This is a genomic window from Pseudomonas sp. I3-I5 (assembly GCF_022699445.1).
In the GTDB taxonomy this organism is placed as follows: Bacteria; Pseudomonadota; Gammaproteobacteria; order Pseudomonadales; family Pseudomonadaceae; genus Aquipseudomonas; species Aquipseudomonas fulva.
The window spans coordinates 1094575-1555947 of record NZ_CP093940.1 but is presented as its reverse complement, the minus strand read 5'-3'; the positions used below and the strand labels follow the sequence as shown (position 1 = coordinate 1555947).

The 461373-nt window shown below is 60.8% G+C and carries 399 protein-coding genes, 20 tRNA genes and 5 pseudogenes (2 of these 424 cut by a window edge); 183 read left to right on the top strand and 241 right to left on the bottom strand.

Annotated features, from left to right (window positions below):
- The 5 genes in view from MOP87_RS06995 to MOP87_RS06975 are tightly spaced (at most 2 nt apart) and all read left to right on the top strand, a layout consistent with a single transcriptional unit that may run on beyond the window.
- Window positions 1-355, top strand: partial view of an iron-containing redox enzyme family protein gene (locus tag MOP87_RS06995; protein WP_027915009.1) — the 3' portion only. 326 nt of this gene lie to the left of the window's left edge; only the last 355 of its 681 coding nucleotides appear in the window; its start codon lies off the left edge, out of view; the stop codon is at window positions 353-355.
- Window positions 342-1148 (top strand): SDR family oxidoreductase, encoded by an 807-nt coding sequence (locus MOP87_RS06990; RefSeq protein WP_028687313.1) that lies wholly within the window; start codon window positions 342-344, stop codon window positions 1146-1148. The genes MOP87_RS06995 and MOP87_RS06990 overlap by 14 nt, the downstream gene beginning before the upstream one ends.
- Entirely contained in the window at window positions 1145-1786 is a 642-nt protein-coding gene (locus MOP87_RS06985) for a hypothetical protein (protein WP_027915011.1), read from the top strand. The genes MOP87_RS06990 and MOP87_RS06985 overlap by 4 nt, the downstream gene beginning before the upstream one ends.
- Window positions 1787-1788: 2 nt before the next feature.
- Complete coding sequence (locus MOP87_RS06980; RefSeq protein ID WP_242810293.1) at window positions 1789-2451, top strand: response regulator; 663 nt, start codon at window positions 1789-1791, stop codon at window positions 2449-2451.
- Window positions 2448-3812, top strand: a complete 1365-nt coding sequence (locus tag MOP87_RS06975) for an ATP-binding protein (RefSeq protein WP_181074154.1) — start codon at window positions 2448-2450, stop codon at window positions 3810-3812. The genes MOP87_RS06980 and MOP87_RS06975 overlap by 4 nt, the downstream gene beginning before the upstream one ends.
- An 18-nt stretch (window positions 3813-3830) precedes the next feature.
- On the opposite strand, the gene MOP87_RS06970 is transcribed toward MOP87_RS06975, so the two are convergent.
- On the bottom strand, window positions 3831-4748 hold the full coding sequence (locus tag MOP87_RS06970; protein WP_305955244.1) for a LysR substrate-binding domain-containing protein: 918 nt from the start codon (window positions 4746-4748) through the stop codon (window positions 3831-3833).
- Window positions 4749-4975: 227 nt separating this feature from the next.
- Here MOP87_RS06970 and MOP87_RS06965 point away from each other — a divergent pair, with 227 nt between their 5' ends.
- The 6 genes from MOP87_RS06965 to MOP87_RS06940 all read left to right on the top strand — a co-directional run bounded on the left by MOP87_RS06965 (window position 4976) and on the right by MOP87_RS06940 (window position 10282).
- Complete coding sequence (locus tag MOP87_RS06965) at window positions 4976-5821, top strand: transporter substrate-binding domain-containing protein (RefSeq protein ID WP_242810292.1); 846 nt, start codon at window positions 4976-4978, stop codon at window positions 5819-5821.
- Window positions 5822-5833: 12 nt separating this feature from the next.
- Window positions 5834-6496: an amino acid ABC transporter permease gene (locus tag MOP87_RS06960; protein ID WP_104926036.1), complete on the top strand. Its 663-nt coding sequence runs from the start codon at window positions 5834-5836 to the stop codon at window positions 6494-6496.
- A 7-nt stretch (window positions 6497-6503) separates the two neighbouring features.
- Window positions 6504-7223 (top strand): amino acid ABC transporter permease, encoded by a 720-nt coding sequence (locus MOP87_RS06955; protein WP_242810291.1) that lies wholly within the window; start codon window positions 6504-6506, stop codon window positions 7221-7223.
- Window positions 7193-8695 (top strand): argininosuccinate lyase, encoded by a 1503-nt coding sequence (gene argH, locus MOP87_RS06950; RefSeq protein ID WP_242810290.1) that lies wholly within the window; start codon window positions 7193-7195, stop codon window positions 8693-8695. Before MOP87_RS06955 ends, argH begins: the two co-directional genes overlap by 31 nt.
- On the top strand, window positions 8692-9432 hold the full coding sequence (locus tag MOP87_RS06945; protein ID WP_027915019.1) for an amino acid ABC transporter ATP-binding protein: 741 nt from the start codon (window positions 8692-8694) through the stop codon (window positions 9430-9432). The genes argH and MOP87_RS06945 overlap by 4 nt, the downstream gene beginning before the upstream one ends.
- 79 nt (window positions 9433-9511) lie before the next feature.
- Entirely contained in the window at window positions 9512-10282 is a 771-nt protein-coding gene (locus MOP87_RS06940) for an amino acid ABC transporter ATP-binding protein (RefSeq protein WP_049696297.1), read from the top strand.
- A 135-nt stretch (window positions 10283-10417) separates the two neighbouring features.
- Here the strand turns inward: MOP87_RS06940 and MOP87_RS06935 are convergent, their stop codons facing one another.
- Window positions 10418-11296 carry an EthD domain-containing protein gene (locus MOP87_RS06935; protein WP_242810289.1) on the bottom strand — a complete coding sequence of 293 codons (879 nt, stop codon included), beginning with the start codon at window positions 11294-11296 and terminating at the stop codon, window positions 10418-10420.
- Between the two features lie 1147 nt (window positions 11297-12443).
- Between MOP87_RS06935 and MOP87_RS06930 the strand changes: the two genes are divergently transcribed.
- Both MOP87_RS06930 and MOP87_RS06925 read left to right on the top strand, forming a co-directional pair.
- On the top strand, window positions 12444-13697 hold the full coding sequence (locus tag MOP87_RS06930) for an ATP-binding protein (RefSeq protein WP_242810288.1): 1254 nt from the start codon (window positions 12444-12446) through the stop codon (window positions 13695-13697).
- Complete coding sequence (locus MOP87_RS06925; RefSeq protein ID WP_242810287.1) at window positions 13690-14121, top strand: hypothetical protein; 432 nt, start codon at window positions 13690-13692, stop codon at window positions 14119-14121. Before MOP87_RS06930 ends, MOP87_RS06925 begins: the two co-directional genes overlap by 8 nt.
- Window positions 14122-14204: 83 nt before the next feature.
- Here MOP87_RS06925 and MOP87_RS06920 read toward each other — a convergent pair whose 3' ends face one another.
- From MOP87_RS06920 to MOP87_RS06885, 8 genes and pseudogenes are all read right to left on the bottom strand, one after another.
- Window positions 14205-14516: a hypothetical protein gene (locus tag MOP87_RS06920; protein WP_242810566.1), complete on the bottom strand. Its 312-nt coding sequence runs from the start codon at window positions 14514-14516 to the stop codon at window positions 14205-14207.
- A pseudogene (locus MOP87_RS06915) lies at window positions 14486-14821 on the bottom strand (transposase domain-containing protein); the annotation flags it as partial. The pseudogene MOP87_RS06915 and the gene MOP87_RS06920, both read right to left, overlap by 31 nt.
- Before the next feature lie 71 nt (window positions 14822-14892).
- Window positions 14893-16427 (bottom strand): annotated as a pseudogene (locus tag MOP87_RS06910) (IS66 family transposase).
- 61 nt (window positions 16428-16488) lie between these two features.
- The gene (tnpB, locus tag MOP87_RS06905; RefSeq protein WP_242810286.1) at window positions 16489-16824 is read right to left on the bottom strand and encodes an IS66 family insertion sequence element accessory protein TnpB; all 336 of its coding nucleotides are present in this window, start codon (window positions 16822-16824) and stop codon (window positions 16489-16491) included.
- Window positions 16821-17180, bottom strand: coding sequence for a transposase (locus tag MOP87_RS06900; protein WP_242810285.1), 360 nt, complete (start codon window positions 17178-17180; stop codon window positions 16821-16823). The genes tnpB and MOP87_RS06900 overlap by 4 nt, the downstream gene beginning before the upstream one ends.
- 59 nt (window positions 17181-17239) lie before the next feature.
- Window positions 17240-17443, bottom strand: a pseudogene (locus tag MOP87_RS06895) (transposase); the annotation flags it as partial.
- Window positions 17444-17560: 117 nt separating this feature from the next.
- Window positions 17561-18286 carry a hypothetical protein gene (locus MOP87_RS06890; protein ID WP_242810284.1) on the bottom strand — a complete coding sequence of 242 codons (726 nt, stop codon included), beginning with the start codon at window positions 18284-18286 and terminating at the stop codon, window positions 17561-17563.
- A gap of 58 nt (window positions 18287-18344) precedes the next feature.
- Window positions 18345-19202: pseudogene (locus tag MOP87_RS06885) on the bottom strand (site-specific integrase).
- A 385-nt stretch (window positions 19203-19587) separates the two neighbouring features.
- Between MOP87_RS06885 and dusA the strand changes: the two are divergent.
- Together dusA and tal are read left to right on the top strand one after the other, a co-directional pair.
- Window positions 19588-20526 (top strand): tRNA dihydrouridine(20/20a) synthase DusA, encoded by a 939-nt coding sequence (gene dusA, locus MOP87_RS06880; protein ID WP_242810283.1) that lies wholly within the window; start codon window positions 19588-19590, stop codon window positions 20524-20526.
- Window positions 20527-20701: 175 nt separating this feature from the next.
- Entirely contained in the window at window positions 20702-21628 is a 927-nt protein-coding gene (gene tal / locus MOP87_RS06875; protein WP_242810282.1) for a transaldolase, read from the top strand.
- Window positions 21629-21765: 137 nt separating this feature from the next.
- Here the strand turns inward: tal and MOP87_RS06870 are convergent, their stop codons facing one another.
- Together MOP87_RS06870 and MOP87_RS06865 are read right to left on the bottom strand one after the other, a co-directional pair.
- Window positions 21766-22722, bottom strand: a complete 957-nt coding sequence (locus MOP87_RS06870) for an aliphatic sulfonate ABC transporter substrate-binding protein (RefSeq protein ID WP_242810281.1) — start codon at window positions 22720-22722, stop codon at window positions 21766-21768.
- A 15-nt stretch (window positions 22723-22737) separates the two neighbouring features.
- Window positions 22738-23703, bottom strand: coding sequence for an ABC transporter substrate-binding protein (locus tag MOP87_RS06865; protein ID WP_242810280.1), 966 nt, complete (start codon window positions 23701-23703; stop codon window positions 22738-22740).
- A gap of 197 nt (window positions 23704-23900) precedes the next feature.
- On the opposite strand from MOP87_RS06865, the gene MOP87_RS06860 reads away from it, so the two are divergent.
- The 9 genes from MOP87_RS06860 (at window position 23901) to MOP87_RS06820 (ending at window position 34307) form a co-directional block, all read left to right on the top strand.
- Window positions 23901-24791 (top strand): LysR family transcriptional regulator, encoded by an 891-nt coding sequence (locus MOP87_RS06860; RefSeq protein ID WP_242810279.1) that lies wholly within the window; start codon window positions 23901-23903, stop codon window positions 24789-24791.
- 192 nt (window positions 24792-24983) lie between these two features.
- A complete protein-coding gene (locus MOP87_RS06855) occupies window positions 24984-26117 on the top strand; it encodes an acyl-CoA dehydrogenase family protein (RefSeq protein WP_242810278.1) in 1134 nt (377 codons plus the stop codon).
- Window positions 26114-27058, top strand: coding sequence for a D-isomer specific 2-hydroxyacid dehydrogenase family protein (locus MOP87_RS06850; protein ID WP_242810277.1), 945 nt, complete (start codon window positions 26114-26116; stop codon window positions 27056-27058). Before MOP87_RS06855 ends, MOP87_RS06850 begins: the two co-directional genes overlap by 4 nt.
- An 18-nt stretch (window positions 27059-27076) precedes the next feature.
- The gene (locus MOP87_RS06845) at window positions 27077-27871 is read left to right on the top strand and encodes a class II aldolase/adducin family protein (protein ID WP_242810276.1); all 795 of its coding nucleotides are present in this window, start codon (window positions 27077-27079) and stop codon (window positions 27869-27871) included.
- A gap of 146 nt (window positions 27872-28017) precedes the next feature.
- Window positions 28018-29637: an ABC transporter substrate-binding protein gene (locus MOP87_RS06840; RefSeq protein WP_242810275.1), complete on the top strand. Its 1620-nt coding sequence runs from the start codon at window positions 28018-28020 to the stop codon at window positions 29635-29637.
- Window positions 29634-30584 (top strand): ABC transporter permease, encoded by a 951-nt coding sequence (locus MOP87_RS06835; RefSeq protein ID WP_242810274.1) that lies wholly within the window; start codon window positions 29634-29636, stop codon window positions 30582-30584. The genes MOP87_RS06840 and MOP87_RS06835 overlap by 4 nt, the downstream gene beginning before the upstream one ends.
- A 1-nt stretch (window position 30585) precedes the next feature.
- Window positions 30586-31500 (top strand): ABC transporter permease, encoded by a 915-nt coding sequence (locus tag MOP87_RS06830; RefSeq protein ID WP_242810273.1) that lies wholly within the window; start codon window positions 30586-30588, stop codon window positions 31498-31500.
- The gene (locus MOP87_RS06825; protein WP_236166959.1) at window positions 31497-33116 is read left to right on the top strand and encodes an ABC transporter ATP-binding protein; all 1620 of its coding nucleotides are present in this window, start codon (window positions 31497-31499) and stop codon (window positions 33114-33116) included. Before MOP87_RS06830 ends, MOP87_RS06825 begins: the two co-directional genes overlap by 4 nt.
- Window positions 33117-33206: 90 nt before the next feature.
- Window positions 33207-34307 carry an LLM class flavin-dependent oxidoreductase gene (locus MOP87_RS06820; RefSeq protein WP_206405865.1) on the top strand — a complete coding sequence of 367 codons (1101 nt, stop codon included), beginning with the start codon at window positions 33207-33209 and terminating at the stop codon, window positions 34305-34307.
- Between the two features lie 84 nt (window positions 34308-34391).
- On the opposite strand, the gene MOP87_RS06815 is transcribed toward MOP87_RS06820, so the two are convergent.
- Both MOP87_RS06815 and MOP87_RS06810 read right to left on the bottom strand, forming a co-directional pair.
- Window positions 34392-35711 carry an LLM class flavin-dependent oxidoreductase gene (locus MOP87_RS06815; RefSeq protein WP_145280710.1) on the bottom strand — a complete coding sequence of 440 codons (1320 nt, stop codon included), beginning with the start codon at window positions 35709-35711 and terminating at the stop codon, window positions 34392-34394.
- Window positions 35712-35719: 8 nt separating this feature from the next.
- Window positions 35720-36676 carry an ABC transporter substrate-binding protein gene (locus MOP87_RS06810; RefSeq protein ID WP_242810272.1) on the bottom strand — a complete coding sequence of 319 codons (957 nt, stop codon included), beginning with the start codon at window positions 36674-36676 and terminating at the stop codon, window positions 35720-35722.
- Window positions 36677-36970: 294 nt separating this feature from the next.
- Between MOP87_RS06810 and MOP87_RS06805 the strand changes: the two genes are divergently transcribed.
- Both MOP87_RS06805 and MOP87_RS06800 read left to right on the top strand, forming a co-directional pair.
- Entirely contained in the window at window positions 36971-37579 is a 609-nt protein-coding gene (locus tag MOP87_RS06805; RefSeq protein ID WP_145280706.1) for a cysteine dioxygenase, read from the top strand.
- Window positions 37576-39159, top strand: coding sequence for a rhodanese-related sulfurtransferase (locus tag MOP87_RS06800; RefSeq protein WP_242810271.1), 1584 nt, complete (start codon window positions 37576-37578; stop codon window positions 39157-39159). Before MOP87_RS06805 ends, MOP87_RS06800 begins: the two co-directional genes overlap by 4 nt.
- Before the next feature lie 208 nt (window positions 39160-39367).
- Here MOP87_RS06800 and rssC read toward each other — a convergent pair whose 3' ends face one another.
- The gene (gene rssC / locus MOP87_RS06795; protein ID WP_027915070.1) at window positions 39368-39850 is read right to left on the bottom strand and encodes an anti-sigma factor antagonist RssC; all 483 of its coding nucleotides are present in this window, start codon (window positions 39848-39850) and stop codon (window positions 39368-39370) included.
- Entirely contained in the window at window positions 39847-41031 is a 1185-nt protein-coding gene (rssB, locus tag MOP87_RS06790; protein WP_027915071.1) for a two-component system response regulator RssB, read from the bottom strand. The genes rssC and rssB overlap by 4 nt, the downstream gene beginning before the upstream one ends.
- 269 nt (window positions 41032-41300) lie before the next feature.
- Here rssB and MOP87_RS06785 point away from each other — a divergent pair, with 269 nt between their 5' ends.
- Window positions 41301-41600: a PilZ domain-containing protein gene (locus MOP87_RS06785; RefSeq protein WP_059183162.1), complete on the top strand. Its 300-nt coding sequence runs from the start codon at window positions 41301-41303 to the stop codon at window positions 41598-41600.
- 2 nt (window positions 41601-41602) lie between these two features.
- Here MOP87_RS06785 and MOP87_RS06780 read toward each other — a convergent pair whose 3' ends face one another.
- Window positions 41603-42310, bottom strand: a complete 708-nt coding sequence (locus tag MOP87_RS06780) for a VacJ family lipoprotein (RefSeq protein WP_027915073.1) — start codon at window positions 42308-42310, stop codon at window positions 41603-41605.
- A 355-nt stretch (window positions 42311-42665) separates the two neighbouring features.
- On the opposite strand from MOP87_RS06780, the gene MOP87_RS06775 reads away from it, so the two are divergent.
- On the top strand, window positions 42666-42929 hold the full coding sequence (locus tag MOP87_RS06775) for a DUF4404 family protein (protein WP_023534264.1): 264 nt from the start codon (window positions 42666-42668) through the stop codon (window positions 42927-42929).
- A gap of 136 nt (window positions 42930-43065) precedes the next feature.
- Here MOP87_RS06775 and queF read toward each other — a convergent pair whose 3' ends face one another.
- Window positions 43066-43896, bottom strand: a complete 831-nt coding sequence (gene queF / locus MOP87_RS06770) for an NADPH-dependent 7-cyano-7-deazaguanine reductase QueF (protein ID WP_028687358.1) — start codon at window positions 43894-43896, stop codon at window positions 43066-43068.
- A gap of 138 nt (window positions 43897-44034) precedes the next feature.
- The gene (locus tag MOP87_RS06765) at window positions 44035-44550 is read right to left on the bottom strand and encodes a cupredoxin family protein (protein ID WP_145280703.1); all 516 of its coding nucleotides are present in this window, start codon (window positions 44548-44550) and stop codon (window positions 44035-44037) included.
- 185 nt (window positions 44551-44735) lie between these two features.
- Here MOP87_RS06765 and MOP87_RS06760 point away from each other — a divergent pair, with 185 nt between their 5' ends.
- Together MOP87_RS06760 and MOP87_RS06755 are read left to right on the top strand one after the other, a co-directional pair.
- Window positions 44736-45416, top strand: a complete 681-nt coding sequence (locus tag MOP87_RS06760) for a heavy metal response regulator transcription factor (RefSeq protein ID WP_027915076.1) — start codon at window positions 44736-44738, stop codon at window positions 45414-45416.
- The gene (locus tag MOP87_RS06755) at window positions 45413-46762 is read left to right on the top strand and encodes a heavy metal sensor histidine kinase (RefSeq protein WP_242810270.1); all 1350 of its coding nucleotides are present in this window, start codon (window positions 45413-45415) and stop codon (window positions 46760-46762) included. Before MOP87_RS06760 ends, MOP87_RS06755 begins: the two co-directional genes overlap by 4 nt.
- 8 nt (window positions 46763-46770) lie before the next feature.
- On the opposite strand, the gene MOP87_RS06750 is transcribed toward MOP87_RS06755, so the two are convergent.
- Genes MOP87_RS06750 through MOP87_RS06740 form a run of 3 tightly spaced genes read right to left on the bottom strand, consistent with a single transcriptional unit; the run spans window position 46771 to window position 50013 of the window.
- Window positions 46771-48012 carry a lipoprotein-releasing ABC transporter permease subunit gene (locus MOP87_RS06750; protein ID WP_023534194.1) on the bottom strand — a complete coding sequence of 414 codons (1242 nt, stop codon included), beginning with the start codon at window positions 48010-48012 and terminating at the stop codon, window positions 46771-46773.
- A 59-nt stretch (window positions 48013-48071) separates the two neighbouring features.
- Window positions 48072-48755 carry a lipoprotein-releasing ABC transporter ATP-binding protein LolD gene (lolD, locus tag MOP87_RS06745; protein WP_242810269.1) on the bottom strand — a complete coding sequence of 228 codons (684 nt, stop codon included), beginning with the start codon at window positions 48753-48755 and terminating at the stop codon, window positions 48072-48074.
- A 7-nt stretch (window positions 48756-48762) separates the two neighbouring features.
- On the bottom strand, window positions 48763-50013 hold the full coding sequence (locus MOP87_RS06740) for a lipoprotein-releasing ABC transporter permease subunit (RefSeq protein WP_027915079.1): 1251 nt from the start codon (window positions 50011-50013) through the stop codon (window positions 48763-48765).
- Between the two features lie 93 nt (window positions 50014-50106).
- On the opposite strand from MOP87_RS06740, the gene MOP87_RS06735 reads away from it, so the two are divergent.
- Entirely contained in the window at window positions 50107-50691 is a 585-nt protein-coding gene (locus MOP87_RS06735) for a PilZ domain-containing protein (protein WP_088523568.1), read from the top strand.
- Window positions 50692-50719: 28 nt separating this feature from the next.
- Window positions 50720-51442 (top strand): glycerophosphodiester phosphodiesterase, encoded by a 723-nt coding sequence (locus MOP87_RS06730; protein WP_027915081.1) that lies wholly within the window; start codon window positions 50720-50722, stop codon window positions 51440-51442.
- A 42-nt stretch (window positions 51443-51484) separates the two neighbouring features.
- On the opposite strand, the gene sthA is transcribed toward MOP87_RS06730, so the two are convergent.
- Both sthA and MOP87_RS06720 read right to left on the bottom strand, forming a co-directional pair.
- On the bottom strand, window positions 51485-52879 hold the full coding sequence (sthA, locus tag MOP87_RS06725; RefSeq protein ID WP_023534167.1) for a Si-specific NAD(P)(+) transhydrogenase: 1395 nt from the start codon (window positions 52877-52879) through the stop codon (window positions 51485-51487).
- A 397-nt stretch (window positions 52880-53276) separates the two neighbouring features.
- Window positions 53277-54740, bottom strand: coding sequence for a glyceraldehyde-3-phosphate dehydrogenase (locus MOP87_RS06720; protein WP_027915082.1), 1464 nt, complete (start codon window positions 54738-54740; stop codon window positions 53277-53279).
- 168 nt (window positions 54741-54908) lie between these two features.
- On the opposite strand from MOP87_RS06720, the gene mfd reads away from it, so the two are divergent.
- Genes mfd through MOP87_RS06705 form a run of 3 tightly spaced genes read left to right on the top strand, consistent with a single transcriptional unit; the run spans window position 54909 to window position 62264 of the window.
- Window positions 54909-58358 (top strand): transcription-repair coupling factor, encoded by a 3450-nt coding sequence (mfd, locus tag MOP87_RS06715; RefSeq protein ID WP_027915083.1) that lies wholly within the window; start codon window positions 54909-54911, stop codon window positions 58356-58358.
- A 9-nt stretch (window positions 58359-58367) separates the two neighbouring features.
- Entirely contained in the window at window positions 58368-58934 is a 567-nt protein-coding gene (locus tag MOP87_RS06710; RefSeq protein WP_027915084.1) for a peptidoglycan binding protein CsiV, read from the top strand.
- A gap of 3 nt (window positions 58935-58937) precedes the next feature.
- Window positions 58938-62264 (top strand): DEAD/DEAH box helicase, encoded by a 3327-nt coding sequence (locus tag MOP87_RS06705; protein WP_242810268.1) that lies wholly within the window; start codon window positions 58938-58940, stop codon window positions 62262-62264.
- A gap of 63 nt (window positions 62265-62327) precedes the next feature.
- Here MOP87_RS06705 and nagZ read toward each other — a convergent pair whose 3' ends face one another.
- Together nagZ and MOP87_RS06695 are read right to left on the bottom strand one after the other, a co-directional pair.
- A complete protein-coding gene (gene nagZ, locus MOP87_RS06700; protein ID WP_174435402.1) occupies window positions 62328-63326 on the bottom strand; it encodes a beta-N-acetylhexosaminidase in 999 nt (332 codons plus the stop codon).
- A gap of 69 nt (window positions 63327-63395) precedes the next feature.
- Complete coding sequence (locus MOP87_RS06695; RefSeq protein ID WP_242810267.1) at window positions 63396-64109, bottom strand: TetR/AcrR family transcriptional regulator; 714 nt, start codon at window positions 64107-64109, stop codon at window positions 63396-63398.
- A 229-nt stretch (window positions 64110-64338) separates the two neighbouring features.
- Between MOP87_RS06695 and lexA the strand changes: the two genes are divergently transcribed.
- Both lexA and sulA read left to right on the top strand, forming a co-directional pair.
- Window positions 64339-64947, top strand: a complete 609-nt coding sequence (lexA, locus tag MOP87_RS06690; RefSeq protein WP_023534260.1) for a transcriptional repressor LexA — start codon at window positions 64339-64341, stop codon at window positions 64945-64947.
- Between the two features lie 13 nt (window positions 64948-64960).
- Window positions 64961-65437, top strand: a complete 477-nt coding sequence (gene sulA, locus MOP87_RS06685) for an SOS-induced cell division inhibitor SulA (protein ID WP_023534256.1) — start codon at window positions 64961-64963, stop codon at window positions 65435-65437.
- A gap of 171 nt (window positions 65438-65608) precedes the next feature.
- Here sulA and MOP87_RS06680 read toward each other — a convergent pair whose 3' ends face one another.
- The 7 genes from MOP87_RS06680 to MOP87_RS06650 form a co-directional block, all read right to left on the bottom strand.
- Window positions 65609-65842 carry a hypothetical protein gene (locus MOP87_RS06680; RefSeq protein ID WP_023534164.1) on the bottom strand — a complete coding sequence of 78 codons (234 nt, stop codon included), beginning with the start codon at window positions 65840-65842 and terminating at the stop codon, window positions 65609-65611.
- A gap of 50 nt (window positions 65843-65892) precedes the next feature.
- Window positions 65893-66408: a DUF6586 family protein gene (locus MOP87_RS06675; RefSeq protein ID WP_242810266.1), complete on the bottom strand. Its 516-nt coding sequence runs from the start codon at window positions 66406-66408 to the stop codon at window positions 65893-65895.
- A gap of 126 nt (window positions 66409-66534) precedes the next feature.
- The gene (gene topA, locus MOP87_RS06670) at window positions 66535-69144 is read right to left on the bottom strand and encodes a type I DNA topoisomerase (RefSeq protein ID WP_197874750.1); all 2610 of its coding nucleotides are present in this window, start codon (window positions 69142-69144) and stop codon (window positions 66535-66537) included.
- A 100-nt stretch (window positions 69145-69244) separates the two neighbouring features.
- On the bottom strand, window positions 69245-69496 hold the full coding sequence (locus MOP87_RS06665; RefSeq protein ID WP_027915089.1) for a DUF1653 domain-containing protein: 252 nt from the start codon (window positions 69494-69496) through the stop codon (window positions 69245-69247).
- A gap of 81 nt (window positions 69497-69577) precedes the next feature.
- A complete protein-coding gene (gene fadA / locus MOP87_RS06660) occupies window positions 69578-70753 on the bottom strand; it encodes an acetyl-CoA C-acyltransferase FadA (protein WP_027915090.1) in 1176 nt (391 codons plus the stop codon).
- Between the two features lie 31 nt (window positions 70754-70784).
- A complete protein-coding gene (gene fadB / locus MOP87_RS06655) occupies window positions 70785-72932 on the bottom strand; it encodes a fatty acid oxidation complex subunit alpha FadB (RefSeq protein WP_110607254.1) in 2148 nt (715 codons plus the stop codon).
- Between the two features lie 524 nt (window positions 72933-73456).
- The gene (locus MOP87_RS06650; RefSeq protein WP_027915092.1) at window positions 73457-73894 is read right to left on the bottom strand and encodes a hypothetical protein; all 438 of its coding nucleotides are present in this window, start codon (window positions 73892-73894) and stop codon (window positions 73457-73459) included.
- A gap of 110 nt (window positions 73895-74004) precedes the next feature.
- Here MOP87_RS06650 and MOP87_RS06645 point away from each other — a divergent pair, with 110 nt between their 5' ends.
- Window positions 74005-74445: a universal stress protein gene (locus MOP87_RS06645; protein WP_027915093.1), complete on the top strand. Its 441-nt coding sequence runs from the start codon at window positions 74005-74007 to the stop codon at window positions 74443-74445.
- A 116-nt stretch (window positions 74446-74561) separates the two neighbouring features.
- Here MOP87_RS06645 and MOP87_RS06640 read toward each other — a convergent pair whose 3' ends face one another.
- On the bottom strand, window positions 74562-76487 hold the full coding sequence (locus MOP87_RS06640) for an ATP-binding cassette domain-containing protein (RefSeq protein ID WP_028687365.1): 1926 nt from the start codon (window positions 76485-76487) through the stop codon (window positions 74562-74564).
- A 223-nt stretch (window positions 76488-76710) separates the two neighbouring features.
- Here MOP87_RS06640 and MOP87_RS06635 point away from each other — a divergent pair, with 223 nt between their 5' ends.
- Window positions 76711-78636: a transglycosylase SLT domain-containing protein gene (locus tag MOP87_RS06635; protein ID WP_145280688.1), complete on the top strand. Its 1926-nt coding sequence runs from the start codon at window positions 76711-76713 to the stop codon at window positions 78634-78636.
- A gap of 64 nt (window positions 78637-78700) precedes the next feature.
- Here the strand turns inward: MOP87_RS06635 and MOP87_RS06630 are convergent, their stop codons facing one another.
- Window positions 78701-79498: an MOSC domain-containing protein gene (locus MOP87_RS06630; protein ID WP_028687366.1), complete on the bottom strand. Its 798-nt coding sequence runs from the start codon at window positions 79496-79498 to the stop codon at window positions 78701-78703.
- Window positions 79499-79553: 55 nt separating this feature from the next.
- Entirely contained in the window at window positions 79554-80489 is a 936-nt protein-coding gene (locus MOP87_RS06625; protein WP_027915097.1) for a chemotaxis protein CheV, read from the bottom strand.
- A 342-nt stretch (window positions 80490-80831) separates the two neighbouring features.
- Between MOP87_RS06625 and MOP87_RS06620 the strand changes: the two genes are divergently transcribed.
- The 3 genes from MOP87_RS06620 to MOP87_RS06610 all read left to right on the top strand — a co-directional run bounded on the left by MOP87_RS06620 (window position 80832) and on the right by MOP87_RS06610 (window position 83192).
- Window positions 80832-81311, top strand: coding sequence for a histidine kinase (locus tag MOP87_RS06620; protein ID WP_097223522.1), 480 nt, complete (start codon window positions 80832-80834; stop codon window positions 81309-81311).
- A gap of 335 nt (window positions 81312-81646) precedes the next feature.
- Window positions 81647-82543, top strand: a complete 897-nt coding sequence (locus MOP87_RS06615; RefSeq protein WP_028687368.1) for a sensor histidine kinase — start codon at window positions 81647-81649, stop codon at window positions 82541-82543.
- Complete coding sequence (locus tag MOP87_RS06610; RefSeq protein WP_027915099.1) at window positions 82533-83192, top strand: response regulator transcription factor; 660 nt, start codon at window positions 82533-82535, stop codon at window positions 83190-83192. Before MOP87_RS06615 ends, MOP87_RS06610 begins: the two co-directional genes overlap by 11 nt.
- On the opposite strand, the gene yegS is transcribed toward MOP87_RS06610, so the two are convergent.
- From yegS to moaB (MOP87_RS06595), 3 genes are all read right to left on the bottom strand, one after another.
- The gene (gene yegS / locus MOP87_RS06605) at window positions 83176-84063 is read right to left on the bottom strand and encodes a lipid kinase YegS (protein WP_027915100.1); all 888 of its coding nucleotides are present in this window, start codon (window positions 84061-84063) and stop codon (window positions 83176-83178) included. The genes MOP87_RS06610 and yegS overlap by 17 nt on opposite strands.
- A 124-nt stretch (window positions 84064-84187) precedes the next feature.
- Window positions 84188-85414, bottom strand: coding sequence for a gephyrin-like molybdotransferase Glp (gene glp, locus MOP87_RS06600; RefSeq protein ID WP_049696310.1), 1227 nt, complete (start codon window positions 85412-85414; stop codon window positions 84188-84190).
- Window positions 85398-85937 carry a molybdenum cofactor biosynthesis protein B gene (gene moaB / locus MOP87_RS06595; protein ID WP_028687370.1) on the bottom strand — a complete coding sequence of 180 codons (540 nt, stop codon included), beginning with the start codon at window positions 85935-85937 and terminating at the stop codon, window positions 85398-85400. Before moaB (MOP87_RS06595) ends, glp begins: the two co-directional genes overlap by 17 nt.
- A 184-nt stretch (window positions 85938-86121) precedes the next feature.
- Here moaB (MOP87_RS06595) and MOP87_RS06590 point away from each other — a divergent pair, with 184 nt between their 5' ends.
- Window positions 86122-86343: a YgdI/YgdR family lipoprotein gene (locus MOP87_RS06590; RefSeq protein ID WP_023534255.1), complete on the top strand. Its 222-nt coding sequence runs from the start codon at window positions 86122-86124 to the stop codon at window positions 86341-86343.
- Between the two features lie 81 nt (window positions 86344-86424).
- A tRNA-Pro gene (locus tag MOP87_RS06585) sits at window positions 86425-86501 on the top strand.
- An 87-nt stretch (window positions 86502-86588) separates the two neighbouring features.
- On the opposite strand, the gene MOP87_RS06580 is transcribed toward MOP87_RS06585, so the two are convergent.
- Window positions 86589-88349, bottom strand: a complete 1761-nt coding sequence (locus MOP87_RS06580) for an ABC transporter transmembrane domain-containing protein (RefSeq protein WP_033695066.1) — start codon at window positions 88347-88349, stop codon at window positions 86589-86591.
- Between the two features lie 214 nt (window positions 88350-88563).
- Between MOP87_RS06580 and MOP87_RS06575 the strand changes: the two genes are divergently transcribed.
- Complete coding sequence (locus tag MOP87_RS06575; RefSeq protein WP_165919263.1) at window positions 88564-88737, top strand: PA1571 family protein; 174 nt, start codon at window positions 88564-88566, stop codon at window positions 88735-88737.
- 75 nt (window positions 88738-88812) lie between these two features.
- Here the strand turns inward: MOP87_RS06575 and pdxB are convergent, their stop codons facing one another.
- From pdxB to rlmM, 4 genes are all read right to left on the bottom strand, one after another.
- Window positions 88813-89955, bottom strand: coding sequence for a 4-phosphoerythronate dehydrogenase PdxB (pdxB, locus tag MOP87_RS06570; RefSeq protein ID WP_242810265.1), 1143 nt, complete (start codon window positions 89953-89955; stop codon window positions 88813-88815).
- Window positions 89956-90015: 60 nt separating this feature from the next.
- Window positions 90016-90258, bottom strand: coding sequence for a sulfurtransferase TusA (gene tusA, locus MOP87_RS06565; protein WP_023534172.1), 243 nt, complete (start codon window positions 90256-90258; stop codon window positions 90016-90018).
- A gap of 334 nt (window positions 90259-90592) precedes the next feature.
- The gene (locus MOP87_RS06560; protein ID WP_242810264.1) at window positions 90593-90790 is read right to left on the bottom strand and encodes a hypothetical protein; all 198 of its coding nucleotides are present in this window, start codon (window positions 90788-90790) and stop codon (window positions 90593-90595) included.
- An 824-nt stretch (window positions 90791-91614) separates the two neighbouring features.
- Window positions 91615-92679 (bottom strand): 23S rRNA (cytidine(2498)-2'-O)-methyltransferase RlmM, encoded by a 1065-nt coding sequence (gene rlmM / locus MOP87_RS06555; protein WP_242810263.1) that lies wholly within the window; start codon window positions 92677-92679, stop codon window positions 91615-91617.
- 225 nt (window positions 92680-92904) lie between these two features.
- Here rlmM and acnA point away from each other — a divergent pair, with 225 nt between their 5' ends.
- Window positions 92905-95646: an aconitate hydratase AcnA gene (gene acnA, locus MOP87_RS06550; protein WP_242810262.1), complete on the top strand. Its 2742-nt coding sequence runs from the start codon at window positions 92905-92907 to the stop codon at window positions 95644-95646.
- Window positions 95647-95881: 235 nt separating this feature from the next.
- Window positions 95882-97447, top strand: coding sequence for a PAS domain-containing methyl-accepting chemotaxis protein (locus MOP87_RS06545; protein ID WP_027916558.1), 1566 nt, complete (start codon window positions 95882-95884; stop codon window positions 97445-97447).
- Between the two features lie 52 nt (window positions 97448-97499).
- On the opposite strand, the gene MOP87_RS06540 is transcribed toward MOP87_RS06545, so the two are convergent.
- The 5 genes from MOP87_RS06540 to MOP87_RS06520 all read right to left on the bottom strand — a co-directional run bounded on the left by MOP87_RS06540 (window position 97500) and on the right by MOP87_RS06520 (window position 100879).
- Window positions 97500-98381: a pseudouridine synthase gene (locus MOP87_RS06540; protein ID WP_028688163.1), complete on the bottom strand. Its 882-nt coding sequence runs from the start codon at window positions 98379-98381 to the stop codon at window positions 97500-97502.
- A 52-nt stretch (window positions 98382-98433) separates the two neighbouring features.
- Window positions 98434-98742 (bottom strand): hypothetical protein, encoded by a 309-nt coding sequence (locus MOP87_RS06535; RefSeq protein WP_027916556.1) that lies wholly within the window; start codon window positions 98740-98742, stop codon window positions 98434-98436.
- Between the two features lie 65 nt (window positions 98743-98807).
- Window positions 98808-99239, bottom strand: a complete 432-nt coding sequence (locus tag MOP87_RS06530; protein WP_027916555.1) for a D-Ala-D-Ala carboxypeptidase family metallohydrolase — start codon at window positions 99237-99239, stop codon at window positions 98808-98810.
- A gap of 122 nt (window positions 99240-99361) precedes the next feature.
- Complete coding sequence (locus tag MOP87_RS06525; RefSeq protein WP_027916554.1) at window positions 99362-99598, bottom strand: glutaredoxin family protein; 237 nt, start codon at window positions 99596-99598, stop codon at window positions 99362-99364.
- 72 nt (window positions 99599-99670) lie between these two features.
- Window positions 99671-100879 carry an ammonium transporter gene (locus MOP87_RS06520; protein WP_110606763.1) on the bottom strand — a complete coding sequence of 403 codons (1209 nt, stop codon included), beginning with the start codon at window positions 100877-100879 and terminating at the stop codon, window positions 99671-99673.
- A 303-nt stretch (window positions 100880-101182) separates the two neighbouring features.
- Here MOP87_RS06520 and MOP87_RS06515 point away from each other — a divergent pair, with 303 nt between their 5' ends.
- From MOP87_RS06515 to dacB, 8 genes are all read left to right on the top strand, one after another.
- A complete protein-coding gene (locus MOP87_RS06515; protein ID WP_145280817.1) occupies window positions 101183-101497 on the top strand; it encodes a DUF883 family protein in 315 nt (104 codons plus the stop codon).
- A 9-nt stretch (window positions 101498-101506) separates the two neighbouring features.
- Window positions 101507-101881: a phage holin family protein gene (locus tag MOP87_RS06510; protein WP_023533670.1), complete on the top strand. Its 375-nt coding sequence runs from the start codon at window positions 101507-101509 to the stop codon at window positions 101879-101881.
- The gene (locus MOP87_RS06505; RefSeq protein ID WP_027916551.1) at window positions 101878-102210 is read left to right on the top strand and encodes a hypothetical protein; all 333 of its coding nucleotides are present in this window, start codon (window positions 101878-101880) and stop codon (window positions 102208-102210) included. Before MOP87_RS06510 ends, MOP87_RS06505 begins: the two co-directional genes overlap by 4 nt.
- A 90-nt stretch (window positions 102211-102300) precedes the next feature.
- Window positions 102301-103632 carry a deoxyguanosinetriphosphate triphosphohydrolase gene (locus tag MOP87_RS06500; RefSeq protein ID WP_027916550.1) on the top strand — a complete coding sequence of 444 codons (1332 nt, stop codon included), beginning with the start codon at window positions 102301-102303 and terminating at the stop codon, window positions 103630-103632.
- Window positions 103633-103910: 278 nt separating this feature from the next.
- Complete coding sequence (locus MOP87_RS06495; protein ID WP_027916549.1) at window positions 103911-104528, top strand: response regulator transcription factor; 618 nt, start codon at window positions 103911-103913, stop codon at window positions 104526-104528.
- A gap of 7 nt (window positions 104529-104535) precedes the next feature.
- On the top strand, window positions 104536-108168 hold the full coding sequence (locus tag MOP87_RS06490) for a transporter substrate-binding domain-containing protein (protein ID WP_145280819.1): 3633 nt from the start codon (window positions 104536-104538) through the stop codon (window positions 108166-108168).
- Between the two features lie 41 nt (window positions 108169-108209).
- Window positions 108210-108554, top strand: a complete 345-nt coding sequence (locus MOP87_RS06485) for a YggL family protein (protein WP_023533709.1) — start codon at window positions 108210-108212, stop codon at window positions 108552-108554.
- A gap of 241 nt (window positions 108555-108795) precedes the next feature.
- Window positions 108796-110253: a D-alanyl-D-alanine carboxypeptidase/D-alanyl-D-alanine-endopeptidase gene (gene dacB / locus MOP87_RS06480; RefSeq protein WP_027916547.1), complete on the top strand. Its 1458-nt coding sequence runs from the start codon at window positions 108796-108798 to the stop codon at window positions 110251-110253.
- Window positions 110254-110296: 43 nt separating this feature from the next.
- Here the strand turns inward: dacB and rlmKL are convergent, their stop codons facing one another.
- On the bottom strand, window positions 110297-112489 hold the full coding sequence (rlmKL, locus tag MOP87_RS06475) for a bifunctional 23S rRNA (guanine(2069)-N(7))-methyltransferase RlmK/23S rRNA (guanine(2445)-N(2))-methyltransferase RlmL (RefSeq protein ID WP_027916546.1): 2193 nt from the start codon (window positions 112487-112489) through the stop codon (window positions 110297-110299).
- Window positions 112490-113046: 557 nt separating this feature from the next.
- Between rlmKL and rmf the strand changes: the two genes are divergently transcribed.
- Window positions 113047-113262 carry a ribosome modulation factor gene (rmf, locus tag MOP87_RS06470; protein WP_023533691.1) on the top strand — a complete coding sequence of 72 codons (216 nt, stop codon included), beginning with the start codon at window positions 113047-113049 and terminating at the stop codon, window positions 113260-113262.
- Between the two features lie 96 nt (window positions 113263-113358).
- On the opposite strand, the gene MOP87_RS06465 is transcribed toward rmf, so the two are convergent.
- From MOP87_RS06465 to ppsA, 9 genes are all read right to left on the bottom strand, one after another.
- The gene (locus tag MOP87_RS06465) at window positions 113359-114384 is read right to left on the bottom strand and encodes a quinone-dependent dihydroorotate dehydrogenase (RefSeq protein ID WP_027916545.1); all 1026 of its coding nucleotides are present in this window, start codon (window positions 114382-114384) and stop codon (window positions 113359-113361) included.
- A gap of 252 nt (window positions 114385-114636) precedes the next feature.
- A complete protein-coding gene (locus MOP87_RS06460; protein WP_023533705.1) occupies window positions 114637-115674 on the bottom strand; it encodes an OmpA family protein in 1038 nt (345 codons plus the stop codon).
- Between the two features lie 110 nt (window positions 115675-115784).
- Entirely contained in the window at window positions 115785-116351 is a 567-nt protein-coding gene (gene sigX / locus MOP87_RS06455; protein ID WP_242810261.1) for an RNA polymerase sigma factor SigX, read from the bottom strand.
- A 114-nt stretch (window positions 116352-116465) separates the two neighbouring features.
- Window positions 116466-117290 carry a mechanosensitive ion channel domain-containing protein gene (locus MOP87_RS06450; RefSeq protein ID WP_027916543.1) on the bottom strand — a complete coding sequence of 275 codons (825 nt, stop codon included), beginning with the start codon at window positions 117288-117290 and terminating at the stop codon, window positions 116466-116468.
- Window positions 117291-117292: 2 nt separating this feature from the next.
- A complete protein-coding gene (locus tag MOP87_RS06445) occupies window positions 117293-117565 on the bottom strand; it encodes a hypothetical protein (RefSeq protein WP_023533663.1) in 273 nt (90 codons plus the stop codon).
- A gap of 87 nt (window positions 117566-117652) precedes the next feature.
- Window positions 117653-118648, bottom strand: coding sequence for a zinc transporter ZntB (locus MOP87_RS06440; RefSeq protein WP_088523054.1), 996 nt, complete (start codon window positions 118646-118648; stop codon window positions 117653-117655).
- A gap of 27 nt (window positions 118649-118675) precedes the next feature.
- The gene (gene rraA, locus MOP87_RS06435; RefSeq protein ID WP_023533704.1) at window positions 118676-119167 is read right to left on the bottom strand and encodes a ribonuclease E activity regulator RraA; all 492 of its coding nucleotides are present in this window, start codon (window positions 119165-119167) and stop codon (window positions 118676-118678) included.
- Window positions 119168-119262: 95 nt separating this feature from the next.
- Window positions 119263-120255: an alpha/beta fold hydrolase gene (locus MOP87_RS06430; RefSeq protein WP_232097737.1), complete on the bottom strand. Its 993-nt coding sequence runs from the start codon at window positions 120253-120255 to the stop codon at window positions 119263-119265.
- A 103-nt stretch (window positions 120256-120358) separates the two neighbouring features.
- Window positions 120359-122734 carry a phosphoenolpyruvate synthase gene (gene ppsA, locus MOP87_RS06425; protein WP_027916540.1) on the bottom strand — a complete coding sequence of 792 codons (2376 nt, stop codon included), beginning with the start codon at window positions 122732-122734 and terminating at the stop codon, window positions 120359-120361.
- Window positions 122735-122911: 177 nt separating this feature from the next.
- Between ppsA and MOP87_RS06420 the strand changes: the two genes are divergently transcribed.
- The gene (locus MOP87_RS06420; protein WP_027916539.1) at window positions 122912-123730 is read left to right on the top strand and encodes a pyruvate, water dikinase regulatory protein; all 819 of its coding nucleotides are present in this window, start codon (window positions 122912-122914) and stop codon (window positions 123728-123730) included.
- 419 nt (window positions 123731-124149) lie between these two features.
- On the opposite strand, the gene MOP87_RS06415 is transcribed toward MOP87_RS06420, so the two are convergent.
- Window positions 124150-129015 (bottom strand): NAD-glutamate dehydrogenase, encoded by a 4866-nt coding sequence (locus MOP87_RS06415; RefSeq protein ID WP_242810260.1) that lies wholly within the window; start codon window positions 129013-129015, stop codon window positions 124150-124152.
- A 61-nt stretch (window positions 129016-129076) separates the two neighbouring features.
- Entirely contained in the window at window positions 129077-129211 is a 135-nt protein-coding gene (locus MOP87_RS21745; RefSeq protein ID WP_255212324.1) for a hypothetical protein, read from the bottom strand.
- 77 nt (window positions 129212-129288) lie between these two features.
- On the opposite strand from MOP87_RS21745, the gene MOP87_RS06410 reads away from it, so the two are divergent.
- On the top strand, window positions 129289-129642 hold the full coding sequence (locus MOP87_RS06410; RefSeq protein WP_027916537.1) for a hypothetical protein: 354 nt from the start codon (window positions 129289-129291) through the stop codon (window positions 129640-129642).
- Window positions 129643-129682: 40 nt separating this feature from the next.
- Here the strand turns inward: MOP87_RS06410 and MOP87_RS06405 are convergent, their stop codons facing one another.
- Window positions 129683-130588 carry a LysR family transcriptional regulator gene (locus tag MOP87_RS06405; RefSeq protein WP_242810259.1) on the bottom strand — a complete coding sequence of 302 codons (906 nt, stop codon included), beginning with the start codon at window positions 130586-130588 and terminating at the stop codon, window positions 129683-129685.
- Window positions 130589-130711: 123 nt separating this feature from the next.
- Between MOP87_RS06405 and lysA the strand changes: the two genes are divergently transcribed.
- The 8 genes from lysA to MOP87_RS06365 all read left to right on the top strand — a co-directional run bounded on the left by lysA (window position 130712) and on the right by MOP87_RS06365 (window position 138864).
- Entirely contained in the window at window positions 130712-131944 is a 1233-nt protein-coding gene (gene lysA / locus MOP87_RS06400) for a diaminopimelate decarboxylase (protein ID WP_242810258.1), read from the top strand.
- 251 nt (window positions 131945-132195) lie between these two features.
- On the top strand, window positions 132196-132906 hold the full coding sequence (locus MOP87_RS06395; RefSeq protein WP_049696327.1) for a helix-turn-helix transcriptional regulator: 711 nt from the start codon (window positions 132196-132198) through the stop codon (window positions 132904-132906).
- 217 nt (window positions 132907-133123) lie between these two features.
- The gene (locus tag MOP87_RS06390) at window positions 133124-134428 is read left to right on the top strand and encodes a TolC family protein (RefSeq protein ID WP_242810534.1); all 1305 of its coding nucleotides are present in this window, start codon (window positions 133124-133126) and stop codon (window positions 134426-134428) included.
- Window positions 134429-134499: 71 nt separating this feature from the next.
- Entirely contained in the window at window positions 134500-135645 is a 1146-nt protein-coding gene (locus tag MOP87_RS06385) for an HlyD family secretion protein (protein WP_028688155.1), read from the top strand.
- Window positions 135635-137146: an MDR family MFS transporter gene (locus MOP87_RS06380; protein WP_059183182.1), complete on the top strand. Its 1512-nt coding sequence runs from the start codon at window positions 135635-135637 to the stop codon at window positions 137144-137146. Before MOP87_RS06385 ends, MOP87_RS06380 begins: the two co-directional genes overlap by 11 nt.
- Window positions 137147-137231: 85 nt before the next feature.
- The gene (locus MOP87_RS06375; RefSeq protein ID WP_242810257.1) at window positions 137232-137996 is read left to right on the top strand and encodes a GntR family transcriptional regulator; all 765 of its coding nucleotides are present in this window, start codon (window positions 137232-137234) and stop codon (window positions 137994-137996) included.
- A 34-nt stretch (window positions 137997-138030) separates the two neighbouring features.
- The gene (gene soxR / locus MOP87_RS06370) at window positions 138031-138495 is read left to right on the top strand and encodes a redox-sensitive transcriptional activator SoxR (protein WP_033695215.1); all 465 of its coding nucleotides are present in this window, start codon (window positions 138031-138033) and stop codon (window positions 138493-138495) included.
- Window positions 138496-138615: 120 nt separating this feature from the next.
- Window positions 138616-138864 (top strand): CsbD family protein, encoded by a 249-nt coding sequence (locus MOP87_RS06365; protein ID WP_023533700.1) that lies wholly within the window; start codon window positions 138616-138618, stop codon window positions 138862-138864.
- A 60-nt stretch (window positions 138865-138924) separates the two neighbouring features.
- Here the strand turns inward: MOP87_RS06365 and MOP87_RS06360 are convergent, their stop codons facing one another.
- Window positions 138925-139197, bottom strand: a complete 273-nt coding sequence (locus MOP87_RS06360; protein ID WP_027916528.1) for a PepSY domain-containing protein — start codon at window positions 139195-139197, stop codon at window positions 138925-138927.
- A gap of 104 nt (window positions 139198-139301) precedes the next feature.
- Window positions 139302-140528 (bottom strand): MFS transporter, encoded by a 1227-nt coding sequence (locus MOP87_RS06355; RefSeq protein ID WP_027916527.1) that lies wholly within the window; start codon window positions 140526-140528, stop codon window positions 139302-139304.
- 398 nt (window positions 140529-140926) lie between these two features.
- On the opposite strand from MOP87_RS06355, the gene MOP87_RS06350 reads away from it, so the two are divergent.
- The 9 genes from MOP87_RS06350 (at window position 140927) to MOP87_RS06310 (ending at window position 153334) form a co-directional block, all read left to right on the top strand.
- Entirely contained in the window at window positions 140927-141886 is a 960-nt protein-coding gene (locus tag MOP87_RS06350) for a MoxR family ATPase (RefSeq protein ID WP_023533720.1), read from the top strand.
- Between the two features lie 4 nt (window positions 141887-141890).
- Entirely contained in the window at window positions 141891-142835 is a 945-nt protein-coding gene (locus MOP87_RS06345; RefSeq protein ID WP_027916525.1) for a DUF58 domain-containing protein, read from the top strand.
- Window positions 142832-143326: a DUF4381 domain-containing protein gene (locus MOP87_RS06340; protein ID WP_027916524.1), complete on the top strand. Its 495-nt coding sequence runs from the start codon at window positions 142832-142834 to the stop codon at window positions 143324-143326. The genes MOP87_RS06345 and MOP87_RS06340 overlap by 4 nt, the downstream gene beginning before the upstream one ends.
- Window positions 143319-144395 (top strand): VWA domain-containing protein, encoded by a 1077-nt coding sequence (locus MOP87_RS06335; protein ID WP_027916523.1) that lies wholly within the window; start codon window positions 143319-143321, stop codon window positions 144393-144395. The genes MOP87_RS06340 and MOP87_RS06335 overlap by 8 nt, the downstream gene beginning before the upstream one ends.
- Window positions 144392-146110: a tetratricopeptide repeat protein gene (locus tag MOP87_RS06330; RefSeq protein WP_242810256.1), complete on the top strand. Its 1719-nt coding sequence runs from the start codon at window positions 144392-144394 to the stop codon at window positions 146108-146110. The genes MOP87_RS06335 and MOP87_RS06330 overlap by 4 nt, the downstream gene beginning before the upstream one ends.
- Window positions 146107-147735: a BatD family protein gene (locus tag MOP87_RS06325; RefSeq protein ID WP_027916521.1), complete on the top strand. Its 1629-nt coding sequence runs from the start codon at window positions 146107-146109 to the stop codon at window positions 147733-147735. The genes MOP87_RS06330 and MOP87_RS06325 overlap by 4 nt, the downstream gene beginning before the upstream one ends.
- 132 nt (window positions 147736-147867) lie before the next feature.
- Window positions 147868-149103, top strand: a complete 1236-nt coding sequence (locus MOP87_RS06320; RefSeq protein WP_028688152.1) for an exonuclease SbcCD subunit D C-terminal domain-containing protein — start codon at window positions 147868-147870, stop codon at window positions 149101-149103.
- Window positions 149100-152744: an AAA family ATPase gene (locus tag MOP87_RS06315; protein ID WP_242810255.1), complete on the top strand. Its 3645-nt coding sequence runs from the start codon at window positions 149100-149102 to the stop codon at window positions 152742-152744. The genes MOP87_RS06320 and MOP87_RS06315 overlap by 4 nt, the downstream gene beginning before the upstream one ends.
- Complete coding sequence (locus MOP87_RS06310; protein WP_132578970.1) at window positions 152741-153334, top strand: glutathione S-transferase; 594 nt, start codon at window positions 152741-152743, stop codon at window positions 153332-153334. The genes MOP87_RS06315 and MOP87_RS06310 overlap by 4 nt, the downstream gene beginning before the upstream one ends.
- Before the next feature lie 24 nt (window positions 153335-153358).
- Here MOP87_RS06310 and MOP87_RS06305 read toward each other — a convergent pair whose 3' ends face one another.
- From MOP87_RS06305 to MOP87_RS06260, 10 genes are all read right to left on the bottom strand, one after another.
- Window positions 153359-154489, bottom strand: a complete 1131-nt coding sequence (locus tag MOP87_RS06305) for a lactonase family protein (protein WP_125922554.1) — start codon at window positions 154487-154489, stop codon at window positions 153359-153361.
- Entirely contained in the window at window positions 154455-154745 is a 291-nt protein-coding gene (locus tag MOP87_RS06300) for a DUF5629 family protein (RefSeq protein ID WP_111475712.1), read from the bottom strand. The genes MOP87_RS06305 and MOP87_RS06300 overlap by 35 nt, the downstream gene beginning before the upstream one ends.
- Window positions 154746-154821: 76 nt before the next feature.
- Complete coding sequence (locus MOP87_RS06295; protein ID WP_242810254.1) at window positions 154822-157197, bottom strand: RND family transporter; 2376 nt, start codon at window positions 157195-157197, stop codon at window positions 154822-154824.
- A gap of 20 nt (window positions 157198-157217) precedes the next feature.
- Window positions 157218-158243 (bottom strand): YCF48-related protein, encoded by a 1026-nt coding sequence (locus MOP87_RS06290; protein WP_027916514.1) that lies wholly within the window; start codon window positions 158241-158243, stop codon window positions 157218-157220.
- A 281-nt stretch (window positions 158244-158524) separates the two neighbouring features.
- Window positions 158525-161182 carry an aminopeptidase N gene (gene pepN, locus MOP87_RS06285; RefSeq protein WP_242810253.1) on the bottom strand — a complete coding sequence of 886 codons (2658 nt, stop codon included), beginning with the start codon at window positions 161180-161182 and terminating at the stop codon, window positions 158525-158527.
- A gap of 13 nt (window positions 161183-161195) precedes the next feature.
- Window positions 161196-162026, bottom strand: a complete 831-nt coding sequence (locus tag MOP87_RS06280; protein WP_027916512.1) for a DUF2797 domain-containing protein — start codon at window positions 162024-162026, stop codon at window positions 161196-161198.
- On the bottom strand, window positions 162023-162283 hold the full coding sequence (locus MOP87_RS06275) for a DUF1315 family protein (protein ID WP_023533690.1): 261 nt from the start codon (window positions 162281-162283) through the stop codon (window positions 162023-162025). Before MOP87_RS06275 ends, MOP87_RS06280 begins: the two co-directional genes overlap by 4 nt.
- Before the next feature lie 13 nt (window positions 162284-162296).
- Window positions 162297-163184: a rhomboid family intramembrane serine protease gene (locus MOP87_RS06270; protein ID WP_088523042.1), complete on the bottom strand. Its 888-nt coding sequence runs from the start codon at window positions 163182-163184 to the stop codon at window positions 162297-162299.
- A complete protein-coding gene (locus MOP87_RS06265) occupies window positions 163181-164152 on the bottom strand; it encodes a metallophosphoesterase (RefSeq protein ID WP_088523041.1) in 972 nt (323 codons plus the stop codon). Before MOP87_RS06265 ends, MOP87_RS06270 begins: the two co-directional genes overlap by 4 nt.
- Window positions 164152-165042 carry an NAD(+) kinase gene (locus tag MOP87_RS06260; protein ID WP_027916509.1) on the bottom strand — a complete coding sequence of 297 codons (891 nt, stop codon included), beginning with the start codon at window positions 165040-165042 and terminating at the stop codon, window positions 164152-164154. The genes MOP87_RS06265 and MOP87_RS06260 overlap by 1 nt, the downstream gene beginning before the upstream one ends.
- Before the next feature lie 87 nt (window positions 165043-165129).
- Here MOP87_RS06260 and MOP87_RS06255 point away from each other — a divergent pair, with 87 nt between their 5' ends.
- On the top strand, window positions 165130-166062 hold the full coding sequence (locus MOP87_RS06255) for a DUF1853 family protein (protein ID WP_236165962.1): 933 nt from the start codon (window positions 165130-165132) through the stop codon (window positions 166060-166062).
- 128 nt (window positions 166063-166190) lie between these two features.
- Window positions 166191-166736: a cytochrome b gene (locus MOP87_RS06250; protein ID WP_028688144.1), complete on the top strand. Its 546-nt coding sequence runs from the start codon at window positions 166191-166193 to the stop codon at window positions 166734-166736.
- Here MOP87_RS06250 and MOP87_RS06245 read toward each other — a convergent pair.
- Together MOP87_RS06245 and MOP87_RS06240 are read right to left on the bottom strand one after the other, a co-directional pair.
- Window positions 166727-167617: a pyridoxal-phosphate dependent enzyme gene (locus MOP87_RS06245; protein ID WP_242810252.1), complete on the bottom strand. Its 891-nt coding sequence runs from the start codon at window positions 167615-167617 to the stop codon at window positions 166727-166729. The genes MOP87_RS06250 and MOP87_RS06245 overlap by 10 nt on opposite strands.
- Window positions 167618-167659: 42 nt before the next feature.
- Window positions 167660-169696 (bottom strand): NADPH-dependent 2,4-dienoyl-CoA reductase, encoded by a 2037-nt coding sequence (locus MOP87_RS06240; RefSeq protein WP_242810251.1) that lies wholly within the window; start codon window positions 169694-169696, stop codon window positions 167660-167662.
- Between the two features lie 186 nt (window positions 169697-169882).
- Between MOP87_RS06240 and MOP87_RS06235 the strand changes: the two genes are divergently transcribed.
- From MOP87_RS06235 to MOP87_RS06220, 4 genes are all read left to right on the top strand, one after another.
- Window positions 169883-171001, top strand: coding sequence for a nitrilase-related carbon-nitrogen hydrolase (locus tag MOP87_RS06235; protein ID WP_242810533.1), 1119 nt, complete (start codon window positions 169883-169885; stop codon window positions 170999-171001).
- A gap of 4 nt (window positions 171002-171005) precedes the next feature.
- Complete coding sequence (locus tag MOP87_RS06230; protein ID WP_242810250.1) at window positions 171006-172046, top strand: AraC family transcriptional regulator; 1041 nt, start codon at window positions 171006-171008, stop codon at window positions 172044-172046.
- A 440-nt stretch (window positions 172047-172486) separates the two neighbouring features.
- Window positions 172487-173179, top strand: a complete 693-nt coding sequence (locus MOP87_RS06225) for a 3-oxoacid CoA-transferase subunit A (RefSeq protein ID WP_028688139.1) — start codon at window positions 172487-172489, stop codon at window positions 173177-173179.
- Between the two features lie 9 nt (window positions 173180-173188).
- Window positions 173189-173848: a 3-oxoacid CoA-transferase subunit B gene (locus MOP87_RS06220; protein ID WP_242810249.1), complete on the top strand. Its 660-nt coding sequence runs from the start codon at window positions 173189-173191 to the stop codon at window positions 173846-173848.
- 49 nt (window positions 173849-173897) lie between these two features.
- Here MOP87_RS06220 and MOP87_RS06215 read toward each other — a convergent pair whose 3' ends face one another.
- The 21 genes from MOP87_RS06215 to leuC all read right to left on the bottom strand — a co-directional run bounded on the left by MOP87_RS06215 (window position 173898) and on the right by leuC (window position 193947).
- Window positions 173898-174791, bottom strand: a complete 894-nt coding sequence (locus MOP87_RS06215; protein ID WP_242810248.1) for a DUF2242 domain-containing protein — start codon at window positions 174789-174791, stop codon at window positions 173898-173900.
- A gap of 196 nt (window positions 174792-174987) precedes the next feature.
- Window positions 174988-175064: transfer RNA gene (locus MOP87_RS06210), tRNA-Asp, on the bottom strand.
- Window positions 175065-175196: 132 nt separating this feature from the next.
- Window positions 175197-175273: transfer RNA gene (locus MOP87_RS06205), tRNA-Asp, on the bottom strand.
- A 98-nt stretch (window positions 175274-175371) separates the two neighbouring features.
- Window positions 175372-175448, bottom strand: a tRNA-Asp gene (locus MOP87_RS06200).
- A 66-nt stretch (window positions 175449-175514) separates the two neighbouring features.
- Window positions 175515-175590 (bottom strand) — tRNA-Val (locus MOP87_RS06195).
- A gap of 208 nt (window positions 175591-175798) precedes the next feature.
- On the bottom strand, window positions 175799-176572 hold the full coding sequence (locus MOP87_RS06190) for an SDR family oxidoreductase (RefSeq protein WP_145280848.1): 774 nt from the start codon (window positions 176570-176572) through the stop codon (window positions 175799-175801).
- Window positions 176569-177780: an O-succinylhomoserine sulfhydrylase gene (locus MOP87_RS06185; RefSeq protein WP_027916499.1), complete on the bottom strand. Its 1212-nt coding sequence runs from the start codon at window positions 177778-177780 to the stop codon at window positions 176569-176571. Before MOP87_RS06185 ends, MOP87_RS06190 begins: the two co-directional genes overlap by 4 nt.
- Before the next feature lie 17 nt (window positions 177781-177797).
- A complete protein-coding gene (gene purF, locus MOP87_RS06180) occupies window positions 177798-179303 on the bottom strand; it encodes an amidophosphoribosyltransferase (protein WP_023535974.1) in 1506 nt (501 codons plus the stop codon).
- Between the two features lie 42 nt (window positions 179304-179345).
- On the bottom strand, window positions 179346-179903 hold the full coding sequence (locus tag MOP87_RS06175) for a CvpA family protein (protein ID WP_027916498.1): 558 nt from the start codon (window positions 179901-179903) through the stop codon (window positions 179346-179348).
- Between the two features lie 158 nt (window positions 179904-180061).
- Complete coding sequence (locus tag MOP87_RS06170; protein WP_028688136.1) at window positions 180062-180718, bottom strand: SPOR domain-containing protein; 657 nt, start codon at window positions 180716-180718, stop codon at window positions 180062-180064.
- The gene (folC, locus tag MOP87_RS06165) at window positions 180702-182009 is read right to left on the bottom strand and encodes a bifunctional tetrahydrofolate synthase/dihydrofolate synthase (protein WP_242810247.1); all 1308 of its coding nucleotides are present in this window, start codon (window positions 182007-182009) and stop codon (window positions 180702-180704) included. Before folC ends, MOP87_RS06170 begins: the two co-directional genes overlap by 17 nt.
- The gene (gene accD, locus MOP87_RS06160; protein WP_023535975.1) at window positions 182009-182902 is read right to left on the bottom strand and encodes an acetyl-CoA carboxylase, carboxyltransferase subunit beta; all 894 of its coding nucleotides are present in this window, start codon (window positions 182900-182902) and stop codon (window positions 182009-182011) included. Before accD ends, folC begins: the two co-directional genes overlap by 1 nt.
- Window positions 182903-183123: 221 nt before the next feature.
- On the bottom strand, window positions 183124-183744 hold the full coding sequence (locus MOP87_RS06155; RefSeq protein ID WP_027916495.1) for a phosphoribosylanthranilate isomerase: 621 nt from the start codon (window positions 183742-183744) through the stop codon (window positions 183124-183126).
- A 58-nt stretch (window positions 183745-183802) separates the two neighbouring features.
- Complete coding sequence (truA, locus tag MOP87_RS06150; RefSeq protein WP_242810246.1) at window positions 183803-184657, bottom strand: tRNA pseudouridine(38-40) synthase TruA; 855 nt, start codon at window positions 184655-184657, stop codon at window positions 183803-183805.
- Between the two features lie 111 nt (window positions 184658-184768).
- A complete protein-coding gene (locus MOP87_RS06145) occupies window positions 184769-187387 on the bottom strand; it encodes a FimV/HubP family polar landmark protein (RefSeq protein ID WP_242810245.1) in 2619 nt (872 codons plus the stop codon).
- 71 nt (window positions 187388-187458) lie between these two features.
- Entirely contained in the window at window positions 187459-188463 is a 1005-nt protein-coding gene (locus MOP87_RS06140) for an aspartate-semialdehyde dehydrogenase (protein ID WP_110606743.1), read from the bottom strand.
- Between the two features lie 193 nt (window positions 188464-188656).
- A complete protein-coding gene (gene asd, locus MOP87_RS06135) occupies window positions 188657-189769 on the bottom strand; it encodes an aspartate-semialdehyde dehydrogenase (protein WP_027916490.1) in 1113 nt (370 codons plus the stop codon).
- Window positions 189770-189831: 62 nt separating this feature from the next.
- On the bottom strand, window positions 189832-190914 hold the full coding sequence (gene leuB, locus MOP87_RS06130) for a 3-isopropylmalate dehydrogenase (RefSeq protein ID WP_028688132.1): 1083 nt from the start codon (window positions 190912-190914) through the stop codon (window positions 189832-189834).
- 54 nt (window positions 190915-190968) lie between these two features.
- Complete coding sequence (locus MOP87_RS06125; RefSeq protein ID WP_028688131.1) at window positions 190969-191733, bottom strand: class I SAM-dependent methyltransferase; 765 nt, start codon at window positions 191731-191733, stop codon at window positions 190969-190971.
- Between the two features lie 139 nt (window positions 191734-191872).
- A complete protein-coding gene (leuD, locus tag MOP87_RS06120) occupies window positions 191873-192517 on the bottom strand; it encodes a 3-isopropylmalate dehydratase small subunit (protein ID WP_027916487.1) in 645 nt (214 codons plus the stop codon).
- Window positions 192514-193947: a 3-isopropylmalate dehydratase large subunit gene (leuC, locus tag MOP87_RS06115; protein ID WP_111475704.1), complete on the bottom strand. Its 1434-nt coding sequence runs from the start codon at window positions 193945-193947 to the stop codon at window positions 192514-192516. Before leuC ends, leuD begins: the two co-directional genes overlap by 4 nt.
- A 130-nt stretch (window positions 193948-194077) precedes the next feature.
- On the opposite strand from leuC, the gene MOP87_RS06110 reads away from it, so the two are divergent.
- Both MOP87_RS06110 and MOP87_RS06105 read left to right on the top strand, forming a co-directional pair.
- A complete protein-coding gene (locus tag MOP87_RS06110; protein WP_027916485.1) occupies window positions 194078-194956 on the top strand; it encodes a LysR family transcriptional regulator in 879 nt (292 codons plus the stop codon).
- A gap of 56 nt (window positions 194957-195012) precedes the next feature.
- On the top strand, window positions 195013-198297 hold the full coding sequence (locus MOP87_RS06105) for a bifunctional diguanylate cyclase/phosphodiesterase (protein WP_242810244.1): 3285 nt from the start codon (window positions 195013-195015) through the stop codon (window positions 198295-198297).
- A gap of 66 nt (window positions 198298-198363) precedes the next feature.
- On the opposite strand, the gene MOP87_RS06100 is transcribed toward MOP87_RS06105, so the two are convergent.
- The 11 genes from MOP87_RS06100 to uvrB form a co-directional block, all read right to left on the bottom strand.
- Entirely contained in the window at window positions 198364-198807 is a 444-nt protein-coding gene (locus tag MOP87_RS06100; RefSeq protein WP_027916483.1) for an Hsp20 family protein, read from the bottom strand.
- A gap of 132 nt (window positions 198808-198939) precedes the next feature.
- On the bottom strand, window positions 198940-199911 hold the full coding sequence (locus tag MOP87_RS06095; protein WP_027916482.1) for a tRNA-dihydrouridine synthase: 972 nt from the start codon (window positions 199909-199911) through the stop codon (window positions 198940-198942).
- A 50-nt stretch (window positions 199912-199961) separates the two neighbouring features.
- The gene (locus MOP87_RS06090; RefSeq protein ID WP_027916481.1) at window positions 199962-200396 is read right to left on the bottom strand and encodes a thioesterase family protein; all 435 of its coding nucleotides are present in this window, start codon (window positions 200394-200396) and stop codon (window positions 199962-199964) included.
- Window positions 200397-200556: 160 nt separating this feature from the next.
- Window positions 200557-200632: transfer RNA gene (locus MOP87_RS06085), tRNA-Glu, on the bottom strand.
- Window positions 200633-200674: 42 nt separating this feature from the next.
- Window positions 200675-200750 (bottom strand) — tRNA-Ala (locus MOP87_RS06080).
- Between the two features lie 51 nt (window positions 200751-200801).
- Window positions 200802-200877 (bottom strand) — tRNA-Glu (locus MOP87_RS06075).
- A gap of 42 nt (window positions 200878-200919) precedes the next feature.
- Window positions 200920-200995 (bottom strand) — tRNA-Ala (locus MOP87_RS06070).
- Window positions 200996-201046: 51 nt separating this feature from the next.
- Window positions 201047-201122, bottom strand: a tRNA-Glu gene (locus tag MOP87_RS06065).
- A 73-nt stretch (window positions 201123-201195) separates the two neighbouring features.
- Window positions 201196-201271 (bottom strand) — tRNA-Ala (locus MOP87_RS06060).
- A 273-nt stretch (window positions 201272-201544) separates the two neighbouring features.
- On the bottom strand, window positions 201545-203026 hold the full coding sequence (gene gltX / locus MOP87_RS06055; RefSeq protein WP_111475701.1) for a glutamate--tRNA ligase: 1482 nt from the start codon (window positions 203024-203026) through the stop codon (window positions 201545-201547).
- 186 nt (window positions 203027-203212) lie between these two features.
- Window positions 203213-205228 (bottom strand): excinuclease ABC subunit UvrB, encoded by a 2016-nt coding sequence (gene uvrB / locus MOP87_RS06050; RefSeq protein ID WP_023535858.1) that lies wholly within the window; start codon window positions 205226-205228, stop codon window positions 203213-203215.
- Window positions 205229-205511: 283 nt separating this feature from the next.
- Between uvrB and MOP87_RS06045 the strand changes: the two genes are divergently transcribed.
- On the top strand, window positions 205512-206708 hold the full coding sequence (locus MOP87_RS06045) for an amino acid aminotransferase (protein ID WP_242810243.1): 1197 nt from the start codon (window positions 205512-205514) through the stop codon (window positions 206706-206708).
- Window positions 206709-206769: 61 nt separating this feature from the next.
- Window positions 206770-206845 (top strand) — tRNA-Asn (locus MOP87_RS06040).
- A gap of 219 nt (window positions 206846-207064) precedes the next feature.
- Here MOP87_RS06040 and MOP87_RS06035 read toward each other — a convergent pair.
- The 4 genes from MOP87_RS06035 to MOP87_RS06020 all read right to left on the bottom strand — a co-directional run bounded on the left by MOP87_RS06035 (window position 207065) and on the right by MOP87_RS06020 (window position 212039).
- Window positions 207065-210001: a membrane-targeted effector domain-containing toxin gene (locus MOP87_RS06035; protein WP_242810242.1), complete on the bottom strand. Its 2937-nt coding sequence runs from the start codon at window positions 209999-210001 to the stop codon at window positions 207065-207067.
- 120 nt (window positions 210002-210121) lie between these two features.
- Window positions 210122-210688: a DUF1285 domain-containing protein gene (locus MOP87_RS06030; RefSeq protein ID WP_028688126.1), complete on the bottom strand. Its 567-nt coding sequence runs from the start codon at window positions 210686-210688 to the stop codon at window positions 210122-210124.
- A 9-nt stretch (window positions 210689-210697) separates the two neighbouring features.
- Window positions 210698-211303, bottom strand: coding sequence for a DUF4823 domain-containing protein (locus MOP87_RS06025; protein WP_028688125.1), 606 nt, complete (start codon window positions 211301-211303; stop codon window positions 210698-210700).
- Window positions 211304-211403: 100 nt separating this feature from the next.
- Entirely contained in the window at window positions 211404-212039 is a 636-nt protein-coding gene (locus MOP87_RS06020) for a TetR/AcrR family transcriptional regulator (protein ID WP_023535859.1), read from the bottom strand.
- A 68-nt stretch (window positions 212040-212107) separates the two neighbouring features.
- Here MOP87_RS06020 and MOP87_RS06015 point away from each other — a divergent pair, with 68 nt between their 5' ends.
- Window positions 212108-212266 (top strand): hypothetical protein, encoded by a 159-nt coding sequence (locus MOP87_RS06015; RefSeq protein ID WP_154665224.1) that lies wholly within the window; start codon window positions 212108-212110, stop codon window positions 212264-212266.
- 145 nt (window positions 212267-212411) lie between these two features.
- Here MOP87_RS06015 and MOP87_RS06010 read toward each other — a convergent pair whose 3' ends face one another.
- From MOP87_RS06010 to MOP87_RS05950, 13 genes are all read right to left on the bottom strand, one after another.
- A complete protein-coding gene (locus tag MOP87_RS06010) occupies window positions 212412-212555 on the bottom strand; it encodes a hypothetical protein (RefSeq protein WP_242810241.1) in 144 nt (47 codons plus the stop codon).
- Between the two features lie 684 nt (window positions 212556-213239).
- Complete coding sequence (locus MOP87_RS06005; protein ID WP_104925991.1) at window positions 213240-214022, bottom strand: TatD family hydrolase; 783 nt, start codon at window positions 214020-214022, stop codon at window positions 213240-213242.
- Between the two features lie 27 nt (window positions 214023-214049).
- Complete coding sequence (locus MOP87_RS06000; RefSeq protein WP_028687679.1) at window positions 214050-215036, bottom strand: DNA polymerase III subunit delta'; 987 nt, start codon at window positions 215034-215036, stop codon at window positions 214050-214052.
- On the bottom strand, window positions 215029-215661 hold the full coding sequence (gene tmk / locus MOP87_RS05995; RefSeq protein ID WP_027914363.1) for a dTMP kinase: 633 nt from the start codon (window positions 215659-215661) through the stop codon (window positions 215029-215031). Before tmk ends, MOP87_RS06000 begins: the two co-directional genes overlap by 8 nt.
- 9 nt (window positions 215662-215670) lie before the next feature.
- Window positions 215671-216864: an endolytic transglycosylase MltG gene (gene mltG / locus MOP87_RS05990; protein WP_042139780.1), complete on the bottom strand. Its 1194-nt coding sequence runs from the start codon at window positions 216862-216864 to the stop codon at window positions 215671-215673.
- A gap of 4 nt (window positions 216865-216868) precedes the next feature.
- Complete coding sequence (gene pabC, locus MOP87_RS05985) at window positions 216869-217684, bottom strand: aminodeoxychorismate lyase (protein WP_027914362.1); 816 nt, start codon at window positions 217682-217684, stop codon at window positions 216869-216871.
- A complete protein-coding gene (gene fabF / locus MOP87_RS05980; RefSeq protein WP_023533084.1) occupies window positions 217684-218928 on the bottom strand; it encodes a beta-ketoacyl-ACP synthase II in 1245 nt (414 codons plus the stop codon). Before fabF ends, pabC begins: the two co-directional genes overlap by 1 nt.
- A gap of 187 nt (window positions 218929-219115) precedes the next feature.
- Complete coding sequence (gene acpP / locus MOP87_RS05975) at window positions 219116-219352, bottom strand: acyl carrier protein (RefSeq protein WP_110606732.1); 237 nt, start codon at window positions 219350-219352, stop codon at window positions 219116-219118.
- Window positions 219353-219555: 203 nt separating this feature from the next.
- Window positions 219556-220296, bottom strand: coding sequence for a 3-oxoacyl-ACP reductase FabG (fabG, locus tag MOP87_RS05970; RefSeq protein ID WP_027914360.1), 741 nt, complete (start codon window positions 220294-220296; stop codon window positions 219556-219558).
- A 15-nt stretch (window positions 220297-220311) separates the two neighbouring features.
- Window positions 220312-221250: an ACP S-malonyltransferase gene (gene fabD / locus MOP87_RS05965; RefSeq protein WP_028687680.1), complete on the bottom strand. Its 939-nt coding sequence runs from the start codon at window positions 221248-221250 to the stop codon at window positions 220312-220314.
- Window positions 221251-221397: 147 nt separating this feature from the next.
- Entirely contained in the window at window positions 221398-222378 is a 981-nt protein-coding gene (gene plsX / locus MOP87_RS05960) for a phosphate acyltransferase PlsX (protein ID WP_027914358.1), read from the bottom strand.
- A gap of 33 nt (window positions 222379-222411) precedes the next feature.
- On the bottom strand, window positions 222412-222594 hold the full coding sequence (gene rpmF, locus MOP87_RS05955; RefSeq protein ID WP_008096416.1) for a 50S ribosomal protein L32: 183 nt from the start codon (window positions 222592-222594) through the stop codon (window positions 222412-222414).
- A 13-nt stretch (window positions 222595-222607) separates the two neighbouring features.
- Window positions 222608-223135: a YceD family protein gene (locus MOP87_RS05950; RefSeq protein WP_033728387.1), complete on the bottom strand. Its 528-nt coding sequence runs from the start codon at window positions 223133-223135 to the stop codon at window positions 222608-222610.
- Between the two features lie 95 nt (window positions 223136-223230).
- Here MOP87_RS05950 and MOP87_RS05945 point away from each other — a divergent pair, with 95 nt between their 5' ends.
- The gene (locus MOP87_RS05945) at window positions 223231-223809 is read left to right on the top strand and encodes a Maf family nucleotide pyrophosphatase (protein ID WP_027914356.1); all 579 of its coding nucleotides are present in this window, start codon (window positions 223231-223233) and stop codon (window positions 223807-223809) included.
- A 44-nt stretch (window positions 223810-223853) separates the two neighbouring features.
- Here the strand turns inward: MOP87_RS05945 and MOP87_RS05940 are convergent, their stop codons facing one another.
- From MOP87_RS05940 to rluC, 3 genes are read right to left on the bottom strand one after another with little or no spacing between them, the layout of a single operon-like run.
- A complete protein-coding gene (locus MOP87_RS05940) occupies window positions 223854-224843 on the bottom strand; it encodes a S49 family peptidase (RefSeq protein WP_242810240.1) in 990 nt (329 codons plus the stop codon).
- Between the two features lie 6 nt (window positions 224844-224849).
- A complete protein-coding gene (locus MOP87_RS05935; RefSeq protein ID WP_110606731.1) occupies window positions 224850-225524 on the bottom strand; it encodes an HAD family hydrolase in 675 nt (224 codons plus the stop codon).
- Entirely contained in the window at window positions 225514-226470 is a 957-nt protein-coding gene (rluC, locus tag MOP87_RS05930) for a 23S rRNA pseudouridine(955/2504/2580) synthase RluC (RefSeq protein ID WP_023533098.1), read from the bottom strand. Before rluC ends, MOP87_RS05935 begins: the two co-directional genes overlap by 11 nt.
- 794 nt (window positions 226471-227264) lie before the next feature.
- On the opposite strand from rluC, the gene rne reads away from it, so the two are divergent.
- A complete protein-coding gene (gene rne / locus MOP87_RS05925) occupies window positions 227265-230621 on the top strand; it encodes a ribonuclease E (RefSeq protein ID WP_242810239.1) in 3357 nt (1118 codons plus the stop codon).
- Between the two features lie 112 nt (window positions 230622-230733).
- On the opposite strand, the gene murB is transcribed toward rne, so the two are convergent.
- The 8 genes from murB to MOP87_RS05885 form a co-directional block, all read right to left on the bottom strand.
- Window positions 230734-231753, bottom strand: coding sequence for a UDP-N-acetylmuramate dehydrogenase (gene murB, locus MOP87_RS05920; protein ID WP_028687684.1), 1020 nt, complete (start codon window positions 231751-231753; stop codon window positions 230734-230736).
- The gene (locus MOP87_RS05915) at window positions 231750-232214 is read right to left on the bottom strand and encodes a low molecular weight protein-tyrosine-phosphatase (RefSeq protein ID WP_028687685.1); all 465 of its coding nucleotides are present in this window, start codon (window positions 232212-232214) and stop codon (window positions 231750-231752) included. The genes murB and MOP87_RS05915 overlap by 4 nt, the downstream gene beginning before the upstream one ends.
- Window positions 232214-232975 carry a 3-deoxy-manno-octulosonate cytidylyltransferase gene (gene kdsB / locus MOP87_RS05910; protein ID WP_023533083.1) on the bottom strand — a complete coding sequence of 254 codons (762 nt, stop codon included), beginning with the start codon at window positions 232973-232975 and terminating at the stop codon, window positions 232214-232216. Before kdsB ends, MOP87_RS05915 begins: the two co-directional genes overlap by 1 nt.
- Window positions 232972-233157, bottom strand: coding sequence for a Trm112 family protein (locus tag MOP87_RS05905; RefSeq protein WP_003247142.1), 186 nt, complete (start codon window positions 233155-233157; stop codon window positions 232972-232974). The genes kdsB and MOP87_RS05905 overlap by 4 nt, the downstream gene beginning before the upstream one ends.
- 42 nt (window positions 233158-233199) lie before the next feature.
- Window positions 233200-234201 (bottom strand): tetraacyldisaccharide 4'-kinase, encoded by a 1002-nt coding sequence (gene lpxK, locus MOP87_RS05900; RefSeq protein ID WP_111475460.1) that lies wholly within the window; start codon window positions 234199-234201, stop codon window positions 233200-233202.
- Window positions 234201-234635: a biopolymer transporter ExbD gene (locus MOP87_RS05895; protein WP_028687688.1), complete on the bottom strand. Its 435-nt coding sequence runs from the start codon at window positions 234633-234635 to the stop codon at window positions 234201-234203. The genes lpxK and MOP87_RS05895 overlap by 1 nt, the downstream gene beginning before the upstream one ends.
- A complete protein-coding gene (locus MOP87_RS05890; protein ID WP_023533075.1) occupies window positions 234632-235267 on the bottom strand; it encodes a MotA/TolQ/ExbB proton channel family protein in 636 nt (211 codons plus the stop codon). The genes MOP87_RS05895 and MOP87_RS05890 overlap by 4 nt, the downstream gene beginning before the upstream one ends.
- A 61-nt stretch (window positions 235268-235328) precedes the next feature.
- Window positions 235329-237545, bottom strand: a complete 2217-nt coding sequence (locus tag MOP87_RS05885) for a DNA internalization-related competence protein ComEC/Rec2 (protein ID WP_111475459.1) — start codon at window positions 237543-237545, stop codon at window positions 235329-235331.
- A gap of 142 nt (window positions 237546-237687) precedes the next feature.
- Between MOP87_RS05885 and MOP87_RS05880 the strand changes: the two genes are divergently transcribed.
- Window positions 237688-238320, top strand: a complete 633-nt coding sequence (locus MOP87_RS05880) for a DUF2062 domain-containing protein (RefSeq protein WP_115933573.1) — start codon at window positions 237688-237690, stop codon at window positions 238318-238320.
- Here the strand turns inward: MOP87_RS05880 and MOP87_RS05875 are convergent.
- From MOP87_RS05875 to MOP87_RS05865, 3 genes are all read right to left on the bottom strand, one after another.
- On the bottom strand, window positions 238204-238983 hold the full coding sequence (locus tag MOP87_RS05875) for an ABC transporter permease (protein ID WP_023533108.1): 780 nt from the start codon (window positions 238981-238983) through the stop codon (window positions 238204-238206). The genes MOP87_RS05880 and MOP87_RS05875 overlap by 117 nt on opposite strands.
- Window positions 238980-239912 (bottom strand): ABC transporter ATP-binding protein, encoded by a 933-nt coding sequence (locus tag MOP87_RS05870; RefSeq protein WP_027914346.1) that lies wholly within the window; start codon window positions 239910-239912, stop codon window positions 238980-238982. The genes MOP87_RS05875 and MOP87_RS05870 overlap by 4 nt, the downstream gene beginning before the upstream one ends.
- Before the next feature lie 145 nt (window positions 239913-240057).
- On the bottom strand, window positions 240058-240681 hold the full coding sequence (locus tag MOP87_RS05865; protein ID WP_242810238.1) for a glutathione S-transferase: 624 nt from the start codon (window positions 240679-240681) through the stop codon (window positions 240058-240060).
- A 199-nt stretch (window positions 240682-240880) separates the two neighbouring features.
- Between MOP87_RS05865 and MOP87_RS05860 the strand changes: the two genes are divergently transcribed.
- The 6 genes from MOP87_RS05860 to MOP87_RS05835 all read left to right on the top strand — a co-directional run bounded on the left by MOP87_RS05860 (window position 240881) and on the right by MOP87_RS05835 (window position 249207).
- On the top strand, window positions 240881-243328 hold the full coding sequence (locus MOP87_RS05860) for an acyl-CoA dehydrogenase (RefSeq protein WP_242810237.1): 2448 nt from the start codon (window positions 240881-240883) through the stop codon (window positions 243326-243328).
- Window positions 243329-243394: 66 nt separating this feature from the next.
- A complete protein-coding gene (locus MOP87_RS05855) occupies window positions 243395-243805 on the top strand; it encodes a PA2817 family protein (protein ID WP_027914343.1) in 411 nt (136 codons plus the stop codon).
- Window positions 243806-244171: 366 nt separating this feature from the next.
- Window positions 244172-244714, top strand: coding sequence for a fimbrial protein (locus MOP87_RS05850; RefSeq protein WP_242810236.1), 543 nt, complete (start codon window positions 244172-244174; stop codon window positions 244712-244714).
- Window positions 244715-244805: 91 nt separating this feature from the next.
- Window positions 244806-245561, top strand: a complete 756-nt coding sequence (locus MOP87_RS05845) for a molecular chaperone (RefSeq protein WP_236167477.1) — start codon at window positions 244806-244808, stop codon at window positions 245559-245561.
- 27 nt (window positions 245562-245588) lie between these two features.
- The gene (locus tag MOP87_RS05840) at window positions 245589-248072 is read left to right on the top strand and encodes a fimbria/pilus outer membrane usher protein (protein WP_236167478.1); all 2484 of its coding nucleotides are present in this window, start codon (window positions 245589-245591) and stop codon (window positions 248070-248072) included.
- Between the two features lie 55 nt (window positions 248073-248127).
- Window positions 248128-249207 carry a fimbrial protein gene (locus MOP87_RS05835; RefSeq protein WP_242810235.1) on the top strand — a complete coding sequence of 360 codons (1080 nt, stop codon included), beginning with the start codon at window positions 248128-248130 and terminating at the stop codon, window positions 249205-249207.
- Window positions 249208-249243: 36 nt separating this feature from the next.
- Here the strand turns inward: MOP87_RS05835 and MOP87_RS05830 are convergent, their stop codons facing one another.
- From MOP87_RS05830 to MOP87_RS05805, 6 genes are read right to left on the bottom strand one after another with little or no spacing between them, the layout of a single operon-like run.
- On the bottom strand, window positions 249244-253104 hold the full coding sequence (locus MOP87_RS05830; protein ID WP_242810234.1) for a hypothetical protein: 3861 nt from the start codon (window positions 253102-253104) through the stop codon (window positions 249244-249246).
- 38 nt (window positions 253105-253142) lie between these two features.
- Complete coding sequence (locus MOP87_RS05825) at window positions 253143-253661, bottom strand: hypothetical protein (RefSeq protein ID WP_132578882.1); 519 nt, start codon at window positions 253659-253661, stop codon at window positions 253143-253145.
- A 16-nt stretch (window positions 253662-253677) separates the two neighbouring features.
- Complete coding sequence (locus MOP87_RS05820; RefSeq protein ID WP_242810233.1) at window positions 253678-256566, bottom strand: hypothetical protein; 2889 nt, start codon at window positions 256564-256566, stop codon at window positions 253678-253680.
- 3 nt (window positions 256567-256569) lie between these two features.
- On the bottom strand, window positions 256570-258855 hold the full coding sequence (locus tag MOP87_RS05815) for a hypothetical protein (protein WP_059183208.1): 2286 nt from the start codon (window positions 258853-258855) through the stop codon (window positions 256570-256572).
- A gap of 52 nt (window positions 258856-258907) precedes the next feature.
- Window positions 258908-261310, bottom strand: coding sequence for a hypothetical protein (locus tag MOP87_RS05810; protein ID WP_242810232.1), 2403 nt, complete (start codon window positions 261308-261310; stop codon window positions 258908-258910).
- A gap of 28 nt (window positions 261311-261338) precedes the next feature.
- Window positions 261339-263120 (bottom strand): hypothetical protein, encoded by a 1782-nt coding sequence (locus MOP87_RS05805; protein ID WP_242810231.1) that lies wholly within the window; start codon window positions 263118-263120, stop codon window positions 261339-261341.
- Between the two features lie 194 nt (window positions 263121-263314).
- Between MOP87_RS05805 and MOP87_RS05800 the strand changes: the two genes are divergently transcribed.
- From MOP87_RS05800 to MOP87_RS05780, 5 genes are all read left to right on the top strand, one after another.
- Window positions 263315-268207, top strand: coding sequence for an RHS repeat-associated core domain-containing protein (locus MOP87_RS05800; RefSeq protein ID WP_242810230.1), 4893 nt, complete (start codon window positions 263315-263317; stop codon window positions 268205-268207).
- A 3-nt stretch (window positions 268208-268210) separates the two neighbouring features.
- On the top strand, window positions 268211-270214 hold the full coding sequence (locus tag MOP87_RS05795; RefSeq protein WP_242810229.1) for a hypothetical protein: 2004 nt from the start codon (window positions 268211-268213) through the stop codon (window positions 270212-270214).
- Window positions 270215-270552: 338 nt separating this feature from the next.
- Window positions 270553-271191: a hypothetical protein gene (locus tag MOP87_RS05790; protein WP_242810228.1), complete on the top strand. Its 639-nt coding sequence runs from the start codon at window positions 270553-270555 to the stop codon at window positions 271189-271191.
- A 52-nt stretch (window positions 271192-271243) separates the two neighbouring features.
- Window positions 271244-272614 (top strand): autotransporter outer membrane beta-barrel domain-containing protein, encoded by a 1371-nt coding sequence (locus tag MOP87_RS05785; protein WP_347402996.1) that lies wholly within the window; start codon window positions 271244-271246, stop codon window positions 272612-272614.
- A 74-nt stretch (window positions 272615-272688) separates the two neighbouring features.
- A complete protein-coding gene (locus MOP87_RS05780; RefSeq protein ID WP_242810227.1) occupies window positions 272689-274170 on the top strand; it encodes a hypothetical protein in 1482 nt (493 codons plus the stop codon).
- A gap of 51 nt (window positions 274171-274221) precedes the next feature.
- Here MOP87_RS05780 and MOP87_RS05775 read toward each other — a convergent pair whose 3' ends face one another.
- Both MOP87_RS05775 and MOP87_RS05770 read right to left on the bottom strand, forming a co-directional pair.
- A complete protein-coding gene (locus tag MOP87_RS05775; protein WP_125922643.1) occupies window positions 274222-274515 on the bottom strand; it encodes a hypothetical protein in 294 nt (97 codons plus the stop codon).
- Window positions 274516-274717: 202 nt separating this feature from the next.
- Entirely contained in the window at window positions 274718-275011 is a 294-nt protein-coding gene (locus tag MOP87_RS05770; protein WP_242810226.1) for a hypothetical protein, read from the bottom strand.
- 372 nt (window positions 275012-275383) lie between these two features.
- On the opposite strand from MOP87_RS05770, the gene tssG reads away from it, so the two are divergent.
- The 4 genes from tssG to tssK all read left to right on the top strand — a co-directional run bounded on the left by tssG (window position 275384) and on the right by tssK (window position 279107).
- On the top strand, window positions 275384-276397 hold the full coding sequence (gene tssG / locus MOP87_RS05765) for a type VI secretion system baseplate subunit TssG (protein ID WP_110606717.1): 1014 nt from the start codon (window positions 275384-275386) through the stop codon (window positions 276395-276397).
- Entirely contained in the window at window positions 276394-276978 is a 585-nt protein-coding gene (locus tag MOP87_RS05760; protein ID WP_242810225.1) for an FHA domain-containing protein, read from the top strand. Before tssG ends, MOP87_RS05760 begins: the two co-directional genes overlap by 4 nt.
- 221 nt (window positions 276979-277199) lie before the next feature.
- Window positions 277200-277742, top strand: coding sequence for a type VI secretion system lipoprotein TssJ (tssJ, locus tag MOP87_RS05755; RefSeq protein WP_242810224.1), 543 nt, complete (start codon window positions 277200-277202; stop codon window positions 277740-277742).
- Between the two features lie 24 nt (window positions 277743-277766).
- A complete protein-coding gene (gene tssK / locus MOP87_RS05750) occupies window positions 277767-279107 on the top strand; it encodes a type VI secretion system baseplate subunit TssK (protein WP_242810223.1) in 1341 nt (446 codons plus the stop codon).
- 72 nt (window positions 279108-279179) lie between these two features.
- Here tssK and tssM read toward each other — a convergent pair whose 3' ends face one another.
- Entirely contained in the window at window positions 279180-282791 is a 3612-nt protein-coding gene (gene tssM / locus MOP87_RS05745) for a type VI secretion system membrane subunit TssM (protein WP_242810222.1), read from the bottom strand.
- A 347-nt stretch (window positions 282792-283138) separates the two neighbouring features.
- Here tssM and tssF point away from each other — a divergent pair, with 347 nt between their 5' ends.
- The 8 genes from tssF to MOP87_RS05705 all read left to right on the top strand — a co-directional run bounded on the left by tssF (window position 283139) and on the right by MOP87_RS05705 (window position 296138).
- Window positions 283139-284902, top strand: a complete 1764-nt coding sequence (tssF, locus tag MOP87_RS05740) for a type VI secretion system baseplate subunit TssF (protein WP_028687707.1) — start codon at window positions 283139-283141, stop codon at window positions 284900-284902.
- A gap of 16 nt (window positions 284903-284918) precedes the next feature.
- Window positions 284919-285722, top strand: coding sequence for a type IVB secretion system protein IcmH/DotU (gene icmH, locus MOP87_RS05735; protein ID WP_050438008.1), 804 nt, complete (start codon window positions 284919-284921; stop codon window positions 285720-285722).
- A 243-nt stretch (window positions 285723-285965) separates the two neighbouring features.
- Window positions 285966-288728 (top strand): type VI secretion system Vgr family protein, encoded by a 2763-nt coding sequence (gene tssI / locus MOP87_RS05730; RefSeq protein WP_242810221.1) that lies wholly within the window; start codon window positions 285966-285968, stop codon window positions 288726-288728.
- Window positions 288725-293284 carry an RHS repeat-associated core domain-containing protein gene (locus MOP87_RS05725; protein ID WP_242810220.1) on the top strand — a complete coding sequence of 1520 codons (4560 nt, stop codon included), beginning with the start codon at window positions 288725-288727 and terminating at the stop codon, window positions 293282-293284. Before tssI ends, MOP87_RS05725 begins: the two co-directional genes overlap by 4 nt.
- A 1-nt stretch (window position 293285) precedes the next feature.
- Window positions 293286-294005 carry a hypothetical protein gene (locus MOP87_RS05720; protein WP_146224443.1) on the top strand — a complete coding sequence of 240 codons (720 nt, stop codon included), beginning with the start codon at window positions 293286-293288 and terminating at the stop codon, window positions 294003-294005.
- Between the two features lie 282 nt (window positions 294006-294287).
- Window positions 294288-295241 carry an RHS repeat-associated core domain-containing protein gene (locus MOP87_RS05715; protein ID WP_181420233.1) on the top strand — a complete coding sequence of 318 codons (954 nt, stop codon included), beginning with the start codon at window positions 294288-294290 and terminating at the stop codon, window positions 295239-295241.
- Complete coding sequence (locus MOP87_RS05710) at window positions 295238-295645, top strand: hypothetical protein (protein ID WP_242810219.1); 408 nt, start codon at window positions 295238-295240, stop codon at window positions 295643-295645. The genes MOP87_RS05715 and MOP87_RS05710 overlap by 4 nt, the downstream gene beginning before the upstream one ends.
- A gap of 229 nt (window positions 295646-295874) precedes the next feature.
- Complete coding sequence (locus MOP87_RS05705; RefSeq protein WP_110606709.1) at window positions 295875-296138, top strand: PAAR domain-containing protein; 264 nt, start codon at window positions 295875-295877, stop codon at window positions 296136-296138.
- 443 nt (window positions 296139-296581) lie between these two features.
- Here MOP87_RS05705 and MOP87_RS05700 read toward each other — a convergent pair.
- The 5 genes from MOP87_RS05700 to MOP87_RS05680 all read right to left on the bottom strand — a co-directional run bounded on the left by MOP87_RS05700 (window position 296582) and on the right by MOP87_RS05680 (window position 297144).
- Window positions 296582-296657 (bottom strand) — tRNA-Gly (locus MOP87_RS05700).
- A gap of 85 nt (window positions 296658-296742) precedes the next feature.
- Window positions 296743-296818: transfer RNA gene (locus tag MOP87_RS05695), tRNA-Gly, on the bottom strand.
- A gap of 2 nt (window positions 296819-296820) precedes the next feature.
- Window positions 296821-296896: transfer RNA gene (locus MOP87_RS05690), tRNA-Glu, on the bottom strand.
- A 92-nt stretch (window positions 296897-296988) separates the two neighbouring features.
- Window positions 296989-297064, bottom strand: a tRNA-Gly gene (locus tag MOP87_RS05685).
- 4 nt (window positions 297065-297068) lie between these two features.
- Window positions 297069-297144, bottom strand: a tRNA-Glu gene (locus MOP87_RS05680).
- Window positions 297145-297469: 325 nt separating this feature from the next.
- Here MOP87_RS05680 and MOP87_RS05675 point away from each other — a divergent pair.
- Window positions 297470-298237: a hypothetical protein gene (locus MOP87_RS05675; RefSeq protein ID WP_027914333.1), complete on the top strand. Its 768-nt coding sequence runs from the start codon at window positions 297470-297472 to the stop codon at window positions 298235-298237.
- Between the two features lie 55 nt (window positions 298238-298292).
- Here MOP87_RS05675 and MOP87_RS05670 read toward each other — a convergent pair whose 3' ends face one another.
- Both MOP87_RS05670 and MOP87_RS05665 read right to left on the bottom strand, forming a co-directional pair.
- Window positions 298293-298775, bottom strand: a complete 483-nt coding sequence (locus MOP87_RS05670; RefSeq protein WP_027914332.1) for a GAF domain-containing protein — start codon at window positions 298773-298775, stop codon at window positions 298293-298295.
- Window positions 298772-299662: an ATP-binding protein gene (locus MOP87_RS05665; RefSeq protein ID WP_028687854.1), complete on the bottom strand. Its 891-nt coding sequence runs from the start codon at window positions 299660-299662 to the stop codon at window positions 298772-298774. Before MOP87_RS05665 ends, MOP87_RS05670 begins: the two co-directional genes overlap by 4 nt.
- 194 nt (window positions 299663-299856) lie before the next feature.
- On the opposite strand from MOP87_RS05665, the gene MOP87_RS05660 reads away from it, so the two are divergent.
- A complete protein-coding gene (locus MOP87_RS05660) occupies window positions 299857-302211 on the top strand; it encodes a response regulator (protein WP_049696378.1) in 2355 nt (784 codons plus the stop codon).
- On the opposite strand, the gene MOP87_RS05655 is transcribed toward MOP87_RS05660, so the two are convergent.
- Entirely contained in the window at window positions 302201-302689 is a 489-nt protein-coding gene (locus MOP87_RS05655; protein WP_028687853.1) for a glutathione peroxidase, read from the bottom strand. The two genes, MOP87_RS05660 and MOP87_RS05655, sit on opposite strands and share 11 nt — an antisense overlap.
- Window positions 302690-302702: 13 nt before the next feature.
- The gene (msrB, locus tag MOP87_RS05650) at window positions 302703-303098 is read right to left on the bottom strand and encodes a peptide-methionine (R)-S-oxide reductase MsrB (RefSeq protein ID WP_025338187.1); all 396 of its coding nucleotides are present in this window, start codon (window positions 303096-303098) and stop codon (window positions 302703-302705) included.
- 167 nt (window positions 303099-303265) lie between these two features.
- Between msrB and MOP87_RS05645 the strand changes: the two genes are divergently transcribed.
- Window positions 303266-304477, top strand: coding sequence for a pyridoxal phosphate-dependent aminotransferase (locus MOP87_RS05645; protein WP_049696379.1), 1212 nt, complete (start codon window positions 303266-303268; stop codon window positions 304475-304477).
- A gap of 268 nt (window positions 304478-304745) precedes the next feature.
- Complete coding sequence (htpX, locus tag MOP87_RS05640) at window positions 304746-305633, top strand: protease HtpX (RefSeq protein WP_023535364.1); 888 nt, start codon at window positions 304746-304748, stop codon at window positions 305631-305633.
- 79 nt (window positions 305634-305712) lie between these two features.
- Here the strand turns inward: htpX and MOP87_RS05635 are convergent, their stop codons facing one another.
- Window positions 305713-306363, bottom strand: coding sequence for a thiopurine S-methyltransferase (locus MOP87_RS05635; RefSeq protein WP_181074072.1), 651 nt, complete (start codon window positions 306361-306363; stop codon window positions 305713-305715).
- Between the two features lie 100 nt (window positions 306364-306463).
- On the opposite strand from MOP87_RS05635, the gene MOP87_RS05630 reads away from it, so the two are divergent.
- Entirely contained in the window at window positions 306464-307231 is a 768-nt protein-coding gene (locus MOP87_RS05630; protein WP_242810218.1) for a class III extradiol ring-cleavage dioxygenase, read from the top strand.
- 65 nt (window positions 307232-307296) lie between these two features.
- Here MOP87_RS05630 and MOP87_RS05625 read toward each other — a convergent pair whose 3' ends face one another.
- Both MOP87_RS05625 and MOP87_RS05620 read right to left on the bottom strand, forming a co-directional pair.
- On the bottom strand, window positions 307297-308967 hold the full coding sequence (locus MOP87_RS05625) for a DEAD/DEAH box helicase (RefSeq protein WP_027914325.1): 1671 nt from the start codon (window positions 308965-308967) through the stop codon (window positions 307297-307299).
- A 440-nt stretch (window positions 308968-309407) separates the two neighbouring features.
- On the bottom strand, window positions 309408-310163 hold the full coding sequence (locus MOP87_RS05620) for a spermidine synthase (protein ID WP_027914324.1): 756 nt from the start codon (window positions 310161-310163) through the stop codon (window positions 309408-309410).
- 113 nt (window positions 310164-310276) lie between these two features.
- Here MOP87_RS05620 and MOP87_RS05615 point away from each other — a divergent pair, with 113 nt between their 5' ends.
- Window positions 310277-311623, top strand: coding sequence for a 3-deoxy-7-phosphoheptulonate synthase class II (locus MOP87_RS05615; RefSeq protein ID WP_140174568.1), 1347 nt, complete (start codon window positions 310277-310279; stop codon window positions 311621-311623).
- Between the two features lie 40 nt (window positions 311624-311663).
- On the opposite strand, the gene MOP87_RS21775 is transcribed toward MOP87_RS05615, so the two are convergent.
- Window positions 311664-311882, bottom strand: a complete 219-nt coding sequence (locus MOP87_RS21775) for a DUF1127 domain-containing protein (protein WP_049696383.1) — start codon at window positions 311880-311882, stop codon at window positions 311664-311666.
- Between the two features lie 97 nt (window positions 311883-311979).
- On the opposite strand from MOP87_RS21775, the gene MOP87_RS05605 reads away from it, so the two are divergent.
- Entirely contained in the window at window positions 311980-312831 is an 852-nt protein-coding gene (locus MOP87_RS05605; protein ID WP_027914321.1) for a LysR substrate-binding domain-containing protein, read from the top strand.
- 11 nt (window positions 312832-312842) lie between these two features.
- On the opposite strand, the gene MOP87_RS05600 is transcribed toward MOP87_RS05605, so the two are convergent.
- Window positions 312843-313592, bottom strand: coding sequence for a sulfite exporter TauE/SafE family protein (locus MOP87_RS05600; protein ID WP_027914320.1), 750 nt, complete (start codon window positions 313590-313592; stop codon window positions 312843-312845).
- 114 nt (window positions 313593-313706) lie between these two features.
- Here MOP87_RS05600 and MOP87_RS05595 point away from each other — a divergent pair, with 114 nt between their 5' ends.
- Together MOP87_RS05595 and MOP87_RS05590 are read left to right on the top strand one after the other, a co-directional pair.
- Complete coding sequence (locus MOP87_RS05595) at window positions 313707-314660, top strand: LysR family transcriptional regulator (RefSeq protein WP_028687849.1); 954 nt, start codon at window positions 313707-313709, stop codon at window positions 314658-314660.
- A gap of 57 nt (window positions 314661-314717) precedes the next feature.
- Window positions 314718-315173 (top strand): MarR family transcriptional regulator, encoded by a 456-nt coding sequence (locus MOP87_RS05590; protein WP_027914318.1) that lies wholly within the window; start codon window positions 314718-314720, stop codon window positions 315171-315173.
- A gap of 144 nt (window positions 315174-315317) precedes the next feature.
- On the opposite strand, the gene efp is transcribed toward MOP87_RS05590, so the two are convergent.
- Window positions 315318-315887, bottom strand: coding sequence for an elongation factor P (gene efp, locus MOP87_RS05585; protein ID WP_023535349.1), 570 nt, complete (start codon window positions 315885-315887; stop codon window positions 315318-315320).
- A gap of 48 nt (window positions 315888-315935) precedes the next feature.
- Window positions 315936-317069, bottom strand: a complete 1134-nt coding sequence (gene earP / locus MOP87_RS05580) for an elongation factor P maturation arginine rhamnosyltransferase EarP (RefSeq protein ID WP_242810217.1) — start codon at window positions 317067-317069, stop codon at window positions 315936-315938.
- A gap of 129 nt (window positions 317070-317198) precedes the next feature.
- Here earP and MOP87_RS05575 point away from each other — a divergent pair, with 129 nt between their 5' ends.
- Together MOP87_RS05575 and MOP87_RS05570 are read left to right on the top strand one after the other, a co-directional pair.
- Window positions 317199-317588, top strand: a complete 390-nt coding sequence (locus MOP87_RS05575; RefSeq protein WP_027914316.1) for a hypothetical protein — start codon at window positions 317199-317201, stop codon at window positions 317586-317588.
- Between the two features lie 2 nt (window positions 317589-317590).
- Window positions 317591-318061, top strand: coding sequence for a GreA/GreB family elongation factor (locus tag MOP87_RS05570; protein WP_027914315.1), 471 nt, complete (start codon window positions 317591-317593; stop codon window positions 318059-318061).
- Here the strand turns inward: MOP87_RS05570 and MOP87_RS05565 are convergent.
- The gene (locus tag MOP87_RS05565) at window positions 318058-318948 is read right to left on the bottom strand and encodes a LysR family transcriptional regulator (protein WP_027914314.1); all 891 of its coding nucleotides are present in this window, start codon (window positions 318946-318948) and stop codon (window positions 318058-318060) included. The genes MOP87_RS05570 and MOP87_RS05565 overlap by 4 nt on opposite strands.
- Window positions 318949-319054: 106 nt before the next feature.
- Here MOP87_RS05565 and MOP87_RS05560 point away from each other — a divergent pair, with 106 nt between their 5' ends.
- Complete coding sequence (locus tag MOP87_RS05560) at window positions 319055-320245, top strand: MFS transporter (protein WP_049696385.1); 1191 nt, start codon at window positions 319055-319057, stop codon at window positions 320243-320245.
- 136 nt (window positions 320246-320381) lie between these two features.
- Entirely contained in the window at window positions 320382-322514 is a 2133-nt protein-coding gene (locus MOP87_RS05555; protein ID WP_242810216.1) for a TonB-dependent siderophore receptor, read from the top strand.
- A gap of 180 nt (window positions 322515-322694) precedes the next feature.
- Here the strand turns inward: MOP87_RS05555 and MOP87_RS05550 are convergent.
- Window positions 322695-322784 (bottom strand) — tRNA-Ser (locus MOP87_RS05550).
- Between the two features lie 198 nt (window positions 322785-322982).
- On the opposite strand from MOP87_RS05550, the gene MOP87_RS05545 reads away from it, so the two are divergent.
- From MOP87_RS05545 to MOP87_RS05535, 3 genes are all read left to right on the top strand, one after another.
- The gene (locus MOP87_RS05545) at window positions 322983-323672 is read left to right on the top strand and encodes a crotonase/enoyl-CoA hydratase family protein (protein WP_027914311.1); all 690 of its coding nucleotides are present in this window, start codon (window positions 322983-322985) and stop codon (window positions 323670-323672) included.
- A 102-nt stretch (window positions 323673-323774) separates the two neighbouring features.
- Complete coding sequence (locus MOP87_RS05540) at window positions 323775-324488, top strand: 1-acylglycerol-3-phosphate O-acyltransferase (RefSeq protein WP_028687842.1); 714 nt, start codon at window positions 323775-323777, stop codon at window positions 324486-324488.
- A gap of 68 nt (window positions 324489-324556) precedes the next feature.
- On the top strand, window positions 324557-325528 hold the full coding sequence (locus MOP87_RS05535; protein WP_023535321.1) for a magnesium and cobalt transport protein CorA: 972 nt from the start codon (window positions 324557-324559) through the stop codon (window positions 325526-325528).
- A gap of 33 nt (window positions 325529-325561) precedes the next feature.
- Here the strand turns inward: MOP87_RS05535 and MOP87_RS05530 are convergent, their stop codons facing one another.
- Window positions 325562-326293, bottom strand: coding sequence for an amidotransferase (locus tag MOP87_RS05530; protein WP_088523766.1), 732 nt, complete (start codon window positions 326291-326293; stop codon window positions 325562-325564).
- Window positions 326294-326820: 527 nt separating this feature from the next.
- Here MOP87_RS05530 and MOP87_RS05525 point away from each other — a divergent pair.
- The gene (locus MOP87_RS05525; RefSeq protein ID WP_059183217.1) at window positions 326821-327621 is read left to right on the top strand and encodes a cytochrome c; all 801 of its coding nucleotides are present in this window, start codon (window positions 326821-326823) and stop codon (window positions 327619-327621) included.
- A 30-nt stretch (window positions 327622-327651) separates the two neighbouring features.
- On the opposite strand, the gene MOP87_RS05520 is transcribed toward MOP87_RS05525, so the two are convergent.
- The 4 genes from MOP87_RS05520 to MOP87_RS05505 form a co-directional block, all read right to left on the bottom strand.
- A complete protein-coding gene (locus MOP87_RS05520) occupies window positions 327652-327984 on the bottom strand; it encodes a ribonuclease E inhibitor RraB (RefSeq protein ID WP_023535326.1) in 333 nt (110 codons plus the stop codon).
- Window positions 327985-328157: 173 nt separating this feature from the next.
- Window positions 328158-328394, bottom strand: a complete 237-nt coding sequence (locus MOP87_RS05515; protein WP_023535304.1) for a hypothetical protein — start codon at window positions 328392-328394, stop codon at window positions 328158-328160.
- Between the two features lie 139 nt (window positions 328395-328533).
- A complete protein-coding gene (locus MOP87_RS05510; RefSeq protein ID WP_023535377.1) occupies window positions 328534-330591 on the bottom strand; it encodes an LTA synthase family protein in 2058 nt (685 codons plus the stop codon).
- Window positions 330592-330744: 153 nt separating this feature from the next.
- Complete coding sequence (locus MOP87_RS05505; protein WP_027914307.1) at window positions 330745-330936, bottom strand: PLD nuclease N-terminal domain-containing protein; 192 nt, start codon at window positions 330934-330936, stop codon at window positions 330745-330747.
- Window positions 330937-331066: 130 nt separating this feature from the next.
- On the opposite strand from MOP87_RS05505, the gene MOP87_RS05500 reads away from it, so the two are divergent.
- Window positions 331067-332005, top strand: coding sequence for a ZIP family metal transporter (locus MOP87_RS05500; RefSeq protein WP_027914306.1), 939 nt, complete (start codon window positions 331067-331069; stop codon window positions 332003-332005).
- A 31-nt stretch (window positions 332006-332036) separates the two neighbouring features.
- Here the strand turns inward: MOP87_RS05500 and MOP87_RS05495 are convergent, their stop codons facing one another.
- Together MOP87_RS05495 and MOP87_RS05490 are read right to left on the bottom strand one after the other, a co-directional pair.
- Window positions 332037-332567 carry a hypothetical protein gene (locus tag MOP87_RS05495; RefSeq protein ID WP_242810215.1) on the bottom strand — a complete coding sequence of 177 codons (531 nt, stop codon included), beginning with the start codon at window positions 332565-332567 and terminating at the stop codon, window positions 332037-332039.
- Window positions 332568-332626: 59 nt separating this feature from the next.
- Complete coding sequence (locus MOP87_RS05490; protein ID WP_028687838.1) at window positions 332627-333160, bottom strand: ankyrin repeat domain-containing protein; 534 nt, start codon at window positions 333158-333160, stop codon at window positions 332627-332629.
- Window positions 333161-333431: 271 nt separating this feature from the next.
- Here MOP87_RS05490 and MOP87_RS05485 point away from each other — a divergent pair, with 271 nt between their 5' ends.
- A complete protein-coding gene (locus tag MOP87_RS05485; RefSeq protein WP_023535336.1) occupies window positions 333432-333704 on the top strand; it encodes a DUF3509 domain-containing protein in 273 nt (90 codons plus the stop codon).
- A 172-nt stretch (window positions 333705-333876) separates the two neighbouring features.
- Here MOP87_RS05485 and MOP87_RS05480 read toward each other — a convergent pair whose 3' ends face one another.
- The 3 genes from MOP87_RS05480 to aroC form a co-directional block, all read right to left on the bottom strand.
- Window positions 333877-334413, bottom strand: coding sequence for an oxidase (locus tag MOP87_RS05480; protein ID WP_242810214.1), 537 nt, complete (start codon window positions 334411-334413; stop codon window positions 333877-333879).
- Window positions 334410-335564, bottom strand: a complete 1155-nt coding sequence (locus MOP87_RS05475; RefSeq protein WP_242810213.1) for an MFS transporter — start codon at window positions 335562-335564, stop codon at window positions 334410-334412. Before MOP87_RS05475 ends, MOP87_RS05480 begins: the two co-directional genes overlap by 4 nt.
- Before the next feature lie 81 nt (window positions 335565-335645).
- Entirely contained in the window at window positions 335646-336737 is a 1092-nt protein-coding gene (aroC, locus tag MOP87_RS05470; RefSeq protein WP_242810212.1) for a chorismate synthase, read from the bottom strand.
- 182 nt (window positions 336738-336919) lie between these two features.
- On the opposite strand from aroC, the gene MOP87_RS05465 reads away from it, so the two are divergent.
- Complete coding sequence (locus tag MOP87_RS05465) at window positions 336920-337879, top strand: alpha/beta fold hydrolase (protein ID WP_027914300.1); 960 nt, start codon at window positions 336920-336922, stop codon at window positions 337877-337879.
- Between the two features lie 63 nt (window positions 337880-337942).
- Window positions 337943-338725 (top strand): hypothetical protein, encoded by a 783-nt coding sequence (locus MOP87_RS05460; RefSeq protein ID WP_242810211.1) that lies wholly within the window; start codon window positions 337943-337945, stop codon window positions 338723-338725.
- A 90-nt stretch (window positions 338726-338815) separates the two neighbouring features.
- Here the strand turns inward: MOP87_RS05460 and prmB are convergent, their stop codons facing one another.
- Window positions 338816-339724, bottom strand: coding sequence for a 50S ribosomal protein L3 N(5)-glutamine methyltransferase (gene prmB / locus MOP87_RS05455; RefSeq protein WP_027914298.1), 909 nt, complete (start codon window positions 339722-339724; stop codon window positions 338816-338818).
- A 181-nt stretch (window positions 339725-339905) separates the two neighbouring features.
- On the opposite strand from prmB, the gene MOP87_RS05450 reads away from it, so the two are divergent.
- The 5 genes from MOP87_RS05450 to MOP87_RS05430 all read left to right on the top strand — a co-directional run bounded on the left by MOP87_RS05450 (window position 339906) and on the right by MOP87_RS05430 (window position 342754).
- The gene (locus MOP87_RS05450) at window positions 339906-340496 is read left to right on the top strand and encodes a cysteine hydrolase family protein (RefSeq protein WP_028687832.1); all 591 of its coding nucleotides are present in this window, start codon (window positions 339906-339908) and stop codon (window positions 340494-340496) included.
- An 81-nt stretch (window positions 340497-340577) separates the two neighbouring features.
- The gene (locus tag MOP87_RS05445) at window positions 340578-340898 is read left to right on the top strand and encodes a hypothetical protein (RefSeq protein WP_027914296.1); all 321 of its coding nucleotides are present in this window, start codon (window positions 340578-340580) and stop codon (window positions 340896-340898) included.
- Window positions 340899-341145: 247 nt separating this feature from the next.
- Window positions 341146-341706: a Smr/MutS family protein gene (locus tag MOP87_RS05440; protein WP_023535332.1), complete on the top strand. Its 561-nt coding sequence runs from the start codon at window positions 341146-341148 to the stop codon at window positions 341704-341706.
- A 69-nt stretch (window positions 341707-341775) separates the two neighbouring features.
- Complete coding sequence (folE, locus tag MOP87_RS05435) at window positions 341776-342321, top strand: GTP cyclohydrolase I FolE (protein ID WP_023535356.1); 546 nt, start codon at window positions 341776-341778, stop codon at window positions 342319-342321.
- A 61-nt stretch (window positions 342322-342382) separates the two neighbouring features.
- Window positions 342383-342754, top strand: coding sequence for a glutaredoxin (locus MOP87_RS05430; protein WP_140174576.1), 372 nt, complete (start codon window positions 342383-342385; stop codon window positions 342752-342754).
- 69 nt (window positions 342755-342823) lie between these two features.
- On the opposite strand, the gene MOP87_RS05425 is transcribed toward MOP87_RS05430, so the two are convergent.
- Window positions 342824-343426, bottom strand: coding sequence for a glutathione S-transferase family protein (locus MOP87_RS05425; protein ID WP_028687830.1), 603 nt, complete (start codon window positions 343424-343426; stop codon window positions 342824-342826).
- A 145-nt stretch (window positions 343427-343571) separates the two neighbouring features.
- On the opposite strand from MOP87_RS05425, the gene MOP87_RS05420 reads away from it, so the two are divergent.
- Window positions 343572-344762 (top strand): benzoate/H(+) symporter BenE family transporter, encoded by a 1191-nt coding sequence (locus MOP87_RS05420; RefSeq protein ID WP_027914294.1) that lies wholly within the window; start codon window positions 343572-343574, stop codon window positions 344760-344762.
- 54 nt (window positions 344763-344816) lie between these two features.
- Here MOP87_RS05420 and MOP87_RS05415 read toward each other — a convergent pair whose 3' ends face one another.
- The 3 genes from MOP87_RS05415 to MOP87_RS05405 all read right to left on the bottom strand — a co-directional run bounded on the left by MOP87_RS05415 (window position 344817) and on the right by MOP87_RS05405 (window position 349311).
- Window positions 344817-346757: a methyl-accepting chemotaxis protein gene (locus MOP87_RS05415; RefSeq protein WP_242810210.1), complete on the bottom strand. Its 1941-nt coding sequence runs from the start codon at window positions 346755-346757 to the stop codon at window positions 344817-344819.
- 495 nt (window positions 346758-347252) lie between these two features.
- Entirely contained in the window at window positions 347253-348200 is a 948-nt protein-coding gene (locus tag MOP87_RS05410; RefSeq protein WP_059183221.1) for an IS110 family transposase, read from the bottom strand.
- Between the two features lie 349 nt (window positions 348201-348549).
- Entirely contained in the window at window positions 348550-349311 is a 762-nt protein-coding gene (locus MOP87_RS05405) for an SDR family oxidoreductase (RefSeq protein WP_027914292.1), read from the bottom strand.
- Between the two features lie 175 nt (window positions 349312-349486).
- Between MOP87_RS05405 and MOP87_RS05400 the strand changes: the two genes are divergently transcribed.
- A complete protein-coding gene (locus MOP87_RS05400) occupies window positions 349487-350488 on the top strand; it encodes an NADP-dependent oxidoreductase (RefSeq protein ID WP_110606695.1) in 1002 nt (333 codons plus the stop codon).
- 69 nt (window positions 350489-350557) lie between these two features.
- Here the strand turns inward: MOP87_RS05400 and pyrF are convergent, their stop codons facing one another.
- Window positions 350558-351259, bottom strand: coding sequence for an orotidine-5'-phosphate decarboxylase (gene pyrF / locus MOP87_RS05395; RefSeq protein ID WP_027914290.1), 702 nt, complete (start codon window positions 351257-351259; stop codon window positions 350558-350560).
- Window positions 351260-351475: 216 nt separating this feature from the next.
- Here pyrF and MOP87_RS05390 point away from each other — a divergent pair, with 216 nt between their 5' ends.
- Window positions 351476-351643 (top strand): DUF2897 family protein, encoded by a 168-nt coding sequence (locus tag MOP87_RS05390; RefSeq protein WP_023535343.1) that lies wholly within the window; start codon window positions 351476-351478, stop codon window positions 351641-351643.
- 55 nt (window positions 351644-351698) lie between these two features.
- Here MOP87_RS05390 and MOP87_RS05385 read toward each other — a convergent pair whose 3' ends face one another.
- The 12 genes from MOP87_RS05385 to MOP87_RS05330 form a co-directional block, all read right to left on the bottom strand.
- On the bottom strand, window positions 351699-352034 hold the full coding sequence (locus tag MOP87_RS05385) for a helix-hairpin-helix domain-containing protein (RefSeq protein WP_049696396.1): 336 nt from the start codon (window positions 352032-352034) through the stop codon (window positions 351699-351701).
- Between the two features lie 643 nt (window positions 352035-352677).
- Complete coding sequence (locus tag MOP87_RS05380) at window positions 352678-353625, bottom strand: IS110 family transposase (RefSeq protein WP_059183221.1); 948 nt, start codon at window positions 353623-353625, stop codon at window positions 352678-352680.
- 281 nt (window positions 353626-353906) lie between these two features.
- On the bottom strand, window positions 353907-355925 hold the full coding sequence (locus MOP87_RS05375) for a nucleoside-diphosphate sugar epimerase/dehydratase (RefSeq protein ID WP_049696397.1): 2019 nt from the start codon (window positions 355923-355925) through the stop codon (window positions 353907-353909).
- A 102-nt stretch (window positions 355926-356027) separates the two neighbouring features.
- Window positions 356028-357032 carry a glycosyltransferase family 4 protein gene (locus MOP87_RS05370; protein ID WP_049696398.1) on the bottom strand — a complete coding sequence of 335 codons (1005 nt, stop codon included), beginning with the start codon at window positions 357030-357032 and terminating at the stop codon, window positions 356028-356030.
- On the bottom strand, window positions 357029-358000 hold the full coding sequence (locus MOP87_RS05365; protein ID WP_242810209.1) for an SDR family oxidoreductase: 972 nt from the start codon (window positions 357998-358000) through the stop codon (window positions 357029-357031). The genes MOP87_RS05370 and MOP87_RS05365 overlap by 4 nt, the downstream gene beginning before the upstream one ends.
- A 75-nt stretch (window positions 358001-358075) precedes the next feature.
- Window positions 358076-359185, bottom strand: coding sequence for a glycosyltransferase family 4 protein (locus MOP87_RS05360; protein ID WP_278187536.1), 1110 nt, complete (start codon window positions 359183-359185; stop codon window positions 358076-358078).
- Window positions 359182-360324, bottom strand: coding sequence for a glycosyltransferase family 1 protein (locus MOP87_RS05355; RefSeq protein ID WP_242810208.1), 1143 nt, complete (start codon window positions 360322-360324; stop codon window positions 359182-359184). The genes MOP87_RS05360 and MOP87_RS05355 overlap by 4 nt, the downstream gene beginning before the upstream one ends.
- Window positions 360321-361217: a GDP-mannose 4,6-dehydratase gene (locus tag MOP87_RS05350; protein ID WP_242810207.1), complete on the bottom strand. Its 897-nt coding sequence runs from the start codon at window positions 361215-361217 to the stop codon at window positions 360321-360323. The genes MOP87_RS05355 and MOP87_RS05350 overlap by 4 nt, the downstream gene beginning before the upstream one ends.
- Entirely contained in the window at window positions 361217-362248 is a 1032-nt protein-coding gene (gene gmd, locus MOP87_RS05345) for a GDP-mannose 4,6-dehydratase (RefSeq protein WP_242810206.1), read from the bottom strand. The genes MOP87_RS05350 and gmd overlap by 1 nt, the downstream gene beginning before the upstream one ends.
- Window positions 362249-362816: 568 nt before the next feature.
- Window positions 362817-364232 carry a TolC family outer membrane protein gene (locus MOP87_RS05340; RefSeq protein WP_027914282.1) on the bottom strand — a complete coding sequence of 472 codons (1416 nt, stop codon included), beginning with the start codon at window positions 364230-364232 and terminating at the stop codon, window positions 362817-362819.
- A complete protein-coding gene (locus tag MOP87_RS05335) occupies window positions 364229-365554 on the bottom strand; it encodes an HlyD family type I secretion periplasmic adaptor subunit (RefSeq protein WP_027914281.1) in 1326 nt (441 codons plus the stop codon). Before MOP87_RS05335 ends, MOP87_RS05340 begins: the two co-directional genes overlap by 4 nt.
- Before the next feature lie 12 nt (window positions 365555-365566).
- On the bottom strand, window positions 365567-367414 hold the full coding sequence (locus MOP87_RS05330) for a type I secretion system permease/ATPase (protein WP_027914280.1): 1848 nt from the start codon (window positions 367412-367414) through the stop codon (window positions 365567-365569).
- A 522-nt stretch (window positions 367415-367936) separates the two neighbouring features.
- On the opposite strand from MOP87_RS05330, the gene MOP87_RS05325 reads away from it, so the two are divergent.
- The 10 genes from MOP87_RS05325 to MOP87_RS05280 all read left to right on the top strand — a co-directional run bounded on the left by MOP87_RS05325 (window position 367937) and on the right by MOP87_RS05280 (window position 384652).
- Window positions 367937-368818, top strand: a complete 882-nt coding sequence (locus MOP87_RS05325; protein ID WP_033695001.1) for a hypothetical protein — start codon at window positions 367937-367939, stop codon at window positions 368816-368818.
- Window positions 368819-368835: 17 nt separating this feature from the next.
- Window positions 368836-370275 (top strand): DUF4214 domain-containing protein, encoded by a 1440-nt coding sequence (locus MOP87_RS05320; RefSeq protein ID WP_145280471.1) that lies wholly within the window; start codon window positions 368836-368838, stop codon window positions 370273-370275.
- Window positions 370276-370420: 145 nt separating this feature from the next.
- Complete coding sequence (locus MOP87_RS05315; RefSeq protein WP_242810530.1) at window positions 370421-372892, top strand: glycosyltransferase family 2 protein; 2472 nt, start codon at window positions 370421-370423, stop codon at window positions 372890-372892.
- Window positions 372889-375300 (top strand): glycosyltransferase family 2 protein, encoded by a 2412-nt coding sequence (locus MOP87_RS05310; protein ID WP_242810205.1) that lies wholly within the window; start codon window positions 372889-372891, stop codon window positions 375298-375300. Before MOP87_RS05315 ends, MOP87_RS05310 begins: the two co-directional genes overlap by 4 nt.
- A 62-nt stretch (window positions 375301-375362) precedes the next feature.
- Window positions 375363-376427 (top strand): hypothetical protein, encoded by a 1065-nt coding sequence (locus MOP87_RS05305; protein ID WP_236165670.1) that lies wholly within the window; start codon window positions 375363-375365, stop codon window positions 376425-376427.
- Window positions 376420-378327: a glycosyltransferase gene (locus MOP87_RS05300; RefSeq protein WP_242810204.1), complete on the top strand. Its 1908-nt coding sequence runs from the start codon at window positions 376420-376422 to the stop codon at window positions 378325-378327. The genes MOP87_RS05305 and MOP87_RS05300 overlap by 8 nt, the downstream gene beginning before the upstream one ends.
- A complete protein-coding gene (locus MOP87_RS05295; protein WP_027914275.1) occupies window positions 378324-379337 on the top strand; it encodes a glycosyltransferase in 1014 nt (337 codons plus the stop codon). Before MOP87_RS05300 ends, MOP87_RS05295 begins: the two co-directional genes overlap by 4 nt.
- Window positions 379334-380500, top strand: a complete 1167-nt coding sequence (locus MOP87_RS05290; RefSeq protein WP_236165672.1) for a nucleotide sugar dehydrogenase — start codon at window positions 379334-379336, stop codon at window positions 380498-380500. Before MOP87_RS05295 ends, MOP87_RS05290 begins: the two co-directional genes overlap by 4 nt.
- Before the next feature lie 46 nt (window positions 380501-380546).
- Entirely contained in the window at window positions 380547-381059 is a 513-nt protein-coding gene (locus MOP87_RS05285) for a hypothetical protein (RefSeq protein ID WP_242810203.1), read from the top strand.
- A gap of 230 nt (window positions 381060-381289) precedes the next feature.
- The gene (locus MOP87_RS05280; RefSeq protein WP_242810202.1) at window positions 381290-384652 is read left to right on the top strand and encodes a glycosyltransferase; all 3363 of its coding nucleotides are present in this window, start codon (window positions 381290-381292) and stop codon (window positions 384650-384652) included.
- A gap of 239 nt (window positions 384653-384891) precedes the next feature.
- Here MOP87_RS05280 and MOP87_RS05275 read toward each other — a convergent pair whose 3' ends face one another.
- On the bottom strand, window positions 384892-385083 hold the full coding sequence (locus tag MOP87_RS05275; protein ID WP_242810201.1) for a hypothetical protein: 192 nt from the start codon (window positions 385081-385083) through the stop codon (window positions 384892-384894).
- Between the two features lie 225 nt (window positions 385084-385308).
- Between MOP87_RS05275 and MOP87_RS05270 the strand changes: the two genes are divergently transcribed.
- From MOP87_RS05270 to MOP87_RS05215, 12 genes are all read left to right on the top strand, one after another.
- A complete protein-coding gene (locus MOP87_RS05270) occupies window positions 385309-386145 on the top strand; it encodes a hypothetical protein (protein ID WP_242810200.1) in 837 nt (278 codons plus the stop codon).
- Window positions 386146-386833: 688 nt separating this feature from the next.
- Window positions 386834-387934 (top strand): dTDP-glucose 4,6-dehydratase, encoded by a 1101-nt coding sequence (gene rfbB, locus MOP87_RS05265; RefSeq protein WP_242810199.1) that lies wholly within the window; start codon window positions 386834-386836, stop codon window positions 387932-387934.
- Window positions 387931-388836, top strand: a complete 906-nt coding sequence (rfbD, locus tag MOP87_RS05260) for a dTDP-4-dehydrorhamnose reductase (RefSeq protein WP_242810198.1) — start codon at window positions 387931-387933, stop codon at window positions 388834-388836. Before rfbB ends, rfbD begins: the two co-directional genes overlap by 4 nt.
- An 8-nt stretch (window positions 388837-388844) precedes the next feature.
- A complete protein-coding gene (gene rfbA, locus MOP87_RS05255) occupies window positions 388845-389726 on the top strand; it encodes a glucose-1-phosphate thymidylyltransferase RfbA (RefSeq protein ID WP_027914271.1) in 882 nt (293 codons plus the stop codon).
- Window positions 389726-390274: a dTDP-4-dehydrorhamnose 3,5-epimerase gene (rfbC, locus tag MOP87_RS05250; RefSeq protein ID WP_242810197.1), complete on the top strand. Its 549-nt coding sequence runs from the start codon at window positions 389726-389728 to the stop codon at window positions 390272-390274. The genes rfbA and rfbC overlap by 1 nt, the downstream gene beginning before the upstream one ends.
- 500 nt (window positions 390275-390774) lie before the next feature.
- The gene (locus MOP87_RS05245; RefSeq protein ID WP_110607172.1) at window positions 390775-391017 is read left to right on the top strand and encodes a hypothetical protein; all 243 of its coding nucleotides are present in this window, start codon (window positions 390775-390777) and stop codon (window positions 391015-391017) included.
- 89 nt (window positions 391018-391106) lie between these two features.
- On the top strand, window positions 391107-391370 hold the full coding sequence (locus tag MOP87_RS05240; RefSeq protein ID WP_242810196.1) for a DUF3077 domain-containing protein: 264 nt from the start codon (window positions 391107-391109) through the stop codon (window positions 391368-391370).
- Between the two features lie 834 nt (window positions 391371-392204).
- Complete coding sequence (locus MOP87_RS05235; RefSeq protein WP_049696416.1) at window positions 392205-392447, top strand: hypothetical protein; 243 nt, start codon at window positions 392205-392207, stop codon at window positions 392445-392447.
- A gap of 89 nt (window positions 392448-392536) precedes the next feature.
- Window positions 392537-392800 (top strand): DUF3077 domain-containing protein, encoded by a 264-nt coding sequence (locus tag MOP87_RS05230; RefSeq protein ID WP_242810195.1) that lies wholly within the window; start codon window positions 392537-392539, stop codon window positions 392798-392800.
- Window positions 392801-393006: 206 nt separating this feature from the next.
- Window positions 393007-394218, top strand: a complete 1212-nt coding sequence (locus tag MOP87_RS05225; RefSeq protein WP_347402992.1) for an acyltransferase — start codon at window positions 393007-393009, stop codon at window positions 394216-394218.
- Window positions 394219-394634: 416 nt separating this feature from the next.
- The gene (locus MOP87_RS05220) at window positions 394635-394877 is read left to right on the top strand and encodes a hypothetical protein (protein WP_027914264.1); all 243 of its coding nucleotides are present in this window, start codon (window positions 394635-394637) and stop codon (window positions 394875-394877) included.
- A gap of 79 nt (window positions 394878-394956) precedes the next feature.
- On the top strand, window positions 394957-395220 hold the full coding sequence (locus tag MOP87_RS05215) for a DUF3077 domain-containing protein (protein ID WP_027914263.1): 264 nt from the start codon (window positions 394957-394959) through the stop codon (window positions 395218-395220).
- A gap of 88 nt (window positions 395221-395308) precedes the next feature.
- Here the strand turns inward: MOP87_RS05215 and MOP87_RS05210 are convergent, their stop codons facing one another.
- From MOP87_RS05210 to ihfB, 15 genes are all read right to left on the bottom strand, one after another.
- Entirely contained in the window at window positions 395309-397375 is a 2067-nt protein-coding gene (locus tag MOP87_RS05210) for a glycosyltransferase family 39 protein (protein ID WP_242810194.1), read from the bottom strand.
- 57 nt (window positions 397376-397432) lie between these two features.
- Window positions 397433-397771: an EamA family transporter gene (locus tag MOP87_RS05205; RefSeq protein WP_023536240.1), complete on the bottom strand. Its 339-nt coding sequence runs from the start codon at window positions 397769-397771 to the stop codon at window positions 397433-397435.
- On the bottom strand, window positions 397768-398811 hold the full coding sequence (locus tag MOP87_RS05200) for a glycosyltransferase family 2 protein (protein ID WP_080992900.1): 1044 nt from the start codon (window positions 398809-398811) through the stop codon (window positions 397768-397770). The genes MOP87_RS05205 and MOP87_RS05200 overlap by 4 nt, the downstream gene beginning before the upstream one ends.
- A gap of 67 nt (window positions 398812-398878) precedes the next feature.
- Entirely contained in the window at window positions 398879-399268 is a 390-nt protein-coding gene (locus MOP87_RS05195; RefSeq protein ID WP_023536239.1) for a GtrA family protein, read from the bottom strand.
- A complete protein-coding gene (locus tag MOP87_RS05190) occupies window positions 399265-400215 on the bottom strand; it encodes a glycosyltransferase family 2 protein (RefSeq protein ID WP_033736971.1) in 951 nt (316 codons plus the stop codon). The genes MOP87_RS05195 and MOP87_RS05190 overlap by 4 nt, the downstream gene beginning before the upstream one ends.
- Complete coding sequence (locus tag MOP87_RS05185) at window positions 400215-401804, bottom strand: DUF6311 domain-containing protein (RefSeq protein ID WP_242810193.1); 1590 nt, start codon at window positions 401802-401804, stop codon at window positions 400215-400217. The genes MOP87_RS05190 and MOP87_RS05185 overlap by 1 nt, the downstream gene beginning before the upstream one ends.
- Before the next feature lie 81 nt (window positions 401805-401885).
- Window positions 401886-404411: a glycosyltransferase family 1 protein gene (locus MOP87_RS05180; protein WP_242810192.1), complete on the bottom strand. Its 2526-nt coding sequence runs from the start codon at window positions 404409-404411 to the stop codon at window positions 401886-401888.
- Window positions 404411-405799 carry a methyltransferase domain-containing protein gene (locus MOP87_RS05175; RefSeq protein WP_104925910.1) on the bottom strand — a complete coding sequence of 463 codons (1389 nt, stop codon included), beginning with the start codon at window positions 405797-405799 and terminating at the stop codon, window positions 404411-404413. Before MOP87_RS05175 ends, MOP87_RS05180 begins: the two co-directional genes overlap by 1 nt.
- A complete protein-coding gene (locus MOP87_RS05170; protein ID WP_023536279.1) occupies window positions 405792-407012 on the bottom strand; it encodes an ABC transporter ATP-binding protein in 1221 nt (406 codons plus the stop codon). Before MOP87_RS05170 ends, MOP87_RS05175 begins: the two co-directional genes overlap by 8 nt.
- Window positions 407009-407803, bottom strand: coding sequence for an ABC transporter permease (locus tag MOP87_RS05165; RefSeq protein WP_027914255.1), 795 nt, complete (start codon window positions 407801-407803; stop codon window positions 407009-407011). Before MOP87_RS05165 ends, MOP87_RS05170 begins: the two co-directional genes overlap by 4 nt.
- Window positions 407804-407805: 2 nt before the next feature.
- Window positions 407806-409167: a phosphomannomutase/phosphoglucomutase gene (locus MOP87_RS05160; RefSeq protein WP_027914254.1), complete on the bottom strand. Its 1362-nt coding sequence runs from the start codon at window positions 409165-409167 to the stop codon at window positions 407806-407808.
- Window positions 409168-409294: 127 nt separating this feature from the next.
- On the bottom strand, window positions 409295-410737 hold the full coding sequence (locus MOP87_RS05155; RefSeq protein ID WP_027914253.1) for a mannose-1-phosphate guanylyltransferase/mannose-6-phosphate isomerase: 1443 nt from the start codon (window positions 410735-410737) through the stop codon (window positions 409295-409297).
- Between the two features lie 314 nt (window positions 410738-411051).
- The gene (locus tag MOP87_RS05150; protein ID WP_242810191.1) at window positions 411052-412485 is read right to left on the bottom strand and encodes an MBL fold metallo-hydrolase; all 1434 of its coding nucleotides are present in this window, start codon (window positions 412483-412485) and stop codon (window positions 411052-411054) included.
- Between the two features lie 102 nt (window positions 412486-412587).
- On the bottom strand, window positions 412588-412851 hold the full coding sequence (locus MOP87_RS05145; protein WP_023536255.1) for a lipopolysaccharide assembly protein LapA domain-containing protein: 264 nt from the start codon (window positions 412849-412851) through the stop codon (window positions 412588-412590).
- 18 nt (window positions 412852-412869) lie between these two features.
- Window positions 412870-413169, bottom strand: coding sequence for an integration host factor subunit beta (gene ihfB / locus MOP87_RS05140; protein ID WP_023536263.1), 300 nt, complete (start codon window positions 413167-413169; stop codon window positions 412870-412872).
- Between the two features lie 249 nt (window positions 413170-413418).
- Here ihfB and MOP87_RS05135 point away from each other — a divergent pair, with 249 nt between their 5' ends.
- The gene (locus MOP87_RS05135) at window positions 413419-418104 is read left to right on the top strand and encodes a DUF6543 domain-containing protein (protein ID WP_242810190.1); all 4686 of its coding nucleotides are present in this window, start codon (window positions 413419-413421) and stop codon (window positions 418102-418104) included.
- A 132-nt stretch (window positions 418105-418236) separates the two neighbouring features.
- Here the strand turns inward: MOP87_RS05135 and moaB (MOP87_RS05130) are convergent, their stop codons facing one another.
- A complete protein-coding gene (gene moaB / locus MOP87_RS05130) occupies window positions 418237-418752 on the bottom strand; it encodes a molybdenum cofactor biosynthesis protein B (protein WP_196110497.1) in 516 nt (171 codons plus the stop codon).
- Window positions 418753-418893: 141 nt separating this feature from the next.
- Between moaB (MOP87_RS05130) and MOP87_RS05125 the strand changes: the two genes are divergently transcribed.
- From MOP87_RS05125 to MOP87_RS05115, 3 genes and pseudogenes are all read left to right on the top strand, one after another.
- On the top strand, window positions 418894-419790 hold the full coding sequence (locus MOP87_RS05125; protein ID WP_242810189.1) for a LysR family transcriptional regulator: 897 nt from the start codon (window positions 418894-418896) through the stop codon (window positions 419788-419790).
- A gap of 304 nt (window positions 419791-420094) precedes the next feature.
- Window positions 420095-420241, top strand: a pseudogene (locus MOP87_RS05120) (RHS repeat-associated core domain-containing protein); the annotation flags it as partial.
- 285 nt (window positions 420242-420526) lie between these two features.
- Complete coding sequence (locus MOP87_RS05115) at window positions 420527-420706, top strand: hypothetical protein (RefSeq protein WP_242810565.1); 180 nt, start codon at window positions 420527-420529, stop codon at window positions 420704-420706.
- Window positions 420707-420783: 77 nt separating this feature from the next.
- On the opposite strand, the gene xenA is transcribed toward MOP87_RS05115, so the two are convergent.
- Window positions 420784-421875 (bottom strand): xenobiotic reductase XenA, encoded by a 1092-nt coding sequence (gene xenA / locus MOP87_RS05110; protein WP_027914248.1) that lies wholly within the window; start codon window positions 421873-421875, stop codon window positions 420784-420786.
- A gap of 48 nt (window positions 421876-421923) precedes the next feature.
- Here xenA and MOP87_RS05105 point away from each other — a divergent pair, with 48 nt between their 5' ends.
- On the top strand, window positions 421924-422259 hold the full coding sequence (locus MOP87_RS05105) for a helix-turn-helix domain-containing protein (RefSeq protein ID WP_049696427.1): 336 nt from the start codon (window positions 421924-421926) through the stop codon (window positions 422257-422259).
- Window positions 422260-422426: 167 nt separating this feature from the next.
- Here the strand turns inward: MOP87_RS05105 and mqo are convergent, their stop codons facing one another.
- Together mqo and MOP87_RS05095 are read right to left on the bottom strand one after the other, a co-directional pair.
- Entirely contained in the window at window positions 422427-424067 is a 1641-nt protein-coding gene (gene mqo / locus MOP87_RS05100; protein WP_027914246.1) for a malate dehydrogenase (quinone), read from the bottom strand.
- A gap of 239 nt (window positions 424068-424306) precedes the next feature.
- Window positions 424307-425167 carry a LysR family transcriptional regulator gene (locus MOP87_RS05095; protein ID WP_042139635.1) on the bottom strand — a complete coding sequence of 287 codons (861 nt, stop codon included), beginning with the start codon at window positions 425165-425167 and terminating at the stop codon, window positions 424307-424309.
- A 195-nt stretch (window positions 425168-425362) separates the two neighbouring features.
- Here MOP87_RS05095 and MOP87_RS05090 point away from each other — a divergent pair, with 195 nt between their 5' ends.
- From MOP87_RS05090 to MOP87_RS05070, 5 genes are read left to right on the top strand one after another with little or no spacing between them, the layout of a single operon-like run.
- A complete protein-coding gene (locus MOP87_RS05090; RefSeq protein ID WP_027914245.1) occupies window positions 425363-426109 on the top strand; it encodes a 2OG-Fe dioxygenase family protein in 747 nt (248 codons plus the stop codon).
- Window positions 426093-426575, top strand: coding sequence for an N-acetyltransferase (locus MOP87_RS05085; protein ID WP_242810188.1), 483 nt, complete (start codon window positions 426093-426095; stop codon window positions 426573-426575). Before MOP87_RS05090 ends, MOP87_RS05085 begins: the two co-directional genes overlap by 17 nt.
- Window positions 426572-427273, top strand: a complete 702-nt coding sequence (locus MOP87_RS05080) for an AzlC family ABC transporter permease (protein WP_027914243.1) — start codon at window positions 426572-426574, stop codon at window positions 427271-427273. Before MOP87_RS05085 ends, MOP87_RS05080 begins: the two co-directional genes overlap by 4 nt.
- Complete coding sequence (locus MOP87_RS05075) at window positions 427252-427572, top strand: AzlD domain-containing protein (RefSeq protein ID WP_028687398.1); 321 nt, start codon at window positions 427252-427254, stop codon at window positions 427570-427572. Before MOP87_RS05080 ends, MOP87_RS05075 begins: the two co-directional genes overlap by 22 nt.
- Before the next feature lie 55 nt (window positions 427573-427627).
- Entirely contained in the window at window positions 427628-428062 is a 435-nt protein-coding gene (locus MOP87_RS05070) for a hypothetical protein (protein ID WP_128610754.1), read from the top strand.
- A gap of 159 nt (window positions 428063-428221) precedes the next feature.
- Here the strand turns inward: MOP87_RS05070 and MOP87_RS05065 are convergent, their stop codons facing one another.
- From MOP87_RS05065 to MOP87_RS05055, 3 genes are read right to left on the bottom strand one after another with little or no spacing between them, the layout of a single operon-like run.
- A complete protein-coding gene (locus MOP87_RS05065; RefSeq protein WP_242810187.1) occupies window positions 428222-429436 on the bottom strand; it encodes a hypothetical protein in 1215 nt (404 codons plus the stop codon).
- A gap of 10 nt (window positions 429437-429446) precedes the next feature.
- On the bottom strand, window positions 429447-431303 hold the full coding sequence (locus MOP87_RS05060; RefSeq protein ID WP_242810186.1) for a hypothetical protein: 1857 nt from the start codon (window positions 431301-431303) through the stop codon (window positions 429447-429449).
- An 8-nt stretch (window positions 431304-431311) separates the two neighbouring features.
- Window positions 431312-432172 (bottom strand): SH3 domain-containing protein, encoded by an 861-nt coding sequence (locus MOP87_RS05055; RefSeq protein ID WP_059184108.1) that lies wholly within the window; start codon window positions 432170-432172, stop codon window positions 431312-431314.
- 278 nt (window positions 432173-432450) lie between these two features.
- On the opposite strand from MOP87_RS05055, the gene MOP87_RS05050 reads away from it, so the two are divergent.
- The 4 genes from MOP87_RS05050 (at window position 432451) to MOP87_RS05040 (ending at window position 435284) form a co-directional block, all read left to right on the top strand.
- Window positions 432451-432624: a hypothetical protein gene (locus tag MOP87_RS05050; protein ID WP_166741481.1), complete on the top strand. Its 174-nt coding sequence runs from the start codon at window positions 432451-432453 to the stop codon at window positions 432622-432624.
- A gap of 184 nt (window positions 432625-432808) precedes the next feature.
- Window positions 432809-433594, top strand: a complete 786-nt coding sequence (locus MOP87_RS05045) for an RHS repeat-associated core domain-containing protein (protein ID WP_088523122.1) — start codon at window positions 432809-432811, stop codon at window positions 433592-433594.
- Between the two features lie 196 nt (window positions 433595-433790).
- Window positions 433791-433967 (top strand): DUF6538 domain-containing protein, encoded by a 177-nt coding sequence (locus MOP87_RS21770; protein WP_347402991.1) that lies wholly within the window; start codon window positions 433791-433793, stop codon window positions 433965-433967.
- Window positions 433968-434096: 129 nt separating this feature from the next.
- Window positions 434097-435284 carry a tyrosine-type recombinase/integrase gene (locus MOP87_RS05040; RefSeq protein ID WP_242810185.1) on the top strand — a complete coding sequence of 396 codons (1188 nt, stop codon included), beginning with the start codon at window positions 434097-434099 and terminating at the stop codon, window positions 435282-435284.
- A gap of 127 nt (window positions 435285-435411) precedes the next feature.
- Here MOP87_RS05040 and MOP87_RS05035 read toward each other — a convergent pair whose 3' ends face one another.
- The 12 genes from MOP87_RS05035 to dapA form a co-directional block, all read right to left on the bottom strand.
- Complete coding sequence (locus MOP87_RS05035; protein ID WP_242810184.1) at window positions 435412-436029, bottom strand: recombinase family protein; 618 nt, start codon at window positions 436027-436029, stop codon at window positions 435412-435414.
- A gap of 197 nt (window positions 436030-436226) precedes the next feature.
- Window positions 436227-437360, bottom strand: coding sequence for an XRE family transcriptional regulator (locus MOP87_RS05030; RefSeq protein WP_242810183.1), 1134 nt, complete (start codon window positions 437358-437360; stop codon window positions 436227-436229).
- A complete protein-coding gene (locus MOP87_RS05025; RefSeq protein WP_242810182.1) occupies window positions 437323-437958 on the bottom strand; it encodes a hypothetical protein in 636 nt (211 codons plus the stop codon). Before MOP87_RS05025 ends, MOP87_RS05030 begins: the two co-directional genes overlap by 38 nt.
- Window positions 437959-438138: 180 nt before the next feature.
- Window positions 438139-439032 (bottom strand): inovirus-type Gp2 protein, encoded by an 894-nt coding sequence (locus tag MOP87_RS05020; protein ID WP_181074715.1) that lies wholly within the window; start codon window positions 439030-439032, stop codon window positions 438139-438141.
- A gap of 812 nt (window positions 439033-439844) precedes the next feature.
- Window positions 439845-440429 carry a DUF4326 domain-containing protein gene (locus MOP87_RS05015; RefSeq protein ID WP_125922054.1) on the bottom strand — a complete coding sequence of 195 codons (585 nt, stop codon included), beginning with the start codon at window positions 440427-440429 and terminating at the stop codon, window positions 439845-439847.
- Window positions 440426-440869: a DUF488 domain-containing protein gene (locus tag MOP87_RS05010; RefSeq protein WP_125922055.1), complete on the bottom strand. Its 444-nt coding sequence runs from the start codon at window positions 440867-440869 to the stop codon at window positions 440426-440428. The genes MOP87_RS05015 and MOP87_RS05010 overlap by 4 nt, the downstream gene beginning before the upstream one ends.
- Window positions 440870-440881: 12 nt before the next feature.
- Window positions 440882-441550 (bottom strand): hypothetical protein, encoded by a 669-nt coding sequence (locus MOP87_RS05005; protein ID WP_125922056.1) that lies wholly within the window; start codon window positions 441548-441550, stop codon window positions 440882-440884.
- Window positions 441551-441788: 238 nt separating this feature from the next.
- A tRNA-Ser gene (locus MOP87_RS05000) sits at window positions 441789-441878 on the bottom strand.
- A gap of 92 nt (window positions 441879-441970) precedes the next feature.
- The gene (gene purC, locus MOP87_RS04995) at window positions 441971-442681 is read right to left on the bottom strand and encodes a phosphoribosylaminoimidazolesuccinocarboxamide synthase (RefSeq protein WP_242810181.1); all 711 of its coding nucleotides are present in this window, start codon (window positions 442679-442681) and stop codon (window positions 441971-441973) included.
- 29 nt (window positions 442682-442710) lie between these two features.
- The gene (locus tag MOP87_RS04990) at window positions 442711-443469 is read right to left on the bottom strand and encodes an MBL fold metallo-hydrolase (RefSeq protein WP_027914235.1); all 759 of its coding nucleotides are present in this window, start codon (window positions 443467-443469) and stop codon (window positions 442711-442713) included.
- Complete coding sequence (gene bamC / locus MOP87_RS04985; RefSeq protein ID WP_058638490.1) at window positions 443470-444591, bottom strand: outer membrane protein assembly factor BamC; 1122 nt, start codon at window positions 444589-444591, stop codon at window positions 443470-443472.
- Window positions 444592-444606: 15 nt separating this feature from the next.
- Window positions 444607-445494 (bottom strand): 4-hydroxy-tetrahydrodipicolinate synthase, encoded by an 888-nt coding sequence (dapA, locus tag MOP87_RS04980; RefSeq protein ID WP_027914233.1) that lies wholly within the window; start codon window positions 445492-445494, stop codon window positions 444607-444609.
- A gap of 258 nt (window positions 445495-445752) precedes the next feature.
- Between dapA and MOP87_RS04975 the strand changes: the two genes are divergently transcribed.
- Both MOP87_RS04975 and MOP87_RS04970 read left to right on the top strand, forming a co-directional pair.
- On the top strand, window positions 445753-446313 hold the full coding sequence (locus MOP87_RS04975; RefSeq protein ID WP_023536329.1) for a glycine cleavage system protein R: 561 nt from the start codon (window positions 445753-445755) through the stop codon (window positions 446311-446313).
- A 10-nt stretch (window positions 446314-446323) separates the two neighbouring features.
- Window positions 446324-446797: a peroxiredoxin gene (locus MOP87_RS04970; protein ID WP_023536252.1), complete on the top strand. Its 474-nt coding sequence runs from the start codon at window positions 446324-446326 to the stop codon at window positions 446795-446797.
- A gap of 42 nt (window positions 446798-446839) precedes the next feature.
- Here the strand turns inward: MOP87_RS04970 and MOP87_RS04965 are convergent, their stop codons facing one another.
- Window positions 446840-447910, bottom strand: a complete 1071-nt coding sequence (locus MOP87_RS04965) for an AI-2E family transporter (protein ID WP_027914232.1) — start codon at window positions 447908-447910, stop codon at window positions 446840-446842.
- An 18-nt stretch (window positions 447911-447928) separates the two neighbouring features.
- Window positions 447929-448168, bottom strand: a complete 240-nt coding sequence (locus MOP87_RS04960) for a sulfurtransferase TusA family protein (protein ID WP_023536286.1) — start codon at window positions 448166-448168, stop codon at window positions 447929-447931.
- Window positions 448169-448289: 121 nt separating this feature from the next.
- On the opposite strand from MOP87_RS04960, the gene MOP87_RS04955 reads away from it, so the two are divergent.
- Window positions 448290-449726, top strand: coding sequence for a M48 family metalloprotease (locus MOP87_RS04955; protein ID WP_027914231.1), 1437 nt, complete (start codon window positions 448290-448292; stop codon window positions 449724-449726).
- Window positions 449727-449872: 146 nt separating this feature from the next.
- On the opposite strand, the gene nadA is transcribed toward MOP87_RS04955, so the two are convergent.
- Window positions 449873-450931, bottom strand: coding sequence for a quinolinate synthase NadA (gene nadA / locus MOP87_RS04950; RefSeq protein ID WP_027914230.1), 1059 nt, complete (start codon window positions 450929-450931; stop codon window positions 449873-449875).
- A gap of 225 nt (window positions 450932-451156) precedes the next feature.
- On the bottom strand, window positions 451157-452668 hold the full coding sequence (locus MOP87_RS04945; RefSeq protein ID WP_028687392.1) for a YdgA family protein: 1512 nt from the start codon (window positions 452666-452668) through the stop codon (window positions 451157-451159).
- 431 nt (window positions 452669-453099) lie between these two features.
- Here MOP87_RS04945 and MOP87_RS04940 point away from each other — a divergent pair, with 431 nt between their 5' ends.
- Window positions 453100-454455, top strand: coding sequence for an APC family permease (locus MOP87_RS04940; protein ID WP_049696432.1), 1356 nt, complete (start codon window positions 453100-453102; stop codon window positions 454453-454455).
- 12 nt (window positions 454456-454467) lie between these two features.
- Window positions 454468-455427, top strand: coding sequence for a cation transporter (locus MOP87_RS04935; protein WP_242810180.1), 960 nt, complete (start codon window positions 454468-454470; stop codon window positions 455425-455427).
- A 10-nt stretch (window positions 455428-455437) separates the two neighbouring features.
- Here MOP87_RS04935 and MOP87_RS04930 read toward each other — a convergent pair whose 3' ends face one another.
- On the bottom strand, window positions 455438-456223 hold the full coding sequence (locus MOP87_RS04930) for an EAL domain-containing protein (protein ID WP_027914225.1): 786 nt from the start codon (window positions 456221-456223) through the stop codon (window positions 455438-455440).
- 226 nt (window positions 456224-456449) lie between these two features.
- Between MOP87_RS04930 and MOP87_RS04925 the strand changes: the two genes are divergently transcribed.
- Window positions 456450-457244: an alpha/beta hydrolase gene (locus tag MOP87_RS04925; RefSeq protein WP_242810179.1), complete on the top strand. Its 795-nt coding sequence runs from the start codon at window positions 456450-456452 to the stop codon at window positions 457242-457244.
- Window positions 457245-457288: 44 nt separating this feature from the next.
- Here the strand turns inward: MOP87_RS04925 and MOP87_RS04920 are convergent, their stop codons facing one another.
- The 7 genes from MOP87_RS04920 to pal form a co-directional block, all read right to left on the bottom strand.
- Window positions 457289-457666 (bottom strand): hypothetical protein, encoded by a 378-nt coding sequence (locus MOP87_RS04920; RefSeq protein WP_027914223.1) that lies wholly within the window; start codon window positions 457664-457666, stop codon window positions 457289-457291.
- 22 nt (window positions 457667-457688) lie between these two features.
- Window positions 457689-458252 carry a hypothetical protein gene (locus MOP87_RS04915; RefSeq protein WP_242810178.1) on the bottom strand — a complete coding sequence of 188 codons (564 nt, stop codon included), beginning with the start codon at window positions 458250-458252 and terminating at the stop codon, window positions 457689-457691.
- Between the two features lie 333 nt (window positions 458253-458585).
- Window positions 458586-458661 (bottom strand) — tRNA-Lys (locus tag MOP87_RS04910).
- Between the two features lie 61 nt (window positions 458662-458722).
- Window positions 458723-459397, bottom strand: coding sequence for a 7-cyano-7-deazaguanine synthase QueC (gene queC, locus MOP87_RS04905; RefSeq protein ID WP_023536291.1), 675 nt, complete (start codon window positions 459395-459397; stop codon window positions 458723-458725).
- 15 nt (window positions 459398-459412) lie between these two features.
- Window positions 459413-460060, bottom strand: a complete 648-nt coding sequence (queE, locus tag MOP87_RS04900; protein ID WP_028687385.1) for a 7-carboxy-7-deazaguanine synthase QueE — start codon at window positions 460058-460060, stop codon at window positions 459413-459415.
- A 174-nt stretch (window positions 460061-460234) separates the two neighbouring features.
- Window positions 460235-461041, bottom strand: a complete 807-nt coding sequence (gene ybgF / locus MOP87_RS04895; RefSeq protein ID WP_028687384.1) for a tol-pal system protein YbgF — start codon at window positions 461039-461041, stop codon at window positions 460235-460237.
- A 6-nt stretch (window positions 461042-461047) separates the two neighbouring features.
- Window positions 461048-461373, bottom strand: the 3' portion of a protein-coding gene (gene pal, locus MOP87_RS04890) for a peptidoglycan-associated lipoprotein Pal (RefSeq protein WP_023536326.1). It continues 178 nt past the right edge of the window; the window shows 326 of its 504 coding nt (coding positions 179-504); its start codon lies beyond the right edge, outside the window — the gene reads right to left on this strand; its stop codon occupies window positions 461048-461050.

Sequence of the window (461373 nt, the reverse complement as noted above, 5' to 3'; positions counted from 1 at the left end):
GATCGAGCTCATGGTCGCTTATCTCTATGACTTGATCGCACGGGGCAACCCGGTAGGGCTGTTCGGCATGGTCAACGTCCTGGAAGGCACCAGCATTGCCCTGGCCACACAGGCCGCCGGCGCCATTGCACACAGCCTTTCGCTGCCAGACCGGGCAATGAGCTACCTCAAGTCCCACGGCGCGCTCGACCAGGACCATATGGTGACCTACAGGCAGTTGATGGACCGCCTGGACAATGCCGAAGACCAGCAGGCGGTCATTCACGCGGCCAAGATGGTCTACCGCCTGTACGCCGAGATGTTCCAAACGTTGCCCCGTGCGGGCCAGTCAGGGGTGCGCCATGCGGTTGCATGAGTCGATCGTGGTGCTCACCGGCGCCAGCGGCGGGATTGGCCTGGAGCTGGCCGAGCAGCTCTGCCATGCCGGCGCGCAGGTTTTGGCCGTGAGTCGGCACATGGGCAAACTGGCCAGCTTGATGAACCGCTACCCAGGCAGCCTGCGCTGGCAGTCGGCGGACTTACGGACACAGGAGGGCCGGGCACAGGTCGTGACGCGCGCGCGCGAACTGGGCGGCTTCAATGTGCTGATCAACGCTGCCGGGGTCAATCGCTTCGCCTTGCTCGACCAGCTGGACGAACAGGCCCTCGATGAGCTGCTGGACATCAACCTGAAGGCACCTTTGCAACTGACCCGGGCTTGCTTGCCTCTTCTGCGCGAGCAACCCAAGGCGTTGGTCGTCAACGTCGGCTCGACTTATGGCTCGATCGGCTACCCCGGCTATGCCAGCTACTGCGCCAGCAAGTTCGCGCTGCGCGGGTTTTCCGAAGCACTGCGCCGTGAATTGGCCGACACCCCGGTCAATGTGCTGTACGTCGCGCCACGCGCAACCCGCACCAGCATGAACAGCAGCGCCGCTACCGCCCTCAACCAGGCGCTGAAGGTAGGCATGGACGACCCGGTCTACGTTGCCAAAGCCGTGCTCCAGGCGGTCCAGTCCGAGCGCAGCGAGCTCTACCTGGGCTGGCCGGAGAAAATGTTCGTGCGCCTGAACGGCATCCTGCCAGGGTTGGTGGATCGAGCCTTGCGTAAACAACTGCCCTTGATTCGGCGCCATATCGGCAGCCACATAAAGGAACCGAGCAAATGAAGCCCATCGTACTGGCCAGCCTGCTGGCATTTACCCCGTTTGGCTGGGCGCTTGATCAGACAGGCGCCCAACACCTGCACGACTTGCAGCAACAATGGGCGCATATCCAATATCAGTTGCCCAAGGATCAACGCGCAGGCGCGTTCGAGAAGCTGGCAAACGAGGCGGCCGTTTTCGTCCGCCAGAACCCCAATACACCCGAGCCTCTGATCTGGGACGGCATCATCAACAGCAGCTGGGCTGGCGCAACCGGTGGGCTGAGTGCGCTAGGCAAGGTCAAGGCCGCCAAGGCCAGCCTGGAAAAGGCCATCGCCCTCGACCCTCAAGCCCTGCAAGGCTCGGCCTACACCAGCCTGGGCACCTTGTATGACCAGGTTCCAGGCTGGCCCATCGGCTTCGGGGATGACGACAAAGCCGACACGCTGCTCAGGCAGGCCTTGAAAATCAATCCCGCGGGCATCGACAGCAACTATTTCTGGGGCGATCATCTGGTGCGTCAGAAGCGTTACAGTGAGGCCAGGGCTGCGCTGCACAAGGCGTTGCAGGCACCGCCCAGACCGGGCCGGGAATTGGCCGATGAGGGCCGGCGTGCCGATATCAATGCTTTACTCGACACCATCAAGGACAAACAGGACTAGACATGCGCCTGCTGCTGGTTGAGGACGATAGCGCGTTGGGTGAAGGCATCTGCGATGGTTTGCGCCAGGAGGGCTATACCCTGGACTGGTTGCAGGACGGCGTCAGTGGCTTGCACGCCTTGCAGCATGAAGCATTCGACGTGTTGATACTGGACCTGGGCCTCCCACGCCTGGACGGCATTGAATTGTTGCGGCGGCTTCGCGCGGGAGGCAACAGCTTGCCGGTGCTGATTCTTACCGCACGCGATGCCTTGGACGATCGCATCGCAGGGCTTGACGCCGGGGCGGATGACTACCTGGTCAAACCCTTCGACCTCAATGAACTCAAGGCACGCCTGCGTGCACTGCTGCGCCGCAGCGCTGGCCGCGCCACGGTGCTGATCGAGCACGGCGGTGTCAGCTTGGACCCGGCAACCCAGCAGGTGCATTTCAAGGGGACCGAAGTGGTGCTCACGCCCAAGGAGTACCGGCTGCTGCACGAGCTACTCGCCCAGCCCGGCAAAGTCTTTACCCGCGAACGCCTGACGCAGTTGCTCTATGGCTGGGACGAGGAGCCGGAGAGCAATACCCTGGAAGTGAACATCTATCAGCTGCGCAAGAAACTGTTCAATGGCCTGATACGCACCGTGCGTGGTATCGGCTACCTGGTCGAGGCCAAGGTATGAGGTCGCTACGCCAGCGCACGCTGTGGCGCGTCATGCTCTTGCTGCTGATCGGCACCGGCTTGCTTGCGTTGTACAACTACCACGACAGCCGCCATGAAATTAACGAAGTGTACGACGCGCACCTTGCCCAGAACGCACGCCTGCTCCAGGGAGTAATGAGCATGCCAGTGCAAGGCGGCGCGCGTGACGACCTGTACCGTGCCTTCAACGTCGCGCTAGCCCAGGCGGGCCGACACCGGGTGGGGCATCCCTACGAGAGCAAGCTGGCCTTCCAGGTCTGGGACGAAAACGCCACCCTGATGGTGCAGACGCCCAGCGCACCTCGCCTGGATCCGCGGCCCATGCGGCCTGGGTTTTACGATTTCACCAGCGACGACAAGCAATGGCGCGGCTTCGTGCTACCTGTGCCCGAGAAAGGCTGGGTGATCTGGGTGGGTGAACGCGATGACGTGCGCTATGACTTGATCGACCGAATCGTTCGTCACACCTTGATGCCATTTCTGCTGGGGGCCCTGGCGCTTGCCGTGCTGGTATGGGCCGCCATTGGCTGGGGGCTCAAGCCGTTGAAGAACATGGCCGACGTCATTCGCGCGCGGCATGCCGAATCACTCGAACCGCTGCAGCTGGTGCCGCTGCCATCGGAGCTCGAGCCCATGCAGGCTGCCCTCAATCGCCTGCTGGCGCAGATCAAGGACCTGCTGCGCCGTGAACATCGCTTCATTGCCGACGCGGCCCACGAAATGCGAACACCCTTGGCGGTGTTGCGCCTGCATGCGCAGAACGCACTGGCTGCCAGCAACGACGTCGAACGCAACAAGGCCTTGACGTTCCTGATGGGCGGTGTGGATCGGTTGACGCGAGTGGTCAACCAACTGCTGACACTGGCCCGCGTGGAGCCTCGGATTGGCCATCGCCCCCGTGAGCCTGTCGACCTTGCCGAGGTGGTCACCGACATCCTGGCCGAGCTTACCCCTTGGATACTGGACAAAGGGCTGGAGCCCTCGCTGGAAATAGAGGGCGGCGAGCACCGTGTAGCCGTCGACGCCAGCGCGTTGGGCATTGCATTGCAGAACCTGATGTCCAACGCGGTCGAGCACTCGCCTCTCGGGGGGCGCATCACGGTCTCGCTGCGGGGCCACGATGAGCGTGTCGAGTTGGTGGTGGAAGACGAAGGGCCAGGCATCGACGAGGCGAGCCTCTCACGGGTGTTCGAACGTTTCTACAGCCGCAATAGCCCCAACGGCGCTGGCCTTGGGCTGTCGATCGTGGCAACCATCATGGAGCACCTGGGTGGCCGGGTGGTCCTGAAAAACCGAGCGGCGGGCGGGCTAGAGGCAGCGCTGGTGCTGCCGAGGCAATGAGGCGCGGTACCGAGCCTATTACCCAAGGCCAGCCGTACACACCTGCGCCGCCTGCCCCAGCATTTCCCCCGCCAACACCCGAAATCGTCGAGTCAGCACGTTCTCCGGCCGGTCGGATGAGCGCAGCAGATATGTGTAGAACCGCAACTGCGGGGCAAACGGCCGTATGTCGATGCCGGTGTGCAAATACTCTGCCGCGACCAGTGGACTGACCACGCTCACCCCCAGCCCAAGCCCGACCAGTGAGCACACGGTGGCGGCATGGGTAGCGTCCAGGTTGAGCACCCGCGGGTCGTCATCGGCAAACAGCCGGTCGAGCCGAGTGCGCGAGCCATCGGTGTGCGACAGCGAAATGAATTCTTCGCCCTTGAGGTCTGCGGGCGTCACGGCCTGCAAGGCACCGAGCCGGTGCCCCTTGGGGAAGATGCACACACCCGGTACATCGCAGATGATCTGGGACTGCACGCCCGCCATGTCCTCGGCCACATAAGACACCAGGCACACGTCGCAAAACCGGGTCGCGGCCCAGTGCGCCACGTTCGGCGAGTCGTTGGTGTGGATGGAGATATGAACGTGCGGGTTCTGCTGGCGAAAGCGCTGGATGATCTTGGGCAGCAAGCCATGGGTCAGGGAAGGCACCGCACCGATGCGCAATTGCCCAGTGCCTCCGCGCTTGAGGTGCTCGGCGGAGGTTTCCAGGCTGTGCAGCCCGATGAACGCGCGCTCCACGTCAGCGAAGAACTGCGCGCCCTCATCGGTCGGCAGCAAGCGCCCCCCTACCCGCTCGAACAACTTGAACCCATTGGCCCGTTCCAGTTGCGCGATAAGCCGGCTGACATTGGGCTGGGAGGTATGCAGCGCCTGGGCCGCTGCTGTCATGGAGCCGCTGAGCATGACCGCGCGGAAGGTTTCGATCTGCTTGAAATTGATAGCCATATCATTTCTGCATGACGGGTTGATGTATTGTCATTTGATTGCATGACGCGCAGATTTTATAACTACAACCACATCGACGTCTGCCCCGATGCAGCGCGATACCCCCGAGCGCATACCGGCAACAACACACATAAAACCGGTGCTCCAGCGTCACTTCAGCTCTGCCCTTGTACTCACGCATCGCTCCAGCACATTGGCGCGATGCAGCCCGGTAATCAGGAGGCATCATGTCGTTCTCGTATAAAAAACTAAGCGCTGCACTGGCCCTGACGTGCGTGTCGTTGGCGGCGGTATCCACCGTTCAGGCCGCCGACCTGCCAGCAGTTCCAGCAGCCATCAAAGAGGCGGACCACCTGCGCGCGGGTGTGCGCTGCGACCAGCCACCGTATGGCTATCAGGACAACAAGGGTGAATTCGCCGGCGTCGAGGTCGAAATGGCCAAGCAGATTTCGCTATGGGCCCTGGGCTCGAAGGACAAGGTGAGCTTCACCTGCGTCACCGCCGAAAACCGAGTGCCGCAGCTGCTGGGCCGCAAGGTGGACTTGCTGATCGCCACGCTGGGCGTCACCCCGGAACGCCAACGGGTGATCGACTTCACCACGCCCTACCGGTGGGGTGCCAGTGACGTGGTCGTGAAGAAGGACAGCCCGGCCCGGACCATCGCCGACCTCAAGGGCAAGACCCTTGCCACGCTCAAGGGGTCGGTGCAGGCCAAGTGGTTCGAAGACCACATGCCCGACGTCAAGACCCTGCGCATGAACAGCGCAGCCGATGCCCTGCAAGCCTTCCGCCAAGGTCGCGCCGACGCCTACACCCACGATGCCGCGACCCTGGTGGTGGTCGCCGACAACGACCAGGATGCTCGCCTGATAGACCAACCGTTCCAGATCTCCGACGCGGCCATCGGCGTGCGCAAGAACGAAGCGCAATGGCGCGACTTCCTGAGCGCGGCGGTATTGCGCATGCGCGAAGAACACCTGTTCCGAGGCTGGGTGCAGCAGTTCGTGCCCGAAAACATCCAGAGCTACTACATCAGCGTCTTCGAGCAGGCCAAGCCTGCCGAAGCACTTTGATCGGCCGCCATCATGGAGTTCGACGTACATTATCTGATCGAGCAATGGCCTGCCCTGCTCGACGGTGTGCTGATGACGCTGCGCATCACGGCCCTGGCCATCCTGTGTTCCCTGCTGATCGGGGTGCTGGGCGGGGCGGTGCGCGTCATGAAGGTCCCGGTGCTGTCCCAGGCAGTGGCGCTGTACGTGGAGTTGATCCGCAATACGCCGATCCTGGTGCAGTTGTTCTTCATCTTCTATGGCCTGCCGGCCATTGGGCTTGGGCTGTCGCTGTTCTGGTCGGGGGTGGTGTGCCTGTCGCTGTGGGCCGGTGCATACCAGATCGAGAACATCCGCGGCGGGCTGGCCACGGTGGAGCGCGGCATGCGCGAGGCGAGCCTGGCACTGAGCCTCAAGCCCGTGCAGTACTTCGCGCTGATCGCCATGCCCATCGCGTTTCGCACCAGCCTGCCGGCGATGCTCAACACCGCGATTTCACTGCTGAAGAACTCTTCCTATCTACAGGCCATCGGCCTTGCGGAATTGACCTTCGTCGCGGTGGACCGCATCGCCACGGACTTTCGCGCCATCGAGATGTTCACGGCCATCTGCGTCATGTACCTGGTGCTGGTGGGGGTGCTCGCGTTGATGACTGCGCGGCTGTCTGCCCACCTGCAACGCCCTTTCCGGCAGTGAGGCGACCATGAATTTCCTACTCGAAAACTGGAGCTTCGTGTGCAAAGGGTTGTTGATGACCCTGTACCTGGCTTTGGTGGTGTTGCTGTTCACCACGCTGATCTCGGCCGTGCTCGGCGTGCTGGCCACGGTCAAGAACCGCCTGTTGGGGTGGACGACCCATGCCTACGTGGAGCTGTTTCGCTCCATTCCGCTGATCGTCAACGTGTTCTTCATCTTCTTCGGTGCGCCGATGTTCGGTGTGGACCTGAGCCCGTTCGCCGCCGTCACCGTGGGCCTGACCCTGTGGGGCAGCGCCAACGGCATCGAGATCGTGCGTGGCGGGCTGGAGTCGGTGTCCAGGCACCAGTGGAAAAGCGCCTGGGCCTTGGGCCTGCGCCCCTGGCAGATCTACCTGCACGTGGTTGTGCCGCAGTCGATGAAAGCCATTCTGCCAGCCTACACCGGGCTGCTGACGATCCTGGTGCAGGCCACGTCCCTGGGCGCTTTGGTGGGTGTGGGGGAGTTTCTCAAGGTCGGCCAGATCATCATCGAGCGTGAAACCGTCATGACCGGCGTCAGCCCTGCCTTCGCGGTCTACGGCGTGGTGTTGCTGGTGTACTTCGTCATCTGTTCGGCGCTGACCTGGCTCAGCCGTTATCTCGAACGTCGTCTGGGTCGTCCGGCGGCACGTACTTCCATTGAAGAGGTTCCAGCATGCAAGCATCCAAAGTCAGTCGGCGCCTGAAGGAAAGCACTGCGCCGCAAGTGAACGAGTACATCTACCGCCCGCGCCTGGAAGGCTTTGCCAGCGGCTTCGCGAACCTGGGTAACGTCAACAAGGCGCACATCCTGATGCTGGCCGAACAGGGCCTTATCCGCGGCGAACATGCCAGCGTGCTGGCCAAGGGTGTGCTGGACATGGAGCAGGCAGGACCAGAGGCGGTCGAGCTGGACCCTTCGCGCGAGGACGCTTACTTCAACTACGAGGCGCACCTGATCGAGCATATCGGCGCTGACATCGGCGGGCGCCTGCACACCGGTCGCAGCCGCAACGACATCCTGGCCACCCTCGACCGCCTGCGCTGCCGCGACCTGCTGATGGACCTGATCGACGAATTGGCAACGGTACGGGCCACGGCCCTGTGCTGTGCCGAGCGCTACGCCGAAGTGGTGATGCCCGGCTACACGCATCTTCAACCGGCCCAGCCAATCACCTACGGCTATTACCTGAGCGCAGTGGAACAGGCTCTGGAGCGCGACAGCAAGCGCCTGACCCAGACGCTGGAGTCGATGAACCAGTGCCCGCTGGGTGCCGCTGCCTTCGCCGGCACGCCGTTCGACATCGACCGCGCGCGCACCGCCGAGCTGCTGGGCTTCGACGGCTACCTGGACAATGCCCTGGATGCCATTGGCTCGCGGGACTTTCTGCTCGAAAGCCTGTCGCACCTGAGCAACCTGGCGGTGTTCTGGAGCCGCGTCGCGCAGGACTATTTCGTGTGGAGTACCCATGAGTTCAACCTCATCGACTTCCCCGACAGCGTCGCCGCCACGTCCAGCATCATGCCGCAAAAGAAGAACCCCACCGTGCTGGAGTACCTCAAGGGCCGCAGTGGCCATATCGTCGGCCTGCTGATGGGTGCGAGCGTGACCATCAAGGGCACCAATTTTTCCCACACCGGCGACGGCAACCGCGAAGGGACGCGGGGCTTCTGGGAGGCCGCCGAAGAAAGCCTGCGCTGCCTGAAACTGCTGGACCTGGTGCTGCGCACCGCCACCCCCAACATCGACCTGGCGGCACGCCGCGCCGGTGAGGATTTTTCCACCGCCACCGGTTTGGCCGACCTGATGGTGCGCGAGGTCGACCTGTCGTTCCGCGAAGCCCACCATGTGGTCGGGGGCGTGGTGCGCATGGCCATGGACCAGGGCCTGCCGGCCCATCAGATCACCACCCAGATGGTCGATGCCTGCGCCCTCGAGCAGCTGGGTCATGCCCTGCACCTACACGAGCAGAAAGTGCGTGATTGCCTGGACCCGGTCAGCAACGTGCAGGGCCGCAGCTCCGCCGGCGGCCCGTCGCTTGGGTCGCTGATGCCAAGCCTCGCCCGCGCCAGCGAGCGCCTAAGCGCAGAGCGTACGGCCAACCAGCAACGCCGCGCGCGCATGAGCGAGGCCGACCTCAACCTGCAAGCCCTGACCCGGGCACAGGCGGGCCTATGAGCACGATCCTGACGGTGCGCGACCTGCATAAAAGCTTTGGCACCCATGAAGTGGTCAAGGGCGTCGACATGGACGTGCGCCAAGGCGAGGTGGTGGTCATCATCGGCCCCAGCGGCTCGGGCAAGTCCACCTTCATCCGCTGTCTGAACAGCCTGGAACCGCCCTCCAAGGGCACCGTGGTGGTGGGCGATGGCGATCAGACCCAGGCGGGAAACCGTAAAGCCCTGGCCCGGCTGCGCGAGGACGTGGGCATGGTGTTTCAGGACTACACGTTGTTTCCGCACATGACGGTGCTGGCCAACATGATGCTTGCCCCAGTCAAGCTCAAGCGCGCAACCAAGGCGCAAGCCCAGGCCCATGCCCTGGCCTTGCTCGAGCGCGTCGGCCTGCAGCACAAGGCCGGGCATTACCCGGCCGAGCTGTCAGGCGGCCAGCAGCAGCGGGTGGCGATCGTTCGCGCCTTGGCGATGAAACCCAAGCTGATGCTGTTCGACGAGCCCACCTCTGCGCTCGACCCGGAAACCGTCGGCGACGTGCTCAACGTCATGAAGGGCCTGGCGGCCGAGGGCATGACCATGATCGTCGTCACCCACGAAATGGGGTTCGCCCGCGAAGTGGCCGACCGCGTGGTGTTCTTCGATGCCGGCAAGGTCATCGAGACCGGGCCGCCGTCGCAGCTCTTCAGCGCCCCTGAACAGGCCCGCACCCGGCAGTTTCTGCAAAGCGTCCTGCGCTGAACGAACATCCTCTTCCCAATGCCGGTGCGCCCGCTTGCACCGGCCAAGCGTGGCTGCGCGCCAGCCAGGAGTATTCCAGATGAACCAAGCGACCCAATCGCTGGACTCACCGGGCCTGCGCCCCATGATCCAGATGGAGAACGTCAGCAAGTGGTACGGCAGCTTCCAGGTGCTCAAGAACATCAACCTCAGCGTGCAGCCAGGTGAGCGCATCGTGCTGTGCGGCCCATCCGGCTCAGGCAAGTCGACCACCATTCGCTGCCTGAACCGCCTTGAAGAACACCAGCAGGGCCGCATTGTCGTCGAGGGTGTCGAACTGACCGACGACGCCCGGCAGGTCGAAACCATCCGCCGCGAAGTCGGCATGGTGTTCCAGCACTTCAACCTGTTCCCCCACCTGACCATCCTGCAGAACTGCACCCTCGCGCCCATCTGGGCCCGCAAGCTGCCGCGCCACGAGGCGCAAGCCCTGGCGATGCATTACCTGGAGCGGGTGCGTATTCCCGAACAGGCGCACAAGTACCCTGGCCAATTGTCCGGCGGCCAGCAGCAGCGCGTGGCGATTGCCCGGGCGTTGTGCATGAAACCCAAGATCATGCTGTTTGACGAACCCACCTCGGCGCTGGACCCGGAAATGGTCAAGGAGGTGCTCGACACCATGGTCAGCCTGGCCGAGGACGGCATGACCATGGTGTGCGTGACCCATGAAATGGGCTTCGCCCGGACCGTGGCGCACCGGGTGGTGTTCATGGACCAGGGCGAGGTGGTCGAGCAGGCTGCGCCAGCGGTGTTCTTCGAGCGACCTGACAGTGAGCGGGGGCGGTTGTTCTTGAGTCAGGTGTTGCATTGAGCAGGGGGTGCCCCTTGGGCGCCAACTGAACCACTAACAGGCACCTGAGCGACAACCTGCTCTTGCTGTCGACGGTAGGGCCGAGCCGCGCATCCACCGCGAGCATGCCCCGCGCGTGTTGTAGGCCGGGGCAGCTTAACCCGCTGCATCGACGCGCTTGAACACCGCCTCTACTTCAGGTTCCAGTTGATTGATCGCGCCGAGATACTCGATCAACTCCGCCGCCCGGCTACCACGCAGCCCGGCCGTGGTCATTTCTCCATCGACCACATAGCTGTACACACCACTTACCGCAAACGCCTTCAAACTTCCGATATGCCGCGCCTGATCCGCCAGCGTCTTCTTGAACGCCTGCCCCTCGAAAAACCGGCGCCGTGCCACAGGGTTTCCGAAGGCGACTTCCATGATCACCAGTTCGGCGCGCGCCGGCGTGGCCGTGTGTGCCACGTCTGGCGCCGGTGGATGGTTCCCATCGTTCTGGAAAGGGGCGCACAGGTGCAGTTGCACTTTCAATACTGATGCATCCTGCGCCAGGGTCGGCGCGAGTTTGTCGCGCACATACGCTTGCAGATCTTCAAGGCTTTGTCGTGGACTCATGTGCACGTGAATCCGATCGGCATGATCGAGCCCATTGAGGCGCTCGTCCGCTAGCCGATTCACCACCCTCATTGATCCGTGCGGCAGGTCGTACGCCAGCGTTTCCTCGAACATGTTCTGCTCGTCCGAAAACAGCAGAGGGCTGGCTTGCTTGAAGCGCTCCTGCTGGTCGGCGGACTTGAAGCCGATCTCCACACCGCCATCGAGTTCGTAGTCTGCGATCTCTCCCACGCCCTCGGCCAATGGCCAAAGGTGCGCGTCCTGATTGCGCGAGAAGTGGTGCTGGATGTACAAGCCCAACCCTGGCAACCGGGAGCACAACGGCCCGTGCACGTCGCGCCAGTAGTGGGCGAAGATAGCGTGTGGGACGCGCTCGCGTCTTTTGACCGTGGTGTAGCTGTTGATGGTGATCGTCATGGTCTGACCTTGTTGAGCATGTGGGGTGTTTAGAGTCAGAGCTGGCTGTGGGGGACGGCGTTCAGTCTAGGTCATCGCGGCGTGGCTAGAGGGAGTTGGGCGTAACAGATCGAGAGGCTTACTGGCCGAGAGGTGCAGTCAACGGGGACTTCTTGATCAGCAGACCTGATAGAATTCCCGCTTTTGCGCTTGATCGTGGACTGAGCACAAGACACGGCTAATAGACCTCCTCTCTGAGGACGATGGCGGTGACCGGTCAGCAAAAAGCGCTCTACATCAGTAGTAACCGAGAGATTTCCGAATGCCCCCCGAAACGCCAGAAAACGCGGCCAGCCCCATGGATACGGTAGTGAGACGGTTTTCCGTTGCCCCCATGATGGATTGGGGGAACTCTAAGCCTAGCCCACTAATTACAAGGGCTGCGACCCAGGCTAACAATTCCCGTACCAACTTCGTACCAATCAGTCTTTCGTGAAGACCTAACTGACCAACAGGATGATACCGCCTTAGTGGATAGTCGACGGAGGGTAGCCGGCTTTAACAAGGTAGAAATCAATCACAGCCTAGTAAAGCGAGTCTGACAATAGGTGAAGAGCCTCACCTCACGTTAAGGTAAGCCCGCAGCCGCCGCTTCATGGAGCTTCCAAATTGCCACATCAGCAACTCGCGCTCACCAGCATCACTCATGCCAATGAAGGTGCGCTTCATTTACTCATGCCCTGATGACGGCCTGATGCAATAGGGCGAGGACATCGAGGTCATGTGCCGCTTTCGATCCATTGGGAGGGCATACCCTAATGCTCAGGAGGGCAATCTGGCGCCTGCAAGCCTCTACTGCCCCCACAAAGCTTAGCAAGGTGGGTGAGATTGGTTGGCGTATTGGTCGGTGTTGATCACAGTGAGGAGCCGCCACCCTTCAAACTGATGGGCGCGGGGCGAGGGCTGCAGCAAGCTCCAAAACGTCCACCCGCATCGGTCGTTCCGCCCCTTGCGCTGGCTGTAGAAGATGCTAACCTAACCCTTAATCCAAAAAAACGCCAGAATGAGACGTTTTTTTTAGCTAAGAACCATCAAATCCGAGACCTTAATGCTCGTAAATATCTCTACATCTAACATGTTGTCCTTCCGTGATACCCAGAATCTGAGCATGCTGGCTTCAGAATCTAAAAAGGACGATATTAATCAACTGAATATTCAAAAAATTGGCGATACAGAAGAAAGAGTTCTCAAGTCTGCGCTTATTTTTGGCGCGAATGCTAGCGGAAAATCTAACTTAATTAAAGCGATTGGATTTATGAGAGACATCGTTTTAAGTTCGATTTCCAACATCGAAACCAGCGTATCTAGAAGCATCTTACCTTATCTTTTACGTGAAGATAATTTCGAAAACCCCTCCGAGATTGAGGTTGTATTTTATTCAAATAACATAAAATACAGGTATGGCCTCAGCGTCAAAAGCGGAGAAATTATTGAAGAATGGCTTTACTACACCCCTCAATCAAGAGAAACAAAACTCTTTGAACGCAATAGAATGGCGGTGGATTACAACAAAGCAAGCTTTTCCGAGGCAGATCTTTTTGTAAAAAAAGGCACACTGGAAAAGACCAGATCTGACGTGCCATTTATTTCAGTACTTTCAGGCTTTAATGGAGAACACGCAACTGTAATTACAGACTGGTTTAAAAAAACGCATATTTTAAACGGCATCAATGACTCGAAATACAGCAACTTCACTCACACGCAGATCAAAAACAACCCTGATTTTAGAAGCTGGCTTCTGAAAATTTTAAAAGCTTTCCAAATTGCCGATTTGAAAGTCATCGATGACGCACCTGACGAGCGCCTAGACCAGATTGATACCTCTGATGATTCCTTGCGTAAATTAGTTGACAGCTTCAAAGAACTTCAAAAAACGAGGAAGATCAGCAAAACCGACTTGGTAGTTGTCAAAAGAGTAGAAAGCCACGAAGTTGAGTTTCCGTTGGCACTAGAGTCCGACGGAACTCGTAAGCTTATAAATATACTCGGCCCGATCTATGACTCAATGATGACTGGCGAACGCCTTATCATTGATGAGTTTGACTCAAAATTTCACACGCTTCTATCCAAGCACCTTTTCAAAATATTTCATGCGGAAAGCAACCAGGGCAGCCAGATCATCGCGGCGGTGCAGGATGTCAACCTTATGGATACCGAGTGCTTCAGGCGCGATCAGGTTTGGTTTGTAGACAAGGATGATGAGGGCGCCAGCGAACTGTACTCGCTAGTTGAATACAAAGAAAAATCCAGAACCTTGAAAGGCAACTATAGTGATGATTATCTAGAGGGAGCATTTGGCGCAATCCCTTTATTTAACTCCTTTGAAAGCATTGACCAACTAATGGGGTTAGACCATGAGTAAGAGGTCAAACCCGCTCAAAGTCGCAACAAGGCGTGAAAACACCCGCGAAGCGCAGCCACTGAAGCGCGACCAGTATTTGAGCTTTAGTTTTAAATATTTTAAAAACTGGGATGATGTGGGGCAATCATTAGCAACTTGGGGTAGTGAGGATTTGCTAGGATCGCTAGTTAACAAACTTCACCACATAAGCAGTGTAAACATAACAAAACTGCAAACAGAGAAATCCATAACTAACTACAAAGCCTTTCCACCCAGTAACAAAACGCATTTTACCTGCCCGAGCGATTTATCTGAGGATGAAAGCTGGGGAGTTATCAGAAACATTGGCGGACAGAAACAGCGAATCGCAGGCTTTTTAAGGGAGAGTGTCTTCTATATAGTGTTTTTGGATCGCGACCATAAATTTTGGCCTTCTGACAATTAGTGCAAACACTACGGAGCGGTGACACTTACTACTGGCCTGATATTTGAATTGAAATCAAGGGCCCACATCCGCTGATGCAGGTATCACTTCGCCTTGGTTTCCTCAGCCTTTTGGAATCTCTTCATAGCCTTATCCGCCTGCTCGACCGCACGCTCTGTCGAGCGGCGCGATGCCGCAATCTGTTCCTCCAGAATTGACGGGTGCTGCTGGAGCTGAACAGGATCAAGGATAGGCGTCTCTTCTTGAGGATCGCCTATCACCATCACGACCTGGTGCTTGCGCACCGAGACAGGTGCTTCCATAGCCGTCTCATAGCTCTGTAAGCGATCCACGAACCCCACCCAACGCAAGGTGAGACCATCGTTTACCGTGGCATTTCCGGTGAGCAGTTCCAAGGCAACAGCGCTTCGTAGTCGGCCACTGTCTGTGTATGCGGCAGTCGCTCCAGTACGTGGCGCAGCCACGTATAGGGCTCTTGGCCGTTGATCTTGGCGGTCTCGACCAAGCTGTAGAGCTGAGCACTGGCGGCAGCACCCTTGGGCGTGTCACTGAACAGCCAGGCTTTGCGGCCGATCACAAACGGCTTTATTGCGCGCTCTGCCGGGTTGTTGTCGATCGGTAAATACCCAGCCTCCACATAACGCTCCAGCCGACTCAAGTTGCTCGCCAGGTAATTTACTGCCTTGCCGAGCACACTTTGCGTATGCGATCCATGAACCCCACATTCAAAGCGCTTACCTGTAAGCGACCCGCAAACACACCTTGCGCTCGTTAAGCTGGCGTCCACTGATGCGGCAGCAAAGCCTCAATCTCGCTAGCCCGCTGCGTTGGCAGTCGCTTCAGCACGTCCTTGAGATAGGCATACGGATCATGTCCATTCATGCGCGCCGACTGAATCAGGCTCATGATCGCCGCCGCCCGCTTGCCACTGCGCAGTGATCCTGCAAACAACCAATTAGCACGCCCAAGTACCCACGGTCGTATTTGGTTCTCGACGTGGTTGTTATCGATGGGCAAGGCGCCGTCGTCCAGGTAGCGCGTCAGCGCTACCCAGCGTTTCAAGCTGTAATCCAGAGCTTTGGCAATGGCCGAGCCTTCGGGTACCAGCTCGCGCTGGGTCAGCATCCAGTCATGCAGTTTTTCAGCGATGGGAACCGCATCTCGCTGACGTATTCGCCGACGGTCGTCTTCGCTCATGTCCTTGGCCTGCCGTTCGACCTCGTAGAGCGCGCCGATTGTCACAAGGGCCTGCTCGGCCAACTGGCTCTTGTTCGCCGCATGCAAGTCAAAGAACTTGCGGCGCGCATGGGCCATGCAGCCAATCTCGACGATGCACTGCTCGAAACTGGCCTTGTAGCCGGCAAAGTCATCGCACACCAACTTGCCGCGCCAGTCGCCGAGGAAGTTACGCGCATGCTCGCCGGCACGGCTCGGGCTGAAGTCGTAAACCACGGATTTAAGCGCTGCGTAAGCAGTGCTGCTATAGGCCCACACATAACTTCGATGGGTTTTCTTTTCACCCGGTGCCAACATCTGAACCGGTGTTTCATCGGCGTGGACGACTGGTTGAGCCAGTACCGCTTCACGCAGGGCATCGACAAGCGGTTGAAGCTGCGCGCCGGTTTGCCCGACCCACCGGGCCAGTGTCGAGCGTGGAATCGCCAGGCCGGCGCGGCCAAAGATCTTTTCCTGCCGGTACAACGGCAGGTGGTCAGCGAACTTGGCCACCATGACATGGGCCAGCAGGCCTGCGGTGGGGATGCCTTTGTCGATGACTTGCGCAGGAACCGGTGCCTGGATCAGGGTTTCGCAACCTCGGCAGGCCCACTTTCCACGTACATGCTGCTCAACCGTGAACACGCCCGGCGTGTAATCCAGCTTCTCGCTGACATCTTCACCGATGCGCTGAAGCTTGCAGCCACACGCACATGGGTGTCGTCGGGGTCATGATGAATCACGGTGCGCGGAAGCTGTGCAGGCAGTGGTGCGCGCTTGGGCTTCTGGCGTGGCTCTTTTGGGGCCGGGTCGGGATGAAGTGCGTTCAGCTCAGCTTCGATGGCCTCAAGATCAGTGCTGAGCAGATCATCGAGCAAGCGGCCTTGCTCTGGACTGATCTGTTCGCTGCGCTTGGCGTACTTGTGGCGCTTGAGGAAAGCGATCTCATGAGTGAGCTGCTCGATGACGATCTTGTCGTCCTGGATCTTGCGGCTCATCGTCTCGACTTGAGACTGCAATGTCAGCGTCTGCTCAAGCAGCGCGCGCAGCTCTGCTGGGGTCAGTTGGTCGAGGTCGGGTAAGGAAGTCATGCCGCCAATCATGCCAGAGCAATGCACTGGCGGCGATTGGCGGTTAGGCCAATAGTCAGTACTAAAGCCGTGTGATGGTGCTGTTGGCGCCCATGCGTTGCCAAGGTAATCCGACGATAAGTGCCTGAACTTGCTCGCCGTCCAGTTCCACTTGAGCGCCGTGACGAACGCCCGGCCAGTGGAATTTACCTTGGTTCAGTCGGCGTGCTGCCAACCACACGCCAATGCCGTCATGCACCAACACCTTCATCCGGTTGGCACGGCGGTTGGCAAAGAGATAAGCGCAGTGCGGCTTCGCCGCACCGAAGACCGCGACAACGCGGGCCAACGCCGTTTCGGTGCCGGCGCGCATGTCCATGGGCTCGGTGGCGAGCCAGATTGTATCGATGCGAATCATTTGACGAGGCCGCGAATGAAGCGCGCGCAGCCATCGGGATCGACAGCGGGCCAGGTCACCGTGAGCGTTTGTTGTTTGAACGGAATTTCAATACGCGCCACCGTTGGCTGCGCAGGTGCAGATTCGGGCTTCATCGTCAGCGGCACGAATGCCGGTAGCGCGTCAGGTTGGCGGTCACGATAGAGCGGAATCCATTTGCGTACCAGGTTGGCGTTGATGCCATGGCGCAGCGCGATGCTGGCTATCGACACGTCAGGTTGAAGACATTCCTGGACGACTTGGGCTTTGAACGGTTTTGGATATAAGAGGTGCGCTGGCGCATGGTGATCCTTGCGATTAAGGGCGATGGTGTCCACGTATTTTTAGGTGGACACCATCGCCCTTATCGCTGGGATTCTGGAGGTGTGTTTGCTGGCCGCTTACGCTCTGGCGTCAACGCTTTGCTGGCCGGCGTAACGCCGCCGCGCTCCTGCTGAAGCTGATTAACCCATTGGCGCAGTGCCGACTCGACCAAGTCGAGCGAACGGGCCGCTTCGGCATGGCTGTAGCCGTGATCGAGCACCAGGCAGGCAGCTTCGCACTTGAACTCAGGGGTAAAGGTACGGCGTTGCTTGGTCATCGGACACCTCTCTGTGGCGAGCATTCTCGCCTAAATGGGTGTCCGGGGTTAGTAGACCACTACAACGTCCCAGCTAACCTGTGCTACGGGCGCTACGACCACCGCCCGCCGCGTTACTCATAGCATTGAGCCGGTCCTAATCAGATGCTGAGGCTCAATTTTATCCGCATAGACTTGATGCAATGTCTCCAACACCAATTTACCGAAGCCAGTTAGCTCATATGAAACCTTTATAAACGACTCTTTCCGCTGAGGGTCAAGCAACATAGTTTGACGAGTGGCATTTTCGATTTTTCTTTTGCACATCCTAACACCTACTAAAATGTCACCCAAGGCATCCTCGAAGGTATGTGGATTCATGTAGCCATGCATAAAGAAAAAAAGATCCAGATTATTCAATTTCTCAAAAACTCGACTTATATCCGAGAAATTATCTTTGGTGATCTCCTTGCTAATTAAGCGCTTAAATGCCCCGGCCAGCATAAGCGCCTTTTGCTCATTTTCCAGGCGATCCATTAATTCAATTAGGTCCGATACAAATTCTTCCGCTTCTTCTGAATTTTTGAAGGACTCATCGAACTCCTTAAGCTCCTCAGCAGTTAGACCGGACACCTGAGAATAAAAGACCTCAACTCGGCGAAGAAACTTTCTACGCTTAAACTTATTTCTAAACTCCCACACACCTACTAAACTTCCCACCACCGGCATGTCTTTCAGAGGCTCGCAATCCACCAGGGCGTCAACTGCCACCTCCATATAGTCCTTTGCTGGCATGGACTCAATAAAGCTTCGTACTACACCCTTCAATCCGTCTGAATCTTTTCCCACTCTTTCCTTGGTCATTTCCACCTCCGCCAACTCTAGCACCCAAAACAAATTTAGACTCTAAAATTCTGTAGAGTCATTTCCAGTCACCATAGCGATCACCGCGCCCATGCAAATGAGTGTAGCGCCGAAGCGAGTGCCAATGCCGATAACCTGATACACCTGAAACCCTAGATATATCCCAGTCCATTTCAAACAACCCACCCACCCCTTCGTAACGTTAGCATGGAGGTGGAGACCCTCAACCCCCTTCATCTTGCATGCCTTAGATCAAGCCATGCCAACTGAGCCCGTGTTGTATGGAAATATCTCCGAACATCGTCGCGGCATGCTCTGCACGATAGCCCAAGCCTTATCCGGCAAATAACACCAAACATCATTTCCGATCATCTGGCCAGGGTTTCTCATGTCCCGTACTTCCATCGCCTGTCGGTGCTCATCCAGATCCTCCCAAAAGATTCGGCTGCTCTCGCCCATACGCCGTGTCGAGAAGATTGCGAACGCCATCACCTTGGGCAGGTGGATGACGCTTGGTCGCCGCTGCAGAATCTCGAAGTAGTGCTCCAGCACTTTGTCTATTTCATCCAGTATCGGACGCCGATCCCGCTCACATCTTCTCATGTTGTAACCAAATTTCTTCAGCGACAAGCGGGCATCTGGCATTGCCTGCGGATCAATCTAATGCACCACGCTGCCCTGACCATCGACAATACCGAGCCCAGGTGTGCCAGATCATTGCCGGCCGTCTGCGGCTTGACTCCGCTAACTTCAGGGCTCATGCGCCACAGGGCAAAGTCCACCAGCATCTGCTGGGTGATGGCGGAGCCCACCTTAACACCCAGTTAGCTTTTTTCTTGATGGCATTCAACGTGCGCCGCTTCGTTTCGGCCAGCGGCTGGGACTTATAGGCCTCGAATAGATCGCGGTCAATCATCTACCTCACCGTGTGCCCATCCCGGCTGGCCAGCTCGATCAAACCATGTTCTGCCAACTCAGTTCCCCGTCCCTTCGCCCAGGCCACTGCTGCCCGTTTGCGAGCAAACGTCTGGCTCTCTTGATAGACTGCCGCCTTGTCGCGGGTGGTGTGGATCTAAGCTGTCTAGCTGATCGTGCCGTCGGCCTTCTTGCGAGGTCTGATCGTTGATATGAGAGTTGGTACACGTCCTGATTCGATTGGTACATTGTGCCAATCACCCGGTAAAATGCCCCAACCCCTCCAAAATTCGGTACGAAACACGTTGAACGATTTGACCGCAACATTAGGCTCGAAATCAACAATCACCCGCCCTGAGCCCTCCCGCCGCTTCAGCGTTGCCCCCATGATGGACTGGACCGACCGCCACTGCCGGTTCTTCCTGCGCCTGCTCTCCAAGCACACCCTGCTCTACACCGAAATGGTCACCACCGGTGCCCTGCTGCACAATGACGCCCAGCGTTTCCTGCGCCACGATGCCTCCGAGCACCCGTTGGCCCTGCAACTGGGCGGCAGTGTACCGGCGGACCTGGCGGCGTGTGCGCGGCTGGCCGAGGCCGATGGCTATGATGAGGTCAACCTCAATGTCGGCTGCCCCAGTGACCGGGTGCAGAACAACATGATCGGCGCCTGCCTGATGGCGCACCCGGCGTTGGTGGCCGATTGCGTGAAGGCGATGCGCGACGCTGTCTCGACACCGGTGACAGTCAAGCACCGCATTGGCATCAATGGCCGCGACAGCTATGCAGAGCTGTGTGACTTCGTCGGGCAAGTGCGCGAGGCGGGTTGCCGCAGTTTCACCGTGCACGCACGCATCGCCATTCTCGAAGGGCTGTCGCCTAAGGAAAACCGCGAAGTGCCGCCGCTGCGCTATGACGTGGCCGCGCAACTGAAAGCTGATTTCCCGGACCTTGAGATCGTGCTCAACGGCGGCATCAAAACCTTGGCCGACTGCCATGCCCACCTTCAGACCTTCGACGGCGTGATGCTGGGCCGCGAGGCCTATCACAACCCTTACCTGCTGGCCGAGGTGGATCAACAGCTGTTCGGCCGCACGGCACCGGTGGTCACCCGCACCGAAGTGCTGGCGCAGTTACGGCCTTACATCGTGGCCCATATGCAGGCAGGGGGTGCGATGCATCACGTGACCCGGCATATTCTCGGCCTTGCCCAGGGCTTCAAGGGCGCTCGTCGGTTCCGCCAACTGCTTTCGGCAGACATTCACAAGGCAGCCGAGCCGCTGGTCGTGTTCGACCAGGCCGTTGAGCTGTTGCAGGGGCGTTGAGGCGCTGGCGTGTCACGCAGGCGCCTGCCGGTTGCGCGACACGATGCAAGGCCCGGCCTGAAGGGAACCTGGGGGACGGTGGGTACTCGAACATTCACCTCTCGTACAGCCGGGCCCTTGAGCGACCGTGGGGGCTGGGGTAATGTCGAGTCATTGCACAGGACAGAGTACGCCCATGACTTCCAAGCTGGAACAACTCAAGCAGTTCACGACCGTGGTCGCCGACACCGGTGACCTGGACGCCATCACGCGCCTGAAACCGGTAGACGCCACCACCAACCCGTCGCTGCTGCTCAAGGCTGCCGCCATCCCGGCCTATGCCGAGTTGCTCACGCGCGTGAAGGGCGAGGCCAACGGTGATCTGGACCAGGCCTGCGACATGTTCGCGGTGGCGGTGGGTTCCGGCATTCTCAAAGCAATCCCCGGGCGTATCTCGACCGAAGTGGATGCGCGGCTGTCGTTCGATGAACTTGCCCTGCTGGCCAAGGCTCGCTCGCTGATCGAGCTGTACGAAAAGGCCGGTGTTGGCCGGGACCGTGTGCTGATCAAGCTGGCGTCCACCTGGGAAGGTATCCGCGCCGCCGAGAAGCTGGAGAAGGAAGGCATCCAGACCAACCTGACCTTGCTGTTCTCCTTCGCCCAAGCCCAGGCCTGCGCCGACGCTGGTGTGTTCCTGATTTCGCCGTTCGTGGGCCGGATTTACGATTGGCACAAGAAAAGCACGGGCAAGGAGTACACCGGTGCCGATGATCCAGGCGTACAGTCCGTCACGCGGATCTACAACTACTACAAGGCTAATGGCTACGACACCGTGGTCATGGGCGCCAGCTTCCGCAATACCAACCAGATCGAACAGCTCGCCGGTTGTGATCGCCTGACCATCAGCCCGGAATTGCTGCAGCAGTTGAGCGAAGACCAAGGCGACCTGCCGCAGGTATTGAAGCCAGGCAATGCCGGTGAGCCCAAGCGTCATCTGAGTGAGAGCGAGTTCCGCTGGGACATGAACGAAGACGCCATGGCTACCGAGAAGCTGGCCGAGGGCATCCGCCAGTTTGCGCGCGATCAGGAGAAGCTTGAGAAGGTCATGGGTGAAGAAGGCTGATCCAATTCAGGTTGTCTCGCGGGCGGGAAGTGTTCGACATTTCCCGCCCGTTTTGTTTACAAGTGTTTGGTAGCGGGACCTCTACCCTGCATGCCCTGCAGGCTTATTCAGTGCTGGGGCGAATGAGTTTTCCTGCACTACTTCTGAACCGGCTCATAAAGGCTCACGGCACTCGCATCCACCTTTTTCGGCAACAGCCCTTCGCGGTAGAACGCATCGGCGATACGCTGCTGCTCGCCCAGGTTCTCTGGCTTGACCGGCTGTACGTCGTAACTGCGCCGGGCGTTGGCCTGCTGCACCGTGGCACTGTCCAGGTTGCCCCACAGCGGGCCAAGGATGCGCGCGGCCTGGGCCGGGTGCGCTTTGGTCCACGTGCCGGCCTCACGCAAGGCGAGGTAGACCTGTTCCAGCACCTCAGGATGCGCTTTGGCATAATCGCTTCCCGCCAGGTAATAGCGCTGATAGCTGGCCAACTCGCTCCCATCGGCCAGAATGCGCGCATGCTGCTGGCGTTGGGCGCTGGCCACATACGGGTCCCACGTCACCCAGGCATCGACCTTGCGGTTTTCGAACGCGGCGCGGCCATCGGCCGGTATCAGGTAGGCGGGGCTGATGTCCTTGAACGTCAGTCCCGCCTGCGCCAGCGCCTGGATCAGCAGGTAATGGCTGCCCGCTGCCTTGGTCACGGCCACGCGCTTGCCCTTGAGGTCGGCCAGGGTCTTGAGGGTCGAATCCGCGGGTACCAGGATCGCCTGAGCGGTCGGCGACGGTGCCTCGCGGGCAAAATACGTAAGCTTTGCACCTGCTGCCTGGGTGAACACGGGCACGGTATCGGCCACATCCGCCGAGATATCGACATTGCCCAGGTTCAGCGCCTCCAACAGCGGCAGTCCGCTTGGGAATTCATGCCATGTGACCCGAATGCCCTCGGCCCGCAGGCGCTGCTCCAGGCCGCCGCGGGCCTTGAGCAGGGTTAGCAGGGTCGAGGATTTCTGGTAGCCGATGCGCAGTGTTTGGTCGGCGGTAGCCAAGCTTGGTAGCACCGTACTGGCCAATAGCGCCAGGCAAAGCCTGCGTAGAATGATCACGCTCATCAAGGTATCTCCGGGTCAAGGTTGCGCAGCCAGCTTGGTGCTTTCGGGGACGGTAAAGCCGCTGGCGAAGGTGGGTGCCACGTCAAGGCGCTCAGTCATCAGCCCGTGCGCATGGTAGAAATCAGCCGTCTCCTGCTGAGTAGCGATGGTCTGAGGGTCGATCACCTGCCAGCGCAATTGACGACGCTCAAATTGCAGGCGGGCTGCGTCCTGGGGGAAACCGATGATGGCGGCCAGGGTTTTCGAGTAACTGTCCAGGTGCTGGTTGGCCCAGACCTGCGCCTTGGCCAGGCGGTTGAGGTAGTCCTGCAGTGCAGCCTGCCGTGCAGGTTCGCTCAACGCCTTGTCGGTCGCGGCGAGGAAGCTGTTCCCACTGGAAAGCCCCCGCCCGTTGACCAGCACCCTTCCCTGCCCGCTGAGTTCAGCCAGCGCGGTGTAAGGCTCCCAGGTGGCCCAGGCGTCTACCGACCCATTGGCCAAAGCGATCTTGGCATCCACCGGCCCCAGAAACCTCAATTGCACGTCCTTTTCGCTCAGCCCTACCTGCGCCAGGGCCTTGAGCGCCAGGTGATGCCCGATGGAGCCTCGCCCGGTTGCAATGCGCTTGCCCTTGAGTTCAGCCGCTGTGCGCACCGGCGAATCGGGCCTCACCAGCAGTGCCGTACCGTAGGGGTCAGACTTGTCTACCGCCACGGCCTTGACCGGCGCCCCTGAGGCGAGCACGAACAACAGTGGCGCATCACCGATGATGCCGGCATCGATTGCACCGGCATTGAGCGCTTCGGCGAGGGGCGCCGCCGCGGGGAATTCCGCCCACTGGATGTCGTAGGGTAGATCGCGCAGTGCGTCAGCCGCCTCCAGTTGGGCGCGCATGTTGCCCTTTTGGTCACCGATGCGCAGGGTCAGGCGCTCCGAGGCGCTAGCCTGGCCTATCAACAGGATGGCCGCAGCCAGGGTCAGTACTTTCATTCGAATAGACATGGAACGCCTCATCGGCCTGTGGGGCCGCGTCGTGCAGCCCGAGCGGACGACTCTAGCGATTATTTTTTAATAACCTAAATTGATTTTAGGAATAACCTAATATGCATTTCTAGATTGTTGAATGCCGGCCATAGCATTTCTGAAGATCGGGATTATGCTAATGCCTTATTTTTTTACCGTTCAGGTAAGGGCCGATCATGAAAATCGATGACATGGACGCGTTCGTTGCCGTCATGCGTTGCCAGTCGACCAACCTTGCCGCCGAGGCGCTGCAAGTCACGCAACCAGCCATCACCCGGCGTGTGCAGAACTTCGAGCAAGACCTTGGCGCTACCCTGCTCGACCGCAACACCAAGCCCCTCAAACCTACCCCCATGGGGCTGCGGGTCTATGAACAATGCAAAGCGATTCTGCGCGAGATCGACTCGTTGCGCGAAATGGTGGCCGACGACGGCGCGCCGTCCGGAACGCTACGCCTGGGCGTTGCGCAGACCCTGGGGGACGTGGTGCTGCTCGACGCCCTGGCGCAGATCCGCCAGGCCTACCCGCAACTGCGCACCCAGGTCACCAGCGGCTGGGGTAGCAGCTTGATCGGGCGTATGGAAAACGGTGAACTGGACGCCGCCGCCGCGCTGTTTCCGCCTGGCAAGATCTTTCCCGATGGGATCGCCAGCCAGTCCATCGCACGTATGCCGCTGAAGGTGGTGGCGGCCAAGGGTAGCGCGAGCAAACGCAGTTACAAGCTCAAGGATTGCTACACCCGCGGCTGGGTACTGAACCCCGACGGCTGCGGCTTTCGCGCTGGGCTGCAACGCGCGCTGAGCGAGCAAGGGCTGAGCCTGTCGATCAACCTGGAGACATTCGGTACTGAGCTGCAGTTGGGGTTGGTCGCCAATGGCCAGGGGCTGGGACTGGTGCCGGAGCCCTTGCTGCAAGCCAGCCGCCACCGCGACTTGCTCGACGTCCTCACCGTCAGTGATTTCAAGCCACAAGTGGACCTGTGGCTTTTTCATCCACGCTACCTGGGTAATCTCCAGGAGCCAGTGGAGCTGTTCGGCGAGGTGGCCGGGCACCGCTTGCAGGGCTGATTATGCCCGGCTGATCGAAAGTCCGGATCACTCGGGTAGTGAATCCCAGCACATTATATGCATTAATCGCATAACAGTATTTTTATGAAATTCCCTTAACTGATAATTAGCATAGAACCAAAAAGACTTTTACAGGGTTCATCCATACGAATACGGTCTTAAGAAATACACCGTCATTCAGGGATGAAACCCATGAGTCACCCCTCAGGCAGCGCCCTCGCCGAGCTGACGCAGGCCCTTGCGGCCAATGCCGAGCGCTATGACCGCAGCGCTCGGTTCCCTCGGGACAATTTCGAGCTGCTGCACCGCCACGGGCTGCTTGCCTACACGGTGCCGCGCCACCTCGGCGGCGGCGGTGCGGACTTGGCGAGCGCTCGCCGGGTGATCAGCGCGGTCTCCAAAGGCGACCCCGCCACCGGGCTTATCCTGGTGATGCAGTACTTGCAGCACGTGCGTGCGCATCGGGCAGCAGACTGGCCTGAACACCTGCGTCACCGCATCGCACGCGACGCCGTGGAACACGGCGCGCTGATCAATGCGCTGCGCGTCGAGCCTGAACTCGGCACCCCGACCCGCGGCGGCTTGCCCGCCACCTTGGCGCGCCGCACGGCGCAGGGCTGGCGCCTGAGCGGGCGCAAGATCTATTCCACGGGCAGCCATGGTCTGACCTGGTTCCTGGTCTGGGGCCGCAGCGACGACGCCGTGCCTTTGGTAGGCGCCTTTCTGGTACACCGCGACACGCCCGGTATCACCATTGTCGAGGACTGGGACCACTTGGGCATGCGTGCGACCTGCAGCCATCAAGTGCATTTCGAGGACGTGCTGATCCCGCTTGACCACGCCGTCAGCCTCAGCCCGACCAATGCCCCGAAAGCCGAACTCGACGAAGACAGTTTGCTGTGGATGAGCGTATTGCTGCCAGCCGTCTACGACGCGGTGGCACAGGCAGCACGCGATTGGTTGGTGGCATTTCTCACGCAGCGCACACCGTCGAACCTGGGTGCACCCTTGGCGAGTCTGCCGCGTTTTCAGCAGACGGTCGGGCGCATCGATACCCTGCTCTTTGCCAACCAGAGCCTGCTCGATGGCGCCGTCGCCGGGCAGACCGCCGCGCACCATGCCGGGCAGCTCAAGCATTTGGTCAGCGCCAATGCCATCGAGGCCGTGACGCTGGCGGTCGAGGCGGCGGGCAACCCTGGGCTTTCGCGGCACAATGCCCTGGAACGGCACTACCGCGATGTACTCTGCAGCCGTATCCACACCCCCCAGGACGACGTCGTCTTCAACCAGGCCGGCCGAGCTGCACTGGCGCAGGTGCAGGCATGAGCCATTCAACGATTGCCAGCCACCTCGACGCCCAGGCCAATCACTACCTGCGCAAGCAGTTGCCGGGTCATGAAGTCATCGATGTCCCACCCGGTCAGCTGAGCCTTGAGGTGGCCGCCGACGTGTTCATCCTGCGCCCGATCAATGTGCGTGGGCAGCGTGTCGACAGCCCGCCGACGCAGTGGCCCTGGGGGTTGAAGTGGGTGCAATTGGTGTCTTCGGGTATCGATCTCTACCCTCAATGGATCTTCGACGGCCCCCCTGTCACCAGCGGCAAAGGCGCCAATGCCGAGCAGGTCGCCGAGTTCGCGCTGGCACTGATGTTCGCCGCGGCAAAGCAATTGCCAAGCCTGTGGGTCAAGGACGCCGACTGGCGCCTCACCGCACTGGCGCCCTTGCGCGGGCGCACCTTGGGCATTCTGGGCTTCGGCAATATCGGCCAGAGCCTTGCTCGCAAGGCCGCGGCGCTCGGCATGCGGGTGGTGGCCCTGAGCCGGCCGGGACAGCCTATCGCCGACGTGCGCGGCGTGGCGCGCGTCGATGATCTACGCCAGTTGTTCGCACAGAGCGACCACCTGGTGCTGGCCGCCCCACTGACCCGTGAGACCCGCGGTCTGATTGATCGACACGTGCTGAGCGCGGCCCGCCCGGGCTTGCACCTGGTCAACGTCGCCCGTGGCGGGCTGATCGATCAGCAGGCGCTGCTAGCGGCGCTGGACAGCGGAGTAATCGCCCGCGCCAGCCTGGATGTGACCGACCCCGAGCCGCTGCCCGCTGGCCACCCGCTGTATGACCACCCACGCGTGTTTCTGTCGCCACATACCTCGGCCATTTCCGATGAAGGTTGCCCGGCGTTTCTCGAAGCCTTCATCGCCAATTTCCACCGCTACCGCGAGCGAGCGCCCTTGACCAACCTGGTCGACACCGCCCGTGGCTACTGATCACCGGAGAACACCTCAATGAGCTCACTGTCTGCCGTCAAGCAACCCCCCAGCAATGTGCGCGAGCGGGTCAGCGCCGAAGAATGGGAGGTGCGTGTCAAGCTGGCCGCCGCCTACCGCCTGGCGGCCCTGTTCCGCTGGACTGACCATATCTACACGCATTTTTCGGCCCGTGTACCGGGGCCCGAAGAACATTTCCTGATCAATGCCTTTGGCTTGCTGTTCGACGAAATCAGCGCCTCGAACCTGGTCAAGGTGGACGTCGACGGCTCCATTATCGACGACCCGCTAGGCCTGGGCATCAACCAGGCCGGCTATGTGATTCACAGCGCCATTCACCGCGCCCGGCCCGACCTCAAGGCTGTGCTGCACACCCACACCCGCGACGGCGCAGCGGTGTCAGCCCAGCGCGACGGCTTGCTGCCGATTTCTCAGCATGCCCTGGCGTACTACAGCCGCGTGGTTTACCACGATTACGAGGGCGTGGCCCTGGACCTGGACGAGCAGCAGCGACTGGTGGCTAACCTGGGCGACAGCAACATCCTGATCCTGCGCAACCACGGGCTGCTGACCGGGGGCATCAGCGTGGAGCATGCATTTCGCGAACTGCATGGGCTAGAGCGTGCCTGCAATATTCAGGTGGCAGCCCAGGCTGGGGGCAACGATCAATTGCTGCATGCCTCGCAGGCGGCCATTGCCAAGGTGCATGAGCAGTCCAAGCGCTTTTCCGATGGCAAGGGGGACGGCATCCAGCGGCATTGGGACGCGTTGGTTCGGCAACTGGATCGCGAGGGCCGCGACTACCAGAACTGAAGGCGCCTTGCTGTGCCTGCGCTGAGCCCAGGCTCGCCCGCTCAGGGGCATCCCTGTTCCGACGCTCGACATGCTGTCAGTGGCGACCGGCTCGCTTTGCGCTTGGCCGGATGCCGACGCACTTTTTCTCCTTGAAGGAGCATGCAATGCCCCCACTGCACCACCTGTTCGCCTTTGGCGCCCTGACCCTGGCCCTCACTGCCTGCTCCCCCGGCGATGAAGCCAGTGCTGACAAAACACTCAACATCGCCTTCTGGGGCGACAACACCACCCTGGTCAGCCTCGATCCTTTCCAGGTCTACTGGTTGGAGCACCGTGTGCTGCTGCGCAACGTGGCTGAATCCCTCACCGATCAAGACCCCGATAGCGGGCAGATCATTCCTTGGCTGGCCAAAAGCTGGGAAGTCAGTGCCGACGCCCTGAGCTACACCTTCCACTTGCGTCAGGACGTCACGTTCAGCAATGGCGAGCGCTTCGACGCGCACGCCGTGAAAGCAGCCTTCGACAGCAACAAGGCGTTTGCTGCTCAGTCGCCGGCCACCTTCGGCGCTACCTACTTGGCAGGCTACGACCATGCCGAGGTACTCGACGCCTTCACCGTGCGCCTGGTGCTATCGCGGCCTAATGCAGGCTTTTTGCAGGCCACGTCCACCACCAACCTGGCCATCCTCGCCCCAGCGTCGTACCAGCTGACCGCCAAAGCCCGCTCACTGGGCAACATCATCGGTACCGGACCGTTCATCCTCGATCACTACACACCCGAAGTGGGCGCCCGCCTGGTCAAGCGCAGCGACTACGGATGGCCCTCGGCCAACGTGCATAACCGGGGCGCTGCGCACGTGGACGCCATCAACATAAGCTACATCCCTGAAGAAAGTGTGCGAAACGGTCTGTTTCTTCAGGGCAAGACCGACATCCTGTGGCCGCGTAACCCCTTCTCCGAGGTCGATCTCAAACTGTTCCAGGCCAAGGGCGCCACCATCCAGAGCCGGTCCTTGCCAGGCCCCGCGCTGAACCTCTACCCCAACACCCGTGACAATCGCCTGCTGGCTGACCGAAACGTTCGTCTTGCGCTGCAGAAAGCCATCGATCGCACCAGTTATGCGCACACCGTCTACAACGCGCAGTTCCCCGTTGTCAGCGGCGTGTACGACGTCACCACGCCGTACTTCAAGCCCCAGGCCAACAAGCTCGTCCATGACCCTGCAGGCGCCGAGCAGTTGCTCGACGCTGCCGGTTGGCACAAGGGCGAAGACGGTTACCGGCACAAGAACGGCAAGCGCCTGACCTTGCGCTACAACCTCACCCCGGCCGAAAGCGCCGGTGATGTGCTGGTGCAGGACCAGCTGCGCAAGGTCGGCATCGATCTGAAGCTCAATGTCCTGACCCGCGCCGAGTGGGTCGCGGGCAATGCCGCCGGCAGTTATGACCTGACTTCCACCTACATGACCCGTGCCGACCCGATCATTCTGCAGACCATTCTTGATCCACGTTCGGCCAACAGCGCCACCCTGGCCACCAATACCTACGAGCCGCAAACCCTGGCACGGGCACAGGCGCTGTTCGACAGTGGCATCACCGCGACTGACGATGCGCAACGGGCCCAAGCCTACGGGCAGCTGCAAGACCTGCTGATCGACGAAGCCTCGGCCTTCCCGCTGTACGAGCGCGTCTGGCAAGCCGCCACCTCACCCCGGGTCAAGGATTTTCGCTGGACCGCCGAAGGCTTTGCGCTGTTCAGCGACATCGAGGTCAGCCAGCCATGAAGCGCTACCTGATCACCCGCCTGGGTCAGGCGCTGCTGGTACTGTGGGGTGCGTACACCATCACGTATTTCATCCTCTACCTTTTGCCTGGCGACACCCTGACCATCATGCTCAGCGCCTCCGGCATGGAGGCCGATGGCCTGTCACCCGAAGCACTGGCCAAGGCTCGTGCTTTCTACGGGCTGGACAAAGGCCTGTTCGAGCAATACATCGACCTGCTGTGGCGTGCCCTGCACGGTGATCTGGGGCAGTCGCTGTCACTAGGGCGACCCGTTACCGCACTGCTGGCCGAACGTTTGCCGCAGACCTTGGCGCTGGCGGGCTCTGCCATCGTGCTGTCGGTGGTGGGTGGGGTCGGCCTTGCCTACCTGACCGCCTACCTGCAATGGCGACCGCTCAAGACGGCACTCGCCAGGGTACCGTCGCTGGGCTATTCAATACCCGTGTTCTGGATGGGGCTGGTGCTGATCCAGGTCTTCGCCTTCGCGCTGGGCTGGTTCCCGGCCACAGGCAGCCAAGGAGTCGCCAGCCTGGTGCTGCCGGCAATCACCCTGGCGATACCCAGCGCCGCCGTGTATGCCCAGGTGTTGCAGCGGGGCTTTCAAGGGGTGTGGCAGGAACCCTACATCACCACCGCCTTCGCCAAAGGGCTCAGCCGCGCCCAGGTCCAGGCCCGCCACGGCCTGCGCAACGCCACGCTGCCGCTGCTGACCCTGATCGGGCTGCAGGTCGGCAACACCGTGTCTGGTGCCGTGCTGGTCGAGACCATCTTCTCGCGTAATGGCGTAGGCCGGTTGGCCCAGGAAGCCGTGCTGCGTCAGGACATACCGGTAGTGCTGGCGATTGTCGCGGTATCGGCGGCCGCTTTCGTGCTGGTCAACCTGATCGTCGATCTGCTCTACCCCTACCTCGACCCCCGCATCACCCCTACGGCGAAGGTGAACTGAGATGACCATGGATATTCCCCTGATCGCACCCGACGCCGCCTCGACCAGCGGTGAGCCAGGCGCACCCCGTCTCTGGAAACGACGCACGCGGTATCAGCGCGTCCATCGCGCCTTGACGCCGCTGTTGCGCCGCCCTGGCTTCAGCCTGGCGCTACTGATCGTCTTGTTCGCTTTATTCGCAGCGCTGGCACCTCAGCTGCTCACCAGTTTCGACCCCTACGCCACAGCACCCGCCGACAAGCTCACGCCCCCTAACCTGGTGCATTGGTTCGGTACCGACGAGTTGGGCCGCGACCTGTACACGCGGGTGATGTACGGCGCGCGCCTGTCGGTGATGGCGGCATTGCTGGCAGTGGCCATCGCCCTGGTGGGCGGCCTTGGGCTTGGCGTACTGGCGGGGTTTGCCGGAGGACGCCTCGATGCAGCCTTGATGCGCCTGATCGACGTCTTGCTCGCCCTGCCCAGCTTGCTGTTGGCACTGGCCATCGTCACGGCCATTGGCTTTGGCACGGTGCCCGTGGCCGTGGCGGTGGGGGTCGGGATCATTCCAGGCTTCGCCCGCACGACCCGCGCCGAGGTGCTGCGCATCAAATCGCTGCCATACGTCGAAGCGGCGCGCCTTGGCGGCGCCAGTTGGTCATGCACCCTGATGCGCCACGTACTGCCCAATGCGTGGGGCCCGGTGGCGGTACTGGCCACCCTGGACTTTGGCGCCGCGATCCTGGCCACCGCTGGGCTCAGCTTCCTGGGCTTCGGCGCAGCGCCGCCCGCTGCTGAGTGGGGCACGCTGATCGCCAACGGGCGTCACTTTCTCGTCACAGCGCCTTGGGTATCCCTGCTGCCGGGGCTGTTCGTGGTGGCCGTGGTGTTCAGCCTCAATCACCTGGCGCGCAGCGCTGAGGAGCATGCCCGATGAGCCAGCCACCCTTGGTCGAGGTACGCGACCTGATGATCAGCTACGCCTTTGCAGGACAGCGTACCCCGGCCGTGAGCCAGCTGTCCTTCAGCCTGGCCAAAGGCGAAACACTGGCCATTGTCGGGGAGTCCGGCTCCGGCAAGTCGACCCTCGCCAACGCCCTGCTCGGCCTGCTACCGGTCAACGCCCAGATCGACCAAGGTCAATTGTGGGTCGATGGGGTCGATGTGGCCCAGGCTGACGAGCGCACCAGGCGCCGCTTGCGCGGGCGCACCATTGCCTTGGTGCCGCAGGATCCGATGGTCAGCCTCAACCCAACCCTGCGCATCGGCCAGCAAATCGGCGAGGCACTGGTGTTGGCCCGTGGCCGTCGCTATCCCGGCCTGAACACAGACATACAGGCCCTGCTGGCCCAAGTAGGCCTGGACCAGCCGGCGCTGCGTGCTCGCCAGTACCCCCACGCGTTATCCGGCGGCATGCGCCAGCGCGTACTGATTGCCATCGCGCTGGCCGGCGAGCCCAAGTTGATCGTGGCCGACGAGCCTACCAGCGCCCTGGATGTCACGGTGCAGCGGCGTATCCTCGACCACCTGCAACACCTGACCGCCGAGCGCGGCATCTCGCTGCTGATCATCACCCATGACCTGGGCATGGCGTGCGATCGCGCCGACCGCCTGCTGGTCATGAAGCAAGGCAAGCTCATCGAGCACGCCTCGCCCAGGCAGATCCTGTGGGGCGCGCAGCAGCCCTATACCCGTGAACTGCTGACGGCAGCGCCCGCCTTCGTGTCGCGGCGCAGCGCGGTCTCGCCAACCGATAAGCCTCCCCTGCTTCGGCTTCACAACATCTGCAAACGCTTTGCCTTGCCTGGGCAGTCCACCCCGTTCACCGCCCTGCACGACCTGAACCTTGCCGTGCACCCCGGCCAGACCTTGGCCATCGTAGGCGAGTCAGGCTCGGGTAAAAGCACAGCGTTGCGTATTGCCTTGGGGCTGGAAACGCCGAGTCAAGGTCATGTGGAACTCGCTGGGCAAAACGTCAGCGCATTGAGTTGGCAGCAGTTTCGTCCTCTACGCAGGCGCATCCAATTGGTGCAACAGAACCCGTTTGCCGCGCTGGATCCCCGCTTCACCGTGTTCGACAGCATCGTCGAGCCGCTGGTGTCGTTCGGCCTGGGCAAGGGTGAGGCACTGGAGCGCAGGGCGCGGGAATTGATCGCCAGGGTGCACTTGCCTGTGCATTTTCTCGATCGCCTGCCGCATGAACTGTCAGGTGGCCAGCGCCAGCGCGTGGCCATTGCCCGAGCCTTGGCACTGGCGCCAGATCTGCTGCTGCTGGACGAACCAGTCAGCGCGCTGGATGTGTCGGTGCAGGCACAGATTCTTGCCCTGCTGGCTGAACTGCAACGCGACCTGGGCATGGCCTACGTGCTGGTCTCTCACGACCTGGCAGTGGTGGCGACCATGGCCGACCACGTGCTGGTGCTGCAACACGGGCAGGTCGTCGAACAGGGCCCGGCGGCAGAGGTGCTCGGCCGGCCCGCCAGCGCCTATACCCGGGCACTGATCCAGGCAATACCGGGGCACTCGCGCAGCGTGCTGCCGGTAGCGGTTTAACCACTGCGCCGCGCCCATCCACTGCATGACCCAACGCCCTGTCAAGCCGCATGGCTTGACGCCTACCCACTGGAACAGGAGCTTCAACCCATGACCCTCGAATTCATCGGCCTGATCGGCCCTCAGGAAAGCAGTGAATCCCAAGCGCCCCGTGGCCCGCTTGTCGATCTGGCGTTCATCAAGGCTTTCGCCCAGGCGCAGGAGTACGCCGGGTTCGACAAAGCACTGCTGGCGGTCAGCACCAGCGCACCGGACTCGATGATTCTGGCCAGCTACGTCGCGGCGCTGACCGACCGCATGGGCCTTCTGGTCGCGCATCGACCTGGTTTTCAAGCGCCCACCTTCGCCGCCCGGCAGTTCGCCACCCTGGACCAGTTGAGCGGCGGCCGCGCCGCGATCAACGTGATCACTGGCGGCGACAGCGGGGACCTGCAACGCGACGGCGACTACCTGGACAAGGATGCCCGCTACGCCCGCACCGACGAATACCTGGAGGTGATGCACAACACCTGGACGCAGCGCACTGCCTTCGATCATCACGGCACGCATTACCAGGTCGAAGACAACCTCACACTGGTCAAGCCCGTCGGCAAATTGCCCGTCTACTTCTCTGGCGCCTCGGATGCGGCTGTGGAAGTGGCGGCCAAGCACGCCGATGTGTACATGATGTGGGGCGAGCCACTGGCACAAGTGCGCGAGCGCATCAGGCAGGTGCGCAAGGCTGCAGCTCGTTACGGTCGAGAGAATCAGATTCGCTTCAGCTTGTCGCTGCGCCCGATCCTCGGCGCCACGGAAGCAGACGCCTGGGCGCGAGCCGAGCGCATTCTGGCCGACGCTCAGAACACCATCGGCATCCGTCAGGGCAATCGCCGCGAAAAGAACTTCGGCAAGAGCAACGCAGGGTCAGAGCGTCTGGTTCAGCTCGCCAAGGAACGTAAAGTCCATGACACCCGGCTGTGGACCGAGATCGCAGCCCTGGGCGGCGGGGCTGGCAATTCCACGTCACTGGTGGGCACCGCCGAGCAAGTGGCCGAAGCAGTGCTGGCCTACTACGAATTGGGCGTGAGTACGTTCCTGTTTCGGGGGTTCGAACAACTGCGCGATGCAGTGGAGTACGGTCAGGAACTGATTCCACGCATTCGCCAACAGGTCGAGCGGTTCGAAGCGCAGCGCCAGGCACGCCTGGGCTAGGGCTTGTACGCGGGTTCGAGCGCTGTCAGACAGCGCCCGACCCGCCTGGGCGTCATGGCAGCCCCGCGTGTGGGTGTCTGCGGCCTACCGATTGAAGTGCGGGATGGTCAGCCCAAGGCTCTCGCGCAAGGTGCTACCTTCGTAAGCCGTGCGATAGATCCCGCGTTCTTGCAGCAACGGCACTACCTGCTCGGTGAAGCGGCGAAATTGCCCCGGATGCCCAATGTAGATGTTGAAGCCGTCCAGGGCTCTGGCTTCGAACCACTCGGCCATCTTGGCCGCTACGGTAGAGGGCGAACCCACGAACGTACCAGGGCGCAGTTGACGACCGAATTCAACCGCCTGGCGCAAGCTGAAGCCTTTCTCACGCGCTTGGTCGGCAATGCGCTTGGCGTTGGTGTAGAAGCTGCTGCGCGCGTGCTCCAGGCTGTGCTGCGGGAAGGGTGCGTCCAGGTCGTACTGGGTGAAGTCATGCCAGCCAAAGTTGCGCCCGAACTCTTTCAGGGCCAGCTCGAAGCTGTGGTCGACCTGATGGTAGTGACGTTCGATCTCTCGGGCGTGCTCGTCAGTATCACCTACGTAGATCTCCGCCCCTGGCAGCACCAGCAATTGCTCCGGATCACGCCCCAGGCGCAGGGCACGGCCTTTGATATCCCGGTAGAACGCTTGTCCCTGCTCGATGCTCGCGGCATGGGTAAACACCACATCGGCAGTGGCAGCGCCCAAGTCGCGGCCCTGCTCCGAATCGCCCGCCTGGAAAATCACCGGCTGCCCTTGAGGCGAGCGTTGAATGTTCAAAGGGCCCTCGACTGAAAAGTGCTCCCCCTTGTGGTCCAGTCGATGCAGCTTGGAGGGGTCCAGAAAACGACCACTGGCCCGCTCGCGCGGGAAGGCATCATCCTCATAGGAATGCCACAGGCCTTGTACCACTTCTACATGTTCCTGCGCGCGGGCGTAGCGGGTGTCGTAATCATAGTGCTCGTCCAGGCCGTAGTTGCCTGCCGTGCCAGCATCGCCGCTGGTGACCACGTTCCAGCCTGCTCGGCCTTTACTGATCAGATCCAGCGAAGCGAGCCGGCGAGCCACGTTGAACGGCGCGTTGTAGGACGTGGTGAGCGTGCCGACCAGCCCGATGTGGCGGGTGCTGACCGCCAGCGCCGAGAGAAGCGTCAGCGGCTCCAGGCGGTTGAGGTAGTGCGAGGGTGAACCTTCGGTGATGAACTGGCTGTCGACGATGAACATCAGGTCGAACAGCGCCGCCTCAGCCTGACGAGCGATGTCGATGTACCAGTCGATATTGACGCTGGCGTCTACGGGCAGCTCGGGGTCAAGCCACAGGTTATGCCGCCCCGGGCCGCCACATCCCATGGTCAGCGCACCGAGTTTGATCTGTCGTTTGCTCATGGGAACCTTCACTCAGTTGCGGTCGAGGCGTGGCCCTTAACGGCTGCGCCAAACGAGGTATCGAACAAGTCTGCCGCCGGATAGGCCTTGATCAGGCCCAGCCCTGCGAAGAAATCCACGGTCTTCTGCGCGTCGACAATCACCTGCGGGTCCAGTGGCGCAAGGTCGGTGCGCGCCCGGGCGAACCATGTCCGGGCGATGTCACGGTCGGCGCGGGTGCGCAGGGCCCAGGCATCGGCATAGGCTTCGGTATGCGCAGGGTCGCTCAAGGTCCAGTCCCGAGCTTTTTTCAGGCGCTCAAGGAAGTCGGCGATCTGTGCACGCTTGTGCTCCACGGCCTGGCTGTTGGCGACCACGAAACTTTGCGCCGGTATCACCCCGTCGGCAGTGGCCAGCACCCGAGCGCCTTGCCGCTCCTGCTGGGTGACATAGGGCTCCCAGGTGGCGATCACATCCACGGCTCCGCCATCCAACGCATGGGAGGCGTCCAGTGCACTGAGGTAGCGCAGTTCAAGGGTGTCGCGGGGCACGCCGGCCTCGTCCAGGGCACTGAACAGCAGTTGCTGGCTCCACGAGCCTTTCCAGATTGCGGCGCGTTTGCCGCGTAGATCCTGGAGGCTACGTATCGGCGAGTCCTTGCGCACCAGGATGGCCACCCCCGCAAGGTTCTGCCGACTGACGGCGATCACCTTGATCGGCGCCCCCAGGGCGCCCAGGAACAGCGGCGGCGCGTCGCCGAGCAAGCCGATGTCCAGGCTGCCAACATTGAGCGCCTCGGCCACCGGCGAGCCTGCGGTGAACTGCTTCCACTCCAGTGAATAGGGCAGATTGTCCAGCACGCCGGCAGCCTCCATGACAGCGCGGGCGTTGTAGCTCTGATCGCCCACGACCAGCGTCTGGGCAGCGGCGGCAAGGCTGAAGGTAGTGGCCAGTACGGTAGCAGCCAGGTGTTTGAGATAGCGCACGTTCGTCTCCGTAAACCCAGTGGGATGTGAGGCGATCCGCACGTGCGGTCTGGCCGGAAGTCATTTATAGCTTCAAAGCATTAGCACAGAATTTTTTATAATCTAATGCGCAATAACTGACTTGTGAAATGCGCTTTAGGCATAACCTCATGCGATATTCATCTTTTGGGACGGTGTGACACCAATGAACTTTATATTCTCTATTTACATATTAGGTTATTACTATTTTGCATTTTGAGAATATATAGGCGTTTTGTTAGGGTCTTCCAAATCCTGGACTGCCGAGCCTGACCCATGACCCAACCCCTTCGCCCGGAGCGCTTGCGCCATTTCATCGACCAATTCGCCACGTTGCTCGACCAACAGCCCGACGAGGCCACCCTGCTTGACCGGGGCAAGCATGTGCTAGCCGAATTGGTAGCCCATGACGACTGGCTGCCAGTCGATCTTGCCCAACCCGATCCAGAGCGCTATCAGCAGTACCTGCTGCATTGCGACTCACGCCAACGCTTCTCGGTGGTTAGTTTCGTGTGGGGCCCTGGGCAGCGCACCCCCATCCATGATCATCGGGTCTGGGGCCTGATCGGCATGTTGCGCGGCGCTGAGCTCGCTCAAGGCTTCGCGCGCGATGCGAGCAGTGCGCTGCAGACCGAGGGCGCGCCGGTACGCCTTGAACCTGGCCAAGTCGAAGCGGTATCGCCGATCATTGGGGATATCCATCAAGTCAGCAATGCCTTCGCCGACCAGGTGTCGATCAGCATTCACGTCTACGGCGCCAACATCGGCGCTGTCACGCGCGCCGTGTACACCGTGGACGGCAGCGAGAAACCCTTCATTTCCGGCTATTCCAACGCCTTCCTGCCCAATATCTGGGACCTGTCCAAAGAGAACCCCGCCCGATGAGCACCGTCAACACACGGCACTACCACGACATCCGCCGCGCCCTCCTTGCGCAAGAAGAGCTCGCCCTGATCGACGTGCGCGAAGAAGACCCCTTTGCCCAGGCTCACCCTCTGTTTGCCGCCAACATTCCCCTGTCAAAACTGGAGCTGGAGGTACTGGCCAGAGTGCCGCGGGCAGACACTGCCATCACCCTCTACGACAATGGCGAGGGTTTGGCGGCCGAAGCCGCCCAGCGGCTATTGTCGCTGGGCTACAGCGACGTGGCGCTTCTCGAAGGGGGGCTGGCCGGCTGGGAGGCTGCCGGTGGAGAGCTGTTCCGCGACGTGAACGTACCGAGCAAGGCCTTCGGTGAACTGGTGGAAAGTGTGCGGCACACGCCCTCGCTGAGCGCCGAGCAGGTACAGGCGTTGCTGGATGCAGAGGCCAACGTGGTGGTGTTGGACGCGCGCCGCTTCGATGAGTACCAGACCATGAGCATCCCTGGCAGCGTCAGCGTACCTGGCGCCGAGCTGGTGCTGCGGGTGGCTGAGCTGGCACCAGACCCGAGCACCCAGGTGATCGTCAACTGTGCTGGGCGGACTCGCAGCATCATCGGCACTCAATCACTGGTCAATGCCGGCATCCCCAATCCCGTGGCAGCGCTGCGCAACGGTACCATCGGCTGGACGCTGGCCGGCCAGCAGTTGGCCCATGGCCAGCAGCGACGCTTCACCGAAGTGGACGCAGGCATTCAGGCACAGGCTGGGGTCAAGGCACGCGCCGTGGCTGACCGTGCCGGCGTCCTGAGGATTGACCGCGTCGGGCTTGCCCAATGGCAGGCCGATGCCAGCCGCACCACTTACCTGTTCGATGTGCGCACGCCCGAGGAATATGGCGCAGGCCACCTGCCCGGTAGCCGCTCGGTGCCAGGTGGTCAGCTGATACAAGAAACCGACCACGTCGCCAGTGTACGCGGCGCTAGCATCGTGCTGGTCGATGACGACGGCGTGCGCGCCAACATGACGGCCTCGTGGCTGGCGCAGATGGGCTGGCAGGTAGCAGTGCTTGACGGATTGCACGCTGCTGACTTCACCGCCACCGGCCAGTGGCAGCCACCGTTGCCAGCGTTGCCGCCCGTCACCACGGTTGGGGTGGAGCAACTGGCGGCCTGGTTGAATGAAGGCGACACCGTCTTGCTCGATTTCACCACCAGCGCCAACTACGTCAATCGCCACATCCCCGGTGCCTACTGGGCCATTCGTGCCCAACTGCCGAAGGTACTGGAAAACGTGCCACAGGCGAGCCGCATTGTGCTGACCTGCGGCAGCGGTCTGTTGGCACGCCTCGCCGCGCGTGATCTTGAAGCCCTCACGCGCACGCCCGTGTATCTGCTCGAAGGTGGCACTGCACAGTGGATCGCTGCTGGAAAACCGCTGGAGAGCGGTGAGTCACGGCTTGCCGTGCCGCGTAGCGATCGCTACAGACGGCCCTATGAAGGTACGGACAATCCCCGGGAGGCCATGCAAGGGTATCTAGAGTGGGAATTTGGCTTGGTTGATCAGCTCAAGCGTGATGGCACCCATCGATTCAGGGTGGTCTGATCTGCAAACCAAGCCTCGAACAGTCATTTGAACCGGGGTGCAGGTACGCCAGCAGCTAAACGGGTTGCTGGTAGTGCTTGCCACTCTAAGAGGCGCCCTGCGCTCAGCCTCGCTGGTTAGCACCGCTGTCGAAGCGAGGTTCATCCATCGCGTCGTGGAGTTCCTCTGATGAAGCAGCCATTGGCGCATCCCAACGCGGCGAACCAGGTCAACTGCGCTCCAGCGCACTCACCAAGTCATGAAAGGCTTCGCGATTGGACTCATTCAAGCCCATTAGAATCCGGTGTGCTTCCAGCACCTTGGAACGCACCACCTCCTCGTTCTGGTCCTGGGATGGCAGGTCAGACAGGCATTCGGGGCACGGGATGGGGCGGTCGACGATGTTGAATACCTGATCGAACCCCATCGATTGCAACAGCCGGGAAATATCCGGGTTGGTGGTCACGACGGTAGGCAGCAGGCCCACTTTCTGTCGCGACAGGATCGACAGCTTGGCGAGCAAGCCAAGGGTGGTGCTGTCGATGCTTTCGGTTTCGGTCAGGTCGATCACGATGGTCGAGAAATTCAGCGCGGTGAATATTCGCTCGATCGTTGCATCGAGCGCCGAACACAAGGTCAGGCGCACTTCACCGACGAATTTCAGTACGAAGGTACCGTCCTGCTCGGCGAACTGGATTCTACCGGTACTCATTGAAGGTTCCTGCTCAACACCAATAGGGCGATATCATCCGGCATCTCCCCTAGCGTAGCCAATCCAAAACGTTGACGCAGCCCATCCAGGCTACCCTCTGCCGCCCTGACGATTTCAGGCAGCGCAGCTTCTTTATCTTTGAGCGTATCACCTGGCAAAAGGTCCAGGATGCCATCGGACATCAGGCTCAGGCTGAAACGTGGTGGCAGTTCAACCACCAGGTCCTGGTAGCGGGCCTCCTCGAACAGCCCCACGGGCAAACCGCGGCCTTCGAGGTAGCGGGTGTGCTCGGGTGTATGCAGCACCGGCAGCGGCAGGTGCCCGCCTACGGCATAGGTCAGCAACCCGGTGTCTTCATCGATCACCCCGCCCACCATGGTCACATGCTTGCCCAGCTTGCAGTTGATCAACCCACGGTTGATATGGCTGAGCACTTCAGAAGGCTGGAACTCGCGCATGTTGCCGCCACGCTTGAATTCGAACAGAAGGCGGGTGGTCATGAACTTCAGCAGCACGGTGACGAAGGCCGAAGAAGCACCGTGCCCGGACACATCGGCCAGGTAGAAAGCGATACGCCGCTCGTCCACACGGAAGTAGTCGGCGAAGTCACCCGACAGGTACAGCGACGGGATGATCTGGTGCTCGAAGGCAAAATCACCGGCGTGCCAAGGGCTTTGGGGCAACATGTTCATCTGCACTTGCCGACCAGCGGTCTGGTCTTCCTGCAACAGGTGCAGGCTGGCCTCCAGTTCGCGGTTGGCAGCCTCAAGCTTCTCGCGGTAGCGCTGGTTTTCCAGCACAAGGTGCGCTCGATCCAACGCACGGCGCACCGAGTGCTCCAGCACCGCCAGGTCTTCAAGTGGCTTGATCAGGTAATCCGCAGCGCCCAGTCGCAATGCATCCACCGCATCGGCCATGACCCCGGCACCCGACACCACGATCACGGGTATCTGCGGTGCACGGGCGCTGATCTGACGAATCAGTTCAAGTCCGCCCATTTGCGGCATGCGCAAATCGCAGATCACAAGATCAGGCTGGTGCTCTTCGAAGACCTGAAGCCCCTGCTGGCCGTTGCCAGCCTGGAGAACGCTGAAGCCACTGTCTTCAAGATACGCGGCGAGGCTTGCACGGACCACGTCGTCGTCATCGATGATCAGCAGCGTTGCACTGGTTTTCTGCATGTGGGCGAACGGCGCCGATTGGGGTTTGTGCAGCGAGCCGGCAAGGCAGACCAACAGCTGCGGGAATTCTGAACAGGTCGCACGTTCTGCGAGTTGTAGGGCAAGAAAGCCTACCCGGCAACTGCGAGATATGCGGTGTAAGGCGCAGACGGTACTCCCATCCGCCAGGGGTTTCAAGCATCGAACGGTACGCTTGAGCGGCTTTACAGGGCAAATGACCGAGAGTTATAAGAAACCCTCACGATGTAACCTCACAGGAAGGATGCAGCATGCCCGATAACGCCACCAGCCACAGCGAGAAACGCGATTTCATCCGCATGCGCATCGACACGCCGGTTACCCTGGTGCACGAGGGTAAGGTCATCGCCGCGGTGTGTCTCGACCTGTCCAGCAGCGGGATGCAAGTACAGGCGCCTCAGCCGTTCCACGTCGGGGATCGGCTGGAGGTGCGCCTGGAGTCGGATCACCCTTCGCTCGAAGGCTTGCACGCCACGGCGGAAGTCGTGTGGATCGCGGCCCAGGCGGATGGGCAGCACACGTTCGGGCTGCGCATCCTTGCCATGCGGTAGCCTTAGAAATCGTCCTCGACTTCGCCATCGCGCACCTTGAACTCGCGGTTCTGCAGGTAAGCGTTGCGAATGAAGATGTACTTGTCACCCTGAATCAGCTTCTCGGCCGGCAGCAGGCTCGCACGGGTGTCCACCACGTCCAGGGCGAAGGCCGAGTTTCGGGTAGGCACATGGTCCACGTAGCGATAAGGCCGGGTGAACGTGTCCGGGTACTTGGCTACGCCATCGCGCACAGTGCTTGGGCCCAGCAAGGGAATGACCACGTACGGGCCGCTGGGCACACCCCAGTAGCCCAGGGTCTGACCGAAGTCTTCATCGCTGCGCTGCAGCCCCATCTTGGTGCCGACATCGAAGAACCCGGCCACGCCGAAGGTGGTGTTGACGATCAAGCGCGCCGTATCCACCCCTGCCGCATGGGGTTTGAGCTGCAGGACGTTGTTGGCCAGGTTGGTCACATCGCCCAGGTTGCGGAACATATTGTGGATGCCGTCTTCGAGAAACTGCGGCGTCACGGCGTCGTAACCCTTGGCGAGCGGCTTGAGCGCGTAGGTATCGAGCGTATCGTTGAAGCGGAAGATCGGGCGATTGACCGCTTCCCAGGGATCTTCTTCAGTGGCGGCCTGAGTAGCCGCCACGGGCGCCAGCAGCATGCTGGCGCATACACAGGCCTGGGTGACTCGTTCGATCACACTGGCACCGATCCTACGCATAGTGTTTCTCCATCAGGATTATCGGCCGCAAGCGCAACGGTCGCGCTGCTGTAGTGCGGCAGTATAGAGTTTTGCAGGCCGATAGACAGCTTTCGGCATCCATGAAGTTTAATGTGACCAAGTGTTACGTCAGTGGTGCTACGCAATGGCAGCAAGATTTAACGAGAACCTGTTGCTCGCCGACCTCATGGATGAAACGAACCGCTTCCCAGCGAATGCGCGAAAAATACGGACACAGCTCAGCGGCTGCCAGCCATGCAAATCCCACGCGAAAGGTTTACGCTCAATACAGGCCAGAACCTTTGCCGCCTCGCTGAGGTCCATGGCTTGCCAAACCTATGATGGAGAAGTGCCAATGCCTGCCCGCGAATTGCAAGAGCGCCTCAACAGCCTGCGCGAGCAACTGGATCGCAACGTGCCGCTTTCGGACGAAGAGCTGGCTGCGCTCCATGAAGAAGCGCGTCAAATCGAAGCGCAGCTGAAGCTGGAAAACGCCACGCCTGACAACAACCTGGCCGACGGTGTGAACCTTGCCGTGGAGCGATTTGAAGCCGACCACCCTGACCTGACGGCCACCCTGCGCAGCATTGCCAACTCGCTGCACAGCATGGGTATCTGAGGCATACGGCTCGGGCTGCTGCGCACACAGCGCAGCGCAGTGGCCTGCCATGACCCGCACTGCGTCCAGGGTCGAACAGCACGCGGCCTGTTGTCAGGGTCGGGTGCGGTTCAACGCAGGCGCACCCCGGCGGCGGTCACTGCCTGGCCAGGCGCCCATTGCTCACGACGATTTCCCCCATGCTGCGGTAGGGGTTGATATCCAGGCCACCCCGGCGCACATACCGGGCATAAACGGTCAAGTGCTCAGGCTGCAAGAGATTCTTCAGGTCCAGGTAAATGCGCTCGACGCATTGTTCATGGAAATCCGCATGCTGGCGGAAGCTGATGAGATAGGTCAGCAGGCTGGCGTGATCGAGCGCCCTGCCCTTATAGGTCACTACCACGCTTCCCCAGTCCGGCTGACCGGTAACCGGGCAGTTGGATTTGAGCAGGTGACTGTGCAGCGTCTCTTCGAGCACCTGATGAGCGTCGCATTGCAACAACTCCGGTTGCGGCTGCGCATAGTTGGAAATAGCCACATCCAGCCCATCGATACAGGTGCCTGGCAAAGCGACCACGCCTTGGGCCTCGACCTCTTCCAGCGTCCTCACCTTCACCCCTACCGCTTTGCCGGCGGCCGCCGAAAGGTCTTTCTCAAGGCACGCCTGCAAGGGCTCGATGCCTGCGAAAACGGTCTGGTTCAAGGAGTTCAGGTACAGCTTGAATGACTTCGATTCGATGATGTTGGGCGAATCGGCGGGGATGGCGAACTCGCCTATGGCTACCACGGGCTTGCCCGAGGGCAGCAGCCAGGACAGCTCGAAACAGTTCCAGTAATCCACCCCTTGCCAGGGAAGCGTCTGCGCGGTGACACCCAGCTCCGCCCATTTGGCGGTGCGTGGGATCGGGAACAGCAGCTCCGGGGAATAGGTGGCGACGTATTCACTGGACTTGCCCAGCGGGGAGTGTTCGGCGGCAGGGTGCATTGGAACTGACCTGAAAGTGTGGAGTGGACGCTAGCGTTCGTACGGTGCGCGCCCCCATTGCTGGGGTAACCCTGTCGTGTACAGGATGACGCGTAGGGCGCCCAGTCTACCCTGTTGCTTGCCGCCTTGCAGCGCCCCTCACTCGATGGTCAGCGGCCCAACCATGCCCGCTTGGTAATGGCCTGGCACATTGCAGGCGAATTCGATGGGTGCAGAGGCCTTGAAGGTCCAGGTCAACTCAGCGCGCTGGCCAGGCATCACCAGCACCGTGTTACCGCCGCCATGCCCATGACCTGCACCGTGATAGTGCCCGCTCATGTCGCCATGCCCCATGCCCTGCTCATCTGCGGCTGCATTGAACAGCTTGGCTTGCATGGCAACCATCTGTTTTTGATGTTCGGCATGCATGGCTTTGTCACCCAGGTTGAACTCGTGGGGCAACTGACCCTCGTTGATCAACACGAAGCGTACCGTCTCACCTGCCTTGACAGTGAGGCTGGCGGGCTCGAAGGCGATATCCTTGAGCCGCACTTCAACCGTACGGGTGGCCTCCTCGGCTGGTGCAGGCTCACCGAAAGCTAGCGTGTGTGCGGTGCCTGCCTGGGCAAAACTACTGGCCAGCGTCAGTGCGCAGGCAATGATAAAGCGAGACATCGAGGCTCCCATGCGTTGGATTGAACGGCGCCAGATTAAGCCCACGCGACTGCCATCAAGCTGACCGCTGCATTACAAGCGTGTCAGTTTGGTTCAATGCCGCACAGGTCACGTATGATCCTGGCACCCACGCGCCGGCTGGACCTCACTGCGGCGCGCCGCATCAACCGCCGGAGCTTGCCTCAATGAAACTGTTGATCGTCGAAGACCAGGCCCGTACTGGCCAGTACCTGCATCAGGGCCTGAGCGAGGCCGGCTTCACGGTGGAGCTGGCCACCGACGGCGAAACAGGCCAGTTTCTGGCCCTGACGGGCGATCATGACCTGCTGATCCTGGATGTGATGCTGCCAGGGCGCGACGGCTGGCAGATCCTCAAGGCCGTGCGGCAAGCCGGTATCGATACGCCCGTGCTGTTCCTGACCGCCCGCGATGCCGTCGAGGACCGGGTACATGGCTTGGAACTGGGCGCTGATGATTACCTGATCAAGCCATTCGCCTTCTCGGAGCTGCTGGCGCGCGTGCGCAGCCTGCTCAGGCGCGGCTCCACGCCCAGTGCCGATACCTTGCTGACGGTAGCAGACCTGCGCCTTGACCTGATTCGTCGACGTGTCGAGCGCGGCGGCCAACGCATCGACCTGACCGCCAAGGAGTTCGGTTTGCTCGAACTGCTGCTGCGCCGTCAGGGCGAGGTGCTGTCCAAGGCGCTCATTGCGTCCCAGGTTTGGGACATGAACTTTGCCAGCGACACCAACGTGATCGAAGTGGCCATCCGCCGACTGCGGGCCAAGGTGGACGATGCCTACGAGGACAAGCTGATCCATACGGTACGCGGCATGGGTTATGTGCTGGAAGTGCGCCCATCGTGAGGCGCCGCATTTCGCTGACCAGTCGCCTGGCGCTGCTGTTCGCTGCCTGCACCGCTGCGGTTTCGCTCGGGGCGGGCCTGATGTTCAATCAGGCCAGCGAGCAGCATTTCATCGAACTCGACCAGCAGTTGCTGGCCTCGCGCTTGTCGTTGTTGCGCCGTCACCTGACGGACGTCGGCACGCAGGCCGACCTGCAAACCCGCCTGCCGGCCCTGCGCGAGGAGCTGAGCCATCAGGCCGACCTGTCCGTGCGGGTCACCTCGGGTGGGGGCGTCACTTGGTTCGAGAGCCAGGCCGGCCTCCCCCCGGCGCCCTCCTCCACGGGGTTGAACACGCTGCATGCGCAGGGCACTGACTACCGCAGCCTTGCTGTGGCGCTGATGCCAGGCAGCGCGACCTCGCCGCAACTTGTGTTGTACCTCGACATCACCCATCACCAGCATTTTCTGCAAGGCATGCAGCGCCTCATCTGGCTGACTGTCGGACTGTCGGCGCTGGTCACCGCCCTGCTGGGGGCCTGGGCGGCGCGCAGCGGCCTGCGGCCCTTGAGGCAGATGGGCCGCATCACCGCACGCGTCTCTGCCCGTTCGCTCACCACCCGGCTACCCGTGGAGCAAATGCCCGCCGAACTGGCTCAATTGGCTGACAGCCTCAATGCCATGCTGCAGCGCCTGGACGATGCGTTTCAGCGCCTGTCGGCGTTTTCGGCCGACATCGCCCATGAGCTGCGCACGCCGCTGTCCAACCTGCTGACCCACACCCAGGTCACCCTGACTCGCCCACGCAGCCTCGACACCTACCGAGAGGTTTTGCACGACAACCTCGAAGAATTGCAGGCGATGGCGCAGATGATCAATGACATGCTCTTTCTCGCCAAGGCTGACCAGGGACTACTGACACCAGGTGACACCCCACTTGCCCTGCATGATGAAGTGGATTCTCTACTGGAGTTTTACGCCCTGGCTGCTGAAGAAGCGACCGTGCAGCTGACACGCGAGGGACAGGCGTGGCTGCCCGGCGACAGGACCATGCTGCGCCGGGCGCTCTCCAACTTGCTCGACAACGCCCTGCGTTTCACGCCGACGGGGGGACAGGTGCGGATCACGCTGGCGACAGGACCGCGCATCACCGTGAGCAATACCGGCAGCGCCATCGAGGCGACGGCATTGCCTAGGCTGTTCGATCGTTTCTACCGGGTGGACCCGTCCAGGCATGAAGGCGGGGGCGAACATGCCGGGCTGGGCCTGGCGATCACGCGCTCGATCGTGCAGGCCCATGGCGGGCGGATTCAGGTGGCGTGCGAGGCGGGGTGGACCCGCTTCACGCTCGATTTCTCAGGCCGGTAAAGGCTTGGTCAAACCGCCAGGCCAATGGCCGGTTGTACCTGGGAAGCCCGATAGGCTGGGTAGAGGGTAGCCAGGAAGCTCATCACCAGCCCTGCCGCGCAGATCATCACCACATCTCCGCTTTGCAGCTCCGAGGGCAGGCTGCTGATGAAGTACACGTCGGAGGTGAAGATATGCTGACCGCTGATGCGCTCCAGCCAGCCCACGATCTGGCTCACGTTGAGCGCGGCGATGACCCCGAGCACCCCACCGATCAGCGTGCCGACGACGCCGATCAAGCTGCCCTGGACCATGAATGTCCCCATGATCTGCGCAGGCGTTGCCCCCAGGGTGCGCAGGATGGCGATATCCGGCCCTTTGTCATTCACCACCATGACCAAGGTGGCGATGATGTTGAACGCGGCCACGGCGATGATCATCAGCAACAACAGGCCGATCATGGTCTTTTCCATCTTCATGGCGCTGAACAGGCTGCCTTGGGTGTGGGACCAGTCATCTGCCCGGTAGCCCTCGCCAAGCTGCGCTGCGATGGCCTTGGAGACTTGCGGGGCGGCATACAGGTCATGCAGCTTCAGCCGCACACCTTGAACCTGGCCGGGTGCCCAACGCTGCATGGTCGCGGCATCGGCCATGTGAATGTAGGCCTGGGAGCCATCGAGCTCGGCGCCCACCTTGAAAATGCCCACCACGGTCAAGCGCTGCATGCGTGGGGTGATCCCGCCAGGCTCGCTGCTGATCTCTGGCACGATCAAGGTCAGTTTGTCCCCGGTATTCAGGCGAAAACGGCGGGCCGTCAGCTCGCCAATCACCACGCCGAACTCGCCGGGCTGCAAGTCCTGCAAGCGGCCCTGAACGATGTGCCGCCCTACGATCGAAACCTTGTTTTCCTCGGCCGGATCGATACCGCCCACCTGAATGGGCTGCATGGCGCCCTTATAGGACAACATGCCTTCCATCTCGGTGATCGGGGCCGCGGCAACCACGGCAGGGTTTTTCATGGCCGCATCGGCCACCTGCTGCCAGTTGTCCAGCGGCTGCTGGCCTAGAATGGCCGCGTGGGGGACCAAGCCCAGGATGCGCGAGCTCATTTCGCGCTGGAAGCCGTTCATCACCGACAGCACCACGATCATGGCCAGCACGCCCAGGGACAGGCCGATCATCGAGGTCATGGAGATGAACGAGATGAAATGGTTGCGACGCTTGGCCCGGGTATAGCGCGCGCCGATGAAGATGGGCAGGGGTCTGAACATGTGCGAATACACCCAATCAAAACAGGTCGCGGGATGAAAGGGTCATCCCGCTCGGTCGGTCAGATCGCCACCAGGTGGCCATTGTCGAGTTTCAGTACACGGTCCATCTGACGCGCAAGGCTCAGGTCGTGGGTCACCACCAGGAACGCCGTGCGCGAAGCACTGGACAGTTCCTGCATCAATTCCTGGATGCCTTGGGCAGTGTGGTGATCGAGGTTCCCGGTGGGTTCGTCCAGCATCACAAGGCCCGGGCGGTTGACCAGCGCACGCGCAATGGCCACCCGCTGACGCTCACCGCCAGATAGCTCGGCCGGCTTGTGATTGAGGCGATGCCCCAGCCCAACGCGTTTGAGCAGCGCCTCGGCACGTTCACGCGCCTCTGGGATAGCGGTACGGCCGATGAGCAGCGGCATGCACACGTTCTCCAGGGCCGTGAATTCGGGCAGCAGGTGATGAAACTGGTACACGAAACCCAACTCGCGGTTGCGCAGCAGCCCACGGGCGCGCTCGCCCAACGCCGACAGCTCCTCGCCGGCCAACCACACGCTGCCCTGTGTGGGGCGATCCAGGCCGCCCAGCAGGTTGAGCAAGGTGCTCTTGCCGGACCCCGAACTGCCGACGATGGCGATGCGCTCGCCGGCGTGCAGTTCCAGGTTCAGGCCACACAACACCTGCACCGACTCGGGGCCCTCGTCGTAGGACTTGCCCAGGTTGCGGCAACTCAGAACGGCTTTATCACTCATGCGCGACTCACTCATAACGTAACGCCTCTGCCGGCTGGGTGCGTGCCGCACGCCAGGCAGGGTACAGGGTGGCGAAGAAACTCAGGACCAGTGCCGCACCACAGACCATGTACACGTCCTGGGCCTGGATCTGCGAGGGCAGGTAATCGATGAAATACACGTCGGCGTTGAGGAATTTGTGGCCGATCAAATGCTCGATCCCGGCGATGGCCGTACTGACGTTGAGCGCGGCGATGATGCCCACCACGGCGCCGATCAACGTGCCCACGACACCGATCACGGTGCCCTGCACCATGAAGATGAGCATGATCTGCCCGGGGGTGGCACCCAACGTGCGCAGAATGGCGATGTCCCCTCGCTTGTCGTTGACCACCATCACCAGCGTGGAAATGATGTTGAACGCGGCAACAGCGACGATCAGCAGCAACAGCAGGCCGATCATGGCTTTTTCCATGCGAATGGCCTGGTAGAGGTTGCCATGGGTACGGGTCCAGTCGCGGCTGTAGAAGTCCTGGTCGCCCAGCTGTTGGGCGATGTCGTAAGCCACCCGCGGGGCCTGGAACAGGTCATCGAACTTCAAGCGCAGGCCCTGCACCTGGTCGGGCTTCCAGCGGTGCAGGCGCGACAGGTCGGCGATGTTGGTCAGCCCCAGGTAACCGTCGATTTCGCCGGCTCCCACATGGAAGGTGCCGACCACGGTGAAGCGCTTCATGCGCGGGAACATGCCGGCCGGTGTAACGCTGACTTCCGGGGCCACGAAGGTGAGTTTGTCACCGACGGCCACGCCCAGCTTGGCTGCCGCCTTGTCGCCGATCATGATGCCCCACTCACCGGGCGCCAATTGGTCCAGCCGGCCCTGCTGGACGAAATTATCGATGATCGATACCTCCCGTTCCCGGGCTGGATCGATGCCGTTGAGCAACACCTTCTGCACCTTGCCGTCATGGGTAAGCAAACCCTGCATCTGGGTGAAGGGCGCGACCGCCACCACCTGCGGATTCTGCTTTACTTGTTCGGCAAGGGCAGGCCAGTCGGCGATGGGCTGGCCGCTCTCGAGCGTGGCGTGAGGGATCATGCCCAACACGCGGGTGCGCATCTCGTGGTCGAACCCGTTCATCACCGACAGCACCACGATCATGACTACCACGCCCAGGGCGAGACCGATCATCGAGGTCAGGGAAATGAACGAGACGAAGTGATTGCGACGTTTGGCACGGGTATAACGCGTGCCGATGAATGCGAAAAGAGGTCTGAACATGTCGGGGCTTGTTCGGATGGAAGGGAACGTCCTTGTGGCGAGGCGCCTACGGCGGCTTTACACTCGGACCACCGCCGCTACCATGGGTTCGCCATGACGACATTAGACGAAGAAGATCGCCGCGAATACTACCGCATTGCTGATCGGATCGCACTTCAAATCAGCCCATTGAGCGCGGCCCAAGCCCTTGATCCAGATGTGTTGCAGGATGATTCCCCACTGTTCAATCTGCTCAGCGAGCTGCACCTGGCCGACTTCGAGGCCCAGCACCTGCTGCGCCAGCTCAGCGACAAGGACCGCACCCTCGCAGCGTTTCTGCGGGTACAGAACAAGCGCCTGGACGTGCTCAGCGCCGTGGTCGCCCATACCCTGCTGGGCGAGGTAGGCCAACCGCAGGCAGTGGTGATGTCCGAAGGCGGTCTGGAGTGCGTCCAGCCAGGGCCTTTTGCACCGGGTACCCAAGTGAAGGTACAAATGGTGCTGATGCCACGCGCCCATGGCCTGCTGTTGCGTGGCAAGATCACCCATTGCGAGGCCAGGCCCGAGGAGGGCTTCGAGGTCGGCATCGAGTTCATCGACATGGTCGATGCCCAGCGCCAGCTGCTTGCCCGCTACATCCTGCAGCGCCAGCAGCAGCAAAGACGCCAGCAACTGGAACAGAACGCCCCATCACCCTGACTCCATTTTTCTCACTGAAGGAACGAACGTGACCCTGATCTATGGCCATCGCGGCGCCAAGGGCGAAGCGCCCGAGAACACCCTGAACAGCTTCCGCCAGTGCCTGTCCCACGGCATCATGCGCTGCGAGCTGGATCTGCACCTGTCGGCCGACAACCAGCTGATGGTGATCCATGACCCTACCCTCAAGCGCACCACCGGCAAGCGCGGCAAGGTGGTCGAGCACCCGGCCGAAGACCTGGTCAAGCTCGACGCACGTCAGGGTGGCCCGGGCTGGGTCCAGCCCTGCCCCATCCCACGCCTGGAAGAGTTGTTCGAGAAATGCCCGTTCGAGCACTGGCAGCTGGAGGTCAAGAGCGCCTCGCGCACCCGCGCAGCCAGCACGGTGCTGGCCATTCGCGAACTGGCCCAGCAGTTTGGCTTGCTGGACAAGGTAACGATCACCTCCAGTTCACGCGAAGTGCTGGGCGCCGCTCAAGAACTGGTGCCGGATGTGCAACGCGGCCTGGTGGCCGAGTACGCCTGGCTCGACCCGCTGAAAGTTGCACAGAACTATGGTTGCCAGATGCTGGCCTTGAACTGGACGCTGTGCACCCCGGAACGCCTGCAAAAAGCGCAAAAGCAGGGCTTGCACGTGTCGGTATGGACGGTCAACGAGCCGGCACTGATGCGCCGGCTCGCTGATTTTGGCGTGGACAGCCTGATTACAGACTTTCCCGGTTTGGCCAGGACCACCCTCGGGCAGGGTTGAATTCGGTCTCTCCGACCGGCTCAGGCCACCGGTCGGAGCCGCTCAAAAAAGCCGGTTCAGACCGTCATAGGCCGCTACCCGATAGGCTTCGGCCATGGTCGGGTAGTTGAACGTGGTGTTCACGAAGTACTTGAGGTTGTTCAGCTCGCCCGGCTGGTTCATCACCGCCTGGCCGATATGCACGATTTCCGACGCCTGATAGCCGAAGCAGTGCACACCCAGCACCTGCAGCGTCTCGCGGTGGAACAGGATTTTCAGCATGCCCTGGGGCTCACCGGCAATCTGCGCCCGGGCCATGCTCTTGAAGAAGGCCTTGCCCACTTCATAGGGCACCTTGGCCTGGGTCAGTTCCTGCTCGTTCTTGCCGATCGAGCTGATCTCCGGAATGGTGTAGATACCCGTCGGTACATCGTTGACGAAACGCCAGCTGCCGTTGTCGACGATGCTCCCTGCGGCCGAGCGGCCCTGGTCGTGCGCGGCACTGGCCAGGCTTGGCCAGCCAATCACGTCGCCGGCGCCGTAGATGTTCGGCACGCTGGTGCGGTAGGCCTCGTCCACTTCGATCTGGCCGCGGCTGTTGACCTTGATGCCGATGTTCTCAAGCCCCAGCTTGTCGGTGTTGCCGGTACGCCCGTTGCACCAGAGCAAAGCATCGGCCTTGATCTTCTTGCCCGACTTCAGGTGCAGGATGACACCGTTGTCCAGCCCCTCGACCCGCTCATAATCTTCGTTGTGGCGCACGGTGATGTTGTTGTTGCTGAAGTGGTAGCTCAGGGCCTGGGAGATTTCCGAATCCAGGAAGCTGAGCAATTGCCCACGGTTGTCCACCAGTTCGACCAGCACACCCAGGCCGCTGAAGATCGAGGCGTATTCGCACCCGATCACCCCGGCGCCATAGACGATCAGCTTGCGCGGGGTATGGCTCAAGCTGAGGATGGTGTCGCTGTCGTACACACGCGGGTGGTTGAAGTCGATGTCTGCTGGCCGATAGGGGCGCGAACCGGTGGCAATGATGATGTGCTTGGCGTTGAGTTTTTCCACCACACCATTGGGGCAGACCACTTCGACGGTCTGCTCGTCGGCGAAGCTGCCGGTGCCGAAGAACAGGTCGACGCGGTTGCGGGCATAATAGCCCGTACGCGAGGCCACCTGTTTGGCGATGACCTTCTCGGCGCTCTTGAGCACGTCCGGGAAGGAGAACCAACGCGGCTCGCCGATGGCGCGGAACATGGTGTTGGTGTTGAACTGCATGATCTGCCGCACCGAGTGACGCAGTGCCTTGGAGGGGATGGTGCCCAAGTGGGTGCAGTTACCCCCGACTTGGCGGCGGGTGTCGACCATCGCCACCTTGCGCCCTGCTTTGGCGGCGTTCATTGCCGCACCTTCCCCGGCTGGGCCGGAACCCAGCACCACTACGTCGTAGTTGTAGACAGCCATGCGTACTCCTTCAGAACTGGCCCGCAAGCCACGGTCGCTTGCGGCGCACGATCATGCCGCCTGGGCGCCATGAGAAAAAATCGGGTGCAGTCTAATCAAGCGTGAACGGCGCGCACATTAACCCTTGGTCGCGTCGTAGGCCAATTTCGCCCGCACTACATAAACCACCTTCTCCTTGGCGGCAATCATCCTCGTCCCCGCTTTCGATCACCTTTCACTACCTGCTCAGGCGAAAAAACCGCTCAGGCACCTGCCAAACGGCGGTCATTGTCCCTGAAATGTCGCGTTGAGTCACTCGGTGCCCCCTGCGCTCTGCGAGTACAAGCACCCGTGCCCGGCCGCCCAAACGAAAACGGGAACCCGAAGGTTCCCGTGTGTTCAGCGTCTGAACGGCCGATCAGCGTGGAAAGGCAGGTGGGTTGACCCCGGCCATGTCTTCCATCACGCGCACGACCTGGCAGCTGTAGCCGAATTCGTTGTCATACCACACGTACAGCACGACGCGGTTGTCGTTGCAGATGGTGGCTTCGGCGTCTACCACACCGGCGTGGCGCGAGCCCACGAAGTCGGTGGAGACCACTTCCTGGGAGCTGACGTAGTCGATCTGCTTGTGCAGGTCCGAGTGCATGGCCGTCTGGCGCAGGTACTCGTTGATTTCCTCGCGGCTGGTGGCCTTTTCCAGGTTCAGGTTGAGGATGGCCATCGACACGTTCGGCGTCGGCACGCGAATGGCGTTGCCGGTCAACTTGCCCTTGAGCACTGGCAGGGCCTTGGCGGCGGCGGTGGCAGCACCGGTTTCGGTGATGACCATGTTCAGCGGCGCGGCGCGGCCACGGCGGCTGCCCTTGTGGAAGTTGTCGATCAGGTTCTGGTCGTTGGTGAACGAGTGAACGGTTTCGACGTGGCCGTTGACGATGCCGTACTGGTCGTTGACGGCCTTGAGCACCGGCACGATGGCGTTGGTGGTGCAGGAGGCGGCGGAGATGATCTTGTCATCGGCCGTGATCTCGCCATGGTTGATGCCGTGCACGATGTTCTTCAGGGCACCCTTGCCAGGTGCGGTGAGGATCACGCGGCTGGCACCCGGGCACGCCAGGTGCTGGCCCAGGCCGTCGGCATCACGCCATACGCCGGTGTTGTCCACGATCAGCGCGTTGTCGATACCGTACTGGGTGTAGTCGACTTCGCTCGGGTTCTTGGCATAGATGATCTGGATCAGGTTGCCGTTGGCCGTCAGGGTGTTGTTGGCTTCGTCGATGGTGATGGTGCCATCGAACGGCCCGTGCACCGAGTCACGACGCAGCAGGCTGGCACGCTTGACCAGATCGTTCTCGGCGCCTTTGCGCACGACGATGGCACGCAGGCGCAGGCCGTCGCCGCCACCGGTCTTCTCGATCAGGATACGCGCCAGCAGGCGACCGATACGGCCGAAACCATACAGCACGACGTCGGTGCCCTTGCGCGCAGCGGCGTTCTGCTGGCCCACCACGTCGGCCAGCTCTTCACGCACGAACTGCTCGGCGCTGCGGCCGTTGCCTTCGAGCTTGAACTTGTTGGCCAGCTTGCCCAGGTCGACCGAGGCGGCGCCCAGCTTCAGCTCGCTCATGGCCTTGAGCAGGGGGAATGTCTCGTGAACGGACAGTTCGGTTTCGTCGGTCTGGCGATGACGCGCAAAGCGGTGTGCCTTGAGGATCGAGATAACCGAACGGTTGATCAGGCTGCGGCCATAGATCGAGCTCACCACATTGTTGTTGCGGTAGAGCTGACCGATAAGCGGGATCATCGCTTCAGCCAGGGCTTCACGATCGATCCACTCACCAAGACACTGGTCGGGCTTCTGAGTCACGGGAACCTTCCACATGTAGGGACAGAAAAAAGGGGCTACATTATGACGCCCCGATGCGTAACCGGCAATGAGCGCCTGTCGAGGTCACGCACATCGATCATCCTGCCCCATTGGAGCCTGACAGCCGCCAGCGTCACCGGTACAATCGGTCTCTTTGCCGAAACGCTTGGAGTGCAATCTCCCGTGTCAGTTCTGCGCCTACCGCAACTGTCGGCTACCGCCGGCAAACAAACCTGGGGCAACCTGCCCGGTGCCGCCCTCAGCCTTGCCATCGCCGAGGCCGCCAGCAGCGCTGGCCGCTTTACCCTGCTACTGACGGCAGACAGCCAGGCCGCCGACCGCCTGGAGCAGGAACTGAAGTTCTTCGCGCCCGAGTTGCCAGTGCTGCCGTTTCCCGACTGGGAGACCCTGCCCTACGACCTGTTCTCGCCCCACCAGGACATCATCTCCCAGCGCATCGCCAGCCTGTACCGGTTGCCCGAGCTGAGCCACGGCATCCTGGTGGTGCCCATTACCACGGCCTTGCATCGCCTGGCCCCTACCCGCTTCCTGCTAGGCAGCAGCCTGGTGCTGGACGTGGGCCAGACCATCGATGTGGAGCAGATGCGCAGCCGCCTCGAAGCCAGTGGCTACCGCTGCGTCGACACCGTCTATGAGCATGGCGAGTTCGCCGTGCGTGGGGCCTTGATCGACCTGTTCCCGATGGGCAGCAAGCTGCCCTACCGCATCGACCTGTTCGACGACGAAATCGAGACGCTGCGCACGTTCGACCCCGAGACCCAGCGCTCGATCGACAAGGTCGACTCCATTCGCCTGCTGCCGGCTCGCGAATTTCCGATGCAAAAAGAGGAAGTCACTCGGTTCAAGGCACGCTTTCGCGAGCGTTTCGACGTGGATTTTCGCCGCAGCGCGATCTTCCAGGACCTGGCCAGCGGCATCATCCCGTCAGGCATCGAGTACTACCTGCCGCTGTTCTTCGAAGAAACCTCGACCCTGTTCGACTACTTGCCAGCCGATACCCAGGTGTTTTCGCTGCCGGGCGTCGAGCAGGCGGCCGAGCATTTCTGGAACGACGTGCGTGGGCGCTATGAGGACCGCCGGGGCGACCTGAGCCGGCCCTTGCTGCCGCCGGCCGAGCTGTTCATGCCAGTGGAAGACTGTTTCGCACGCCTCAAGCAGTGGCCAAGGGTGGTGGTCAGCCGCGATGACCTGGACCCCGGCGCCGGGCGCCAGCGCTTCGCCGCCCGCGCCCTGCCCGACCTTGCCATCGAAGCCAAGGCCAACCAGCCGCTGGCGGCATTGGCAGGGTTTCTCGACCAGTTCGATGGCCGCGTGTTGTTCACCGCAGAATCGGCCGGGCGCCGCGAAGTGCTGCTCGAGCTGCTCGAACGGCTCAAGCTGCGCCCGAACACGGTTGAAGGCTGGACCGACTTCGTCACCGGCAGCGAACGCCTGAACATCACCATCGCACCGCTCGACGAAGGCCTGCTGCTCGACGATCCGGCCATGGCCCTGATCGCCGAAAGCCCGCTGTTCGGTCAGCGGGTGATGCAGCGCCGCCGCCGCGACAAGCGCGGCGAAACCGCCAACGACGCCGTCATCAAGAACCTGACCGAGCTGCGCGAAGGTGCACCGGTGGTGCACATCGACCATGGCGTAGGCCGCTACCTGGGCTTGGCCACGCTGGAAATCGACGGCCAGGCCGCCGAGTTCCTTACCCTTGAATACGCCGAGGGCGCCAAGCTCTACGTACCGGTTGCCAACCTGCACCTGATCGCCCGCTACACCGGCAGCGATGACGCGCTGGCGCCCCTGCACCGCCTGGGCTCGGAAACCTGGCAGAAAGCCAAGCGCAAGGCTGCCGAACAGGTACGCGATGTCGCCGCCGAGCTGCTCGACATCTATGCCCGCCGAGCAGCGCGCAAGGGTTATGCGTTCGCCGACCCCGCCGCCGACTACGCCACGTTCAGCGCAGGCTTCCCGTTCGAGGAAACCCCCGACCAGCAAGCGGCCATCGAAGCGGTACGCGCCGACATGCTGGCGCCCAAGCCCATGGACCGCCTGGTGTGCGGCGACGTGGGCTTCGGCAAGACCGAGGTGGCCATGCGTGCAGCGTTCATCGCCGTGCACAGCGGTCGCCAGGTGGCTGTGTTGGTGCCCACTACCCTGCTGGCCCAGCAGCATTACAACAGTTTCCGCGACCGATTCGCGGACTGGCCGGTCACCGTCGAGGTGATGAGCCGCTTCAAATCGGCCAAGGAAGTGGCCACCGCCGCGGCCGAGCTGGCCGAGGGCAAGATCGACATCCTGATCGGCACCCACAAGCTGCTCCAGGACGATGTGCGCTTCAAGGACCTGGGCCTGGCCATCATCGACGAAGAGCATCGTTTCGGTGTGCGTCAGAAAGAGCAGCTCAAGGCGCTGCGCAGCGAAGTGGACATCCTCACCCTGACCGCCACGCCCATCCCGCGCACCTTGAACATGGCTGTGGCGGGTATGCGCGATCTGTCGATCATCGCCACGCCACCGGCGCGGCGCCTGTCGGTGCGCACCTTCGTCATGGAACAGAACAACAGCACCGTCAAGGAAGCACTGCTGCGCGAACTGCTGCGCGGCGGCCAGGTGTACTACCTGCACAACGATGTGAAAACCATCGAGAAATGCGCCGCCGACCTGGCCGAGCTGGTCCCCGAGGCGCGCATCGGCATTGGCCACGGCCAGATGCGCGAGCGCGAGCTGGAACAGGTGATGAGCGACTTCTACCACAAGCGCTTCAACGTGCTGGTGGCCTCGACCATCATCGAAACCGGCATCGACGTGCCCAGCGCCAACACCATCGTCATCGAGCGTGCCGACAAGTTCGGCCTGGCCCAGCTGCATCAACTGCGTGGCCGAGTCGGTCGCAGCCACCACCAGGCCTATGCCTACCTGCTGACACCAACGCGCCAGAAGGTCAGCGGCGACGCCGAAAAACGCCTCGAAGCCATCGCCAACACTCAAGACCTGGGCGCCGGGTTCGTGCTCGCGACCAACGACCTGGAAATCCGCGGGGCTGGCGAATTGCTCGGGGATGGCCAGAGCGGCCAGATTCAGGCGGTGGGCTTTACCCTGTACATGGAAATGCTCGAGCGCGCCGTCAAGGCGATCCGCAAGGGCACCCAGCCCAACCTGGAGCAACCACTGGGCGGCGGCCCGGAAATCAACCTGCGCCTGCCGGCCCTGATCCCCGAGGACTACCTGCCGGACGTGCATGCGCGGCTGATCCTGTACAAGCGCATCGCCTCGGCAGCCGATGAGGAAGGGCTCAAGGACCTGCAGGTCGAAATGATCGATCGCTTCGGCCTTCTGCCAGAGCCCACCAAGAACCTCATGCGCCTGACGCTGCTCAAGTTGCAGGCGGAGAAACTTGGCATCAAGAAAGTCGACGCCGGCCCCAACGGCGGCAAGCTGGAGTTCGAGGCCGAAACGCCGGTCGATCCTCTGACCCTGATCAAGCTGATCCAGAGCCAGCCCAAGCGCTACAAGTTCGAGGGCGCCACTCAGTTCCGCTTCCTGGTTCCAATGGAACGGCCTGATGAGCGCTTCAACACCCTTGAGGCGCTGTTCGAGCGCCTGACACCAAAGCCTGCCTAAGGAAGATCCATGCGCGCCATTCGCTGTCTGACCCTGCTGCTGGTGGCGTTTGCCCCAGCGGCATTCGCCCAGGGCCCGTACCAGGTCGAAATGATCCTGGTACGGCAGAACAACGTACCCGCGTTCACCAGCCCCTTCGCTCCCGAAGACTGGAGCGCTGGGGCGCCACGGCTGGACAAGAGCGCAGAGCAGCGCCCAGCCCTGGAAGACGAGGCCACGCGCCTGGGCGCCACGGCCGATTACACGGTGCTCATGCATCGGGCCTGGCAACAGCAAGTAGGCGATGGGCCCAGTCGCATCGCATTGGGTGAGGGTGCCGAGCAGTTCGGCCATTTCCCGATCGAGGGCAACCTGAGCATCACCCAGGGCCGCTTCATCCAGGTTGAAGCCAACCTCTGGGTCAACCAGCTCGACAGCAACGGCAGCGTGCTGCAGAGCGAGCAGTTTCGCCAGGCCAACAGCAATGTGAAAGGCGGACAACTGACCTACCTGGACGGCGGCCATCTGGCCATGCTCCTGAAGATCACCCCACCCGGCACACCCAAGATGCCATCGCTGGACATGCTGGAGCAGTAGCCCATGAGCCGCAATGGACCGGATGCCTTCGAGCTGCTGAACGAGTACCCCAACTGGATCGAATGTTTCGACGCAGGCACTCTGAGGCGAGGCGAGGTTTACGCGAGCGAGGGCATGTCCGAGCTGGAGTACCTAAACGGGCAAAGGTTTTCCGCTCTGTGCAAAGGCAGTGCAGGACAAACCTACCGGCAGGACATCGAAGTGAGCGTGCATGCCGGGCGCCTGCTCGTAAAAGGCCGGTGCAGTTGCCCTGTTGCGCGCAACTGCAAGCACTGCGCGGCTGCGCTGCTGCTGATCAGCGACCCCTTCGACACGCCACTGATAGCCAAGCCCACCTCTGCAAAGATGTCAGCCGAGCTTCAACATTGGCTCAGCAATCTCGAACAAGCGCCCGCGCCGGTCGAACCGGGCAAAGACAGGCGCGGGCGCTCGGTCTGCTACAACTTGCGCCTTCAGGACGATGCCAGTTGCTCAGTGGTCGTGCGCAAGGGCGCCGAAACCGAAGACGGCATTCGCTTCAGCCGGGTGCAGTCGGTCTACGACTTCCTGTACGACCGACCGAAGTTCGTGACCGAAGAAGACGCGCGCATCCTGCGTCTGCTCTCCTCGCTCAATCAGGGGGGCGGCCAGGAGCGAGGCTACAGGCTGACCGGGGCCGAAGGCGGTGAGTTGCTCCAGCGCATCATCGACACGGGCCGACTGTACCTGTTCGACACCCAACCGCAACTGGTGCCCGGGCCGGTGCGCCAGGGCGAGTTTCGCTGGGTGCGCCTGGACAATGGTGCGTACCGTGGCTTGTGGTTCACCGGCGGGGATAAAACCAACTGCGTCATCCCGTTGCTTCCGCTGTACTACCTGGACATGGTCACCCATGAGATCGGTATTCTCGAACATGGGCTCAACCCCCACGTTGCAATGCAACTGACCCTCGCACCCGAGGTGCCGGAGCACTTGGTCGTGCCACTCAGCCACAAGCTCAATGCCTTGAGCCATGCCGTGCCGACGCCGACCGAGGTCGAAGAGCAACACGTCGATGACATCCAGCCCAAGGCGCACCTCGCGCTCGGGAGCCTGGAGTTCACCGCCTACATGCCCAAGACCGGCCGCATGCAGCGCCAGATGCAGCATCGCGCCGCGTTGTCGTTCGACTACGACGGCCTGTCGGCCAGCGGTAATACCGACAAGCCGCTCACGCGCCTGGTGGGCAGTGTGAGCCAGCGCATCAGCCGTCAACCCAAGGCTGAGCAAGCCCTGCGCAATGTCCTGCGCGACATGGGGTTCAAGGTCGCGACCCGGCAGAGCAAGGCGCTGCCCGACAGCGCGGGCGAGATGTTCCTGCTCGCCGACGACGAAGCCTGGCTGCAGTTCGTGCGCACAGACCTGCCCCGGCTGCGTGAGGCGGGCTGGCAGGTGGATGTCAACCGCGACTTCGCGTTCGACTTGCAGGAAGTGGAGGACTGGTACGCCACCGTCGATGAAACGCCAGGCCATGAATGGTTCGACCTCGAACTGGGTATCGTCGTCGATGGACAGCGGCACAGCCTGCTGCCCATCGTGCTGCAGCTGTTGCGCAATAGCCCTGAACTGCTGCGTCCCAGCGAACTGGCCAAGCGCAATGACGAGGAGCACCTGCTGATCGATCTCAACCGCGGCCGGATCGACGCCTCCGCCCTGCGCGTGGCACTGCCTTATGGCCGGGTCAAGGCCGTGATGGCGACCTTGGGCGAGCTGTACATGAGCGAACCCGAAGCCGGAACGGCACTGCGCATGAGCCGAGCAGACGCTGCGCGCCTGAACGGGATCGAAGCGCTGCCGCTGCATTGGGAAGGCGGGGAGCATGTGCGCGATTTGGGTCGCCGCCTGCGGGATGCCAGGGATCTGCAGGTCGCCCCACCTGCCGGCTTGCACGCCAGCCTGCGCGGCTACCAGCAGCAAGGGCTCAACTGGCTGCAAGCACTGCGGGAGATGGGCACCGGTGGCATCCTTGGGGATGACATGGGCCTGGGCAAAACCTTGCAAGCCCTTGCCCATGTGCTGCTGGAAAAAGAAGCGGGCCGTTTGACGACGCCAGCACTGGCGGTCATGCCGACCAGCCTGCTACCCAATTGGCTGGACGAGGCGCAGCGTTTTGCACCTGACCTTCGGGTGCTGGCCCTGCACGGGCCAGCACGCAGCAAGCATTTCACCCGTCTGCAGGATTACGACCTCATCCTGACCACCTATGCCCTGGTGCCCCGCGACCTCGCGCATTTGCGTGCGCAGCCATGGCACCTGCTGTTGCTCGACGAGGCGCAGAACATCAAGAGCAGCACAAGCAAGGCCGCCATGGCTGTGTGCCAACTGCAGGCTACCCAGCGCCTGTGCCTGACCGGTACACCGATGGAAAACAACCTCGGCGAGCTGTGGTCGATCTTCCACTTCCTGATGCCCGGCTGGCTGGGTGACCTCAAGCGTTTCAATCAGGACTACCGCACGCCCATTGAGCGCCAGGGCAATACCGAGCGCCTGACCCACCTGATCACGCGCATTCGCCCCTTCCTGCTGCGCCGCACGAAGGAGCAAGTCGCCACCGAACTGCCAGCCAAGACGGAGCTGGTGCACTGGGTCGAACTGAGCGACGCACAGCGTGACACCTACGAGGCCGTGCGGGTGGCGATGGACAAGAAGGTTCGCGACGAGGTAGCCCGTAATGGTGCCGCACGCAGCCAGATCGTCATTCTCGACGCACTGCTCAAGCTGCGCCAGGTGTGTTGCGACCTGCGCCTGGTCAAGGGCGTGGACATCAAGGGCAACCAGAGCGACAAGGGCAAGCTGGGCGCGCTGCTGGAGATGCTCGAAGAGCTGATGAGCGAAGGTCGCCGCGTGCTGCTGTTCTCCCAGTTCACCTCGATGCTGGCGTTGATCGAGCAGGAACTGAAAAAACGCAGCATTCGCTACAGCCTGTTGACCGGTGACACCCGCGACCGTCGCACCCCTGTCCAGCAATTCCAAGCGGGGGATAGCCAGGTCTTTCTGATCAGCCTCAAGGCAGGCGGGGTGGGCTTGAACCTGACAGCAGCCGACACCGTGATTCATTACGACCCGTGGTGGAACCCGGCCAGCGAAAACCAGGCGACCGACCGGGCCTACCGCATCGGCCAGGACAAGCCCGTGTTCGTGTTCAAGCTGATCACCCGGGGCACGGTGGAGGAAAAGATCCAGCTGTTGCAGCAGGAGAAAGCAGCGCTGGCCACCAGCCTGCTTGACGGAGGCAAGGCTGGGCAGTGGCGACTGGGGGACGAGGAAATCGAAGCGTTGTTTGCGCCCTTGCCGGGCAAGCGGGGTCGGTAAAACCTGTCGGGACGCGCACTGGCTGGGTGAACGCGTCCCGACAGCCTGCTTGGCAATAAGCGGCTAGTCGATCAACTGCGCGTCCTTGAGCGCACCCAGCGCCTGCAGCCAACGCGGATGTTGGCGATAATCGGTGCAGGCCGTGCCTTGACCGCGCATGCTGGCGATCCGAGGCGACGGCGTGACCCGCAGGCGCTGAGCCGCGCCCAGCGCCAATTCGGCTGCAGCCCGGTCGTTGCAAACCAGCCCCATATCACACCCGGCAGTGAACGCAGCTTCGATGCGGCTGGCCGCATCACCCACCACATGAGCACCGGCCATGGACAGGTCGTCGCTGAAGATGACCCCGTCAAAACCCAGCTCGCCGCGCAAAATATCTTGCAGCCACCGGCGGGAAAAGCCTGCCGGGCGGTTGTCGACCTGCGGATAGATCACATGGGCAGGCATCACTGCCGCCAATTGACCGCTCAGCCGGCTGAACGGCACCAGGTCCGCCGCTCGCAGCTGCTCCAGGCTACGCTCGTCAGTGGGTATCGCTACGTGGGAATCAGCTTCTGCCCAGCCATGGCCTGGGAAGTGTTTGCCACAGGCCGCCATGCCTGCCGCGTTCATGCCGCGGATGAATGCGCCCGCCAGTTGCGTAGCTCGAAGCGGATCGCCCTCGAAGGCTCGGCTGCCCACCACCGCGCTGCGCTGGTGATCCAAGTCCAGCACCGGGGCGAAGCTCAGGTCCAGGCCAACGGCGAGCACTTCGGTCGCCATCAACCAGCCACATTGTTCGGCCAGGTACTCGGCATTGGCAGTGTCGGCCAGGGCACGCATGGCCGGCAAGCGCACGAACCCCTGGCGCAGACGCTGCACTCGGCCTCCCTCCTGATCGACGGCCAGGATCAGGTCAGGGCGCAGTGCGCGAATGGAGGCGCATAACGCGCGCACCTGCCGCGGACTTTCGATGTTGCGGGCGAAGATGATCAACCCCGCCACTTCAGGCTGGCGCAACAGCTGCCGGTCTTCGGCGGTCAGCCAGGTGCCGGCGATATCCACCATCAAGGAGCCTTGCAGGCTGACGGTCATGAGAAATCCTTCAATAGAGACAGGGAAAAGCCCGCTTGCGGCTGGCAACAGGCCAAGTTATGCCTTGACGGGGGCTGCACCGCTGGCGGTTTTGCTGCGCGGGCGCAACTGGGCGCTGGCCATGGCCGCGTCGGTGACGCCGGTATCGGCACGCATGCCGGCAGCCAGGAACGGCACCATCAGGCGCATCACCTGCTCGATGGAGGTGTTGATGCCGAAGTCAGTCTCGGCGATGGCCCGCAGCGCCTTGATGCCCGACATGCTGAACGCAGCAGCCCCGAGCATGAAGTGCACACGCCAGAACAATTCGATCGCAGGAATGCGTGGCGCGGCTTCGTTGACGAGCAACATGTAGCGGCGGAAGACCTTGCCGTACATGTCTTCGAGGTAACGGCGCAAATGGCCCTGGCTCTGGCTGAACGCCAAGCCAAGCAGCCGCATGAAGATCGACAGGTCGTTGTTGCTGCGCGGCTGCACGGCAAGGGCTTGCTCGACCAGCATCTCCAGCAAATCTTCAAGGGTGGGCTTATGCTCGGGGCGGGCCTGACGCCGTTCCAACTCGCGCTCGAGACTGGCGCAGAAGGGCCCCAGAAAACGAGAGAAGACCGCTTGGATCAGGGCTTTCTTGGAACCGAAGTGGTAGTTCACCGCCGCCAGGTTGACGCCGGCCTTGCTGGTGATCAGCCGCAACGAGGTTTCGGCGAACCCGCGCTCGGCAAACAGCTGCTCGGCAGCATCGAGGATGCGTTCAACGGTTTCCGATTGGGCCATGACTACTCCGAGCACTCCGCCATACAAACAGGTGTTTGAAACATACGTTTCAACCCCACATCTGTCAAGCGCTCGTGACCGGCCGGTCAGTCAAGCCATTGCAAGGTCGTGAAGCGGTGATCTCGAGGTGATCTGCTCCAGTCGGCTTACCTAGGGGCTGCCAAAGCTTGCGGCTAGACCAATACTGTATATAATCCCAGTCACTGTACAAAAAGACAGAGCGCTGATCATGTTGAAACTGACGCCACGCCAAGCCGAAATCCTCGCCTTCATCAAGCGCAGCCTCGAGGACAACGGCTTTCCGCCGACCCGTGCCGAGATTGCCCAGGAGCTGGGTTTCAAATCCCCTAATGCCGCCGAGGAGCATCTAAAGGCGCTGGCTCGTAAAGGCGCTATCGAGATGACGCCAGGCGCCTCCCGAGGCATTCGCATTCCCGGCCTCGAAGCCAAGGCCGAGGAGGCCGGGCTCCCGATCATCGGCCGCGTTGCTGCCGGCGCCCCGATCCTTGCCGAGCAACACATCGAGCAATCCTGCAACATCAACCCCGCCTTTTTCCACCCCCAGGCCGACTATCTGTTGCGTGTTCACGGCATGAGCATGAAGAACGTGGGCATCCTCGATGGCGACCTGTTGGCGGTGCATACCTGCCGTGAAGCCCGCAACGGCCAGATCGTCGTGGCGCGCATCGGCGACGAAGTCACCGTCAAGCGCTTCAAGCGCGAAGGCAACAAGGTCTGGCTGCTGGCCGAAAACCCGGAATTCGCCCCTATCGAAGTCAACCTGAAAGATCAGGAACTGGTGATCGAGGGCTTGAGCGTCGGCGTCATTCGCCGCTGAATCAGGAGGCGTCATGCAGCCATTCACCCATACAACCGAGCAAGTCCAGTTGCCGCTGTTCGAAGCATTCCTCGCCCAGCCCGTCCTGCCTGGCCTCAAGGCCAGCGAACTGGCGCGCAAGAGTGACTTGCCCGACCTGTTCAGCGAATTGTCACTGCACGGCGCCCCCAGTCACTGTCATACCTTGCTGGCACCTGTGCTACGTGAACTCAGCGAAGAAGACGAAACGCGCTGGCTGACCCTCATTGCGCCACCGTCGAGCCTGACACAGGCCTGGCTGCGCAGGGCTGGCCTAAACCGCGAGCGCATTCTGCTGCTTCATCCGCGCGGCAACCAGCCTCCCCTTCAGTTGGCGTGTGAAGCCCTACGCCTGGGCCGTAGCCATACCGTGGTCAGCTGGCTGGGGAGCGTCAATGCCAATGCACGTCAGTTGCTGTTGCGTGCAGCAAGCGTGGGTAACGCGCAAAGCCTGAACATTCGTTTCGGCTAACACTGCGGCATTCGTGCTACCAGCCTGACCGCTCCCAGGTCATGCTCACCCTGACGAGTAAAGATCGCCGGGAAAGCGCAACGCCTTTCCGACTGCCCCACATTCATCCGTCTGATACGCTTGCCGCCATCACCGGCCAGGCCGGTGGCAGCGATCACACGACTGCGCGTTTCAGTGCAGAACGCGCGGCCCTTCGTCACGTTCGAGCTCGCCATCCACAAGCCGTCCAGCCATCTGTACCCCCACGCTGAGCATGGCTTTGGCCACCTCGACGTGCTGACCTTGCAGAAATACTTTGGCATCCTCTGAGAAATCCAGGGTTACCAGTGAGCCTTCATCCTCGGCGCGACGCAGTTCGATGCGGCCATCAGGCAACTCGACAATTTCCAGAAAAGACGTAGACATAAAGGGCGGTTCTCCACGAAAGGCGAGCATTGTACCAGCGCTCGAGGCCGTCAGCACTCACTCAACGCATCACGAAAACGCCTGACAAGCGCCTTGAGGTTGCTGCGCCACGCTTCAAGCTCGGCACGGGACAGCGGCGCAGGCATCTGCTCATCGAGGCTGACGGCCTGGATCAGCGGCTGGGTGACGTCAGTCTTGGGTGGTTTGCGCATCACGGGCGCTCGGAACAAGTCAGCATACGCAGCCAGCATCTGCGCCAGCCAGGTCTCCCGTTGCCGGGCAAGCTCCAGAAGCTCGGCAACTTCTGGTATGGCGATGCCGTTAAAGGCGTCATGGGCCAGGGCCTGCTCGACGGTTGCCAGCGCAGGCAAGCGATAGTACCCACTGATTTCGTGACACAAGCCAAGCAATGCACCGTGCAGATGAAACAATGCCGACTCCCGCTCAGCCTGCACCAGCCCCTGGGCGTTCATGGCCTGACTCTGTTCAGCCTTGGCCATCGATTCCAGTGCCAGCCCGGCAAAGAACAGTTTTTGATTGGTACGGGTATAGAGCTCCTGGGCCATGTGTCGCCCTCCCATCAGGTGGCTAAGCGGATTGCTGCATCATAAATGAAAGGGGCCGTGCTGCGGCCTTTCGTGGCATCAGCTCACGAAAGGCCGCCGCGCGGCCCCATCCCTGAACGCTAGACCTCAGCGCTTGTCTTCGACTTTCCAGGTCTTGCCATCGTAGAACGCCTTCCAACCGGTAGGCTTGCCGTCCACTTCGGACTGGACGTATTGCTCCTTGGTCTTGCGGCTGTAGCGGATCACGGTAGGACGACCGTCCGGATCCTTCTGCGGCGCTTCGCACAGGAAATGGTACTTGGGATCGATCTCATGCTTGTGCGGAACAATCTCGCACACCAGGGGCGCACGCGTTTCGCGGTTCTTCGGGAACTGGCTGGCAGCCAGGAACAGCCCCGAAGCACCATCGCGCAGCACATAGGTGTCGTCCACCTTCTCGCACTTGAGCTCAGGCATGTCGACCTTGTCCATCTTCGGCGGCGCCGCTTCACCGCTTTTGAGCAGCTTGCGCGTGTTCTTGCACGCAGGGTTGGTGCACCCGAAGAACTTGCCGAAGCGCCCGGTCTTGAGCTGCATTTCGCTGCCGCACTTGTCGCACTCAAGGCTTGGGCCTTCGTAGCCTTTGATGCGATAGCTGCCCTCTTCGATCTCGTAACCCGGGCAATCGGGGTTATTCCCACAGATGTGCAGCTTGTGCTTTTCATCGAGCAGGTAGGCGTCCATCGCCGTCGCACAGACCGGGCAGCGGTGCTTGCCAAGCAAGACGCGCGACTCCGATTCACCCTCGTCGTCTGCAGCAATCTCGTCACCAGGCACGAGGTTGACCGTGGACTTGCAGCGCTCCTTGGGTGGCAGGCTGTAACCAGAGCAGCCCAGGAACACGCCCGTGGACGCTGTACGGATCATCATCGGCCGGCCGCACTCCTTGCAAGGAATGTTGGTCATCGTCGGCTGGTTGGCGCGCATGCCGCCTTCGCTGGATTCGGCCGTCTGCAACTTTTTGCTGAAGTCGCCGTAGAACTCGTCCAGCACGTTCTTCCAGTCGCGTTCGCCGTGGGCGACGTCGTCGAGGTTCTCCTCCATGCCGGCGGTGAAACCGTAATCCATCAAGTTGGAGAAACTCTCGGAAAGCCGCTCGGTCACGATATCGCCCATCTTCTCCGAGTAGAAGCGACGGTTGTGCAACGTCACGTAGCCACGGTCCTGGATGGTCGAGATGATCGCCGCATAGGTGGATGGACGGCCGATACCGCGTTTTTCCATTTCCTTGACCAGGCTGGCCTCGGTGAACCGTGCAGGCGGTTTGGTGAAGTGCTGGGTAGGATCAAGCTGCATCAGCTTGAGCGCTTCACCCTGGACCATTTCGGGCAGCACGTCGTCTTCACCAGGCTTGCTCTGCTGCGGCAACACGCGGGTGTAGCCATCGAACTTCAGGATACGGCCCTTGGCACGCAGCTCGAAGCTGCCTGCTGCCACGGTCACGCTGGTGGACAGGTACTGGGCCGGCGGCATCTGGCAGGCCAGGAACTGACGCCAGATCAGCTCGTACAGCCGCTCGGCATCGCGCTCCATACCGCTGAGCTTGGTCGGGTGGGTGCCCACGTCCGAAGGCCGGATGGCTTCGTGCGCCTCCTGAGCCCCCTCTTTGCTGCCGTAGACCTGCGGGGTTTCGGGCAGGTACTGCTTGCCGAATTCCCGCTCGATGTAGCTACGGGCCATTTCCAGCGCATCGCTCGACAGGTTGGTCGAATCGGTACGCATGTAGGTGATGTAACCCGCTTCGTACAGACGCTGGGCCATCATCATGGTTTTCTTCACGCCGAACCCCAGGCGATTGCTCGCCGCCTGTTGCAGGGTCGAGGTGATGAAGGGCGCTGAAGGCTTGCTGCTGGTCGGGCGGTCTTCACGCTTGACGACGCTATAGCTCGATGCCTTGAGCTTTTCCAGCGCGGCCATGGCCTGGGTTTCGTTCAGCGGCTTGAAGGCCTCGCCATTTTCACGGGCGACTTCGAAGCGAACCTTGGCGTTCTTGGCAGTGCCGAGATCGGCATGGATTTCCCAGTATTCCTGAGGAATGAAGGCACGAATCTCGCGTTCGCGTTCGACCACCAGCTTGACGGCTACCGATTGCACACGCCCGGCCGACAGGCCACGGGCAATCTTGGACCACAGCAACGGGGACACCATGTACCCCACTACGCGATCGAGAAAACGGCGCGCCTGCTGCGCGTTGACCCGATCGATGTCGAGCTCACCGGGCTGCGAAAACGCTTCCTGAATGGCTTTCTTGGTGATTTCGTTGAACACCACGCGCTTATAGCGGGTGTCGTCGCCACCGATGGCCTCACGCAGGTGCCAGGCGATCGCCTCCCCTTCGCGGTCCAAGTCGGTTGCGAGGTAGATGGTGTCGGCGTCCTTGGCCAGGCGGCGCAGCTCGTCGATCACCTTTTCCTTGCCGGGAAGGATCTCGTACTTGGCTTTCCAGCCCTGGTCCGGATCGACGCCCATGCGTGCAACCAGCTGGCGACGCGCCTTTTCTTTGGGCGAAAGGGCCGGTGCCTCACCCGCCGCCTTGCCACGCTTGGCGGCCGGCTCTTTGCTCGCGCTAGCCGAACCGCTGGTGGGAAGGTCTCGGATATGGCCGATACTCGACTTCACCACGTACTGGTTGCCCAGGTACTTGTTGATGGTCTTGGCCTTGGCCGGGGATTCCACAATGACCAGCGATTTGCCCATGGATCGGAGTATTCCTGAATCTGAAGATTGAAAACACGTCAGGTACCAGACGCGGCACCGCTATATATAGTGGCAAAACTGCGAGGTCAAGTTCAGAACATCACGCCTGCGACTTGTCCGACATCCCGCAAAGCCCTTCTTCGGCCTTGATCAACGCAAAGCGGGGCACCTGTTCGCCATCGACTTCCACCGACTCGCGGAACATCGACAGCGGGCGCACCCAGAAGCTGTAATCACCATACAGGCATTGGTAGAACACCATCCACTCCTCGCTCTCGGAGTGCCGCGCAACACTGAACACACGGTACTCCGGGCCCTTGTAATGCCGGTACACACCTGGCTGGATCTGCATGTCGTCTACCTCCTGATGCCATCGAAACCCAAAAAACAAAACCGGGGCACGAGGCCCCGGTTGCTGTCCTTCTCCTGCGCCTTAGACGCGTTCAAAGACAGTGGTGATACCTTGGCCAAGGCCGACGCACATGGTCGCAACCCCCAGCGTGCCGCCATTTTGCTTCATGACGTTGAGCAGGGTGCCGGAAATACGCGCCCCGGAGCAACCAAACGGGTGACCCAAGGCGATCGCGCCGCCGTGCAGGTTAACCTTCTCATTCATCTTGTCGAGCACTTTCAAGTCTTTCAACACAGGCAGCGCCTGTGCGGCGAACGCCTCGTTGAGTTCGATGAAGTCGATGTCGGCCATGCTCAAGCCCGCGCGCTTGAGGGCTTTCTGGGTGGCCGGTACTGGGCCGTAGCCCATGATCGCGGGGTCGACGCCCGCCACTGCCATGGCCCGAATGACCGCCAGAGGCTCGATACCCAGGTCCATCGCACGCTGGCCTGACATCACGATCATGCACGAGGCACCGTCGGTGATCTGGGAAGAAGTACCTGCGGTCACGGTTCCGCCTTTGGGGTTGAAGGCCGGCTTGAGCGACGCCAGGCCCTCGAGGGTGGTTTCCGGACGAATGGTTTCGTCGAAGTCGAACACTTTCAGGAAACCGTTCTCGTCATACCCCTGCATGGGGATGATCTCGTCCTTGAACTTGCCCTCGATGGTGGCCTTGTGCGCCAGCTGGTGCGAGCGCACGCCGAACTGATCCTGCTGTTCACGCGTGATGCCGTGCATCTTGCCCAGCATCTCGGCCGTCAGGCCCATCATGCCCGAGGCCTTGGCCGCATGCAGCGCCAGGTGTGGGTTGGGGTCTACGCCATGCATCATGCTCACGTGCCCCATGTGCTCGACGCCGCCAATCACGAACACGTCGCCATTGCCAGTCATGATCGCCTGGGCGGCGGTGTGCAGTGCGCTCATCGACGAGCCGCACAGCCGGCTGACGGTCTGCGCCGCAGAGGTGTGCGGGATCTGGGTCATCAACGAGGCCATGCGGGCGATGTTCCAGCCCTGCTCCAGGGTCTGGTTCACACAGCCCCAGATCACATCCTCGACTTCCTTGGGATCGACCTTGTCGTTGCGCTCAAGCAACTTGCTGATCAGGTGCGCCGACATGTCTTCGGCACGGGTATTGCGGTGCATGCCACCCTTGGAGCGGCCCATTGGCGTGCGACCGAAGTCGACGATCACCACGTCTCTTGGATTAAGGCTCATATCAAATCTCTCGCTCTAGCTCGTTGACCGCTCAGTTGAAGAAGCGCTGGCCCGTCTTGGCCATCTCACGCAGCTTGGCGGTCGGGTGGTACAGCGGCCCCAGGTCGGCATAGCGATCGGCCAGGGCGACGAATTCGGCTACACCCAAGGTATCGATGTAGCGCAGCGCGCCGCCACGGAAGGGTGGGAAGCCAATGCCGTAGACCAGGCCCATGTCCGCCTCGGCGGCCGTCTCGACGATGCCATCTTCAAGGCAGCGAACGGTTTCCAGGCACAGCGGGATCATCATCCAGTTGACGATGTCCTCGTCACTGACTTCACGCTGCTCGTACACGATGGGCTTGAGTACCTCAAGCACGCCGGCATCGGCGACTTTCTTCGGCTTGCCACGCTTGTCGGTTTCATAGGCGTAGAAGCCCTTGCCGTTCTTCTGGCCCAGGCGGTTGGCATCGTACAAGGCGTCGATGGCCGAGCGGCGCTCGTCCTTCATGCGATCGGGGAAGCCCTCGGCCATGACGTCACGGCCATGATGCCCGGTGTCGATGCCCACCACGTCCATCAGGTACGCCGGGCCCATGGGCCAGCCGAATTTTTCCATGACCTTGTCGATGCGCACGAAGTCCACCCCCGCGCTAACCAGCCTGGCGAAGCCGCCGAAGTACGGGAACAGGACACGGTTGACCAAGAACCCTGGGCAGTCGTTGACCACGATTGGGTTCTTGCCCATTTTCTTGGCGTAAGCGACGGTGGTAGCGACTGCCACTTCGCTGGATTTTTCGCCACGGATCACTTCCACCAACGGCATCATGTGCACTGGGTTGAAGAAGTGCATGCCCACGAAGTTTTCCGGGCGCTTCAGCGCTTTTGCCAGCAGATTGATGGAAATGGTCGAGGTATTGGATGCCAGAATCGCATCCTCCCTCACCTGCCCTTCCACCTCGGCAAGCACGGCCTGCTTGACCTTGGGGTTTTCAACCACGGCCTCGACCACGATGTCCACGTGGGCGAAATCGCCGTAGGACAGGGTCGGACGAATCGCGTTGAGCGCCTCGGCCATCTTGGCCGGTGTCAGCCGACCTTTCTCGACCCGATTGCCCAGCAGCTTGGACGCTTCGTTCAACCCAAGCTCGATGGCCTCTTCACGAATATCCTTCATCAGGATCGGCGTGCCCTTGACCGCCGACTGATAGGCGATGCCGCCGCCCATGATACCGGCGCCCAGCACGGCCGCCTGCTTGACGTCACGGGCAATCTCGTCGTGGGCCTTGGCCTTGCGCTTGAGTTCCTGATCGTTCAGGAACAAGCCGATGAGGCTCTGTGCAACCGACGTCTTGGCCAGCTTGGCAAAGCCTGCCGCTTCGATTTCAAGTGCCTTGTCGCGACCGAAGTTGGCCGCTTTCTGGATGGACTTGATCGCCTCGACAGGCGCTGGGTAATTAGGGCCGGCCTGCCCAGCGACGAAACCTTTGGCGGTTTCGAAGGCCATCATCTGCTCGATGGCATTGAGCTTGAGCTTTTCGAGCTTGGGCTGGCGCTTGGCCTTGTAGTCCAGCTCGCCACTGATGGCGCGCTTGATCAGGTCCAGGGCACCGGCCATGAGCAACTCAGGCACTACCACGGCATCGACGGCACCGACTTTCAGGGCGTCTTCGGCACTGTTTTCCTTGCCCGCGGCAATCCACTCGACGGCGTTGTCCGAGCCGATCAGGCGCGGCAGACGCACTGTGCCACCAAAGCCTGGATAGATGCCCAGCTTCACTTCGGGCAGGCCGATGCGCGCGGTGGTGGCCATGATGCGGTAGTCCGCTGCCAGGCACATCTCCAGACCACCGCCCAGGGCGATACCGTTGATGGCTGCAACCGTAGGCACCTGGAGGTCTTCGAAGGCGTTGAAGATATGGTTGGCTTCCAGGCTGCCGGCGACCAATTCGGCCTCGGGCAACTTGAAGTTGTCGACGAACTCGGTGATGTCGGCACCGACGATGAACACGTCCTTGCCGCTGCTAACGATGACACCCTTGACCGAAGCATCGGCCTGGATGGCGTCTACAGCCTGGCGCAGCTCGCTCAGGGTCAGGCGGTTGAACTTATTGACGGACTCACCCTTGAGGTCGAACTTGAGCTCGACGATGCCACTTTCAAGAGCCTTAACCGTGATGGCTTTACCTTCGTAAATCATCAACTGATCTCCAAGATATGGAAGCTGAACTGTACACGCCGATCACTGCAGCACCGCAGCCGTCATGGCCACCTGCTCCAGGCACACCCGTCAGCGCGCGAGTCGTACGCATGAATGAGTGGCGTGCAATGCAAACGCTCAATTCATACGCCCGTTTGATTTGGGTGTGCACACATTCTCCGAAAAGATCTGCATTGTCAAATGCTGCACCCACGGGGAGAAAAGCCGACTTTGCGGTCACTTTCCACAAGCCGGGTACGACCGATCATGCCGCTGATCGCTGGCCATTCATGCTGGCAATCCTCACACCTTGCCAGCCTCGGCACCCCTTGCAGTCTGGCTGATCCAGGCACAAGCGCCAGGCGTTACTTGACGGAGTGAATTCAACGGCCTGCCCAGCCTTTTGGCGTGGTAGAACGAGAAAGCGGCGATTGACCGGTTCCTGTCAGGGAACCGCCGAATCGCCGCTTTCTCGTTGCGCTGCGTGTCAGGGGCCATGGACAGCCCGCCGAGCACCCTTGGAGTCAGGCCAGTGTCTCCAGCACGTAGGCAACATCCTGCAATACAGCCGTGTCCCCCCGCTCCGTCCAGTAGAGCGCTATCATCCGCGCATCGGCCTCGACCTTGTAGGCGCTTGCTGGCAGACGGGCCAGGGCTTGCAAGAAGCGCGGGTCTTCGCACGGCTCGCGCCACTGGTTCCACCATACGCCGGGGCTGATCTGCCAGAAGCTGAAGCTGTCGACATGCCCCCGCTTGCGTGCCCGGTGATATTGCGGGCAAGGGCTCGGCGGCTGTTTTTCCAGCCAGTGCGGCCACTGCTGAGGCGCCAGCTGCATGGCCAGGCCCATGCGCCGCGCTTCCAGGCGCAGGCGCATCTGCTCGCTCTGATTACGCGAGTTACGCAGCCAGGAGAGCGGACTGAGAATCAGCGCAAGGATTGACACCACCAGCAATACCGTCATATCAGTAGCTCCCATAAACCGTTGCAAATGAGCTGGTTAGCCATTTTTCACGCATGACCCGCCCGAAAGCGACCATACTTCTTCTATAGCGATTGCCTGGAGTACAGCTCATGACCTACCAACATCTGCTGGTCGCCGTCGACCTGACGGAAGAATGCGACCCTGTGATCAAGCGCGCCATGGCGCTGGCCCAGCCTACCAACGCCAAGGTGTCACTGGTGCACATCGTCGAACCCATGGCCATGGCGTTTGGCGGCGACGTGCCGATGGACTTGTCGCAACTGCAACAGCAGCAGTTCGATCAGGCCAAGGAACGCATGGATCGCCTGTTCAGCAAGTACCCGGGCATCCAGCGCGGCGACTCGCACTTGACCTACGGCCAGCCCCGCCAGGAAATCCATCAATTGGCCAAAGAACAGCACTGCGACCTGATCGTCGTGGGCAGCCACGGTCGCCACGGCCTGGCGCTGCTGCTGGGCTCCACAGCCAACGACGTGCTGCACGGCGCACCCTGCGATGTGCTGGCAGTGCGACTGCAGAAAAAGGACTGAGCCTGTCTACCGCCAGGGGTTAAGCGGCCACGCCAGGTGCCTTGGGGTTGCATCCTCCCTCTGGCACCTGGCAGCGGGCTCGCCCGCTACGCGCAGGCGATCAACGCCCTGCCTGCTTAGCCTTCCAGCTCGGCCCAGCGTTCCACCAGGGCATCGAGCTCACCTTGCAGCTTCTCGATGTTCGCCAGCACCGCTGACGTCTCTGCGATCGGACGCTGGTAGAAACCGACCGCGCTCACCTCTTCCTGAGCCTGGGCCATGCGCTGTTCCAGCGCGTCGATCTGCCCCGGCAGCATCTCCAGCTCACGCTGAAGCTTGTAGCTGAGCTTTTTCTTCGATTCCTCGGCCACTGGCGCAGCGACGGCTTGCGGCTTGGCCTCGACCTTCTCCACCACCGCACTGTTGAGCGCCGACTTGCCGCCTTTACTCTCCGTAACGCCGAGCAGCTTTGGCGAACCGCCCTGACGAATCCAGTCTTCGTAACCGCCCACGTACTCGCGAACCAAGCCATCGCCCTCGAACACCAGGGTGCTGGTCACGACGTTGTCGAGAAATGCCCGGTCGTGGCTGACCATCAGCACGGTACCCTTGTAGTTGGAGAGCACCTCTTCGAGCAGCTCGAGGGTTTCCACGTCCAGGTCGTTGGTGGGTTCGTCGAGCACCAGCAGGTTGGCCGGCTTGCTGAACAGCTTGGCCAGCAGCAGGCGCGCACGTTCGCCGCCGGACAATGCCTTGACCGGGGTGCGGGCCCGCTGCGGACTGAACAGGAAGTCGCCCAGGTAGCTCAGCACATGCCGGTTCTGCCCTTCGATCTCGATGAAGTCTCGGCCCTCGGCGAGGTTGTCGATGACGGTCTTTTCCAGGTCCAGCTGATGGCGCATCTGGTCGAAATAGGCGACCTCAAGCTTGGTGCCGCGCTCGATCTTGCCCGAAGTGGGCTCCAGATCACCCAGCATCAGCTTGAGCAAGGTGGTCTTGCCGGTGCCGTTGGCGCCCAGCAGGCCGATCCGGTCCTGGCGCTGCAGCACCATGGAAAAATCCTTCACCAGCATCGGCCCGTCCGGGTGCGAGAAGCTGACGTGCTCGAGCACCATGACCTGCTTGCCCGACTTGTCGGCCGCCTCGATCTGAATGTTGGCCTTGCCCTGCCGCTCACGGCGCTCACCGCGCTCCACGCGCAGCGCCTTGAGCGCCCGCACGCGGCCTTCGTTACGGGTGCGACGGGCCTTGATGCCCTGGCGAATCCACACCTCTTCCTGGGCCAGGCGCTTGTCGAACAGCGCGTTGGCGGTTTCCTCGGCGGCCAGCGCGGCCTCCTTGTGCACCAGGAAGCTGGCGTAGTCACCGTTCCAGTCAATCAGGCCGCCGCGGTCCAACTCGAGGATGCGGGTGGCCAGGTTCTGCAGGAAGGATCGGTCGTGGGTGATGAACAACACGGCGCCGTTGAACCCGCGCAGTGCTTCCTCGAGCCAGGCGATGGCACCGATATCCAGGTGGTTGGTCGGCTCGTCGAGCAGCAACAAGTCGGGCTCGGACACCAGCGCCTGGGCCAGCAGTACACGACGACGCCAGCCGCCGGACAACTCCGCCAGGGTCTTGTCTGCCGGCAACTGCAGACGGCTCAGGGTGCTTTCAACCACTTGCTGCAGGCGCCAGCCATCGCGGGCCTCCAGCTCGTGCTGCACGTGCATCAGTTTTTCCAGGTCTTCATCGCCCTGGATGTTCTGGCTCAGGTGATGAAACTGTGCCAGCAGCTCGCCGACGCCATCCAGCCCTGCCGCCACGACGTCGAACACCGTGCGCTCGTCGGCCAGCGGCAGTTCCTGGGGCAACTCGCCGATTTTCAGCCCAGGGGCGCGCCAGATGTCACCGTCATCGCCTTTCTGCTCGCCCTTGACCAGGCGCAGCATGCTCGACTTGCCGGTGCCGTTGCGGCCGATGATGCACACCCGCTCGCCACGAGCGATCTGCCAGGACACCTTGTCCAGCAGCGGCATGGCGCCGAATGCGAGGGACACATCGCTGAATTTGAGCAGGGTCATGTTCGTCTCCATAAATCGGGCGCGCATTCTACCTGAGTTAGCCCTGCGCCGACATCCGCACGGCCTGCACCCGTCGCGCACGGCGACACCCGGTCGAACTTAATATCCCGATACAAGCACAGTGCTTTCACCTGTCATCCGCAAACGGCTAAGCTAGGGCCATCGTTTTCAACAGTGCTGGCCCCGCCGCCACTTTCCCATGGTTCAACTGCCCGGACGTATCATGCGCAGCCGCCTGTTACAAATTGCTTCATGCCTGTTGCTCACCGCTGCCACCGGCGCGGCCCAGGCCACCGACATTACCGTGCAACGCCAATACTATGATGAAGCCAAGCGTGCGCTGGCCAAGGGCGACAAGGGCCCGTACCTGCGCTATGCCCAGGCGCTCGACGATTATCCGCTGACACCGTATCTGGCCTATGACGAACTGACCGCGCGCCTGAAATCTGCCAGCAACGAGGAGATCGAGGGTTTCCTGGCCAAGCACGGCGACCTGCCCCAGGCCAACTGGATGAAACTGCGCTGGTTGCGCTGGCTGGCCGAACGCGGTGAGTGGCAGACCTTCGCCAGGTACTACGATCCCAAGCTCAACTTCACCGAGCTCGATTGCCTGAACGGCCAGTACCAGCTCAGCCACGGGATGCGCACCGAAGGCTTTGCCACGGCAAACAAGCTGTGGTCGGTGGGCAAGTCCCAGCCTGCTGCCTGCGACCCGTTGTTCGCCATGTGGGCCGCCGAAGGGCAGCTCACGGAGGCCAAGCGCTGGGAGCGGGCCAAGCTTGCAGCCCAGGCACGCAACTACGGCCTGGCCGAGAACCTGGTCAAGACCCTGACCACGCTGGCGCCACAAGGCCGTCTGCTGATCGATGTGGCGCAGAAACCCGAACTGCTCAACCAGCCATCACGCTTCACCCAGGCCGACGAAGCGACCTCGGACGTCGTCAGTCTCGGGCTGCGCCGCCTTGCACGGCAGGACCCGGAGCGCGCCATGGGGCTGCTTGACGACTATGCCCAGCGCATGCACTTTTCCCGCGATGAAAAAGTGGCCATTGCCCGCGAGATCGGCCTGACCCTGGCCCGGCGCTATGACCCGCGCGCGCTTGACCTCATGACCCGCTACGACCCCGAACTGCGGGACGATACCGTCAGTGAATGGCGCTTGCGCCTGTTGCTGCGCCTGGGCCGGTGGGAAGATGCCTATGCCCTCACCAAGCGCCTGAGCGGCGACCTGGCCCAGAGCAGCCGCTGGAAGTACTGGCAGGCGCGGAGCCTGGAGCTGGCGCAGCCGAAGAACCCGCAAGTCCCCCAGTTGTACAAGGCCGTTGCCCGCGAGCGCGATTTCTATGGCTTCCTGGCTGCAGACCGTGCGCAAGCCCCCTACCAACTGAACAACAAGCCCCTGGTGCTCAGCCCACAGCTGGTCAAGAAGGTGCGCAATACACCTGGCATCCAACGCGCCCTCGAATTCCATGCCCGCGGTCAGATCGTCGAAGGTCGCCGCGAGTGGTATCACGTGAGCCGTCACTTCACCCGGGACGAAATGGTCGCCCAGGCGCGCCTGGGTTACGAGTTGCGCTGGTATTTCCCGGCCATCCGCACCATCAGCCAGGCCAAATACTGGGATGACCTGGACGTACGCTTCCCCATGGCGCACCGCGACACCCTGGTACGCGAAGCCAAGGTGCGCGGCCTGCACTCGAGCTGGGTATTCGCAATCACCCGTCAGGAAAGCGCCTTCATGGAGGATGCCCGTTCCCCAGTGGGCGCCAGCGGGCTCATGCAGTTGATGCCTGCTACAGCCAAGGAAACCGCGCGCAAGTTCAGCATCCCACTGGCTTCGCCCACACAGGTCCTGAACCCGGACAAGAACATCCAGCTGGGGGCTGCCTACCTCAGCCAGGTGCACAGCCAGTTCAACGGCAACCGAGTACTGGCCTCAGCCGCTTACAACGCAGGCCCAGGCCGCGTACGGCAATGGCTCAAAGGCGCCAAACACCTGAGCTTCGACGTGTGGGTCGAGTCCATTCCATTCGATGAAACCCGTCAGTACGTTCAGAACGTGCTGTCCTATTCGGTGATTTACGGACAAAAGCTCAACATGCCACAACCCCTGGTGGACTGGCACGAGCGCTACTTCGACGACATGTAAGGAGGCCATTAGCGGCTGATCAAGCCAGGGCGCCGACCACACCGGCGTCCGGCTGCCCGACAACTCAGAGCACCTGGACCTTCATGCCAACCTCCAGGTGCCCGTCGCCATCGGCGGCCAGGTTTTGCCCAAACAATATGTCCCCTTCCTTTTCCCGGAACGTCCGAAGCGTGGTCATGGGCTCGCGGTCAGGGCTGCGCTGCCCCGTTGCAGGGTCGATGGTGGTGAAAATGCAGCGCACGCTTGGCTTCAAAACACGGAACTCCACCGTACCGATGCGAATGCGCTTCCAGCCATCCTCTGCGAAAGCCTCGGCCCCCTGCACCACCAGGTTTGGCCTGAACCGCAGCATGTCCATGGGCCGGCCGACACGGCGATCGAGCTCATCGAGCGACGCCTGGCCAATGAGCAGCAACGGGAAACCGTCGGGAAAGGCGGCACGGTCCCGGTCGGTGCCATAGCCATTGGGCAGGTACCTGGCCCGCTGCTGCGGGCAATACACCAACCTCACCGCTTTGCCTAGCCAGCCACTGAGCCAAGCGGCGGCCTCATCACCGGCATCCGGCACACGAAAGGTGTCGCGCCATAAGGTCACCCCTCGCAGCGGGGCATCGTCGGCCGGGGACACCACCTTCAGCGGCACTTGCCCAGGCGCCCGCAGCAACAGTACTCCGCCTGTCTCGACTGCCTCGAGCTGCCCGAGCTGGGGCCAGACGCGCTGGGTCAGAAAGCGCCCGTTCTGTTCCTCGACCAGCATCCAACGGCGGTCTCCTTCAAGCCCAAGCACACCAACGGGAGAGACCTGCAGGCCTTGCGCCCGCCCCGACTTGACCGGATACCGGTAGAGCTCACTGAGAAACATCCCTGCTGCCTCATAAATCGCCAAACCGCCAGCTTATACCCGGCAGGGCGCGCAATCACGCGTTGGTGGTGTCCAGCAACAGGCGCTGCTTGACCACATCGACCAGCCGGTCAGGCTGGAACTTGGACAGGAAATTGTCGCAACCCACTTTCTTGACCATGGATTCGTTGAAGCTGCCGGACAGCGATGTATGCAGCACCACGTACAGTTTGCGCAGGCGCGCATCCTCGCGGATTTCGGTCGTCAGGCGATAACCGTCCATTTCCGGCATTTCGGCATCCGTGAAGATCATCAATAGCTTTTCGCACATGTCCTCCCCGGCATCGGCCCACGCCTTGAGCATGCGCAAGGCTTTGAGGCCGTCGCTGGCAACGTGCAGTTTCATCCCCAACTGCGAGAGCGTGTCGCGCAACTGGGCCAGGGCCACACTGGAATCGTCCACCAGCAGCACCTCGCGACCACGCGCCCTCGCCAGTACCGGATCGGCCAATTTCTCACCCGAAACGCGGGCGTTGTAAGGCACGATTTCGGCAAGCACCTTTTCCACATCGATCACCTCCACCAGCTTGTCGTCCACCTTGGTGATGGCAGTCAGGTAATGCTGACGGCCGGCACTGGTCGGTGGCGGCATGATGGATTCCCAATTGAGGTTGACGATGCGGTCGACCCCGCCCACCAGAAACGCCTGCACCGAGCGGTTGTATTCGGTGACGATGATGGTGCTGTCGGGGCCTGGCTGAATGGGGCGCATGCCGATCGCCTGGGACAGGTCGATTACCGGGAGTGTCTGGCCTCGCAGGTTCACCACACCGCAGACGAACGCGTGACGTTGCGGCATCAGTGTCAGCTTGGGCAGTTGTAACACCTCCTGCACCTTGAAGACGTTGATCGCGAAAAGCTGACGCCCAGCCAGCCGGAACATCAGGATTTCCAGCCGGTTCTCCCCTACCAGTTGTGTGCGTTGGTCTACTGTGTCGAGAATGCCAGCCATTGGTAAGCCCCCAGGCTCATGTCGAAAATGTGCGCGATTGTGTGTATATCGGCAGCCGGAGTAGCATCTTGACCCCAAGAAACGCCACACCCTTGCCTAATTTGATATCACTTTAACAGCATGCTTAACTGGTTTCCTAATTCCACTCGCACACGCTGAAAAGTTCCGTTTTTTTCTTGCCTATCAGGGAAACCCCTAGTGGCAATCAGGTACAACCTGATGTTCGCTCTATCCTTTAGCCATTAATGTGACGCCATTCTCACTGCATGAATGGAGTCAGGCTTTGCTAGCTATCGTAACGGCGTGCCCGTCTCTACCGCCTGTCCTGCCCATGGAGACACCATGATGGACAGTGCCTTACCCTTCTGCGAGGCGCTTAGGGGTTTTCGCGAGAGGGCCCAGAAGCGCCTCAACAGAGCAGAGGACTGCTTGCAGCATCTTGAGCTCATCGAAAATGACCCTGATGCCTGCAGGTGCCTGGACGCCGCGTTAAGCGACTTGGCACACGACGCACAGCGTTTGGGGCTGCTTGAAGTAGCCCACTTCACGACCTCCGTTCAGCAGATACTGGCCCCCTGTTGCCAAGGCGCGTGCCTGCATCGCGCAACGCTGCGCATTACGGCTGCGTGCCTGAGGCTCCTGGCCTGGCAGCTCGAGCTGCTGGACACGCACACGGGGCGGCTGGACCTGGACGCTGGAGAACAATTTGTGTTGCTCGGCGAACTGGCCAATGCAGCTCGACCTTCTCTGGCATTAGCCTGCGTCACAGATGAAGGCGCAGCGCATGACTGTCAGCAGCCCGATCTCAGCGACAAGCCGTAGGGCAAATTGCCATCGCGCAGTTGCATGCCAGAAGTGCAACTTTGATGAAACTGAAAGTTGTAGCTTCGATTTACAAAGTTGTAGGAAATAGCCTCAACCAAGCAAGTCCGTCGATGCTACGTACTAGTTCACCACAAATAAGCTTTGCCTTGAGGAAGTCGTATTCGGCGGCGACCGCAGGAATTCGAGGTGGTAGTATGCCCCACCGAAACGCTTCAACTTGACGCAAGGTTGAATGAACACGTGGTCGAAAAACATCGAAAGTACGGCGCAAAAGCCTCTGAGCAGTAATGTGCAAGGCCTCCATCAGCAATACTTCAGTGGCTCCCCTACCTATGTTCCCACGCTTGATGACCTCTTTTCGTTGCAGCGCCCCGTACACCAGTCTGTGCTGGGCCACGGCAGGCATCAGCGTGGTCTCCTGCCTCGCCTGCCTGGCGTTACACCTGGCCGAGCGACCTGTGCCCATCGGCCTGGTGTTGCTGCAACTGACCGCTGCCTTGGTCGCTGCCGTGCAACTGCGTAGGGAGGCGCGCTCGATCAGCTTGCGCCCTGCGGAACTCGCCGAGCGCCTGCTAAAAGTGCAAGAAGAGGAGCGCCAGCACCTGAGCAGGGAGCTTCATGACGACATCGGCCAACTGCTGACCGCTGCGAAATTGCAGTTGCAATGGCTGCAGCGACGAATGCCCGGGGATGTGCAGGGGCATTGCGATGCCTTGCATGCCACGCTGGACGATACGTTGAGCGCTGTGCGCGACGTTTCTGCCCTGCTCAACCCCCGTCAGTTGGCAAGCCTTGGCCTTGAGGCCAGCCTGCGCGCGCACTTGCTGCGCACTTTGGATGGCAGCGGCGTGCAGTGGAGCCTGTCTTGCAAGCAACGCCTTGGGGGCATTGGCGAAAATGTCGCAATGGCAGTGTTTCGCATCACCCAGGAGGCGGTGACCAATATGTTGCGTCACGCCGGAGCGCGCAACCTTGTCATCCACCTACAGCGTACCGAGCTGGGCCTGGCTTTATCGATCGAGGACGATGGCTGCGGCTTCAAGCCTGCCAGGCACCCGCACCTTGCCAGTCAGCGTGGGCTGGCTGGCATGCTGGAGCGGGTCACTGCCCTGAACGGCAGCCTGCAGATCACCAGCGATATTGGCCAGGGCACCCGGATCGAGGCCGTCTTCCCTTGGCCGCCCCGCAGCCGGCAACGCGCGGACCGAGTGGATACCCATGAACTGTAGATTGTTGCTTGTGGATGACCATTCGTTGATCAGAGCGGGCGTCCGCGCCCTGGTCAGTGACATACCCGGGTACGAGGTAATCGGCGAGGCCGACGATGGCGGGCAGTTGCTGGATCAGGCGCGAACCTTGATGCCTGACATCATCCTGCTGGACCTCTCCATGCGATCAACCAGCGGGCTGGACGCCCTCACCCAGCTCAATGCCAGCGGCAGCGCCTGCAAAGTGCTGATCCTCTCCATGCACACCGACCCTGAGCTGATCATGCGCGCCCTCGAGGGCGGTGCCCATGGGTATCTGCTCAAGGACACCAGCGCATCGGAGCTTGAGCAAGCGCTGCGCGCTGTGCGCAACGGGGAGCGCTACCTGAGCCCAGCCATTGCCCACACCGTCATCAATCAGGCGTTGCGTCATACCAGGCCGGCCAGACGCCCGGCATGCGAGCGACACAACCTGACAGCCCGGCAGCTGGAGATTCTGCGCCTGATCGTGCGCGGCAAGTCTACCCGCGAAATCGCCAATGGATTGGGCTTGTCGATCAAGACGGTCGAAACCCATCGCTCGCAAGTGATGAAACGCTTGCAGATTCACGACGTCGCCGGACTGGTACTGTTTGCCGTGCGCGAGAAGATCATCAGCCTCGATGACTGAGCAATGGGCACCCTTGCGGCAGGTGCAGGCGCAAGGCCTTGGGACGCGCCTCGAAACGTAAGCTGTCCGCCTTGAGCGGTTCGCCGTCGAGGTTGATATCCAGGCCCTGTTGACTGTTGATCTCCACCCACGGCAATCGCGTCCGGATGAACAGACCATCGCCTGCCAGCAAATCGCGTAATGCACCGACCACTTCCTGCGGCTTGGGCAGGATCGCAACATCCAGCAACCCGTCATTGACCACCGCATCCGGACAAAGCTCCTGCCCTCCCCCGGCTTGGCGACCGTTGCCAATCCCCAGCGCCAGCAGCTCCCCTTGCCAATGGAAGTCAGGGCCTTTCAACTCGACCGAGGCAGCCTCCAGTTCGCTGAAGCGTGACAAGCCGGTGAACACATAGGCGGCGGCACCCATCAACTTCTTCAGGTCTTCGGATGTGCTGGCTGTGACCTGGCTACCAAAGCCGCCGGTCGCCATGTTCAGGAACAGCTGCTCGCCCACTTGCCCAAGATCGACTTCCTGGGCCGGCTCATTGAGCAGCGCCAGCGCCTGGGCAGGCTCAAGCGCAATACCGGCCGCCTTGGCGAAGTCGTTGGCGGTTCCAAGCGGCAGCAAGACGAGGCTGGCTTCGGTGCCCGCGAGCCCCATGGCTTCGGCCACGTCCCGCAAGGTGCCATCACCACCGCCGGCGACGATGTGGCTGTATCCAGCGGCAAGTGCCTCCTTGACCAAGCGCTGGGCATCACCGCCCTCCCAGGTCACACGCACGTCCAATGCCCAGCCAGTGTCGCGCAGGTCGTGCACGGCGGTACGTACGTCTTCGTTCATGGCTTGCTTGCCGTGCAGAATCAGCATTGCCTTGCGCGCTTGCATATGGGTGTCTCCATAATTGACCATTTGCATCTTGACGCTCAGCCGTTACTAATTGTTGCACGGCCGTTCAAATATTGCGGCGCAGGGCTCGCGCACTGCAGCGAGCCTGCGCCACTGGCGCGCGTCAACCGAGGATGTCGCTGAAGGGGATGAAGGGTACAAGGTCACCCTTGCTGGGCGTAGTGCCCTCCTGCACCTCGACCAACCCATCGGCCCACACCGCGCTGCGCAACACGCCGGAGCTCTGGTTAGGGTACAGGCATACCCTGCCCTGCTCGATGCGCGCCCGCAGGTACTCACGCCGTGACCCGGCTTTGGGCCAATCGAAACCGGCGGGTAGGCACACGCGCAGGGGGGTGACATCGATCACGCCCTGGCGGCGCAACAAGTAGGGGCGCGCCAGCAGGCCGAACGTGACCAGTGTAGAGGCCGGATTACCGGGCAGGCCGATCACTGGCACGCCCTGGAAGTGACCGAAGGTCAACGGTTTGCCGGGTTTGATCGCCAGTTTCCACAAAGCCAGCTCACCGGCCTCGCGCAGGGCCGCGCCCAGATAATCGGCCTCGCCCACCGAGACGCCCCCTGTCGAGAGGATCAGGTCCACGCCTTGCAACTGAGCCAGGCTCGCGCGGGTGCGAGCCAGGTCATCAGGCAGGATACCGGCGTCGGTGACGTCGCATCCCAGGCGCTGCAACCAACTGACCAGCAAGCGACGGTTGCTGTTGTAGATTTGCCCAGGCCCCAACGGCAGCCCTGGCTCGACCAGCTCATCCCCGGTCGACAGCACCGCCACCCGCACCTTGCGTACCACATCGAGCTGTCCATAACCCAGGGTGGCGGCCAAGCCCAACTCGATTGGCCCAAGACGCGTGCCGGCGTCGAGCACCTGCTCGCCCTTGCGGGTTTCCTGACCTTGAGGACGAATGTTCTGCAGCGCCTTGAGGGGCTGCAAGAACTCCACATGGCCATTGGCGTGAACCTGGGTGTTTTCCTGCATTTCCACGCAGTCGGCGCCTTCGGGAACCGGTGCACCCGTGAAGATCCGCGCACAGGTGCCAGGCTGCAGTGGCTCAGGTGCGTGCCCGGCGAAGATTCTCTGACTGACGGGCAGCGGCGCCCCCTGCCAGTCGGACCGGCGCAGCGCATAGCCGTCCATTGCGCTATTGGGCCAGGGCGGCAGGTCGAGCGAAGCCACTAGGGCAGTGGCCAGCACACGGCCGTGTGCCTCGGCTAGCGGCACGTGCTCGGTCTCGCGAATCGGCGCGGCATCGGCCAAAGCCAGCAATTGCTCAAGGGCCTGCTCCACCGGCATCAGTGGCCTGGGCTGCACGGCCTCAGCCACGGCTTTCACAGGCCGCCGCCTGCTTCAGATGGGCGACGAAGTTGCAGGGACGGTGCCGTGCATCGAGCTGTTCGGCAAGGATACCGTCCCAACCGGTGCGCACCGCATTGGTCGAGCCAGGCAGGCAACACACCAGGGTACCGTTGGCCAGCCCTGCCAGTGCCCGCGATTGCACAGTCGAGGTACCGATATCCGCCACGGAGATCTGTCTGAACAGCTCGCCAAAGCCGTCGACCTGCTTGTCGAGCAGGCAAGTGACCGCCTCGGGCGTACTGTCACGTCCGGTAAAACCGGTACCACCGGTGATGAGCACCACCTGCACGCTGTCGTCGGCGATCCAGGTGGCGACCTGGGCGCGGATTTTGTAGAGATCATCCTTGAGCAGCACGCGCTGGGCGAGCCGGTGGCCTGCCGCTGTCAGCCGGTCAACGAAGACCTGGCCCGACGAATCGTTTTCGAATGTGCGCGTGTCGCTGACCGTGAGCACTGCAATGTTGAGGGGAACGAACGGGGTGTCTGCCGAGGCTTTCATAGGTATCCGTCACTGGTAATGGCAATGACGGCAGTTATATCACAGGGCACTCCCGCCGGCGTGCGGGAGCGCTGCCTGCACTGGATTGCGTCAAGCGAATGCCGTTATGCTGCACGCGCAAGGAACTTGCACTAACGTCCCGCGTCTTAACAGTCATCTTGCACCATCGCACTGGAGAAACACGATGATCAAACGGACCCTTCCCGCCTTCATGCTCGCCCTGGGCCTGGCTGCCCTGGCCGGCTGCTCGACCCCAACCGTCATCACCTTGAACGACGGTCGCGAAATCCAGGCGGTGGACAAGCCGTCCTATGATGAAGATTCCGGCTTCTACGAGTTCGAGCAGCTCGATGGCAAGCGCATGCGTCTGAATAAAGACCAGATTCGCACCGTCAAAGAACTCTGATAGCCCATCCGACCTGGCCAAAGCTTCGTTCTTTTACAAGGACTTGCGGGCGAATTTCGGATGCAGTAGGATTTTGTTCATCGGAGTGTAGCGCAGCCAGGTAGCGCGTCTCGTTCGGGACGAGAAGGCCGCAGGTTCGAATCCTGTCTCTCCGACCAAATCCTTTCGAAAACCCGCCTTGTGCGGGTTTTTTGTTACTCACGGTTCAGGCTCGTACCTGCAACCTGCATCAGTCGGCTAGCCCTTCAGGCTGACGTGAATTGCAGCGCCGCCAGCCGTGCATACAAAGGGCTGGTTTCTATCAGCTCACTGTGGGTACCAATGGCCACCACTTTGCCCTGGTCGACCACGGCAATGCGGTCGGCGTGCTGTACCGTGGCCAGACGGTGCGCAATCACCACTGTCGTCCGCCCTGCCATCAGGCGCGGCAAAGCTTGCTGGATCAGGTGCTCACTGTGAGCGTCGAGCGCGCTGGTCGCCTCGTCAAGCAGCAGGATCGGCGCATCCACCAGCAACGCACGGGCGATCGCCAACCGTTGGCGCTGCCCACCCGATAAACCCACCCCGCCCTCCCCCAGGCGAGTCTGGTAGCCCTCTGGCAACTGGCGTATGAACGAGTCGGCATGGGCTGCGCGCGCTGCAGCTTCGATGTCGGCCAGGCAAGCGTCAGGGCGTCCATAGCTAATGTTGTCCGCCACTGTCCCCCGAAACAGTGCTGGTTGCTGTGCGACCAGTGCAAACTGCTGGCGAAGGTGGTCGGGGTCGAGCTGGTCGATGGGTTGATCATCGAGCAGAATCTGTCCGTGCTGGGGGTCATAGAAGCGCAGAAGCAAGTCGAACAGGGTGGATTTACCTGCACCGGAAGGGCCGACCAATGCAAGCGTCTGGCCTGCCTGGATGACCAGGCTCAGGTCATCGATAGCCTTGTGCTCGGGTCGCGACGGATAGGCAAACACCACGTGCTGAAACGCCAGGCAGCCCCGTGCACGGCCTCCCGCCAGCTGCCGCCCACTGGACGGGGCCAGAATCTGGCTTTGCGCTGCCAGTAATTCGGCTATACGCTCTGCTGCCCCAGCAGCGCGCTGGAGCTCGCCAATCACTTCGCTGAGTGTACCGAACGCACTGCCCACCACCAGGCTGTAGAACACGAACGCCGCCAACTCACCCCCCGACATGCGCCCGGCGATGACGTCCATGCCGCCGACCCACAGCATGGTGCCGATAGCGCCCAGTACCAGCACGATCACCACGGTGATCAGCCAGGCCCGCTGCGCGATGCGCTGGCGGGCCACTGTAAATGCCGACTCCACCGTATCGGCGAACAGTGCCCGGTCATGGGCTTGATGGGTGTAGGCCTGCACGGTCTTGATCTGGCCCAGGGTCTCGGCCACGTAGCTACCCACGTCTGCCACCCGGTCCTGGCTCTGGCGTGAGAGGCTGCGCACACGGCGACCGAACAGCAGGATCGGGGCCAGCACCACCGGCAATGCCACGACCACGATGCTGGTCAGCTTGGGGTTGGTGATGAACAGCAAGGCGACACCGCCCACCACCATGAGCGCATTACGCAGGAACATGGAGAGGGAAGAGCCAATCACCGATTGCAGCAACGTGGTGTCGGCCGTCAACCGAGACTGAATTTCCGAGCTGCGGTTGTCTTCGAAAAAACCAGGGTGAAGCTCGAGCAGATGGTCGAAAACAGCGCGACGAATGTCCGCCACGCACCGCTCACCTATCCAGGAGACGAGGTAGAACCGGCTGAAGGTCCCTGCCGCCAGGGCCAACACCAGCAGCAGGAAGAGCCCAAGTGTCTGGTTGAGCTGATGGACAGAACCGGTCATGAACCCCTGATCCACCAGCAGGCGGATGCCCTGCCCCATGGACAAGGTAATGCCGGCGGTCACCACCAGTGCCAGCAAGGCCATCACCAGGCGCCGCCAATACGGACGAACAAAATGCCAGCCAAGGCGCAAAGCGCGGCTAGGGCGCGGAGTTGTAGAGGCCATGGATCTGCTCACGAAGGCGGAACGTGCAGCCTACCACTCATGCCGCAGAACGGAACTGTCCGGTGCTGCTATAGCCTATTGTTCTAACCGCGCTCTGGCACTTTTTCGCCATCTCTGGTGGACTAAGGCCCTGCCCCAGGTTGCGCCGCACCCGCGTCGACGATCTGCCAGGCGCAAGGTTGACCCCAGTCGTCATTTGAAGAGGAGACCCTGCATGAGCTTGCACCATGACCGCGAACACCACACGCCCCGTCACGCACCGTCGCCCCAGGCAAGCGGCGCCCTGATCGACGCCCAAGGGCGGGAGGTGCCGATCACCGAGCAAATGATCCAGCAGGCCTGCAAGGCCCTGGAAGAAAGCCGGGTCGAGCGCTCGCAGAAAAACTGATCACCCTATTCCTGACCCGGCGCTCGCGCCGGGTTTTTTATGCATGCTGCTCTGCCCTGGGGCTGCATCCGAGCGTCAGACCCTCTTGGCTCCCAGGGCGTCAATCAGCCGCGCGAGCTCGGGCGAGCTCCCACGGATGCGCACGGACAGTCCTTCGATCTCACGGCGCGGCGGATAATATTTGCGCAACGCGTCGAAAGCGGCACGTTGATGCTGCACGTCTTCGCTCAGGCTACGGCGGAAATCGGCATCATCGCGGCGCGGATCGTAGACGGCGCGGCACAGCATCGCCAGTGCCCATTGCAGATCGACCTCGGCATCCAATTCGATCTGCGCCACGGGTGGACGCGGTAACAGGTCGGCAAGCTGAATGACCTCATTCACGCCCAGATGTTGACACAGCGCGCGGTAGATCTGGGCGGTGCCACGCTGACGGCCATCGAGGCTATAGCCGGCGATGTGGGGGGTGGCAACGGTACACAGGTCTGCCAACTGCAAGTCGACCTGGGGCTCGCCTTCCCACACGTCCAGCACCGCGTGCAGGTCATCGCGCTGCTGCAGGAGCGCTCGTAACGCGCCATTGTCCACCACCGCCCCTCGACTGGCGTTGATGAGCCAGGCGCCGGGGCGCAGTTTCGCCAGTTCCGCAGGGCCTAACAGATGCCAGGTCGGGTACTGGCCACCGCGCTCGAGGGGCGTGTGCAGGCTGATGACGTCGCAGGCTTGCAGGAGCGTATCGAGTTCGACGTAATCACCGCCTTCAGCGGCCTGGCGCAGTGGATCGCAGACCATCACCTTCCACCCCAAGGCGCGCAGCACGCTCACCAACCGCCCGCCTACTTGGCCTGCACCCACCACGCCGTAGACGCGCTCGGGCAGCGATGCACCCTCAAGGTCAGCGAGGGTCAGCAGGCTACCCAGCACATAGTCCACCACACCCCGGGCGTTGCAACCGGGGGCACTGCTCCAGCGGATACCCACTTGGTCGAAGTAGTCGAGGTCAAGGTGATCGGTGCCGATGGTGCAGGTGCCAACGAACTGCACGCGACTGCCTTCGAGCAGGTGCCGATCGACCTTGGTCACGGAGCGGACCAGCAGGATGTCGGCCTCCCGGACGCTAGCGGCGTCGAGGCTACGCCCAGGATAGCGACGAATCTCGCCAAACCCTTGGAAGAAGGCATCGAGCAAAGGGATGTTTTCGTCGGCAACTATCAGCATGGCGCTCTCCTGTCTGGGGAACGCAGTGTAGGCTCAACGCCGAGCGTGTTCCAGAGCGGCTCAGTCGGCTTTCTTGCGGATCCAGTAGAGGAAGGTGCCGGCGTCTTCCTGTTGTTCCAGCAGTTGGTGGCCCAGGAAGTTACAGAACTTGGGGATGTCGCGTCGGGTCGAGGGGTCGGTGGCGATGACTTTCAACAGACCGCCGGCGGCGAGGTCACGCACGTGTTGGTGCAGCATCATCACCGGCTCCGGGCAGTTGAGGCCGGTGGCGTCGAGGGTGGCATCGGGGGTGAGGTCGGTCATGAAGGGCTCCGCAAATGATGGGTATTGTGGCGCATTCTAGGGACGCGGGCCAAGTGGGGCTGTCGGGGCACCCGCGGGTTCAGGGGCGCCTGATCGGGCTTGAGGGGGGCGCGGTGGCCTCAAGCGTTCAGCTTCGCACCTGATATTGCCAGGGCCGCTGCGCGCCCCATCGCGGCACGAGGCCGCTCCCACGCGGAATTCGTTGCCTTTGGAGTACGGTGCAAGGCGGACGCTCCATGCATAGTGGAAGAGTTTTCCAAAGTTTGTAAGATGCATGTTGTATGGCATTGCCAGTTCACCCAACTCCTTCTTTTGATAGATCACGGCCCTTACATTACAGCTCATGATATCGGCCAGGAAGAAATGCTCGATGCGTGTTACTGTTGCTGTTGCTGTTGCTGTTGCTGTTGCTGTTGCTGTTGCTGTTGCTGTTGATCTTGATCTTGATCTTGATCTTGATCTTGATCTTGATCTTGATCTTCGCGACTTCAGAAGGCCGAACGCAGGGCTTGCGGAGGGAGGTGACAGGCATGGATGCCTGTCAAGCGCTGGGCCCCAGGATGGGGCCTGCAGCGCGGTCCTCCCGGGAGCAAGCCCGGAGTGAGGGAACCCCGAAGCGCAGCGTAGGGGCCGTATGAACGGAGCGCAGCCTTTTTTGGTTACTTTTTGTGGCGTTTGACAAAAAGTAACTCGCCGTAAGGGCGAAAAGGTGATTAAGCGTCGCCATCGCAAATGGACTATGCTCTCTATCAATACCCACACCAACCCAATCAAACTTCAAACTTCAAACTTCAAACTTCAAACTTCAAACTTCAAACTTCAAAGCGTGGGCGCATATATCGAGTTGGTATTCATTGGCGCGGGTGGCGCACAGTCACCCTTCCGCCCTTACGGCGGCTCACTTTTTGTCTTGTCAAAAAGTAAGCAAAAACCGCCTGCTCCTATCATCCGGCCCCTACGCTACGCTCCGGGGTTCCCTCGCTCCGGGCTTGCTCCCGGGAGGACCGCGCTGCAGGCCCCATCCTGGGGCCCAGCGCTTGACGGGCATCCATGCCCGTCACCTCCCTCCGCAAGCCCTGCGCTCGGCCTCCTGAAGTCGCGATCTGTGTTGCCTGGACTACCGCGCGCTTAGAAGCAAAAGCCAAAGCCAAAGCCAGAGCCAAAGCAACGGCAACGGCAACGGCAACGGCAACGGCAACGGCAACGGCAACGGCAACGGCAACGGCAACGGCAACGGCAACGGCAACGGCAACGGCAACGGCAACGGCACGAGTCGGCCTGCTTTCCAGCCTAATGTCAATTTAGTTGAAGGCAGTACAGCTACAACTGACTCAACCTCCCAGGCCAGCCAGACCCTCACCGCCCCTTCAAATCAACCCGCCGCAAATGACACGTCACCTCCTCCCGATCGTGATACAGCTGCTTGCACGCAATCTGCACCCTCACCTTCCGGGCCTTGAACGTCGCCTCCATGCGATCGAGCAACCGCCGCACCTCAGCATACCGCTGCTTCATCGGCAGCTTCAGGTTCACCACCGCCTCGCGGCACAACCCCTCCCCCAACCACGTCTCGATCAACGCCGTCGTCCGGGCCGGTTTCTCGACGATGTCGCACACCATCCAATCCACCGGGTGCTTGGGCTGCCACGTAAAGCCATCGGTCATCAAATGCTGGACCAGCCCCGTGTCCATCAGGCTCTCGGCCATCGGGCCATTGTCGATGGCCGTTACCAGCATACCGCGCCGTACCAGCTGGTACGTCCACCCACCCGGCGACGCACCCAGGTCGACACCGGTCATGTCATCGCCCAACCGCTGCTCCCACTGCTCGCGTGGGATGAACTGATGCCAGGCCTCCTCTAGCTTCAAGGTCGAGCGACTGGGCGCTTCACGCGGGAATTTCAAGCGGGGAATGCCCATCGGCCACAATGCACTGTTGTCAGCCAGAGCCTGACCGACGAACACCCGGCGGCCACTGATGAACGTCAGCAACAGACGCGGGCGACTCGAGTCGTCCACCAGGCGACCGGCCTTTTCCAGCGCCTTGCGCAACGGCGCTTCGAACTTGCGGCAGAACGTCGACAACTCCTTGCCCTCGTTGCTGTCGAGCACCTCCAGCCACAGGCTGCCGAACACTGGCTGGTCCGCCAAGTGCGCCAACAATACGCTGATGCGATCGCTCTCGGGCAGCTCGATGAACGCGCCACGCGCCCACTGCCTTGGGAAAATCAGCTGATTGAACCGCACCGCGTGCATCAACCGATCGGCACCGCCTTGCTCGCTGCAGACGAACTCGGCGCTGGCGCTGCCAGGCTTGCCTTTGGCATAGCCGGCAATTCCCAGGCGAGCGGCATGTTCACTGATTTCGGCGCACACCTCACCCTCGAAGCCGGGCCGGCAATGCATGAACAGGGTTTCCATCTCTTACTCCACTACGGCTGGCGCGACACAGGCGCCGGCAGGGCGGCGATGATAAAGGAAGATCGGAACCTGGGACATGCCCCGCTGGTCCAGAAAAGGGTCAGGTCAGGCAAACAGGACTAACCTGACCATTCAGTCGGACCCGTGCCGTGCGGGCCTGTACACAGCGGTGCTACCGGCAGCCCTTCGAGACGTTGCCGGGCACCGGCTCAGAAGGAGTTGGCAATGCCCTCGCTCGATAGCCTGAATACCCTCACGTCGCTCGATGTCGGTGACAAGACCTATCACTATTTCAGCTTGCCGAAAGCTGCTCGACAGCTCGGCGACCTGCAGCAATTGCCCATGTCGCTGAAGGTGCTGCTGGAGAACCTGCTGCGCTGGGAGGACGGCAAGACCGTCACCGGTGAAGACCTGCAAGCATTGGCCCAGTGGCTCGTTGAAAAGCGCTCAGACCGTGAAATCCAGTACCGCCCCGCGCGGGTACTGATGCAAGACTTCACCGGTGTGCCTGCGGTGGTGGACCTCGCCGCCATGCGCGCGGCCATGGCCAAAGCGGGCGGCGACCCCCAGCGCATCAACCCGCTATCGCCCGTGGACCTGGTGATCGACCACTCCGTGATGGTTGATCGATACGGTACACCGCAGGCCTTCGGCGAGAACGTCGACATCGAGATGCAGCGCAATGGTGAGCGCTATGCGTTCCTGCGTTGGGGCCAGAGTGCCTTCGACAATTTCAGTGTGGTACCGCCTGGAACTGGCATCTGCCACCAGGTGAACCTCGAATACCTGGGGCGGACCGTGTGGACCCGCGAAGCCGACGGCCGCACCTATGCCTTCCCGGACACCCTGGTCGGCACCGACTCCCACACCACCATGATCAATGGCCTGGGCGTGCTGGGCTGGGGCGTGGGCGGCATCGAGGCGGAGGCTGCCATGCTAGGCCAGCCGGTGTCGATGCTGATCCCACAGGTCATAGGCTTCAAGCTCACGGGCAAGCTGCGCGAAGGCATCACTGCCACCGACCTTGTCCTGACGGTCACCCAGATGCTGCGCAAGAAAGGCGTGGTAGGTAAGTTCGTGGAGTTCTATGGCGACGGTCTGGCCGAGCTGCCCTTGGCCGACCGCGCTACCCTCGCCAACATGGCGCCAGAGTACGGTGCGACCTGCGGTTTCTTCCCGGTCGATCAAGTAACGCTGGATTACCTGCGCCTGTCGGGTCGCCCTGAAGCGACCGTGCAACTGGTCGAGGCCTATTGCAAGGCCCAGGGGTTGTGGCGCCTACCTGGCCAGGAGCCTACCTTCAGTGACACGCTGGCGCTGGACATGAATGACGTCGAATCCAGCCTGGCGGGCCCCAAGCGCCCACAAGACCGGGTTGCGTTGGCCCAGGTCAAGCAGGCCTTCGAGCAGTTCGTCGAGCTGCAACCCAAACCTGCCGCCAAGGAAGTCGGCAGGCTCGAGAGCGAGGGCGGAGGGGGCGTTGCCGTGGGCAATGCCGATCAGGCGGGCGAAGCCGACTACAGCCATCAAGGCCAGACCCATACGCTGCGCGACGGGGCCGTGGTCATTGCGGCCATCACCTCCTGCACCAACACCTCCAATCCCAGTGTGATGATGGCGGCTGGGCTTGTGGCCAAAAAAGCCCTCGAGAAAGGTTTGCAGCGCAAGCCATGGGTTAAAAGCTCGCTGGCACCGGGGTCCAAGGTAGTCACCGAATACTTCGACGCGGCCGGTCTCACGCCCTACCTCGATGAGCTCGGGTTCGACCTGGTCGGTTATGGCTGCACCACCTGCATCGGCAACTCAGGTCCGCTGGACGAGCCTATCGAAAACGCCATCAGCAGCGCCGACTTGACCGTCGCCTCGGTATTGTCCGGCAACCGCAACTTCGAAGGCCGCGTGCATCCACTGGTCAAAACCAATTGGCTCGCCTCACCGCCCCTGGTCGTGGCTTATGCACTGGCTGGCAGCGTGAAAGTCGACCTGACACACGACCCACTGGGCACTGACAAGCAGGGGCAGCCGGTCTATCTGAAGGATATATGGCCTAGCCAGCAAGAGGTGGCCGAGGCTGTGGCCAAGGTGAGCACAGCCATGTTCCACAAGGAATATGCCGAAGTGTTCGCAGGCGACGAGCAATGGCAGGCTATCGAAGTGCCACAGGCTGCCACGTACGTGTGGCAACCGGACTCGACCTACATTCAACACCCGCCTTTCTTCGAAGGCATCGAAGGACCGGCGCCGCGGATCACCGATATCCACAGCGCCCGCATCCTGGCCCTGCTGGGCGACTCGGTGACGACCGACCACATCTCTCCGGCCGGCAACATCAAGGCCGATAGCCCTGCGGGTCGTTACCTGCGCGAAAAGGGCGTGGAGCCTCGCGATTTCAATTCCTACGGGTCACGGCGCGGCAACCATGAAGTCATGATGCGCGGTACGTTCGCCAATATTCGCATCCGCAACGAGATGCTTGCAGGCGAAGAAGGCGGCAATACCGTGCATGTGCCAAGCGGCGAGAAGCTGTCGATCTACGACGCCGCCATGCGCTATCAGGAGCAAGGCACGCCCCTGGTCGTGATCGCCGGCCAGGAATACGGCACAGGGTCCAGCCGCGACTGGGCTGCCAAGGGCACGAACTTGCTTGGCGTTAAAGCAGTGCTGGCCGAAAGTTTCGAGCGTATTCACCGCTCCAACCTGGTTGGCATGGGCGTGCTGCCGTTGCAGTTCAAGGCAGGCCAGGATCGTAAACAGCTTGGCCTGACAGGCAGAGAGCAGATCGATATCACTGGCTTGGAGGGGACGGCCATTGTGCCGGGCATGAACCTGGCACTGACCATCACCCGCGAAGACGGCACGAAGGAGCAGATCGAAGTGCTCTGCCGGATCGACACCCTCAATGAAGTCGAGTACTTCAAGGCGGGTGGGATCCTGCACTATGTGCTGCGTCAGTTGATCGCCGCGTAGGCCCCGCGAGGGTGCCAGTCTGCGCGCAGGCTGGCACCCTCTTCCCAAGCGGGCATTGCTAGCCCATGCCACCTCAAGGTACTCATGTAGAACCCCGTGCGAACCAACGGCGAGCAACTGCCAGTAGCTCACCCGTACCTGCCATGCACTGCCATGGATCAACCCCTGTAAATATCCCCTCAATAATCCGCGCACCGTGCCGATACCAGTCCAAAGCCCTGCGGACATCCTAGCCATGCGCAACAACCAGCCCATTACCCAGAGAGAACGGACTTTCCCTGCCAAGCAGCGGTTGATTTCCACCACCAATGCCAAAGGTGTGATCACTTACTGCAACGATGCCTTCATCGAAATCAGTGGTTTCACCCGCGACGAATTGATGGGCGCAGCGCACAACCTGGTGCGTCATCCTGATGTGCCGCCCGCCGTGTTTGCTCACATGTGGCAGACCCTCAAGCAGGGCCAGCCCTGGATGGGCATCGTCAAGAACCGCTGCAAGTCGGGTGACCACTATTGGGTCAACGCGTATGTCACACCGATTTTCGACAACAACCAAGTCGTCGGCTTCGAGTCGGTGCGCGTCAAGCCCACCGCTGAGCAGATTCGTCGTGCCGAGGCCCTGTACCTGCGTATCAACCAAGGTAAACCGGCAGTACCGCGGCGTGACCGGTGGCTCCCCATCTTGCAGGACTGGTTGCCCTTCATCCTGATCAGCCAGATCGGCTTCCTGATCGGCAACTGGCTTGGACACTCATGGGGCTTTGCCTTGGCAGCAGCGTTGTCTGTCCCCCTGGGCCTGCTTGGGCTGACCTGGCAACAGCGTGGGCTCAAGCGCTTGTTGCGCCTGGCCGAGCAGACCACGTCCGATCCGCTGATTGCGCAGATGTATACCGACAGCCGCGGCGTGCAGGCGCGCCTGGAAATGGCCATGCTCAGCCAGGATGCCCGGATGAAGACCTGCCTGACACGGTTGCAGGATAGCGCCGAGCATCTGAGCGATCAGGCCCGTCAGTCCGACGAGCTGGCGCATATGAGTTCATCAGGCCTGGAACGCCAGCGCGTGGAAACCGAGCAGGTCGCTGCCGCAGTGAACCAGATGGCTGCTACCACCCAGGAGGTGGCCAACCATGTGCAACGCACCGCCGATGCGACCCAGCAGGCCAATCGCTTGACAGGCCAGGGCCGTCAAATTGCCGGTGAGACCCGGGCAGCCATCGAACGCCTGTCCGCGGCCGTTGGAGAAACTGGGCAGACCGTGACGCAATTGGCCAAGGACAGTGACGAGATCGGCGGTGTGGTCGATGTCATCAAAGGCATTGCCGACCAGACCAACCTGCTGGCGTTGAACGCCGCCATCGAAGCGGCACGGGCAGGCGAAATGGGCCGGGGCTTTGCCGTGGTTGCCGACGAAGTGCGGCAGCTGGCCCAGCGCACGGCTGAGTCGACCGGGCAGATTCACGGCCTGATCGCCAAGCTCCAGCAAACCGCCAGCAACGCCGTGACGACCATGGAAAGTGGTCACCGCCAGGCCCAGGAGGGTGTCGATCGGGTGATGCAGGCTGACGAGGCGCTAGTGGGCATCAGTGAAGCTGTGGCGAACATCACCGACATGGCCACGCAAATTGCCGCTGCGACCGAGGAGCAGACTGCGGTAGCCGACGAGATCAGCCGCAACATCAGCACCATTGCCGACCTGGCCGACCAGACGGCCGAACAGGCACAGCATTCGGCGGTGTTGAGCGAGGCCCTCAACAGCACGGCGGGTAGTCAATATTCACTGGTTGAGCGTTTCAACCGCTAGACCTGACAGCCTGCGAGGGGTCGGCATCGCCGGCCCCTCGTATTGACCAGCGCTACCAATCAAGCCGCAGTTGGGTTTCGAAATGGCGAGTTTGCCCGGTCAACGGGTCATCGAAGCGCAGACTTTGCGCCAACAGTTTCAGCGGCCGTTGATAGTCATCCTGACCCTCGAGCAATGACGGATAGAACGGATCATTGCTGATGCCCGCCCCCAGCGCAGCCATGTGCACCCGCAGCTGGTGCGTCTTGCCCGTGATGGGCGAGAGCTCATACCGCCACTGCTCCCCGTTCTTTTCCAATACGCGGGCGTGCGTCTCGCTGTTGGTCGGCCCCTGCACCTCATGCATGCGAAAGAACGGCTCTGCGTGTTCCAGGCGGCTGCGGTGCACCAATGGAAACACGTGTTGCTCAAGGGGGGCAGCAATGGCCTGGTAGCGTTTATCGATCCGCCGCTCTGGAAACAAGCGTTGGTAAGCGCTGCGTGACTCAGGGTTGGCTGAAAACAGTACCAGCCCGGCCGTGTGCCGATCGATACGGTGCAGGGGCACTAGGTGCGGATTGTCCAGACGATGAATGAGACGGCGTAGCAAGGTCTGCTCCACGTACTCACCTCCCGGCGTTACCGGCAGAAAATGGGGTTTGTCAGCCACCACCAGGTGGTCGTCCACATGCAGTATCGCTTCCTGCACGGGAATCACCCGCTCGTTCGGCACCTCGCGAAAATAGTGCAGGCGCAGGCCGCGCTTATAGGGATGATTTGCCGAAATAGCCTGGCCGTCGGCGCTCAGCACACGCCCCCGGGCAAAACGGTCCACCCACTGGCTACGGTCGATGGCCTTGAAGTGATCGCACAGGCAATCGAGCACCGTAGCCCATTGACCTGGGGGCAGACATACCGTGCTGGCTTGCAGTCGGGCGGGGTCGAATGAGGTCATCGTTGGGCTCGGAACCTGGCTTGGCGGCGTATTATCCTTCAAGCCCCGCCGATCAGCCAGCCTGGGCCAGCGACTCGCTGCGCGCCTTGAGCCAGCGCAGCACCTGAACAGGCTCCCAGCGGCTGGGGTCGTACAGCGCATACACCAGCCCTTCATAACCCACCACATCCAGCCCTCGGTGATAGCCAGCCCGCTGAAACAGCGCCTCGACCTCGGCGAAGCAGGTATTGAAATGCACCTTGCCGAAAGGCGTGCGATCATCGGTGACCAGACCTTCAAACCGAAGCTCCAGGACAGCGTCGGCCACCCTGTCGACGGGCATCCGGTTGACGCTGTACTTCAATTGCTCGACGTTGAGCATGGACTCACCCTAATACTGTATTTATGTACAGCATACGAATATCCTTCCGTTGCCGTCAATCGATGTCATACCAGCCCAGGCAGGTAACCGTCCCCCCCGCGCAAGGTGAGTACCTGTCGGCGTGGTACGCCATGGGTCACGGACAGATGCACCCATTTGTCGAACTCCAGTATGAGCTGATCGAATGCGATCGGGCTTGTGCTTATCCGGCGCGCCGTGTCCCTGGGGGATAGCCCGCTGACCGTAAAATCAGCGGCAAGCCCTTGCAGGTGCTGACTACTGGCGGCGCCACCCACTAGCCGATTGAGGTGTTCGCTGCGATAGCCGCTGCTGATGATGATCGGCGCCGCGAGCAATCTGCGCACCTGCTCAAGGGTGGTGCAGAGCATTCGAAGGTTGTCGATGACCGGTTGCGGTGGGGTGTTGTCCAAACCTTCCCGAGCGGCGACCCGAGAAATGATCATTTCATCGAGCGTAAAATGTGGAGTGAGCAACATGGCATAGAGGTCCGATGGCGATTGGCGAGGTCGGCACCAGAGGCTTGGTAGGTGCCTGGACGCGATCATCGGACAGGCGCCCGCTGCAATGGAGCAGGGTCACGGCTCCTATAGAGGGTTGATTACCTCAGGAAGGCCGCTACTTGATCGGCATCGAACGGCCAGGCTAATTCAGCCTCGTTATCGCAGCGGCGCAGGACGGGGATGACGAGACCGTAGCGTTCAAACAGCGCTTCGCTCTCGGCGATGTCGACCAACTCGACCAGTAACCCATGGTCGACGAAAGGCATCAGCACGGCCTCCGCCACCTCGCACAGGTGGCATCCCAAGGTGCTGAACAGCTGGCATTCTGGCAACATGACACGCATCCCCAATGGCTTTCGCAGGTCATTATTCTAGGCCGCACTGCCGATGCCTGCACCTCTAGCCTGTCAGTCCTGGCTTGTGGCGCCTATGCGATGCAAGGACAGGTCAGCCCCTTCGAACTCCTGTTCGTGACTGAGCCGCAACCCCAGCACCTTGCGGATCGCGCCGTAGACCGCCAGGCCGCCGATCAGTGCAACCCCTACCCCGGTCAACGTTCCCAATAGTTGACTCCAGACGCTGACCCCACCCAAGCCACCCATCCAGACCTGACCAAAAACGCCGCAGGCGATACCGCCCCACACCCCACACAACCCATGCAGGGGCCAGACACCCAGGACATCGTCGATCTTCCAGCGATTCTGCGCAGCGGTGAATGCCCATACGAACAACGCTCCCGCCACCAGACCCGTAGTCAGCGCGCCCACGGGATGCATGAGGTCGGAGCCTGCACAAATGGCGACCAGCCCGGCCAGCGGGCCGTTGTGCAGGAAACCCGGGTCGTTGCGACCGACCAGCAAGGCGGCCAAGGTGCCGCCGACCATGGCCATCAATGAATTGATAGCGACCAGGCCGCTGATGCCCTGCAAGGTTTGCGCACTCATCACATTGAAGCCGAACCAGCCGATGATCAGTATCCAGGAGCCCAAGGCCAGAAAAGGGATACTCGATGGCGCAAACGCGACCAATCGCCCTTCACGGTAGCGCCCTCGCCTGGGGCCCAGCAGCAGGACCGCAGCCAGTGCCAGCCAGCCGCCCATGGCATGCACCACTACCGAGCCGGCAAAATCATGGAACGGCGCTCCAAAGTGCTCATGCAACCACCCTTGGACACCGAAGTTGCCATTCCACACCATCCCCTCGAAAAACGGGTACACCAATGCCACGATCAACGCCGTAGCGCACAGTTGCGGTGCAAAGCGCGCTCGCTCCGCGATCCCGCCCGAGATGATCGCCGGTATAGCCGCTGCAAACGTCAGGAGGAAAAAGCATTTGACCAGGCTGTAGCCGCTATCGATAGCCAGCGTGGCAGCAGGCTGAAAAAACTCGACCCCGTAGGCTACCCAATAACCGATGAAGAAATAGGCAATTGCCGACACGGCAAAATCGCTCAGAATCTTCGACAGTGCGTTGACTTGATTCTTGTAGCGCACGGTGCCGACTTCAAGAAACGCGAAGCCGGCGTGCATGGCGAGCACCAGAATGGCGCCTACCAGAATGAACAACGTGTTTGCACCGTTGACCTGAGACTGCATCACGCTTGATGTCATATCCATGAAGCAAAAGCACCTGTCGGCACCATTAACGCTCAGTCGAGGCTCACCCTGCACCGATTCGGTGCCAGGCAAGGCGGGTTGGGCGCTTGCCACGAATGGATGGACGCCGTATCTGGCAGTCTGGGCATTTTGGGTTAATGTTTAGGCATGGCGGTGGGTACACGCCCCGAAGCGGCGCAGTGCGTTCAACAGATGCCCTGCAACGATGCAAAACTTAAGCAAAGCCTGTACCAGTGTGGTGACTTGAACCTTCCAGCAGCCACGTCACTCGAAGTACCAACATCAACCGACAGGGAGAGACACATGGCCAGCAATTCGGCAAAGCATGCACAAGATGTACTGATGGCTGACTTCCAGGCACTGGTCCGCGACACGGAGAAGCTGCTGGCCGATACCGCCAACTTGGCAGGTGACCAGGCGCAAGCGCTGCGCGAACAGATGCACGAGCGCCTGGCGCAGGCACGCGAAACGCTGGACGTCACACAGGAATCGTTGCGCGAACGCAGCCAGGAAGCACTGGGCAGCGCCGAGCAGTATGTCCAGGAGAAACCCTGGCACGCCATTGGGATCGCAGCCGGCGTGGGCCTGGTGATCGGCCTGCTGGCGAACCGTCGTTGAGGGGTTTTCATGGACAATGACGCCATCGGCACCGGCGCCACCGGCAAACGGCTCGGTGCAGCTGTTCTGGGGCTGCTACACAGCCATATAGAACTGTTCGGCATCGAACTGCAGGAGCAGAAAGGACGCACACTACGCCTGTTACTGTTCGCAGGTCTGGCACTGGTTTTCGCGCTGCTGCTGTTGACAGCGCTTTCCGGGTTGGTGCTGGTTTTGCTCTGGGACACCTACCGCCTGGCCGGCATCATTGGTCTGTGCGTGTTTTATGGACTGGCAGCGCTGTATTGTGGCCTGCGCCTCAAGAGCGCGGTGTTCGACGAGTCCTCGCCCTTCCACTCCACGCTTGAGGAACTGGCCAAAGATCGGGAGCGCCTTCTGCCATGAACCTGCCTGACTTGCCCAATACACGTAACCCGCGGGAACTGCGCAAGGCGCTGCTGCGCTTGCGCATGGAAATGCACCGCCAGGAAATCCGCCATGAAACCGGCCAACTGCTCGAACCTGTACGGCGCATACGCGGCATGGGAAGCTCGCTGCATGCCGGGCTCGGCATCAAGCATGCGCCACTGTGGGGCATAGGGGCGGTAGTGGCCATGGGCTTTTTGACTGGCAAGGGTGTTCGAAGTGGTGGCCTTCCCCGCCTTGTGCGCCTGGGTGCCAGTTTGATTCCCCTGGTGAAGCTGTTCATGCAGAGCAACCGTCGGCGCCGGTAACCCACACCTCACGCCGCGTCAGGGATTCATCGCGCACAGGAACCCCTGACACGGCGTATGCTCGGCTCTACCCCTTCAGGAGACTGCGCCTTGGATTGGCATACCCTGCTTACCCGCGAACGCCTGGGCAAAGCGCTATACAGTGCTGAAGAATTGGGGCGCAGCCCTTTTCACAAAGACCATGACCGCATCATTTTCTCCGGCGCTTTTCGTCGCCTGGGGCGCAAGACCCAGGTTCATCCTGTCACCAGCAACGATCATATCCACACGCGCCTGACGCATTCGCTGGAGGTGAGTTGCGTAGGCCGCTCGCTTGGCATGCGCGTTGGGGAAACGCTACGTACGAGCCTACCCGACTGGTGTGAACCGAGTGACCTGGGCATGGTGGTGCAGTCAGCCTGCCTTGCCCATGACATCGGCAATCCCCCCTTCGGACACTCCGGCGAAGATGCCATCCGTCATTGGTTTCAGCAGGCCGCCAATCGTGGTTGGCTGGACGACATGCGCGACGATGAACGGGCTGACTTCCTCAATTTCGAAGGCAATGCCCAAGGCTTTCGGGTACTGACGCAGCTGGAGTACCACCAGTTCGATGGGGGCACCCGCTTGACCTATGCCACCCTCGGAACCTATCTCAAGTACCCCTGGAGCGCTCGTCATGCCGATGCCCTGGGCTACAAAAAGCACAAGTTCGGGTGTTACCAAAGCGAATTGCCTCTGTTGGAGCAGATTGCGAGTCGTCTGGGCCTGCCCCAGGTAGATGATCAGCGCTGGGCACGTCATCCCCTGGTGTATTTGATGGAGGCTGCCGATGACATCTGCTATGGCCTGATCGACCTGGAAGATGGCTTGGAAATGGAGCTTCTACAGTACGCTGAAGTCGAAGCGCTGCTACTCGATCTGGTGGGCAACGACCTGCCAGAAACCTACAGGCAGCTCGGTCCAGGTGACTCTAGGCGTCGTAAGTTGGCGATCCTGCGCGGCAAGGCGATCGAACATCTGACCAATGCGGCGGCACATGCCTTCGTGGAACAGCAAGATGCACTGCTTGCCGGCCAGTTGACCGGCGATCTTGTCGAGCACATGCACGGCCCCGCCAAACGCTGTGTACTGCACGCCAAGGCGATGGCGCGGAACAAGATTTTCCAGGACAAGCGCAAAACGCTTCACGAGATCGGTGCCTACACCACGCTGGAGATCCTGTTGAACACCTTCTGTGGCGCCGCATTGGAACAACAGGGTGGCCGCACGCCCTCGTTCAAGAGCCGCAGGGTGTTGGATCTGCTCGGCAACAATGCCCCCGACCCCCATGGTTCGCTTTATCAGGCCTTCCTGCGCATGATCGATTTCATAGCCGGGATGACGGACAGTTACGCCACCGAAATGGCACGGGAGATGACAGGTCGTTCCGGTCCTGCCTAAACACGCCTGGAAAGTCGCCGACCTTCGCCTTCAAACGGTCCAGTAGGGAAAACCTTACTTCAGATTCAACCAACGCTGGACACTGAGTTGAAACCCTAAACATCAGTTAACAAACAAGGTTTGACTTTAGCTATTAATGTAATTGTACGTAAGTAGTTTTGGTTAAGTTTGTAGGCCATTTCCTATATACGGTTATTGAGCCGCCCTCGCATTACTTGCCGCTTTCAACTGGGTTAAGGTGCCAACTGTCACCCTCATTGATAGCAGGGAAGTAGAACATGTACTCCATATTCATCGTCGACGACCATCCGGTGATCCGGCTGGCAGTGCGCATGCTTCTGGAAAATCAGAATTACACAATCGCTGGCGAATCGGACAACGGCGTGGACGCCATGCAGATGATCCGCGAAACCAACCCAGACTTGATCATCCTGGATATCAGCATCCCCAAGCTCGATGGCCTGGAAGTGTTGGCAAGGTTTCAATCCCTGGCAATGCCACAGAAAATCCTTGTGCTGACCGCGCAGTCGCCGGCGCTGTTCGCCGTGCGCTGCATGCAATCAGGGGCGGCGGGCTATGTCTGCAAGCAGGAAGACCTGAGCGAACTGCTCAGCGCGGTAAAGGCGGTATTGGCTGGGTACAATTACTTTCCCAGCCAGGCCATGCAGCCTCATCTACCTGTTGACAACGACTTGCAACTTCTAAGCACTGTCAATGATCGGGAACTGATGGTTCTTCAACTTTTTGCACAAGGGCGGACCAACAAGGAGATTGCAAAGGGCATGTTTCTAAGCAGCAAGACGGTCAGCACTTACAAGAAACGCCTCATGCACAAACTCGAAGCCAGCACGCTGGTCGACCTGATCGACATGGCCAAGCGCAACGCACTGGTCTGAGGGCTCCATGGCACGTTCTATCGCCCTCCTGCTCCTGGTCGCCATGCTGCTGGGCAACCTGGCTAACGCCGGGCAGCAAGGCGCGTCCCAGTTGTCCTTGGTCGCCCGCTCCACTGCGCGACCCGCCATACCTGCAATTACCCCAGAACAGCAGCAATGGTTGAATGCTCGCCACGAACTGGTGATTGGAACATCTGCTCCGGATTATCCACCTTTCGACATCAGCAGTGGCGGGCGCGACTATCAGGGCCTCACCGCAGAGTACGCCAGCCTATTGGGCAAGGCGCTTGATCTGCCGGTCCGCGTGCTGCGCTATTCAAGCCGCCAAACGGCGCTGCAAGCGCTCAAACAAGGCGACATCGATATGCTGGGCAGTGCCAACGGCTATGACGCCAACTATGAAGGCGTGGTGCTGTCGCACGCCTACGCCATCGACCAACCCGTGCTGGTCACCCGCGAAGACGAACACCGGGCGCTGGATACTGGCCTGTCAGGCATGCGCCTAGGCATGCTGTATCACTACCTGCCGAGGAAAGAGGTACTCAGTGTCTATCCCGATGCCAAGGTCCTGGCCTTCGGGTCATCCAGCGAAGCCCTGAATGCGGTGGCGTTCGGCCAGGCAGACGTCTTCATCGGCGACACGATCTCCACCCACTACCAACTCAACCGCGGTCACCTTCCAAGGCTGCGCATGGCCAGCTTTGGCAACCATGAAGCGTTTGGCTTCGGCTTCGCCCTGCGCGAACAAGACACGGTGCTGCTCGCGCTGGTCAATGCGACGCTCGACAGTCAGTCCTCCGCCCTGCGGTCGAGCATATTCAAACGCTGGAGCGCAGGCAGCGATCTGCTTCTGACCGATCGCAAGCTTCGACTGACGCGTACCGAAGCGCAGTGGTTGCAGCGACATCCGGTCATGCGTGTCGTTGTCGACGGTACGGCAGCGCCATTGTCCTACTTCGACAACTCGGGTTATTTTCGTGGCATCACCGCCGACCTGCTTGAGCTGATCAGCCTGCGTACGGGCTTGCGCTTCGAGGTGCAACGGGCCAGTGGCATCGCGGACATGATCGCACGGGTCAAGGACGGCCGCGCCGATGTCATCGCCGCCTTGGCAAGCGGCAGCATCGACCAGAACGATCTGCAGATCAGCCAGGCGTATCTGGACAGCACTTATGTGCTGGTCAATCGCAAGGGCAACGCGGCAGCCACTTCGCTGGACGAACTGCGCGGCAAGCGGATCGCAATCACACGCTACAGCGCCCTGGACACCATGCTCTCGCGCTATCACCCGCAAATCGGCTGGATCGAAACGGAAAGCTCGTACTATTCCATGGCCCTGCTCAACAGCGGAGCAGTGGACGCCGTCATCACAACGCTGATCGACGCCAACCACGCGTTGGCCAGCAATCCTGACCTGATCATCCGCACCACAGTGGGCAGTGAGCCTGCCAGTTATGCCATGGCCACCAGCACACCTTCCAAAACCCTCATTTCGATTCTGGACAAGGCGCTTTCGAGCATTTCACCTGAAGAGCTGGGGGTGATCAACAACCGCTGGCGAGGCTACACCCTGTTCGAAGATACCCAGGGCGAGGGCTTTCGCCGCTTGACAGTACTTGTAGCCCTGGGTGCAGCGGTATTGCTGTTGCTGGCATTGCTGTGGAACGCCCGTCTGCGTTTGCAGATCCATCAACGCCAGCAAGCGGAGCGCGCCCTGAACGATCAGGTGGCATTCATGCGTGCATTGCTCAACGGTACGCCACACCCGATGTACGTTCGTGATCGAGAGGGTTGCCTGCAGAGCTGTAACTACAGCTACCTCGAAGCGGTGCAAGCCAGTGCCGAGGAGGTCCTGGGCAAGCAACTGGAGAGCAGCCTGTTTGCCGACCGCGAGCAGACCCGACAGATCCAGGACGACTATCGCAAGGTGATGGCGGCCGGGTCGCCCTTGATCATGGACAGGCCCTTGCACATCAAGGGCCGGGAAATCACCATCTACCACTGGATCCTGCCCTACCGGGATTCGCTGGGCGAGGTCCAGGGCATCATTGGCGGATGGATCGACATCAGCGACCGCCGCCAGTTGGTCAACGAGTTGCGCCAGGCCAAGCAGCAGGCCGATGACGCCAACCGAGCCAAGAGTACCTTCCTGGCCACCATCAGCCATGAAATCCGCACGCCCATGAACGCAGTCATCGGCATGCTCGAACTCGCCGTCAAGCGTGCCGAGCAGGGCCAGGTCGATCGCGGCGCCCTTCAGCTGGCTCACCATTCGGCCAAGGACCTGCTTGGCTTGATTGGCGACATACTGGACATCGTGCGCATAGAGTCAGGGCACCTCACCCTGGTCCCCGAGGTGGTGGATCTGGCTGCATTGCTCGAGTCGGTGGGGCGTATCTTCGAGGGCCAGGCCCGGCAGAAAGGGTTGGCGCTGGAAGTCATCATCGAGCCAGCGGCACGTTGCCATGTGCTGCTAGACCCCTTGCGCTTCAAGCAGGTGCTGTCCAATCTGGTGAGCAATGCCATCAAGTTCACCGAGCACGGCCAGGTACGCATCCACGCCAGGCTTGTACAAGACACAGACAGCGCCAGCTCGCTGCTGGACATGGAGGTGCGTGACAGCGGCATCGGTATCCACCCGGACGACGTACAACGGCTGTTCAATCCTTTCGTTCAGGCGAACCCGCACAGTCAGGGGGCACGCGCCGGTACGGGCCTGGGCCTTACCATTTGCCGTACACTCTGCGAAATGATGGGCGCCGACCTCAGCATCAAGAGCCTGGAAGGCCTGGGCACCCAGGTCCGGGTGAAGATGCCGTTGCAACAAGCTGATCCTGCAGTGCGATCGACACCGGCAGTCGAGCGTTTGCAGGCACCTGACCCCCACCTCAACGTACTGGTGATCGATGATCACCCTGCCAACCTGCAACTGATGGCACAGCAGCTCGGTTACCTCGGGCTGCAGCACGCCACGGCCACGGACGGTCGCGAAGGCCTGATGGCCTGGCGTGCAGGCGACTTCGACGTGCTGGTGCTCGATTGCAACATGCCCCACATGAACGGCTACCAGTTGGCGACGGCGGTACGCACCGAAGAGCAGCGGACGGGACGAAGGCGCTGCACGATACTGGGCTATACCGCCAACGCACAACCCGAGGTACGGCGCAAATGCCTGAGCTCGGGCATGGATGATTGCCTGCTCAAGCCCATCAGCCTCAGCACCCTGAGTCAACGCCTTGCAGCAGTGAACATGCAGCGTCGGAAAAAGAACCGGTGCAAGCCGTATTGCCTTAATGGGCTCAGCGCGGTGGTCGGGCATGACCCGGCTGACCATAGGCGATTTCTCCAGACGCTGCTACAAAGCCTGGAGACAGACTTCACGCTTTTGATGGAGCTGCAGCCTGATAAAGATCAGCAGGCAATCGCCGCCCATGCGCATAAAGTCCTGAGCGCAGCACGCATGCTAGAGGCGGCAGCGCTGATGCGAGCGTGCATTGCCCTCGATTGTGACGAACTCACACCTGCCCAAGTGCGACTGCGACGGCAAGCCCTAGCCCGGCACATGCGGCGCGTGCACCGAGCGCTGACGCTGGACCTGTCGACAACCACGTGCACGCAGGCGGGCAACCGGGCGTGTTAACTGATAGACTGCGCGGCGTTATTACCTAAGAGGATTGTTTCATGGCCACAAACCGCTCCCGTCGTCTGCGCAAGAAGCTGTGTGTCGACGAGTTTCAGGAATTGGGCTTCGAGCTGAACCTGGAATTCAAAGAGGATCTGGATGACCAGGCAATCGATGCATTCCTCGACGCGTTCCTTGCCGAAGCCATGGATGCCAACGGCCTCGACTATGTCGGCGGTGACGATTACGGTCTGGTGTGCTCGGTCAAGCGTGGCTCGGTTACCGAAGAGCAGCGCGCTGCCGTCGAAAGCTGGCTCAAAGGCCGCAGCGAATTGACCAAGGTTGAAGTCAGCCCGTTGCTCGACGCCTGGTACCCGGAAAAGCCGATCAACAAGGCAGAGTAATGCTCTGTCGGGTTCGTTCGCAGAAGGCCACCCCCAGGGGTGGCCTTTTTACTTTCGGGTCTGCGCAAAAGCTGCGTTGCTTAACACACACTCGCCGCGGCGGCCTGATGTGAAACCCATGTGCATCGAACTGGCGCAACCCCGGGGGGCTTGAGGCATAATGCGTGTGCATTCGTTCTGGGGCCATCATCCATTTATAGCCCCAATGCCCTTTCTCCTCGTTGCAGGGTATCTGTTTATCATGATCAAAACGCTCCGCCCCATCGTACTCGCCGGCCTGTTGCTGCCTTTGGCCCTGACCAGCCAGGCAGCTGCGGTCAATACAAACCTTCCACCCAAGGTGCAACAGGCACTCAAGGCCAATAAGCTGCAAGACACGGCATTGTCATTGGTGATGCTGCCCTTGGATGGCCCCGGTACGGCCACGGTGTTCAACGCCGACGTGTCCGTCAACCCTGCCTCGACCATGAAACTGGTCACCACCTATGCCGCCCTGGAGCTGCTGGGGCCGACCTACCAGTGGAAAACCGAGTTCTTCACCGACGGTACGCTCAGCAACGGTGTACTTAACGGCAACCTCTACCTCAAGGGTGGGGGCGATCCGAAGCTGAACATGGAAAAGCTGTGGTTGCTGATGCGTGACCTTCGCGCCAACGGCGTGCGCACCATCACAGGTGACCTGGTGCTCGACCGCAGCCATTTCGTGCAGCCCAACCTGCCGCAATTCAATGACGACGGGGGTGATCAGAACAAGCCGTTCCTGGTGAAGCCTGACGCGTTGCTGGTCAATCTCAAGGCCTTGCGCTTCGTGGCGCGTAACGACGGCGGCAGGGTCAGCGTTGCCGTGGAGCCGCCGATTGCCAGCATTCGCATCGACAACCAGGTCAAGGCTGTCAACAGCAAGAATTGCGCCGGCGACGTACGCTACAACCCCGTGCCACAGCCCGACGGCATCACCGTGACCGTCAGTGGTCAGTTGGGCGATGGCTGCAACTCCCAAACCTACCTCTCGCTGCTCGATCATCCGACCTATGCCGCCGGCGCGGTGCGTGCCATCTGGAACGAGCTGGGGGGTACCATCCAAGGTACCGACCGCATCGAAAACGTGCCTAAAAGCGCACGGTTGCTGGCGCGCGCTTTCTCGCCGGACCTGGTGGAAATCATCCGTGACATCAACAAGTACAGCAACAACACCATGGCTCAGCAGTTGTTCCTGAGCCTGGGTGCCCAGTTCCGTACCGATGCCGATGGCGATGACGCCCGTGCCGCGCAGCGTGTCGTGCGTCAGTGGCTGGCCAAGAAAGGCATCACCGCGCCGCACCTGGTGATGGAAAACGGCTCAGGGCTGTCCCGCGCCGAACGCGTGAGCACGCGTGAGATGGCAGCCATGCTGCAAGCGGCCTGGAAAAGCCCCTACGCGGCCGAGTTCATGAGCTCGCTGCCGCTGGTGGGTATGGATGGGACCATGCGCAAACGCCTCAAGCGCACCGCCATGACCGGTGAGGGCCACATCAAGACCGGCACGCTCAACACCGTACGGGCAATCGCGGGTTTCAGCCGTGACAGCAACGGCCATACCTGGGCAGTGGCCGCTATCCTCAACGACCCCAAACCGTGGGGCGCCTCGCAGGTGCTGGACCAGGTGCTGCTGGACCTCTACCGCCAGCCCAGCGCAAACGCCAGTACAGCCGCCAAGTGACCTGCATGGCCTGTGCCCCCGCAAGGGCACAGGCGTCGGCGCATCACCGCAACTGCAGCTTCCAGGCGCGATGGATGCGGTTGTTGCGGGCGAAGTCCGGGTCAAGCGTCTGGGCGGTGATCTCTTCCACGGCGTAACGAGCAGACAGGTGCTCGTCGAGCTGGAACTTGCGGAAGTTGTTGGAGAAATACAGCACACCACCCGGGGCCAGCCGCGCCATCGCCAAGTCCAGCAACTGAACGTGGTCGCGCTGAACGTCGAACACACCTTCCATGCGCTTGGAGTTGGAGAACGTGGGCGGATCGATGAAGATCAGGTCGTAGCTTTCACGCTCGGCCTCCAACCACGTCATGACATCCCCTTGTTCCAGACGATTGCGCTCTGAAAAGCCGTTGAGCGCCAGGTTGCGCCGCGCCCAGTCCAGGTAGGTTTTCGACAGGTCGACGCTGGTGGTGCTGCGCGCCCCGCCCTTGGCTGCATGCACGGTAGCCGTCGCGGTATAGCAGAACAGGTTCAGGAAGCGCTTGCCGGCCGCCTCACGCTGAATGCGTAAGCGCATCGGCCGATGGTCCAGGAACAGGCCGGTATCGAGGTAGTCGGTCAGGTTGACCAGCAGCTTGACCCCCGCTTCCGACACTTCCTGAAAGCGACCTTCCGTGGCCTGGCGCTCGTACTGGCGGGTTCCGCTTTGACGCTCCCGGCGCTTGAGCACCACGCGCTGTGGCGAAATACCAAGGGCCTGGGGGATCGCCGCCAGCGCGTCGAGCAGGCGCGCTTGTGCCTTGTCGGGATCGATCGAACGCGGCGCGGCGTATTCCTGCACGTGCACCCAGTCCTGATACATGTCTACAGCCAGGGCGTACTCGGGCATATCCGCATCGTACAGTCGATAGCAGCTGACCTGTTCGCGGCGAGCCCACTTGCCCAGCTGCCGAAGGTTTTTCTGCAGGCGGTTGGCAAACATCTGCGCACCCTCGGACAGGCGAGCAGGCTGGCTGGCCACCTGCGCTGGCTGGTGGGCTTGCAGGGCTTCAGCCGGTTCGGTACGGCGCTCGCCGGTCACGAACTGGTCCGGCTGGACCTTGAACAGCAACAACTTGCAGGGCAGTGCACCGTTCCAGAATGCGTACTGCTTGTGGCTGCGCAGGCCCATGCGCTTGCCCAGTTGCGCAGCGCCCGTAAAGACGGCGGCTTCCCAACCCATGCATGCCTGACGCAGGCGTTCGCCAAGGTTCTGGTAAAGGTAAAGCAGGCTGGCTTCGTCACCCAGACGCTCCCCGTAGGGTGGGTTGCTGATGACCAAGCCTTTCTGGTTCTGGTCCGGGCGCGGCTCGAATGTACTCACTTCACCCTGATAGATCTTCACCCAATCGCTCAGGCCTGCGCGTTCGACGTTGTTACGCCCTGGTTGTATCAAGCGAGGATCGGCTTCATAGCCGCGGATCCACAACGCAGGTTTGGCCAGGCCAGCTTCAGCCCGCGCCTGCGCCTGATCATGCACCTTGCGCCAGAGCGCAGGCACATGGCCCAGCCACGCCGTGAAGCCCCAACGCTCACGCTTGAGGTTGGGGGCGATGTCCGCGGCGATCATTGCCGCCTCGACCAGGAATGTGCCGACACCACACATGGGGTCGGCCAGTGCGCCGCCCTGGGCAGCGATGCGTGGCCAGCCGGAACGAATCAACACGGCGGCAGCGAGGTTTTCCTTGAGCGGTGCTGCACCTTGCTGCAGGCGATAACCACGCTGATGGAGGCTGTGACCGGAGAGGTCCAGCGACAGGATCGCCTCACCCCGGTCAAGGCGCAGGTGCACGCGCACATCCGGGTCGATCTTCTCCACCGACGGGCGTAGGCCTTCACGGTTGCGCAGTTTGTCGACAATGGCATCCTTGACCTTGAGAGCGCCGAAATGAGTATTGTCGATCCCTGACCCATGACCGCTGAACTCAACGGCCAGGGTGCCATCAGCGGCCAAGTGGTCAGCCCACTCCACGGCATTGACACCGTCATACAGGTCGTCGGCGTTTTTCATGGAAAACCGCTTGAGCACCAGCAATACGCGGTTTGCCAACCTGGACCACAGGCACAGACGGTAGGCTGTCTCCATGTCGGCAGCCCCGCGAATAGCCGAGGTGTGTTCACGCACCTCATCCAGGCCAAGGCTGCGGGCCTCTTCTGCAAGCAGGCTTTCAAGGCCTTTGGGACAAGTGAGGTAGAGTTCGAAACGGTCCGACATGAGTTATCCAGCACAGTAGGGCTATTAGACTGGCGCTGCGACGCATCGCGACGCCCTGTTTACCTGCACCCTTTTCCGACAGGTGTGCAAGTGGCCACGCTCCCCTTACGCAAGAGCGATGACCGGGCCGCCCGACTTACCCATCCATGCCTGACGGCACAAATAGCTTAGATCATCGAGCAGTACATACATTCTCGCGACACCGGGGCCTAGGTGACCCTTCGTCGCATTTCGAGGTATTTCAAATGCCTCACAGAGGCGATGGCAAAATGGCGTCAAACTTCGGCTAACCCCCGATCCTGCGGGGCTGCGGCGGGAATAAGGATGAGTCGCATTTATTTACTTATCCCCTGACCCTTGGAAAGGTTACGTGCTTATGACAAATCGATCATTCCCACCGTCACCTGCATTGGTTAGAACTGAGCACAGGCCGCATCGCAACGAAGCGGCACTTCAGGCTCGCGACGCCGGCAGCGAGCCCATACCGGCAGAACGATTCTGCCCGGCCTCCATGAGGCCGACGGGACATTACAGTCAACAAGTGAGGGCAACACCCTATGAGAAGACTTAAGCGTGATCCGTTGGAAAGAGCATTTTCACGTGGCTACCAATATGGAGTCACCGGCAAATCCCGGGAGCTTTGCCCCTTTACCCTGCCATCTGTTCGTCAAGCCTGGATCAACGGCTGGCGGGAGGGCCGTGGTGACAACTGGGACGGTATGACTGGCACCGCCGGTATCCACAGGCTCAACGAAAATCACGCCGTAGGCTGATAGAGGACATTCACGCGATTTACCAGGCACGCCCCACCAGGGCGGCGGGCTGAGGCCCAAGGGCCCCTTCATGGGGCCCTTTTTTTGTGGGCAAGCTTACCGCTTGGGCATGGCGGCGATGGCGTCCACGGCTTCTCGAATGAGCGCCGGCCCTTTATAGATGAAGCCCGAGTAGATCTGCACCAGGCTCGCACCGGCGGCGATCTTCTCGGCCGCATGTTTTCCTTCCGTGATGCCCCCTGCGGCAATGATTGGCAGCTTGCCGCCCATCTCACCGGCCAACACCTGAACGATACGTGTGCTCTTCTGGCGTACGGGGGCGCCTGAGAGCCCGCCTGCTTCACCGCCATACGGCAGGGCCTCCACGCCTTCGCGCCCGAGCGTGGTATTGGTCGCGATGACCGCGTCCATGCCTGACTCGACAAGCGCAGCGGCCACCAGCGCCGTTTCTTCATCGCTCATGTCAGGGGCAATCTTGATGGCCAAGGGCACATGCCGGCCATGACGGGCGCTCAGCTGTGCCCGACGTTCCGCCAAGGCATCGAGCAATTGCTTGAGCGAATCCCCGAACTGCAGGCTGCGCAGCCCCGGGGTGTTGGGTGAGCTGACATTGACAGTGACGTAGCTGGCCGCGCTGTAGACCTTGTCCAGGCAGATCAGGTAATCGTCCACCGCGCGCTCGACTGGCGTGTCGAAGTTCTTGCCAATATTGATACCCAGCACGCCCTTGTAACGGGCAGCGCGTACACGGCCCAGCAGATGATCAACCCCAAGGTTATTGAAACCCATGCGGTTGATGATGGCAGTTGCCTCTGGCAAGCGGAACAGCCGAGGTTTGGGGTTGCCAGGTTGCGGGCGAGGCGTGACAGTGCCGATCTCGACGAAACCGAAGCCCAGCTGGGCGAAGCCGTCGATGGCCGTACCGTTCTTGTCCAAGCCAGCCGCCAGACCTACCGGGTTGGCGAAATCCAGGCCCATGACCTTGACCGGCAATGAGGCCGGGCGCTTGCACAGCTTGCCGTTCAAGCCAAGCCGGCCGCCGGCACCGATCAGGTCCAGCGACAGATCATGAGAAGTTTCCGGTGACAGTTTGAACAGCAGCTGGCGGGCCAGGGTATACATGGGCAGGCAAGACTCGGGGTGAGTGAGGGGGCGATTATAGCTATCACCAACGGCACAGGACAGCCCGATGTTGGCCTGCAGGTTTTCTGCGGAGGGCTGCCTGGGCAGATGAACGTACAGACAAATGTCTAGCAGGCAAGCACTGCCTTGGCTGGGCCTTACACCAGTGCTTGCCTGCTAGACATCACATGCTGTCATGCAGGCAAAGAAAAACCCGGCCGAGGCCGGGTTTTTCATGAAGCTTCAAACCAATTACTTGGCCTGGGCTTCTACCTGAGCTTCAACGCGACGGTTGATAGCACGGCCTTCTTCGGTGGCGTTGTCGGCAACCGGACGGGTTTCGCCGTAGCCAACCGAGTCAACACGGCTGGATTCTACGCCGTACTGCTGGGTCAGGACCTGCTTAACAGCGTTGGCACGACGCTCGGACAGCTTCTGGTTGTAAGCGTCTGGACCTACGGAGTCAGTGTGACCTTCAACCACGGTGGTGGTCTGTGGGTACTGCTTCATGAAGTCAGCCAGGTTCTTGATGTCGCCGTAGCTGTTAGGCTTGACGACCGACTTGTCGAAGTCGAACTTGACGTCCAGCTCAACGCGAACGACTTCGGCAACAGCCGGGCAGCCGTCGGCGTCAACAGTGACGTTGGCCGGGGTGTCTGGGCACTTGTCGACGTTGTCGCAAACGCCGTCGTTGTCGGAGTCGGAGCAGACTTCAGCAACTGGAGCAGGTGCAGGAGCAGCCTGGTTCTTCGGGCTACCGCCGAAGTTCAGACCAACACCAACGCTTGGAGCCCACTCGGTGTCGCCCTGGTCGATGTTGTACTGAGCTTCTACGCCGGCACGGGCGTAGAACATGTCAGTGATGTACCACTTGGCGCCAGCGCCAACGTTGGCGAAGGTGGAGTGGTTACGACCACCACGGCCGGTCTGGCCGATCGACTGGTGCGAGAAACCAGCGGAAACGTACGGACGGATGGCGTCGTACGGGTTGTTGAAGTGGTAAACGGCGTCCAGGGCGGTGTTGGAGCCCTTGATGTTCTTGCCGTCGTCGCCACGGGCGTTGTGGACTTCGTCGTAGCCCAGACGCAGTTCAACGTCGTCGGTCAGGAAGTAACCGATGGAGCCGCCGAACAGGTTACCGTCGTTTTTGAAGTCGCGCTGGCTGTCGAAGAATTCTTTCTTGTAGAAGATTTCAGTTTCGACGGCGCCTTGGCCTTGTGCCATAGCGCCAATCGAGGTGGCGGCTACGAGCGAACCAATGGCCAAGCCCAAGGTGTTTTTCAGTTTCATCCGTTAAATCCCCATCTGGTGATAGTTAAGCAGTCCCACCAAAACCGGGGGGACAACTCGTCGGCGAGTCTAGCAGAACTCGCCGGTTCGTTAGAGATATTTGCTGGTCGTTAAGTTTCATCCAGACCGGCAAATTTCTCCCGAAGCTTGTCAAGCGCACGCTTGTATCGCATTTTCGTCGCGCTGAGCCCCATGTGCATGATATCCGCGATCTCCTGGAACTCCAGCTCGGCGACGAATCGCAGCACCAGGATTTCCCGATCGATCGGGTTCACATGGACCAGCCACTTGTCCAGCCCGCCCTTTTCTCCGGCCTTTGGGGCCTTGTCCTCGGACGCCTCTTCAACAGGGTCCAGGCTCAAGGCATCCATCAACCTGCGCTTGCGGCGCTCCTTGCGGTACTGGGTGATGCATTCATTGTAGGTGATGCTGTAAAGCCAGGTCTTGAATTTGGATTTTCCCTCGAAATTCTTGAGACCATAGAGCACTTTCAACATGACTTCCTGACAGACATCATCCGCGTCCCGGTCGTTCCCCAAATAACGTGCACATACGTTGAACAGGGTTCGCTGATAGCGACGCATGAGCTCCTCATACGCGCGGGTCACGTGATACAGCTCCTCATGCGAGCGCGCCACCAACTCTTCGTCGGTGAGTTCGCGGGGGTCGTAGCGCATGGGCGGCGTGGGGACTTTATTCAAAACGAATCTGGCCGACAGTCAGGTCAATGTCGCCGCAAACGCCCAGGAGGGTCGGTTTTTGCGGCGGCATACATTAACAGCTTTGTGCGGTCAGCGGCTATTGACCCGCTGCTCGAGCAATTCTCGGTTGGACAGGGAAACCAGCTCGTCATCGTCGGTGAGGATCACCGTCTTGACCGTGCCGATTTCCTCGATATGCCCTTCTACCTCGCCAATGCGCACCTGCTGGCCCACCTGGAACAGCTCGCGGACGTAGATGCCCGCCAGGATCTGACCCGCGATCTCGCGGCTACCCAGGCCCATGGCCAGCGCAACGGCCAGACCAACGGTAATCAGGCCGATAACGATCACATGGTTGAGCAGGTCGGTCTTGACCTCCAGCTGGCTGATAGCCACTGAAATGCTGATGATGATGACCAGGCCCTGAACGATGCGTCCAAGCCCCGCGGCGTACTCAAGCCCCACGCCTTCGGCAGCGCCGCGCACCAGGCCGTTGGCCACCTGCGCCAGGAGCACGCCCGCGAGCAATATCAACGCTGCACCGAACACCTTGGGCAGGTACAAGGCCAGCATGTCGAGCGTGGCCGAGACGCGCTCCAGGCCCAGCGACTCGGCGGCCGATACGAGGAAGATCAGCAGCACGAACCAGTAGACGATCTTGCCGATCAGGGTAGAAATCGGTACCTGAATGCCAACCCGGCCCAGCATCTTGGTCAGACCCGTACCGGCCATCAGGCGATCAAGGCCAAGCTTGGCCAGCAGTTTGGAGAGCAAGGTATCGAGCAGCTTGGCTACCACAAAGCCCAGCAGCACCACCACCAACGCGCCGAACAAGTTGGGGATGAAGTTCGCCACCTTGGTCCATAGGGCGGTCATGGCGGTGACCAGGCTCTGGGTCCAGAGATCGAGTTCCATATTCAGTCGGCCTTATCAGCTTTGCTGCCAGCGGCAGCGTTGCGGGAAGAATGTCTGCGCACCGGCGCGACGTGCGCCGAGCCATTGTTGATGGCGATCATCAGCGCCTGGCTCCAACGGCCAAGCAAGCTGAACAGATCACCGGCGCCAACCTGACGGTTGGCGGTCTTGAGCACGCGACCCAGGCAGGCGGCATCATCCTGGTCATGGCGGTCATTGCCGGACGGGGATGCCTTGAGCAGGTCACGCAGGGATTGTTCGAACGGATCGTGCATGGGCACCTCGCGTAGTATCAGCAAGAGACGAGACGGCCTGGCGACGGGTCACACCTTGTGTCGACCAGGCTGCTGGCGCGCTGGTGGCTATACCCACTGCAAGCGCCGGAACAACCACCATTGCCCTGCTGCCAGCCCCAGCACCACCAGGCACGCCATGAGAAACCCGTAAGGGTTCTGCGCCCCAGGAATGCCACCCACGTTGATGCCCAACAGCCCGGTGATGAAGCTCATTGGCAGAAAGATGCAGGTGATGATGCCAAACCGGTACATGGTGCGGTTCATCCGTTCGCTGCGGCGGCGGTCTTCGCTCTCAAGCACCAATGCCGCACGTTCACGGGTCAGTTCGAGCTCTTCGAGATAGCGGATCAGGCTGTTGTTCAGCTCGTTCCAGTAATCGGCATCGACCTCGGCAAACCAGCTCCACTTGCTGCGTGAAAGATGTGCATAGATGTCGCGCTGCGGGGCCAGGAAACGTCGCAGCCCAGCCGCGCGGCGGCGGATCTGCTGCAAGCTGCCCTGATCAGGCAGGTGTCGCTCGTCAACCTCTACCTTTTCTTCTTCGAGGTCGACCAATTCGGACAGATCGCTGACCAAACCCTGGACTTTCTCGGTCAGCAGTTCGCCCATCAGCAACAGCAACTCGGAAGCTGTCTTCGGCCCCCTGCCCTGCTCCAGTTGCAGCAGGACTTCGTCGCTGGCCCGGAGCGGGCGCAAGCGCAGCGAAATCACGCGCTGGGCCTGGGCGAAGATTCGCACCGAAACCATGTCCTCAGGCTCGGCACCAGGGTTGAGGTTGACCCCACGCAGAAACAGCAACAATTGCTCGTCGGCCATCGGCAGCAAGCGCGGCCGAGTGTTCTCTTCCAGCAACAGCTCGCAGGCGAATTCACTAAGGCCACTCTCGCTCAGCAGCCATGACCGGGTTTGGGGGTGACTGCGGTCCCAGTGCAACCAGAGGCTTTGCTCAGGTTGCAGTTGCAAATCGGCCAGCTCGGTTCGGGCGATGGCGCGTGCCCCGCCCTTGCCATCGAGCACCAGGGCATGCACCAGCCCCCACTGCGCGTTGTCTTCCTCGAACATCAAAGCTCCATCAGCGCCAGCGGCGCGTCATTCCGGCATCTGCAACGGGCTTGGCGAGACCAGTACGCCGTTGTTGTCGGCGTACACGTATTCACCGGGCCTGAAGGTCACGCCCGCGAAACTCACCACGACGTTGAGGTCGCCAATGCCACGCTTGTCGGTTTTGAGCGGGTGGCTGGCCAGCGCCTGCACACCCACGTTGGTCTGGATCAGTGCGTCGACGTCGCGCACGCAACCGTAGATCACCAGGCCTTCCCAGCCGTTTTTCGCCGCTTTTTCGGCAAGCATGTCGCCCAACAGGGCGCGACGCAGCGAGCCGCCGCCGTCGACCACCAACACCTTGCCCCGGCCATCGAGTTCGACCTGCTCACGCACGAGCGAGTTGTCCTCGAAGCACTTGATGGTGACGATCTGGCCACCGAACGAATCGCGGCCACCAAAGTTGCTGAACATCGGCTCCAGCACCTGCACGAGGTCCGGATAGGCGTCACACAGGTCGGGCGTTACGTAATGCTGCATGGCAAGCTCCTGTCAGTCACAACGAAAGCGATTGAGGGCCAAGGCTACACCTTGGAGCACACCGCAGTCACCCGAGACCGCACGGTCAGCGCCTTTCATAGCGCGGGCACGAGCGCCAAGGCCTCGATGGACGCATGCACCGGCAACCTGGGCTCACGCAGCCAGCGTTCTACCAGCGGCCATACCTGCACGTGGGCAGCCTGGCTGGCCAGCATGTCCGCATGGCCAAAGGCATCGAAGCCCGCCGCAGGCCCAAGGCAGAGGAACTGCTTGTGCGCGCCACCGAGTTGCTCGAACAACGTGCGGCAGGCCCACGGCGGGCTCTGCTGGTCGGCCGCGGCTGCGACGGCCAGCGTCGGCACGTCGACTTGCGCAAGGCCTGCCCACCAATCGCCCTGCTTGTCGCCAAAACGCCCGATCAATCCATGCCAGCGCATGTGTTCCAAGGCAAGGCCGACGGGTTCATCCTCTGGCCCGCGCCCAAAGCGCGAGCCAGACAAATGCCCCCAGCGGCGCAGCAGCCAGCGCATGCCCCACACCACCGGAGGCACTTTCAACGGCCAGTAGCTGCGGCTTACCTGGGAACCGAATAGCGCCACACCCGACACATGCTGCGCAGCCAACGCGCCGCTCCCCAGGGCGACCGCCAAGGTAGTGCCGCCCAACGAATGCCCAATCCACAGCGGCGCCCTGCCCGCTTTCTCATGCACGAAGGCACCGATGGCCGGTACGTCGTCGCGCGCGTAGGCGGCCACCGTGTTCTGTGCCCAATCCCGATTGCGCGGCGACAGCCCGTGACCACGCATCTCGGGGATCCATACATCGAAGCCGGCCCGGGCCAGGTAGGCCCCAAGGCCACCGCCCTTGGGTGAATACCAGAAACGCCGATTGGAAAAGCTGCCATGCAGCAAGATGACCGGAATACCCTGGGCGGTGTTCTGGTCAGCCAAGCCCAGCCGGGTCACGGCCAGCTCCACGCTGGGATCGGGACCCAAGCCGGCCTTGATGCGATAGACGTCTTCACTGAGGTCGCCGCGACGCTCGGCACTGAGCAAGGCGACGGGAAATAATGTACTGCTGCTTTGCATAGGTCGGTTGCTTGTCGCACAAAAAAGGGCGAAATCCATCGCTGGAACTCGCCCTGGAAAAAACCAGGCGAGGGACGCCAGACGCCCCTCGCGTTTTGCGGTATCAGGTCGCGCTTTGGCCTTCGGCCAGGTAGAACCAGGTTTCGAGCACCGAGTCCGGGTTCAGCGATACGCTGTCGATGCCCTGCTCCATCAGCCATTTGGCCAGGTCTGGGTGATCCGAAGGGCCCTGACCGCAAATGCCGATGTACTTGCCGGCCTTGTTGCACGCCGCGATGGCGTTGGCCAGCAGCTTCTTGACCGCGGGATTTCGCTCATCGAACAGGTGGGCAATGATGCCCGAGTCACGGTCCAGACCCAACGTCAGCTGGGTCAGGTCGTTCGATCCGATGGAGAAACCGTCGAAGTATTCGAGGAACTCGTCGGCCAGGATGGCGTTGGACGGCAGTTCGCACATCATGATGACGCGCAGGCCGTTGTCGCCACGGGCCAAGCCGTTTTCAGCCAGCAGGTCGACCACTTGGCTGGCCTCACCGAGGGTACGCACGAACGGCACCATGATCTCGACGTTGGTCAGGCCCATTTCGTTGCGCACGCGCTTGAGTGCGCGGCACTCGAGTTCGAAGCAATCGCGGAACGCCTCGCTGATGTAGCGCGAGGCTCCACGGAAGCCCAGCATCGGGTTTTCTTCTTCGGGCTCGTACAGCTTGCCGCCGATCAGGTTGGCGTACTCGTTGGACTTGAAGTCCGACAGGCGCACGATCACTTTCTTGGGATAAAACGCCGCTGCCAGGGTGCTGATGCCTTCGACCAGCTTCTCCACATAGAAACCGACCGGGTCGTCATAACCGGCGATGCGCTTGTCGACGCTGTCCTTCAGGTCGGCCGGCAAGCCGGCGTAGTTGAGCAATGCCTTGGGGTGCACGCCGATCATGCGGTTGATGATGAATTCCAGGCGCGCCAGGCCTACACCGGCGTTGGGCAGCTGGGCGAAGTCGAAGGCGCGGTCCGGGTTGCCGACGTTCATCATGATCTTGAACGGCAGCTCGGGCATGGCATCCACCGAGTTCTGCTTGATGTCGAAGCCCAGTTCACCCTCGAAGATGAAGCCGGTATCGCCTTCGGCGCAGGAGACGGTCACGCCCTGCCCATCTTTGAGAATCTGGGTAGCGTTGCCGCAACCGACGACCGCCGGAATACCCAGTTCACGGGCAATGATGGCCGCATGGCAGGTACGCCCGCCACGGTTGGTGACGATGGCACTGGCACGCTTCATCACCGGCTCCCAGTCCGGGTCGGTCATGTCGGAGACCAGCACGTCGCCTGGCTGCACCTTGTCCATCTCGGAGACGTCGTTGATCACGCGGACCTTGCCGGCGCCGATGCGCTGGCCGATGGCGCGGCCTTCGACCAGCACGGTGCCCTTCTCTTTCAGCAGGTAACGTTCCATGACGTTGGCGCTGGCGCGGCTCTTCACGGTCTCAGGGCGGGCCTGGACGATGTACAGCTTGCCGTCGTCACCGTCCTTGGCCCACTCGATGTCCATTGGGCGCTGATAATGCTGCTCGATGATCATCGCCTGCTTGGCCAGCTCGTTGACTTCGTCGTCGCTCAGGCAGAAGCGGGCACGCTCGGCGCGATCGACTTCGACCGTCTTGACCGAGCGACCGGCCTTGGCTTCTTCGCCATAGACCATCTTGATCGCCTTGCTGCCCAGGTTGCGGCGCAGGATGGCCGGACGGCCAGCCTGCAGGGTGTGTTTGTGTACGTAGAATTCGTCAGGGTTGACCGCGCCCTGGACCACGGTTTCACCCAGGCCGTAGGCACCGGTGATGAATACGACGTCACGGAATCCCGACTCGGTGTCCAGGGTGAACATCACGCCGGCGGTACCGGTTTCGGAGCGAACCATGCGCTGCACGCCAGCCGAGAGCGCGACCAGCTTGTGGTCGAAGCCCTGGTGCACACGGTAGGAGATGGCACGGTCATTGAACAGCGAGGCGAACACTTCCTTCGCAGCACGGATCACGTTGTCCACGCCGCGGATGTTGAGGAAGGTTTCCTGCTGGCCGGCGAACGAGGCGTCTGGCAGGTCTTCGGCGGTGGCCGAGGAGCGCACGGCCACGGCCATGTTGTCGTTGCCATTGGCCATTTCGGCGAAGGCGGTACGGATCTCGGCATCCAGACGCGCCGGGAATTCGGCTTCCATCACCCACTGGCGAATCTGCGCGCCGGTCTTGGCCAGGGCGTTGACATCGTCCACGTCCAGGGCATCGAGCGCCGCATGGATGCGGTCGTTGAGCCCACTTTGCTCGAGGAAATCACGGTACGCCTGAGCCGTAGTGGCAAAGCCGCCCGGCACGGACACGCCGGCACCGGCAAGATTGCTGATCATCTCGCCCAGGGATGCGTTCTTGCCCCCCACATGCTCCACATCATGGACGCCGAGCTTTTCGAGGGAAACTACGTACTCTACCAAGGTGATCTCTCCACTAGCTGTATTGGAAAAGCTCAACGGCGCCCGCCTGTCTTCTTGACTGGGCCGGACGCATGTGGCCTGTACCTGGAAAATAAGTGAGAATGCCGACAGCCGCATTCGGCAAAGCGAACTTATCATAATCAAGAAACGTCATCATCACTAAGGCCCCGATCGCAAATGAAACGAACCGCGTTCTTCATCTCCGACGGCACCGGCATCACTGCCGAGACCCTGGGCCAGAGCCTGCTCGCGCAGTTCGAGAGCATTCCTTTCAGCAAATTCACCCGGCCCTACATCGACTCCCCCGAAAAAGCGCGCAACATGGTTCAGCAGATCAATGCGGCGGCCGAGCGCGACGGCATGCGGCCGATCATCTTCGACACCATCGTCAACCAGGACATACGCGAGATCCTCGCCACCTCCAACGGGTTCATGATCGACATCTTCTCCTCGTTCCTGTCCCCGCTGGAACAGGAGTTGACCGCCCATTCCTCGTATTCGGTGGGCAAATCCCACTCCATTGGTGGCAATTCCAACTACATGGAGCGCATCGAGGCGGTGAACTTCGCCCTGGACAACGATGACGGCGCTCGCACCCATTACTACGACAAGGCCGACCTGATCCTGGTGGGTGTGTCCCGTTGCGGCAAAACCCCGACGTGCCTGTACATGGCCATGCAGTTCGGCATCCGCGCGGCCAACTACCCGCTGACTGAAGACGACATGGAGCGCCTGCAACTGCCGGCGGTGCTGAAAAAGCATCACAGCAAGCTGTTCGGCCTGACCATCGACCCCGACCGGCTGACCGCCATTCGCCACGAGCGCAAGCCCAATAGCCGTTACTCGAGCTTCGCCCAGTGCGAATTCGAGGTGCGAGAAGTCGAGAGCCTGTTCCGCCGCGAGAACATTCCCAACATCAATTCCACGCATTTTTCGGTGGAAGAAATATCGGCCAAGATCCTGGTGGAGAAGGGTGTGGAGCGGCGGTTCAAGTAAGGCAGTGGCGGGCTTGTCTGTTGATGTCGTGGGGCGTGAGCGCAGACATCGTGAACAGCGCCCGTCTCTATCGTTGGCGTTTGGGTACTGCTCGGTGCCGGCGGCGGGCATTAGCGGCCTCGGTACTTGAGTCCTGTATCGCGGCCCCAGCGATCGTCATTTCATACCCAATCGCCCAACACCTCACCCACAAAAAAGCCCCGGCATCACGGCCGTAATGCTGTTCATTTAGGGCCCCTCCGCGACCCATCGCGGCACAAGGCCGCTCCCACAGTGACTACGTGACGCTTGAGTTAGCGGGCTCACTGGGCATCGTGGGAGCGGCCTTTGTGCCGCGATGGGCCGTGAAACGGCCCCAACACGCTTAAGTGAACAGCATTACGGCATCACGGCCGGGGCTTTTTCATTTCAGCAATGACTCAGGACGGCATTACAGTCGCCTGCCCACTCATGGCCAGATCGACCAGTTCGCGGTTGGCCACTGCATACATCGCGTAGTCATGGCCCGAGGCGCTGCGCAGGTCATCGAGCATGGCGCGCCAGCGCTCCACCATCACCCGATGCTGCTCGGCCCACAGCGCGACGCGGGCATCCATGTCCTGCGGTGCATCGGCCATCTGCAATACCGAGATGGTGATGGCGCGTTGTTGCAGGTCGATGTCGTCGCGGAAGGCTTCCCGAGCCAGGGCCTGCCAGTTGTTCTCCACCGGCAGATTGCTGATTTCCTGCAAGTACCAGGTCAGGTCAAGCGCGCTGCCCACGGCGAAGAACGCCTTGGCCACCTGCGCCGGCTCGTGACCGGTCACATCAGCCGCCTCGATGATCGGCAGCAAGGTGTACAGATGGCTGGTACCGGCCACCATGCGTGCCAACAGCTCCGGCACCCCCGCATCGACGAAGCTCTGGTAGCGCACCATCCAGCGTTCGCGGGTCGGGCCTTCGAGCAGTTCGTCGAGCTTGAGCCCAAGCTGGGCGATCTTCGGCCCAAAGTGGGCGCAATCACGGCCAGCGTCTTGCTCATTGCGACGGCTACGCAGGAACCAGCGCGTGGCTCGACGACCCAGGCGCATCAGTTCGTCCATCAGGGTCAGCTGGATCTCGGCGGGGACCTGGTAATCCAGCGCCTCGATCTGACGGAACCAGTGCGGCAGGTGGAAGATGTCGCGCACGATCACGTAAGCCCCGGCCACGTTGGCAGGGCTCATGCCGGTCGATTCCTTCAACCGCTGCACGAAAGTGATGCCCATGTTGTTGACCAGGTCGTTGGCGATCTGGGTGCTGACGATCTCGCGCTTGAGGCGGTGGCGGCGCATGGAGTCGGCGAACTTGCTGACCAGCGACGGCGGGAACGCGGTTTCCATGTCGCGGGTCAGGTAATCGTCGTCCGGCACCTGGGACTTGAGCAACTGCTCCTTCAAGTCGATCTTGCTGTAGGAGATCAGTACCGAGAGCTCTGCACGGGTCAGGCCCTGGCCGGCGGCGAGGCGCTCGGCCAGCTGTTCCTCGGAAGGCAGGAATTCGATGGCCCGGTCAAGCTTGCCACGGGCCTCGAGGTCGGCCATCAGGCGCTTGTACTCGGCAATGCGCTCGCGCACGCGACGCGCTGCCAGCGACAGCGCCTGGGTCTGCTTGTAGTTGTTGCCCAGCACCAGGCCGGACACTTCCTCGGTCATGCTACCGAGCAGCTGGTTGCGCTGCTTCTCGGTCATGTCACCACCCTGCACAACCTCGTTGAGCAGAATCTTGATGTTGACCTCGTGGTCGGAGCAATCCACGCCGCCGGCGTTGTCGATGAAGTCGGTGTTGGTGGCGCCGCCGTGCAGGCCGAATTCCACCCGGCCAAGCTGGGTCATGCCCAGGTTGCCGCCCTCGCCTACCACCTTGCAGCGCAGCTCGTTGCCGTTGACACGCAAGGCGTCGTTGGCCTTGTCGCCAACGTCGGCGTGGCTTTCGCCACTGGCCTTGACGTAGGTGCCGATGCCACCGTTCCAGAGCAGGTCAACGGGCGCCTTGAGCAGTGCATTGAGCAGCTCGGTGGGCGTCAGGCGGTCGGCCTCGATGGCGAAGCGTTCCTTCATCTGCGCCGTGATGGCGATGCTCTTGGCGCTACGCGGGAAAATGCCACCGCCTTCGGACATGATGCTGGTGTCGTAGTCGGTCCACGCCGAACGCGGCAAGTCGAACAAGCGCTTGCGCTCGGCAAAGCTGGACGCCGGCTCCGGGTTGGGGTCGATGAAGATATGCAGGTGGTTGAAGGCCGCTACCAGTTGCAGCTTGTCGGACATCAACAAGCCATTACCGAAGACGTCGCCGGCCATGTCGCCCACACCGATCACCGTGATCGGATCTTCCTGCACGTTGATGCCGCGCTCACGGAAGTGACGCTGCACGCCGACCCAGGCACCGCGGGCGGTGATGCCCATTTTCTTGTGGTCGTAGCCTGCCGAGCCACCCGATGCGAAGGCGTCACCCAGCCAGAAGCCATAGTCGATGGCGATGCCGTTGGCGATGTCCGAGAACGTGGCGGTGCCTTTGTCGGCCGCCACGACCAGGTACGGGTCGTCATCGTCGTGACGCACCACGCCGACCGGCGGCACGACGCCACCGTCCTTGAGGTTGTCGGTAATGTCGAGCAACCCCGAGATGAAGATGCGGTAGCACGCCACGCCCTCTGCCGCGATCTCGTCACGCGTGCCACCCAGTGGCAGGCGACGTGGCAGGAAACCACCCTTGGCGCCGACAGGTACGATTACCGAGTTCTTCACCTGCTGCGCCTTGACCAGGCCCAGCACCTCAGTGCGATAGTCTTCCTCGCGGTCCGACCAGCGCAGGCCGCCGCGCGCAACGTTGCCAAAGCGCAGGTGCACACCCTCGACCCGAGGGGAATAGACGAAGATCTCGAACTTGGGCACCGGCTTGGGCAGTTCGGGCACAAGCTTGGGGTTGAACTTGAAGCTGAAATACGACTTGTTTTGGCCGTTGGCATCGAGCTGATAGAAGTTGGTGCGCAGGGTGGCCTTGATCAGGTCCAGGTAGCGACGCAGGATGCGGTCCTCGTTGAGCACCTGCACCTCGTCCAGCGCATTGAGGATCGCTTGCTCAAGGCGCTGCTGCTTGTCCTCGAGGTCGTCCTGGGTCAGCTTGCGGGCCAGGTAGAAACGCGTCTTGAACAGGCGGGTAAGCTCGCGCGCGATGTCGGTGTGGTTGTTTAGCGTGCTGGCAATGTAGCCCAGGTCGAAGCCCAGACGGATTTGTTTCAGGTAGCGTGCATAGGCACGCAGCAATGCCACGTCGCGCCACGGCAGGCCCGCGGTCAGCACCAGGCGGTTGAAGGCATCGTTTTCGGCATCGCCGCCGACGATGTGGATGAATGCATCCTGGAAGGTGTCATTGAGCTCCTGGATGTTCAGGCTCAGGCCTTCGCTGTAGGTGAAGGCGAAGTCGTGAATCCAGTATTCGCGGCCATTGGCGTGGCGCAGTCGATAGGGGAACTCTCCCAGCACGCGCAGGCCGAGGTTTTCCAGAATCGGCAGTACGTCCGACAGCGCCAGAGGGGTGTCGGCGTGGTACAGCTTGCAGTGCAGGGTGCGCTCGCCAACCCGCGTGAGCGGCTGGTAGAAACTCATGGCCAGTGGCTTGCTTTCCGACAGGGCCAGCACATGCTGCAGGTCCACCACCGCCGAATGGGCGGCGAAGCGCTCGCGGTAGCCAGCCGGGAAGCCTTTGGGGAAATCGGCCAGGATGTTGGTGCCTTGGGCTTCGCCGAAGTTCTCCACGACCAGCGCCGAGAAATCGTCCTGCCAGGAACGGCAGGCCTGGATGACTTCACGCTCGAGCTGCTGCGGGTCGATGTCGATACGGTTCTTCGGGTCCACGCGCAGGATCAGCTGCACACGGGCCAGTACCGACTCGGAGAAGAAGGTCCAGAACTCGCAATCGCTGGCCTTCAGGCGTTCCATCAACACCTGCTGGATTTTCTGCCGAACCTCGGTGGAATAGATTTCACGCGGCACATAGGCCAGGCAATAGCAGAAGCGCCCGTACGGGTCTTTGCGCAGGAAGACGCGAATCTTGTTGCGCTCCTGGATCTGCACGATGGACATGACCGTGCTGAACAGCTCATCGACCGGCGTCTGGAACAGATCGTCGCGCGGCAGCACCTCGAGCACCTGCGCCAGTTCCTTGCCCAGGTGAGCCTTGGTATCGAAGCCGGAACGGCGCTCCACTTCGGCGACCTTGACCCGGATGTAGGGGATGGCGTGCACGCTTTCGCCATACACCGTGGAGGTGTAAAGGCCCATGAAGCGGTGTTCCTTGAGCACGTTACCCGAGGCATCGAGCTGACGGATGGACACGTAGTCAGGGTAGCCCGGGCGGTGTACCCGGCTTGGCAGCGCAGCCTTGGCGAAGGAGAGCAGCAGCGGCTCGGCCAGGTAGGCCACGGCGTAGTCTTCGATGCGCAGCTCTTCGGGGGTCAAGCCAACGCGCAGGCGACGCGGCAGCCCAAGGAACGACTGCGCGTCGTAAACCATCTGGCCACCGGCCTGATCGGCCTGGACGGTGAACTCTTCGTATCCCAGGAAGGTGAAGTGGTTGTCCAGCAACCACTCCAGGAACGCCTTGACCTCGCCCTTTTCGTGCTGGGCCGGCCCGTACGGGGTCTGCTCGACCAGCGCCACGACTTCACGCAGCTTGTCCTTCATCGGCTCGAAATCATCGACCGCCACGCGGACCTCGGCCAGCACCTGCTCGATTTCCCGAGCCAGCACGCTCAGCTCCGCAGCGTTGGCGCAGCGATCGATCTCCAGGTACATCAGCGACTCGTGCCCAACCCCTTCACCGTGGGTACCCTTGGGCAGCAGCTCCAGCAATTCGCCCTTGGCGTTGCGGCGCACGCTCAATACCGTGGTCTGCAGCGTATGAATGCTGTAGCCACGGCGGTTCAGCTCGGTGCGGACCGAGTCCACCAGAAACGGCAGGTCATGGTGCAGCACCTCGACGACCGTGTGGGTCGACTGCCAACCGTTGCGTTCGTAATCGGGGTTGTACACGCGCACCTGCGGGTGCTCGGGGTCGAAACGCTCGACGATGCGCCAGGCCGACAGGGTGCAGCCGGCCAGGTCGGAAAGCCTGCGCTCGGTGAGTTCGTCCAGAGAGATGATGCCGAAGAACTGTTCGGCGAACAGCGCCACTTGTGGCAGGGACTGTTCGCTGATGTGCTGCGCCAGGGCCGCTTGCAGTTGATGCTGGAAGTCGGCTTTGCTGGCCGCGGTGAAGAACGCCATCTGTGGTACTCCGCTTGGGCTTTGTAATAGTTGAAGCGTCGCTGCGTGCGCCGTGCCGGGATCAACGATAGACGATTGCAGGCAGGGCGAACGATGAAAACCAGGCGTTGAGCGTGCGCATGCACGCCCAGGACTGGGCGAAGCTTAACGACTGACCGGTCATCAAGGCTTGCAGCGCTGCGACAATTTCGTTCAAGGGGCGGTAACTTTACGTTTATGCATGTAAGCAAGACTGTCAGAATTCCCTTCCGTTTCCTTTGATCCGAGCCCGCCATGCAAATCGACACCGCCGTGCTGTTCGCCACCCCCTGCGATGAAGAGGAGGACAACATGGCCACCCTGTGCTGCCACAGCGACAAAGGCCAGATGTTCCTGCTGACCCGCTACCCCGACGAAGACACGGTCGACCTGACCCTGGATGATGAGCCCTCGACCCTGGACGGCTTGAAAGTGACCTTGAGCGCAACTGGCCTGTTGATCGAAGTGGCGGCAGGTGACCGGGACGCCTTGCGCGGTGATGAGGTGCTTCAGATCAACCTGACCAGCACGCTGAGCGATCTGGACGAGATCAGGCAAACCTTGGAAAACATCCTGAGCGGCACCGGCACGTTCATCTGCGAACTCTAATCCACCGATCACTGCGCAGGCTTGCCATAGGCCGCAGGGGCTAGGCCAGTGCGCGCTGCATCGCCTGCGCCTGCTCGCGCAGTGTCTGACAGAACGGCTCGACCGCCGCCGAGGCCGGCCGGTGGTCTGGCCTGACCAGCATCACCTGGTAGGCGATCGAGATCTCCAGCGGCCTGATGGGCAAACCACTCTGGGCCGCCTCCAGCCCGCTCAGGGGGTTGATGATGGCGACGCCCAGGCCCTGCCTGACCATGGCGCACACCGAGGCGGCGCTGGTGGTCTCGATGACCGTGCGACGGTTCACCCCGGCCGCGCGAAACTGGTGGTCCAGACGCTGGCGATAGGTGTCCAGGCTGGCCAGGTTGATGAAATCGATCTCATGGAAGTCCGCCAGGCTCAGCCGTGACCTGGCCTGCAACGGATGGTGCTCAGGCAGCACGCAGACCATGTTGGCGCTGAACAGCAATTCCCCGCTCGCCCCGCGGGGTATCTGCGCGACCTCCGTCAGGCCCAGGTCGTGCTGCTGGGTGGCCAGGGACTCTTCCAGCAGTGGTGACTCCTGGGCCAAGATGCTCACGCTCACCCCAGGGTGCTGTTTGTGGAAACGCTGGCAGACCTTGGGCAGTAGCGTCTGCGAAAACAACGGCAGGCAGGTGACGGCCAACTGGCCCTGCTGAAAATTGCGAATGGCCTGGGCAAAACGGTCGATGCGCTCAAGGCCTACATACGCCCGCTCTACTTCATCGATCAGCAGCAACGCCTGGGCGGTGGCTTCCAAGCGACCGGCCGTGCGTTCGAACAGATGCAGGCCGGTCACGTGCTCTAGCCGCGCCAGCTCACGGCTGATCGTCGGCTGCGAGGTGAACAGCAGACGCGCCGCGCCCGTCACGCTGCCCGAGACCATGATGGCGCGGAACACTTCGATGTGGCGGGCGGAGAGTTTCATGGCAGCACCGACGGTATTCACAAGTCATATCAGGTCTGAATGGGTGGCGCAAAAATAGCTATTTTTCTGAATCAAGTCTATGGGCCATGCTCGCTACTTCCCCCTGTCCGGAGTCCTTCGATCATGAACCATCCTTACGCTGTGCTTGCCGACGCCGTTCGCCAGCACGGTTCACCCCTGTGGGCCTACGACGCCGCCACCATCATCAGCCGGATAGAACAGCTCAAGCCATTCGACACCGTACGCTTCGCCCAGAAGGCCAACCCCAACCTGCAGGTATTGCGCTTGATGCGCCAGCACGGGCTGGTGCTCGATGCGGTGTCGCTCGGGGAAATGGAACGCGCCTTTGCAGCCGGCGCCAGTGTGGCGGGCGAGCCTGCGGGGGTGGTGCTGACTTGCGACGTGCTGGACCGCGCCACCCTGGCGCGCGCGGTCGCGGAAAAGATCGAAGTCAACGCAGGCTCCATCGACATGCTGCGCCAGTTGGGCGAGCACTCGCCAGGGCACCGTGTCTGGCTGCGCATCAACCCAGGGTTCGGCCATGGCCATAGCCGCAAGACCAATACCGGGGGCGAGAACAGCAAGCATGGCATCTGGCACGAGGACCTGCCGCAGGCGCTCGCCTGCATCCGGGCCCATCGCCTGCACCTGGTAGGCGTGCACATGCATATCGGCTCTGGCGTTGACTACTCCCATCTGGAACAGGTGGCTCGTGCCATGATCGAGCTGATCGTGCGCCTGGACACCGACATCGAAGCGTTCTCGATCGGCGGTGGGCTCTCGACGCCATACCGCGATACCGACACGCCGGTGGACCTGCAGCGCTATGCGCAAACCTGGGCAGTGGCACGGCAGGAAATCGAAGCCGTGCTCGGCCACCCGGTGCGCATGGAGATCGAGCCAGGGCGTTTTCTGGTAGCCGAGTCGGGCTATCTGGTGACCGAAGTCCGTGCCGTCAAGCAGGTGGGCCGCAACACATTCGTGCTGGTCGATGCTGGCTTCAACGACCTGATGCGTCCTGCGATGTACGGGGCCTACCATGCCATGACCCTGCTCGATGCCGACGGCCACCCCGTAGACCGCCCGCGGCAACCGACCGTGGTCGCCGGCCCACTGTGCGAATCGGGGGACGTGTTCACTCAGGATGAACAGGCGCTCTGCCCTCAGGACTTGCCCCAGGCCATGGTTGGCGACTTGCTGGTGATTCACGATGCCGGTGCCTACGGCGCCTCCATGTCGTCCAACTACAACAGCCGGCCTTTGCTGCCAGAGGTGATGATCGAAGGCCAAGCCGTACGCTTGATCCGCCGTCGGCAGACCATTGACGCGCTGCTCGCGCTTGAGGCCGGCTTGTAACTTCCAATTCCCTGCATGCCGACCGCCATGGCGAGCCGGCATTGCGGGGATAGACCACCCAGTGCTCCCCACACACTTCGCTCGTTAATAGAATGTGAACTGTGAAAACCAAATAGCTCGCAATAAATTCTTATCTTTTCCTAGAATCAAGCAATTCAGTCACATTCAAACCGCACACTACGCCACCCTTTGCAACCTCCACACACGATCCCCCTTTACAATTGGATCCATTCCAACGATGGATTCCCCACATGCAGACACTCGAAATGGATTACGCCCCCGGCGAACACGTCGCCAGCCACTGCCACGCCCACGACCAACTGATCTACGCGGCCAGTGGCATTGTGCATGTGAGTACCGATTCGGGAAGCTGGGTGATCCATGGGGGTAATGCGTTGTGGGTGCCGGCCGGCGTCAGCCATGCCATTGTCATGGAAGGCGTCGTCAGCATGCGCTCCCTGCTGCTGGCGCCCCATGTCGGCCACTGCCAGGTGATCGTGGTGACGGGGTTGCTGCGTGAATTGATCCTGGCAGCCTCGCGAATGCTCGGTGTCCGGGAGGGCGAGCACGTACGGGCGCTCATTCTCGGCGAGCTCGCCCATGCAAGGCGCATCGACACGTTCGTTGCAATGCCGACGCACGCGCGCCTGAGGGCCTGGTGCGAGCGCATGCTGCGGTCACCCGCCGAGGCGCATTCGCTTGAAGAGTGCGCCACTGCGCTGAACATGAGCACGCGCAATGTGGCCCGGCTGTTTCAGCGCGAGTTGGGCATGTCCCACGGCCAGTGGCGCGCTCGGGCGCGGGTGATGCTGAGCCAGCAGTGCCTGGCGGCAGGCCGTCCGATCATCACCGTGGCGCTCGAACACGGCTACCAGAGCCCAAGCGCCTTTGCAGCCATGTTCAGGCGTATTCTGGGATACGCGCCCAGCGACTGGCAGGACGGGAGCGCACGCCCCCGCTGAAGCGGTTCGAGTTGTCCCGCTGGCGCGCACGGTTGTCCCGCTTGCGGCAGCCTTGACCTGACCGGTCTCGCTAACGTTGCATCATGACTGACAAGCGATGTTCATGATGCCCACTTCGTCGATGATCCCCTCCCCCGTACAGCTTTGCGCTGTGCTGACGTTCGGCCTGCTGGCAGGTTGCACGCACCCTGTCGCCTCCGAACAGCCCCCTGCGGCCATGCGGGTCAACCCTTTGGCCGAGACCCAGGCCGGGGTTAGCGCGCAGCCTTTGCCCGAGCGCTGGTGGCAGTTGTACCAGGACCCGCAACTCGGACGCTGGGTTGAGCGCGCATTGGCCAACAACCAGGACCTGGCCCAGGCCGAAGCCAACGTGCGGGCACTGCTGGCTGGCATCGGCGAGTTTGAGGCGCAGCGCCTGCCTGCTACCTCGCTGGGTATTGCTGCAACCTACGGCAGGGACAGTGACGATCAGACCCTGGCCCAGGCCCGTGACAGCCATGCTTCCTCCTCCTGGCACTTCAATCCGGGCGTGGCGCTGGCGTATCAGGTGGACGTGTGGGGGCAGGTGCAAGCCCAAATCGATCGCGCCAAGGCGCAAGCGCAGGGTGCGAACGCCGCGCACGATGCCGTGAGACTGCAGGTGGCCGCCCAGACCAGCCGTGCCTACATCGAACAATGCGTCTACACCGCCCGCCTGAGCCAGGCCAGGCAAGCCCTGCGCACCCTTGATCGCAGCCTGCTGTTGAGCGACCGCCAGCGTCAGGCCGGCATCGCCACGGCGCTGGACGGCGAGCGGCTGCTCGGCCTGCGTGAACAGGTGCGCGCCCGGATACCTGTTTTCGAGGCGCGGCGCCAGGTGGCGCTGTTCGAGCTGAGCACCCTGGCCGGTGACGCCACGGTTGATCGCACACACCCCTGCGCTGCCATCCCTTCGCTCACGGCAACGCTGCCCACAGGCGATGGCTGGCACCTGCTCGAACGGCGCCCCGACGTACGCCAGGCTGAACGAGCGTTGGAAGCCGCCGGCCTGGAAACGGACATCGTGCGCGCCGACCTGTACCCCAAGGTTCTTTTTGGCGCCCAACTGGCTAGCGCTGATCGTCACATCAGTGGCCTGGGGGCTAGCCGCGCCATCACCTTTGGCGTCGGCCCATTGATCAGCTGGGAATTTCCCAACCTGAAAGCCAACCGCGCCCGGTTGGGCAAGGCCCAGGCTTTGCAGCAGGCCCAGCGCGCTCACTACCGCAGCGTGGCGCTCAAGGCCCTGAAGGATGTGCGCCAGGCTTTGGCCCGCCATGCCGGCGAGCAGCAGCACCTGTCTTCGCTGCAGGCTGCGCTCGAGCACAGCCAGCGCGGCTTCGCCCTGGCACAGGCCAGCTACCGTGCGGGCACCCAGGACGGGCTGGCCCTGCTTGACAGCGAACGCGAGCTGATCGCCCTGCATGACCAGCTCCTCGAGGCGCGCGGCAAGGTGGCCAGTGCCCAGATCGACCTGTTCCGCGCACTGGGCGGCGGGTGGTGAAGCCGCCACGCCCAAGGCTCCGCCGACGCTTGCAAAGCGCAACCGCCTCCACTGGACAATGGAACCCCACCATGAACGCTGCTGCACAAACGCACCCCTCAACCCCGACTGCCGAGCAGGCGACCCTTCGCACACGACGGCGGTTGCTCTATAGCGCAGCCGCATGCCTGGGCGTGCTGGCGCTACTGGCGCTCGCTGGCTACTGGTTCTCCACCGGGCGCTACCTGGAAAGTACCGACGACGCCTACATCCGCGCCGATTGGGTTGCATTGAGTTCGCGCGTGGCGGGCTATGTGGCAACGGTGGAGGTCGAAGACGACCAGCCGGTTGAAGCCGGCGCTGTGCTGGTCCGGTTGCAGGATCGCGATTACCAGGCCCGCAGGGATCGCGCGCGCGCTGCCGAACATCAGGCGCAGGCGGCCATAGACGCGGCGCGGGCTCGCCGCGAGCTGGCCGTGCAGCGCATCGAGCAGCAGGCGCAGGCCACCCTCAAGGCCGAGGCCGCCGTGCACAGTGCCAGCGCCGAACGTCGTCGCAGCCAGCTGGACCTGCAACGCTACCAAGGCCTGGTACGCGACGAGGCAGCCACGACCCAACGGCTGGAGCAGGCGCTGGCCGCTGCCAACCAGGCCAAGGCTGTCGAGCAAGGGGCGAAGGCAGCATGGCGGGAACAACAGGCGCAGCAACGGATGGCCAAGGCCGGCGCTGCCCAGGCCAAGGCTGACCTGCAGCAGCACCTGGCCGCCTTCGAAAGCGCCAGGGCCGAACGCCGACTGGCCGAACAGGACGCCCAGGACACCGTGCTGCGCGCACCGGTGGCAGGCGTGGTGGGCAAGCGCCACGTGCGTGCAGGGCAATACGTGGTGCCGGGCCAGCCGTTGTTGGCAGTGGTGCCGGTCGCGCAGGCCTATGTCGTCGCCAACTACAAGGAAACCCAGTTGGCTCGGATGCGCCCAGGGCAGCCTGTACAGGTACAGGTGGACAGTTTCCCTGGCCAGGCATTCGAAGGTCACGTAGCAAGCTTCTCGCCGGCCTCGGGCAATGTTTTCGCGTTGCTGCCGTCGGACAATGCCACAGGCAACTTCACCAAGATCGTCCAGCGTTTTGCGGTGCGCATCCTGCTCGACCTGCCCGTAAACGGGCCGCAGATACTGCCCGGCATGTCGGTGGTGACCACCGTCGACACGCGCACGCCGGAGCCTGCCGATGCGCGCTGAACAACCGGTATCCCTGCGCGCCTGGGTGGCTGTGCTGGGCGGGCTGTTCGGCTGTTTCATGGCCGGCATGAACGTGCACGTCACCAGTGCCGCACTGCCCGAGATACGCGGCTCGCTGGGCGCCAGCTTCGAGGAAGGGTCATGGATATCCACCGCCTACCTGGTGGCAGAGATCGTGATGATCCCCCTGACGGCCTGGCTGGTGGAGGTGTTCTCCCTGCGCCGGGTGATGTGGACGGGCTCGCTGGTCTTCCTGATCGCGTCGGTGGCCTGTTCGTGGGCGCCGAACCTTGAAACCATGATCGTGATCCGGGTAATCCAGGGCGCCGCCGGCGCCGTGCTGATCCCGCTGTCGTTCCAGCTGATCATCACCGAACTGCCGGCCAGCCGAATGGCCATGGGCATGGCGTTGTTCAGCCTGGCCAACAGCGTGGCGCAGGCAGCGGGCCCTTCGATCGGCGGCTGGTTGACCGATGCGTACTCCTGGCGCTGGATCTTCTACCTGCAGCTGTTTCCTGGTATTGCCCTGCTGTGCGCCATTGCCTGGTCCATCGAGGCCAGGCCGATGAAGTTGCAGTTGCTGCGCCACGGTGACTGGCTCGGCATCGCCGCCATGGTGATTGGCCTGGGCGGGCTGCAGATCGTGCTGGAAGAAGGCGGCCGGTTGGACTGGTTCGGGTCTTCGTTCATTACGGGCATGACCGTGGTGTCAGCATTGGCCCTGGTGCTGTTCGTGACGACCCAGCTGTTCGGCCCGCGCGCGTTCATCAATCTGCGGTTGCTGGGCCGTTACAACTTCGGCGTGGCCAGCCTGGCGATGTTCATCTTCGGGGCGGCCACCTTCGGGCTGGTGTTTCTGGTACCCAACTACCTCTCGCAACTGCAAGGCTTCAGTGCACGGGACGTGGGTGTGGCGTTGATCGCCTACGGGCTCGTGCAGTTGTTGCTGGCGCCCTTGATGCCGCGCCTGATGCGGTGGACCAGCGCCAAGTTCATGGTGGCCAGCGGGTTCCTGATCATGGCGCTGGGCTGCTGGATGGGCGCCAGCCTGACGGCCGACAGTGCCGACAATGTGATCATCCCCTCCACCGTGGTACGGGGTATCGGCCAGCCGTTCATCATGGTTGCGTTGTCCGTGCTGGCAGTGGCCGGGCTGGACAAGCGCGAGGCCGGGTCGGCCTCGGCGGTGTTCTCGATGCTGCGCAACCTGGGTGGCGCCATCGGCACGGCTGGCCTGACCCAACTGGTGGCCACGCGCGAGCGCCTGCACAGTGCGCGCATCCATGAGCATGTGACCGTGTTCGAGCCGCAACTGCACACACGCCTGGATCCGACCGTGCAGACATGGCTCTGGCATTCGCAGCAGTGGCTAGAAGGGTTGTCGGGCACCATCCGCCGCGAAGCCTACCTGATGGCCTACAGCGATGCCTTCTACCTGGCTTGCCTGGCGTTGCTCGGCTGTGCGGTGGCAGCATTGCTGCTGAGGTCGCACAAGGGGTAATGAGGCGATGGCGGGCGCTTGGCTCGGGAGTGACGAACGGCTGGTACACTGGCGCCTTTGTACAACGTCCAGACAGGTTCTACCCATGCACCAAGCCCGCTATGCCACTGTGGCCAAGGACTTGATCGAGGCAATCGCCAGCAGCCGCTATCCGGTCGGGGGCTTGTTGCCCACTGAAATCGAACTGTGCGCGCTCTACGGTGTGAGCCGGCATACGGTTCGCGCGGCGGTCGAGCAGTTGCAGAGCCTGGGCCTGGTGTCGCGGCGCAAGCGCATTGGGACACGCGTCGAGGCGCGCCACCCTCAGATCGGCTACCGGCAGTCGATAGCGAGCCTGGCAGAGCTCTCGCATCATCTTCAGGCACCCGTGCGTCAGATTCGCGCTGTTCGCCAATTCGTGGCTGCCCCTGAGGAGGCCGAGCGACTGGGGCTGGTGCCAGGGGAACAGTACTTCTGCATCGAGGCGTTGCACCGTACCTCTGCGGGCCACCCCTTGGTGGTGTGTGCAAGCGCCGTCTATGCCCAATCCGACTACGCGCAGGTGATCGAACTGGCCCAGGCACATCCCGAGCAGTTGATCGCCTGCCTGATCGAGCAGCACTACGAGCGGGTGATCGCCGTGATCGACCAGCACGTTCAGGCACAGTCACTGACCCTTGACCAGGCCCGTGTATTAAGTGCCGAGCCGGGGGCGCCGGCGCTGTGCGTGGTGCGCCACTACCGCGAGGAAAACGGCGACCTGATGGCGGTCTGCGAAAGCCTCTACCCCGCTGATCGCTACAGCCTGGTCAACCAGTTACGTCGCGACCGCATGCCCGCAAGCGCCGCGGCTGTCCCCCCAGCGTTCTGACGCCCCCCAGTACACCCATTGGAGATCCACTCGCATGGCAGCAGAATCGACACGGATGCTTACCGTAGGTGAGGTGGCTCGCCGCAGCGGTATCGCGGTATCGGCACTGCATTTCTACGAAAGCAAGGGTTTGATCGCCAGCACGCGCACGGCTGGCAACCAACGCCGCTATCCGTCGCTGGTGCTGCGCACCCTGGCAATCATCAAGGTGGCCCAGCGCACCGGTATTGCCCTGGATGAAATCAAGCAGGCGCTGGGGCGCTACCCGCCCAACAGCAAGCTCACGGCAGCCCAGTGGGGCGAAATGTCCAGTGCGTGGCGAGAAGACCTGAACCAGCGCATTCGCCTGCTCCAGGCGTTGCGCGACAACCTGGACAACTGCATCGGCTGCGGCTGCCTGTCGCTGGAGCAATGCCCGCTACGCAACCCACAGGATGTACTGGGCGAGGAAGGCAGCGGGCCCAGGATCTTGGAACGGCACGTGCGTGAGGGCACGTAACCGCAGCAGGTGCACGGCGCGGTAGTATCTGGCGCCGCTTTGGTTGGAACCAATCGGCGGCGCTAACGCCCTAACCTTTTGCTATTTAACCAATCCCGTTAGCGAAAGGATGACCGAACCATGAAACGCGAACAGATCGAAGGTGTAGCAGAGAACATTGCGGGTAAAGCCCAGAGCGCTGTAGGCCGTCTGATCGACGATCCGGCCCTGGAAGCCGAAGGTGAAGGCCGTCAGGCTGCTGGCCAGGTGACCAAGACTTACGGCGATGCCGTGAACTGCGTCTCGTCCTTCGTCAAGGAAAAGCCGTTTGCTGCCGTGGCCATCGGTGCCGCGCTGGCCATGGTGGTGTCGCGTCTGCTGCGCCGCTGACCGAATGCATCAGGCCCACGCGGGTGCGTGGGCCTGATGGGCTTTCAATGCAGGCTGAACTCAGTTATCCAGTTCATCCTTGACGATACGGCCATCTCGCGGGTCGACCTTGAACTCGTACTGCTTGCCGTCAGCTTTCATCCCCTCGCCTTCCCAATGACCGTCATCGGCTTCGATCTTGGTGATCTGGGTGTAGCCGGCGCCTTTGAGGGCAGCTTCGGCCTGATCCTTGTTCACTTTCCAGTCGGCGCCGGGCTGATCGGCCCAGGCAACAGAAGCGCCCATCGCGCCAACCAGGGCCAGGCCAGTGAACAGTCGAGTCATCGCTTTCATTGCAGGTTTCCTTCTTGGAGGGTGTGAACATGCGACCGACAGTCGGTACGCCGCGTTCATTCCAATCCTCCCAGTGCCGCACTGACGCGAGTGGCTCAGCGCCCTCAACCCGGCTGGCTGACCAGTGCATTACTGACACTGCGCCCGAGCACCAGCACCGTCACGAAACCGCAACCTACCAGTGCCGTGGCCATGCTCAGCAGCACACCAGTGCCCAGGTGATCGACCACCTGCCCACCAAAGAACGACCCTACGGCGATGATGACCTGGAACATGGCCACGAACAGCGGCATGCCCCGCTCCACATCCTTGGGCGCGACCACGAACATCCAGATGTTCGCGCAGGCAGGAAACGCCCCGAAGGCAAAGCCCCATAACGCGATCAGCATCGCAGCGCCTGTCATGCCAGTGGCAAAGTGCGGGAACAGCGCCGTGCTCACGGCAATCAGCAGCGCCACCAGCAGCAAGGTATGCCGCACGCTGCGGTTGGCCGCAAAGCCTGCGAAGATATTGCCCATGAACCCCGCCACGCCGTAGAGCAGCAGCAATGAGCCAATGGTTGGGCCATCGAAGCCGGCGTTTTGCTTGAAGAAAGGGGCCACGTAGGTGTAGGCGGCAAAATGCGCCAGCCCGATCAGCAACACGGCAATCAGGCCCACGCGCGCCTGTGGATTGATGAACAACGCCGGCAGGTCGCTGATGCGAATGGCCTTCTCCGGCATCAACCGGGGCAGGAGCATGACCTGCGCCAACAGTACCGGCACCCCTACTACGGCAGTGACCAGGAACGTCATCCGCCAGCCCATCAGCCCGCTGAGCCAGGTACCCACCGGCACACCGATGACCGTGGCCAGGGTAACGCCGGCCATGATGATCGAGTTGGCCTTGGCCACTCCGACGCCATCGGGCGCCAGGCGGCTGCTCAAGGCAATGGCGGTCGCCCAGAAGCCACCGATACTCACCCCCAGCAGCACGCGCCCCAGCAGCAACAGGTGAAAATTACCGGCAAACGCGACGATGGCGTTGGCCAGGATCATGATCAAGGTCAGGCCGATCAGCAGGTAGCGCCGGTCCAGGTTGCCGACACCGACAGAAATGGTCGGCGCCGCCAGGGCTGCCATGATGCCGGGCAAGGTGACCATCAGCCCGGCAAGGCCTGCACTGATGCCCAGATCGTTGGCGACGTCGTTCAGCACGCCGACTGGAAGAAACTCGCTGGTCACCAAGGCGAACGCGCCCACGGCCACGGAGAGAATGGCCAGCCACTGCTGGAGCAGGCTTTGCTGTTGGTGTTCGGGCAGACCACGAGGGGCCGGACTGACGCTTGGCATTGTGCACAATTCCATGACATGGCGCCTAAACGAGGCGCACGAGAGGCTAAATCAGGCCGCGAGTATAAAGAGCACGGGCCGCCAGGCGAGAGGCCGGCCGCTCGATAGTGGTTATCGCTGTGATCGATAGAGCGCAGGGCTCAGGGTTACGCGGGACTTGGAACGGCTTGGCCGGGGCGCCGGACTGGCCGCGATGGGCTGTGATGGGCAGCGCAGCAAACCCAGGATTTCAACGCTACGGCACTTATCCCGAGGACCGCGCTGATCTTCTGATAGGCCGCCCTTCAGATAAATTTCCAAGCCGCCATTGGTCGCCACCCCCTCGGATGGATTAAAGTATCAACCCTTGCCGGGCCGCTGCCATCAGCCGCCTGGTCCTCTATCAGGAACCGTCGCCGATGGAACACCGTGAGGCGCTGATCGCGCTGCGCACCTTTCTCTCTTCCCAGATCCTTGGCCAGGAAAAGCTGGTCGAGCGGCTGCTGATCGTGCTGTTGGCCGATGGCCACATGCTGGTGGAAGGTGCGCCGGGCCTGGCAAAGACCAAGGCCATCAAGGAACTGGCCGAGGGCATCGAGGCGCAATTTCACCGTATCCAGTTCACCCCCGACCTGCTGCCCGCCGACATCACCGGCACCGAGATCTATCGGCCCGAGACCGGGAGCTTCGTGTTCCAGCAGGGGCCGATCTTTCATAACCTGGTGCTGGCGGACGAAATCAACCGGGCGCCGGCGAAGGTGCAATCGGCGCTGCTCGAAGCCATGGCCGAGCGCCAGGTCAGTGTGGGGCGAAGCACCTACGACCTGTCGCCGCTGTTCTTGGTCATGGCCACGCAGAACCCGATCGAGCAGGAAGGCACCTATCCCCTGCCCGAGGCGCAACTCGACCGTTTCCTGATGCATGTCAAGATCGGCTTCCCCGACGCTGCCGTGGAGCGCCGCATCCTGGCCCAGGCTCGCGGCGAGGCGCTGGGCGGTGAGACCAAGCCCGAGCGGCGGGTCAGCCAGCAGGCGATCTTCGCAGCTCGCAAGGAAATCCTCGGCCTGTACATGGCAGACGCGGTGGAGGAGTACCTGGTGCAACTGGTCATGGCCACGCGTACGCCGGCCAAATTCGACAACGAACTGGCCGACTGGATTGCCTATGGCGCCAGTCCGCGCGGCTCGATTTCCCTGGACCGCTGCGCACGGGCCCATGCGTGGCTTGCCGGGCGCGATTTCGTCAGCCCCGAGGACATTCAGGCGGTACTGTTCGACGTGTTGCGCCACCGCATCATCCTGTCGTTCGAAGCCGAGGCGGCGGGGGTCGACCAGGACCGGGTCGTGCAGCGTATCCTCGACGTCGTGGCCGTTGCCTGACCCCATGTCCAGCACCCCGCTGATCGAGCCCGGCATTCGTATCACCCTTGCCGAACTCATCGACATGCGCCACCGCGTGCGCGAAATCCAGCTGTTCTCCAACCCCGGCCAACGTAGCCCGCTGGTGGGCCTGCACCATTCCAAGCTGCGGGGCCGGGGTGTGGACTTCGATCAGGTTCGGGTGTACCAGGCCGGTGACGATGTGCGCAACATCGACTGGCGGGTCACTGCCCGCACCCAGGAGCCTCACACCAAGCTATTTCACGAAGAACGCGAGCGGCCGATCTTCATTCTCGTGGAGCAGAGCCAGCGGCTGTTCTTCGGCTCCGGGCTGGTGTTCAAGTCGGTACTGGCGGCTCAGGCGGCGGCCCTGTTCGGCTGGGCCGCGCTGGGGCACAACGACCGGATCGGGGGGCTGGTGTTCGGTGACAACGATCCCCACGAGATCAAACCCAGGCGCAGCAAGCAAAGCCTGCTGCAACTGCTCAATCGTCTGGCCAAGGTCAACCAGTCGCTGCACACCGAAGGCGTCGCCCAGGCCGATAGCCTTGGCCTTGCGCTGCGCAGGGCGCGTGAAGTATTGAGGCCAGGCAGTCTGGCCATCGTGATTTGCGATGAGCGCTCGCTGACGCCCCAGTGCGAACAACACCTGGCCATGCTCTCGCGTCACTGCGACCTGTTGCTGATGCCGGTATCGGACCCGCTGGACCACGCTCTGCCAGCGGCCGGCTTGCTGAGGTTTGCGCAACGGGGCGCGCAGCTGGAGCTGGACACGCTGGACGAAGGGCTGCGCCAGGCCTACCGGCACCAAGCCGAGGCGCGCATCGAGCGCTGGGAATTGATGGCGCAAAAGCTCAGGGTGCTGCTGATGCCACTGACCACGCAAAGCGAGATGATCGAGCAATTGCGCGATTACCTGAGTGCCCAGCGCATGGGCAGCGCCTCGTGAACCCGCTTGACCAGTTGCAGCCATTGATCGCGCCCCCGCCGATCAGCCCCTGGCCACCGGCGCCTGGCTGGTGGCTGCTGTTGGCGTTGTTGCCCGTGCTGGCCTGGGGCCTGTGGCGCGTGCGTCGCTGGCGCCCACGCAAACGGCCCCTACCACGCACCGAGCAGCCGCTCGACCCGGTGCGCGTGGCGGCGCTCGAGGAACTGGCGCGTCTGCCCCGCCCCTACGACAAAGCGCCTGCCGGCGCCTGGCTGCAGCAGATCAATGCCCTGCTCAAACGGCTGTGTCGCAGTCACTACCCCTTGGCCAATAGCCACACGCTAAATGGCCGGCAATGGCTGGCCTTTCTTGACAACCGCTGCCCGGCAGCAGGCCTGACCCGCTGGATGGTGTTGGTCGAAGGGGCCTACAAGCCCGAATGCCGCCTGGACGACAAGGCCATCGCCGGGCTTAGCCAGGCGGTGGAAACCTGGATTCGCAAGCATGTTTGAACTGGCCTGGCCGTGGATATTCGCCTTGCTGCCCCTGCCTTGGCTGGCACGGCTCGTGCTGCCTGCCGCCGACAGTGGAGAGCCTGTCCTCAAAGTCGGCTTCCTGCAAGAGCTTGAAAGCCTGGCGGGGCGCCGCGCCCGCCTGAACCTGCCAACCTGGCGCCAGCAGGCCCCGTTCGTCGTGATCTGGCTGCTGTTGCTGTGCGCCGCCGCTCGCCCCCAATGGCTGGGCGAGCCGATGCCGGTGGCAGCCAGTGGGCGCGACCTGCTGGTGGCAGTGGACGTGTCCGGCTCGATGGACTTCCCGGACATGCAGTGGCAGGGCGAAGACATCAGCCGGCTCGACCTGGTCAAGGCGCTGCTGGGCGACTTCTTGCAGGACCGTGAAGGTGATCGGGTGGGGCTGATCCTGTTCGGCAGCCAAGCCTACCTGCAGGCCCCGCTGACCTTCGACAGGCGCACGGTGCGCACCTTTCTCGATGAAGCCCAGATCGGCATCGCCGGCAAGAACACCGCCATTGGCGATGCCATCGGCCTGGCCGTCAAGCGGCTGCGCCAGCGGCCCTCGCAGAGCCGAGTGCTGGTGCTGATCACCGACGGGGCCAACAATGGCGGGCTGATCCACCCCCTCACCGCCGCCCGTTTGGCCGCTCAGGAGGGCGTGCGCATCTACACCATCGGCATTGGCGCCGATCCGCAAGCCACCGGCACCCCTGGCCTACTGGGCCTGAATCCAAGCCTGGACCTGGATGAAGCGTCCTTGCGCGAAATCGCCGAGACCACCCAGGGCGCGTACTTCCGCGCCCATGATGGCGCCGAACTCGATGCCATCGGTGACACGCTTGACCGGCTTGAACCGGTGGCGCAACAGCCGACCCAGGCGCGTACGGCAAAGGCCTTGTATGCCTGGCCACTGGCCTTGGCGCTGCTGCTGAGCGTGCTGCTGGTGATCAGCGTGCAGTGGCCGGACAACCCGCTGCAACGACAATTGCGCAAGCCGCGCTTTCTGCAACCGCACCCACAATGGCGGCAGCGCCTCAAACGCCTGCGCCTGAGGAGGCCGCGATGATCGATCTATGGCCCCAATGGTTGCGCCCGCTGTGGTTGCTGAGCGTTCCCGTGCTCGGCTGGTTGCTGTTCAAGCTTTGGCACCGGCGCAGGCGCGCCGGGCGCTGGCAAATGATCCTGCCCCCGGCCTTCCATAACGTGCTGCTCGGTGGCGGCAGTGGCAACACCAGCAAGCTACCCTGGATAGCCCTGGGCCTTGCCTGGCTGCTGGTGGTGCTGGCCCTGCTGGGCCCGAGCTGGCAACGCGTGGAGCAAAGCCGCCAGCGGCCTGCCGATCCTCTGGTCATCCTGCTGGAACTGACCCCGCAGATGCTGGCCGAGGACAGCCCGCCCAATCGTCTTGAGCAGGCGCGTCGCAAGATACTCGACGTACTCGAGCACCGGCGTGACAGCCAGACCGCACTGGTGGTCTACGCAGGGTCGGCGCATACCCTGGTGCCGCTGTCCGACGACCTGGCCACAACACGCAACCTGCTCGAAGCACTCGACCCCTCGATCATGCCCAAGCCCGGGCAGCGGGCAGACCTTGCCGTGCACAAGGGCCTGGCCCTGCTCGCCCAGAGCGGCCTTGGCCAGGGCCGACTGCTGCTGGTCGGGTCCTCGCTCAGCGCCGCCGAGCGCCAAGGCATCAGCCAGGCCCTGGGTCGCCATGGCCCAAGCCTGCTGATGCTGGGCATCGGCAGCCGTGACGGGGCGCCAGTGCGCCAAGCCAACGGGGAATTTCTCAAGGACGACCAGGGCGCGATCCTGTTGCCACGGCTGGACGGCGCGGCGCTCAAAGGCTTCATCAATGGCACTGGCGGGCGTTACCGGCATGCCCGCATCGATGACCTGGACCTGCGCGGCCTAGGGCTGTTCGACAACCCGCGCAGCACACGCAGCGAAGGCCAGACCCTGCAACTGGACAGCTGGGCCGACCAAGGCTACTGGTTGCTGATTCCGTTGCTGCTGCTGGCGGCCTGTGCCGGTCGGCGGGGTTGGCTGTTCTGCCTGCCGCTGTTGCTGGCCCTGCCCCAGCCCGGCCAGGCGTTCGAGCTCGACGATCTGTGGCTGCGCCCCGACCAGCAAGGCCAGCGCCTGCTCGAGCAGGGTCGAGCGGCCGAAGCGGCCGGCCGCTTCCGTGACCCGCAATGGCGAGGCATGGCCCTGTACCAGGCGGGTGACTATGCCGGCGCTGCCGAGGCGTTTCTGCAGGTCGACACGGCCGCCGCGCACTACAATCGCGGCAATGCTCTGGCATACAGTGGTGAACTGGAAGCGGCGCTGGACGCGTATGATCAAGCCCTGGAGCGTCAGCCAGACCTGCAGGCGGCGCTGGACAACCAGGCACTGGTCGAGCAAATGCTGGCCCAGCGCCAAGGCAAGTCTGCCGAACAGCCCGGCAGCACCGACGCCCAGGATTCGCCTGGTCGTGAAACCGAGGGCAACAGCAGCGCGCAAGGTAGCCCGGCAGAGCCTGCGCCCGGTTCCGACGAGCAGGCGGGGGACGGCGCCTCGGCCCAAGGCGACGGCGGTGACCAGGGTGCATCTGGCAACCCGCCAGGCGAGGATGACGATGTGGTCGACCCACCCCACGCGCCTGTCACCACCGCGCTCGATGCCGAGCAACGCCAGGCGCTGGAACAATGGCTCCGAGAAATCCCCGACAATCCCGCGCAGTTGCTACGGCGCAAATTCTGGTACGAACAGCAATTGCAACAGGAAACCCCACGATGAGTCGCTGCGGCGTCTTTCTCCTCATGCTGCTCTGGAACGTGCTGGCTCACGCCGAGCCGTCGCTCAAGGCCAGTGTCGACCGTACACGTCTGGAAGCCGGCGAGAGCCTGGAGCTGACCCTCGAAAGCCAGGATGTGACCGAGTTCGGCAAGCCTGACCTGCGGGCACTGGAAGGTGACTTCGAGGTGCGCAGTACCCGGCAGTTGAACAGCCTGCACACCCTCGATGGCGAGACCCGCGCCAGCACCCGCTGGATCATCACGCTCCTGCCCCGGCGCAGCGGCAGCCTGCAGATCCCTGCCCTGCAATTGGGGCAGTCGTTCAGCCAGCCGGTAGACCTGCAAGTGCTGCAAGCCGATGCCAACCGCCAGGACAACGCCCAGGTGTTCATCGAGGCGACCCTGGACAGCACCGATGTCTACGTGCAGGCCCAGGCTGTACTGACCCTGCGCATCTACCATTCGGTTGCGCTGTATGACGACAGCAGCCTCAGCCCGCTGCAACTGGAAAACGCCAAGGTCGAGCCCCTGGGCGAATCGCGCACCTACGAAAAGGAAATTCAGGGTGTGCGCCATGGCGTGATCGAAACGCGCTATGCCGTCTATGCCCAGCAAAGCGGCACCCTGGACATTCCTTCGCTGACCTTCACCGCCACGGCTGCGGCCAATAGCCAGGGCGAGCAGAACGGCAACGGCGCTGCCCGTGCCGGCCGCCAGGTACAGGTAAGCTCTACGCCGCTGCGTCTGACGGTACGGCCCGTCCCGGCCCAGTGGCCGGCCGGGCTGCCCTGGCTGCCCGCGCGTAGCCTGACCCTGGAGGAACGCTGGAGCCCCGATCCTGCCGCCCAGCAGACCCAGATCGGCGATTCGTTGACCCGCACCGTCACCCTGCGCGCCGAAGGGCTGTCCAGCGCTCAGTTGCCGCCAGTGCCGCCCACCGAAGCCAATGGCCTGCGCCGCTACCCCGATCAACCGTTGTTGCGCAACGAGATCAGCGAACGGGGCATGACCGCCACCCGCGAGGAACGCGAGGCGCTCATTCCCACCCACAGCGGCCCGCTGGCCTTGCCTGCGCTGGAAGTGACATGGTGGAACACCCGCGAAGATCACCTCGAGCACAGTGGCCTGCCTGCACGCTCGATCACCGTGCAGGACAACCCTGCCCTGGTGGCCGAGGCCCCGGTGGTGGGCAATGGCAGCAGCACACTGCTGTGGCCTTGGCAGCTGGCGACCCTGGTGCTTGCGTTGACCACGCTGCTGGGCTTCACCCTGTGGTGGCGCGCCCGTTCGCAGCCAGCGGTGCTGCGTGCGGCGCAGACAGGGCCGAGCCCGCGCACCCTGCTGGACGACCTCAAGCGCGCCTGCCTGGCCAACGACCCCCAGGCCACGCGCCAGGCCCTGGATGCCTGGGCGCGGCAACAGCCGCAGACCCTGGCCGAGATGGCGGCGCGCTTCGTACCCTTGTCCGACGCCCTGGATGGGTTGAACGGCGCGCTGTACAGCGAAAGCGGCCAGCACTGGCAAGGTGAAGACCTGTGGCGGGCGATCGGCACCATTCCACCGGCCGAACAGGTGCTGCTGCCCACCGGCGAGAGCGCCAGCCTGCCACCGCTGTATCCCAAGTGAGCATGTGGCGGCGCGTCATCGACCGGGTTCGCGCCGTGTACCGACCGGCTTTACCGGCCCGCACAGCGCCGCGCCCATGGGGTACCATAACGCCCTTGCCCGCTCGCCCGACTTCATACCCACAGGTCATCCATGCGTCTGTTTCACACTTCCGATTGGCACCTAGGCCAAAGTCTCCATGGCCAGGAACGCGACTTCGAACACGCCTGCTTCCTCGAGTGGCTGCTCGGCCAGCTGCACCTGCGCCAGCCTGATGCGCTGTTGATCGCAGGCGACGTCTTCGACACCGTCAACCCGCCGGTCAAGGCCCAGGAGCGCTTGTACGATTTCATCGTCAGGGCCCACGAACAGCAGCCGAAACTCGACATCGTGATGATCGCCGGCAACCACGACTCCGGCTCGCGCATCGAGCTGCCTGCACCCTTGATGCGCCGCCTGCGCACCCATGCACTGGGCCGTGTGCACTGGCTGGACGATGGACAACTGGATGTCGAGCGGCTGCTGATTCCGCTGACCAACGCGCGCGGCAAGGTGACCGCCTGGTGCCTGGCCTTGCCGTTCCTGCGGCCGGCGGAGGTGACCGGCCTGCAACTGGGCGACGACTACCTGCAAGGCATCACCCGGGTCCACCAGCAACTGATCGCCGCCGCCCAGGCCAGGCAGCGCAAGGACCAGGCGCTGATCGCCATCAGCCACGCCCACATGGCCGGCGGTGCGGTCTCCGAAGACTCCGAGCGCAGCCTGATCATCGGCAACGCCGAGGCATTGCCGGCCAAGCTCTTCGACAAAGCCATCAGCTACGTCGCCCTGGGCCACCTGCACAAGCCCCAGAAGGTCAATCGCGAAGAACGGATCCGCTACAGCGGGTCGCCCATCCCGTTGTCGTTTGCCGAGGTGAACTACCCCCACCAGGTGCTGGAAGTCACCTTCGACGGCGCGGCGCTGGCCAGTGTCGAGGCTCGCCCAGTTCCGCGTGCGGTGCCGTTGCAACGCATAGGGCCGGCCCCACTGGACGAGGTCCTGACGCAACTGGCCGACTTGCCGGTGGTGGACCTGCTCGATGATCCCAACCGCCAGCCTTGGCTGGAGGTGCGCGTCGTGCTGAACGAGCCGCAGCCCGACCTGCGCCAGCAGATCGAAACCGCCCTGCACGAAAAGGCGGTACGGTTGATTCGCATAGGTGCCGAGTACGCCGGCCGAACGGCCGATGACGAAGGCCCGGCGTTCGTCGAGCTGGCCCAGATGACCCCGCAAGACCTGTTCAGCCGTGCCTGGGCGCAAGCCTATGGCGACCCTGCCGATGAGCAGACGCTGGCCGATTTCGCCCTGCTGCTGCAGGACGTACAGCACGAAGAAGAGCAACCATGAAGATTCTTGCCATTCGCCTGAAGAACCTGGCATCGCTGGCGGGCCCGATCGATATCGACTTCACCCAGGAGCCCCTGGCAGGCGCGGGTCTGTTTGCCATCACCGGCCCCACGGGGGCGGGTAAAAGCACCCTGCTCGACGCGCTGTGCCTGGCGCTGTTCGGTACGGTGCCACGCCTGAATGACATCGGCCGTGAGGCCAAGGTGCCGGACGGCGATGGCGAGATACCCACCTCGGACCCGCGCAACCTGCTGCGCCGCGGTACCGGCAGTGGCTTTGCCGAGGTGGATTTCGTCGGCGTGGACGGGCGCCGCTACCGGGCGCGCTGGGAAGCGAACCGCGCCCGCGAGAAGGCCAATGGCAAACTCCAGCTCAGCCGCCAGAGCTTCTACGACCTGGACAGCGAGCAGGTGCTGGGCAGCGGCAAGAACGAATACAAGCAGCTGATCGAGACGCGCCTGGGCCTTAACTTCGAACAGTTCACCCGCGCCGTGATGCTGGCGCAAAGCGAGTTCAGCGCGTTTCTCAAGGCCGACGACCGCGAGCGCAGCGAACTGCTGGAGAAACTGACCAACACCTCGATCTATTCGCGGCTGGGCCAACGGGCGTTTGCCCGAGCCCGCGAGGCCGGCGAGGCGCATGCCGCCTTGAAAGAGCGAGCTAGCCACCTGTTGCCCATGCCAGTAGACGCCCGCGCCGAACTGGACCAACGCCTGGAACAGGCGCAGCACCAGCTCAAAGCCGACCAGGCTGGCGAGCGACAGCTGGAGCAGCAACGCAGCGGGTTGATCGAGCAGGAGCAGCTTCAAGCCCAGCACGCGCAGGCCCGCACTGCCCTGGAGGCTGCCGAGCAGGACTGGCAAGCCTTGGCCGAGCCGCGCCTGGACCTGGCGCGCCTTGAGCGTCTTGCCCCGCAGCGCCATCAGTTTCACCGCCAGCAGGCACTGGCAGCGCAGCGCGCGCCGATCACCGCCAAACTTGACGAACACACCCGGCAGCTCGCCGAGCTGCAGCAGCGTACGGCCGAGCAGCAGCAGGCGCTGGAAACAGCCCGTCTTGCGTTGACCGCCGCCCAGGCCGCCCATAGCGACGCCGGTCCCTTGCTGCGTCAAGCCTTCACTGCCCAGGACAACTTGGCCCGGCTCGATCAGCAACTGGCCGTCCAGCGCAGCGACAGCCAGCAGGCCGAACATCAGGTGACTGAGGCCCAACAGCAGTTGCAGCAACTGCACGCCAGCCAAGAACGCAGTCAACAGCAACTGGCCCAGATCGACACGGCGTTGGCCCACAGCCAGCACCTGGCCGGGCTGGCCAGCGCGTGGCATGCCTATCTGCCGCAGCTCAAGCAGGTGATGCTGATCGGCGGCCGCCTGGGCAAAGGCCGAGAGGAACTGCCCGGCCTGCAGGCTCAAGCCAGCCAGGCCACTGCGCACCTTCAGGCCGCACGCGACGCCCATGACGCCCTGTTCCGGGAAGCCAAGGCGCAGCCCGACGCCCTGGCAGAACAAATCGACCTGCTCGGCAGCATGCTGCAGGACAACCGCAAGCAGCATCGCGCCGTGGAGCAATTGACGCTTGTACACGCCCGCGTGCTTGAGTTGCATCAGCAACAGGCCACCCTGCGTGAACGTCAGCAGCAAGCCATGGTCGAGCGCCAGCGCCTGATCGGCGAAGGCACGGCCGCCAAGGCTGAGCTGGAAAGCGCCGAGCAGGCACTGAACCTGACGCGCCAACTGCTGGAGCGCCAGCGGCTGGCCCGCAACACCACGGTCCAAGCCCTGCGTGAGCAACTGCGGGGCGGCGAGCCCTGCCCGGTGTGCGGCAGCGCCGAACACCCGTTCCACCAACCCGAGGTGTTGCTGCAAAGCCTGGGCGAACATGACCAGGCCGAAGAAGCGGCTGCCCAGCGTCAGGTCACAGCGCTCAATACGCGCCTGGTGGAACTGCGCACCCAGCTAGGGGTGGTCAATGCCCAGCTCAAGGAGTATCAGCAACAGCTGCCGGTATTGGACGAACACTTGCAGCCTTTGGTCGCGCAGCTTCATGAGCACGCCCTCTGGCCTGCATTGGCACCCCAGGACGATCATGCCCGCAGCAGCTGGCTCGACGGCCAACTACGGCGCCTGGATACCGAAATCGGCAACGACGAGACGCGCCAGCGGGCCTTGCTCACCCTGCAAAAAGAGGCCGCTCGCCTCAACCAGCAGCTGCAAGCCGCCCAGGACGCGCACCAACAAGCGCAGCGCCATCTGGAGCAACAGCACCTGGCACTGGAAAACGACGAGCGCCTCCTTCAGCAAGGGCTCGCGGACTTGGCCGGGGTACTGCCCGACGAAGCGCTCAAGGCCCTGCAAGACGATCCGGCCAATGCGTTTCTTGCCCTCGACCAACAGATCGCCCAGCGCCTGCACCAGCTCGACCAACGCAACGATGAGCTGGAAGAACAGCAAGCCCGCCAGGTCCAGCTGGACAAACTGCACGATCAACACCAGGTGCGTGTGCAACGCCTCGCGCAGCTTGGTGAGCAGCTCAGAGGCTTGGAGGAGCAGCGCCAGCACGCAATGGCCATGCTCGCGCAATTACTGGGCGAGCACATCAGTGCCGAGGCCTGGCAACAGCACATGGACACCGCGCTGGAGCACGCGCGCGCGGTCGAGGCGGACCTCGCCCAGCGCCTGCAAGGCTTGCATACCCAGGCTGTGCAAGTGGCCGGTGAGCTCAAGGCCAGCACCGAGCAGTTGCAGGCGCTGGAGCAAGAAGCCAGGCAGCTGCATGATCAGATCGCCCAGTGGCGCGACGCGCACCCGGAGCTGGACGATACAGGGCTCGATCGCCTGCTGGCCATGGACGACACTCAGGTCGGTGAACTGCGCCAGCGCCTGCAGGGCGCTGAAAAAACCCTCGAGCAGAGCCGTGTGCTGCTTCAGGAACGCGAGCAGCGCCTGCACCAGCACGCGGCGCTGATCACGCTGGACACTTCGGTCCAGGCTGTGGACCAGGCGCTGCTCGAACTGCGTGAGCGTCTGGTCGTTCACGAGCAGACCTGCGCCGAGCTGCGGGCCCAACAGGCGGATGACCAGCGGCGACAGCACGCCTCGCAGGCCCTGGCCGAGCAGATGGAGCAAGCCCGACAGCAGTGGCAGCGCTGGGCGCGGCTCAGTGGTCTAATCGGCTCGGCTTCGGGGGACGTGTTCCGCAAGATCGCCCAGGGCTACAACCTCGATCTGCTGCTGCACCATGCCAACGCTCAGCTGCGTCAACTGGCGCGGCGCTATCGGCTCAAGCGCGGCGGCAGTGCGCTGGGGTTACTGGTACTGGACACCGAAATGGGCGATGAACTGCGCTCGGTGCACTCGCTGTCAGGCGGTGAGACCTTCCTGGTTTCCCTGGCCCTGGCCCTGGGGCTTGCCTCGATGGCATCGAGCACCTTGCGCATCGAGTCGCTGTTCATCGACGAAGGCTTCGGCAGCCTCGATCCCGAGTCCTTGCAACTGGCCATGGATGCGTTGGACGGCTTGCAGGCCCAAGGTCGCAAAGTGGCTGTGATTTCCCACGTGCAGGAAATGCATGAACGCATACCGGTGCAGATTCAAGTCCGGCGCCTGGGCAACGGCTTGAGTGACGTTGAGGTGTGCGGTTGATCCTCTATTCGTTTCGCCGCTGCCCTTGGGCCATGCGTGCCCGGCTTGCGTTGCGCTATGCCGGCTGCGAGGTGACCGTGCAGGAGGTGGCCATGAAGCACAAACCCGCCGCCCTGCTGGCACTGTCACCCAAGGGCACCGTCCCGGTGCTGGACACCGGAGATCAGGTAATCGATGAAAGCCTGGATATCATGCGCTGGGCACTGGCGCAGAACGACCCGCAAGACTGGCGCCTGTCGAGCTCGCCCGAAGCGGCGCAGCAAGCCGATGCACTGATCGCCGTGAACGACACCACCTTCAAGGCCCAGGTGAACCTGTACAAGTATGCCGAGCGGTATCCCCAGCAGTCACAGCACGTCTACCGCGACGCTACGCACCCCTGGCTGGAGCATCTGGAGCACCTGCTGCAAAACCGCCCCTACCTGTTGGCCGATCACCCGAGCATCGCTGATGCCGCCCTGTTGCCGCTGATCCGGCAGTTTGCCGCGGTCCAGCCCGACTGGTTTGCCACAGCCCCCTATCCGAGGGTCCGTGGTTGGCTGCAAGGCTGGTTGGCCTCGGACGTGTTCAAGGCCATTATGGCCAAGTGATTCAAGCGCCGTACCGCTTGAACGTCATCGTATGAACTTCAGGTCCGACGGTGCCGGCTGATCGAAAGTCTGTACCGTTTCCCCCAGCTTGCCCGTGAGCGGATCGCGGCGCATGACCTTGATCTGGTTGCTCTTCTGATTGGCAACCAGCAGGAACTTGTCAGTGGGGTCCAGCGCGAATTCACGGGGGTGGTCACCTTCGACCGAGCGACGCTGCACCAACGCCAACCGTCCATCCTGCTTGCCCACGCTGAACACGACGATCTCATTGGCCGTGCCGCGGTTGCTGACGTACAGAAAGCGACCGTCCGCCGACAGGTGCAGGCCCGCGCCTGCCTTGGCAGCCGCCTCCTGGCGTTCGGTCAATGGCAGACGCTGGCGTTCGATCAGGTTGCCCTCCTGGACATCGAACACCACCACTTCGGCATGCATTTCCAAGGTCAGGTAGGCATGTTTGCCGCTGGCGTCGAACAGCAAATGCCGTGGCCCACTGCCCGCAGGCAACGACACCGAGGCAGGCTGGGACGGGGTCAGTGGCTTTTTCGTGCTCGCCCCGTCGTAGCGGTAGACGAACACCTTGTCTGCACCCAGGTCGCTGGCATAGACATGCTGGCCGTCTGGAGACGGCACCACAGAATGGACATGGGCGCTGGCCTGCCGCTCGGGGTTGACCCCACTGGCTTGATGACGCACCTGCTGGACCACCGACTGCAAGGCGCCTTGCCTGTCGACTGGCAACACCGAAAGGCCGCCGCCTGGGTCGGGGTCGACCGCGTAGTTGGCCACGAACAGATAACGCTGGTCCTGGCTGAGGCTGGCGTGGGTCGGCTCGTCGCCCTGGCTGGGCTTTTGATCGAGCAGGCGTACACTCCCATCGCTGGCAATGTTGAATGCGCTGACGTGACCGTCTGCGGTTTCATTGACGGCAAACAGCAGGCGCTTGTCTTCGGAAAGCACCAGCCACGAGGGGCTGACGCTCTCTACCACCTGCAGCGGTTCGGGGCGGATTGTGCCGGCTTCGCTGTCGAAGGCGTAGCGGTAGATGCCTTGGCTGGCACCGTCTGTGTAGGTGCCAACCAGCAGAGTGGCAGCCTGGGCAGTGTAGGTCAGGGTCATGCAGCTAGCGGTCAGCAGAGTCTTCCAGGTCCGGTTCATGGTCTTCTTCTTCCGGTGCGCGAAATGCATCCAGACAGATCAGTCGGTGCTCACTTTCGGCAGTGCAGATGCGCCAGTCGTTCACTTCTTTACTGGCCGCATCGACCTGCGCGGCGGTGAATACCCAACGCCGCAGTTGGCGGCCGTCCATGCATTCGATGGCAAGGCCCTGCTCGTCGCAGGTGAAATCGAACGCGTGAAGGCCGTCTATCAGAAGCATGTCGCAGTGTTGCAAGGCGCTGGCAAGTGGTGACATGGGGGTACCTGTACGGGACATTGCATGTGGAAAAGCCCTGCATTATACCCCCATGGCCGCGCAACGCCCGGTCGTTTCAATGGGCGAAAATCGAGCCCCCCGCCTTGCCTGCCATCTTCTCGGGCTTGATCAGGAACCGCGCCAGCGCCGGCAGTAGCCACAGCGCACCGAACATGTTCCACAACAGCATGAAGGTCAGCATCAGGCCCATGTCCGCCTGGAACTTGATCGCCGAGAAGATCCAGGTACATACCCCGATGGCCAGGCACAGGCCGGTGAACAGCACCGCCTTGCCGGTGGAGCGCAGCGTCTGGTAATAGGCTTCCTGCAGCGGCAACCCGGCGCGCAGGAAGCTCTCCAGACGGCTGTAGATGTAGATGCCGTAGTCCACGCCAATGCCTACCCCCAGCGCAACCACCGGCAGCGTCGCCACCTTGACGCCGATGCCCATGTACGCCATCAGCGCGTTGCCCAGCACGGAGGTCAACACCAAGGGCAGCACGATGCACAGGGTCGCGGCGAAGGAACGGAAGGTGATCAGGCACATGACTGCCACGCACAGGTACACCAGGATCAGAATGGTCAATTCGGCCGACTTGATCACCTCGTTGGTGGCCGCTTCGATACCGGCGTTGCCGGCAGCCAGCAGGAACTGCAAGCCTTCTCTGTCGTGGCTGTCGGCAAACGCCTTGGCAGCGGCCGTCACCCGCTCGAGGGTCTCGGCCTTGTGGTCATTGAGAAACACCAGCACCGGAGCCAGCGAGCAATCGCCGTTGTACAGGCCATCGGCCCGTGCGATGGAGTTGTTCAGGACATCGGGGTTGCGCGAGAGGGTTTCCCACTTGAGGCTACCCTCGTTCATGCCCTTGATCACCTGTTTGGACACGCTGACCAGGGAAATGGCCGACTGCACACCCGGCGTGTTTTCCATGGTCCACATCAGCTCGTCGATCGGCGCCAGGGTCGAATGCACCGAACACTGCTCGGCGGCCGTCTTGACCATGATCACCAGCACATCGGAACTGGTGGAATAGTTGCTGATGATGAAGTTGTTGTCCTGGTTGTAGCGCGAGTCGGGCCGCAGCTCCGGTGCGCCCTGGTCGAGGTCGCCGATCTTCAGGTTCTGGCTGTACCACAGCCCCCCGGCGAAGGCGACCAGGGCCAGGGCGATGGAAACCGGCGCCACCCTGGGGCTGGCAAAGCGCGACAGCATCCGCCAGAACGGGTGCTCGCGGGTGGCGTCGCGCTTGCTGCGCTCGATGGCCTTCTTGCTGATACCCACATAGGAAATGGCCACCGGCAGCAGAATCAGGTTGGTGAAGACGATCACCGCGACGCCGATGGATGCACCGATGGCCAGTTCGCGGATCACGCCGATGTCGATGATCAACAGGGTGATGAAGCCCACGGCATCGGCGAGAATGGCGATCATGCCTGGCAGGAACAGTTGCCGGAACGTGCGCCTGGCCGCCGTCAGGGCGTTGTCTGCATCGCTCGATTGCAGGGCAATGCCGTTGATTTTCTGCACACCGTGGGAAATGCCGATGGCAAAGATCAGGAACGGCACCAGCATCGAATACGGATCCAGGCCGAAGCCAACCGCATGCATCAGCCCCAGTTGCCACACCACCGCCACCAATGTGGTAATGAGCACCGCGATGGTGCTGCGGATGCACCAGGTGAACCAGTACAGCAGCACCCAGGTGATCAGCAGGGCGATGCCGAAGAACATCACCACCATGACCAGCCCGTCGATGAGGTCACCGACCTTCTTCGCGAACCCGACGATATGCACCTTCACATTGGGGTTCTGAGCCTGGAACTTGTCGCGAATCTTTTCTTCGAGCAAGTGGGAGAACTGCTGGTAGTCGAGCTTGACCACCCGCCCTGGGTCCTGTGGGTCGGGGTAACTTTCCAGCAGTGGCACGTCGATGATGCTGGATTTGAAGTTGTTGCCCACCAGCCGCCCTATCTGCCCGGACCGCAGCACGTTGTCGCGCAGGGTATCGAGGCTGGCCTGCGAGCCGTCGTAGGTGTTGGGAATCACCTCGCCACCGGAGAACCCCTCCTCGGTGACTTCGCTCCAGCGCACGCTCGGGCTCCACAGCGACTTGAGCCCGGCCCGATCGACGCCTGGGATGTAGAACACCTCGTCGTGGATCTGGCGCAGGGTCTCCATGTAGTTTTTGTCGAAGATGTCGCCATTGACCGCCTCGACCGCGATGCGCACGGTGTTGCCCAGGTTGGCCAAGTCGTTGCGGTGCTCCATCATCTGTTCGATGAACGGATGCTGCAACGGGATCATTTTCTCGAAGCTGGTGGAGGGGCGAATTTGCGTGGCCTGCCAGAACAGGAAGAGGCTGACCAACACACAGAGGATGATGACCGCCGGCCGATTGTTGAAGATCAGGCGTTCGAGCAGTGTGGCTTTGTCCTGATGATGCGGCTGCATGGGAATGTGCTCCTGGCTGCTCATGGCTGTGCCTCACTGCCGGCGGCATCGAGCCCCTTGGCATTGGCGATGTGGGCGCCGCCCTGCCCTACCAGCAGTAGCTCGCCGTTGGGCAGGCCGCTGACGCCGGACAGGGCGATGCGGTCCGGGCGGTTGTGGACGCTGAAGGTCTGGCCGGCATCGGTGCTGCGCAACACGCTGCCGCCGTTGCCGACCACCACGACGGTGCCGTCATCGAGCAAGGTGGCACCGGCCAGGCCGAATTCGAGCTCGCCTCGCGCAGCCTGCAAGGGGATCGATTGCCAGGTGTCGCCGAAGTCGGTGGAGCGCAGCAGGTTGCCGCGCAAGCCGAACGCCAGCAGGGTACGCGCCTGGGCAGTGCCGATCACGCCGAACAGCGACCCCTGGTAAGGCCCTTCCACTTTCTGCCAGTGCTGCCCGTTGTCCTCGGAGCGGTACATGCTGCCCTGCTCCCCGACGATGAACAAACCAGCGTCACGCACCTGGGTGATGGCATTGAGGTGCAACTGGTCGGGGTTGTCGAGGCGCTCGGCCACGTCCTGCCAATGCTGGCCCCCGTCCGTGGTTTCGAGCAAGGCGCCGTAGGCGCCGACGGCCAGGCCGTGCTGGGCATCGAGGAACACAATGTCGAGCAAGGGCGCTTCGCGCGACACGTCTTCGAACTGCTTGCTCCAGGTCGCCCCGCCGTCGCCGGTGGCGAGGATCTGCGCATCGTGGCCCACGGCCCAACCGCGCTTGTCATCAAGGAAAAAGACAGCCGTCAGCAACTGGCGGGTTGGCACGCGGGCCTGAGTCCAGGTGCTGCCCTGGTCATCGGAGAACAGGATATGGCCACGGTCGCCGACCACGACCACGCGCGTGCCCGCATGGGCAGCGTCGATCAACAGCCTTTGACTGGCTTTGGCCGATTCGGTGGAGTATTCATCGGCTGACGCAGCCTGCGCGCCTTGCCATCCACTCAGTGCAAGGGTGAGCACTGCTGCGGCCGCCATCGGCCATCCAGCGCGCCTGCTCCAATTCCTCATGACTGCCCCCGATTGTATTTTTGTTGGGTGGGTCAATACCTTGCAGAAACGCACAAATGCCTGCAATAGAGGCCTGCAAGGGCGTGCGGTGATCGTAACGGGAGGATTTGGAGGAGCACAACGGGCGGGGTGTTATGTTTTGTTATCAGCGCAAGGCGCGTGGTTCATGCGCAGAAGATGCAGCGCCTGCAGGCGAACAGGATCCCCCGGCAGGCGCTGCGTGTGCAGCGTAACAACGTCGGCAGTCGAAATCGGGGGGCCATCAGGCGCCCCCCGGGGCGTCATGCCAGGCTTTTACTCACGACTTCGTACACGTCACTGGAGAGTTCACCAGCGGCCAGAATCCGCTCCAGCTCACCCTTCATCAGGGTCTGCCGGGCGGCGTCATACTTGCGCCAGCGGGTCAGCGGCGCCAATTGCCGGGAGGCGATCTGCGGGTTGAGCGCATTGAGCTCGATCACCAGATCCGCCAGGAAGCGGTAGCCGGAGCCATCGGCAGCATGGAAGTTGACCAGGTTCTGGCCGGCAAAGGCGCCGACCACCGCGCGCACCTTGTTCGGGTTCTTCAGGGTGAAGGCCGGGTGTTGCATCAACGCCTTCACCCGTGCCAAGCCACCTGGCAAGGTACTGGCCGCCTGCACGCTGAACCACTGGTCCATGACCAGGGGGTTGTCCTTGAAGTGTTCAGCAAAGCTTTCCAGGGCCTTGGCGCGCTCGGCCTCGAAGGGCGAGTTGACCAGCACCGCCAGGGCCGTGAGGCGCTCGGTCATGTTGTCGCACTGCTCGAACTGCTCCAGGGTCGCTTCCAGCACCTGCGGTTTGGCGCTGAGCATCAGGTACGACAGGGCGATGTTCTGCAGGCTGCGGCGAGCAAAGTGCTCGGCAGAGGCAACGTACGCGGTGTTACGCGAGACCGCGCGGTTGGCCTGGTAACGCGTCCAGAGCGGCTCGAACAAGTGCTCGGCAATTTGCCGGCGAGCGAACTCGCGGGCTGCGTGGATGGCGTCCACATCGGCCACCTGGCTGATCTCGGTCAGGTAGCCCTCCCCTGGCAGCGAGAGCATTTCGGCCACCATGGCAGCATCGAGCGAGGTGTCGCCCAGCACCGTATCCAACGCCTTGAGCAGACGCGGGTCCAGTTGCAGCGCCTGACCAAGCTGGTGCTGGCCGATCAGCTCCTGCAACACCTGAACGGCCAGTTGCTGACCGGCTTCCCAACGGTTGAAGCCGTCGCTGTCGTGCTGCATCAGGAACATCAACTGGTCGCGGTCGTATGGGAAGCTCAGCTTGACCGGGGCACTGAAACCGCGCAGCAGCGACGGCAGCGGCCGCGCTTCAATACCCTGGAAGACGAAGGTCTGCTCGGCCTCGGTCACCGACAGCACCCGGGTGCTGCCCACTGCCGAGGACTCGCCCGCCAATTGCAGCGGCAGGTCGTTGCCCTGGGCATCGAGCAGGCCCAATTCGACCGGAATCACGAAGGGCAGCTTCTCGGCCTTGTCTGGGGTGGGTGGGCAGCTCTGGCGGAACGTCAGGCTATAGGTGCGCGCCGCTTCATCGTAGGCATCGCTCACCTCCAGGCGCGGCGTACCGGCCTGGCTGTACCAGCGCTTGAACTGAGTCAGGTCGACGCCGTTGGCATCTTCCATCGCCTTGATGAAGTCGTCGGTGGTCACCGCTTGCCCATCGTGACGCTCGAAGTACAGGTCGCTGCCCTGGCGGAAGCCCTCGGCCCCCAGCAGCGTGCGCACCATGCGTACCACTTCCGAGCCTTTTTCGTACACGGTCAGGGTGTAGAAGTTGGAAATCTCGATGAAGCTGTCCGGGCGCACCGGGTGGGCCATGGGGCCCGCATCCTCGGCGAACTGATGGGTGCGCAGGTAGGCAACGTCCTCGATGCGCTTGACGGTGCGTGAATTCATGTCGGCGCTGAACTCGGCATCGCGGAACACCGTGAAGCCTTCCTTGAGCGACAGTTGGAACCAGTCGCGGCAGGTGACGCGGTTGCCCGACCAGTTGTGGAAGTACTCATGGGCCACCACCGCTTCGACCCGCTGATGCGCGGCATCGGTGGCCGTTTCGGCGCGCGCCAGCACGCAGCTGGAGTTGAAGATGTTAAGGCCTTTGTTTTCCATGGCCCCCATGTTGAAGTCGTTGACCGCGACGATCATGAAGATGTCCAGGTCGTACTCGCGGCCATACACCTCTTCGTCCCAACGCATGGACTTCTTCAGGCTGACCATGGCGTGGTCGCACTTGTCGATGTTCTCCGGCTCGACATAGATGCGCAGGGTCACATCACGGCCCGACTGGCGGGTGAAGGTGTCTTCCACGCACCACAGGTCGCCTGCGACCAGGGCGAACAGGTACGCCGGCTTCATGAACGGGTCTTCCCAGGTCGCCCAGTGACGGCCATCCTCGGCAGGGCCGCTGCCTACCGGGTTGCCGTTGGAGAGCAGCACCGGGTAGCGATGCTGTTCGGCGATCACCGTGGTGGTGAAGATGCTCATGACATCGGGGCGATCGAGGTAGTAGGTGATCTTGCGGAAACCCTCGGCTTCGCACTGGGTGCAGAACATCTTGCCGGACTTGTACAGGCCTTCGAGCGCTGTGTTGGTTTCCGGATGGATCTTGACGGTGGTGTCGAGGGTGAATTGCGCTGCCCGTGGCTGGACGGTCAGGCTGCCTGCGTCGATCTGGTAGTTGCCGGCCTGCAAGGGTTCATCGTCGAGGGCGGCGCGCACCAGCTCGAGTTGCTGGCCGTCGAGCACCAGCGCAGGCAGGCCGCCCCCATGCACCGGGTTGCGGCGCATGATCAGTTGCGCGTGGACCAGGGTGTGGTCTTCGAACAGCTCGAAGGTCAGGTGCGTTTCGTCGATCAGGTACTCAGGCGCCTTGTAGTCCTTGAGATGGATCACTTGCGGTTGTTCGGTACGCATCTGCAGGTCCCTTTTACTGGAGCACGGCCAACTGGTAGGCCGTGTACTTGCGAATATTGATCACACCGGTGTCGAAGATCAGGTACTGGCCCTTGATGCCCAGCAGCGTGCCCTCCACGATCGGGGTCTTGTCCAGGTTGAAGCTGACCACCTTGGTGGGGTAAGCCTGGACCGGGTACGTCATGTGCACGACCTCGGCGTCGGTCAGGGGCTGAATCGCCTGCAGGCCGAAGCGCGCCTGCAGCTGGCCAAGCCCTTCGGCACACGCCTCCAGCACCTGATCGCGCAAGGCCGGCAGATCAAGCAGCGCGGCGTCACCCTTGAGCAGGGCGCGCCAATTGGTGCGGTCCGGCACCTGACTGCGCAGCAGGTCTTCGACCAGCCCGGACTGCTGCCGGGTGGCCACCCTGAGGATAGGCAAGGCCTGGCTGGCACCCTGGTCGAGCCAGCGGGTGGGCAACTGGGTGGCGCGGGTGATACCGACCTTGATACCGGAGGAGTTGGCCAGGTAGACCACGTGGTCGGTCATGCAGAACTGCTCGCCCCAGGACGGATCGCGGCAGGTGCCTGCGTCGTAGTGGCAGCGCTCCGGGGCCATGATGCACATGTCGCACTGGGCCAGCTTGGTCATGCAGGGGTAGCAGTAACCCTGGCTGTAGCTGCTCTTGGTGCGCTTGCCGCAGTGGCTGCAGTGGATGGCGCCCAGGTAGTGCAGGCGCAGCGGCTTGCCGATCAGCGGGTTGACTGGCACCAGGGTATCGCCTAGGCGAAAGCTGTATTGCACCACGGGGGCCGCCAGGCTGACGGCCATTTTGCTCAACGAGCCACGAGCGAGTTCGATCAATGTACCGAGTCCGACTTGAACAGGATGTTGGGAACGGGGGCGGACTTGGACGCACATTCCTGCGGGCCCATGTAACCGGTACGCTGGTCCTCGGGCAGGTTTTTCATCTCCCAGGCGATGACCGCTTGCAGGGACAGCTCTTTCTGCTCGGCAGTCAGCTTGCGGCCGTCCGACCATTTGCCGATTTCCACGGCCAGTTTCAGGCTCTCGTAGATTTCCGGGGTGATGTTTTCGATCATTTGCGCGAAAGTGGACATGTTGTCTCCTGATTCAAGCCGACAGTTTACGCCGGGCGAGCGCCCCACCCAAGAGCCCGGTCAGGCATCCGATGAGCAACCCGCCGACGTGCGCGGCGTTGGCGATCTGGCCCAGGCCCAGGGTGCCGACGACGCCGGTCAGGCACACCACCAGCCAGAGGAGCATCATCACCAGCACGCCCTTGGGCAGGTTGAAGTGCGGGTTTGGCGCCCGCCATTGATACAGCCAGATGTGCCCGAGCAGGCCATAAAGCACGCCTGAAAGCCCACCGAACAGGCCAGGCCCCGTGGTGTAGTGTTGGGCCAGGTTCGATACCAGGCTGAACAGCAGGGTGAGCCCCAGCAACGTCCACGGGCCCTGGCGCAGTTCGATGCGCTTGCCCAGCTCCCAGAACCACAGGCTGTTCATGGCCAGGTGCAGCGCGCCGAAATGCAGCAGCATGGGCGAGACCAGCCGCCACCATTGCCCGTGCGCCAGGCCCTCGGCCAGGGGCGCGAAGTACAGGTAATCGCCCTGCACGTGAAAATCGAGAAACGTGAACCAGCTGATGGTGGTGAAGTTGTCGCCCAAGCCCGTGAGCCCAGCGACCATGAAGGTCAGCAGCAGCGTCAGGGCAGTGACCTTGCAAGCCTTAGCCTGGGCCAGCAGCGACGGCTGTGGCACCTCCTGCATCTGCTGGTCGGGCAACGCGGGGTCAGGCTCGGCCTGCAGGTCGGCGTTGCCATCGGGGTAGCGCTGGTAGAGGTGCAACACCTCGTCGGCCAGGGTATCAGGCGCCCAGAGTACCTGGTCCTCGCCCTCCTCGCTGACCCGGTGCGGGACCTGCAAGCGTTGCAGCATCTGCACGAAACCGCTGAGGTCCACCGTCAGCGGCAGGCGCATCACTTGGATAATGTTCATTGGCTAGCCTGTGGTCGGTCGACATCCACCCAGACGAACTTGCGGGGGTCGATACGGGTTTCATCGTCCAGCCTGTAGGCGACCAGCTTGCCGTACAACACGGCGCTGTAGTCCAGGCAGGCCAGGTTGCTGCGAATCGGGGCGGGCCGGCCGCTACGCCAGTAATGGCCAACGAACAGCATGGGCTCGTCCTCGGCGTAGCGCAGCAACGCGCTTTTCTGGCTGTGGCTCAGCGGTGTGTTGGCCACCTCCGCTGGCAGCGCATCGGGCTGGAAGACGATATCGCCGTAGGTCTGCGGGTCGTCTTCCCAGAACTTGGTGCGGAAGAAGGCGCGGGTCAGGCCATCGCCACCGGTCAGGGTGAGGCCATCGGGCAAGCGCATGTCGGTGCCGCGCAGCAGGCGGTTGCAGACGTTGGCGGCAAAGCTGCCGCTCACCGCCGACGCCTGGACGAAGTGGCGGTCGACGCGCCCGTCGGGGTACTGGCGACGCAGAGGCTCGATCAGGCGTGCATCCCAGCAGGCGTGTACGAGGCGAAAGCGACCGGCATCGATGAACAGGGGTAGCGTCTGGAACCAGTCGAGAAACGCCTGCCAGTCCGCAGGGTGATGGGCGAACTGGGTGAGGGTTTCGTCGATGAGCCTGGCGTGGCGAGGGGTGTGTTCGCGCACGAAGGCCTTACCGCTGCCCGGCAGTGCCGGCGTCACCCACCCTAGGGCGCTGTATTCGTGATTGCCCATGATGCAGTGCGCCTGCCCGGCGGCGACCATGTCGTGAACGATGTGCAGGGCTTCGCGGATACGCGGGCCGCGGTCCACGATATCGCCCAAAAACAGCGCCTGGCGCCGAGGGTGGCGCCAGACGCCGGCAATGCGCTGGTAACCGAGGGTGTCGAGCAAACGCTCGAGGGTCAAGGCACAGCCGTGAACGTCACCGATGATGTCGAAACTGCGCGCCGGATCCAGCATCAGTCGTCCCTGCCCCCCAGGCGGCTGCCCCAGCCAAGCTTCGTGCGGCAGACTTCGTAGTAGTTGTGGTCCAGCGGGTGGATCAGGCGCAGCTTCTGGGGCTTCTTGCTCACCGTGATGGTGTCACCGGGTGCACAGGTGAAGTGGTTCTGACCGTCACACGACACCTGCGGGTAGATCTGCAGGTCCTTGGCCACCACGATCTTCAGTTCGCTGTTGCCATCGACGACGATCGGCCGCCCTGACAAGGTATGCGGGTACATGGGCACGATGACGATCGCATCGAGCTTGGGGTGCATGATCGGGCCACCGGCGGACAATGCGTAGGCGGTGGAGCCGGTCGGGGTGGCGACGATCAGGCCGTCGGCCTTCTGGCTGCAGACGAACTGGCCGTCGATGTAGATCTCGAATTCGATCATGCGGGTGGACTTGCCGGGGTGCAGGACCACGTCGTTGAGCGCATCACCCTGGCCGATCGCCTCCTGATGACGGCGCACTTCGGCTTGCAGCAGGAAACGGTTCTCGACCAGGTAGTGACCCTCGAGTACCTCGGAGACTTTCTCTTCCAGTTCATCCGGACGGATGTCGGTGAGAAAGCCCAGGTTGCCCCGATTGATGCCCAGTACCGGGATATTGTGACGCGCCAGGGCACGCGCAGCGCCCAGCAGGCTGCCGTCGCCGCCGACCACGATGACCAGGTCACAGACCTCGCCCAGCAGCTTGCGGGTGGAAGTCTGCAGCCCGTGGCCGGGCAGGACTTCACCGATGGTGTCTTCGAGGATCACATGCAAGTGGCGCTCGAGGAGGAATTTTTTCAGTCGGCGGATGGTGTCCAGCACCTGCGAGCTGCCGAGACGACCGATGATACCGATATTGCGAAATTGCTCCATGGGGCTCCTGCAAGGCTCTGCGACGGGTGACGATGCAGCGATTATGGGCGAACCACGAAGCAGCGGCAAACCGGCTATGCTCGCAGGATGATGCCATTTCCTTCGCTCGTGCACCTGCCCCGGCTGTTCCAGCGCCCCGCGGTGCGTGACCTTGCCTGGACCCTGCTCTCGCCGCCGCTGCTGGAGAACGCAGGCTGCCCCCAGCGCCACCCGCTGGCAGGCAGCCTCTGGGTGGAGCGGCCGCAGGCGTTACAGGCCTGGCTGCACGGGCTGGACGCCGATGACACGCCCTTGCAGCACTGGCTCAAGGGCCTTGGCAGCCGCCGCCTCGGGCTGTATTACGAACGCCTGTGGCAGTTTGCCTTGCAACAGGCGCCCGGCGTCGAACTGTTGGCGGCCAACCTGGCTATCCGCGAAGACGGCCGGACCTTGGGCGAGCTGGATGTGGTGCTGCGTGATCGCGATGGGGTGCATCACCTGGAACTGGCCATCAAGCTGTACCTGGGCCCTGAGCGCTTCGGTACCGACCCTGGGGGCTGGCTGGGGCCTGGCTGCCACGATCGCCTGCAAGCCAAGCTGGAACACACCCGCCGCCACCAGTTGCCCATGTCAGCCAGCACCCAGGGCCGTACCGCCCTCGAGCGGCTCGACCTGCCTACGGTGCAGGCCAGCATGTGGATGGGGGGCTACCTGTTCTACCCGACGCTGGCCGCGAGCCAGGCGCCGCAGGGCGTCCACCCCCAGCACTTGCGTGGCCGGTGGTTGCATCGCAAGGACTGGATCAGCGCACCAGACGGGCATTGGCAACCGCTGGCTCGCAGCGCTTGGCTGGCCCCCGCACGGTGTGCGGCCTGCGAGGTCTGGAGCGCTGCTCAGTTCGCCGCGTGGCTGCACCTGCTGGCGCCCGATGCGCCTGCGCAGTTGCTGGTCAACGTGCAACGGCAGCAGGACGGCAGCTGGCAAGAGGTAGAGCGGGTGTTCCTGGTTGCCGATCAGTGGCCAGGCGCGCTGGCTCTCTGACCGCAGATCCTCCCATAGGCGGCAACATATTTTTCACCGACCTGGAGCAATGATGCAGCCCGGGTAACCCGTAAACTGGACCTGAGCGCCACCAAGAGCGCTGCCCCACCGACCGATGAGGATCAACCATGGTTTCGAGCACCCCAGCGCCCCATTACGCGCGCGTGTCCATTGTCCTGCACTGGCTGATGCTGGTGCTGCTGGCCGCCGTTTATGCCTGTATCGAGTTTCGCGGGATCTTCCCGCGCGACAGCGCAGAGCGCAACCTGATGAAAGACCTGCATTTCATGTTGGGCCTGAGCGTGTTCGTGCTGGTATGGCTGCGCCTGGCCATGCGCGTGGTCCATCGCGCGCCTCCCATCTCACCCAAACCCCCTGCCTGGCAAACCGGCCTGGCCCATCTGGTTCACCTGCTGCTGTACCTGCTGATGATCGGCATGCCGCTGGCCGGCTGGCTGATCCTCAGCGCCGCCGACAAACCGATACCGTTCTATGGCCTTGAGCTGCCGCACCTGATCGGCCCTGACGTAGACCTGGCCAAGTTCATCAAGGGCTGGCATGAGCGTGTGGGTACCTGGGGCTACTGGCTGATCGGCCTGCATGCGCTGGCCGGCCTTTATCATCACTATGTCAAACGCGACAATACGTTGCTGCGCATGCTGCCTTACAAGTAACCCCGACGGCCCTGCAAACCGCCGGTATGGACGAACACCAAGCGAGTGCCGGGCGCGAACAATCCGGCTTCGACCTGAGCCTTGAGCGCGAGCAATGCCTTGCCGGTATAGAGCGCCTCGAAAGGGATCCCGGCCTGCTGCTCGCAGTCGGCAATGAAGGCCAGCAGTTGTTCGTCGAACTTGCCGAAGCCGCCCCGGCTGGCACTGTGCAGGCGGTAACCCTGGGTGCCGGCAAGTGCCGCCACGGTCTCGGCCACGCCATAGTGGTCGGGTACGGCCAACGCCCCAAGCACGGCATGGGCCCCTGACTCGGCCAGCACCAGGCCTGCAAGCGTGGTGCCGGTGCCCGCGGCCAGCCACCAGGCGTCATAGTCCGGCCAGCCCAGTGTCGCAAGCTGCGCGTGCAGGTGGGTCACGATCGACGCGCACCCCTGGGCGCCGGCCTGCCCGCCTCCCCCTTCGGGGATGCAGTGCCAGCCGGGATAGCGCGCGTGCCAGGGCGTCCAGAACCCCACCTCGTTACGTTGTCGGTAGCCCTCGTAACCCAGCCAGTGCAGTTGCATGCCCATTGCCTGCAAGTCCTGCACGGTGGGTGTTTGGCACGGGTGCCCCCGCAGCAGGCCGGCCGTGGCCAGGCCCAACCGCTTGCCGGCAGCGGCCAGAGCATGAAGGTGGTTGGAATGGTTGCCGCCCAGGCTCACCAGGCCAGGGGCCTTGGCATCGAGCGCCTGCTCAAGGTGATGGCGAAGCTTGAACCACTTGTTGCCGCTGATCAGAGGGTCGATCAGGTCAAGGCGCAGGATGGCGGTCTCGACCTGCCCCCTCGCCAGCCAGGGCAATGTCAGGCGTTGCAGAGGGGCCAGGGGGAGTTCGACAGGCATGGGCGTCAGTCTATCAGCACAGCCACTGGTGTGGGCCGTGAATCAAAGCTGCGCCGCCAACCTCGATCCCTGATCGATCGCCCGCTTGGCATCGAGCTCTGCCGCCACGTCAGCACCGCCGATCAAGTGTACCGACTGCCGCGCAGCCACCAGACCGTGCTGCAATTCGCGCAGCGGGTCCTGGCCTGCGCAGATCACCACGTTGTCCACCGCCAGCACCTGCGGCTCGCCGCCGCCAATGCGCACATGCAGGCCCGCGTCATCAATGGCCAGGTACTCGACGCCATTGAGCATCTTCACCTGCTTGTTCTTCAACCCGGTGCGGTGGATCCAGCCAGTGGTCTTGCCCAAGCCATCCCCTACCTTGGAGGTCTTGCGCTGCATCAAGTACACCTGCCGGGCGGGTGCGTGGGGCTGTGGCGTGATACCCGCCACACCACCGCGCGCCTGGAGGTGGGTATCGATACCCCACTCCTTCCAGAATGCTTCGCGGTCCAGGCTGGTGGATACGCCCTGATGCACCAGGTATTCGGATACATCGAAACCGATGCCCCCGGCGCCGATCACAGCCACTGTCTTGCCCACAGGCTTACGCTCGAGCAGCACATCCAGGTAGCTGAGCACCTTGGGGTGCCCAATCCCCGGGATCGCCGGCGCGCGGGGCAGAATGCCAGTAGCGAGGATGATTTCGTCATAGCCGCCGGCCACCAGCGCTGGCACGTCGACCCGCGTGTTCAAGCGTACGTCAACGCCCGTGGTGCGTAGCTTGTTGCGAAAATACCGCAGGGTCTCGTTGAATTCCTCCTTGCCTGGCACGCGCTTGGCAACATTGAACTGGCCGCCAATTTCGCTGGCCGATTCGAACAAGGTCACCACATGGCCACGTTCAGCGGCCACTGTTGCAGCGGCAAGGCCTGCTGGGCCGGCCCCCACGACGGCAATGCGCTTGGCCATGCGCACGGGCAGGTAGTTGAGTTCGGTTTCATGGCAGGCCCGTGGGTTTACCAGGCAGCTGGTCAGCTTGCCGCCGAACGTATGGTCCAGGCACGCCTGGTTGCAGCCGATGCAGGTATTGATTTCATCAGCACGCCCGGCGGCAGCCTTGTTGACGAAGGCAGGATCGGCCAGAAACGGCCGGGCCATGGACACCATGTCCGCATCCCCTTCGGCCAGCACCGCCTCGGCCACTTCTGGGGTATTGATACGGTTGGTGGTGATCAAAGGAATACCCACTGCTCCACGCAACTTGGCGGTGACCTTGCTGAAGGCTGCCCGCGGCACCTTGGTGGCGATGGTGGGAATGCGCGCCTCGTGCCAGCCAATACCCGTGTTGATCAACGTGGCCCCCGCCCGCTCGATGGCCTTGGCCAGGGTCTCGATCTCGTCCCAGGAGCTGCCGCCCTCGACCAGGTCGAGCATCGAAAGGCGGAAGATGATGATGAAATTCGGGCCCACCGCGCCGCGCACCCGGCTGACGATTTCCACGGCCAGGCGCATGCGATTTTCGTAGCTGCCACCCCAACGGTCGGTGCGGTGGTTGGTGTGGGCGGCGAGGAACTGGTTGATGAAATAGCCTTCCGAGCCCATGACCTCGACGCCGTCGTAACCTGCCTTTTGCGCAAGCAGCGCGCAGTGGGCGAAGTCGGCAATCTGTTTTTCGATTCCCGCCTCGTCCAGTTCCCGGGGCTTGAACGGGTTGATCGGCGCTTGAATGGCGCTTGGCGCCACTTGACGCGGGCTGTAGGCATAGCGCCCGGCATGCAGGATCTGCAGGCAAATCTTGCCACCGGCGGCGTGCACTGCTTCGGTGACGATGCGGTGCTGCTCGGCTTCGGCATCGGTGCTGAGTTTGGCGGCGCCTGCGTACACACCGCCCTCGTCATTGGGTGCAATGCCGCCTGTGACCATCAGCCCTACGCCCCCCTGCGCCCGTTCGGCAAAATAGGCAGCCATGCGCTCGAACCCGCCAGGACGTTCCTCAAGACCCGTGTGCATGGAGCCCATCAGGGCACGGTTACGCAACGTGGTGAAGCCCAGGTCCAGCGGGGCCAGCAGGTGCGGGTAAGGGGTGTCGGTCATGGTTCGGATTCCCAAGGTGATCACGGTAAACGGGCATCTGGCCTAAAGGCGGCCTTGTCGTTATATGAAGCAGACAGTAAACAGCCGTTTGAACCGGCTCAATGACCGGAACTGACAAGTTATTGATCATCACGAACAGCGCGTCTACCCTAGGGCTCCCTCATGCCCATTGCCTTCTACTGTTTCATGAAAAAACTCCTGACAACTGCCCTGCTGCTGGTGGTGATCGCCGCCTTGTGTGGTTATGCCTTCTGGACCCAACAGCGCCCGCAGGGGCACTACCTGTCCGACCTGCGCATCGAGCTGGCAGTCAACCACGGGCAACCCGGTGAACACGGCAACCTGCTGGGCGTCGAGCCGCTGCTGTTCCCAGGGGACTACCAGGACCTGCAACGTCTGCACCGCAAGCTTGCCGCCTACCTCGAGCAGGCGCGCACGCTGGGCCTGATCACGCCTCGCACCGTGGTGGTATTGCCTGAGCACATCGGTACCTGGCTGTGGGCACGCGGCGAGAAGAACGCGTTGTACCAGGTGACCCACCAGCGTGAGGCCCTGCAATGGTTCGAACTGAGCAATCCGCTTCGCTATGGCTGGGCCATGCTCGCGGCCGAGGGCGATGACCGACGGGCCGATGCTCATCTGCGCATGAAGGCCGATCAGATGGCCGCCGATTACCAGCAGGTGTTCGGCGGCTTGGCCAAGGAATTCGGCGTAACCCTGGTAGCCGGCTCGATCGTGCTGCCGCAACCCTACGTCAGCGAGGGTGCATTGCACCCCGGGCGCGGTCCGTTGTTCAACAGCAGCGTGGTGTTCGCCGGCGACGGCACCATCCTGGGCCAACCCCAGCCCCAGCACTATCCGGACAGCGAGAACAGGCGGTTCATACACCCGGGTGTGGACCAGCCTCTGCAGGTGCTGCAGACGCCTGCGGGGCGGCTTGGCGTATTGGTGGGAAGCGACAGCTGGTATCCGGAGAATCACCACCAGTTGCTGGCCCAGTCGGTCGAACTGGTGGCCATCCCTGCCTTCCTGAGCGGCAGGCACAGCTGGCTGGAGCCCTGGCGGGGAAATCGCCATCAGCCTGTCAGCGCGCGGTTGGCCGTCAAGCGTGGCGAAGTCAGCGAGCAGGACGCCTGGCACCGGCTGACCGCGCCTATCGGTCACCAGGTGAGCAGTGTGAGCGTCTTCATGCGCGGCCAGTTCTGGGAGCACGGCGCCGATGGCCAGGGTTTCGTCTGGCAAGCCGGCGACCTGTTGGCTGGGCCACCCAGCCCAGGTGCCCGCTTGCTGAACATATGGCTCTAGCACCATGAGCCGCCCGCAGGTAAGGCTGGGCGACCTGTCGGTAGGCTTTGTGCAACCCTTGGCGGAGGCGATTCGACGGCTGGGTCACGACCCTGCACCCTTGCTCGAACGCTATGGCCTGGACGCGGCGCGGCTGGCCCAGGCCAATGCGCGCCTGTCGATACCGCGCTACATGCACCTGGGCCACGCCGCCATCGCATTGTGCGCCGAGCCTGCACTGGGTTTGCAGATTGGCCAGTTGAGCCGGCTGGCCCATACCGGGCTGGCCGGGGTCACGGCAGGGCAAGCGCCGACCCTGGGCGAGGCGGCGCGCACCCTGCTACGCTTCGAGCCGCTGTACGCGTCCAACTATCGAGGCCATTGCACTTACTGCGAAGATGGCGAAGGCGCTTGGCTGCGTTTTTACTCCATCAGCCCCTACAACGCCTACAACCGCTTTGTGGTCGACTCGCTGCTCGCCGGCTGGCTGGCCCAGCTGGGCGACCTGGTCGGTACGCCAGTGGTGGCCGAGCGGATGGACATCGAGTTCGCAGCCCCAAGCTACGCCACCCTCTATCAGCCCCTGTGCAGCGCGCCGGTTCGCTTTGCCGCCGAGTGCAACCAGTTGCGCCTGGGCCGCGCCACGCTGCAATTGCCAAACCCCAGGCATTGCCCCAGCACCTGGCACCAACTGCTGGCCCTGAGCGAGGCGCACATGGATCAGCTGACCCGCGTGCGCAGCCTAGGCGAGCGTATAACCCATTTGCTGGGGCCGCTGCTAAGCGGTGGACGTGAACCAGAGCTCGATGAAATTGCCCTGCAGCTCCAACTTCCGCCCTGGACGCTGCGTCGCAGGCTGGCAGAAGAAGGCACGCGTTTTCGTGACCTGTTGAACGGCACCCGACGCGACCTGGCCGAGACCTATATCCGCGACACCCAGTTGAGCTTCGGCGAAATCGCCTACCTGCTGGGGTTCGCTTCGGCAGAGGCTTTCCAGCGCGCGTTCAAGCGCTGGACTGGGCTCACGCCTGGCGGTTACCGCCGCACGCAGCGACGCGGGGACTAAAGTTCGGTAGCGTCTTCGGCCGGTTCAGGCGTGTCCATCTCGTGGGCCTGAAATTCCAGCAGCTCTTCCTGGTAGTCGTCCATCTTCCTGCGTCCTTATCCGAATACGGTTTGCTGAGTTCATCGGCACCCTAGCGCGATGACGTGACAGGAGGGTGACGTGACGATGCTTTTCGCGCAGCGCGCCCTCGCGTGTCAGGATCATGGACCTGCGGACCGGCTCGTTCGTTTAATCCAATTCGCCCCTCACACAGGCCGACGCGACGCGCGCGCGCAACAACGGTTCGGTAATCGCCCAGATATTGCCTCGGCGCCTGCGCCCATGGCCCGGCTTGCGGCAAGCTAGCTTCATGTTCATTCCCCATCAAACGCCAGTCAGTGCTCGAAGTATGGTGCACTGCACAGGTGGCGTTTTTTACAAGCATCGACGGGAGCTACGCCTTGATCGACAAGACCCACGCAACCATTGCCAGCGCCGTGGCGGGCATCACCGATGGCTCGACCCTGCTGATCGGCGGTTTCGGTACGGCCGGCATGCCCTCTGAACTCATCGACGGGTTGATCGCCACCGGTGCACGCGACCTGACCATCATCAGCAACAATGCTGGCAACGGCGACACTGGCCTTGCTGCATTGCTCAAGGCCGAACGTGTGCGCAAGATCATCTGTTCGTTCCCGCGCCAATCGGACTCGTACGTTTTCGACGCCCTGTACCGGGCTGGCAAGATCGAGCTGGAGGTCGTACCGCAAGGCAACCTGGCCGAGCGCATTCGCGCAGCAGGCTCTGGCATCGGCGCCTTCTTTTCACCTACCGGCTATGGCACCTTGCTCGCCGAAGGCAAGGAAACGCGGGAGATCGACGGCCGCCAGTACGTACTGGAGATGCCGTTGCACGCCGATTTCGCCTTGATCAAGGCTCACAAGGGTGATCGCTGGGGCAACCTGATCTACCGCAAGGCCGCCCGCAACTTCGGGCCGATCATGGCCATGGCTGCCAAGACCGCCATCGTCCAGGTCGACCAGATCGTCGCGCTGGGTGAGCTGGACCCGGAGCATATCGTCACGCCGGGCATCTTCGTGCAACGCGTGGTAGCGGCCCCCGCCGCCGCTCATCAGACCACCCACCCATTCTGAGGCCTGGCCATGACCATCAACCAACGACTCTCGCGTACCGCCATGGCCCAGCGTGTTGCCGCCGACATTGAGGAAGGTGCCTACGTCAACCTGGGCATCGGCGCCCCCACACTGGTCGCCAACTACCTGGGCGACAAGGAAGTGTTCCTGCACAGTGAAAATGGAGTGCTGGGCATGGGACCCAGCCCTGCGCCAGGCGAGGAAGACGACGACTTGATCAATGCTGGCAAGCAGCACGTGACCCTGCTGAACGGTGGTGCCTATTTCCACCACGCCGATTCATTTTCGATGATGCGCGGTGGGCATCTGGACATCGCCGTGCTCGGTGCTTTTCAGGTTTCGGTGAACGGCGACCTGGCTAACTGGCACACCGGCGCCGAGGGGTCGATCCCCGCGGTGGGCGGCGCGATGGACCTGGCCACCGGCGCCCGGCAAGTGTTCGTGATGATGGACCACCTGACCAAAACCGGCGAAAGCAAATTGGTGAGCGAATGCACCTACCCTCTGACGGGCATCGGGTGCGTGAGCCGCATCTACACGGACCTCGCGGTACTGGACGTAACGCCGGCAGGGCTCGAAGTGGTCGAGATTTGCGCGGCCATCACCTTCCAAACGCTGCAGGCGCTCAGTGGCGTACCGCTGATCGACCGGTCCGTCAAACCTCGCTAGCGCCTGGCCGATTTGACGCCCGAAGCGTGGCGGCGCCGGCTTTGCGGCCTCATGGGGTAGAGGGCTGGCCCTGTGTAGCCGTTTGATCCTGCGGGGCTGGCACGGCCGGCTGCACCTCGATGGGCGCCGCATCGGCCGGGGGCGCAACGGGCTGCGAGCTCAATTCATCCCCACTGTCAGGTGTCTGGAGAGCCTGCTGGCTAGGCGCGACGGCCGCGGGCGATGCACCGTCCTTGGGCGCAGTGTCTGACTCAGCCGGTGCAGGTGCAGGTGCAGGTGCAGGTGCAGCCTCGACCGGGAGTGGCGCTGGGTTTGCCGCCGCCTGCTCCGGCAAGCCCAGTTCCACCGCAGGCTTCTCAGCCTTGGGCGCGGGTTGTTCAGCTTTGGGCTGGCTCAAGGATTGGGCCTTGGGCTTGGTCTTGGGCAGGTAACTTTCCACCAACGCGAAGTAGCGGTCGTAAAACTGCGCGGCGGTGACTGTCTCACTGGCCACTTTCACCATGGAGTCATCGCTCGAGCCAATCGGCATCGACACCGACCCCAGCACCCCTACTCCCAGGCTTGCCGATGTATTGGACTTCTTCAGGGCATAGCGGTCCTGCAGGGCGTTGGCGAACATGGTCGAGTGCTGCTCGTCGCTCGCATCGGGCGCACACGTGACATTGAAGCTGATCTGCAGGTGGTTATCGCTGTTTTGCTGGAAACTCTTGTTGCCGACCACCTGGTTCGGGCCGCTGCTGGTGATGATATAGCCCTGGCTGAGCAGCGCACGGCGTGCGGCTTCGCAGGAGTTGGCATCACCTACGGGAAAGCTGCGCGAGAACGTGCCTGAGTCGTCGAAGTTCTCATGCTCGTACACCGCAGGTTTCTTGGACGCACAACCGCTCGACACGGCCAACAGGGCGGCCAGCACGAGCGCACCAGAAACGGAAGATCTTGTCATCGAGGGTTCCGGGTATTTCAAGAAGGTGCCTATTGTGCAACACAGCAGCCAGGTACAGGAACCGCTGGTCGGTGAAGTACCCGCAAGGTTTCATGCAGGCGGCAAGGTCAATACGGCAAACGCCAAAAACGCAAAAAGCGACCCGAAGGTCGCTTTCGCGTAGCGCCAAGGTGTTCAAAGGCCCTTGGTGCGAAGATGGCGCAGCGGACGGGACTCGAACCCGCGACCCCCGGCGTGACAGGCCGGTATTCTAACCGACTGAACTACCGCTGCGTATCATTCAGGCTTGCGCCCGATTGAAACTTGGGTCTACCCACCAGACAGCCTGGGGGAAGGCATGAAAAACGGCTCAATGACCATTCGTCATGGTTGCCTCAAGGTGTTCTAGGGACCTTGATGCGAAGATGGCGCAGCGGACGGGACTCGAACCCGCGACCCCCGGCGTGACAGGCCGGTATTCTAACCGACTGAACTACCGCTGCGTATCGTTCAGGCTTGCGCCCGATTGAAACTGGGTCAGCCCAAGGCGCTCGACCTTGTGGCTTCAGACCGGTGACAAGCACCCATCTGTTAATCAAAATGGCGCAGCGGACGGGACTCGAACCCGCGACCCCCGGCGTGACAGGCCGGTATTCTAACCGACTGAACTACCGCTGCGCAGTGCATTCCTCTCTGGCTGTCAGCTTCTTGCAAAGCTTTGAGCGTCAGGAACATCTCAGGAAGTGGTGGGTGATGACGGGATCGAACCGCCGACCCTCTGCTTGTAAGGCAGATGCTCTCCCGGCTGAGCTAATCACCCTCGCGATGTTGCTTGTTGCGTTTGCTTCGCTGAGGCCGCGAAATTTACGCAGGTGACGACGCTAAGTCAATAGCCCTGTTGAGTTTTTTTCCAAGTCGCCGGTGCCCAGTGCAAAGCCGAGCACATCCTGATTCAGACCCAAGCCAAGCCTGGACATGAAAAAGGGACCTTGCGGTCCCCTCCTCTGCCTACCTGCCCACGAGGGCCTTCAGGTGTAGATCATCTTGCGGGTCATACCGCCGTCGACCACGAACTCCTGACCGGTCACGAACGCTGCCTGCCGGGACAGCAGCCAGGCGACCATGGCTGCAACGTCCTCGACGGTGCCCACGCGACCGGTGGGGTGCTGGGCGTGGTCGGCATCGCTCAAGGGCTCGGCACGGCGCTGGGAGGGATCTCGGGCATCAATCCACCCCGGGCTCACGGCGTTGACACGAATCTCCGGGCCCAGGCTGATGGCCAGCGCATGGGTCAGTGCCACCAGGCCCCCTTTGCTGGCGGCATAAGCTTCAGTGTCAGGCTCGGACTGCCGCGCCCGCGTGGACGTCAGGTTGACGATGGCGCCATTGTGCGCGCGCAGGTAAGGCGCACAGTGCTTGGCCAGCAGCATCGGGCCATTGAGATTGACTGCCAGCACACGATTCCATTGAGCCAGGCTCAGGCTTTCAAGCGTCTGGCTGTGGGGGTTGGCAATCGCAGCATTGCACACCAGCGCGTCAAGCCTGCCGAATTGCCCGAGCACCTCGGACACCCCGGCACTGACTTGGGACTCGTCTGCTACATCGATGGTGATGAACCAGGCATTGTCCCCCAGTGCCTTGGCCGCTTTCGCCCCCCGCTGGCGGTCGAGGTCACTGAGCACCACCTGCCAACCTTCGCAGATCAGCCAGGCGGCAATACCAAGTCCAATACCGCGCGCGGCACCGGTGACCAAAGCGACCCGGCCGTTATGGCCGGGCGTATTGAGGCCAATTTCGATCACAATGCCGCCAGTCCACGCGCCAGATCAGCCTGTAGATCCGCCACGTCTTCCAAGCCCACAGCGACACGAATCAGGCTGTCGCGGATGCCGGCAGCCGCACGCTCCTGCGGCGTCAAGCGGCCATGGGAGGTGGTGGCCGGGTGAGCGATGGTGGTCTTGCTGTCACCCAGGTTGGTGGTGATCGAGACGACCCGGGTAGCATCGATGAAGCGCCAGGCCCCTTCCTTGCCGCCCTTGACCTCAAAGCTCACTACAGCGCCGAAGCCACTCATCTGGCGCTTGGCCAATTCGTGCTGCGGATGGCTCGGCAGGCCGGCGTAATGCACTTTTTCGATGCCGTCCTGCTGCTCCAGCCACTGCGCCAGCGCCTGAGCACTCTCGCAGTGTGCGCGCATACGCAGGCGCAGCGTCTCCAGGCCCTTGGTGAATACCCAGGCGTTGAAGGGGCTGAGCGTCGGGCCCGCCGTGCGCAGGAAACCGACCACTTCCTTCATCTGTTCGGCGCGGCCCGCCACTGCACCGCCCATGCAACGGCCTTGGCCATCGATGAACTTGGTTGCGGAGTGGAAGACGATGTCGGCACCGAGCTTGAGCGGTTGCTGCAAGGCCGGTGTGCTGAAGCAGTTGTCCACCACCAGCATGGCCCCACGGGCATGGGCGATTTCGCTGAGCGCAGCAATATCGACCAATTCGGCCAGTGGGTTGGAAGGCGACTCGACGATCAGCAGCTTGGTATTGGCCTGGATGGCCTGCTCCCAGCCAGCAAGATCGACCAACGGCACGTAGTCCACCTGCAAGCCGAAGCGCTTGAAGTACTTCTCGAACAGGCTGATGGTCGACCCGAACACGCTCTGAGACACCAGTACATGATCGCCTGCACTGCACAGCGACATGACGACGGCCAGAATCGACGCCATGCCAGTGGAGGTGGCCACGGCCTGCTCGGCACCTTCCATTGCCGCCAGGCGCTCTTCGAATGCCCGTACGGTCGGGTTGGTATAGCGCGAATAGACATTGCCTGGGGTTTCACCGGCAAAGCGCGCAGCCGCATCGGCAGCCGTACGGAATACGTAGCTGGAGGTCAGGAACAGCGCTTCGCTGTGCTCGGCCTCCGGTGAACGGCACTGACCGGCGCGCACTGCCAGGGTGTCGAAGCCGACACCCTCCAGGTCGCTGTCCAGTCGCCCGGCATCCCATTGATCGGTCATGCCATCGCTCCCTGAAATCAGTTGTTGTAGAGGTCGATGATTGCGCTGACTGCCTGGGTCTTGACCTTGGCCAGGTCATTGCGGGCCTGCTCGATACGGTCAAGGTAGGCTTCATCGATATCGCCAGTGACATACTCACCGTTGAATACCGCGCAATCGAAATGCTCGATCTTGATCTTGCCGCCACCGACCGAATCGATCAGGTCAGGCAGGTCCTGATAGACCAGCCAATCAGCGCCGATCAACTCGGCCACCTGCTCGGTGGTACGGTTGTGGGCGATCAGTTCGTGAGCGCTCGGCATGTCGATGCCGTAGACGTTGGGGTAGCGCACTGCAGGTGCTGCGGAGCAGAAATAGACATTCTTGGCGCCGGCCTCGCGCGCCATCTGGATGATCTGCTTGCAGGTGGTGCCGCGCACGATCGAATCGTCAACCAGCATGACGTTCTTGCCACGGAACTCAAGCTCGATGGCATTGAGTTTCTGGCGCACGGACTTCTTGCGGGCAGCCTGGCCCGGCATGATGAAGGTGCGGCCGATGTAGCGGTTCTTGACGAAGCCTTCGCGGAATTTCACGCCCAGGTGGTTAGCCAACTCAAGCGCGGCAGTGCGGCTGGTGTCCGGGATAGGGATGACCACGTCGATGCCATGATCCGGGCGCTCGCGCTGAATCTTGTCGGCGAGCTTCTCGCCCATGCGCAGACGCGCCTTGTACACCGAGACACCGTCCATGATCGAGTCCGGGCGGGCCAGGTAGACGTGTTCGAAAATGCAGGGTTGCAGTTTCGGGGCCTGGGCACACTGCTTGGTGTACAGCTGGCCTTCTTCGGTGATGTACACCGCTTCACCTGGCGCCAGGTCGCGAATCAGGGTGAACCCGAGCACGTCGAGCGCAACGCTTTCCGACGCGATCATGTACTCCACACCTTCGTCGGTGTGGCGCTGACCGAAGACGACCGGACGGATACCGTTGGGGTCGCGGAAACCGACGATGCCGTAGCCCGTGATCATGGCAACGACGGCGTAACCGCCGACGCAGCGGCTGTGCACATGGGAGACCGCGGCGAACACGTCCTCCTCGGTAGGCTGCAGCTTGCCGCGCACGGCCAGCTCATGAGCGAATACGTTGAGCAGCACCTCGGAATCGGAGTTGGTGTTGACGTGACGCAGGTCCGACTCGTAGATCTCCTTGGCCAACTGCTCGACGTTGGTGAGGTTGCCGTTGTGAGCCAGGGTGATGCCGTATGGCGAGTTGACGTAGAACGGCTGGGCCTCGGCGGAGGTCGAGCTGCCGGCTGTCGGGTAGCGCACATGGCCGATGCCGATGCTCCCCACCAGGCGTTGCATGTGGCGCTGCTGGAACACATCGCGCACCAGGCCATTATCCTTGCGCAGGAACAACCGGCCGTCATGGCTGGTCACGATACCGGCAGCGTCCTGGCCGCGGTGCTGGAGGACCGTAAGCGCGTCATACAGCGCCTGATTGACGTTCGACTTACCGACGATACCGACGATGCCACACATGCGACGCAACCCCTACTTTGATGAAACTTGAGTGAATAGCGCTCAAGGCCGGGTCGGCCCGAGCAGCTGCTCCTTGAACGGAAGATCGGCCGGTGTGCTGATCGCTCCGTTGGACATCCATTGGCTGGTGAAGCCCACGACCAGGTTTTTGGACCAGTCGGCTACCAGTAGAAACCGTGGGATCAGGCGAGACTCCTGCCACCACGCGTCTTGTTGAACCGGCCCCAGGCTCAGCAGCCCGAGTGCCACGACCACCAGCAGGCCGCCCCTGGCGGCGCCGAAGACCATGCCCAGAAAACGATCGGTGCCCGATAGGCCGGTAACACGGATCAGTTCGCCGATGAGAAAGTTGAGCATCGCCCCCACCAGCAAGGTGGCGACAAACAAGATACCGCAGCCGGCGATCACACGCATGGAGGGCGTCTGAATATAGCTCTCCAGGTACACCGAGAGCGAGCCACCGAACATCCACGCCACCGCACCGGCAATGATCCAGATGAGCAAGGACAGGGCTTCCTTGACGAAGCCGCGTTTGAGACTGATCAGTGTGGAGATGGCGATGATCGCGATGATCGCCCAATCAACCAGGGTAAATGCCACGGTGCTGCCTGCAGATCGTTGAGGCGGCGGATTTTACCAGAGCGACGAGGGCTTGGGTAAGCGGAATGTCAGTGGATCGCCCAGCCAGGACAGCAAGCCTGCTGGGCACCGCCAATATGCTCGCTGACTAGGACGGGACGGCAATGCCGCCCTCTCCTTCAGCTGCGTTCCGGCTGGAAGCGCACGACGAAGCCTTTGAGGCTGTTTTGGCGGTTGATGGCATCGCGGGTACGCTCGGCGTCGGCACGCTCGATCAGCGGGCCGACATACACCCGATTCATGCCACCGGCTGCGCGGATATAGGCGTTGTAGCCCTGGCTACGCAGGGTCTGCTGCAGCTTCTCGGCGCCTGCCCGGTTGGACAGGCTCGCCAATTGAATCGACCAACTGACCGGCAGGCCGTTGGCGTCCAGTTTGGACGGCGCGCCGGCCTTGGTCGACGTTGCTGCTGGCGCAGAAGCGGCCGGCGCCTTGGGCTCTACCTTGGCCACGGCCGGCGGAGCAGGTTGGGCCTGCTGGGCCTGCGGCGACGGCGTGATGGGCTGGCTGGGCGCACGCGCTGGCGCGGACGACTCGTCTACCACCACCGGCGCCGGATCCGCTTGCTCTGGCAAGGCCTGGGGTTCGGGCACGGCAACAGGGTCGACCTTTACCTCAGGCACCGACGGTGCAACAGGCGCCTGAGGGGCATCGACGTGCACCTCACGCATTTCATCCTGCCGCGAAAACAGCATTGGCAGGAAAATCACCGCCAGCGCGACCAGCACCAGCGCACCGATCATGCGCTGCTTCATTCCTTTATCCAGCACTGCCATCTATCCCACCCTCCTGGGGATGCCGCTGCAACCATTCCAGCGCCTGAGCGACACAGAAAAACGAACCGAACAGCAGGATCTGATCATCTGCCGTGGCGTTCGCGCACTGCCCCTCCAGGGCAGCGTCGACGCTGGCATAAGACTTCACCGTGGCGCCGAGGTTCGTCAGGGTCTGTGCCAATTCAGCAGCAGGCCGACTACGCGGGGTGGCAAGCGGTGTGACGGCCCACTCATCGACCAGGGCCTGCAAGGGCGCGATCACACCCTCGAGGTCCTTGTCGCACAGCAAGCCGAACACGGCCAGACGCCGGCCAGCCAGTGGCCTGGATGCCAGACGCCGGGCCAGGTACTGAGCTGCATGTGGGTTGTGCCCGACATCCAGCAGCAGCTCGACCGCAGCGCCACGCCAGTGGATCACGCGCCGATCGAGGCGACCCGTGATGCGCGTATCGACCAGTGCCTGGCGCAGCTGCGCAGGACGCCAGGGCAAGCCGCTCAGCAGGTAGGCCTGCAGGGCCAAGGCGGCGTTTTCCATGGGCAGATCCAGCACGGGCAGGTCCATCAAGACGACTTTTTCACCTTCGCCGGATGTGCCGTGCCAGCTCCAGCCATGCTCGGCCACCTGAAGGTCGAAGTCGCGGCCCCGCAACCGCAGCGGAGCTGCCAGTTCGCTGGCCTTGTCGAGCAACGGCTGGGGCGGATCGAGGTCTCCACAGAGCGCGGGCTTGCCGGCACGGAAGATACCTGCCTTCTCGAAAGCCACCTGCTCGCGGGTATCGCCCAGGTAATCGATGTGATCGACCCCGATGCTGGTCACGAGCGCGATGTCGGCGTCCACGACATTCACCGTGTCCAGCCGCCCACCCAGCCCGACTTCCAGCACCACCGCATCGAGCTGCGAACGCTCGAACAGCCAGAACGCCGCCAGGGTACCCATCTCGAAATAGGTCAGGGAGATTTCGCCGCGCGCCGCCTCGACCGCTGCGAACGCCTCGCACAACTGCGCATCGCTGGCTTCAACGCCGTCGATGAGCACGCGCTCGTTGTAGCGCAGCAGGTGCGGCGAACTGTACACGCCGACCCTCAGCCCCTGTGTGCGCAGCAGCGAAGCGAGGAACGCGCAAGTCGAACCCTTGCCGTTGGTGCCCGTTACTGTCACCACACGCGGGGCAAGCTTGCCCAGTGCCAGGCGCGCCAGCACCGCTTGCGAACGCTCCAGCCCCATGTCGATGGCAGAGGGGTGCAGCTGCTCGAGATAGGCGAGCCACTCGCCAAGGGTCCGTTGGGTCATCACGCGACAGCAGCCGCCTCGAGGGCCTCGACCGGGGTCTGCTGGCCGGTCATCTGGGCCAGCAGGCGCGCCAGCCGTGGACGCAGGTCGCCCCGGGAGATGATCAGGTCGATGGCACCGTGCTCCAGCAAGAATTCGCTACGCTGGAAGCCTTCAGGCAACTTCTCGCGTACGGTCTGCTCGATGACGCGTGGGCCGGCAAAGCCGATCAGGGCCTTGGGCTCGCCAACGATGACGTCGCCCAGCATCGCCAGGCTGGCGGACACGCCGCCGTAGACGGGGTCGGTCAGTACCGAGATGAACGGGATGCCTTCTTCACGCAGACGCGCCAGCACCGCAGAGGTCTTGGCCATCTGCATCAGCGAGATCAGCGCTTCCTGCATGCGGGCACCCCCGGAAGCCGAGAAACACACCATCGGGCAGCGATGTTCCAGGGCATAGTTGGCTGCGCGCACGAAACGCTCGCCGACGATGGCACCCATGGAGCCGCCCATGAAGGAAAATTCAAACGCGCTGACCACGATCGGCATGCCCATCAGGGTGCCGCTCATGGAGATCAGGGCGTCTTTTTCACCGGTCTGCTTCTGCGCGCCGGTCAGACGGTCCTTGTACTTCTTGCCGTCGCGGAACTTCAGCCGGTCGACCGGCTCAAGGTCGGCGCCCAGCTCGGCACGGCCCTCGGCATCCAGGAAGATATCGATGCGTGCACGTGCGCCGATGCGCATGTGGTGGTTGCACTTGGGGCATACGTCCAGGGTCTTTTCCAGCTCCGGACGGTACAGCACGGCCTCACAGGACGGGCATTTGTGCCACAGGCCTTCAGGTACCGAGCTCTTCTTCACCTCGGAACGCATGATGGAAGGGATCAGTTTGTCGACTAACCAGTTGCTCATGCTTTCTTTCTCCAGTATCGGCGGGAGGGGACCAGCGTAGCCGGCCTGCCCTGCCCTTTTGAGCTCAAATGCTTATGAAACGTAGGTGATGCGGCAACCCGGGTTCATCACCCCTGCCGCACCACCCTGAACAATTCGGTTGACCGCCCCACGCAGGGCCGGCTGGCCCATGGGGCTGAGATAGCTATGGACGATGGCGCGCTGCCTGCCGTCACATCTGCTCAAGCCTGTTTCACCGCGCGTACGAATGCTTCGATCCTGGCCGCGTCCTTGATGCCCTTGGCCTGCTCGACACCGCCGCTGACATCGACCGCGTACGGGCGCACCTGGGCGATCGCCTGCCCGACGTTGTCCGCCGACAGACCACCGGCCAGAATGATCGGCTTGCCCAGGCCGGCAGGCACCAGTGACCAGTCGAACGCTTCGCCCGTGCCTCCAGGGATACCCGGCACGAAGGTGTCCAACAGGATGCCGGATGCGTCGGCATATTGCCGGCACGCAAGCTTCAGGTCGTCACCCGGACGTACCCGCAAGGCCTTGATCCACGGCCGGTGATGGCCTGCGCAATCGTGCGGGGTTTCATCACCATGGAACTGCAAGAGGTCCAGTGGCACCGCTTCGAGTATTTCACTCAGCTCGCAACGCGTGGCATTGACGAACAACCCGACCGTGGTCACGAAGGGCGGCAGCTCGGCAATGATGGCGCGTGCCTGCTGTACGGTCACGGCACGCGGGCTCTTGGCATAGAAGACCAGCCCGATGGCATCGGCGCCAGCCTCGGCAGCCGCCAGTGCGTCTTCGATGCGGGTGATCCCGCAGATTTTACTGCGAACGATGCTCATGGACAGCAACCTGTTTGCGTGGTCAAAGGCGGAATCTTAGCAAATGGCGCTTCGTGCGTCAGTCAGCCAATGCGTCGTAGCCCGTCAGAAAGTGCGGGCCAATGTAACGCTCGGGCAGCGCAAAGGCCCCCGGGTACTCCACCTGGACCAGATAAAGCCCATAGGGGTGGGCCGTGACGCCACCTTCGCGGCGGTCCCGCCCCTCGAGCACCTGACGCGCCCACTCCACCGGCCGTTCGCCCGCGCCGATAGCCATCAGCACGCCGGCGATGTTGCGTACCATGTGATGCAGGAACGCGGTAGCCCGGATATCCAGCACGATCATCTGCCCGTGACGGGTAACCCGCAGGTGATAGATGTGCTTGATCGGCGACTTGGCCTGGCATTGGCTAGCGCGGAACGCGCTGAAATCATGGGTGCCAAGCAGGCTCGAAGCGGCCTGCGCCATGCGCTCGATGTCCAGCGGACGATGATTCCAGGTCACCTCCTCGGCCAGGTGAGCAGGCCGAATCGGATCGTTGTAGATCACGTAGCGATAGCGCCTGGCACAGGCCTTGAAGCGCGCATGGAAATCGGCTGGCATGGGCTTGGACCATACGACGCTGATGTCATGGGGCAGGTTGAAATTAGTGCCCATGGTCCAGGCGCGTTCGTCACGCACCGCATGGGTGTCGAAATGCACGACCTGCCCACAGCCATGTACGCCTGCATCGGTACGGCCGGCGCAGACGACTGAAATGGGCTCGTTGGCCACTTTGGAAAGTGCCTGTTCCAAGGCTTGCTGAACACTGGGCACGCCGCTGGCCTGGCGTTGCCAGCCGCGGTAGCGGGCGCCCTTGTATTCCACACCCAAGGCGATACGCGTGCAGCCTTCGGCAGCGGATTCGGCCGAGGCGGTGTCGATGATGTCCAAGAATCTGCAACCTGTTGGTGTACGAAATGCCGGGGATTATAACGACAATGGCAGCCGTACAGGGCTGCCATCGGGTTCACGGGTTACGATCAAAGGGCTCCACGCGAAGGCCTAGACCAGACGCGAAAGCATATCCTCTGCTTCTTCGCGCTGACGTTCATCGCCATCCTTGACCACTTCGTCGAGGATGTCGCGGGCGCCTTGGTGATCGCCCATGTCGATGTAGGCGCGGGCCAGATCGAGCTTGGTGGCCACCTCGTCGGCGCCCGAAAAGAAGTCGAAATCCAGGTCGTCGATCGGTTCGAGCTCAGGTTGCGCGGCGGCATCCTCTTCAGTGAAGTGCGGCTCCAGGGAGGGCGACTCCAGACTTTGCGAGAGTTTGTCCAGCTCGGCGTTGACGTCATCGAGTTCGGAGGCGAACTGTTGCGCGCCTGGCGAATCGTCCTGCAGAGAGAGGTCAAAATCGGCCGGCAGGTCGAAATCGGTGGCCGGATCAAAGGCCGGTACCGGATCGATTGCACTGGGCGCTGCGTCATCCCGACCACCCGTCCCCTCGGGTTCACCGATGTCCAGGTCGAAATCGGACAGATCCTGGGCTGGCGTGGCTTCAGCGCTGGCTTGCGCCAGCAAGGTTTCGAAGTCTGCATCGGCCGGGTCTTGCATTTGGGCCTCTGAAGCGAGCGCATCAGTGGTCGGGCTGGCAGCCGATGTCGCGGGCTCGGGAGAAGGCTCGTCCAGGCTCAAGTCGAAATCGTCATCCAGCGCCGGATCATCCAGCTGCGCAGTATCGAGCGTCGGAATATCCCCGAAGGCGTCCGAATCGGCAGCGGCCTGAGCCTGCGGCTCCGCTGCCACTGCAGGTGATGAAACCGGCTGATCATCGAGCAGCCCTTGCACATACTGCTCGTCCAGCTTGGCAGCCAAGGCAGCAGCGCCCACACCGGCCGCCGCCAAGGCCAGCATCGCCGGGTAACGCTCGCGAAGGCCGGCCACTTCTGCGGTGTTCCCCGCCGTCGCCGGCAACTGGCGCTCCTGCTCGGCGAAGGCGCTTTGATCACCTTGGCGAGCGTAGACCTCCATCAATTTCAAGCGCAGGTCATCGCGCCTGGGCGCGCTGGCAACTGCAGGCTCCAGCAGCTCCGTGGCACGGTTCAGGCGACCCTCGGCAATGCACACCTCGGCCTGCGCCAACAAGGGCCCATAAGGGTCTGCCGCGGGCTCACGCACAGGTTGTGCAACGGGTTTTTCAGAGGCCGCTGCCGCTGCCGCCGAGGCGGCGACCGCCGCTGGCGAGAGCGTAACGGTCGGGGACACGACTTCGACGCCATCCAGGCTGTCATCCTCTGGATCGAAACCCTCGATCTGCTCCTCTTCCAGAGCGCGCGCCATGCGCAAATGCTTCTCGGCTTCCTGTTGGGCCCTGCGCTTACGCGCCAGCAGCCAGAGCAGTAGCGCCAGGACCAGGACGGTAGAACCGGCGATCAGCCATAGCAACCAGCGGCTTGCCAGTACGTCGTCGAGGCTGCTGTGCCTGTGACCGACCCGGTCCCGACGGCGAGCCAGCCGGCCGTTCCCGATCAACCCGTGATCGCGCCAGCGCCCTCGGCTGCGCCAGACGCCCAACCCGCTGCCGCAGACACCCAGGCGGACAGCAGCCTGCGCAGGCGCCAGGGCCTGTTGACCGGGTTCGCCAGGGACCGCTGCTGCTGGCGCAGGGGTAGCCGCACCTTGAGCTTCCAGCCGGGCCAATTGATCGTTCTTGAGCTCGATCAGGCGCTGCAGCTTGTCCAGCTGGCTCTGCAGGTCGGACATGCGGCTTTTGAGTTCTTCGTTGTCACGGCGGCTGGTGTCCAGGCTTTCCTGGGCCACTGCCAGCTTGTCGTTCAGCGCCTTGGCCTGACCGGTACCCGGCTGGTTGCCGGGGCTGACCAGGCGCAGGTTGTCGCCTTGGGCGATGGCAGCGGGTGCGGCGTCTGCTGCACCACGGCGGGTGGCGTCGAGCTGGCGGGCACGTGGCCCCAGGCGTCTACCCTCGCGCCAGGCCGCGTACTGCTCGGCGACCTCGCGATTGGCTTCACCTTGGGCGATGCTCTGGATCTGTTGCTGATCGGGCAGGCGCAATACCTGGCCTACCTTGAGCTGGTTGATGTTGTTGCCGATGAACGCATCCGGGTTCAGCGCCTGGATCGCGATCATGGTTTGCTGGATCGACCCGCCCTGGGCGTTGCGCGCCGCGATCTGCCACAGGGTATCGCGGCGCTGGGTCGTATAGCTGCCAGGGCCGGTGGTCGCAGCGGCGACAGTGCCCGTTGCGGCCTGCGGGCCCTGGGCCTTGGCCTGATCCAACAGGACGCTGTAGTCACGCAACAGGCGGCCCTGAGGCCACATCACCTGTACCAGGAACTTGACCACCGGCCCCGGCATGGGCTGGCTGGAGGTCACGCGAAGCACGCTTCGGCCATTGGGGTTGATCACAGGCGTAAAGCGCAAGTCCTGCAAGGCGCTGGAGAAGTTCACGCCTGCCTTGGCGAACTCTTCAGGCGGGGCCAGGCTTGGTGCCAGCTGCGCCGCGGTCAGGTCACGCACATCGAGCAGTTCGATTTCGGCCTCCAGTGGCTGGTTCTGCGCCGACTTCAGGGTCAGCTCTCCCAAGCCCAGAGCGTTGGCCATGCCCGAGGACAGCGCCGAGGCTGCTGCCATGGCCAGAACCAGTTTGCGGATTCGAAGCATGAACTCTTCCCTTGTATGGATCGTCCCGAAACGTGCAGGCAGAGCAGGACAAAAGTGCCTGCCAGTATCTTTTACAGACCGTGTTTAATCAACAATTGTGCCACCTGCACAGCGTTGAGCGCCGCGCCTTTGCGCACATTGTCGGTGGTCAACCAGAGGTTGAGCTGCCGGGTTTGATCAACGCCATGGCGTACACGTCCAACATAGACCACGTCCTGCCCCACTGCGTCGCCAACCGGTGTTGGATAGTCGTCCGGATCTACCCGTTCGATGCCTGCCGCCACGTCCAAGGCCTGGTTGACGGCCGACAAATCCACGGCGTGGCGGCACTGCACCGCCACATTGAAGCTATCGCCGAAAAACACCGGGACTTGAATGCAGCTTGCTGAAATACTCAGTTCAGGCTGGCCCAGCAGCTCGCGCAGCTCCTGCACCATCCGCCGCTCCACGGCGGTATGACCCTGTTCGTCGACCTTGCCGACCTGGGCCAGCACGTTGAAGGCGACCTGGCGGTCGAAGAAGCGCGGTTCCAACGGACGGGCATTGAGCAACTCGGCCGTTTGCCGCGCAAGCTCGTTGACTGCCTCACGGCCTTGGGCCGATACCGCCAAAGACGCCACCACCTGTACATGCTCGATGTCCAGCAAATGCTTGATCGGGGCCAGCGCGGCGGCGGCGGCCACGGCTCCTGAACAGGGGCTTGTGATCAGCGCGGGCCGCTTGAGCCCCGCCACCTGCTCGGCGTTGGCCTCTGGAACGACAACCAAGGCGTTGTCCAGGGCACCGGACAGGTCGATGACGGTGCAGCCCGCTTGCACAGCTCGGGCGGCGAAGCTGCGGCTGACCGCGGCACCGGCTGCAAAGAACGCCAGCTTGACCTGCGCGAAATCGAACCCCTCGACTTCACGTACCTTGAGCTTCTTCCCGGCGAACATCACGCTGCTGCCCGCCGATTCGATGCTGGCGAGCAGATGCAGGGTGGCGACCGGGAAATCCAGCTCTTCGAGAATCTGGACCAACGCCTCACCGACGCTGCCGGTGGCACCGACGACGGCGATATCGAATGAAGGTTTCATATTGCAGGCTGCCTCTGGCGAAACGGGAGCGGCACTTTACCCGCATTACACAAGCGAGGCCAACGCCGGCCCGTCGCAGGTAGTCGCCACCTGCCTGTGCGCAGCCTCGTATCCCCTGCCACCTTCACCGCGCGCCTCAAAATAAAAAACCCGCGCTGGGAGCAGCGCGGGTTCGGGTACAGATGGGGCCGTATCAACGTTCCAGCAGGATCCGCAGCATACGACGCAGCGGTTCGGCAGCGCCCCACAGCAGTTGGTCACCTACCGTGAACGCCCCCAGGTACTGGGAACCCATGTTCAGCTTGCGCAGACGACCAACCGGAATGTTCAACGTGCCGGTCACCTTGGTGGGGGTCAGTTCCTGCATGCTGATTTCGCGCTGGTTGGGTACCAGCTTTACCCAAGGATTATGCTGGCTGATCATGCCTTCGATGTCGGCGATCGGCACGTCCTTGTTCAGCTTGATGGTCAGCGCCTGGCTGTGGCAACGCATGGCACCGATGCGCACGCAGATGCCATCCACCGGAATCGGGTTCTTGAAGCGACCCAGAATCTTGTTGGTTTCGGCCTGCGCCTTCCATTCTTCGCGGCTCTGGCCGTTGGGCAACTCCTTGTCGATCCAGGGGATCAGGCTGCCGGCCAATGGGACGCCGAAGTTTTCAGCCGGGTAGGCATCGCTGCGCATGGCTTCGGCCACTTTACGGTCGATGTCGAGGATGGCGCTGGCCGGGTTGGCCAGGTCCTCGGCGACCGCCGCATGGGTGGCACCCATCTGCTTGATCAGCTCGCGCATGTTCTGCGCCCCTGCACCGGACGCTGCCTGGTAGGTCATGGCGCTCATCCAGTCCACCAGACCGGCCTCGAACAACCCGCCAAGGCCCATCAGCATCAGGCTGACCGTGCAATTGCCGCCGATGAAGTTGCGGGTACCGGCATCAAGCTGGTGGTCGATGACCTTGCGGTTGACCGGGTCGAGCACGATGACCGCATCATCCTGCATCCGCAGGGACGAGGCCGCATCGATCCAGTAGCCCTGCCAGCCTGCTTCGCGCAGCTTGGGGAACACTTCATTGGTGTAGTCGCCGCCCTGGCAAGTCAGGATCACGTCGAGGGTCTTGAGCTCTTCGATGGAATACGCGTCCTTGAGCGGCGCGGTATCCTTGCCCACGTTCGGGCCCTGGCCACCAATATTGGAGGTGGTGAAGAACACGGGCTCGATAAGGTCGAAATCCTGCTCCTCCAGCATTCGCTGCATGAGCACGGAACCAACCATGCCGCGCCAACCGATCAGACCTACACGTTTCATCGCAACTACACCTTTGCTAAAAGTGGGCCGCCATCGGGATTGGGGATGGCGGGCCAGAGAGATTACAGATTCCGCAGCGCTGCGACTACTGCGTCGCCCATTTCCTGCGTGCCGACCTTGCGGCAGCCCTCGGAGAAAATGTCGCCAGTGCGCAAGCCCTGGTCGAGCACCAGGCTGACAGCCTGCTCGATGGCCTCGGCAGCAGCCGATTGGTCGAAGCTGTAGCGCAGCATCATCGACACGGACAGGATGGTGGCCAACGGATTGGCGATGCCTGCTCCGGCGATGTCCGGCGCCGAGCCGTGGCAGGGCTCGTACATGCCCTTGTTGTTGGCATCCAGCGACGCCGATGGCAGCATGCCGATGGAACCGGTCAGCATGGAAGCTTCATCCGACAGGATGTCGCCGAACATGTTGTCGGTCACCATGACGTCGAACTGCTTCGGTGCGCGCACCAGCTGCATCGCCGCGTTGTCGACGTACATGTGGCTCAGTTCCACATCCGGGTAATCCTGTGCCACGCTCTCGACCACTTCCCGCCACAGCTGACTGGAAGCCAGAACGTTGGCCTTGTCCACCGAGCACAGCTTCTTGCCACGCACCCGGGCCATGTCGAAACCGACGCGGGCGATGCGCCGCACTTCGCTTTCGCTGTAGGGCAAGGTGTCATAGGCCTGGCGCTCGCCACCTTCAAGCTCGCGCTGACCACGTGGGGCACCGAAGTAGATGCCGCCGGTCAGCTCGCGAACGATGAGGATGTCCAGGCCAGAGACGATTTCCGGTTTGAGCGAGGACGCATCGGCCAGCTGCGGATAGAGAATGGCCGGGCGCAGGTTGGCAAACAGCCCCAGTTGCGAGCGGATCTTCAGCAGGCCGCGCTCAGGACGAATGTCACGCTCGATCTTGTCCCACTTGGGACCGCCTACGGCGCCGAGCAGCACGGCATCGGCCTGGCGTGCACGCTCCAGGGTTTCATCGGCCAGCGGCACCCCGTGCTTGTCGATGGCTGCGCCACCGATCACGTCATGGGTCAGGCTGAGGTCGAGCTGGTACTTGTCATTGGCCAACTCCAGCACCTTGACGGCTTCGGCCATGATTTCAGGACCGATGCCATCACCCGGAAGAATCAAAATCTGCTTGCTCATGCTTTCCTCTATGCATTCACGCAGCGCGGCGAATCGGGCCGCGCCGAAAAAGGCTTAACGTTCTGCCCACAGCACCAGCACATCCGTGCTGAACGAGCCATCGGCCTCGATCTGGTAATACTGCCGTACTTCTTCGCCCATGGCTTGCTGCAGTTCGCGGATGGCCAGGCGCATCGGCTCAGGGGTGCGCATGCGCTCGACCCAACTGCCGAATTCCAGGCGCAGTGACTGCCGGGCATGACTGCGAACACGCAGGCCGGCCTCGCTGACCTGGCGCTGCCACTGGGCAGCAGAATAATTGCGAACATGACTGGTGTCGCGCAGCACTTCTACCGCTTGCAGGTACGTGTCCAGCAGCGGGCTACCAGGCGACATGACGTCGATGAATGCCGCCACGCCGCCCGGCTTGAGCACGCGGCGCACCTCGCGCAGCGCCAGGCCCAGGTCGCTCCAGTGATGGGCTGAGTAGCGGCTGAACACATAGTCGAACGACGCATCGGCAAATGGCAGCGATTCTGCCGCGCCACGCTCGGTCATGATATTGGTCAGCGCGCGATCGGCGGCAGCGTTGGCGACGACGTCCAGCATGGACTGGGAAAGATCGTACGCGACCACCTGCGCCACCAGCGGCGCAACCTGGAAGCTGACGTGACCTGCCCCGCAGCCCAGGTCCAGCACGCGTGCATCGCCCTGCCCCTGCAACTCGGCCTGCAACAGCGCGAACTCGCTGCCTTGAGCATGCACGGCGCTGCTGAGGTAGGCACCCGCCTGATCGCCAAATTGGCGCTGAACCACATCGGTATGCTGTGTACGGGTCATTGGGATGTCCTGGTGATGGAGGAGTTGCCGATACGGGATCGACCATGGCGGCAGTGGTACAGGCTGTCGCCAGAGAGCGTGGGCGATCCGGCTTGCACCGACCTGCTGGCAAGCAGGCCGGTGAGCGCGTTGGCTTCAGTCAGGCGTCACGGAACAGCCAGGGTTGCGCAGCACGGTGCTTGCCCTCGAACGCCTTGATCGCATCGCTGTCCTGCAGGGTCAGGCCAATGTCGTCCAGGCCATTGAGCAGGCAATGCTTGCGGAATGCGTCGATCTCGAAGTGCAGCACTTTGCCGTCCGGACGTGTCACCGCCTGGGCCTGCAGGTCGATGGTCAGCTGGTAACCTGGCGCGGCTTCTACCTGCTTGAACAGCTCATCGACTTCTTCATCGCTGAGGATGATCGGCAGCAAGCCGTTCTTGAAGCTGTTGTTGAAGAAGATATCGGCAAAGCTTGGCGCGATGATGCTCCGAAAGCCGTACTCGTCCAGGGCCCAGGGGGCATGCTCACGGCTGGACCCGCAACCGAAGTTCTCGCGCGCCAACAACACGCTGGCGCCTTGATAGCGCGGATGATTGAGCACGAATTCTTCGTTTACCGGGCGCTTGCTGTTGTCCTGATAGGGCTGGCCTACGTCCAGGTAACGCCACTCGTCGAACAGGTTGGGGCCAAAGCCTGTGCGCTTGATCGACTTCAAGAACTGCTTGGGGATGATCTGGTCGGTATCGACGTTGGCACGGTCCAACGGCGCAACCAGGCCTATGTGCTGAGTGAAAGCTTTCATGCTGCGCTCCCTTGGATCAACTCGCGGACATCGATGAAGTGGCCGGTGACGGCGGCCGCGGCGGCCATGGCCGGGCTCACCAGGTGCGTGCGGCCACCTGCGCCCTGACGACCTTCGAAGTTACGGTTGGAGGTGGATGCACAGTGCTCGCCGCTTTCCAGCCGATCCGGGTTCATGGCCAGGCACATCGAGCAGCCTGGCTCGCGCCATTCGAAGCCGGCTTCGACGAATATCTTGTCCAGGCCTTCACGCTCGGCCTGAGCCTTCACCAGGCCCGAGCCGGGAACGACGATGGCTTGCTTGACGCTGCTCGCCACCTTGCGGCCCTTGGCGATCTGCGCTGCCGCGCGCAGGTCTTCGATGCGCGAATTGGTGCACGAGCCGATGAACACGCGATCCAGGTGGATATCGGTGATCGCCTGGTTGGCCTTCAGGCCCATGTACTTCAGGGCGCGCTCAATGGAGCCACGCTTGACCAGGTCGGCTTCGGCAGCCGGGTCCGGCACCCGCTGGTCGACGGCAAGCACCATTTCTGGCGAGGTGCCCCAGCTGACCTGCGGCTTGATCTGCGTGGCATCGAGTTCGACGACGGTATCGAAAACGGCATCGTCATCGGACACCAGGTCTTTCCACGCCTGAACAGCACGCGTCCACTGCTCGCCCTTGGGCGAGTACGGGCGGCCTTCGACATAAGCGATGGTGGTGGCGTCGGTGGCCACCAATCCGACACGGGCACCGGCTTCGATGGACATGTTGCAGATGGTCATGCGGCCTTCCATCGACAGCTCGCGAATGGCACTGCCCGCAAACTCCATCGCGTGACCGTTGCCACCGGCAGTGCCGATCTTGCCGATCACCGCCAGGACGATGTCCTTGGCCGTGACACCCGGCGGCAGCTGGCCTTCGACGCGCACCAGCATGTTCTTCATCTTCTTGGCCACCAGGCACTGGGTAGCCAGTACGTGTTCGACCTCGGAGGTGCCGATGCCGTGGGCCAGCGCACCGAAGGCGCCGTGGGTGGAGGTGTGTGAGTCGCCGCAGACCACGGTCATGCCTGGCAAGGTAGCGCCTTGTTCGGGGCTGATGACGTGGACGATGCCCTGGCGCTCGTCGTTCATCTTGAATTCGACGATGCCGTATTCATCACAGTTCTCGTCGAGGGTCTGCACCTGCAGGCGCGACACCTGGTCGACAATGGCTTCGATCCCGCCCTTGCGCTCCGGGGTGGTCGGCACGTTGTGGTCGGGCGTGGCGATGTTGGCATCGATACGCCATGGCTTGCGCTTGGCCAGGCGCAGCCCTTCGAAAGCCTGCGGCGAGGTCACTTCATGGATGATGTGACGGTCGATGTAGATCAAGGACGAGCCGTCATCACGGCGCTTGACCTCGTGGGCTTCCCAGAGTTTGTCGTAGAGCGTTTTGCCAGCCATCAGACTGTTCCTCATCAGCGTCTTTCTATGCCAAAGACCCCTTGGCTTGTATGGGCGATGCTAGGGGGTTAGAGTGAATAACTCAAATTCATAATTTTTATCCTTTGGATAACCGAAAGGAATTCTCCCAATGGACTTGGCCAATCTCAGTGCATTTATCGCCATTGCGGAAACCGGCAGCTTTTCCAGTGCAGCCGAGCGTCTGTACCTGACCCAGCCTGCCGTCAGCAAGCGCATTGCTGGCCTGGAGCAGCAGTTGAGCACACGGTTGTTCGACCGCCTGGGCCGCGAGGTGACATTGACCGAAGCCGGGCGTGCACTGCTTCCCAGGGCCTACCAAATTCTCAACGTGCTTGAGGATACCCGACGGGCGCTGACCAATTTGTCAGGGGAAGTGGGGGGGCGGTTGACCCTGGCCACAAGCCACCACATCGGCCTGCACCGCCTTCCCCCATTATTGCGGGCTTTCACCCGCCAATACCCGGCAGTGGCGTTGGATATTCAGTTTCTGGATTCGGAACAGGCCTACGATGAGATTCTGCATGGTCGTGCCGAACTGGCGGTCATTACCCTCGCACCTGAGCCCCACCCCCTGATCAACGCGGTACCGGTATGGCAGGACGCGCTGGATTTCGTAGCCGCCCCCGAGCACCCATTGGCCAACAACGACGCCGTTACCCTTGCCGATGTGTCTTGCCACCCTGCGGTGTTTCCAGGAGGCAATACGTTCACCCACCACATTGTCCAGCGCCTGTTCGAAAGCCAAGGCCTGACACCGAACATCGCCATGAGCACCAATTACCTGGAAACCATCAAGATGATGGTATCGATCGGTCTGGCCTGGAGCGTGCTGCCGCGCACGATGCTTGACGACCAGGTGGCACCCATCGCCTTGCCCGGCATTGGGTTGTCCCGCCAGCTAGGCTACATTCTGCACACCGAGCGGACCCTGTCCAACGCCGCCAAGGCGTTCATGGCCCTGCTCGATGGCCATGCCGCAAGCGTCTGAACAGCCGTCTGCCCGGCCCCTTCAAGGATGTGCCCCATGCCAAAGGTCTGGTAACCATGCCCAAATCAGCAAACCGCTTCATGCGCCTGCCGCGAATCCATGCGGCAGACCCCGAGGCGTCGGAGCAGGCCTGGCAGAGTGCGCCGCAGCTGTTGGCCGCCTTGAATGGTGCGCGCCTGGGTGCGTGGCTTTGGGATATTGAAAGCGGCCGGGTAAGCTGGTCCCGGGGCACCCAGGCCCTGTTCGGTTTCGACCCGCTGCGCGCCCTGCCCGGAGACATCGATTACCTGGACCTGCTTGCCGAAGAGGACCGCGCGCGAACACGCAAGGCGTTCCAGGCGGTGTTCGATGGCGAACCGGTAGGGCGGGCCATGCGCCACCGCATTCGCTGGCCAGACGGCAGCCTGCATTGGCTGGAGATCAATGGCAGCCTGACCTGCGACCCGCACGGCAGGCCGCAGATGATTGGGGTGGTACGCGAGATCACGCGCCAGCGCGAGCGGGAAACTGCGCTGATGAACTCTGAAAAGCGCCTTGCCACCCTCTTCCACCTGAGCCCCAATGCCATCTTGTTGACCCGACGTCACGACGGCATGATCTTCGAAGTCAATCGGCACTTCGAGGATACATTCGCCTGGCCCGCCAGCCAGGTCATCGGCCGTACCAGCGTGGCGTTGGGGTTGTGGGCCGACGCCGCGCAACGCCAGCACATGCTCGATTCTTCGCGCCTGAACAGCGGCCCGCTGACCATGGAGGTGCAGTTTCGCGGCAGCGACGGCAAGGTCCACGACGGCATCCTTTGCACCCAGGGCATCGAGCTTGAAGGCACCACCTATCAACTCAGTACCTTCGTCGACACCACCGAGCGAAAGCGCGCGGATCTTGCCCTCAAGGACAGCCAGGAGCGCCTGGACCTTGCGCTGGATTCGGCCCAGCTAGGCACGTGGGACTGGCACATTCCCAGCGGCATGCTCTACGGCTCGGCCCGGGCTGCACAATTGCACGGGCTGCCGCCAGTAGCCTTTCACGAGTCCTTCGATGCGTTTTTTGAAGGCGTTCCGGAACAGGAACGCCTCTCCATGCGCAAGGCCTACAGCAGCCTGCGCGAAGGGCCGGCTGGCAATTATCAGTTCACCTACCGGGTACAGTTGGAGAATGGCGTTTCGCGGTATATCGAAAGCCGTGCGCGCTTGTATCGCGACGATCACGGCAACCCTCTGCGCATGGCCGGCACCCTGCTCGACATCACCGACCAGGTTGAGCGCGAGCTTCGCCTGAGTGCCTCGGAGGAAAAGTTTGCCAGCCTGTTTCAAGTCAGCCCCGACCCTATCTGCGTAACGCGCCAGGACACGGGACAATTCATCGAGATCAACCCCGCCTTCACCCATACCTTCGGTTGGACGACCGAGCAGTTGATCGGCCGCACGGCCCAAGAAATAGGCTTGTGGGCCGAATCGGCCCTGCGTGCGCACCGCATCGAACGGGTCATCCGCGAGCAGGCCCTGAGCAATGTTGCGTTGGTCGTCCATCACCGCAGTGGCGACGCCTTGACCTGCCTGATCTCCAGCCGCCTGATCACAGTGGACGGCCAACCCTGCAGCGTCACCACGCTGCGCGACATCACCCAACAACAGCGGGCAGAGGCAGCGCTCAAATCCAGCGAAGAGAAATTCGCCAAGGCGTTTCACTCAAGCCCGGACGCCATCACCATCACTGAATGCGCAACCGGGCGTTACCTGGAAATCAACGACGGTTTCTGCCGTTTGACCGGATACTCGGCGGGCGAGGTCGTCGGGCGCACCGTTTTCGACATCGGCATCTGGACCGATGCGCAACAGCGAACCACCCTGCTGGCCGAACTGCGCGAGCATGGCCGGGTACACCACCGAGAAATGCTGGGGCGCAACAAGCGCGGCGATCTCCTGACGGTAGAGGTGTCCGTGGAGCAGATCCTGCTCAACGACGTGCAGTGCCTGCTGATGACCGCGCGGGACGTCAGCCAACTGAAACACGCCCAGGCACAGATCCGTCACCTTGCCTACCACGACCCGCTGACCAATCTCCCGAACCGTGCCCTGCTGATGGAGCGGGTGGGTCAGCAGATCGCCCTGCTCAAGCAGCGCAACCTGCGCGGCGCCCTGCTTTTCCTCGATCTGGATCATTTCAAGCACATCAACGACTCGCTGGGCCATCCGGTCGGTGATGCAGTGCTCAAGATCATCACGGCCAGACTAGAGGCCAGTGTACGTGTAGAGGACACCGTGGCACGGCTGGGCGGTGACGAGTTCGTGGTACTGCTCAGCGGCCTGGAAGGCGATCGTGATGAGGTCGAGGATACGGTTCGCCAGCTGGCTGACACCCTACGCGCGCTGCTGGCCCAGCCCATGTCACTCGACGGCCAGCGCCTGCAGGTGACCCCCAGCATTGGCGTGGCCTTGATCCCGGACCACGGCACAACGCCTGCCGACCTGCTCAAACGCGCCGACATCGCGCTTTACCGCGCCAAGGACTCCGGGCGCAATACGACTCAACTGTTTCATGCCAGCATGCAGAAGGCGGCCAGCGAACGCCTGCGCATGGAGAGTGATCTACGCCTGGCGCTGGCCCGTGGCGAAATGGCCTTGCATTACCAACCGCAGGTCGACGCCCGCGACAACCGGATCGTCGGTGCCGAGGTGCTGCTGCGCTGGCACCACCCTCAACTCGGCCAGCAGTCGCCGGGCCAGTTCATTCAGGTCCTTGAGGAAAGCGGGTTGATTCTGGAGGTGGGCAATTGGGTGCTCGATGAGGCTTGCGTTGCCTGCGCCCACCTGCTGGCCGACGGCTTGATAGATGTCGACGATTTCAGCCTGTGCGTCAACATCAGCCCGCGGCAATTTCGCCAGAAAGATTTTGTTGGCCGCGTCCTGCGCAGCCTCGACGACAGTCAGTTGCCCAGGAAACTGCTCAAGCTCGAGATCACCGAAGGTATCGTCATTCAGAACCTGGAAGACACCATTGCCAAGATGCGGGCGTTGCAAAGCCACGGGGTAACGTTTGCCATGGACGACTTCGGCACGGGGTATTCCTCGCTGACCTACCTCAAACGCCTGCCCGTCGATGCACTGAAGATTGACCAGACATTCGTCCGTGACGTAACGATAGACCCCAACGATGCTGAAATCGTCCGCGCCATCGTCGCCATGGCGCTTAGCCTTGGGCTTGCGGTAATCGCCGAGGGCGTAGAGCTGACCGAACAGCTGGCGTTTCTGGAAAAACTGGGGTGTCACCTGTACCAGGGCTACCTGCACAGCCGGCCTTTGCCGCTACAAGCGTTCCGGCGACTGTTGCAAGCGCCCTGAAGTGACCGCGCGCCTGCACAACGCAAGAAGGGCACCCTGGGGTGCCCTTCTTGGTGATGCGCTGGATCAGTTCAGCGCGGGTTGCTCGCCGTTGATCGGGATGCGCTTGGCCTTGGCTTCTTCAGGCACGATTCGCAGCAGATCGATGCTGAGCAGACCGTTGGCCAAGCCTGCAGCCTTGACCTCGATGTGGTCAGCCAGGCGGAAGGAAAGCTTGAAGGCGCGCTGGGCAATGCCCTGGTGCAGGTATGTCACTTCTGCCGAGCCATTGTCACGCTTGCCACCGGTCACGGTGAGCACGCCTTTTTCGACCTGAAGGTCGAGATCCTCTTCCTGGAAACCAGCCGCGGCAACCACGATGCGGTACTGGTCATCACCGTGCTTTTCCACATTGTAGGGCGGGTAGCTGCTACCAGCCTCATTACGTGCCGCGGATTCGAACAGGTCATTGAAGCGGTCGAAACCAACGGAGTGGCGGAACAGTGGTGCAAGAGAGAAAGCGGTAGTCATGGTCATAACTCCTGAGATATCAGCAAGTAAGTCATTACGCGACCCGAATTCGGCATCGCGTACTCAAGAGATAAGGTCCATCAAGGCGCTTTCAAGGGCCGTGCAAAAAAAAATTTCGCCTGTGCCAGGTGGTCACGCCACCTGCGCTTGATCTGCCGTCGACGCCACGCCAAGCAAGCGCCCGATGCGCGCGCAGTCATCTTCGCGGCGCAGCTCGGCGAACAGCAGCACGGCCTCAGGGTAGCTGCGCGTCAACATGGCGACCCATTGCTTCATTCGTCCCGGGGCGTATCGGGGTGATAGTTTGGCCTGGGCTTGAAGCCAGAACGCCTGAAGTAGCGGCAGCAATTGCTCCCAACCCATGGCCTGGTAGGGCGTTCCGGCATTGGCTGCGGCAATCTGCACACCCAGGTCAGGGCGAGAAACCAGGCCACGCCCCAGCATGATGTGCTCAGCGCCGCTGACTTCCCGGCAGCGACGCCAGTCGTCGACCGTCCATATCTCGCCATTGGCGAACACCGGCACCTTGACCACGTCCTGCACGCGCGCCACCCACTCCCAGTGCGCGGGCGGCTTGTAGCCTTCAACCTTGGTCCGGGCATGTACCACCAAATGGGCCGCCCCGCCCTCAGCCAGGGCCACGCCACAGTCCAGCGCCCCATCCGGGGTGTCGAAACCCAGGCGCATCTTGGCGGTGACAGGGATCGCGGCAGGCACCGCGCGCCGGACCTCGCGGACAATGGCGTGGAGCAACTCAGGCTCCTTGAGCAGCACCGCCCCACCCCGGGACTTGTTCACCGTCTTGGCGGGGCAGCCAAAGTTGAGGTCGATGACCGGGGCGCCCAGCTCGCAGGCCAATGCAGCGTTATCGGCAAGGCACGCTGGGTCGGACCCCAGCAGTTGCACGCGCATGGGCACGCCTGCCGCCGTATGCGCGCCGTTGCTCAGCTCGGGGGCCAATTTATGGAACGAGGAGGCTGGCAGCAGGCGATCACAGACGCGGATGAATTCACTGACGCACCAATCGACGCCGCCTACGCGGGTCAGTACGTCTCGCAGAATGTTGTCGACCAGCCCCTCCATGGGGGCCAGGGCAATTTGCATGGAATGATCTCGGCGCAAAAGGCGGCAGTCTAGCAAAATTTAGGCGTGCTTCAGGCGGGCATCAGCGCTGGCCCGTAGCCGTCCAGAAATTCGGCAGGCATGCGCTTGGGTTTGCCAGTAGACAGCTCGATACACGCAAAGGTGGTCCGGGCGCGAAGCAAGGTCATCCCATCACGCGCACGACGCAGCTGAAACCGTCGGGTCATGCGCAGACGCTGATCCCAGTCGACGATCCAGGTGGCTAACTCCAATTCGTCACCTTCGTAAGCGGCGGCGAGGTAATCGATTTCGTGACGGACCACCGCCATGGCGCGATCAAGCAGGCGATACGCCGCAAGGTCCAACCCCAGGCGTTGGGAATGTCGCCAGGCGCAACGTTCCAGCCAAGTGACGTAGACGGCATTGTTGGCATGCCCCAGTCCATCGATGTCTTCGCTGCCGACAAGCACGTCGATTATGAAAGGTGTGGGCAGGTCCCAGCTCATGTTCATGTCCCATGGGGCAAAAAGGGGATTTAGCAGTGAGCGGACCAGAAATGTCCACCCCAGAAGGGAGAGCGGCGTTAGGGATTTTTTGGTAGAAAAAACAAAAGGCCCATTCAATATGCGAATGAGCCTTTAAAGTCCCGCAAAACGCGGGTAAACGTGGCGTCCCCTAGGGGACTCGAACCCCTGTTACCGCCGTGAAAGGGCGGTGTCCTAGGCCACTAGACGAAGGGGACGTAACCTTCGCAAAAGTCTGCAATGCAAACCCTGGCAGTAATTGGTGGAGCTAAGCGGGATCGAACCGCTGACCTCCTGCATGCCATGCAGGCGCTCTCCCAGCTGAGCTATAGCCCCAGATTTCTAGCCTCGCGGCCCAGCAATGTCGAAACACTGCTTGTGTAAAACTGGCGTCCCCTAGGGGACTCGAACCCCTGTTACCGCCGTGAAAGGGCGGTGTCCTAGGCCACTAGACGAAGGGGACATAACCTTCGCAAAAGTTTGCAATGCAAACCTTGGCAGTAATTGGTGGAGCTAAGCGGGATCGAACCGCTGACCTCCTGCATGCCATGCAGGCGCTCTCCCAGCTGAGCTATAGCCCCAGATTTCTAGCCTCGCGGCCCAGCCATGCCGAAACATCGCTTGTGTGAAACTGGCGTCCCCTAGGGGACTCGAACCCCTGTTACCGCCGTGAAAGGGCGGTGTCCTAGGCCACTAGACGAAGGGGACGAACCTTCTTACCTTCAAGAACGTGCTGCTAGTGCCCGTTCTACGTGTCAGCCATTGGCTGACAACAGGAATTTGGTGGAGCTAAGCGGGATCGAACCGCTGACCTCCTGCATGCCATGCAGGCGCTCTCCCAGCTGAGCTATAGCCCCACAGAGTCACGCTGAACCGATACGCTGGCTGGGTGCCTGGCGTTTCGTTTATGTTCATCGCTGTGGACGGGGCGCATATTAAGATCCAGGTGCAGGCCTGTCAAACTAAATCTTCAAAAAAACCAAAAGTTTTTTCACAGATAACAATCACTTACCGCCCTGCCCCGCAATATCGGTTTATCGGGCGGGCCAGACCAGCCTGCAACGCTGGATCCATTGCACACGGCAGCGGCCGACCGTCGTGGGAACGACGGCCTGCCCGCCTGCCTCATCTCAAGCGATGGTAGCCAGCTGCTTTTCCCATTCCTTGTTTTCTTTCTTGGAAACACCGCCCAGCAAATCCAAGGCCTGACGCAGACGATAGCGGGTCAGGTCAGGGCCGAGGATTTCCATGGCATCGAGCACCGACACCGAGCTTGCCTGCCCGGTGATGGCGGCGAACATCAAGGGCATGGCGTCACGCAGCTTCAGTTCCAATGCATCGACCACGCTCTGAATGCAACCGGTGATGCGCTCTTTTTCCCACTGACGCAGGCTCTCAAGCTTCCACAGGATCAACTGCAGGACCTGGCGCACCTGATCGGCCGACAATTTCTTGCTTTCGAACAGCTTGGCGTCAAGCTTCAGTGCGCCTTCGAAGAAGAACCCGCCCAAAGGCACCACCTGGCTGAACGTTTCAACCCGGCCCTGCACATGCGGCGCGATTTTCATCATGTAGTCGCTGTTGAACGCCCATTTCTGCAGGCGCTGGGCAAAGGCTTCCACAGGGAGCTCACGCAGCCATTGGCCGTTGAGCCAGGAGAGCTTCTCGATGTCGAAGATCGGCCCGCCCAGCGAAACGCGGGACAGGTCGAAGTGCTCGACCATTTCGGCCAGCGAGAACTTCTCGCGCTCATCGGGCATGGACCAGCCCATCCGGCCCAGGTAGTTGAGCATGGCTTCGGGCATGAAGCCCATGCGCTCGTAGAACGTCACCGACGTCGGGTTCTTGCGTTTGGAAAGCTTGGACTTGTCCGGGTTGCGCAGCAGGGGCATGTAGCACAGCTTGGGTTGTTCCCAACCGAAGTACTCGTACAACTTGATCAACTTGGGCGCCGACGGCAACCACTCTTCACCGCGCAGTACGTGGGTGATGCCCATCAGGTGATCGTCGACCACGTTGGCCAGGAAGTACGTGGGCAGGCCATCGTTTTTCATCAACACCTGCATGTCCATGCGATCCCACGGGATCTCCACGTCACCGCGCAACATGTCCGGCACCACGCACACGCCCTCGGCGGGCACCTTCATGCGGATTACATGGGGCTCGCCTGCGTCAAGCCGGCGTTGCACTTCGTCGGCGCTCAGCAGCAACGCTCGCCCATCGTAACGAGGCGTCTCGCCGCGGGCCTGCTGTTCGGCGCGCATCTGCTCCAGCTCCTCGGCGGTGCAGAAGCAATAGAACGCATGGCCGGCGTCGACCAGCTGCTTGGCGTACTGGGCATAGATTTCACCGCGCTCACTCTGCCGATACGGGCCATGTGGGCCACCCACGTCCGGGCCCTCGTTCCATTCGATGCCCAGCCAACGCAACGCATCGAAGATCTGCTGCTCGGACTCGCGCGTGGAGCGCAGCTGATCGGTGTCCTCGATGCGCAGGATGAACTCGCCGCCGTGCTGTTTGGCGAAGCAGTAGTTGAACAGGGCGATGTAGGCGGTGCCGACATGGGGGTCGCCGGTAGGCGATGGCGCGATACGCGTGCGTACGGTGGTCATGGGAGTCTCGAACGAAAGATGAAACAAAGCCTCGATGTTAGCAGGTGGCAGGCACCGGGCTCCAGCGATGCGGTGAACCTGAGCTGGCCCCCATGATGCCGAGCCCACGGTAGGCCATACCGTGGGTGGCTTGGGTGCAGCGCGGTCTCGCCTGATCGATGCGCTGTGAATGCCGACCGCCAGGCATCAACTTGCGATCAGGCGATCTCGCAACTGGGTGATCTCGTCACGCAACTGGGCGGCGGCTTCGAATTCCAGGTCACGGGCGTATTGCATCATCTTGTCTTCGAGCTGCTTGATGCGCTTGGTGATTTCGCCTGGGGTGCGCAACTCGGCCTCGTAACGCGCGCTCTCCTCTGCCGCCTTGGCCATCCCCTTGCGTTTCTTGCTGCGCGCGCCCGGGACGGTCGCACCTTCAAGGATATCGGTGATGTCCTTGACCACGCTTTTGGGCACGATACCGTGCGCTTCGTTGAAGGCGATCTGCTTTTCTCGACGTCGCTCGGTCTCGTCAATGGCCCGCTGCATCGAACCGGTTATGGCGTCGGCATATAGAATCGCCCGACCATTGAGGTTACGCGCAGCCCGGCCAATCGTCTGGATCAGCGAACGCTCGGAGCGCAGGAAGCCTTCCTTGTCCGCATCGAGGATGGCGACCAGCGAAACCTCGGGCATGTCCAGGCCTTCGCGCAACAGGTTGATGCCGACCAGGACATCGAACGTGCCCAGGCGCAAGTCGCGGATGATCTCGACCCGCTCCACGGTGTCGATGTCAGAGTGCAGGTATCGCACCCGTACATCATGGTCTGCCAGGTAATCGGTCAAGTCCTCGGACATGCGCTTGGTCAAGGTGGTGGCCAGCACCCGCTCGCCCAGGGCCACGCGCTTGCGGATCTCCGAGAGCAGGTCATCTACCTGGGTCAGCGCAGGGCGTATTTCGATCTGCGGGTCGACCAGGCCAGTGGGACGCACCACCTGCTCGACGACGCGCCCAGCATGCGCCTCTTCATAAGGGCCGGGCGTGGCGGACACGAAGATGGTCTGCGGGCTGACGCTCTCCCATTCGTCGAAGCGCATGGGGCGGTTGTCCAGCGCCGACGGTAGACGAAACCCGTACTCCACCAGCGTTTCCTTGCGTGAGCGGTCCCCTTTGTACATGGCGCCCACCTGGGGAACGCTGACGTGCGACTCATCGATGACCAGCAGTGCGTCGGCGGGCAGATAGTCATACAGCGTAGGTGGGGGCGCACCGGCAGGACGACCGGACAAGTAGCGAGAGTAGTTTTCGATACCGTTGCAGTAACCCAGCTCCATGATCATTTCCAGGTCAAAGCGGGTACGCTGCTCAAGACGCTGAGCCTCCACGAGCTTGTTGGCCTTGTGCAGGTACTCAAGCCGGTCGGCCAACTCTTCCTTGATACCCTCAACCGCCTGAAGCAGCGTTTCTCGCGGCGTCACGTAGTGGCTCTTGGGGTAGAACGTGAACCTTGGCAACTTGCGCAGGATTTCGCCTGTCAGCGGATCGAACGCGGCAATGTTTTCCACCTCGTCGTCGAACAGCTCGACGCGTATGGCTTCGAGGTCCGATTCGGCCGGGTAGATGTCGATGACATCCCCACGCACTCGGAAGGTGGCACGGGCGAAATCCATTTCATTGCGGGTGTACTGCAAGTCGGCCAGTCGGCGTAGCAACGCGCGCTGGTCGAGCTTGTCGCCACGGTCGATGTGCAACACCATCTTGAGGTAGGTTTCAGGACTGCCCAGGCCATAGATGCAGGACACGGTGGTGACGATGATCGCATCGCGCCGCTCGAGCAGCGCCTTGGTCGCCGAAAGGCGCATCTGCTCGATATGGTCGTTGATCGAGGCATCCTTCTCGATGAAGGTGTCCGATGAGGGCACATAGGCTTCGGGTTGATAGTAGTCGTAGTAGGAAACGAAGTACTCCACCGCATTGTTGGGGAAGAATGCCTTGAACTCGCCGTACAACTGCGCCGCCAGCGTCTTGTTCGGTGCCAGGACCAACGTGGGGCGCTGCACCTGCTGGATGACGTTGGCGATGCTGAAGGTCTTGCCAGAGCCGGTCACCCCCAGCAGAGTCTGGTGCGCCAACCCCGCCTCGATGCCCTCGACCATTTGCCGAATGGCCTCTGGTTGATCGCCTGCTGGCTGGAACCGGGTAACGAGCTGGAACTCGGACATGTCGAACCTCGCGGTGCTGCACTGTAAATTTAGCCAGTAGTCTATACCCAAATGGGCACGCCGGGGGACGCTTTGAAGGCCCAACGGTGACCCCGTGTTACGGTGGACAGGGCAAAGGCCGCAAGGGTCGAAAATTTTTTGCGCAAATAGTCGTAAAAGCGGCGTCGCAGTGTCGCCGTGACCGTACCGGATCACTATACTGACTCCCCGTTTGTGCCCCGCTTCAGTGCATTCGGCTGGAGCGGATACCTCCCCTTACACTCCTATCCGAGCCAAGGTAACAATGAGCCTGTTTTCCGCTGTCGAGCTGGCACCCCGCGACCCCATCCTGGGCCTCAACGAAGCATTCAATGCCGACCCACGCACCGACAAGGTGAACCTGGGCGTGGGCGTCTACTGCAATGAGGAAGGCCGCATTCCGCTGCTGCGGGCTGTGATCGAAGCCGAGACCCAGCGTGCCGCCCAGCATGCCTCGCGTGGCTACCTGCCGATCGACGGCATCGCGACCTATGACCAAGCGGTGCAGAAACTGCTGTTCGGTGCCCAGTCCCCGTTGCTGTCCGATGGCCGGCTTGTGACTGTCCAGGCAGTGGGCGGTACGGGCGCACTGAAGATCGGCGCCGACTTCCTCAAGCGTGTATCCCCCGAGGCCGTGGTAGCCATCAGCGACCCTAGCTGGGAAAACCACCGTGCGCTGTTCGAATCAGCGGGCTTCCCGGTTCATACCTATCGGTACTATGACGCCCCGACCAACGGCGTCAATCGGGCAGGCATGCTCGAAGACCTCGAGGCGTTGCCCGCAGGCTCCATCGTCGTGTTGCATGCCTGCTGCCATAACCCGACCGGGGTGGACCTGGACCTGGAAGACTGGAAGAACGTCCTGCAAGTGGTCAAGACCAAAGGTCATGTGCCCTTCCTGGACATGGCCTACCAGGGCTTTGGAGACGGCATCGACGAGGACGCCTTTGCCGTACGCCTGTTTGCCGAGTCGGGCCTTGAGTTCTTCGTCTCCAGCTCGTTCTCCAAATCGTTCTCCTTGTACGGTGAGCGCGTGGGCGCCCTGTCGATCGTGACGGCCTCCAAAGACGAAAGCACGCGCGTACTGTCCCAGGTCAAGCGGGTTATTCGTACCACCTACTCCAACCCCCCCACCCATGGCGCCACCATCGTGGCGACGGTGCTCAACAGCGCAGAGCTGCGGCAGATGTGGGAAACCGAGCTGGCAGAAATGCGCGAGCGCATTCATGGCATGCGCAAGCAGATGGTCGAGTTGCTGGCTCATTACGGTGCCAAGCGCGACTTCAGCTTCGTGGGTCGCCAGGTCGGCATGTTCTCCTACTCGGGCCTGACCGTGGAGCAAGTGGCTCGGCTGAAGAACGAGTTCGGCATCTACGCGCTGGACACTGGCCGCATAGCCGTGGCTGCGCTGAACCAGAACAATATCCACGTCGTGACCAAAGCCATCGTTGAAGTGCTGTAACTGATTGATTTCGCAGGGGTGACTTGACTTACCCCTGCTGTTGAGTAAGATACGTGCACATTCCGCGATAGCTCAGTCGGTAGAGCAAATGACTGTTAATCATTGGGTCCCTGGTTCGAGTCCAGGTCGCGGAGCCAGATAATCAAGATCCTTCACAGGGTTTTGAAAATAATCCAAAAACGCCGCTTTGAGGGATGTTGTCAAACAGACATACCCAAAGCGGCTTTTTTGTGCCCGCTGTGGATATGCCCGTGTCTTTTGCCCAGGTCAGTGCTCATCGCATGATCCGCATGGCATGGGTGCCGTTCAGGCGCTCCATGAGGCGTAGGCCAAATGCACGCCTCCCGCGCATCGACTCATCTCGTCAACACATACTGCAACCCATGATGCTCCAGCAGGGTACGTATCTCTCGCAGGCTTGCTAGCCGTCGCTCACTGACCCATGGCCACTCGGGCCGCTGGATATAAAAACGTTCACCTTCCTGGACGATGGGCGTGTACACCAACCCACCCGTGCGGCTGCGATGCACCAACTGCAACTGGCCATCGGTGCTCTCGAACGTGAATGCACCGTTATGCTTGAGCATGGCCGCCACTTCCTCACCGACCGGCTTCGCCGCTTTAATCGGTACTTGCAGGCGAAGATCGCTTTTGACCCGGCGTACCTCCATGACGTAATCAATGGCCGCCAGCCCAGGGTCGGCACCGATACCGCCGGGCATACCTACCTCAATGTCCTCGACGCGCAAACTGATTGCGCCCTGAAGTTCGCTTACGCCGCGCACGCCTTCAAAGTCGCTGGCGTGGCTATTTCCCACCAGCGCAACCCACCGGCTTGGGCCTCGGACCGCCTGGTCCGCCTCGATGATTTCATGGGCGTAGAAGTTCATCATTTGCTGCCTGATCACCGCCGATGGCGGGTTGTCCCAGGCCTGGCGGTAGCTGGCCATGCAGTCGATGGACTGGATACGGATGCCGGACTTCTGCGCCGCAATCAGCACGTTGCGAAACGAGTAGCGGCCTGCCAGATCGACCCCATGACCTTCATCCAGATTATTCACATAGGTGCTCAACCGGGCGGGCATCTTGCCCGAGCATTTGAACACATCAAGGTCGGCCTGATGAAAGTCGGTCATGAAATGCTCCAGGTAGAGCACCTTGATCTTTTCGCGCTTGAGCAGAGGCATGTTGTCTATCAGAAACTGCTTGCTGCCCAGCCCTGAATGGCTTTCACCGATGACCAGCCCTTCACTGTTCTGGTAGAGGCTGCGGATGATCAACTTGGCACTGGCGTCACGAGGCATAGCCGTTATTGCGGGCCGCGCGGGCGGTATGACATTTTCAAGATAGGCAACGGCGTCGGTGGCAAGTGCGTCGCGGCTGGCACGGAATGCCTGGTAGCTCGCTTCTACCTGAGCATCGAAGCTGCTCATGATTCCACTTAGCGCGCGTTCATCTACCGGGGCATTGGCGGCACGCTCAAGCAGAGGACGGGTTTCACGCGGAATCTCGTAGGGCATTTCGGGCAGGGCCTGCACAGCAGCTGCGTTGCTTGGCCGCCCCCAGGCCCCAAGCAACTTGCGTGGCAATCCGCCACCCTGCAAGCCTGAGCGCTGTAGAGGTTGCCACTGGCCGTCCGCTGTCATATGGATGGGCACGTTGCGATAGAACGAGTACGGATTCTGCGGGTCGATGACCACCCAGCTGCCCATCTGCTGCACATAACGGACCTCGAAGGGTTGCTGGTCAATCAGCGCATAGAACTTGCCATCCTGCAGATAGATACCCTCCTGCCCGCCACTCCCAGACTGGGCGCTGAGGATGATGTTGGTTTCAAAAGGTGCCAGCAGGTCTTCATGGCTAACCGGGCGGAACGGCTCAGGGACCCAGGCTTCAATTTCGGCGGGTGTCGCCGGGGCCGCCTCCTCTTGCTCAACGGCCAGGGTGCTGCCCTCAGGCACCTGTGGATCAATCAGCGTTTCCTCGGCGCCTGCACCTACGGCACCGGCTAGCATGGCGGCGTTGAACAAGGTGTCGATGGCCGCCAAGATCGCGCCGGTCACACCGGCCTGCCGCTCGCTCGTGGTATGACCGTTGACAGCCTGGTCGATGTTCAGCCCCATATCGGCAAGCCCTGCGCCGACCACAGCCAGTGCGATCGGCCAGTCGACAGCTGCCATGGGCCCTGCTACTTGGCCGAACGCCTTGAGATAGCCGATCCACAGCTGTTTGCGCAGGTCCGCGTTGCTGCGCAGGGCGAACTGTGCGTCGTCGGTCATGCGCTGGCGCGCGGCGTCGCGCAGGTGACTGAACGCATCGCCCGGCAGGGTGGCATCGAGCTGATTGAGGCACTCGTGATCATCACCGCCCCAATTGAAGAACAGTAGATCGATCAGGTGATTGAGGCCAAGGCGATCATCTTTTTGGGCACGGCTGGACAACGGAAAGTGCGCCACGAAGCGCGCCCGGTTTTCGGCTTCGTTGGTATTGTTCAACACCCACCAGTAGAGGTCCTTACGCGTTGGGAAAAGATGCAGTGCGTCCGTTTCACCTGGGGTGTACAGCAGTTGCGAACCATCCTCCAGCACAATGCGCAGAAAGTCGCTCGCAATGTGCCCGCCAATGTCGAAGGTACACACGCGATAACCCGCGGCCGGCAGTACAACCGCCTGAAGTTGCTCCAACGTGGGTGATGCAATATCAAGACCTGTCAGCGCAGTGGCGACGCGGCGAACATGCTGGGCCAGCGCCGTGCTGCTGTCGGCCGCGCAAATTTCGATCACCTTGGCGAGGAAGTTGACTTTCGCCAGTACACGATAGTGCTCAGCATGTTCTTGCCAAAACGCCTGAAGCCGATGGTGAAATTGGGTACTGAAGTCGATTTGCCAGAAATCCTCGAGCACAGCCTGGGGCTCCAGACGGATCTCATTGTGCTCGTCATAAAAACCGGGGCCAGGGCCATTACTGTAAAAGCCGGTCAGGTAACTGAGCAGGTCGCTGTTATCCTGGTCATGGACGTCGAAACGGTGCATGACCAACTGCGGCAGTGTGAAGGATTGGACAGGCGGGTCCAGGTGCTGCCACCCACTGAAGGTGCGAGGGCTGCTCTGGGCGGTTTCGAAACGGTTGAGGTAGACCTGGTCAGGGTCAAGGTGTGACAAGTTGTGTTTGCTCAACAACCCAACAGCTGTGTCGCGGGCCAACTGGCGCATATCGGGACAGGCTGCTACAAGTGGAGCAGCGATGGCGCGTAGTTGGGATTCGACGGGTGGGGTCAGAATCTGCAGGCCCATGGCGAGGTTCCTCACGGTGTAAAACCGTGAGGTTGAGCCATTACCGTACGTTTTGAGCGCTAGTTATCAACCACCTTCCACACGGTCTTCATGCCCCAGTGAAGTGCGGTGAAGCGTGACTCAGGGATAATCCACCTGCCCTATGGGATAGAACTCACCCCGGCTCCACACGCCCAGCCATTGCTGATCTGCGATTTGCCGCGCAACGGCCAACTCGACCAACTGATAGAAGACATTACGGTGAATCAACGCCTCAAGATTGCTGCGCATCAGCACATAAGGCGAAGGCGCCTGGGTGACGGGGTCAGTCACCACCCGCAGCGGATGGTCAGGCCCTGCTTCGACCTGATCATCCACATTGTTGGTGAAGCGTAACACCTGCTGCTCCCCCTCCCCCGTCACTTCCAGGGCCACGGCAACGAACGGTGCATCGTCGACTTTGATGCCGACCTTCTCGACTGGCGTTACCAGAAAGTAATCATCACCGTCGCGGCGGATGATCGAAGAAAAGAGCTTCACCATCGGCTTGCGGCCGATAGGCGTGCCCAAGTAATACCACGTTCCGTCCCGTGCGATACGCATGTCGATGTTGCCGCAGAAATCGGGATTCCAGAGGTGCACAGGCGGCAAGCCCTTGGACGTTGGAAGCTGTGTCAGCAGGTCGTTGGCCTTGCCCGTCTCATTCATCGCAGTGCCTCATCGACTCATGCCAAGAAGGCTACGAGCGTACTCGCGCATGGGCGCAGCAAGCAAATCCCTGGGCGTCTGGTCGTGGAACGTCAACAAACCGCCACGGCTTTTGATACGGACCGTGTCTATCAGGTAGCGGGTACTGGTTTCGATGAGCATCATCTGTACCACGCCGCTATCCCAACCCAGTCGGTCCACGGCCTGTTCGTCGTACCACTCGTCCCCATTGCCAATGCGGTCATCGGTACGAGCGAAACGGGTATAGAGCACGTAATCGGCCCCAAATGAGCGTGCCTGCGCAATGGCCTCTTCCAGGCCCAGCGGTGCCTCGGCACGGCGTAGCATCGGGAAATACTCAACGAAGCTTTTGAAGGCCTCTTCGGCCACCGCATTCTGCTGCGGGACCGGGCCTTTACCGGGCGGCACGAATGCACCTTGCCCAATGAAGATAAAGGAATCGGGCTGCAGTCGGATCGACAGCGTACGACGGGTATCGCTGTGATCCAGCAGGCCGGCATCGCTCATGTGGTAGCGAACACCTTCCCCCATATCACTTACTTTCATGCACCCGCCCAACGCCGCAAGCGTCAGCACCAAGACCAGGCTCCGCATCATTCCTCCAAGGGCCGGCGTCAAAAAAGCCGGCGAATGGCTGACGAATGCAGCTTTTGCGCCAGTTTTGGGTTGGCCGCACGCCTGGGCCGGTGCTGACTCAGCTGGCTGGGTCGGGGTCGCGCTTGCGTTTGTTGCCCATGCGTACGCCGATGTCCATCAGGAACTGGAAGAAGCCTTCTTGATCTTCCAGCACATTGCTCCAGAACGGGGAGTGATAGAGCGCTACCGCCCCATGGACCAATGCCCAGGCGGCACAATAGTGGAAATAAGGGGGTACATCTTCAAGCTTGCCCTCACTGATGCGGCCTTTGATCAGTTGCGTGAGGCGGTCGAAGTTGGAGGCGCGAATGCTATGCAGTTGCTCGACCATTTCCGGCACCTGGTTACCCTTGACTACCTTCTCTTCCAGACGATCGAAGAGCCTGTAGCGTTGCGGGTCGCGCATGCGAAATTCGAAGTAGGCACGAGACAGGGCTTCCTTGTCGCGGTCTACATCGGCCGAATGCAGAAGCTCATTGAGGTCGCGCTCGTAGTCGAGCATCAGGCGCAGGTAGATCTCTGCCTTGGACTTGAAATGCTTGTAGATCGTGCCTTTGCCGATACCCACGGCGTCGGCGATCATTTCGACGGTGACGCTGTCCTCGCCTTGCTCGAGGAACAGCTTGAGTGCGGTGTCTAGGATTTCCTGTTCGCGACGGCGAAACTCACGGACCTTACGAGGTTCTTTCTGCATGGGAAGGACTGGCTGACGATCGAAGCGGATTATTATGCCTAACTTGCGCGAAATTGCACGGATCATCCGTGGTCACCTCTGTTTTCGGTGGTGTGCGGGTGATCCTGATCGTTGGCAGCCTGGCCTGGAGTATTCCAAATCTGTTTAAAAAACGATCAATTTTGCCTGGCATTGTGCGTAGCCTGGGCAATACTCAAGGGGTCGGCGCGGCGCATCCCCCCGAGTGACGCGACGATAAAGGTACTCAGGGACCGCGTACCTTTGTTCTACTCCTAATGGTCTTAACCCGGATTCCCCCCCAGAAGCCGGGTTTTTTTTGAGGGGGTTGGGTGGCTAGCGTAAAGCAGATCCCCGCGACCCCCACGCTACCGTTCAGCTCTTGCTCTTGCTCTTGCTCTTGCTCTTGCTCTTGCTCTTGCTCTTGATCTTGATCTTGATCTTGATCTTGATCTTGATCTTGATCTTCGCGACTTCAGAAGGCCGAACGCAGGTCTTGCGGAGGGAGGTGACAGGCATGGATGCCTGTCAAGCGCTGGGCCCCAGGATGGGGCCTACAGCGCGGTCCTCCCGGGAGCAAGACCGGAGTGAGGGAACCCCGAAGCGCAGCGTAGGGGCCGTATGAACGGAGCGCAGCCTTTTTTGGTTACTTTTTGTGGCGTTTGACAAAAAGTAACTCGCCGTAAGGGCGAAAAGGTGATTCAGCGTCGCCATCGCAAATGGACTATGCTCTCTATCGATACCCACACCAACCCAATCAAACTTCAAACTTCAAACTTCAAACTTCAAAGCGTGGGCGCATATATCGAGTTGGTATTCATTGGCGCGGGTGGCGCACAGTCACCCTTCCGCCCTTACGGCGGCTCACTTTTTGTCTTGTCAAAAAGTAAGCAAAAACCGCCTGCTCCTATCATCCGGCCCCTACGCTGCGCTCCGGGGTTCCCTCGCTCCGGGCTTGCTCCCGGGAGGACCGCGCTGCAGGCCCCATCCTGGGGCCCAGCGCTTGACAGGCATCCATGCCTGTCACCTCCCTCCGCAAGCCCTGCGCTCGGCCTCCTGAAGTCGCGATCTGCGGCGCCTGGACTACAGCGCGCTTAGAAGCAAGAGCAAGAGCAAGAGCAATTGCAAGAGCAACTGCAACTGCAACTGAAACTGAAACTGCAACTGCAACTGCAACTGCAGCGTTAACTCAGAGTATGCGGCTTAGCAAACCCTTGCCAACGGAAACAACCGCTTGAAGTTTGTAGTGGTCTGCTCAGCCAACTGTTCATAGCTGACACACCGTAATGAAGCCACATATTCAGCGACTTCCCGCACATATTGAGGCAGGTTAGGTTTACCCCGATAGGGAATCGGCGCCAAATACGGCGAGTCGGTTTCCACCAGAAGCCGATCCGTCGGCACCTGCCGCGCCACCTCCCGCAACGCCTCGGCATTACGGAACGTCACGATCCCCGAAAGCGAGATGTAATACCCAAGATCCAACGCCGCCTTGGCCATTTCCCAGTCTTCGGTAAAGCAGTGCAAAACACCTGCCTGCGGCAAGTCCGCCTCACGCAACAGCGTCAAGGTATCGGCACGGGCCGCTCGGGTATGCACGATCACCGGTTTTCCCGTCTGCCGCGAAGCTTCCAGGTGCAAGCGAAATGACGCCTGCTGCAGTTCGGCAGCTTCCGGCTCGTAATGGTAATCCAGGCCGGTTTCACCGATCGCCACTACATGGGGATGGGCCAATTCGGTCAACAGCCAGTCCAGGGCAGGCGCTGCACCCGGCGCTAGGTCCAGCGGGTGAACGCCTACCGAGCAATCCACATCGCTGTATTGCTCGGTCAACGCTTTGACTGCGCCTGCATTTTCGGCACTGACACCGATGCACAGAAAGTGCCCGACACCCCGAGCGCGTGCTGCCTTCAAGGCAGCATCGAGCGAACCCCCGTGGGCGCTGAGGTCAAGGCGGTCAAGATGGCAATGGGAATCTACAAGCATGGGTACACACACGGATAAGGATTAAAGTCAGCGCCCAGTTGGCAGTTGTAGCCAATGAGCCAGCAACGATTCGATCAGCAAAGCACGGTTCAGGTTCGCCTTGCCCAACACTTTCTGACGCTGCTCAAGGATCCAGGCCTGAACCTCGAGGACGTTCGCCGGACGGCTCTTTTGCGCAAGGTATTGCACCACCTTGCGCATGTCGGCCATGCCGAGCCCATCATCGTCCTGGGTCAACTGGTAACGCAGGATCAGCTGGGCCCAGTCGAAAAACCAATCGAACAGCAACAACAACGGCACGGCTGTCCAGGCGTCGGCCAACTGGCTGGGCGACTGCTGCTGCTTGAGCAGCTTCTTCACACCGTCGGTCACCAGGGCACGCTGTTCATGCACGCCGTGTTGATGAAGACTCAGGGCCAACAGCGGCGAGCCGGCAGACAAGGTCAACAGATCGTCACGCCGGGCCTCATCAGTCTCCGGCAAGGCGCTGGCCAGCCAGGCATGGCTCTGGGCCTTGGTCGGCTGTGGACAGGTGACCTGCTGGCACCGGCTCTTGATGGTAGGCAGCAAGCGGCTGGGTTGGTGGGTCACCAACAGCAGCACCGTGTCGCCAGAAGGCTCCTCCAGGCTTTTGAGCAGCGCATTGGAGGCGTTCACGTTCATCGATTCGACAGGCTCGATCATGACGACCTTGCGCCCGCCCAACTGCGCGGTCTGAGCGACGAATGCAACCAGTTCACGGACCTGATCCACCTTGATTGGCTTGTCCAGCTCTTCAGGCTCAAGCATGAAGTTGTCAGGGTGACTACCGGCCTTGAGCAAATGGCAGGACTTGCACTGGCCACAAGGCAGCGTGCCATTAGGCCGCTGGCACAGCAGCCGCGCCATCAGACGCTCGGCCAGATCACGCTTGCCTATCCCCTTGGGACCGTGCAGCAGATAGGCATGGGCATGCTGGGCGCGGCCAGCCAGTTGCTCCCATAGCGTCTGCTGCCAAGGATAGGCATCAGCCACGGCAGCGCTCCACGATACCTGGCAGCAATCTGTCCAACGCTTGCTGAACGTTCGCCAGCGACTGCGACGCATCCAGCAACGTATAGCGTTGGGGTGCCGCAGCTGCGCGTTCCAGGTAGGCGCGACGGACCGCCTCGAAAAACGCCTGCCCTTCCTGCTCGAACCGATCCAGCCGCCCTCGCGCTGCGGCGCGGGCCAGGCCTACTTCGACTGGCAGATCAAACACCAACGTCAAGTCAGGACGAAGGTCGTCCTGCACGAACTGCTCAAGCGTTGCGATACGGTCGACGGGCAAGCTGCGCCCGCCCCCCTGATAGGCGTAAGTTGCATCTGTGAACCGGTCACATAGCACCACCGCCCCACCCGCCAGCGCCGGTCGGATCACCTGTGCAAGGTGTTGAGCGCGTGCAGCGAACACCAACAAAAGCTCGGTATCGGCGTGCATCGCCTCATCGCTCGGCGACAGCAGCAACTCACGAATCTTTTCAGCCAGTGGCGTGCCGCCTGGCTCGCGGGTCAGCACCACGTCCAGCCCTTGCTCGCGCAGCCGGGCAGCCAGGTATTCCCGGTTGGTGCTCTTGCCCGCACCTTCGGGGCCTTCCAGTGTAATAAACAAGCCGCTCACATACAGTCCTTATTGGGGGGCGTCGGGCGCCGACGGTTCGGTCGCCCGATCGCCATCGACCTTACCCTGTTCAGGCGCAGCGGCCGGAGCAGATGCATCATCCGATGCTCCCGCCTCAGGCGCCTGAGATGAACCGGACGGCGCCACATTGTCCGAGGGGGTTGGCTGCGCAGTGCCGGGGCTTGAGCGGTAATCTGCCCGACGCTTGAGCTGAAACTCGCGCACAGCAGAGTTGTGATCGTCCAGGTCATCGGAAAAGACGTGGCTACCGTCACCGCGCGCGACGAAGTAAAGGCTGGTGCCATCTGCCGGGTTCAACGCCGCATGGATGGCCTCACGGCCGACCATCGCAATAGGTGTCGGCGGCAGCCCAGTCATGGTGTAGGTGTTGTAAGGCGTCGGCTGGCGCAAATCAGCGCGTGTGATGCGGCCGTTGTAACGCTCGCCCATGCCATAGATGACCGTTGGATCGGTCTGCAGCATCATGCCCAGGCGCAGACGGCGGACGAAGACGCCTGCGATCTGCCCGCGTTCCTGTGGAATGCCGGTTTCCTTTTCCACCAGCGAGGCCATGATCAGTGCCTGATAAGGATCACGATAAGGCAGGTCGCGGGCGCGCTCCGCCCACTCGCGCGCCAGCACCTCTTCCAGGCGCATGTAGGCTTGCTGCAACAGTTCCACATCGCTCATGCCGCGCACGAAGCGATAGGTGTCCGGAAAGAAGCGGCCCTCCGGGAACACGCCAGCGTGCCCCAGCTTTTCCATGACTTGGGCATCGGAGAGGCCATCAAGTGTCTGCTTGATCTTTTCGTGCTTGGCCACCGCCGCGCGCACCTGGCGGAACGTCCAGCCTTCGACGAGGGTCAGGTTGTATTGCACCACGTCGGCCCGCTGCCAGGCGTCGAAAAGCTGTTTCACGGTCATGCCGGGGGTCAGGCGATACTCGCCCGTATGCAGCGGCACGCCGGCCATGTTGAAGCGCCAGTACAACCTGAGCCATAGCGCGTCGTCCAACAGCCCCTCTTGTTGCATGCGGTAGAACATGCGATTGGGCGTAGCGCCATTGGGCACATCCAGCAGGCGCTCCTGTGCCACATGCACAGGTTGATCCAACACCGAATGGACCTTCCAGGCCGACCAGCCAAGGGCCAGGCCCATGACGATCAGGCACATTTCCAGCAGCAGCAGGAATTTACGTCTCACGAATTCAGGTTTCCAGTAACGTACGGGCAACGGCCTGCAACGTTCGGGTGAGCGGGCCAGGCAGCCAGTTTAGCGCGCCTGCAGTGCGGACGGGCCAGATGCCGTAAACGCTATTGCAAACGAATGCTTCATCAGCCTGTCCGAGCTCATCGAACGCCAGGTCACGCACTTGCACAGGGATATTCATCAGCTTCGCCCGCGCCAGCAGTGCGGCGCGCATCACGCCCGCTACCCCGCAGCGATCAAGCTTGGCAGTAAGAAGCGTGCCTTGCTTGACCAGGAACAAATTGCTGTAGACACCCTCGATCAGCCGGCCCTGACCGTCACGCATCAGGCCTTCGGCGTATTCGCCGCCCTGCCATTCGGACCGTGCCAGCACCTGCTCGAGGCGGTTGAGGTGTTTGAGCCCTGCCAGCAAGGGTTGTTCCCCGAGCCGGGTCTGGCACATGAACAGGCGCACGCCCAACTCGGCGTGTTCGGCTGGGTAGATGGGCAACGGGCTGGCTTGCAGGATGCGCCGCGCCACGACGCCAGATGCGGGTGCATACCCGCGCTGGCTGTCACCGCGGGTCAGGATCAGCTTGGCCACGCCCTCACCCAGCTGAGCGGCATAGCGTCTTACTTCATCGGCCACCAGGGCCACGTCGGTGGCGATGGACAGGCGCTGACAGCCCAGTGCCAAACGCGCCATGTGCTCATCCAGCAGCGAGGGCTGCCCCTTGCGTACAGCGAAGGTCTCGAACAGACCATCCCCATACGCCAACCCGCGGTTGTGCAGGTTGATCGCAGCCGCAGGCGTGCCATCGACCCAGCTTTGCATCACTCGGCGAACCGGCGGAACACCAGGGAGCCGTTGGTGCCACCAAAGCCGAACGAATTGGACAGCACGACATCGATCGGCATGCTGCGGGCCTGGTGCGGCACGAAGTCCAGGTCACAGCCTTCGTCCGGCTCATCCAGGTTTATGGTCGGCGGCGCCATCTGGCTGTTGATCGCCAACACACTGAAGATGGCCTCCACCGCACCGGCAGCCCCCAGCAGGTGCCCGGTCATCGACTTGGTGGAGCTCACGGCCAGCTTGTAGGCGTGCTCGCCGAACACGCGCTTGATGGCTGCCACTTCGGCCAAGTCCCCCGCCGGCGTCGAGGTGCCGTGGGCGTTGATGTAGCTGACCTCCTGCGGCTGCACGCCGGCATCGCGCAGGGCATTAACCATGCAACGGGCTGCGCCTTCGCCCGATTCGGGTGGCGACGTCATGTGATAAGCATCACCGCTCATGCCAAACCCTACGAGCTCGGCGTAGATCGTTGCACCCCGTGCCTTGGCGTGCTCAAGTTCTTCGAGCACCAAGGCACCGGCACCGTCGGACAGGACGAAGCCGTCACGGCCTTTGTCCCAGGGGCGACTGGCCCGCGCAGGCTCATCGTTGCGGGTGGAAAGCGCGCGCGATGCGCCAAACCCGCCCATGCCGAGCCCACAGGCGGCCATTTCAGCGCCGCCGGCGATCATGACGTCAGCCTCGCCATGCGCAATGTTGCGCGCAGCCATGCCGATGCAGTGGGTACCGGTGGTGCAGGCGGTGGCGATGGCGTAGTTCGGCCCTTGCAGGCCCAGGTGGATCGACAGGAAGCCGGAGATCATGTTGATGATCGAGCCTGGCACGAAGAACGGCGAGATGCGCCGAGGGCCTGCGTCGTGCAATGTACGGCTGGTCTCCTCGATATTGGTCAGGCCGCCGATGCCCGAGCCCATGGCCACGCCTATGCGCTCACGGTTGGCGTCGGTCACTTCCAGGCCGGCGTTGCGCACTGCCTGAAAACCGGCTGCCAAACCGTATTGAATGAACAGATCCAGCTTGCGAGCCTCTTTGGCCGACAAGTACTGTTCAACCTCGAAGCCCTTCACCGAGCCACCAAAACGGGTGGAGTAGGCAGAAAGATCCGTATGCTCGATCGGACCGATGCCACTGCGGCCAGCCAGAATGCCCTGCCAGGTGCTCGGTACATCGGTACCCAGTGGCGACAGCATGCCCATACCGGTGACCACGACGCGTCTACGCGACACAGTACTCTCCTTTTCTAATGACAGAGTTTCTTGCCATTGCATCCAGTTGGACGGAATGAAATGGCAACAAGCTCTCGATGCGGGGCCTGGCAGCCGACAAGGCGACAGCCAAAGCTTGCAAAGAAAAAACCGCACGCCAGTCAAGGCAGTGCGGTTTTTCCCGACAAGAAGCGTCGACTACAGCGTCTTAGGCCTGGTGGCGGTTGACGTAGTCGATGGCAGCTTGAACGGTAGTGATCTTCTCGGCTTCTTCGTCAGGAATCTCGGTCTCGAATTCCTCTTCCAGAGCCATCACCAGCTCAACGGTGTCAAGCGAATCGGCACCCAGGTCATCGACGAAGGACTTCTCGTTAGTCACTTCTTCTTCCTTGACGCCCAGTTGCTCGGCGACGATTTTCTTGACGCGTTCTTCGATGGTGCTCATACCTAGTTTTCACTCCTAATGGATATATGTCAGGCAGCTGGCCGGTGGCTAATTTTATAGAAGAACGTCCGCTTTTCAAGCTCAACGCGCCTTCAGCCTAGTCCCACGACCAGCCCCCTGGAATCTGATTGCAGCTTTATAACGGATTTTAGGCTCGCAGTATGACTCTTTTTTTACGAAATCCGTCACATTGAACGGCGATATTACATGTACATACCGCCATTGACGGGCACGGTTGCGCCCGTCACGTACGCTGCGCCGTCAGAGGCCAGGAACGAAACCACCTTGGCGATTTCATCTGCCTGACCCAGGCGGCCCAGCGGAATCTGGGTCTGCAGGGCTTCGCGCTGCGCTTCTGGCAGCTCGCGGGTCATGTCGGTATCGATGAAACCCGGAGTGACCGAGTTCACGGTGATACCGCGCGAGCCCACTTCACGCGCCAGGGCGCGACTGAAGCCTTCCAGACCGGCCTTGGCCGCAGCATAGTTGGCCTGCCCAGCGTTACCCATGGCGCCGACCACCGAGCCGATGCTGATGATACGGCCCCAGCGCGCCTTGGTCATGCCGCGCAACACGCCCTTGGACAGACGGTAGAGGCTGTTCAGGTTGGTATCGATGACATCGAACCACTCGTCGTCCTTCATGCGCAGCATCAGGTTGTCACGCGTGATACCCGCATTGTTCACCAGAACGGTCGGCGCACCGAACTGCTCGCCGATGGCCGACAGTACCGAATCAACCGATTCGGCGCTGGTCACGTTCAGCTCCATGCCGGTACCGGCAATACCATGTTCCTTCAGGGTGGCGGCAATACGCTCGGCGCCCGAGGCCGAGGTCGCAGTACCGATGACGGTGGCGCCTTGGCGACCCAGTTCCAGGGCGATGGCCTGGCCAATGCCACGGCTGGCGCCAGTGACCAGTGCAACTTTACCTTGCAGGCTCATGCAAGCTTCTCCAAATCAGGCCAGTGCCGCACGCGTGGCGGCAACGGCGTCAGGGGTGTTGAGGTTGTAGGTGGTTACGCCATCGGCGCAGCGCTTGTTGAGGCCAGCCAGGACCTTGCCCGGACCGCACTCGACCAGGTGCACCGCACCGTTGGCAGCCAGCGCCTGGACGCACTCGACCCAGCGCACGGGCTGGTACAGCTGGGCCAGCAGATCACGCTTCAGCGCATCCAGATCGGGTGCGATGGCAGCTGTCACATTCTGCACAACCGGAATCTGTGGCGCCTGCCACTCGATGGCATTGACCGCGGCGGCAAATCGTTCGGCCGCAGGTTTCATCAGCGCGCAGTGCGACGGTACGCTGACTGCCAGCGGCAAGGCGCGCTTGGCGCCTTTCGCCTTGCACAGCTCCATGGCCCGGTCCACGGCGGCCTTGTTACCGGCGATCACCACCTGGCCCGGCGAATTGAAATTGACCGCGCTGACGACTTCGTCCTCAGCCGCTTCGGTGCAGATCTGTACCACGACGGCATCGTCCAGCCCCAGGATTGCGGCCATGGCACCGTGCCCGGCAGGCACGGCTTCCTGCATCAACTGGCCGCGGCGCTCGACCAGGCGAACGGCGTCCTTGAGGCTAATGCTGCCCGCTGCGACCAGGGCACTGTACTCGCCCAGGCTATGACCCGAGACGAATGCAGGCTTGGCGCCACCCTCCTCAAGCCACAGGCGCCACAGCGCAATGGAAGCGGTCAGAATGGCCGGCTGCGTTTTATCGGTCTGATCGAGTTGCTCTTGCGGACCTTCCTGAACCAGTTTCCAAAGGTCGTAACCCAGCGCCTCGGAAGCTTCCTTGAAGGTCTCGATGATCACCGGCTTCTGCGCGCCGAGCTCGGCGAGCATGCCCAGCGACTGGGAACCTTGACCTGGAAAGACGAATGCGAGAGATGCAGACATTGAACAAGCCCTTATGATCTTGTCGTCGGATAGAGGCGCCTGGCGCATGCCAGGCGCAGAATCTGAACATTTGGATGAAGACCGAAACCGTGCGGTCACATTTAAGCATTTCGTCGGCAAGACCGCTAAGTGCGGGCTCGCATCACATTACGTGAGCAAATCCTCCAGGCGACCATGGAGGCGCTTGGGCAAATTCTCCTGAATTTCGATCAGGGCCCGCTGGATTGCACTCTGAAAGCCCTCCACGCCTGCCGCGCCGTGGCTTTTGACGACGATGCCCTGCAACCCCAGAAAGCTGGCACCGTTGTGCCGCGCCGGGGCCAGATCAGCCTGCACACGCTTGAGCAGCGGCATGGCCACAGCGCCAGCCAGGCGCGACAACAGCCCGCGCCTGAACGCTTGCTCGATACGCTGCGCAATCATGGTAGCCAACCCTTCGCTGGACTTGAGCAGGATATTGCCAACGAAACCGTCGCAGACCACCACGTCCGCTGCCCCTTCGTACAAGCCGTCACCTTCGATGAAACCGACGTAATTGAGGCCGCGAGCCCCTTGCAACAGGTTTGCCGCCAGCCTGACCTGCTGATTACCCTTTATGTCTTCGGTGCCCACATTCAGCAGTGCCACTCGCGGGCGCTGCACGCCCAGCGACTGCGCCGCCACCGACCCCATCACCGCAAACTGGTAAAGCTGCTCGGCCGTGCAGTCGACATTGGCGCCAAGGTCAAGCAGCTGGCAGTAGCCGGTGCGTGTCGGGATGGCGGCTACCATGGCTGGACGATCGATGCCCGGCAGCGTTTTGAGCACGCCACGAGACAGCGCCATCAGGGCCCCGGTATTACCGGCGCTGACACAGGCCTGGGCCTTGCCGTCACGCACCAGCTCCAAGGCAACACGCATGGATGAATCCGGTTTGCCGCGCAATGCCTGTGAAGGCCGCTCGTCCATACCGATCACTTCTGCGGCACCGAGAATGTGCAGGCGCGCGCGATCGGCAGCTGAATAGCCGCTGACAAGTTCTTCCAAGAGGGAGGGTTGACCGACGAGGGTCAGGTGAAGCGAGGGGGTAGCCGACAGGCAGGCGATGCTAGCCTGGACAATGCTGCGGGGACCGAAGTCCCCGCCCATTGCGTCGATCGCGATGATCTGAGCGGACAAGGATTACTCGTCAGCGCCCTTATCGATCACTTTGCGACCACGGTATACGCCTTCTGGCGAAACGTGGTGGCGCAGGTGCACTTCGCCGGTGGACTTCTCTACCGACAGCGCGTTTTCCGACAGGGCATCGTGCGAACGACGCATGTCACGGGCAGAGCGGGATTTTTTGTTCTGCTGAACAGCCATAATTGATTAACTCCTAAACGTTTGGGTCACGCTTTAACTGCGCCAAAACACTGAACGGGTTGGACCGCGATACCTCGTCCTTGCTCGAGTCGGGCTCGTCTGCGCCCGCCGGCTGCTGGCATTCTTCCGGATGATGAGCAGGCACGATGGGCAAGGCGAGCAACAGCTCTTCCTCGATCAGCGCCTGCAGATCCAATGGATCTTCGCCCAGTTCCAGCACGTCATAGCCTTTCGGCAACGACTGGGTATTCGCACCCTCCTTCACCACGGCGTAGGTACACTCGCTGTGGATCGGTAGGGTGACCAGCTCAAGACAACGCTGGCAAACCATCTTGACCTCGACATCCAGCTCGCTGTGGATAACCACAGTGTGCTGTTCGTCTCGTTCAAAATCGAACTTCGCCTGCACCGTACCGACATCGTCGGAAAGCGGGTCGCAGAGTCTTTCCAAATCAGCGAGTGGTAGCGAACCGCTAAGGGTTACGCCACGATCAGCCAATTTGCGCGGGTCAACGTGAGGTGGAATCGGGTCATTCAACATAGGCGCAGCATTCTAGGGATGCCCCCCGTCCCTGTCAAAGGAATTTGGTGGCATCGTGCGTGATAGGATGGGTTCAACCGAATCAGGAGCTTACCATGCTTGCACTGTTACTGGCGTCCAGTTCCCTTTATCGCCGCGAACTGCTTGCGCGCCTGCGCCTTCCGTTTACCTGGGCAAGCCCTGACATAGACGAGACGCGCCAGCCGCAAGAGCCTGCAATCGACCTGGTCCAGCGCCTGGCCATGCAAAAAGCCCAAGCCCTTGCGGGCAGCCACCCAAACCACCTGATCATCGGCTCGGATCAGGTCGCGGTGCTAGGCGAGCACATTCTGGGCAAGCCCCACACGGTCGAGCGAGCCTGCGAACAGCTGCTCGCCTGCAGTGGCCAGCAGGTAACGTTCCTTACCGCACTGGCGCTGCTCAACAGCGCCACCGGGCAGTGCCAGGTGGACTGCGTGCCGTTCACCGTGAAGCTGCGGACGCTGGACCGAGAGCGTATCGAACGCTACGTGGCAGCGGAAATGCCCCTCGATTGCGCCGGTAGTTTCAAGGCCGAAGGGCTTGGCGTGAGTTTGTTCGAAAGCACCGAGGGGTGCGATGCGACCAGCCTGGTGGGGCTCCCACTGATACGGCTCGTCGACATGCTGGCCCTGGAGGGAGTGCGTGTACCATAGCCAAACCGGGGGGTCGTGCACCGCCCCCATAGAGGCGACTGGGCTTAACGCAATTGCGGGCCCTGGAAACCCATCCACATGGCCAGGCGCTCTGCCACGCTGGCGCCCATGCGCTTGGAGAAACGGTCCAGTGGCGATTCCTGCACGGTGAAATCCACCAGATCCTTTTCGCCCACCACCTCACGCGCCACATAGCTGGCACTGCCCAGGCCATCGATCAGGCCAAGCGCCTTGGCCTGATCGCCGGACCAGACCAGGCCGCTGAACAGCTCCGGGTGATCCTTGTCCTTGAGTCGCTCGCCCCGCCCCTGCTTGACCATGGCGATGAACTGGTTGTGGGTGGTGTCCAGCACGCCCTGCCAGAACTGAGTCTCCTCAGGTTTCTGCGGTGAGAAGGGATCGAGAAACGCCTTGTGCTCACCGGACGTGTAGAGCCGGCGCTCCACGCCAAGCTTGTCCATGGCGCCAACGAAACCATAGCCCGCAGCCGTCACGCCAATCGACCCGACCAGACTGGCCTTGTCGGCATAGATCTCATCAGCGGCACTGGCGATGTAATAGGCTCCCGACGCACCCAGGTCGGCGATGACGGCGTACAGCTTGATGCCAGGGTGCTCGGCACGCAGGCGGCGAATCTCGTCATACACATAGCCTGCCTGCACGGGGCTGCCGCCCGGGCTGTTGATGCGCAGGACCACGGCCTTGGTCTTGCTGTCCTTGAAGGCATCGCGCAGGCCCTTGACGATGTTGTCGGCACTGGCAGCCTCCTGGTCGGCGATGACCCCGCGTACCTCCACCAAGGCTGTATGACTGGCACCGCCCGAGGCAGCCTTGTCCATGTCGGCCCAGGGCAGGAACAGCGCCAGGATGCCGAAGAGATAGATGAACGTCAGCAGCTTGAAAAAGATACCCCAGCGTCGCGACCGGCGCTGCTCCTGGATCCCCGCCAGCAAGGTCTTTTCCAGCAGCTTCCAACTTTTGCGCTCCTCGCGCTCCTCGGGCTCGGCCTCGGGGGCCTTCCATTCGCCTGCCATGCTCACCTACCTCGAAAATGAACCTGCGGAACCAGACAGCCACTCGCGCAGCTGGCCAAAGTGATCGATACAAACCTGCGGCCCGAACTCGGCCAGCGCCTGGAGCGACATTGCGCCATAACCCACGGCGACGCAGTGCATCCCCGCGTTACTGGCCATCTGCAGATCGAACGCAGAATCTCCGACCATCAGCGCACGACCCGGTTCGACGCCGCAATGGTCGAGTATTTGTTCGAGCATCAGTGGGTGGGGCTTGCCGCGCGTCTCATCGGCCGCACGCGTGATATCGAAAAACCGCTCAAGGCCGTTGGCCTTGAGCACCCTGTCAAGACCGCGGCGCGCCTTGCCGGTAGCCACCGCCATTCGATAGCCCTCGGCGCGAAAGGCCGCCAGCGATTCGACAACGCCGTCGAACAGCGGCGAAGGCTGTTGATCGAGCGCCGTGTAGATATCGGCATAGTGCTGACGAAAACGCTCTACCTGCTCAGGTGGCAGACGCGGATAAAGGGTGTGGATCGCCTCGGCCAACGACAGCCCGATGATCCCCTTGATGGCCTGCTCCTGACTGGGCGCGTGGCCGGCGCGCTCGGCAGCAACCTGCATGGCCTCGACGATGCGCCCGACGGAGTCGGCCAAGGTGCCGTCCCAGTCGAAGATCAGCAGCGCGTAGTCACGGCGCACTCAAACGCTCCACGGTCTTGGCCCACATTTCATCCACGGGCGCCTCCAACTTGAGCTCCCCACCATCCGGAAGCGGCACCGTCAGCGCATACGCGTGCAGGAAAAGACGCTTGCCGCCCAGCTCGCGGATTTCGCGACTGAAATCTTCGTCGCCATACTTGCTGTCGCCTGCGATCATGTGCCCGGCATGCAGGGCATGCACGCGAATCTGGTGGGTACGGCCCGTGATCGGGCGCGCCTCCACGAGGGTGGCGAAGTCGCCGAAGCGGCGCAGTACACGGAACAGGGTCAGCGCCTCCTTGCCTTCGTCGTTGACTTCGACCATGCGCTCGCCTGAGCGCAGGTTGCTCTTGAGCAGCGGTGCATTGACTTGTTTCTTCGCGGTTGGCCAGTGACCGCGCACCAGGGCCATGTAGCGTTTGTCCACGCCATCCCCGCGCAGCGCAGCATGCAGATGGCGCAGCATGCTGCGCTTCTTGGCGATCATCAGCAGGCCCGAGGTGTCCCGGTCCAGGCGATGCACCAGCTCCAGCTCCTTGGCATCAGGGCGCAACTGACGCAGCGCCTCGATCACCCCAAAACTCAGCCCGCTACCGCCATGCACGGCGATCCCGGCAGGCTTGTTCATCACGATCAACGCCTTGTCTTCGTGAACGATGGCGGCTTCGAGCCGCTGCAGCAGCCCCTGAGCCACCGGCGCCGGCTCGTCGCGCTCAGGCAGTCGCACGGGCGGCACCCGCACGATGTCGCCCGCCTGGATCTTGTACTCGGGCTTGACCCGACCTTTGTTCACTCGCACCTCGCCCTTGCGCAGGATGCGATAGACCAAGGTCTTGGGCACACCCTTGAGGGCTGTGATGAGAAAGTTGTCGATACGCTGGCCGGCAAGTTCCGGCGCGACTTCAATCAGCTGGACGCCGGAAGTCGGAGAGGTATTGGTTGTCATGGCGCAATCATACAATTTTTATGGAATTGAAGCACTTAATCATTGCTGCTATAGTCGCGAACGCCGCCATAAGCGGCAGGCCAGTGGAATCAGGCTGTGCGCCAGTCACTGACCTACGCAATTCTCCAGGACGCGAGGCCGTCCTACGGGGGTTCGCCAGTTTACCGAATTGCCTGGAATCGCCACCAGCGCCGTGTAGAGAAGACCGAAAATAAACGACAAGTGCGGTGTCAAACCTGCTTACACGCTTCTTTTCGCAGTACCTCTGCCCGCCCGTCGCTTCCACGCAACCCATGGCGAATGCCTCGGAAATACCTGCCTTGGACATGAATGGCGCCAGCGCAGAATCGCGCTGGCGAAAAATGCAACCCGTTGCGGATTCAGCGCGCGGCAGCACCCGAATTATCAGGGATACGTGCAGGGTGGAGATGCACAGCCCTCGGACCGTGTAGCACCGCGTCCGGCCACCAGCCCCATCATACGGCTGGCGAGCGGATAAGGTCCTGAACAGATGCCCCTGGGCGTCCACGGCTGAAGGTTGATTCCTCCTCCTGACTGAGTGCACCAGGCCCGCTTGGTTGATTCGGATAACAATTCGAAGCCTCCGGGGCCTTGTTGGCACCGCAGCAAAACAGGACGCGTCGTCGCGACAACGGCAGGCTGGGCAACCGGCTGGTGCCGAACGTCGCTCGACACGGGGGTGGTTAACCACCCTTTGCGCACCTTGGCACCGACCATGAGACGTCGTGTGTGCCGAACGCCGTTTCCGGCAGCCCGGAAACCGACGGTACAACATGAAAAGAATGCTGATTAACGCCACTCAACCCGAAGAGTTGCGCGTAGCCCTGGTGGACGGCCAACGCCTCTACGACCTGGACATCGAGTCCGGTGCACGTGAGCAGAAAAAGGCCAACATCTACAAAGGCAAGATCACTCGCATCGAACCTAGCCTCGAAGCCGCCTTCGTCGACTTCGGTTCCGAACGTCACGGCTTCCTGCCGCTGAAAGAAATCTCCCGCGAATACTTCAAGAAGGCCCCTGAAGGCCGCGTCAACATCAAGGAAGTGCTCAGCGAAGGCCAGGAAGTCATCGTCCAGGTCGAGAAGGAAGAGCGCGGCAACAAAGGCGCCGCCCTCACCACCTTCATCAGCCTGGCCGGCCGCTACCTGGTGTTGATGCCCAACAACCCACGCGCCGGCGGCATTTCCCGTCGCATCGAAGGTGAAGAGCGCAACGAGTTGCGCGAAGCGCTCAATGGCCTGACCGTACCAGGCGACATGGGCCTGATCGTTCGCACCGCCGGCCTTGGCCGCAGCAGCGAAGAGATGCAGTGGGACCTGGACTACCTGCTGCAGCTGTGGACCGCCATCAAGGAAGCCTCGCTGGACCGCGCCGCGCCGTTCCTGATCTATCAGGAAAGCAATGTCATCATCCGCGCCATCCGCGATTACCTGCGCCAGGACATCGGCGAAGTGCTGATCGACAGCATCGATGCCCAGGAAGAAGCCCTGACCTTCATTCGCCAGGTCATGCCGCAGTACGCCAGCAAGGTCAAACTGTACGAAGACAGCGTCCCGCTGTTCAACCGCTTCCAGATCGAGAGCCAGATCGAAACCGCGTTCCAGCGCGTGGTCGAGCTGCCATCAGGCGGTTCGATCGTGATCGATCCGACCGAAGCGCTGGTGTCCATCGACATCAACTCGGCACGCGCCACCAAGGGCAGCGACATCGAGGAAACCGCGCTGCAGACCAACCTGGAAGCGGCCGAGGAAATCGCCCGCCAGCTGCGCCTGCGTGACATCGGCGGCCTGATCGTGATCGACTTCATCGACATGACCCCTGCCAAGAACCAGCGCGCCGTGGAAGAGCGCGTGCGTGAATGCCTCGAGGCCGACCGCGCTCGCGTGCAGGTTGGCCGCATCTCGCGCTTCGGCCTGCTGGAAATGTCACGTCAGCGCCTGCGTCCGTCGCTGGGCGAAAGCAGCGGCATCGTCTGCCCGCGCTGCTCGGGCACCGGCATCATCCGTGACGTGGAATCGCTGTCGCTGGCTATCCTGCGCCTGATCGAAGAAGAGGCCCTGAAGGATCGCACTGCCGAAGTCCGTGCCCAGGTGCCGATCCCGGTGGCCGCCTTCCTGCTCAACGAGAAGCGCAATTCCATCACCAAGATCGAGCTGCGTACCCGTGCACGCATCATCATCTTGCCGAACGATCACCTGGAAACCCCACACTTCGAAGTCCAGCGCCTGCGCGACGACAACCCTGAAGTACTGAACAACCAGTCCAGCTACGAAATCGCCGCCAGCGAGACCGAAGAAGCGCCACAGCCGACCGCCACCCGCACCCTGGTTCGCCAGGAAGCCGCTGTGAAAACCGCCCCGGCCCGTGCGAACGCACCTGTGCCTGCCACCGAGCAGCCACAGCCTGCGCCAGCCGCCGCCCCTGCCCCAAGCGCCCCGGAGCCCAGCCTGTTCAAGGGCTTGGTGAAGTCGCTGGTGAGCCTGTTCGCTGGCAAGGAAGAACCTGCTGCCGCGCCTGTCGCCCCTGCCGCTGAAAAGCCGACTACCGAGCGCAGCCCGCGCAACGAGGAACGCCGTAACGGACGCCAGCAGAGCCGTAACCGTAACGGTCGTCGCGACGAAGAGCGCAAACCGCGTGAAGAGCGTGCCGAGCGCGCCCCGCGCGAGGAACGCCAGCCACGCGAGGAACGTGCTGCGCGTGAAGAACGTGCACCACGAGAAGAACGTGCCCCGCGCGAAGAGCGTGCACCACGCCAGTCGCGCGAGGACCGTCGCGGCAACCGTGGCGAAGAGCGCGTGCGTGAACTGCGCGAGCCGTTGGACGCTACACCGCCAGCAGAACGCGAGGAGCGTCAGCCGCGTGAAGAGCGCGTAGCCCGCGAAGAACGTGCTCCACGTGAAGATCGCGCGCCTCGCGAAGAACGTGCTCCGCGTGAAGAGCGCGCACCTCGCGAAGAACGTGCTCCGCGTGAAGAGCGCGCGCCTCGGGAAGAGCGTGCTCCGCGTGAAGAGCGCGCCCCACGTGAAGAGCGCGCACCTCGCGAAGAGCGTGCTCCGCGTGAAGATCAAGCGCCTCGTGAAGAGCGTGCAGCCCGGGAAGAACGCGCCCCGCGCCAACCTCGTGAAGAACGTCAGCCACGCACGACCGAGGAAGCAGCAGAACACGCCGCCAAGCTGGCCGAAGAGCAACTGCCGAACGAAGAGCAACTGCAGGATGAGCAGGACGGCAACGATGGCGAGCGTCCGCGCCGCCGCTCGCGTGGCCAGCGTCGCCGCAGCAACCGTCGCGAGCGCCAGCGCAACGCCAATGGTGAGTTGATCGACGGTGAAGAAGAAGGCAGCGAAGAGCAGCCTCAACAGCGCCAGGCCACCGAGCTGGGCGCAGAGCTGGCCGCAGGCGTCGCGGTGACCGCTGCGGTTGCGACCAGCAACATCAGCACCGACGCCGAGGCCCAGGCCAATCAGCAGGCCGAGCGCGCTACCGCCGAAGTCGCCGCTGTTGCCCCAACCGACAGCAGCGAAATCGCCCAACCGGTCGAGCAGGCTGACGCTGTGGCCCAAGCAGAAGCGGCCGCCGTGGCCCCGGCGGTCGAGCAGCCAGTCAGCGAGCCAGCGCCGTTTGTCGAGGCCTCGGCCGAGCCAGTGGTTGAGGTCGTCCCGCAGCCGGCAATTGAACAAGCCTCCGTTGCTGAGCCAGCCGCGGCCACCGAAACCGCAGCCGTTGAAGCCCCGGCAGACGTTCAGGCACCTGAAGCGCCAGTCACTGAAGTACCTGCAGAAGCCCCGGCTATCGAAGCCGGCGAAATCGAGCAGGCACCTTCCGTGATCGAGGTTGCCCCGGTAGCCGAACAGCCCGCCCCGGCGGTCGAGGCCCAGCCAAAGGTGGCCGAGCCAGAGGTTGTGGCCGAGCCTGAAACGGCCGCGCCTGAGCCTGAGCCAGCAGCCGCCGCAGCCGCCGTGGCAGAGCCTGCCACCGTCATGCTGTCCAACGGCCGCGCACCAAACGATCCACGTGAAGTGCGTCGCCGCAAGCGTGAGGCTGAGGCTGCCGCCAAAGCCGCCCAGGCTACCGCCACTACCGACGCGCCAACGTCAGAGACCGCCGACGAGCCGAAAACCCATCAGGGTTGATAGCCAAGGCTGAATGAAAAAGCCCCGCCAGTGCGAACTGGCGGGGCTTTTTCTTGGCCGGGCGTTTACCCTTATGGACGGACACGGCGCCTGGACGACGCTGTAGGCAGCATCAATAAAGATTGGGCTCCATCTCGAGCTCAACCCCGAACCGCTCCAGGATGTCGGCCTGGATTCGCCGCGCCAGAGCGTGCATTTGCGCCCCGCTCGCCTGGCCATGGTTGACCAGCACCAGCGACTGCAGGCGATGCACCCCGGCATCGCCTTCGCGATAGCCCTTCCAGCCCGCCCGCTCGATCAGCCAGCCCGCTGCCAGCTTCACTTGGCCATCGGCCTGAGGGTAGGCAATGACATCTGGATGCTGCGCACGAATGCGCTCAACCACCTGCGCCGCGACCACGGGGTTCTTGAAGAAACTCCCGGCATTACCCAGCTCGGCCGGATCAGGCAATTTCTCACGACGAATACTGCAGATAGCATCACTGATGGCCTGCGCAGTGAGCACGGTGCTGCCCTGCTCGGCCAGGCGCTGACGCACCGGGCCGTAGTCCAAGCGCGCCTGCAAGGTGCGACTCAAGGCGAAACGCACACGCAGTATCAGCCAGCGACCAGGGTTACGCTTGAACAGGCTGTCACGGTAGCCGAACGCGCAGTCGGACAAGGCGAAGTCACGGACTTCACCCGTCTTGCGGTCCAGCGCGGTCAAGCCAGCGAAGACATCCTTGATCTCGACGCCATAAGCGCCCACGTTCTGCATGGGTGCAGCGCCTACTGTGCCGGGAATCAGGCTGAGGTTCTCCAACCCGCAAAACCCCTGCGCGAGCGTCCATTGCACAAACGGGTGCCAGGCCTCACCCGCCTCGGCCTCGACCACAACGTGTTCGCCATCGTCAGTGAGCACGCGACGACCCTGGGTTGCGACGTGCAGCACCAGGGCATCGACATCGCGGGTCAGCAGCAGGTTGCTGCCCCCACCGATCACCAGCACCGGTACACCCTGCTGCTGCGCACCGTCCAGCGCCTGACGCACCTGCAGGTCGTCTTTGGCCTGGATGAAATAGCGCGCTTTCACGTCGATGCCAAAGGTGTTGTACGGCTTGAGCGAGACCTGCTCCTGCCAATGCTCGGTCATAACCGCCCCTTGATTTCCACGACCAGCGCTTGGCAGGCGGTTTCGATCAGGTCGAGCACCTGCTCGAAGCCGTCGGCACCGCCATAGTACGGATCTGGCACTTCATCGAGCGCAGAACCGTAGCGGCGCAAAAACAGGTCGAGCTCACCCACTGCCGTGGACGGGCGCAGGGCACGCAGATCGCGCAGGTTGCTCTGATCCATCGCCAGGATCAGGTCGTACTCGGCGAAGTGCGCCACCTTGACCTGCTGGGCACGCTGCTTCGACAGGTCGTAGCCACGTGCCAGCGCGGCCTTGAGGGTGCGGCTATCGGGCGCCTTGCCAACGTGCCAGTCGCCCGTACCGGCCGAGGCTACCTGCACCTGATCGGCAAGCCCTGCGGCCTGCAGTTGATGACGCAGCACGCCTTCGGCAGTAGGCGAGCGGCAGATGTTGCCCAGGCACACGAACAGAACGCGCATCAGGCCTCCAGCAAGCGCCGTACGCGCTCCAGGTCTTCAGGGGTGTCCACGCCCACGGCGGGGGCCTCGATGGCATCTTCCACATGAATACGCACGCCGTGCCACAACGCACGCAGCTGCTCCAGCGCCTCGGTCTGCTCCAGCCAACATGGGCCCCAGCCGACGAAATCATGGAGGAAACCAACCCGATAGGCATACATGCCGATATGGCGACGGTAAGGCACACCGGGTGGCAGATCCTGGCCTTTGGCAAACGCATCGCGGGCCCACGGCAGCGGCGCACGGCTAAAGCTCAGGGCCAGGCCGTTCTTGTCGCTCACCACCTTGACTGCGTTGGGGTTGAACACCGCTTGCGGTTCGTGGATCAGCTCGGCCAAGGTCGCAATACCGGCTTGCGGGTTAGCCGCCAGGTTGGCGGCCACCTGGTCGATGATCACTGGCGGAATCAGCGGCTCGTCACCCTGTACGTTGACCACGATGGCGTCGCTGGGCAGGCCGAGCTGCACGGCCACCTCGGCCAGTCGGTCAGTGCCGGATTCATGGTCGACGCGGGTCATCAGCACTTCGGCGCCAAATGCCTGGCAAGCTTCGTAAATGCCGGCATCGTCGGTTGCGATGACGACACGGCTGGCGGCACTTCGGCGCGCCTGTTCCCACACGTGTTGCACCATTGGCTTGCCGGCGATGGGCAGCAGGGGCTTGCCTGGCAAGCGCGTGGAGCGCAGGCGGGCTGGAATGACGACAGTGAAATCCAGGCTCATTTGTCCAGGCGCTCATCATCGGTCAGGGTACGTGCCTCGCTTTCCAGCATGACCGGGATACCGTCGCGAATGGGATAGGCAAGGCCGGCGCCCTTGCTGATCAGCTCGGTCTTGTCGGCGCTGAGCTTGAGCGGGCCCTTGGTGATTGGGCAGGCCAGGATATCGAGCAGTTTGGTGTCCATAAAAGGCTTCCTTTGGCCAGATGGCCGACATTGAAAACGGGATCAGGGCTTGGGTAGCAAACGTTGCAACTGCAGGTCGAACCAAGTGCCAAATGCCGGCGTGGGTTGGGCTTCCACAGCCAGGTACCACCAGTTCTCGGCCGCGAAAGAGCGGCACTTCACCGCATCCTTCTCGGTCATGACCAGCGGCAGTGGCGGTGTGAAGGCAAGGTTCTGGGCACTGAATTGTGCGTGGTCGGCAAAGGGGTGCGGCAGCGGCTGCCAGCCTAGCCCTTGCAAGGTATTGAAGAAACGCTGCGGATTACCGATGCCGGCCACTGCATGCAGGCGCTGGCCGGCGGAAAAATGGTCGAGTGCCCGGCGCTCGCCCGTGCGCAGGTTGACCAATGCGCTGGGCTGCAGGCGAAAACCAAAGCCTTCGGCAGTGTCTTGCTCCGCGCCATTGAACAGGACCGCGTCGGCCGCCTTCAGGCGCTCGACAGGCTCGCGCAAGGGGCCGGCCGGCAGGCATCGGCGGTTGCCCAGGCCGCGAGCGGCGTCGATCAAGACCAATTCCAGGTCTCGCGCCAGGCGGTAGTGCTGCATGCCGTCGTCACACAGGATCAGGTCCAGGTGTTCGCTGGCCAGCAGGGCCTGCACCGCACGGGCGCGGTCCGGGTCGATCATTAGCGGCACACCGGTACGCTGCACGATCAGCAGCGGCTCGTCGCCCGCCTGCTCGGCAGCCTGATCGGCCGTGACCCGCCAAGGCAACTGCGGCGGTTTGGCGCCATAGCCACGGCTGACCACCCCTACCCTCAAGCGCCGCTGGCGGCAGTGCTCGATCAGCCAGAGAATCATGGGGGTCTTGCCCGTACCGCCGACGGTGATGTTTCCCACCACGATGACGGGCACCGGGGCGCGGTAGCTGGCCCGCTGGTCGTTGAGAAAACGCCTGCGCTTGCGTTTGACCACACAGCGGTACAGCGCTTCCAGCGGACGCAGCAACGCCAGTGCAGGATGGCCGGTGTACCAGGCAGCAAGCAGGCGATCGGCTAGTGTCATCAGGGTGTGCTCTGGGCCGCCTCGACGGTGGTCATGCGCAACTGGCTGAAGCCGAGCTTGCCGGCGGCATCCATTGCGGTGACCACAGCCTGGTGCGGGGTCTTGCCGTCGGCACTGATGGCCAGGGGCAGTGTATTGTCGCCACCTGATTCACGCTCGATGGCCTCGCTGAGGGTGGCCAGGTCGCTCTTGGGCAGCAGGTGGTTATTCACTGAATACACCCCTTCGGCACTGATGGTGATCTCTACCAACTTGCCCTCATCGCCCGGTGCCCGCTCGGCGCTGGCCGCTTCGGGCAACTGGACGCGCAGCTGGGTTTCGCGGGTGAACGTGGTGGTGACCACGAAGAACAGCAACAACACGAACACTACGTCGATCAACGACGCGAGGTTGATGTCGATGTTCTCGCGCTGGCGATTGCGCCGAAACTTCACGCCTTGCCTCCCGCCACTTCCACCTCGCGGTCCCCCTGAATCACCTCCACCAGTTTGATCGCCTCCTGCTCCATGCCCACCACCAGCTCATCGATGCGGCGCAGCAGGAAGCGATGGAAGAACACCGCCGGGATACCGACCATCAGCCCGGCTGCGGTAGTTACCAGGGCCTTTGAAATACCGCCCGCCAGCACCGAGGCGTTGGCGGTCATCTGCGACCCCATGAACGCGCTGAAGATGTCGATCATGCCTAGCACGGTGCCCAGCAGGCCCAGCAGCGGCGCCATGGCGGCAATGGTGCCCAGCGTGCTGATGTAGCGCTCCAGCTCATGGATGACGCGCGAGGCGGCTTCCTCGATGCACTCTTTCATGATTTCGCGACCATGACGCGAGTTGGCCAGCCCTGCCGCGAGGATCTCCCCCAAGGGCGAGTCGGCACGCAGGGCCTTGAGCTTGTCACTGGTCAGTTGCTTGTCCTTGATCCACATCCACACCTGGCCCAGCAGGTGGGGAGGACTGACGCGACTGGCGCGCAGGGTCCACAGGCGCTCGACGACGATAGCCATGGCGGCGATGGAACTCAGAATGATCGGCAGCATCATCCAACCGCCTGACTTGACCAATTCCCACACAGTAGAAGCCCTCTGGAAAAGGTCGCCACTTTACCATAGGCGCGCCAGGGGCTCATCAGCATTAACCACCCCTGGCGTCACGCCAGAACCGGCGCTGGCTGCGCATACCCTCGACCTTTCCTTGCACACCGAGCACCAGATGCAACGCCCCCTCCACCGCCGTGTCGTGAAGGGTCATGCCATGTCTGCGATAGCGTTCGACCACCTGTGCATGGGGATGCCCGAAGCTGTTGTTGCGCCCGCGGGATATCAGTACCCCACGCGGGGCCGCAGCGCGGATGAAGGCTTCGCTCGACGAACTGCGGCTGCCGTGGTGAGGCGACTGCAGCCAGTCGATGCGTGGTGAGTCCATGGCAGCCAGCCACGCACGTTCGGCCCCCGCCTCCATGTCCCCGGCCAGCAGCAACCGCTCGCCCGACGCCTCGACCAGCAACACGCAGGAGCGGTCGTTGCTGGTGCGCGCATCCGCCCAGCGCCACAGGGAAAAGCGCACGCCGTCCCACTCCCACTGCTCGCCACTGACGCAAGGCTGTAACGGAACCGCTTCCAGCGGCTCACCGCCAATCGCCCGCCTGATCGGCAGCCCGCGCCCGATTGCACCTGCACCGCCGGCGTGGTCGGCATGGGCGTGACTGACCACCAGCAGATCCAGGCTGTCGACCCCCAACTTGCGCAAGGTGGGCAACACGACCCGTTCACCCAGATCGCTTTCGCCCCTGGCTGGACCTGCGTCATACAGCAGACTGTGCTGCCGGGTACGCAGCAACACCGCCAAGCCTTGGCCCACGTCCAGCTGCCACACCTCGACCTGGCCATCCGGGACAGGCTCGCGAGGTGCCCAGAGCGCCACGAGCATCACCGCACCCAACCCACGCAGCGGCACACCCCGTGGCAGCAACAGCAGCAGTGCACCCAGGCAGACCAGCAGCCAGGCCCACAACGGCAATGCGGGAGGCACCCATGCCGGGCGCTGCTGGGCGACCAGCGCCAAGGCGCGAAACAAGATATCCAGCAGGCCGCCTGCCAGCCACAGCAAGGCCTCACCTGCGCTTCCCAAGGGCAGCAACAAGGTGCCCAATAGCGCCAGCGGCAATACCGCCAAGCTCACCCACGGCACCGCCACCAGGTTGGCCAGCGGGGCACTCAGGCTCACCGGCAAGCCCACCGCCAGCAGCACTGGGAGCAGCCCGACGGCGATGACCCACTGCGCTCGCGTCCAGGCCTGCCAGGGTTGCCAAGCCCCTAGCCGGGCACTGAAGGTGTAGATGAGCGTGGCCACGGCGCCGAATGACAACCAGAAACCTGGAAGCAGCGCTGCCAATGGCTCGAACAGCAGTACGGCAACCAGCGCAAGTAACAAGGGGTGAAACGCACCCAGATGACGAAAGCGCAGCCGCCACAGCAGCACCACGGCCAGCATCAGACAGGCGCGCTGTACTGGCACCCCTGCCCCAGCCAGCCAGCCGTAGGCCAGCGCCGCACTCATGGCCAGCGCACAGGCCCAAGGCAGCCACGGCACCCGGGCCGGCCACAGCCCCCAGCGGGCCAACCACGCGACCACGGCGTAGAGCAGACCCGCCACCAGGCCGATGTGCTGGCCCGAAATCACCAGCAGGTGCACGGTGCCGGTTGCCTGTAGCGCCTGCCAGTCCTCGCGTGCCAGGCCTGCCCCATCGCCAAGCACCAGCGCCACCAGCGCGGCTTGCCGACCATTGGCCTCGACAGCCAGTAGCCGCTCGCGCAGCGCATCGCGCCAGCTGGCTGGCGCGGGCGTCAGTAACTCCCCGGCTTTGACCGTTCCGCTGGCGCCGACCCGACGTGCCAGCAACTGCGCCTCCCGGTCAGGCCCGTAGGGGTTCAAAAGCCCGCCCGGCCGCTGCAGGGTCACGGCCAGGCGCCACTGCTCGCCGGCACGCAGCGGTGGCCCGTCAAACCAGCTCAATTGCAGGCGTTGCGGCAATTCGGCACGCCGGGAATGCGCCCCCTCAAGGTCGAAGCGAACGCCTTGCGCGGTGCGCGCCGGCAGGCCGACCACGCGCCCTTCCAGCCATAACGTGCGACCCTCGAGCCCTGGCGCCAGACGATCATCCATGGCCTGCTTGGCAGACCAGCAGGCCCAGCAAAAGCCCAGCAGGAACACGCCCAGCAACCACCCGCGGGTGAACAGACTGACGACAGCGCCCGCCGCAAGCAATAACAGCCATCCGACCGATGGCAGTTGAGGCACCAGGCCGAGGCTGAGCAGACCGAGTGCAAGCGCCAACATCCCTGTGCGCATGAGGTAGAGCTCCAGAAGCTGAATCAACCTCTGAGGCATAGCCCACTTGTCGGCAATGCTTGCTCAACAATTGTCACAAACTCTGAACGAGGCCGACCGGGAATCAGGGCATACTGCCTCGGTCAACGCTCCGGGAGCCCCCATGCCGCGCCGACTATTCAAACGCTACATGCCGGACCCGAGCAGTATTCGGGAACACAAGTCCTTACGCTTTTTCGGCACGTTGCTGCATGACCCGAACCTGTGGCACCTGAACCGTCATTCGGTAGCACGAGCCATGGGCGTCGGCCTGTTCGCCGCCTTGATCCCGATGCCTGCGCAAATGCTGCTGGCCGCTGCGTTGGCCATTCCGTTGCGGGGTAACCTGCCGATCGCCGTCAGCCTGGTGTGGCTGACTAACCCGCTGACCATGCCACCGGTGTTTTTCGTGACATACATGGTCGGTGCCTGGCTGATGCAGGTACCGCCACGCGCGCTGCCCGACACATTGACCTTCCAGTGGATCACCGACCAACTGTCGACGGTCTGGCAACCCTTCCTGCTCGGTTCAATCGTCTGCGCCGTGCTGCTGGGTATGCTCGGCTATTTCAGCACCCTGCTGTACTGGCGCTGGTGGGTGGGCCGGCAATGGCGTCGTCGCCAATGCCGGTGCAACGTTTCAGGCACGCATGCCCCGGCCACTGACCAGCAGCCGCACGCACAGCAGGTAGAGCACGGCAGTGGCCACCAGCATGAAGGTGATCGCCGTGCCAATGCTGATGTCCGACACCCCTAGAATGCCGTAGCGGAACGAATTGACCATGTGCAGCACAGGGTTGGCCAACGAGACGGTCTGCCAGAACGGTGGCAGCAGGGTGATCGAATAGAACACGCCGCCCAGGTAGGTCAGCGGGGTCAGCACGAACGTCGGGATGATCGAGATGTCGTCGAAATTGCGAGCAAACACCGCGTTGACGAAGCCTAGCAACGAGAAGATGGTCGCCGTCAACAGCACCACCACCACGGTCACCCCCAGGTGATGCACCTGCAGGTCGGTGAAGAACATCGACAGGATGGTCACGATCACACCTACCGCCAAGCCACGCAGTACTCCGCCCAGTACGTACCCCACCAGGATGGTGTGTGGCGACACCGGCGAAACCATCAACTCCTCGATCGAGCGCTGGAACTTGCTACCGAAGAAGCTCGAGACCACGTTGCCGTAGGAGTTGGTGATCACCGACATCATGATCAGCCCCGGTACGATGTACTGCATGTAGGTGAACCCACCCATGTCGCCGATCTGCCGACCAATCAGGTTTCCGAAGATGACGAAGTACAGGACCATGGTGATCGCCGGGGGCAGCAAGGTCTGCGGCCAGATGCGCAGGAAGCGCCGTACCTCGCGATAGACGATGGTGTTCAGGGCGACCCAGTTGGTGCGCAGCTCCACACTCATACGGCCACCTTCGACAGGTTCTTTTCCACCAGTGACACGAACAGCTCCTCAAGTCGATTGGTCTTGTTGCGCAGGCTCAATACCTCGATGTTCAGCAGCGCCAACTGGCTGAACAGCGCGGTAATGCCGATGTCCTTGTCCACCTGTACTTCCAGCGTATGAGGCGTCAGCAATCGGCAAGGATACCCTTGCAGGGCCGGGGCACTGGCCAGGTCCTGCTTGAGGTCGAGCACGAAGGTTTCAACGTGCAGCTTGCCCAGCAGGTTGCGCATGCTGGTGTTCTCGACGATGGTGCCGTGGTCGATGATGCCGATGTTGCGGCACAGCTGTTCGGCCTCTTCCAGGTAATGGGTGGTGAGGATGATGGTGATGCCCTTCTCGTTGAGTTCGGTGAGAAAGCTCCACATCGAACGGCGCAGTTCAATGTCCACCCCGGCAGTGGGTTCGTCGAGAATCAGCAAGCGCGGTTCGTGGATCAGCGCGCGGGCAATCATCAAGCGGCGTTTCATGCCGCCAGAAAGCGAACGCGACGGTACATCGCGCTTGTCCCAAAGGCCCAGCTGGGTCAGGTATTGCTCGGCCCGCTCCTTGGCGATTTTTGGCGCAATGCCATAGTAGCCGGCCTGGGTCACAACAATGTCGAAACACTTCTCGAACTGGTTGAAGTTGAATTCCTGCGGCACGACGCCCAGGCAGCGCTTGAGCGCAGACGGCGCACGGTCCAGGTCGTGACCGAACACATTGACCGTGCCGCTGGTCTTGTTCACCAGGGTAGAAAGGATGCCGATGGTGGTGGACTTGCCGGCGCCGTTGGGGCCAAGCAAGGCGAAGAAGTCGCCTTCGGCAACATCGAGGTCGATGCCATTGAGGGCTTGAAAGCCGTTGCCGTAGGTCTTGGTCAGCTGTCGGATGGACAGGGCAGAACTCATAGCGGGTCACTTACCGAAGAATAAGGTTCAGGACACGCCAGACAGGTTCACTGGCGCAGTGAGTGCGGCCAATGGTGCAAGGCTCGGCCGCACAAGTACAGTCACGTGTATCGATAGTGACTATCGAAACGGCTGCGGTGTTCGATCAGGTCAGCGCAGTCATCACGCCAGCCTGATAGGCCGGGCGGCTCTTGAGGCGTTCGTACCACGCCTTGAGGTGGTACATGTCCGGACGCTCGATGGGCATCTCGAACCAGGCGTAGGCGAAGCACCCCAGTGGGATATCACCCATGCCAATGTGTTCTCCCGACAGATACGGCTGTGTGGCCAGGGCCTGATCGGCCATGGACAGCAACTGTGCGCACTGCTTGTGCGCCGCATTGATCGCCACCCAGTCCCGCTGATTTTCAGGGGTGCGCAGCATGCCCCAGAATAGCGGACGGAAAGGGGTCGCCAGGGAAGAGGTGGTCCAGTCCATCCACTTATCGGCCAGGGCGCGCTGGCGCGGATCGTCCAGGTACCAGCCCTGCGCCTGACCATATCCGGCGCACAAGTAGCGGACGATGGCGTTGGATTCCCACAGGGTCAGGTCGCCATCTTCCAGCATAGGCACCAGGCCATTTGGGTTGCGTGCGCGGTAGTACGGCTCATCTACCACGCCGAAAGCGCCTCCAGCGTCGATCGACTCGAAATCCAGATCCAGCTCATGGGCAATCCACAATGCCTTGCGCACATTGCTCGAGTTCTTGCGGCCCCAGATCTTCAGCATGACGACGTCCTCAGGAATGCTCAGGTCATGCAGTCTACTCCAGACATTAGCCGGCTGTACGCGCGAAGATACCGGCAAGAACGAGCATGAACTGAAACTCACGCTGCCACACCCTGTCACTGTTCTGACAGTGCCGTTCATAGCGTGGTGTCTAAGCTCTGTGGGATGGCCAAGCCCCTGGTTCCAAGGAGGAGTGATTATGTTGCTGTTGTGGCTGCTAGTGCTGGTGATCGGCACTGTTTACCTCATGCACCGGCGCCTGCCGCCCTTGCAGATACTTGGCATCGTTGCCGTCTACACGCTGCTGATGGGCATCTTCAGCAAAGCCCCCGGCTGGCTGTTGGTTGTGGTGTGGCTGGTGATCGCGCTCAACGCCGCGCTCGTGTTACTGCCCGAGTGGCGCCGCAAGGTATTCACGGGCCCGGTGTTCAAATGGTTCAAGCGCACATTGCCCCCCATGTCGCAGACCGAGCGCGAGGCGATCGATGCCGGCACCGTGTGGTGGGACGGCGAGCTGTTCAGTGGCCGCCCCGACTGGCGTACCCTGCTCGCCTACCCTGCGCCAATGCTCACCGAAGAGGAGCAGGCCTTCCTCGATGGCCCGACCGAGGCACTCTGCGCGATGGTCAGCGACTGGCAGATCGGCCAGGACATGGACCTGCCACCGCAGGCTTGGCAGCACATCAAGGATCACGGGTTCTTCGCCCTCATCATCCCCAAGGCGTACGGGGGAAAGGGCTTTTCCGCCTACGCCCACTCCCAGGTGGCGATGAAACTCGCCACGCGCAGCGGTGACCTGGCCTCCACGGTCATGGTCCCCAATTCCCTGGGCCCTGCAGAGTTGCTGCTGCATTACGGCACCGACGAACAGCGCGATCACTACCTGCCGCGCCTGGCTCGCGGTGAGGACATCCCCTGCTTTGCCCTCACAGGTCCCCACGCTGGCTCCGACGCCGGGGCAATGCCCGACACTGGCGTGATCTGCAAAGGCCAGTGGAAGGGGGAAGACGTCATAGGCCTGCGCCTGAACTGGGAGAAGCGTTACATCACCCTCGGGCCGGTCGCCACCCTGCTGGGCCTTGCCTTCAAGGCTTACGACCCGGACCACTTGCTCGGCGAGACAGAAGAACTTGGCATCAGCCTGGCGCTGATTCCCACCGACACACCCGGCGTTGAGATCGGCAAACGCCACCTGCCGTTGGGCGCGGCTTTCATGAATGGCCCCAACAGTGGCAAGGACGTGTTCATCCCCCTGGACTACCTGATTGGCGGCAAGGACATGCTCGGCAAAGGCTGGATGATGCTGATGAACTGCCTGTCGGTAGGCCGCTCCATCTCGCTGCCGGCAGTTGGCACGGGCGCTGCCAAGTACACCAGCCTGGTCACAGGCCAATACGCGAACATCCGCGAGCAGTTCAACGTGCCCCTGGCGGCCTTCGAGGGTATCCAGGAATCGTTGGCACGCATCGGCGGCAACGCCTGGTTGATGGACAGCGCCCGCTTGCTCACGGCCAAGGCCGTGGATTTGGGTGAGAAACCGTCGGTGCTGTCGGCGATTCTCAAGTACCACCTGACCGAGCGCGGCCGTGAGTGCATTCAGCACGCGATGGACGTGCACGGCGGCAAGGGCATCATCATGGGCCCCAACAACTACCTGGGCCGCAACTGGCAGGGCGCGCCCATATTCATTACCGTCGAGGGGGCCAACATCCTCTCGCGCAACCTGATGATCTTCGGCCAAGGCGCCATACGCTGCCATCCGTTCGTACTCAAGGAAATGGCCCTGGCCGCGCGCCAGGACCAGGACCAGGCGCTGGTGGAGTTCGATGATTTGCTGGCCAAGCACATTGGTTTTGCGACGGGCAATGCGGCCAGCACCCTGATCTACGGACTGGGCCTGGGCCGCTTCGAGCAGGTGCCCGGCGATGCCCTGAGCCAAGGCTACTTCCGCGCCCTCAACCGCCAGGCGGCGGCATTTGCCCTGTTGGCCGACCTGTCCATGATGCTGCTCGGTGGTGCACTTAAGCGCCGCGAGCGACTTAGCGCGCGGTTGGGTGATGTACTGAGCTATCTGTATCTGGCCAGCGCAGCGCTCAAACGCTACCACGATCAGGGCTCGGCCGAGCACCTGCGGCCGCTGTTGCGCTGGGCCTTGGAAGAGAGTCTGGGGCAAGCCGAACGCGCCCTGGATCGGCTGCTCGATAACTTCCCCAATCGCTTCGTGGGCTGTGCACTGCGCGTACTGGTGTTCCCTTTCGGTCGGCGCCATACCGGCCCCAGTGACGAACTCGATGCCCAAGTGGCTGAGCTGATCGGCCGTAGAAAGGGTGATCCGGCCCTGGAAGAACTGCTTGCCGGCTGCTACCGCCCACAGCGCGAGAACGACCCCGTTGCCGCCCTCCAGCAGGCCAGCGATCTGCTCGACAGCACGGCACCGCTGAGCAAGGCCTTGCACCAGGCGCTCAAGCAAGGCGATGTCCGCCCTGCGCCTGGCCAGTCGACCATCGATGCAGCGGTCGAGGCTGGCGTCTTGCAACCGGACGAGGGGCAACGCCTGCACGCGGCTGAACAGGCGCGGCGCAAGGTCATCGATGTGGATGCCTTTGACAAGGTGCAGTTGACACCCGAACCCGGGAAAGTGCGCTGAGTCTTTCCGAACGACAGGGGAGGCGTATACTCCGCCCCCCTTTCAGCCATACCAAGGACCCCTGCCATGGCCAACCCACACCTGGAATACCACCTGCAATTGCTGCAGCACCTGCGCACCATCCTCGTGGCGCTGGGCGAAGCGGAGCAGGTGCCGGAAGAAAGCCATACCCTGTTTCTCGAACGCTTTGACGAACTGCTGACCGTGTTGCCACAAGACCCACTGCAAAGCCAGTACCTGGGCCAGGACTTGATCTGCCAAGTGATTCAGCGTTACCCGCAAATCGCACATTTGGTGCCCCGCGATCTGCTATGGTTCTTTGCCGGTGATTGCCTGCACTTCATGCCTGATGAAGAGCTGGATATGTATCAACAGCTCGAGGAGCTTCGCTTCGCAGCGCAGGAAAGCGGTCAACCCTTTGACTGGCATCAGCACAAGCAGCTGCTGAGCCAACAACGCCAAGGCAGTAGCCACTGATTCACCCAGGTATCCCACGCCGGACGTGGGATACCTCGTCCTCCCATGGAACGTGTTCTTATTAATACGTTGCCTTCAGCTGATGCCGGGTTCACGCTTTCTTACTCTTTGTAGAGAATAGGCCTATTGCGCCACACCGCTCAATTATTAACTCGAAAAAAATTCCCCCGCCCCTCAGAAAAATCAACACACAACTAATACATAGTCTTATAGTTAAAAAATATAACAAACATCGAACTCATATTATCCTTGCAACTAAAAAAGTGACTTCTATAAAATTCGCGCCGAAGTTAAAGAACACCACTACCACTGGCGTTCAATTAACCTTTCAGTCATTTAATATTAGTCACTCGAACAAGGATCCTTATGAAAAAGTCTCTCCTGGCCGCATCGCTCGGCTTCCTCATGACGGCCATTGGCACATCGGCAAACGCCAACACAGGCCTTGTAATGTTTGACGGCAAAATCACTGCCGACACTTGCCCGATCATCATTTCGCCACCTTCCGGCGCCATCGGCAGCTCCGTGGAGATGGGTGAGCTGCCAGCCAGCGCCTTCAAGGCCAGCGGTGAAGAGTACAACCAACGCACCTTCGCACTGGTAGTGGAAGAGGGCGCGGTGTGTGGTTTCAGCAGCAACAAAGCCACCGTCACCTTCGAGGGCACTGCCGATGTCAGCGGCAACTATTTCGCGGTCACCCCTACTTCCGATGGTGCCAAGAACGTAGCCATCGCGCTGCGTGACCGCACTGGCAGTGCGGTCGCCCCAGGTAGCGCATCGGCCGAGTACGACCTGAATGATACGGGCCAGTCTCGCATGGTGTTCCACGCGACCTACCGCGCAACCAGCGTACCTGTGTTGCCAGGCGCAGCGTCGGCCAGCATTCACTTCACCGTCGACATCATCTGACCTGCCGAGCCCGGCTACAGGCCGGGCTCACACCTTGTACCCCCATCGCGTCCAGGTGCCGTTGCGCACCTGGTCTAGAGGACGACTTTCAATGCCAGGTTTTTCAGTACGGGCGGCTTCGCTGCGCGCGATATTCAGCACCTGCGCAGCGGCATTGCTGCTTATCCTGCCCGTTGGCAGCAGTCAGGCTGCGCTCACATTGAGCAACACGCGGATCGTTTACCCAAGCGACAGCCGCAGCACATCCGTCGTGGTGCGTAACCCCAGTAAACAGACGTATGCAGCGCAAGTCTGGATCAATACCCAGGCTGACGACAGTGTCACCGCAGTGCCGCTGATGCCTTCACCGCAGTTGTTTCGCCTCGATCCTGGTCAGGAGCAACTGTTGCAGATCAGCGCCTTGCCCAACGATCTGGCCGAAGACAGAGAAAGCCTGTTTTTCCTGAACCTCCAGGAAATCCCGCAAGCCGTGCCAGGCCAGTACAACACCCTGAACATCGCGCTGCGTACACGTCTGAAGCTGTTTTACCGGCCCCACCGGCTCAAGGGCAGCCCTGCCACCCAGGCAAACCACTTGCAGTTTTCACTGCATTCGGCCAACGGCCAGACGCAACTCAGGGCACACAACCCCACCCCGTTCCACGTCACCTTCAGTCAGCTGGAGGTGGTCGGTGCGCAGCGTTCCGGCAAGTTGGAAAACCTTCCGATGCTGCCACCGTTTGGCGATCACTACTTGCCGCTGGACGGAGTTCAGCCTGGCCCTGACCTGCAGGCCAGGTTCAGCATCATCAATGACTTCGGTGGCTACACCAAGCCTTTCACCCTGCCTATCGCCAATCGCCCCTAGCTTGCCGTCATAGGCGAGGAACTTTCCATGCCATTAATCACGCCCGGACGCCCGTGCGGCGCCTGCTTGTGCCTGCTAATCGGCATCAGCCCCTGGCTGCCAGTCGCCCATGCCAGCTCCCACAGCCAACCTGCAATGCAGTTCGATGCGCATTTCTTGCGCCAGGCCGGTACCCAGCCTGACAGCGTGTCGAGTATCGCACTGGACGCCCTTGCCGACTCGACCTCGCTGCCGCCTGGCCGCTACCGGGTCGATGTCGTGCTCAACCTGGAGTTCGTGGGCAACCATGAATTGACGTTCACCCTGCAAGACGAGCGCCTGGATGCCTGCTTGCCCGGGCCCTTGCTCGTCGGCATGGGAGTGCGGCTCGAAAGCCTGCAGGATCCTACACTGGCCACGGCGACCTGCCTGGATTTGCCTGCCGTCATTCCAGGCGCCACATCGATGTTCGATGCCGCAAAGCTACGCCTGACGTTGTCGGTGCCACAGATCGCCATGCGCCGTGATCTGGCCAGCCAGGTGGAGACTGCGCAGTGGGACCACGGCATCAACGCAGCCTTCATCAATTACCAAGCCTCCACCTACCAAGGCCACAACCGCTATTCGGGGCGTTATTCGAGCGCTGACCTGAACATCAACAGCGGTGTCAACCTTGGCGCCTGGCGGCTGCGCAGCAGCCAGGCATGGCGCGAAAACGGTACGGGTGCAACACGCTGGAGCCGGTCCCAAACCTACGCACAACGAGGTATCGCAGGGCTGCGCGGCAATCTCACGATCGGCGAAACGTTTCTCGACAGCGATGTCTTTCGCGGTATTCCTCTGCTTGGCGTCCAAGTTGCCTCGGACACGAGCATGCTGCCCGACACGCTGCAGCAGTACGCCCCGATCATCCGTGGCGTGGCGCAAACCCGGGCCAAGCTCGAGGTGTGGCAGAACGGCTATCCGATCTACACCACATACGTAAGCCCTGGGCCCTATGCCATCGACGACTTGAGCCCAGGCGGCAGCGGTGAGCTGGATATTGTCCTGACCGAGGACGATGGCCGCGTACAACGCTACACCCAGCCCTATGCCACGCTCAGCAACCTGTTGCGTGAAGGCGTGTGGCGCTACAGCATTGCCGTGGGTCGCTACAACCCAGCCGCTAGCTTCGACCGCCCGACCGTATGGCAATCCACCGCCGCAGTGGGCATGCCGTGGAACACCACGCTCTACGGTGGGCTGATGGCCAGCCACTACTACCACGCCGCCAATATCGGCCTGGGCAAGGATTTAGGCGATTGGGGCGCGCTTGGCTTGGACATCACCCAGGCCAACAGCGAAGCGGCCTCTGGCAACCAACAAGGCCAAAGCCACGCGATCAGGTATGGCAAGACCTTTGCCAGCCAGACCACCCTGCGCTTTGCCGGCTATCGTTACTCGACCCGCGGATACCGCGACTTCGACGAAGCCGTGCGTGAACATAGCGGACAAGACAGCTTCATGGGAGCCCGTCGAAGCCGCCTGGAAGCGGCCGTTCACCAGCCTGTGGGGCAGCGCAGCGGCCTGAGCCTGACCTATTCGCAGCAAGACTACTGGCAACGCTCGACCACCCAGCGTCAGTATCAGGTCAATTTCACAACCCACCATGGCGGGGTCAACTACAGCCTGTTTGCCTCCCAGTCATTGAACGACGACTTCCCGTCCCAGCGCCTGTTCGGCCTGACGCTGAGTATGCCGCTGGACATCGGTCACAGCGCCACGGCGTCCTTCGATGCGCTGAGCAACAACCAGGGCCACAGTCAGCGTGCCACGCTCAACGGTTCCAGCACACAGTACCCCATCAGCTACAGCGCCAGCCTCAGTCAGAACGAAAACAAGCAGAAGGCCGCAGCATTGAGCATCGCGCACCAAGGCCGCAGTGGCTCGCTGGGCGCAGGTTTCACCGAAGCCGGTGATTACCGCAGCCTTTCCCTCAATGCCAGTGGTGCGTTGTTGTTCCATGAGGATGGCTTGGCCGTTGGCCCGTACCTTGGGGATACGGCGGCCCTGATCGAGGTCCCCGACATTGCGGATGTGGGTGTGCGCAATGCCACCGGAGCGCTGACCAATGCCAAGGGCTTTGCCTTGGTACCGCACCTGCAACCCTACCGCAACAATAGTCTGGTGCTGCAGACCGACCGCCTCGGCCCGGAGGTGGAAATCGACAACGGTTCGGCACGCGTGGTGCCAAGCCGAGGCGCCGTGGTCAAGCACCGCTTCGAGGCCCGCCGCGTGACCCGCTTGGTGCTGACGCTGCGTACTGCACAAGGCAGACCGTTGCCTTTCGGCGCCCAAGTAGTCGACAGCCTGGGCAAGCAGCTGGGCATCGTCGGCCAGGCGGGCCAAGTCATGCTTTCCACGCATACCCAGGCGCAGGTGTTGAGCGTGCGCTGGAACGAGCATGAGGACGGCATGTGCCAAGTCGCAGTTGACCCCAAAGACTCGCCTGCTCAGCAAGGCTATCACCTGCTATCGCTGGTCTGCGGCTAGGCCCTATGTTTGTAGCGCCCAGCCTGAGCACAGGCTGGGCTCTGAAGGAGTCCCAATGATGAAATACCTGACAGTGTGCGCTGCGTTGGTGCTAAGCATCAGCAGCCAGCCAGCAGTGGCCGCCTCCGAAGTCAAAAGCAAGGCCTGCTGGTGGTTCGATAAATACCCAACAGGCCCAATGACGTTCATTCGTAAACTCGGTACCGTGCATGTGCCGCGCGATGCCCAGGTAGGTCGCCAACTGGGCGGTTTCAACGTTTATGATTTCACGAATAACGAGGCGAACAGCCTTTTGGAGTGTTTTAACCGCGGGACGCGCTGGCACTTCAAGTTTGAACCGGTACGCCCGTTGCTCCCCATCCATACCATCGATGGCAGCCCGATCTTGCAAACCAATATCCCGGGTATTGGTGCACGTATCGAGTTGGGTTGGCCATTCAGTGACCAAGGTCCGACAACATTCATACCTTACGGGCGCAACCCGCCGCTGGTGCCGTTTACTGCCTATCACGATGCCGAGAACACGTCAGCGTTTCAGCTGAGATTCATTGAAAACAACGTGACCCTGTACAAGACCGGGCCAATTCCGCCCGGCATCCACAAACTCGATACGAGCATGTTCACAGGGTACTTTGATGAACCGACCGTTGGCTTGGCGCTGACCTATTATTTGCAAGCCGAAGTGGTCAACAGCGAGTGCAGCCTGGAAGGCACAGGCGTCAGCCCTAACCCGGTCAAGCTAGGCGAGTGGGAGCGCTCGCGATTTAGCGCGCCCGGAGTCACCACGCCGGCAGAACCCTTCACCATCACGCTCAGCGGCTGTGAGGTCGACCCTGAGCACAACACCTACGCCACCATCGAGCTCACCGGCATCAATGGTTCAGTTCCGATCGGCTCGCCCCTGGAAGGTATTTTTTCACTGACTACCACATCGTCGGCGCGAGGCGTAGGCATACGAATTCTCAAGCAAGATGGCACGCCCCTGGCATTGAACAAAGAGGTGCCGCTGAGACCCCTGGCCGATGGCACCACGCCGCTGCGTTTCAGTGCGCAGTTCATTCAGGTGGAAGCGGCCACCGCCGTGCGTGCGGGTGACGCCAACGGAGCACTCAACTTCACCATTCGCTACCGCTAAACTGCGCTTCGATGCCCTACCCCGCCTATGCACCTTCTACTGGCTCATCCCGCTGAGTACATCTTCGGGATCGTAATGGTAGCGAGCAGCACCGGTGGGTCCATCGACACTCTGCAGGCGGTTCAACGCATCGTACGTCAGGGTACGGCCGGCTTCGTCCTGGATCAGGTTGCCATTGGCATCATAGCGCAGCTGCACCGCCGGCAGAGATGAATGCTCGATGGCGGTCAACTGCGCTGGGTCCGCGGCATTTTCGAATTTGTAGATGACCCGCGAACGGCTATTGTCGGCCGCAGTGGTCGTCAACAGGTCGATGTTGTCGATCGCATCCAAGCGGAACAGTTGAGTCTTGATTTGCTGGCCATAGGGGTCAATCGGACATTGCTCGCCCGCGCAGTTGTAGTCGGTCAGGCGTCCGCGCAAATCGTATTTGTAGGATTCTTCGCGTAGCACACCGGTTTCATCGGACAGTACCCGCAGGACGAGCTTGTCGACGTCATCATAAGCTTGGCTGAGGGTCTGAGTATGCTCGGCCACGAAAACCCACTCGCCCGTATCCTCGTCCAGCGCAAAGCGGCCGAACTCGAAGGTGCGTAGGTCTTCGCGATCATGTGGGTCATACCGCAGTTGCGTACGCAGCGCCTGATCACTGGCCATGTCCCGGGTGGTCGTGGTGTGCAGGCGACCAAACAGGTCGTAGCTGAAGTGGGCCTGAAGCAGCGGCTGGTCGGTTAGTGCGGCGTACAAGGTGGTGCATTTCAGCTGCCCCAGGGCATCGTAGTCGTTGCTTTGAACCTGGCCGAGCACATCCTGGTACGCCAGCAGACGGCTGCGATAGCTGTAGTCGTAACGCATCTCGAAAGGCGCAGCCTCGCCCTCAACCCAGCGCCTTTCCACTTTCACGTCCCCATTACTGAAATGATCCCGAGTCAAGCGCAGGTCAGGGATTTCACAGTCGATCAAGCGCGCATTTTGTGGATCGTGGGTGAAGCGGGTGGTGACGCCGCCGACCGTACGCACCGTAGGCTGCTCGCTGAGGCTGGGCTGGTACTCGTAATGGACACGCTCGCCGCTGGGCATGGTTACCCAGCACGGCTTGCGCTGGCCGGGTTCGTACTCGAAGCGCTGCAGGCGCCCCCCGGTCGTGGCGCTGATACGCCGGTTCAGGCCGTCGAAGCCTTGTTCACCCAGTAGTTGATCGCCGCCGCGGCTGCTCGATACGCTGATACGCGTGGGCAGGTCTTCGCGGCTATGGGCGGCAAAGCTTCGCCGCACTTGGGCAGCATCGGGCAGGGTGTGGATCACCAAGCGCTCGAAGGCGTCATAGGTGTATCGATTGACACACTGAGGTTTGCCCGCCATGCCTACGCTCTCCTCGAACAGGCGCCCAAGCCCGTCGTACTGATTGCGTTGCAGGCTGATGGCGTCAGCTGGCTCCAGCTTGCCAGGCGCAAAGCGTTCTATACGCGTGGGTTTATCGAACAGGTTGAGCCACGTAACGGTGATACCGCTGGAGACGAGGTTCCCCTGCTCGTCGAGTACCTCACGCCATTGGGTGATAACAGGGCCTTTGGAAGCAGGGGTACCGACGGGGTCAGTGCGCGTGTACTCGCGCACGCCGTCTGGCCCAACCACGCAGTCCTGCTCGCCCCAGTCGTCGTACTCGAACGTGCTGGTCAGTTCCAGCTGCTGATCGCCGAGCCAGTCGATTTCGGTTTGCGTCTGCATCTGACCCAGTGCGTCGTACCTGGCGCGGTAGGTCTGGCGCAGCGTTTCGCCGAGCAGAGGGTGATCGACGTCCATGCGCTGTTCCTCGACCACCCGGTTCAGGCCGTCCAGATAGGTGATGGTCTTTACGCCCTTGACGTCAAACTGCCACTGTTCGGGCACACCGTTAGCGGAATCTCGCAAGAAATACGTATAGCGTCGAGTGGCTTCGTGGGGTTTGCCCGGCGCTACCGTCTCTTGGGTCACCCGTTGCAACGGGTCGTACTCGTAACGGATTTCGACGTCATTGTCATCGCGGTTGAGCAGCGGCTGGCCGGTGTGCAGCGAATGCTCCAGGGTGGTCTGCTTGACCTCACCGTCGTACCCGGTCAGCGTCTCAAGCGTGTGCAAGACGCTCTGCCGGGTGTGGGTGCTCAGTGGCGTAGAGTAGTCATAATGGGTGACGGTATCGAGGGTCGCTTCGGGTGGATCCTCCGGTCCTGCGGGGTACTGCACGGCTTTTTCCCTCACCCGCCCCATACAGCTGGCTGCCTGATGTTCGTACTCATAACGCGTGCACTCCAGCCAGCGCTCGCCATCGTCCACATCGACCAGCGTTTCGCTTTCGACTTCGAACCACGGCACCGTCAACCTTGGACCGGGCTGCTCGGCGTCGTCAAGCGGCGCATAGGCCACATAGCTGAAACGTTGGCTGAGCACCGGTGCCAAGCCCTGTCCGTCGCTGGCCGGATAGGTGGTCGTGCTTTTGAGGTGCCGCACAAAGCCACTGGGGTCGTGCGGATGCCCTTCTTGCTCCGCCGCCTGGAACCATTCGTTGCGCACCTCGATGCCGTTGGCTTCCTTGCGGGTCAAGACGTTGCCATGGTTATCGTAGGTACTGATAACCGATTCCGAACGCGCGGGTACTTCGCTGCCGACCACCACCCACCGGCGCGTTTCCTCGGTGGGCAACTGGAACGTGGGCGGCTGGCGGTGGAAGCCACCTGCGTTAATGGTGTATCCCGTGGCAGAGGTTTGTTGGCAATTGCCTTGCAGGGTCTTTACTTCAGTCAGCAGATGGTAACGGTTGAAGGTGCGGGTGATGCTACGAATCTCCTGGCCTTCCTGTTTCCAGACCTCCACGCTCTGATACTCGTAGGTATCGCTGTCGGCGAGTTTGTAGAGGTTATCCAAGCCATCGTCGCGCCATGGCAGCGATGTGCCGCCACCTATGAAGTTGTGCGCGCCAGGGTAGCGGTAGTCCACATCCACCAAAGGCTGCCCTGCCCCGGGTTCGATTTGATGCCGGGTGACCCGGGGAAGCGGCGAAGGCCGGCCGCTGCCAGCAGGGAATTGGTGACCGGCATCAGCGTATGAGAGCATTTCCACTGCTCCCGTTGGCGTAGTCACACGGCTCAGACAGAGGTGACCGTGTGTACGTACGTACATCATATCCCACCGCGCCTGTTCGACCTGCTTGCCCTGCGCTTCGCCCAATACACTGATGCGCTCGACCCGTTGATCATCCTCCTTGAGCTGCATGTCGTAGGTGACCAGGGGCGCTCCGTCTGCACCGACGAACGGGTGCAGCTTCAACACGACGGCATTGGCCGTGCGAGCGGTCTGGAACAGGATACGGCGCTTGCCATCGTTCTGCTGAGTGTCGTCACTGATGGAGTCGAGTACCGGATGCTGGCTGTTGAACAGCCGATACGTGAAAGCCAGGCTCTGGCCCTGGGCCGAGAACAGCCGAGCCGGCAAGAATACCGGAGCCTGGTTACTGCCTTGGCGAGTCAGTATCTCTACCAAGCCCGAGCGGTGCTCAATCCTGAAGGCATCATCACTGTCACGATAGACCTTGAAATTGACCAGTTTCTGCTCTGCCAGCACCATCGGCTGCGCATTCCGGTCGGTGATGCGGTACGTTTCGCCTGTGCCCAAGGCCAGCACCTGGTTATCCGGTGTGTACTGGGATAACTGGAGCGTCCAGCCAGCGCCGTAGCCGGAGTCGATGATATTGAGGGGCGAGAATGACAACGTCGGTGTGAATTCCGGGCCCAGCAACGTATTGGCACAGAGGTCGGGCAGTTCGATCTTCATCGTGTATTGCCCGGTGCGCGGATCGACACCGCCCTGGATGAAGCTCATGAAGTTGAAGGCGTTGGAATGGAGTGAGTGCTTGACGGACATGGTGCCCCCCGGCCTTGGCGGTAACAGTGGGTTGGATGCTATGGGAGATTACGAATCTTTACGCAGCTGAGTTGATGCTCCCATGGAGGAACGATGGTAGAAATCACTTCTTTTTTAAGTAATTGGACACCCGCTACCACAATACCGCGGACCGGCGTGTCTCGCACTTCAGTCATTTTTACCCACCGGGTGGTCGTCGGATGTTTTATCGTTTCGACGTGGGCAGTCCAATTGTTTTCACGGGGCGGATGCACAGGCTTCACAGGCACCTCTTTACAATCAACTTGATCATAGAACCGTATCTCCACCGCCGAGGCGACGTTGCTCATGGAAAAATAATCCGAGTTCCTCTTACAACCGTGATTTTCTAATCTATAGGTGTGCATCGAATCACTTGGCGCCGGTATCGGGATGGAACAGGAATTGACAGGTGACTGATTTTCATAACGCTCAGCAATCAGCAACCTGCCGTAGTCTTGTGCAGCTACCGCATCGGTCCCATGACTACACGCCTGGAGCAGCGATAGCACTGGCACCATCAAGTACTGGATTTTCATCGTCGACCCCTTTCATTCAAGCGTTATTATGCAAGGTCAATACGGCGCGCTGGGGCGCGTTCAGAACGTTCGGCGAAACGCTGATGTGATCAAGGTAATTACGGTGCTCAGGCTTACTGGTTGACAAGTAACTGAAGCGACGGTAGTGGCTGTTGCCATTTTCGTCACGCAGCAACACGACCAGCGATGGTGTCAACCACCGCTTTACCCAATCCTGGAGAGTGCGCCTGTAAACATCTTCCCGGCGCAAGTTCACCAGCACCAATGACCCAGAGGCATACCACCGTCGATCAACTGGCAGCGCGTCCAACTCAAGATCTTTGCGAATGGATTCCATGGCAGTATCAAACTCTACAGTCTCAGGGTAAGGTTCAAGAGAGTCATGGAAAATCAGCCCTGTGTAGCTGAACATCCGGTCATTCTGGCTGGGCCCTTCCCACGTGATCATCGAAATGTTCGGTGTTGTAAGCGGTGACACCCGATTTCCTTCCATACCCATCACTTCACAGGATACGAATTTGGCGTGCGCGTAGCGGAACGTCCAGTAATCAATGGTCGTCAGGAAGAAATCGAAATCATCTTGCTCATTATTGCCGCCGCCGCCATCGACCCGTTGGCGCGTGAAACTGTAGTCGTTCTCGAGCACCTGCAACTGCGCCGCCGACACTTCGATCCTCGCGTTATGCACGGTGGTGTCGGTGGAATAATGCATCTGTTTGGAATCGGCCTGGAAACCCGCATAGAATTGCCGGGTCTGCCCAGCGCCCGCTCGGCAGTGCAAGTACAGGTAAACAATGCTTTCGCGGTTAGTGACTGCACGCCGGGGCGCGGCAGCCGCCGCGCGCCCGTTCGCCAGGTGAAAGCGATTGGGTCGGGTACTGACCGCCCAGAGTTCAGGATCGCCCAGTTCGATGCCTTCGCGTTCCAGGGCAAGCGTGCTCACGCGCTCAGGCGTGCGTTCGTGGTAAAGCCCCAGCGTTGCCAATTCGGTCACGCTCAAGGGATAGTCCTTACCATTGACCTGAGCTGTCTCGACATAGACTTCCAGTTCCAGCTGCTGGAAGCCATTGTTGAATTGGCGGCCCTGGCGGTTGCCATCCTGGCCGCTCATGACCCTGACCGTGAACTGATTCAGCTCTTTCCAACTGCCTTCCATTTCCAGGTCGCTATGCTGCACAACGCTATGGCCGCTGGCGAACACCACGCCATTACTCACCACCTCACACGTCACCACGCTGGTGCCACTGTGCTGGCCACGGCTGGAGAAGGCGCCAGTCTGGTCAACTTCGCCCTCCCCTGATAACACACGCCAGCGGCGGTCGGCGCCTGGCATGAACTGCACGGGCTCACTCAGTTGCGCAGTTTGCCCATGTTGTACATTCGCCACATGGGCTGGGTACAGGCTCAAAAGCGGCTGGCTATTGACCATCACCAATGCCGCATCGCGAGCTTGTCCGGCGTGCGCCTGCACCTGTTGTACGACCAGTGGCCGTACGCCAGGCCCGCGGTCGGGTACGAACAGCGCACGGTGCTGGTCCTGGTCGGACAACTCACCGTGAAACGGTTCGAGCAACGACCACTGCACCCCTTGTGCATCCTTCTGCCAGCCAGCCAAAGGAATCACCTCCTGTTGGTCTGGCCAGTAACTCGCAGCGTTGGGAAACGTCGCTAGCGACTCGAAACTCACTTGCAGGCGAGCGGAGGCGACGAAGACCTCGCCCGGCTTTGTGCCATCGAGCTCGGCGGTCACCACCACGGTCAGGCTCTGGTGGCCAATGTCCTGGGGGCTGGGCGCACTGTAGCGCCCCTTTGAGTCGATCTGCCCATGCCCTTGCGGCAAGTGGCTGTGCAGGCTTACTGCATGCCAACGGCTAGCGCTTACGGCCCTGCCCTGGCCGTCATGCAAGGTAAAACTCAGCGCCTCGCCCGCCTTGATAACCGCTTCGGCGGGCTCCACCGAATAGGTGGTAACCAGCGGGTCGATATTGCCCAGCACCAGCATGTCGAAGGGCTCATGGCGCTCGGCCTCCACGAAGGCATAGGTGCCAGGAAACAACAGGCTATTGAGTATTTCCAGTTGTTGACCGTCTGCATACCTGGTCAACGAACGGTCCAACAGCAAACTGGCTGAGTAGTTACCATCGGGGATCAGGTAAGGGTAACTGCTGTCGGGGTAGTAGCCGTCGGCACTGTTGGCACTCACACGAATGAACACCAGTACCGCGCCATCGCCCTGATTGACAGCCTGACTCAACTTGGCGCCCGGCGCTGCCTGGGTGCGGATGATGAAACGCCGTGGGCTCAGTGGGTGATAGCCTTGAAGATCAACAATCCCCAGATCGAACTGGGTCATGCGTGCAGGCAGGCCATGAAACCAGGTTTCAAGCGCTGTCACCAGTTGCTCGTTGAGGGTTGGCTGGTCTTGCAGCAAACTGCAGCGCAGGCTGCTGCCATGGGCGAGGTCCAGGCTAACCCGGCCATGGCGATCGACCTCGCCTGTGACCAGCATCAGGTCCAGGTCAATCTCCAGGGTATAGCCCATGGCCTCGGTCACGTTGAACGTGTTGATCAAGGCGCCATCGCTCAGTTGCACGGTGGTGCAGCGCCCTGCGATCAGGTTCATGATCAAACGCGCCCGCGAATTGCTCAAAGAAGCGTTGATGAACGACAGTCGCGGTGCACCGAACTCCAGTCCCTCCAGCTCGATGACCGCCGCACGCGCGCCGGTGAACGCCAGCTCATCGTTGAAGGGCGGCAGAAAGCTCAGTGTATCCAAGCGCTGTTGATACTGTTGCATCAGCAAGCGGTTAAGCCTGGACCGGCTATAGGCCGCCACTGCACCCCAGCCCAAGGTCGCGGAACCTTTACCCAGCCGCTCAAGCATTTGTCTTTTTGAATAGGCCATGATCTATCCTCGTGGATCTATGTCTGAGTGCGTTGTGGTTTCGGACCCGACCCATACCGCGTCCGGCCAACGCTCATCGAGCACCACGATCAGGTGCCCTTCCAAAAGACCGAAGGGGGAGTCCAGGTCGGCGAACACCAGCAGGAAACGCTCACCATCGTTCGAGCCTGGCTCATAACGGCCACGCTGCACGAAATGGCCCGGTCCGAGGGCCACGCGCCAATTCACGTCGGCCATGGGCTGCCCATTGAACATCGCAGTGAACTGCCGACGCCCGGCAGCCAGTGGCGTACACGTCAGGGTGAGGCTCGATGGTTTTTGCCGGACCAGCACATGCAGTGAGCGCTCCTGCCCGCTGGTCACGTCGCGCACTTGTACCTCGTCCAGCACATAGTGCAGGTCCGCGACCTGGGCACCGGCGATGTAGGTGCGCTTGAACGGCGCCCCTTCCACGACGTCCAAGGTACCGCTGCCTGGACGCGGGTTGATAATTTGCCACTCAAGCTGCTCGCCGGTGGTCCCGGCCGACAACTCCACCTGATCTTCCGACCAACACACCTGGATCAACGGATTGACGGTCAGTGCGTGAGGCAACACGGTGATCAAGCCAACCTGCTGTATTGCGGTGGAGGGTTGAGTGACGGTTATCCTTATCTTCACCCCATTCTCGTCAATCGCATGCCGTGGCGGCGCCGTGTAGACACCGGTGGTCGGGTCGATTCTGCCGGGCTCGCCCCGCTCGCCCGGCAAGATTGCAACGCTCCAACGCACACCGACCTGTGGGGGATAGACGCGAAACACATGGGATGCACCTGCCGCCAAGTGGACATTCTCGTCGATCAAGCGAAAAGCGTCGGCGCCTTGTGCCTTGACGAAGGCCGCCAGTCCATGGGGGTACTCGGCGTGCTCCACGAACAACGACGTGCCCCCGGGCAGCAAGGCGGTGGCCAACAACTGCTCTGGAACATAGGCCGTGAGGTTGCGTGAAAGCCCTTCGAGTATGGCCTGCTTGAGGACCAACCCAGCGGCGTGTTCGATTTGCGCCACCTCAGCTGCCGGCAAGGTGGGCATGCCCGATACTGGGGTGACTTCGCCGATAACACCCAAGGGCCAGTGGAAATAGCCCAGCAATAGCCCACCGGCGTCCTCGGCCGGGGTCGCCAGGCACAGGTCGAAGCGGTGCGACATGGTGAACGCAAAGGTTACTGCCAGCAGTTGCGGATACTGCGAGTCATGCCGGGTATAGGAGCACTTCAGCGCGAACTGCGAACGCCATGTCATCTGCACCCCGTCGTCGTCGAACAACGCGCCCAAGGGCTCGATTCCGCCCGCCGCCGGCACTTCGAATGCTTCGCAGTTGAACATGAAATCACGTGTGCGCACCTGCCTACGAGCCCCGCGCAGCACACCGGAGGTCGCCCGCATCTCAGTCAATACCTGGCCCGCGTGGGTATAGCTGAACGCGGCAGCATCGAACATCCCAGTCAAGCCATTGGCGTAGGCCGCCCGGTGCAGGACGCGCCTGGACAGCAACACGCAGGCATTGGCTGGCACATCGCCGGGCAGGTCGTCGGGCAGCAGGAACGGAAAATTCGACCGGTCGCTAGGTAAGCTGCCGGTCGGCCCTTGTTCCAGCGATGCGAACAGCACCACTGCCAGCTGGCCATCGGCCTTGCTGTCATGGGTACGCAGAGCAAGCTGGCGCACACCCAGGAAGCGGTTGCCAGGCACACTGGGGAAGTCGAACAGCGTACTGACACGCTTGCTCTCGGGCAGGGCATTGAACAATGCGCGGATGAACGCTGTGCTTTCCTCACTGCCTGCCACCTGATCGCTCAATGCGAAGTGCACCTGCTCGATCTGAGCCAAGTCCACACTCAGGCGTGGGCCGTCGCTGGCAACAGGCAAGCGATACTGCAGGGCCAAGGCATCCAAGGCATCGTGGGCACTGAGCGCAGTCACTTCGCCACGCTCCGTAGCTACCAGCAACCCCCCTTCCATGGCGACTGCCTGGGTCAGGCGCGGCGTCTGCCAGGACGCCTGGCCAGGCACCAGGCTTGCAGGGCCCAGCCGGTACCCGAACAAATGGTAGGTCAGTTTGGTATTGGCGATCTGCAGAGTCCCAGTCAGGTCATCAATGGCCGTGTGAGTCAACCACCGCTGCACATGGTGGGCCTGCAGCAGACTATTCAGTTGGCCGGCCGAAAACGCAGTGATGAAGTCCCACCCAGAGAGGTTCGGGTTATCACGCATCCAGGCCAGCAATGCGCCTAATGAATTACCAGACATGAGCGTCTCCTGATTCGGTACGTTAAGTGCAAGCGTTCGCCCAAGCGACCTGTCAACCCGCCACGCCCGTCACCTCGGCGCACAGCGTTCGATAGGCTTGATCGTGATCGAACAAGGGCAAGGCAAGGACGATGACGTTGGTGAAGACCCCAAAGGGTGGAAACTCGAAGCGCCCCTCGACGATCGCGAAACGCTCGGCGCTCGCCGGGTCGGCGTGGTAGAGGTTCTGCTCCATGCGACCTGGGCCGGCCAACACCGTCCAATCCGCCCCGAGGTCGCTGGCGTTGAGCTGCAACTGCAACTGGGCCGTACCCTTCGCCAGATCCATGGCTTGCAACACCACCGAAGCGCCACTTCTACTGCGCGTCACGATGCATATCTGACGCGTCTGACCGGTCTCTTTGTCGCACACCTCGATACGTTCAATCAGGTGCTCGGATGTAGAGCTGTCGGGCCTGGCGAAGTAGGTGTTGTGGCTAGCGGTGGTGCTGGCCAAGCGGCCTTCAGGCGTGTCGCCCAGGATCCGCCACTCCAGGTCAGCGCCGCTGGCGCCCGCTGCGCTCAACGGCACTCGGTCCTCGGCGTCACACAACTCAACCAATGGGCTGACGCTCAGCACATTGGTCACCACCGTTATCAAGGCAGAGGCGGCAAACCCTGTCTGCGGATCTGTAGCCGTCACTTTCACGCGGATGAAATCGCCGTCGATTGCGCTGACTGGGGGAGCTTGGAAGAGGCCGTCGATCACCGTACCTGGGCTTGAAGACTGTCCCCAGACAAGTTCTGCGCACCAATTGAGCCCTGGGGTCAATGGCGTAACGGTCAGCGGTTGGGTAGCCCTAGCGGAGATGATCGGCTCCAGGGGCGAGAGCTCGAAGGTAGTTAGGCGGGGTGCGATGCTGCCGAAGCAGGCTATGTCTTTAGGCATTACGACATCGTCCGCTATGATCGCACCGCCGAATTTCGTGCGTAGCGTCTCGCGGGCCGTCTGCTCGACCAGCATATCAGCTTGTAAATTGCGCTGGATTGGGCGTATGACTAACTGGACCAGGCTAGTCAGGGGATCTCGAACGGCTAGGTATGTCACAATTAACATTTCAAGAAAGATCAGTTTCAGCACCAGGTCCCGATTTATCGCTGAAGTGGCGAGCGAGGCCGGGATTTCCGTCCCCTCTTCCGGCGGCTGCGGCTCGGCGGGTCTCGTTAGGCTGAAGTCCAGTAATTCCATCACACCGCTTTCATTCATCTGATAAACGGCCGCTAATTCGGAGGGGTAAGTTACCGGCATATCATCGAACTGGCGGAAGTCATCTTCGTCAAGAAAACCCAGGTCATCTCGTAAACTCAACACTTCGGTGAAGCCGACCGGGTTCAAGACAAACTTAAACTCCATACGCTCACCGATGAAGGAAATACTGAAGTTGTCCTTTAGCACGATTGGGTCGATGGTCAGGCCCCAGTGCACCTCGTAGTTGATACGCTGACCCTCAATCGCAAAAAACGAGGCCCCGTATCGGCTAAACTCCTTCCGCTCGAACGATATGTGCCCCGAAATGGCCCTGACCGACTCCATTTGACCCTGCTCATCGTGTGTCACGGCAAAGACCGAATCGTCACTCAACAGAGGCCGCAGCGCCTGCAGCAAGGTCGCCACCATCAAGCGCTGCTTGTCGAACAACACCGTTGCCGAGTAATTCCCCTCACTCGGGATCAGGTACTTGAAGTCGGACTCATTACCCGGCAGGTTGCCTTCGTGGGAGCCGTGCATACGAACGAATGCCAGTACTGCACCGTCGCCCTGTTCGCCAACCTCGGCGGTGGGCGCAGACTGAGTGCGCAGGCGAAAAGACGCGGGTTCAAGCAGCGGCTCCGACCCTGGTATAATTTGCCCTAATTGCCAAACACGTTGAGCCGGTTCAAGGGCTTGAAACTTTCGCTTGAAGAAATCCGCACTCAATTGCTGGATCTGATTGTGATCAGGAAACGACAACTGGAAGTCATCGCTGCGCTGCAAATCCAGGAACACTGCGCCATCCTCGGCGACATTGCCAGGCACGTCGTTCAAGTCCAACTCAAGACTAAGTTGCGGCCCCACCAAAGGATCGACCCAGTCGATGCGGTAGATGTACCAGTCGCCCCGCCGCTCCAGATTGACCTGATTGCCACCGATCACCGTCATGCGCAAGCGTGCCTTGGAACTGTTCAAATCGGCATTTTCGAATGACAGCCTGGGTCGGTCGAGGATGAAGTTCTGTAAATACACCTTGTAGTTGCCAACCAATGAGGCATCGCCATTGATGGGCGGCAGCATGCCGTTGCCACCGAAGCGGGAGATGTATTCCTGGCTCAGCAGCTGGTTGAGCTTGGCGCGATCCATGACGGCGATGCTGCCCCAGCCTGACAGTCGGTGCTTGACGCGCATCCATTGGACAATGGCGGCCTTCGAGTTGCTCATGGTTGACGCCTCCGCTAATTACACTGGATCAAGCGATCAGTTGGGGTTCCAAGTGAGGAAAAGACTTGTAACTTTCGCCGTCATCGAAGCTGACCTGCACGCTGACGCGCAGTACCCTGTTCAGCTGAAGGCGCTGCAAAAAGACGTTGGGCAGTTCGGCTGTCACATGGCCTTGGTAATATTCCTCGTCGCTGACTGGCTGCGCGTTACGCATCACATGATCCAGCTCGCCCCCCCCGACCTTGGCCACGCCAGCGGCTCTGATGATCAAGCGCTGCCCTGGCGCCATGAACGGCCACACATCAAGGCTGAAATGGGCGTCGTCGCCCTGGAGCGCCGATAGGGACAACTTGCCGTCGATCAGTTCATCGCGGTGACCCTGGATCACTGGAAAACGCCTAGTGGCGAAGTCGGCCACTTTCAGGTCGAACGCTGACGATTCATAAGGTGCCTGGTCCGGCAAGTGCAGGCTGTAATACACGTTCAGGCGTTTGCCCAGGTTGGCGGGAATCGCCGCTGCCGGTATATGAAACAGCCGTGGGTCCGCAGGGTCGGCTTGCTTGACGATGACCTTGCCGGTGCTGGCGTGCCCGTCCCAGTGCATCCAGATATCACCGTCATTGGTTTCGGCAGCCAGTGGGACCCTGACCCTGGCGCCCCAGCGAACCTGCTCTGGCGTCACCGTCCCCTGGTTGGCTTCATCTCCGCTCTCCGGTATGACAGTGTCGATCAGTGGCCAAGGCAGGTAGAGCGGCCTGCGCACCATGACCTCAAGCACCTGCGAGTGCCAGGCCGCACCCAAGCGGGCCATCTGATAACTTACCCGAAGCGGCTTTCCGATCAGCTCGTCACTGTACCAACTGCCCTCAACCCGCACTTGAAGCTGGCGGCTGACAACCGTACTGACGTCGGCCCGAAAGCCCCTCAAGCTCAAGTCTGGCCCCTCCAGGTACACCACCAGCTGGTCACCCAGCTGCAGGTCGGCATAGTCGTCGATAAGCAGGGTGAAGCCGCCAATCAATGCCCTCGGGTCCAGGTCGCTGCTGCCGTCATGACCTTCGATCAACGGCTTGGGCAACAGCGGGCTGAGCGGCGGCCCCGACTCTACGATGTCGACTCGCTGCACCGGCGACTCACTGTCACCCCCCGAGGCGTATCGAATGCGGTAGGACAGCTCGGCATGGTCGCCGTCGAATAAGTGCATGACCTCTTGGCGCGGCAAGGTCATGCCTACGACCGTGCCGATATCCCGTTCGGTCACCGAGTGAGACTGGCTGTAGGGGGGTTGGGGGACGCCAGCGAAATACGGCACCCATTCAAAGATCAGCGTATCGCCCACCGTCATCGCTTGGTAGGGCGGCACGGCCACGGTCAGGTCCTGGCTGATCAGTTCCAGGTCGATGACCAAGTCATGGGCTTCACGCAGTTGCGCCACTGCCAGGGTTTGCTCTTCAACCGCCGGACGGTCGATGCTGAAGAACACCCGCAATGATTCATTATCGGGACGGGCGTCAACCCCAGGATGGTAGGAATAAAACACATACCCACCCGAGAGCCGCTGGAGACGATCGTTATCGATGGAGAATCGTACCCCTTGCGGCTCGATGGACACGATCCGGAACGTCTGGATCATGTCCAACACTTCGCCGTCCGCCGCGCATCCGCGCCAGTGAGGGGTGACCCAGTCACCGACTTTGAGCGCCGGATCTGTCAGGAAGGTTTCCAGCAGCTCGCCGCCCAAGCTACTCAGCTCCAGGTTGTCGCCGGTGCCCAGTAACGGCACGCTGGGCCGGTCAGGTCGTAGCGTCATGCATTCCCCCACTAGCGCCCGAAGCGCTGAATTGGTCATGTTCTGGCTGTTTTATACGTCCGGCATTGCGCTGGGCGAAACTGGTAGAAATGACAGGTGACGCCCCTCCCCCCCGGCGCCTAGGCTCTGTCCAAGCGAGTGTCTGAACGCCGGATCAGCCGTCCTGCCAGGGGCAACAGGGAGCGAAAATCGTCATGAGCGTTACATCATCCGTTCACTCTAATGCCCTGAATTTCATGAGCTTCATCCAAGGGGGGGTTGACCCACGCACGGGGCAGTACAGCCTGAAGATCGAGCTGCCCGAGCTGGGCGGCAACAACCTGCTTGGCCCAGAATTCAGGCCAACCTTGCAATATTCGCCGCTCAACGTGACCGACTCCGGGCTGGGCATGGGCTGGACGCTGGAGCTGTCGCAGTACACCCCGCACAACCAGGTGCTTTCGCTAAGCACCGGAGAAAGCCTGAAGATCACCGACCGCACCGCCCGCCCAATGCGGCTCGAAGAGCAGCGGATCGACAACTTTCATGTCTACCCCGAGGGGGACGATGGGTTGCGGGTGGTGCACCGCTCCGGCCTGGTGGAGATCCTCACCGAACAAGGCACCCAGCAGGCCTCCCTCTACTTGCCGGTGGCACAGTATTCGCCGCTCGGCCACCGTCTGACGTTCAACTATCAGCGTTTTTCCGGGCAACACCCTTTGTTGGAAAGCATTCAGGATGGCGATGGCCGCATGCTGCTGCGCGTGCTGCGTGATCCGACGGGTTACCAGGTCGAACTGCAATTGCAGCCACTGTCCGGCAGCGACGGCAAGGCGCTTGCCAGTTACGTGATGAACCTGGAAGCCGACGACCGCCGGGTAAAGGAGATTGTCATCCCCAGTGACGATCAGGCCCGCTGGACGTTCGGCTATCAAGAGGTGCTTGCACACCTGTGCATGACCAGCGTGACTCAGCCTACCGGGGCTACTGAACGCCTGTCCTACCTCGATGGAGGGCATCAATTCCCTACCGGTAGCGGTCGCCAGCCGTTGCCCCGCGTTACCCGTCACGTTATCGAGCCGCACTTCGACCAGCCCGCTGCAGACATTCACTACCGCTATCCGACCCCGCGCAACTTCCTCGGCGGCGGTAGCGATATGAGCTGGAGCGACGATGGCCGTGACAACCTTTATCAACGCCTGGACGACTACGACTACAGCTCGGTTGAAATACTCATGGAAGGCGAGAGAGAAGTTCGCCGTATCGAGCGCACCTATAACCGCTTTCACTTGCTCACCCATGAAACGACGCTTCAGGGCGACTGTCTGCAACGGCTGGTCACTGCCTACGGGATGGTCGAAGGTGCGTCATTCAAGAGCCAGCCACCGACGTGCCAGTTGCCCGTCAGTGAAGAGCGATTCTGGCAGATGACCAGCGGCGAGCGCCCATGGCGTAGTGAACAGACCGCCACCCAGTACGACAATCACGGCAATGTGCTCATCCATACCTATGCCGATGGCACGGAGCAGAGCAATGAATGGTACTCAGCGGCAGAGCAGGACGGCCACCCGGCTGATCCTGAAGGCTTCGTGCGTCACCTCAAGGCACAAACCCTGCGCCCTTCACCCAAGGGGCAACCGGGAGCAGCCACCCTTACCCGAACCTATCGTTACACGACGCTGCCCGTGTTGGCTGCGTCTGACACCTCGGCAGTATTGCAGCACCCACACCATGTCGTGAGCAGTGAAACCCTGATCGATCAGGCCAGCGCTCAGACGCCTCTTGCGCACCTGCGTAACCAGTGGGTCAATGCCCCGCGTGATCGGGCACTGCACGGTCGCCAATACCTGAAGATCGAGAACCTGCAAGGGCTGGAAACGGTTACCGAGTACCACTATAGCCTCGAGCGCAGTGCAGGCACCGACGAGCCTGTGCTGAACGTTCAGCAGCTGCGTATCGGTTACGACGGCACGCAGGCCATCACCACCGTGCAATATGGCTTGCGCCATGGGCAGGTGATGCAGCAGCGTGACAGCGATGGTCTCGAAACCCGCTACGTCTACGATCGCCTGCAAAGAGTGGTGAAGGAGACCGTGGCTGCCGGGCTGCCGACAGAGGCCTCACGCCATTACCACTACACACTGACGCCGATCAGTGGCGAATCGGCCAGCCAGACGTTCACCGACGAGCACGGCGTGTGCACCAAGACCCTGCTCGATGGCCTGGGCAGGGTGCGCGGCGAGGAACGTGACCATGTGGATGAGGCCATGGCGCCACGGCTATACCCGACGCTCGCAGTAACCTACGACAACCAAGGCCGGCCAGTGACCGAAACCCACATCGACTGGTTGGAGGGCCTGCGCAGCCTGAACCTGCCCCAGCACTACGCCTACGACGACTGGGGTCAACGTTGCTGTACAACCGGGCCAGATGGCGTGCAGCAGCATGAACACCAGGACCCGCTGGGCAACGCCCAGCACCGCGGTCTGATCGTTCATCGCTGGCGCCAGGCCGGCAGTGGGCCCACGGCAATGATCAGCAGCCGCAGCGAGACCTGGATGAACCGCTTCGAAAAACCGGATGTGATCCTGCGCCAGGATGCCGAAGGCTTGACCTTGGCCACACGCAGTTTCACGTACGACGGGCTAGGACGCCTGGTGAGCGAAACCGATGAGCGTAGGCACACCACCAGGTTTACCTACGACATTTTCAACCGGCCCCTGCAGCGCATTTTGCCCGACAGCACCTGCGTGGAAACCCGCTATGCGCAGCACTCCACTGCGCAGTTGCCCATCGGCCTCACCGTCAAGCCTGGCAACATCAGACTGCCGGCCGTCCAAGTTGGCGCACAGTCCTTCGACGGCCTTGACCGACTGCAGGGCAGTACCACCGGCTGGCGCAGCGAGCGCTACCACTATGAGGGCAGTGAATCGCGTGCGCGGCGCAAACGCAACGCTGCCGGGCAGAGCATCGACTACGCCTATGACCTGAGCTTGACCACATACCCAATCACAAGCAGCAGCGCGGAGGAAAACGCAGTCTTCGACTATGACCCCATCGGGGCACGACTGACACGCGCCAGCGGTGCCCACGGCTGTTGCGACTACCAATACAACGCCCATGGCCACTTGCTCGAAGAACACTTGCAAGTCAGCGGCCATGCGCCTTTGAAAACTGAGCACCATCCCTCGTTGCAGGGTCGCCCGCAACGCACCGTCGAAGCCAGCGGCCTGGAAACGCTCTATCACTTTCACGACAACGGCCTGCCTCGGGGAATGCAGCAGCACCAGCTCGCCGTGAACCTGCAGTATGACTCACTGGCGCGGCTTGAAAAGATCACCAGCAACGACTCGGACAACGGGACCACGGTGGTCACGGTCATCGAATTTGACGACCAGGACCGCGAGATCAAACGATCCTGGCAACAGAGCGGCCACCCTGAGCGCATCCAGACACAACTGTGGGATCTCGATGGCCTGCTCAAGGAGCGTCACCTCTACCAGGGGGCCATTACCCTGCTGAAAGAAACATTCACCTACACCGCCCTTGGCCAATTACTCAACCACCACTGTGCAGGTATCGAACTGCCCCGCGATAGCCAGGGCCGGGCGATCACGCAGCAAACCTTCAGCTACAACAACTACGAAAGCCTCAGCATGGTCACCAGCCAGTTCGCCGATGGATCTGCCCGTGAGCGTGCGCAGTACGTTTATGCCGACGATGACCCTTGCCAGTTGCGCAGCATTGTTTACACCCCTGCACGCAGCAGCCCCCATCCGACCTTCAAGTACGACCGCAACGGCAACATGGTGCTTGACCAGTACGGTTGTACATTGCGCTATGACAGCCAGAACCGTCTGCAGTCGCTTGTGCGGGCCACCGGCACTGGCCAATACCGGTACGACGCCCATAACCGCCTGCTTGGCAGCACCGACGGCAGTGGGGCCGACAGCGTGCTGGTGTACCAGAACCACCGTTTGACGCTGGCGGTCCGCGGAGCCTTGCGCACTCAATACCTGGATCTGGATGATCAACCCGTCGGCCAACAAACCCTCGATGACGCTAGCCAGACGCTGCTGCTTCACGCGGCGGATAACGCCAGTGTGGTTGCTGAAGGCCAGCACGGTTCGCTACGCAGCATGCGCTACAGCGCCTATGGCGAACGCTACAGCGACACACCGGTGAGCAGCGCCATGGGCTTTAACGGCGAAGCCCTCGACCCACTGAGTGGCCGTTACCTGCTGGGCAGCGGCTACCGCGCCTACGACCCTGAGTTGCGCTGCTTCCTCAGCCCCGATTCGCTCAGCCCATTCGGGGTTGGCGGCCTCAACTGCTACGCCTACGCCCGTGGCAATCCCATCGCGTTCCGTGACCCGACCGGGCATGAAGCGATTGGCTTCAGTGGTCGCCTGCGGCGTCCCGATGAAGACATCACGCCGCAAAGCCAGCCAGAAGAGATCAAGCAGGGAGACGGGGGCTGGCTGAAATGGTTGTGGGTAGGCATTGCCGTTGTCATGACCGCTGTAGCGATTGTGACGTTCGGTAAAGCAACGTTGGCGGCGGTGGCCGCTTGGAAAGGAGCTGCGACCGCTTTAACGGCCACGGCGGTAACGGCCGCCAAAACGGCGGCGGCGTTGGCCATCGGTAAGGCGGTGGCTGCGGGTGTATCAGCCGCACTGGCTGTGGCCGGCACGGCAGCCCAGGTCCACGGCACGATCACGAATAACCAGACAAGCTTTGATGTGGCTCAGTGGCTCGGTATCGCGAGCTTCGGTGTCGGGCTCGCCAGTGCAGGGGCCTTTTATGCTGCGGGCAGGATGATGAGAAGCGCTACCGGCAGTGTGACAACGGGATCGAGGGCGTCGATCTTGGCCGACGATGCCGCTTCGGTTAATGACTGGAGGAGTAACTGGCTGCTCTCCTCACGTAACGAGCAAGGCCAATTACCGCCTAAACCCAATCCTCCTCCAGTGCCTCCAAAACCTGTCAAATTTGGTCAGAAGATAAAGGCGGGTGAACCCAGGATGTTTGCAAAACTAACGCGCACCTTCGGTTGGGTTAAGGCACGCAGGGGAAAATTCGAAATTCGAGCTGGATTAGGAGAATAAAACATGAACGAACAAACACCCCCCACCTCCAAACGCGCACTTGCCGAACAAACCCGCCAGGCCCAGCGCGAAGCCCGGCGCCGGCGCAACGCATCGCTGCTGGCAGAATTGGCGCCGTCCGTGCTGGGTATCGCCGATCCCAGCGACGGCACCCTGCTCAAGAGTGCCGTGGACAACGATCTTGAAGTGCGCATCCCCGCGTGGGTGAACTTGCCTGAAGATGGCGACACTGAAACCGTGTATCTGCAATTATCGACCAAAGGCGATGCTGCCTCTGACTTTGGAGACGTCGGCCAGCCCCTGGAAGTGGTTGGCCCAGTCACCTCAGCCGATTTTCCGCTGGTAATGCATGTGCCCTTGGCCAGACTCGTCGAAGGCAGGCTATGGCTGCGTTACCGTATCGTGACCTTCAACGGCGGTCATGCAGTTTCGGCAGTGGTACCGCTGATCTGTGACCGCACCGCACCCCGCAACAGGGTCAATCCCGACGAGAAACTCGACGGCTTGACCGTCGGGGCAGCGTTTATTGACGACGAGTACCTCAAAAACAATCCGTCCGGCATCGTTGCCCAAGTGCCAGAGTATGACACCTACGCGCCTGGAGACACGTACAAGGTGTATTACTTCGAGAGCCCACCTGAAGAGCATGAGGATTACGAAAATCAGGTCGATGAGGGGCCTCTCGATGCGTCAATGCAAGTGGTTATTCCGAAGGACGTGGTAGAACGTGCCGGCGATGGCAAGTATTACCTTGCCTATTACCTGTATGACAAAGCGGGAAACAAGAGCCGAGGCTCGCTGATCACCAGCATCGACGTCGCCCTTGGCTCATTGCCGGCCAACCTGCAAGACCCTTTGGTGCACGCCGCCGACGACGGCGTTGTCGACCTCAAGGACGCCATTGACGGGGTATCGGTCGATATTCCGTATTACGACGGAGCCAAAGCCCACGACGCTATCGCAGTGACCTGGGGTAGCACGCCATTACCACCGGAAACCGTCGGTGCCAAAGCCTTTCCAATCCCTGTTCACGTGCCCAACCCAACCTTGCGCGCTGAATACGGCACAGCCTCAGGTGAACTGGCCACCAACGTCAGCTACCAGATCATGCGCGGTGCCGTACCGTTTGGCCCCAAGGCCATCAGTGTGAAAGTCGACTTCAGCGTGGTAGGTCCCGAGCGCCCCGACCCCGACCCCACTTGGCCCAACCCGATCAACCCTAACCTGTTGGCACCCACGGTGCGAGGCGCACGTTCGGCAACGGATAACGTGATCGATCGCAGTGACGCCAATGAAGACGCCACACTGACCATTCCCTTTTACGACAATGCCGAGGACGGGCACGTGCTCGTTGTCTACTGGCATGGCAGGTTTGCAGGGACTCACACCGTGGACACGGCCCGTGATGCAGGCGGCATCTCCGTTCCTATCGATTGGGGCATCATCTTAGCGGAGGGTAACGACCCTGCGTTGCCGGTGCACTATACCCTGCGCGAATCGCAAGACGCCCTCAACGAGCAAATGTCGCAGACACAGTGGGTGGACGTGGATGCAGTTACCGTGATCCTGCCGCTTCCGCAGTTCCTGGGGGTTAGGGCCGGTTGGCTGAACTGTGATTCATTGCGCGATGTCGCGGGGGTACCGACCAACAACATGGTCCTGAAGGTGGAGATCCCGGACATGTCGGCCTACCTGAAGGCAGGCGACATAATCGAACTGGAGTGGGCACCGTTGATCGGCTCCAAAGATGAAGATGGCGACGACCCGGTACCCAATGCGGAGAAAACCGAACTCGTGGTGCTGGACGAGACGTCAGTCAAAGGCTTCATCTGGGAAATCAAGCCTTATGCCGACCACCTTCTGCCAACCTATGACGCCAACCTTAACGGGGGCCGTACGCGGGCACGGGTGCGCTACGTCAAAGCCGATGACCCTGATTTAGCCTCGGAATGGGCAGTGCATAAGTTAAGCCTGGCCGAAGGCAGCGACTCTTGCGCAATGCCGTAACCTTGAGCTCCCTACGCGGTAGCGCGGCACGGTGCTGCCGCGAAGGGAGCACTGTAGGATTTTGGTCAGAACAGAAAGGAAAATTCCTACATTAGATAGAGAAACATCACTTTTACAATTCACCCTAACGATGCGAGCTCAGTACAGGAAGTCGTAGCAGCCATCTGCAAACAGCCTCTTCACAGGGTGATCCAATGTCCAGTCTCCATGCTTTCAAACCCACACTTTTTACTGTAATGATCCGAGCCACCACCGCACTTCCATTAGTGATTATCGGTAACTCGGCGGTGGCCCAGACTAATGTAGAAGGTCGTACTGATATCCAGTTTGGTACGCCCTTGGATAATTACCGTGTATTCAGTGGTGCCACCCTGAACGCCACGGGCGCGAATCTGTTGTATGTCGATGCCGAGGCAGGCGCGCACGTGTTGCTCAACGATTCGGACGTCACCCCAGGGTCGTCCGCCGTCGCGCTGGCCCTGACTGGTGCGAACGCAACGCTCGAGCGCTCGACCGTTACCGCCAGCAGCCGTGCGCTCACTGGCAGCCAAGGTGCAAGCATCAGTGCCAACGACAGCGTTATTCGCGGTGGGTCACGTGGCGCCAGCCTCAACCAGAGCCACCTTGAGCTAAGGCGCAGCGAAGTGCATGCCAGCGACAACAATGGCGTTGCCGTGGAGCTGTTCGACGGCAGCGTGTCGGCCAGTGACAGCAGCCTGATCAGTGGCGGTCGCGATGGTATCCTGGTGCGTGATGGCTCAGGGCAGACCGACGCCAAGGCCACCATCGTGCTGGACAACAGCCGTGTCGAGGGCCTGGATGGGTCGGCCATCGCGGTCGGCCATCGCGGTCGGCCGTGGCGCCGGTCGCGCTGCTTCTGCGCAAATCGATGTGCTCAACGGCAGCACCCTCAGCGCCAGCAACGGCGTGTTGGTGAATGTGGCCGATGCTGCAACGGCGAGCCTGCGCCTGAGTGACAGCCAGCTGCTTGGCGATATCGTGGTTGCCGAAGGCGGCACTGCCAACGTGATGCTGGAGAACGCCGCAACCCTGACCGGCCGCCTGGAAAACGTAGCGCAGGTGGCCATCGACAGCGGCGCCGAGTGGGCCATGGTCGGCAATGCCGCCGTCGAGCAGCTGACCATGAACGGCGGCCGCGTAAGCTTCGGCAACATCGGTGAATTCCACACGCTGACCCTAGGCTCACTGTCGGGCAACGGCACATTCGTGATGGACGCCGACTTCGCCAGCGGCCAGCATGATTTCCTCGACATCACTGGCAATGCCACGGGCGATCATTCGCTGCTGGTTCGCAGCAGCGGGACCGATCTGCAAGCCGATGCCAGCCTGCACATGGTGCATGCAGACAGCGGCGATGCGCGCTTCTCACTGGAAGGCGGCCCGGTCGATGTCGGTACCTATTCCTATGATTTGGTCCCTAAAGGCAGCGGCAACGACTGGTACCTGGACAAGAGCACCCGCACCATCAGCCCCGGCACCCAGTCAGTGCTGGCCTTGTTCAACACAGCACCGACCATCTGGTATGGCGAAATGAGTACCTTGCGTGGCCGCATGGGCGAAGTGCGCCGCGATGCCGGGCAGGCTGGGGGCTGGGTGCGCACCTTCGGCAACAAGTACAACGTCGCCGGTGCCGAAGGCCTGGCCTACCAGCAAACCCAGCAAGGTCTGTCCTTCGGTGCGGACGCTCCTTTGCCGATCGGCGACGGTAACTGGCTGGCCGGGATCACGGCCGGTTACAGCCAATCGGACCTGAGCCTGGCGCGCGGTACCCAAGCCAAGGTCGACAGCTACCATCTCGGCGTCTACAGCACTTGGCTGGAACCTGAGAGCGGGTACTACATCGATGCCGTAGCGCGACTCAATCAATTCAAGAACCAGTCCGATGTGCGCTTGAGCGATGGCACCAAGACCAAGGGCAGCTACGACAACCTCGGTGTCGGCGCAGCGTTGGAGATAGGCCGCCACATCAGCCTCGATGAAGGCTGGTTCGTTGAGCCCCATGCCCAATTGGCCGGCTTGATCGTGCAGGGCAAGGACTACACCCTGGACAACGGCATGCGCGCCGAAGGTGGGCGCACGCATTCCCTGCAAACCAAGCTCGGTGCCACCGTCGGGCGCAAACTGGAAGTGGGGGACGGGCGAATGATCCAGCCCTATGTAAGGGTTGCCGCCGTGCATGAATTCGCCAATGACAACCACGTCAAGGTCAATGGTAACGGCTTCAACAACGACCTCTCTGGCTCTCGCGGGGAAGTGGGCACCGGCATCGCGGTAGCCTGGGCCGATAAATGGCGTGCTCATGCCGACTTCGAATACGCCCACGGCAGCAAGCTTGAACAGCCCTGGGGCGTGAACCTGGGGGTACGCTACAACTGGTGAGTTTACGAAGGGAGAGCCGTTGAGGTTCTCCTTTTTTTTGCTTTGGCGCATCACGCGATCATGGAGAACAGGCTATGCCAACCTCAAAGCATTCGACCCAAAACACCTCGGCCGCGCTTGCAAACCGCTTCGAGCAGGTAGCGTTCTATGTACCGCCTGTCGTCCCCGACCTGCTGCCCAATGAGCCAGATTCCCTGCTCAATCTGTTGCCGTTCAAAGCCGTGTTCTTGCCATTGCGGGTCGAGTTCGCCCAGTGGGGCAATTCGGACCCTACCGAAGAAGACCCGGAAACACTAACCCTGTACTGGAACGGCCGTGAAGTCCGCACCCTGATCTGGACGGCACCGGTACAGCCCGATGAACTGTTCATCGAGGTGCCGGTGGGGTTTCTGAGCGAAGGCCAGCACCGGCTGCACTACCAGGTCAAGCTGTTCAACGGCATGCGCAGCGACTCAGAAGCCCTTGAGATCAACATCGACAAGACGCCCCCGTTGCTCGCCGATGACGATGAGCTGATTTTTCCGCCGGACGTGATAAGCAATGGCGTCACCGACCGCTACCTCAAAGAACACGGCGAACTGACGGCGCAAGTACCGCCCTATTTAGGCGCCGATGTGGGCGATACCGTGAGCTGGTACTGGAGTGACAGCCCCGTCGGCAAGCAACTGGTCGACCGCCTCACCCTGACCAAGGCCGAAGTGGGCATGCCCTTGCACGTCAAGATACCGGCCGACTTCATCTTACAGCTCAGCGACGGCCTGCGTTTTGCCCGTTATGAGGTCCAGGACCGCGCAGGCACCGCCCTTCAACGCTCGTTGGCCGTGGCATTGCACGCGGCGGTCACGCCACCGCCCCGGCAGCTACCCCCACCGTTCGTGCGCCAGGCCAGTGGCTCCGATTATTTCAGCGATTTGCTGCCAGCTGATGCCGTGGCAGGAGCGACGTTGACGATACCGGCCAGCGCCTCACTCGAACCGGATGATCAAGTGACCGTATTCTGGGGCGAGCCAGGCGCCACGGGTGCTTATCAGACCGACACACCGATAAGCCCAGGCTCAAGGGAGTACACCGTACCTGCCAAGTACATTGCCATGAACCTGAACAGCCGCATTCCCCTGCACTATCAGGTCAAGGCGTACGATGGCCAGCTTCACGACTCAGCGCCGCACCAGGTCAGCATTGGCCGCCTGCACGGGCTACCCCTGATCCACAGCGACGCGATTCGGGACAACCAACTGAACCTGGCGAAACTGGGTGCCCAAGCGGCGTTTTCGCTACCTGGGTGGCAGTTCATGGACGCGGGGCAACTCATCACGGTATACATCGAAGGGGTCAAGCGCGGAGCGATCGACCAGAAGATCACGCTGCCGGTGGTCACCGACATGGCAGTGCCTGGTGCAGTGACGGAACTCGCGGTGGGGTCGGTTACCAAGAGCGCGCTGCAGGCGTTGGAAGTGGACTATCAGTTCTACGTACGGGTCAAGGTCAGCTTTGACGATAAACGCACGTGGGTTGAGTTTCCGATGATCACGCCGACGTTGATCGATCAACCCTGAGCTGGCGGGTGGCAGGAGCGCTGGTATTCGCAGACGCATGATGCCTGTCAGTCACCTGATCGCTTCGGCCGCGCGGCGCCCCACCTGGAGTACCCTGTACTTAAAGAAGGGTTGCTTACCCTTTGCCACACGTTTCCAGTTCAACGCCACCGGCGCGGTCAGGGTGGCCGCCTGGACGTTGGAACAGTCCAGCACAACGCAAGCTTGAAGCAGCATCGCAATCTCGCTACGGGCACTGTCGATGATCATGGCTGCAATTCGATCCTCAGAGTAGCCAAAGCCGTCACGGCCCCCGCTTGGGATCAGGTTGAACGGAAGCATCCGAAACGTCTTCAGCTGGCTCACCGACACGCCGCACCGACAATGCCCTCAGACGCCACCCGTGTGACCGGGCAAGCCTCCCTTAGAACGTAATCAGTGACCTCGTTTTATCACCCCAGCCGATAGGGATCACCAACAAGCCTCGCCTGGCCTCGTCCAGAAATACCTCAACCCCAGGGACACGCTGGGCAAGCTCAGCAGTCAGCGTCATGCACGATGCGATGCGTCATGTTGAACGTTCGCCGGTCAACGTATTGCTGGGTGAACCCTGAGGAAGATCCCACGCCGCTTCAAACGCGACCATGGGATAAGGCAAGCGCGCCATGTCCACATGGGCCTGGCGCAGCTCACTCATATCGATCAGCCCCGCGCAGGTCGGCAAGCTGAACTTGATGCTCTCCGAGAGCAGTTCGAGAACCGGGTCGTATAAGGCACCCAGTTCCGGGTTTGTCAGTATCGTCCTCTGCTGGTCCGAGCTCAATTGTTCTATTGCGTGCGTGCCGTAGTTCAATGGCTGCACCAAGTGCTTTCCATCTCTTGTTCTGGACCACTCTTCACTGACCGACAAGCAACCGGACCGACAGCTCGGAAAGTGTGTTGACGCACGGTGCCGAACAGCACGCCGTGCAATCAACACATCCGAACATCCCACGCACCACACATAGGTTGCACATGGAAAAGCTACTGCCTGCGAACTAGAGCAGCAATCAACTTTTCGCAAACATCCGCTTACATTTCGCACCTCGACCAGAAGCCTCTCCATACTGCAAGGTCATTCTTTTGGAAACATACCCCGTGATGCGATCTGTTTTATAACTTCGATTCAGGCGGTAACTATTCCTACAAGTTCGCCTATATAAGCCACCCTCTATCTATTAACTGGGGATTTGACATGGACGATGAATCAGAAGAATCCAGAGTCCGTAACAAAGCGGATCTCATAACGCAGGATGCCCACCGGTATTCGTACTTCCAGCTTCTGGAGCTGATGCACCAGCTCTATGGGGATGACCTTGAGCAACGTCCGCTTTCCGATGAGGCACGGCGAAGGTTACGCCTGGAAGTCTCTCCAAGCTTGTCCTTTCCCGTCGCTGATGTGCTGAGCGCCAGCCGTCTGAAGGATGATCGCTACCGTATCCAAGCATCGTTCTTGGGGTTACATGGCACCGACTCGCCGCTACCGGGCTATTACCTCGACCAACTGGCCTATGAGCACGCGCAAGACGTCGGCATTCGCCCGGCGTACTTCAATTTTTTCAACCACCGCTTGCATACCCTGCTGCATCAGGGCTGGCGTAAGTACCGCTACTACCGGCGCTTCCAACCCGGTGCCACAGATGGGTTCTCGCGCTACATCTTCGCCTTGATCGGCCTGGAGGACGCAGAGTTGCGCGGCGCGACACCGCTACCGTGGAGCCGGCTGCTCAGTTTCGTGGGGATGATCGCCAGTCGCAGCCGGTCCCCCGGCATGGTGGCCGGCATGATTGCGCACTGCTTCGACCTCAAGCAGGTCTCCATTCGTGAATTCGAAAAGCGCACGGTGCTGATTCCTCAGTCCCAACGCAACCGGCTTGGCACCGACAACTGTGCCCTTGGCGAAAACTTCCTCGTGGGCGGCAGTACAGAATCACGCAGCAGCAAGTTCACCATCGTGATCGCGGATCTGGATCAAAAGCAGTTTCGCGACCTCCTCCCCAGCGGCGACAATTACCACCGGCTGATCAAGCTGGTGGACTTTCTGCTGCGGGATGTGGGCGCCTATGACCTTGAGCTGCGCATGCGCGCCGAGGAGGCGCCGCCTTTCAGCCTACGGGCCGCACACGGCACTCACCTGGGCTGGACCAGCTTCATAGCTGACCGCAACGACTCCACCCCGCCACCCGTTCGCATCATGGTACGTGCATGAGTACAAATGTTCTCTCGCCCAGCATCACGCTGGTCATACTGAATCCGGAAAAACTGCACCACGGCACAGAACCACAGCACCGTTTCGACAGTGCCGGAGGCACCCTTGGCCGCCAAGGCGCCTGGCAGCTGCATGACCGGGAATCGCGCATCCTGCCTGCCCATTGTGAGATCCGCTGGCACGAAGGCCACTTCTGCCTGATCGACCACAGCGGCAGCAGCTTCATGAACGGCAATGACACTGCGTTGATATCCGGCACCCCGATCCGGCTCAGGCATAACGACAGACTTCAGATCGGCGACTACCAAATAGCGATCCACCTACTTGGCCACGACGAAACGAAAAGAATGCCGCAGTTGCACACCGCCTATGACAAAGATCCTCTGTCGGAGCAACGAATGATGCATCAACACTGCCCTCTTCAAGTCTTGGGAGTACCCACCAACGGGCTGTTCAATTCAGTCCATACCCGAGAGCCAAAGCCGCTGGATGAGCTTGACCCCCTGGCCTACCTGGACAGGGCCGCTCAAGCTCGAATCGACCCGGAGATTGCACGCATCTTCGGCAAGGAGGCGCAATGAACAGGCCCTTTGCACTGCTGTTGATCTGCCTGACGCTCGGTGGCTGCAGCACAATGAAACGCGTATACCAAGTTTTGAAAGATCCAACACTTCCGGTCGGCGGGCCCAGCAATGACATCAGCCGAGTAGCGCTCAGTCTCTACGCAGCCGACGCGCACGTTGCCGCAGGGCCGGAACAGGCGAATCTTGAGCCCCCGTCAATACCACCTCCTTCAGGGCACTTGTCAGCCCACCTCAGCGCGGCCGATGCCACTGCGTTGTCTGACAAAGTCAACGCGCTGGCGCAACAGCTGCACCAGAACTACCCAGGCTCCGCGGACGATGACAAGACCCGAGCGCCTGCCGACCTGGCCAGTTATGCCTCCGCTCGATCCGAGCCCCCACCCGCCCCCGATCAAGCACCACAACGCCAAGGGTCTTCGTCCATCGCTTTCAAGATCCTGCAACTGCGCGACGACTCGCTGTTGCTCGATGCCACCTATGAGCAGGTAGAAGAGAACTTGGACGAGGCGCTGGGCACCACATTGATCAGCGTCGACGACTTCCGCCTGGTGCCAGGCCATTTCAAGTTCATCGAGCCCGAAGAGATCAATGAACGGACTCGCTACATCGCGGTGATTGCGCGCCTCAGTGACAGCCCTGACGGCAAATGGAAGGACACCCTGCGTATTCAGCCTCGCGGTTACGACCATACCGTCCATGTCCACTTCGAAAACAATGGCGTTGAACTTCGGCACGACCGTGAGTACCGCCGCGATCAATAACATCATCTGTTGAAGGAAGCACTTATGAGTTCACGCAATTCCGTACTCTGGAAAGAGGGTTTGTTCGTCAAACCCCAACACTTCCAACAAATGGCCCATGCGGCGGAATCGACACTTCACCAACGCGTTTCCAGCCTGAACAATGCGTTTTACGGTTTCAGCGAGTTGGAGCTGAATGCCGAATACTTGAGCTTCGGCAAGATCGCAATCATCCGGGCGCGTGGCGTGATGCCGGACGGCACGGTGTTCGATATCCCTGGCGACATGCCACCACCGGCGCCCTTGGAAATCCCCCAAGGTGTCTCGAACAAAGCCGTCTACCTCGCGCTGCCTTTGCATGCGCCTGGGGCTCCTGAAGTCCGCTGGCCCGACAGCGAGGGGGTAGATGGTCGCTTCATCGCCAAGGGCGTTCCAATCATGGACAACCATGGCGGGAGTGGCGATTCGATGATTCTTGATGTCGCCATTCCAAATTTGCAGATCAAGCTGCAGGACGACGACAACAGGGACTACAGCTGCCTGGCCCTGACCAAAGTCATGGATAAACGCCCGGACGGCAGCTTGCTACTGGACCCTCGCTTCTATCCGACCTGCATCTCGATCAAGGCTGCCCCCGCGCTGCTGGGCTTTCTGGAAGAGGCCTCACAGCTGATACGCGAACGGGCGCGCAATCTCGCGGCTCGTATATGCTCGCCTGGCCAGTCGGGGATAGCCGACGCGACCGATTTCTCACTACTACAAGTGCTGAACCGTCTGCACCCCTACTTCCATCATCTGGCGCGCCGCCGCAATGTGCACCCGGAGCAACTGCATATCGCCCTGGGCCAGGCATGTGGTGAGCTGGTGACCTTCACCGATGACGGGCGATTGCCCCTAGACTACCCGGCCTATCAACATGACGGCCTGGCCGAGTCTTTCCATATGCTGGAAGAAACCCTGCGTCGGTCACTGAGCACCATTCTGCAGCCCAGGGCCGTTTCGCTGCCTATTCAAGAGCAGCAGTACGGTGTGCTCACGGCGACCCTGCATGAGCGCCGATTGCTTGAAGATGCCACCTTCATTCTGGCCGTGCGGGCCGACCTGCCGGGCGAAGAACTGCGCAGGAAGTTCCAACAGCAGGGCAAGGTCACCTCCATAGAGCAACTGCACCAGTTCGTACACCTGCAGATGCCCGGCGTAGCCCTCATTCCCCAACTCGTTACCCCACGGCATCTCCCCCATCACACCGGCTTCGTCTACTTCGAACTGGATCGCCAGCACGAAAGCTGGAAACAGCAGCTCAAGAACGCCAGCGGCTTCGGCTTCCATATCGCCGGTGAATTCCCCAACCTGGAGATGCAGTTCTGGGCCATCAGGCCTGACTGACCCACTCTCAGGCCGATAAAAAAATCCCGATCCAGATGGCGGGTGTCGGGATTTTTTGCGCCGACTGCCCGCCTATCGTTCAGCCACCTCATCGCGTGTGCGCTCACGCAAAAGCTGCTGCGGCAGTGCGAAGCCAGCGAACAGCGTCCGTGTGAAAGGGTTGTTGGCGCCGGTTGCGTGAAACTTGTAGCGCGCCATATCGCCGGCAATCTTGAAACTCAGGTCAACGCTGGTGGGGGTACGGGCATTCAACCCACCACGGCTAAGCAATCGATAAAATGACCAAGGCCCCTGATAGCTCAGGCTGACAGTGGTTCCAGCCGCCTGCACCAAGGTGATACGGCTATGGCTGCTCTCCCCCGCAGACCCTGGCCAGGTCATTCCAATCGGTTCCTTGCCCCGCTGGGCAAACGCATGCAATTGCCCATCCAGGCCGAAGACACTGCCGCGCAACCCGTTACTGAGAGCGACCGGTTCCAGCCCAAAGCTCACATTCAACTCGCCGCGGTTATCGAAGAACGCATTGCGAATGGCCTCGGCCTGCTTGAGCTGAACCATGACCTCGGGGCGTATCAGGTAACCCTCATCGGCATTGGAGTACAGGGCATTGAGATTGTCCTTGAGGAACACCGTGAGGTACGCGTCTTCAAATCGCTTGAGCTGCCCTTGGGGCCCAAAGAAGGCTTCAAAGTCCTTGAGCGACAGGTCCGGTCCGGTCCGGTCGATGGGATAGCGCGAGGCAAGCCGTTCCTCATAGAGACTGTACACCTCCGAGTTCCAGCGCTGCTCCAACTCGCGCAGCGCCGTGACCATCAGCACCCGAGAGGTCTGGTCCGCCAACTGGCGCACATGCCGGTTCAGCGGCTCTGGCAACCCGGTGGCGACCCGTTGCAAGTTGCGAATAGGGTCGGGCTCCTTCTCCGAAAAGCGACTCAGTGCCAGCGCCAGGGCCGCTTTGCCCTGATTGGGGTTGTCCTGCACCGCTTTCACATAGTCATAGACAGCGGCGATGGCCTGTTGCGTCTCATCGTAGAACGACGGCTTGTCACCCTGCACATCGAGCATCCCGGAAAGGCCCGCGAAGGATCGGTAGACTCCCATCGCCTGCAACCGGCCCTGCTGATCGGACGCAGAGTCCTTGCCACCCTCGGCAGCCAGCGGGTAGATCAAGGTATTGCCACGCACCGTCTCCAGGAGCCGGCGCATCGGTGCAGCCGGCCCAGTCACCTGTTCCAGCACGCTCAACCCGTGCGCAAGGTCGGTGAACGGGGTGACCGAGAACTGGTTCAGCACCCGTCGCCAGCTGTCGATGTAATCGGCACTGTACAAGGCGCGCAAGCGCTCTGTCAGGGCCTGGCGGTCCACCTCGGAATAGTCGAGCGTGCGCCGCTCCCCCAACACCCACTGATCGATCAAGGCGAGGTCGGCCACGTTCTGGCTGTACTGCTCGAAGTAGTCCCGAAAGCCGCTCGCGGTCAGCAGAGGCGGCAGGGACAGGTTGCCATCGACGGCCGCCTGATGGTTCCGCTCAGCCAGCGGAACGTAGACGATATCGAAGGCTGGGCCAATCTCGTTGCGCAGGTCCAGCTCCCCGTGCAATTTCTCTTGAGCTTGTTGCTTCAAGCTGATGTACACACGCTGGGCCAACGGTAACTTGCGCAAATGCTGCTGCGCTTGCGCCACTACCTTCTGGTACTGCGGCAGCTCAACATCGGCGTAGGCCAGTGCGTACTTGAGGTGGCGCATCAGGGCGGCCTGCAGTTGGCCTTGACCCGGATAGGCCTTCTGCCATTCTCGGGCCATCCATTGCTCCACCAGTTCGGGCCGGCGATTGGCGCGGTCTTCAATCATGCGGTACACGCGCAGTGCTGCTAGCTGATCCTCGCTGCCTGGCGTAGCGTGCTGGACGCTCGCCGCCACACCGCCCGCGATCGCCGGCAGAAAGCGCGTCGCCAGGGCATGCAGGTAGGCCTGGTCCACCTGCGGGCTGATGGCCTTGCCCTGGTACAGCCCCATGTCGGTGAACACAGTCCACCCTGATCGGTAATCGCCATACAGGCTCACCGCATCGCGGATCTCGTCCAACGGGGCCAACAAGCTGCGCCCGGTCAGGTCCTCTTCGGTATCCGCGCCGGTACTACTGAACGCTTGGCTCTTTTCCAGAACATGCTCGGCCTTGTCGCGGTTGACGCTGTAGAAGTACAGCCAGCCGCCGATCATTGCCACCCCACAGATGCCAGCGGCCACCGTGGCGCCTCGCAACAGGCGGGCCTTGTGCTGGGCGACCTTCTGGTTGTCACCTGCCAAGCCCGCTTCGGGGTAGACCACCCGTTGCAGTAACTGCTGGGCGAAATACACCACCGACGTGCCTTGTGGCTTGGTGGACAGTGCCGGCGGCGTGAACGCAAACGCCCGAGCTGAAGCGTCCGCAAGCAGGTTGTGGACTTCCCCGCGCTGGTACACCGAAGAGAAGTACACACCCCGCACCAGGGGCGGCGTGGTGTAACGGTCGCTGCCCAGTACGTCACCGAGAAAGTCCAGCAGCATCGAATGAGCGCCGCTCAGCTCCCGCAGTAGGGAGTAAGCGCTCTTGCGCACCGCTGCCGGCATCCGCTCGGTCGCGGCGAGCAGCTGGCTACCGAGCTGTTCGATAAACCGCTCATAAGCCGCGCCCATTTCCTCCAGCCAGGCATCAACGTCCTTGACCGAATCCAGCGTGAAGGTAAAACCTTGTACCTCTTCCCGCTCGCGGGCCGGCAGCTTGGCGAACAGTTCCTCGAAACCGGCCAGCAGGTCGAGCTTGCTCATGACCACATACAACGGCAAGCGCGTGCCCAGTTCGGCGCCCAGCTCCGTCAGGCGCGCACGCAGCACGAATGCAAGGTCACGACGCTCCTTTTCAGAGCGGCCGAACAGGTTGACCATATCCACCAGCAAGACCACGCCGTTGAGCGGGCGCCGGCTGCGGTTCTGGGCAAGCCAGCCAATCATGTGCCGCCACAGGCATCGTTCAACCCCGGCAGGCAAACCGGTGGCTTCAGCCGGTTTGGCAACCTGGGCCGTGGCCTCTTCAGCTTCGCCATCCCCCTCGTCTTCGCTCGCTGAGAGTGGCTGCACGGCCTCGATCAACTGCACCTGGCGTTCAGGCTGACTGATGAATTCGCCTGGTGGGTCGATGACTACCGCATCGTCACCGATCCACCAATCGATACCAAACGCCAGGTCCGGGTCTGCGCTGGATCGCTGCAGGACACTGCGCTCGATCCGAGTGAGCGCAAAACGCTGATCCGAGCGGCTGATAAAACTCGACTTGCCTGCGTTCTCCTCGCCGAGCATTAGGTACCACGGCACATCGTAGCGATGCCCTCGCCCACCTCGGCTATCGTGCAAACGCGCCACACTGGCGTCGAGGGAGCGCTGCTGAGCGTGTAGAAAAGGCAAGCAAGGGTCCGCCATCTCGCGCCGCTGCTGTTGCTGCTCGCGGATGATCGCGCGGTTGCGCCGATGCACCTGCACGGTCCAAATCACTCCAGGCAGCAACAGCAACAGCACGGTTAACGCAACCCGTACCGGCACATCCGCCAACGGCTGATGATCACGCCACTGCCATTGAGGCCCCCACCACCACAACCAGACCACGGCTGCGGCTAGTACCAGCAACATCACGATAGCGATTAGGGGCATTGCCTGACACTGCACCAGCGATATACCACGCAGCCATCCGTCCTTGTTTAATTTCATAGCGGCAAACCTTACCGACTGCACTCATGAATGAACCATCACCCCTCAGGGCATATCACCCCGGACAGTAACAGTGTTGAAAAACAGTATTCAATGATGTGCAGAAAGAAATAACCGTTTACATCTTTTGTGCAGCCAAGGCGGAAAAATCTGCATTACTAATTAGGAGAAGCTGTGAGGCAGAAGCCGTAATTACCTGCAACTTGTAAGAAGTTTCCTATAGAAAAAGACTGACTCTTTTTCATTAATCCTGGCCTATCCCGCCAGCCAGAGCAGGCGACGCATTTAACATGAAGTTTAAAGATTGGTTCAGGCTGGAGCAGCAGCACCTCCAAACGCTGGGCGATGATTTTGTAGAGGACGAGCCGCGCCTTGCACCCTTCCTTGGCCGTACCACCTCGGATGCAGACGCCCAGCGCGTGATGGAGCACTTCGCCTTCCTGACCGCGCGCCTGACCATGAAGGTCGAGGACCACCTGCCGGAGTTGACCCACCCTCTGCTGCAACTGGTCTACCCGAACGTCCTGCGGCCACTGCCCAGCATGACGCTGATGCAGTTCACCCCGGCCGACCATGCGTTGAGCGAGACCCAGGTACTGCCCAAAGGAACCTCCTTGTTCGCCCGCCCATTCGAGGGCGTGAGCTGCGAGTTCCGCACCTGTGCGGACCTGGCCCTGCCACCCTTGGAAGTCAGCAGCATCACCACTCGGCCCAGCGCTGAAGCGCCAGTCATGTACATCGACCTGGATACCCTGACCGAGCAGCCGCTGCGGCGTATGCGGTGCGAGCGGCTGCACTTCCATCTGGCGGGCGGCAACCGCAATGCACTGATGCTGTATCAGTGGCTCGCGGTACACCTGGACAAGCTCTATCTGCACGTTGGCGAGCACCGCTTTGCGCTCCCGCCCTTGGTAACGTTCATCGGCTTCGATCCCGATGAAGCGCTGCTACCCAGCCCTGGAGAGCAATTGGATGGCTATCGCGTCCTGCAGGAATTCTTCTGCTTCCCTGAACGCTTTCATGGCTTTCGCATCGACGGCCTGCAGCATGTCTGGCCGGATGAGGCGGCCACGCACGTCCAGTTGGAATTCCGCTTCAACGCCCCACTACCGCCTGACCTGCGAGTTGACCGGACCACCGTGCTGCTCAACTGCGTCCCGGCCATTAACCTGTTCTCCCGCTTGGCTGACCCCATTGCCTTGAATGGGCAGACCGTCAGTGAACTGATACGTCTGAGCCGGCAGGACGGTGCGCAAGACGAGATCTTCAGCGTTGATCGTGTCAGCAGCCTGCACCAGAAATCCCATCGACTTGTCCAGGATTTCAAACCGTTCGAGGCACTGGACTCGCGCTTTCCCCTGGCCGAGCCCACGCCGCCACGCTACTACAAGCTCGACATCGAGCAGGAGCCCGTGAATGACAAGGTGCAGCACCGTGTGAGCCTGGTGCAGCGAAACCTCACGCCCTACCTTGCCCAGCAGGAACGCCTGAGCATCGAGTTGACCTGCAGCAACGGCACACGGGCGCAGCAGCTCAAGGTGGGCGATGTCGATGTGACGACCCAGGACACCCCGTCCTTCGTCACCTACCGCAATCTGACCCGTCCTTCCCGTTGCTACCCTCCGATGCTGCAAAGTGGTGGCTATGGCGACCGCCATTGGGCACTGATATCCAACCTATCCTTGAACAACCTGTCGCTGTCTTCCCCGGCTGCGTTGGCGTCGGTCCTGCGCGCTTATGACTTTGTGGGCACGCACGACATACAGCAACAGCGCAGAACGCAGCAACGCCTGAACGCCATCAAGCAGGTAGACAGCGAACCCTACGACTGGCTGATCAAAGGCATACCCATGCGCGGACTGCGCACCACCCTGCACATCGACCCTGCAGGCTTCGAATGCGAAGGCGAGGTGCAGCTGTTCGGCAACGTACTGTCGCACTTCATGGCGCTGTACGCCAGCAGCAATTCCTTCCATCAACTGCAGATCGTCAACACCGCCGACGCAACCCGCCAGCTGTGGCCAGCCCGTACCGGGCAGCAGCCGGTCATGTGACCAGGAGGTCCATTCCATGAGCATTTCATCCTGTTCGACGTATGACAAAGACCAGAGGGATACCCTTGAGTCGCCTCCATCCAGCGCATTGTTCCCCCAGGTAGATGCGCTTGGCTTCAGCACCCGCTCAAATACCATGAACCCGATTCTCGACATCGCCTCGCCGCTGCTTGGCCTAGTCGTCCGCCTGGAAGGCACTGAACACTACGAGCACGCCGAGCAGTTGTATGCCCACGTGAAGACCATGATCCTCGGCATGGTCGAAGAAGTTCGGCAGCTTGAGCAGTGCGACGAAGGTGACCGCGTGGTGTTCTCTTACTGCTTGTGCTGCGTGATCGATGAAGCCGTGATGACCACGCCGTGGGGCCGTGACTCGCCCTGGAAAGCCGAATCGCTGCTCAGCGCCATCCATCAGGAAACCTGGGGAGGCGAGAAGTTCTTCAGCGTGCTCGAACGCCTGCTCGACGCGCCCGAAGAGCGCTACGACCTGTTCGTGTTCCTGTTCTGGTGCCTGGCACTGGGTTACCGCGGCAAGTACGCCAGCCGGACCAATGGCGATGCCGAGCTGGAGATCTGGATTGATCGGCTGCGCAAACGGGTCATGAACCTGCGTGAAAGTCGGGTCAAGACCGAGCGCCTGACCGATCCGTTCAGCAACGTCGCACCAAGACACTACCGCATGAACCGCCAACTGCCCTGGTGGACGCCCTGGGTGGTCATGGTCGTGATCTGCACGAGCGTCTACCTCTACTTATCGAGCAAGTTGAACGGTATTACCCAGCAAGTACTGAACTCGCTGCAGACGATGCTCCAACAATAAATTCGGCCTCACCGGATTGATTTGACTCAATAGTCACTGCGCTGATCAGCGCAGCAAGTACGGTTTTGCCCATTAAAAGTGCAACACCGCACTTGGAGAAACTTCCTACACCATATAAAGAAGTTTCACCGAAGACATGGAACGGATTCCGCACTACGGTCTTTCGTGCACTTTATTGCCGCGCGCCCCAGTACGCGCCTGGCTTCTTTGAACCTGCCCGAAGGAATGACAGCAGGAGTCCGCATGAGCAGTTTGAACGATGTGAGATTTACCTTCAGCACACCGGCCGATGAGTCTATCCAGTTCGATGTCGTCTCTTTCGAATTGACCGAAGCCGTCAGCCAGCTGTACCGCCTGGAGGTGGAGCTGACCAGTTTTACCGACGATGCCGATTTTGCCGCCCTGCTCGACCAGCCCGCGGTGCTTACCATCTGGCAGCAGAAACAATCGATACGCCATGTCCATGGCCTGATCAGCAGCTTTGAACAGGGTAAGACCGGCCATCGCCGCACCCGCTACCGCGCGGTGATCGAGCCGCAGTTGGCACGCGCTGGCTTGCAATCGGACTGGCGTATCTTTCAGCACCGGCCGGTGCCGCAACTGATCGAAGAACTGTTCCGTGAACGGCTGTGGGGAACGCTGACCCAGTATGTGGTTGATCCGCACCAAAGCCGCGAATTCTGCGTCCAAGCAGGTGACCTGGACCTCGACTTCTTCTGGCGCCTCTCGGCCGAGGAAGGCCTGATTTCGATCTTCGAGCACAGCGAAGGCAGCCACACGGTGGTCCAGGCCGACCAGATCCGTCAGTTCGGCACGCTGGAAGGCGAGCCGGTGCTGTACGTCGCCAACCGCGGCGGCTCCCAGGATCAGCCCTGCTTGCAACGCTTCAGCTACCGTGAGCAGGTACGCAGCAACAGGCAGACCCAGCGCGACTATACGTTTACCCATCCGCGCTACAACCTGCAACAGACCCAATCCCCACGGGACACCGGCAACCAGCAAAACGACTACGAACGCTACGACTACCCCGGCCGCTTCAAGCACGACAACGCCGGCAAGCCCTTCACCCAAGCCCGCGTCAACGCCCTGTTCGGCGATGCCCGTGTGGCCGAGGTCGCCGGCGACGATGCACGACTGCAACCGGGTATTGCTTTCCAGCTGACAGGCCATGCCCGCGAAGACATGAACATCCTCTGGCGGCCGCTGCGCATCAAGCATGAGGGGCGCCAGTTCACCGCGCTGGAAGAAGAGGCCGCCGAGTCCGAGCACGGCACCTCCTACCGCTACACCGCCACCCTGATTCCCGCCGAGGTCGAATGGCACGCGCCGGCGCGTGCAAAACCCGTCATCGAAGGCCCGCAGATGGCCAAGGTGGTCGGGCCTCCCGGCGAGGAAATCTACTGCGACGAGCATGGCCGCGTGCGCGTGCAATTCCCCTGGGACCGCCTGGGCCAGGAGGACGACAAAAGCTCATGCTGGGTCCGTGTGACTCAAGCGTGGGCCGGCGCCACCTGGGGCCATATGGCCATTCCCCGCATTGGCCAGGAAGTGGTGGTGAGCTTCCTCAACGGCGACCCCGACCAGCCGATGATCACCGGGCGCAGCTACCACGTGGTCAACCGCACGCCGTATCGCCTGCCTGAGTTCAAGGCACTCAGCCCGATCCGCAGCAAGGAACACCACGGCCAGCGCCATAACGAACTGCGCCTGGACGACACCACCGGGCAGATCAGCGCCGCATTGATGAGCGATCACGATCACTCGGCGCTGAACCTCGGCTACCTCACCCATCCACGTCACTTTGGTGGCAAGGGCCGGGGCCAAGGCTTCGAGCTGCGCACCGATACCCACGGCGTGGTCCGGGCTGGCGGCGGCTTGCTGCTGACCACCGAACTGCGAGCACGCGCAAGCGAGCACCACACGGACCTGGTGGAAACCGCCGAACGCCTGAAAACCGCGCAGGAATATCACACCACCTTCGCCAGTGAGGCCCGCGATCATCTGGCCCAGGAAAGTGGCGATCAGGATGAGGTTGGGGACGCGCTCAAGGCTCAGCACACCGCCATCCGCGGTAGCGGCGGCAACCCCGAGGCCAACCGCTTCCCCGAACTGGCCGACCCGCAATTGGTACTCGCCAGCCCGACTGGCATCGCCACCAGCACTCCGGAATCCACCCACATCGCCAGCGGCGAACACTTGGGCCTGAGCACGGGTGGGCACACCAGCATGGCCATCGGCAAGCGCCTGCTGATCAGTGCCAGTCGAGGGGTGCGGCAGTTCGTGCAGAGCATGGGCTGGCGACTGGTCGCCGCCTCCGGCGATATCGACCTCAAAGCGCTTAAGGACAACATCAACCTGCTGGCCAAGCTCAAGGTCAGCGTCACGGCCGAGCGGATCACGCTCAGTGCCAAGGAAGAAGTGGTGATCCAGGCCGGTGGTAGCAGCACTACCTATAACGCCAGCGGCATCGTGCATGCCACGGCCGGCGAATACACCGCGCATGCGACTGACTTCATCTACAAGGGTTCGAAAAGCCAGGCGGCGGCGTTTCCTGAAGACCTCAAGACCGGTACAGGCAACCTGGAACTGCTGCAGCAGTACGCCAACGCAATGCCCTTCAAGAAGGGCCAATACGAGGTAGAGGACGCTCTCGGCGAAGTCTTCAAAGGAGCGCTCGATGGTGATGGAAAAGCCAGTATCGCTGGTCTCGCTCCCGGCCCGGTCAAGGTGCGATTCAGCGACGACGACGTGGATGTCTGGCACGACCCAGGATTCCCTGGCCCCCATGAGCAAATCTCGGGTGAGCTGAGCCTGCGCTCACCAGCTGAGTTGAGTGAACAGGCCGGCGCCATTCTCAAGCAGCTCGCATCCAGCCCAACAGCGCAAGGTCTGAAAAGCGGAACTCACCAAGTCGGATCAAAGAAGCTGACTGATGTGGCCAAAGGAGTCCTTGAACGCACTGGCGTTCCCGAGACGCTAAGCAAACTCTCGGAGAAAGCACGATGACAGCCTCCATGCGTCCAGTTCAGCAGGCCACGGGGCCCACCAATACCGCGTCTGTCAATGACATTGAAGCAGGCAAGGAAAAGCTCGATCAGTGGATCCGCAAGATAACCCGCGGAGCCATAGGATGGACGGCCGTGAATGCCGCTGGCTCAGTCATTCCCGGCGTTGGCACGGTATTCGCCGCCGTTGATGCTATCGGCGACCTGCTTACGCTGATCGATGGAAATCAGAACGATTTTCTTACATGGGTGAGCTTCGGCATCAATGTGGTTGGCCTTGTCTCGTTTCCCGGTGTTGGCCCGGCGCGGCTGACCATACGTACAACGCTAGCTGCTGTTCGGCGCAACGGTATCGCCCTGATATCCGACGCTCTGCTCAGCGCACTTGAGAAAAATTTGAACGATAAAACGCGGGGGTCACTGGAGGCCTTTGCACAAGCAATCGAGAGTCGACTCAACGAACTGCTGACCAAGATCGCAGCAGAGATCAAGAAAGCATGCACATCGTTTGCTCAAATGCTCCGAGGTGTCGCCAGTGAGCAGGGACAGAAGGCACTCGCAAAGAAAACCAAGAAAGCCTCCATCCTCTTCGGGCCTGTAGTGGCGATCGGGGCCCACTTCCTGATCGAGGACAGACTGCTGTCACCGGACACGTGCCAACAGTTGCTTAAGGCCGCCAGCCTTGCAGAGCAGATTGGCCGTAACGCATCAGCCAAGATCCTTGGCATGGCTGACCCCGGTACCGTCGGGAGCATCGGGTATCTGGTACTGTCCCTGGCAAACGCGCTCAGGAACAGGAAGCGTCGTGGTCCCGTAGCCGCCGTTTCACACAACGACAAACCCAGCCGAGCTCAACATGTTCAGGGGCAAGGTGGACTGACAACACGAGGAACCGAACGGCCACCAGTCAAGGATTCCAATTGCCGAAATGTTGCCCCGAACGGCACCGGTTCCAACATCAGCTTCGCCACCGGGAGCGAATCATTTACCCATACCGACTTTTCATTGCCTGGGTGCTTCCCGATTGAGTGGGCAAGGACCTATCGCTCCAGCCTGTCGGCACTGGACGAAGGTCCCCTTGGTGCCCGTTGGATGCTCCCTTACTCCATCTTCATGGAGTGCGTAGGCGAAAGTGGGATTGCCTACCGCGACGCTGACGGCCGAAGCCATCACTACCCAAACCCCGCCGTTGGCAAACATAACTACGATGCGGTTGAAGACATATTGCTGATCCGTCCATCGGACTGCGAGCTGATAGTCGCCCGCGGTCATGACATCCAAGAGCACTTTCACAAGCAAGGCGAAACCTATCGCTTGACCACCATCAAGCATCGCAATGGCGCCTGCGTTGCACTGCACTACGAGCACCTGTTCAACGGTAAGCCCGTCCTGTCAGATCTGTTGACGTATCAAGAGGAACGCCAACAGCACCACATTCATCTTGAACCTAGCGGCACGGGGCATATCCGCTCGGTGTGGCTCATGAAGGACGGGGCGCCACTGCGCCAATTGGCTGCTTACGAACATGACAACAACGGGGATCTGGTCAGCGCCCAAGACGAAAATGCTGCGCAATGGGCGTATACCTACCACAACCACTTGATCACGCGTTACACCGACCGCACAGGGCGCGGGCTGAACCTGGGGTGGAACGGTGAAGGCCCCGATGCGAAGGCAATACGGGAGTGGGGCGACGACGGAAGCTTTGAAACACGCCTTGAGTGGGACCCGAACATTCGACTGACCTATGTCACCGACGCGCAAGGACAAGAGACTTGGCATTACTACGACATCCTCGGCTTCACCTATCGCATCGTCTACCCCGATGGCAACGAAGAATGGTTCTACCGCGATGAGGCCAAGAATGTAGTTCAGCACATCCATACCGATGGCAGCACGGAGCAGTTCGCTTACGATGAACGCGGCAACCTCCTACAGCATACTCGGGCAGATGGAACATCCGTTCACCATGCCTACGATGATCAAGGCCAACGCTTCAAGACACGTGACGCAGAGGGCGGCCTATGGAAGTATGACTACGACCAGCGCGGCAACATCATCGAAACTCAAGACCCGCTGGAGAACAAGACCCAGTACGCCTACAACAACGACAACCTCCCCATCGCCATCGTCGACGCCAATGGCGGCGAACGGAAGCTGGCCTACAACCGCGATAGCCAGTTGGTCAGCTATACGGACTGTTCGGGCAAAACGACCCAATGGCAGTACGACAACCACGGAAAACTGAACAAGCTCATCAACGCCGCCGGCGAAGTCACCGAGTATCTGTACGAAGCCGGGCAATTGACCCAGCTTGTCCATCCGGACAAAACCAAAGAACGGTTCGAGCGCGACGCCGAAGGCCGCTTACTTAAACACACAGATGCGCTTAATCGAAGCACCTCATGGGCATACAACGAAGCCGGTCTGATCCATCAGCGCCTCAATGCCAACGACACCACCCTCACCTACCACTGGGACAAGCTCGGCCAACTGGTCCGTCTGCGCAACGAGAACAACAGTGAAGCCAACTTCAAGTACGACCCCGTAGGTCGGTTACTCAAGGAAACGGGGTTCGACAAGGAAACCATCCATTATCTCTACGACCATGGCAGTCACCTGCCCACTCGACGCGTGGATGGTGACAGGACCACGCATTTCGAATACGACCCCATGGGTCGACTCATTGAGCGCAAAGCGGGTCGGCGCGGCGGAGAAAAGTGGGAAATTGAAACCTTTGCCTATGACGGTAACGGTAGCCTGATCTGGGCCGAGAATGGCATGTGCGCGCTGCAGTGGTTCTACGACGCGGCAGGGAACAACATTCGCGAACACCAGTTCCTCAACTATCTGGCAAAGCCCCAGCTTGCGATCTTCAAGCATGAGTACGATGCGCTCAACCAACGCGTCGCAACTACCCGCCCAGACGGTCACCGCGTCAGCTGGCTCACGTACGGCAGCGGTCATCTGCTCGCGCTCAAGCTCGATGACATGGAGTTGCTGAGCTATGAGCGGGACGACCTGCACCGGGAGGTTGGCCGTGTGCAAGGCAATGGTCTGATCCAGCGGCAGTCCTGGAGCCCCAATGGGCAGCTGCTTGAACAGACCCTGGTTCGCCAGGGTGAAACACGCCGCCTGGTTGCCCGCAACTACCGCTACGACGAAGCCGGTCAACTTACGCATATCAATGACCTCAATCGCGGTGACACCCGCTATCGCTATGACCCCGTGGGACGGTTGCTGGAGGCCGATGTCAACTACGTCAAGGAGACCTTTGCCTTCGACCCCGCGAGCAACCTGCTTGATCCTGATGCTCCTCCCGGCCCGAACCCCCATTCACCGCGCAAGCTGATGGACAACGTGCTACGCAGCTATTGCGGCACCGAGTATCGGTATGACGAACGCGGCAACTTGTTGGAGCGGATCGAAGACGGCAAAAGCGGCAAATTCACTTGGGATCTGTACGACCGACTGCGGCGTTACGAAGATGACCGACTGGTTGTCGAGTTTGGCTATGACGCATTAGGCCGACGGGTCTATAAAGACTCGCATTCAAAGTACCGTAACCGCGTTCAAGCTGGGCCGGTGTGGAACGAGAACGCCAAGCGTGCGCTGGACGAGCAGCTGGGCTGTGATCTGACGCTGTTCGTCTGGGATGGCGATACGCTGGCCTTTGAGCAGAAGGGCCGGGATGGCAAGGGGCGGACTACGCATTATGTGTTTGAGCCTGGGACTTTCGTTCCGGTGGCGCAAGGTGTGATGAATCATATCGAGGAAATGCTGGATCAGTCGGACTATCTTTCTGAGATAAGTAGGGATTCGGCCTGGAAACATAACCCATTGCCAAGGTCATTTGATAGGTTCGCTGCTTACCAGTGCGATAACCTTGGTACGCCAATAGAAATTATCAACGATGGTAGAATAGTCTTATGGATGGGAGTATACAACGCCTTGGGGCGCAGCATCAACAAGCCCCACAACAACGAAAAATATAAAGAATGGCACTACCCAATTCGGTTCCAAGGGCAGTATTACGACGTAGAAACGCAGCTCCACTATAACCGATACCGATATTACAATAATAGCATCAGTCGATTTATTAGCAAAGATCCAATCGGTATGATAGGCGGCTTAAACCTTTACAGCTACGCTCCCAACCCAATCAACTGGATCGATCCTCTTGGACTAAAAAGTAGAAAATGTCCCGATTTTAGCGCCGCAGAATGCCAATCCCTGCTTGAAAAAATAACTCAAAAAGCTAGTGGAAAGAAAGACATCAACGGTAGCCGCGGCTTACTCGAGCGAGTCGAGCACTTAGCACTTGACGAGCACGAACTTTACAACAATGCTTACTCCACGCCTGCTACCTCTGGATCTGCAATGGGCAAAGGGACATATAAAGGACATATTGATGCTGCAAACGATTTGAAGCGCGGACTGAACAGGGACATCGACGCCTATCACCGCGCCAACTGCAAGGGCTTCGCAAAATTACCAATGAGCGCTTTAAAAGCGTCAACCACACTAATACCTCATAAACCTGCCGGAGTAATGTGACATGCTCGACAAATTTTTGTTCTCATTAAGCTTGGAGCACCTTGTAGCTTGCCTATTACCTAAAACAACCAAAACACTGCGCAGAAAAATCACAATCTGTGCAAGACAAGAAATATCAACAATACTAGAGGAGAGCGCAAACTACTACCACATAGACGTCAGCATAGAACGAAAAAACCTGTCAAAATCACGACTAATTAAATGCATGCAGAAGAACTCAGTACACACAACGGCCATCACGTATATAGCTACATTGCTTAAACTGTTCGATGACGAACAATACAGATTTAATTCCATCAATGAGTTCTTTGTTGAACCAATCGATCAAACCCTATCACTGGACAACATAACAAAAAACTCGGAAATTTATAGCGCCATAGAGAAGCTACATGCACACCATATATATGCACATACTTCGATTAACAATCGCTGGGCATGGGAGGAAATTCTTGAAAAGACGTCGAGCTGGACAACAAAATTACGCAACCCACTTTTATTTGACGGAATTGAAGATGCACTTGAGAATATCATATATGACATCCTTGATCGCTTCCCACTACTAAGCCTTATTGGTAAGGCGCACTCGATATGCAGCAAGCAAGAAGTCGTCGCACTCATTGACTGCCTAACATTAAAAGCTCGCCAAGCAACCCTTAATCATTCGAATATAATTAACCAGATTACAAAATGCCTCAATTTAGAAGACGCATGGGAGCAGTGACTACAGGCGATCGCCAAGACAATGGATGCTTACAAAAAATCCAGCTGCCTTCAGAACTGTTGGGCTAAGACAAAATTCGTATAGCCACACCCAGCAACCGGAACGATCGACAGCTTCAAAACGGCAAACGGCAACAACGGCACGTTCACTTGGGACCTGTACGACCGACTGCGGCGTTACGAAGATGACCGACTGGTTGTCGAGTTTGGCTATGACGCCTTAGGCCGACGGGTCTACAAAGACTCGCATTCCAAGTACCGTAACCGCGTTCAAGCCGGGCCGGTGTGGAACGAGAACGCCAAGCGTGCGCTGGACGAGCAGCTGGGTTGTGATCTGACGCTGTTCATCTGGGATGGTGACACGCTGGCCGTTGAGCAAAAGGGCCGGGATGGCAAGGGGCAGACTACGCATTATGTGTTTGAGCCTGGGACTTTCGTTCCGGTGGCGCAAGGTGTGATGAATCATATCGAGGAAATGCTGGATCAGTCGGACTATGCTTCTGAAATGAGCAGAGATTGGCTCTGGCAGCATACGCCATCGCCAAAGCCGCTCGATAGGATTGCCTGGTATAAGTGCAATCACCTTGGAACTCCCTTAGAAATCATGGACGAACATGGAAATAAAATCTGGATCGGCACCTATAAAGCTTGGGGACTGGCAAAAGAAGCAATAACACTCTGCGGACCATCGATCAACAACCAAAATCCTATAAGACTACAAGGGCAATACTTCGACCCCGAAACGGCATTGCATTATAATCGGCACCGATATTATTCTCCTCAGACAACTAAATTCATAAGTAAAGACCCAATTGGATTTGATGGCGGCATTAACGTTTATGAATATGCTCCAAATCCAATCGAGTGGATCGACCCACTCGGTCTAACCAAATCCCCCAACCCTTGCAAAGCCAAAAATAAAGATATAGATGAGAAAGAGAAACATAGGCTTGAGCGAAGATGTGACGAATTACATGATGATTTCAACCGAGCCATGAATAGTGCTTTAAAGCACTCTCACATAACGGCACATGATACCATGCCTAATCCCGCCAAATTTATACAGCAGCCTTACAATGGACGGCGCGCGACTAATGAGCACAGGGGGTTTCGGGTTGAATATGACGATCGACACAAAGCCCACATAGATACTTTTAACAGAAAAATCGAGAAAACAATATGCTTCGAAGCAAATCAGAAAACAGTTGGAAAAATCATCAGGAGGTTCAATCGATGAACTTTAGCCCTGAATGCCAAACCTACATCAACGAACATCTCTACATACATCAAGATGAGCTTCTGAGGTCAGTTGGAAAATTACTACCATCGGGACCTTCTAATATTTTTTGGGAGAAAATATCTAATAAAATAGAGATTCCCTCGGTCCATAGAGACGAACTTAAAGCCAAGTTATATGAAATTGCCGACAGCGTTTTCTTAAAAAAAAACGAACCGATATTTATTGTGAATATCGATGATGCATTCCCCGCCATCGAAACCAATCTCAATGACTGGGGGGCATTTGCCCATGAACTAGATTATGTCAACACAATCTTCTTAAGCAGAGAAGGCAGTAAAATTATTCACTGGGACTTTTATAAAGATCTTCACGCAACAAATCTGGACTCAAAGTCTGTATAATTTGCAAAAGGCAGACCGCCAAGCAATGATCATATCAGGCAAGACTGGGTGGGTGAGTTAGATAATTAATAATATAATACTCCGACAATTCTCCAGCACAGCATGGCCATTAATCTTGTAACTAACCTAAAAATTTAGCATACGGATAAAGCCTTCCCCCCTAAAACCGGTAATGCCTCGCCTATGAACGTGCGTTAGAGCCGCGAGGTATAAAAATACAAGGGAACTTATGAAACCGATTGTTCGAATAGGCGATACAACCAACCACGGTGGAAAAGTGATTGATGCTATATCGCACACAATTCTCAATGGCCGCGCGATAGCCGGGAAAGGATGTATGGTTTTTTGCCCCCTATGCAGAGGGGCTTTCCCAATCATGGAGGGCAGTACCACCTACCGAGTCAACGGCGTGCCCGTTGCCCTTGATGGCATGAAGACCGCATGCGGGGCAACTTTGATTGCCAGTGCGTCACACGGCAGCGTCCATAGCTGAGTCAATCCGGCAACTTGCCGGATACGCGAACCTCGGTACCTTTGCCACTCACGCTTGGGGCCAATGTCATCAAGATCTTGGCTCGCTTGCCCAGCCAATAGAAACGAGCTGCCGCTGCCTGGCACACACGAACAGTGCCGGCCCATTGGTGCTTGTGGGGGTGCGTGCTTGCCAGTGGATTACGCTTGGCGGACAGCAGTGTCGATCAATGGCACGCGTACATCTTCAAGTCTCGCAAGACCGAGTAGACATGCATTGATGCCAGCGCCCTAGCCCCGGCATCAATCCGCTGGGCCAACTACCCAGAATCACTATACTGAAAAACGTACTTAGCATTCGTGGCTACTGATGGACTCAGGCAGACTGCGCTCAAATGAAAAAAGACGCCGAAGCGTCTTTTTTGGTGATCTACACAAGCCCAAAGGACGCTGTAGATCTTTATGTGGAGCGGGAAACGAGACTCGAACTCGCGACCCCGACCTTGGCAAGGTCGTGCTCTACCAACTGAGCTATTCCCGCAAAGTGAAGCTTTACAACCCTTGGCGTGAAGCGCCGATACGACCTTCACCACCACTGCACCGCATAGACGCCACAGTATTCAAACTGGAGCGGGAAACGAGACTCGAACTCGCGACCCCGACCTTGGCAAGGTCGTGCTCTACCAACTGAGCTATTCCCGCAATGGCGTCCCCTAGGGGACTCGAACCCCTGTTACCGCCGTGAAAGGGCGGTGTCCTAGGCCACTAGACGAAGGGGACACACAACACTTTTCAGTGCACCAGTACATGAACCTCACGATCCAGACTGGATTTTCTTTTCCTGCCGCGCCGCGAGGCACTGCCGGAGAAACTGGAGCGGGAAACGAGACTCGAACTCGCGACCCCGACCTTGGCAAGGTCGTGCTCTACCAACTGAGCTATTCCCGCAATATGGCGTCCCCTAGGGGACTCGAACCCCTGTTACCGCCGTGAAAGGGCGGTGTCCTAGGCCACTAGACGAAGGGGACACGCTGCTGGCATTGCTGCCTGCTTTCACTCCCTGCTGCGTTCTGCTGTGTGCTTTACGCTGCAAGTGGCGCGCATTCTATGGAGGGATGGATAGGCCGTCAACCCTTTTGTAGAAATTTATTTAAATCAATGACTTCCCGCCCTGCCGCCCCAGCTTGCGCAGGCGCTAAACGAAGCCCGAGCTGAATTTCTGACGTCAGCGCAGCGTAAATGTGCCAGCATTCAGCCACTGGGCATGCGGCCGATAATGAACACAGGCTGTCAGGGTCTACGCAACCTCGCCCCTACACTCAATGATGCAATCCATTTCATGAGGCATTCACGGTGACACCACTTCTGATCACCCTGCTCGTCGTGGCGGGTATCGCACTGCTGATTCTGATTGGCTACCTCAATAACGTGGTCGAGAACGGCAAGCTCGAGCGCGCTCGATTGAAGATAGAACTGGCCGATCGCCTGCGTCGCTGTGGCGAAATCAGTGAAACCTTCCCCGGCCAGTACATGACCCCTGGGCTGAAATTGCTGCTGACCCGGCTGGAGCTGAACGTCAACCAGCGTCAGCTTGCCCTGGACAAGCACAATGCCGACATCAAGGCGCGCATCGCCGAAGTTGAAGCGCTGATCGCCAAAGGCGAGCAGATACCGGTCAACAACCCACCCAACCCGATCCTGACCGAAGCCAAGGCCAAGGACGTGCGGTTTCTGCTCGAAGCCTTGCACAACCAGATCACCCGCGCCGCGCAAGAAGGCTTTCTACCTGCTCTGGAAGCCAAGCACTGGCTCAAGGAAATCCGCCACATCCTGGTATTGCTGCACATCGAGTTCTTCAACAACCTCGGCCAACAGGCCTTGCAGAACGAGCAGCCCGGCCAGGCTCGCCTGGCGTTCGAACGGGGCGTGCAGTACCTGCGCAAGCAACCGGAGCCCAAGGTCTACGAAGAGCAGCTGACGTATCTTGAAAAACTGCTGGCGCGGGTGAATGCCCAAGTGCTGGATCAGCTGGCGCCGACCGAGGACGAAGATAACGAGCTGACCGAAGGCTTGAAAACCGACGACGAAGAGACCTGGAAGAAGAAGGCGATGTACGACTGAACCGGGTGCCCGTAACGGCGGCGCAGGCGCGCCGTCGATACGTGCTCAAGGGCGATCAGCAGTCAGTCAGTTCCAGAAAAATCGCCACCAGCTGCTCAAGCCCTGCCTGATCGGCTTCACTGAAACGCCCGATCGTGGGGCTGTCCAGATCCAGCACGCCCACCAGCCTGCCCGCCTTGATCAGTGGAATCACCAGCTCGCTGTTGGACGCGCTGTCGCAGGCAATGTGCCCGGCAAAGGCGTGCACGTCTTCTACCCGCTGGGTTTGGCGCGTGGCTGCTGCGGTGCCGCACACCCCTTTGCCAAAGGGAATGCGCACGCAGGCCACCTGGCCCTGGAACGGGCCGAGCACCAGCTGTTCATCGCGATTGATGTAAAACCCCGCCCAGTTCAGGTCTTCGATCTGGTGATAGACAAAAGCCGAGAATTGCGCGGCGTTGGCGGTGAAGTCACGCTCGTCGGCGAACAGCGCCTGTACTTGCGCCGCCAGCAAGGCGTAGCCGTCCAGGCCAGCACCACTGGCATTGAGATCGATCATCGGGTTTGCTCCAGCAATTGCAGCCCGACCCAATAGCGGGCGAACTGATAGGCACATCGGCCATTACGATTGCCGCGGCCGGTAGCCCAGCGCACGGCGAGTATGTCCAGGGCTTCGTCACGCTGCCAGCGCAGCCCGGCAGGGCGCGCGAGCTGGCCGATCCAGTGCTCGACCACATCGAGGAAGTGCTCCTGGCTGAACGGGTAGAAGGACAGCCACAACCCAAAGCGGTCGGACAAGGCGATCTTGTCTTCCACGGCCTCATTGGGGTGCAACTCGCCATCGACCATCTGCCAGTTTTCGTTGTCGCTCTGTTTTTCTGGTACCAGGTGGCGGCGGTTGGATGTGGCGTACAACAGGACGTTATCCGGGGCCTGCTCAAGCGAGCCATCGAGCACGCTCTTGAGTACCCGGTAGTCGCCCTCCCCCGCCTCGAACGACAGGTCGTCGCAGAACAGGATGAAGCGCTGCGGCAATTTCTGCAGTTGCTCCACCACCCGTGGCAGGTCGGCCAAATGGTCGCGCTCGATCTCGATCAAGCGCAGCCCCGCTGCGGCGTGCTCGGCCAGCAGCGCACGCACCAGCGAGGACTTGCCTGTGCCCCGCGAGCCCCACAGCAACGCGTGGTTGGCAGGCAGGCCACTGATGAACTGATGGGTGTTGCGGCCAAGCTGGTCACGCTGCTGGTCGACACCGATCAGGTCGCTCAGGCGGATATCCAGGCTGACCTCAAGCGGCATCAGGTAGCCACTGCGGCCATCGCGCTGCCACCGGGCAGCCAGGGTCGCGGACCAGTCTATCTCGGGACGCGCTGCCGGCAGCAGCGGCTCGAGACGGGCCAGCACCGTTTCGGCGCGGTCCAGAAAAGTAATCAAGCGGGCGTCCATGACGACTCCTACACAGTCGAATTCGGGTTGGCGGGTGGCCCGTTATCCTAGAACCGCCTCGTACAGTCACGACGGCACGTAGCACCGTGCCATGGCGTACAAGGCGATTGAGCAATCAAACGGCCAGCCCAGGCGCTCAGCCTGATCAGGGCTGAAAATGTGACAGACCCGCCAGCAGCCGCGATCGATCGGCTATGCTTGCGCAGCGCAAGGAATGTGGAACCGGCTCGGGACTCATGGATATCAAGTTCACCAATCGCCTGTCATACAAGCAAGCCCGGTTGACAGTCCTGGTTGGCTTCATCCTGGGAACATTGCTCAGTCTTGTCCAGATCGGCATCGATTATGCCAGCGAAGACGCCTCGATCAACCGCGAAGTGCGTGCGCTGCTGCAAATCAGCCACAACCCGGCCTCGCGCATCGCCTACAACATCGACTCGGAGCTGGCACTGGAACTGACCCGGGGGCTGCTGGAGTCGCCTGCCATCGTGCGCGCGCGATTGATCGACAACAACGAGACGGTGCTGGCAGACGTGGAACGGCCGCGACTCGAAGACCGTTACAGGCCGATCAGCGACTTTCTGTTCGGCGATCACCGTCAACTGCGCGACCCCTTGTTTCTCACCCACATGCCCGACGAGTACCTGGGCACGCTGTACCTGGACGTGGACACCTACCCCTTCGGCCGGCGCTTTCTCGACCGCGCCGGCCTCACCCTGCTCAACGGCTTTGCCCGCAGCCTGGTGCTGACAGGCCTGTTGCTGGCCCTGTTCTACATGATGCTGACCAAGCCGTTGGTCACGGTGATCGGTGCGCTGAGCGGCGGCGATGCGCGCAAGCCCCTGCAGAGACGACTGCAATGCCCGCCCGGTCATGAGCACGATGAAATCGGCGTACTGGTGAAAGTGGCCAACCAGCAGTTCGTCAGCATGTCCACCGAGATCGAGCAGCGCCGTACGGCCGAGAATCGGCTCACCCAGTACCTCAACGAGCTGGAAAACATCGTTGCGGCCCGTACCGATGAACTCAAAGCGAGCAACGACAACCTCAGCCTGACCAACCAAGAGCTTGAGCAAGCCCGGCGTCGGGCGCTGGACATGGCCCATGCACGGGCTGCGTTCCTGGCCAACATGAGCCACGAGATCCGTACGCCCCTCAATGGGATGCTCGGCATGATCGCCCTGGCGCTGGACAACCCGCTGCCAGGTGAGCAGCGCCAGCAGCTGACCATTGCACACGACTCCGGGAAAGTCCTGGTCGAACTGCTCAACGATATCCTCGATCTGTCGAAATTCGATGCAGGCCAGCTCGAGCTAGAACGAATCCCCTTCGACATGGCGACCCTAATCGAGGACACCGCTAGCCTGCTGTCGCAGAACGTGGCCCAGGGGGTCGAACTGACTTGTCTGATTGCCCATGACTTTCCGGCAAGCGTATTGGGCGACCCTACGCGGGTGCGCCAGATCGTCGGCAACCTGTTGTCCAACGCGTTGAAATTCACCCGCTTTGGACGGGTGGACGTCAGGCTTGAGCCGATGATCGGCGGCGTGCGCCTGGAAGTCCGGGATACCGGCATCGGCATCCCGGAAGAAGCGCAAGCGCGCATCTTCCAGCCTTTCACCCAGGCCGGCGCAGGCATCACGCGTCAGTACGGCGGTACCGGCCTGGGACTGGCCCTGACCCGTAACCTGTGCAAGGCCATGCATGGCCATCTGCATATTCGGTCCCAGCCCGGTTTTGGCAGCCGTTTCACTGCAGAACTCCCCCTCAACGCCTGCGCCAAGGCCGATACACCCGAGCCTTTGCACGCCAGCGTGGCTGCACTGACCGCAGCGGGCAGCGGCCTGCATGAGCTGATGCTTGGCCTGTTACCGGCCTTGGGCCTGGCGTATGCACGGCACGACGGCATTGACACCGTAGCAGGCGCAACCGACCTGCTGATACTCGACGATGTGCAGGCGCTGCCCGAGGTGCGCAGGGTTTCGCAGGTACCCATCCTGCTCGTCACTGCCTACGGCAACTTCCTGCCCAGCGAACAGGCCTTGGCCATGGCCCCCCTGCATCAGCTCGCACGCCCGCTGACCCGTGGGGCGCTGTACCAGACGCTGCATCGGGTATTGCAAGGACACGATGCCGAGCACCCACTGGCAACCCCACCCCCCGCTACAGCCAAAGGCCGGGCGCGCATCCTGCTGGTGGAGGACAACCCCGTCAATCAGCTGGTGGCCAAAGGCATGCTGGCCAAGCTGGGGTGCCAGGTGGAATTGGCCACGCAAGGAGTCGAAGCCCTGGCACGGCTAGAAGAGGAAGCCTTCGACCTGGTGCTGATGGACTGCAACATGCCGGTGATGGATGGCTACGAGGCCACCCGGCGCATCCGTGAGCGCGGCCATTGGCCAGGGCTGCCCATTGTCGCGCTCACCGCCAATGCAATGCCCGAGGAGCGCGACCGCTGCCGAGCCGCCGGTATGGACGATTACCTGGCCAAGCCGTTCCGGCGCGAGGACCTGCTGGCCGTGGTCGATCGCTGGGTGCCGGTCAGCGGCTGAGCAGACGCTCGATGTCCGCCTCCAAGGCCTGCGGCTTGGTGGTCGGTGCATAACGCACCACCTGGCCGCTGGCCGGGTCGAGCAGGAACTTGGTGAAGTTCCACTTGATCTTCTGGCTACCCAGAATGCCAGGCGCCCGCTGCTTGAGCTCGGCGAACAAGGGGTGGGTGCCTGGGCCGTTGACCTCCACCTTGCGAAACAGCGCAAAGCTCACGCCGAAATTGCGCTGGCAGAACTGCGCGATGTCACGCGCCTCGCCAGGCTCCTGCTTGCCGAACTGGTTGCAGGGAAAGCCCAGCACCACCAGCCCGCGATCACGGTACCTCTGCCACAGCTGTTCCAACCCGGCGTATTGCGGCGTGAAGCCGCACTGGCTGGCGGTGTTGACCACCAGCACGGCCTTGCCTGGGAAGTCGCCCAGCTTCTTGTGTTCGCCTGCAAGGGTGACACAGGGAATATCCAGCAGCGATGCGGCCATGTTCGAGCTCCGGTCAGTCACGAGGGCGCAAGTCGATGCACACCGAGTTGATGCAGTAGCGCAGCCCGGTCGGTGGTGGCCCGTCGGGGAACACGTGGCCAAGGTGAGCGTCGCAGCGGGCACAGGTCACCTCGGTGCGGATCATGCCGTGGGAGGTGTCGCGAATCTCGATCATCGCGCTATCCTCGATGGGGGCGTAGAAGCTTGGCCAACCACAGCCCGAATCGAACTTGGTCTGGGCATCGAACAATGCCAGACCGCAGCAGATGCAGTGATAGATGCCGTCGCGGCGCTCGCTGTTGTACTTGCCGCTGAACGGCCGCTCGGTGCCTTTCAGACGGCACACCTGGTATTGCTCGGGGTCGAGCATCGACCGCCACTGTTCCAGGGTTTTCTCGATCTTTTGCATGGGGCTCCCTCGGCAGGCTCAATTTCACCCTGCGCCGTCTTTTCCGGGGCGCGGGTGGCACGTATATTAGTTGGCTTCGTGTGCAAGGCGTTCAGTCTCGCACCCGCTTTGTGCCCTTACAAACCTTTCGGCCGGGCATAGCGCGTTTTCTCAATCGGGATTCCATCATGCAGTTCAGCAAATCGAACAAGCTCGCCAATGTTTGCTACGACATTCGCGGCCCTGTGCTCAAGCACGCCAAGCGTCTGGAAGAGGAAGGCCACCGCATCCTCAAGCTGAACATCGGCAACCCGGCGCCGTTCGGTTTCGAGGCGCCCGATGAAATTCTGCAGGACGTGATCCGCAACCTCCCTACCGCGCAGGGCTACAGCGATTCCAAAGGCCTGTTCAGCGCACGCAAGGCGGTGATGCAGTACTGCCAGCAAAAGGGCATCGAAGGCGTCGGCATCGAAGATATCTACCTGGGCAACGGCGTGTCCGAGTTGATCGTCATGTCGATGCAGGCCCTGCTCAACAACGGTGACGAGGTGCTCATCCCCGCCCCCGACTACCCCCTGTGGACGGCAGCCGTAAGCCTGGCGGGCGGCAAACCGGTGCACTACCTGTGCGACGAGCAGGCCGACTGGTTCCCCGACCTGGAGGACATCAAGGCCAAGATCACCCCCAACACCAAGGCACTGGTCATCATCAACCCCAACAACCCAACGGGCGCGGTGTATTCCACAGCGCTGTTGCGGGGCATGCTGGAGCTCGCTCGCCAGCACAACCTGGTGGTGTTCTCCGACGAAATCTACGACAAGATTCTTTATGACGAAGCGGTGCACATCAGCACGGCCTCCCTGGCACCGGACCTGCTGTGCCTGACCTTCAACGGCCTGTCCAAATCGTACCGCGTGGCAGGCTTTCGCTCCGGCTGGTTGATCATTTCCGGGCCCAAGCATCATGCCCAGAGTTACATCGAAGGCATCGACATGCTGGCCAACATGCGCCTGTGCGCCAACGTACCGGCCCAGCATGCCATTCAGACCGCACTGGGTGGTTACCAGAGCATCAACGACCTGGTGCTGCCACCGGGGCGCTTGCTAGAACAGCGCAACCGCACCTTCGAGCTGCTCAACGACATCCCCGGGGTGAGCTGCGTCAAGCCCATGGGCGCGCTGTATGCGTTCCCGAGGATCGACCCGAAGGTCTGCCCGATCCTCAACGACGAGAAATTCGCCTTGGACCTGCTGCTGTCCGAGAAACTGCTCATCGTCCAGGGCACTGCGTTCAACTGGCCTTGGCCGGACCATTTCCGCGTAGTGACGCTGCCCCGCGTAGATGACCTGGAAGCGGCCATCGGGCGGATCGGCAATTTCCTCAGGACCTATTCGCAGTAAGCACACGCGCCGCTGGCGCTCATAGAGGGCCGACACTCTGGTTGCAGCTGTGAGCGCTGGCAGGGCCGCCTCAGGAAAAGGACGGCCCTGCGCGCGCTGTAGCATGTTTCTTACATCCTGCAATGCTCTATCCCACAGCCGGCTTCCCCTCCTCTGCCATACTGCGGCTTACACAGTTTGAAATAGTCCGTCGATTGAATCCCGGCGGCAGGCCCCTTATATACCCCGCAGTAAGCGACAATTCATCCGTCAGGAGAACGTAACAACCATGATGCGCATTCTGTTGTTTGTGGCCACCAACCTTGCGGTGGTGCTGGTTGCAAGCATTACCCTGAGCCTGTTCGGTTTCAACGGGTTCATGGCTGCCAACGGGGTCGACCTGGACCTTGGCAGCCTGCTCGTGTTCTGTGCGGTGTTCGGTTTTGCCGGCTCGCTGGTTTCGCTGTTCATCTCCAAGTGGATGGCGAAGATGAGCACCGGTACCCAGATCATCAGCCAGCCGCGTACCCGGCACGAGCAGTGGCTGCTGCAAACGGTCGAGGAGCTGTCCCGCGAGGCTGGCATCAAGATGCCGGAAGTGGGTATTTTCCCGGCCTATGAAGCCAACGCCTTCGCCACCGGCTGGAACCGTAACGATGCACTGGTGGCGGTCTCTCAAGGCCTGCTGGAGCGTTTCTCGCCCGATGAAGTGCGCGCCGTGCTGGCGCACGAGATCGGCCACGTTGCCAACGGCGACATGGTCACCCTGGCGCTGGTCCAGGGCGTGGTGAACACCTTCGTGATGTTCTTCGCCCGGATCATCGGCAACTTCGTCGACAAGGTCATCTTCAAGAACGAGGAAGGCCAAGGTATCGCCTATTACGTCGCGACCATCGTGGCAGAACTGATACTGGGCATCCTGGCCAGCATCATCGTCATGTGGTTCTCGCGCCGCCGCGAGTATCGCGCAGACGAAGCCGGCGCTCGCCTGGCCGGCACCTCGGCCATGATCGGCGCCTTGCAGCGCCTGCGTGTGGAACAGGGTTTGCCGGTTCACATGCCCGACACGCTCAAGGCCTTCGGCATCAATGGGGGCCTCAAGCAGGGCCTGGCCGGCCTGCTGATGAGCCACCCGCCACTGGAAGACCGCATCGACGCCCTGCGCCGCCGCGGTTGATCCACCCCACCCTGCAAAAAGGCGACTTCGGTCGCCTTTTTTTATGAGCGCCTGTTAATCACAAGGCGGGGTGCAGACCTCAACGGCTGACCCGATAGACCCTCTCCCACAAGCTCGAAGCCCCCGCCTGCACGAACTTCGGGCTCTGCTCGATCATCTGCACCGCTTCGAGCTCATCCACTTGCCAGCCGGTGAACCCCTGCCGCAACGCGTCGTCGCTCACCGAAAACGGCGGCCCGGGCACCAGCGCCTGGTCATAGTCCAAGGTCACCACCAGCCCCTTGGTGCCAGCAGGCAACAAGCCCGACAGCGCTCGGACATACCGCTCCCGCATCGCCGAGGGCAAGGCAATCAAGGCCGCTCGGTCGTAGAGCGCGGTACAGTCACCCACGTCGCCGCTCGTCAGCGCGAAGAAATCGCCGCACCAAAGCTCAATAGGCCCATGACGCCAGATCTCGAATGCGCCTGTGTGCGAGACCTGTGCCTGGAGCCCCTGCTCACGGAAGAAGTCTTCCACCGCCCGACGAGACAACTCGACACCCATCACTCGGTGCCCCTGCCCGGCCAGCCACAGTACGTCCAGGCTCTTGCCGCACAAGGGCACCAGGACCTTGCTGCTGGCCGCCAGATGCAAGCCAGGCCAATAGGCCTGCAGGTAGGGGTTCACCTGGGCTTGATGAAAGCCAATCTGGTTGTCGGCCCACCGCTGCTGCCAGAATGCCGGTTCCATGTTTCCTCCCGATTATTCGATGGTTCCCAGCCATAACTTGATTTGGATTCGATCAAGCCTTGACCGAAGATGCGAGCATCTTAACCCTCAGGACCCTGCCATGCTGCCTAGCTTGTTCATCTCCCACGGCTCACCCATGTTGGCATTGCAGCCCGGCGCCAGCGGGCCTGCACTGGCGCAGTTGGCTCAACAGCTGCCTACGCCACGTGCGATTGTCGTGGTATCGGCCCATTGGGAAAGTCGCGACCTGGCAGTGACGAGCGGCGCGAGGCCGGCGACCTGGCATGACTTTGCTGGCTTTCCTGCGGCGCTGTATACGGTGCAGTACCCAGCACCGGGCGATCCGCACCTGGCGCAACGTATCTGTGATCGTTTGCAGGCGGCCGGGCTGCCAGCTGACCCAGACGCCGAGCGCCCCTTCGATCATGGCGCCTGGGTGCCCTTATCGCTGATGTATCCGCAGGCACAGGTCCCGCTGGTGCAGGTGTCCTTGCCCAGCCATTTGGGCCCCACGGGGCAGCTACGCATTGGCCAGGCCCTGGCCGGGCTGCGCGAAGAAGGTGTCCTGCTGATTGGCTCTGGCAGTATCACGCACAATCTTGGTGAACTGGACTGGCAGGCTGGGCCGGACAGGATGGCGCCGTGGGCGCTGGCCTTCAGAAACTGGATGGTAGAGACGTTGCAGGCCAACGACTGCCAGGCCTTGCTCGACTACAGGGCGCAGGCGCCGTTTGCCGTGCGCAATCACCCCAGCGATGAGCATCTGCTGCCGCTGTTCTTTGCCCTAGGCGCGGGTGGGGCTTTTGACGTAGTGCACCAGGGCTTCACCTTGGGCGCGCTGGGGATGGATATCTACCGGTTCGGTTAGGTCGCGCCTGATGGCTTGCAAAAAAAATCCCCGACCTAGGCCGGGGATGTTTTATTGCTTGAGGATCAATCTTCGCGGTAGCGACGCAGCTTGAGCTGCTTGCCAGCGACGCGAGTGTCCTTGAGCTTGGTCAGCAGCTTCTCGAGGCCGTCTTCCGGCAGCTCGACCAGGCTGAAGCTATCACGCACCTGGATGCGACCAATGGCATCACGCGCCAGGCCACCTTCGTTGAGGATCGCGCCCAGCAGGTTCTTGGCAGCGATACCGTCACGTGCGCCCAGGGCAGTACGGCAGCGTACGCGGCCTTCTGCCAACGGCAGTGGCGCACGACGCTCGCGGTCGCCACGGTCCGGGCGCTCGCCACGTTCGGTGCGCTCGCCACGCGGGGCGAAGCTTGGCACCAGGGGCTGTTCGCGTTCTACCGCTGCCAGGTCCAGGGCTTGGCCATTGGTGGCCTTGCGCAGCAGGGCAGAAGCCAGCGCGCGAGCGCTGCAGCCCAGGTCGGCGGTCAGGCGGTCGAACAGCTCGCCGTGGGTGGCTTCGGCTTCGGCAACCAGCGGCGCCAGGCTATTGGTCAGCTTCTTGATACGGGCATCGAGCACCGCCTGGCCGTTGGGCAGGCGCGCTTCGGCGACTTTCTGACCCGTCACGCGCTCGATCACCTGCAGCATGCGGCGCTCACGCGGCGTCACCAGCAGCAGTGCGCGACCTTCGCGACCCGCACGGCCGGTACGGCCAATACGGTGCACATAGGACTCAGGATCGTACGGCATGTCCACGTTGAACACGTGGGTGATGCGCGGCACGTCCAGGCCACGGGCAGCGACGTCAGTGGCGACGACGATGTCCAGGCGGCCATCCTTGAGCGAGTCGATCACGCGCTCACGCTGGTTCTGGGCGATGTCGCCGTTCAGCGCAGCAGCCTTGTACCCCTTGGCTTCCAACGCGGCAGCCAGGTCCAGGGTAGCCTGCTTGGTGCGCACGAAGGCGATCAGCGCGTCGAACTCTTCGACTTCCAGCAGACGCAGCACAGCCGGGATCTTCTGGTCAGCATGCACCATCAGGTGAGCCTGATCGATCGCGGTGACGGTCTGGGTCTTGCTCTGGATCTTGACGTGCTTGGGCTCACGCAGGTGGCGTTCGGCGATCGAGCGGATCGACGACGGCAGGGTCGCGGAGAACAGTACGGTCTGACGCGTGGCCGGGATGGCGTCGAAGATCACTTCGAGGTCGTCCATGAAGCCCAGCTTGAGCATCTCGTCGGCTTCGTCCAGTACCAGGTACTGCACGGTCGACAGGACCTTCTCGTCACGACGCAAGTGGTCGCACAGACGGCCTGGGGTGGCGACGACGATTTGCGCGCCGTTGCGAATGGCGCGCAGCTGCGGGCCCATCGGGGCACCACCGTAGACGGCCACGACGTTCACGCCCGGCATCTGCTTGGCGTAGGTTTCGAAAGCGGTTGCAACTTGCAGCGCCAACTCACGGGTTGGTGCCAGGATCAGGGCTTGCGGCTCGCGCTTGCTCACATCGATCTTGTTGAGGATCGGCAGAGCGAAGGCAGCGGTCTTGCCGGTGCCTGTCTGCGCCTGGCCGATCATGTCGTGACCGGCGAGGATGATCGGGATCGATTGCTGCTGAATGGCCGACGGCTCTTCATAGCCGGTGGCCACGACAGCGGCAACAATGTTCGGATTGAGATCGAGAGCGGCGAAGCCGGCGATTTCCTGGGTCATGGGTCTGCCTCTAGAGTGCATCCGCAAAGACCCATGCTCCAAAGCTGCACAAGCCATGAAAGACCGACAGGTCACCCAGGCAGCTTTGGCGGCGGGGATTTGCGAAAACGATTGAAAAAGATACTTGGGAAGGTCCGCCTAGCGGACGTGCAGCCGAAGCTGGACTCGGAGGATTTGCACCGCCTGATTTTTGAGGCCCGCTAAAAGACCGGCGCGTACTATACCTGAAATCGAACGGGGCGGGAGGAATTTTTTCAGGCCGCGGGGTTTGAGGGCGCTGTCGGTGGGCAGCGGCTGAAACGATACATCTTTTACACCTGCAGGGGCGTTGTTTTGGTTATCGCCAAGTGACTGGAACGCTGCGGTCAAACCACGAAGCCCTCTGTATGGCGCGCGGGGCCGCGCAACGGCCCCCTGTAATTTCATCCCATCCCTGCGGCTCAACTGGCCGGCCGAATGTCCTTGATCAACCCGTCCAGGCTATACCCCAGGCGTGGCGCCAGGGCCTCGGCCCGCGCCCGCAGCCCCGCCATGTCGAGGGTCTGCTCCAGGTCGGCTGGCACCAGCACGATCACGTTGCCCTCCTTGACCGGTAATTCCCAGTAATGGCGGTGGTACAACCCGCGCAGCAATGCCGCCCCAAGCGGCTTGCCCTCGTCAGTGGCCCACTGGTTGATCACCAGCCAACCACCGGGGTTGAGGCGTTGCTGGCAGCCCTCCAGAAAATTCCAAGCCAAATGCCCGACGCCAGGCCCATGGTCGGTATAAAGGTCGACGAACAACAAGTCGGTCGTTTCCGCAGTCGGCAGCAATTCGACCGCATCGCCGATGCGCACATATAACCGCGGGTCATCATCCAGGCCAAGGTGCTCCATGGCCAGGCGTGGCACATCCGGGCGCAGCTCGATGGCCTCGATGTCTTCGAGGGGCAGAAACTTCATGCAAGCCTGGGTCAGGGTTCCGGCGCCCAGCCCCAAGAACAGCGCACTTTCCGGCTGTTCATGGCAAAGCGCCCCTACCAGCATGGCGCGGGTGTAATCGTACTCCAGCCAGCTGGGGTCCGCCGTGAACACGCAGCTCTGCTCGATGGCGTCGCCGAATTCGAGGAAACGGTAATCATCCACCTCGTACACGCTGATGACGCCAAAGGCATCCTCCACGCGTGCCAGCAACCGCTCCTGCCGTTGCGCCACCATGTGCAAATCACCCCCGCAAAAGCTGCATTGTCCGTCAACACCCGTGCTGCAACAAGCACGGTGCCAGCTGTTACCATGGCTGCCAGCCTGCAACCTACATGACCGAGCCTGAAATGACCCAAACGTGGAGCCCTGACAGCTGGCGTGCCCTGCCGATCCAGCAACAACCCGTCTACCCTGACGCTGCGCACCTGCACAAGGTCGAGCAAACCCTGGCCAGTTACCCGCCGTTGGTGTTCGCTGGCGAAGCCCGCGAGTTGCGGCGTCAGTTCGCCGAGGTGACCGAAGGCCGGGCGTTTCTCTTGCAGGGTGGCGACTGTGCCGAGAGCTTCGCGGAATTTTCCGCGGCCAAGATTCGCGACACCTTCAAGGTGCTGCTGCAAATGGCCATTGTCATGACCTTCGCCGCCGGCTGTCCTGTGGTCAAGGTAGGGCGCATGGCCGGGCAGTTCGCCAAGCCTCGCTCGGCCGGTGACGAGACCCTGGGCGGCGTTACCTTGCCCGCCTACCGTGGCGACATCGTCAACGGTATCGGCTTCGATGCCAAAAGCCGCATCCCCGACCCCGAGCGCCTGCTGCAGGCCTATCACCAGTCCACGGCCAGCCTGAACCTGCTGCGCGCTTTCGCGCAAGGCGGCTTCGCCGACTTGCACCAGGTGCACAAGTGGAACCTGGACTTCATCGCCAATTCGGCGCTGGCCGACAAATATCACCAGTTGGCCAACCGCATCGACGAGACCCTGGCGTTCATGCGCGCCTGTGGCCTGGACAGCGCACCCCAGCTGCGCGAGACCAGCTTCTTCACGGCCCACGAAGCCCTGCTGCTCAACTACGAACAGGCTTTCGTGCGCCAGGACAGCCTGACTGGCGACTACTACGACTGCTCCGCGCACATGCTCTGGATCGGCGATCGCACACGTCAGCTCGACGGCGCACACGTGGAGTTCTTGCGTGGGGTGCACAATCCGATCGGGGTCAAGGTGGGCCCGAGCATGGAACCGGAGGCGCTCATCCGCCTGATCGACATCCTCAACCCCAGCAACGATCCAGGGCGCCTGAACCTGATCGTGCGCATGGGCGCGGGCAAGGTCGGGGACCATTTGCCGGGGCTGATCCGCACGGTCGAGCGCGAGGGCCGCAAGGTGCTGTGGAGTTCGGACCCGATGCATGGCAATACCATCAAGGCCAGCAGCGGCTACAAGACCCGCGACTTCGCCCAGATCCTGGACGAGGTGAAGCAGTTCTTCCAAGTTCACCAGGCCGAAGGCAGCCACGCAGGTGGTATTCATATCGAGATGACCGGGCAGAACGTCACCGAGTGCATCGGTGGGGCCCGCCCGATCACCGAGGACGCCTTGTCGGATCGCTACCATACCCACTGCGACCCGCGGATGAACGCCGACCAGTCGCTGGAACTGGCGTTCCTGATCGCCGAGACACTGAAGCAGGTGCGCCGCTAAGCGGCGCTCCGAAAAAGGCAAGGCAGGGACCTCGCTGCGCTCACTTGCACAGCGGGTCGTCCCAGAAGTGCCGCTCGCTTTCCTGATGCGTATCGGCCCTGCTCAAGCCCAGGTCGTGGAGCATGGCGTCGCTCAGGCTGGCAAGCTGCTGGCGCTGGCGGTGCAGCTCCAACCACCGGATCACGCGCCCCCAGGTCGCTTGCCACAACGTCCTTGACGACACAACTGAAGCCTCTGCGCAACTGATCGTACCTTTCATCGTGAAGCCCTCCGTTATCGATGGCTTCAGTCTCACGCGCCGATTAAGATCAATCCAACGAATGTTTCTGATGCCATGCATCTCGGAGATTGATGCAATGTCCCAGTACCAGAGTCTCGACGCCGACGTGCTGCGTACCTTTGTTGCCATCGCCGAGCAAGGCGGCTTTACCCGTGCCGGTGAGGTGGTCAACCGCACCCAATCGGCCGTCAGCATGCAGATGAAGCGCCTGGAAGAAGATATCCTTCAACGGCCCTTGTTCGAACGCGAGGGGCGGCAAGTGCGTCTGACCGCCGAAGGACAGGTATTGCTGGGGTATGCCCGGCGCATTCTCAAGTTGCACGGTGAGGTCTTCAACACCCTGCGCATGCCACACATGGTGGGCCTGGTGCGAATCGGTACACCTGACGACTACGCCATGCGTTTTCTGCCGAGCATTTTGTCCAGTTTTGCCAAGGCCTACCCCTTGGTCCAGGTGGAAGTGCACTGCGACACCTCACGCCAGCTGATGCTGCGCAAGGACCTGGACCTGACCATCGTCACCCGTGAGCCCGGCAACGAAATCGGCCAACTGCTGCGCCAGGAGCGGCTGGTATGGGCTGCGGCCGAGGGCTTCTGCCCACACGAGCAGCGCCCCATGCCATTGGCATTGTTCAACACCGAGTGCTTCTGCCGCGCCTGGACCTGTAACGCACTGGAAACCCAGGGCATCGACTACCGGGTGGCCTACACAAGCCCCAGCCTGTCGGCCATTTTTGCCGTGGTCACCGCGGGGCTGGCGGTGACCGCCCAGTTGCAGAGCCTGATCAGCGGCAATCTGCGGGTACTCGGCGAAGCCGAAGGCTTGCCTGAATTGCCGCTGGCCAACGTCATGCTGGTACGTGGCGGTCAGTCACCCTCCCCCATCACCGATTGCATGGCGCAGTACATCATCGAAGGGTTCAAGTGACACGCCTGCGGCTACAGTTCGAAACCAAGCATGACCGCGCAGACCACCAGGAAAACACAGAACATCGCCCGCAGCGCCTTTTCCGGCAGGGCGTGGGCCAACTTGACGCCCCAACTGATGCTCAATAGCCCGCCCACCGCAAGCGGGATACCGACGCTCCAGTCCACACTGTGGTGCACGCCGTAGGTCACCAGGGTGACCAACGTGCTTGGCGCTGCCAGCGCCAGTGACAACCCTTGCGCGACCACCTGGGTTGCGCCGAACACACTGGTCAATATCGGCGTGGCGACGACCGCGCCACCGACGCCGAACAACCCGCCCATGGTCCCGGCGAAGCTGCCGAGTACGCCAAGCCAAGGCCAGGGATGACGCAGCTCTGTACTGGCAGGGCTGACTTTCATGAACATCCTGGCCACGTTCCAGATCGCCAGCGCCACCAGAAAGCCCACAAAACCCAGGCGCATGGCATGTGCGTCCAACCCCACGGCCCAGATCGACCCCAGCCAGGCGAACACGAAGCTGCACAAGGACAGCGGTAGGGCATGCCGTAGCTCGATGCGGTTGCGCTGGTGATAGCGCCATAACGCCAATAGCACATTGGGCACCACCATGACCAACGCCGTGCCCTGCGCCAACTGCTGGTCAAGGCCGAACAACACGCCAAGGGCCGGAATGGCAATCAGGCCGCCACCGATGCCGAAAAGCCCACCCACGGTTCCCAGGGCGACGCCCAATACGCCGTACAGCACCCACTCGATCATCAGATTTCAACTTTTATCGTGCACAGGGACCGTCATGCTAGCGGCTGTGTGCTGGCAGCGAAACGCACAGCCACGCACAATGGCTGTGCGTTTCCTGCAAAAGCGGACTTGGCCATGAACCCTGATACATTGACCGATCAATTGAGCTTGTTTCTCGATGTACTGGAAACCGGGAGCTTTTCCGGCGCGGCCCGGCGTCATCCACTGACGCCGTCAGCGGTTGCCCGGCGCATCGATAACCTGGAGCGCGCCCTCGGCAGCCGCCTGTTCAGCCGCAGCACCCACGCTGTGCGGCCGACGCCTGCGGGCAATGCGTTTGCCGAACGCGCCAGGCACGTCATCGATGAGTTGCGCCTGGCCCGGGCCGAAGCGGTGTCGTTGAGCAATGCCCCGGAAGGCTTGATACGCCTCGATGCACCGGCGGCCTTCGGGCGCCGTCACCTGGCCCCGGCGATCGCCGATTTTCTGGTGGCCTACCCTGGCCTCGATGTGCAGTTGCGCTTGATCGACAGTTTCGTCGACATGCACGGCAGCCATTTAGGCGAAGTCGACCTGGTATTACGGGCAGGTCCGCTGGCCGACACACGCCTGGTGGCGACACCCCTTGCCGACATGGTGCGCATCGCCTGCGCCAGCCCCGCCTACCTGGCTGCACGGGGCGTGCCCAAGTGCCCCAGCGAATTGCCTGGCCATGACGGCCTGGACTGGGACGGCCTGGCACCCCCGTTCGCCTGGCGATTCGAGGTAGACGGCCAGACACGTCTGTACCGGCCCTCGCGCATGCGCATGGTTGCCAACAATGCCGAAACCCTTCTGTTCGGCGCCTTGGCCGGGCTGGGAATCGCCCATTTGCCTACCTGGCTGATCAGCGAATATCTGTTGCGTGGGGAATTGATCGCGCTTTTTTGCGACGCCGGCCTGCCCCAAGCGGAGACGAGCGGCATTTATGCACTTCGCCTTGAACATGAAACGAACTCTCGCAGCCGATTGCTGCTCGAATTCCTCAAGAGCCGCTTTAGCCCGGTCCCGCCGTGGGATTTGGCACTGCGCAGTGAATTACGCTGGTAGTAAGCGTACCCCACCATCAGCGTGCTAGTTTCTTATTCAACGAATTCAAGGACCTGCATGAACGCCGATAACAAAGCCTCTGGCGCCGAACTGCTACTGGAGAACCAGGTCTGCTTCGCGCTGCATTCCACCTCGTTACTGATGACGAAGGTGTACAAGCCCTTGCTTCAGGCCCTCAACCTGACCTACCCGCAATACCTGGCGATGCTGGTGTTGTGGGAGCACGATGGTTTGACCGTGGGCGAAATCAGCCAGCACTTGCTCACTGACCCAGGTTCACTGACGCCGTTGCTCAAGCGCCTGGAAAGCGAAGGCCTGCTCAAGCGCACCCGCAGCCGTGAAGATGAGCGGGTTGTGCTGGTGCAGCTGACGGATAAAGGGCGCAAGTTGCACAAGCAAGCCGAAGAGGTGCCTCAGCTGATTCTCAAGGCCAGTGGGCGCACTCACGAGGGGCTGCAAAAGCTGCAAGCCGATTTGCTGGAACTGCGCGAGAGCTTGCAGAAGACGTTGTGAGGGGGGGCTAACTTGGGCTGGAGCGGCGCTACCGAGGTGCGGTGGCGTAGAAATCCGCTCTTGCGTGTACTCAATAGTTGGGGCCGCTTTGCGGCCCCACAGAAGCACCAGGCAGTAGCGGTGCTTCAGGCTATCCAGGAAGCATTACTTCTTGGAACGACCCTTGAAGCTGTTGTCGCGGGTGTCGATGTCGATCCACTCGTCGATCTGGATGAAGTCGGCCACCGAGATCTCGGTACCGTTCTTCAGCTTGGCAGGCTTCATGACCTTGCCCGAGGTATCGCCGCGCGCAGCGTTCTCGGTGTAGACCACTTGACGGCTGATGGTGGTCGGCAGTTCTACCGAGACCAGGCGGCCTTCGAAGAAGACGGCTTCACAGACATCTTCCATGCCTTCTTCGATGTACGGCAGAACGGCTTCGATGTCTTCGGCATTCAGCTCGTACATGGTGTAGTCGCTGGTGTCCATGAAGGTGTATTCATCACCGTTGATGAACGACAGGGTGGCTTCCTTGCGGTCCAGGATCACGTCGTCCAGCTTGTCGTCCGCACCGTATACGGTTTCGGTCTTGTAGCCGGTCAGCAGGTTCTTGAGCTTGGTCTTCATGATCGCGCTGTTACGGCCCGACTTGGTGAATTCCGCTTTCTGAACCAGCCACGGGTCGTTGTCGATCCGCAGGACGGTACCGGGTTTCAGTTCTTTACCAGTTTTCATTACGCAGTATCCGAATCTGGATGGATTTATAAAAATCGAGGCCGCATATCATAGCGAATTTCCACAAAAGTGTACTAGCGCCTTGGCAAGGTCCGGCCCAGCGGCCTGCTGGGCAGCCCAGCAACGGGCATGCTGGTGCAATTGCGCCCAATGCGGGCGGGCTGCGCGCCAGGCCTGCCCCATGTCCTGATCCCTGTTCCAGGCACGCCATAACCTGAGCAGGGCCGCTTGCGCCTCGTCCGACAAGCCGCGTCGATAAAGCGCCAGGAACGCTTCGAGTTTTTCCCAATGCGCGTTTTCTTCCTGCACGTAGATGTGCCAAAGCATGGGCTTGGCCGCCCACTGGGCGCGAACGAAGGAATCCTCGCCCCGTACGGCGTTGAAATCACAGCTCCACAACAGCCGGTCGAAATCGTCCTGACTGACGAAAGGCAACACCTGCACCGTCAATGATCCGCGCACATGCACATCGCCCGCCTCAAGGTGCGTTACCCCAAGCCACTGCCCAAGCCCGGCGATGCTGCGCCCTTGCGGTACCAGCACATGAGACGGCTGCGGGTCGGTGGCCAGCGCTTGCAGCCAGCTGGCAAGCTGCGGGTTCTCATAGGCAAATAGCATGATCAACAGGGCACCCTGCGCGGGCGTTACTTTCAAAGCCTCGAGAAACGTTGTGCGCGCTCGGCTGGACCGCTCGAAGGCATCACGCCTTGGCAACAGGTCATGCTCGCGAAGCAGCCCACCGGTTTTTTCGGTGAAGCCCGGGAAGAAAAATACCTTGCGCAGCCCGTTTGGCTGCGGTGACGGCAGCCCGTGACAGCCCTCCACCCATGGCTCGGCACTCAGGTATTCAAGGTTCAGCCACACAGGCGGGGTGTGGCGCGCTCGCATGGCCTGGACAAATGCATCCGGCAACTGGCAGGCGAACGCACCGATCACCACATCACCCGGCTCCACCGGCACCCAGGTAGACGACCACTGACGCACCTGCACACCTCGTAGCCATTGCTGCGCCGCAGTGGCGTCTGCGCCCGGGCACAAAGGCACGAAGGCATTGAGGTCATCAACCCACAGGCGCACGGCGACCTCGTGCTCGGCCACCAGTTGCCGAGCCAGGCGCCAGGTCACACCGATATCGCCGTAGTTGTCCACGACGCTGCAAAAGATGTCCCACGTGGCTGTCATGCTCGGCTCCCTAACCCGTGCCAAAGCTGCGGATTCTGCGCATAAATTGTCACCAAAGACAGCCGTGCGCGTAAAAATGCCAACGCGCATGCAACAATGCGCCAACGCCCACCTTGCCAGGAAGCAACCATGCCCCGTCGCCGCGAACTGACGATCACGCTCAAACCCTTGCCACTGATACTGAGCATCGCGCTGGGCCTATGGCTGGGCGCTGTGGCGATTGCTGCCAGCCTGTGGCTTGTGGACCAGCTGATGCCCACCCCGGTCGAGGCACCGGAGCCAGCCACCGCGCAGGACGCCCCCCGCGGCGCTACGCCGCCGACCTCGACGCAGCCACCGAACGCCCAGGCCGAAATGTTCGAGCGCTACAAGGACACGCTGCACAAGCAGCAACTGGAGCAAGCCGCCGAAGGCAACCCCCGCAACCTCAACACCCCCAAATGCCAGTTCTGGTTACAGCAGAACCGCACGGCCCCCACAGACAAAAGCCAGGCCAACGTGCTGGAGTTCTGTTACTGATCATGAACAAGACTCACCTGATAGCGCAGATCATCGCGGCCCTCGAGCACGACCTGGATGTGGTAACCCGAGCAGCGCAGAGCGCTTATGAAGCTGCCACTGCCGAAGAAAACATCGCCGAGAACAAGTACGACACGTTGGGCCTGGAAGCTTCCTACCTGGCCACGGGCCAGGCCCGGCGCAGCGCCGAGATCCGCCAGGCACTCCAGACCTACCGACAGCTGAAGCTGCGCGACTACGACCCTGAACAAGGGGTGCAGGTAAGCCAGGTGGTCACCTTGGAAGATGAACAGGGCCAATGCCGCAGGCTGATCATCGGGCCCGAGGCGGCTGGGTTGAAGATCGGCCTGGGCGATGAGGTGGTCATGGTGATCACGCCGCGCTCACCTTTGGGGCAACAACTGATGGGCAAGCGCATTGACGAGGAGGTCAGTCTCAATGCCACAGGCTGGACCCTCGTCGAGGTGATCTAGCGCCTGTGCTCAAGCGCCCCCAGGCGCTGCTCCATGAGCGCTAGAAAAGCCCGGGCGGCGGGTGTCGGGTGGGCGGACCAGATCGCGTACAGGTGCCGTACCGGCGCGTCGAGCAGTTGTACCCTGGCCACGCCGTCAAAGCCCTGGGCCACCCGCTCCGGCACCAGGCCGATCGCCATGCCGCGCTGCACGAACTTCTCCACCAGCCGCACATGACCGATCTCGAACTGCACCCGACGTTGCAGCCCTGCCGCCTGGAACGCTTCGTCGGTCTGCCGGCGCGCACCGGTGCCTTCCGGGAAATCCACCAGCACCTCCTGGACCAGGTCGGCAAGCGTCAATTGCCCGTGTCCGGCCAGGCGGTGGGTGGGTGGAAGCACGGCGACCAGAGCCTCCCGAGCCAGTAGACGATGCTGTACCCCCTGCACGCCCTCGCCTTCCCACAACCCGATGAAACCCACATCCAGGCGACGCTCGAGCACATCGGCGACCAACCGTTCGCTCTTGGCCGTGAGCCACCGTACATCCACATCCGGATAGTGCACGTGAAACTCGGCAAGCAGGTCGACCAGGTCCAGCGCCGTCAGCGAACTGATTTCACCAATGGTCAGCCGACCGCGAACCTGGCCACAGGCGGCGGCCACATCGTCGGCAATGCGTCGCGCGGCCTCCACCGCTGGCCGGGCGCTTAGCACGAACGCCTCCCCTGCCGGGGTCAACCACACCCGGCGCGAGGTGCGCTCGAACAGGCTCACGCCCAGCTGGCTTTCCAGCCTGGCCACCTGATGACTGAGCGCCGACTGCACCACATGGCAGCGTTCGGCGGCACGGGTGAAGCTGCCTGTCTCGGCCACCGCCAATGCATATTCGAGCTGCTTGAGATTCATGGATCAATCTGCTTTCAAGATGGATGGCGTGAGAACTATACATTGGTGTCATGCGTCGAGGGCGTCGATAATCTTCCCCACTTCACTGCCCGTCACGAGAACCACCATGCACACCCCAACCCTCAGCCGTGCCCTGATTCTGCTGATGGCCACGGCCACTGGCCTGGCCGTGGCCAGCAATTACTACGCTCAACCGCTGCTGCACAGCATCGCCCAGCAGTTCGGCTTGAGCACCGCCAGCGCCGGCAGCATCGTGATTGCCGCGCAACTGAGCTACGGGGCCGGCCTGTTGCTGCTGGCACCGCTGGGCGACCTGTTCGAACAACGCCGGCTGATCACCGTGATGACCGTGATCGCCACGCTTGGCCTGGTCATCAGTGCCTGTGCCCCCAGCCTGCCCTGGTTGATACTCGGCACCACATTGACTGGGCTGTTCTCCGTCGTGGCGCAGATTTTGGTGCCCATGGCCGCCTCGTTGAGCGAGCCCAATCAACGGGGCCGTGCCATCGGCACCCTGATGAGCGGCCTGCTGCTGGGCATTTTGCTGGCGCGCACGGCCGCAGGCTTCATGGCCGAACTGGGCGGCTGGCGCAGCATCTACGTGCTGGCTGCGGTGCTGATGGCGATCACGGCCCTGGCGCTGCATCGTAGCCTGCCGGAGCATCACAGCCATGCAGGCCTGCGCTATCCCGCCCTGATTGGCTCCGTGTTCCGCCTATTCATCGAAGAGCCGGTGCTACGCCTGCGCTCGCTGCTCGGCCTGTTGGCGTTCAGCCTGTTCGCACTGTTCTGGACGCCCCTGGCATTTCTGCTGGCCAACGAGCCGTATCATTACTCCGATGCGGTGATCGGCCTGTTCGGCCTGGCAGGTGCGGCCGGGGCGCTTTCGGCCAACTGGGCCGGGCGGCTGGCTGACCATGGCAAAGGCTCGCTGGGGACCACGGTGGGGCTGGTGGTCTTGCTGCTGTCCTGGGTGCCGCTGGGCTTTGCCGAGCAGTCCTTGCTGGCCCTGCTGCTGGGCGTGCTGATGCTCGACCTGGCCGTGCAACTGGTACATGTGAGCAACCAGAACGCGGTCATCGCGCTGCGCCCCGAAGCGCGCACCCGACTCAATGCGGGCTATATCACGTGCTATTTCATCGGTGGCGCCTTGGGGTCACTGTTGGGCACGCAACTGTTCCAGCGCCAGGGCTGGCCAGGGATCGTGGTGGCAGGCCTGGTGATTGGCGCGCTGGCATTAGTAGTGTGGTGGGTGGCAGCGCGTAAAGCCAAACCCGAAGCCTTGGTGCGCCAATAGCCGTGCCTACGGGGGCTGCGTGGTGCGCAGCCCCCAAGTCGGGGCTCCCGGGCTTTTGTCCGCGCCCAATACCTGAAGCGACTGATACTATGCGGCCTTTTTCACGGCCTGTGCCGCGCCTTCAGGAGCCCCACGCATGCCCCCGCGTCACCCTCGCCTGCCCTTTCGCCTGCTAAGCCTGGGCCTGGCCTTGCAATGCCCTGCGGTGTTCGCAGAACACGGGGTGCAACTGGACCCGCTTGAGGTGTCTGATACCTACGGCAACGACGGCTACCAGGCACGTGAGGCTGCCGTAGGCAGCTTTCAGGCTGCACCCCTGCTTGACACCCCGGCATCGATCAGCGTCTTCAGCCAGCCTTTGCTGGAGGATCGGCAGGTGCGCCTGCTCAGCGAAGTGCTGCAAGGCGACGCTTCGGTGGGGGAAAGCTACGCACCGGTCGGCTACTACGAAAACTTCAACGTGCGCGGCTTCGAGCTCAATGCCGCCAGCAGCTATCGCCTCAACGGGCATACCATGGTCGGTGAGCAGAACGTGGCCCTGGAGAACAAGCAGCAGGTGGAACTGCTCAAGGGTTTGTCGGGGCTGCAAAGCGGCGTGTCGGCGCCCGGGGGCCTGGTCAACTATGTGACCAAGCGGGCCGAGCCTGTGCGCCGGGTCACGTTGTCCACCAACGCGCAGGGCGAACGTTACCTGGCCACCGACGTCGGGGGCTGGTTCGGCGACCAGCAGCAGTTCGGCCTGCGGGTGAACCTGGCGCATGAGGACATTCGCTCCTATGTCGCGCATGCCGACGGCCAGCGTGATTTCGCGGCGCTGGCCTTCGACTGGCAGATCAGCCCGAACGCCACCTTGCAGTTGGACGCCGACTACCAGCACCGCCAGCAGCGCTCGGTACCGGGTTACCAGTTGCTGGGCGGCACGCGCCTGCCCCACGACGTAGACCCTGAGAACCACCTTGCCTACCAGCAGTGGGCCAAGCCTGTGCAGAACGATTCGCTCAACCTGGGCGGGCGCCTGGAGTACCGCTTCAGCGAGGCCTGGACAGGCACGGTCAGCGCCTCACGCAGCCAGGCGGTGATCGACGACTACAGTGCCTTTGCCTGGGGCTCTGGGGAAGGCGCCTTCTTCAGCAGCACCGGCGACTACGACATCTATGATTTTCGCAGCCCCGACGATACCCGGCGTATCGACGAGGCGCAGGCCATGCTCGATGGGCGCTTCGATGCGCTGGGCGTGGGCCACGCGTTAACCCTGGGCACCAGCGTCCAGCGCCGCACCTTGGACCAGCGTCCGTACTACAACGCGTGGCTCGGCACCGGCAACCTGGATGAAGCCGCGCCCGACCTTGCCCCCTCGGACCAACCCGTCGGCGCTCGCGAAAGGCGTCTGGATAGCCGCCAGTATGGGCTCTTCGTCACTGATCGGGTGACGTTCAGTGAACACTGGCAAGCCATCGTCGGCGCCCGGGAAGTGCGCCTGGATGAACGCACCTGGGATGAAACCGGCACCGCCGGGCGGCACACTCGCCAGTATCAACTGCTGCCCAACGCGGCGCTGGTCTTCAAACCTGCACCAGACACGACGCTCTACGCCAGTTACGCCAAAGGCCTTTCGGCGGGCGGCACTGCACCGTGGTTTGCCCGTAACGCTGCGCAGATCCTTGCGCCCACCCTCTCGCACCAGCTGGAAGTGGGCCTCAAGCATGACTTGGAGGCGCTGAGCGTGAGCGCTGCGTTGTTCCAGATTCGTCAGGCGTACCAGTACGCCCGCCCTGACGGCGACGGCGCTTTCACCTATGTGCAGCAAGGCCAGCAGAAAAACACGGGGCTGGAACTCGGGGCCAGCGGTTGGGTGACCTCCAACTTACAGTTGCAGGCCAGCGCGGCCGCCATTCATGCGCGGGTGGTCGGCAGTGGTACGGCTGAGCGTGAGGGGCACCAGGCCATCAACGTGCCAAGGTTCCGGGCAGCCCTGCAGGCGCAGTACACCCTGCCGGTGCCAGGGCTGGCGATACTGGGCGGGGTACGCTACAGCGCCCGCAAGTACGCTGATCATGCCGGCAACGTGGCGGTGGGTGGGTATACCGTGTTCGACCTGGGCGGGCGCTACCAGACGCGCGTCGGGGGGTATGACACGGCGCTGCGGCTGACAGTGGACAACGTCTTCGACAAGCGTTATTGGCGGGATGTGGGGGATTATCTGGGGGATAACTACCTGTTCCAGGGGGCACCGCGTACGGCACGGTTGTCGGCTTCGATGAGTTTTTGAGTTGTAGTGGCTGAGATTACTCGCTTCGCAGCAGGAATCGCCGGGGCCGCGGCGCGGCCCCGGCGATTACCGCTGCAAAGCTGCAGCCCGTGCCTCACACACCGTCGGCAGCCCCATCAATAAACACCCCAAAAACAAAAAGCCCCCATGCTTTGCAGCACAGGGGCTCTTCGTAGAATGTGGCGGTGAAGAAGGGATTTGAACCCTTGATACGATTTCTCGTATACACACTTTCCAGGCGTGCTCCTTCGACCACTCGGACACTTCACCGTTTCTCTTCAAGCCGTATGGCCTGTCGAGGTGCGCTAATTTAGTGAAAGACGTTTCCTTTGGCAAGTATTTTTTTCAGTTTTTTCATGCATTTGCATCTCGCCGTCGGCAGCGCCTGACTGGCCAGTCAGCCTTGCTGCTTTACCTGGCCTGCGCTGCTGGGTAACGTCGGCGCCACGCCAACAAGAGGACTCTGCCATGAGCGAGCTGATCACCTACCATGCCGAAGACGGCATCGCCACCCTGACCCTGAACAACGGCAAGGTCAATGCCATCTCGCCGGACGTCATCGACGCGTTCAATGCCGCGCTCGATCGCGCCCTCGAGGCCCGGGCAGTGGTGATCATCACCGGGCAGCCGGGCATTCTGTCGGGCGGCTACGACCTGAAGGTCATGACCCGCGGCCCCAAAGAGGCCATCGCGCTGGTCACCGCAGGCTCCACCCTGGCGCGCCGCCTGCTGTCGCATCCGTTTCCAGTGGTGGTGGCCTGCCCAGGCAACGCCGTAGCCAAAGGGGCGTTCCTGCTGCTGTCGGCCGACTACCGCATTGGCGTCGAAGGCCCGTACAAGGTGTGCCTGAACGAAGTGCAGATCGGCATGACCATGCACCATGCCGGGATCGAACTGGCCCGTGACCGTCTGCGCCGCTCGGCCTTCCACCGCTCGGTGATCAACGCCGAAGTGTTCGACCCCCAGGGGGCGGTGGATGCAGGCTTTCTGGACAAGGTGGTGCCCGCCGAGCAACTGATGGAGACCGCCTTGGCTACAGCGCAAGCGCTCAAGCAGCTGAACATGCTGGCCCACAAGAACACCAAGCTCAAGGTCCGCAAGGGCCTGCTCGAAGCCCTGGACAAGGCTATCGAGCTGGACCAGCAACACATGGGGTGACCTCACCACCTGCACAGATCAACCAGAGCGCCTCCACCAGGGTTTGCCCCGGCCAGTGCACAGTCGTACACTGCCGGGCGACTGTCTGGTGTGAGTCGTACCATGCTTTACGTTCTTCGCATGTTCCTGCTGGCGCTGCATTTTCTCGCCGTCGGCGCCGTGGGGCTGATCATTGGCCTGTGCCGCCCGTTCAACCCCGACAACAGCCGCGTGTTCGCCCGGCTCTACAGCATGCCGGCTACCTGGCTCATGGGCCTGAAGGTCCAGAAGCAGGTGGGGCCTTTGTGGGACCAGCCACCGGGCTGCGTCATCATCGCCAACCACCAATCCAACTTCGACCTGTTCGTCCTGGGCCAGGTGGTCCCGCAACGCACCGTGGCCATCGGCAAGAAGAGCCTGGGCTGGATTCCGCTGTTTGGGCAGTTGTTCTGGCTGGGCGGCAACGTGCTGGTCGACCGCAAGAACGCCTACCAGGCCCGCAAGGCGTTGCAAAAGACCACCCGCGTCCTGCAGAACGACACCTCCATCTGGATATTCCCTGAAGGCACGCGTAACGCCAGTGAACAGCTATTGGCGTTCAAGAAAGGCGCATTCCACATGGCCATCGAGGCCGGGGTACCCATCGTGCCCGTGTGCGTGAGCCGCTATGCCCACCGGCTGAACCTCAACAGCTGGCGGCGCCGGACGGTAATCGTACGCTCCTTGCCTCCCATCGCCACCACCGGCATGACGCAACAGGACCTGCCTGCGCTGATCGAGCAGTGCCGCACCCACATGCAGCAGTGCATCGACCGGATGGAACACGAACTGCCCTGACCCGTTGCTCTCCCGCCCACTACAGCCCAAGCTGTAGGCCGTGTTCAACCACAAAAAAGCGGGCAATCATGGGGCGAGTCGTGGCAGCGGCGGTATACAGCGCCGGTAGGAAGGTCACCAACATCAGTATCGATGAAGGCAGCGAATGGGCACGCAAGCCAGGCCACTTCGTCTGGATCGGGCTGGAGGAGCCCGACGCCGAAGCGCTGGCCAACCTGCAACGCCAGTTCAACCTTCACGAACTGGCCATCGAAGACGCTCTGGAGAAACACAGCCGGCCGAAGCTGGAAACCTTCGGCGACGCCTTGTTCATCGTCACCTATTCACCGGTACGCCAGCAGGGGCGGCTGGAATTCATCGAAACCCACATCTTCGCCGGCAATGGCTACGTGATCACCTGTCGCAATGGCCATTCCAAATCCTATGCCCTGGTGCGCCAACGCTGCGAAGCGCGGCCGCTGCTGCTCGAACACGGCGAGGACTTCGTGTTGTATGCGCTGCTGGATTTCGTTACCGAAAACTACCAGCCCGTCAGCGAGGCGATTCATGGGGAGATCGAAGCGCTGGAGCAGAGCGTGCTCGGCGGATCCTTGCTCGAAGCCGACATCCGTCGCCTGCACAGCCTGCGACGCGATCTGCTGCGCTTGCGCCGCTACGTGGCGCCCATGGTGGAAGTGAGCGAGGAATTGCAGCGCCTGAGCTTTCCCTTCATCGACAAGAACATGCGCCCCTACTTTCGCGACGTCCAGATCCACGTCACCCGGCAGATGGAAGACCTGGCCGGGATTCGCGACATCGCCAGCCAGACCATCGAGATCGGCATGCTGCTCGAAGCGTCTCGCCAGAGCATCGTGCAGCGCAAGTTCGCCGCCTGGGCGGCCATTTTGGCCTTCCCCACTGCCATTGCCGGCATCTACGGCATGAACTTCCAGAACATGCCGGAGCTGAGCTGGCACTACGGCTATTACGTGGTGCTGGGGGTGATTGCGGCCGGATGCACAGGGCTGTTCGCCAGCTTCAAGAAATCCGGCTGGTTGTAACCAAGCAAGGGGCACCCGGCGCCCCCTGCCCTGTCAGGCCGCGTTGTGCTTGCTGGTCGGTTGCTGGATGAAACGCAACATCCACTCGCCTACCACGTCACCCTGATGTTCGGTGGCGAGGCTGGCGACGGCCTTGTGGTAGACCTCATCGCCCAGATGCGCCTGTCGAGCGTCGAGCAGGGCCCGGGAGTAGTCATGCACGAACTCTGGGTGACCTTGGAAACACAGCACCTGATCGCCGATGCAATACGCCGCATTGGGGCAGAAATCACTGGATGCGATGACCGTGGCGCCTTTGGGCAATTCGGTCACCTGGTCCTGGTGACTGATCAGCAAGGTCAGCTCAGACACCTGAGGTTGCATCCAGGGTGCCCGTGCAGACAGTGAATAACGGTGCACGCCGACGCCCCAGCCCTGCTCGGCCCGCTCCGCCTTGCCACCCAGGGTCAGTGCCAGCAACTGGTGACCGAAACACACGCCCAGCAGCTTCTCACCCTGGTCATACAGCTTGAGCAGGTAAGCCTTGAGCGTCTGGATCCAAGGATCGGAACCGAACGAATCGGCTTTGCTGCCCGTCACAAGGTAAGCATCGAACTTGAGATCCTCTGCCGGATATTCACCGTTCATGACGTTATACACGCTGAACTGTGCTGTGATCGGCTGACGGGCGAAGAGCTGCTCGAACATCCTGCCGTAGCCTTCGTACTGCGCCGTCAATTCCGGTCGCAGAACATCGGTTTCAAGGATGCAGATGCGTAACGACATAGGGATAGTCCTGAACGACATGGATGGAAAACAGCTATAGAGCGTGACGCGAAAGGCACGTACAAGCAAGAGGGTCGCGCAGACGAACGGTGCACGCAGGGTAGAGGCAGTACAAAAACAGCGAGCCTGTCTAGCTGAAGCCTATCAGCGCGATGGCTTGATGCTTTAAATCGAAATGCTTTATAGGCGTTGGTAGTTAGAACAAAGGGTTCTCAAGCCTGAATCGTGTACACCCTAATGTTGCAGGTATGTCCACATTCATGAGGCAAGCGGTGCAGGTGCCGGTAGGGGCCATTGCGATCGACCCGACGTGTGACAAGGAAGCCAACGGGTATTGAGGAATAACAACAAGAAGGCGGTCCGCCATGTTCAGACAATCGAAACTTCGCCAAGCTGGGCTCATTCTTTTCGCGACCACGCTGTTGCTGATACTGCCGAACCTGACACGGGTGTTCGGTTAAGGCCCGTGGTGGCGGGAGCAGGCTGCATAGCGGTAACCTGCTGGCCCCTGATGGCCGGAGTATCCCATGCGCCCATGCATTGCCTTGGCAGCCCTGCTGTCATGCCTGCCGCTGTCGGCGGCCCAACTGCACCTTGAACTGGGCACTGGCCAAACACAGTGGAGCAGCGAACAGCTGCTCGCGCATTCCCAGGCCAAAGCGGTAGATATCAGCGAGGACGTTTCCTATAAGCGCCCCATGCGCTATCGCGCAGTGCCCCTGGCGGTGCTGCTGGAGGGTGTGGGGCCAGAAGACCATCTGCAGGCCATTGCAGCCGATGGCTTTGCGGCAGAAATGCCCGCTGGCCCTTTGCTTCAATCCGGCCCGGCGCAGGCCTGGCTAGCCGTTGAAGACCCGGGCGACCCATGGCCGCCCCTCAGCAAGGGCAAACCGAGTGCAGGGCCGTTCTACCTGGTGTGGACCGCGCCGCAAGCAAGCGGCATTCGCCCCGAACAATGGCCCTTTCAGATTTCCACGATCCGTAAGCTGGCGCCTGTCGAGCAGCGGTTTCCGGCGTTGCTGCCGGACCCGAAGCTGCCCAGCGGTAGTCCCGTGCGACAAGGCTTTGCACTGTTTCAGCAAAACTGCCTGGCCTGCCATCGCCTTAACGGTGCAGGGGATGCTCAGGTAGGGCCTGATCTGAACGTGCCGCATAACCCGACCGAGTACTTCCAGCCAGGTTACCTGCGCAGGCTGATTCGGGACCCACAAAGCTTGCGGCAATGGCCCCAGGCGAAAATGCCGGGCTTTGCCCCAAGTGTGCTGAGTGATAAGGAACTCGATGCGCTGCTGGCGTATCTGCGGCACATGGCCACGCGCAAATCCTGAGAAAATTGGGCCGCAGGACGGCCCAATGGCCTAGGCCGTGAGGCGCTCGTGCTTGACCCCCCACCCCTCCACTTCGCCGCCATAAGGCGTGACAACCTGCTCGAAGGCCTCCTCGAAATCGCCAATGCCACCGTGGGTGGCGAACATGATTTTACTGAGTTCCAGGTGCCAGGCACCGTCATCGAGCTCGGTCACCTGAGCGTTGAGCGATTCGCCACGAAACTCCCCGGCTGCGCGACGCGCAGCGGCTTCATCCGGGAAAACGGCATAGAACTCGATAGGGTGAATCTGGGTGAAATCGAAACCGCCTGCCTTCATCTGGCGCAGGACGTTGCTGCTGATATCGTCGTGTTGGCTGCTCATGAATCGTCCTCCTGAATAACGCAGTGGATAGACTTTCCGTGCACGGGCACCTGCCCCAAATCGTCGGGCAGTTCGAGCTGATACAAGACGCGGGTGGGAACGGTGCCGCCTGCGCAGCCGGCGGGCACCTTCATGCAGCGTAGTGCCCAGGCGGACGCTACGCAAACCGTGAATCAGGGCGCCTCTTCAATGCTGGTGATGGTGACGCCGCTGTGTTCTTTCAGCCAGCGCGCCGTGGGGGAAACCGCGCGATCCTGAAAATCGTTGAGGTCCAGCTCATCCATGACCGGGAACAACCGCGTGCGGATGGCACGGGCGGCGTCTTCCTCGCTGGGGCGATGTTCTGCCTGCAGCACGATCGAGGTCGGTGCGCCTTTCTGGTCGGCAAAGATGACTTCCCACTCTTTCATCGAACGAGCCCTCTCAATCAAACGACACCTTACGCGATGCCTGAATAACTGACCTTGGCCCTTGGGGAATGTTCAGAAAGTTGAACACCCCCCCGACCTGGGCCGCTAGGTAGCGGCCCAGGTCGGGGCGTGGACACGGCTACTTCGGCGTGCCGTGCACCACCCCTGCCGTGTTGTCCAGCAAGCTCTTGGTGGCCGTCTGAATATAGGCTTCGAGCTGCTTGAGCAACTGCGGCTGGTCCGGGCTTTCGATGAGCTCGGCCTTGAACTCGCGACCCAACTGATAGCGGTACAGGCGCGGGGTCATGTCCTTGGACTCGATCAGGATACGGTCGCCCTGCACCAGGCCCACGATCTGCTCGCTGCCCGAGGGCTTGATCATGCCGATGCCTGGGTCGCCCTCAGGCAGGTTGAGCAAGTCGCGCCCCCAGCACTGATGGCGCGTCTGGCCGCCCAGGCGACCCATGATGGTCGGTACGATATCGACCTGGGTGCCCACGGTGTGGTTGACCGCACCGAACTTCTCCTGGATGCCTGGGGCGATCAGCAGCAGCGGTACGTTGAACCGTCCCAGGTCCAGTTCGGTGACCTGTTGATGGTTGCCGAAACCATGGTCACCCACGATCACGAACAGGGTGTCCTTGAAGTAAGGCTCCTTGCGCGCCTTCTCGAAGAACTGGCCCAGGGCCCAGTCCGAGTAGCGCATGGCCGTCAGGTGTTCGTCCAGGCGGCCTTGCCCGGTCACCTTCTCCACCGGCAGGTCCTTGGGCAGGGCGTACGGCGTGTGGTTGGACAGGGTCTGGAGCAAGGCATAGATCGGCTTTTTACCATCGTGCTTGGCCAGTTCCTGATTGCCGCGGTCGAACATGTCCTGGTCGGACACGCCCCACGTCGGGTCAGAGAACACCGGGTCGACGAAGTCCTGCCGGCCGATGAAGGTGGTCATGCCCTGGTTGCCGAAGAAGCCGGACTGGTTGTCCCAGGCGAAATCGCCGTTGTAGACGTACACGTCGTCGTAGTCACGGGCGCTGAGCAAGGCTGGCAGCCCGGACAGCTTGTGACCGCCCTCCGGGGTTTGCATCAGGTACTCGAAGCCTGGCAGGTTGGGGAAGCACGCCATGGTGGCGAACATGCCCTGGTGCGTGTGGGTGCCGTTGGAGAAGAAACGGTCGAACAACAGCCCTTCCTTGGCCAGCTTGTCGAAGTAAGGGGTGATGTTGTTGGGGCTGCCCAGCGCGCCGACCGAATGGCCCGCGAAGCTCTCCATCAGGATCACCACCACGTTCTTGATGGGCAGGGTGCCCTCGGCTGGCGGCACGAAATCGCGGCGCACGGCAGCTTCGTCGGCATCGACCAGGGTGTCATGGGGGGTCAGCAGTTGCTGGCGTACGGTCTGGGTCGCCAGGTTCTGCTCCAGCACCGGCTTCCAGATGTTGGCGCGGTCCTCGCCAAAGCGGCTCTTGGCGGCGTCGATCAGGGTCAGGGTGCCGTTGAGGCCCAACTGGTTGACGAAGTTCGAGTCGGTGGTGAACGCGTCACCCCAGCGCATGGGCGGGCCCTGACGCAGGGTGCCACGGGCGGCGATCACGGCCACCAGCAGGATCACCATGAACACTGCCAGGCGGTAATACCAGGCAGCCACCGGCTGGGTCCCAATCCCGCGGGTCAGCCGGTCCACACCCTTGAACAGCAGGCTGAGCAGCCAGGTTCCGAACACCCAGGCCAGCAGGTAGCGCACCACTGGGAAGCCGTACCAGAGCATGCTCATGACGGTTTTGGGGTCTTCCTTGATGTACTGGAACACCAGGCCGTTCAGACGCTGGTGGAACTCGCGATAGAAGTCCAGCTCCATCAGGCCCAGGAACATCACCACGCTGGCGGTGAGCGTCAGCCAGAACCGGAACACACCCCGGCGGGCCATGGCCCAGGGGCTCAGCAGTGCCAGCAGCAGCGGTATGCTGATGTACACCACCACCCGAAGGTCGAAGCGCAGGCCGTTGACGAACCCTTCGGCGACCGTGGCCGCTGGCGTGTCGCCAATCATGTCGCTGTTGTAGACCAGCAGTGCCAGGCGCACGAGGCTGAGCATCAGCATGATGACCAGCGCGCTGAGCAGCGTATAGGCCAGGTGGGATTTGAGGGTCGGCGAGAACGGCGCTCGCGCGCGCCGTTGCTTCAAGGCGTCCGGGTTGGCCATGAACAGGAAGGTCCTAGAAATGCGGTTTGCGAAGAAGGCGCTGGCGCAAGACCAGCGCGGCATTGTGCGGGTGCGGATTCTGTTTAATTCATTGTGAAAATTTTGTCACGGCCTGGATGCGCCTGTGGCGCCAGGGGTGTAGTTGTGCTGACTTCAAAGCCGGCCCGAGCCGCGCGGCCCGGCGATGGCCCAGATCACCAGCCCCACGACTGGCAGCAGGGCAATCAGGAGAATCCACAACACCTTTACGCCCACTTCGCGGTCGCTCTTGTAGACGTTGATGATGGCCCAGATATCCAGGGCAAGAATGATCAGACCTACCAGGCTGTTGAACATCGATCCCATACCGCGTACTCCAGTTGATGAGTGTATTGCTGCATAGCATAGCCCCCTATCGGTTCAATAGAAGGGAATCCTTGGCCTGGCCAGCAGGTCACTGCCTATGATGCATCGTCATTTCGATCAGAGGTTCTGCATGCCACCTGCCCACAGCCACAGCGCCACCCCGCCCTCGCCGTTCAGCGTGTGGCGGCAACAGATAGCCAACAACCCCTGGGTCGGAGCAGGCCTTGCGCTGAGCCTGGTGGCCGTCGTGATCCTGCTGGGTGCAAGCCTGTGGAACGCGGTCAACGGCGATCATTCCGAAAACCTGCACCTGGCCGCGCTCGGTGGCCTGTCCGGGTTTGGCGCCACCGCACTGGGCGCCGTGCTGGCCGTGGTTTTGCGTGATGTCAGTAGCCGTAACCAGGACGTGATGCTGGGGTTCGCTGCCGGCATGATGCTGGCGGCCAGTTCGTTTTCGCTGATCCTGCCGGGTCTGGACGCGGCGCGGGAAATCACCGGCAGTGGGCCGGGTGCTGCTTTGATCGTGGTCGTCGGCATGGGGTTGGGCGTGCTGCTGATGCTGGGCCTTGACCGTTTCACACCCCACGAGCATGAACGCGTCGGCGTGGTTGGGCCAGAAACCGAACGGTTCAGCCGGGTCTGGCTGTTCGTGCTGGCCATTACCCTGCACAACTTGCCCGAGGGCATGGCCATCGGAGTGAGCTTCACCAACGGTGACATGAACATCGGCCTGCCACTGACTACCGCCATCGCCATTCAGGACATCCCGGAGGGCCTGGCCGTGGCGCTGGCGCTGCGGGCGACCGGGCTGTCCAACCTGAAGGCCGCACTGGTGGCGATTGGTTCAGGGGTGATGGAACCCTTGGGCGCGATCATCGGCCTGGGCATTTCCACCGGCTTTGCCGTGGCCTACCCCATCAGCATGGGGCTGGCGGCGGGCGCGATGATCTTCGTGGTGAGCCACGAGGTCATTCCTGAAACCCACCGTCACGGCCACCAGACCTCAGCCACGCTCGGCCTGATGGGCGGTTTTGCGGTGATGATGTTCCTGGACACCGCACTGGGCTGACGGCGCCGGTGTGCGGCCCTGTACGAAACGGTCAGGCGTGCAGGGCGATTTTCAGGGCCTCCAGGGCTGGCTCGGCCTTGATGCCGAGTTCAGCGGCCAGTGCCTGGACCCGTTCCAGATCCTGCTGGCCCACCATGACCATCTGCAACTCATCATCGAGCAACTGGCTGAAATCGAGCAGTACGTAGCCACCGGCTTCCTTGTTGAGCGCTCCCATCTGCACCTGGATGCGGTTGAGCGCAACGAGCGGTTCGGTGCGTGCCAGCTGCTTGGGCTTGAGCGTGAACGGCACGCTCTTGTCGAAAGAGTCGCTGATCTGCTGGAACAGGTCCTGATAAGTGTCGGCCTGGAATACCACGGTATCGGGCAGGCTGCCGAGCACTATCCATTCGCCCAGTGGGATGGGAAAGCTGTCGTCGTAGTTGATGTCGGGGTTGGCGGCCAGGAAGGCGTCGGGGTCGGCGTAGGCCTGGGCAGCCTCGTCGGCAATGCGCTCGATGTCTTCTTCGCGCAGGCAGCCTGCACCGATGAGGCGGATGAATTCGAGCAGCTGAGTTTTCATGAGGGGGGCCTGTGGCGATGGCAAAGTCGCCAAGGATAGCCGCAAACGCCCCCTGCCCGTTAGCCTGCCAGCGCTTGCAGGCGTGCGGTGGCGTCCACTGCGCCCATGGTCTGGGCTGCCATCAGTGCGTTGGCACCACGGGCATCTTGCAAGGCGGGGTTGGCACCCTGGGCCAGCAGGTACTCGAGGATCTCGACGCGGTTGAACATGGCGGCCAACATCAGGGCCGTGCGTCCATCCTGGGCAGCGGCATCGACCGGTACACCGTTTTCCAGCAACAGGCGGATCATGGCCATGTCCCCTTTGAAGGCGGCACCGGCGATGGGCAACTGCCCATTGTCGTTGGCGATCAGCGGATCGGCCCCGTGGCTGAGCAGCACCTGAACGGCGTCATGGTGGCCGTGGTAACTGGCCAGCATCAGCAGGGTGTCGCCCTTGTGATTACGCAGGTTCACCGGCAGACCGCTTTGCAGCAGGCGCTCCAGCATCGGGGCATCGCCTTGACGGGCCTTGTCGAATACTTGTGCGGCGAAGGCCGCCGCTTCATCGGTAGACATTTGAGCAGGCTGAGCGGGCGCAGTCTGGGTGGACATAAGGAACCTCCTGGTAGAAATCGTTGCCCAAGTGTTTGTCAGGCCCTTCCTGCGCGTCAAAGGTTCCGTTTCTATCGAGCCCATAGTGTTGATCGGCTCGCCGTGCAAAATGCACTGTGCAAAATGCATGACCTTGCAGCTTGCATGGAAAGCATTCTCCAAAAGTAGCCCAAGCCCCTGATTTTATTGGATTTTTCCTACACGCCGTTTCTGGCACGGTCGCTGCAATCTACATAGACATCGATTGCCACACACCTTGTCAGGAGTAGTCATGAACCTTATCCAGGAAAAATTCGTCTCGGTGTTCCCTGCTTACCAAGTAGCGACTCAACCACGTCCTGACGGCGGCATCTTGCTGACTCTGCGTGCGGCCGACGGCAAGGTTACCCGCCGTGTACTGACCTACACCCAACTGCACAGCGCCGAGCAATTGTCCTGGGCCATCAGCGCCATCCGCCGTGACCTGGCCGAGCAAGCCAGCGAGCTGCCGGTGATCTCGATGCTGCAGAGCCAACAGCGTTTTGCGTTGCCGACGTATCGCTGATTCTTTCACTGCCCGAAAGCGACCATTCCAGGTAGGAGCGGCCTCGTGCCGCGATGGGCCGCACTGCGGCCCCAAGATTTCGGCGTAAAAGCTAATACCGCCGGCGCCGCTACGCGACCCATCGCGGCACAAGGCCGCTCCTACCCGGGCATCACATGTCTTGGGCGCAAGGCTACAGCTCGTCTATCCCCAAAAACGCTCGCGCGCTCGCATCGCCGGTGAAGATCGGCTGACTCCCCGTTTGCGCTGCAAATAGCCTGAACGCCAGGCAAAACGGCGCCTCACCCAGCTCAAGCCAGCGCCGCGTTCCCGCAGGCACGCGCAACTGGTCGCCCTTCTCACACATCACCGAATACACCCCAGCGCTCAGGCGCAAGCCGACCTGCACGCGTCCGCTCACCACAGCGATCACTTCGTTGGTCTCGAGCACATGCTCATCGCGCAGATCAGGGCCTTGCGCCTCGATGCCGTCACGGTTGATCACCGCATAGGCCCGGCAGGCGTGCGTAGTCATCAGGTGATCCAGATGGGCTTGGCAAGCTTCCATCATCTCATCGTGCAAACTGCCCGGACGCACCCGCAGCCCGTGCTCAGCCTGGGTCAGCGTCACCCCATGCTCGGCGAGCGCGGCCGTGATGTCTTCGGCGTGGGTCAGCACCTTGTTGGGCAACTGCGGGGTGGAGGGATCGAATACGCAGAGGATGCTCATCGTAAGGTCCTGTTCGGTTGCGAATAAAAGGCCATGATAACGGCTGCTGCCAGTGCTGCGGCGCTGGCCATACCAAAGGTGAGCCCAGGGCCCAGCATGTTCCAGCTGTAGCCGGCGTACAACGCGCCCAGGGCGCCGCCGGTACCCGACAGCGCGGCATACAGGGCCTGGCCCTGCCCCTGCTGCCTGGCGCCGAAACTGGCCTGTACGAAGGCGATGCTGGCGGCGTGAAAGCAGCCGAAGGTGGCCGCATGCAGCACCTGCGCGCCCACCAGTACGCTGGGCTCCGCCGCCAGGTTACCCAGCAACAGCCAGCGCACCGCGGCCAGTACGAAGCTTGCTAGCAGCACCCGGCGCACGCTGAACCGCGCGAACAGCCGGCTCATGAGCATGAACATCACCACCTCCGCCACCACCCCGAGCGCCCACAGCAGGCCAATGGCCGTTCGGCTGTAACCCAGGTGCTCCAAGTGCAGCGTAAGGAAGGTGTAGTACGGCCCATGGCTCAGTTGCATGAGTGCCACACAGGCATAGAACGCCAGGACCCCAGGCGCACGCAGCTGCATGAGGAAACCGCCGGCCGCCTGCCGCTCACCGTGCTCGACGGGCTGGGCATTGGGTACCCAGAGGCTGGCGGCCACGATACCCGCCATGATCAGAACCAGGGCCACAGGGTAGATGTCCAGGCTCAGCCACTCGAACAGGCGCCCAAGCCCCACCACGGTGAGGATGAACCCGATCGACCCCCACAGCCTTACCTGGCTGTAGCGCGACGTCTGGCCGTGCAGGTGCGCCAGCGTAATGACCTCGAACTGCGGCAGCACCGCGTGCCAGAAGAACGCATGCAAGGCCATGACCATCGCCAGCCAGGCGTAGCTCTTGCCGAAGAAGATCAGGCTGAACGTTGCCAGCGTGCACAGCGCCCCAAGCCGCACGATCAGCAGGCGCTGGCCGGTCCGGTCCCCTAGCCAGCCCCACAGGTTGGGCGCTATGCAGCGCATCAGCATGGGAATGGCCACCAGTTCGCCGATCCGCGCGGGCGAAAAGCCCAGGTGGTCGAAGTACAGCGCCAGGAACGGCGCCGTGGACCCCAGCAAGGCGAAATAGAAGAGGTAGAAACTGGACAATCGCCAGTAGGGTATTGGCTGCATGGGGTTGCCTTGGAAAGCAGGGCCTGCCGGCGGTGACTCAGCCGCTTGAGTCACCGCCGCGAGAAAACAGGCCCAGGTGGGTCAGAGCTGGCCCAGTACCGGCGTGCTCACCTTTACCTCGGCGTTCTGGGCACGGTGGCGCAACAGGTGATCCATCAGCGCGATGGCCATCATCGCCTCGGCGATCGGGGTGGCGCGAATGCCTACACAGGGGTCATGCCGGCCTTTGGTGATCACGTCCACAGGGTTGCCGTCGACGTCCACCGAGCGGCCCGGCACGGTGATGCTGGAGGTGGGCTTGAGTGCCAAGTGGGCAACGATCGGCTGGCCCGAGGAGATACCACCCAGGATGCCGCCCGCGTTGTTGCTGAGAAAACCCTGCGGGGTCATCTCGTCGCGGTGTTCGGTGCCGCGCTGCGCGACGCTGGCAAAGCCTGTGCCGATTTCCACACCCTTCACAGCATTGATGCTCATCAACGCGTGGGCCACCTCGGCGTCCAGGCGATCGAAAATCGGCTCGCCCAGGCCCGGCATCACGCCCTCGGCCACCACGGTGATCTTGGCGCCTACCGAATCCTGATCGCGGCGCAGCTGGTCCATGTACGCCTCAAGCTCCGGCACCTTGCTCGGGTCGGGGCTGAAGAAAGCGTTCTGCTCCACCGAGTCCCAGGTCTTGAAAGGGATTTCGATCGGGCCCAGCTGGCTCATGTAGCCACGCACGGTGATGCCCTGGGTGGCCAGGTACTTCTTGGCGATGGCGCCGGCAGCCACGCGCATGGCCGTTTCGCGGGCCGAACTACGCCCGCCGCCACGGTAGTCGCGGGTGCCGTATTTGTGGTGGTAGGTGTAGTCGGCATGGGCCGGGCGGAACAGGTCCTTGATGGCCGAATAGTCCTTGGACTTCTGGTCGGTGTTGCGGATCAGCAGGCCAATGGAGCAACCGGTCGTGCGCCCTTCGAACACGCCTGAGAGGATTTCCACCTCATCGGGCTCCTGGCGCTGGGTGGTATGGCGGCTGGTGCCGGGCTTGCGCCGGTCTAGGTCACGCTGCAGGTCGGCGAGAGAGATCTCAAGGCCTGGCGGGCACCCATCGACAATGGCGACCAACGCCGGGCCATGGCTTTCGCCAGCGGTGGTGACAGTGAACAGCTTGCCGTAGGTATTGCCGGACATGGACGCTCCGCGAGATCTGCCTGAAGTGAACGAAAGCGGCAGTATACAGATGGATTGCCTGCCTGTGCGGGCTGGTTGGCAAGCGCATCGTTACGGGCGATGCAGGGCCTTGGACCTGGCCCTAGAACCTTCATTGGCCATTGTGGGTCAAAGTGCTATCTCCCCCTGTGTAGTTGCGCACGATGCCGCGTTTCATTGCCCTGTTTTGCCTGCTGTTGACCAGCCTTTGCCATGCCGCCACCCCCACCGTCCTGCACCGCCCCATCGACCTGGACACCGGTCAGGGGGTACTGCACGGCAGCCTGCTGTTACCCCAGCAGGACACGCCGCCGCCGGTGGTGCTGATCATCGCAGGCTCCGGGCCCACCGACCGCGACGGCAACAACCCGGCCGGCGGGCGCGTGGACAACCTGAAGCGCCTGGCCCTGCTGCTGGCCAATGCAAACATCGCCAGCGTGCGCTACGACAAGCGCGGCGTGGCCGCCAGCCAACCGGCCACGCCCGATGAGCGCGACCTGAGCGTGGAACGCTACGTTGCCGATGTGGTGGCTTGGGGCCACAAGCTCAAGGCCGACCCCCGCTTCGGCCCCTTGATCCTGATCGGCCACAGCGAAGGTGCGCTGATCGCCAGCCTGGCCGCCGAGCAGGCCGGGGCCAGCGCAGTGATCAGCCTGGCCGGCAGCGGCAGGCCCATGGCCGAGGTGGTGCGTGAGCAGCTGGCCGAGCGCCTGCCGCCTGCGCAGCTGGCCCGTGGCAGCGCCCTGCTCGACCGCCTGGAAGCTGGCCAGACCAGCCTGGACGTGCCCGCACCACTGCGCCAGGTGTTTCGCCCCAGCGTGCAGCCCTACCTGATCACCTTGTTCCGGCAGGACCCGGCAGCCGCGTTTGCGCGGCTGTCCATGCCGGCGCTGATCGTGCAGGGGCGCAACGACGTGCAGGTGGACGTGGCGGATGCGCAGAAGCTCAAGGACGCCAAACCCGATGCCCACCTGGTGCTGATCGAGGGCATGAACCATATGCTGCGCATCAGCCCCAAGGACATGAGCGAACAGCGCGAGAGTTACCAGAACCCCCAGTTGCCGCTGGCACGGGAGCTGGGCGAGCAGATCGTCGCGTTCATTCGCCAGTTGCCACCGGCCTGATCGACGGGCTCAGGTCTGCGCGCAGGCGGCCGATACAGCGTGCATAGCCAAGGACATGCCCTGATGACCACACCACCTGCTGCCACAGAGCCGGCTGAAGAGCCCCAACACACCCCCGCCCTGCCCTGGGCGGACCTGGCCGTCGAACATCACCAGTTGCTGCGCCTGGCGCCTCTGCCTGGCGACCGCGCAACCGGCGCCCGCCCCCTGCGTTTCGTGCAGTTCGGCTATGCCGAGCGCCACGACCCGGCCCACAGCCTGCTGCGCATGCAGATTGGGTTGCCCGGCCAGAAGGTGCACAAGGGCCATAACCAGGTGGACATACGCGTAGATCACCAGACGAAGCGCGTGTACCTGGGGGATGAACATGGGCTGCAACTGGAGCCGGTCAATCGCGGCCTAGGCCGCTTTGTGCTGGCCCAGGCTGCCCAGTGGCTGCAGCGCAAATGGCCGAATTACCGAGTAGAGGCTTTTGCGCTGCCGAGCAAGGATGCGCTGGAGGAGGACTCGCGCCTGCGCCGGGACCAGTGCCTGCGTGGGGCAGGCCTTGAGGTGCACTACGAAGACGGGCAGGTGCTCAAGGGCCGAACGGCCGAGACCCGGGTAGACCAGTTGGAGGTAGGCTGGAACAGCGAGCGCGTGCAGCGCCTGGGCCTTCTGGATGCAGCGCAGTTGCTGCAGCAGGCAGACCAGCAGTTGCAGGAAGGCGAAGCCCGCTTGCGCGAGCGCGACGAGCGTGTGGCCAAGTACCAGCGCGAAGACAGCGGCTTGCGGTTCACCATCACCTGCCTGGTGGCCTTTGCACTGTTTCAGGCCGGGCTGCTGATCTGGATCGCCACGCGTTGAAAGCCTGGGGCCGGCGTTGTGCGAGCCTCAGGTGGTGTGAAGACGGCTTGGGCGGAACGGGCGCCTGGCACCCGTGCCCCCCACTCGGCCTCAGACGCGGCCTTTGAACAACGCCTGATGCTGACGGCACTGCTCGGCGGTGAGCATGAATACCCCATGCCCGCCGCGCTCGAATTCGAGCCAGGCGAAGTCGACTTCCGGGTACAGCGCCTCGACATGAACCTGGCTGTTGCCCACCTCCACGATCAGCAAGCCCTTTTCGGTCAGGTGATCGGCCGCTTCGGCCAGCATGCGCCGTACCAGGTCCAGACCATCGGCACCGCAGGCCAGGCCCAGCTCCGGTTCGTGGTGGTACTCGGCCGGCATGTCGCCGAAGTCTTCGGCGTCCACGTAGGGCGGGTTGGACAGGATGAGGTCGAAGCGCTGGCCCGGCAACCCCTCGAAACCATCGCCCTGGACGGTGTACACCCGGCCATCGAGGCCATGGCGCTCGATGTTCTGGTTGGCCACTTCGAGCGCTTCGAACGACAGGTCGGCCAGCACCACCTCGGCCTGCGGGAAGACGTCGGCGGCGACGATCCCGATGCAGCCGGAGCCGGTGCACAGGTCCAGAATGCGGGCTGGCTCAGCGCCCAGCCACGGCTCAACACGCTTTTCCAGCAGCTCGCCAATGGGTGAGCGCGGCACCAGCACACGCTCGTCGACGATGAACGACATGCCACAGAACCAGGCCTCGCCCAACAGGTAGGCGGTGGGCACCCGTTCTTCGATGCGGCGCTTGAGCAGGTGCTGCAGCTGTACACGCTCGGCATCCTCGAGCATGCAGTCCAGGTAGCTGTCGGCCACCTCCCACGGCAGGTGGACTGCCCCCAGCACCAGCAACCGGGCTTCATCCCAGGCGTTGTCGGCACCGTGGCCGAAGAACAGGTCGTGCTCATGGAAGCGGCTGACCGCCCAACGGATGTAGTCGCGCAGCGTGCGCAGACGGGATGTGATCACGGGAAACTCCTAATTCAGACTGGCCGAAAGTCTAACAGCCCAGGCCCTGGATTTGTTCCCTGCAATCGCCTGTACGGTAGCCACAGGCCAGCAACCACGCCGCTTGCGTTGTCAACCATTCCCATTGTCGCCAAGGCAGGGGAGAATAGGCGTACAAAAGCCCTATACCAAGGAGCCCTTGATGTCCGTTCCAACCACGATGTTCCGCCTCACTGGCCGCGATTACCCGCCGGCCAAGCTGAGCCAAGCCAGCCTGATCATCATTGATGCGCAGAAGGAGTACCTGACCGGGCCCCTGGCGCTGTCGGGCATGGATGAGGCCGTGGCCAACATCGCCAGGTTGCTCGACGCCGCGCGCAAGGGCGGCCGTCCGATCATCCATGTTCGCCATCTGGGCACCGTTGGCGGGCGCTTCGACCCCCAGGGCCCTGCAGGTCAGTTCATTCCGGGGCTCGAACCGCTGGAAGGCGAGACCGTGATCGAAAAACGCATGCCCAATGCCTTCAAGAACACCAAGCTGCACGAGACGTTGCAAGCACTCGGCCATCTCGACCTGATCGTCTGCGGCTTCATGAGCCACTCCAGCGTCAGCACCACCGTGCGCCGTGCCAAGGACTATGGTTACCGGTGCACCCTGGTGGAAGACGCGTCGGCCACTCGCGACCTGGCTTTCAACAATGAGGTGATTCCAGCGGCGCAGATCCACCGATGTGAAATGGCCGTGATGGCCGACAACTTCGCCTGCGTGGCGCCGACGTCCAGCCTGATCTGATCCGATCAGGAGGGTGGCGGCAGGCAGGAACCCGAGGTGTGTTTGTGGGTCCAAGGGCCCAGACCCCTACAGGAGAGCAGGATGAAGCTTAAAGGCAGTATCGACGCCAAGCGCCTGCGCCCGCGCCAACCGCGCAGCTGGGGCGCACGCCTGGGTGCTGCGCTTGCCGCGCTGCTGGCCACCCTCGGTGTGTTACTGGCCATGGCCGGCGTGGCCGGGCTGCTGGGCAACTACCCTGCCCTGGCCGAACTCAACGCCAACAAGCCGCTTGCCGCCACCTTGACGGTGGTGGGGCTGCTGATGCTGTGGCTTGGCGTACGCTTCTGGCGCCTGAGCCGCATTCGCATGCGCCGTGCTCGGGAGCTGAACATGTCGCCCCACTTGATGAAGAAGCATGAGTGAGGTTCCTGCAACCGCAGCCCCCCTGTAGGAGCGGCCTAGTGCCGCGATGGGGCGCGCAGCGGCCCCAGGATTTCAGCTTGGCCGCCTAGATCGCCGGGGCCGCTGCGCGTCCCATCGCGGCACTAGGCCGCTCCTATATTAGCTCACCGTCCCCCTTAGTAGCCCACCGTCCCCCTTCCCCGCCCGACCACCATGGCTGCACACCGCCGCGCACTCGCGTAAACTATGCCGCCCACGCGGAGGCATCATGCAAGACGACGATTTTTCCCTGTTCAAGGCCGAAGTGCGCGGCGTCAAGCCGATCACGCACGACCGTGCCGAGGTCGGCAAGCCCAAGGCCGATCGCCAGAAACTGGCCGGCCTGCGCCAGTCGGCGACCGTGTCCAGCGACAAGGCATTGGTCATCGATGGCATGTCCGACCAGTTCGTCATCGACGTGGGCGCCGAAGACGAACTGATGTGGCGCCGTGACGGTGTTCAGGAAACCCAGCTGCGCAAGCTCAAGCTTGGGCAGATACCGTTCGAAGGCAGCCTGGACCTACACGGCATGACCGTGGAAAAGGCGCGCGAGACGCTTTGGGATTTCATCGCCGAGGCGACGCGCCTTGAAGTACGCTGCGTGCGGGTCACCCACGGCAAGGCGGCACGCCTGGACGGCAAGCGCCCCATGATCAAGAGCCACGTCAACACCTGGCTGCGCCAGCACCCGCAAGTGCTCGGCTTTGCCTCCTGCAGTGCCCGCCACGGTGGCACCGGCGCGGTCTATGTGATGCTCAAACGAACCATGCTCGAAGGCCGCGACGAGTAACGCCGCGCTTGCAGCGCCGCCCTTGCCGCCGTAACCTTCGTTTTTGCGATTTTTCCCACAGGTAGATCCATGTCCCTGGAACAGAACTACACCGAGATCCTCAGCCAGATTGGCGAGGACGTCTCCCGTGAGGGCCTGCTCGACACGCCCAAGCGGGCTGCAAAGGCGATGAAGTATCTTTGCCGCGGTTATGAGCAAACACTGGAAGAAGTGACCAACAACGCGTTGTTCAGTTCCGACAACAGCGAAATGGTGCTGGTCCGGGACATCGAGCTGTATTCGATGTGCGAGCACCACATGTTGCCCTTCATCGGCAAGGCCCACGTGGCCTACTTGCCCAAGGGCAAGGTGCTGGGCCTGTCGAAAGTGGCGCGTATCGTCGACATGTACGCCCGCCGCCTGCAGATTCAGGAAAACCTCAGCCGCCAGATCGCCGATGCCGTGCAGCAGGTGACCGGTGCCGCCGGCGTTGCCGTGGTCATCGAGGCCAAGCACATGTGCATGATGATGCGCGGTGTGGAGAAGCAGAATTCGAGCATGATCACGTCGGTGATGCTGGGTGAGTTCCGCGCCAACGCGGCCACCCGCAGCGAGTTCCTCAGCCTGATCAAGTAACCGGCTGCGTCACCCAGGCCGACCCCTGCCGGTCGGCCTTTTTCATTTCAGGAGTTTGTACATGATCGTCAAAGCCCTGCGGGTTGGCCTCGGCCAGCTTATCGTATTCGGCGACTGGGCCAGCCGCCCGGCCAAGCGCAAGCGCGACCCGGCGGCCCAGGCCCGCGTGGACGAGGCGGCCAAGGGCCTGGCGCTCTACCAGTTCCATGCCTGCCCGTTCTGCGTCAAGACCCGCCGCACCTTGCACCGCCTGAACGTGCCGGTGGCGTTGCGCGATGCCAAGAACGACCCTGTGCACCGCCAGGCCTTGGAACAAGGCGGTGGCCGGATAAAGGTGCCCTGCCTGCGCATCGAGGAAGCGGGCAAGGTGACCTGGATGTATGAGTCCAAGACCATCATTGCTTACCTGGATGAGCGGTTTGGCAAGGGTTGATTCAGCGGTGGCGGGTGCAGCCTTGGCACCCGCCAGCGAGCGAGGTCGCTCCTACATGTTGCTCGTGAATCAGCCCACCATCGGCACATGCCGCGGATGGCTGCTCACCCTCTCCAGCCAGGCACGCACGGCCGGGTAGTCCGCCAGGTCGAAACCGCCTTGCTGTGCCACATGGGTGTAGGCATACAACGCCACATCGGCGATGGAATACTGGTCACCCACCAGGTACGGCGTGACCTGCAACTGCCGCTCCATCACACGCAGCGCCTTGTACCCGCCCTTGTGCAACTTGCGGTACTCCTCCACGCGATCATCCGGCAGCCCCAGGTAGAACTGGATGAAGCGGGCCACGGCGATATACGGCTCATGGCTGTATTGCTCGAAGAACTGCCACTGCAAGACCTGGGTGCGCAGGCGCGGCTCGGCGGGCAGGAACTCGCTGCCGTCGGCCAGGTAGTTGAGGATGGCATTGGATTCCCACAGGTAACTACCGTCCTCAAGTTGCAACACCGGCACCTTGCCGTTGGGGTTCATGGCCAGGAACTCGGGCGTCTCGGTCTCGCCCTTGAGAATGTCCACGGCGTGCCACTCGTAGGGCCGCCCCAACAGGCTGAGCATCAACTTGACCTTGTAGCAGTTACCCGATTGATAATCGCCGTAAACCTTGTACATCACCCCTACCCCTGCAATGCCGTCATACCAGAGCGCCTGATAGTTAACGACTGTACGGTTAAAAGCAATGATCGCTGTATCGCTGCTGTCACCTCGCCTGGCGTTAGTCTGAAAACCACGGCGTACACCCATACAAGGATTTTTCATGACCGATGCCACTTCCGCTCGCCTTCGCCCCCTGGCAGATACCTCGCCCTCGGCGGTGGTCGCAGGCTTCATCGCCATGCTCACCGGCTACACCTCCTCGCTGGTGCTGATGTTTCAGGCCGGGCAAGCGGCTGGCCTGACCACCGCGCAGATATCATCGTGGATCTGGGCGCTCTCGATCGGCATGGCGGTCTGCAGCATCGGCCTGTCCCTGCGCTACCGCACGCCCGTGACCGTGGCCTGGTCCACGCCCGGCGCGGCGCTGCTGATCACCAGCCTGGGCGGGGTGAGCTACGGGGAGGCGATCGGGGCCTACATCACCTGTGCTGCGCTGGTGCTGATCTGTGGGCTGACCGGCAGCTTCGAGCGCCTGGTCAAGCGGATTCCTGCCTCGCTGGCATCGGCGCTGCTGGCAGGCATCCTGTTCAAGATCGGCAGCGAAATCTTCGTCGCCGCCCAGCACCGCACCTTGCTGGTGCTGGGCATGTTCTTCAGCTACCTGTTGGTCAAGCGCCTGTCCCCGCGCTACTGCGTACTGGCCGCTCTACTGGTGGGCACGGCCCTGTCCGGTGCCTTGGGGCTGCTGGACTTCAGCGGCTTCGCCCTGGAAATGGCAACGCCGGTATGGACCACGCCGCACTTTTCGCTGGCAGCCACCATCAGCATCGGCATTCCGCTGTTCGTGGTGGCAATGACCTCGCAGAACATGCCGGGCATTGCCGTGCTGCGGGCAGACGGTTATCAGGTGCCGGCCTCTGCGTTGATTTCAACCACCGGCCTGGCTTCGTTGCTGCTGGCCCCGTTCGGCTCGCACGGGGTGAACCTGGCAGCCATCAGCGCGGCCATCTGCACCGGGCCGCATGCCCATGAAGACCCGAGCAAGCGCTACACCGCGGCCGTGTGGTGCGGCGTGTTCTACGGTGTAGCCGGCGTGTTCGGAGCGACCCTGGCAGCGCTGTTCGCGGCCTTGCCCAAGGAACTGGTGCTGTCGATCGCGGCACTGGCCCTGTTTGGCTCGATCATGAATGGCCTGACGGTAGCCATGAGTGAAGCGCGCGAGCGTGAAGCGGCCGTCATCACCTTCATGGTCACGGCCTCGGGGCTTACGCTGTTCTCCATCGGTTCGGCCTTCTGGGGCATCGTGGCCGGTGTACTGGCCCTGCTGATCCTGAACCCACGCAAGGCGTAAGACACCCGCCCATGGCAGGCTCCTCGCCGGCGGAGCCCTGCCAGGGCGGCGCCATCACAGCCTGAAGTGCCCCACCATGCCCTTGAGGTCGGTGCCGAACTGCGCCAGCTCGACGCTGGACCGGGCGCTGTCCTGCATGGCCAACGCAGCCTGGTCGGCACTGCCACGAATTTGCGTGACGCTGCGGCTGATTTCTTCGGCGACCGAGCTTTGCTGTTCGGCGGCGGCGGCGATCTGCTGGTTCATCTGCTGAATCAACGACACCGCTGCGGCAATACTGCCCAATGCGCTTTCGGTGTGCAGGGCATCGGCCACGGCCAGGCGCACCAGCTCCGTGCTGCCGCGAATCTGCGCGACGGACTGCTGCGCATTGCCGCGCAGGCTGGCCACAAGGGTTTCGATCTGCTCGGTGGACTGGCGCGTGCGCCTGGCCAGTGCACGCACCTCGTCGGCCACCACTGCAAAGCCGCGCCCCTGCTCGCCGGCCCGGGCCGCTTCGATGGCCGCGTTGAGGGCCAGCAGGTTGGTTTGCTCGGCCACGCTCTTGATGACTTCGAGCACATCGCCAATGGTATGGATTTCAGAGCTGAGGCTCTCGATGCCCGCGCTGGCGGTTTCGGCTGCGGCGGCCAACTGCTCGATGCGCTGCATGCTCTGGCGCACCACATGCTGCCCCGAATCGACCTTCTCGTCCGCAGCCTGCGCCGCTTGCGCGGCTTCCTCGGCGTTGCGCGCCACATCGTGCACGGTAGCCGTCATCTGTTGCATCGCCGTGGCCACTTGTTCGGTCTCTTCCTTCTGGCTGCCGACTTCGCGGTTGGTCTGCTCGGTCACGGCCGACAGCGCCTGGGCGTTGCCGGCCAACTGCTCGATGCCTTGCTGCAAACCGCTGACGATGCCTGACAGGCCGGCGGCCATCTGCTGCATGGCCTGCATCAGTTGCCCCACTTCATCGCGGCGCGGGGCGACAGGCTCGAATGCCAGTTCGCCGTCGGCAATGCGCTGTGCACGGGCAATCACATGCTTGAGCGGGCCAACCACGGCGCGGGTGATCAGCCAGGCGGCCAGCACGCCCACCAGCAAGGCCAGCGCGGTGGCGATGGCGATGGCCACCGTGTTGCGCTGCAAGTCGCCTTGCAGCACGTGCTCTTCGGTGAGGTAGGCCTGATCGACGCGACTTGTGACGTGTTCGGCGGAAGCCTGCAACTGCGCCTTGAGGCCTTGTTCGCTGGCCAGTTGGTCGGTGTATTCGTTGAGTTTTTCGGAGAAGCTGCCAATGTGCCCCGCCACCTCGTTGAGTACGCTCTGGTAGCCACTGTCGGTGACAGCCGCTTGTAACTGGCCCACAAGGCTGGCGGCCTCGACCGTTTGCGCGATGCGCGCCTGGCTGACGTCGTCTTCGCCCTTGCGGCTTTTCTCAAGGCGCACTCGGGCTTCATCCATGGCCTGGAGCATCAACCGCGAGACCTGGGCCACTTGCGCGGCCTGCTCCAGGAACTCACCGCCCTGCTGGCCTTGTGATTGCTTGAGGGTATACACCCCGTCATCAGCCAGGCCGGATTGCAGCACGTCGAGGTTGTTGGCAACGCTTGAGACCGACCAGCTGGCGGTATCGAGCGCCAGTTCCTTGGCCTGCACCGCGCCGACGAACGCTTCGAATGCCTGGCCATAGGCGGCCAGCTCGGGCTCGGCTGCGGCCAGGGCCGGCAGTGCACGAGCGCGCTCGACCAACCCTTGCAAGCCGGCGCGCAAGGCTTCGGCTTGCTTGATGTCGGAGCGCAGTGCAAATGCCTGTTCGTGCTGGCGCAGACGCAACAGGTCGGTATTGAATTGTGCCAGCGCGCGCAGGCTGTCAAAGCGTTGCCCGACACTGTGCAACGCCCCGATACCGATGGCAGCCACCGCCAGGGTCAGCAGCAACACCAGGGTGAAGCCCAGCGCGAGTTTGCGCGCCATGCCCAGGTTGGCCAACACACCGTGCTTGCTCGCGCCCATGCCGATTCCCCTTGTGGGTGTCAGGTTATCCCGAACGCCAAGGGTGGCAACGTTGCCAACCCCTGAACAAGGGCCTGACGTCAGAATAGTGTCAAATAGCTATGAGTATGTCGGTAATGGGTTTGTAGGAGTCGTCCTACGTATGAAAGGCAGGGATGGGTGGCCGGATGTTGTCTGGCAACGACGGTGGTTGGTGGAGGGACATGGTGGCGGCACGCTGGGGGTGCGCGAGGGATGAAGATTTGCGGCTCGGGGCGGAGAACTTGGGGCCGCTGCGCAGCCCATCGCGGCACAAAGACCGCTCCCACAAAAGTGCAATCTACAGGCTACTGAGCCCCGTGTGGGAGCAACTGTCTTGCCCGATTTATTTAAAATCTAGCCCGCCCCCCAGGGGGCGCGCTTGTCGCGCGGCCACGGGCGAAGCCCGTGCCATCCAGCGCGGTATTGGATTGATGGGCAAGCCCGCTCCTGTATGAGTTACGTCGGCTTCCTGCTCTAGGTCCGCATAGGCTGTGGCAAGACCAGATCAAGCCAAGGCTTGCCCGTCCTTAGCATGGCATTGAGCCGTACGATCAATACCCGCATACAGGCTACGAGGGCGACCTTGGCAACTTTTCCGCGTCCGCGCAGCGCCTCATAACGAGCCTTGAGTGCTGGGTTGTACTTTATCGCCACAAGGCATGACATATACAACGATCGCCTGGCCTCAAACCGCCCGCCCGAGATAGAGCGTTTGCCCACGGATTTTCCGCTGTCGTGGTTAAAAGGCGCCACCCCGACCAACGAGGCTATTTCTTTGGACTCTACACGCCCCAGTTCTGGCAGAAGTGTTATCAGCTTGCCCGCCGTTACCAGCCCAATGCCTTTGACCTGGACCAGCTGAGTAACCCGTTCATCTTTCAGGGCTTCCGTTTGCTGGCTGATCGCTTGCTCAATCAGCTTGATCTGCGACTTGAAGTGCTGAAGGTTGGCTTTCAGAAAGTCGGACACCGCGCTGAACTGCGCCTGTTTCAGGCGCCTGCGGTCGTCATCACGCTGCTGAACCAGCCGATCACGTTGCTGCAGCAATTCTCGCAACAGCGCACGCTCCGGGCTGATCCGCAGGGTGGGCTGGTCTGGAATGACCTCAGCGTAGTGGGCCAGTACTTCGGCATCGATGGCGTCGGTCTTGGCTTTGACTCCGATGGATTCTGCGAACGCTCGGGCTCGCCTGGGATTGACGCGTATGACCTTGTAGCCCGCGTCCTGCAAGAACCTCAGGATATTACGCTCATAGCCACCTGTGGCCTCCAGCAGAACACGCTTTATGCTGAGACCGCAAAGGCCATCGAGCAACGCTTCGAATCCCGCCGGATCATTGCTTACATGAAGTCTGGTGCCCTGAGGCCGTACCGCAGCATCAAGCGAAAGACTAGAAACATCGATACCCAGGTAGGAAACCATCGCCTAAATCTCCTAAACTCAACACTGTGAGAGGACTTTGGCTTGGCCCACGCTTGTGATTCGAGATCAGAGCCGCGTCCAACTGTTCGGGCTCTCGCCAAAGTGGAACGGTGAATGGCAGCTTGTGCTCCCACTCGTGCTCAAGGCACCTGCGGCCTTCAGCTTGCCATTCACCGCTCTCACTCCAGATTCTAATCTCTAATCAAGACACAAGCGGCCTTGCCGGGGCGCCGGACCGGCCGCGATGGGGCGCGCAGCGGCCCCAGGATGTCAGCGTGATAATGCATCTTCAGGACCAGCGCTCAACCCCTGGCAGCCTTTGGGCTTCATCCACCACAACCTCACCGATTCAAATTGCCGTGGCCCCTCCATCCACCGTCAGACAATGCCCAGTGGTAAACGCCGCACCATCGCTGCACAGGTACAACACCGCACTGGCGATTTCGGCCACGGTGCCGATGCGCCCTACCGGGTGCATGGCGGCGGCGAACTCGGCTTTGCGGGGGTCGGCTTCATAGGCACGGCGGAACATGTCCGTATCGATCACGGCCGGGCACACGGCATTGACCCTGATGCCCTTGCGGGCATATTCGATGGCGGCAGACTTGGTCAGCCCGATCACGGCATGCTTGGACGCACTGTAGATGCTCATCTTCGGCGCTGCGCCCAACCCCGCCACCGAGGCGGTATTGACGATAGCGCCGCCGCCCTGGGCCAGCAGTAGCGGCAGCTGGTATTTCATGCACAGCCACACACCTTTGACGTTCACGCCCATGATGGCGTCGAACTGCGCCTCGCTGCCGTCGGCCAGCTTGCCCTGCTCGATCTCGATGCCCGCATTGTTGAAGGCATAGTCCAGCCGGCCATAGGCGGCGACCAGGTGCTCGTGCAGCTGGCGGACCTGGTCTTCGCGGGTCACGTCGCAGGCGATGAACAACGCCTCGCCACCTGCGGCCCGAATCTGCCCGACCGTTTCCTCGCCGCCCACGGCGTCCAGGTCGGCGACCACCACCTTCAGGCCCTCGCCGGCAAAGGCCAGCGCCGTTGCCCGGCCGATGCCCGCCCCGCCCCCGGTGACCAGTGCTACCTGGCCCGAAAAACTCATGCTCATGCCGCGCTCCTGTCAGGGCCTGTGAGGCACACGAGCATAGCCAGCCGCTGGTAAGGCCGCAGCATCATCACATGGACATTTATAGGACCATGCTTGTCAGTGATGTTGAGGACCTGCTTTCATCAACAAGGTAGATTTATCCTCTTGTGCACATTCCATTCTTCAAGGACCCGTCATGACCCAGACCAATCGCCGCTTCCTGCTCGTCAAACGCCCGGTCGGGGCGGTAACGCGTGAAGACTTCACGTTCGAGACCCTGCCTGCCGAACAACCCGGTGAAGGGCAAGTGATGGTGCGCAACCTGTACCTTTCCCTGGACCCGGCCATGCGCGGCTGGATGAACGAGGGCAAGTCCTACATCCCGCCGGTTGCCTTGGGGCAGGTGATGCGTGCCCTGGGCGTGGGCGAAGTGGTTGCGTCCAACCACCCGGACTTCAAGCCTGGCGACCATGTGAACGGCGCATTGGGCGTGCAGGATTACTTCACCGGCGAGCCCCAGAACCTGCAGAAAATCGACCCGAGCCTTGCGCCCCTCCCCCGCTACCTGTCGGCCTTGGGCATGACCGGCATGACGGCGTACTTTGCCTTGCTGGAAGTGGGCCAGCCTAAAGCCGGCGACACCGTGGTGATCTCCGGCGCCGCGGGTGCGGTGGGCAGCATTGCGGGGCAGATCGCCAAGATCAAGGGCTGCCGCGTCGTGGGTATCGCGGGCGGTGCCGAGAAATGCCAGTACCTCAAGGATGAACTGGGCTTTGACGGCGTCATCGACTACAAGGCCGAGGACGTACAGGCAGGCCTTAAGCGCGAATGCCCGAAAGGCGTTGACGTGTACTTCGACAACGTCGGGGGCGAGATTCTGGATGCGGTGCTGACGCGCATCAACTTCAAGGCGCGCATCGTGATCTGCGGTGCGATCAGCCAGTACAACAACAAGGAAGCGGTCAAAGGCCCGGCCAACTACCTGGCGCTGCTGGTGAACCGTGCGCGCATGGAGGGCTTCGTGGTGATGGACCACGCCAAGGACTACGGCAAAGCGGCCAAGGAAATGGCCGGCTGGCTGGCCAATGGGCAGGTCAAGAGCAAGGAAGACGTGGTGGACGGCCTGGAAACCTTCCCAGACACCCTGTTGAAACTGTTCAACGGGCAGAACTTCGGCAAGCTGGTGTTGAAGGTGTAATGACTGACTGGACGCACGCCTTTCAGGTCCCGATCCGATGACGGTGCCTGAAAGGCGTGCGGCTCAGGCTCAGCCGCGAATCTCGGCCACTACCGCTGCCAACGCTTGGGCCGGGTCGGCGGCCTGGCTGATGGGGCGGCCGATTACCAGGTAGTCCGAGCCGGCGTCCAGGGCCTGACGCGGCGTGAGGATGCGACGTTGGTCATCCTGGGCGCTGCCTGCCGGGCGAATGCCGGGGGTGACGAGCTGCAGGCCAGGGTGAGCGGCCTTGAGCGCCGGGGCCTCCAGCGCCGAGCACACCAGCCCGTCCATACCGGCCTTTTCGGCCAGCGCCGCCAGGCGCAGCACCTGTTCTTGCGGGTCTACATCCAGGCCGATACCGGCCAGGTCTTCGCGCTCCATGCTGGTGAGCACGGTCACGCCGATCAGCAGAGGTTGCGGGCCGCTGCGCTTGGCCAGTTCTTCACGGCAAGCAGCCATCATGCGCAAGCCGCCGGAGCAATGCACGTTGACCATCCATACGCCCATCTCGGCAGCGGCCTTGACGGCCATGGCCGTGGTGTTGGGGATGTCGTGGAATTTCAGGTCCAGGAACACTTCGAAGCCTTTGTCACACAGGGTTTCGACAATGCCCGACGCGCTGCTGGTGAACAGCTCCTTGCCCACCTTGACGCGGCACAGCGCAGGGTCCAGCTGGTCAGCCAGCTTCAGGGCGGCTTCGCGGGTAGGGAAGTCCAGGGCGACGATCAGGGGCGTCTGGCAAGCAGGCATGGCAGGGTCTCTTGGCAAGTCGGAAACGGCGCGCATTGTAAACGATGTGACGCAGGCTGGGGGGGCCGCTGGCCCAGGAATTGGTCAGACGGTGGGCCAGGATGTGGGCCGGTGGGTGCTGGGCCTGCGTGAGGCGCCGTACCATTGAACCAACGAAGCGGCGCCTGGCTCAAAACAGGTGAGCAAGCCGCTTACATTCGCAACAGGAGAAGGAAAATGCCTTGGTATGCCTGGCTGATACTCATCGTTGCCATTGGCTCGATCGTCGGCGGTTTGATGATGCTGCGCGATACGGCCAAGAAGCTGCCGTTGACTGACGAGCAGTTGCGCAAGGTTCATGAACGCAACGCCGAGGCCGATGCCCGGGATGCTCAAGACCGCTGAATGCGGTTGATGGCCTTTCAATGAGCGGGCCTGTCGAAGGCCCGCCCCTCTGTACTTATTGCACTTTCAGCTTGTCGCGGTTGCGTTCTAGCAGCGCATTGCCGATGCCTTTTATCTCGAGCAGTTCATCGACCGACGCGAATGGCCCGTGGGCTTCGCGGTAGGCGACGATTGCCTCGGCCTTTGCCTTGCCGATGCCGTTGAGTTCTTTCTGGAGCGTCAGGGCATCTGCGCTGTTGAGGTCGACCAGCGGGGTTGCTGACTGGCTTGCCTGGGCGACCATCGCCATGGGTTCGACCATGGTCGTGGCATTGGTCGGTGCTGCGTTTACGGTGAATGAAAGGCTGGCGATGAGTGGGAGCAGCAGCGCGGTGAGCAGGTTTTTACGCATGATGAATACTCCTAGGGTTGGTCGTTTCTGGCAGCCTGTTCCTTGGGCTGCGGGGTTAACCCTAGCGCTGGAGGTGGGGGGTGGGACAGGGTTGGGAGTGGGGTAATGGTTACTGGATTGGTCGGGAGTGGGCTTAGGGTGGGGGGTGGTTGGAGAGGTGGTTTTGCCTGGGTTGGCCGGGGCGTGCAGGGTTTATGGGCAGGGGGATGACCGATGGAGAATGGGGCTGACGTGGTGGGGGTCTTGAGTCTGACAAGCGTGTCGGGGTAGTCGCTTGGGGGTTGGGGTGTGTGATGTGGTGCTGAATGCGGGGGTGCTGGGTGCCCTACGGGGTAAGAGCCGCGGAGATGGTAGGCGCGCTTTAGATCTTGGGGCCGCTTTGCGGCCCATCGCGGCGCGAGGCCGCTCCCACCCCGGGAGGCGTTAGCCTTCAGATGCGGTGCTAGGCAGGCGATGACACGGCGTGAAGCACAGGCCTACCCGGACCTGTGGGAGCAACTGTCTTGCCCGATTTATTTAAAATCTAGCCCGCCCCCCAGGGGGCGCGCTTGTCGCGCGGCCACGGGCGAAGCCCGTGCCATCCAGCGCGGTATTGGATTGATGGGCAAGCCCGCTCCTGTATGAGTTACGTCGGCTTCCTGCTCTAGGTCCGCATAGGCTGTGGCAAGACCAGATCAAGCCAAGGCTTGCCCGTCCTTAGCATGGCATTGAGCCGTACGATCAATACCCGCATACAGGCTACGAGGGCGACCTTGGCAACTTTTCCGCGTCCGCGCAGCGCCTCATAACGAGCCTTGAGTGCTGGGTTGTACTTTATCGCCACAAGGCATGACATATACAACGATCGCCTGGCCTCAAACCGCCCGCCCGAGATAGAGCGTTTGCCCACGGATTTTCCGCTGTCGTGGTTAAAAGGCGCCACCCCGACCAACGAGGCTATTTCTTTGGACTCTACACGCCCCAGTTCTGGCAGAAGTGTTATCAGCTTGCCCGCCGTTACCAGCCCAATGCCTTTGACCTGGACCAGCTGAGTAACCCGTTCATCTTTCAGGGCTTCCGTTTGCTGGCTGATCGCTTGCTCAATCAGCTTGATCTGCGACTTGAAGTGCTGAAGGTTGGCTTTCAGAAAGTCGGACACCGCGCTGAACTGCGCCTGTTTCAGGCGCCTGCGGTCGTCATCACGCTGCTGAACCAGCCGATCACGTTGCTGCAGCAATTCTCGCAACAGCGCACGCTCCGGGCTGATCCGCAGGGTGGGCTGGTCTGGAATGACCTCAGCGTAGTGGGCCAGTACTTCGGCATCGATGGCGTCGGTCTTGGCTTTGACTCCGATGGATTCTGCGAACGCTCGGGCTCGCCTGGGATTGACGCGTATGACCTTGTAGCCCGCGTCCTGCAAGAACCTCAGGATATTACGCTCATAGCCACCTGTGGCCTCCAGCAGAACACGCTTTATGCTGAGACCGCAAAGGCCATCGAGCAACGCTTCGAATCCCGCCGGATCATTGCTTACATGAAGTCTGGTGCCCTGAGGCCGTACCGCAGCATCAAGCGAAAGACTAGAAACATCGATACCCAGGTAGGAAACCATCGCCTAAATCTCCTAAACTCAACACTGTGAGAGGACTTTGGCTTGGCCCACGCTTGTGATTCGAGATCAGAGCCGCGTCCAACTGTTCGGGCTCTCGCCAAAGTGGAACGGTGAATGGCAGCTTGTGCTCCCACTCGTGCTCAAGGCACCTGCGGCCTTCAGCTTGCCATTCACCGCTCTCACTCCAGATTCTAATCTCTAATCAAGACACAAGCGGCCTCGCGCCGCGATGGGCCGCAAAGCGGCCCCGGGGCACCGAGCCCAATCGACGGCTCAAGCACTTACCGCTCCACCGGCCCCTGGCGACGCTGCAAATAAACCCAGTCCACGATATCGCCCTGCGGCGAATACCCGTTCACCATCTCGCGCAGCAACTGCCGCACCCGGGTGAAGTCGTCCTCGGCCACCGCCGCCAGCAACATCGTCAGCCCTTCGCGCAACCGTTCCCAGGCCAGGTAGTCTTCGTTGGCCGCCATGATCATCGGGTGCGCGGTGGGGGATACGTCGTCGCCGATCAGCAGCTCCTCGTACAACTTCTCACCCGGCCGCAAACCCGTGAACTCGATGGCGATGTCGCCCTGAGGATTGGACGAGCTGCGCACGCTCAAGCCCGACAGGTGAATCATCTTCTCCGCCAGCTCGACGATGCGCACCGGCTCGCCCATGTCCAGTACGAACACATCCCCGCCCTGCCCCATGGCCCCGGCCTGCACCACCAGTTGCGCCGCCTCCGGGATGGTCATGAAGTAACGGGTGATCTTGGGGTGGGTAACCGTCAGCGGGCCACCTGTCTTGATCTGCTGGTGGAACAGCGGAATCACCGAACCGGACGAACCCAGCACGTTGCCGAAACGCACCATGGTGAAGCGGGTCTTGTTCACCCGCGCGATCTTGTTGCAATCGCCATACAGCACCGGCGCCGCTTCCCGGCTGAGCGCCTGCAGAATCAACTCGGACAGTCGCTTGGTGCTGCCCATCACATTGGTCGGGCGCACGGCCTTGTCGGTGGAGATCAGCACGAAATTGGCCACCCCGGTCTGCAATGCCGCCTGGGCCGTGCACAAGGTGCCGTAGACGTTGTTGAGAATGCCTTCGGCGATGTTGTGCTCGACCATCGGCACATGCTTGTAGGCAGCTGCATGGTAGACGGTGTCCACGCGCCAGGTGCTCATCACATCGACCAGGTGTTGCTGGTTGCGCACCGAGCCCAGGATCGGCAGCAACTGCACCGACAGCGATTCGCGGGCCACGCGCTGCTCCAGCTCGCTGAGGATGCTGTACAGGTTGAATTCGGCATGGTCCAGCAGCAGCAAGGTCTTGGGCCCAAGGCCGATGATCTGCCGGCACAGCTCGGCGCCAATGGAGCCGCCGGCACCGGTCACCAGCACCACCTGCTTGTGAATGCAGCGCTCCAGCAAGCCTTCCTGCGCGGGCACCGGGTCGCGCCCGAGCAGGTCGGCAATGTCCACGTCCTGAATATCGTCCACCTTTACCCGGCCAGTGGCCAGGTCGGCAAAGGCCGGCACGCTTCGCACGTGCAGGGGGTACGGTTCGAGCAGGGCGAGAATCTCCCGGCGCCGCGCGCGGGTGGCCGACGGCAGTGCCAGCAACACCTCCTGGGCGCCGGTTTCCTTGAGCATCTGTTGCAGGTGCTTGGGCTTGTAGACCTGCAGCCCGGAGATGACCCGGTTGGCCAGGTCGCCGTCATCGTCGAGGAAGGCCACCGGGCGCATCACCCGGCCCATGCGCAACGCCGCCAGCAGCTGGTTGCCGGCGGTACCTGCACCATAGATGGCTACCTTGATCTGCCCGTCGTCGCGGTTGGCGAAAGGGATCTGATGGGCGCCAGTGAACCAGTCGCCCAGAAAATACTGGCGCATGATCAGGCGCAAGCCGCCGATGATCACCATGCTCAACCACCAGTAGTTGAAGATGATCGAGCGCGGTACCACCACCTCGTGGTTGCTGTACCAGTACACCACCACCGCCAGGATCAGCGAAGACAGGGTCACCGCCTTGATGATCGCCACCAGCGCATCGTTGCCGAAGTAGCGCATCACCGCCCGGTACATGCCGAAGCGGATGAACAAGGGGATGGCCACGCACGGCGCGGCCATGAACAGCCAGGTGTGCTCGACGATGGGGTTGTACATCTCCTCCACGCCCAGCCGCACGATGAACGACAGCCACAGCGCGAACCAGATGAGGGCAATGTCGGCACACACCTGGATCAGGCGTTTCTGCCGGCGTGACAGGGTGACCAGAAACTGCCGCAGCCTGTCGTTCTTCGCATTGCTCATCGGGTTTTCCTCATGGCTACGCCATCTTGTGAAAATGACCAGAGCGACTGCCGAACATACAGCCCTGTACAACCCTGATTGCGCCCGCCTTGCTGGAGCATGCTATTCCTTCTCCCCTGCCCGGTAGGCAACTGCCAACAGTATCAGAGGGGCATAGGCCACCAAGGTTCCGGTTGCCCCATCAAGTTTGAGCACCACGACGACCAACGCGACGGGCAGCAGCCAGCCCAGGTTGATGGCCGCCACCGCCAGGCTCACCGGCCGGTGACGACCGTGGCGCCGCGAGGCGTACTGGTAGGCATGGCTACGATGTGCTTCGTAGACCCTTTCACCGCGTAGCAAACGGCGCGCCAAGGTGAAGGTAGCGTCTACCACGAAGACACCCAAAAGTATTAACCACCCCCAGAAGAGTAGCGGATCTATCCAACCTGCCACGATTGCCAGCAAACCCAGCACGATGCCAAGAAAACCACTGCCCGCATCGCCCATGAAAATGCGGGCAGGCGGGAAGTTCCAGATCAGGAAACCGGTGACGGTGGCGGCCAGCAGCAGCGGCAACCACGCAGCACCCGGCGCACCCGCCAGCCAGAACAGCACGGTGCCGCCCAGGCACACGCAAATGGCTTCGATGCTGGCAATGCCATCGATGCCGTCCATGAAGTTGTACAGGTTCAACAGCCAGACCAGGTACAGCAGCCCCAGCGGCGCGGCTAGCCACAGGGCATGCAACGGCCAGCCGAACACGCTGATCGGCGGCAGACCACCCAGCCAGGCCAGCCCCCAGGCGGCTGCGGCGAAATGGCCCAGCAGGCGCCAGCGCGCGGCAATGTGCCCGTGGTCGTCCATGAACCCGATCACGGCCACCAGGCCCCCTGCCCCGAGGATGCCCACCAGCACCGACGGCGCCACGTACCCGGCCCAGCCCAGCACCAGCACACCGACCATGAAGGCCACGACGAAGGCCACCCCCCCGCCACGGGGCGTGGGCAAGGTGTGCGAACTGCGGGCATTGGGAATGTCCAGCAGGCTGCGCGACAGCGCGTAACGGCGCAGTGCCGCCGTCATCAGCCAGGTGGCGATGCCTGCCACGATGAGGATGGCGGTCATGGGCGGTGGTTCTCCTTGAAGGCGTGCGCGGTGGCGGCCAGGCCTTGCTCCAGCGTGTAGGGCGGTCGCCAGCCCAGCAGCTGGTGGTTCTTGGTGATGTCCACTTGCAGCGAGCCCAGCAGGCGCTGGGCCAGGTCACGGCGCCCCAGCAGCGCGGCGCCCGTTTGCAACAGCGCGGCGGGCACCGGCACCAGGCGGGCTGGACGGCCCAGCGCCCGGCCGAGGGCCCGCAGCAGCTCGCTCAAGGATACAGCCTCGCCATCACTGGCCAGGAACGTCTGGCCCGCTGCCGCTGGGTGATCCACACAGGTGATGACCAGATCGACCAGGTTGCCCAGCGAGACCAGGCTGCGGCGATTGTGTACCGCCCCCAGCGGCAGGGGCACGCCACGCTCCAGCCAGCGCATCATGCTCAGGAAGTTGGCCTTGACGCCTGGGCCGTAGACCAGCACCGGCCGGATCACGACGACCTCCATGCCCGTTTCGGCGGCTACCGCCCGCAGCCCCTGCTCGGCCTCGTGCTTGGAAACGCCATAGGCATCCTGGGGCGCGGGGGCATCATCGGCATGCAGTGGCCGGCCCGGCTGGCTGGTTTCGCCATTGACCTTGATCGAGCTGATGAAAATGAAGCGCCGCACGCCCGCAGCCGCCGCTTGGCGGGCCAGGTTGAGCGTGCCTTGCACGTTCACACGGCGAAACTCGGCCAGGCTGTCGGTGGCGGTTTCCTTCATCACATGCACACGCGCCGCCGCGTGCACCACGACGTCTACATCGATAAGGGCCGCCTGCCAGTCGGTATCGGCGCTCAGGTCCGCAACGGTGACCGCGTCAATGCCTGCCAGGGGCGATTGGCTGCTGGGGCGCAAGGCGGCGCGGGGCGTAAGGCCTTCGACCGTCGCCAGGCGCTGGCACAGGGCGCTGCCGACAAAGCCCGAGGCCCCAGTGATCAATAACGTGCGTCGTTCCATGAAATCCGTTCTCGGTTCACACCGGCAAGGCCGGCATGCGGCGATCTTCGCGCCCGTTGTGCCTGACTGACCGGGCTACAACAGGCTGCGATACAGCTCGGCGTAGGCATTGGCCATGGCCGATGCGGTAAAGACGTTCTCGAAGCGTTGCTGGGCGGCGGCACCCATGGCCTGGGCCTGTGCCGGGTCGTCCCACAGCTGCTGCATGGCCTGGGCCAGCGCCGGTGCATCGCGCGGCGGTACCACCAGCCCGGTCTGGTCGGCCAGGTTGATGAAGGTGGTGCCGGAGCCCATTTCGCAGGAGATCAGCGGCTTGCCGTACATGGCCGCTTCCAGCAGCGAGATGCCAAAGGACTCCGAACGCAGGTGCGACGGGAAGGTAAAGGCATAGCACAGTTCCAGCAGCGCCACCTTGTCTTCGTCCGGCAAGCCACCCAGGAACTGCACCTGGCTCAGGCCCGCGTCGTTGGCTTGCTGGCGCAGCTGCTGCTCCAGGAAACCGCCGCCCATGATGACCACGGGCAAGCCGCTGATACGCGCGGCCTCCAGCAGGTAGTCCAGCCCCTTGTAATAACGCAGCGCCCCGACGAAAAGGAAGAACCGTTCGCCCAACCGTTGCCGCCAGTACGCCAGCTTTTCGGCGCTGGCTTTGGGGTACGTGGACCGGTCCAGACCATACGGGATAATCGACACCTTGTCCTTGAACTGGGTCAATACCGGGCTGTGCGCCGCATAGTTGGGTGAAGACGCCACAATGCGGTCGACGCTGGAAAAAAAGCGGTTCATCAGCGGCTGGTACAGCTTGAGCAGCCACTTCTGCTTGACGATGTCGGAGTGGTAGCTGACCACGGTCGGCTTGTTCAGCCGGGTGGCGAAGTGCACCAGGTCCATGTACGGCCAAGGGAAGTGGAAATGCACGATATCGGCCTTGCGGGCCAGTTCGGCAAAGTCCTTGAAGGCCGACAGCGAAAAGCCGGTGGAGGCGACATGCAGGTCCAGCTTGGCACGGTGCGTGAGGTGGTTGGCCACCGGCTGGTTGCGGGCAGCGCCACGTGAGCTCAGGTACAGCACCTCAGGTTCGATACCGTGAGCCTGGGTGCCCTCGGCGATCTGGAAGATCACCTGCTCGATACCGCCCATGGAATCGGGGTAGTAGGTTTTGAAAAAATGCAGAACCTTGATCATCGTTGCTTGACCGCTTGATACACCTCAAGGGTGCCTTGGGCACACCGTTCCCACGAGAAACCACCGGCATGCTGCAAGCCCTGGGCAATGGCCGTGGCGCGCCAGGCTTCGTCTTCCAGGCCCCGTTGCAGCAGTGCGGTCAAGCCTTCCACGTCATCGGGCGCGCACATGAGCGCTGCATGGCCTGCGACCTCAGGCAGCGAAGAGCTGTTGGAGCACACCACCGGCACGCCGGAGCTCATGGCTTCGAGCACGGGCAGGCCAAAGCCTTCGTAGTGGGACGGGAAGGTGAACAGCCGGGCGCCGGCGAACAGCAACGGCAAGTCTTCGCTGGGGGCGAAGCCCAGGTAGCGGGCCCAGCCCTGCTGCTGCGCCTGGGCGATGCGGGCGTGGATGTCCTCGCTGCGCCAGCCTTGGTAGCCGGTGAGGATCAGCGGCCAGCGTTGGCGCAGGGCAAGCGGTAGGCGGCCATAAGCGTCGAGCAGGTTTTCGATGTTCTTGCGCGGCTCGATGGTGCCCACGAACAGGCTGTAGCCACCAGGTTCGAGACCATGACGCGCCAGCGTTTGTGTGAGCGCCTGCGGGCTACGGGGATGGAACTGCGGCGAGCTGGCCAGGGGAACCGCATGAATGCGCTCAAGCGGCCAGTTGAAGTAATCGGCCAGCTCCTGGCGAATGTAATGGGACACCGTGATCAGCGCATCGGCCCGCTCAAGCGTCAGCAGGAGCTCTTTTTGCAAGTACCGGGCGATCTGCGGGGTATGGCAATGGGCCCAGGTGAAAGGCGACAAGTCGTGGAACGTGGCGACGCTGCGGCCTGCGAAGGGCGGCAGGTAAAAGTTGGTGCTGTGGTAGATGAAGTCATCATGCCCACGCAGTGCGCGCTTACGCAGAAACGGCATCAGCCGCCGGTAGGCTTCGACGGCCAAGGCGTTTTTCTGGACGAAACGCTTGAGCCCATGCACGGCATCGGACTGGTCTGCTGGCTTGAGAAGCGCTGGCACGAAGCTGCGCCCGGCAAACAGCCGCAGGTCGTCGATGTCATCGCACTGCTGCAGCCGCGAGGCCAGCTCGTAGGTGTAACGCCCGATACCGGTCAGCGGGAAGCGAACCGACTCGACGGAAAGAATGACCTTCATTGACCGGCGAGCATCCAACCCAGCGTTTCGTCCAGATCGGGTGTTTCCCAACCCGGCACCAGCGCCCGCAGGCGGGCGTTGTCGCCGCACAAGGTCTTGACCTCGTTGGCGCGCACGAACGCAGGGTTTACCTGCACGTCAAGCGTGTGCCCGGTGATGGCCGAGCACTTGGCGATGACTTCGCGCAGCGAATGGGTGATGCCGGAACTCACGTTCACGGTCTGGCCCACTGCCCGCGCCTCGATCAGGCCACGGTAGGCACGCACCACGGCGCGCACGTCGCTGAAGTCACGCCACACATCCAGGTTGCCCAGTTCGATGGCTGGGGCCTTGCGCTGGAAGTGCGAAACGATCTTGGGCAGCAGGAAGTTCTCGGCCTGCCCAACACCTGTGTAGTTGAACGGACGCGTGATGACGATCGGCAGCCGGTCGCACCACAGCTTTGCCATGTACTCCATCGCCAGCTTGCTGACGGCGTAGTCGTTGGCAGGTGCAGGCGGGGTGTGCTCGTCCAGCATCCCTTCGGAAACATTGCCGTAGACATTGGCACTGCTGGCAATGAGTACGCACTCTGGCGTTTTGCCGCAGGCCGCAATGGCTTCGAGCAGGTTGCGCGTGCCGATCAGGTTGACCTGATAGAAGGCATCGGCAGCGCCGTGCCCGACAAACGCAATGGCAGCCAGATGCACGATCACATCCGGCTGCAGTTCGGCCAGCAACGCACGCAGGCCCGGCCCATCGGCCAGATCGACCTGGTGGTAATCGGGCGCCGTCGAAGGCTGGCTCCCGGTACCGATCACTTCATAACCATTGGCCTGCAATTCGGCCGCCATGTAGCGACCTGTGAAGCCATTGATCCCGGTGACGAGTGCGCGTTTGCTGGCCATTTGCATCAGAACGAGAACCCTTTTTCGTTACGACGCAGGTCGGCTTCGACCATCATGCGGCACAGCTCTTCAAGGCTGGTTTTAGGCTCCCAGCCCAGTACCTGCTTGGCTTTGTCCGGGTTGCCGATGAGCAGCTCGACTTCGGCTGGGCGGTAGAATTTCGGGTTGATGACGACCAGTACCTTGCCGGTTGCAGCGCAGGTGCCTTGCTCGGCTTCGTCCTTGCCGCTCCAGTTGATTTCGATACCAGCGGCCTTGAAGGCCATGGTGACGAAGTCACGCACGGTTTCGGTGCGGTTGGTGGCCAGTACGAAGGTGTCTGGCTCGTCAGCCTGCAGCATGCGCCACATGCCTTCGACGTATTCCTTGGCAAAGCCCCAGTCGCGTTTGGCGTCGAGGTTGCCCAGTTCCAGTTTGTCCAGCAGGCCCAGTTTGATCTTGGCGACCGAGTCGGTGATCTTGCGGGTCACGAACTCACGGCCGCGCAGGGGCGACTCGTGGTTGAACAGGATGCCGCTGGTGGCAAAGAGGTTGTACGACTCGCGGTAGTTGATGGTCATCCAGTGGGCGTACAGCTTGGCCACACCGTAGGGGCTACGCGGGTAGAACGGGGTGGTTTCGACCTGCGGGATTTCCTGCACCTTGCCGAACATTTCGGAGGTGGAGGCCTGGTAGAAGCGTACCTTCGGGTTGACGATACGGATGGCTTCGAGCAGGTTGACAGCGCCCAGGCCGGTGATTTCGGCGGTGGTCAGGGGTTGCTCGAAGGACACACCCACGAAGCTTTGTGCGGCGAGGTTGTACACCTCGGTGGCTTCGGTGGTTTGCAGCAGGCGGATGCTGGCCGACAGGTCGGTGAGGTCGTACTCGACCAGGTGCAGGTTAGGGTTGGTGTGGATGCCCAACTCTTCGATACGCCAGAAGTTAACCGAGCTGGTACGACGGTAGGTGCCGTAGACCGTATAGCCCTTTTCCAGCAGCAGTTCCGCCAGGTAGGCGCCGTCTTGACCAGTGATCCCAGTAACGATTGCTTTCATGCGACTTAACCAACTCCGATAGTGCCGTGCGGGCATGTGTGATTATTGGGGCTTGACGCGGCAGCTCCGAGCCGCGCGTACTCGCTTGCATGCGGCAGTATACATAGGTCGGGGGGAGTACTCGACTCACAAAGTACTGGCGCGGCGCCAGCTGCTGGTCAGGCCTTATTGAAGGGGTTAGGAACCGGCGCGGGAGAATAAGTTCCAGGGGGGAGAATGGCCAGTGCTTGGGGTGTAGGAATGGTCTGAATTTGGGTGGGTTCTAAAGGCTGGTCGTGTAGGAGCGGCCTTGCGCCGCGATGGGCCGCAAAGCGGCCCCAGGATTGCAGCTTCGCAGCGGATATTCCGGGGGCCGTGTGGGAGCGGCCTCGCGCCGCGATGGGCCGCGCAGCGGCCCCAGCACTATCAATTGCGAAGCTGCAATCCTGGGGCCGCTGCGCGGCCATCGCGGCGCGAGGCCGCTCCCACACGGGGGCCGCGTACGGCTCTGAGAAACGTTAACAGGCCCCTGCCGAGCGCCCCCTTTCAACCACCCAAGCTGCCGCCGAAGCCCACCCCACCCGTCCAATCAGCGGCGCGCATCCAGCCGCGCCACGTCACCGCCCGGCAGGGTCGGCTCTGGCACAGGGCTCAACCACACATTGACGTTGTCCACGCTGTCCTGGTTGAGCTGACCCGCCCAACGATTGAGCAGGAACAGATTGGTGATGAAGTCATACTGCGTCTTGAGCAAATCACGACGCGCCTTGAACTCGTTCTGCACGCTGGTCAGCACATCCACCGCGTTGACCACCCCGTAACTGAACGCCTTCTGCGCCGCTACGCTGGACTGCTGGGCCGAGGACAGGGCGTTGCGGTTGGCGCGGATCTTGTCCACCGCCGCCTGGGCCGTGAGGAAGGCCGTGGTGGTTTCCTTCACCACCTGGCGGCGAATGCCTTCGAGCTGTTCTTCGGCCGCCAGCTGCTCGTCATACAACCCACGCACGCGAGCCGAGGTGGAGCCACCGCTGTAGATCGGGATCTTCACCCCAAGGCTTGCCACATAGCTGTCGCTGCGCGGCGCCTGGGTGTTGTCGTAACCCTGGTCACTCTGCTGGGCGCTCAGGCTCAGGGACAGCTGCGGATAGTGCTCGCCCTTGCCTTCGCGCACGGCCGCCATGGCCGCCTCGGCACCGCTGCGCGAGGCCTTGAGCTGCGGGTTGGTTTCCACGGCCTGGGTCAACCACTCCTGCAAAGGGCGGGTGGGCGCCTGCAGCGCCACATCGTTACGCACCCGGCTCAGCGGCTCGGTGATGGGCCGACCGACGATCTCGGCCAGCGCCTCACGGCTGACCTGCACCTGGTTGCGGGCTTCCACCTCCTGGGCGGCCAGGAAGTCGACGCGCGCCTGCATGTCCAGCTTGTCGGTGATCTTGGCCATCTGCCGGTCGAACATGCTGGTGACACGGTCCAGGTTTTTCTGGGTGGCGCGACGCTCGGCCTGCACCAGCGCCAGCTCGTCGTCGGCGGCCAGGGCCACGAAGTAGCGCTTGGCCAGGTCGACCGTGGCTTCGGCCAGGGTATCTTCGGCCTGCTGGCCCTTCTGGTCCTTGACGCTCTTGGACTTCTGGTACCGCTCCCAGGCCGGCTTGTTGTACAGGTACTGGGTCAGGCTCAACGAATAGCTTTCGTTGTTATAGATGTCGCGGTCGATCTCGTTCTTGCGCAGCACGCGGCTGGTGTTGGCGTTGGCCGACACCTGCGGCAGCAGGCCGCCCAAGGCTTCGCGCTGCTGGGCTTCGGCCGAGCGCGCGCGGGCATAGGCGGCCAGCACCCGAGGGTCTTCCAGCCTGGCCTCACGGTACAGGCCGGCCAGGTCCAGCGTGTAGGTTGACGCCGACACCGCCTTGGGCACGTCAGCCGGCGCGCCCTTCCCTTCCACGGCCACCGCCTGGCAGGCGACCATGCACATCAGCATTCCAGGTAGCAAACGCAGCACAATCATTCCTCGATCAGCGATTCGGCGAACATGTTGCGGGCCGGTTTGAGCAGGTACTGCAGCATGGTGCGGTCGCCGGCGTTGATCAGCACGTCAGCAGGCATACCGGGGTGCAGCTTGCGGCTGCCAAGTTTCTTCATGCCATCTTCGGTCACCTGCACACGCACCAGGTAGTAGGTGTCGCCGCTGCGCTCGTCGGTCAGGCTGTCCGCCGAAATGCGCACCAGCTTGCCCTCGATGACCGGCGTGGTAGCCTGGTTGAAGGCGGTAAAGCGAATGTCTGCGGTTTTACCCAACTCCAGACGGTCGATATCACGGGTGGCCACCTTGGCCTCCACCACCAGCTCGGACTGTGCAGGCACAATATCCAGAATCGGCGTAGCCGCGCTGATTACACCGCCGATGGTGTGTACCTTCATGTCCAGCACCATGCCGCTTTCGGGCGCGCGAATCACCACACGCGATAGGCGATCACGCAGGGCTGCTTCCTTTTCCTGAAGGTCGAAGACCTGAGCCTGAACGTCCGAAAGCTCATTTGCCACGTCCGAGTCGAATTTCTTCTTCAACTGCACGATCTGCAATTCGGTCTCACCAATCTGCAGGTTGGTCTTGGTGATGTTGGAGCGGTGGTCCGCCACTTCGGTCTTGAGCATGTCCAGCTTGCGCTCCTGCTCGAGCAGGCGCTGATTGTCCACGAAGCCTTCGGCCAACAGCTCCTTGAGCTGCTTGATTTCACCGGTGTACGACTTCTCAAGCCCGCTCTTGGTCCCGATCATGTCGTTCAAACCAGCGATCTGCTGTTTCATCTGCTGGATGCGCTCGCGGTTGACCGAGATCTCACCCTGCAACGAGTTGCGCCGTGCGTTGAACACCTGCAACTCACCCGCCATGGCCTCTTGAGCACGGACCGAGTCAGTGCCGTCCATTTTGACCGGCGGGATTTCGTTCAGGCCGTCGCGCTCTGCCCGCAGGCGTGCTTCTTTATAGCGCGCCACGATCAGCTGGTTGCGGGTGGACTCGTATTCGGCGCTGAGCTGGGACTCGTCCAGCACGATCAGCGGGTCGCCCTTCTTGACCAGGTCGCCGTCACGGGCCAGCAGTTCCTTGACGATGCCGCCCTCAAGGTGCTGCACGGTCTTGCGGTAGTTCTGCACGGTGACCACACCGGAACCATGCACAGCGTTGCTGAGTGGCGCAAAGGCCGCCCAGCTGCCGAAAATGCCGAATGTAACGAAGACGATGGTCAGGCCGATGCGGCGAATGCCGCGGTCGGACGTGGGCATGTCGTCGAAATTGTGATCGAAGGTAGTGATCGCTTTACTGCTCATCTAGAAATCCTTTCACACGCCGGTGCTGGTGGTGGTGGCAGGCGCGGCAGCGGGGGCTGCGGGCGGCGCGGCATTGGGTGCAGCGGGCGGGGTGGCCGGTGGCGTGGCATTGGGTGCAGCAGGCGGCGCGGCCGGGGGCTGGCCAGGCGCGGGCTGAGCGACCCGCTGCTGGCCTTTAGCCTGTTGCGCTGCCAGCTCGGCGATCACGCGGTCGCGCTCGCCGTACAGCGAAATGGTACCGCCCGACATGACCAGAATACGGTCCAGGCGGGTGAGGATGTTGGGGCGGTGCGAGACGATGAAGACCGTGGCACCGGTTGCCTTGAGCTTTTGCAGGGCCACGCCCAGGGCGCGCTCACCCACATCGTCGAGGTTGGAGTTAGGCTCGTCGAGCACCACCAGACGGGGGTTGCCATAAATGGCACGGGCCAGACCAATGCGCTGCCGCTGACCGCCGGACAGGTTGACGCCGTCGCTGCCGATTACCGTGTCGTAGCCATCGGGCAGCATGAGGATCATCTCGTGCACGCCAGCCATCTGGGCCGCTTCCACTACCTTTTCCGGGTCGATCTTGTCGAAACGGGCGATGTTCTCGCTGATGCTGCCTTCGAACAGCTCGATGTCTTGCGGCAGGTAGCCGACGTATGGACCAAGGGCCTGCTTGTCCCAAGTGGCGATATCGGCGCCGTCGAGGCGGACCACGCCGTGCTGTGGGGGCCAGATGCCCATCAGGGCACGCACCAGCGTGGATTTACCGGCGGCGCTTGGGCCGACGATGCCGACGATGGAACCGGCCGGGGCCACGAAGCTGATGCTGCGGATGACCGGGGCCTTGGCGCCAGGCGGGGCGACGATCAGGTTCTCGACCTGGATGTGGCCTTCCGGCGCTGGAAGCGGCATGCGCTCAGGTTCGTTTTTCAGATCGTCCATGACTTTGCTGAGGCGGTCGTATTGGACTTTCGCGGAGACGAAGCCTTTCCAGCTGCCGATCATCTGGTCGATGGGGGACAGCGCGCGGCCCAACAGCAGTGAACCTGCCATCAGGAGGCCGGGGTTGATTTCGTGCGTCACAACGAGATAAGCACCCAGTGCCAGCATGATGGACTGCGACCAGATGCGGAATGTCTTGGAGGTAGAACTGATCACGCTGCCCTTATCACTGGCATTGGACTGCAACAGCATGATGTTGCGCTGGCGCTTGGCCCACCGGTTCATCAGGGTATCAAGCATACCCATCGACTCGATGACCTCGGCATTACGCAGGGTCCGGTTCGTTACCACGTTGGACGCTACGTTTTCCTTGTTCGCTTCGGCCAACGCACCGCCAGTAGACCGATGGTTTACGAAAGCCAGCACAGTCAACACTGCGCCACAAAACAGGGTCATCCAGCCGAACCATGGGTGGAACAGGAACATCACGATGGTATAAATGGGGAACCATGGGGCATCGAAAAATGCAAAAAGCCCTGGCCCTGTAAAGAACTGACGTAGCGAGGTGAGATCGTTAAGGGACTGCGCCGTTGCGTCAGAGCCGCCGCTATTCAGAGCACGCTTGAAGCTTGCCCTATACACGTCGCGGCTGAGCATCACATCCAGGCGATTACTGATGCGCACCATGATGCGGGAGCGCACCCACTCCAAGGTACCCATTGTCGCGACCAACACGGTCATGATCAGCGTAAGCATGAGCAAGGTGGAGGTGCTGCTAGAGGGCACCACGCGACCCGATACCTGGATCATGAAGAACGTGGGCACCAGCATCAGTGCGTTGACGAAGAAACTGAAGAAGCCTACCGAAAGGAAGCTGCTTTTGCAGGCTCTAAGGGCGGCTTGCAGAGTGTTTTCGGATTGATAACTCATGGTGTCCGTACTGAGGAGTGGCGAAAGCGGCGGGCAGTGTAACACCCACCAAAGAAGGCAGCGTGTCAGATTGCTCCTTGAGCCGCTTTGTTCAGCGACGAACAGTAGAATTTCATGAAATGTTTGAGCAGAACGGAAACAGGCAGTTGCTCAAGCGGTCAGAGTGACCAACGGCTAGAGACCTTAAAATCGACGAAAACTACACGCCAGAAAACCATCAAAAGTAATCATGTGCGCACGTCAATATCGTAATTCTTTGATTTCAGGCGAATTTTTCGAATGCTGGAACGTCCTACCCTGCTACTCAGTTATGAACAAAAAGCGGCGAAAGATCATCCCTCTTATAGCTAAGTTCCCCACAGATATGAATTTTTTTTTAGATTTCTTGGTTGACATCTTCCCCCTCCGGCGGCATCTTCGCCACTCGCAAGGAGCCTTCAATGGCAGTTCAGTGTATGCACGGGTTTGAGCACGTTAGCTACCAGTGTTATTGCTTAAAAGGAGCTTAACAACGCCATGTCTATGCCTTCGCAAACCCTGGACGGCCTGAAAATCAGCTCCCGGGTCACCCTGCTCGAACCGGGCATGTATATCTTCAGGTACGCCTCCCAGCCTCCGGCAGACAAACCTGTCTGCATCGCGCTACAACAAGCGCCGCTAGGTAAAGGCTCCATCGACTTCTTCCCCGCCGAGGGCGTCAGCAAAAACATGCTGACCAAGCTTGGCGACACCATCGTCGCCCGGGTTAAAGGCGGTGTCACCACCGTGCTGATCACCGAGTACCACATGTTCGACGAAGTGATCGAGCCTGTGGACCTGCGCATTGATCGCATCGACACCTCCCCCGCCATCATGCGTACCTTCGCAGTAGTGGCAAGCACCGATCCTTCGCAAGCCATCGCCGCCAGCACCAAGCCGCTGCCGATTACCTTAACCGCCCACCTGAGCCAAAGCGGCGAAGTCGTGTCCGGTGAAGGCTGGGTTGGCGAGCCGGGCGCCGATGAATTTATCGATTCTTTCGCCATCGACTGGGCCGAAAAGCCTGTCGGTGTCGACCTTCTTTATACCTGCATGGTGGCCGGCTCTGGCCCATGCCGCAATGTCTCGACAGGCACCACAGTCGGTGCCCGTGGCCAGGGGCTACCGCTGATCTGTGTTGGTTTCAGCCTGGTAGGCCCACTGCGCAAGCATTACGAATTAACCGGCCTTGTTGTTTTCAAAAATACGGAACCACAACGCCTGGTCGCGAATCAGATGATGCACGGCCCCACCGGCAACGAGCCGCTGGTGGCCTTGCACCTCGCCCTAACACCCGTAACGAAGATGAACGCTGCCCGCCTTAAGTCTCCGTGGGAAAACTCTGCGTCCGAGCAGAATACTATTGCAGCGGGCCACATGGCCTGAAGTAACAGGAATACATCATGCAATACGATAGCCCTCAGTCGAGCAGCGCTCTGCAAGACACCCTGAACGCCGATAGCGCCAACCTGTCCGAAAACACCATCGCTGCCATCAGCAGCCTGCTGAACCTGGACACCGTTGAAAACGTCAACATCGCCGGCATCGAAGGCAACGTTGTTCAGCTGCCAACTTCCGGCCAAGCTGACGTCGTTATCGGCGAAGTCGAAGGCGAGCAAGGCGACCAAGTTGTCGTCGACCTGGCTGCTGCCGAAGCCGCTGGCGTTAGCGCCTACGTGCTGCAGAGCGACGCCAACCTGGTTGTTGACCTGCAAGGTCAAGCAGCTGCTGGCGACGTTCAAACCTTCGCTGCTGCTCTGGCTCCAGCCGTTGATACTTCGGCCATCGAGCTGGTAGTTGCAACTGGCAACGGTGACGACGTCATCACTGTCAAAGGCGACCAGAACACCCTGATCGACGCTGGCGACGGCAACGACACCATCGTGACCGGCAACGGCAACAACACCGTTATCGCTGGCCTGGGCAACAACAACGTGACCACCGGTTCGGGCGATGACACCATCATCCTGAGCGGCAGCGACCACGCTGACATCGTCAACGCTGGCGCTGGCTTCGACATCGTTCAGCTGGACGGTTCGCGCGACGACTACACCTTCACCGTCGGCAACAACTTCAACGTCAACCTGACCGGCAACCAAACTGCCGCCATCACTGACGCTGAGTTCCTGACCTTCGTTAACGGTGACACCACCGAAACTGTAGCCCTGGCTCACAGCGACGAAGAAGCAGCTGCCCTGCGCCTGTACCAAGGCATCCTGGGTCGTGACGCTGATGCATCCGGCGCCAAAGACTTCACCGCCCTGGTAAGCGAAGGCACTTCGCTGACCGACATCGCCAACCAGTTCCTGAACTCGGCTGAGTTCGCTGGCGCTGCTTCGGCCCAAGACATCAACGAGCTGTACCAGGCTATCCTGGGCCGCGCCGCTGATGAAGAAGGCTCGACTGCATGGCAAGCCGTGCTGGCCAACGGTGGCAACCTGAACGACGTAGCTGCTGGTATCGCTCTGTCGAACGAAGCCATCCAGCTGGATCAGTCGAACGGTGACTTCGTCCGCGAACTGTACGAAAACGTACTGGGCCGCGAAGTTGAGCAAGAAGGCCTGGACGCTTGGGTATCCCAGCTGTTCAACGGCACCAGCCGCGCCGAAGTGGCCGCTGGCATCGTTGGCTCGGCTGAAGCTGCTCAGAAGTCCAACAGCGACTTCATCGACTCCCTGTACCAGTCCGCACTGGGCCGCGAAGCCGATGCAACTGGCAAAGCTGCTTGGGAAGCTGTCCTGGACAACGGCGGCACTCACGCCGACGTGGCCCTGGGCATCGTTGGTTCCAACGAAGCCATCGCAAACATCGACAACGTCGTTGTACTGCACGGCCAAGTGTAACTAGCCCTGTCGTAGCGAAACGTACACCCGGCCGCAAGGCCGGGCGTATGCCAAAGGGGGCGGCTTTCGAGTCGCCCTTCTTTTTATTTTTTGTAGCCAAGCCAAGCTTATGTCCAGACAACTCGACCATGGGCGAGAAACGCTCATGGACATCTTCCACCGCCACCGTCAGGCCAACGAGCACGACGCGGCGGCAACTGCACTCGAACGTGCGTTGCAGATCCCCGAGTACCGGGCCGAAGCACTCGTATGGAAAGGCATCGCGGCTTTGCCGCAGACGCCCAAGCTGGCTTTTTTATTTTTTGCCGAGGCCGCCAAGGCCCTGCCCGACCGGGCAGATATCCACGCACTGGTGGGGCGTAGCCTGCTGGCGCAAGACCAGCCCTCATTGGCCACGCGCTACCTGACCAACGCCTGGAAACTTCAGCCCAATGACCTTGGCCTGCGCCTGACCCTCTGGGAGGCGCGCAGCCTTTCGGAAACACCTGCGGACGTGCGCCGGATGATTCTGGCCCGCCTGCCCGATATCCATACAGGCAAAGAGCTGGCGGTTGTGCTGAAGCTGCTTGCCGCACAAAGCGATGCTCCCAGTACCGTCGGGGTTGTGCGTTATCTGCCTGATCAGAAGGAAATCCAAGGCTGGGCAGTCGATTTGCAGAACCTGCAAGTACCCGCCTCTATTCAAATCGAAGCCAACGGCGGGCGCATCAGCGCGACCGCAACTGCCAGCCATCCGCTGCTCAGCGCAGCAGGCCTGCCGGCAAGCCATGGCGGGTTACGGGTGAGCGTGCCTAACCCAACGCCTGCGGTTACGCTGCAATTCGCCAATGGCACGCCCCTGCTCGGCAGCCCGGTTTACGCCATGCCAGTCTTCGTCCCCCCCGCCAGTGCGGGTGCTGGCAAAAACAACCCGGTGGATGTGCTGATCCCGGTCTATAACGGCCTCGAAGAAACACTGGAGTGCATCAACAGCGCGCTGGACGCCCGCAAATTGAACCGCACTGCGCATCGCCTGGTGGTCATCGAAGACAAGACGCCCGTCCCGGCGCTGGCCAAGGCGCTTAAAGTGCTAGCTGCCAAAGGCAAGATCACGCTGATACAAAACGCAGTAAACCTTGGGTTCATCCGCACGATGAACCGCGCCATGGCCCTGAGCCCGAACAAGGACGTGGTGTGGCTTAACGCCGATACCCGCGTGCACGGTGCCTGGCTGGATCGCTTGCGTGAAGTGGCCTATAGCGACGAACGCATTGCATCGGTGACGCCGTTCACCAACAACGGCGAGTTGATGAGCTTCCCACGCAGCCAGATTTGCCACGACATGCCCAGCGCCAAGGCGCAGGCCGAACTGGATGAGCTGGCTCGCCAAGTCGCCAGCCCGCCGGTGGAAATCGAGACGGGCTGCGGCTTTTGCCTCTACATCAAGCGGGCGGCACTCGACGAGGTGGGCTACCTCGATGAGGTGCACTTGGCCCGCGGTTATGGTGAAGAAACCGACTGGTGTCTGCGCGCCCGCAGTCACGGTTGGCGCCATATGGGTGCGCCCAATGTGTTTGTGGCGCACCAGGGCGGTATTTCGTTCGGGGCGGAGAAGGTACTGCGTGTGGCGATGAACAACGCCACATTGCGCAAACGCTACCCCGACGCATCGGCGCGCTATAAAGCATTTTGCCTGCGCGACCCCATCAAACCTGCACGCCAGGCCCTGCAGCAAGCTCGCCTTGAGCACTTTGCGCGTAAGCCGGCGAGTCAGCGGAATGCATGCTGGCAAGCGGGGACTGACCATACACTCCGCATTCACGATGGCTCCATGACAGAAGCGGACTTCAGTTTGAGTTATCACCAGAGCAGCCACAGCACCTGGGTGCTGTTGACCGCTCCATTGAGCCCTCTACCGCTGAATCTTGAATTCGAGCTGCCGAACGATTTCACCCGATTGGTTGAGTGCCTGCGCAATCTACCGTTGCAGGCAATCGTGTATGAGCACTTGGCACAGTGCCCGGTGGGCTTATGTGACCTGCCGGCAATGCTGGACATTCCGTATAGCATCCAGTGCCGTGATGACCGCTTGCTCGATCAACAGGGTGATTACGACTGGCAAGAGTTTGCCCGTGAGGCTGCAAACGTCGTGGTGCCATGGCCGGCTTTGAAGCCCATCTATAGCGATGCGTTACCGGACACCAAGGTAATGGTGGAGGCAACCCCGGTTGAAAACGAGGCCCCCACGCATGCGCTGCAGTCGCTGATGATCGGTGACAGCCTGAGCGACTCGCGAACTGCTATTGCCTGGCTGGATGCCGCTCGCCACATCAGCCAGGCCGGGCTACCCATCCGTTTGCTAGCGCACACCGATAGCCCTTGGCTGAATCAGTTGCAGGCCACCGGGAGTGTCCAGCTTTTACCAGAAGTGGAAGGGTTCAGTCTGGCGGAGCGTGCCCAAGCCGCTGGCTGTGATGGCGTACTGAGCTTAACCAAGGATTCTGGCCGTGCCTGGATGGCGCATGGCTTGGCGACCCAACTGGGCGTACCACTGTTTGCCGGCCCTACCCCGCTGAGAAGCGACAGAGGGACAATCGACCTTATCAATTTGCCTTTGACCTTGAGCCTGGCCCAATGACCGAACATGTTATGGAACAACCGCAGACGGAAGTGTCCGCCATTCAACCTCACTTCAGCGGGGCCATACTCGGTCTTCAAGGCGATGTACTGCATGGTTGGGCGATGGACAATACGCAGCAAGAACAGCGTCCGATCGTCGAGATATTCATTGACGGCGCAAGCGTGGCACTGGTGCGGGCTGACCAGTATGAGCCGAGTGCGCCGGCAGGCGACCAGTACCACGGTTTTGCAGTGCAGCTACGCCAACGCTGGCTTGATGAGGCACGGTTGATTACCGCTCAAATTGCTAACCAAACTTTCGTGTTGGAAGGACAACTCTCGCTGCCGGTCCCGCCTAGTGAGGACAGCGCAGGTATCGCGTCCCAGGTTTGGCACACGGGCGGTCTGCGTGTGGCTGGCTGGTGCTGGGATCCGAAATCTCCCAATAGATATGTTGAAGTGACGGTGCGAGAAGGGGATCAAGTGGTTAGTAAGGCCGCTTGTAATGAGCACAATCAAGCCTTGGCCTATCGGATGTCCAGCAAACACGGCTTCTCAATTGATCTGCCCTGGGAATTGGCCGATGGAAGGCTGCACGTACTAGAAATCGTAAATGATCTTGGCCAAGTGCTTGTAGGTAGCCCCATTCGCCTATGCTGTCGCCCAGAGGGTTTAGAAGGACTGCTCCGGCAACTGGATACGGCACATGATAATGCAACCCTGACTCTGCTTACTCAAGTTGCAAAGGAACAAACGTTGCGCCTTCCCAAAAGCGCTGGGTGGCAGCACTATCCGCAGTGGTTTGAGGCGTTTCAGCGCTTGGATAGCGAAACGACGCCGGAGCTTCGAGGCACGCTAGGGCTATTGGTGTTAACTGATGGCAATAATACACTCGAGCAAATAAGCGTTGATAGCCTTGGGCACTACCGCTCCGACGTTCACAAAGTGGCCACTAGTGCGCCTGACGATCTTTTGCCAGCCTTAGTGCAGTTGCTTGAAGACGGGTGTGATCGCATCTTGCCGATAATGGCAGGTGATCGTCTGGCGCCGTTTGCGTTGGCGCAGTTGAGCGCTTTGCTGGACGATGGCAGCGCATGGGCGTATTCGGATTGCGATCGTGATGGCCCTCAAGGTGAACGCAGCCTGCCGTGGCTGAAACCGGTGTGGGACATGGACCTGTTCATCGGCGCTGACATATTTTCTCCCGGAGCAATATACAGTGCCCGCATCATCAGACAAGCAATGATATTGCTCAAGGCCGACGGAGAGCGGAGCATAGTAAACTGGCACGATCTCACGGCCGGAGTTGCTTTAGCCACAGAAAACTCTAATGCGCAGGTCACACATCTGCCTCGAGTGCTTTACCACCGTGCTTTCCATGCAACGGCAAGCCCCGAACAGCCTGAGCCGTGCCCTAAACGGGCAAAAGCTATTGGATGGCTGTGTCAACAGATTGCGCCTGGCGCCACGATCAGCCAAGTGGCAGGCTACCCAGCGCTTTGCAGGGCGCACTGGCCGTTGCCAACGAAACTGCCACGCGTGAGTCTTATCGTGCCAACTAGGGATCAGTACAAGCTACTGCACGCCTGTATTGAGGGATTGTTGAAAGGCACTGACTACCCCAATCTTGAAATCATCGTGGTCGATAACCAGTCAAGTGATCCGCTTACTCTGGCCTATCTCGCTGAACTAAGCACCCGCGGTGTCAAGGTGCTACCTCATCCTTACCCTTTCAATTATTCGACTATCAATAACCGCGCAGCGGGTATTGCCACCGGCGAACTGATTGGCTTGGTGAACAATGATATTGAAGTGATCGAGCGCGACTGGTTGAAAGAACTGGTCGCGCAGGTGATGAGGCCCGGAGTAGGAGCAGCGGGTGCAAAACTTTTGTGGCCGAATAGCATGGTTCAGCACGGAGGCGTCATTGTTGGAGTCAACGGCCTCGCTGCTCACTGCGGTAATACATATGAAGATCGAGACCCTGGCTACTTGGGCAGGAACCAATTAGCCCTACAACAAAGTGCGGTAACTGCAGCTTGCTTGGTAGTCCACAAGCACATTTTCGAACAAATCAATGGTTTGGACGAAATAGCTTTCCCTGTGGCATTTAACGATGTTGACATGTGCCTGAAAGTAAGGGCCTTAGGATATCGAATATTGTGGACCCCCTTTGCCAAACTTATCCATGCTGAGTCAGCCAGCAGAGGCAAAGATTCGAATAACGAAAAGCAGTCGAGAGCCAAGCGCGAGCAGATTGGTTTTATGAACAAATGGTCCTTGACTGGCGAAGTAGATGATTGTTACCACCCTGGATTAAGCCATGACTACCTGAGCGGTCCTTATGGCGGCCTTGCTATCCCCCCCCAACCCATGCACTCAAGGTTCCACAGAGGGATAGAAAAGAAGGACCAAATAGTATCGTAACTTTCACGCGCGCTGAAACACTTAATTCTCAGCACGTCCACCTTTAATGCTCGGATGCAGTTATGCCGATTGAATCAACCAAAAAGCTCCAAATTGTCGGCCACTTCGACTATGTCGATGGAGGCTTCGCGTACGGATGGGCTGTGGATCCTGGAAATCCGCTTGAGCGAGTAGCTGTAGAAATACTCTGCAACGGCAACGTCGTAGGTCGTGGTACAGCAGATGGATACAGACAGGACCTAGAAGAAGCCGGGGTTGGGGATGGCTACCATCTATTCCAAATAAAACTGTCATACGAGCTATTCAATGGCGAAACCCATACACTTCAAGCACGAAATACTACCAATAACGTGCTGATTACTGGTTCCAACCTTATCTTGCCCCCTCAACCTGCCCAAGTCCTATATCCGGTAATATCACGGACTGAAGGTGAGGACTTCGTTTCGGAGCTGTACCGAGCAGCGACTAGCAAATCGAATAAGTTAGCAAAAACAAAGATAATGCAAGCTTATCGGATTGCAAGTCTTCTTCAAGAAACGGGCGAATACGATGATGCCCGATACGCGTGGGAAGCTTTGAGCAAAGTGCTCGGCGAAAACGCATTCTGCATCTGCAAATTAGCTGAAAGTTATCTTCTGCAGGGAAACACAACTGTTGCTCTCGATCTATATCAGCGAGCCGCAGGGCTGAATTTCGCTTTCAGTTGGTCGCACTTGGGCATGAGCATTTGCCAAAGACTTCTCAGTGATTACACTGCCGCAGAAGAATCTTTAGCCTTTGCAGAGGCACTCCCTAAAGTTGGAAATATAGCGGTGGGTCTGCATGCAGCACGCTTGGAACTTTTACCACACAGGGTAGAGCGACTGATCGCCACACAGGACCATATTAAAGCCATAGACTTACTACTCCAAGTGCTAGCTTCTGATCCAACCAATGCGTACGCAAGCTTGCAGGTGAATGATTTAATTGCCGCTGAAATCCAACACACCGGCAGCAAGAGCACTGAGTCAGCATTGGTAGCCCATAGACGGTCAACCCGAAGACTGGAAAAAGCCATTGAAGCGGCCCACGTCAACACAAACATTAAACGTGAAATCAGCAATGAAGCGGACAAGCACAATGCCTAATACACTCGACCTTGATTCCCTTGAAGAGCGGCGAGCGCGCCTAGGCGCGATAGGCGCGCTAGATTTCCTAATTGATTATCAAAGAAGAAAACAAAGCGGCACATCGTATCCAATTAATTACATACCGTTTAAGTGCAAGACTGTACCTGTAGATAAAGATTTAAGTAGATTCAAAAACATACCTAGAAATTTTCCAGTTGCTCGGCCGCTTCCTCCAATTGAAGGCCTTGCTAATGATTACACGCACCTCATCACAAATGTTGACAACGATCCAGCCGGAAGCGAAGTCAAGATCTCAGTGATAATATTGACATACAACAGAATCGAGCCCTTAAGAAGGACTTTGGCAGGGCTAGCTCGGCAAACTTATCCGAAACACCTCATAGAAGTAATCGTGACGGATGATGGCAGCTCGTACGACACAATGGCCGTCATCCGCGAATTTGACGACCTTCTTAACATCAGATATTCATGGCATAAAGACGTTGGTTTTACAGCGGCTGCTGCGAGAAACAATGGTATCCAAATCGCTAGGAACGACCTAATAATACTTCTAGATGTAGACATGTTCCCGTCCAAACATCTAGTTAAAAATTACGCGAAATGGTGGAAGACGCTTGACGACAGCATACTAATTGGGCCGAGGAAGTACATTGACATGAGCAATGTTCATGTCAATGAAATCCTTAGTGATGCCAACCTGGAGGAACGATTTAAAGAGATCGTAACTAACAACAATGTAGCGGGTAAAATCCAAGGATCTCATTCCGTCGATTGGCGACTGGAGATATTCGAACGCACTCAGAATCTTCGTACAGAGTCGCTACCTTTTAGGACGTTTGCTAGTGGGAACGTTGCATTCTCTAAAAAGAATTTTAGCCTAGTTGGCGGCTTTGATGAGCGCTTCATATCTTGGGGCTTCGAAGATACAGAGCTCGGCTATAGGTTCTTCAATGATGGAAAGTACTTCATACCCGTAATGGATGCTTTGGCCTACCATCAGGAGCCAGAGGGAGGCGAAAATGAAACTGACCGCAGCGCCGGCAAAGAAATAAGTGGTGAGCTGTTCAGTACAATATGCCCCTATTATAGGCATTTGAGCAAATTTAAAAAAGATTTCCATTTTGTGCCGCGAGTCTCCATTTACATCCCAGCCTATAACTGCGCCGATACTATTTGCGACGCTATACATAGCGCACTGAATCAAACGTATACAGACCTGGAGGTATGCATCTGCGATGACGGATCCACAGATGACACTCCCAAAATATTGGAGCGATATTTTTCTAACAACCCTCGTGTTCGATGGATTCGACAGGAAAACGGAGGTATCGGCAAGGCCTCAAACGCAGCTTTGAGTTTGTGCAGGGGTATTTATGTAGGTCAGCTGGATAGTGATGACTACCTTGCCGAAGACGTAGTGGAAAAGTGTGTAGCGCTTCTCGATAAGAAACCTAATCTAGGATTGGTTTATACCACATACGAGAATGAGTATCCGGATGGCCGCATCGAGCAGGGCTACAACTATCCGGTATTCACACGTGAAAAAATGTTAACAGCGATGATCGCACATCATTTCAGGATGTTCAAAAAGCGCTATTGGCGGCGAACATCTGGCTTCAACGAGCGCATTCGAAATGCTGTTGATTATGACATGTACCTAAAATTATGTGAAGTATCTGAAGCAGAGCATTTGAACGTTGTTGGATATCGTCGCCGACTGCACGGCCAGAATACGTCCGTCGTGAACTACGGCGAACAGATGAAGAATACGGCAGTTGTTGTCAACTCATCAATGCGCAGGCTAGGTATCAACCTCCAGGCAAGTTTAGAGAAAGAAAACGCCTCGCAGCTAGTTTATATCCCTTTGCAGAGTGAAAGTCTGGAGGCACAACAGTGAATAAACACATAATTATTGCAATTCGCTATTCAATACTACAACGTAACAGTGCCGCATGGAGAGCCGCTGAGCAAGGCTTTGAAAAACATGTCGAAAAAATCTTGAGCGACGAAAGGTTGGATATCAGAGAAGAAACTTTTGATAAGATCACTCTCAGCTCAATTTGCTGCCAGAAAGTTTCTGACCCCGAAGTCACTTTTTCGGTTCTCATAATGCTTTCAGATTTGTTACCCAAAGAGCGACTGAGGAATTTACAGGATAAGATCCGCAGTGCCAATGCCACCGCAATAGACTTCAATCTTGTAACCATAGATTCTGGCTCGGGTATAGATCACGACTTCAGAAATATAAATGAAGCAATGAAGTTTGAAATCAACAAGAAGACGCAGAACACGAGCCAGGGGCTACTTGCTACAGTTAGACTAGATGACGATGATGGCCTGAGTGCAAATTTTGTTCAAAAGCTAAGTGAACATATGCATCCAGGTCTCACCGGATACGCAGTATCATTCGCGTACGGGCTTGAAGGCTATTGGAACTCCGAGTCGTGTCAGATTAGTGATATCCGTCACAATTATTTCCCTAAGTTCTCTGCAGGAATGGCTTATCTCAATTCCTATAAATCCTCGGATGGTCTGGCTGATAATAAAACTATTCACGTCTACAATCTTGGCAACCATATGAAGATCGATGAATACTATCCTACGATCGTCGAAGCTAAAGAGCCCATGTTTTTTAGGACTCTGAGTACAACAAACGACTCGGTAGGCTCTCCCTATCATAAAAATTTACCTGCTGTCATGGGCAGAAATACGCTCGAGCAATTCTCATACATCTCTAGACTATACTCATCTATTGAGCTGATGGACAGTGAAGACTTACAAAAACTAGAAGTATGTAAAAGTAGTAGCCCTTGGATGGCACTGATTACTCATTTGAATAACCGAATTCAACTTCGTGAGAAACAAATTCGCGAATTGACTGAAAAACTGGATAGCGCCAAATCATGAAGATTGCAATAGCGGGTACTGGTTATGTTGGCATGTCCAACGCTGTGCTTTTAGCTCAACACAATGAAGTAGTGGCGCTCGATATTCGCTCGGAGAGAGTAGATGCCATTAACGACAGGATTTCACATCTTGAGGACGCCTGCCTCAAAGATTACCTGCAAAATAAGGTCCTTAACCTTCGCGCCACGCTTTCTAAAAAAGACGCTTACATTGGCAGTGATTTTGTGGTGGTTGCGACACCCACTGATTATGACCCAGTGACCAACTATTTTAATACGTCGTCTGTGGAATCAGTCGTCAGGGATGTTCTAGAAATTAATCCTTTGGCAACGATCATCATTAAATCCACCGTACCCGTAGGTTTTACAAAGACTCTTAGAGACACATTGGGCCACGCGAATATCATCTTTTCGCCAGAATTCTTGCGTGAAGGGAAAGCTCTCCACGATAACCTTTATCCCTCTCGGATTGTAATTGGATCCGACAGCGAACAAGCAAAAGTATTTGCGAACTTGCTAGTAAACGGCGCGTTAAAAAGCGACATCAGCATTCTATACACTGACTCTACAGAAGCAGAAGCAATCAAACTTTTTGCTAATACTTTTCTAGCAATGCGAGTTGCTTACATTAATGAACTCGACACATATGCAGAGATACATAACCTTGATTCACGACAGATAATTGAAGGTGTTGGATTAGATCCTAGGATAGGCAATCATTATCACAATCCGTCTTTTGGATACGGTGGATATTGCCTTCCGAAAGACTCTAAACAATTGCTGGCAAACTACAAAGATGTGCCAAACAATCTGATTGCAGCCATTGTTGATGCTAACCGTACCCGCAAGGACTTCATCGCCGAAACAATTATTAGTAAATCCCCCAACACCGTGGGAATTTATCGACTTACTATGAAAAAGGGCTCGGACAACTTCCGAACAGCCTCGATTCAAGGAGTGATGAAAAGAATAAAGGCTAAAGGCATAAACGTTATTGTGTATGAACCCAACTTAAATGAGAGCTCTTACTTCAACTCACCAGTTACCAACAACCTCGAAAATTTCAAGTCTGCCTGTGATCTCATAGTTGCCAATAGGTGGGAGGATGAAATTCGCGATGTAGCGTCTAAAGTATACACTCGAGACTTGTTCGGGAATGACTAATAGTTCGCTTTTGCACACCCGCACCTAATCGCAGTTACGGATAGATATGAAAATGACTATCACCACTAAAATACAGCAAATAATATCTGAACTTCAGGCGGCTGAAGAACTCTTACATAAACAAGCTCTGCCAGGCCAAACTTCAAATGCTCGACAAGTCTCGACTCTGGCCTCAGTAAATCCCACCTATTCACATCAGAAACCTGATAATAGCGCCTCTAGTCTAGGCACACTCCCAGGACGTCCAGTTCTTCAGGAGGAAGTAGCGATTGACTTAACGCCCGAACTAGAACGACTTCGCAATGAAAATCAAAGACTTTCCCGCGAACTTTACGATATTCGCAAAGAAAGTCTGATCAGTAAAAACGCTGAGCGGCAAGCATTAAGTGAAAATGAGCTGTTAGTAGTTGAGCTTACGAAAGTTCAGTCAGAACTCGAGCAGTATTTTGAAGATAAAATAGCTCTAGAAGCAGCCCTTGCGAACACAAACGAGTTGATCGAAAAGGCATCAAAGACCATAGAATCACTGCAATGTCAAAGCATTTTTGGCGCTAAATAATCTAGATTCTGCTTAACTGGAATCGGGACTAATAATGGGTCGATGAGTTCATCGGAATACTGATTTCTAGCTAAAGTTTTGCATATTTTTTTCAAGCATTGATGATACTGGTGGATGTGATTGGGATTTAGGCAAACTGTATCAGTTTTAGTATCAGCGTATTTTTGCCACGGACGAATTAAGTCGTATGAAACAGAATTACGGTATAGCAAATTTTCGGGTAGATACCAATGTCTAAATCAGTCTTAGAATCGCACTCACCATCCTTGTTGGACGCTGAATGGTATCTTGCGACTTATCCAGATGTGGCTCTTTCGGGGATGGATCCGCATGAGCATTACGCGAGACATGGTCTGCGAGAGGGTCGCATCCCTCGTCCGCTCAAAGCGTACGATCTAGAATCGGCAATGTGGGGTGGATTCTCACGAAAAGCGATACCAGACTTAATAAGTTTGCAAGAATACTCTATCGATGATTATGAAAGATCCTACGCATGCTGGGCTTTGGCGAGGTGGTACGCTAGTGTGCTCGATTGGTCGAACGCCTTGACGTATCTCAAAAAGATCACTCTCCCGCTACCGCCATTCATAAATAGTACAGGCTACACCCTTCTTACAACAGAAATTCAATTACATAGTGGCCATCCGTCAGCCGCTCGACGAAGTGTTCAGCACGAATTGAACGCTCAAGGTATCCTTCCCGACCTGTGCTTAGCCGCGGCGAACGTATGCCTTCCTCATCATGATATTGCTGATCAGACCAGTTCTGATCTTAAGTTGCATTGGATAAATCGAGTATTTTCCTCAAAAAATCTCTATCCATTAGTCAAAATTGATCAGGATGCTGAACTAACCATTGACAATATTAAATGCGATGGCAACGTGGGTGCCACACATGCAGGACAAGCAAAAATCAGCGTAATTATGCCAGCATATAATGCTGAAAAATTCATCCAAACTGCGTTACTCAGCTTGCTTGCTCAGACCTGGTCCAATTTAGAGATATTGGTTGTAGATGACTGCAGTACAGATGGCACAGTTACCAGGGTGTTGGATCTCGCAAAAAAAGATAAACGCATCAAAGTACTACATCATCACACCAACCAAGGTTCATACGCAGCGAGAAATTTAGCACTGCAGCATGCTACTGGCATCTTTGTCGTAAACCACGACAGTGACGATTGGTCTCACCCCCAGCGTCTTGAACTGATGATCAGCCCGCTTATAGCCGATAGCAACATTGTCGCAACAATGGCCAACTGGGCACGCTGCCACTCAAGCTTACACTTCCAAACTTGGCGTGTTGAAAACCACTTGATAGAACCAAGTGTATCAACAATGATGTTTCGCGTAGAGGCAATTCGTCGCCTTGGTGGTTGGGACGAAGTACGCGTAGCTGCTGACTACGAGCTGAACAGGCGGTTAATTCATTATTATGGACCAACAGCTGTAGTCGATGTGCTTCCCGGTATACCGTTAGTATTCGCCCGGCAGTGCTCTAACTCTCTGACAATGGCCACAAGCACACATGTCCGCACATCATTTTATGGGCTCAGAAAGCTCTACACATCTCTGGCGGAGCATTGGCACTCGAGTTCAGAGGATCCAAGCTCCTTATATCTCAAGCCCGGCGAAGACAGTCGCCCCTTTCCAGCGCCTCTTTCTATGCTAAAAAAACACAACTCGGAATTGCCTAACTTCGATTGGCTCTTAATAGCGGATCTAAGCTCGGAGTCCATCCATAAGGATATTCAGAACTCCTTACTCGACACGCTTATAATGCGCGGCGCACGCTTAGCCCTGTTTCACTGGCCAAGTTATCCAAACTCGAAAGACATAAGCGCCGACGTCCTTAACTTAGCGATTGCCAACAAACTAACGCTAGTTTTAGCCGAGCAGACTATATTTGCACCACACATTATTTTTATAGATAGCAAGCTATTAGAACACCCTCTGGATGATCTACCAGTGTTAAAGGGATTCAAAGGTTGTCATCTAATCGATTCTGAAGCAGAGGCTAGATCTTTTTTAGAATCCGCTGAGAGTAAAAAACTTTTAACGTTGACGACTAAACCACCACTCCGTTCGCCATTACAATCGCTAGACAGTAATGCAGAAGAATCGGAACCATTGCAGTGCGGCCCTGATAGCATTATAGATGATCAAGCGGATTCGCTATTTAATCCAAACTGGTATTTAGAAAGATATCCCGACGTATTGCAAGCAGGCGTTGATCCCCGAGAGCACTATATCAATAACGGGTATACTGAAGGGCGCGAACCCGGCCCGGATTTCAATACTGCTTGGTATCTACAACAGTGCCCAACTGCACGTAGCAGCGGAATCTCACCGCTTGTGCATTATGAAAAAATAGGCCGCGCCGCTGGGTATGATCCTCGCCACCCAACGCTTAAGGGTAGTCTCACTCTGCGCGAAGGAAGTCCCACAATTTTGATATGCGCTCACGCTGCGAATCAAGAATTGTATGGTGCTGAGCGCAGTTTATTAGATGTGCTTGACGCATGTAATGACCTGCATATAAACGTCATCGTAAGCGTGCCTTCATTATTGAATATGAGCTACGTAGACGCACTACGCTCACGTGCTATAGCAGTAACTTGCGTATCCACGCAGTCTTGGAGTGCCACCACCCCGCCCTGCTTACTAGCGGTGGACAGGTTTCGACGCATCATTCAAGAACACAATGTTGATTTGGTGCAGGTCAACACTATTATGATGCGTGAACCCTTATTGGCTGCCAAAGAATATAAGATACCTTCGGTAATACATGCCCATGAGTCTCCATTGCATGATGCTGAGCTGTGTGCATCGATCGGCTTAAGTGCCGAAAAAATCAAAACTCATATCTTGGAAGCTTCAGATTACGTAATTGCAAACTCTGATTTTACTGCTAAGCATTTATACAAACCTGACGCGACGTATGTGGCAGGAAACATAATAGACGCCAAAGCGTTTAATATTCCTAATGATGTAAATAAGGGCGAGATCACTGCCGCCCTTGTCAGTAGCAATCTACCAAAGAAAGGCATTCAAGACTTTCTACAGCTAGCATTGGAACTTTTGCCTGATACGCCAAATCTCCGATTATTGCTGATAGGCCCGCATACACCTGCTATCGCCGCGCTCCGCACTCTAGAGTCGCGCGGGCAACTGCCGCAAAATATCTCCCTTGTTCCTTATACGGCTACCCCGCAGGATGCAGTTTCAAAAGCAAACATTATTCTTAACCTGTCACATTGCCAAGAAACTTTTGGACGTACCTTACTCGAGGGCATGGCTGCAGGCCGCCCAGTTCTAGCTTACCGTTGGGGCGCTTTACCAGAACTTGTTGAGGACGGTGTACAAGGTCATGTTTTAGAATATGGCGACATCAAAGCTGTTGCAAACCGAATCAGACAATTATGTCGAAACCCGAAAAAAATTCGCACTCTCGGTAATGCTGGACGTAAACGAGCCAAACAATATAATTTGAAGCGTTTGTCAAAGCAACTAGGAACAGCTTATGAAGCGATCCTTGGCACCGTGCAATTTAACGCGGAACTTAGTGCATCCAAAGCTGAGAATACACCATGAACGCGCATTAAAATTAAATGCATTGAAGGCTAATGCCTTGCGTCAATTTGGCATGCGCATATCTTCAAATTACACTCACAAAATTCCAAGTTGTTTTGGTCTATTGTGGCTCGCATAATCGGCTAACGGCTCTAGATCCCAAACTCTCTAGAGCCGGTTCTCCGGTTGGGTTCACTCAATCGGAGCAGGTCAATAAACAGCGAGCATTCGCGTCTGCTCGGTTCATTATAAGAGCCACTTTAATTTAAATATATTGTAAGATTGGATGGATCTTTTTCTATTTGAATCTTTAGTCCCTGCTGCGCATTTCTCGCAATAGCAATAAATTTTACTCCTCTTTTCGAAACTACAATCACATGCACCGAATCGTATTGTTTACCACCATCAGACATTAATTCGTTATAATCATTAAGCTGAAAGATTGAATGCATTTGCTCAATCCAGTTATCACCAGAAATTTGAATCAGGGATTTAACGAACTCCCCACCAACATCCTAAAGCTTCTGTTTAGAAGATTTTTCATACTTAGCTCGCGTCGCCCAAGCTATTTTCGCGAGGACATTCCGCGCTTTGTATGCGACAGGCGAATGTGCTATGTTTGACACTCCCATCTTCTGACACTCATTTGCGATATAAACATGAAGTTTTTTACATACATGAAATTTGCAAGCGCTAGATTTTTATTCCTACTCATAACGATGCTAGCTTTCAGCAGTTCTAGCTCAGCTTTTGAAATTCATGCTTTCCTCCCCTATCCATCCATTCGCCAATCTCCTCAGAGCTTAGCTGCTATTGCTGACTCACAGCAGTTTGGAATTAATAGAATTGCTGTAATCTACGAAAATGAGCTACTTGATCCTCCAGAAAAATTCAGCCTGAACAAAAATAGAATCAATGAAAGAAAAATCAAAAGCACTGCCGCCAAATATTCGAAGACAGGGACAACCATAATTTCTTTAGACTTGGAATCGTGGAATAGATTCGACCCAACCACACCTAGCCTGTATTTGCAAGTAATCAAAATCTTCAAGCAAGCCAACCCCAATGCGCTAGTCGGTCTCTATGCAACAGTGCCGCAAAATACGTACATATGGTCGGAGGAAAAGCGTGCTTTCTATGATAATCTGAACGCTAAATATGCTGACGTTGCCAAGGCAGTAGATTATTTCAGCCCTTCTTTGTATAACTATAGCGGCGATGACTTTTCCTCCTGGAAAAGTAATGCCTCTTATAATATAGCGGCTGCAAAAAAATATGACAGCCACAAAAAAATCATTCCATTTATAACTCCCGAAGTTCAGTTGCACGGCGCAATCCGTTTGTTAGATTATGATGAGATGAAAGCTCGGCTTGAAGCACTCCGCAACCTTGGAGCGGATGGATGTATTATCTGGGGAAGTAGCCGCTCTAGGACCGGCACTGGATCTCGTCCTACTCTTGATCCAAGGTCAGGCTGGTTAAGAGCAGTAATGGACTTTTCTAACGGTCTTTGACTTTACCTCGCAGACATATACTTAAAGCGATAACGCCGAACGCTTTATCCGATCTAATTAGCGCTAGCATCATTTACCTTTGGGACGGGCGCCATAGGCGCCAACCTGAAGTATAAGGCCGCACTAACATATCATTATAATTTTCTGATTACCTTTTTATATAGCTTGTTCTTTAGCCCCTACGCGTGCGGCTTAGGTACTCATGGGCCATACTGGCAGCCTAGTTCAAGTATAAGCGCCATTTACACTCATGCCATATCTCCCGACATGCACTCTTAGGTACAGTAAAATGCTTCTAGATCACCCATAATTTAATCAGTAGCTGATTATCCGCTTCCTGCTTCGCGGTATGCGCTCCACACCTAAATACATCAACCCCCACTATCAGTGATACCACAGCATTTACCAGCATAATTTGAATAGCATCATTTTACAGCTGTCTCGATCTTTAACACCTCATCACCATTGCTCGCTAAATATGACCTTATAACAGGTATACGTCTCAAATCGACTACAATTCCCTGATAGCTATTAAATCGAAACTGAGCGATACCTAGCCATCACTGCTGGCGGTGCTGTATCCTGAGCGGCATTAACGACACAGATGTAGATGATTCGCTCGCTGAGCGATTCGAAAGACCTTAGCTGTCAGTGTTAGTAGACGCCAACTTAAATTCAGGCCTAACTCATGATTCTAGTAACAGGCGGAGCCGGCTTCATCGGGTCAAATTACGTTCTGCAGTGGTGCGCGCACCATGAGGAACCCGTCCTCAACCTCGACGCCCTCACCTACGCAGGCAACCTAGCCAATTTGCAGTCCCTTGAAGGCAACACACAGCATCACTTCGTCCAAGGCGACATCTGCGACCCGGCGCTATTGGCCAAGCTGTTCGCCGAGCACCGCCCCCGCGCCGTGGTCCATTTTGCAGCCGAATCTCATGTAGACCGCTCTATTACCGGGCCTGAGGCATTCGTCCAGACCAACGTCATGGGCACCTTTAGATTGCTGGAGGCCGCACGTGCGCACTGGAGCAGTCTGACCGGGCAGGAGAAAGAAGGTTTCCGCTTCCTCCACGTCTCAACAGATGAGGTGTACGGCACACTCGCGCCAAACGATCCGGCGTTCACTGAAACCACACCCTACGCCCCCAACAGCCCCTACTCCGCTAGCAAAGCCGCCAGTGACCACCTGGTGCGTTCCTACTTCCATACCTACGGTATGCCAGTCCTCACCACCAACTGCTCCAACAACTACGGGCCGTTCCACTTCCCCGAAAAACTGATCCCGCTCATGATCGTCAACGCGCTCGCGGGTAAACCGTTGCCGGTCTACGGTGACGGCCAGCAGATTCGGGACTGGTTGTATGTCGAGGACCACTGCTCGGGCATCCGCCGTGTGCTGGAAGCCGGCACCACAGGCGAAACCTACAACATCGGCGGCTGGAACGAGAAAGCCAACATCGATATCGTGCGTACGGTCTGCGGCCTGCTCGATGAGCTGGCGCCAGCGTCCGCGCGCAATGTGATCAACCAAAAGACCGGTGCGCCTGTCGGACATTACGCCGAGCTGATCACCTACGTGACAGACCGCCCGGGCCACGACCGCCGTTACGCCATCGATGCACGCAAGATCGAGCGCGAGCTAGGCTGGAAACCTGCGGAAACGTTCGATACCGGCATCCGCAAAACTGTCGCCTGGTACCTTGCCAATCAGGAATGGGTGCAGGGCGTGATGGACGGTTCGTACCGTGATTGGGTGGCTAAGCAATACGGGGCAAATGAAGCGTGAAAATCCTGCTGTTGGGGAAAAACGGGCAAGTAGGCTGGGAGCTGCAGCGGTCTCTTTCGCCGCTCGGTGAAGTTGTCGCACTGGACCGTCAGGGTGACGGCGAGCTTTGTGGCGATTTGAGCCAGTTGGATGCGTTGGCGAGCACAGTTCGTTTGCTCGCGCCTGATGTAATCGTCAACGCGGCCGCTTATACAGCCGTGGATAAAGCAGAGGGTGATCCTCAGGCAGCAGCGCTTATCAATGCTCAGGCCCCTGCCCTACTGGCGCGTGAAGCCGCTCGCTTGGGCGCTTGGCTGATTCATTACTCCACTGACTACGTGTATGACGGCAGCGGTGATCAGCCTCGGCAAGAAACCGCAGCCACCGGCCCGCTGTCAGTCTATGGCCGTACCAAGCTTGAGGGTGAGCAGGCCATAGAAGCCAGCGGTGCCAAGGCCGTCATCCTGCGCACCAGCTGGGTGTACGCTGCCCGCGGAAATAACTTTGCAAAGACCATGCTGCGCCTTGCCCAGGAGCGGGACGCCTTGAGCGTGGTAGCTGACCAGTTCGGCGCCCCAACCGGTGCTGACCTGATCGCGGACGTTACAGCCCATGTCGTGCGCCAGGTGGTCAACCAGCCCGCGAACGCTCACCTTGCCGGGATCTACCACCTGGCTGCATCGGGTGAAACATGCTGGCACGCTTATGCGCAATTAGTGCTGCAGGACGCGCTTTGCAGGGGCATATCGCTTAAAGTGAACGCTGGTCAAGTATCAGCGATCAATACCGACGCTTACCCTGTACCCGCGCCACGCCCGCGAAATTCGCGGCTGGCACTGGGCAAGCTCGAAAGCGCGTTTAAGTTGAAAATGCCGCCCTGGCAGCAAGGCGTTAAACGTATGCTAGACGAAATCCATAAGTAAGGATTCCCATGGCTCGTAAAGGAATTATTCTGGCCGGCGGCTCAGGCACACGCCTGCACCCCGCGACGCTCTCGGTATCGAAGCAGCTGCTGCCGGTGTATGACAAACCCATGATCTATTACCCGCTGAGCACCCTGCTGCTCGCCGGTATCCGCGACATTCTGATCATTTCAACGCCGCAGGACACCCCACGCTTCGAGCAGTTGCTAGGCGACGGCAGCCAATGGGGCCTGAACCTGTCCTACGCCGTGCAGCCAAGCCCTGATGGCTTGGCTCAGGCATTCACCATCGGCGAGGCCTTCATTGGCAACGACACTTCTGCACTGGTGCTGGGCGACAACATCTTCTACGGCCACGACTTCCAGTCGCTGCTGTTGAACGCGGGCCAACGCGAAACGGGCGCCTCTGTGTTCGCTTATCACGTCAACGACCCTGAGCGTTATGGTGTAGCTGAATTCAATGAGGCCGGGCGCGTATTGTCGCTGGAAGAAAAGCCAAAACAGCCGAAGTCCAACTATGCGGTGACGGGCCTTTACTTCTACGACAACCAAGTGGTCGACCTGGCGCGCAGCCTGAAGCCATCGGCCCGAGGCGAGCTGGAGATCACCGACCTCAACAACCTGTACCTGCAACAAGCGCAGCTGCATGTCGAGATCATGGGCCGTGGCTATGCATGGCTGGACACAGGTACTCACGACAGCCTGCTCGATGCCAGCCAGTACATTGCGACCATGGAGCGCCGCCAAGGGCTGAAGGTGGCATGCCCGGAAGAGATCTGCTTCCGTGCAGGCTGGATTGATGCCGAACAACTCGAGCGCCTGGCCCAGCCATTGCTCAAAAATGGCTACGGCCAGTACCTGCGTAACCTGCTTAGCGAAAAGGTTTTCTGATGCACGCTACCCCTCTGGCCATCCCTGATGTCCTTCTGTTCGCCCCAAAAGTCTTCGGCGATGACCGGGGCTTCTTCTACGAAAGCTTCAACGCCAATGTGTTTGAAGAAGTCACTGGCCTGCGCCCCGATTTCGTTCAGGACAATCACTCTCGATCAGTGAAAGGCGTGCTTCGGGGCCTGCACTACCAGTTGCCCCCTCATGCCCAGGGCAAACTGGTGCGCGTGGTCCAAGGGGAAGTGTTCGACGTGGCGGTCGATATCCGTCGCTCCTCCCCCACTTTCGGCAAATGGGTCGGTGCGGTGCTTTCTGCGGAAAACAAGAATCAGCTGTGGGTCCCGCCAGGGTTCGCGCACGGTTTTGTCACCCTGAGTGAAACCGCTGAATTCCTGTACAAGACCACCGATTTCTACTCGCCTGCCAGTGAGCGGTGCATCGCGTGGGATGACCCGGAAGTCGCCATCGAGTGGCCGATTGATTTCAGCCCGAGTTTGTCTGGCAAGGATCAACTCGGCGTGGCGTTGGCTAACGCTGAAGTGTTCGAGTAATCCTGCAACGGGGCCAAGCCGCGTAAGGCTTGGCCTTGTCAGCAACTACAGCCTAAGGAGTTCTGATTGCCCGACACCTAGTCTCGCCATAGTAAGAAACGCTTGCGAGCGATTCACCCGCTTCGATGATTAGAGCGGCCCGCTTTTCCCGGTAAGCGACTGAGTCTGGTGTTAAGCACGCAGGCTTAAGCTTCAGAAAGCAAAAAGATCAGAATCTGCCCCTTCCTTGTAGTCCGTTTCCCAAAGATACTCTGACCCCGTATTTACCATTGCGACCTCTTTTCTACGCTTCTACTCTCAGGGCGTCGTTGCTCATCAACGACACGGCTTTGACAGGTCGTAACGGTATTATGCACGCAGCTCGCTTTGTGGCGGCTGTACGTGGGGCACGCTTGCGTGCGCCGGAACTTGCATAGTCCGCCGGTCTGTCAACCTACGTACAGCTGCCTCCCTCTGTTTGACAGCAGTCGGGAGGGGGCCCGATTGGAAGGTACTATGCGATGCTCAAGATCGTCCCCGACCCACCGCACCACATCCACTCCCTGGAAGACACCCTGATTCAAGCCTCGGATCACGCGCTATGCGCCGCAACCGTCGCCCATCAGGCCTTGCTGCTACAGCCCAAATCCCCGACATCGATTCTGATCATGACGTCTCTGCACGAACTCGAGGCGCTGCGGGCATTGCTGGAGTCAGCGCTTCTGCAGGTGCAAAGGCCCAGAGAACCTCGAGCAATGCATTGAAGCCAGCTGGGGCTGTGGTGGGCTGACCATTGCCAAGCAAGGTCGCCCACATGGCAGCCCTGGCAGCAAACAAGCAGGGAGACCAATCAATGACCGCACATCACACCGGCGTTACCGCCGGCAAAACCAAGTTCTACCAAGGCAAACAGCAAACCGAGCCACTGTTCTGCATCGAACCCGGCATACCGTGTGAGCACGCCCGAGCCCAAGCCTCTGAACTGATGGGTTACGTACAGGAGCTGACCATCAGCGGCTTGATGGACGAAAACCCGAAGTTGGTGTGGGCTGCATACTATCTGGGTGCGCTGGCCAAAACGCTGATGGACGATGCTGAGGCAGGCATGGCGAACTGAGCAGCGTGCCCACCCGGCAGTCAGTGTTTGTAGATTCCTCGGTCACCAACGGAAAGTAATCCTGGGATGGCAAAACCTTAAGAAGTCTCGGACGAAGATTTAGCGGTGTGTTAACAGGTTCGGGATCGACGAAATAACAGAGCACCGGGGCGAATGCTCGAGCGCTTATACCTGAGGCTGACGCACTTAAAACCTCGACCAAGCCGATTGACGGTGCTGGTGTCATGATCCCTCAGAAACTGAACGGGCTACTCGACGGTTTCGAAGTCGTCGCTTCCATGCGGATAAAAAGATCGATCCTGGAATGAGAAACGCCGAGGAGCTTGGCTCGAATCCGCGTCGCTCCTGGTGCAGAAGAACGCTCAGCTTCGGACGTTGCAAAGCGCAGACAGACGATGCCGAGCTTCTGCGATCACCGGCTTAACAGACCTTGTTAGAGGCTTCCGTTACTTTCCAGTTTTTACCTTCATAACTCTTCAGCGCAGACGCTTGAATCTATTCTCAAGCACCTGAGCTTCGCACCTCTGAAAGCAGAAAAATCAGAATCTACCCCTTCCCTGTAGTCCATTTCCCAAAGATACTCATCCTCCCTATTTTCCGTTGCGGCCATTCTGGAAGCGACCTAGTCTCGCCCTGTCGTTGGCTATCAGCGGCACGGCTTTGACAGGCCGTCACGGTACATAGAAATCAGCTCGTCCTTGATGGCGGCTGTACGTGCGGGCACGCTTGCGTGCGCCGGAACTTGCTATGTCCGCCGGTCTGTCAACCCACGTACAGCTGCCACCCACTTGTTTGACAGCAAGAGGCGGCCGCACTGATCAAAGGACATACGCGATGCTTAAGATCGTCCCCGACCCACCGCACCACATCCACTCCCTGGAAGACACCCTGATTCAAGCCTCGGATCACGCGCTATGCGCCGCAACCGTCGCCCATCAGGCCTTGCTGCTACAGCCCAGATCTCCGACATCTATTCTGATCATGACGTCTTTGCATGAACTCGAGGCGCTGCGGGCATTGCTGGAGTCGGCGCTTCTGCAGGTGCAAAGGCCCAGAGAACCTCGAGCAATGCATTGAAGCCAGCTGGGGCTGTGGTGGGCTGACCATTGCCAAGCAAGGTCGCCCGCATTGCAGCCCTGGCAGCAAACAGGCAGGGAGATCATTCAATGACCGCACATTACACCGGCGTTACCGCCGGCAAAACCAAGTTCTACCAAGGCAAACAGCAAACCGAGCCACTGTTCTGCATCGAACCCGGCATCCCGTGTGAGCACGCCCGTGCTCAAGCCTCTGAGCTGATGGGTTACGCGCAGGAGCTGACCATCAGTGGCTTGATGGACGAAAACCCGAAGCTGGTGTGGGCTGCATACTATCTGGGTGCGCTGGCCAAAACGCTGATGGACGATGCTGAAGCTGGCATAGCGAGCTGAGCGGCGGATTCATGCGGCAGTAAGTTTTGGAGATTCCTAAGCCATCGAAACGATCTGCTCACGAACCCTGACACAGGCTATAACCGCAGCACCCAATCGCGCTGTGTGGGACATCTCCGCACACAAGCTCAGTGGGTGCTATATCCCAAGCCAGCGTATACTCCGCCCCCGGCAGGGAGGGCTCATGATCATGGTCATAGGCCCAGGTGGCAGCGTTCAGCGTTAGTACACAATTTGAAAGCGCCAGTGACCGCAATGCCGGACTCACTTTTGGCTGGATCAACATTTACCTTCCTTACCTCCTTTATCAAGCAGCACACATGACTCTTTCTAACCCCAGTAATCGGCTCTATACGTTGGATGTACTGCGTGGCCTGGCTGCCTTGTGTGTCGTGTTCTGGCATTGGCAGCACTTCTTCTATGTGGGTAGCGCAGCCCATGACTTCGACCCGGCACAGCAACCGTTCTTCAGCACGTTTGAACTGCTGTATCGGCATGGCAACCTGGCTGTGCAGCTGTTCTTCACGTTATCGGGGTTCGTTTTCTACTGGTTGTTCGCAAACGGCATCAGCTGTCGCTCGTTGACGGTGTCACGTTTTGTCCAGGACAGGTTTAGCAGGCTCTACCCTCTGCACATCGTCACGTTCATGGCTGTCTTGGCTCTGCAATGGGCCTATCTCAGCAGCCACGGCACCTATTTCGTCTATCCGTTCAATGACGTCTATCACGCGGTGCTGAATATTTTGATGGTGCCGGCCTGGGGCTTGGAAAAGGGTTGGTCCTTCAATGCGCCTGTGTGGTCGGTGTCGGTGGAAGTGTTGCTCTACGCGATCTTCTTCATCATCTGCCTGACCAAGCGCTGGAAATGGCCATTGACCCTGGCGGCCATCGCGATTGGCAGCTTCTTTTATCCAGACATCTACAAACTGGGTAGTGGTCTGGTGTGCTTTTTCGTCGGTGGCATGACCTATGGCGTGCTGACGTGGGTGCGCCGGTATCTGGGCGATGGGGGTGCGCTGCTCATCACAGGCCCACTGTGTCTGGTGGCCTGGATCTGGCTTTTGAAAACACCTGCCGGGCTGAACAACCCGTTGCTGCTTTACGTGTGCTACCCATTACTTATTGCCGCACTGGCGGCCGCGGGCTCGCGCTGGCCCGGTCTGGCGCGGCGCTGGGCGTGGCTGGGCGACATTAGTTACTCGTCCTACCTCACTCATTTCCCATTGCAGATCATATTCGCCATGGCCTTCGACGCATTGGCGCTTTCACGAGCAGTGTTCTATCAAGGGTGGGTGATGGTGCTGTTCTTTGCTGTACTCATACCCCTGAGCCTTGCCACCCATCGGTACTTGGAGCGCCCCGCCCAACGTTGGCTGCGACAGCGAGGGCGGCACGTTTCTGCACGACTGCCCAACTAACCCAACCGGTGCCCTTCTGGAGCAGATCAGCATTTCATCGCACCGTGCGGTTCGCCTGTATCACGCTAAACCGTCAGTTTTGTATCTTCCGAGGGGGTGGGTACCACCTCAGCCGGCCTCCTGATCGGAATTTACGCCTTTCCTGTAGTCCATTTCCCAAACATAATCCCATCGCCTTTTTTCGATTGCCGTTACTCAGGCGCAGCCCTAGTCTCAACCCGTCGTTGCTCATCAACGACCGGCTTTGACAGGCTGTTTCGACAAAAAGGTAGGGTCACCCTCAATGGTGGCTGTGCGTGGGGCACGTTCGCGTGCGCCGGGTTAGTACCTCTGTCGACCGGTCTGTCAACCCACGTACAGCTGCCACCCATTTGTTTGACAGCAATAGGTGTCGGCCTCATCGACAGAGGTTGCACATGTTAAAGATCGTCCCAGACCCACCACACCCCATTCACTCCCTGGAAGACCTCCTGGTCCAAGCCACGGATTACGCGTTATGCGCCTCTACCATCGCTCACCAGGCACTGCTATTGCAGCCCAAATCGCCAGCGTCGATCTTGGTTATGGCGTCTGTGCATGAAATAGAGACGTTGCGGGCATTGCTCGAATCGGCGCTTATGCTCGTGCAAAAGCCAAATGAACCCCGAGCGATGCATTGACGCTTGATGGTTGCCCCAGCGGGCCTCGCGTAGCACACGAGTACCGTCGCTGACACTGAACATGGTGGGAGATCAATCAATGGCCGCACATCAAACCGGCGTCACCGCCGGCAAAACCAAGTTCTATCAAGGCAAACAGCAAACCGAACCGCTGTTCTGCATCGAACCCGGCATCCCGTGCGAGCACGCCCGCGCCCAAGCTTCTGAACTGATGGGTTACGTACAGGAGCTGACCATCAGCGGCTTGATGGACGAAAACCCGAAATTGGTATGGGCCGCGTACTACCTGGGCGCACTGGCCAAGACGTTGATGGACGATGCTGACGCTGGCATGGCGAACTGAGCGGCGGGTTGTTGATTCGGCAAGGTGCTCACTACCCTGCCCTGACGGTACCTATCGATTCAAGCGCATAGGTACCGTCACAGCACTGCTATTTGTCTTCCCGAATCACAATCTGCCGAAGCCCAATCCCCAACATGCGCTTGTCGCCACTGATACCCAGCTGCTCGGGCGAAGTGGCCTGGGGTACCTTGATGGTCAGCTTGCTGACTTCGTCAGGGTTATCGATTTTCAAGCTATACGGTTCCACTTCACCGCTCAGCTTCAGCGGATAGCGGCGATCATCTACCTTCACTTCAAAGGTGCGGCCCTGGTTGGGGCCAAACGCCTTGGCGTTGATTTCCAGCGTGAAGGTTTTGGGCAGCGGCCGTGAGAACTGCAACGTCACGGTGTCACCTTCGGACCAGGCGCCCCAGCTTTCGGCATGGGACAGGCCGCGCAACGTGTCTACCGACTCGGTGTGGATGTTTGAGCGGAAATCGAGCAGCAGCGGGTTGTCCTTGGGCAGCTTTCTGGCCAACGAGAAGCCATTGAGCTTGAGGACCTTGAAGTCGCCTTTGGCAAACTCGACATCCCCTACTACCAGGATCCATCTCTTGTCAGCCGGCGACTGGTCGGCGGTGTAGATTTCGCCTGGCTTATACGACAAGTCCGGGCCTGCGTTCAAATCTTCCACCCAGTACAGTGCCCGCAGAATCGAGGCCGGATTATCCCCTACCACCAGCAGGTGTGGGCGCTCGCTGACGGGCAGGTATTGACGCGCGAACATCCCGGCCTTGTCATACACGTCTGCATGCCTGCGTTCGAGCAGCGACATGCTGGCGTATACCGTACTGACCAGAATGGAAAGCGGCAGGAAGACGAACACGAACAGCTGCAAGCCCTTGCGCGGCTTTGCACACCACAGCATCAAGCTGATCAGCGAGAGCCCTGCGAGTACGAAGAAAGCCCGATTACCAGCGGTAAAGCCGCGCAGCTCAGGGTTATCGATAAAGCTCAGGGTAAACGGGTACATGCGCGTGATGCCGGCATACACCACAGCGCCCATCACCACGATCGCCACGCCCCAGCGCACGTAACGGTGCGCCGTGAGCCTGGCCCCCGCCAGTTCAGCACCGGCGGCGATGAACAGCAACGGGAACAGGAAGTCGTAGTAGCGCATGTGCAGGCGCAACGCGGTTTCGACGGCGTTGGTGCCGGCCACGGATGCCGAGAACAACGCCACCACGGCGATCAGGTTCAGCAGCAGGAACAGGGTGAAGAAGGCAAACTTCCCGTCCTCGCCGATGGCGCGAGTTCGCAATGTGGCGATGCTGGTGGTGATGATGATCGCCAAGGCGCAGCCGAACATCACGGCATTGCCCAGCAGGTGCCCGGCCGCAATGGTCGGCGCCGCTTTCAGGATGGCCAGGTACCGGTCGATGCTGGAGGCGCTGGACTCAAGGGTGGTGGCGTAGAAGTTGCCGAACAGCGTCAGGCCTGCCTTGCCGGCGACCAGGTAGCTGAAGCCAAATTTGGTCAGCAACATGACGCCGACGAACACAGCGGCGTTTTTTACCGCCGTCGCGAACCAGCGGTCCTGGTCTTTGTAGGCAAAGTAGGCAATGCACAGGCAGAAGGCTGGGATGACGAAAAGCGCATGCGGCTTGACCAGGGACGAACACCCCATCAGCACGCCGAGCAGCGCCCAGCGTTGCCAAGGCGCGTTCGAGGCCAGGGTCAGAAAGTACCAGGCGCTGATCCAGAACGTCAGGTAGAACAACGCTTCAGGCATGAAGTACGTGGTGTAGCCGTTGATCGGCCCGAGCATGCTCAGGGCCACGATCAACACCGACACCCGCGCACTGCAATACCGGCGTGCCACCATGAAGATGAACGGCGAGGCCAGCACGAAGAACAGGGCATTGAGTAGCTTGGTACAACCCACGAATCCGTCGCCACACATCAACGTGGACTTGTAGATGCTCAGGTACAGGTAGTTGGGTATCGATGCGCTCGACAGCGGCAGCACGCGTGCCATCGAGCTGTAGGTGTATTCATCCCCGAAGACGGTTGGGTAGATACCGCTTGAACGCATCATCAGCAGCACGAAGGCCAGTGCCATGATTGCCGCGACTGCCACGGTCGCGTTCAGCTGCGACCTTTCTATCAACTTCATACTGCCCTATCCCTTCTACTGCTCTTCATTTCCACAACCTGCTGCATGTGCGCTCGATCAGGACTTAACGGCCAGTACGATGCCGAACATGATGAATGCGACGCCGATGAAGTACTGGACCTGGAACCGCTCACCCAAGATGAAGTGGCTGCCGATGGGCACCAGCACGAAGGCCAACGCCATCAGCGGGTAGGCTTTGCCCAGTTCGATCTTTTGCAGCACCCACACCCAGGCGATGGTGGTCACACCGTACAGTGCGAACGCAGAGCCCAGAATCATCAAGGTCTTGAGGTCGAAGATGGTGCCGGCGCGCTGCAGCGCACTGGCGCTGAGCTTGAACATGATCTGGCCGGTCGCGATACCCACGACGCATAGAATTGCAATGGCATACATCATGGGCGCTTACCTGCCTTGAACTTGGACTTCAACCGCGATAGGTGGAACGGCCTTCTGGGGACCGAGGCGATGTCCTGCCCCAGGAACGCCAGGATCAGTTGGATACCCAGGAATATCGGCAAGGCAGACAGCATCACGGTGCCGGCAGAGTTGGCGACGCCGGTATAGATGGACGAAGCCCAGTGAGACAGGCCGAAGACCAGACCCCATATCAGCAACAGCAGGCCAGCCGGCAGTTCCAGGGACGCCAGCGACATGTCGCGCAGGTAGTAGTTGTAGAAGATCCGCTTGCCGAAGTTGCGCACGTGCTTGGCCAGAAACTCGCCCACGATCTTGGAAATCTTCAGGTTGCTGACTTCATCGCCGTACTTGGCGTCCATGGGCACATCCACCACCACCGCGCGCAGGGTATTGAGCCGGAACAGAATGTCGGTCTCGAAGAAGTAGCGACGGCTGATCTTGGCGAACGGCAGGTGGCGGGCGACGTCACGGTGGATGGCCGTGTAGCCATTGGTGGGGTCGAACAGGTCCCAGTAACCGGACGAGAACTTGGTCATGAAGGACAGGACAGCGTTGCCGAACAGGCGAATCTTGGGCATTGCCCGGATTTCTTCCAGGTCGTAGAACCGGTTGCCCTTGGTGTAGTCGGCCGTGCCCTCAAGAATGGGCGTGACGAAGTTCATCAGCAGGCCTGGGTCCATCTGGCCATCCCCGTCGATCTTGACGATGATGTCCATGCCGTCCTGGATAGCCGCCTGGTAGCCGGTCATGACCGCACCGCCCACGCCCTGGTTTTCCGGGTTGCGCAGCACCACTACACGGGGGTCGGTGGCGTGTTCCTCGACATAACGGCCGGAGCCTTCCGGGCAGCAATCATCGACTACGTAGATGCGCTCGACTTCCGGGCCAATATCGGCAATGACGCCCAGGATGTGCGCGGTCACTTTGTAGGAAGGGATCACCACCGCAATGCTGGTCGCGCGATCTTCGCAAGGTTGTACGCTGCCAGGCGAAAGGTGTTCTTGCTGGCCAATTGTCATAGTTTGAGTCCTGTTACGTATTCCAAAAAATAGTCATTGCGGTGGGCGTGGCGGCAGGGTGGCGTTTTCATGACTTGGCCGGGGCGAATGCCCAGAGCTTCATCACCATGAAGTTGAGCACTGGCACGATGAAGACCACCATCACCAGGCCCACGCCATAGTGCCAACCCATGTATTCGACCCACGAGGTGATGAGCAGCGTCAGGCCCAGCGACACCAGTGAGACCAGCAAGAAGCGCCGGTATCCCAGCCAACTCATCGGCACACGGAAGGTGAACCGGCTGTTGATGCAGTAGGACATCAGGTTGGCCACGATGAATGCACACGCGTTGGCCACGGCTGCCGGCGGCGCCAGGGTTTCCATCAGCAAAATCACCACGCCGGCATGCACCGCCGTGTTGGCCACGCCGACCAAGGCAAAACGCAGAAACTGGTAGTACTTGCCCGGAATGATCATCGGTCGGTCTTGACCACTTCGCGCACGATGTACACGGGCCGGCGCTTGGATTCGACGAAGATCCGCCCGACATACTCCCCAAGCACCCCTATGCCGATCAGCTGCACGCCGCTGGCGAACAGGATGGTGATCATCAACGAGGCATAACCGGGCGTATCGGCGCCAAAGCACAGGGTCTTGATCAGCAGGTAAACCGCATACACAAAGGCCATGGCCGATACCGCACAGCCCAGGTAAGTCCATATGCGCAAGGGGGCCGAGCTGTAGCTGGTGATGCCTTCGATGGCAAAATTCCAGAGTTTCCAGGTGTTGAAGCTGGTCTTGCCGGTGCTGCGTGGCGCCACCTGGTATTCGATGGTGGCGGTGCGAAAACCTACCCAGGCAAACAGCCCCTTCATGAAGCGACGGTTTTCAGGAAGCCTTTTTAGCGCCTCGACGACCTTGCGGTCCATCAAGCGAAAATCGCCCACGTCCGCGGGTATGTGGATGTCCGAGATGGAGTTGTGCAGTTTGTAGAACCCGTTGGCGGTGAACTTCTGCACCGCGTGGTCGGTGCGCCGATCCACGCGCTTGGCCAGCACCACTTCGGCGCCCTCCTCCCATTTGGCAACGAGCTCCAGCACCACTTCGGGAGGATGCTGAAGGTCGGAGTCGATGGGCACGACTGCATCGCCGGTCGCAAAGTCCAGGCCAGCTGAAAGCGCGGCTTCTTTCCCAAAGTTGCGTGACAGGTCAACGACCGTTACGTACGGGTAAGCCGCCTGGGCCTTGAGCAGTTCTTCGTAGGTCTGGTCCCTGCTGCCGTCATTGATCGCGATGACCTCGAAGTCATAGCGATCGGCCAACGCCTTTGACAGGGCGTCCACACGCTCGAAGAACGCGCAAACACCGCGTTCTTCGTTGTAGAACGGTGAGATCAGCGACAACAAGCGCCTGGGCTGGCTCATCAGTGGCGCTCCTTGTCCACATCAAACTTGCACACATGGGCGTAATCGAGTTCGGTGCACTGGGGCTGATGGTCGGCTGGGAACAGCGCCAGCGCCTGGCCCACTTCAGGGAAATCGCCCTTGACGAATACATACAGGGAGTGGCGCGCATCGGAGCCTGCAATTTCGGCCTGGGTGCTTTCCACTGCACAGTTGGAGTTGGCGCGTGCCACGTAGCCGGTGTTGATCTTGAGCCCGTGCTCGACGGCATACCGCATGGTCGGCATCAGCGTACTGAGGATCATGTCCGAGCGCCCGCAGCGGAACTTGGGAAAGAAATACAGATACTGAATGCCATCGGCTATCTGGGCGTCCCACGCAGCCTGGGTCAGGATTGGTGTTGCCGGGCGCTTGGCGCCATCGGTCAAGCGGTGGCGCTGGATGGACATGTCCGCCACCTGCACCACGATCAACACCAACATCGCCAGCGCGAAAACGCGTTTGGGCAGCCTGCGGTACAGCAATACGATGGCCGCGATGGTCAGCGCATACCCTACAGGCCAGAAGAACCGGCCAGAGGCCCGGAACTGCGTAGTGATGGCCTCCATGAACGCGGGGTAATGCAGCACCAGCACCTGGTGGGTGCCCCAGTAGATGCTGTCGGAAAGTGCATACAGGGTGAGCCCAAGCATCACCAGCACCAGCGGCCAGTTGTCCGCCGCCCACCTCACTGCCCTGCGCCCGCCCAGTACCAGGCCGGCCAGCAACCCCAGCAAGACACCCAGGCCCAGGTAATTGAAGCCTTCGTATTGCCCCGGCATTTCGGCGTTTTCGATGGGGAAGAACGTACCCCCTGAAAACGGTGCCAGCAGGTTCATGGAAAACGTGCCGAAACCGGTTTCCTTGGCCACGTTCGTGGAGTCCATGGGGAACACGGTCACCCATAGGCTGGCGCCGATGATCAGGAACGGCAACAACGCCCGAGGCACGTCCACCCAGCGGTAGTGCCGTGGCTTGGCCAGCCAGTTGGCGACATAAATGGCGCTCGCCATCACGCACAGGTAGATGTTGATGTAGAAGCCGGCCACCAACAATGCTGTCCAGCCTGCCACGGGCACCTGCCCCAGGCGCTGCCCACGCAAGTAGAGCGCGATGGCTGCCAGCAGGATCCAGTGCGTCATCAGCGAGATATGGGTCACACGCGCTGTAAAGGCCGGGAAGATCAGCAGGCACACCACCAGCGCCACCAGTGCCAGCCAGGACTTGACCTCAAGCTCGCGCAGCATCCACCAGCCACACACGGCCTGGCCCAGGAATGCTAGGCCCACCCACACGCCGTAGGGGTTGAACGGTGCGTATGACGCGGGCACCACCAGTTTCAGGATAAGCGCATACAGCGGAATGGTGTCCATGAACGTCGCGCGCGTGCCCTGCGGGTAATTGATGCTGTCGAATGCCAGCAGCGGATACCCGAAAGGCGCACTGAAGAACGCGTGGAAGCCAGAGATGTATTGCGTAACGTCGTCGACTTCCGACTGCCAGTACGACGATGTACCGGCGATGAACCCCGAAGGAAAATGATGCCACACGAACCAGACGGCGATAGCCAACGCTAACGCCAGGCCCGTCCTCCCCGTGGAACCCAACCTTGAACTCATTGCAAACGCCCCAGTGTGTGTTTTATAGGCGCGTTAGAACGCGCACTTATCTATTGCAGCCACCAGCTGTTGTGCGCTGGCTTTCCATGTCAACCATGGCATTTCGGTGGATTGAGGGTGTTCGCCCTTTTCGAACAACCCCAGCCATTGCTTGATCTTCTCGGCAATTTCTTCTGTGTGCGTGCCTTCGAAGTACCAGGCGTGATCACCGGCCACTTCCCTGAATACCGCAAGGTCCCGGGCGATGATTGGCAGTTTGTGCTGCGCGGCCTCGATCAGCGGCAAGCCGAAGCCTTCACCGTAGGAGCCGGCCACCAGGCAGTCGGACTCCTGGTACAGGTGCTCCAGGTATTCGTCGCTGGCACCGGAGAGCCACAACAGCCGCTTGCCGCGCTCGGCGTGGTTCTCGAGCTTGCGCGCCAGTTCATCGACCAGCCAGCCATGCTTGCCCACGATCACGAGATTGGCTTGTACCCCATCGGCCCATAGCTGTTCAAACGCCTCTAGCGTTTGTGCATGCCCTTTACGGGGTTCCAGCGTACCTACCATCAGGAAGGTAGGGTTGTCTTCCAGCGCTTCCAGGCGCATGGCCGGGTCTTCCGGGAAGCCCAGCGATGGCACGGACTGGTCAAGGTCGGCGCCCAGGTGGAAGGCGCCAATGTGGAACGGGCGCTTGCGTGCAGGCATGTGCTCCAGGTACCAGTCATTGAGCTCATCAGCCACGGCTTGGGAAATGCAGATGGCGCCGTCGTATTCGGCCACCGTCCGTATCCATTTCGCATAGTGTTCGTGCAGGCTTTCGACGAAACAGTGCGGCAGTTGCAGAATCAGCAAGTCGTAGACCACGAACAGGATGCTGACGCCGTGGTCACGCATGGCGTTGAAGTAAGCCTTCTTGTGCGGCAGCACATCCATCAACAGGTCCAGGCCCAGGTACACGTCGCCAGCACGGTAGCTGATGACTTCGTCCTGCAACGCTTCGTTCGGCTCCTGGCCCAGGAATTTGGCGGTGAACGCCGACGCTTCACGGTAGTACGGCTCAGCAGGCGTGGTGTACACCGGTACGACTTTGTAGGTCGAAGGCGGATTGACCAGCCATTCCAGCAGAATGCTGCGCACCACGCGCTGGATGCCGCTCTTGCCGTCGTGCTTGCACAGCTCCGAAATGTCGACGAACAGGCTGGGTACATTCGTAGGCGGTTGCACGGAGTAATCAACGGCCTTGGCCAGGCGCTCGACGCTGACCTCACCGTTTTGCAGCGGCGCACTGGCACTGAGGGTTTCGATCAACTGCTGCAGGTGGTCACGCGGCTGCTCGGTGTGCGCCTGGTCGGCCTGGCGCTGGGCCATGGCGTGTTCGAAGGCCTCGAGGGCGGCCTGCCCTGTACGGTCCCACGAGAAATGCTCGGCGCGGTCTGCCCCGTGAACGGCCAGGGCCTTGCGGAAGGCGTCGTCCAGCAGGGCTTGCTCGAGCTTGCTGGCAATCGCCGCTGGATCGTGTGGGTCGAAGGTTGCCTCATCCCAGCCAATGACCTCCGGTACGCTTGAGGCGTTGGCACCGATCACGGGCGCGCCACATTTCATGGCCTCCAGCGGCGGCAGCCCGAAGCCTTCGTGCCAGGACGGGAATACGTAGAGCTCGCAGATGCTGTACAGGCTGCGCAGCTCGGCATCGCTGACGAAACCGGTGAATGCCAGGTCGTCCGGGGCCAGCCCCTGGTCACGGGCATGCTGACGGTACAGGTCCACGTGGTATTGCGGCATCTTGCCGGCGAATACCAGTTGGGTCTCACCCAGCTTGGGTTTGACGGCTGCGAAGGCCTCGATCAGGCGAGGTAGGTTCTTGCGCTCGTCGGCGCCACCGGTGTACAGCACGAACGGTTCGCGCAGGCCGAATTTCTCAAGCAGCGCCAGACGCTCTTCGTGGGCGAGCGTGACCGGGTAGAACACGTCATCGGCAGCGGTGGATACGTTGACGACTTTCGCCTCATCCAGCGGCAGCAGGGAGAGTGCTTCCTGACGCGCGAAGTCCGAGATCGACAGCAGCAGATCGTACTGCTGGAATGCGCCGACCTTGGCCAGGTAGTGGCTTTTGTAGGCCGGGTTGCCGTCGAGGTACTGCTTGGGGCTTACCAGCGGGATCAAGTCATAGAGCGTGGCGCTGACCAGCGCATCATGGTGCAGCGTGGCACTGCCGATCACCGCGTCATCGATGTAGCCTTCCACCGAGCTGGTCACGTGGATCACGTCCGGCTCGAGCGCGTCGATGCAGGCCTGGCGCATGTGTTCGGCCGTCTGGCGACGCGCCAGGTTGTTCGGGTGGCTGTCGGCAACGGGGCCTTCGGCGTACCACACGCGGATATGGCTCTGCGGCAACAAGCCGATGAACGCGGTGCGGATGGGCTCGATGCTCTCGTGCAGCATGCCGTTGAGCACAAGATAGACTTCGTGTTCGCCGCGGTTGCGCACGATGCTCTGGGCAAACGCCATGCTGTACCGACCAATCCCTCTGAAACGGCTTTCGGTCTGCGCGCCCTGCATGTCAATTACGATACGCATTACTTCTGGCCCTTCGTCACGGCAGCACGGAGCGCGCTTTCGATCTGGCGCCCCCGTGGGGTCAATGGAGCATGGTCGATCAAACCGTGCTGTGGGTCGTTGGCCTCTACAGGCACTGCAGGCGCTGGCACCTTCAACAGGTCACGCAACACGCCAGTAAGCCAGGGGCTGCGTTGAACCAGGGCCCTGACCTTGCGCTCGACGGCAGGGCGACGCGCCAGCCACAGCCGTGCGTGGGGCGCGACGCGGCGCAGGGTGTGCTTGGCGGTTGTTGCAGCGCTGCGAGGGTGCTTGACCAGGTGGCCCAGCTTGCGCACGGGCGTGGTCGCCCGCCACACGGTGCTGCTCTGGAATGTGGTCAACTGCTGTTCGAGCGCGGTGGCGCGCAGGTACCAGTGGTGGGCGTTGCTCAGCGAGGTGTTCATCTCGAGTTGCAGCCGTTCGGCCTGCTCGCGTGCCTGGGCCAGTGCGTGCTGGGCATGCTCGCGCTCGTTATCCAGTTGGGCTTGCAAGCGCTCGCGCTCTTGCGCAAACCCTGCCTCGAGCAATTGCACGCGCTCGGCTTGTTCGGCTTTCAGGGAGCCGAGCAGGTCATGTACTTCGGTTGCCATCTGATTCTCTAGGGTATTCAACCGGCCCTCCAGGGCCTGGTCATAACGCGAGGCCAATTCGTCCAGCGCTACGCCATACACCTGCTCGAACGGTGCGTCGAACGCGGCCAGTACGTCGGCAGGTGCCTGCTTCTGCGCCACCACGGCGTAATCCGGGCTGGTGCCGGCCAACACGTCCATCACGCCCAGCTTGCGCTCCGGCTCGCGCAGGTCCGGCGCTTCTTGCAGGCGCAGGACCTTGGAGCGGGCAAAGCCCTTGAACTCGGTCAAGAACGACAGCAGCAGGCTGGGGATCGGGCGGTCATGGGTGGGGTCGACGAAGAAATTGTTGGTGCCGACCACCACGTTTTCAGCGTTGGGCGTTTCCAGGATCAGCAAGCCGCCGGGTTGCAGCACCCGCATGGCTTCGCCAACCATTTCTTCCAGCACGGTAAAGGGAATGTGCTCGGCGATATGAAAGCCGCTGACGGCGATCAGGCTGGCATCGGGCAACTGGCGCAGCGCGTTGAGCGCATCGTCGGTGCGCACCGGCAGGCCCAGTTCGCGGCAGGCTTCGAGCATGCCTTCGTCCAGGTCTACACCGCTGGCGTCATAGCCTTCACGAATCAGCATTTCCAGCCACTCGCCACGGCCGCAGCCTACGTCCAGCACGCCCGCCTGGGGGTACAGGTCTTTGAGCGGCGCCAGAAACGGCAGGTAGACTTCGAGGCGGCTGGCGATCAGCGCCCGCGAGCCGCGATGGCGGTCTTCGAACGCCCGGTAGAATCGACTATCCATTACTGCACTCCACGGTCGGAGGTATCCAGGCAAGGCCTACGAACGTACTTTCCGAAACGTTGACGACGTTGAACACCAAGGCCAGGTCGCGCCACTCGTAGTTGTCCACCACGTGGGCATCGGCCGCATGCAGCGCGACGGCGACGGAATAAGAACCCACGCCCAGGTTGGCGGGGAAGCGGAAACGGTACGACAGCTGCGTGCCCTGGGCGAGGTCCTTGCGGGCACACCCCAGGTGATGGGTGTTGGTGCCGTATACGTCCTGGCCCAGGCGGTCCTTGATCACATAGCCCACCACCAGTTCGGGCAACGGGGCGTTGATGGCCACGTCCACGGTCAGGCAGACGTCCTCGCCCACGGTCACGTATTCGGCGGCAGCGCCCTGGGCGTTGAGCAGCGAGACACCTGCGATGCTGGCCTTGCCACTGCCCGAGCGGGTTTGCACTGCGCCGTTCTCGAGGGTTTGCACTTCGACGGTGGCGTTTTCTTTCTGGGCGATCAGGGCGTTGTAGTAATCCATCACCTCTTCAGGTGGCCCGTCCTTGATGACGGTGCCGCCGTCCAGCAGGATCGCCCGGTTGCACAGGGCCTGAATGGCGGCGCGGTCGTGGGACACGATCAGCAGCGTGGTACCAGCCTGCTGGAATTCCTTGATGCGGCCAAAGCTCTTGTGCTGGAAGTAGCTGTCACCCACCGACAAGGCTTCGTCGATGATCAGGATTTCGGGGCGGAATGCCGTGGCGACGGCAAAGGCCACACGCATCTGCATACCGCTGGAATAGGTGCGCACGGTCTGGTCGAAGTACTCGCCAATTTCGGCGAACGCCTCGATGTCGTCGATCACGCCGTCGATCTGGTCGGTGGTAAAGCCCATCAGGCCGGCGGCGTGGTAGGCATTCTGACGCCCGCTCAACTCGGCGTTGAAGCCCATGCCCAGCTCGAGGATGGCGGCGATGCGGCCGTTGACGCGCACGGTGCCTTCGCTGGGCTGCAGGGTGCCGGTGATCATTTTCAGCAGCGTGGACTTGCCCGCGCCGTTCTGCCCCACCAGGCCGATGGCTTCACCGGCCTCGATGTTGAAGCTGATGTGCTTGAGCACCCAATGCTCGCTGCTGGCCTTGACCGGCAAATAGCACCAACGCGCGATGCGCTGCCATTCGGAGCGGTAGCTGCGGTAGGCCTTGCCTACGTTGCTGACGGACAGAAGTGTCATAGCGAGTCCACCATTTCGGCAGAAGCCCTGCGGAACAGGAACAGCCCCAGTACCATCAGGCCCAGGGCAATGGCGACCGTGACGCCCAGTTCGGCGATGTTCGGCGCAAGCTTGTAGACCAGCGCGTTGTGATAGCCGGTGACGATGGCATACATCGGGTTGATGTCGAGGGTGCCCTTGAGGTAGTCGGGCACGATGTTGACCGAGTACACGATCGGCGTGAACCAGAACCATACCTGCATGATGATCGGCACCACCTGACCAATGTCACGCAAGAACACGTTCAGTACACCCAGCACCAGGCCCAGGCCGACGGCGAAGGCCACCACCACCAGGGTCAGGGGCAGCAGCCACAGCATCTGCGCGTTGGGCGCATGGCCCAGCAAGGCGAAGATGATCATGGCGGCGATGAACAGCAACAGGTTGTTGAGCAGGCACGATCCCACCACGATCACCGGCAGCGCAATGCGCGGAAAGCGCATCTTCTTCATCAGGTTGCCCTGTTCGATGAACACCGTCAGGCAGCGCCCGACGATTTCCGCGAACAGGTTCCAGGCCAGGATGCCGGCAATCAGGTACAGCGCGTAGGCGTACTTGTTGTCGATGCCGGGCAGGCGTGCGCCCAGCACGTTGGACAGGATCAACGCGTAGATGGCCACCTGGGCCAGGGGGTGGATGATCATCCACAGGCCGCCTAGCTTGCTGCGGGCAAAGCGCGAGATGAACTCGTTCTTGATGGAGGTGAGGATGAAGCCCCGGTAATCCCAGACGCCCCGAAACATGCCTAACATAGTTATCCTTGAATCAAACGGGCGATTTGCGCGACGTGCTGCGCCACCAGCGCTTCATCACCGCGGCTTTCCACGTTCAGGCGCAGCAGGGGCTCGGTGTTGGAGCCGCGCAGGCTGAAACGCCAGTCGGCGAAGGCCACGCTGATGCCGTCGGTGCGGTCGACGCTGGGGTTTTGCGGCAGGTAGTGGTTCAGGATCTTGTCGATGGTGCCTTTCACATCGGCCACCTCGTAGTTGATCTCGCCGCTGCACGGGAACTTGGCGATACGCTCGTCCACCAGCTGGGCCAGGGTCTTGCCGGTCACGCTCATCAGCTCGGCCACCAGCAGCCACGGGATGTTGCCGCTGTCGCAGTAGGCAAAGTCGCGGAAGTAGTGGTGGGCGCTCATTTCGCCGCCGTATACGGCGTCTTCGGCGCGCATGCGCTCCTTGATGAAGGCATGGCCGGTCTTGCTCTGGATGGCCACGCCGCCGGCTGCTTCCACCTGTTCGATGGTGTTCCAGGTCAGGCGTGGGTCGTGGATGATCTTGCTGCCAGGGTGCTTGGCCAGCAGCATCTCGGCCAGCAGGCCGACCACGTAGTAGCCTTCGATGAAGCGGCCCTGGTTGTCGAAGAAGAAGCAGCGGTCGAAGTCGCCGTCGAAGGCGATGCCCATGTCGGCGCCGGTGTCGAGCACGGCCTGGCGGGTCAGGTCGCGGTTTTCCGGCAGCAGCGGGTTGGGAATGCCGTTGGGGAAGTTGCCGTCCGGCTCGCCGTTGATCAGGGTGATGTCCAGGGGCAGGCGTGCCTTGAGCAGCTCGATCACCGGGCCCACAGCGCCGTTACCGGGGTCGGCCAGCACCTTGAGCGGCTTGAGGGTGTCGAGGTTGACGTAGGTGAGCAGGTGGTCGATGTAGGCGGTCTTGTCGAACACCTCGCGCACCTGGCCGGGCTTGGCGGCAGGCTCACCCAGGCTACCAGCTTCGACGCGCTGGCGGATGTCGTTCAGGCCCGTGTCGCCGCTGATCGGGCGGGACTGCTCGCGCACCAGCTTCATGCCGTTGTAACCCTTGGGGTTATGGCTGGCGGTGATCATCACGCCGCCGTCGGCCTGGTGATGGCTGGTGGCAAAGTACACTTCTTCAGTACCGCACAGGCCGATGTCGATCACATCGGCGCCGCCTTCGGTCAGGCCTTTGATCAGCGCCAGCGACAAACCGGGGCTTTCCAGGCGCATGTCACGGCCCACCACGTAGGTGCGCCCGCCCAGCTCGGCCACCAGGGCGCGGCCAATGCGGTAGGCCACGTCATCGTTGAGGTCGGCAGGCACTTGGCCGCGGATATCGTAGGCTTTGAAACAACGGGTCTGGATGGGTGGGTACATACGTCTCACTCAATGCGGTGGCGCCAGGGGCGCCGACAGTCTGAACAGGGATAGCCGGCCACGGTGGGCGACCGAAGACCGGCCCGGTGCCTGGCCAGGCACGACGGGCCGACGGGAAAGCCTGGACTCAGGCGTCGCAACGACCGTAATTGTCCTCGAAACGCACGATGTCGTCTTCGCCGAGGTAGTCGCCACTTTGAACTTCGATAAGCACCAGGTCGATCACGCCCGGGTTCTGCAAGCGGTGCTTGTGACCGGCGCGGATGAACGTGGATTCGTTGGTGTTGAGCATCAGCTCCTTGTCATCGTTGACCACCACGGCCATGCCGCTGACCACGATCCAGTGCTCGCTGCGGTGATGGTGCATCTGCAGGGACAGGGATGCCTTGGGCTTGACCACGATGCGCTTGATCTTGAAGCGCTCGCCGTCTTCCAGGGTGGTGTAGGTGCCCCAGGGGCGATGCACGGTGCGGTGCAGCAGGTGCGCCGAGTGGCCATCGCTTTTCAAGCGCTTGACGATGTGCTTGACGTCCTGGGCGTGGTCCTTGTGGGCGATCAGCAGGGCGTCGGGGGTGTCGACCACCAGCAGGTCCTGCACGCCGACCAGGGCCGCCAGGCGGTCTTCGGTGGTGACGTAGTTGTTGCTCGATGCGTGGGCCAGCACTTCGCCTTCGAAGCGGTTGCCCGATTCGTCCGGGGCGGTCAGTTCGCTGACGGCGTTCCACGACCCAATGTCGCTCCAGCCGATGTCGCAGGGAATGGTCGCGACCTTGCGCGAGCGCTCCATCAGGGCGTAATCGATGGAGATGTCAGGCACATTGGCGAACGTGTCGGGGTCGAGCGCCATGCAGCTGTAGCCCTTGGCGGTGGTGTGGCGCGAGGCCTCCAGCGTCTGGGCCACGGCGTGCAGCACGTCCGGGGCGTGTTCCTGGAACTGCTCGATGACGGTGCCGACCTGGAAGCAGAACATGCCGGCGTTCCAGAAATAGTTGCCGGCGGCTACATAGGCTTCGGCGGTGGCGGCATCGGGCTTCTCGACGAAGCGTGCGACCTTGAGGCCACCGTCCAGCGCGCCATCGGCGGCCGCTTCGATGTAGCCGAAGCCGGTTTCGGGGTACTGGGGCTTGATACCGAAGGTGACCAGCCAACCTTGCTCGGCCAGGTGCACCGCTCGGTTTACGGCTTGGGAGAACGCCGCTTCGTCCTGGATCAGGTGGTCGGCAGCCAGCACCAGCATGTAGGCCTGCGGGCCATGCACCTGCTGGAGTTGCAGGGCGGCAGCGGCCACGGCGGCGGCGGTGTTGCGACCGAACGGTTCGAGAATATAGCCCTGGGGGTGGCCCTGGGTATTGATGGCGCGGTATTCGTCTTCGGTCTTGAACAGCAGTTCACGGTTGGTGACGGTCAGAACTTCTGCAACGCCGTCCAGTTTGGAGGCGCGCAGGAACGTCTTCTGAATCAGGTTTTGCCCGTCGGGCAGGGTCATGAACGGCTTGGGGTGAGCCTCACGAGAAACAGGCCACAAACGGCTGCCAACGCCACCGGAAAGAATAACCGGGATCAATTCCATATTCGGATCCTTAACAGCCAGTTGATGGTTCAATTGGCCAGCATGAGTCTTATTTCTGATCGTCGTCGCGCACAGCGCAACGCCGCTAAGTTACGCGCCTAGCGTGAGTAATCTCTGGCTATCCATAGGCTCGAGACGCAAGCATCACGGCGAAGAATACCAGAGAATACGCTTTGTAGCTTGCGCGCAGGCTGCGGCCAGCGTGGCCGACATGCCCTACCTGGTGATCGCCTCGGGCAGGTCGCGCGAGGGGGTGGTGAGCCGTGGTGTGTATCAGACAACGTCGGCGCCCATCGTTCCGTGAATCGCTCGCATTATCTTGCGATTTCCACCTGGGTTGGCCAGCCAAGCGCCTGCGTGCGCCGCTGCAGCGCCTGTGCCAGCGCCGTTTTCGCACCGGCCCGGCCATGCACCAGCACAATGCGCGCCGGGGCACGCTCGCTGCTGGTGGCGAAGGCGACCAGGCCGGCCTGGTCGGCGTGGCCTGAATAGCCACCGAGGGTCAGCACTTTGGCCCAGATGCTGTAGTACTGCCCCTCCAGGTCCACCTGGCCCAGGCCCTGCCCCCGTTCGCTGGCCTGGATCACCGCACCGGGCGTGCCCTTGGCCTGATGGCCCACGAACATCACTTCATGCCTGGGGTCGCCCAGCATGGCCTTGAGGTAATTGACGATGCGCCCGCCCGAGCACATGCCGTTGCCTGCAATGACGATGGCGGGCCTGCCGGTGCTTTTGAGGTAGTTGACCACCTGCTGGTGACGGGCGTGGGTGTCTACGCTGATCAGTTGGCCGAACGCGAGCGGGTCGCGGCCATCTGCCAGGCGCGCCCTGGCCTGCTCGTTCCAATAAGGGTGCAGGTCGCGGTAGGCCTGGGTGATGCGCTGGGCCAGGGGAGAATCGAGAATGATCGGCAGCTGCGCCCAATACACGGGCTCGCCTTGTGGCGAGGGGCCTGTCTTGCCCAACAAGGCCTTGCGGTGCAGGACATCTTCGAGGTCATGGAGCAGTGCCTGGGTGCGCCCCAGGCTGAAGGCCGGGATCAGCAAGGTGCCGTGATCGGCCAGCGCGCGGTCGATGGCCGCTTCCAGTCGCTGGACGCGATCACCAGTGGGTGGGTGAAGGCGGTCGCCATAGGTGCTTTCCAGCACCAGCACATCGGCGTGCTCTGGGGGCTGCAAGGGGCGCAGCAAGGGGTCGTTGCCCGGGCCCAGGTCACCTGAAAATACATAGCGCGTGCTGTTTGGCCCGTGCTGGATGTCGCATTCGACGTAGGCTGAACCCAAGAGGTGACCCGCACGCTGCAAGCGAATGGCGCAAGCCACCTGCGGGTGCTGAACCACGGTATGCCAGTGCCCGAAAGGCAGGGGCACGATCAGGTTGTGTACCAGGGCGATGTAGCGGGCCACTTGGGCAGGTGTGCTGTCGATGCCGAGCTTGAAGGCGTCTTCGAGCACCAGGGGCAATAACCTGGCGGAGGGCTCGCTACAGAGGATGGGGCCGCGGTACCCCTGGGCCAGCAATGCCGGAATGCGGCCTACGTGGTCCAGGTGCACGTGCGTGACGATCAGGGCCTGGATGCCAGTGATGTCGAACCCGAGCGCGCTGCCCTGCGCGCCCGGTGTTGCATCGGCACCCTGCTCGGCACCGCAGTCGACCAGCAGGCTGACGCCAGGGCCTAAATGAAGCTGATGGCAGGAACCCGTCACGCCGCGTACCGCGCCGTGGTGGGTTAGGCCGGGGTAATCCATGCTGCGCACTCTCGCCAGGGGCTAAAACGAAGTGAGCAATTAGTCCATGGTGACCGTTGCTTTAGTAGGCAGGCATTTCCTAAAGCAACCTAAGAAAAATCTTTATTTGCCGCTCAGCGCCGCTTCGCGGGCCGAAGCACGGATTTTGCGCTTGCTGCGCTGCACGCCATAGGCGCCCAGCAAAGGCCCAACGGCCAGGCCAATGATCAGCGCTGCCAGCACTACCACTGCCACGGGCACCTGTGGCGCAACCCAGCCAAACAAGGTCAAGGCTACGGTCTGCTGGTTTTCCAGCACGAAGAACAGCACTACAGCCGCCAGCAGCAGAACGAAGACAGCTGCCAGTGCACGCTTGAGGTTACGCATTGGGTTGCTCCTAGGAAATCAGGTGTGAGCCTCGTCTTCTTCTTCATTGACCCGATCACGCAATTCCTTGCCGGGTTTGAAGTGCGGAACGAACTTGCCTTCGAGGCTGACCGACTGGCCGGTCTTGGGGTTACGACCTACCCGTGGTGCCCGATAATGCAGCGAGAAGCTGCCAAAACCGCGGATCTCGATGCGATCACCGGTAGCAAGGCATTGTGACATCTGTTCAAGCATGGTCTTGATGGCCAGCTCTACGTCCTTGGACGAGAGTAGCCCTTGATGGGTGACAATACGTTCGATCAGCTCCGACTTCGTCATGATTTTCCCTTCGTTATCAAGCAGCTAGATCATTGCTTAACCAGTTTGTAGCACGGTGCGAGGGATTTGAACAGGTCGGTTCTTGACTTATTCGAAGAATGTTGGTCCGGGCTGGCGGGCAAGTGCAGACAGCACGGCGCCATGCCTGGGCGCAGCCAAAGGCCTTGACCGCCGTGCAGCACATAGATAGCACCGGGTGCCTTGGCACGCTTGGAACATTGTGGTTAGAACCCACAAGGAGCTCCAAGCATGCCCTCTTCCCACCCCCATCCACCTGCACCACATGACCTCAATCGTGCCATCGCCATGCGCTTTGGCAACCGCCCTACCCTGCGCCAAGTGGTAGGCGAGCAACTGATGAACCTGATCATCGCGCATTACCCCAAGGTGGCCGTTCACCGCCCCGACATGAAAACGGCCGAACCGCTGAAATTTCTTCGCTGGCACGTGGACGGCTACTGGACAGTTACCCCGCTTGTCGAGGTTGTGCTGCAACGCTTTCTTGATGGCGCACCGGTGGATTTTTCCCGCCAGGACCGCTTCAGCCTCAAACCACCGCTTCGCTTTTTTGCCATCCCCGATGCGTTCGAAACAGCCGATGATGACCTTGTCGACCCCGGCACGCTTAACGATGCATTCAATGCGTTTCTGCCGACCCTTCATGCGTGCTTTGCACAGGCTCAGATCGACTACTGGAATGCAGGCAACGGCAACGATCACGATACCTGGGTTCAACAGGTGCTTCGCGCCGGGCTTCTGAGTGGGTTGGCCGATCAGGCGTTGACCGCTGATGAGCAGCGATGCTTGCAGGATCTGCTGCTCGAAAGAACCGAGGGTTTTGCCGTGCACACCGTACGCATGCATTGGCGCCTGGGCGAAGACAGCACCCGTGAACTGCTGCCTGGGCTGCTGGTGAACGCCAGTAGCGAAGTGGCCAACGTGACACTCTGGTGCACGTCTGCAGGGGATGTGAAAGGTTTCACCTCGCTAGAGGACTTTGGCACCTACTTGCAGACGCAGTACCGGCCGACAGCGACCGATGACGGTTTTTCGTGGGCGCTCTACGAAGCTGACGGTAACGCGTTTGCCTTGTTGTCCGGCGTATTGCTTGAAATCCTGCTGTCGCGGTTGAACCGTGTACGGTTGAGCGATCTGAACACGGTGGATGAGTTAGCGTCTGCCTACCAGGCCGTGGTCGACCCCTCGCAGTTCTTCGCCCAGAGAGCCGATCTGCCCACTCAAAAGCTGGCCATCGATCTGCCTGAGAAATTGTTGAACGCCGACTTCAACAGTCAGAGCCGCTATCTCCAGGCGCTGATAGATGTTTGCGTGTTGCAGGCCTCCCAGGCAAATGCCCAGCCCCCTGCTGAACCGGATGATCTGCAACCCTATGCGCGGCGCAAGCTACGCGAACAGATGCTGGCCGATCACCCTGCAGACGGTGCCTTCGACGCGGATGACCTGTTACTGACCGTCAATACCTACGCCAATGACGGCCATGGGCTGGGTTTCCCGCAGCTGATAGAAAGCAAGACGCTGACGTTGACCGAGTACGCCATCGGTCGCCTTGAGGCAACCGGCGCAAGCCCTGTAGCCGCTGTAGCCCATCGCACCCATGGGCAGATCCCTTCCTGGCTTGACCCCGAGTACCTGCGCCAGTTGGTTGCCACTGTAGACATAGGCGGCACCTATCCGCGCTACCTCGATGGCTTGCTTGGGGATGAACAGTACAAAGCCAGCCACCTCAACGCCTTTGCGGCGCAATGGCGCTTGGGCCTTATGCTCGATGCTGCCTTCGCGCTGTGTACCGGGCATATCGACTCACGCAGCTATGCGGCGGTGGCAAGCTTTTGCCGTTTACCCGCAAGCAATGAGAAGGCGTTGGCCATCGCGCCCCTGGCCTTCAAGCGCTCGCCCGACTCGCAGTTGGTCGACAAGGCGCACGGTTTCTTCGTCATCCAGGTGGCCAATAGCGGCGCACTGTTGCTGTACTGTCCGATGCACAGGGGCGCGCTCAAACAATTCAAGGACCCGCACGGCCTCATGCAGGAGATTGCCCAGCCCGGCCGCGTGCAGGAAGAGGTGCTGGCATGGCTCGACCAAACGCACCGGGCCGTTTACGACAAGGGTGGCTTCAAAGAGCCCCATCTGCCCCACTGGGTGTTCGATCCGTACGCGCCACTGAGCAAGCCAGCCCCTGTTGAACTCGCGCTGACGTTCTGGACCCATGACATCGATTCGAACCTGTTCGAAGCCAAGCGCTCGATGCTGCTCGAACTGGCCGACCGCAGCGCCATGAGCAACAGCGAGTTACGCTGGCAGTCCATCAAGACGTTTGCCTGGCAGTTGCTGAACGTGGTCGCGCCCGCTCTACCGGGGCCGATCTCTTCGATTGCCTTGCTGTACATCGGTATGACTGCAGTAGCCGAGGACCTGAAACTGCTGCTTGAAGGCAGCGCTACGGATCGAACCCAAGCTGTGGTGGATCTGCTGAACAACACACTGATGGTGCTGATCCATGCGCAGCTTCCCAGAACGGAGCCGCCCCACGCCGGGGCGCAGACTGGGCGGAGTATCGATCCAGCCTCGGTGCGACTGGGCGGCGATATCGATCCGTTGCCATTGCCTGAGCCGGGCAGTGTGTCCACGGTCGAGGCACTGCAGGCGCAAGCGACCACACAACTCGATTTTGCATGGCGGGGCGCCCAGGGTTTCAATGAGCTATCCGGGGTTCAACGCACGCGATTGCAAGCCATGGCTGCCTCGGTAAGCCTGGACGGCGGGTCGGTGATCAAGCAAGGGCCTCTGGAAGGCTTGTACGAGCTTGAGCATGGGCGCTATGTGCGGCTGCAAGGAAAGGCTTATGCGGTCGACTCGGCCGATGGGCTTACCCGCATCGTCGGGCCGGATGGCAGCCAGGGGCCACTGATCAGACGCGACCCACAAGGGTGGCGTATCGATACGCGACTGCGCGGCGGCGGGGACCGACCCGGTTCAAGCACTCAGCAGCGCTTGCGCGAGCGGTTGGTCCGTCGGATCCGAACCGCGCAGCAGGCGGTCGAAAAAAGCCTCGCCGACGCGGAAAGAGGCGCCGTTGAATATGAAGGCCTGCGCCCACGCATCGAGGCCGCTCGCGCTCAATGGCTGAAAGTGGATGAGCGGCTCAAGCAACCGCCGCCGCAAGATCCTGAACAGCATGCCCAGTTCGAGCGGGCAACCGGGCTGTTTGCCAAACGGCATACGGAGTTGCTGGCGCAGATAAAGAACTTGCGCCGCCAGCGTATCGAATCCGCTGTAGGGATTTTCCAGAGCTACCTTGAGGCCGAGCGCAACATGGTTGCCCTGTTCGATGACCGTAGCTACATGGCCAGCACCAGCTATGCGCCAGAACAGCGGCAGGCGTTGGCAGATGTCAGGCGCAACTTGATTGGCTATGGGCAGTTCATCATCGAAGAGCAGTTGCATACCGGTCGGTTCAGTGAGTATGACCGACTGACCACGGCGCTCAACGCCGCGCCACCTGAGGTGCGCCAAGCCGCGTATGACCAGTACCGGGAAGTGCTTGAAAGCATCATTATCGACCAGCCTTTGATCATCGAATACATGGCGGCGCTCGATCGGCTGCTTGCTGTTACCGATTTGGACATGACGGTACCGAGCACTCACGCAGCGGACAGGACCATCGCCCAGATCATCGAAGCGCGCACCACCACCACGCCAAACATACGGTTCTTCCAGGCCATGGGCCTGGTTGAGATGGCGCTGCGTTTTGAGGCCTTGCAAGACTATGCGCACTACGCGGTATTCAGGGCTGCACTTGCCGGGGAGCGCCTGCGGGTGGCCGCTAATGCTCACCATCTGTCCCTGTTCACCGACCTGCAGACTGCTCAGCGTATCGATATTCTGCAGAGTGCCTGGGATGAATATTCGGCCGCCATTCTCAACAGTCAGCGTATTGCCCAGCTGGGCAGCGAGCTCGTGGATATCGAGCGCCTCGAGGCGTATCGACAACAGATGGTCGAGCTCAAGACCATGGCCGGCGACGCGCTGGTCATCGCATTACGCGAGCAGGCCGTCGGCCAGCAACACTCCACCACCCGTCCGGTGTACCGTCGGCAGGCGTTGCAGGTGGCCAAGACAGCGGCCGGCCAGACGGTGATCGGTTCGGAGTCGATCGTGGATGGGCAGCCTGTGCTGCAAGTTCGCGGGACCTTCAGCCAGACGGCACTGCATACCTTCACCCGAGAAAGTGGCACATGGGTCGAACAACTGCCTGCTGTGGGCAAGGTATCACCCCCCAGGGCGCCCACACCGGAAAGCGAACGTCAGGAACAAGCGCTGGCTGAAGGGATGCTTGCTCAGAATCAGAACGTACTTGCCAAAGCGCGCAAGCTGGTCGAAGAAGATATCGATAGCCATTCATTGACGTCGATGCTCGATGCACAAATAGGGGAAGTGCAGACACTGCGCGATCAGCTAGCCGACAGTGAAGCGGACTCTGAACTGCTGCAACGCCTGGACGATGCCTTGGTGGCCTTGCGCGACGGCAAACGCGAGGTGCTGGTCAAGCTGCACAGCACCACACGCTTTCCCAGTGCAGAAGGCTTGCACTACTTGCACAAGCAAGGGCTGGTGCGGGTGACCTATCAAGGGCCGCGGCAGGCGCTGGCCGAAGGTTATCTGGATGAGTACCGCATCGATGTGCTCGAAGCGCCAGGCAGCGAGCGCGGCAAGCCCCTGTGGGCCGCTCACTTTCATTTCAATGACGCGGCCGCCGCACCGACGGCGTTCGGCAAAGGTCATCTGAAACTGTGGCGGCAGCGCAAGCTGGGTTACAGGGAACAGGTCAGAAGCGCTGCCGTGGGCGAGGAGTTGCGGATTCACCGAGGCAACCTGACCTATGCTCAGGCACGTGGGGTGATTCCTTTCCACTGACCAGACGCCGGGGTGCCTTGACGGCTGCGAGCGATTGGGGCTCTTGCGCAGCCGGTTTGGCGCCCTGACAAGGTCGCTCAAAGGTCGATCAATGCTGCTGAGCCAGGGATCTTTGGTAGGCACCCGCTCCTGCTAAAGCCGCACGTGCTTGACGAAATTGCAGGGCCGGTGTCGGGCGTCGAGCTGTTCGGCAAGGATGCCTTCCCAGGCAGTACGACAGGCCCCGGTAGAACCTGGCAGGCAACAGACCAGCGTATGATTGCTCAGCCCTGCCAAGGCGCGGCGCTGGACGGCCGATGAGCCGACATCCAGAATGGACAGGGCGTGCAGCAGCTCGCCGAACCCGTCCACGCGCCGTTCCAGCAGGCATTCGACTGCCTCCAAGGTGGTGTCCCTGCCGGTAAAGCCTGTGCCACCTGTGATCAACACCACCTGCACCTGCTCGTCGGCAATCCAGGTCGCCACCTGAGCGCGGATTTTGTAAAGATCATCCTTGAGCAGAACCCGTGCAATCAGGTGGTGACCCATGTCCACCGAGCGGTCCGCCAGCAGCGCACCTGAGGTATCGCTCTCGACAGTGCGGGTATCGCTGACGGTCAAGACAGCGATGTTGAGCGGCACGAACACCGCATCAGGTTGAACACGCACAGCACAGCTCCTTCCAATGAGGTGGCGGTCACGCTAGTAACATGCGCTGCCAGCGTCCAATCGATAGCGCAAACGGCTCGATCAATGGCATCTATCGCCACGGTACGTTACTGTCGGCGCAACCCTTTAGCAGGCGCAGGCATGGATATCAAGCAACTGAAGTTTCTCATCGCCCTCGACCAGACTCGCCATTTTGGCCAGGCGGCTGCGTTGTGCCACATCACCCAGCCCACGTTGTCCATGCGCCTGCGCAACCTGGAAGACGAACTGGACCTGGTGCTCGTCAAGCGCGGTCAGCGGTTCGAAGGGTTCACCGAGGCCGGCGAACGCATCCTGGCCTGGGCACGGACCCTGCTGGCCGCCCATGACGGCTTGCACGCCGAGGCGGCCCATTGCCGCGGCCAAGTGGTGGGGAGCCTGCGCCTGGGCACGGTGCCGCTGGCCAGTTTCAACCCGATGCAACTGCTGCTGCCGTTGCGGGCCAAGTACCCGGGCCTGCACTTCGAGCTCAGCTCGCTCAGCTCCGAACAGGTGATCGACGGCCTGAGCCGTAACCAACTGGACTTGGGCATCTGCTACCTGGACCAGGTCAACACGCAGTTTTTCGACGTCATCGAGCTGGGTACCACGACCATGGGCCTGCTGCACGATACCCGGCATTTTCAGTTCGACGCCCAAAGCCTGCGCTGGGACCAGCTGGGCGATACGCCACTGGGCCTGTTGAGCAAGGGGATGCATTACCGGCAGTCGCTGGACTTGAGCTTCCGTAGCCGCGGCCTGGAACCGAATGCTGTATTGGAAAGCGACTCCAGCTTTCAGCTGATCCAGGCCATCGCCACTGGCCTGTGCTGCGCCATCATGCCGCTGGGCTGCGGCCTGGAAAGCCTCAGCGAGCACCTGCGCATCGTGCCGGTCACCGATGCCGCCATCCACAGCCCGGTAGGCCTGCTACTGCGCCGCAGCGAGCCCCGCTCGGCAATTGCCGAGCAGTGCTTCGCCGAGGCGCAGGCAATATTGCAAAATACCCTGGCTCATTAGCGCGGATCTCAGTTGGGTGATCTAGATGACAGCACCTATAACGCACAGTCTAAGTAAGCGAACGTAGAGGTCCTTTGGCCTACCAAAAATGACAGTGTCGAAGGGCCGACCTCGTCACCTATGCTGTGCCTGAATGTCATTACCTGGCAAGGCTCGAGGCAGTCTTCCTGAAATGGACTCACTGCATATGCATACGCATTTTGGGATTGATCTACGACGTGCTGCATACCTACCCTGGGGCTTCGGCCACAGCTGTTCACTCGTAGCATTCGTAGGTCAACATTATGACTACAGGGCAAGCATTTACCCGCTCGGGAATGGAGTAAGAAGCTTCAGCCCTACGCTGATGCGATTCTTGTCAGTGGATACACTGACCCCGTTTGAGCAAGGTGGGCTGAATGGTTATGCCTATTGCAAAGCCGACCCTGTAAATTTGCGCGACCCATCGGGGCGAGCCCCTACCGTCCTGACCGTTTTCAATGGTCGTACAAGACCTCCACGAACAGTTCAGCGCATTTCGGACTATCGCCACGGGCAACTTGCCGGCCATACGGTCGCTCGGAAGCACAAGCTGAAGGAGGCAGCATTGCATCGAGCTGAGGTAGCTCGTCTTCGCAAAGCTGCGGCCCACCACCTGTCGCAAAGCACCCGAGCGCCGACGCCCCACCTGAAGTTGGAGTGGCGAGCCCAGGCTTCACAGCTAAAAAAGGATGCTAAAAGCGCAAAGGTGCGCGCAATGGAAGCCGAAGCGCTGGCTGCGTTTCACAATAAAAAAGCCATTGAATTGGTCGGGACGTTGGAGTGGCAGGAGAACCTTGAATCCTACCCTGATCTTCTACAGCCACAGCCACAGCGTGCGCCTGTCACACCGTCTCAACCCCGTCTCGTCAATGGTGCGATCAGAGCTGAGGTTTGAAGCGCAGCCGTGTCTGATCTACCCACGTTGGTAAGCCGAAGTAAAGATGGGGGGCTGCAGGCGCAGCCCCAGCCCGATCACCGATACCGCTCAAGCCAGTGTGCATAGGGCGCTGGCAAGGTCCAGGCAGCCTTTTCCACGCCCAGCTCCTTGGCCGCGAAATACGCCCAGTGCGGGTCAGCCAGATGAGCACGACCGACCGAGACCAGGTCCAGTTGCTCGGCCCGTACGGCCGCCTCGGCCAACTCCGGTTTGCCAAAGCCCCATGCCGAGGTGACTGGGATACCGGCTTCGCGGCGTACGCGCTCGGCAATCGGGCCCATGAAGGCAGGGCCCCATGGAATGTTGGTATCGGGAATGGTGAAGCCCACGCTTACGCTCAGCAGGTCCAGGCCGCCGGCCTTGAAGCGGCGCGCCAGCTCGATGGACTCTTCCAGGGTTTGCTCGTCACGCCCATCGTATTCCAGCACCCCGAAACGAGCTGTCAGCGGCAGGTGCTCAGGCCACACTTCGCGTACCGCTGCCAGGGTTTCGAGCAGGAACCGGCTGCGGTTCTCGAAGCTGCCACCGTAGGCATCGGTGCGCTGGTTGGAGTGCTCGGAGAAGAAGCTCTGGCCCAGGTAACCGTGGGCAAAGTGCAGCTCGATCCACTCAAAGCCGGCGTCGCGTGCACGGCGCGCTGCATCGACGAAGTCCTGCTTGACCCGGGCGATGTCGTCCAGGGTCATGGCGCGCGGCACCTTGGGCAGGTTGGCACCGAAGGCGATGGCCGACGGGGCGATGGTTTCCCAGCCACGTGGATCATCGACTGCGATGTGATCATCGCCTTCCCATGGGCGGTTGGCGCTGGCTTTGCGACCGGCGTGGGCGATCTGGATGCCGGGCACGGAGCCGGCCGCCTTGATCGCCTGCACCACGGGCACGAACGCCTGGGCATGGGCATCGCTCCAGATACCGGCGCAGCCTGGGGTGATGCGGCCTTCGGGCGATACCGCCGTGGCCTCGACCACCAACAGACCGGCGCCGCCTCGGGCCATGCCAGCCAGGTGCACGTGGTGCCAGTCGTTGATCATGCCGTCTTCAGCGCGGTATTGGCACATCGGCGGGATGGCGATGCGGTTACGCAGGGTGACGTCTTTGAGGGTATAGGGTTCGAACAGGGCTGCCATGGAACACTCCAGGATCATTGAATACTGTAGTTCGATCATAATCGAACTATGGCAATAATGAAAAGCCCCGGTATCATGCAGACCATGCGAGCCTACAAACATCCCACTCCTGATGACCTTATTCTCGAACGCGTGCTGTACGCCTTGAGCGACCCGGTGCGCCTGGGCATCGTCCGCCATCTTGCTGGGGTGACCGAGGCCAGTTGCGGCGAGCTGGACGGAGGGAGGCCCAAGTCGAGCATGTCCCACCATTTTCGTGTGTTGAGGGACGCAGGGCTGGTACACACTCGCAATGTGGGCACCACGCACATGAACTCGCTGCGCAGCGACATGCTCGGGGAGCGTTTTCCGGGGTTGCTGGACTGCATTTTGCGCCAGGTCTGAGCGACCTGCGCTTGCCCGGATTCTCTTAAGCAATCGCCTCCTGCACCCTCAAGGCTGCCGAATGCCTGCGAAGGCGCGACCTCGCCTGCGCCCTGCCTGCCGTAAACCGCGCAAAAAAAAGCCACGGGGTGACCCCCGTGGCTTTTCGATTACATCAGGGCCGTGAATTACAGGGCCATGTCGTTCTCGGGCTTGCTTTCAACCGGCTGACTTGGCGCGACTGCGCTGGTACCGACGCTTTCGTCGATGACCGGCGGCTTGGCCAATTGCAGCACTTCGGCGGTGTAGTTCCACTCTTTCTGAGTAGCAGCGGCCGAGTCGTTCAGCTTGGTGCCGTAGCTTGGGACGATTTCCTTGATCTTGGCCTGCCACTCTGGAGTAGCGACCTTCTCCTTGAACACGGTTTCCAGCACGTTCAGCATGATCGGCGCAGCAGTCGATGCACCTGGCGAGGCGCCCAACAGACCTGCAATGGTGCGGTCCTGAGAGGCCACCACTTCGGTGCCCAGCTTCAGCACGCCGCCCTTCTCTTCGTCACGCTTGATGATCTGCACGCGCTGACCGGCCTGCCACAGTTTCCAGTCTTCCTTCTTGGCATTCGGGAAGTAGGTGCGCAGCGCGTCGAAACGGTCGTCGTCAGACAGCATCAGCTGGCCTGCGAGGTATTCCACCAGCGGATACTGGTCGATGCCCACACGGGTCATTGGCCACAGGTTGTGGGTGGTGGTGCTGCTGAGCAGGTCCAGGTACGAGCCATTCTTCAGGAACTTGGTCGAGAAGGTCGCGAACGGGCCAAACAGGATCACACGCTTGCCGTCGAGCACGCGGGTGTCCAGGTGAGGTACCGACATGGGCGGTGCACCGGTGGAAGCAATGCCGTAGGCCTTGGCCATGTGCTGCATGGCAACGGTTGGGTTCTCGGTCACCAGGAACGAGCCGCCCACCGGGAAGCCTGCATATTCCTTGGCTTCCGGAATACCGGACTTCTGCAGCAGCTTCAACGCGCCGCCACCGGCCCCGATGAACAGGAACTTGGCATCGGTAGCCGACTTGCTACCGTCCTTCAGGTTCTTGTACTCGACGTGCCAGGAGCCGTCCTTGTTGCGGCTGATGTCCTGCACTTCGCTGGACAGCTTCAGGTCGAAGCCTTGCTGGGTCTGCAGGTGACCGACGAACTGGCGGGTAATTTCGCCGAAGTTCACGTCGGTGCCGATTGGCGTCCAGGTGACGGCCAGCTTCTGGGCCGGATCACGGCCTTCCATCATCAGCGGGACCCACTTGGCGATCTGCGCGTGATCTTCGGAGTACTGCATCGGGCGGAACAGCGGGCTTGCCTGCAGCGCTTCATAGCGCTTCTTCAGGAACTTGATGTTGTCGTCGCCCCACACGAAGCTCATGTGCGGCGTGGTGTTGATGAACGCGCGTGGGTTCTTCAACACGCCCTGGCGTACCTGCCAGGACCAGAACTGACGGGAAATCTGGAAGGCTTCGTTGATCTCGATGGCCTTGGAGATGTTGATGTTGCCGTCTTTGTCTTCGGGGGTGTAGTTCAGCTCAGCCAGCGCGGAGTGACCGGTACCGGCATTGTTCCAGCCGTTGGAGCTTTCTTCGGCCACGCCGTCCAGGCGCTCGACCATCTCCATCGACCAGCTCGGCTCCAGCTCGTGCAGCCAGACGGCCAGGGTGGAGCTCATGATGCCGCCGCCGACCAACAGTACGTCGACTTTCTTGGTTTCTGCGGCGTGTGCGTGCATGACAGTTGCAGCGACAGCCAGACCCAGCAAGGTCTTGCCAGCTTTCTTGAACATTGATCAATTCCAGTCAGGAGAACGGAGGTGGGCCTGTGGCTGACCCAGGTAACGCGTGTTCTTCAGCGCAGGCTTGTTATTGATCATTGTTCAGCAGCCAGAGAACCGGAAAACGAATCAGGCTTTTGTCGCATTGACCTACATCACTGAATCGTTTTTCCGATTGTAACCGAAATGCCAGCACAAACAAATTGGGCGGCCAAGCGCAAGACGACAGGTTGTCTCAGGCTGACGGCCCTTCAGGCATTGATCGACTCGAAGGCGTGCATCGGCGCCGTCTTGGGGTAGAACTGAGGAAACTCCTCCTCCACGATCCAGGGCTCCTTCATCACCAGGTACACATCGAGGTATTCGGAATACCCCTCCCAGACGTGCAAGTCGTTCGCCTCGGCCACAGCCCGCGACAGCACGCCCATGCCGCCGAAGCTCTTGATCATCGACACGCTGACGATCTCGCTGCCGGAATGGAACACGGTCGCTGCCTCGAGCCCGCCGCCCTGGTGGTTGGCGAAGCGCGAGAAGATGGAGGCGTACGGGCATTCGGGCAACGGCTTGATGACCACCGACGGGGCGGTGTCGCCACTGACCGAGCAGGCCACTACCTCGATGCGCAAGCCCTTGAGCGAAACCGAATAGAACCCCTCGGGCATGCTGTCGCCCAGGATCACCACCATGTCGGCTTCGCCCTTGGCCAGCTTGGTGAGGTTGTCGGGGGATTCGGAACAGCTGAAGATGGGGCTGCACCCGGACAGGTTGCTGGCCACACCCGCCATGATCTGCTGGTTGATCTCCATCGACAGGGTGCTGTTCAGGGCGACCCGCAATGGCTGGCTCTGGCGTTCGCGCAGCTGCTTGATCTTCAGTTGCATGCGTTCGGAGCAGCGCACGATCTCCAGCACATGGGGCAGGATCCCGACCCCTTCCTGCGTCAGCGACACGCCTTTGTTGGTGCGGTCAAAGAGCTTGAAGCCGCAGTGATCCTCCAGTTTTTTCAACTGCGCCGCCAGCGCCTGCACCGTCACGTGGACCTGCTCGGCGGCATCGGTGATCGACCCCGTTCTCGCGACGTTGGCGATGTTTCGCAGCACCTTGATATCCATTCGACACCCCTCCCAAGACGTGCTCAAGCCCGCATGCAACAAGGCCTGGAAGGATAACGCACAACCGCCGCCGCTGTCTGCTCGGTACGTCGGCTGGCAACAAGCGGCGGTTGAGGCACCTCAAAAAAAAGTGAAGTTTCTGCCATCATTTCGCCTGCTAGATTGGCGCCCAGATTTCAACGGGAAGAGATGCCAATGCTTACACTCAAACGGAATATTGATGACGCACTGCGCCTGAACAAGACAGTCAACGTGCTGGGCAAGGACTTCGCATTGAATGGCGGTTTTGGCCATTTCGTGGCGTTCTCCAAGAGCTGGGAAACCATGGGCGTGGACAAGTACTACGGCCAGGCCGACAAGGGTACCCGCTATCGCCGCTATAGCGATTTCGACTTCAACCCGGCGACCGGCGAGCTGCAGCAGCTCGAACACCGTGCCTATGAACAGTCCGAGGCCCATAACCAGTATGTGGGTGGCATGCGGCGCCACTTTGACGATGTGTCCAGCGATGTCTTCAACTCACCGGTGCTGCGCGCCCTGATCAAGCTGGACTTCGATGTGTACAAGGCCGTGCTGCCCGAAGAGCTGCACAACGTGCCTTGGCAGTGCCAGGTTCACCAGATCCGCATCGAGGTCAAACCCGGCGAGCAGATCGAAATCACGCCAGAAGGCATCCATTGCGATGGCTACCCTTTCAGCGGCGTGCACTTCTGGGGCCGCCATAACATCGAAGGCGCCACCAGCAAGGTCTATGACAAACAGTCGAACGTGATCGACTCCGGCACCTACCAGGAAATTCTCGACACCACGTATTTCCTCGACCGCGAGCTGCAGCACTACGTTACCCCGGCCACCAACCCCAGCGAATCGGAAATGGGCTATCGGCAGATCATCGCCATCTCCTTCTCCCGGCCGGGGACCGAACATGACATTGTCAAATAGCCTTGAGCAGGCAACGCGCAGCGTTGCCGTGCCCGACCGCATGAACGGCCTGACCATCAAGAAGGCCACGCCGTTTCATGCCACGCGCCTGGTCAATTTCCTCAAGCGGTTCGACGAGATTGCGTTTTGTGACTGGCAGAGCGAGGACCTGCTCAAGGGCTTGTTGAGCCATGACAACACGTTCTGCTACCTGGCGGAAAACCACAGCGGGGCGATCATCGGTGCCGTGGCCGGGGGGACGATGGGTACACGCGGTACCATCAACCACCTGGCAGTGTCGCCGGACTATCGCCACAGCCGCATCGGCACGTCCCTGACCAACTCGATCCTCAACGACTTCCGTCAGCATGGCATCCGCCGGGTGTTCCTGTTCATCGACCAGGACAATGCGTCGGCTGTGCGGTTCTGGAACCGACAGGGCTTCACCCAGACGCGCGGCGAGATCACCTGCGAGGTCGATCTATGACCGACCTCGCCTTGCACCCGGTCTCGCGCAGGGAAAGCTTCGTCGATGCCTTGCCGGTGATCACCGGCTACTTCGTCGTGAGCTTCGTGTTTGGCGTGATGTGCATCAACGCCGGGCTGCCCTTGTGGCTCCCGGTGGCGATGTGCGTGTTCGTCTACGCAGGCGCCGCGCAGTTCGCGGCGCTGGCGCTGATCACCTCGGGTGCGCCGTTGCTGACCATCGCGTTGTCAACGCTGCTGATCAATTCGCGGCACATGCTCATGGCCATGTACATGGCCAAGCAGAGCGATGGGCTGGGCATCTCCAGGTCGCAAAAGCTGATGTATGCCTTTGGCCTGACCGACGAATCGTTCGCCTTGCACAGCCAACGCCTGCAAGCAGGCAAGTACACCCCGCCTGGCTACCTGCTGCAGTTCAACACCTGGTGCCACGCCAGCTGGATTGCCGGCGCCCTGCTCGGCGCCGTGGCCTCCGATGCGCTGAGTCGCTTCTCTGCATTCAAGCTGGACTACGCGCTGACCGCCATGATGATCTTCGTGCTGGTGTCGCTGTGCAACAGCCGGCCCAAGCTGATCGTCGCCCTGGTGGTGATTGCCGCGACCTGCCTGCTCAACGCGCTGTACCCCTCCCCTTTGAATGTGTTCGTGGCTACGGCCGTGGGCTGCGGAGTAGGCCTATGCCTGAAGAAAAATACCTGATCGGCGCGGTGGCCTTGATGATGGCCATCACCTACTTCACCCGGGCCACGCCCCTGCTGTTCCGAATGCAGGGCACGCCCAAGGTGTTCAACGACGTCATCGAGTACCTGCCCGTGGCGATCATCGCCAGCATCACCGTGCCCGCGCTGCTGATGGCCAAGGACGGCTCGCTGATGGCCATGAACGCCGACATGCTGGCCGCCGTGCCGGTGGTGATCGTGGCCTACTTCACCCGGAGTTTGATTTTCAGCGTGGCGGCAGGCATTGCCGCGCACGTCGCCATCACGCTTGTGGCGTGACGTCGATCTCAATTGCACCTGTGCGTAACGGCATCGAATCTACAAGGACACCGGCATGAGCCCTGCCCGTAAACACGTGACACTGGCAAACCTGAGCGAGTTTGCCCGCCTCATGCCCAAGGGCTTGCCACAGGACCAGGTAATCGCGGCACTGGATGACCTGTCGCTCAAGTGCTCGCTGAACTACCAGCTGAGCAAGACGTTTCTGGCCGAGGGCTGGATCGTGGAGTACCGCCACCTGCGTGCTGCAGCCCGGCTGAGCCCGGTCAACGACCTGCTTCTGTTCGCCACCGCCGGTGGCTTGAGGGTTATCAATGCCGATGGCACGCAGCAGATGATGAGAAGCGGCGACCAGCTTGTGCTGGCAGCGGACACCCAGGTGACGGTTTGGCCTGAGGGCGAGGATGGACATGCCAGTTTGATTGCACTGTCCGTTGAGTTGGATTTGGGGCAGGTGCTTGAAGATGTGGGGGATGAGCGGGTGTGGTAGGTGGGTGACGCCCAGGGGGGGCGTAACGGCAAGGCCGCTAACTCAGGCGTCACACAGTCCGTGTGGGAACGGCTTGCCGGGGCACCGGACCGGCCGCCATGGGCCGCAACGCGGCCCCGGCATGCAGGCGGTTAGCACACGGCCCGCCCCAACAACCTCCTAGTTCGTCTCAAGCTCATACGCCTTGCTCACGAACAACGCGGCGTACAGGCTCTTGCCTTCCTTGAAGGTGTAGATTTCCTCGAAGTCGTCCCCAGCCGCCAGCTTCTGCGCAATGGCGCATTCCGAATCGCTGTGCTGCTTGGCCTTGGTGCCAAAGTCGCTGCTCCAGCTAGAAAAGCCTACCGCTTGGCAGAAGTCGGCAAACTTGGCGTTGGGCGTGGTGTGCTGGAAGGCTTCGAATGCCGTACGCACGGGCTTGAAGCCGCTGTAGCTGAGCTCATAGCGCTCCACCTTGGCCTTGCGCGCCAGTTCCGACACTGCCTCGCTGAACATAGCCAGGCCAGAAGGCGGGCTGAAGGCGGCGACGATCTGGCCGCCCAGGGCTGCCTTGAACTGGGCCTGCACATCGTCGAGTTCGGGCATTGATTGCAAGGTGGCCTTGCGCACGATTTCACCCACCTTCGAACCATCGTTGCGGTGAGTGACCACGAACGTCATCACGCCCTCGCCATCGCTGGAGCGCTGCAACGTAAGATCCAGGTCGATCCTGGTCCCGAATTGCCCTGTGCTGTTAACCAGGAAAGCGCCTGTGACAGGTTGGCGCGCCGCCAGGTTCACCCCCCAAGGCATCTTCGCCTGGCTCGCGCGGCCGTTGGCCGTCAGCTCAGCGGTCGGTTGGATTTCGTCGCTCACATCGGCGACACGGACGATGTCCTGGCCCTGGGCCGCGATATACGGGTCAGCCATCTGCATGCCCAGCAACTGGACATGGATCTCGCCATCCTTGCTGTCACCGCTGTGCGACAGTTTCAACGCATCGGCCTTCAGGAAAACGCCGGTCACGTAGCGTGATTCGAGTGCGTTCATCTGGTACTCGGCCCAGTTGCCCAAGCCTTCGTGCATGTCCATGCCGCGCATCGAGGCCATCACGCCGGCCATGCTGCGCATGAACTGTTGCGCGCCGTTGGTCTGCACGGCGGCCACACGGACCTCTGGGTCGGCCACTGTCAGGTTACCGGAGAGCGCCGAGTACGAAATGTCGCCTTCGGACAGCACGTCTTCAAGGAAGTAGCGTTCTTTGAAGTCTTCGTAGTACGCCATGGCTTGCTTCTTGCCACTGCTCGACACCACGGCATAGGTGACGCCGAGCGCTATCGCCACGACCGCCACACCGCCAACCAACTTCTGCTTTGCGTTCATCTGCTTGATCATGGGTTATGCCTTACTGGACCTGTGTCGACGCGTTTTTCCAGTCGTTCACAAACTGTTGGGAGACTTCGGGCGTCCAGTTGGAGTCGATGCCTGCATTGGGGAATTCCTTGGCTAGCACGGCGCCATAAGACACGCGATCGGCGCAGCGCTCCTGCTCGCAGGCCTTCGGCTCGCCCGCGCTGTAGGCGCGGTAGGTAGGAATGGCGCGACCGTCTTCGAGCGGGTAGTAAGGGGTGGCGTTGGCAACCTGGGCCACGTACCAGCCTTCGGGGTATTGCTGCTCGGCAAGCAGACGCCCTTCGCCTGGGTAGTCGACGGTGTAGAACTCGCCCTTCTTGCCGGTGACATGCACCATCATCGGCGTCACGTTCTGCGACGACGTAGGGTCCTGCTGCTGCAGCGGCGAAGGGAAACGCACCTTGATGCCGGCCATCTGCGCCAGTGCCTCGGTTTCACGCCCCTTGAATTCACCCATGCGCTCCTGCAACTGCTGGTAGCGCTCAAGCACACGGGTGTGCTCCCAGGCCAACTGCTGCTGACGATTGCGGGCTTCACGCACGCGCTGCTTCTCGCGCTGCTGCGCCCAGTTGGTGCCGTTGCGCACATCGAAGTACAGACCCTGGCGGCCCATGCCGATGCGGTTGCGCACGATCTTCTGGTCGTCGTTGCCCCAGATTCTATTGGAAATGGCCGACAGGTCCTTGACGATGAGCAGGTCGGCCACATCGGTGGTGCTCGGCGATGCGTTCTTGATCAGGTCGAAGGCCTGCAGCGCAGTTTCCTTGTATTTCGCCGGGTCCAGGGCGAAGGCGTCGTCCGGGGTTACGCCGACGTAGTATGGGTCGGCGAGGAACGGCCCTACAGCGCCGTAGGTAGGACGGGCGAACGCCAGGTACACCTTCATGTTCCGATCGGGAATTTCACCCACCAGCAACGCCACCTGGTCCGCTTCGGCCGTGAGGTAGCTGACCGACTTGTCCTTGACCGCCGCCTCGTAACGCTTGCTGAACATCAAGGCGCTGGGGTGGACGTAGATGCGATTCCAGTCGTTGCCGCGGTAGGTGCCTTCGGCTTTCCAGCTGATCTTCTCGAAATTGCCCGCACCAAAGCCGGAAGCCGGACAGGGCATGGCTGGCGTGGTGCCGAACGTGAGGGTGTCGCCTTCACTGATGATGGTGCTATTGAGCACCCACTTGCAGCCCGCAGCATCAGTGATCTGCATCAGCTTGCTGTTTTTCAGCACCACTGAGCGGCCATAGTCCGAGGTGGGGGCTGCCGTCACAGCGGCGCCGGCTGCCTTGGGCGCGACGGCAGGCGCGGGCGCCGGTTCAGGTGCGGGCGCTGGGGTGGGAACAGCGGCCGGTTCTGGCTTGGCGGCCGGCGTAGGGGCAGCCGCCACGGCTGGTGCTGGCGCCTCGGCAGGCGCAGGCGTAGCAGCAGGGGCAGGTGCCTCTGCTGGTGCTGGCGCAGAGGATGGCGCTGGTGTTTCAGTCTGCTGAGGGGCTGGGGCCGTGGAGGCGGCAGGTGCAGCAGCCAGGTTCATCAAGCCCAGGTTGCTGGCATTGCCAGCGCCGCTGGCATACAGCGCGCCCTTGCCATCGACCGCCTTCCAGCTGACCTTGGCCGTGGAGCAGTCCTTGGCGAACACGAACGGCAACTTGTTCAGCAGGCCCGAGAGCATGTCCGGGTTGTCCCAGGCAGGCCGGGTGATGGTCAGCTCGACCTCGGGCTTGCACCAGGTCGCGGCCTCACCGGGCACTTCGACCTTGATATTGTCCTTCTTGGAAAACGCCAGCTCGTGGGCGAAAGCCTGCGGTACCAAACCGCAAGCACCGATCACGGCGAGCGCAAGGGCGTGCTTTTTCATGGAAGTTCTCAAATCAGTTCCCAGGTGCCATTGGCCTGTTTGCAGAAGGTGTTCTGTTCCTGTTCGGTCTTGCCTTCCTTGGACTTCAGGCTGACCGTCACGGGGCGGCAAGCCGCTTCGGCAGCGACGGTCTGGGTAGGCAGGCTTTGCAGCGTATCCAGGTCGAAGCCTTGGGTTTCGCTACTGGCCGCCACGTCCAGCTCATCCAGGTTCACCGCCGGGGTAACGCGCTTGGCCACGGCCTGGGCCTTGGGCTCGACGTAGTCCTTGTGCACGTAACCGACGGTCACGCCTTTGCGCCCTACCAGCACCCAGTCGCCGGTTGAACCGACGGCCGTGAATTCGGTGTGGTTCTTCAGGCTGCCGACTTTCTCGCCCTTGGCGTTGGGCGCCGCGCGCACATTGAGGTTGTCGCTGGTGGTCACGTAGGGTTCGTTGATCAGCTTCATCGACGGAACGGCCTGGATCTTCGGCGCGCGCTTGACCTCGACCTGCTTGGTCTTGGTGTACTCCTTGCCTGTCACGATCTGCGCGCTGGCGCCGGAGTGGTCGGACTTCCAGGTCACCGGCTGTGCACTGGCCGTGGCCTGTTGCTGGCTCAGCACTTCCTGGGTGCGCATGGCCAAGGCCTGCTGGTCTTTTTCATCGAGCATGTTGCCGATGCGGTTGCCCACGTAGGCACCGATGCCGCCTGCGATCAAAGCGGCCGCCAGCTTGCCGTTGCCGCTGCCCATGGTCGAACCGATGGCAACGCCCGCCAGGCCGCCGATCACGGTGCCGGCTTGTTCTTTGCTGATGCCAAGCTGGGCGCAGGCGGTGGTCGAGGCGATGGCGACGGCCAAGAGGGAGGCGATGAATTTCTTATGCACGTGGATCACTCCATTTTCCAGTGGACGCACAGCCGTAAACCGCAGCCGCTCGGGCAGCAGCGTGGGCGTGGGTGTGATGGGCTTGCAGGGGGGAGCCAGTGGAAGCCGCAGAAGGCGACGCCACGGGTGAGCGAACAGTGAGGGGTATGTGTAGCGAAGCGCAAAGCATCCAACGAATCCATGTCAGGAAGCACTCATCGCCCGGCGCACGTAGTCATTACGGCGTGTTGTCCAGGCATGAGAGGCGAACAGAGGCGGCATTGTAGCGCAGGTGGTGAATGGCAGATCAAGACAAAATGTTGCGGATGGCTGAGCGGCATGGGATTGCCATGGATCGATACTTCAATCGCCTTTTAACCCAGATTAACCCCTTTTCTTTTAGACCGTTCACAAACACACTGCTTCCTGCCCAAGCGGTCGTGCCGGAGCAGATTGCGGTCATTGAGTCGTGAAGGATAGAAAACTGTATGCAGCGCTTTTACGACCTGTCCCACGACCATTCTTCAGCCAAACACATGCACAGGAGGGCGGGCAAACCAGCACCTCGATGGTACTGCCACTTGTACACCTAACAATAATGGCAGTAGAAGCATTCGATACCGTGCGATATCAAGGCGTTTTGAGCTGGAGGTGGATATGCCTAAACATGCCGCGTGGCATTTTTATACGTGCTACGGATTTGCTGAATACACAAGCTCCGTGTCGTCGGGCTTCTGTGACTACCTGATAGACGCCCCTTCACGTAATTGCATACTCGGAAACGGTTACCGACTCTACAGCCCGACCTTGATGCGCTTTGTATCGGCTGACAACGAAAGTCCATTCGCGAACGGCGGTAACAATGCCTACTGTTACTGCGGCGGCGACCCAGTGAATCGCCTGGATGGATCAGGGCGTAGCTGGAGAAATGCGCTCGTGTACAAGCGGGCTAAACTGATCCCTCACCAGAACCCCGTCAGCACACAACGATTGAGAGCGCTCAAAAATACCAAAGTGGCCAAACTGTCATCCGCCTTCAAAGCCAAATTCAAAGCCACCCGGTCAATAGATATTGACGCTACGCAATACGCCGAAATAGCACCGCTTGTCAGGTATGAGTCGGTTGTCAACGCCAAACACGCTTACTTGCATAGGCTTGACGACAGGAGGTTCATACCGGAGGCAATCGGTATGTTGACGCGGGATTATTCCATAGTCATCAAGGCTCGGCGTTCTGTACAGAGGTCTTACTTCTCGGACATGACGCGGGCACAGGGATACGATATCAGCAACAAGCACAGACTTAATATGCGCGGTTTCAGCCTTCGAATGGAGCGCCTCAGGAAGGACAGAGACCTTGCTCGCATTGAGCTTGCACAGCATCGGCAAGAATTGCCTGAGTTGGATAACACAAGGACATCGGCGGGACGGCTGCCCCTATAGCGCACCCATCAGCGTCAAAGCACACATACGAAAAAGCCCCGCAGACCTAAATCTGCGGGGCTTTACGTGTATGGCGGAGAGATAGGGACACTCAGCCAGATGAAAGAAAACCTGTAAAACCCAAGTAAATATTGACACACAGACAAAAAGTAGTACAAATGAGTAGTACAAATAAGATCTGAATCTCGGCGGCATCGTGGCGGACTTCATCTTCAGAAAACGGGACGAATCGACTTGGTATGTGCGCTTGGCCGTACCTGTAGACGTTCAAAAGATCATTGGAAAAAAGGTGTTCGTTCAGTCACTGAAGACTGCGTCCCGCCCTGAGGCTATCCATGCCAGTCATGCACATTTGGCGCTATGGCGGAACTAAATCCGAGGCGCACGAAAGGCGAAGGAAGCTCCGGATGGATGGCAGGAATCTATCGTTGCTGCCACGACCGAACTAGAGACATTGATCCAAGGCCGAAAGCGCGCGGCCATTGGCGAAGTGGTGCCTGCTATGTCAGTCACAGATGCAGATGTTCAGGCTTTCAGACAGGCTAATCCAGACATCGTGACCCTGATTGAAAACTGGGAGGACACCCAACCGGGAAACGACATCGCGGGCGATTTGCGTTTGCAAGATACCCTGCAAGCTGGATTCAAAGCCATGCTTGAACGTTCGTTCCGTGCGAAGCACAGCTTGACCCTGGAGCAACAACAGGAATTGGTATCACTGATCGAGTCTCCGGCCAGCTACCAAAAAAAATCTCCGTTGACCAAAGCAAGATTGCTGTCATTTCGGACTTACAGACTTGACAAGAAAATCGCCGAGAAAACAGTTGATCAACAAGAATCCAAGTTGCGAAAACTGTCGGAGTATCTAACGACCAATCAAGCCCCTCTAGATACTGATACGGTGGCGGATTGGTTAAAATCACTTGAATTATCAAGTAAAACCCTGACCCAATATCTGTTGGCAGGCAGCGTATTTTGGAAATGGGCAAATCGTTATGATGAACGCTGGCGAGCCGATTACAAAGGTCGAGTAAACCCATTCGAAAACCATGATTTGCCCAAAGTACGAGCTAAAGACAGGGCTGCCAGCAAACGGAAAGACTACAGCCTTGAAGATTTAGAAGTATTGTACGATGCTGCCCAAAAGCGGGGGCTGCACGTTTTGGCAGACTTGATTCTCTTGGGGTTTTACACGGGCGCTCGTACAGAAGAACTATGCCAGTTGACTACTAATAATGTTGTAACCCAAGAAAAAATTCTATGCTTTGACTTCCCTGATAGCAAAACCTACGCAGGCATTCGATATGTCCCAGTACATCCTGCACTCAAACCAATTGTAAAACGACTACAAAGAGACTCAGTTGATGGCTTCTTGATACACTCGACGAGTCGTAACAAGTATAAAAACCGGTCCGATCCTCTTTCAAAGGCATTCGGTCGCCTCAAGACAGCCCATGGATTTGGCAAGCAGCACGTTTTCCATAGCTTCCGGGGAACTGTAGTCACACAACTGCAGAGAGCCAATGTGCCTGGACCACTGATCGCACAGATCGTCGGGCATGAAACGGGCACCGTGACATATGATGTGTATAGCCAAGGGGCGAGCCCACTGCAAAAGCTCAAAGCAATTTCCAAATTGCCACGACTGAAACCACCGACCAAGACCGACACTACGCCCCCAGTCACCTGATGAACCGAACAGCCAAGCCCTTGTTACCCGCTCCCTAACAAGAGAACCGGGTACATGTACCTACTAGTCGCTACCGGTGATATATGGAACCACCTGAATTTCCCCCCCCTAGCCCAGGTGGGGGGGGTTAAGCCCCACGTTTGATGCGGTAAACGGTGGCAACTCCGACATCTGCAAGCTTGGCAATGTCGTTCGCAGACATATTTGGGTGTTTTTCAATTAACATCTGTACCTTTGTCCATTTTTCTACATTTCTTCCCTTACCCTTTGGCGTCCAGCTTGGGTCCGCAAGCCGTTTGTTTTCCAAGCCTTGTCTAATCCGTTCAACCCGCTTTTCCTGATCAAGGCGAGCCATCTTTGCCATGAGGTCCAACAGCATGCTGTTGATCACGTCCATGATCTGACCTGTCATCCCCTTGTCTTCAATCAGCATGTGACTTGTAGGTAAATCTGCAATCACCAATCGTAAGCCCTTTGCTTTGATCTTGGCCTTCAGTGTTTCCCAATCCGACTGGGACAAGCGACTTAGACGATCAACGCTTTCACACACGATGCATTCACCAGTCTGCGCTTCATCCAGCATCCGCATTAGTTCAGGGCGGTCTAACGTTGTGCCACTGATATTTTCCGAATACACGCCAGCGACAAGAAGACCTTTCTCGGCTACGAATGCTTCCAGGCTAGCTTTGGCCCTTAATGCGTCTTGGTCTTTGGTGCTGGCCCGGAGGTACAGGTGTGATTTCAATTTTATTATCCTTTATACTTAAATTTGATAGACCTATGATAATTCGATCATATGGCTATTTTCAATAGGTTTCTGATAGACCAAAGCGAAGGGCCGTCGGACTACTAAAGAAGTAGACTTCTCTGATAGTTCTTAAATGGTGCTGATTACGTATTTCTTACAACCGTAAAACAAAAGCCCCGCAATGCGGGGCTTTTTTACTTGACCAATTTGAGCCCTGAGCGAGGTGTCAAATTGGTAGGCTTCTGTATGTCCAAGCCAGTCGGTAGAACCTCTGCCAGAAACTCTGGTGTGATACCGAGTTGTTCCGCTAGGGCTTCATGTGTGATGCCGTGATGTTCGTATAACACCTTCAGAGCTGTTTTGATCATTTCAGGTTGTTCACGGACACAAAACGGGTCTTCCTTCTCAGTTATTCCTTCACCCTGATTCTTCAAATAAATCACGGCGCCCCGGTACTGATAGTCATCTATGAGACCCAGCGCTTTTGCACGGTAAATTATCGCTGCCTTGCTTACCTGGAAGTCCATTTTCATTTTGCTAATACCAACCCAATCCAGTCTACTTCCTCGTCGAGGAAAAGCCTTCAAGAATGTTGATCTTGGTATCAGAAATGCTGATGCAAAACGGTTGGCTTCGGACTCTGTTTTGCGATCACCGGTGACTTGTCCTTCATGTAGTACTAAATGACCAAGTTCGTGAGCGATGTCGAATCGTAACCGAAACGGGCTCTGCTTTGCTTCATTCCTTACAATGACAGGTCTACGAGAGGTGATTGAAAGCGCATCAACCTCTGTTGAAGTGTCTTGAAAAAGCGTCACAACCGCACCGGCACGCTCTACAACTCTAACCATATGAGAGATTGGTCCAAAACCCAATCCCCAATATGAACGTAACCGCTCAGCCGCCTGTTCAATTTCTTCAGTCGTTTCAGCTCCTGATTCGTCTGGGAAGTCCACAGCTGGCAAACGTACCTTGGTATCGATGAACTCTACAAGCTGATCAAATACGGTACCTCGTGCTAAAACCTTCTGTTTCATGCTGGCCTTTGTTGTTGCCAGCTTACGGAAGTGAGCTTGTTCTTCAGATAGAGAAACCCCGACGGGCTTAAAGAAAAACGTCGGGGCTACATGGAGCGACCGCGCCAGGTCTCTGGTAGTTGGGTCGTCGAGCTTTAGCTTTCCTTTCCCATTCTCTAGCTGTGACACATATTGGCGCGTCGTACCTATATCTTCAGCGATGTCGTTTAGGGTTTTTCCCCAGTAATGGCGGGCCAGGCGTAGCTGACTACCCTTAAACACCCCGTCCATTTCTATCAACGGCTTCATCATCTTTACCTTCGGCCGTATCTTCGTCTATCGGAGATAGTTCAATTGGTTCAAGTTCCGCTGCGGCAGGAATTTCATCATCCACAGCCACGAGGGTCCTAACGCGTTCTGCGTTGTAACGCCATTCTGCCACTAAAGTGCCATCATATTCAGCATGAGCTTCATACCCGACGAAATAGATTTGATGATCATCTTCCTCCGGCAATGCCCGCTCGATGATAAACCGCCACAGGTATTCGGAATGGGCATCTTCTTCGAACAACTGCAATTGCCTTGCTTCGGAGTTCGTAGGATTCAGCACGCGCATTTTCTTGGGATTTTCGTGATCGTCAAGGAAAAAACGCACGGTTTCGCTGCCAATGCCCAGCAGCAGGTCATTTCCGGAATGCTTGATCGTCAACCATGGGTGCTCATTCGAGCGTGCAAGCTGGACTAGCGCGTTTTTAATTCTGGCCCAAGACAGCGTGCCACGGCTGTAGGAACAGTCGAGATCAGTGCTGGCGGTGCGAAGGGCATCATCTAGGACATCGAGTATTCGCTTGGCGATGATGCTAAGACGGCTAGAGGTCAAGCTCGAAGAGATTTCGGATGGTTTGTTCATGGATCCGCCTGACTGTTCCCTTCATCTGATTTGTAAACCATAATTGTGCCAAACTAAAAATTTGTCAAGCAAGCGCGCTCCTAGCCACGAGATTTCGCTATCCGTTCGAATTTGGCGCCATTTCCGCCTAATCTTGGCGTTTTCACCATCGCATCCGATCAGAGCTTCTGGCTCGCGAACTCAATGTCGCGGATAAACCTCCACAGACAAGATCCCTTGGCCAGGCCCACTGCAAAGCGCATCAAGTTCCTCTATTGGATTTATCTCATCCACTTCAATCGACTTAATGAATTCGTCAAACTCTTGAGCTTCAGACTCCAGCCCACTGCAAAGCGCATCAAGTTCCTCTATTGGATTTGTCTCATCCATTTCAATCGACTTAATGAATTCGTCAAACTCTTGAGCTTCAGACCCCAGCCCACTGCAAAGCGCATCGAGTTCTTCTAACCCATCGACGCTATCTTTAATAATATCAAGCTCAACCCCAGCCGTCGCCAATGAACGATGATTAGCTTGAAAAAAGCAATCACGACACCGACTAGAATCACCACGCAAATTTCGACAACTACAACTTGCAACCATATCAGCTTTACGCTTTAGACGCGATGCTGTAAATCGCTTGTAAGACTCACCTGTACCGTAGTTTTTCGATTCGACCTTGGCAAGATAGGATAAATGCTTGAAGCATTCTCCCAGCTTATCAACATCAAACCAATCGAACCTATGGACTTTGGGGACGATGTGAGTCGTACCACCTGCCAATTTAATCCATGTTTGGTCAATGAACTGCCACAAGCCTGTATGGCCTGCACCGTTGATTTCACCGAGATCACGCTTTCTACTATTAAACCCAAAAAACACATGACAATGTGGCTTGCCTTTCTTAGGACCGATTTCCCTGGCTGCACCATGAATAACTTTCCCTACTCGACAAACACTCAACGATCCTAGTCTGATCTTGACAGCCTCAATATATGCACTTAATAGCTGACCTTCTTTTTTATGACCTAATCGAGGACCATCAGGAAACCGGAGATCTACACGAATCACAGTAATTCTAGAGTGGTGGGTCATCAGCGAAAACAGCTGATCATGGATTCTAGCAAGGATTTCAACGTAACTTTTCTTATTGCGCTTTACGGACGCACGGATCGGCAAGCCTCTAAACAAGCCAGCCGAGGTTATTGTCATTCTAATTTTTGTACCTATATAAAATTTCTGATTACTGGAAAGCCATCCCCCCAATCACAGCCAATACTGCACCATCAGAATTAGCACAACCTATTTTCTTTCAACAGCACCGGGCAAGCGTATCACTCACTGAGTATCAGGAAGACAACGACACAACTCCCAGACCAGCATTACGATGCCATAGACTGGATATTTGATATAACCATATAGCAAGGCACATACCTGTCACGAACCAACCAGGCATTGGGCTTTACTGAAAAAATTGATACGGAAAACGGTACGAGAGGAAGGGACTTGAACTTAAAGACTAGCAAAAAATCTGATGGGACTAAACATTCAATCATTTTTTTTGCACATCGGACCAAATCGTTACCCCTTAGGCATCGACCGCCGAACACAACCCAAAAGCCACCAAAGCCCGATTTAAGCGGCGTTCAGGCCAAGGGTATAGGGGTGCATAGGCCCATAGCAGATCGCTTCTCAAAACGCAAATCAGGCACGCTGGCGCATCCTGTCAACGTCATCCCCAGACTTTCAAACGCGAGATCTGCGCGCAAGAGCGACGATCCTGAACCAAGGATAGGTCCATGGGCACGATACCAGAAACCATGCTCAGCTGATGGGTATAGACCAGACGAGAAACCTAAGTGAATCACGTTACAACTCAGCTCATCACTGAACCAAAATATCCGATTCTATTTCCCATCATCCAACGAATTGAGATAGGCAGCGATAATATCACCATGACATGCTGCGGGCTTACAATGGCATGCCAACCGATGCCCCTTGATCGCCATGACATGTTTTTCAAAATCTGCAGAGACCTTTAAGAGTCCGTTATCAAAATCATACTTAAATTTTCGAATAACCTCATCCCTATCACCATCAGCGCCAATTTGGTACGGATTACCCCAAATTGTTCCTCTACCAATGTAGGTATCATACGCATCACCACGATCCCTATTGACCACTCTAGTCAACTCGAGCTCGATAGCCCGGTACGGAATACCCATATCCCAAATAGCTTGCTTAACAAGAAAGTAGTCATCCCTATCTTCAAACAGGACGGCATGAGTACAATCACGAATTGCCTCTTGCCAAGTTTCGAACCCCTGAAACTCGATAGACTTTTCTGTGCAAAATCTTTCAACGAACCCATTGGGATCATCTGCACAATGAACCACAAACTTCTTAGACTGCAGGATTCGACCAAACTTTCTTTCAAATTTAACAAATGAAAGAAACTCAGCCGGATACATAACAAACACTTTATTAGTCATGTCAAATGCTGTACTTGAAGATCAATTTCTGGCCACTGATCTTTTAAGTATTCAATAACTAACCGTCGATGACAATGATGAGGAAGGTGCTCACTACATAGTAGGCAAGCCCCATCCAATGCAGATGGAGACAGTGCTTTTTCAATGCGTCGCTTTGACATAAGCTCCATAAACCTATCAGCATATTCATCCCAGCCAATCTCTTTCTGCTGATAGGGTTTTAGTATATTTTTGGTGGGAGCCAAGTCAGGCTCATAAACATACTCAATACCACAAAGCTCGTTTAGAAAGTACTTCAGATCATCTTTCTTCGCAAACCCTGACAACTGCGAGACGTTATTCAATCTAACATCTATCAGTTTTTTACTACCAGATAGTTTTAACAGCGAGAAAAAACGCTCAGCTTTCTTTTCTGTGAATCCAATTGTTAAAACCTTCATTGAACACTCCAGTCAGAAAACTGCCGCTATGAGTTTGTATGCATAACCATCAGTATGAAGCAGACCAAGGCTAATGGTTAGATATTTGACGGCATCCTTATACTCACCATCTTCAAAATTAGCATATTTCTTATGCCACTGCACATCCTTGATCCACAGACGATACGAAACGCCATTGTATACAAACTCACCACGAAATTTCTTCCTCCCAGAATCCGAGTCAGTCTCAACAGTCGTCGTGAGATTTTCGACACTGATCAGATAGAGGGATGGGGTCGGATGAATCAGTCGCCCCCCATGTACTCGATCATTAAGTCCATGCTTAGTAGGCTCACACCCTTTCAACCATAACCCATCGGGGGCGTCAACAATACGATCCAACACATCCGCAGCGTATTTCTTTTCGAGCCTCCACCGCGTGGCCCCAACAAAGTGGTTCTCTGCCTGGAAGCAAGAATTATCCTTTCCGTCAAACTCTATACGAATCAGGTCAAGCTTGACTGCATAGAAGCCGTCTGGATACTTGCGCTGCTCCAGGGTGATCGCCGATTTCGGCCCAGTGCTCACTGGCCGCACCCAAGATCCAACGCCTTGACCGGGAATGATTTCCTTACCCGCAACGCAAAAACCACCAGGCTTTTGCGAACACGCAAGACACAGCAACAATTTGGTATAGGGCATGAGTCCGTCCTTGGTGGTGGCTATTCAATCTCAGTCTACATGATCTTAGAATGCCATCACACTACCCAACCAAATCCCCGTGGTGCCCGCCGCCACGACGGAACACGTTGCGCCAAATATCAGCAATGGTGGGCCACCAAGAACACCTACCCAGCGTGGACCAAGTAGTACAACAGAGTAGTACAACGCAGAAACGAAAAAGCCCCGCAGACCTTAATCTGCGGGGCTTCTCGATGTATGGCGGAGAGATAGGGATTTGAACCCTAGGTACTGTTGCCAGTACAACGGATTTCGAATCCGTCCCGTTCGACCACTCCGGCATCTCTCCAATGCCGCGCATCATACCAGTGAATTCTGAAAACGCAAACCTTTATTTTCAAAAAAACCGCGTGGTATCAGGCGCTTGCGTGTGCGTGCGCCTTACAGCGGCACGCCCAGGCGCTTGGCAACTTCTTCGTAGGCTTCGATCACATCGCCCAGGCCCTGACGGAAGCGGTCCTTGTCCATCTTTTTGCGGGTTTCCTTGTCCCACAGGCGGCAGCCGTCGGGGCTGAACTCGTCGCCCAGCACGATCTGGCCGTGGAAGACGCCGAACTCCAGCTTGAAGTCGACCAGCAGCATGCCGGCGTCGTCGAACAGCTTGGTCAGTACGTCATTGACCTTGAGCGACAGCTTCTTCATTTCGACCAGTTGCTCGGCGGTGCCCCAGCCGAAGGCGACAACGTGGGATTCGTTGATGAAGGGGTCGCCCTTCTCGTCGTTCTTCAGGAACAGCTCGAAGGTGGAAGGCTCCAGCTTGATGCCCTCCTCCACGCCCAGGCGCTTGACCAGGCTGCCGGCTGCGTAGTTACGCACGACGCATTCGACCGGAATCATGTCCAGCTTCTTGACCAGGCATTCGTTGTCGCCCAGCAGTTTGTCGAACTGGGTCGGCACGCCAGCTTCTTCGAGCTTCTGCATGATGAAGGCGTTGAACTTGTTGTTCACCGTGCCCTTGCGGTCCAGCTGCTCGATGCGCTTGCCGTCGAAGGCCGACGTGTCGTTGCGAAACAGCAGGATCAAGCGGTCGGCGTCATCGGTCTTGTAAACCGATTTGGCCTTGCCGCGGTAGAGTTCGTCGCGTTTTTCCATGATTGGGCTCCGCTTGCGTGAGGGGTGGGCTAGGCGATGGCGCGCCAGTCGAGCCCGTGTTCCTGATTTGCCACCTCAAGCCAGTCAGGGTCGCACCCAAGGGTGTCGACGAAGCACTGGCGGGCCAGGTGTGGCAGGTTGTTCTTGCTGCTGAGGTGGGCCAGCACCAGGTGCTGCAGGGTATTCCAGCCCAGCTCATGTACCAGGCTCGCGGCCTGGTGGTTGTTCAAATGCCCGCGCATGCCGCCGACCCGCTGCTTGAGAAAGTAGGGGTAGTGACCACGCGCCAGCATGTCGCGGCAATGGTTGGCTTCGATCAACAGCGCATCCAGGTCGCGATAGCCGTCCAGGAGCCGCGCGTCGTACGAGCCCAGGTCCGTCAGCATGCCGAAACGGCGTGTACCGTCGCTGACCACGTACTGCAACGGTTCGTGGGCATCGTGCTCAACGCGCGATGCCGTAACCTCCAGGCTGCCGACGCTCAGGCGCTGGCCGCACGCCAGGAAACCGGCCACTTCCACCGGCTTGCGCAGCCCGCGCAAGGTGCCTTGGCTCAGGTAGACCGGTACATTGTAGCGCCGCGACAGCAGACCAACCCCATGCACGTGGTCGGCATGTTCGTGGGTGACCAGCACGGCGCTCAGCTGAGCGGCCGACACACCGAGCAGCGCCAGGCGCCGCTCGGTCTCGCGCAGGGAAAAGCCGCAATCGACCAGGATGTAGGTATCACCACTGGCGATCAGCGTGCCGTTTCCCTGGCTACCGCTTCCAAGTACGGCGAAGCGCACTTAACCCAGGTGGTCCTGAATGGCGCTCAGCACACGGCGAGCGACATCGGCCGGAGCCACGGTGTTGATGTTCTTCTCGACCGTGACCTGCACGTTCTCACCCACTTTGCTCAGACGTACCTGATAGCGCTCGGCACGGGCTTCGCGCTCTTCCTTGGTGGGCTCGCTGCCGAACACACGACCGAAGAAGCCAGGCTTGTTCTCCTTGTCTTCGGGTTTTTCGGACAGGTTGATGTAGTACAGGCCCAGACTGCGGTTGATGTCTTCTACCCGCCACTGGCCACCCTGCTCCAGGGCACGACCCACGCTGGACCAGGCGCGATCCAGGTCGGCGCCCACGTTCAGGACCGGGTTGCCGCTGCCGTCTTCGCTCAGGCTGACGCGGTTGGGCACATCGAAATCACGTTCGGCCAGCAGCGACACCGAACCGCCCTTCTCGGCGCTGCGGTTCATGCTGGCGAGCAACTCGTCGACCAGCAGGGCGTCGGCGCCGGTGTTGGTGGAGCTGGACGGGAAGTCGGGCTCGGCGCTGCTACCAGCCGGGCGCTCGACGGTGACCACGTACACCTCGGAGGTGTTGCGCTGCACGCCGGGCTCCATGCGCACACGCACGCGCACTTCGCTGTCGTTGCTGCTGGCCGTGCTGGCCAGGCGCTGACCAAGGGAGGCCGAGAGTTCGTCGAAACGCTGCCAGGTGGTGCTGAATTCGCCCGTTTGCGGGCGCTCTTCAGCAATACGGAAGCCGTTGTCCTCGAAGAACTGACGCGCCACCGGCCAGACTTCGGCCGGGGCGTGCTGGGCCAGCACCCAACGGCTGCTGCCGCTGCGCTGCAAGCTGTAGTCGTTGGCCTGGCCCGCACCGCCGGTCAGCGGCTGCGGACGCGGCACTTCGTACTCACCGCTGACATTGTCGTCGGCAACGTTGCGCGGGATGGGCAGCAGGGGGTCGAGGCGCTTGACGCCGCTGACGTCCGAGGGCAGCTGCATGGGCGCGGTCGAGTGCGCCTGCAGGTAATCGCTGCCGCGGTCGCGGAAATAACCATCCTCGCCCCACAGCCAGCCGCACCCACTGGTGCTGGAGATGATCAGGGCAAGGGCAGAAAGGCCAGCCAGTCGCTTCATGCAGGGTACTTCCTCTTAAACCAGTACGCCGGACTGGCGCAGGGCAGTACGGACTTTGTCGTGGCAGCCTTCGCTGAGCCAGGTCAGTGGCAGGCGAATGCCTTTTTTCATCAGGCCCATCTCGACCAGCGCCCATTTGACGGGGATCGGGTTGGACTCGCAGAACAGGTCTTTGTGCAGGGGCATGAGCGTGTCGTTGATTGCGCGGGCCTTCTCGGCATTGCCCTCAAGGGCGGCCTCGCACAGGTCGGCCATTTGCCGCGGGGCGACGTTGGCCGTGACCGAAATGTTGCCCTTGCCGCCCATCAGGATCAGCTCGACGGCGGTTGGATCGTCACCGGACAGCACGATGAAGTCGCTGGAAACGCCCTCGATGATGGCCTTGGCGCGGGCCATGTCACCGGTGGCTTCCTTGATGCCGATGATGTTGGGCACCGTCGAGAGGCGGATTACGGTTTCGGCCTGCATGTCGCAGGAGGTGCGGCCTGGCACGTTGTACAGGATCTGCGGGATGTCGACCGATTCGGCAACGTGCTTGAAGTGCTGGTACAGGCCTTCCTGGGTCGGCTTGTTGTAGTACGGCACGACCAGCAGGCAGGCATCGGCGCCGGCATTCTTGGCGTTCTGGGTCAGGTGCACGGCTTCGGCAGTGGAGTTGGCACCGGTGCCGGCGATGACCGGGATCGGGGTTTTGCTGCGCTTGACGCGCTCGACCACGTGCTTGATGACCAGGATGTGCTCTTCGACATCCAGCGTGGCGGACTCACCGGTGGTGCCGACGGCGACGATGGCGTGGGTGCCGTTTTCCAGGTGGAAGTCTACAAGTTTGTCGAGGCTGCCCCAGTCAACACGCCCTTGTGCATCCATGGGAGTGACCAGTGCCACCATACTGCCCGCAATCATGTATCTGCTCCTGCCGGAAAAAGAGAGCGGTAATGGTACTGGGGGCATCGGCCTTGCACAAGCGAAGCAGGCGGGCGGAGCATTCCCCTCGGCGCCTTATTTCGCTACCCTTGATGCTTTGATCGGTGCAGCACGGCCCGCCGGGCCGTAGACCCTGCTCCCCGCCAGCGCCCCGTCCTCGCCTGCGAGTGCCGAGCGCTGCCTACAGGAGGCTTTCGCCCGTCCTGCACCGACCGCTCATCGCTTTAGGAATGCTGCATGTCCACCCCCACTGTCCGCGAACAATTCCTCGTCATCAGCGCCTTGGGGCCCAACCCCATGGAGCTGGCCAATGTACTGAGCCGCGCAGCCTTCGAAAACCGCTGCGCGGTGGTTACCTCTCGCTTGAGCCGCCATGGCGAGACCAGCGCACTGGTCTTGCAGGTCGGCGGCAGCTGGGATGCCCTGGCGCGCCTTGAGGCCATGCTGCCTGGCCTTGGCAAGAAGCATGGCCTGACCCTGGACGTGGTGCGCAGCGCCGACCAGGAAGTGCGCCCGCAGGCCCTGCCCTACGTGGCCTATGTCAGCGCCGCCTACCGCCCTGACATCATCAACGAGCTGTGCCAGTTCTTCCTCGATCACCGTGTCGAGCTCGAAGCCATGACCTGCGACACCTACCTGGCACCGCAGACCGGCAGCAGCATGCTCAACGCTCAGTTCACGGTGATCTTGCCGGCCGGCACCCAGATCAGTTGGCTGCGCGACCAGTTCCTGGACTTTGCCGACGCGCTGAACCTGGACGCCCTGATCGAACCCTGGCGCCCACAAAACCCTGTCTGAGGAGGTTCCCATGGCCGTTGCACTCGACCAACCTGTCCCCGACTTCACTGCCCAGGCCACCAGCGGGCAGACGGTCAGCCTGTCGGCGCTCAAGGGCCGCCAGGTGGTGGTGTATTTCTATCCGAAGGACAGTACTCCAGGCTGTACCACTCAGGGCCAGGGCTTTCGCGACCAGCATGGCGCCTTCGAAGCCGCCAATACCGTGGTGCTCGGCGTCTCGCGCGACGGCATGAAGTCCCACGAGAACTTCAAGGCCAAGCAGGGCTTTCCGTTCGAGTTGATCAGCGACAAGGACGAAGCCCTGTGCCAGCTGTTCGACGTGATCAAGCTGAAAAAGCTGTACGGCAAGGAATACATGGGCGTGGACCGCAGCACCTTCCTGATCGACAAAGACGGTGTGCTGCGTCAGCAATGGCGTGGGGTAAAGGTACCCGGCCACGTGGATGCGGTACTGGCCGCGGCCCAGACGCTGAACCAGGCCTGATCGAAGCAGGGGCTGCGTCAACCTCGGTGCAGCCCAAGCCTGTCAGAGCAAGGGCGACACGCTGGGCTCCTGGCGAGGCCAGGCGTCCAGCACGGCCTTGATCAGGGTCGCCAGCGGGATGGCGAAGAAAATCCCCCAGAACCCCCACAACCCACCGAACAGCAAGACCGCGCAGATGATCGCCACCGGGTGCAGGCTCACCGCCTCGGAGAACAGCAGCGGTACCAGCACGTTGCCATCGAGCGCCTGGATGATCGCGTAGACCGTCATCAGGTAGATGAACTGGTCTCCCCAGCCCCACTGGAACAGGGCAATCAGCGTCACCGGCACGGTGACCACCACCGCCCCGACATAAGGCACGACCACTGACAGCCCGACCAGGAGGGCCAGCAACGCAGCATAGTTCAGGCCCAGGGTGATGAACGCTATGTAGGTCGCAATGCCGCAGATCAGAATTTCGATGCCCTTGCCCCGAATGTAATTGGCGATCTGCCGGTTCATCTCGCTGCCCACGCGGTTGAGCAAGGTGCGCTGACGCGGCAGGTAGCCACTGACCCAGCGGCCAATCAGTTCACGGTCCTTGAGGAAGAAGAACACCAGGATCGGCACCAGCACCAGGTAGATCATGGCGTTGACCAGCAGCGGCAGGCTGGACAGGGAGAAGGTAAGCGCCCATTGCCCGAACTTGCCGATCTCGCCGCGGACCGACTCGATGGCATGCAGCACCTGCTCGTCCGACACCAGGTGCGGATAGCGCTCTGGCAGCAGGAGCAGCAATGATTGCCATTTACCAAGCATGCCTGGCAGCTCGTTGAACAGGGTGATCAGCTGGTGCCACAGCAGCGGCACCAATACCAGCATGAACACCGCCAGTGCGCCCATGAACAGGGCAAATACCAGCAGGACCGCCAGTTTTGTAGGCACTCGCAGGCGCTCCAGGGCGTTGACCAGCCCTTGCATGAGAAACGCCAGCACCATGCCGGCCAACACCGGCGCCAGCATCCCGCCCAGCGTGAGCACCGCCGTGAACGCCAGAAACAGCAAGACCGCCAGCACCACCGCTTCTTCATCGGAGAAGTAGCGTTGGACCCAGTCGCGTAGCACTTTGAACATGAACGATCCTTGTGGGACTCAGGCCTTGCGCAGCCAGTAGGTGTAGGTACCGGCCTCGGCCGTTTCGTGCAACAGGCTATGACCGGCCAGTTTGGCAAAGGTGCGCAGGTCGCGTTGGGAACCTGCGTCGGTGGCGATGACCTTGAGTACGGCACCACTGGCCAGCCCATTGAGCGCCATCTTGGCCTTGAGCAGTGGTAACGGGCAGTTCAGCCCGCTGGCATCGAGCTCGGCGTCACAGGTCAGGGGGGTGCTCATCAATGGGGCTCTCCAGGGCAATGCCGGCCTACGGCCTGATCGGCCGCCTAGGATAGCGCCACTGGTCGCCAACGTGTGAGCCCGCTACAGTAGCAATCTTTGACCGACGCGAGCTTCGTGCATGAATCTACTGCGCCCTACCCTGCTGACGCTGGCCTGCCTGATGGCCCTGCCTGGCCATGCTGACGACCTGCCGTCGCTGGGTGACGCCAGTTCGGCGATCGTCTCGCCCCAGCAGGAACACCAGCTTGGCCGCGCCTGGCTGAGCCTGTTGCGCGGCCAGGTCAACCAGCTCAACGACCCGCAGCTCAAGGACTACGTGGAGACCAGCGTGTACCGCCTGGCCGAAACCAGCCAGTTGCAGGACCGTCGCCTGGAATTCATCCTGATCGACAGCCGCGAACTCAACGCGTTTGCAGCGCCAGGCGGCATCGTGGGTGTCAACGGCGGGTTGTTCCTCAATGCGCAGACCGAGGGCGAGTACGCCTCGGTACTGGCGCACGAACTGGCGCACTTGTCCCAGCGTCACTTCGCACGGGGCATCGAGGCACAGCAGCGCATGCAATTGCCGATGATGGCGGCGTTGCTTACCGGTATCGTGCTGGCGGCCGGTGGCGCGGGGGATGCCGGCATCGGCATGATTGCCGGCACCCAGGCGGCGGCGATTCAGGAACAGCGCAGGTTCTCCCGGCAAAACGAGCAGGAAGCTGACCGCATCGGCATCCAGAACCTGGAAAAGGCCGGCTATGACCCGCGCAACATGCCGACCATGTTCGAACGCCTGGCGCGTCAGTACCGTTACGACGCCAAGCCGCCGGAATTTCTGCTGACGCACCCGGTAACCGAGTCGCGTATCGCCGACACCCGTAACCGAGCCGAGCAGGCGCCGAAAGGCGGTGTGGAAGACAGCCTGCGCTATCAGCTGATCCGTGCCCGGGTAGCGCTGACGTATGAGGGTACGCCGGGGCTTGCGGCCAAGCGTTTTCGCGCCCAGCTCGACGAAGACCCCAAGCTCGATGCGGCGCGCTATGGGCTGGCGCTGGCACAGATCAAGGGTGGTCAGCTCAACGAGGCTCGGGAGATGCTCAAGCCGCTGCTGGCCAAGGCGCCCAATGACATTACCTACAACCTGGCGCAGATCGACCTGGATATCACCAACAATCGCCTGGCCGATGCACAGCAACGGGCCGAGCGTATGCAGGGGCTGTACCCGGGTAATTACCCGCTCAAGCAGGTGCGCGCCGACCTGTTGGTCAAGCAGAACAAGCCGGCCGAGGCGGAGCAGGTATTGAACGACCTGATCAAGAGCCGCCCGGATGATCCGGATGTGTGGTACGACATGGCCGAGGTGCGGGGCTTATCGGGCAATACCATCGGCCTGCACCGGGCGCGTGCGGAATACTTCACCTTGGTGGGGGACTTCGATCAGGCCATTCAGCAGCTCGACTATGCCAAGCGCCGCGCTGGGGGGAATTTCCCGCTGGCTTCGCAGATCGACCAGCGCCAGCGAGAGGTCCTGGAGCAGCAGCGCATGGTGCGGGAGATGATGGGGCGCTGAGGCGTTCTAGGGGCTGGAGCGGAACCGCTCACAAGGCTTAGCAGCGCGCCTGTAGGAGCGGTCTCGCCGGGGCGCCGGACCGCTCCTACAGAGGTTTTTCTACGAGGGTAATTGCGCCAACATGGGCGTTTAAGCCAGCGCTTGCCTCACGCGTTCCCGGAAAGCTTCAACCTGGCCGCCTGGGTGAAATCCAGCATCCGGTTCAGCGGCTTGATGGCTTTGGGCACCAAGGCTGGGTCGACGAAGATCTCGTCGCCGCCATTGCGCAGACAATCGAGCACGCGCTCCAGCGTATTCATCGCCATCCACGGGCAGTGGGCGCAGCTGCGGCAGGCCGCGCCGTTACCGGCGGTGGGGGCTTCCACAAATACCTTGTCCGGGCACAGCTGCTGCATCTTGTAGAAGATGCCGCGGTCGGTGGCGACGATGAAGGTTTTGTTCGGTAGCGTCTGGGCAGCCTTGATCAGTTGGCTGGTGGAGCCCACGGCATCCGCCAGGTCGATCACCGACTCCGGCGACTCGGGATGGACCAGCACCGCAGCGTCCGGGTACAGGGCCTTCATGTCGGCGAGCTGACGCGACTTGAACTCCTCATGAACGATGCAGGCACCGTCCCACAGCAGCATGTCGGCACCCGTCTGCTTCTGGATGTAGCGACCCAAATGCTGATCGGGGCCCCAGATGATGGTCTCGCCATTGTCCATCAGGCTTTCGACGATCTCCAGCGCGCAACTGGAGGTGACCACCCAATCGGCCCGTGCCTTCACGGCAGCGGACGTGTTGGCGTAAACCACCACGGTACGCTCGGGATGCTGGTCACAGAAGGCAGAGAATTCTTCGATGGGGCAACCCAGGTCGAGCGAGCAGGTCGCTTCGAGGGTGGGCATCAGCACGCGCTTGTGGGGCGTAAGAATCTTGGCGGTTTCGCCCATGAAGCGCACGCCTGCCACGATCACGGTCTCGGCAGGGTGCTGCTTGCCAAAACGAGCCATTTCCAGCGAGTCGGACACACAGCCGCCGGTTTCCTCCGCCAGGGCCTGGATGACCGGGTCGCAGTAGTAATGAGCAACCAGCACGGCATTTTGCGCCTTGAGCTCGGCAGCGATGGCCGCACGGTATTCGGCCTGCTGCTCGTCTGTCAGCGGATTGGGCTGCTTGGCGTCAAGGTGAGCCTGAACCAACAAGCGTTCGGAAATCTGGGTCATGATCGCTGGACCTGCAGGCGCGTGCGCGCATCAAATCGAGTGTATCACCCGGCCCTGACAGATCGGCTAAGGGCGCCGGACGGCGCAGGCCGCCACGGCCCTCTGCGGGCGCGGATTATTATGGAGGCCGAAGGCTACAGAGAAACCCGAGATTTCTAAAGCGGTTTTTATCCAACCCATACCTGCCCTCGCGCCAGGGGCCCAAGGGCAGGTAGCGCCGGGCTGTCAGCGCTGCGGCGAGAGCATTGCCAGCTGCGTGTTAACGAACGCGGCAAAGGCTTCGAGCGTCATTTTTTGGCCGTTGAAATCAACCATGCCATCGGCGTAGTGCAACGCGCTGATCACTTTATCGCCCTCCACCGTGGCCAGGCCGCTTTGCACGGCCATCAAACCGACCATTTCCCCTGCCTGGCCAGACTGCGTAGCGATGGCCTGGGCATCGGTCTGACCGTCGAGCAGCGCTTGCAAGGTGGCCAGGTCCCCTAGCATCGGCTTGGACAAGGACAGCTTGCCGGTGACCTGCGTCACCATCTGCTTTAGCGCCTGATCTTGTGGCAAGTCGAAGGAAGACGGCGCATCGAAGTCCATTGCCACATTGAAGTGACTCTCGCCATTGGCGGTCTTGAGGCTCAAGTCTTCGAGCGCCACCTTGGGTTTTGCCGCCAGCAGCGTGCGCAAGTCGCCCTGGAACTTGGCCTTTTCGGCTTCGGTCATGTTGATCTGTGGCGCCGACTGCCCGGCAGTTGCCGCGGCCTCGAACTCAGGCAAATGCGCTGCATACCAGTTGCTCAGCGCTTGCAGCGCGGGCGCATGGATGGACTTGAAGCCGACGATCATCTGGGCCTTACCGACCGCTCGCCCATCCCAAGTGATGTCCCCGAGTTTGTATTCAACGCGCCCGCCAAAGGTGTCGGGGCCTTCGAGGCTTTGCAGGGTACTGAGCTCGCCCCCTTTGATGACCAGCGCCTGTTGCCTGGGCCCGAGAGTGACCTTGGTCTCTGCCAGATACAGGTCAGCGTTGCCCGTGAACAGGTTGTCATGCGCAGTCGCCGCCAGCTTGCCACCCAACTTCAGCCCATTGAGTTCAAAGATCACGGGCGGCTGGTCTTCACTTACCAGTTTCATCAGGAAGTGGTCGGCCTCGCCATGGAAGCGCGAATCCTTGCCATCGCGATCCCCGCTGACCCCAAGTTCCATGCCCGAGAACGCCAGGCTGGTGCCGTTGGCATCGTCGAGCTTGACCGGCGCCAGGTGAACCTGGCTGTCGACACTGCCGCCGTACCCCATGCTGGTCTGGGCGCTGAACGGCACGCGGTCACCGGCTGCTGCGTACCAAGGCGCCGTGACTTCGTCCTTGTCCAGCGTGGTATTGCTCAGCGCCAACACTGGCAACAACCTGAGGGTCTTGACGCGAGACCATGGGAACGGGCCGTGCTCGATCTGATCGGTCACGCCTACATCAAAATTTACCACCTGTTGGCTGTTGGCATGCACATCGCGAGCGATCACACGGTAGTGTGCCGTGCTGCTGAACCAACGCTGGTCCAGCGATACCAACTCGATGCGTACGCTACCACCTGTGTTCACCAGTGACTTTTGCAGCTGCGCGTTGCTCAGGGCCAAGGCATGGTCCAGCTCACCCGGCAGTTGCTTGCCGGTGTACCAGGCTCCGCCAACGACCACTGCGACAACGGCCACCGCTACGCCGGACAGGATTGCTACTGAAGTCTTCGTCATGAATTAAACCGATTGATGTCCATAAAGGCTCGCACATCGCCTGCGCAGCCAGGAAAATGCAGCATATCACCGAAGGCCAGGATGATTGGCGGCCGCGCCACTGGAAAGGCAGGGCGGCCCGTTGGACAGGCCCACTTCAAAGATGTCAATTTTTACGAACACGCTTATGGCATTTGCATTGACAAAAACGACGTTAGAAACGCTTGAGTTTGCGGTTTTATCGATAAAAATCGCGCATTCGAAACACCTTGTCATGTTTAACTTGACACCCAAGACCCTATCGTTTTTTATTTTGATCACTTGCGTGATCCAGTCACGCCTCTGCTGCTCCAACATAAAGGTGAACAATATGGAGCCCACCCGCTCGCCGCTGCTGCCTGCGCCCTTCGCTGTGCCTGTCGTCCAAGCCTTTGCGCAGGAGTCACACTCGCATGCAGCCTGAACCCTACGCCCACGAAGCCGGCCAACTGCGCAAGACGCTGCGCCTGTGGCATGTGATCATCATTGGCCTGGCGTACCTGACGCCCATGACCGTGTTCGACACCTTCGGCATCGTGTCAGGCATCACCGCTGGGCACGTACCGAGCGCCTATATACTGGCCCTGGCCGGCATCCTGTTCACGGCAGTCAGCTACGGAACCCTGGTCAAGCGCTTTCCCCAGTCGGGATCGGCCTACACCTACACCCAACGTGCCATCAATCCACACGTGGGCTTCCTGGTAGGCTGGTCTTCCTTGCTGGACTACCTGTTGCTGCCCATGGTCAACGCCTTGCTGGCCAAACTGTACCTGTCTGCCATGTTCCCCGAGGTGCCACAGTGGGTCTGGGTCGTGGCCTTCGTGTCCCTGATCAGCCTGATCAACATGCGCAGCGTCAATCTGGTTGCGCATTTCAACCTGCTGTTCGTTGGCGTGCAGGTGGCGATCATCGCGGTGTTCATCTACCTGTGCGTACGCGGGCTGGACCAGGGCGAAGGCCTGGGCACCGCATGGAGCCTGTTGCCCTTCGCCGACCAGCAGACCCACCTGAGCGCCCTGGCCGCAGGTGCAACCATTCTGTGCTTCTCATTCCTGGGTTTCGATGCGGTCACGTGCCTGTCCGAGGAAACGCGCGACCCAGCCAAAACCATACCGCGGGCCATCTTCCTCACGGCATTGATCGGCGGCGTTGTATTCATCACCGTGTCCTACTTCATTCAGGCCTACTTCCCCACCATGGCACGCTTTCACGATCAGGAAGCGGCGCTGCCTGAGATCGCCTTGTATGTCGGGGGCAAGCTGTTCCAGTCGGTCTTCATCGCGTGCACGGTGATCAACACCATCGCCTCGGGGCTGGCGTCGCAGACCAGCGTGTCGCGCCTGCTATATGTAATGGGCCGTGACAAGGTCATACCCGCGAGCGTTTTTGCGCGGTTGCATTCACGCTACAAGACACCCGTACTGAACATTGCCGTGGTGGGGGTGATTTCGCTGTCGGCCATCTTCTTCGACCTGGTCACCGCCACCTCCATCATCAACTTCGGTGCATTGGTGGCGTTCAGCTTCGTCAACTTGTCGGTGATCAATCACTGCTACCTGCGAGAGGGCAATCGCCGAGGGCTGGCCAACCAGCTGAAGTACCTGGTACTGCCCACCACAGGCTTTTGTATCATCGTTTCGCTGTGGCTGGACCTGAACATGCACTCGCTGCTGTTCGGCGGGGTCTGGGCCACGCTGGGCCTGGTGTACCTGGCCTGGTTGACCAAGGCGTTCAGAGCGGCGCCGCCCAACTGTATCGCCGAGGGATGACGCGTACCGACCATGCACAGCTCAACCCCACCCGGTTTCTTCGATATCACCAGTGAGCAGGGCCTGCTGCGCACCTCGATCGCGGTCACCCTGTTCATCGCCAGCATCGGCATTGCCTTTGGCTTGGCATCGGGCTCGTTTTCCATCGTGTTCGACGGCGTCTACTCGCTGGTGGATGCCAGCATGAGCGGGCTGTCGTTGATGGTGGTCAGGCTGATCACTTCCCATGCCAGCAGCCTGCAGATGTCGCGCAAACTGCGCGAGCGCTTCACCATGGGCTTCTGGCACCTGGAACCGATGGTGCTGGCACTCAATGGCATCCTGCTCAGCGGTGTTGCCATCTACGCCCTGATCAACGCTGTGAGCAGCCTGCTGGAAGGTGGACGTCACCTGGAGTTTGGTATCGCCATGGTCTATGCGGCGCTCACCGTCACCGCCTGCGTGAGCATCGCGGTGATCGAGGGCAAGGCCAACCGCAAGCTGCGGTCGGACTTCGTCGCCATGGACGTGAAGGGCTGGGTGATGTCCGCCAGCATCACGGCGGCGCTGTTGATCGCCTTCTGCTTTGGCTATGCCGTGCAGGGCACATCGCTTGAATGGGTATCGCCCTACATCGACCCGGCCGTGCTGGCACTGGTCTGCCTGGTGATCGTACCCTTGCCAATGTCGGTCGTTCGCCAGGCGTTGGCGGATATCTTTCTCGTCACGCCGGGCGATCTCAAGCAGCACGTAGACGCGGTTGCGCAGGCTTTCGTCGAACGCCATGGCCTGCAGTCCTACCGCGCCTATGTGGCCAAGGTGGGACGCTCGCGGGAGATTGAGCTGTACTTCATCGTGCCGCCGCAGATGGCGGCCAAGACCATCGAGCAGTGGGATGCCTGGCGCAACGAGATCGGCGAGGCCATCGGCGGCGAAGGGCCCAATCGCTGGATGACGGTCGTATTTACCGGCGACCCCGAGTGGGCCGAATGAGCATCAGGACTCAGCCACGCAGGCGTTCGATCAGCGGCAGCGCTTCGATTTCAGGGCGGGCAAAATAGTAACCTTGCATCAGCTCGATACCCAGCGCGGCCAACGCCTGGCACTCGGCTGCTGTTTCCACGCCCTCAGCGACCAACAGAATGTCCAGCCGCCGCGCCACCAGCACGATGCCTGCCACGATCGCCTGACGCACCGGGTCGGCGCCAAGGTTGCGTGTCAGCGCCATGTCCAGCTTCAGGAGGTCCGGTTGAAACTCGGCAAGCAGGTTCAGGCCCGAATAGCCTGAGCCGAAATCGTCAATGGCCGTGGTGAAGCCCTGCCGGTCGTACTCGCGGAAAATGGACTTCAGGTGTTCGGTGTCCTCGACCCGTTCGCCTTCGGTCACTTCGAAAATCAGCCTGTCGGCCGGAAAATCGAACTGCTTGGAGGCCTCGAGCGTCGCGCGGATACAGGTGGCGGGGCGGTACACGGCGTTGGGCAGGAAGTTGATGCTGAGCTTGCAATCCTGCACACGGTTGAGCCCAAGCTCGGAGGCTTTTTCGATGGCCTTGACCCGGCAAGCCTGGTCGAAGCGATACAGGTTATCGGGTGTGACCTTGGCCAGCACCTGCGCAGCCCCCTCCCCCCCGACACCTCTGACCAACGCCTCGTAGGCGTAGGGTTTACCCGAAGGCTGGTGAACGATAGGTTGAAAGGCCATTGTGATGCCGAACCCCAGGTCCGCCATCTCACGGCATTGCTTGCAACCTACAGCTTCGAAAGGCTGCGCAAAGATCAAATCGGCCATGGTGTCTCCGGCAGCTTGATGAAGAGAAAGTAGCGCTGGGATAACACGATCGTGAGAACGTCAAAACAGCGTTGTTGGCACTTTGACAGCATGGCTGGCGAGAGGTGCGGTGCGCAAGGTTGATGACCCGTTAAAAAGCCCCGATAGGTTGGATTTATTGGGCTCAAGTGGGCAACTCGGTACACTGTCGCCCGATCCAACATCTGACGACACGGACAACTTCGACATGACTGTCTTCACTCACCGGGGCGGCGAGTACCTCACCGTCGATGATGCACGCCTTTACTACGAACAACTGGGTGCAGCCGACGCACCCGCGTTGATCCTGCTGCATGGCGGCCTTGGCCATATTGAAAGCTTCAATGCCATCACCCCGCACTTGGCCCGCCGTTGGCGCGTGATCGGCATCGACAGCCGCGGCCAGGGCATGTCTACCCTAGGCGGCGCACCACTCACCTATGCGCGCATGCAGCACGACGTAGAGCGGGTAATCGATCACCTGGCGCTTGAACGCGTCACCCTGATCGGGCACAGCGATGGCGGAATCGTCGCGCTGCGCATGGCCGCCTCGCAGGCCGTCACGGTCGATCGACTCGTCACCATTGGGGCTCACTGGGCGCTGGGAGAGAACGACCCTGCGCGGGCCCTGTACGAAGGCATCACCGCCGCGAAGTGGCGCGGCCTGTTTGCCGACGATGTGGCTCGCTATGAGGCGATCAACCCACAACCGGACTTTGCAAGGTTGCTGGAGGCCGTCCGAGGGTTGTGGCTAGATGACAGTGAGCACGGCTATCCCGCAGCCAGCGTCGGGGGCATTACCGCGCCATTGCTGGTGGTGCGTGGCGATCGTGATCGCCTGGTTTCACGAGCCAATGCACTGGAGTTGGTAGAGCAAGTGCCTGGGGCGCAGCTGTTGAACTTGGCACTGGCTGATCATTCACCTCATGAAACGCATCCGCAATGGCTATTGCCTGTGATCGAAGCTTTTTTAATCAATGATGAAGGGGGGCGAAATCGGTAATCGCTCAACGAGCATTCGCCCGGTGCCTGCCTCCCACTGCCGGGCTACGCCTTGGGCGCCATGTCAATGACTGCACAGCGACCATTGGCCCTGACTTTCTGCACCACGTGCGCCCTGTCGACAAAAACGTTGATCTCGCAACTGCCTGAGTGCTCGACATCCTGCCAATACTCGCGGTGCACCAATTGGCCATTTTCAGGGCCGGTATAGGTGCCCGCAGCCTCCCGGGAAATATACGTGCTGTCGCGCACGTACCTGAGCACCACCATGTCCTGATCAGGCGCCACCATGATGACCCTGGGCACGCCAAAGTAATCGATCAGCTCGCCGACCGGGCGGCCTTTCCACGCACTGGTTGCCTCCAGCGACGAGCATCCGCCAAGCAGGACAGCGCCCAGGCATAACACAAGCAGACGGATCATGGCTTCTCTCCTTGGTGGACAGTTACTTGGCAGGCATCTGTGTGAAGGCGTCATCGATCTGCCTGATGATCTCGGCCCTGAGCGCCTCGCGTGTCAGTATCTCGAATAGCTGCGGGCCAGAGCGGCTCAACTCCGAAGCTGACATTACGCCCAAGTGCTCCATCTTGAGGGCTTGGCGCTCAGCTGGCTTACAGATGAAATCACGGCTTTGCGCCAACCACGGTTGTTGATCGCCCTGCCATTGGTTGGAGAACTTGGCCTTGCGCAAGGTATTGGCCACGCTGCTGAAGTCGAGCGCTCCTGTGACACGAGCCCGCTTGTTCTTGCAATCGACTTCGACGTCGTAGACCGTGAAATCGGGCTTGCCGGGGTGCTGGTCAAACAGATAGACGCCCACGGATTTGACGCCGCCGGGGCGCTCGTAGATGTTTCCGGGGTCGCCGTCTACAAGGTATGCCTTGCTCTTGCCCAGGCTGGCTTGATGATGAACGACCCAGTAGTCGCCCTTCGGGGCATTGTCCGCGTGGACGGGTAAGGCGCCTAACAGGAGTGCAAGCGACAGCAGGTGTTTCACTGGGGAGCGCATGACTGGCCATCTCTCTGCCATTACTTAGACAGAGAATTTTCCCATCCGCAGTATTGGGCAAAGGGCTATCTAGTACATCTGCACTAGGGAGTCGCCTGTTGAGACTTCATCACAGGGCACTTGCATGTAGAACACTGCCTGTGAAAAAGGCAGAGTCTCTGCCAGACAGGCCATAGGCCAAGCGCTTTGCCCAGAAACGAAAAAGCCCGCCGATAAGGGCGGGCTTTTCGTACAGATTTCACACAGAAGCGAGCTGACTGCTCGATTCATACGGTTGCTAGACTTGGCGCTGACCCTGTGGTCTAGCTGAAGTATTCGCAACCGCTGCGAAGATGGTGGGTCGTGTAGGATTCGAACCTACGACCAATTGGTTAAAAGCCAACTGCTCTACCAACTGAGCTAACGACCCGTTGGATGGCGCGTATAATACTGATTTCTATAGAGAAATCAACACCCCTCGGTAAAATTTCTTAAAAATAGCGCGTCGGGTCCGCCACGGCGGCTGCCTTGAAGCCCTCAGCCCGCAGGCGGCAGCTGTCGCACTTGCCACAAGCACGCCCGTCGTCATCAGCCTGGTAGCACGATACGGTCAGGCTATAGTCGACCCCGTGCGCCACGCCGGCCTGGACGATCTGGGCTTTGCTCATGTTCTGCAAGGGTGCCTGAATGCGGAAACCCTGCCCTTCGACGCCTGCCTTGGTGGCCAGGTTGGCCATGCGCTCGAAAGCTTCGACGAACTCGGGGCGGCAGTCCGGGTAGCCGGAATAATCCACGGCGTTGACCCCGATGAAAATGTCACGGGCTTGCAGCACTTCAGCCCAGCCCAGCGCCAGCGACAGAAACACCGTGTTGCGCGCTGGCACGTAGGTCACCGGGATACCCTCGCCCGGCGTTTCCGGCACATCGATGCTGCTGTCAGTCAGGGCCGAGCCACCGATGCCATCCAGGTTCAGCCCAATCACCTTGTGCTCTACCACGCCCAGGTCCTGGGCGACCCGTGCAGCGGCGTTAAGCTCGGCGCGGTGACGCTGGCCGTAATCGAAGCTCATGGTATAGCAGGCATAGCCCTGGGCCTTGGCCATGGCCACTACCGTGGCCGAGTCCAGGCCACCGGACAGAAGAATTACTGCGCGTTTATCAGTCATGTCTCACTCTCTTGCTCAGCGCCCAGGTTCGTCGTTCCACAACAGCTTGTGCAGCTGAAGTTGGAAACGGACAGGCAAGTTGTCGGCAACGATCCAGTCAGCCAGGTCAGTGGCGCTCACCTGGTGGTGGCTCGGCGAGAACAATACTTCGCCGGCGCGCTCGGCCAGGTTGTACTGGATCAGCTTGGACACCGCCCAGTCGTAATCTTCGCGAGAGCAGATGACGAACTTGACCTGGTCGTTGGGCGTCAGGTGCTCAATGTTCTCATAGCGGTTGCGGTGCGATTCTTCCGAACCCGGGGTTTTCAGGTCGACGACGCGGCTGACACGGGTGTCGGTGCCGGCGATATCGAGCGCGCCGCTGGTTTCCAGCGAAACCTCGTAACCGGCATCGCACAGGCGCTGCAACAGGGGCAAGGCGTTAGGCTGGGCAAGGGGCTCACCGCCCGTCACGCAGACATAGCGCGGCTTGAAGCCAGCCACCTGTTCAAGGATCGAATCGAGGCTGCGCAGTGTGCCGCCACTGAAGGCATAGGCGCTGTCGCAGTATTGGCAGCGCAGGGGGCAACCGGTGAGCCGCACGAATACCGTGGGCAGCCCAGCCGTTCGTGTTTCACCCTGCAACGAGTAAAAGACTTCGGTGATGCGTAATGTATCTTGCATGATCGCCACGGGCGTGACAGCAAAACAGGCTGCCCGCCTCCGTCAGGCACTGGCACGGACTCGACATAGCGTTATCCGTGACAGCGTGTTTACGAAAAAAGGGCGGTGATTCTAACGAAAAAACCCGCGCCAGGCGCGGGTTTCTTTCGAACGGCAGGCAAGCGCCGCATCACTTCACAGCTTTTGCAGGTCTCGTTGCGCCAATTGCGCAGCCGATGTGCCCGGATATTGGGTCACCACCTGCTGGAGAATACCCTTCACCTTGTCCGTGTGACCGAGACGACGCTCGACATCGGCCAGCTTGTACAAGGAGTCTGGCACCTTACTGTGCTTGGGGTACTTCTGACTTACCTGGGCGAATGCCTGGCTTGCACCCTGCAGGTCACCCTTGGCCAGGTTCACTTCGCCCAGCCAATACTGTGCATTACCGGCATATTGGCTGTTGGGGTACTTGCGCAGGAAGGCGTTGAACGCCTGGCTGGCCTTGTCGAAGTCTTTTTGCTTGATCAGGTCGAAGGCAGCATCGTAGTAGAGCTTTTCCTTGGCCGGATCACCGGGCTCGCTACTGGCGGCCGGTTGTTGGGCAGCAGCACCGGCTGCAGCCCCCGCGGCGGCGCCAGAGGCACCACCGGCGGAAGAATTGTCAGGGGTCGCGGCAGGCGCGGCGCCACTGTTGATGCGACGGTCCAGGTCCTGGTATCGCTCCAGGTTTTCCTGCTTCATGCGAGACACATCGTTTTGCAACTCTTCGATGATGCCTTGCTGGCGGGAAAGCTGATCCTGCATCTGTTGCAGCTGCATGAACAGCTGGCCCTGTGCAGAGGCAGGGGCCGAAGCCCCTGACCCGGCATAGGCGCCGCTCGTGCCATAACCCGCAGGCGGATAGCTGCCTGTGTTGTCATCTACTACAGGGACTGCAGCCCACGCCGAAAGGGGCAGGCTGAGTGCGAGGACGGTTACTGCACGGCGGCACTTACGCATAGGAACTTACTTACGCAGTTCTACGCGACGGTTTTGAGCCCAGGACTGCTCGTCGTTGCCGGTAGCAACTGGACGCTCTTCGCCGTAGGAAACCACTTCCAGCTGAGCAGGGGAAACGCCCTGCAGAACCAGGTAGCGCTGAACGGCCTTGGCACGACGCTCACCCAGAGCCATGTTGTACTCGCGGGTGCCGCGCTCGTCGGTGTTGCCTTCCAGGACAACGCGGTTGCCGTTGGCTTTCAGGTCCTTGGCGTGAACGTCCAGAGCGCGCATGGCTTCTGGCTTCAGGTCCGAGCTGTCGTATTCGAAGTAGAAGGTGGTGATTGCGCGCA

Coding starts and splice junctions, on each gene's coding strand:
- MOP87_RS06990 (WP_028687313.1), top strand. CDS start 342: ATGCGGTTGCATGAGTCGATCGTGGTGCTCACCGGCGCCAGCGGCGGG.
- MOP87_RS06985 (WP_027915011.1), top strand. CDS start 1,145: ATGAAGCCCATCGTACTGGCCAGCCTGCTGGCATTTACCCCGTTTGGC.
- MOP87_RS06980 (WP_242810293.1), top strand. CDS start 1,789: ATGCGCCTGCTGCTGGTTGAGGACGATAGCGCGTTGGGTGAAGGCATC.
- MOP87_RS06975 (WP_181074154.1), top strand. CDS start 2,448: ATGAGGTCGCTACGCCAGCGCACGCTGTGGCGCGTCATGCTCTTGCTG.
- MOP87_RS06970 (WP_305955244.1), bottom strand. CDS start 4,748: ATGGCTATCAATTTCAAGCAGATCGAAACCTTCCGCGCGGTCATGCTC.
- MOP87_RS06965 (WP_242810292.1), top strand. CDS start 4,976: ATGTCGTTCTCGTATAAAAAACTAAGCGCTGCACTGGCCCTGACGTGC.
- MOP87_RS06960 (WP_104926036.1), top strand. CDS start 5,834: ATGGAGTTCGACGTACATTATCTGATCGAGCAATGGCCTGCCCTGCTC.
- MOP87_RS06955 (WP_242810291.1), top strand. CDS start 6,504: ATGAATTTCCTACTCGAAAACTGGAGCTTCGTGTGCAAAGGGTTGTTG.
- argH (WP_242810290.1), top strand. CDS start 7,193: ATGCAAGCATCCAAAGTCAGTCGGCGCCTGAAGGAAAGCACTGCGCCG.
- MOP87_RS06945 (WP_027915019.1), top strand. CDS start 8,692: ATGAGCACGATCCTGACGGTGCGCGACCTGCATAAAAGCTTTGGCACC.
- MOP87_RS06940 (WP_049696297.1), top strand. CDS start 9,512: ATGAACCAAGCGACCCAATCGCTGGACTCACCGGGCCTGCGCCCCATG.
- MOP87_RS06935 (WP_242810289.1), bottom strand. CDS start 11,296: ATGACGATCACCATCAACAGCTACACCACGGTCAAAAGACGCGAGCGC.
- MOP87_RS06930 (WP_242810288.1), top strand. CDS start 12,444: ATGCTGGCTTCAGAATCTAAAAAGGACGATATTAATCAACTGAATATT.
- MOP87_RS06925 (WP_242810287.1), top strand. CDS start 13,690: ATGAGTAAGAGGTCAAACCCGCTCAAAGTCGCAACAAGGCGTGAAAAC.
- tnpB (WP_242810286.1), bottom strand. CDS start 16,824: ATGATTCGCATCGATACAATCTGGCTCGCCACCGAGCCCATGGACATG.
- MOP87_RS06890 (WP_242810284.1), bottom strand. CDS start 18,286: ATGACCAAGGAAAGAGTGGGAAAAGATTCAGACGGATTGAAGGGTGTA.
- dusA (WP_242810283.1), top strand. CDS start 19,588: ATGATGGACTGGACCGACCGCCACTGCCGGTTCTTCCTGCGCCTGCTC.
- tal (WP_242810282.1), top strand. CDS start 20,702: ATGACTTCCAAGCTGGAACAACTCAAGCAGTTCACGACCGTGGTCGCC.
- MOP87_RS06870 (WP_242810281.1), bottom strand. CDS start 22,722: ATGAGCGTGATCATTCTACGCAGGCTTTGCCTGGCGCTATTGGCCAGT.
- MOP87_RS06865 (WP_242810280.1), bottom strand. CDS start 23,703: ATGTCTATTCGAATGAAAGTACTGACCCTGGCTGCGGCCATCCTGTTG.
- MOP87_RS06860 (WP_242810279.1), top strand. CDS start 23,901: ATGAAAATCGATGACATGGACGCGTTCGTTGCCGTCATGCGTTGCCAG.
- MOP87_RS06855 (WP_242810278.1), top strand. CDS start 24,984: ATGAGTCACCCCTCAGGCAGCGCCCTCGCCGAGCTGACGCAGGCCCTT.
- MOP87_RS06850 (WP_242810277.1), top strand. CDS start 26,114: ATGAGCCATTCAACGATTGCCAGCCACCTCGACGCCCAGGCCAATCAC.
- MOP87_RS06845 (WP_242810276.1), top strand. CDS start 27,077: ATGAGCTCACTGTCTGCCGTCAAGCAACCCCCCAGCAATGTGCGCGAG.
- MOP87_RS06840 (WP_242810275.1), top strand. CDS start 28,018: ATGCCCCCACTGCACCACCTGTTCGCCTTTGGCGCCCTGACCCTGGCC.
- MOP87_RS06835 (WP_242810274.1), top strand. CDS start 29,634: ATGAAGCGCTACCTGATCACCCGCCTGGGTCAGGCGCTGCTGGTACTG.
- MOP87_RS06830 (WP_242810273.1), top strand. CDS start 30,586: ATGACCATGGATATTCCCCTGATCGCACCCGACGCCGCCTCGACCAGC.
- MOP87_RS06825 (WP_236166959.1), top strand. CDS start 31,497: ATGAGCCAGCCACCCTTGGTCGAGGTACGCGACCTGATGATCAGCTAC.
- MOP87_RS06820 (WP_206405865.1), top strand. CDS start 33,207: ATGACCCTCGAATTCATCGGCCTGATCGGCCCTCAGGAAAGCAGTGAA.
- MOP87_RS06815 (WP_145280710.1), bottom strand. CDS start 35,711: ATGAGCAAACGACAGATCAAACTCGGTGCGCTGACCATGGGATGTGGC.
- MOP87_RS06805 (WP_145280706.1), top strand. CDS start 36,971: ATGACCCAACCCCTTCGCCCGGAGCGCTTGCGCCATTTCATCGACCAA.
- MOP87_RS06800 (WP_242810271.1), top strand. CDS start 37,576: ATGAGCACCGTCAACACACGGCACTACCACGACATCCGCCGCGCCCTC.
- rssC (WP_027915070.1), bottom strand. CDS start 39,850: ATGAGTACCGGTAGAATCCAGTTCGCCGAGCAGGACGGTACCTTCGTA.
- rssB (WP_027915071.1), bottom strand. CDS start 41,031: ATGCAGAAAACCAGTGCAACGCTGCTGATCATCGATGACGACGACGTG.
- MOP87_RS06785 (WP_059183162.1), top strand. CDS start 41,301: ATGCCCGATAACGCCACCAGCCACAGCGAGAAACGCGATTTCATCCGC.
- MOP87_RS06780 (WP_027915073.1), bottom strand. CDS start 42,310: ATGCGTAGGATCGGTGCCAGTGTGATCGAACGAGTCACCCAGGCCTGT.
- MOP87_RS06775 (WP_023534264.1), top strand. CDS start 42,666: ATGCCTGCCCGCGAATTGCAAGAGCGCCTCAACAGCCTGCGCGAGCAA.
- queF (WP_028687358.1), bottom strand. CDS start 43,896: ATGCACCCTGCCGCCGAACACTCCCCGCTGGGCAAGTCCAGTGAATAC.
- MOP87_RS06765 (WP_145280703.1), bottom strand. CDS start 44,550: ATGTCTCGCTTTATCATTGCCTGCGCACTGACGCTGGCCAGTAGTTTT.
- MOP87_RS06760 (WP_027915076.1), top strand. CDS start 44,736: ATGAAACTGTTGATCGTCGAAGACCAGGCCCGTACTGGCCAGTACCTG.
- MOP87_RS06750 (WP_023534194.1), bottom strand. CDS start 48,012: ATGTTCAGACCCCTGCCCATCTTCATCGGCGCGCGCTATACCCGGGCC.
- lolD (WP_242810269.1), bottom strand. CDS start 48,755: ATGAGTGATAAAGCCGTTCTGAGTTGCCGCAACCTGGGCAAGTCCTAC.
- MOP87_RS06740 (WP_027915079.1), bottom strand. CDS start 50,013: ATGTTCAGACCTCTTTTCGCATTCATCGGCACGCGTTATACCCGTGCC.
- MOP87_RS06735 (WP_088523568.1), top strand. CDS start 50,107: ATGACGACATTAGACGAAGAAGATCGCCGCGAATACTACCGCATTGCT.
- sthA (WP_023534167.1), bottom strand. CDS start 52,879: ATGGCTGTCTACAACTACGACGTAGTGGTGCTGGGTTCCGGCCCAGCC.
- MOP87_RS06720 (WP_027915082.1), bottom strand. CDS start 54,740: ATGTGGAAGGTTCCCGTGACTCAGAAGCCCGACCAGTGTCTTGGTGAG.
- MOP87_RS06710 (WP_027915084.1), top strand. CDS start 58,368: ATGCGCGCCATTCGCTGTCTGACCCTGCTGCTGGTGGCGTTTGCCCCA.
- MOP87_RS06705 (WP_242810268.1), top strand. CDS start 58,938: ATGAGCCGCAATGGACCGGATGCCTTCGAGCTGCTGAACGAGTACCCC.
- MOP87_RS06695 (WP_242810267.1), bottom strand. CDS start 64,109: ATGGCCCAATCGGAAACCGTTGAACGCATCCTCGATGCTGCCGAGCAG.
- lexA (WP_023534260.1), top strand. CDS start 64,339: ATGTTGAAACTGACGCCACGCCAAGCCGAAATCCTCGCCTTCATCAAG.
- sulA (WP_023534256.1), top strand. CDS start 64,961: ATGCAGCCATTCACCCATACAACCGAGCAAGTCCAGTTGCCGCTGTTC.
- MOP87_RS06680 (WP_023534164.1), bottom strand. CDS start 65,842: ATGTCTACGTCTTTTCTGGAAATTGTCGAGTTGCCTGATGGCCGCATC.
- MOP87_RS06675 (WP_242810266.1), bottom strand. CDS start 66,408: ATGGCCCAGGAGCTCTATACCCGTACCAATCAAAAACTGTTCTTTGCC.
- topA (WP_197874750.1), bottom strand. CDS start 69,144: ATGGGCAAATCGCTGGTCATTGTGGAATCCCCGGCCAAGGCCAAGACC.
- MOP87_RS06665 (WP_027915089.1), bottom strand. CDS start 69,496: ATGCAGATCCAGCCAGGTGTGTACCGGCATTACAAGGGCCCGGAGTAC.
- fadA (WP_027915090.1), bottom strand. CDS start 70,753: ATGAGCCTTAATCCAAGAGACGTGGTGATCGTCGACTTCGGTCGCACG.
- fadB (WP_110607254.1), bottom strand. CDS start 72,932: ATGATTTACGAAGGTAAAGCCATCACGGTTAAGGCTCTTGAAAGTGGC.
- MOP87_RS06650 (WP_027915092.1), bottom strand. CDS start 73,894: ATGACGGTATTGCTGGTGGTGTCAATCCTTGCGCTGATTCTCAGTCCG.
- MOP87_RS06645 (WP_027915093.1), top strand. CDS start 74,005: ATGACCTACCAACATCTGCTGGTCGCCGTCGACCTGACGGAAGAATGC.
- MOP87_RS06640 (WP_028687365.1), bottom strand. CDS start 76,487: ATGACCCTGCTCAAATTCAGCGATGTGTCCCTCGCATTCGGCGCCATG.
- MOP87_RS06635 (WP_145280688.1), top strand. CDS start 76,711: ATGCGCAGCCGCCTGTTACAAATTGCTTCATGCCTGTTGCTCACCGCT.
- MOP87_RS06630 (WP_028687366.1), bottom strand. CDS start 79,498: ATGTTTCTCAGTGAGCTCTACCGGTATCCGGTCAAGTCGGGGCGGGCG.
- MOP87_RS06625 (WP_027915097.1), bottom strand. CDS start 80,489: ATGGCTGGCATTCTCGACACAGTAGACCAACGCACACAACTGGTAGGG.
- MOP87_RS06620 (WP_097223522.1), top strand. CDS start 80,832: ATGATGGACAGTGCCTTACCCTTCTGCGAGGCGCTTAGGGGTTTTCGC.
- MOP87_RS06615 (WP_028687368.1), top strand. CDS start 81,647: ATGTTCCCACGCTTGATGACCTCTTTTCGTTGCAGCGCCCCGTACACC.
- MOP87_RS06610 (WP_027915099.1), top strand. CDS start 82,533: ATGAACTGTAGATTGTTGCTTGTGGATGACCATTCGTTGATCAGAGCG.
- yegS (WP_027915100.1), bottom strand. CDS start 84,063: ATGCAAGCGCGCAAGGCAATGCTGATTCTGCACGGCAAGCAAGCCATG.
- moaB (WP_028687370.1), bottom strand. CDS start 85,937: ATGAAAGCCTCGGCAGACACCCCGTTCGTTCCCCTCAACATTGCAGTG.
- MOP87_RS06590 (WP_023534255.1), top strand. CDS start 86,122: ATGATCAAACGGACCCTTCCCGCCTTCATGCTCGCCCTGGGCCTGGCT.
- MOP87_RS06580 (WP_033695066.1), bottom strand. CDS start 88,349: ATGGCCTCTACAACTCCGCGCCCTAGCCGCGCTTTGCGCCTTGGCTGG.
- MOP87_RS06575 (WP_165919263.1), top strand. CDS start 88,564: ATGAGCTTGCACCATGACCGCGAACACCACACGCCCCGTCACGCACCG.
- pdxB (WP_242810265.1), bottom strand. CDS start 89,955: ATGCTGATAGTTGCCGACGAAAACATCCCTTTGCTCGATGCCTTCTTC.
- tusA (WP_023534172.1), bottom strand. CDS start 90,258: ATGACCGACCTCACCCCCGATGCCACCCTCGACGCCACCGGCCTCAAC.
- MOP87_RS06560 (WP_242810264.1), bottom strand. CDS start 90,790: ATGCCTGTCACCTCCCTCCGCAAGCCCTGCGTTCGGCCTTCTGAAGTC.
- rlmM (WP_242810263.1), bottom strand. CDS start 92,679: ATGGAAACCCTGTTCATGCATTGCCGGCCCGGCTTCGAGGGTGAGGTG.
- acnA (WP_242810262.1), top strand. CDS start 92,905: ATGCCCTCGCTCGATAGCCTGAATACCCTCACGTCGCTCGATGTCGGT.
- MOP87_RS06545 (WP_027916558.1), top strand. CDS start 95,882: ATGCGCAACAACCAGCCCATTACCCAGAGAGAACGGACTTTCCCTGCC.
- MOP87_RS06540 (WP_028688163.1), bottom strand. CDS start 98,381: ATGACCTCATTCGACCCCGCCCGACTGCAAGCCAGCACGGTATGTCTG.
- MOP87_RS06535 (WP_027916556.1), bottom strand. CDS start 98,742: ATGCTCAACGTCGAGCAATTGAAGTACAGCGTCAACCGGATGCCCGTC.
- MOP87_RS06530 (WP_027916555.1), bottom strand. CDS start 99,239: ATGTTGCTCACTCCACATTTTACGCTCGATGAAATGATCATTTCTCGG.
- MOP87_RS06525 (WP_027916554.1), bottom strand. CDS start 99,598: ATGTTGCCAGAATGCCAGCTGTTCAGCACCTTGGGATGCCACCTGTGC.
- MOP87_RS06520 (WP_110606763.1), bottom strand. CDS start 100,879: ATGGATATGACATCAAGCGTGATGCAGTCTCAGGTCAACGGTGCAAAC.
- MOP87_RS06515 (WP_145280817.1), top strand. CDS start 101,183: ATGGCCAGCAATTCGGCAAAGCATGCACAAGATGTACTGATGGCTGAC.
- MOP87_RS06510 (WP_023533670.1), top strand. CDS start 101,507: ATGGACAATGACGCCATCGGCACCGGCGCCACCGGCAAACGGCTCGGT.
- MOP87_RS06505 (WP_027916551.1), top strand. CDS start 101,878: ATGAACCTGCCTGACTTGCCCAATACACGTAACCCGCGGGAACTGCGC.
- MOP87_RS06495 (WP_027916549.1), top strand. CDS start 103,911: ATGTACTCCATATTCATCGTCGACGACCATCCGGTGATCCGGCTGGCA.
- MOP87_RS06490 (WP_145280819.1), top strand. CDS start 104,536: ATGGCACGTTCTATCGCCCTCCTGCTCCTGGTCGCCATGCTGCTGGGC.
- MOP87_RS06485 (WP_023533709.1), top strand. CDS start 108,210: ATGGCCACAAACCGCTCCCGTCGTCTGCGCAAGAAGCTGTGTGTCGAC.
- dacB (WP_027916547.1), top strand. CDS start 108,796: ATGATCAAAACGCTCCGCCCCATCGTACTCGCCGGCCTGTTGCTGCCT.
- rlmKL (WP_027916546.1), bottom strand. CDS start 112,489: ATGTCGGACCGTTTCGAACTCTACCTCACTTGTCCCAAAGGCCTTGAA.
- rmf (WP_023533691.1), top strand. CDS start 113,047: ATGAGAAGACTTAAGCGTGATCCGTTGGAAAGAGCATTTTCACGTGGC.
- MOP87_RS06465 (WP_027916545.1), bottom strand. CDS start 114,384: ATGTATACCCTGGCCCGCCAGCTGCTGTTCAAACTGTCACCGGAAACT.
- MOP87_RS06460 (WP_023533705.1), bottom strand. CDS start 115,674: ATGAAACTGAAAAACACCTTGGGCTTGGCCATTGGTTCGCTCGTAGCC.
- sigX (WP_242810261.1), bottom strand. CDS start 116,351: ATGCGCTACGACCCCCGCGAACTCACCGACGAAGAGTTGGTGGCGCGC.
- MOP87_RS06450 (WP_027916543.1), bottom strand. CDS start 117,290: ATGGAACTCGATCTCTGGACCCAGAGCCTGGTCACCGCCATGACCGCC.
- MOP87_RS06445 (WP_023533663.1), bottom strand. CDS start 117,565: ATGCACGATCCGTTCGAACAATCCCTGCGTGACCTGCTCAAGGCATCC.
- MOP87_RS06440 (WP_088523054.1), bottom strand. CDS start 118,648: ATGTTCGAGGAAGACAACGCGCAGTGGGGGCTGGTGCATGCCCTGGTG.
- rraA (WP_023533704.1), bottom strand. CDS start 119,167: ATGCAGCATTACGTAACGCCCGACCTGTGTGACGCCTATCCGGACCTC.
- MOP87_RS06430 (WP_232097737.1), bottom strand. CDS start 120,255: ATGCAAAGCAGCAGTACATTATTTCCCGTCGCCTTGCTCAGTGCCGAG.
- MOP87_RS06420 (WP_027916539.1), top strand. CDS start 122,912: ATGAAACGAACCGCGTTCTTCATCTCCGACGGCACCGGCATCACTGCC.
- MOP87_RS06415 (WP_242810260.1), bottom strand. CDS start 129,015: ATGGCGTTCTTCACCGCGGCCAGCAAAGCCGACTTCCAGCATCAACTG.
- MOP87_RS06410 (WP_027916537.1), top strand. CDS start 129,289: ATGCAAATCGACACCGCCGTGCTGTTCGCCACCCCCTGCGATGAAGAG.
- MOP87_RS06405 (WP_242810259.1), bottom strand. CDS start 130,588: ATGAAACTCTCCGCCCGCCACATCGAAGTGTTCCGCGCCATCATGGTC.
- lysA (WP_242810258.1), top strand. CDS start 130,712: ATGAACCATCCTTACGCTGTGCTTGCCGACGCCGTTCGCCAGCACGGT.
- MOP87_RS06395 (WP_049696327.1), top strand. CDS start 132,196: ATGCAGACACTCGAAATGGATTACGCCCCCGGCGAACACGTCGCCAGC.
- MOP87_RS06390 (WP_242810534.1), top strand. CDS start 133,124: ATGCGGGTCAACCCTTTGGCCGAGACCCAGGCCGGGGTTAGCGCGCAG.
- MOP87_RS06385 (WP_028688155.1), top strand. CDS start 134,500: ATGAACGCTGCTGCACAAACGCACCCCTCAACCCCGACTGCCGAGCAG.
- MOP87_RS06380 (WP_059183182.1), top strand. CDS start 135,635: ATGCGCGCTGAACAACCGGTATCCCTGCGCGCCTGGGTGGCTGTGCTG.
- MOP87_RS06375 (WP_242810257.1), top strand. CDS start 137,232: ATGCACCAAGCCCGCTATGCCACTGTGGCCAAGGACTTGATCGAGGCA.
- soxR (WP_033695215.1), top strand. CDS start 138,031: ATGGCAGCAGAATCGACACGGATGCTTACCGTAGGTGAGGTGGCTCGC.
- MOP87_RS06365 (WP_023533700.1), top strand. CDS start 138,616: ATGAAACGCGAACAGATCGAAGGTGTAGCAGAGAACATTGCGGGTAAA.
- MOP87_RS06360 (WP_027916528.1), bottom strand. CDS start 139,197: ATGAAAGCGATGACTCGACTGTTCACTGGCCTGGCCCTGGTTGGCGCG.
- MOP87_RS06355 (WP_027916527.1), bottom strand. CDS start 140,528: ATGCCAAGCGTCAGTCCGGCCCCTCGTGGTCTGCCCGAACACCAACAG.
- MOP87_RS06350 (WP_023533720.1), top strand. CDS start 140,927: ATGGAACACCGTGAGGCGCTGATCGCGCTGCGCACCTTTCTCTCTTCC.
- MOP87_RS06345 (WP_027916525.1), top strand. CDS start 141,891: ATGTCCAGCACCCCGCTGATCGAGCCCGGCATTCGTATCACCCTTGCC.
- MOP87_RS06335 (WP_027916523.1), top strand. CDS start 143,319: ATGTTTGAACTGGCCTGGCCGTGGATATTCGCCTTGCTGCCCCTGCCT.
- MOP87_RS06330 (WP_242810256.1), top strand. CDS start 144,392: ATGATCGATCTATGGCCCCAATGGTTGCGCCCGCTGTGGTTGCTGAGC.
- MOP87_RS06325 (WP_027916521.1), top strand. CDS start 146,107: ATGAGTCGCTGCGGCGTCTTTCTCCTCATGCTGCTCTGGAACGTGCTG.
- MOP87_RS06320 (WP_028688152.1), top strand. CDS start 147,868: ATGCGTCTGTTTCACACTTCCGATTGGCACCTAGGCCAAAGTCTCCAT.
- MOP87_RS06315 (WP_242810255.1), top strand. CDS start 149,100: ATGAAGATTCTTGCCATTCGCCTGAAGAACCTGGCATCGCTGGCGGGC.
- MOP87_RS06305 (WP_125922554.1), bottom strand. CDS start 154,489: ATGAACCGGACCTGGAAGACTCTGCTGACCGCTAGCTGCATGACCCTG.
- MOP87_RS06300 (WP_111475712.1), bottom strand. CDS start 154,745: ATGTCACCACTTGCCAGCGCCTTGCAACACTGCGACATGCTTCTGATA.
- MOP87_RS06295 (WP_242810254.1), bottom strand. CDS start 157,197: ATGCAGCCGCATCATCAGGACAAAGCCACACTGCTCGAACGCCTGATC.
- MOP87_RS06290 (WP_027916514.1), bottom strand. CDS start 158,243: ATGAGGAATTGGAGCAGGCGCGCTGGATGGCCGATGGCGGCCGCAGCA.
- pepN (WP_242810253.1), bottom strand. CDS start 161,182: ATGCGTACCGAACAACCGCAAGTGATCCATCTCAAGGACTACAAGGCG.
- MOP87_RS06275 (WP_023533690.1), bottom strand. CDS start 162,283: ATGTCCACTTTCGCGCAAATGATCGAAAACATCACCCCGGAAATCTAC.
- MOP87_RS06270 (WP_088523042.1), bottom strand. CDS start 163,184: ATGAACATTATCCAAGTGATGCGCCTGCCGCTGACGGTGGACCTCAGC.
- MOP87_RS06265 (WP_088523041.1), bottom strand. CDS start 164,152: ATGCTGGATCCGGCGCGCAGTTTCGACATCATCGGTGACGTTCACGGC.
- MOP87_RS06260 (WP_027916509.1), bottom strand. CDS start 165,042: ATGGAGCAATTTCGCAATATCGGTATCATCGGTCGTCTCGGCAGCTCG.
- MOP87_RS06255 (WP_236165962.1), top strand. CDS start 165,130: ATGATGCCATTTCCTTCGCTCGTGCACCTGCCCCGGCTGTTCCAGCGC.
- MOP87_RS06250 (WP_028688144.1), top strand. CDS start 166,191: ATGGTTTCGAGCACCCCAGCGCCCCATTACGCGCGCGTGTCCATTGTC.
- MOP87_RS06245 (WP_242810252.1), bottom strand. CDS start 167,617: ATGCCTGTCGAACTCCCCCTGGCCCCTCTGCAACGCCTGACATTGCCC.
- MOP87_RS06240 (WP_242810251.1), bottom strand. CDS start 169,696: ATGACCGACACCCCTTACCCGCACCTGCTGGCCCCGCTGGACCTGGGC.
- MOP87_RS06235 (WP_242810533.1), top strand. CDS start 169,883: ATGAAAAAACTCCTGACAACTGCCCTGCTGCTGGTGGTGATCGCCGCC.
- MOP87_RS06230 (WP_242810250.1), top strand. CDS start 171,006: ATGAGCCGCCCGCAGGTAAGGCTGGGCGACCTGTCGGTAGGCTTTGTG.
- MOP87_RS06220 (WP_242810249.1), top strand. CDS start 173,189: ATGACCATCAACCAACGACTCTCGCGTACCGCCATGGCCCAGCGTGTT.
- MOP87_RS06215 (WP_242810248.1), bottom strand. CDS start 174,791: ATGACAAGATCTTCCGTTTCTGGTGCGCTCGTGCTGGCCGCCCTGTTG.
- MOP87_RS06185 (WP_027916499.1), bottom strand. CDS start 177,780: ATGACCGATCAATGGGATGCCGGGCGACTGGACAGCGACCTGGAGGGT.
- purF (WP_023535974.1), bottom strand. CDS start 179,303: ATGTGTGGCATCGTCGGTATCGTCGGTAAGTCGAACGTCAATCAGGCG.
- MOP87_RS06170 (WP_028688136.1), bottom strand. CDS start 180,718: ATGGCAGTGCTGGATAAAGGAATGAAGCAGCGCATGATCGGTGCGCTG.
- folC (WP_242810247.1), bottom strand. CDS start 182,009: ATGACCCAACGGACCCTTGGCGAGTGGCTCGCCTATCTCGAGCAGCTG.
- accD (WP_023535975.1), bottom strand. CDS start 182,902: ATGAGCAACTGGTTAGTCGACAAACTGATCCCTTCCATCATGCGTTCC.
- MOP87_RS06155 (WP_027916495.1), bottom strand. CDS start 183,744: ATGAGCATCGTTCGCAGTAAAATCTGCGGGATCACCCGCATCGAAGAC.
- MOP87_RS06145 (WP_242810245.1), bottom strand. CDS start 187,387: ATGCTTCGAATCCGCAAACTGGTTCTGGCCATGGCAGCAGCCTCGGCG.
- MOP87_RS06140 (WP_110606743.1), bottom strand. CDS start 188,463: ATGAAACCTTCATTCGATATCGCCGTCGTCGGTGCCACCGGCAGCGTC.
- asd (WP_027916490.1), bottom strand. CDS start 189,769: ATGAAACGTGTAGGTCTGATCGGTTGGCGCGGCATGGTTGGTTCCGTG.
- leuB (WP_028688132.1), bottom strand. CDS start 190,914: ATGAGCAAGCAGATTTTGATTCTTCCGGGTGATGGCATCGGTCCTGAA.
- MOP87_RS06125 (WP_028688131.1), bottom strand. CDS start 191,733: ATGACCCGTACACAGCATACCGATGTGGTTCAGCGCCAATTTGGCGAT.
- leuD (WP_027916487.1), bottom strand. CDS start 192,517: ATGAAAGCTTTCACTCAGCACATAGGCCTGGTTGCGCCGTTGGACCGT.
- leuC (WP_111475704.1), bottom strand. CDS start 193,947: ATGGCTGGCAAAACGCTCTACGACAAACTCTGGGAAGCCCACGAGGTC.
- MOP87_RS06110 (WP_027916485.1), top strand. CDS start 194,078: ATGGACTTGGCCAATCTCAGTGCATTTATCGCCATTGCGGAAACCGGC.
- MOP87_RS06105 (WP_242810244.1), top strand. CDS start 195,013: ATGCCCAAATCAGCAAACCGCTTCATGCGCCTGCCGCGAATCCATGCG.
- MOP87_RS06100 (WP_027916483.1), bottom strand. CDS start 198,807: ATGACTACCGCTTTCTCTCTTGCACCACTGTTCCGCCACTCCGTTGGT.
- MOP87_RS06095 (WP_027916482.1), bottom strand. CDS start 199,911: ATGCAAATTGCCCTGGCCCCCATGGAGGGGCTGGTCGACAACATTCTG.
- MOP87_RS06090 (WP_027916481.1), bottom strand. CDS start 200,396: ATGAGCTGGGACCTGCCCACACCTTTCATAATCGACGTGCTTGTCGGC.
- gltX (WP_111475701.1), bottom strand. CDS start 203,026: ATGACCACCGTACGCACGCGTATCGCGCCATCGCCTACCGGCGACCCC.
- uvrB (WP_023535858.1), bottom strand. CDS start 205,228: ATGTCCGAGTTCCAGCTCGTTACCCGGTTCCAGCCAGCAGGCGATCAA.
- MOP87_RS06045 (WP_242810243.1), top strand. CDS start 205,512: ATGAGCCTGTTTTCCGCTGTCGAGCTGGCACCCCGCGACCCCATCCTG.
- MOP87_RS06035 (WP_242810242.1), bottom strand. CDS start 210,001: ATGGGCCTGCAGATTCTGACCCCACCCGTCGAATCCCAACTACGCGCC.
- MOP87_RS06030 (WP_028688126.1), bottom strand. CDS start 210,688: ATGAATGAGACGGGCAAGGCCAACGACCTGCTGACACAGCTTCCAACG.
- MOP87_RS06025 (WP_028688125.1), bottom strand. CDS start 211,303: ATGCGGAGCCTGGTCTTGGTGCTGACGCTTGCGGCGTTGGGCGGGTGC.
- MOP87_RS06020 (WP_023535859.1), bottom strand. CDS start 212,039: ATGCAGAAAGAACCTCGTAAGGTCCGTGAGTTTCGCCGTCGCGAACAG.
- MOP87_RS06010 (WP_242810241.1), bottom strand. CDS start 212,555: ATGCCTGTCACCTCCCTCCGCAAGACCTGCGTTCGGCCTTCTGAAGTC.
- MOP87_RS06005 (WP_104925991.1), bottom strand. CDS start 214,022: ATGCTTGTAGATTCCCATTGCCATCTTGACCGCCTTGACCTCAGCGCC.
- pabC (WP_027914362.1), bottom strand. CDS start 217,684: ATGCAAAGCTGGGTCGATGGCACGCCTGCGGCTGCGATCAACCTGCAC.
- acpP (WP_110606732.1), bottom strand. CDS start 219,352: ATGAGCACCATCGAAGAACGCGTCAAGAAAATCGTCGCCGAGCAACTG.
- fabG (WP_027914360.1), bottom strand. CDS start 220,296: ATGAGCCTGCAAGGTAAAGTTGCACTGGTCACTGGCGCCAGCCGTGGC.
- fabD (WP_028687680.1), bottom strand. CDS start 221,250: ATGTCTGCATCTCTCGCATTCGTCTTTCCAGGTCAAGGTTCCCAGTCG.
- plsX (WP_027914358.1), bottom strand. CDS start 222,378: ATGGGCGGGGACTTCGGTCCCCGCAGCATTGTCCAGGCTAGCATCGCC.
- rpmF (WP_008096416.1), bottom strand. CDS start 222,594: ATGGCTGTTCAGCAGAACAAAAAATCCCGCTCTGCCCGTGACATGCGT.
- MOP87_RS05950 (WP_033728387.1), bottom strand. CDS start 223,135: ATGTTGAATGACCCGATTCCACCTCACGTTGACCCGCGCAAATTGGCT.
- MOP87_RS05945 (WP_027914356.1), top strand. CDS start 223,231: ATGCTTGCACTGTTACTGGCGTCCAGTTCCCTTTATCGCCGCGAACTG.
- MOP87_RS05940 (WP_242810240.1), bottom strand. CDS start 224,843: ATGGCAGGCGAATGGAAGGCCCCCGAGGCCGAGCCCGAGGAGCGCGAG.
- rluC (WP_023533098.1), bottom strand. CDS start 226,470: ATGACAACCAATACCTCTCCGACTTCCGGCGTCCAGCTGATTGAAGTC.
- rne (WP_242810239.1), top strand. CDS start 227,265: ATGAAAAGAATGCTGATTAACGCCACTCAACCCGAAGAGTTGCGCGTA.
- murB (WP_028687684.1), bottom strand. CDS start 231,753: ATGACCGAGCATTGGCAGGAGCAGGTCTCGCTCAAGCCGTACAACACC.
- MOP87_RS05915 (WP_028687685.1), bottom strand. CDS start 232,214: ATGCGCGTTCTGTTCGTGTGCCTGGGCAACATCTGCCGCTCGCCTACT.
- kdsB (WP_023533083.1), bottom strand. CDS start 232,975: ATGAGCCTGGATTTCACTGTCGTCATTCCAGCCCGCCTGCGCTCCACG.
- MOP87_RS05905 (WP_003247142.1), bottom strand. CDS start 233,157: ATGGACACCAAACTGCTCGATATCCTGGCCTGCCCAATCACCAAGGGC.
- lpxK (WP_111475460.1), bottom strand. CDS start 234,201: ATGACACTAGCCGATCGCCTGCTTGCTGCCTGGTACACCGGCCATCCT.
- MOP87_RS05885 (WP_111475459.1), bottom strand. CDS start 237,545: ATGCGCACAGGGATGTTGGCGCTTGCACTCGGTCTGCTCAGCCTCGGC.
- MOP87_RS05880 (WP_115933573.1), top strand. CDS start 237,688: ATGCCGCGCCGACTATTCAAACGCTACATGCCGGACCCGAGCAGTATT.
- MOP87_RS05875 (WP_023533108.1), bottom strand. CDS start 238,983: ATGAGTGTGGAGCTGCGCACCAACTGGGTCGCCCTGAACACCATCGTC.
- MOP87_RS05870 (WP_027914346.1), bottom strand. CDS start 239,912: ATGAGTTCTGCCCTGTCCATCCGACAGCTGACCAAGACCTACGGCAAC.
- MOP87_RS05865 (WP_242810238.1), bottom strand. CDS start 240,681: ATGCTGAAGATCTGGGGCCGCAAGAACTCGAGCAATGTGCGCAAGGCA.
- MOP87_RS05860 (WP_242810237.1), top strand. CDS start 240,881: ATGTTGCTGTTGTGGCTGCTAGTGCTGGTGATCGGCACTGTTTACCTC.
- MOP87_RS05855 (WP_027914343.1), top strand. CDS start 243,395: ATGGCCAACCCACACCTGGAATACCACCTGCAATTGCTGCAGCACCTG.
- MOP87_RS05850 (WP_242810236.1), top strand. CDS start 244,172: ATGAAAAAGTCTCTCCTGGCCGCATCGCTCGGCTTCCTCATGACGGCC.
- MOP87_RS05845 (WP_236167477.1), top strand. CDS start 244,806: ATGCCAGGTTTTTCAGTACGGGCGGCTTCGCTGCGCGCGATATTCAGC.
- MOP87_RS05840 (WP_236167478.1), top strand. CDS start 245,589: ATGCCATTAATCACGCCCGGACGCCCGTGCGGCGCCTGCTTGTGCCTG.
- MOP87_RS05835 (WP_242810235.1), top strand. CDS start 248,128: ATGATGAAATACCTGACAGTGTGCGCTGCGTTGGTGCTAAGCATCAGC.
- MOP87_RS05830 (WP_242810234.1), bottom strand. CDS start 253,104: ATGTCCGTCAAGCACTCACTCCATTCCAACGCCTTCAACTTCATGAGC.
- MOP87_RS05825 (WP_132578882.1), bottom strand. CDS start 253,661: ATGAAAATCCAGTACTTGATGGTGCCAGTGCTATCGCTGCTCCAGGCG.
- MOP87_RS05820 (WP_242810233.1), bottom strand. CDS start 256,566: ATGGCCTATTCAAAAAGACAAATGCTTGAGCGGCTGGGTAAAGGTTCC.
- MOP87_RS05815 (WP_059183208.1), bottom strand. CDS start 258,855: ATGTCTGGTAATTCATTAGGCGCATTGCTGGCCTGGATGCGTGATAAC.
- MOP87_RS05810 (WP_242810232.1), bottom strand. CDS start 261,310: ATGAGCAACTCGAAGGCCGCCATTGTCCAATGGATGCGCGTCAAGCAC.
- MOP87_RS05805 (WP_242810231.1), bottom strand. CDS start 263,120: ATGACGCTACGACCTGACCGGCCCAGCGTGCCGTTACTGGGCACCGGC.
- MOP87_RS05800 (WP_242810230.1), top strand. CDS start 263,315: ATGAGCGTTACATCATCCGTTCACTCTAATGCCCTGAATTTCATGAGC.
- MOP87_RS05795 (WP_242810229.1), top strand. CDS start 268,211: ATGAACGAACAAACACCCCCCACCTCCAAACGCGCACTTGCCGAACAA.
- MOP87_RS05785 (WP_347402996.1), top strand. CDS start 271,244: ATGCTGGAGAACGCCGCAACCCTGACCGGCCGCCTGGAAAACGTAGCG.
- MOP87_RS05780 (WP_242810227.1), top strand. CDS start 272,689: ATGCCAACCTCAAAGCATTCGACCCAAAACACCTCGGCCGCGCTTGCA.
- tssG (WP_110606717.1), top strand. CDS start 275,384: ATGGACGATGAATCAGAAGAATCCAGAGTCCGTAACAAAGCGGATCTC.
- MOP87_RS05760 (WP_242810225.1), top strand. CDS start 276,394: ATGAGTACAAATGTTCTCTCGCCCAGCATCACGCTGGTCATACTGAAT.
- tssK (WP_242810223.1), top strand. CDS start 277,767: ATGAGTTCACGCAATTCCGTACTCTGGAAAGAGGGTTTGTTCGTCAAA.
- tssM (WP_242810222.1), bottom strand. CDS start 282,791: ATGCCCCTAATCGCTATCGTGATGTTGCTGGTACTAGCCGCAGCCGTG.
- tssF (WP_028687707.1), top strand. CDS start 283,139: ATGAAGTTTAAAGATTGGTTCAGGCTGGAGCAGCAGCACCTCCAAACG.
- icmH (WP_050438008.1), top strand. CDS start 284,919: ATGAGCATTTCATCCTGTTCGACGTATGACAAAGACCAGAGGGATACC.
- tssI (WP_242810221.1), top strand. CDS start 285,966: ATGAGCAGTTTGAACGATGTGAGATTTACCTTCAGCACACCGGCCGAT.
- MOP87_RS05725 (WP_242810220.1), top strand. CDS start 288,725: ATGACAGCCTCCATGCGTCCAGTTCAGCAGGCCACGGGGCCCACCAAT.
- MOP87_RS05720 (WP_146224443.1), top strand. CDS start 293,286: ATGCTCGACAAATTTTTGTTCTCATTAAGCTTGGAGCACCTTGTAGCT.
- MOP87_RS05710 (WP_242810219.1), top strand. CDS start 295,238: ATGAACTTTAGCCCTGAATGCCAAACCTACATCAACGAACATCTCTAC.
- MOP87_RS05705 (WP_110606709.1), top strand. CDS start 295,875: ATGAAACCGATTGTTCGAATAGGCGATACAACCAACCACGGTGGAAAA.
- MOP87_RS05670 (WP_027914332.1), bottom strand. CDS start 298,775: ATGATCGATCTCAATGCCAGTGGTGCTGGCCTGGACGGCTACGCCTTG.
- MOP87_RS05665 (WP_028687854.1), bottom strand. CDS start 299,662: ATGGACGCCCGCTTGATTACTTTTCTGGACCGCGCCGAAACGGTGCTG.
- MOP87_RS05660 (WP_049696378.1), top strand. CDS start 299,857: ATGCTTGCGCAGCGCAAGGAATGTGGAACCGGCTCGGGACTCATGGAT.
- MOP87_RS05655 (WP_028687853.1), bottom strand. CDS start 302,689: ATGGCCGCATCGCTGCTGGATATTCCCTGTGTCACCCTTGCAGGCGAA.
- msrB (WP_025338187.1), bottom strand. CDS start 303,098: ATGCAAAAGATCGAGAAAACCCTGGAACAGTGGCGGTCGATGCTCGAC.
- MOP87_RS05645 (WP_049696379.1), top strand. CDS start 303,266: ATGCAGTTCAGCAAATCGAACAAGCTCGCCAATGTTTGCTACGACATT.
- htpX (WP_023535364.1), top strand. CDS start 304,746: ATGATGCGCATTCTGTTGTTTGTGGCCACCAACCTTGCGGTGGTGCTG.
- MOP87_RS05635 (WP_181074072.1), bottom strand. CDS start 306,363: ATGGAACCGGCATTCTGGCAGCAGCGGTGGGCCGACAACCAGATTGGC.
- MOP87_RS05630 (WP_242810218.1), top strand. CDS start 306,464: ATGCTGCCTAGCTTGTTCATCTCCCACGGCTCACCCATGTTGGCATTG.
- MOP87_RS05625 (WP_027914325.1), bottom strand. CDS start 308,967: ATGACCCAGGAAATCGCCGGCTTCGCCGCTCTCGATCTCAATCCGAAC.
- MOP87_RS05620 (WP_027914324.1), bottom strand. CDS start 310,163: ATGGTGGCGCAACGGCAGGAGCGGTTGCTGGCACGCGTGGAGGATGCC.
- MOP87_RS05615 (WP_140174568.1), top strand. CDS start 310,277: ATGACCCAAACGTGGAGCCCTGACAGCTGGCGTGCCCTGCCGATCCAG.
- MOP87_RS21775 (WP_049696383.1), bottom strand. CDS start 311,882: ATGAAAGGTACGATCAGTTGCGCAGAGGCTTCAGTTGTGTCGTCAAGG.
- MOP87_RS05605 (WP_027914321.1), top strand. CDS start 311,980: ATGTCCCAGTACCAGAGTCTCGACGCCGACGTGCTGCGTACCTTTGTT.
- MOP87_RS05600 (WP_027914320.1), bottom strand. CDS start 313,592: ATGATCGAGTGGGTGCTGTACGGCGTATTGGGCGTCGCCCTGGGAACC.
- MOP87_RS05595 (WP_028687849.1), top strand. CDS start 313,707: ATGAACCCTGATACATTGACCGATCAATTGAGCTTGTTTCTCGATGTA.
- MOP87_RS05590 (WP_027914318.1), top strand. CDS start 314,718: ATGAACGCCGATAACAAAGCCTCTGGCGCCGAACTGCTACTGGAGAAC.
- efp (WP_023535349.1), bottom strand. CDS start 315,887: ATGAAAACTGGTAAAGAACTGAAACCCGGTACCGTCCTGCGGATCGAC.
- earP (WP_242810217.1), bottom strand. CDS start 317,069: ATGACAGCCACGTGGGACATCTTTTGCAGCGTCGTGGACAACTACGGC.
- MOP87_RS05575 (WP_027914316.1), top strand. CDS start 317,199: ATGCCCCGTCGCCGCGAACTGACGATCACGCTCAAACCCTTGCCACTG.
- MOP87_RS05570 (WP_027914315.1), top strand. CDS start 317,591: ATGAACAAGACTCACCTGATAGCGCAGATCATCGCGGCCCTCGAGCAC.
- MOP87_RS05565 (WP_027914314.1), bottom strand. CDS start 318,948: ATGAATCTCAAGCAGCTCGAATATGCATTGGCGGTGGCCGAGACAGGC.
- MOP87_RS05560 (WP_049696385.1), top strand. CDS start 319,055: ATGCACACCCCAACCCTCAGCCGTGCCCTGATTCTGCTGATGGCCACG.
- MOP87_RS05555 (WP_242810216.1), top strand. CDS start 320,382: ATGCCCCCGCGTCACCCTCGCCTGCCCTTTCGCCTGCTAAGCCTGGGC.
- MOP87_RS05545 (WP_027914311.1), top strand. CDS start 322,983: ATGAGCGAGCTGATCACCTACCATGCCGAAGACGGCATCGCCACCCTG.
- MOP87_RS05540 (WP_028687842.1), top strand. CDS start 323,775: ATGCTTTACGTTCTTCGCATGTTCCTGCTGGCGCTGCATTTTCTCGCC.
- MOP87_RS05535 (WP_023535321.1), top strand. CDS start 324,557: ATGGGGCGAGTCGTGGCAGCGGCGGTATACAGCGCCGGTAGGAAGGTC.
- MOP87_RS05530 (WP_088523766.1), bottom strand. CDS start 326,293: ATGTCGTTACGCATCTGCATCCTTGAAACCGATGTTCTGCGACCGGAA.
- MOP87_RS05525 (WP_059183217.1), top strand. CDS start 326,821: ATGCGCCCATGCATTGCCTTGGCAGCCCTGCTGTCATGCCTGCCGCTG.
- MOP87_RS05520 (WP_023535326.1), bottom strand. CDS start 327,984: ATGAGCAGCCAACACGACGATATCAGCAGCAACGTCCTGCGCCAGATG.
- MOP87_RS05515 (WP_023535304.1), bottom strand. CDS start 328,394: ATGAAAGAGTGGGAAGTCATCTTTGCCGACCAGAAAGGCGCACCGACC.
- MOP87_RS05510 (WP_023535377.1), bottom strand. CDS start 330,591: ATGGCCAACCCGGACGCCTTGAAGCAACGGCGCGCGCGAGCGCCGTTC.
- MOP87_RS05505 (WP_027914307.1), bottom strand. CDS start 330,936: ATGGGATCGATGTTCAACAGCCTGGTAGGTCTGATCATTCTTGCCCTG.
- MOP87_RS05500 (WP_027914306.1), top strand. CDS start 331,067: ATGCCACCTGCCCACAGCCACAGCGCCACCCCGCCCTCGCCGTTCAGC.
- MOP87_RS05495 (WP_242810215.1), bottom strand. CDS start 332,567: ATGAAAACTCAGCTGCTCGAATTCATCCGCCTCATCGGTGCAGGCTGC.
- MOP87_RS05490 (WP_028687838.1), bottom strand. CDS start 333,160: ATGTCCACCCAGACTGCGCCCGCTCAGCCTGCTCAAATGTCTACCGAT.
- MOP87_RS05485 (WP_023535336.1), top strand. CDS start 333,432: ATGAACCTTATCCAGGAAAAATTCGTCTCGGTGTTCCCTGCTTACCAA.
- MOP87_RS05480 (WP_242810214.1), bottom strand. CDS start 334,413: ATGAGCATCCTCTGCGTATTCGATCCCTCCACCCCGCAGTTGCCCAAC.
- MOP87_RS05475 (WP_242810213.1), bottom strand. CDS start 335,564: ATGCAGCCAATACCCTACTGGCGATTGTCCAGTTTCTACCTCTTCTAT.
- aroC (WP_242810212.1), bottom strand. CDS start 336,737: ATGTCCGGCAATACCTACGGCAAGCTGTTCACTGTCACCACCGCTGGC.
- MOP87_RS05465 (WP_027914300.1), top strand. CDS start 336,920: ATGCCGCGTTTCATTGCCCTGTTTTGCCTGCTGTTGACCAGCCTTTGC.
- MOP87_RS05460 (WP_242810211.1), top strand. CDS start 337,943: ATGACCACACCACCTGCTGCCACAGAGCCGGCTGAAGAGCCCCAACAC.
- MOP87_RS05450 (WP_028687832.1), top strand. CDS start 339,906: ATGTCCGTTCCAACCACGATGTTCCGCCTCACTGGCCGCGATTACCCG.
- MOP87_RS05445 (WP_027914296.1), top strand. CDS start 340,578: ATGAAGCTTAAAGGCAGTATCGACGCCAAGCGCCTGCGCCCGCGCCAA.
- MOP87_RS05440 (WP_023535332.1), top strand. CDS start 341,146: ATGCAAGACGACGATTTTTCCCTGTTCAAGGCCGAAGTGCGCGGCGTC.
- folE (WP_023535356.1), top strand. CDS start 341,776: ATGTCCCTGGAACAGAACTACACCGAGATCCTCAGCCAGATTGGCGAG.
- MOP87_RS05430 (WP_140174576.1), top strand. CDS start 342,383: ATGATCGTCAAAGCCCTGCGGGTTGGCCTCGGCCAGCTTATCGTATTC.
- MOP87_RS05425 (WP_028687830.1), bottom strand. CDS start 343,426: ATGTACAAGGTTTACGGCGATTATCAATCGGGTAACTGCTACAAGGTC.
- MOP87_RS05420 (WP_027914294.1), top strand. CDS start 343,572: ATGACCGATGCCACTTCCGCTCGCCTTCGCCCCCTGGCAGATACCTCG.
- MOP87_RS05415 (WP_242810210.1), bottom strand. CDS start 346,757: ATGGGCGCGAGCAAGCACGGTGTGTTGGCCAACCTGGGCATGGCGCGC.
- MOP87_RS05410 (WP_059183221.1), bottom strand. CDS start 348,200: ATGGTTTCCTACCTGGGTATCGATGTTTCTAGTCTTTCGCTTGATGCT.
- MOP87_RS05405 (WP_027914292.1), bottom strand. CDS start 349,311: ATGAGCATGAGTTTTTCGGGCCAGGTAGCACTGGTCACCGGGGGCGGG.
- MOP87_RS05400 (WP_110606695.1), top strand. CDS start 349,487: ATGACCCAGACCAATCGCCGCTTCCTGCTCGTCAAACGCCCGGTCGGG.
- pyrF (WP_027914290.1), bottom strand. CDS start 351,259: ATGCCTGCTTGCCAGACGCCCCTGATCGTCGCCCTGGACTTCCCTACC.
- MOP87_RS05390 (WP_023535343.1), top strand. CDS start 351,476: ATGCCTTGGTATGCCTGGCTGATACTCATCGTTGCCATTGGCTCGATC.
- MOP87_RS05385 (WP_049696396.1), bottom strand. CDS start 352,034: ATGCGTAAAAACCTGCTCACCGCGCTGCTGCTCCCACTCATCGCCAGC.
- MOP87_RS05380 (WP_059183221.1), bottom strand. CDS start 353,625: ATGGTTTCCTACCTGGGTATCGATGTTTCTAGTCTTTCGCTTGATGCT.
- MOP87_RS05375 (WP_049696397.1), bottom strand. CDS start 355,925: ATGAGCAATGCGAAGAACGACAGGCTGCGGCAGTTTCTGGTCACCCTG.
- MOP87_RS05370 (WP_049696398.1), bottom strand. CDS start 357,032: ATGACCGCCATCCTCATCGTGGCAGGCATCGCCACCTGGCTGATGACG.
- MOP87_RS05365 (WP_242810209.1), bottom strand. CDS start 358,000: ATGGAACGACGCACGTTATTGATCACTGGGGCCTCGGGCTTTGTCGGC.
- MOP87_RS05360 (WP_278187536.1), bottom strand. CDS start 359,185: ATGATCAAGGTTCTGCATTTTTTCAAAACCTACTACCCCGATTCCATG.
- MOP87_RS05355 (WP_242810208.1), bottom strand. CDS start 360,324: ATGAAGGTCATTCTTTCCGTCGAGTCGGTTCGCTTCCCGCTGACCGGT.
- MOP87_RS05350 (WP_242810207.1), bottom strand. CDS start 361,217: ATGCAAATGGCCAGCAAACGCGCACTCGTCACCGGGATCAATGGCTTC.
- gmd (WP_242810206.1), bottom strand. CDS start 362,248: ATGAAAGCAATCGTTACTGGGATCACTGGTCAAGACGGCGCCTACCTG.
- MOP87_RS05340 (WP_027914282.1), bottom strand. CDS start 364,232: ATGATTGTGCTGCGTTTGCTACCTGGAATGCTGATGTGCATGGTCGCC.
- MOP87_RS05335 (WP_027914281.1), bottom strand. CDS start 365,554: ATGAGCAGTAAAGCGATCACTACCTTCGATCACAATTTCGACGACATG.
- MOP87_RS05330 (WP_027914280.1), bottom strand. CDS start 367,414: ATGAGTTATCAATCCGAAAACACTCTGCAAGCCGCCCTTAGAGCCTGC.
- MOP87_RS05325 (WP_033695001.1), top strand. CDS start 367,937: ATGCCTTCGCAAACCCTGGACGGCCTGAAAATCAGCTCCCGGGTCACC.
- MOP87_RS05320 (WP_145280471.1), top strand. CDS start 368,836: ATGCAATACGATAGCCCTCAGTCGAGCAGCGCTCTGCAAGACACCCTG.
- MOP87_RS05315 (WP_242810530.1), top strand. CDS start 370,421: ATGGACATCTTCCACCGCCACCGTCAGGCCAACGAGCACGACGCGGCG.
- MOP87_RS05310 (WP_242810205.1), top strand. CDS start 372,889: ATGACCGAACATGTTATGGAACAACCGCAGACGGAAGTGTCCGCCATT.
- MOP87_RS05305 (WP_236165670.1), top strand. CDS start 375,363: ATGCCGATTGAATCAACCAAAAAGCTCCAAATTGTCGGCCACTTCGAC.
- MOP87_RS05300 (WP_242810204.1), top strand. CDS start 376,420: ATGCCTAATACACTCGACCTTGATTCCCTTGAAGAGCGGCGAGCGCGC.
- MOP87_RS05290 (WP_236165672.1), top strand. CDS start 379,334: ATGAAGATTGCAATAGCGGGTACTGGTTATGTTGGCATGTCCAACGCT.
- MOP87_RS05285 (WP_242810203.1), top strand. CDS start 380,547: ATGAAAATGACTATCACCACTAAAATACAGCAAATAATATCTGAACTT.
- MOP87_RS05280 (WP_242810202.1), top strand. CDS start 381,290: ATGTCTAAATCAGTCTTAGAATCGCACTCACCATCCTTGTTGGACGCT.
- MOP87_RS05275 (WP_242810201.1), bottom strand. CDS start 385,083: ATGCATTCAATCTTTCAGCTTAATGATTATAACGAATTAATGTCTGAT.
- MOP87_RS05270 (WP_242810200.1), top strand. CDS start 385,309: ATGAAATTTGCAAGCGCTAGATTTTTATTCCTACTCATAACGATGCTA.
- rfbB (WP_242810199.1), top strand. CDS start 386,834: ATGATTCTAGTAACAGGCGGAGCCGGCTTCATCGGGTCAAATTACGTT.
- rfbA (WP_027914271.1), top strand. CDS start 388,845: ATGGCTCGTAAAGGAATTATTCTGGCCGGCGGCTCAGGCACACGCCTG.
- rfbC (WP_242810197.1), top strand. CDS start 389,726: ATGCACGCTACCCCTCTGGCCATCCCTGATGTCCTTCTGTTCGCCCCA.
- MOP87_RS05245 (WP_110607172.1), top strand. CDS start 390,775: ATGCTCAAGATCGTCCCCGACCCACCGCACCACATCCACTCCCTGGAA.
- MOP87_RS05240 (WP_242810196.1), top strand. CDS start 391,107: ATGACCGCACATCACACCGGCGTTACCGCCGGCAAAACCAAGTTCTAC.
- MOP87_RS05235 (WP_049696416.1), top strand. CDS start 392,205: ATGCTTAAGATCGTCCCCGACCCACCGCACCACATCCACTCCCTGGAA.
- MOP87_RS05230 (WP_242810195.1), top strand. CDS start 392,537: ATGACCGCACATTACACCGGCGTTACCGCCGGCAAAACCAAGTTCTAC.
- MOP87_RS05220 (WP_027914264.1), top strand. CDS start 394,635: ATGTTAAAGATCGTCCCAGACCCACCACACCCCATTCACTCCCTGGAA.
- MOP87_RS05215 (WP_027914263.1), top strand. CDS start 394,957: ATGGCCGCACATCAAACCGGCGTCACCGCCGGCAAAACCAAGTTCTAT.
- MOP87_RS05210 (WP_242810194.1), bottom strand. CDS start 397,375: ATGAAGTTGATAGAAAGGTCGCAGCTGAACGCGACCGTGGCAGTCGCG.
- MOP87_RS05205 (WP_023536240.1), bottom strand. CDS start 397,771: ATGATGTATGCCATTGCAATTCTATGCGTCGTGGGTATCGCGACCGGC.
- MOP87_RS05200 (WP_080992900.1), bottom strand. CDS start 398,811: ATGACAATTGGCCAGCAAGAACACCTTTCGCCTGGCAGCGTACAACCT.
- MOP87_RS05195 (WP_023536239.1), bottom strand. CDS start 399,268: ATGATCATTCCGGGCAAGTACTACCAGTTTCTGCGTTTTGCCTTGGTC.
- MOP87_RS05190 (WP_033736971.1), bottom strand. CDS start 400,215: ATGAGCCAGCCCAGGCGCTTGTTGTCGCTGATCTCACCGTTCTACAAC.
- MOP87_RS05180 (WP_242810192.1), bottom strand. CDS start 404,411: ATGCGTATCGTAATTGACATGCAGGGCGCGCAGACCGAAAGCCGTTTC.
- MOP87_RS05175 (WP_104925910.1), bottom strand. CDS start 405,799: ATGGATAGTCGATTCTACCGGGCGTTCGAAGACCGCCATCGCGGCTCG.
- MOP87_RS05170 (WP_023536279.1), bottom strand. CDS start 407,012: ATGACACTTCTGTCCGTCAGCAACGTAGGCAAGGCCTACCGCAGCTAC.
- MOP87_RS05165 (WP_027914255.1), bottom strand. CDS start 407,803: ATGTTAGGCATGTTTCGGGGCGTCTGGGATTACCGGGGCTTCATCCTC.
- MOP87_RS05160 (WP_027914254.1), bottom strand. CDS start 409,167: ATGTACCCACCCATCCAGACCCGTTGTTTCAAAGCCTACGATATCCGC.
- MOP87_RS05155 (WP_027914253.1), bottom strand. CDS start 410,737: ATGGAATTGATCCCGGTTATTCTTTCCGGTGGCGTTGGCAGCCGTTTG.
- MOP87_RS05150 (WP_242810191.1), bottom strand. CDS start 412,485: ATGGATTACCCCGGCCTAACCCACCACGGCGCGGTACGCGGCGTGACG.
- MOP87_RS05145 (WP_023536255.1), bottom strand. CDS start 412,851: ATGCGTAACCTCAAGCGTGCACTGGCAGCTGTCTTCGTTCTGCTGCTG.
- ihfB (WP_023536263.1), bottom strand. CDS start 413,169: ATGACGAAGTCGGAGCTGATCGAACGTATTGTCACCCATCAAGGGCTA.
- MOP87_RS05135 (WP_242810190.1), top strand. CDS start 413,419: ATGCCCTCTTCCCACCCCCATCCACCTGCACCACATGACCTCAATCGT.
- MOP87_RS05125 (WP_242810189.1), top strand. CDS start 418,894: ATGGATATCAAGCAACTGAAGTTTCTCATCGCCCTCGACCAGACTCGC.
- MOP87_RS05115 (WP_242810565.1), top strand. CDS start 420,527: ATGGAAGCCGAAGCGCTGGCTGCGTTTCACAATAAAAAAGCCATTGAA.
- xenA (WP_027914248.1), bottom strand. CDS start 421,875: ATGGCAGCCCTGTTCGAACCCTATACCCTCAAAGACGTCACCCTGCGT.
- MOP87_RS05105 (WP_049696427.1), top strand. CDS start 421,924: ATGGCAATAATGAAAAGCCCCGGTATCATGCAGACCATGCGAGCCTAC.
- mqo (WP_027914246.1), bottom strand. CDS start 424,067: ATGTTCAAGAAAGCTGGCAAGACCTTGCTGGGTCTGGCTGTCGCTGCA.
- MOP87_RS05095 (WP_042139635.1), bottom strand. CDS start 425,167: ATGGATATCAAGGTGCTGCGAAACATCGCCAACGTCGCGAGAACGGGG.
- MOP87_RS05090 (WP_027914245.1), top strand. CDS start 425,363: ATGCTTACACTCAAACGGAATATTGATGACGCACTGCGCCTGAACAAG.
- MOP87_RS05085 (WP_242810188.1), top strand. CDS start 426,093: ATGACATTGTCAAATAGCCTTGAGCAGGCAACGCGCAGCGTTGCCGTG.
- MOP87_RS05080 (WP_027914243.1), top strand. CDS start 426,572: ATGACCGACCTCGCCTTGCACCCGGTCTCGCGCAGGGAAAGCTTCGTC.
- MOP87_RS05075 (WP_028687398.1), top strand. CDS start 427,252: ATGCCTGAAGAAAAATACCTGATCGGCGCGGTGGCCTTGATGATGGCC.
- MOP87_RS05070 (WP_128610754.1), top strand. CDS start 427,628: ATGAGCCCTGCCCGTAAACACGTGACACTGGCAAACCTGAGCGAGTTT.
- MOP87_RS05065 (WP_242810187.1), bottom strand. CDS start 429,436: ATGATCAAGCAGATGAACGCAAAGCAGAAGTTGGTTGGCGGTGTGGCG.
- MOP87_RS05060 (WP_242810186.1), bottom strand. CDS start 431,303: ATGAAAAAGCACGCCCTTGCGCTCGCCGTGATCGGTGCTTGCGGTTTG.
- MOP87_RS05050 (WP_166741481.1), top strand. CDS start 432,451: ATGGCAGATCAAGACAAAATGTTGCGGATGGCTGAGCGGCATGGGATT.
- MOP87_RS05045 (WP_088523122.1), top strand. CDS start 432,809: ATGCCTAAACATGCCGCGTGGCATTTTTATACGTGCTACGGATTTGCT.
- MOP87_RS05040 (WP_242810185.1), top strand. CDS start 434,097: ATGTCAGTCACAGATGCAGATGTTCAGGCTTTCAGACAGGCTAATCCA.
- MOP87_RS05030 (WP_242810183.1), bottom strand. CDS start 437,360: ATGATGAAGCCGTTGATAGAAATGGACGGGGTGTTTAAGGGTAGTCAG.
- MOP87_RS05025 (WP_242810182.1), bottom strand. CDS start 437,958: ATGAACAAACCATCCGAAATCTCTTCGAGCTTGACCTCTAGCCGTCTT.
- MOP87_RS05020 (WP_181074715.1), bottom strand. CDS start 439,032: ATGACCCACCACTCTAGAATTACTGTGATTCGTGTAGATCTCCGGTTT.
- MOP87_RS05015 (WP_125922054.1), bottom strand. CDS start 440,429: ATGACTAATAAAGTGTTTGTTATGTATCCGGCTGAGTTTCTTTCATTT.
- MOP87_RS05010 (WP_125922055.1), bottom strand. CDS start 440,869: ATGAAGGTTTTAACAATTGGATTCACAGAAAAGAAAGCTGAGCGTTTT.
- MOP87_RS05005 (WP_125922056.1), bottom strand. CDS start 441,550: ATGCCCTATACCAAATTGTTGCTGTGTCTTGCGTGTTCGCAAAAGCCT.
- purC (WP_242810181.1), bottom strand. CDS start 442,681: ATGGAAAAACGCGACGAACTCTACCGCGGCAAGGCCAAATCGGTTTAC.
- bamC (WP_058638490.1), bottom strand. CDS start 444,591: ATGAAGCGACTGGCTGGCCTTTCTGCCCTTGCCCTGATCATCTCCAGC.
- dapA (WP_027914233.1), bottom strand. CDS start 445,494: ATGATTGCGGGCAGTATGGTGGCACTGGTCACTCCCATGGATGCACAA.
- MOP87_RS04975 (WP_023536329.1), top strand. CDS start 445,753: ATGTCCACCCCCACTGTCCGCGAACAATTCCTCGTCATCAGCGCCTTG.
- MOP87_RS04970 (WP_023536252.1), top strand. CDS start 446,324: ATGGCCGTTGCACTCGACCAACCTGTCCCCGACTTCACTGCCCAGGCC.
- MOP87_RS04965 (WP_027914232.1), bottom strand. CDS start 447,910: ATGTTCAAAGTGCTACGCGACTGGGTCCAACGCTACTTCTCCGATGAA.
- MOP87_RS04960 (WP_023536286.1), bottom strand. CDS start 448,168: ATGAGCACCCCCCTGACCTGTGACGCCGAGCTCGATGCCAGCGGGCTG.
- MOP87_RS04955 (WP_027914231.1), top strand. CDS start 448,290: ATGAATCTACTGCGCCCTACCCTGCTGACGCTGGCCTGCCTGATGGCC.
- nadA (WP_027914230.1), bottom strand. CDS start 450,931: ATGACCCAGATTTCCGAACGCTTGTTGGTTCAGGCTCACCTTGACGCC.
- MOP87_RS04945 (WP_028687392.1), bottom strand. CDS start 452,668: ATGACGAAGACTTCAGTAGCAATCCTGTCCGGCGTAGCGGTGGCCGTT.
- MOP87_RS04940 (WP_049696432.1), top strand. CDS start 453,100: ATGCAGCCTGAACCCTACGCCCACGAAGCCGGCCAACTGCGCAAGACG.
- MOP87_RS04935 (WP_242810180.1), top strand. CDS start 454,468: ATGCACAGCTCAACCCCACCCGGTTTCTTCGATATCACCAGTGAGCAG.
- MOP87_RS04930 (WP_027914225.1), bottom strand. CDS start 456,223: ATGGCCGATTTGATCTTTGCGCAGCCTTTCGAAGCTGTAGGTTGCAAG.
- MOP87_RS04925 (WP_242810179.1), top strand. CDS start 456,450: ATGACTGTCTTCACTCACCGGGGCGGCGAGTACCTCACCGTCGATGAT.
- MOP87_RS04920 (WP_027914223.1), bottom strand. CDS start 457,666: ATGATCCGTCTGCTTGTGTTATGCCTGGGCGCTGTCCTGCTTGGCGGA.
- MOP87_RS04915 (WP_242810178.1), bottom strand. CDS start 458,252: ATGCGCTCCCCAGTGAAACACCTGCTGTCGCTTGCACTCCTGTTAGGC.
- queC (WP_023536291.1), bottom strand. CDS start 459,397: ATGACTGATAAACGCGCAGTAATTCTTCTGTCCGGTGGCCTGGACTCG.
- queE (WP_028687385.1), bottom strand. CDS start 460,060: ATGCAAGATACATTACGCATCACCGAAGTCTTTTACTCGTTGCAGGGT.
- ybgF (WP_028687384.1), bottom strand. CDS start 461,041: ATGCGTAAGTGCCGCCGTGCAGTAACCGTCCTCGCACTCAGCCTGCCC.